Raw genomic sequence first — 452,942 nt, 5'->3', positions numbered from 1 at the left:
CCGTCGTCGTTGCGAACGTGAAGATCAATCCCCGCTCACGCACTGTGCTGCGCCCGGGCAGCATCGAGCTCGCGCCGCGGTCCGAAGACGGCACGACACGACCCGGAGACAACGAGTGATCGGATTGGGCGGTGCACCCGAGGTGCACGCGTGCTCCCGCGCGGGCTGCGATGCGACCGCGTCCTGGCGGATCGACTGGCGGAACCCCCGGATCCACACCGGCGATCGGGGCAAGACCTGGCTGGCGTGCGACGAGCACGTCGACTACCTGCGCGAATTCCTCGCGGCCCGGGACTTCCCGCTGACCGTCAGCGCCATCGAGATCGGAGCCGACGCGTGACCGGCTGGTCCTTCGCCTTCAGCAGACGATGGATCGGCTACCTCGCCCTCGTCGTCGTCTTCGCCCTGGTGTGCGTGTCGCTCGGGTTCTGGCAGATCGCCCGCCGCGCTGAGGCATTGGCCGAGATCGACCGCGTCGAGAGCAACTGGAGTGCCGAGCCGGTGCCGCTCGACGACGCCCTGCCCGAGCTGGATTCCTTCGACATCTCGCAGAAGTACCTGCCCGTCACGATGACGGGCGTCTACCTGACGGATGACCAGCGCCTCGCCCGCAACCGACCGCGCGACGGCAGCCCCGGCTTCGAGGTGCTCACCCCGCTGCAGCTCGCCGACGGCACGGTCTTCATCGTGAACCGCGGCTGGCTGCCGACGGGATCGCAACAGGATGCACCCGACGTGGTTCCCGAGGCGCCGTCGGGTGAGGTGACCGTCGTCGCGCGCCTGAAGGCCGGAGAACCGCGCCTCGCCGGGCGGAGCGCATCCGGCAACGAAGTGGCGACGATCGAACTCGCCGACATGGCCGAGCTCGTCGGTGAGCCGACCTACACGGGGGCGTACGGTCTCCTGGACTCCGAGGTGCCCGCTCCGGAGAGCCGTCCCGCGGCGGCGGCGAAGCCGGCGCTCGACGAGGGCCCGCACCTGTCGTACGCGTTCCAGTGGTTCGTCTTCGCGCTTCTCGGTTTCATCGGCTTCGGCTGGGCCGTGCGCAACGAGTATCGGATGCTGAACGCCGACGATCCCGAAGAGCGCGAACGCGCCCTCGAGCGGGAGCGGCGCCGGGCGAAGAAGGCGAAGACCGACGCCGCCGTCGAGGATGAGATCCTCGACGCGGAGCACACCGCAGCGCGCTGATCCTCTCCGATGGCAGAGCCACAGACGCGGGGCGGCTGCGGCGAAGCCGAGGAGACCGAACGCTCGGTTCCCTTCGCTTCACGGCGCTCGCTTCGCTCCCGTCGCTCTGCGAGCGGGAGCGTTCGGACTGAGACCTACGCCAGCGCGATCAGGTCGGCGTACTCGGCGTTCCAGTGGTCCTCGACGCCATCCGGGAGGATGAGCACGCGCTCGGGGTTCAGCGCCTCGACGGCTCCGGGGTCGTGCGAGACAAGCACGACGGCACCCTCGAAGTGTGCGAGCGCGTCGAGGATCTCGGCGCGGCTGGCGGGGTCGAGGTTGTTCGTGGGCTCGTCGAGCAGCAGCACGTTGGCGCCGGAGACGACGATCATCGCGAGGGCGAGACGGGTCTTCTCGCCACCGGAGAGCACGCCGGCCAGCTTGTGGGAATCATCGCCGGTGAACAGGAACGAGCCGAGCACCTTGCGGGCCTCGGTCTCGGTCAGGCTCGGCGACGACGACACCATGTTCTGGAGGACCGTGGCCTTCACGTCGATGGTCTCGTGCTCCTGCGCGAAGTAGCCGACGCGCAGTCCGTGGCCGGGCTCGACCTGGCCGGTGTCCGGCTGGTCGACTCCGCCGAGGATGCGCAGCAGGGTCGTCTTTCCGGCACCGTTCAGGCCGATGATGACGACCTTGGAGCCGCGGTCGATCGCCAGGTCGACGGCCGTGAAGATCTCGAGCGAGCCGTAGCTCTTCGACAGGTCGGAGGCCTGCAACGGCGTGCGACCGCAGGGGGCGGGCGTCGGGAAGCGCAGCTTGGCGACGCGGTCGACCGCACGCACCTCCTCGAGACCTGACAGCAGCTTCTCGGCGCGGGCGACCATCTGGTGAGCCGCAGCCGCCTTCGACGCCTTGGCGCCGAACTTGGCCGCCTGCATCTGCAGCACGCCGGCCTTCTTCTCGGCGTTGGAGCGCTCCTTCTTGCGGCGCTCCTCGTCGGCGGCACGCTGGCGCTGGTAGTGCTTCCAGCCCATGTTGTAGATGTCGATGACGGTGCGGTTGGCGTCGAGATAGAAGACGCGATTCACCGTCTCCCCCACGAGCTCGACATCGTGGGTGATCACGATGAAGCCGCCCTTGTAGTTCTTGAGGAAGTCGCGCAGCCACACGATGGAGTCAGCGTCGAGGTGGTTCGTCGGCTCGTCGAGGATCATGGTGCCGGCATCCGAGAAGAGAATGCGGGCCAGCTCGATGCGGCGACGCTGACCACCCGAGAGCGTCTTCAGCGGCTGCTCGAGGATGCGATCGGGCAGGTTGAGGTTCGACGCGATCGAGGCGGCCTCGGCCTCGGCCGCATAGCCGCCGAGCGCCTGGAACTGGTCGGTGAGAGTGCCGTACTTCTTCATGCCGGCCTCGCTGACGGCGGTGTCCTCGCTGGCCATGGCCAGGGTCGCCTCGTGCATGCCCTGCACCAGCGAACCGAGGCCGCGGGCGTTCAGGATGCGCGTGCGGGCCAGCTCCTCGGGGTCACCCGAGCGCGGGTCCTGCGGCAGGTAGCCGATCTCGCCCGTGCGGTCGATACGACCACCGGTGGGGAGGGTCTCCCCGGCGAGGGTCTTCGTCAGTGTCGTCTTGCCCGCTCCATTGCGACCCACCAGACCGATCTTGTCTCCGTCGGAGACCCGGAAGTTCACGTCCTGCATCAGCACGCGCGCCCCCACGCGGATCTCGAGGTCGTGTACGGCGAGCACGGGGGAACCCTTCGGTCGGAGAAAGTTGGGGAAGTCGCGCGAGAGGCGCAGCCACCCAGTCTAAACGCAGCAGACCCGTCGCCTGTTCCGCTGTCGGTCCCCTGCGCGATACTGAGGCACTATGGCGGCGGATTCCCAGCAACGTGAGCTCCTCAGGCTGCGCCTCGCGGCGCACGGTATCGGCGGCACCGACACCCCATTGGGAGTGCTCGAGCGCATGCTGGCCGTGCAGGCGCAGGACTTCGCGGCCGCCCGCTGGGGTGTCGGCATCCGTTCCGGGGTGACGGATGCCGCCGTGCTCGCCGCCTTCGACAGCGGCGACCTGGTGCGGGCGTGGACCATGCGCGGCACCCTGTTCGCCGTGCCGGCCGTCGATCTCGGCTGGATGCTCTCGCTCACCGGGCCACGGATGCTCGCGCAGGCCGCGACTCGCCGCGTGCAGCTCGGCATCGACGACGCACTGCTCGACAGGGTGCGTTCGGTCTTCGGCGATGCCCTCGATGCCGCCGACGACCTCTCCCGCGAGGAGGTCATGACGCTGCTGGTCGAGAACGACGTCGATCCGACGGGCCAGCGCGGTTACCACCTCATCGCCCACCTCGCCCAGACGGGGTTCTGGTGCTGGGGCCCCGTGCGCGACGGCGTGCAACGGCTGGTGCCGAGCGATCGCTGGATCGCCGAGCCGCGATCGCTCGACCGCGACGAGGCCCTGGCCGAATTCGTGAGCCGCTATCTGCGCGGGCACGGTCCGGCCACGGTGCGCGACTTCGCCGGCTGGAGCAAGCTCACCCTCGCCGACTCCCGGCGCGGGCTCGAGATCGCGTGCACCGACGGTCGCGTCGTGTCGTACGACGACGACGCCGGCCTGTGGGTGTCATCCGACGCCGAGGTGACGACGGCGACGGATGCCGAGAAGCGCGCGTTCGCGGCATCCGTGCACCTGCTCCCCGGCTTCGACGAGTACTACCTCGGCTACACCGACCGGCGCGCGTTCATCGACCCCGAGAACGAGGACGCCGTTGTGCCCGGTGCCAACGGGGTGTTCCAGCCCACCATCGTGGCGGCGGGCCGGGTGATCGGCACCTGGCGCCGCTCGACATCGCGGCAGGGCGTCGGCGTCGAGCCGCGACTTTTCGTCGAGGGCTCTCTCACGACCGCGCGCGCACGCACGATCACCCGCGCGTCGGCTCGCTACGCCGCGTTCCTCGATCGGCCGCACGTGGTGGCGCAGTAGCCTGACAGAGTGACCGGCCCCGCACGCTTCACCGCACGGCTGCGGTCGAGCGCGCGCATCCCGCTGCTGCAGGTGGCGAAGTCGGCCATCGCCACAGTGCTCGCGTGGATCATCGCCGAGCTGGTGATTCCGGGAACCGTGCCGGTGTTCGCCGCCATCGCCGCGCTGCTGGTCGTCCAGCCGAGCGTCAACCAGTCCGTCGGGCGCGCCCTCGAGCGCAGCTTCGGCGTGATCGCCGGCGTGATCATCGCCTTCGGCATCGGCGTGGTGTTCGGCCAGGACAGTTATGTCGTGCTCGCGGCCATCGTCGTGGCGATCTTCGTGGGCTGGGCACTCCGCCTCACGCCCGGATCGGCGAACCAGATCCCGATCAGCGTGATGCTGGTGCTCACCATCGGCGCCGCCACGCCCGACTACGCCTTCGCCCGCATCATCGAGACTCTCATCGGCGCGGCCGTCGGGCTGATCGTCAACATCCTGGTCGTGCCACCGGTGCTGCTCGCGCCGGCGCATGCCGCCGTCATCGCCCTCGGGAGCGAGATCGCGGCCACCTTCGAGCGCCTCGCCGACGCCCTCCGCACCCCGAAGACCGACGCCCAGCTGCAGGAGATCCTGCTGACCGCCAGGTTGCTGCGGCCCATGCAGGCCAAGGCGCAGGAGGCCCTGAAAGACGCGGACGAGTCGCTGGCCTTCAACCCGCGGCAGCAGCGCTACAGAGTCGCCCTCGACGCCGACGCCGCCCTGTTCGCCCGCATGGGCCCGCTGGTCACCCGGTCGCTCAACATGACCCGCGCCGTGCACGACCACTACGACGCCGGCCTGCCCGACGAGCCGACGGTCGAGCCCATCGTCGACGAGCTGGAGCGGGCGGCGCACGACCTGCGCCTGCTGGTGCGGGCCGATGACGACGCCCCGATCGAGCCCGACGCCAAGACCGAGGGCATTCCCCTGCTCACCGCTCCCCTGCGCATCCTCACCCCGCACGCCGAGCACTGGGTGCTGATCGGGTCGCTGATGGAGGACCTGCGTCGCGTTCACGAGGAGATCGTGGGCGCCGAATGATCCGCAGACGCGCACGACCCCGCACCGCGACGGTCTCGACCCGCAGGCTCGAGGCCTTCACCGACGGGGTGTTCGCCATCGCGGCCACCCTGCTGGTGCTCGACCTCACGGTCAACGACCTGTCGGGCGCGACGACGGATGCCGAACTCTGGCACGGCCTCGTCGGCATGTGGCCCTCCATCTCGAGCTTCGCGATCAGCTTCTTCCTGCTGTGCCTGCTCTGGAGCATCCATGTGCGGCAGTTCGAGTACATCGTGCACGTCGACGGCACGATGCTGGTGCTCAACACCCTGCGCCTGTTCGGGGTCGTGCTCATCCCGTTCACCACGAGCCTGGACAGCCGGTTCGGCGGCCTCGCCCTCGGCCAGACGCTGCTGCCGGTCAACTTCTTCTGGGTGGTGCTGTTCGGCTACCTGCTCTGGCTGCGCGCCGCCGCGCCGGGCAGCGGACTCATCGAGGGGCTCAGCCCGGTCGAGGCCGCGCGCAGCCGGCGCGATGCGCTGAGCGCTGTCATCCTCGGCGCGATCGTCGTGATCGCTGCACCCTTCATCGGCTCGTGGGCGTTCGTCGCCTACGCGTTCGACTCGCCGCTGTCGCGGCTGCTCAGCGGCGGGGTGGCCCCTCCCGCGGGTTCAGACGCCCTCGAGCCCGATCCGCGCTCGGAGTAGCTTCATGGCCGCCCGGTCGATCGTCTCGGCAGGGATCCGACCGGCACGGACGGCGGCGGCGACGTCGGCGACGAGGGCGTCGGGATCGAAGGCGCCCGCCGCGCCGGAGGCATCGGGCGACGGCACGTAGAGCACCATCGTGGAGCCTGCGGTGATCGCCGCGATCGCGTTCTCGCTCCGGTCCGCCAGAGCCGGAACGCCCGAGTGGTCGAGCATGCCCATGTCGTCGCTGATCGCGATGCCGTCGAAGCCGAGTTCATCGCGCAGGATGCGGTGCCACACGGGTGACAGCGATGCGGGTCCGGGATCGACGGCCGAGTACTCGAGGTGGCCGAACATGACCAGCTCGGCGCCGGCGTCGATACCGGCGCGGAACGGAACAGCATCCGTCGTGCGCCAGTCCGCCAATGACTCCGCCGTCGTCGGAATCGAGCTGTGCGAGTCGCCGGGAGCAGCGCCGTGCCCCGGGAAGTGCTTCAACGTACTGAGCACCCGACCCTGCTCGCCCGCGATTGCGGCGGCCACATGCTCGGCGGCCGAGGCCGGATCGGTGCCGAGCACGCGACCGGCGAGGAAGGAGTTCGGATCATCGGTCTCATCGGCGACGATGCCGAAGTTCACCGAGATCCCGGCATCGGCCAGCACGTCGGCGCGCGCCGCGAAGGCCTGCTCGGTGACGGATGCCGGCTGTCCGCGGAGCGCGTCGGCACCGGGCGACGGGTCCTCGGCGATGCGGCTGACCTCTCCGCCCTCCTGGTCGACGGCGACGAGCAGCGGGAGGTCGGTGGCAGCGTCGGCTGCAGCAGTGATGGCCCGCACGCCGGCCGTGCCGCCCGCCGTGTTGTCGCCCATGAGGATGATGGCGCCGGGCGCGTACTGCACGGTCTGCGCCGCGATGGCTGCGGCATCCGTGCCCGGAAAATGCAGCATGAGCATGCTCGCGATGCGCTGTTCGAGGCTCATGGCGGCCAACCGCTTGCGTGCCTCGATGGTCACGGGGTCGGGAGCGACCCGGCGCGGGACCTCGGCCGCGATGCTTCCCGACGGCGTCGGTGCCGGTGTTCCCGAGGGTGCGCAGCCGACGAGGCAGACGGCGACCGCGAGAGCGAGCGCCGTCGTCCGTACCAGCGTCCCGACCACCGGGGAATTCTAAGCGCGCGGCATCCGAACAACCTGACCGCGTAGCGTTGGAGCATGCCAGCGGATGCGACGGACCTGCCCCGTTTCGCCGGTGACGGCGTGCTCATCGCCGGCGGAGCGCGCGCCATCCTGCTGCAGCTCGCTTATCCGCCGGTCGGGCGTGGCGTCGTGAATCACTCCGATTTCGCCGAGCGACCTCTCGACAGGCTGTGGGCCACTCTCGCCTACGCCTACGCGATCGTCTACGGCACCGACGACGACAGGGCGCGGGCGGTGCGCCTGGTCAACCGCGCGCACTCCCCCGTGCGCGGCCACGCCCGCGGTGATGCGCCGGCGTACAGCGCCTACGACCCGGAGCTCCAGCTGTGGGTGGCTGCGACCCTCTACGACACGGCTGTCGTCGTGCACGAGGAACTGTTCGGCGCACTGGAGGCCGAGCAGGCCGACGCCCTGTACGCCGCGTACGCCGAGCTGGGCACGAGGCTCCAACTGCCGCGGGGGCAGTGGCCGGTCGATCGGGCAGCGTTCTCCGTGTACTGGGCGGGGATGCTCCCGCGACTCTCCGTCGACGCCGACGTCCTAGCGGTCTCGCGCGAGCTGATGTTCGCCCGCTCCCTGCCGGCCCCGCTCGGGCTCGCGATGCCTCTCGCGAGGCTCGTCACGGCCGGGCTCCTGCCGCCGTCGGTGCGCGCCGCCTATCGCGTGCGTTGGACGCCGCGGGCGGAGCGACGCTTCCGTCGGGCTCTCACTCTCACGGGCGCGGTGTGGCCGTGGCTTCCGCGCTCGCTGCGCGAATGGCCGCAGCGACGCAGTCTTGCGCGGATCAGAGGGGGCTGACCGGGCCAGGTCGATCGGTCGATCAGAAGAACTCGGGGTCGACCCCGGCGGCCTTCTCCACGTCGTCCGTGCGCACGCCGGCGGCGTCGAGCTTGACCTTGGCCACCCGCAGTCCCGACTCCATCTGCGCAGCCCAGACATCGGCTTCCTGTGCTGCGGTCTCGGCCTCCTCGGCACGCTGCACGGCGGCGGCGCGCTCCAGACGCTCGTCACGCACCTGCTGCATGCTCAGGGTGATGCCGTAGTACGCCGCGACCATCGAGGCGACGGGCGTCGCGATCACGGCGAGGGCCGAGACCGCGGCGGAACTCGGGCTGAAGATGATGAGCAGGCCGAAGGCGAAGAACAGCGCGACGACGCCGATGATCACGACGAGGGTGAGACGCATCGGCTGGTCCTGGAACCACGAGAAGGGCTTCTTCCCCGGCTTCGACGCGCCGACGGATGCCGCAGGAACCGCGACGACCTCGGCAGGCGCAGACGCCGCTGACGACTCGGAGTCGAAGGTCGGAAGCGCAGTCGTCTCATCGAGCGACCGGCTGCCGACCGAACTCGACGCGGCGATCGGAGCCCCGGTCTCGGAGGTGGCCTGCTGGGTGTCTGACATGGTGACCTTTCTCGTCGGATGCGCTCGGGTCGCCTTGCCATTGTGTGCCCCGCACGGGGGGAGGTCAAGGACGCCTCGGGGCATGTCGGCGGCCCGGGTTACGCTGCCCGCATGACCCTTGTGAGCTTCGCCTGCGGCCATGGCGCAGCGCCCACCGAACCCGGTTCCATCGCGCTCCGGCGCTCCTGTCCGCTGTGCATGCTGCTGCACGAGACGCACCGCACTCGGGGCGAACTGGTGTCGCGCGCGGCCCCTCCCGCGCGGGCATCCGTCGCCGTGGAGACCCGCCTCGGAGCCGAATTCGCGTGGCAGTGCGCCCGCGGTCACGACCGCTACCAGGCGAGCGTGATGGACGTCCTCACCGGCCCGAGCTGCCCGAAGTGCATCCGCAACGCCGAGGCGCCGACGGTCGCGCGCGACGGCGGAGTCGCCTCCATGAACGCCGGCCTGCGCACCCGCACCTCGCTCACCGAGCAGCGCCTTCGAGCCCTGCTCGAGGAGCGCATCCGTGTGCCGCGCGGCGTGAACACGGTGCGCGTCAACCGCATGTTCTACGGCAAGCAGGAGGTGTGGCCCGACATCCTCGTTCCGGCGCTGCGCATTGCCATCGAGTACGACGATCCCGGCCGATCCCGGCGCGCGCACCTCGGCCTGAAGGAGGCCTCGGACCGCGAGAAGGACGACGCCCTCGCCGAGGTCGGCTGGGAGGTCATCAGGGTGCGTGCCGCAGGGCTGGAGTCGATCGGCCCGAACAGCATCGTCTGCGCCTCGCTGACGCCCCAGGTCGCGGATCGCATCGTGGCGCGCATGGCCGAGCTCCGCGGCGACGATGCCGTCGACGCCCTGCGCGTGCCGCCGGCGACCTAGTACCAGTTCCAGACGACCGAGTGATCCCAGGCACCGCAGGGAGATCCGTACCGCTGGGCGATGTACGAGAGGCCCCAGTTGATCTGCGTCCCAGCATTGGTGCGCCAGTCGACGCCTGCCGACGCCATCTTCTCGCCGGGGAGGGACTGCGGAATACCATACGCTCCGCTCGAGGCGTTGTAGGCGTCGGCGCGCCAGCCCGACTCCTTGTTCCAGAGTCGCTGGAGGCAGCCGAACTGGTCTCCGCCCCAGCCGTAGGCTCCGATGGCACCCGCGGCGTACGCCTGGGCGGCACCCGGGTCCGAGTCGACGTCCCCGGTGTAGATCGGGGTCGCACCTCCCCCGCCTCCGCCGCCGCCGTCGCCAGCGGCCTCGGCTGCCGCCGCAGCCGCCGCTGCTGCTTCGGCCGCGGCAGCTGCTGCGGCCGCCTCTGCCGCCTTCCGGGCCGCCTCACCCTCGGTGTAGCGCTTCTCGACGTCGGCCGCCTGCGCCGTCAGCGAGGCGAGCTGCGCCTGCAGCGTCGCGCTCGCCTCCTTCTGCGCTGCGAGTCGTGCGCCCGCCTCCTGCTCTGCGGCCTGGGCCTCCTCGAGTGCCGTCTGCGCGGCGGCGGCGAGCTTGTCGCGCTCCTTCTCAGCAACGGCGGCCTGCGCGCTGAGGGCGTCGGCCTCGTTGCTGCGGCTCTCGGCCCTGTCCTCCAGTCCGGCGGCTTGCTGGGTCAGCTTGGTCATCGCGCCCAGCCGGTAGAGCAGGTCGGTGTCGGAGGAGTGGTCGAGCAGCAGCTGAACGGTCAGGCTCTCGGTGCCGCCCGACACGACGAGCTGCGACACGATGGCGCCATAGCGATCGTGCGCGTCAGCAGCCTCGGCGACGGCCGTGTCGCGCTGGGTCACCAACACGTCTGCGCGCCGGGTCGCGGCATCCAGCTCAGCCTTCGCCACCGTGTATGCGGCACCCTTCTCGATGGTGATCCGCCCGAGGCGGGCCGACTCCGCGGTGAGCGAGGTGATGAAGTCGGAGATGCGGTCGACCTCGGCACTCGTGGCCGCGGCACTCGAGCGCGCCGCCTCCACCTCGTCCCAGGTCGGGTAGTCCTCGGCGGATGCAGCAGGGACGACGGTCAGCGCGAGAAGGCTGGCGGCGGCCACGGCGGCGATGACCCCTGTTCTCAGACGCATCGCTCCCCCTCCCGCAGTCCCGTCGGCACTCGAGGCGCACCCGACGCGCGGCCGGCGCCGCTCTCTTCGAGGCTACGTCGCGCCTGCTCCGGGCTCCGCAGGTCGAGCGGCGCGGCGCGAGTGGGCTGCTCTCACCTCTCGGTGACTGCTCCTGACGCGTCGTCGTCCGCCGCATCCGCCGGCACCGGATGCAGCCGGAACAACCGCACGGTGCGGCCGGATCCGCGCTCATAGGCGCGGTACCCGGGCCACTGCCGCTCGATGCGCGCCCAGACCGCGTCGCGCTCATCGTCACCGATGAGCTCGGCGTGCACGGGCATCCGTCGTCCCCTGATGCTCACGGCGGCATCCGGATGCGCGATCAGATTGCCGGTCCACGCCGGATGCCGCTCCCGCGCGAAGTTGCTTCCGGCCACGATGCAGATCTCGCCGTCCGGACAGTACATCAGCGGAACGTCGCGCTGGAGCCCCGATCTGGCGCCCGTCGTGTGCAGCACCAGCGACGGCACCAGCAGGCCGCTCAGCTGAATGTGGCCCCGACTCAGCCAGGCCGTGGCTCGCTCGAGCGGCGGCAGCAGGGTCGGTGCGGTGCGCCGGAACAGGCCGGTGCGGGTCAGCGGCGCAACTGCGGCCCGCGTGACGTCGAGGAGGCTCGCCATTCTCACATTCTGCTCCGGATAGGCTCGAACCATGACCTCCACGCCCACCCGTGTCCTGCTCGTTCGCCACGGTGAGACCGATTGGAACCGGGCCGGCCGGGTGCAGGGCCACACCGATGTCCCGCTCAATGAACTGGGACGCGCCCAGGCCCGCGCCGCCGCCGAGCTTCTGAGCGGTGCCGAGCCGAGCCGGATCATCACCAGTCCGCTCGGTCGTGCGGCCGAGACCGCGGCCATCATCGCTGCGGCCATCGACGGTCCGGCCGTGGAGACGGAGGACGACGTCATCGAGATGCAGTACGGCGAGGCTGAGGGCGCTGTCTGGCAGGACGTCCGCCATCTCTACGCCGACGGAGTCGTTCCCGGCGCCGAACCCCGCCCCGCCGTGTTGGAGCGGTCGATGGCGGCGTTGCGCAGGATCGCCGCCGAATCGACGGGGACAGTCATCGTCACCAGTCACGGCGGCGTGATCAACGGCCTCACCCGCCACACCACGGCGCCCGACGTCTTCCCCGGGTCGGCGGGCAACGGCTCGATCACCGAGTTCGCCGTGACCGACTCCGACATCAGCTTCATCAGCCGCACTCCGATCGAGGTCGCGGTCGGCGTCGACGCCTGAGTCGACGTCCGGGTCGCCGCTCGCCCCCCCCCCCGAGTCAACGCCCCGTTCTGGGGTCGAGAGCTGAGAGCGCCTCAGCTATAGCGTGGCGACATGACCACCGAACCCGAATCGGTGCCGGATCGTGCCGCGCTGGCGGCCGCCGCCGTGCTCGGATTGATCTTCACCCTCACCGGCGCACTGCTGCTGGCGGCCGCATCCGTCGCCTCTCACCTCATTCCAACGATCCCCGAATGGCTCACGCCCGCCGTCGGCGCCATCCTCCTCGCCGTAGGCGTCCCCGGGTTGCTGTACGGCCTGATCGGGATGGTGAGGCGGCCGCGGCGCGGGCGCGTCGATCCGCTGGCGACCCGCATCCGGTGACGGTCTCACACAAGGCTGTCGGCGGCGGCGCCTAGCGTGATCGTCATGGAATCCATCGGCCGGTCATGCGGGATCACGCTCAGCGACGGGTCGGGCTGTTCGGGCCTGGTGGCGACGGATGCCGCCCTCAATCTGTGCGAACACCACCTGCTGGACGCAGCCGACCTCGCCGCGCGCAAGGTCGGCGTCACCGACGTACTCCCCAGCCCCTGCCTCGCCTGCGGCTCCAGGCTCGGGGTGAGCTATCCCTCGGGGTGGCTCTGCGCGATCTGCGAGTGGCGTCACGGCGAGAGCCCCGACGGGGAGTTCCCTCCTCCGCGGCTCGACGTCGTCTACTACATCCGCTTCGGTGAGCTGATCAAGATCGGCACGTCGGCCAATCCCCGAAGACGGATAGCGAGCCTGCCGCACGATGAGGTCCTGGCGTTCGAACGCGGCGATCGCCGACTCGAGCAGCGACGCCACGCCCAGTTCGCGTCGCAGCAGGTGAACGGCGGCGAGTGGTTCCACACGCACGACGCACTGCTGCAGCACATCGACATCGTGCGCGGCGGCATCGACCCCTGGGACGCGCACGCCCGCTGGCTCAGCGCGCTGCTGGCGCTGCGCGGCTGACCTCCGAGAGGGGTGTCGCCTGCGCCTCAGTCCATCTTCACTTCACGGCCGTGCGCGCTGATCGCGTAGATCACGAGGATGTTCAGCGCGATGACGAGGATGGACCACCACGGCTGCGCCGGAACGAGGAACAGCTGTCCGATCGCGCTCAACGACGCGAAGATGATCGCGATCACGCGAGCCCAGGTGGCTCCGACGAAGAGCGCGATTCCCGTGAAGATCAACAGGAGGCCGATGATGATGTTCCACCATCCCCAGCCGGCGACGTCGAAGAGGAAGAGTCCGTCACCCGTCACGACGTAGTACGAGTTCGGTCCGACGACCGCCACCGTTCCCTGCACTGCACTGAAGATGCCGTTGAGGATGAGGATGATTCCCGCGAATCCGATCCACCCCACCCAACCGGTCACTGCTCTGCTGTCACTCATGATCCACCCGCTGTCATCGAGGTCCACCGCCGTCCAGCCCGGACGAGCGGAACGGGAGGCGGGCGTTCAGTCCCGCTTCGACCTCGACGGTATCGAGCATCGACGAGTGGACGCATCACCCGGATGGGATGAGTCGGCGCACTCGGCGGACGGCCGCTGAGCAACCGTCACATCATCCGGATCGGGTGATGCGCCCCACCGGACGCTGGTCATAGCTTCGAGGCGACGAGGAAGTATTCGACTTCCCGCTTCGAAAGGACATGCCATGACCATCTGGGACTTCTTCGTCTGGTTCTTCTGGTTCTACATCGCGGTCGCCTGCATCGTGATCTTCATCCGGATCATCGTCGACCTCTTCCAGGACAAGGAACTCAACGGCTGGGCGAAGGCTCTGTGGGTGATCTTCCTCATCCTCGCCCCGTTCCTCGCCGCCCTCATCTACCTGGTCGCCCGCGGACAGGCGATGGCGCAGCGCAGCGCGGCTCGCGCACAGCAGGCGTCGGAAGCATCCAACGAGTACATCCGTTCAGTAGCCGGCTCGCCGTCCTCCGCGGCTTCCGAGATCGAGGCCGGGAAGAAACTCCTCGACTCCGGCGCGATCACGCCGGCCGAGTACGAGCAGCTGAAGGCCAAGTCGCTCGCGAGCGCGTAGGGAGCATCAACCCATGAATCCCGATCGTCACAGTCGTTCGATGCTGCCGATCCCCGACCGACCGGCGCCGGGGCTGACGACGTACGACGCGAAGGACCCCGACACGGCCTACCCGCCGATCGAGCCGCTGTTGCCGCCGGACGGCGCACCGAATGTACTCGTGATCCTCCTCGACGACGTCGGGTTCGGAGCCTCGAGTGCGTTCGGCGGCCCGTGCGCGACGCCGAATGCCGAGAAGCTCGCCGCCGGCGGACTGAAGTACAACCGATTCCACACGACCGCTCTGTGCGCGCCGACCCGGCAGGCCATGCTGACCGGCCGCAATCACCACTCGGTGGGAATGGGCAGCATCACCGAGACCGCCACGTCTGCACCGGGCAACAGCTCGCTCCGGCCGAACACGAAGGCTCCGCTGGCGATGACGCTGAAGCTGAACGGGTACTCGACGGCGCAGTTCGGCAAGTGCCACGAGGTGCCCGTATGGCAGTCGTCACCGATGGGTCCGTTCGATGCGTGGCCGTCTGCCGGGGGTGGCTTCGAGACGTTCTACGGATTCATCGGCGGCGAGAACAATCAGTGGGAGCCGGCTCTCTACGACGGGACGACCCCTGTTGAGCCCCCTGCCACCTTCGAGGAGGGATATCACCTCACCGAGGACCTCGCAGATCGGGCCAGCAGCTGGATCCGCACGCAGAAGGCGCTCATGCCGGAGAAGCCGTTCTTCGTCTACCTCGCGCCCGGAGCCACCCACGCGCCGCACCATGTGCCAGCGGTATGGGCCGACAGGTACAAGGGGAAGTTCGCCGGTGGGTGGGACGTGCAGCGGGAGCAGACCTTCGCTCGGCAGAAGGAACTGGGCGTGATCCCGGCCGATGCCGAACTGACGCCACGGCACGCAGAGATTCCGGCGTGGGACGACATGCCTGACGAGCTGAAGCCTGTTCTCGAACGTGAGATGGAGGTGTACGCAGGATTCCTCGAGCACACCGATCACCACGTCGGACGCGTGATCGACGCGATCGAGGACCTGGGGATCCTCGACAACACGATCATCTACTACATCATCGGCGACAACGGAGCATCGGCAGAGGGCACGGTCAACGGCGCCTTCAACGAGATGGCCAACTTCAACGGGATGGCCGCCCTGGAGACGCCCGAGTTCATGATGTCGAAGATCGACGAGCTCGGAAGTCCCACGTCGTACAACCACTATGCCGTGGGGTGGGCCTGGGCGATGGACACGCCGTTCCAGTGGACGAAGCAGGTCGCCTCGCACTGGGGAGGCACGCGCAACGGAACCATCGTGCACTGGCCGAACGGCATCGAGGAGAAGGGCGGACTGCGCAGCCAGTTCACCCACGTCATCGATCTCGCCCCGACCATCCTCGAAGCGGCCGGGCTCCCCGAGCCGACGTCCGTGAACGGAGTACAGCAGTCCCCGATGGAGGGGACGAGCATGCTCTACTCCTTCAACTCCCCCGATACCGCGGAACGACACGACCTGCAGTACTTCGAGATGTTCGGCAATCGAGGCGTGTACTTCAAGGGCTGGAGTGCCGTCACGAAGCACCGCACCCCGTGGGTCATGGTCGGCGGCACCCTGCCCGCGTTCGATGACGATGTCTGGGAGTTGTACGACGGGTCAGTCGATTACAGCCAGGCACGCGATCTCTCGGCAGACGATCCCGAGCGACTCCACAGCCTGCAGCGGCTGTGGCTCATCGAGGCGACGAAGTACAACGTGCTGCCGATCGACGACCGCACGGCCGAGAGGCTCAACCCCGAACTGGCGGGCAGGCCGACACTCGTCCGCGGCAACAGCCAACTCCTGTTCGCCGGGATGGGTCGGCTCTCCGAGAGCAGCGTGGTGAGCATCAAGAACAAGTCGTTCTCCGTCACCGCCGAGGTGGAGGTGCCCGCATCGGGTGCGAACGGCGTCATCATCGCCCAGGGCGGCCGATTCGGCGGGTGGAGCCTGTACGCGAGGGACGGGCGGTTGAAGTTCATCTACAACGTCCTCGGCATCCAGGAGTTCGTGACCGAGGCGACCGAACCGATCCCGCCCGGCACCCATCAGGTGCGGATGGAATTCGCGTACGACGGCGGAGGTCTTGCGAAGGGCGGCGACGTCACCCTCTTCTACAACGGAACCGCTGTCGCCACAGGTCGGGTCGGTGCGACTCAGGCGCTCATCTTCTCGGCCGACGAGACCACCGATGTCGGCTACGAGTCGGGCACGTCAGTCTCCTCCGACTACACGGCCGGCTCCAGTCGGTTCACGGGCAGAATCCAATGGGTCCAGCTCGACGTCGGCGTGGAGGACAACGACCACTTCATCGATCCCGACGAACGCCTGCGGGTTGCAATGGCTCGCCAGTAGTCTCCTGTCGTCGTCACGTCTCCTCCGCAGCGCAGCGCTGTCGCCTCGGCGCCATCCTGCGGAAGGAGACGTGACGCCGTGTGACCAGCTGAGTCACCGCCTGCCATCGCGTCGCGCTCGGCCCTGGTGCCATACTGAGCGCAATCGCGTTCAGGAGTGCCTCAGGAGGCGCATGTGGTCGGACAGTACTCCCCCGAGTCACTCGTCGACCGCCCTGCCCTCCGGCGCCGTCTCGATGGCGCACTCTCGGTACCGCTCACGCTCTTGGTCGCTCCACCCGGTGCCGGCAAGACGGTCCTCCTCGACCAGTGGGCTGCCGATCATCCCGAACTCGCCTTCGTGCGGATCGACGTCGACTCGCTCGACGACGACCCGGTGCGCTTCGCCAAACGCCTGTCGACGGCGATGGCGACCGTGCACCCCGATATGGCGCAGCTGTCCCGCTTCGCAGCACTGACCGCCGGAGGCCTCGGCGGGCCGCTGCTCACCGCCCTCTCCGCGGAGCTGGAGTCATTCCCCGAGACCGTCGTCATCCTCGACGATCTCCACCACCTGTCGAACGCGGTACTCCTCACCGACCTCGGTCGGTTCATCGCGGCCCTTCCGACGAACGTGCACGTCATCATGTCGACGCGGGTCGATCCGGCCATCCGCTGGAGCGGGTTGCGCCTGAGAAATCGACTCCTCGAGATCCGTCAGGACGCCCTGGCCATGACGAGGGACGAATCCGCAGAACTGCTCACCAACATCACCGGAACTGTCACGCCACCCGCCGTGCTCGATGTGCTGGTCAGCCGGACCGAAGGCTGGGCGGCCGGGATCCAGCTCGCCGGGATCACCCTCAAGTACCACGGCCAACCCGACGAGTTCGTCGCCGAGTTCGGTGGAAGCGATCGATTGGTGGCCGAGTACCTGACCGAGGAGGTTCTCGATGCGCTTCCCCCGAATGGTCGCGCGCTCCTGCTCAGGATGTCCCCGCTCGACATCATGACGGCGGACCTCGTCAACCACGTGCTCGGGCGGGACGATGCACGGCGGCTCTTCGAGCAGCTGCGGCACGAGTCCATGTTCTTCGTCTCGATCGACAACCGTCAGGAGCAGTTCAGGTTTCATCACCTCTTCCGGGATCTGCTCCGTTACAGGCTCAAGGCGGAACGCCCCGACGACGAAGCCGTGATCCTCGCCCGGGCGGCCGAATACCACCTCGGGCGAGGCGAGTTCGACGCCGGGATCGAGTATCTGCTCCGGGCCCAGGACTGGGACGGCGCGGTCGAGGCGATCATGACGCGCGGCAGTGAGATCTTCGAGCACGGCGAGATGCGCACGGTGATCCGCTGGATCACGACGGTGCCGGAGTCAGCGCGCGCCCACCGACTCGATGTGGCCCTCGAGCTCGGAATCCTGCTCGGGATGCAGGGAGCGGCCGCCCGCACAATCGACATCCTGGGCAGGGTGGCCGATGACCCGACCGCCTCGGTCGGCGACAGGGCTGTCGCATACGCCTGGATGTCGGCGACGGTTCAGTGGAACGCCCGGCCCGAGGACTCGATACGCGCTGGCATGCGCGCTCTCGTGCTCTTGGACGAGAACCCCGACGCGTTCATACCGAACCTCATGAGATTGAGTTCTCGCGGTCTCCTCTCGACCGTGGCCACAGCATCCATCGGTCGCGCACACTTCCTGAACGGCGACATGGCCCAGGCCGAGGAGTGGCTGAGCAGAGCCATGGAGACACAGGGGATCGCCTACGCTCCATTCCGCGTGGGTCTCCTGGGCTCCCTCGCCCTCCTGCACGCGTGGCGCGGCCGGGCATCCGAGGCCGAGCGCCTGGCAGTGGAGGCTCTCGACGTGGCGGCCGTGACCGGCCTTGTGCTCCACCCGATCAGCGCTGACGCCCATCTCGCCCTGGCGATGGTCGCTGTCGACCGAGGCTTGACGGATGCCTCCACCACCCATCTGCGCGCGGGCGTCCTTCGCGCCGAAGCGAACCACCGAACGCAACTGGCGTGGCTGGCCCGGTATCAACGCGCCCAACTGGCGGTCGGAGACGGGCGCCACGAGAAGGTACTCGATCCGGCGGACCACGCGATCCCGGAGCCCGCGTCGAGTCCGGCCCCTGCGCTTCGCGATCGCCTCGACGGCCTCCACATGAACGGTCTCAGGCGCATTGGTCGCGCCGCCGAAGCGCTGCGATCCGTCCGAGATGACAACCCGACGACACCGACGATCTGCTTCGAGACGATCGCGGCCCATCTCAGCCTCGGCGACGCCGCAACCGCAGCAGCCATCCTGGAGGCCGTGGCCGGGGTGATTGCAAGCGATGGGCTTCGGGGCGAGATCCGGATCCTCCTCCTGCGTGCGTGGTCCGCCGACGAAGGAGGCGCGCACGACGACGCGCTGGAATGCGTGGCCGAGGCGCTCGACAAGGCGGAGCCCGAGGGGCTGGTGGCGCCCTTCACCGTCGATGGAGGACCGGTCGTGCTCCGTCTCGTCGACGAACTCGCGCGCGACCGCGGCGGCCTGGCGCAGACCATCATGGCTAGGGTCAGGCAGCTCGACTCTGGGGACACGAATGCGACACTTGCCGACCCGCTCACGGAACGAGAGCTCGAGGTGCTGCGGTACCTTCCCGATCGGACGACCAACGCTGAGATCGCCGAGTTGTGCTTCGTGACCGTCAACACCCTGAAGACGCACATGGCTCATATCTACCGGAAGCTCGGCGTCACAGGCCGAAGCGCCGCGATCGAACAGGCTCGGCGGCTCGGGCTTCTCGACCCCGTCGCGGCACGCGTCGATCAGGTCAGGGTGATGCTTCGCTGACGTGCCTGACGGCCTCGATCTCGATGTTGAACGAACGCAGGAGGTCGAGGAGACCAACCAGGCGAGCCTGATCCGGCACCACACCGCGCAGCCGGGTCGACCCCGCACTGCTCTCGATCACCTCGAACCCTGCGAGTTCGTCGGTGATGAGTTGGCCCACCTCTCCCCTGACGAGGATGTCGAAGGTCTCGGCGATCATGGCCGCTTCCGATTCCCTGTGCCGTCGCCGAGCCGGGCGCGCTAGATACGCCGACGACGGCCCGGCGTCACCGCCGCAGCGACGACGGCGGTCTTCACGATGGGCGAGGGACCCGGGCTGGCCACCGCGGCGCCCACAACGGCCGCCTTGGCCACGGGCGCGCGGACGACGCCGACGCGGCCGATTCTGGCTGGTCTGAGTGGCATGTCAAGCTCCTTCTGTCTCGAGTGCTCCATCAGCCTCGAGCGAGGCGATGATGGCCTGGATGGGAATGCGTCCGTTCGCGATCAGCTGTCCACCCGCGCGGCGGGCAGCGGAGGCGAACGGCGCCGCCCAGAGGTTCTCGTACACCAGGACCCCCGCGACGCTGCCCGGGTCCATGGCGGCCGCGAGGTTCACCACGTCATCGGCGGCGAGGAGTTCTGCCAACTGCCCCTCGATGGCGACGAGAGCGCCGAGATCCGGGACGTCGGAGAGTTCCATCGCGTCGATCTCGCCGTCGGCATCCTTCGTCAGGATGAGCACGTCGATCACTCGGATGATTCCGGCGTCAACCAGCTTGACCAGCTCCTCCGCCATCTCCCCCGTGAAGTTCGCCTCACCGGCCGGAAACTCGATCACGTAGAAATCGACGGGTCCGAGTTCACTCAAATCCTCAGCGGGCATGTCGGGTGACTCCTTCACGTTTCGGTGCGCGTGGTCGGGCACGAGAGCCCGGTTTGATGTGGTTCAGCATGCTCCCGATCGACCGCGGCTACGTCATCCGATGAGGATGATTCACGGACTCCGTGCGCCTCACCTGCACGACTCGCGGTCAGGGGCGCAAGAGGCTCTCAACCTCACTCCTTCGGGGTGATGCGGCCTGGTTTCCAGCCGGCGTAGCTTTCGCACACGGGCCTCTCGACGGAACGGAGCAGCACATGTTCATCTGGGACTTCGTCACGTGGTTCTTCGGATTCTTCGTCACCTTCTCGTGCCTGATCCTCTTCTTCGTCGTCTTCGTCGATGTCTTCCGGGACGAGACGCTCGAGGGGTGGGCGAAGGCTCTCTGGGTGGTGTTCCTCGTCTTGGTGCCGTTCCTCAGCACGGTGATCTACCTGATCGTTCGACGCAAGAGCATGGCCATGCGCCAGGCGCGCGGAGAGGAAGTCGTGCACGACGACTTCGACTTCACGCGCCCGTAGAGACAGGGCGTCGCTCGAAGGCGATGTCGGTGGTGAGTGCGACGATCCTCGAAACGGCCGACGGGCAGGAGACAGGATGCGGGGAGAGGCGACCGTGCTGCACGCCGACCTCGACGCCTTCTACGCCTCCGTCGAGCAGCGCGATGCGCCCGAGCTGCGCGGGCGCCCCGTCATCGTGGGTGGGGGCGTCGTGCTGGCGGCCAGCTACGAGGCCAAGGCGCGTGGCGTGCGCACCGCCATGGGCGGGCGGCAGGCACGTGAGCTGTGCCCCGATGCCGTGGTCGTCCCCCCGCGCATGGACGCCTATTCAGCGGCCAGCCGCGACGTCTTCGCGATCTTCCGCGACACGACGCCACTCGTGGAGGGATTGTCCATCGACGAGGCGTTCCTGGAGGTCGGCGGGCTCCGACGCATCGCGGGCACGCCTGAGCAGGTGGCAGTGCGCCTGCGCGAGCGAGTGCGCACTGAGGCCGGGCTGGCGATCTCGGTGGGAGTGGCGCGCACCAAATACCTGGCCAAGGTCGCGAGCGCAGTCAGCAAGCCCGACGGGCTGCTCGTGGTCGAACCCGACCGGGAGGAGGCGTTCCTGCTCCCGTTGCCGGTGGAACGGTTGTGGGGTGTCGGCGCCGTGACCGCCGACAAGCTGCACCGGCTCGGCATCACCACGGTCGGGCAGCTGGGCGAACTCGAAGCCGCGACCGCCGAGAGGCTGCTGGGCAAGGCGACCGGTGCTCATCTCCACGCGCTGGCACGGCTGCGCGACCCGCGCCCGGTCGACACCACGCGTCGCCGCTCATCCATCGGGTCTCAGCGCGCGCTCGGCAGCCACCCACGCTCGGTCGAAGAACTCGACGTCATCCTCACCCAGATCGTCGATCGGCTCGCACGACGACTGCGCGACGGCGATCGCGTGTGCCGCACGGTCGTGTTGCGTCTTCGCTACGGCGATTTCGCGAAGGCCACCAGATCGCGCACCGTGCACTCCCCGACCGACCGCACCACGGTGCTCCTCGCCGTCGCGCGAGAGCTGCTCGTCTCCGCTCGATCGGAGATCTCGGAACGCGGCATCACCCTCATCGGCGTCTCGCTGTCGCAGCTGGCGTCAGCCGACAGCCTCCAGCCGGAGCTGCCGATCGACTGGTACGACTCGGCGCGCCTCGACACCGTGCTCGATGCTGTGCGCGACCGCTTCGGTGCGGCATCCGTGGCCCGAGCCACCCAACTCGACAGGGATCCCGGCTGGTCGACACCGCTGCTGCCGGAACACGAGTGAGCGTGTCTCGATGATCGCCGGGCGCGGCACTTCTCCGAGCAGCCCTGCACCGGTACGCTCCGATCAGACAGCGCGTTCGTAGGCGATCGCGCCGGATCACACGGAGGTCTTGGTGAGTCAGTCGACGTCTCTCTCCCGCATCGTCAGGAACCCGACCGCGAATGCAGAGTCGCGCGAATCCACAGCCCTCCTCGTCGGTGCCGCCGGATTCATCGTCGGTGTGGTGCCGGCGCTCTTCATCTTCTGGGGACGGGAGGTTCCCATCTCCGGGCGCGGGTCGCTCGGAGACCTCGCCGCAGTCGGGGCGGCGATCGCGGCTCTTCTGGCTTTTCTCTACGGCGCAGTGCTGCGAGGAGCGCAACAGGTCGCTGCCCCCGGATGGCGTCGGCTGCGTTGGTTCGACGTCGCCGCCCTGTGCCTGGCGCACGCGATCATCGCGCTGCTCGCCTGGGTCGCCCTCGCCGCGGTGTTCAGCGCGGGATTCGTCGGCGCGAGCCTCTATTCGACGTCGGCCGCGGTCCTGGCCGCTGTGACCATGGCGATCTCGGCCTATGCGGCGTTCCTCTCAGCGGTCAATCTCACCCCGATGCTGTTGTCGCTGGTGTTGGCCGGGTTCCTGGTCGTCGGCAGCCTGGCGAGCATGTTGAGCGCGAGCGACCCGCTCTGGTGGCAGAAGAACCTCAGCACTCTCGGCATCAGCGACGACATCTCGGCCCTGGCCTTCAACGTCACCCTCGTCATCGCCGGAGTCATGGTCACCACGATCGCGCATTACGCCACCATCTGGCTGCCGACGGCGACACGGGCCGAACTCCGGGGACGCAACCTGGTGCGGCTGGCGCTCATCCTGATGGGCATACTCCTCGCCTGCGTAGGCATCTTCCCCGTCGACGAGAATCTCGAGATCCACAACCTCTCGGCGACCGGAATGGCGATCATCTACGTGGTGATGGTTCTCTCGCTCCGAGCCCTGGTCCCCTCGATGCCGCGCGTGTTCCTCCTGCTGGGCTACGTCTTCGTCGCGGTGATCGTCGTTCTCGCGACGTTCTTCATCAACGGCTACTACAACCTGACAGCGGTCGAACTCATCGCCTTCGTGCTCATCTTCGCCTGGATCATCGTCTTCCTCCGCACGACCGGATCGCTGCAACCTGTCGTCGCAGCGGCGGAAGTCCCGGCGCAGAGCGCCGTCGACGCCGGTGCGACGGCCTAACGACCTCGCCGGGATCGGGATGCCGTCGCGTTCAGACGGTCGTCCAGGGTGATGGCGGCATCGATGAGTGCGAGGTGCGTGAACGCCTGCGGGAAGTTGCCGAGCTGTTCTCCGGTGAGCGCGATCTCCTCCGAGTAGAGACCGAGGTGGTTGCCGTAGGTGAGCATCTTCTCGAAGGTGAGTCGAGCCTCGTCGAGCCGATCCGAGCGCGCGAGCGCGTCGACGTACAGGAACGTGCAAAGCGAGAATGTGCCCTCCGAACCTCGCAATCCGTCGGGCGAGGCGTCAGGGTCGTACCGATAGACGAGGCTGTCGGAGACCAGTTCGGCCTCGATCGCTGTCAGGGTGTCCAGCCACATCGGGTCATACGGCGAGACGAAGCCCACCTGCGCCATCTTCAGGAGGGAGGCGTCGAGCACGGGCTCTCCGTACTGCTGCACGAAGGCTCGACGCTCGGTGTTCCACCCCTTCTCCATGATCTGGGTGTAGATCCGGTCCCGCTCGGTGATCCAGCGGGCGAGCGGTGCCGGACGGCCGTGCGCCGTCGCCAGGCGAATCCCCCTGTCGAATGCCACCCAGCACATCAGTCGACCGTAAGTGAAGTCCTTGCGCCCGCCCCGGGTCTCCCAGATGCCCTCCTCGGGCTGGTCCCAGTTCTCTGCAAGCCAGTCGAGGATGCGAGTGATGGCGAGCCAACCGGGCTGTCCGATTCCGAACCCGGCACTGTCGAGCTTCCAGATCGCCTCCATCGCCTCACCGTAGATGTCGAGCTGCAACTGCCCGGCTGCGCCGTTCCCGATCCTGACCGGGAACGAGCCGCGGTAGCCCTCCCAGCCGTCCAGCACTTCCTCGGACAGGTTCGGGTCGCCATCGATCCGATACATGATGTTCAGCGGTCCGGTGCTGCTCCCCGCGGCCTCGGCCACGCGTGCCTTGAGCCACTGGCCGAACGCTGCGGCCTCACTGAAATAGCCCAGCCGCATGAGCGTCGTGACCGAGAACGACGCGTCGCGCACCCAGGTGAAGCGATAGTCCCAGTTGCGTTCGCCGCCGAGTTGTTCGGGCAGACCTGCGGTCGGTGCGGCCACGAGGCCGCCCGACGGCGCGTAGGTCAGAAGTTTCAGAGTGATCGCCGATCTCTGCACCTGCTCCCGCCAGCGGCCGGAATAGGTCGACTGGCCGACCCAGTCCTGCCAGAACTGGACCGTGTCGTCGAACAGCCTCTGGGCCTCGGCCACCGGAACCACGCGCGGGCTCGGGTCGCCGCCCGTCTCGAGAATGACTCCTCGCATCTGACCTTCGACGAGGCTGAGTGAGAGACGCAGGTCGCCCTCATCCGATGGCGCCAGCCTTTCGGCGAGCTGCTCCTGGTCGGGATCTCGGATGAGGCTCAGAGTCAGGACTGTGTCCCCCGCCCTGTAGGTCGCGCCGTCGTCGCTGACGGTCATCTCGTGCGCGAGCCGTCCGTAGTCGAAGCGCGGTGCCATCTCGAAGTCGAACTCGATCTTTCCTCGCACGCAGCGCACCACACGAACCAGTCGGTGATCGGCGCTGGGCGTCTCAGAAGCCACCGGCATGAAGTCGATCACCTCTCCCACGCCGTCTTCCGTGAGGAAGCGGGTGATGAGGATGGCCGTGTCCGGGAAGTAGAGCTGCTTGGTCTCGTAGCCGTCCCCGGGCGGGCGAGTACTGAGGTGGCCGCCACGTGCGCTGTCCAGGAGAGATCCGAAGATGCTCGGCGAATCGAAGCGCGGGCTGCAGAACCAGTCGATCGTCCCGTCCGTCGCGACCAGCGCCGAGGTCTGCAGGTCGCCGATCAGTCCATGCTCCGCGATCCCGAGGTACCCGTTCGTCATGGAGATCTCTTCCCTCGCGGTGGAGCACAGTGATGGCCGATCTGAACGCGGATGCATCGGCTACGACGTACGTCACACCACGCGTCGATCGTGCCCATCACAGCCCTGTTCACCTCGGGGACTCCTGATGCTAACGTCGTCGCGCTGCTCTGACCAGAGCCATTCCCGGCATGGTCGCGGAGGGTTCTTCGGTCCTAGACTGCCGATCACGGCGGAGCATCCTGCCAGCCGGCAACGACGTCGCTGCGACGGACGGGAGCTCGACAATGGCTGAGAAGAACCAGCGGTCATGGCTGAGCTGATGAGAAGATCCCGCTGGGAGGGATGGGTTCGCCTCGCCATCATCCTCCTCATCCTGAACGGGCTCTTCAACCTGCTCCAAGGGTTCTTCGCGCTGATCGGATCGAACACCTACTCCGCAGTCGTGGACGGAAGCCTCGTGCCGCTGGACCTCACCCTGTGGGGGTGGTGGAACATCATCGTCGGCATCGTTCTGATCGCCGCCGGCATCGCCCTCACGGGTGGCTCCCTCTGGGCGCGGGTGATCACGGTCATCGCGGCGAGCCTGAGCGCGATCACCCAACTGCTCCTCATGCCTACGCAGCCGTGGTCGGCACTGATCGTCTTCGTCGTCGACGTGCTCATCATCTATGCGGTGGCTGCCCACGGACGCGTGAAGTCCGACCACAGGTGACGGCGCACCCACCGGCGGTCGGCACCACGTAATAGTTGTTGACGCCCCACATCACAGGGCAACATACTCAGCGCACGGGCGAATTCTCGACCCGAAGAAACCGCCCGGCAGCGTTGCCGGCGTCGATCGCAAAGGGGTAAGCGACATGGCCGAAGTCTCGAAGTCAACCGGATGGGTCGGATGGATCGGCTTCGCCGGCATCATCCTCCTTCTCAGCGGCGTGTTCAGCCTCATCCAGGGGTTCGTCGCGCTGGTGGGCTCCAACTACTACTACGCCGTCGAGAACGGGACGCTGTTCCTCTTCGACCTGACCGGCTGGGGTTGGTGGAACCTGATCATCGGCGCCGTGCTCGTCCTCACCGGAATCGCCCTGTTCACCGGGGCCACCTGGGCACGTGTCCTCGCGATCATCGTGGCCAGCCTCAGTGCGATCGGTCAGCTGCTCCTCGTTCCCGCCCAGCCGTGGTGGGCGCTGATCGTCATCGCCGTCGACATCCTCATCATCTACGCGATCACGGCGCACGGGCGCGAGATCGTCGACAACGGCTGACGCGGCGAGCCCGCGTGAACGCAGGGCCCGACGCTGAGGGGCGCTCTGCCGAAATTCACCTTCGGATCCCGAACTCCGGCTCCGCTCAGAGTGACCGCCGAAGAGACCTTGACGGCACCCGCTGTGACGCTGAGCGCTCCAGGCGGTCTGTCCCGTAGGTCTGGGCGCCTTCGGTGATGGTCGCGGACTCCACAGCCGCTGTCAGTGATCAGCCGTCGCCCGACCGCTTTCCGCTCTCGCGGTCGTCGTTGGTGCGGCCGAATCGAAGAAGGGGCACTCCCTGGTCGAATCCGTGGCTGGTGAAGGCGAAGAATGTGGGAACGAGAAGGAAGACCACGGATGCCACCAAAGGGTGGATCAGGACGCCCGCGATTCCCGCCGCCAGGTACAGCACCACTCCGATGATGGCTCGGGGGCGCTCGCGCGCGAAATACGAATCGTCCACCTCCTCCTTGGTGAGGTCGGGATGTCGCGCCAGATGCGAGAAGAACACGAGCCAGGACAGGCAGAGCAGCGCTCCGACGATCGCGTAGAGCGCTACCGCGACCCGCTCATCCGCCAGGTTGCCCGTCCTGGCCGTCTCGGCGATCACCGCCGTCGGCCATGGCACCAGCGCGAGCGTTGCCAGGATCCCCAGATTCGACCACTGCAGGCCGCGGTCCATCTCCTCGATGCGAGTGAAGGCGGCCTTGTGGTTCAGCCAGATCACGGCCAGGTAGACATATGACGCCGCGTAGGCGAGGTAGGTGGGCCACTCCTCCAGCAGGGCGGTCAGAAGGCCACCCGGCTCGGCCTCCGGCGGTCGGAGATCGAGCACGAGGAGCGTGATGACGATCGCGATGATGGCGTCACTGAAGGCCACCGCCCGGCTGGTATCCGAACGCGTACCTATGCTCCCCCGCCTTCTCATGAACGCCCCTTCCCACCGCGCATGAATGTGCTCGACCTCGTGGAACTGGATCTCGAAGACCGCTCTGACACACATCGTCCTTGTTGGAGGGGAGGACGGGACCCAACACGAATGCCTCGGCCGACCACTCAGCACACCGTACGCTCACTCGGGCAATCGGAGAAGGGCTCCGCCAGCCGTGGGGTACTCGCTTAACGAGAAGAACCCCTGAGAACTTGACGTTCATCAGGGGTTTTGGTGGATCTGAGGGGACTCGAACCCCTGACCCCCTGCATGCCATGCAGGTGCGCTACCAGCTGCGCCACAGACCCGTTCTCTTCCGGATTCCTCCGGAAGCAACTTGATTAGATTACTACAATCGCGAGTCGGTGTGAAATCGAGCGGGCTCAGTCGCGCGTGTCGTGCACGGGGAGCTCGAGGGGCACCACCGGGCAGTCCTTCCAGAGGCGCTCGAGCGCGTAGTACTGGCGATCCTCCTGGTGGAAGACGTGCACGACGATGTCGCCGAAGTCCAGCAGGATCCAGCGTCCGTCGGATCGGCCCTCGCGGCGGATGGTCTTCACTCCGGCTGCGAGGAGCTCGTCCTCGACCTCGCCCGCGATGGCGACGACGTTGCGCTCCGAGTTGCCGGTGACGATGAGGAAGGCGTCGACGAAGGGCAACGGGCCGGAGGTGTCGAGACCGACGAGGTCTTCACCCGACTTGGAATCGGCCGCGCGGGCGGCGATGTTCAGAAGTTCGATGGCGCGTTCGGTGGCAGGCATGAAGAGATTCCTTGATGAGAAGAGACGCGCTGTCGGCGCATCAGAAGATGCCGGACACGAGTCCGGCGATGATGAGGGCCACGACGCCCACGGCGAGGACGCCCGCAGAGATGGAGAGGATGAAGGGAACGGTCCAGCGGCTCTGCTTCTGCGGAGGCTGGATGACGTCGCGCGTCGAGGTGTGGCCGCTCACGGCACGTGAGGCGCGGATCGGCTGGGCGCCGGTCGCGGGACCGGCATCCTCGAGTTCGAAGAGACGATCGATCTCGGAGGAGTCGATGCGATCGGGGTGAGCGCCCGTCGAGCCGAGGCTGCGCGGAAGGTCGAACGATCCGGTGACCAGCACCTCGCCGGTGGTGAGCGCCACGGCGCCATCACCGCTCTGCGGGATGGACGGCAGGATGAGTGCGCTCGTCGTCGTGGGGACTCCCCCGGCCGACACTCCGCCGGCGGCGATGCCCCGGGAGAGCAACTGGTCGAATGACGGCTGCGCACCGGTCACGTCCCGGTCGTCTTCATGGTCGGCGTCGATCGACCAGTGGCCGACCGGCTTCGGCGGCAACACGTCGTCGGTGTGGCCGAAGTCGAACGGCGACGCTACGGGAGGAGTGACGACGGCGGGCGGCGTCACGACGGCAGCCGGCGTGGGGGCCTCAGCGATCGGCGCACTGGGCGTCGGCGCGGGCGGAACCACGGGGACGGCCACCGTGGGAGGGAGCGAGAAGCCTGTCTGCGCCGTCTCCCACACCGGGCGGTTCTCCGCCTCGGACTCGGGCACCGGCGGTGACCAGGTGACGCGACGTCCGGTGTCGGATGCCGTCGGCTCGGCCTCGGGCTGAGCGGTCGGCGTCGACACCACGACCTCGGTCGCCGATTCGGCTGCGGCTGCAGCCTCCTGCTCGGCGAGCATCGCGCGCAGCTCGCGTCGGGTGAGAGTGCGCATGGGGGTGCCGTCGGCCTCGGCTGCGGCATCCGTCTCTGCGTCGATGGAATCGGTGCTGGAGGCCGGAGCCGACGTCGCCGCCTGCAGGCCTGCGCTGCCGCCGGGAGCGTAGGAACGCTGGCGGAACTCGGGAGCCTTGGCTGCCGCCGGCGTGGTGAAGGAGGGCGCCTCGCTCGGAGCGACCTCGGCGGGAGCCTGGGGCGGCGCTGGAGGAGCGCTGGTCAGGCTCCCCGCTGCGAACGACGAGCCGGAGTAGTTGGGGACGGCAGGGCGACCGGACAGCAGTGCGTCGTAGTCGTTCTTCTCGGCAGCCGCGTCGGCGTCGGTGCTGTCGCCGTCTCCGTCATCGGCAGTGCCGATGGTGTCGATGGTTCCCGTGTAGGGAGTGACGAGTTGGGGGGCCTCGCCACCGGCTGTCGGCTCGGTGGTGACTGCGCGGCGAGTCAGAGGGCTCGGCGAAGCCGCGCTCTCCTGCGAACGCTCCGCTTCACGCGCCTGTCTGCGCGTCAGTGGCGGTTGATCCTGCCACGTCGTCATGCCGCACTCCGATACAGATGGTGCTTCGAGATGTACTGGACCACGCCATCGGGTACCAGATACCAGACCGGGTAACCCCGGTTGACCCGTTCCCTGCAGGCGGTCGATGAGATCGCAAGTGCGGGAACCTCCAACAAGCTTACGTCCGCCTGTGGCAATCCAGAAATGCTCAGGTCGTGTCCCGGGCGACTCACAGCGACGAAATGCGCGAGTTCCCACAGCTCATGGACGTTCTTCCACGTGAGGATCTGCGCGATCGCATCGGCTCCGGTGATGAAGAACAATTCGGCGTCGGGACGTGCAGCGCGGATGTCGCGCAGGGTGTCGATCGTGTACGTGGGGCCCGTGCGGTCGATGTCGACGCGGCTCACAGTGAAGCGTGGATTGGAGGCCGTCGCGATCACGGTCATGAGGTAGCGGTGCTCGCCGGTGGAGACCGCGGTCTTCTGCCAGGGCTGTCCGGTGGGCACGAAGACGACCTCATCGAGGTCGAAGGACTGCGCCACTTCGCTCGCAGCCACCAGGTGACCGTGGTGGATGGGGTCGAAGGTTCCACCCATGACGCCCACCCGGCGCCGGCGCGAAGGCTCACTCATGAGTCGGCTTCAGCCGATTCCGGTCAGTGCCCGCCGCCGTGAGCGTCGTGGCCGCCACCATGCGCCGCGGCGTATGCGTCGGCCTTCACCGCGTGCCGGTTCGCCACATCGCGGAAGCTCCACACCACGAAGCCGAGGGCCGCGAAGACGACGAGCGCGATCGCGCCGAAGATGATCGTCGGGAAGCTGCTCGAGGCGGCTTCGGTCTCAGCGAGAACTGTGGTCAGGAACGTCATGTGTTTCTCCTTTTGCGGACGAATCGGCCTTTTTCGCCCCGTCCGAGAGCTTAGTACGGCTAGCCGCGCACCTGTCCATCGCCACGCACGATCCACTTGGTGCTCGTGAGCTCGGTCAGCCCCATCGGTCCGCGAGCGTGAAGCTTCTGCGTCGAGATGCCCACCTCGGCCCCGAATCCGAACTCCCCGCCGTCGGTGAATCGCGTCGAGGCGTTCACCATCACGGCAGCCGAATCGACTTCGTTGAGGAAGCGCTCGGCATTGCCCAGGTCGTTGGTGATGATCGACTCGGTGTGCTTGGTCGAGTAGCGACGGATGTGGCCGATGGCGTCGTCGAGGGAGTCGACGACGCCGACTGTCACGTCGAGGCTCATGTACTCGGTGCCCCAGTCCTCATCAGTGGCCGGAGTGGCGTCGGGCCAGATGGCGCGGGTGCGCTCGTCGGCATGCACGGTGACTCCGGATGCGGCGAGTCGGTCGAGCACCGACGGGAGGAGCCGTTCGGCTGCATCGGCGTGAACGAGCACGGTCTCCACCGTGTTGCAGACGCTGGGGCGCTGCGTCTTGGCGTTGTGCACGATCTCCACGGCCCAGTCCTGCGTCGCGCTCTCGTCGAGGAAGATGTGCACGACGCCGGCGCCCGTCTCGATGACGGGCACCTTCGACTCGGCGACCACGGTGTTGATGAGATCCGCGCTTCCGCGAGGGATGAGCACGTCGACGAAGCCGCGGGCCTGCATGAGGGCCGTGGCGCCGGCGCGGCCGAAGTCGTCGATGGTCTGCACGGCCGTGCGCGGCAGTCCGACGGACTCCAGGGAGTCCTGGATGAGGCCGACGAGAGCCCGGTTGCTGTTCTCGGCTGCGGAGCCGCCCCGCAGGACCACCGCGTTCCCGCTCTTGAGCGCGAGCGCGGCGATGTCGACGGTCACGTTGGGCCTGGCCTCGTAGATGACACCGACGACGCCGAAGGGCACTCGCACCTGGGAGATGCGCACGCCGTTGGGGAGGGTGCTGCCCCGCACCACCTCGCCGACGGGATCGGTGAGCGACGCGACCTGCTCCACGGCTGCGGCCAACGCCTCGACCCGCCTGCCATCGAGCGCGAGCCGGTCGAGCAGGCCATCGGACAGGCCGTTCTCGCGCCCGGCGTCGAGGTCGCGTGCGTTGGCGGCGATCACCTCGTGCGCGGCTCCGCGCAGGTGCGCTGCCACGGCGTGCAGCGCTGAGTTGCGCTGCGCCGTCGTCGCGACGGCGAGGGCGAACGAGGCCGTGCGGGCGTCGTCGAGGCGCGCCTCGAATCCGGGCAGGGCGGCATCCGTCTCAGGCATGGATCAAGCCTAGGGCAGCCGCGGAATCGTTACGCCGCGGGCGAGAACCAGGTGCCGACGTCGACTCCGGTGAGGGCTTCGTGCACGAGGGCCGTCGAGGTGACGACCACCGCGGTGCCGGACTCGGCGGCGAGCCTGGCGGCAGACGCCTTCGTCGAGGCTCCCCCGGTGCCGACGCTGTTGACCGTGGTCGACCCGAAGACGACGCCTTCGAGTTCATCGCCGTAGGCGACGTTCGCGATGCGCTCGGCCCCGGGCTCCTGCGGCGGCTTCGTGTACAGCGAATCGACGTCGCTCAGCAGCACGAGCAGATCGGCGTCGAGCAGTTGAGCCACCATCGCGGCCAGCCTGTCGTTGTCTCCGAACCGGATCTCGTGGGTGGCGACGGTGTCGTTCTCGTTGACGATCGGCAGGATGCGCAGATCGAGCAGCCTCGCCATCGCCCGCTGGGCGTTGGACCGGTGCGTCGGGTCGTCGAGGTCGCCGGCCGTGAGCAGCACCTGGCCCGCGACGATGTCATAGCGGTCGAGGCTGTCCTGGTACCGGAAGATGAGCAGGTTCTGGCCGACGGATGCCGCAGCCTGCTGGGTGGCCAGGTCGGTCGGTCGCTCCTCGAGCCGGAGGTAGGGCATGCCAGTCGCGATGGCGCCGGAGGAGACCAGGACGATCTCCACTCCACGCCCGTGCGCTGCGGCGAGAGCATCGACGAGCGGAGGGATCTGTCCGGCGTTGTCACCACTGATCGACGACGAGCCGACCTTCACGATGACGCGCTTGGCGCGCTGGACGTCTGCCCGCTCGTTGATCCTCACCGTTCCTCGGTCTCCATCGCGGTTCCCTCGGTGTGGTCGCTGTCCTTCCACAGGCCGGCTTCGCGCTCGCGCTCGAGCTCGGCACGCGCCTCGGCCTTGGCGTCCATCCGCTCGAAGTAGGTGCTGCGACGCTCATCGCTGGTGCGGCGACGATCACCGTCGAGACGGGCGTCGGTTCCACGGGGAGCCGTGATGAGCTCGGCCGTCGAGGTGAGGGTGGGCTCCCAGTCGAAGATGATGCCCTCGCCCTTGCCGATGACGACGGTGGAACCGGCGATGGCTCCGGCCTTGAACAGGCGCTCTTCGACGCCCAGCTTGGCCAGGCGGTCGGCCAGGAAGCCGACGGCCTCGTCGTTGGCGAAGTCGGTCTGCGCGACCCAGCGCTCGGGCTTGACGCCGAGGATGCGGTAGATGTCGCCGTAGGAGCCACCCTCCACCTTGACGGTGTAGTCCTGCTCGTTCACGGCGCTCGGACGCAGCACGATGCGCTCGCGGGGCGGCTCGGCCGCGATCTCGGCGCGACCCTGCTCGACGAGCTCGGCCAGCGCGAAGCTCAGCTGGCGCAGGCCCTCGTGGCTCACCGTAGAGATCTCGAACACGCGGTAGCCGCGCTCCTCGAGGTCGGCGGTGACGAAGTCGGCGAGCTCACGGCCTTCGGGCACGTCGATCTTGTTGAGCGCGATGAGCTGGGGGCGCTCGAGCAGCGGCTTCTGGCCTTCAGGCACAGGGTAGGCGGCGAGCTCGGTGAGGATGATGTCGAGGTCGCTGATCGGGTCGCGACCCGGGTCGAGCGTCGCGCAGTCGAGCACGTGGAGGAGCGCAGTGCAGCGCTCGACGTGGCGCAGGAACTCGAGGCCGAGGCCCTTGCCCTCGCTGGCGCCCTCGATGAGGCCGGGAACATCGGCGATCGTGTAGCGGACGTCACCGGCCTGCACGACTCCGAGGTTGGGGTGCAGGGTGGTGAACGGGTAGTCGGCGATCTTCGGGCGCGCAGCGGACAGGGCGGCGACCAGGCTCGACTTGCCGGCGGAGGGGTAACCCACGAGGGCGACGTCGGCGACGGTCTTCAGCTCGAGGACGACATCGCCCTCGTAGCCGGGGATGCCGAGGAGCGCGAAGCCGGGCGCCTTGCGCTTGGTGGTGGAGAGGGCGGCGTTACCGAGCCCGCCCTGGCCACCCGGGGCAGCGATGAAGCGCATGCCCGGCTCGCTCATGTCGGCGAGTTCGTTGCCGTCACGGTCCTTGACGACGGTGCCGAGCGGCACGGGCAGCTCGAGGTCTCCCCCGTTGGCGCCGGCGCGGTGGTCGCCCATTCCCGGCCCGCCGTTCGCGCTCGAGCGGTGAGGCGCGCGGTGGTAGCCGAGCAGGGTCGTGGTCTGCGGGTCGGCGACGAGGATGATGTCGCCACCGTGGCCGCCGTTGCCGCCGTCGGGTCCTGCGAGCGGCTTGAACTTCTCACGACGGACGGAGACGCATCCGTTGCCCCCATGACCGGCACGCAGGTGCAGCGTGACGTTGTCGACGAAGGTGGTCATGCGGGGTTCTCCTGAACATCGGGGGCGCAGCGTCCGGGTGGACGTGCGCTGGAAAGACGGAAGGGCGAGCCGAAGCCCGCCCTCGCGTCCATCGAATCGTGCGGTGCCTACTCGGCGGCCGCCACGATGTTGACGACCTTGCGGCCGCCCTTGTTGCCGAACTCGACCGAACCGGCCGAGAGGGCGAACAGAGTGTCGTCCCCGCCACGGCCGACGTTGGCGCCGGGGTGGAAGTGGGTGCCGCGCTGGCGGACGATGATCTCGCCTGCGCCGACGACCTGGCCGCCGAAGCGCTTCACGCCGAGGCGCTGTGCGTTCGAGTCACGACCGTTGCGGGTGGAGCTTGCGCCCTTTTTGTGTGCCATCTGTCAGTCTCCTCAGGGCTTACTTGATGCCGGTGATCTTGACGCGCGTGAGCTCCTGACGGTGGCCCTGACGCTTCTTGTATCCGGTCTTGTTCTTGAACTTCTGGATGACGATCTTCGGACCGCGGAGGTCGTTGAGGACCTCGGCCGTGACGGTCACCTTCTCGAGCGACTTGGCGTCCGAGGTGATCGAGTCGCCATCGACAAGCAGCACCGGAGCGAGCTCGACGTTGCCGTTCTTGTCAGCCTTGATGCGGTCCATCGTGACGATGGTCCCGACCTCGACCTTTTCCTGGCGGCCACCGGCGCGCACAACTGCGTAAACCACTTTACGTACCTATTCTCTGGGGGGCTCCGAGAAGCCCCGATTCGTTTCACGGGAAAATTCCGCTGGGTTGACCGATCCGAGCCGACCTGGCCAACCAGAAAACCACGGTGAGGGTGAGGACGAAGAATCCAACACACACCAACGGTCGAGTTTAGCCGAAGGATCTACCTCGGTCAAACAGGGCCACCCGGCGCGTCGCCCGGTGGTCCGCCTTATGATCACGTACATGACCGTGCTCATCGACCAGCCGATGTGGCCGGCCCACGACACGATCTGGGCCCATCTCGTGAGCGACGCCTCACTCGATGAACTCCACGCCTTCGCTGCCGCGAACGGCATCCCCAGGCGTGGCTTCGACCGGGACCACTACGACGTGCCACTCGAGCGCCATGAGGCTCTCGTGGCCGCCGGGGCGGTCTTCGTGTCGAATCGCGAGCTGGTCACCCGGCTCCGCGCGAGCGGACTCCGGGTGACTGCCCGCGAACGGCGGGGCTTGTAGGGGTCTACTCGCCCGCGCCGGTGGTGACGATGGGCTCGACCGGGGTGGTCGAGAGCCCGGCCGTCGTCACTCGTCGGCTGCGTGCCCGACCCTGACCCGCCTGCTTCGGCTGAGGCAGCGAGTCGAGCACCGAGTCGAGCAGGTGCTCGGCCTCGACGGGGTTCACGCGCTTGGGCTCTCGCACGACCTTGGCCACCACGGGGATGTCGAGAATCGCGACGGGAGCTTCAGTAGTGACGGGCTTCTCCTGGCGGGCACGGCGCGAAGCCGGGCGCTTTTCTGCCGGACGATTCCCAGCTTCGGAGGCCGCCGAGACGCTCGGCGCAGCCGCTACAGCATCCGGTGCCTCAGCGGCGGGCCGGGTGGACTGCTGCTCGGCCGGCTCGGGCTCGGCCTCGGCTGCGGCATCCGTCGACCGAGACCGGCCATCGGTCTGCTCGTCCTTCGGCTGCGCGGCGCTAGCCTGCTCGCCCGACGCCTGGTCGGCGTTGGCCTGCTCGGCGTTGGCCTGCTCGCCCTTGCCGTGACGTCCGCGACGACCACGACGCGACGACTTGCGATCGCCGGATGCTGCCTCGGTCGACGACGCCTCGGTGGTCGACTGCTCCTGGTCCTCGGCGGGCTCCGAGACGACGGCTGCTGCTGCAGCCTCCTTCTCGTGAGGGTGCAGGGTCGATGCGGCGATCATGGCGAGGGCGTGCTTGGCGTCCTCGGTGATCCCGTGCGTGCCGTTGCCCGACTTGGCGGCATCCGTCGGCGCTGCCGACTGCGAGCTCGGAGCGGACTGGCCGCCACCGCGACGACGGTTGCCCGACCCGGCGATGGCAGGCTGAGGCGTCTGCTGCTGCTGACGGTGACGCACGACGGGATCGTGGTGCACGATGATGCCGCGGCCGGCGCAGACCTCGCAGTTCTCGCTGAACGACTCGAGCAGGCCGAGTCCCAGCTTCTTGCGGGTCATCTGCACCAGTCCGAGCGAGGTGACCTCGGCGACCTGGTGCTTGGTGCGGTCGCGGCTGAGGCACTCGACGAGACGGCGCAGCACGAGGTCGCGGTTCGACTCCAGCACCATGTCGATGAAGTCGACCACGATGATGCCGCCGATGTCGCGCAGGCGCAGCTGGCGCACGATCTCCTCGGCGGCCTCGAGGTTGTTCTTGGTGACGGTCTCCTCGAGGTTTCCCCCGGAGCCGACGAACTTGCCGGTGTTGACGTCGACGACAGTCATGGCCTCGGTGCGGTCGATCACGAGCGAGCCACCCGAGGGCAGCCACACCTTGCGGTCGAGGGCCTTCTCGATCTGCTCCGAGATGCGGAACTCGTCGAAGGCGTCCTTGTCGCCGGTGTAGGTCTCGACGCGCTCGACCAGATCGGGGGCGACAGCGCGCAGGTAGGCCTCGATGGTCTCCTGGGCCTCGTCGCCGGCGATGACCATCTTCTGGAAGTCCTCGTTGAAGACGTCGCGCACGATCTTGATGAGCAGGTCGGGCTCCGAGTGCAGCAGGGCGGGAGCCTGCACGGTCTCGAGCTGCTTGGAGATCGACGCCCACTGCTCGATGAGACGGTTGACGTCGAGGGTCAACTGCTCCTCGGTCGCACCCTCGGCCGCAGTACGCACGATGACGCCCTGGTTGTCGGGGAGGACCTCCTTGAGGATCTTCTTGAGGCGCGCCCGCTCGGTGTCGGGGAGCTTGCGGCTGATGCCGTTCATGGAGCCGTTGGGGACGTACACGAGGTAGCGGCCGGGCAGCGAGATCTGGCTGGTCAGACGGGCGCCCTTGTGGCCGACGGGGTCCTTCGTGACCTGCACGAGCACCTTGTCGCCGGGCTTCAGCGCGAGCTCGATGCGGCGCGGCTGGTTGCCACCCGGATTCTCCGCAGCGGCGGCCTCCCAGTCCACCTCACCGGAGTACAGCACGGCGTTGCGGCCGCGTCCGATGTCGACGAAGGCGGCCTCCATGCTGGGCAGCACGTTCTGAACGCGGCCGAGGTACACATTCCCGATGAGGGATGCGTCCTGGTTGCGGGCGACGTAGTGCTCCACGAGCACGCCGTCCTCGAGCACGCCGATCTGGATGCGGGCGCTCTTAGAGCGCACGACCATGGTGCGATCGACGGACTCGCGGCGGGCGAGGAACTCGGCCTCGGTGATGACGGCACGACGACGACCGGCGTCGCGGCCATCCCGACGACGCTGCTTCTTCGCCTCGAGGCGGGTCGAGCCCTTGATGCGCTGAGGCTCGGTGATGAGCTCGGGCTGGCGCGGGGTGCGCACCTTGACCACGGTGTTCGTCGGGTCGTCCGACCCACCACGGCTCTCGTCACCGCTGCGACGACGAGCGCGGCGGCGCACAGTCGACTCCGACTCCTCGAAGTCGTCGTCCTGGTCGCGGTCGTCGCGCTCCGAGCGGTCGGGGCGTCCGCCGCGGTTCGGCCGCGGCGGCAGGGCCGCGATCTCGGGCGCGTGGAAGATGAGCGACGTCGTCGTCAACGCTGCGGGGAAGAGCGTCGGGGCGACGGATGCCGCGGGCTCGCCCTGCGGCTCGGCTGCGGCGTCCCCCGCCTCGGTCGGCGCCTCGTCGGCGGCCTGCGCGTCAGCGCTGGGCGCCTCGACCGACTGCTTCTCCACGGCTGGCGCGGCCTGGGCCTTTGCAGCTCTCGGCTCAGCGGCCTTCGGCTCGGCCTTCGACTCAGCGGCGGCCGGCGCCTCGACTGCGGCATCAGAGGCCGCGGTCTGGGCGGCATCCGTCACCTCGGTCGTGGTCTCGACAGGTGCCTGCTCGGCCTTCTTCTGGCTCTTGCGAGCCCCGAAGATGCGCGTGCGCTTGCGACCACCGGTCTCCCCGACATTCTTCGTCGGGTCAGTGTTCTCGTTGTTCTCCACCATTGCTGGGGCACTCCTCGACCGGTGCGACTGGCCGCGCCATCCGCGTTCCGGGTACTCTCTCACGCGAGTCTCCGCCGGTGCGGAATCTCGCTAATCCTCTGTCGTCTGCAGCCGGCACATTGGCTCTGGCTGCCACTTCTCTCGGTCTGGGACCGAATGTTCGGGTGCAACTGCACCCATCAAGCCTTCTTGGCGTCGGACTGAGCGCGGCTCAGTCGACACATCCGATTATCGCACGGCTTCACAGATCGGCGGTGATCAGCCATGCCATAATCGCCAATCATGAGCGAGACCACCCCTGCCGGCACAGAGTCCAGACCCGCCTATGCCGTCGGAATCGTGCTGGCGGTGCTCGGCGCGTTCGGTCTTCTGGCCGCGTTCGAACTCACCCTGGAGAAGTTCCACGCCCTCGAGTTCCCGGGCACGGGGGCCTCGTGCGACTTCAGCCTGATCGTGCAGTGCTCGGTCAACCTCGCCTCGTCGCAGGGCGCGGTGCTCGGGTTCCCGAACCCCGTGATCGGACTCGTCTGCTGGCCCGTTGTCATCACGATCGGCGTGGCGATCCTGGCGCGGGCACGGTTCGCCGCCTGGTTCTGGGTCGGCCTGAACATCGGGATCGTCGGCGCCCTGGCGTTCGTGATCTGGCTGATGTACCAGAGCATCCACATCCTCGCGACGCTCTGCCCGTGGTGCATGCTCACCTGGGCCGTTGTGATCCCGCTGTTCTGGGTGGTCACGATCGACAACCTGCGCACGGGCTGCATCCCCACGACCGAGCGGTTCCAGCGGTTCGCGGCATCGGCGTACGGCTGGATCCCGCTGATCACCCTCGTCTGCTACCTGATCGTCGCGGTCATCGCGCAGCTGCGTCTCGACGTGCTGGGCTATCTGTTCTGAGTTACCCACCGCTCGCTGAGGGCCGGACGGAGTCCGCGCCAGAAGCGTCTCCGGTGGCGCCGTGCGCTTCGGGCGGTCGCTCCGCTCGGCCCTCAGCGAGCGAGAGGGCCGAGCGTGCGGAACTCAGGCGAACCAGAGGGCGAGCTCGCGCGCGGCCGACTCGGGCGAGTCGGAGCCGTGCACGAGGTTCTGCTGGACCTTGAGGCCCCAATCGCGTCCGAGGTCGCCGCGGATCGTGCCGGGCGCAGCAGTGGTCGGATCGGTGGTGCCGGCCAGCGAGCGGAAGCCCTCGATGACGCGGTTGCCCGCGAGGCGGATGGCCACGCTCGGACCCGACTCCATGAACTCGATGAGCGGCTCGTAGAACGGCTTGCCCTCGTGCTCGGCGTAGTGCTGGGCGAGCAGGTCGCGGTCGGCCTCGACGAGGCGGAGGTCGACGAGCGAGTAGCCCTTGGCCTCGATGCGACGCAGGATCTCCCCGGTCAGGCCGCGGGCGACGCCGTCGGGCTTGACGAGGACGAGGGTCTCTTCGATCGTGGTCATGCGTACTCCTTGTTGTGTCGGTCGATACGTCCGCCGCTGATCATGGCGTAGGTCCACATGGCGGCGAAGATGGCTCCTACGAAGAACATTCCCGGGTTGAGCAGTCCGGCGAGCAGTATCAGCGCCTGCACGATCCATCCGAGCACGTACGCGAACGGATGCCGCAGCAGGCCGAGCGTGATCACGATGAGCAGGCAGACGACGCCGCCGCTCACGAGAGCAGCGACGGGCCCGATGCTGATGAGACCGGCGGTCGGCAGCCCGTAGTTCACGAGGGCGGCGAGGAACACCACGATGAGCTCGAAGCCGAGCACGATCGAGGCGAGGCTGCGCTTGATCGAGCGGGGCGCCGGAGTGCGACCGGACGGCGCGGGTGCGGCATCCGGGGACTCAGCGTCATCGGGGAGATCGGCGCCGGGCATGCTCGCGCCCGTCACGAGGTCATCCAGTCGCGATCGGCCGCGTACTCCATGGCCTCGGCGACCAGAGTGATCGATCCGGTCACGACGACCGCCCGGCGCGGGGCGGCAGCCGCCCACTGGCGTGCCTCGTCGAGGGCGTCGGCCACCGACTCGAACTCGAACACCATGTCCTGGTTCGCCCACTCCACCATGGCGTTCGCGAGTTCGGGGGCCGGGATGGCACGCTCCGACGACGACGCCGTGACATTGAAGTGGTGCACGGCCGGGGCGAGGGCCTCGACGATGCCGCGGGCGTCCTTATCGGAGAGGATGCCGACCACGGCGACGATCTCGTCGAAGTCGAAGAACGACTCGAGCGAGGTGACGAGCGCCGCCGCCCCGTGCGGGTTGTGCGCGCCGTCGACGATGACACTCGGCTCGATGCCGACGAGCTGCAGGCGGCCGGGCGACGTCGCCGTCGCGAGACCCTCCTCGACCAGGGCCGTCGTGAGAGGCTGCGCTCCCCCGCCGATGAACGCCTCGACGGCCGCGATCGCGACCGCGGCGTTCTGCGCCTGGTGCGCACCGTAGAGGGGCAGGAACATCTCGTCGTAGCTTCCGGCCGCCCCGCGCACGCTGATGAGCTGGCCGCCCACGGCGACGCGGTTCTCGGTGAGGGCGAACTGCGCACCCTCGACGGCGAAGGTCGACTCGGTGAGCTCCACGGCACGCTCGAGCTCGGCGAGGGCCTCCGGTGCCTGCGCGGCCGAGACCACGCTCGCGGCCGGCTTGATGATGCCCGACTTCGTGCGGGCGATGGCGGCGACGGTGTCGCCGAGTCGTCCGACGTGGTCGAGGGCGATCGGCGTGAACACGGCCACCTGTCCGTCGGCGACGTTCGTGGAGTCCCACTCGCCGCCCATGCCGACCTCGAGCACGACGACGTCGACCGGGGCGTCGGCGAAGCACGCGAACGCGAGCACGGTGAGCACCTCGAAGAAGCTGAGCGGGGCGTCTCCGGATGCCTCGAGCTCGGCATCCGTCATCGCGATGTACGGCTCGATGTCCTCCCAGTTGCGCACCAGCGCCTCATCGGTGATCGGCTCGCCGTCGATCAGGATGCGCTCGGTGAAGCGCGTCAGGTGCGGGCTGGTCAGCAGCCCGGTCTTGAGCCCGTAGGCACGCAGGATGCTGTCGATGATGCGACTGGTGCTGGTCTTGCCGTTCGTGCCGGTGATGTGGATGACCGGGTAGGCGCGCTGCGGGTCGCCCAGCAGCTCGACGGCGCGCCGGGTGGCTGTCAGCCGCGGCTGCGGGTTCGACTCGCCGATGCGGGCCAGCAGGCCCTCGTAGACGGCGTCGGCGGGCTGGCGCCAGATGTCTTCGTCGTTCATGCCTTCTCCAGAGCGATGGTGAGGGTGGAGTCGCGGCCCACTGAGAGGGCCTCGGCCGGCAGCTCGGTGCCGCCGAACACGGCGATGTCGAGGTCGACGGCCAGAGTCTCGGCGCCGATGAGCTCGGCGTGCACGCGCGCCGCCGTCGCAGCGGTCTCGTTCAGGGTGAGGCGCAGACGGATGCGGTCGCTGACCTCGAGCCCTGCCGCCTTGCGGGCGTCCTGCACGGCTCGGATGACGTCGCGTGCCAGGCCCTCGGCCTCGAGCTCGTGGGTGATGACGGTGTCGAGCAGCACGAAGCCGCCGCCCGGGAGCAGCGCGAGCGCCACGCCTGAGCCGGCCTCCGCCGTCGCCTCGAGCACGAGGTCGTACTCGCCCTCGACGAGCGCGATGCCGCCGGCGGTGACGACTCCGTCGGTCTCCGACCAGTCGCCGGTGCGAGCACCCTGGATGGCCTTCTGCACCTCCTTGCCGAGACGCGGGCCCGCGGCACGCGCGTTCACGGTGAGGCGGCTGGAGACGCCGTAGTCGGCAGCGCTCGACTCGGCGAGCTCCACGACGTCGACGGATTTCACGTTGAGTTCCTCGCGCAGGATGGCCTCGAACGGAGCGAGGCCGGCGGCGGATGCCGACACCACCGTGAGCTTCGCCAGCGGCAGTCGCACACGCAGGCCCGACTGCTTGCGCAGGGAGAGAGCGGTGGAGCTGATGGCGCGCACCTCGTCCATCACGGCGACGAGGGCGTCGTCGGCGGGGAACTCGGACGCCTCCGGCCAGTCGGCCAGGTGAACGCTGCGGCCGCCGGTGAGCCCCTGCCAGATGCGCTCCGAGACGAGCGGCAGCAGAGGGGCCGTGAGGCGGGTGTAGGTCTCGAGCACCGTGTAGAGCGTGTCGAAGGCCTCGCTGCCCGCGCCGTCCTCGCCGACGCCGGCCCAGAACCTGTCGCGGGAACGCCGCACGTACCAGTTGGTGAGCACGTCGGCGAAGTCGCGGAGCTTCGCGGCCGCGAGCGTGGAGTCGAGCTGCTCGAGGTCGGTCGTGACGGCACCGACGAGGTCGCCCAGTTTGGCGAGCAGGTAGCGGTCGAGCACGTCGGTCGAGTCCGTTCGGCGCTTCGCCTCGTAACCGGCATCCGACGAGGCGTTCGCGTACAGCGAGAAGAAGTACCAGGTGCTCCACAGCGGGAGCATCACCTGGCGCACGCCCTCGCGGATGCCCTCCTCGGTGACGACGAGGTTGCCACCGCGCAGCACCGAGCTCGACATGAGGAACCAGCGCATGGCGTCGGAGCCGTCGCGGTCGAAGACCTCGGAGACGTCGGGGTAGTTGCGCAGCGACTTGCTCATCTTCTGGCCGTCGCTGCCGAGCACGATGCCGTGGCTGACGACGTTCGTGAACGCCGGGCGGTCGAACAGCGCGGTGGAGAGCACGTGCAGCATGTAGAACCAGCCGCGCGTCTGTCCGATGTACTCCACGATGAAGTCGGCCGGGTTGTGGCTGTCGAACCACTCCTGGTTCTCGAACGGATAGTGCACCTGGGCGAACGGCATCGAGCCCGAGTCGAACCAGACGTCGAGCACGTCGGGGATGCGGCGCATGGTCGACTTCCCGGTCGGGTCGTCGGGGTTCGGGCGGGTCAGCTCGTCGATGTACGGGCGGTGCAGGTCGGGCTCGCCCGCCGCGTTCCGAGGCTGCGTGCCGAAGTCGCGCTCGAGCTCCTCGAGCGAACCGTACACGTCCATGCGCGGGTATTCCGGGTCGTCGCTCTTCCACACCGGGATCGGCGAGCCGAAGTAGCGGTTGCGGCTGATCGACCAGTCACGGGCGTTGCCGATCCACTTGCCGAACTGGCCGTCCTTCACGTTCTCGGGAACCCAGGTGATGTCCTGGTTGAGATCGACCATGCGGTCGCGGAAGTCGGTGACGCGCACGAACCAGCTCGAGACCGCCTTGTAGATCAGCGGGTTGCGGCAGCGCCAGCAGTGCGGGTAGGAGTGCACGTAGCTGGCCTGGCGGAGGAGGCGCCCTTCGGCCTTGAGCAGCTGCGTGAGCGGCTTGTTGGCATCGCTCCAGAGCTGGCCGGCGACATCCGTCACGTCGGAGAGGAACTTGCCGCCGTCGTCGAGGGAGATGATGACGGGGATGCCGTTCGCCTCGGAGACCTTCTGGTCCTCCTCGCCGTAGGCCGGCGCGAGGTGCACGATGCCGGTGCCGTCCTCGGTGGTGACGTAGTCGGCGACGAGGATGCGCCAGCCGTTCTGCATGCCCCACGCATCGACGTCGGCGTAGTAGTCGAACAGGCGGTCGTACGTCACGCCCTCGAGCTCGCTGCCGAGCACCGTGCGGGAGACCGCTGCCGTCGCGTCGGCGGCCGACTCGTAGCCGAGGTCCTTGGCGTAGTTGCCGACCAGGTCGATGGCGATGAGGTACTCGGCGCCGAGCACCTCGGTGCCGTCGTTGCCGCCGGAGCGCTCACGCAGGACCGTGGCATCCGGAGTCCCGTTCGGCCCTGCGGGAACCACCGCGTAGGTGATGTCCGGGCCCACCGCGAGGGCGGCGTTGGTGGGCAGGGTCCAGGGCGTCGTCGTCCAGGCGAGGGCGCGAACGGCGGTGAGACCGAGGGACTCGGCCTTGGCGCCGGTGAGCGGGAATGTCACCGTGACGGTCTGGTCCTGGCGGTCCTTGTAGACGTCGTCGTCCATGCGCAGTTCGTGGTTCGACAGCGGCGTCTGGTCGCGCCAGCAGTACGGCAGCACGCGGTAGCCCTCGTAGGCGAGACCCTTGTCGTGCAGGCGCTTGAAGGCCCAGATGACGCTTTCCATGAAGGTCACGTCGAGAGTCTTGTAGTCGTTCTCGAAGTCCACCCAGCGGGCCTGGCGGGTGACGTAGCCCTCCCACTCCTTGGTGTAGCGCAGCACGGAGTCCTGGGCGGCGCGGTTGAACGCGGCGATGCCCATCTCCTCGATCTGGCTCTTGTCGGTGATGCCGAGCTGGCGCTCGGCCTCGAGCTCGGCCGGGAGTCCGTGGGTGTCCCAGCCGAAGCGACGGTGAACCTGCTTGCCGCGCATGGTCTGGAAGCGCGGGAAGACGTCCTTCGCGTAGCCGGTCAGCAGGTGGCCGTAGTGCGGAAGGCCGTTGGCGAACGGCGGGCCGTCGTAGAACACCCACTCCGCAGCGCCGTCGCGGTTGTCGATGGAGGCCTGGAAGGTCCCGTCGTTCTTCCAGAACTCGAGCACCTCCCGCTCGATCGAGGGGAAGTTCGGCGACGGCACGACTCCGTCGGAAGCGTGCTGGGGATCCTGACCCTTGGGGTACAACGCGTGGCTCCTGGATGCGAGAGAGACTTCTCCACGAGGACGGCGAGCCCGTCGAGCTCCACCGCGGTACCACCCCGCTTGCGCATCGATCCCGAGAAGCTGCCCGGAACCGCTGCACCGCTTGTTCATTGGCTGTGACGGGCCAGACCCGTTCGGTTCTACTGAGCTCTCGCCGTTCTGCCGAAGACTCCCCGGTGATGGCCGGATCGATGTCGTTGCCCTCAGTCTACGCGAACACGGGGCTCGAACGCCCGTCGACGACTCCTCAGCGATAGGCCTCGTCGATGAGGGCGTGCAGGGCCGCAGGGGCCACCCTGTGCTCGCGTGCCTCGGCGACGAGATCGTGGATCAGCCCGGCCAGGACCATGTGACCTCCGACACGCACTGTCACGACCGCTCCCCGGCCGCGATGCAGTTCCACCAGGCCCTCGTCGCGCAGCACTCTGTAGCCGTGCAGCACTGTCTGCACGTTGATGTCGAGCTGCTCGGCGAGCGCCCGGGCCGACGGGAGACGCTCACCGTCGACGAGACGACCATCGACGATGGAGCCACGGATGCCCGAGGCGAGTTGCTCGAACAGGGGCCGTGGGCTGGACGGATCGACGCGAATGAGCACGATTTGAGTGTATTGAGTTAGTCCAACTAATCCAATCGACGGCGATGTGGCTCGGAGTCCTGTCAGGATGAATCATGCCCTCCCGCGACGAGCAGGAGGGCTTCACCCTTCCCCCACGTGCAAGGACCTCGATGCGCAGCGCTTCAGCCCCGGTTCGAACGAACCGGCGTCTTCTCACCCTGTTGGCCGCCGCGAGCGGTGCCACCCTCCTGCTCGCCGGGTGCACGGCCGCCGCCCCCGAGGCAGCGTCCACTCCGACGGCCGGCGGCACTCTCGTCTACGCGAGCGGCGATGCCGAACCCGACTGCCTCGACCCGCACGTCGGCGGCAACTACCCGCAGGCCCTCGTCGCGGGCCAGTTCCTCGAGTCGCTCGTCTCGCTCGACGAGGACGGCGCCATCATCCCGTGGCTCGCCACGACGTGGACGGCATCCGACGACGGACTCACCTGGGACTTCACGCTCCGCGACGACGTCACCTTCACCGACGGCACGCCGCTGAACGCCGAGGCCGTCAAGGTCAACGTCGAGCACCTCAAGAACCCGGACACCCAGTCGTCGACGGGCTACCTCGCCCTCGGCAAGGTCGAGTCGGTCGAGGTCGTCGACGACACCACCGCCCGCTTCCACCTCAGCACGCCCGACAGCGCGCTTCTCGAGTCCCTCGCCCAGCCCTGGGTCGCCATCGAGTCGCCGGCCGGCATCGCCCGCGGCATGGACGAGAACTGCCTCGCCCCCATCGGCACCGGTCCCTTCGTGGTCGAGGAGTGGGTGCAGCAGGATCACCTCACCCTCGCGCGCAACGACGACTACACCTCCGCCCCGGCTGACGCCGCCCACGACGGCGCTCCCTACCTCGAGGGCATCGAGTGGCGCTTCATCCCCGACTCGGCCTCGCGCTATGCGGCCCTGCAGTCCGGCGAGGTCGATGTGATCGACAACGCCCAGCCCGACACGATCGCCCAGGCCACGAAGAACGGCTCGCTCGTCGAGATCGACGCCCCCAGGCCCGGGGCGTCGAACCGCATCGAGCTCAACTCCTCGCGGGCGCCGTTCGACGACGTGCGCGTGCGGGAGGCGTTCATCCGCGCCGCCGACGTCAACGACGGCATCGACTCGCTGTTCTTCGGAACGGCCACGCGGTCCTACTCCGTGCTCTCCAGCGTGGAGCCCCTCGGCTACTCCGACGAGAAGCTCTTCACGACCGACCTCGACGCGGCGAACAGCCTGCTCGACGACGCCGGCTGGACCACGCGCGACTCCGACGGCTACCGCACGAAGGACGGCAAGCGCCTGACCCTGCGGTTCCCGGTGTCGACCAACCAGTCCATCCCGGCCGAGCAGTCGTTGTTCGAGCAGATCCAGGCGACGGCCAAGGAGGCCGGCTTCGAGGTCGTCATCTCGCCGCTCGACATCTCGGGCTGGTACGGCGCCCTCTTCTCGGACTCGTACGAGCTCGTCAGCGCCCCGTACACGAAGATCGGCCCCGATGTGCTGCGCACGCTCTACGACTCCGCGGGGATCACCCCGGCTCCGAGCGGCTACTTCGCCAACCTCGCCCAGCTGAACGACCCCGAGCTTGACGAGCTGCTCCGCTCCGCTGCGAGCACGAGCGACACCGAGGAACGCGCGTCGCTCTACGAACAGGCGCAGAAGATCATCCTGGGCGGGTTCTACGCCCTGCCGCTCTACGACCAGCAGAACCACTTCCTGCTGAGCACGAGCGTGAAGGGTGCACGGGCGATGCCCACGGTGTCGACGCCGACCTTCGCCGACGCCTGGCTCTCCGAGTAGTCGATGGGAAGCGCCGTCCGCCGCACGCTGGGGCGCCTCGCCGGCGCGCTGTTCGTGCTGTGGGCCGTCGCGACCCTCACGTTCTTCGCGATCCACCTGGTTCCGGGTGACCCGGCGCAGGCCATCCTCGGGGGGCCCGGTTCCCAGGCGTCGCAGGAGGCCCTCGACAGGGTGCGGGCAGACTACGGGCTCGACCAGCCGCTTCTCGTTCAGTACTTCGCCATGCTCGGTCGCCTGGTGACGGGGAACCTCGGGGACTCCTACGCCCTGCGGATGCCCGTCGCGGAGCTGATCGGAGGGCAGCTGGCCGGCACCGTGGTGCTGGCGCTGCTCGCGCTCCTCGTCGCCTGGCTGCTCGCGATCGGCCTCGCCCTCTGGTCGACAGCACCCGGGCGGGTCAGCCGGGCCGTCGCCCAGGGAGTCGAGCTCACGGCGGCCTCGCTGCCGCAGTTCTGGCTGGCGACAGTGCTCATCGCCGTCTTCAGCACGGCGCTCGGCTGGCTGCCCGCGGTGTCGACCGGAACGCCGACCGGACTCGTGCTGCCCGTCATCACCCTGGCGGTCCCCCTCGCCGGGTTCCTCGCCCAGCTGATGCGCGAGCACCTGCTCATCGCGCTCGAACAGCCGTTCGCGCTCTCGGCTCGGGCGCGGGGCGAGTCGGCCACCGGCATCCGTCTGCGCCATGCCCTCCGCCATGCCGCCCTGCCCGGCATCAACCTGTCGGGCTGGGCTGTCGGCTACCTCATCTCGGGAGCCGTCGTTGTCGAGACGATCTTCGCCCGTCCTGGCCTCGGCCGCACCCTGCTGCGCGCCGTCGAACTGCGTGACGTCCCGGTCGTGCTGGGGGTGGTCCTGCTGGTCGCCCTCGTGTACGTGGTGATGACCTTCGTGACGGATGCGCTCTCACGAGTGGCGGACCCGCGCCTGCGGCAGGAGGCGCGTCCATGAGCGAGCTCGAGGTGCGCAGCACCGTCACCGTCGAGGCCGCCGCGCGTCCGCTCCCCCGGGTCGGAACCGTGCTGGCCGGCCTGTTCGTCGTCTTCCTCGCCGTCGCCGTGATCTGGCCCGGACTGATCGCCCCCTACGGCCCCGACGCCATCGCGCCCCGCGACGCCTTCCAGCCGCCGTCGGCCGCTCACTGGTTCGGCACCGACGAGTCCGGGCGCGACATCTACAGCCGGGTGATCTGGGGCACGGCGACCTCACTGCTCATCGGCGTCACGGCCACCGCCATCGGCCTCTCCCTCGGGCTGCTGCTCGGGGCCATCGGGGGCCTCGGCGGCAGAGCCCTCGACTTCGCCGTCGGCCGGGTGAACGAGGTGCTTTTCGCCTTCCCCGGCCTCCTCCTCGCCCTGCTCGTCATCGTGCTGTACGGTCCCGGCCCCGTGACGGCCACGATCGCGGTCGGCCTGTCGACGGCGCCGGGCTACGCGAGGATCATCCAGGGCGAGCTGCGCGGCATCCGTTCCTCGGGCTTCGTCGAGGCGGCCCGGGTGCTAGGCCACAGCCCGTCCAGGATCATCCGGCGGCACATCCTGCCCAACGCCCTCGCACCCATCGCCGTGCTCGCGACCCTGGGTGTCGGTCAGGCCATCGTCTGGGCCTCGGCGCTGAGCTACCTGGGTCTCGGCGCCCAGCCGCCTGCTCCGGAATGGGGCGCCATGCTGTCGGCCGGGCGCACCTACATCACGACGGCCTGGTGGATGACGGTGTTCCCCGGCCTCATGATCGTGCTCACGACCATCGCCACGACGGTGCTCGGTCGAGCCATCACCAGTCGCAGAGGAGGCGTGCGATGACCGACGTCGCTGCACCCCGGGATCCCGTGCTCGACGTCCGGGGACTGGAGGTCTCCTTCGGGACCGGCCGTGTTCGCCGTGCCGTCGTGCAGGGCCTCGACCTGCGCATCGCGGCCGGGCAGTGCGTCGCGATCGTCGGCGAGTCCGGCTCCGGCAAGTCCGTCACGGCGCGCAGCCTGCTCGGCCTCGCCGGAGCCGACGCCGCCGTACGTGCCGATCGACTCGACGTCGGCGGGACCGGGATGCTGCGAGCCGGCGAGCGGGAGTGGCGGCGCCTGCGCGGGGTGGGCGTGGGACTCGTGCTGCAGGACGCACTGGTCTCCCTCGACCCCCTACGCACCATCGGCCGTGAGATCGGAGACGCCCTGCGCCTGCATCGACGGATGCCGGCGGCCGCCGCCCGCGCCCGGGTGCTCGAGCTGCTGGAACTCGTCGGCATGCCGGACCCGGCCGGTGCGATCGACCGCCGGTCGGGCGAGCTCTCGGGAGGGATGCGGCAGCGAGCGCTGATCGCGTCGGCCATCGCCCTCGATCCCCCGCTCCTCATCGCCGACGAACCGACGACGGCTCTCGACGTCGGAGTGCAGGCCCGGGTGCTGGCGCTGCTCGCCGAGGCTCGCGACCGGGGCACGGGCATCCTGCTGATCAGTCACGACCTGGCCGTGGTCTCGGCCCTCGCCGACAGGATCATCGTGCTCGACGACGGCCTGGTGGTCGAGGAGGGACCGACGACGGAGGTCATCACCAGCCCACGGCATCCGACCACCAGGGCCCTCGTCGCGGCGGTGCCGACCGAGGTGCCCCGAGGCCACCCGCTCACGCTCGTCGACCGGTCCAACGCACTGGTGAGCCGGCCGGTGACGGCATCAGCGCCGCGGGAGATCGTGCTCGAGGGCCGCGCCCTGACCAAGACCTTCACCACGAGGGGCACCCCCACCCTGGCCGTCGACGACGTGTCGTTCTCCCTCGAACGCGGACGCACCCTCGGGCTCGTCGGCGAGTCCGGATCGGGCAAGACCACTGTGGCCCGCCTGATGCTCGCCATCGCCGCCCCAGACAGTGGGGAGGTGCTGCTCGGTGGTTCGGCGTGGTCGAGCCTCCCCGAACGGGAGCGCCGTCCTCTGCGGCCGCGCATCGGGGCGATCTACCAGGATGCCCTCGGGTCCTTCGATCCGCGCTGGACCGTCGAGCGCATCCTCCGCGACGCGCTCGGTCCCGCTGCCACGGGCACGGAGGTCGTCGATCTGCTCGAGCAGGTTCGGCTGGCACCGGATGCCGCCGCCCGCCATCCGCTCACCCTCTCTGGAGGCCAGCGCCAACGGGTCTCGATCGCGCGCGCCCTCGCCGAAGCCCCCGAGATCCTCGTGTGCGACGAACCCGTCTCGGCCCTCGACACCACTGTGCAGGCCCGGGTGCTCGATCTGCTCGACGAGCTCCAGCGCGAGCGCGGGCTGTCGCTGCTGTTCATCTCGCACGACCTCGGCGTCGTCCGGCACATGAGCGACACCGTCGCCGTGATGCGACATGGACGCATCGTGGAGCACGGCGACGCCGAGAGCGTGTTCACCGATCCTCAGCACGAGTACACCCGATCGTTGATCGCAGACGCACCCCGACTGCGCTCGCTGGGCTGAGCCATCCGGTGCCGGTAAGCTCTGTGGAGACTAATCAGGCACTTCACCACTGACACGGTGCCGTCCATACCGATCGGAGCATCATCATGTCCGCTGCCATTCCCGACAAGCCGGCCCTCGAGGGGCTCGAGTCCAAGTGGGGAGCAGCGTGGGAAGCCGACGGTACCCACCGCTTCGACCGTGAGCGCGCCACGCGCGACAACATCTACTCGATCGACACCCCGCCGCCGACGGCCTCGGGTTCGCTGCACATCGGCCACGTGTTCTCGTACACCCACACCGACGTCATCGCCCGCTTCCAGCGCATGCGCGGCCGGAGCGTCTTCTACCCGATGGGCTGGGACGACAACGGCCTGCCCACCGAGCGCCGCGTGCAGAACTACTACGGTGTGCGCTGCGACCCGTCGCTGCCCTACGAGGCCGACTTCACCCCGCCGTTCGAGGGTGGCGACGGCAAGAGCACCAAGGCCGCCGACCAAAAGCCCGTCAGCCGCCGCAACTTCATCGAGCTCTGCGAACAGCTCACCCATGAGGACGAGGTGCAGTTCGAGAAGCTCTGGCGCGACCTCGGCCTCTCCGTCGACTGGACCCAGACCTACCGCACCATCGGCGACGAGGCGTTGTTCACCTCCCAGCTCGCCTTCATCCGCAACGTCGAGCGCGGCGAGGCCTACCAGGCCATGGCGCCGACGCTGTGGGACGTCACCTTCCGCACCGCCGTCGCCCAGGCCGAGCTCGAGGACCGCGAGCAGCCCGCCGCATACCACCGCGTCGCCTTCCACAAGCCCGACGGCGGGACCATCGAGATCGAGACGACCCGGCCCGAGCTGCTGCCCGCCTGCGTCGCCCTCGTGGCGCACCCCGACGACGAGCGCTACAAGCCGTACTTCGGCACGACCGTCACGACCCCGGTGTTCGGCGTCGAGGTCCCCGTGCTGGCCCACCACCTCGCGCAGAAGGACAAGGGATCGGGCATCGCCATGATCTGCACCTTCGGCGACGTGACAGACGTGGTCTGGTGGCGCGAACTCGACCTGCCCAACCGCGCGATCATGGGCTTCGACGGTCGCATCATCGCCGACGCCCCCGACGTCATCACCAGTGAGGCCGGCCTCGCCGCCTACGCCGAGCTCGCAGGCAAGACCGTCTTCTCGGCCAAGCAGGCCATGGTCGACCTCCTGCGCGCCTCGGGCGAGCTCATCGGGGAGCCCAAGAAGATCACGCACCCCGTCAAGTTCTTCGAGAAGGGCGACAAGCCGCTCGAGGTCGTCTCCACCCGTCAGTGGTACATCTCCAACGGCGCCCGCGACGAGGCCTTGCGCGCGAAGTTGCTCGAGAGCGGCCGCGAGCTCGCCTGGCATCCCGACTTCATGCGTGTGCGCTACGAGAACTGGGTGGGCGGCCTCACCGGCGACTGGCTCATCTCGCGCCAGCGCTTCTTCGGTGTTCCGATCCCCGTCTGGTATCCGCTCGACGCCGACGGCAACCCCGTCTTCGACCAGCCGATCGTCGCCACCCAGGACCTTCTGCCCGTCGACCCGTCGTCGGACGCCGCGCCCGGGTACGACGAGGCTCAGCGTGGTCGGGCCGGCGGCTTCGTCGGCGAACACGATGTGATGGACACCTGGGCGACTTCGTCGCTCACCCCGCAGCTGGCCGGTGGCTGGGAGCGCGACCCCGAGCTGTTCGAGCTGGTGTTCCCGTTTTCGCTGCGTCCGCAGGGCCAGGACATCATCCGCACCTGGCTCTTCTCCACGATGCTGCGAGCCGAGCTCGAGCACGGTGAGCGCCCGTGGAACCACACGACGCTCTCAGGCTTCATCGTCGACCCCGACCGCAAGAAGATGTCGAAGTCGAAGGGCAACGTCGTCACGCCGGCCGACATCCTCGAGACGCACGGTTCTGACGCCGTGCGCTACTGGGCGGCATCCTCGCGGCTCGGCACCGACGCCGCCTTCGATCCGCAGAACCCCACGCAGATCAAGATCGGCCGCCGTCTCGCCATCAAGCTCCTGAACGCGGCCAAGTTCATCCATGGTGCAGGCAGCGCCGGCGACTCCGCGGTCACCAACGCGGTCGACCTGAGCATGCTCGCCTCCCTCTCGGAGGTCGTGCACCAGGCCACGATCGCCCTCGACAACTACGACCACGCTCGCGCGCTCGAGGTCACTGAGGCGTTCTTCTGGACCTTCTGCGACGACTACCTCGAGCTGGTCAAGGAACGTGCCTACGGTGGCGCGGATGCCGAGAAGGAGTCGGCCGTCGCCGCACTCCACACCGCGCTCTCGGTGTTCCTCCGCCTGTTCGCCCCCTTCGTGCCGTTCGCGACCGAGGAGGCGTGGTCCTGGTCGAACGACGGCTCGGTGCACGTCGCGGCCTGGCCGAACGAGATCGAGATCCCCGGAGCCGAGGACGGCGTGACAGCCGTGCTCGACCTCGCCAGCCGTGCGCTCACGGCCATCCGCCGAGCCAAGACCGACGCGAAGGTTTCTCAGCGCACACCAGTGATTTCTGCTGTAATTGCGGGAACAGGAGAACAGGTCGCACTGCTTCGGCAGGCAGCCTCGGACCTCGCCGCGGTTGGACGCATTGCGGTGCTCGACTTCGCTGAAGCCGATGAACTCGCCGTCACCGACATCGTCCTCGAGACAGTGCCGGAAAGTTAGGAGCATACGAATGACTGTTCAGGTTCGCCCCGTCGTGGATCGCGACTTCTTCGACTGGCTCGGACTGTGGGAGGGCTACAGCGCCTTCTACGAGTCCGAGGTCACAGACACCAAGGCCCTCATCGTCTGGTCCTGGCTCACTGACAAGGCGCACGAGCTCTCGGGCTATGTCGCCGAGGACGACGGCAAGCTCGTCGGTTTCGCCCATGTGCGCGAGTATCCGCGCACCCTCGAGGCCGACCGCGCGATCTTCCTCGACGACCTGTTCGTCGCAGAGGAGGCCCGTTCCCACGGCGTCGGCGGTGCCCTGATCGAGGAGGCCAAGCGCATCGCACGCGAGCGCAACGCCGGTGCCGTCACCTGGATCACCGCTGCCGACAACGAGACCGCCCAGCGGCTCTACGACAACGCGGGCACCCGCACGTCCTGGGTCACCTACGAGACCGAGGTCTGAGGATGCAGCTCGGCACCCGCTGGCCGTTCCGGGGCACCGACCGCCCGGCCAACCTGCCCGAGGTGGTCGGGTTCGCGCTCGACGCCGTCGAGACCGACGACGAGATCACTCCGGATGCCGGAGCCGACTGGCGCTGGACCCTCACCTGGCTCGAGGGCAAGCCGGTGATCGAGCTCGACGACGGCACCGTCATCCGCTACGTCGCCGAGGACGACTCCGCCCAGATCGTGCTGCCCGCCCAGTCCGTTGACGACGAGGACGACTGGTAGCGAGTCCTACTCGGGCTTCCGAGCGAGCACCTCGCCGTGCGGCATCTGCATCCAGCCGTCTGCGTCGACCTTCCACTCGCGCCACGCCGAACTGATCGCACGCAGTTCCTCGAGGTCGGCCATGCCGGCCTCGATGGCGTGCGCGGCGAAGGCGGACTCGGTGGCGCGCACGGCCCACGACTCGCCCCACCACTCGCGTTCGGCATCCGAGGCGAAGCACCACACCGATGCCGAGCACTCGACGTCGGTGAATCCGGCGGCGCGCACCCACGACTTGAGCATGCGCGCGGCATCGGGCTCTCCCCCGTTGTAGCGCGCCACATCGTGGTAGACGCTCAGCCACTCGGTGAGTCCGGATAGGGCGGGGAACCAGGTGACTCCCCCGTAGTCGACGTCACGGACGGCGAGCAGGCCACCGGGCTTCAGCACGCGCAACGCCTCGCTCAGCGCATCGACGGGCCGCACGAGGTGCTGGAGCGTCTGGTGGGCGTGCACGACGTCGAAGGTGCCATCGTCGAAGGGCAGTGCGTAGGCGTCGGCGACGAGGAAGTCCGCGTTGGCCAGGGCGTTGTCGATGCCGAGGCCGCGCGCCTGGGCGACGATCTCGGGGGCGACGTCGACGCCGACCACCCGGCCCGGGCTGACGCGCCGGGCGATGTCGACCGTGATCGTTCCCGGCCCGCAGCCGAGGTCGAGCACCGAGACGCCCGGCACGAGGTGGGGTGCCAGATAGGCGGCCGAGTTCTCGACGGTGCGCCACGTGTGGGAGCGCAGCACGCTCTCATGGTGACCGTGGGTGTACTGATCGCGCGGGGCGATCTCCTTCTCCTGCGGATCCGTGCTCATACGCCGAGCCTATCGAGCGCGCGCGACCTCATCGCACAGCATGCGGAACGGCCCGCCCTCACGAGGAGGACGGGCCGTTCACGTCGTACGCGGTGTCGTCGACGAGGTCTAGATCGCGAAGCCGAGCGCGCGCATCATGTCGCGTCCGTCGTCGGTGATCCGCTCGGGACCCCACGGCGGCATCCACACCCAGTTGATGCGGAAGGCCTCGACGATGCCGTCGAGCGACTGCGCGGTCTGCTCCTCGAGAACGTCGGTGAGGGGGCATCCGGCGCTCGTCAGGGTCATGTGGATGACGAGGGCGTTGTTCTCATCGTCCCAGCCGAGGTCGTAGATCAGACCGAGGTCGACGACGTTGATGCCGAGCTCGGGGTCCATGACCTCTTTGAGCGCCTCTTCGACCTGGTCGAAGAGTGCGGGTTCGAGTGTCGTGACCATGGGAACAGCCTACGCCGTCACGCCGGTGAGGAAGCGGTCGTAACCCTCGTCCTCGAGGCGGTTCGCCAGCTCGCGGCCGCCCTGCTCGGCCACCCGGCCGTTGACGAACACGTGCACGAAGTCGGGCTCGATGTACCGGAGGATCCGGGTGTAGTGGGTGATCAGCAGGATGCCGAGCCCGGTGTTGGCCTTCGCACGATTGACGCCCTCCGACACGATCTTCAGCGCGTCGACGTCGAGGCCGGAGTCGGTCTCGTCGAGAACGGCGAACTTCGGCTTGAGGAGCTCGAGCTGGAGGATCTCGTTGCGCTTCTTCTCGCCGCCCGAGAAGCCCTCGTTGACGTTGCGCTCGGCGAAGGAGTTGTCCATGCGGAGGTTGGCCATCGCCTCGCGCACGTCCTTGACCCACGTGCGGATGGCCGGAGCCTCGCCGTCGATCGCGGTCTTCGCGGTGCGGAGGAAATTGGTGTTCGTCACACCGGGGATCTCGACCGGGTACTGCATCGCGAGGAAGAGTCCTGCGCGTGCACGCTCGTCGACGGTCATGTCGAGCACCTCGGCGCCGTCGAACAGCACCGATCCGCCTTCGACGTGGTACTTGGGGTGACCGGCGATCGTGTACGCGAGGGTCGACTTGCCCGAGCCGTTGGGGCCCATGACGGCGTGGATCTCGCCCTCGTTGATGGTGAGGTCGACACCCTTCAGGATGTGCTTGGTTCCCTGGTCGGTCTCGACGCTGACGCGGAGGTCCTTGATCTCAAGAACTGACATTGCTCTTCTGTGTCTCTTTCATTCCGTCGGCACACGCGGTGCCGAAAACTGGGGCGCGGTTCAGACCGCGACTGTGATGGTGGGGTCGATGTAGATGTCGCCGTCGCGGATCTCGACCTGGTACACGGGCACCGGGTCGTAGGCCGGGAGCGACAGCGGCTTGCCCGTGCGCAGCGAGAACTTCGAGCCGTGCGCCCAGCACTCGAGGGTGTCGTCCTCGACGAAACCCTCCGACAGCGAGATGTCGCCGTGGGTGCAGGTGTCGCCGATCGCGAACACGGCGCCCGAGTCGTCCTTCACGACGGCCATGGCGGTGCCGTCGATGTCGACCTTGACGGCCTGATTCGCCTCGAGCTCGTCGACGGCGCAGATGCGCTGGGCGCTCACGATGCCAGCTCCGTTCCGACCAGTTCGGTCTCGAGCGATTCCTGCAGGCGGGTCTCGAGCTCGGCATCGCCGATCTGCTGCACGATCTCGGTGAGGAAGCCGCGCACGACGAGGCGACGGGCCTCGTCTTCGGTGATGCCGCGACTCATGAGGTAGAACAGCTGCTCGTCGTCGAAGCGACCGGTGGCACTGGCGTGTCCGGCGCCGGCGATGTCGCCGGTCTCGATCTCGAGGTTCGGCACGGAGTCGGCGCGGGTGCCGTCGGTGAGCACGAGGTTGCGGTTCTGCTCGTAGCTGTCGGTGCCGGTGGCCTTGTTGCCGATGAGCACGTCGCCGATCCAGACGGAGCGGGCTCCCTGCCCCTGCAGCGCACCCTTGTAGGTCACGCGCGAGCGGGTGTTCGGCGCATCGTGGTTGACGTAGACCTGCTGCTCGAGGTGCTGTCCGGCGTCGGAGAAGTACAGGCCGAACGCCTCGACGTCTGCTCCCTGCTCCGCCAGGAGCGTCATGGGGTTGACCCTCACGATCGCCCCGCCGAGCGAGACGACGATGTGCTTGAGCTTGGCGTCACGGCCGACACGCGAGAAGTGCGTTGCGGTGTGGATGGCGTCATCCGCCCATTCCTGCACAGTCACGACCGAGAGCTGGGCGCCCTCCCCGACCACGATCTCGACGTTCTCGGCGAGGCGGGCATCTCCCGTGTTCTGCAGAACGACGAGCGCGCGGCTGAACGGAGCGGCCTCGATCACGGTGTGCGCTGCGCGGGGACCGGAGCCGAGCGCGCCGCGGTTCAGCGTGAAGGTCTTCGCCTCCTCGCCCGTCACGGAGATGACCAGAGCCTGCTCGAAGCTGCTCCAGGCATTGGCGGAGGCGCGCTCCTCGGGGATGCCGGCGGAGCCGATGCGAGCGTCATCGCGGGAGACCCAGGAGACGGCGACGCCGTCGACCGGGGTGGCCGAGTACTCGTAGACCGAGCCGTCGAGCGTGCCCGCGGTGAGGTCGGTGAGCTTGGCGACGGGCGAGTATCGCCACTCGACCTCGCGGCCGGTGACGGCGGCGAAGTCGGCGACGTCGGTCGACTTGGGTCGAGCAGAGCGGGTCTGGACCGGAACCTTATTGGCCCAATCGCCGTCGCTGTGCTTCTTGAGACCGTGCTGCTCGAAAGTCGGCACGCTGGGAACGGTGGTTGCAGAGGCAGCCATCTAGACTACGGTTCCTTTCGACGTCAGGAGGAAGGTCATCCGACAGAGCCTTCCATGCCCATCTCGATGAGCTTGTTGAGTTCGAGCGCGTACTCCATGGGCAGCTCGCGGGCGATCGGCTCGATGAAGCCGCGCACGATCATCGCCATGGCCTCGTCTTCGGGCATGCCGCGGCTCATGAGGTAGAACAACTGCTCCTCGGAGACTCGCGAGACCGTGGCCTCGTGGCCGAGCTGCACGTCGTCGACACGGATGTCGATGGCCGGGTAGGTGTCGGAGCGGGAGATGGTGTCGACCAGGAGGGCGTCGCAGCGCACGGTGTTGGCGGAGTGGTGCGCGTTGGCATCAACCCGCACCTCGCCGCGGTAGCCGGCGCGGCCGCCGCCCCGGGCGATCGACTTCGAGACGATCGAGCTCTGCGTGTGCGGAGCCATGTGGATCATCTTGGCGCCGGCGTCCTGGTGCTGGCCGGGGCCGGCGAAGGCCACGGAGAGGGTCTCGCCCTTGGCGTGCTCGCCCATGAGGTAGATGGACGGGTACTTCATCGTCACCTTGGAGCCGATGTTGCCGTCGATCCACTCCATCGTCGCGCCCTCACCGGCGGTGGCGCGCTTCGTGACGAGGTTGTAGACGTTGTTCGACCAGTTCTGGATCGTCGTGTAGCGAACGCGGGCGTTCTTCTTCACGATGATCTCGACCACGGCGGAGTGCAGCGAGTCGCTCTTGTAGATCGGGGCCGTGCAGCCCTCGATGTAGTGGACGTAGCTGCCCTCGTCGGCGATGATCAGCGTGCGCTCGAACTGGCCCATGTTCTCCGTGTTGATGCGGAAGTAGGCCTGCAGGGGAATCTCGACGTGGACTCCCGGCGGCACGTACACGAACGATCCACCCGACCAGACGGCGGTGTTCAGAGCGGCGAACTTGTTGTCGCCCGACGGGATGACGGTGCCGAAGTACTCGTCGAAGAACTCGGGGTGCTCCTTCAGAGCGGTGTCGGTGTCCATGAAGATCACGCCCTGAGCCTCGAGCTCCTCGTTGATCTGGTGGTACACCACCTCGGACTCGTACTGGGCAGCGACGCCCGAGACGAGGCGCTGGCGCTCGGCCTCGGGGATGCCGAGCTTCTCGTAGGTGCTCTTGATGTCGTCGGGCAGGTCTTCCCAGGTCTGGGCCTGCTTCTCGGTCGACCGCACGAAGTACTTGATGTTGTCGAAGTCGATCTCCGACAGGTCGGCACCCCAGGTGGGCATCGGCTTGCGTTCGAAGAGCTGGAGCGCCTTGAGGCGCCGCTGCAGCATCCACTCGGGCTCCTGCTTCAAAGCCGAGATGTCGCGAACCACCTCCGGCGAGATCCCACGCCGGGCGGATGCGCCTGCAGCGTCGGAATCCGACCAGCCGAACTCGTAGGTACCGAGCCCTTCCAGTTCGGGGCGGTCGATGAGAACGTCCGACATGTCTCCCTCTTTCCTACCCATGACGACCGGCTATCAATCCGGCTCATTCCCCTTCCGCGTATGTGGATACGAACGGTCACGAGGTCTGATTTGTGCGGGGCAGCTTCTGTGCGTACCTAGAATTGTCGAAGGAACCGAAAGAGCGTGTGCCGACTGATTGACACCGGTGACACGCGGTTCTCCAACCAATTGATTCTACAGGCACCCGCGGTGACGTTGCAGCGGCGCAGCCCGTGAGTCTGCCGTACGAAGAACAGGACCTCCCCGACGTGTCGCGATTTCTGAACTGGCTCCCCACGCAGATCGATCGCCGCGTGCGCGTCTTCGCCTGGCTCTCGCTGATCGCCCAGATCGTGCTCATCGGCACGGGCGGGCTCGTCCGCCTCACCGCATCCGGTCTCGGATGCCCCACCTGGCCCACCTGCACGGCGGACTCCCTCGTGAACACTCCCGAGATGGGCGTCCACGGGGTGATCGAATTCGGCAACCGCCTGATGACCTTCGTGCTCGTCTTCATCGCGATCGCGATGTTCCTGCTCGTCATCCGCATGCGCGCCGAACGCCGCGACCTCTTCCGGCTCTCCCTGTTCATCGGCCTCGGCATCCCGGCCCAGGGCGTCATCGGCGGCCTCAGCGTCCTGACCGGTCTCAACCCCTACGTCGTCGGCCTGCACTTCGTCGTCTCGATCGTTCTGGTCTGCCTCGCCACGGCACTCGTGCACCGGGTCTACGCCGCTCCGGGCGCCCGGGCTCTCGCCGTCCCGCGGTGGTACGCGATCATCGCCCACATCACGAGCGCCGTCGTGGCGATCACGATCCTGGTCGGCATCATCACCACGGGGTCTGGCCCGCACGCGGGAGACGCGGATGCCCCGCGCAACGGACTCGACCCGGAGGTGCTGCAGCATGTGCACTCCTGGCCCGCCTACGTGACGCTGGCGCTCACCGTGGCCATGCTGATCGCCGCGCTGGTGGCGAAGATCCCCGGCGGCGGGACGGTGTTCCTCCTCCTCGCCGTCGAGGTCGCGCAGATCGTCGTCGGCCTGATCCAGGCACGCACCGGGCTACCGCCCTTCCTCGTCGGCCTGCACATGGTGCTCGCAGCCTGCCTCGCCGCGGCGATGACGAACGTCGTGCTCTCGCTTCGTCGGCCCCAGTCGGCGCCGACGACGGCGACCGCGCACCTCGACGCTCGCGTGAGCGCATGACGGCGGCGCTGGTGCGACGATGACCGTCATGGTCACGGGCGGCGCCGGGTACATCGGTGCTCACGTCGTGCGACTCCTGAACGAGGCGGGGGTCCCGGTCGTCGTCGTGGACGACCTCTCGTCCGGGATCGCGTCGCGCGTGTCCGGCGTGCCGCTCGTCGAACTGGATGTCGCGGCATCGGGCGCCGCCGATGCGATCTCCGCTGCCATGACGCAGTACGCCGTCGATGCCGTCATCCACTTCGCGGCGAGGAAGCAGGTCGGCGAGTCGGTCGGCTCACCCGTCTGGTACTTCCAGCAGAACGTAGGCGGCCTCGCCAATGTGCTCGCCGCAGCGGAGCAGACCGGCGTCGAACGCTTCGTGTTCTCCTCGTCGGCCGCCGTGTACGGGATGACGGGCGACCACCCCGTCACTGAGGACGCGCCGCTCTCCCCCATCAATCCCTACGGCGAGACCAAGCTGGCCGGCGAGTGGCTGCTGCGTGATGCCGCCCGGGCATTCGGGCTGCGAACGGTGAGCCTGCGCTACTTCAACGTGGCCGGAGCAGGCTGGAGCGACCTCGGCGATCCGCAGGTGCTGAACCTCCTCACGATCGTGCTCGACAGGATCGCCGAGGGAGGCGTTCCGACGGTCTTCGGCACCGATTTCGACACCGAGGACGGATCCGGCGTACGCGACTACGTGCACGTGCTCGACATCGCGACCGCGCACATCGATGCGCTCGAGTACCTCGGGCGCGATGAGCGGCAGTACGACGTGTTCAACGTCGGGCGGGGCGAAGGCGTCTCCGTGCTGGATGTCATCGCGGCCGTCAGCGCCGAGACGGGCCGGGACATCACTCCCGTCATCGCCGAGGCCCGCGCCGGGGATCCCGCACGGGTGATCGCGGACGCCACCCGGCTGCGCTCCGAGACCGGCTGGACGGCCGAGTACGGATTCGACGAGATCATCGCGTCGGCGGTGGATGCGGCATCCGGGCGCCCGATCGACCCACCACACGGGTGACGATGCCTCCCTGGGACGATCGGCTTCGACGGCGCGGCAGCCGGACTTCCGGGTTGTCACGCTCGTAGACTCCCGACATGACAGCCGGCTCAGTGCCCGCGGACGACAGGCTCGACATCGAGACGATGGCGAGGCATCAGGCTCGTGCGGCCTGCCGCAGGCTCGCCGACACTCCGTACGACAACGGATTCATGCCGCTGTACGCCGACCTCTACCTCGACTCGCGGCCGTACGCCTCCTTCGCCGTCGTCCCCGACGAACGCGCACTCGGTGTGCTGCACCACATCACGAAGCACCTGAACGCCGATGCCATCGCCATCACGAGCGACACCTGGATAGCGGTGGGGCTCGACCCCGAGACGCGGGCGTCCGCCACGATCGAGTCGAGGTTCGAGGTCGGCGACCCGCGGGTGTCCGAGGCCCTCGCCGTCACCGTGGGCTCCCTCGACGACGGCCTGCTCTCGGTCCGCATCCCGTACGCGCGCAGCGTGATGGACGGCCTCGAACTCAGCGAACCCATCATCAGCGGGCTCAGTGACGGCGACGAGTTCCACGGCCCGATCAGCGACGGGCTCGTCGACGCACTCAACGGCGTGGAGGACGAGGCTGCGGCATCCGTTCGCGATCGGATCATGGCTCCGACGGATGTCGAGGTCGCGATGCTGCTCTTCGACCACGAGGGCTGGGGCGGATTCGACCGGCTCGATCCGGGATGGGCGCGCACCCGGTTCGGGGTGAGCAACGTCGACGAGACGAATCCGCTCGCCCTGCTGCTCGCGGCCGCCGTGATCGACTGATCCGGAGCGCCCTCTCGTGAGGGTCTGCCCCGCTCGAGGTGGCGCGCAGGCCGCTGCGATGGAGCGGGAAGGTCAGAAGGGCAGCAGCGGGTCGATGCCGATGGCGAGGAACAGCAGCGACAGGTAGGCGATCGACCCGTGGAACACCCGCATCGGCGACACGTCGACGTGCCGGATGGCCAGGTCGTAGAGGCGGTGCGACTCGTACAGGAACCAGCCGCCGACGACGAGCGCCACGGCGGAGTAGACGAGTCCCATGCCTGCGACGGGGATGAGCAGCAGCGAGCACGCCACGGTGGCCCACGCGTACAGGATGACCTGGAGTCCGACCTGGGCACGACCGCGCACGACGGCGAGCATCGGCACTCCTGCGGCCTTGTAGTCCTCGCGGTACTTCATCGACAGCGGCCAGTAGTGCGGGGGCGTCCAGAGGAAGATGATCGCGAACAGGATGAACGGCGTCCACGACAGGCTGCCCGTGACGGCGGCCCAGCCGATGAGCACGGGCATGCAGCCGGCAACGCCGCCCCAGACGATGTTCTGCGAGGTACGGCGCTTGAGGATCAGGCTGTAGAACACCACGTAGAGCAGGATCGCCCCGAGCGACAGCGCCGCGGCGAGCCAGTTGGTGAAGGCCCAGAGCCAGACGATGGAGGCGATGCCGAGCCCCCACGCGAAGACGAGGGCCTCACGGTCGGTCAGGTCGCCGGTCACGAGGGGGCGGTTCTTCGTGCGCTTCATCAGGCGATCGATGTCGCGGTCGATGTAGCAGTTGAAGGCCCCGGCGGAACCGGCGCTCATGGCGCCGCCGATCAGGGTCGCGAGCACGAGCCACAGGGACGGGATGCCGCCCTGCGCGAGGATCATCGTCGGAGCGGTGACGACGAGCAGCAGCTCGACCACGCGCGGCTTCGTCAATGAGATGTACGCGTTCAGCTTGCGTCGGACTCCGATGGAGGACGCGGCGGATCGTGTCTCAAGTGCGACGTTCATTACTCCCCATAATCCGGGAATAGTCGGCCCGGGAATGCTGCTGCCAGTCTAGGCCATCGGCGCGCGACGGAGCCCCACAGCCACCTCACAGCGAGGTCGGCCGACTGTGGGGATCATGCAACCGGACTGTAACGGCGCCCTGCCTCTTCGTCCCTAATAGACAAAGACGCTGTCTCTATACTGGGAAGGCTCGCCTATCAGCCTGTGCGCCCGGCGTGAGCCGATCCTCGTCGAACGACTCGCTCCCCCGCGTTCACGTGCTGTGTGCCAAGGATGACGACGGCGTGCTCCGATAACAACGGAGCCCTGCAACTGCGGTGGCTCCTGACGCATTGAGAAGGGTCAGTTACCAGTGCCAGCTCTGCAATGGGAACCCATCGACGACAAGGCCGTCGACACCGCGCGAATCCTCGCAGCGGACGCGGTCGAGAAGGTGGGCAACGGCCACCCCGGGACGGCCATGAGCCTCGCCCCCGCGGCCTACCTGCTCTTCCAGAAGGTCATGCGCCGTGACCCGTCCGACAACGAATGGATCGGTCGCGACCGATTCATCCTCTCGGCCGGCCACAGCTCGCTGACCCAGTACGTGCAGCTCTACTTCGGCGGCTACGGCCTCGAGCTCGACGACCTCAAGGCGCTTCGCACCTGGGGCTCACTCACCCCCGGACACCCCGAGTACGGCCACACCGACGGCGTCGAGATCACCACCGGCCCGCTCGGACAGGGCCTCTCCTCCGCCGTGGGCTTCGCCTACGCGCAGCGCTTCGAGCGCGGCCTGTTCGACCCGGATGCCGCTGCGGGCACCAGCCCGTTCGATCACAACATCTACGTCATCGCCGGAGACGGCGACCTCCAGGAGGGCATCACCAGCGAGGCGTCATCGCTCGCCGGTCACCAGGAGCTCGGAAGCCTCGTCGTGATCTACGACAGCAACCAGATCTCCATCGAGGACGACACCAACATCGCCTTCACCGAAGACGTCGCCGCCCGCTACGAGGCCTACCACTGGCACGTGCAGACGGTCGACTGGAAGAAGACCGGCGAGTACGTCGAGGACGTCGCCGAGCTGCACCGCGCGATCGAGGCCGCCAAGGCCGAGACCGACAAGCCGTCGCTCATCATCCTCAAGACGATCATCGGCTGGCCGAGCCCGAAGAAGCAGAACAGCGGAAAGATCCACGGCTCCGCCCTGGGCGCCGAGGAACTGGCCGCCGTCAAGGAGGTTCTCGGCTTCGACCCCGAGAAGAACTTCGACGTCGCCCCCGAGGTCATCGACCACACCCGTCTCGCTCTCGAGCGCGGTGCAGCCGAGCACGCCGAATGGCAGGTGTCGTTCGACGCCTGGGCTGAGGCGAACCCCGAGCGCAAGCAGCTCCTCGACCGCGTGCTGACGGGTGAGCTGCCCGACGGTGTCGAAGACGTCCTCCCCGTGTTCGAGGCCGGTGTCGAGATCTCGACCCGTGCCGCATCCGGCAAGGTCATCAATGCCATCGCCGGCGTCGTGCCCGAGCTGTGGGGCGGATCGGCCGACCTGGCCGAGTCCAACCTGACGACGATCACGAATGCCGCGTCATTCGTGCCCAGCGAGCACTCCACCCACGAGTGGACGGGCAACGAGTACGGCCGCGTGCTGCACTTCGGAATCCGCGAGCACGCGATGGGCGCCATCCTGAACGGCATCGTGCTGCACGGCAACACGCGTCCCTTCGGCGGCACCTTCCTGATCTTCAGCGACTACATGCGCCCGGCCGTCCGTCTCGCCGCGCTCATGAAGGCGCCGGCGATCTACGTCTGGACCCACGACTCCGTCGCCCTCGGCGAGGACGGCCCGACACACCAGCCGGTCGAGCAGCTCTCGACGCTGCGTGCGATCCCGGGTCTCGACGTGGTGCGCCCCGGCGACGCCAACGAGGTGTCCTACGCCTGGCTCGAGATCCTCAAGCGTCGCCAGGGACCGGCCGGTATCGCCCTCACCCGCCAGAACATCGCGGTCTTCGAGCGCGGTGACGGCGAGGCGTCCGGCGACGTCTTCGCGTCCGCGAAGAACACGGCGAAGGGCGCCTACGTCCTCGCCGAGGCAGCGAACGGCACGCCCGACGTCATCCTCATCGCCACAGGGTCCGAGGTTCAGCTCGCCGTGCAGGCGCGCGAGGCGCTCAAGGCCGACGGGATCAACGCCCGCGTCGTGTCGGCGCCGAGCCTCGAGTGGTTCGAGGAGCAGTCGGCCGAGTACCGCGAGTCGGTGCTCCCGGCATCCGTCACAGCCCGTGTCTCGGTCGAGGCCGGCATCTCGATGAGCTGGGACAAGTACGTGGGAGACCGCGGCCGCAGCATCTCGATCGAGCACTTCGGTGCCTCGGCCGACTGGAAGACGCTGTTCCGCGAATTCGGCATCACGGCTGAAGCCGTCGTCGCCGCCGCCAAGGAGTCGCTCGCATCCGCGTGATGCGCAGCATGAAGGAGATCTGAACACATGACCGGAACCACCCCCCTCGCCGAGCTCTCAGCAGCCGGCGTCAGCATCTGGCTCGACGACCTCTCGCGTGAGCGCATCACGTCGGGCGGCCTGAAGAAGCTCATCGAGGAGAAGAACGTCGTGGGCGTCACCACGAACCCGACGATCTTCGCCGGAGCCCTCGCCAACGGCCACGCCTACGAGGAGCAGGTCGCCGAACTCGCCGCTCGCGGCGCATCGGTCGACGAGGCCGTCTTCGAGATCACGACGGATGACGTGGCCAACGCCTCCGACATCTTCCGTGGCGTGTACGACGCCACGGACGGCGTCGACGGCCGCGTCTCGATCGAGGTCGAGCCCGGCTTCGCCCACGACGCCGCGAAGACCATCGAACAGGCCAAGCAGCTCTGGGCCAAGGTCGACCGCCCCAACGCGATGATCAAGATCCCGGCAACGGTCGAGGGCCTCGAGGCCATCACCGAGGTCATCGGAGCCGGCATCAGCGTCAACGTCACGCTGATCTTCAGCCTCCAGCGTCACCAGGCCGTCATCGCGGCCTACATCGCCGGACTCGAGAAGGCCCAGGCCGCGGGCATCGACCTCTCGACCATCCACTCCGTCGCCTCCTTCTTCGTGTCGCGCGTCGACACCGAGATCGACAAGCGACTCACGGCCATCGGCACCGACGAGGCCCTCGCGCTCAAGAGCAAGGCCGGCGTCGCCAACGCCCAGCTGGCCTACGAGCTCTTCAAGGACGAGTTCGCCACCGACCGCGCCCAGAACCTGCTCAGGGCCGGCGCCAACGTGCAGCGCCCGTTGTGGGCGTCGACCGGCGTCAAGGACCCGTCGCTGCCCGACACCCTCTACGTGACGAACCTCGTCGCGCAGGGTGTCGTCAACACGATGCCCGAGAAGACGATGGAGGCCACCTTCGACCACGGAGTCATCGAGGGCGACACCGTCAGCGGCTCGTACGACGCCGCCCGTGAGATCCTCGACCAGCTCGAGGGCCTCGGCGTCTCCTACGACGAGGTGACCGCCCTGCTCGAGAAGGAGGGCGTCGAGAAGTTCATCGTCTCCTGGGGCGAGCTGCTCGAGACCGTGAAGACAGCGCTCGAGGCCGCGAAATGAGCTTCCGCATCTCGGTGAGCGGAGCCGCAGCCGAGGCCGTGCGCACGCACGTCCCCACCCTCGTCAAGGATCTCGTCGCCTCGGGCATCACCGGTTTCGACGCCGCCCTCTGGGGACCGGATGCCGAAGCCGAGGCCGCGAAGCGTCTCGGCTGGACCGAGTCGGTCGCGGTCTCCCGCCCGCTCGTCGAGGAGATCAACGCCCTGCGCGATGAGCTCCACGCCGCCGGGGTGCGCCACATCGCCCTCGCCGGTATGGGCGGATCATCGCTCGCTCCCGAGGTCATCACCAACACGGCCCGCGTCGACCTCACCGTGCTCGACTCCACCGAGCCCGGCCAGGTGCTCAGCGCCCTCGGCGACCGCCTCTCCGAGACGGCCCTCGTCGTGTCGTCGAAGTCGGGCTCGACCACCGAGACCGACAGCCAGCGTCGTGCCTTCGAGCAGGCCTTCAGGGCAGCGGGCATCGACCCGCTCACGCGCATCATCGTCGTGACCGACCCCGGGTCGCCCCTCGACAAGAACGCCCGCGAGACCGGCTACCGCGTCTTCAACGCCGACCCCAACGTCGGCGGCCGCTACTCGGCGCTCACGGCGTTCGGCCTGGTGCCGAGCGGCCTCTCGGGCGTCGACATCGGCGAGCTCCTCGACGAGGCCGAGACCATCTCCCTCAGCCTCGCGATCGACGACGAGTCGAACCCCGGTCTGATCCTCGGTGCTGCGATCGCCGGCACCTCTCCCCTGCGCGACAAGCTGGGCATCATCACGGATGGCACCCACATCGTCGGCTTCGGCGACTGGGCCGAGCAGCTCATCGCCGAGTCGACCGGCAAGCTCGGCAAGGGCATCCTGCCCGTCGTGCTCGAGAAGGACGCCCCTGAGCTGAAGGACGAGCTCGCCGACCTGCAGCTGGTGCGCCTGGTCGACGACGCCGGAGACGACGTGTTCGTCGAGGGTGCCGACGAGATCCGCGTCAGCGGAACCCTCGGCGCGCAGTTCCTGGTCTGGGAGTACGCCACGGCCGTGGCCGGGCGCCTCCTCGGCATCAACCCCTTCGACCAGCCCGACGTGGAGTCCGCGAAGATCGCCACCCGCGCCCTGCTCGACGCCCGTCCGGCCCCCGAGCCTGCAGCGTTCGTGACCGGAGGCATCGAGGTGCGCGGGACGCCCGACGTCATCGGCGCCTCGAGCGACCTGGTGTCGGCCATCGAGGTCCTCCTTGAGGAGGTCGCCGACGACGGCTACATCGCCATCCAGGCATACGTCGACCGTCTCGCCCTCCCGCAGCTCACCGAGCTGCGCGCGATCCTCGCCGAGCGCTCGGGCCGTCCGGTGACGTTCGGATGGGGGCCGCGGTTCCTGCACTCGACCGGTCAGTTCCACAAGGGCGGTCCGGCCGTCGGCGTGTTCCTGCAGATCACGCAGAACCCCGTCGAGGACCTCGAGATCCCGGGCATCCCGTTCACGTTCGGCGAGCTCATCCAGGCGCAGGCCATCGGTGACGCCAGCGTGCTGGCCGACCACGGCCGGCCCGTGCTGCGACTGAACCTGACGAACGCCGCCGCGGACACCGCAGCGTTGTTCGACGCGATCCGCTAGTCGCGAAGGAGCAGTATGAACCCCGCTGACGTGTCAGCCGAGCACAACCCCCTGCGCTCGGCCAAGGACTACCGCCTGAATCGCATCGCCGGTCCGAGCGCGCTCATCATCTTCGGCGTGACGGGTGACCTGTCGCGCAAGAAGCTGATGCCGGCCGTCTACGACCTGGCCAACCGCGGCCTGCTTCCTCCCGGATTCGGTCTCGTCGGGTTCGCCCGGCGCGACTGGGAGGACCAGGACTTCATGGAGATCGTGCACGAGTCGGTGAAGAAGTACGCGCGCACGGAGTTCCGCGAGGAGGTCTGGACGCAGCTCGCCCAGGGCATCCGTTTCGTGCCGGGTACCTTCGACGACGATGCTGCGTTCGAGACCCTCAAGGAGACCCTCGCCGAGCTCGACACCGAGCGGGGAACCATGGGCAACCACGCGTTCTACCTCTCGATCCCGCCGAAGGCCTTCCCCCAGGTGACGGAGCAGCTCCGTCGCTCCGGACTGGCCAAGCCGGCCGACGGCGAGTGGCGACGCGTCGTCATCGAGAAGCCGTTCGGTCACGACCTGGCCTCCGCCCGTGAGCTGAACGAGATGGTGGCGTCGGTGTTCCCGGCCGATGCGGTGTTCCGCATCGACCACTACCTCGGCAAGGAGACCGTGCAGAACATCCTCGCTCTGCGCTTCGCCAACCAGCTCTACGAGCCCATCTGGAACGCCAACTTCGTCGACCACGTGCAGATCACGATGGCCGAGGACATCGGCGTCGGTGGCCGAGCCGGCTACTACGACGGCATCGGCGCGGCCCGCGACGTCATCCAGAACCACCTCCTGCAGCTGCTGGCCCTGACCGCCATGGAGGAGCCCATCTCCTTCGAGGCATCAGCTCTCCGCTCGGAGAAGGAGAAGGTGCTCTCGGCCGTGCGCCTGCCCTCCGACCTCTCGAAGTCGACCGCGCGCGGTCAGTACTCCGGCGGGTGGCAGGGTGGCGAGAAGGTGCTCGGGTTCCTCGAGGAGGACGGGATGAACCCCGAATCCACCACCGAGACCTACGCCGCCCTCAAGCTCGAGATCGGCACCCGGCGCTGGGCGGGAGTCCCGTTCTACCTGCGGGCGGGCAAGCGCCTCGGCCGTCGCGTCACCGAGATCGCCGTGGTGTTCAAGCGCGCACCGCAGCAGCTCTTCGCCGACAGCCAGACCTCGCAGCTCGGCCAGAACGCCCTCGTCATCAGGGTGCAGCCCGATGAGGGCGTGACGATCCGCTTCGGCTCGAAGGTTCCCGGCGCCGGCATGCAGGTGCGCGACGTCACCATGGACTTCGGCTACGGCCACGCCTTCACCGAGGCGAGCCCCGAGGCCTACGAGCGTCTCATCCTCGACGTGCTGCTCGGCGATCCACCCCTCTTCCCACGCCACGAGGAGGTCGAGCTCTCGTGGAAGATCCTCGACCCGATCGAGGAGTTCTGGGAGACGCAGGGCCAGCCCCAGCAGTACAAGCCCGGATCCTGGGGCCCCGACGAAGCCGATGAACTACTGGCCCGCGACGGCCGCACCTGGAGGCGTCCATGATCGTCGACCTGCCCGACACCACGACGAGCGGCATCTCGAAGGCACTCGTCAAGATCCGCGAAGAGGGCGGCGCCGTCGCCCTCGGTCGCGTGCTCACCCTCGTCATCGCGTCTGACGAGTCGATCACCGAGGAGGCCATCGAGGCCGCGAACGATGCATCGCGCGAGCACCCCATGCGGGTCATCGTCATCTCGACGGATCCGGATGCCGCTCCCGACGCAGCTCCCGGCCTCGATGCCGAGATCCGCGTCGGCGGCGACGCCGGTGCCAGCGAGGTCGTGATCCTGCGTCCCACCGGCGACACGGCGAAGGACGAGCAGAGCCTCATCATGGGCCTGCTCCTGCCGGATGCCCCCGTCGTCGTCTGGTGGCCCGGGCGCGCCCCCGAGGTTCCCGGAAAATCTCCGCTCGGTCTCATCGCGCTCCGTCGGATCACGGATGCGACCCGTCGCCACGCCGATCCGCAGCTCGCCCTCGAGGCCTGCGCGAAGAACTACACGCCGGGTGACACCGACTTCGCGTGGACGCGCGTGACACTGTGGCGCGCCCAGCTCGCCGCCGTGCTCGACCAGCCGCCGTACGAGAACGTCACCGGCGTCCAGGTCTCGGGTTCGGCCGACTCCCCGTCGACGACGCTCCTGGCCGCCTGGCTGCACCTCGCACTGCAGGTGCAGACCGAATACGAGCTCACGGGCGCCGAGAGCTCGCAGGGCATCCACGGGGTGCGTCTGTTCCGTGGCGACGAGTCGATCGACCTCGTGCGTACGCACGGCGGCATCGCGACGCTCACCCAGCCCGGCCAGCCGACGCACGACGTGGCGCTCGCGCGCCGCAACCTGCGCGACTGCCTCGCAGACGAGCTGCGCAGACTCGACCCCGATGAACTGTATGGTGAGGTCATCACGGGTGGACTGGCCACCCTGGGCGCCCCGAGCGCGATCACGGAGGGCCCTCTCGCATGACGAACGAACGCCGCGTCCTGGTGCACGCCGACACGGAGTCGCTCGCGGCATCCGTCGCCGCGCGCTTCATCACGAAGACAGTCGACATCCTCGATGACCAGGCCACGGCGAACGTGGTGCTCACGGGCGGTCGCGTCGGCACGGCCGTCCTCGCCGCCATCAACGCCAGCCCGGCGCGTGACACCATCGACTGGTCGCGGGTGAGCTTCTGGTGGGGCGACGAGCGCTGGCTCCCCGCCGGCGACGCCGAGCGCAACGATCAGCAGGCTCGTGATGCGCTGCTCGATCACATCAGCGTTCCGGCCGAGAACGTGCACCCCTACCCGTCGTCGGATTCCGGGATCAGCCTCGACGACGCCGCGCTGCAGTACGCGGCGGAGCTCGCGGCCCACGGAGACGGAGAGGGTGCTCCCCGGTTCGACATCACCTTCCTCGGCGTCGGACCCGACGGCCACATCGCGTCGCTGTTCCCGCACCGCTCCGGCATCAGCATCGAGGACCGTTCGGTCATCCCCGTGCGCAAGTCCCCCAAGCCGCCTGCCGAGCGATTGAGCCTCACCCGGCCCACCCTCAACTCCTCGGAGCGGGTCTGGATGGTGCTCTCCGGCGCCGACAAGGCCTCGGCCCTGGGCCTGGCCCTCGCCGGCGCGGCTCGCGATGAGGTGCCCGTCGCCGGGATCAAGGGGCGCAAGCGCACGGTGTTCTTCGTTGACGCGGATGCCGCATCAGAGGTTCCCGAGAACCTCATCGCGCCCAGCTACTGAGCTGCCGCGCAGCACGCGCACACGACGAAGAAGGGCCGCATCCGATCGGATGCGGCCCTTCTTCACATGTCAGTGCTGGAGCTACTCGGCGGCAGCCGTGCCGCGACGCACGCGCAGCTGCTGCAGCGCCTCGTCGAGCAACTGCTCGGCCTCCTCCTCGGTGCGACGTTCCTTCACGTACGCGAGGTGGGTCTTGTAGGGCTCCATCTTGGCGACGAGAGGAGGGTTCTCCTTGTCGCGGCCGGCGGGAAGGCCGGAGGACGGGGAGTCGATCGTCTCGGGGATCTCCTCCGCCGGGAGATTCGCGGCGAAGTGCCGCACGGTCTCGTTGCCGAGGGCGTCCCAGTACGACACGGCCACGCGCTCGGCGTGGAAGCCGCGGTCCTGTTCGCCCATGGGACCCGCGCCGACGCGAGAGCCGCGGATCGCGCTACCACCTGATGCCATTGTGTGTCCTTAGATCCGTGAAGAGGGTGGTGGCGCTCAGGCGCCGGTTTCGAACTTCGTGATGAGACCGAGGACGACGATCGCCGAGATCCACACCAGGCCGAGGATGACCGTGATGCGGTTCAGGTTGCGCTCCGCCACCCCGGATGCTCCGAGGTTCGAGGTCACGCCGCCGCCGAACATGTCGGAGAGACCGCCACCGCGACCCTTGTGCAGCAGGATGAGCAGGGTGAGCAGGAGGCTCGTCAGGCCCAGGATGACCTGGAGTACGACCTGGAGGATGTCCACGGAAAACCTTTCGAAGATCGGCGCGACGAAGCGCCGGAAGAACTCAGGCCAGTATAACGGCACGCGGCGGGCGGCCCGGGAACCCGGACCGCCCGCCGCGCACGATCGTTACAGGCCGACGTGCTGCTTGAACCGCGCGATGCTGGCGAACTCGTCGAGGTCGAGGCTCGCGCCTCCGACGAGGGCGCCGTCGACGTTCGGCTCGCGCATGAAGCCGGCGATGTTCGCCGCCTTCACCGATCCGCCGTAGAGGATGCGGGTCTTCGCTGCGACGTCGTCTCCGAGGAGCTCGACCAGCACAGCTCGCAGTGCTGCCGCGACCTGCTCGGCCTGGTCGGGCGTCGCCGCCTGGCCGGAGCCGATGGCCCAGACCGGCTCGTATGCCACGACGATGTCGGCAGCGCTCGTGACGCCGGCGAGGGCTGCACGCAGCTGGGCGACGGGCACGGCACTGGGGCCGTGGGTCTCGAGGTCTTCGGCGGTCTCGCCGACGCAGATGATCGGGACCAGGCTGTGGCGGAGAGCCGCCTGCACCTTCGCTGCGACGACCTCATCGGTCTCGTTGTGCAGCGTGCGTCGTTCGGAGTGACCGATGATGACGTAGCTGCACTCGAGCTTCGCGAGGAAGGCACCGGAGATCTCACCGGTGTAGGCACCGGAGTCGTGGGCCGACAGGTCCTGGGCGCCGAAGGCGATCGGGAGCTTGTCGCTGGCCACGAGGGTCTGCACGCTGCGCAGGTCGGTGAACGGGGGGAAGACCGCGACCTCGACGCCGGCGAAGTCGTGCTTGGCGTCGTCGAGGCTCCACGCGAGCTTCTGCACGAACGCGATCGCCTGCAGGTGATCGAGGTTGAGCTTCCAGTTGCCCGCGATCAGCGGGGTGCGATTCAGTGCCATCCGAGTACCTCCAAGCCGGGGAGGTGCTTGCCCTCGAGGAACTCGAGGCTGGCGCCGCCTCCCGTGGAAACGTGTCCGAAGTCGTCATCCGCGAACCCGAGGGAGCGGATGGCGGCGGCGGAGTCGCCACCACCGACGACGCTGAGGCCGTCGACCTGGGTGAGTGCTTCTGCGACGGTGCGCGTTCCGGCCGCGAACGGCTCGAGCTCGAACACGCCCATGGGGCCGTTCCAGAACACCGTCTTCGACCCGCGGATGACCTCGGCGAAGTGAGCCGCCGTGTCAGGACCGATGTCGAGGCCGAGGCCGGAGGCACCGAACGGCGTCTCCTCGATGGCATCGGCAGCGGTCACGACGTGCTCGGCGTCTGCACCGAACTTCGAGGCGACCACGACATCCGTCGGCAGGACGATCTGCACACCGAGGCGCTCGGCCTCGGTGAGGTAGCCCTTGACCGTGTCGATCTGGTCGGCCTCGAGCAGGCTCGCGCCCACCTTGTGGCCCTGGGCCGCGAGGAAGGTGAAGAGCATGCCGCCGCCGATGAGCAGGGAGTCGACCCGCGGAAGCAGGTGACCGATCACGCCGAGCTTGTCTGAGACCTTGGAGCCGCCGAGAACGACCGCGTACGGCTTCTCGGGCGTGCGGGTGAGCTTCTCGAGAACGGTCAGTTCGGCCTCGATCAGCGTGCCTGCTGCGCTCGGCAGCAGTTCGGCGAGCTCGTAGACGCTCGCCTGCTTGCGGTGCACGACGCCGAATCCGTCTGAGACGAAGACGGAACCGAACGCGGCGAGCTTCTGGGCGAAGACGACCCGCTCGGCGGAGTCCTTCGCCGTCTCACCGGCGTTGAAGCGGAGGTTCTCGAGTACGGCGATCTGGCCGTCCTCGAGGGCGTCGACGACGGATGCCGCCGACTCCCCCACGGTGTCCGTGGCGAAGGCCACCGGCCGGCCGAGCAGCTCGGAGAGCCGCTCGGCGACCGGCGCCAAGCTGTACTGCGCGTCGGGTGCACCGTCGGGACGACCGAGGTGGGAGATGACGACGACCTTCGCGCCCTGCTCGAGCAGGGTGGTCAGGGTCGGCACCGACGCCCGCACGCGGCCGTCATCCGTGATCTTTCCGTCCTTCAGGGGGACGTTCAGATCGCAACGGACGATGACACGCGTGCCGGCGAGCGGCCCGAGTTCCGAGATGGTGCGAAGCGACACGCCAGCCCTTACAGCTTCTCGGCGACGTACTCGGCGAGGTCGACGAGACGGTTGGAGTAGCCCCACTCGTTGTCGTACCAGGAGGCGACCTTGACCTGGTCGCCGATCACCTTGGTGAGTCCGGCGTCGAAGATCGAGGAGTGCGGGTCGCCGGCGATGTCGCTGGAGACGATCTCGTCCTCGGTGTACTTGAGGATGCCCTTGAGGGGACCCTCGGCCGCAGCCTTGTACGCCGCGTTGACCTCTTCGACCGTGACGGGACGCGAGGCGGTGACCGTGAGGTCGGTGATCGAACCGGTCGGAACCGGAACGCGCAGCGCGTAGCCGTCGAGCTTGCCGACGAGCTCGGGCAGGACGAGGCCGAGGGCCTTGGCCGCACCGGTCGACGTGGGGATGATGTTGAGCGCTGCGGCGCGGGCACGGCGGAGGTCGCTGTGCGGGCCGTCCTGCAGGTTCTGATCGGCGGTGTAGGCGTGGACCGTGGTCATGAGACCGCGCTCGATGCCGAACTCGTCGTTGAACACCTTGGCGAGCGGCGCGAGGCAGTTCGTCGTGCAGGATGCGTTCGAGATGATGTCGTGGACCGAGGCGTCGTAGGTGCCCTCGTTCACGCCGAGCACGATCGTCGCGACGTCGGAGCCCGTGGCGGGAGCCGACACGAGGACCTTCTTGGCGCCGGCGGTGATGTGCTTGCGCGCATCGTCCGACTTGGTGAAACGGCCGGTCGACTCGATGACGATGTCGACGCCCAGCTCGCCCCACGGGAGGTTGGCGGGGTCGCGCTCCTCGAAGACGCGGATGGACTTGCCGTTGACGATGATGTTCTCGTCGTCGTACTCGACGGTGGCGTCGAGGCGACCCGTGATCGAGTCGTACTTGAGCAGGTGGGCGAGCGTCTTGTTGTCGGTGAGGTCGTTCACCGCCACGAGCTCGAGGTTGCTTCCCTTGGCGAGGGCGGCGCGGAAGTAGTTACGGCCGATGCGGCCGAATCCGTTGATTCCGATCTTTACGGACACGAATGACTCCTGTTGCAGATGGCGCGAGATGCGCGTATTTGATGGTGAACAGAACCGGACGACGGTGTCCCGGGTCGCCGGGACGACCCATCCGCTATGACAGTAGCAGCAGGCCCGAGGTCTTCTCTCGCGCCGTCACGAAGCGCTGCTCGACGTTCGCCCAGTTCGCGATGTTCCAGAATGCCTTCACGTAATCGGCGCGCACGTTCTTGTAGTCGAGGTAGTAGGCGTGCTCCCAGACGTCGAGCATGAGCAGCGGAATCGTGCCGGCCGGGAAGTTGGCCTGCTGGTCGAAGAACTGCACGATGATGAGGCGCTGGCCGATGGAGTCCCAGGCGAGGACCGACCATCCGGAGCCCTGGACGCCGAGCGCCGTGGCGGTGAAGTGGGCCTGGAACTTGTCGAAGGAACCGAAGTTGTCGTCGATCGCCGCCGCGAGCTCACCCGTGGGCTTGTCGCCGCCGTCCGGCGAGAGGTTGGTCCAGAAGATCGAGTGGTTCACGTGACCGCCGAGGTTGAACGCGAGGTCCTTCTCGAGCTTGTTCACGTTCGCGAGGTTTCCGCTGTCGCGGGCCTCTGCGAGCTGCTGCAGGGCGGTGTTCGCGCCGGTCACGTAGGCCTGGTGGTGCTTCGAGTGGTGCAGCTCCATGATGGTGCCGCTGATGCTCGGCTCGAGGGCCGAGTAGTCGTAGGCGAGTTCCGGCAGCGTGTAGTCAGCCATGTGCGTTGTTCATCCTCCTAGTGGAGCCACGCGCGTCGCGCGTGGCGATCGAGGTGCCCGTGAGGGCGACTTTTCCAGTCTAGTGACGGCAACCATCGTGGTCCCCGAATGCTTCCCGGGGTTGACACATGCCGACGTCTGCGAGCGGAGATCAGTCGTCGAGATCGGCGGGCAGGTTGGCCTCGGTGTCGGGAATCCCGAGATCGACGGCCTTCTTGTCGGCCATGGCCAGGAGTCGACGGATGCGGCCGGCCACGGCGTCCTTCGTCATCGGCGGTTCGGCGTGGTGGCCGAGCTCGTCGAGGCTGGCGTCGCGGAAACGCAGGCGCAGGTCGCCGGCGTACTGCAGGTGGTCGGGTACGTCGTCGCCGAGGATCTCGAGGGCGCGCTCGACGCGCGAGCACGCCGCGACGGCCGCCTGGGCCGAGCGGCGCAGGTTGGCGTCATCGAAGTTGACCAGGCGGTTGGCCGTAGCGCGCACCTCGCGGCGCTGGCGCAGCTCCTCCCAGTTGCGCACCGTGTCGGTGGCGCCCATGGCGACGAGCATCGAGCTGATCGCCTCGCCGTCGCGGATGACGACGCGGTGCACTCCGCGCACCTCGCGGGCCTTGGCCGGGATGCCGAGGCGGCCGGCGGCGCCGACGAGGGCCATGGCCGCCTCGTTGCCGGGGCAGGTGACCTCGAGGGCGGCTGAGCGACCGGGATCGGTCAGGCTCCCGCTGGCAAGGAACGCGCCGCGCCACACGGCCGAGATCTCCTCGCGGGATCCGGTGGTCAGGCGGTTCGGGAGACCGCGGATGGGACGACGCCGGGCGTCGAGCAGACCGGTCTGCCTGGCGAGGGTCTCACCGCCGTCGAGCACGCGCACGAGATAGTGGCTGGTACGGCGCAGGCCCGTGGCCGCGACGACGGAGACGTCGCTGCGCACCCCGTAGAGCTCGGCGAGGTCCTTGCGCACCCGGCGCGCGATGAGCGCGGAGTCGAGCTCGGACTCGACGGCGATGCGGCTCGAGATGAGGTGCAGGCCGCCGGAGAAGCGCAGGACCGTCGCCAGTTCTGCGGCACGCACCGTGGTGCGGTTGATCTCGGTGCGTGCGAGTTCCTCTTTGACGTCGGCTGTGAGAGCCAATCGATGTTCCATTCTGTTGCGTTCTGTCGTCGTACGTCGGGTTCGAGCCGAAGCTACTCGCGACCGAGGTCGCGGTTCTTCACGCTCACGCCGATCCCGGGGATCTGCTCCAGCTCGTGGGCGAGTTCTCTGGCGAGGGCGACCGAGCGGTGCTTGCCGCCCGTGCACCCGATGGCGATGGTCGCGTGGCGCTTGTTCTCGCGGCGATAGCCGGCGAGTACGGGCTCCAGCGCTGCGGCGTACCGCTGGATGAATTCGCGTGCGCCCGGCTGGCCGAGCACGAATTCCTTGACCGGAGCGTCGAGGCCGGTCTGCGCCCGCAGTTCCGGCACCCAGAAGGGGTTCGGCAGGAAGCGGGCATCGGCGACGTGGTCGGCATCCGCCGGCACCCCGTACTTGAAACCGAAACTCACGATGGTGACCCGCACCTCGGCGGCGCCCTCCTCGGCGAAGAGGTCGGTCACCGTCATGGCGAGCTGGTGGATGTTCAGCTCAGAGGTGTCGATGACGATGTCGCTGGCCTCGCGGATGGAACCGAGGCGCGCACGCTCCTCCGAGATGCCGTCGAGCAGCGTGCCGTCGGCCTGCAGGGGGTGCGGCCGGCGGACGGACTCGAAGCGCCGCACGAGGGCGGCATCCGTCGCATCGAGGAACACCACTCGGAGTTCCGTTCCCCCGCGCAGCACGCTGATCATCTCGCTGATCTCGTCGAAGAAGTCCCGACCGCGGATGTCGACGACGGCCGCGATCTTCGGGAGCCCGGATGACGCCCGCTCGACCAACTCGACCAGCGGACGCAGCATCTGCGGGGGCAGGTTGTCGACCACGTACCAGCCGAGATCCTCCAGCGCGTCGGCGGCGGTGGATCGGCCGGCGCCGGACATCCCCGTGATGATGAGGACTTCCTTCTGCTCGACGTCCGTCATGGCTTCGAATGCGCCTTCGTTCTAGGGGTGGGAGGTTACAGCCTATCGACCCGCGGACGCTCAGGCGTCGAGATGGGCGCGAATGGCCCCTGCAAGGGTCGCTCCGATGCCGGACACCTCGGCGATCTCCTCGGGTGTCGCGAGCTTCAGACGGGCCACGGATCCGAAGTGCCGTAGAAGTTCGCGCACGCGTGCCGGCCCCAGACCCGGCACCTCGCCGAGCACCGACGCGATGTCGCGCTTGCGCCTCGTGCGCTGGTGGGTGATGGCGAATCGGTGCGCCTCGTCGCGGATGCGCTGGAACAGGAACAGGGCCTCGCTGTTGCGCGGGAGGATGACCGGGAAGTCGGAGTCGGGCAGCCAGATCTCCTCGAGCCGCTTCGCGATGCCGCAGAGCTGGATGCCGGTGACGCCGGACTCCCGCAGCGCACGCTCCGCAGCAGCGACCTGCGGCTGGCCGCCGTCGACGATGAGCAGGTTGGGGCTGTAGCTGAACTTGCGCCGCTTCGCCGGCTCGACGACGCCGTCGGCGGTGACGACCTCGATGGGGTCTGGCTCGGCCTCGGGATCGGTGAGGTAGGCCAACCGGCGCGTCAGTACGCGGTGGATCGAGTCGGTGTCGTCGGTGGTCTCGGGGATGTTGAACCGGCGGTACTCGTCTTTGCGCGGCAGGCCGTCCTCGAAGACGACCATCGAGGCCACGACGTTGGTTCCGCTCAGGTGGGACACGTCGTAGCACTCCATGCGGAGCGGCGCGTCGGCCATTCCGAGGGCCTCCTGGATGTCCTCCAGGGCCTTCGAGCGGGACGTGAAGTCGGCGCTGCGACGCGTCTTGTAGAGCATGAGCGCGTGACCGGCGTTCTGGTTCGCGGTCTCGAGGAGAGCGGCCTTGTCGCCCCGCTGGGCGGCTCGCAACCGCACCTTCGTCGGGCTGCGGTCCTCGAGCCAGCTCTCGAGCGCCGGTGCGTCTTCAGGCAGCTCGGGCACCACGATCTCGCGAGGCGGCGTGAGCCCCTCTGCGTAGACCTGCGGAACGATCGAGTCGACCAGCTCGGCCATCGACATGTCGAGTTCCTTGTCGACGACCCACCCGCGCACACCGCGGATGCGACCGCCGCGCACGACGAAGAGCTGCACAGCCGCGGCCAGCTCATCGTGCACGATGCCGAACAGATCGATGTCGACGGAGTCGCGGAGGACGACGGCGCTCTTCTCGAGCACGGCCTCGAGGGCGACGACCTGGTCGCGACGGCGTGCGGCGAGCTCGTAGTTCTGCTCCTCGGATGCCGCCTTCATCTCCTGCGTGAGCTCTGCGACCATGCGGCGGTCCTGGTTGGCCATGAAGGAGACGAACCTCTTGACGGCCTCGCGATGCTCCTCGATGGTGACCTTGCCCGAGCACGGCCCGAAGCAGCGGCCGATCTGGCCGGCGAAGCACGGCTTGCCCGACTGCATGGCCCGCTTGTAGTCCGAGTCCTTGCAGGTGCGGATGGGGAACGCCTTGATCATCAGCTCGATGACCTCGTCGACGGCCCACTTCTTCGGATACGGCCCGAAGTAGCGCGCCCCTCGGATCTTGGTGTTGCGGGTGACCAGCACCCGCGGCGCCTCCTCGCCGAGGGTCACCGCCATGTAGGGATAGGACTTGTCGTCCTTGAACATGACGTTGAACGGCGGATCGAACTCCTTGATCCAGGTGAACTCGAGCTGGAGCGCCTCCACCTCGTTGCCGACGACGGTCCACTCGACGCCCGCGGCCGTCGTGACCATGCGGCGGGTGCGTTCGTGCAGGGTGTGCAGCGGCGCGAAGTAGTTGCTGAGACGCGCCCGGAGGTTCTTCGCCTTGCCGACGTAGAGCACCCGGCCGGTGGCGTCACGGAAGCGGTAGACGCCCGGTTGCGTGGGGATCTCCCCCGCCTTCGGTCGGTACGACAGGACGTTCGCCATGGGCCTCAGCCCGCGACTCGGGCGATGACGCCGTGGTTCTCCGCATCCGCTTCGAGCACCTCGCGCAGGAACTGGCCCGTGTGGCTCTTCTTGCTGCGTGAGACGGCCTCGGGCGTACCCGTGGCGATGATCTGGCCACCGCCTGATCCGCCCTCGGGTCCGATGTCGATGACCCAGTCGCTCGACTTGATGACGTCGAGGTTGTGCTCGATCACGATCACGGTGTTGCCTTTGTCGACGAGCCCGTTCAGCACGATGAGGAGCTTGCGCACGTCCTCGAAGTGCAGGCCCGTGGTCGGCTCGTCGAGGACGTAGACGCTGCGCCCGTTGGACCTGCGCTGCAGCTCCGTCGCCAGCTTCACGCGCTGGGCCTCTCCGCCCGAGAGCGTCGTGGCGCTCTGACCGAGCGTGACGTAGCCGAGGCCCACGTCGACGAGGGTCTTGAGGTATCGGTGGATGGCACTGATCGGCTCGAAGAACTCGGCTGCCTCGCTGATCGGCATCTCGAGCACCTCGGAGATGTTCTTGCCCTTGTAGTGCACCTGCAGGGTCTCGCGGTTGTAGCGCGAGCCGCCGCAGACCTCGCACGCGACATAGACGTCGGGCAGGAAGTTCATCTCGATCTTGATGGTGCCGTCGCCGGAGCAGGCCTCGCAGCGGCCGCCCTTGACGTTGAAGCTGAACCGGCCGGGCAGATAACCACGGGCCTTCGCCTCGTTGGTCTCGGCGAACAGGTTGCGGATGCGGTCGAAGACGCCGGTGTAGGTCGCCGGGTTCGAGCGCGGAGTGCGGCCGATCGGAGCCTGGTCGACGTGCACGACCTTGTCGAGGTGGTCGAGGCCGGTGACGCGCGTGTGCTTGCCCGGGAGCTTGCGAGCCCCGTTGAGCTTGTTGGCGAGCACGCGGTAGAGCACGTCGTTGACGAGCGACGACTTGCCCGAGCCGCTCACGCCCGTGACGGCCGTGAAGGTGCCGAGCGGGAAGTCGACGGTGACCTTGCGCAGGTTGTTCACCTCGGCGCCCACGACGGAGATCATGCGCTCCTTGTCGATCTTGCGCCGGGTGTGCGGAGTGATGATCTCCTTGCGGCGGGACAGGTAGTCGCCGGTGAGCGAGCGCTGGTTCGCGAGCAGGTCGTCGTAGGACCCCGAGTGCACGACCTTGCCGCCGTTGACGCCGGCGCCGGGTCCGATGTCGACGATCCAGTCGGCGGTGCGGATGGTGTCCTCGTCGTGCTCGACGACGATGAGCGTGTTGCCGAGGTCGCGCAGGGCGAGGAGCGTCTCGATGAGGCGGCGGTTGTCGCGCTGGTGCAGGCCGATGCTGGGCTCGTCGAGCACGTAGAGCACGCCGGTGAGTCCGGAACCGATCTGGGTGGCCAGACGGATGCGCTGGGCCTCGCCGCCCGACAGCGTAGCCGCGGCGCGAGAGAGGTTGAGGTAGGTGAGCCCGACCCTGATGAGGAAGTCGAGGCGCACCTTGATCTCGCGCAGCACCTGCGCGGCGATGGTCTGCTCACGGTCGGTGAGCACCATCTGGTCCATGAAGCCGCGAGCGTCGGTGAGGCTGAGCTCGGCGACGTCGGCGATGCTCGAGCCGTGGATGAGCACCGAGAGGACCTCGGGCTTCAGCCTCTTGCCGTCGCAGACAGGGCACGGCACCTCACGCAGGTACTCCGACCAACGCGCACGCTGGACGTCGGTCTCCGCCTGCAGGTACTGGCGCTCGATGTAGGGCACGACGCCCTCGAAGCCCGAGGTGTAGCTCATCTCGCGGCCGTAGCGGTTGCGCCACTTGACGCGCACCTCGAAGTTCTCGCCGCGCAACACGGCGTTGCGTGCGTTCGCGGGCAGCTCGCTCCACGGGGTCTTCAGCGAGAACTTCAGGTCTCGGGACAGGCCCTCGAGCAGCTTCTCGTAGTAGTTGTAGAGGCTCTTGCCCTGCGAGGTCCACGGCAGGATGACGCCCTCGGCGATGCTGAGTTCGTGGTCGCCGAGCAGGAGGTCCTCGTCGACGGACATGCGGGTGCCGAGGCCGGAGCACTCGGGGCAGGCGCCGAACGGGGCGTTGAACGAGAAGGTGCGCGGCTCGATCTCGGTGAGCTGGATCGGGTGGTTGTTCGGGCACGACAGCTTCTCGGAGAAGTTCTGCCAGGCGTCGGGACCCGTCGCGTCGACATAGTTGATGCTGACGAGGCCGTCGGTCAGCCGCAGGGCGGTCTCGAGCGAGTCGGTGAGACGCCCGAGGATCTCCGGGCCGGCGACGAGGCGGTCGATGACGACGGAGATGTCGTGCTTGACCTGCTTCTTGAGCACCGGGGGCTCGCTCAGCTGGATGGTCTCGCCGTCGACGATGGCACGGGAGTAGCCGGATGCCGCCAACTCCTTGAACAGGTCGACGAACTCGCCCTTCTTCTGCGAGACGACGGGGCTCACCACCTGGTAGCGGATGCCGGCATCGAGCTCCATCAGCTGGTCGGCGATCTGCTGCACGGTCTGGCGCTGGATGGTCTCACCGCAGATGGGACAGTGGGCGACGCCGATGCGTGCCCAGAGCAGGCGCATGTAGTCGTAGATCTCGGTGATCGTGCCGACGGTGGAGCGCGGGTTGCGGTTCGTCGACTTCTGGTCGATCGAGACGGCGGGGCTCAGGCCCTCGATGAAATCGACGTCGGGGCGGTCGACCTGGCCGAGGAACTGACGGGCGTAGGCCGACAGCGACTCGACGTAGCGACGCTGGCCCTCGGCGAAGATGGTGTCGAACGCGAGCGACGACTTTCCGGAGCCCGAGAGACCGGTGAAGACGACGAGGGAATCACGCGGAATGTCGAGGTCGACGTTCTGGAGATTGTGCACGCGGGCACCGCGAACGCTCAGTTGGGAGTGGTTTTCGACCTTTGACACAGACACCCTGAAAGTCTACGAGGCCCCACTGACACTCTTCCCCGAGCGGCACGTGCCCACAGCGAACGGAGCCCCCGAGCGTGGTGGGGCGGCTCTGCCGAAGTCCCGCCCAAGGATGCCCACCGAACCCCGGACTTCGACAGAGCCGCCCCACCACTGACGTGGTGCAGGGTCGTGTCGAGGGCGGGATCCTCGAGGTCCGCCCAAGGATGCCCACCGAACCCCGACCTCGACGATCCCGCCCTCGACACTCATGTGTTCCGTGGAACGTCATGTCAGTTTCAGTTGACAAAGGCGATCTGTCAGTTCAGACTGACGGCATGGACAAGGAAGAGAAGACCGAGGCGGTGGACCCGGCGACCGGTCTGCGGGCTGTGCTGGCACTGCACAGGCTCGCCGAGCGCGTCGAAGCCACCCACGTGGCCGCAGCACGCGCAGCCGGATGGTCATGGGAGCAGATCGGCGACGCTCTCGGCGTCACCCGCCAGTCCGTGCACACCAAGTACGCGAAGGAGGAACGTCATGTTTGAGCGATTCGCAGTGGAGGCGAGGAACACCGTGGTGCGGTCCGTCGAGGTCGCCGGCCGTCGCGGCGACCGACGACTCGGAACCGAGCATCTGCTCCTGGCCGCCCTCGCCGACGACGGGATCGCGTCGGCGCTGGGCGTCGACGCGGCAACCGCCGAGACTGCGGCCGATGCCGCGGATCGAGAGGCGCTCGCGCAGATCGGCGTCGATGTCGCCGCCTACGGGCCGCTGGTCCACGCCGTCGGAACTCCGCGGCCCCGCCTCACCGCCGGAGGCAAGGTCGTGATGAAGCGGACGCTCGAGTACGCGGTCGTGGAACGGTCGAGGCGGATCGAGCTCAGCCACCTCGTGCTGGCCCTCCTCGAGCGGCCCGCGCCCGACCCGGCCGCCGCGCTGCTCTCCAGGCTCGGCGTCGACGCGACCAGGGCCCGCTCGGCCCTCCAGCGCGGCTGACGGCGTAGGCGCCAGTCGCGGCGAGAGCGGCACTTCAGCTCTCCTCGGTTCCACATCCCCCTCGCCCCACTCGCCCCCACTCGCTCGCGAAGCGAGCGGTGGGGCGGCTCTGCCGAAGTCCGGGGTTCGGTGGGCATCCTTGGGCGGGACTTCGGCAGAGCCGCCCCACCGCGACCCGCCCCACAACGACCTCGCCAGAAGAACCTCAGGGCGAGATCAGATGTGGCCGGCCTTCTCCATCTGGCGCAACTCGCGCTTCAGGTCGGAGAGCTCATCGCGGAGCCGCCCGGCGAGCTCGAACTTGAGCTCCCCGGCAGCCTCGAGCATCTGCGAGTTGAGGTCGGCGATGAGGTCCTCGAGCTGATTCGCCCCGGCGGCGGCGATGCCCTCGCGCCGCAGGTTGGGCGTCGGCGCCTTCTTGCGGGCATCACGGCCACGAAGCAGCTCCGCCGTGTCCGCCTCCTCGCGCTGGAGCACGTCGGTGATGTCGGCGATGCGCTTGCGCAGTGGAGTCGGGTCGATGCCGTTGAGGGTGTTGTACTCGACCTGCCGCTCGCGTCGGCGGGTGGTCTCCTCGATGGCCTTCGCCATGGAGTCCGTCATCACGTCGGCGTACATGTGCACCTCGCCGGAGACGTTGCGGGCGGCGCGACCGATGGTCTGGATAAGCGAGGTCGACGACCTGAGGAAGCCCTCCTTGTCGGCATCCAGGATCGCCACCAGGGACACCTCGGGGAGGTCGAGCCCTTCACGCAGCAGGTTGATTCCGACGAGCACGTCGTAGACGCCGGCCCGGAGTTCGGTCAGCAGCTCGACGCGACGAAGCGTGTCGACATCCGAGTGCAGATAACGGACCCGCACCCCGGCCTCGGTGAGGAAGTCGGTGAGCTCCTCCGCCATCTTCTTGGTCAGTGTCGTGACCAGGATGCGCTCGTCCTTGGCCGCACGCAGGCGGATCTCCTCGAGCAGGTCGTCGATCTGGCCCTTGGACGGCTTCACGACGATCTGCGGGTCGACGAGACCTGTCGGACGGATGATCTGCTCGACGACGCCGTCGGCGATGCCCATCTCGTAGCGGCCGGGGGTGGCCGAGAGGTAGACGGTCTGGCCGACGCGTTCCTTGAACTCGTTCCACTTGAGCGGCCTGTTGTCGAGGGCGCTCGGCAGGCGGAAGCCGTGCTCGACCAGGGTGCGCTTGCGCGAGGAGTCGCCCTCGTACATGGCGCCGATCTGCGGAACCGTCACGTGCGACTCGTCGATGACGACCAGGAAGTCGTCGGGGAAGTAGTCGAGCAGGCAGTGCGGGGCCTCCCCCGGCGCGCGTGCGTCGATGTGCCGCGAGTAGTTCTCGATGCCGGAGCAGAAGCCGATCTGCTCCATCATCTCGAGGTCGAAGGACGTGCGCATGCGCAGGCGCTGGGCCTCGAGCAGCTTGCCCTCCCGCTCGAGCTCGATGAGTCGCTCGTGCAGTTCGGTCTGGATCGTGCCGATGGCTCGCTGCATGACATCCGTCGACGCCACGTAGTGGGATCCGGGGAACACGGCGACAGCGTCGAGCTTGCGCACGATGTCGCCGGTGAGCGGATGCAGGCTGTAGAGCGCCTCGATCTCGTCACCGAACATCTCGATGCGGATCGCCAGCTCCTCGTACATGGGGATGATCTCGATGGTGTCGCCCCGCACCCTGAAGTTGCCGCGCGAGAAGTCGACGTCGTTGCGCTGGTACTGCATCGAGACGAACTTGCGGATGAGCCAGTCGCGGTCGACCCGCTGCCCCACCTGCAGCGCCATCATCGCGTTCATGTACTCGTCGGGCGTGCCGAGGCCGTAGATGCACGACACCGTGGAGACCACGATGACGTCGCGTCGGCTCAGCAGTGAGTTCGTGGTGGAGTGGCGCAGGCGCTCGACCTCGGCGTTGACCGACGAGTCCTTCTCGATGAAGGTGTCGGTCTGCGGAACGTAGGCCTCGGGCTGGTAGTAGTCGTAGTACGAGACGAAGTACTCGACGGCGTTGTTCGGCATGAGCTCGCGGAACTCGTTCGCGAGCTGCGCTGCCAGCGTCTTGTTGTGCGCGAGCACGAGAGTGGGTCGCTGCACCTGCTCGATGAGCCAGGCTGTCGTCGCCGACTTGCCGGTCCCCGTGGCGCCGAGCAGCACCACATCGGTCTCGCCCGCGTTGATACGGCCCGCCAGCTCGGCGATCGCCGTCGGCTGGTCGCCGCTCGGCGTGTACTCGCTGATAACCTCGAAAGGGCGCACGGAACGTGTCGGTTGCATGGTTTCAAGTCTAGGTTCGCCCACCGACACTTCGGCCGGGTGGGGTCCGCTGACGGCGGACAGGCGCCGCGGAAGCGGTCTAGCCCCGAGCGGCCAGCTCCTCGCGAATCCGTGCCCAGAGCGCGTCGGTCTGACTGACGGTGTGGCCCAGCGTGCCGTCGGTGTCGATCACGACGTCGGCGATCGAGAGGCGCTGGGTGTCGGACGCCTGCGCGTCGATTCGGGCCTGCGCGTGCTCCTCGGAGAAGCCGCGGATGTCGACGAGACGCTCCGCCCTGGTCTTCTTCGTGGCATGGGCCACGACGACGAGGTCGAACGGATGATCCAGCTCGGCCTCGACGAGCAGGGGAACGTCGTAGACCACGACCGCGTTGGGCCTCGCGGCGTCGGCTGCGGCGAACAGACGACCCGACAGCTCACGCACCAAGGGGTGCACGATGCCGTTCAGCCGATCGAGAGCCGCGGCGTCCGAGAACACCAGTTCGCTGAGAGCTTTCCGGTCAAGGGAGCCGTCTGGAGCGAGTACAGCGTCGCCGAAGGCCTCACGGATCTGGGCCAGCCCCTCGGTTCCGGGCTCGACGACCTTGCGTGCCAGTTGGTCGGCGTCGATGTGCACGGCACCGTGCTCCACGAGACGCCGTGCGATGGTCGATTTGCCTGAGGCGATTCCGCCTGTCAGTCCGATGAGGTACACAGTCGTGATCCTACTCGCTGGGCCGCTCGGCGACCCGGGGTCAGCATCCGGGAACCCACGGTTCGGCGATCCAGGCCTCGGTGACGTACGGCAGCAGGATCTCGGGCGCCCGGGTCTCGGGGTGGGAATCGAGAACGCTCTCGATCCGTTCCAGCATCGCCGAGCGCTCTTCCGCCGAGGCTGTGAGGTAGTAGCTGCGCGTCGTCGCGAGCTCGAGCAGGCCCTGGCGGGTGGTGCGGGACATCCACCGCTCCTCCCTCTTGGCCGTCAGCTCGAGCCCGGCGCCGAGCGTCGGGTGGAACGCTGTCGCCTCGTGCAACCCGCGGTGCATCGCGGCGGACAGCGCGTCGACCCACGGGATCGTGTCGTCGCGGGTGTTCCAGATCAGCGCCAGACGCCCGTCGGGTCGGAGGACGCGCAGCACCTCCCGCGTCGCGGCCTCAGGGTCGACCCAGTGCCAGGCCTGGGCCACTGTCACGAGATCGACCGAGTCGTCGGGCAGTGGGATCGCCTCGGCCGAGCCGACGAGAGTGCGCACGTGCGGCATCCGCTCGCCCAGGACCTCGAGCATCTCGGGCGAGGGATCGACGGCGGTGACGGATGCCGCGAGCTCGACGAGCCGCTCGGTGAGCTTGCCGGTCCCGGCGCCGAGATCCAGCACCTCGAGATCGCCCGGGGCATCGCCCGACGCCCCCTCGCCTCCGCCGATCAGCCAGCGGACGGTCTCGAGTGGATAGGAGGGCCGATGCGCGTCGTAGCCGCCGGCGTTCTCGCCGAAGGACGCCGCGTGATGTGAGTCGCGAACCATGCCGCACAGCCTAGGTGCAGGCCGTCACGACCTGCGTCTCGCCGACCTTGGTCCCGGAGCTGGTCCAGCCGTCGCTTCCCGAGCCCGTGTACACGTTGCCGCTGCGCGTCACGGCCATGGTGCCACCGCCACGCGGCCCGGTGGCGAGCCACGAGCCCAGCGGCTTGGCGATGAGGTTCTGGTACGCGGTCGTCCCCCGGCCGTACTTCGCCGCGAGCACGGCATCCCAGTCGATGGTCGCGGTCCAGCCCACATAGAACTGGGAGTACCCCGTCACGGTTCCCCGGATGCATGCGTAGTCGAAGCCGTTGTAGCTGGTGATCTCGAACGACCCGACGGTGTAGGTGGACGAGCCGGCCGCAGCGACCGCCGGCGGCTTGCCTCCTGTGTAGATGCAGATGGAGACGTCCTGCGTCTGGCTTCCGGAGATCGAGTTCTGCCCGGTGATCGTGAGGATCCCGCTCGCGTTCGGTCCGGTGGTCGTCGCGGTGGGTTCGATCTGCGTGGGGGCAGCACCGTTGAAGGGCGCCTGCTTCGTGTCGATTCTCAGAACCCAGGGAACCGGAGTGCTCGACGTCGTGCCGACCTTCAGCCCGGAGGTGCAGAACTGCACCGGACTCGAGAGCTGCCAGTTCAGGGCGACGATGGTCGTCGGACCCGAGCCCGAGGTGATCGGGTTCCCGCTGGCGGGCGGAGTCGGCGTCGGGGTCGGGGTCGCCGACCAGGTCCCGGCCGAGACCCCGGCAGCCACCGGAGCTGTCGCGTTCCAGGCCGCATAGCTGGTTCCCACCACACCCGGAAGCGCGACGGCCGCCGCGATCACGCCGACCACGAGGGCGGCGGTGATGAGGATCCAGCGCTTCACACGAGGTCCTTCGATGGGCGTTCCGAGGCTGGTTCGCCTCGGTGGGGAGGATGGGACGAGTCACGCTAACACGGAGCGGATGCCTGCCGGCGGGCATCCGTCACCCCAAAGCAGGCCACACCCGAGGACTGCTCACCGGCCCGGAACGACGAAACGGCCGGGTCCCGAAGGACCCGGCCGCTCAATCCGTCAGACGGACCTAGTTGTTGCTCGAGAGCTTCTCGCGAAGCGCGGCGAGCGACTCGTCGTCAGCAAGCGTGCCGGCGGAAGCCGACTCGCTCGTGAACGAGGAACCTGCAGCGGCCGGAACCGGTGCGATCTCGTCGTTGGCCGTGGCGACCTGCTTCTTGTGAGCCTCCCAGCGAGCCTGGGCAGCTGCGTACTCCTGCTCCCACTTCTCGCGCTGGGTCTCGAAGCCCTCGCGCCAGTCGTTGGTCTCCGGGTCGAAGCCCTCGGGGTACTTGTAGTTGCCCTCGTCGTCGTACTCGGTGAGCATTCCGTAGAGCGCCGGGTCGAACTCGGTGCCCTCGGGGTCGACACCCTCGTTGGCCTGCTTGAGGCTCAGCGAGATGCGGCGACGCTCGAGGTCGATGTCGATGACCTTGACGAAGACCTCTTCGCCGACCGACACGACCTGCTCGGCGAGCTCGACGTGCTTGCCGGAGAGCTCGGAGATGTGCACGAGGCCCTCGATGCCGTCTGCGACGCGCACGAACGCACCGAACGGAACGAGCTTGGTGACCTTACCCGGAGCGACCTGACCGATCGCGTGGGTACGGGCGAACACCTGCCACGGGTCCTCCTGGGTGGCCTTGAGCGAGAGCGACACGCGCTCGCGCTCGAGGTCGACCTCAAGGATCTCGACGGTGACTTCCTGACCGACCTCGACGACCTCGCTGGCGTGCTCGATGTGCTTCCAGCTGAGCTCGGACACGTGGACGAGACCGTCGACGCCGCCGAGGTCGACGAACGCACCGAAGTTGACGATCGACGAGACGACGCCCTTGCGGACCTGGCCCTTGTGGAGGTTGTTCAGGAACGTGGTGCGGCTCTCGGACTGCGTCTGCTCGAGCAGGGCGCGGCGCGACAGGACCACGTTGTTGCGGTTCTTGTCGAGCTCGAGGATCTTGGCCTCGATCTCCTGGCCGAGGTACGGCGTGAGGTCGCGCACGCGGCGGAGCTCGATGAGCGAGGCCGGGAGGAATCCACGGAGTCCGATGTCGACGATGAGTCCACCCTTGACGACCTCGATGACCGAACCGGTGACAACACCGTCGGCCTCCTTGATCTTCTCGACGTCGCCCCATGCACGCTCGTACTGAGCACGCTTCTTCGACAGGATGAGCCGGCCTTCCTTGTCCTCCTTCTGGAGAACGAGGGCCTCGACGGTGTCGCCGACGTTGACGACCTCGGAGGGGTCGACATCGTGCTTGATGGAAAGCTCGCGCGAGGGGATGACACCCTCGGTCTTGTAGCCGACGTCGAGGAGAACCTCGTCGCGGTCGATCTTCACGACGGTGCCCTCGATGAGGTCTCCATCATTGAAGAACTTCAGTGTCTTCTCGACCGCGGCAAGAAAGTCTTCGGCTGAGCCGATGTCGTTGATGGCGACCTGCTTTGTTGCCTTCTCGGTCGTTGCGGTTGTCATGTAGTAGTTGCTCCAGTACGGACAGGATCAGGCCGCTCGCAGGGATCGTGCAGAGAATGGTTTTCCGCGAGAGGCGTGCGGATAGATGTCACAAATGTGACGTTCCAGACTACCTGTTTCGAGGGACCGATCGCAAACCCTCTCCTGCGGCCCGCTCCGGCTGCAGGATGTCGCGGAGCGCTGGCTCGAGATCGGGCCAGATGAAGGGGTATCCGGCGTCGCTCAGCCGTTCCGGCACCACCCATCGGCTCTTGAGCACGAGCTCGGTCTCCGTGCGAATCACGGCGGACCCGACCTCCAGCATCCAGCGCCGAGCGGGCAGGGCGAGGCGCACGCCGAGCACGCGCCGGAGGGTCGCCATGAACGTGCGGTTGTCCGACGGATGCGGGGAGCTGGCGTTCACGATCCCGTCGATGTCCGGACGCTCGACCAGGAAGTCGATGATGCCTGCGACGTCGTCGATGTGGATCCAGCTGAACTTCTGTGCTCCGGCCCGGGCGCGGAACTCGTGCTGCGTCCCGTTCCGGCGCCGCGCCCGGGTGGCGAACCAGCGCCCGTCGACCTGAGGCCCGCCGAGGCCGAACCTCGCCAGCCTCACGAGCGGCGGCATGACGCTCCCGTCCCCGAGCACGATGGCCATCCGCAGTGCGACCCGGCGGGTGCCTGGCAGGTCGTCGGCGAACAGTTCGGCCTCCCACGCCTTCGCGACGGCGACGGAGAATCCCGAGCCGAGCTCGCCCGCGCTCTCCGTCATCGGGCGGTCCTCGGCGTGCCGGTAGATGGTCGCCGTCGACGAGTTGACCCAGAGCGACGGAGGCGAGCTCGTCGCCGCGATCGCGCGGCGCAGCTCGGCCGTGGTCTCGAGACGCGAGCGGAAGATCTCCGCGCGGTTCGCATCCGTGTACCGGCAGTTGACGCTCTTGCCCGCGAGGTTGACGAGCAGCTCGGAGCCGTCGAGCAGTGCGGCGATGCCTGCGGTGTCGCCCCACCGTGCATCGGCGCCGGAGCGCCCGATGGTGTGCACCTGCCACCCGGCAGCCTCGTAGCGCGCGATCAGGACACGTCCGATGAAGCCCGATGCTCCGGCGATGACGACTCTCCGCATCACTTCTTCCCCTCGGTTGGTGCGATCCGGGTCGCAGCTGTGGTGATGGCGTACGCGAACGATCCCGAGTACTCGTACACCCGCCCGACGACGAGCAGGTCGATGGTCAGCGCCACGTGCTGTCGCCCGCTGGTATCGTCGAAGCGCTCGACCAGGGTCACTCGCGGCGCAAGCAGTCCGGGAAGCTCGATACGCAGCGGCCCGATCCGCAGGCCCACCCGGGTCGAGTCGAGGACCAGTGCGCCGTCGACGGCGGTGGCCCGGAACGCAGCCCGCACGACTCGCCCGCGGCGGCCGTGGCCGAGCTCGTCGACCAGCCCGATGGGGGTCATCGACACCCTGTCGGCCATCGTGCGCTCGCCACCGTCGAGGTCGAAGACCCTGCGGGCGACTACGGCACCATCGGGAGTGCCGCGATTCTCGACGGTGAACGACACGTCGCGCTGCCAGACCGGGAACACCACCCCGGAGCGGGCGAGCACGGTGAGCGCAGGCCAGGTCCACCGTCGCGGGGTGCCGACGACGTCGAACACCCCGCTGCCGCGCCCGACCGAGCCCACCGGCACGGCCGCGAAATAGGCGCGGAGACGCGGATGCAGCCCCGCCACCGCGTCGCCGAGCGCGCGCTCGTAGGGAGAGAGGGGATGCCCCACGCTCAGCCGAGCAGGCTGGAGCGGAGGGTGTCGAGGCCGACGCCACCCAGGTCGAGGGCGCGACGGTGGAACTCCTTGATCGAGAACGCCGACCCCTCACGCGCGGCGGCGTCGTCGCGCAGCTGCTCCCAGATGCGCTGGCCCACCTTGTACGACGGAGCCTGGCCCGGCCAACCGAGGTAGCGGTTGACCTCGAAGCGGATGAACTCATCGCTCATGTTGACGTTGGCGCGCATGAACTCGAGCGCGTACTCCGCCGTCCACGGGCCGTTGCCGTCGGGACGCTGCTTCTCGAGGTGCACGCCGATGTCGAGCACGACGCGAGCGGCCCGCATCCGCTGGCCATCGAGCATGCCGAGGCGGTCTGCGGGGTCGTCGAGGTAGCCGAGCTGCTCCATGAGTCGCTCGGCGTAGAGCGCCCACCCTTCGGCATGGCCGGAGGTGCCCGCCAGCTGCCGGCGCCAGGTGTTGAGCTTCGCGCGGTTGTAGACGGCCTGCCCGATCTGCAGGTGATGGCCGGGAACACCCTCGTGGTAGACCGTGGTGAGCTCGCGCCAGGTGTCGAACTCGGTGACGCCGACGGGCACGGACCACCACATGCGGCCGGGGCGGGAGAAGTCGTCGGTCGGCCCCGTGTAGTAGATGCCGCCCTCCTGTGTGGGGGCGATCATGCACTCGAGGGTGCGGATCTCCTCGGGGATGTCGAAGTGCGTGGCGCCGAGCTCGGCGACGGCGCGGTCGCTGGTCTCCTGCATCCAGCGCTGGAGGGCATCCGTGCCGTGCAGCTTGCGACTGGCATCGCCGTCGAGGAATTCGATCGCCTCCTGGACGGATGCCCCGGGCTTGATCTCGCGCGCGATCGCCTCCTGCTCGGCCACCATGCGGGCGAGCTCCTCGATGCCCCATTCGTAGGTCTCGTCGAGGTCGATGGTGGCGCCGAGGAAGTGACGGGACTGCAGGGCGTAGATGTCGCGGCCGACGGCGTCACGGTCGGTGGCTGCGGGCTCGAGCTCGTTGGCGAGGAACTCGGCGAGTTCGCCGTAGGCGGTGGACGACGCTCCGGCGCAGGCGGCGAGCTGCTTGGCGAGGGAGGCGGGGAGGTCGCCGTCGGCGAGTTCCGCATCGGCGACGAAGCTGGAGAAGAAACCGTCGTTCGCGGCGAGCTTGCGCGCCTGGGTCAGCACTTCGCGCACCTGACGCTTCGCTGGCGTGACGCCTTCCCGGATGCCCTGGCGCAGGGTCTCGATGTACCCGTCGAGAGCCGCAGGCAGGGCGCCGAGGCGCTTGTCGATCGTCTCCCAGTCCTCCACGGTGTCCGTCGGCATGAGATCGAAGGCGTCACGCAGGTCTTGCACGGGGCTGGCGATCACGTTCAGGTCGCGGAGGTGCAGGCGGGCATCGTGGCTCTCGATGGCCAGTCGCAGCTCGCTCGACAGGTCGGCCTGGGTGACGGTGTCGATGTCATCGACGGGCGCAGCCGATTCCAGTGCGGAGAGCACCTCGCGACCGGCGTCGACGACGGTGTCGCGGCCGGCCGGAGACAGGTCGGCGAAGCGATCGTTGACCTCGGTGCGTCCGATGTAGGTACCGAGGGTCGGCTCGAGCACCACGAGGGTGTCGACCCAGTCCTCGGCGATGCGGTCGATGGCAGTGGGGGTACGCGGGGTATCAGCCGTCATTCTTCGAGCCTATGGGCTGAGAGCACCCACGCGCTCGCACTCGTCAGTGCGCCGCGGAGTCCCAGTCGTCTCCGCGACCGACCTGCACCTCGAGCGGCACCAGCAGGTCGGCGGCTCCTGCCATGCGACCGCGCACGATCTGCTCGAGGCGGTCCCATTCGCCCTCGACGACCTCGAAGATGAGCTCGTCGTGCACCTGGAGGAGCATGCGCGAGCCCAGTTCTGCCTCGGTCACGTCCTGCTCGATACCGATCATCGCGATCTTGATGATGTCGGCGGCCGAGCCCTGGATCGGCGAGTTGAGCGCCGCCCGCTCTGCGCCCTCGCGCAGCACGCGGTTGGGACTGGCGAGTTCGGGGAACGGACGACGGCGACCGAAGATCGTCTCGGTGTAGCCGTCGACCTTGGCCTGCTCGACCACCTGGCGCAGGTAGGCGCGCACGGCGCCGAAACGCTCGAAGTAGTCGCCCATGAGCTGCTTGGCCTGCGCCGTGTCGATGCGGAGCTGCTTCGACAGTCCGAAGGCGCTGAGACCGTAGGCGAGGCCGTACGACATCGCCTTGACCTTGGTGCGCTGGAGTGCGGTGACGTCTTCGGGCTCGACCCCGAAGATGCGCGCGCCGACGAACCGGTGCAGGTCCTCGCCGGAGTTGAAGGCCTCGATGAGTCCGGGGTCGCCCGACAGGTGCGCCATGATGCGCATCTCGATCTGCGAGTAGTCGGCGGTGAGCAGCGTCTGGTAGCCGGGCCCGGCTTGGACGGCGGCACGGATGCGGCGACCCTCCTCGGTGCGCACCGGGATGTTCTGCAGGTTCGGGTCGTTGGAGGAGATGCGCCCGGTGGCCGAGCCCACCTGCACGTAGGTGGTGTGGATGCGGCCCGTCGCGTCGATCGCCTTGTCGAGCGTCTCGACGATCTGGCGCAGTTTCGTCGCGTCGCGGTGCTGCAGGAGCAGGTCGAGGAAGGGGTGCGGGTTCGACTCCTGCAGGTCGGCCAGGGCACCGGCATCCGTCGAGTACCCCGTCTTGTTCGCGCGGGTCTTCGGCATGCCCAGCTGGTCGAACAGCACGTCTTGGAGCTGCTTGGGCGAACCGAGGTTCACCTCGCGGCCGATCTCGGCGTAGGCGGCTGCCGCGAGCCCCGCTGCCTTCTCGCCCAGCTCACTGGAGAGGGCCGAGAGCTGCTCGTGGCTCACGGTGACGCCGCGGAGCTCCATGTCGACGAGGGCGAGGAGCACCGGGATCTCGATGTCGGAGAGCACGCTGCGGGAGCCCTCGGAGAGTTCGCCGAGGATGACCGGAGCCACGCGTAGCGTGTACCAGGCCTGGATGGGCGGGCCGGCGACCACGGAGTCGTCGGGGACCAGCTGGTTGGCGGGGGCCTCGGGCATGACCTCGTGCAGGTAGCGCTGCACGAGCTGGGTCAGGTTCTTCTCCTGCAGGCTCGGGCGCAGCAGCCAGCCGGCGACCAGGTTGTCGGTGCGGAGGCCGCCGAACGCGAGGTCGCTGCGCTTCAACGCCTTGAGCTGCGGCTTGGCGTCGGTGAGGATCTTGGGGGCATCGCTGGCGAGCCACGTCTCGAACGGCAGGTAGTCGGCACGGCCGGCCTGCCACGGGATGTCGAGCACCTCGGTGGCGCTCGCGACGCCGAAGCCGATGACCTTGCCGTCGAGGGTCTCGACGGAGAGGCCCAGCCCGTCGGGGTGGGCGGCCGTGGCCTTCTCGAACCAGGCACGCAGCTCCTCGTCGAGGAGCAGGCGCGGGGTCGGCGTGGATGGAACGCCCGGGGCGGCGGCGGCGATCTCGGCAGCTCCCTCGGCACCGGCGGTCGTGCCACTGCCCTCGAGCTTGTAGACGCGGTCGAGGAGCGTGCGGAACTCGAGGCGGCCGAAGAGCTCCCGGACGGCATCCTCGTTCATCTTCTGGCGCGTCAGGTCGGTCGGGCCCACGGGGAGTTCGACGTCGTCGACCAGGCGGTTGAGGCGTCGATTGCGCACGGCGTTCTCGCGATTGTCGCGGAGGTTCTGGCCGACGACGCCCTTGATCTCGTCGGCATTGTCGAGGATGCCCTGCAGCGACCCGTAGAGGCCCAGCCACTTGACCGCCGTCTTCTCGCCGACCTTGGGGATGCCAGGAAGGTTGTCGCTGGTCTCGCCCACGAGGGCGGCGACCTCGGGGTACTGCTCGGGGCGGATGCCGTAGCGCTCCTCGACCGCCGCCGGGTCGTAGCGCTTGAGCTGCGAGACGCCCTGCGAGTTCGGGTAGAGCAGGGTGACGTTCTCGTTCACCAGCTGGATGGTGTCGCGGTCGCCCGAGACCAGGAGCACGTGGAAGCCCTGCTCGACACCCTGCTTCGCGAGGGTGGCGAGGATGTCGTCGGCCTCGTAGTCCTCCTTCTCGACCGTGACGATGTTCATCGCGGCGAGGGCATCCTGCAGGAGCGGGATCTGCCCGATGAACTCGGGCGGGGTCTCGCCGCGCGTGCCCTTGTACTCGGAGTACTCGCGGGTGCGGAAGGAGTGCCGTGAGATGTCGAAGGCCACGGCGATGTGGGTGGGCTTCTCGTTCTGGAGGAGCAGGAGCAGCATCGACAGGAAGCCGTGGATGGCGTTCGTGTGCTGCCCGTCACGGGTGCGGAAACTGTCGACGGGGAGGGCGTAGAAGGCCCGGAAGGCGAGCGAGTGGCCGTCAATGACGAGGAGGGTAGGCTTTTCGGCGTCTGACACGACCCCAGACTACAAGCCGCATCCGACACGCTCCGGCACCCCGGATGCCCCGACCGACAGGCGACGATGAGCGACGAGACCCCCGACCGGATCGACTGGGTTCAGACCCGGGGCATGGGAGCCCTCGCCGAGAAGATGGGGATCGAGTTCACCGAGTTCCGTGTCGAACGATCGGTGGCGCGGATGCCGGTCGAGGGCAACACGCAGCCCGCGATGCTGCTGCACGGCGGCGCCTACGTCGTGCTCGGCGAGTCGCTGGGGTCGATGGCCGCGAACCTCTTCGCCGGCGAGGGCAAGCTCGCCGTCGGCATCGAGATCAACGCCACGCACACGCGCTCCGCGACGAGTGGCTGGGTCACGGGCGTGTGCACGCCGATCCACCTTGGTCGCACGCTGACGACGCACGAGATCGCCATCTCCGACGATCAGGGTCGGCGCTGCTCGACCATCAGGATCACGAACCTGATCAAGGACGTCTCCGGTCGCTAGGTCCGCGCGCAGCGCGCGACCGAAGCGTCCCGCGTGAGCCGCGCTGCTGACGCGTCGGCCGCGGACTCCGTCCGGGCCTCAGCGAGCGATGGGGCGCTGGTGAATCTACGCCTTCTTGGGCGCGAGCTGCTCGATGATCGCCTGGGCGACGTCGTGCATGGTGAGACGGCGGTCCATCGACGCCTTCTGGATCCAGCGGAACGCCTCGGGTTCCGACAGGCCCATCTTCTCGTTGAGCAGGCCCTTGGCGCGGTCCACGAGCTTGCGGGTCTCGAAGCGCTCGACGAGGTCGCCGACCTCGGCCTCGAGGGCGATGATCTGGGCGTACCGGGCGAGGGCGATCTCGATGGCCGGCAGGAGGTCGTTCGGCGTGAACGGCTTGACGACGTAGGCGAGGGCACCGGCTTCACTGGCCTGCTCGACGAGCTCCTTCTGGCTGAAGGCCGTGAGGAGGACGACGGGGGCGATGTGGTTCTTGGAGAGCTGCTCCGCAGCCTGGATGCCCGTCATCTTCGGCATCTTGACGTCCATGATGACGAGATCGGGGCGCAGTTCGGTCGCGAGGGCCACTGCCGTCTCGCCGTCTCCGGCCTCTCCGACGACGTCGAAGCCGTTGTCGCGGAGGATCTCGACGATGTCGAGACGGATGAGGGACTCATCCTCTGCGACGACGACGCGCCGAGGGGGAACAGTGGAGGTATCTGCGTCAGTCACGTCGGAAAGCCTACGGTATCCTGATGCAGGCTCGTGCGCCGGTGTGGCGGAATGGCAGACGCGGAGCACTCAAAATGCTTTGTCGAGAGACGTGTGGGTTCGAGTCCCACCACCGGCACGATTGAGAGAACGGCTCGTCCCTCAGGGTCGGGCCGTTCTTCGCGTGAAGGCGGATGACCTCAGCGGCCCTCGCGGCTCCAGTGCCTGCGGCGTGCACGTTCGGCCTTCACGATGCGGGCGGCATCCGCGAAGATCGCCTCGACCGCCGAGCGATCGCTCAGGTCGGGCGTCTCGATGCGGGTGTGGTTGCTCACGCGCACGCGGCCGATGGCACTGGGCAGACCTGCGATGGACACTGTGCTCATGTTCGTGCTCCTACCTTCCGCCCCCTGGCGGGAGCCCGTCGTTCACTCTTCGGGAAGGCGAGAGCGAACGCTATGGCGAGTATCTCCGCAACCACCGACACGATCTGCTGCTCGGTGTCCTGGAACATCTCCTCGCTGGGTGAATCGACGTTCAGCATGCCGTACGCGAAGCCGTCGTTGCTGACGATGGGCACCGACACGAAGGACCGCCACTCGGCACTCTCCCGATCCCAGCCCGGCGGCGGATCGCTGCGCCGATCGTGCACGATCAGCGGCGAGCCGTCTTTCACCCGCTGCAGGGCGAGATCGGCACCGGGGCGCCCCGCGAGGAACTCGCCGGGCTTCTCTCCTCGTCCGCCGTACCCCACGATGCGCAGCGCGCTCCCGTCACCCGACATCCCGTAGACGCCCACCCTGGCGCGATCGACGTGTCGCAGGAGCAGAGTCGCCAGCGCCCACGAGGCGTCGGAGGCCACCACGGCCAGATGCGCGGCGCGGCCGTCGGCATCGAGGTCGGGCATCTCGGACACCTTCGCCAGGACCGGCTTCAGCGCGTCTTTCATCGTGACGCGGATCTGGGCGACATCGGTGGTGTTGCGGGCCTCGATGAGATCGACCCGCCACCCCCACACGACCTGGGACACGATTCCGAGCAGGATGAGCGCCCATCCGGCGACGGTGTAGAACCACTGCCAGCTGAAGCCGTCGAGGAAGTCGCCCACGGCGTCTTGTCGTGCTTCGAGAACCAGCCCTCCGGCCGCGACCACGGCCAGCACGACTATGCGCAGCGTCGTCAGACCGACCCGTTTCCATCGTCCTGGGGTGCGTTCGGTCATACCATCACGCTAGGCGGAACCACCGTCACCCGACCCGGCTCGGCTGCCCGGCATGCCCGCCGAGAGGGAGGGGTCAGAGCGACTGCACCAGGCCGCCGTCGATCGCGAAACCCGCGCCGGTGATGTTCGCCGCACGATCGCCCGCGAGGAAGACGACGAGGTCGGCGACCTCCTCGGGAGTGGTGAACCGTCGGGTCGCGGCATCCGCCACCGCACCGTTCTGGACCTGCTCGCGGCTCAGCCCCGTCGCACCGCTCACCGTGCTCGCGATGCCGCCGTCGCCGAGCCAGAGCGCCGTCTTCACCGGCCCCGGATTCACGCTGTTCACGCGGATGCCCGCCGGGCCGACCTCCTTCGACAGGGACTTGGCGAAGTTGGCCAGCCCCGCCTTCGCGGCCGAGTAGTCGATCACGGCTGGATCGGGCAGGTAGGCGTTCACCGAGGCGACGTTGACGATCGAGCCGGAACCGGCCGCGATCATGCCGGGCAGCACGGCGCGGCAGGCCCGCACAGCGGCGAGGAGGTTGAGGTTGAGCGAGGCGACCCACTGCTCGTCGCTGACGGAGAGGAAGCCGTCGGTGCGGGCCGTGGCCAGCCCGACGTTGTTGACGAGGATGTCGACCTGCCTGTCGGTGGACGCGATGAGGCGCGCGGGTCCCTCGGGTTCGGAGAGATCGACGGCGACGACCTCGACGGACCCTCCGGCGGCGAGGTCGTCGAGCTCGGGCGATGACGATCGGGCACCCGCGATCACGTGCGCTCCCTCGGCCACGAACGCCCGCACCACGGCGAGGCCGATGCCCTTGCTCGCTCCGGTCACGACGGCCGTTCGGTCGGTCAGTCCCAGATCCATGATGCTCCCCACTCTCGGCTTGCTGCCAAGAGTAGGGGTGCGGCATCCGTGGTGGAATGGCTGATGCGCATCGGGCGCGGAATCGGGGCTGCCATGAATGAATCGATCGTCCTCATCACCGGAACGTCCTCAGGGATCGGTCTGGCCACGGCTGTCGCCGCGGCGTCGCGCGGTGCCACCGTCGTGGCGACGATGCGCGACGTCGCCAAGGCCGGCCCGCTGCAGGATGCCGCGCGCGCGGCCGGGGTCGAGGTCGACATCCGAGCCCTCGACGTGACGGATGCGGCTGCCGTCGTCGCCGTCGTCGACGCCGTCGTGGCCGACCACGGGCGCCTCGACGCGCTGGTCAACAACGCCGGCGCCGGGCACGTCGGCACCATCGAGCAGGACTCGCTCGATGAGTACCGCGCCGCCATGGAGGTCAACTACTTCGGGGTGGTGGCGCTGACGAAGGCCGCGCTCCCCCACCTGCGCGCCAGCAACGGCCGGGTCGTCACGGTCTCGAGCGTCGGGGGCATCGTCGGGCAGCCGTTCAACGAGGCGTACTGCGCGGCGAAGTTCGCCGTCGAGGGCTTCCTCGAGAGCCTCGCGCCGGTGGCGGCATCCGTCGGCGTCTCAGTGACCATCGTGGAGCCCGGAGCCGTGACCACCGAGTTCGCCGGGAACGCGGGCATCGGCGCCGCACTGGAGCGCGTCGCCGGAACCGCCTACGCGCCGGCCCTCGATGCCTACGTGCGGCACGCCCGCGCGACCTCCGACGCGTCGGCAGCACAGAAGCCCGGCGACGTCGCTGCCGTCATCACTGATGTGCTGTGGGCGGAGAACCCGCCCACGCGCGTACAGACCTCAGCAGCGGCCGAGCGCTTCGTCGGCATCACCCTGCGCGATCTCGACGGCTCGGCGGTGCAGGCTGTCACGAGCGGCTGGATCGCACCCGACCGGACCTGACCCGTCGCCGGCTGATCTCGGCCATGGCGACCATCGCCGCGACGACCAGGACGACGGCGGCGACCACCACGCCGGCATCGGCGGCGTCAGCCACCGGGACCACCAGGAACGGCAGCAGCACCCCGGCGATCCCCCACCGGGCCACGCTTCGCGGCGAGTCACCGTACCGCAGGGCGATGGCGGCGTTCGCCGCGTAGAACAGGGCGATGCCCGCCACGATGCAGACGGTGGCTCCCACAGGCAGGGGGTGACCGGCCTCCGCCACCGCAGTGCCGAGCCCGGCCGCGAGCATGACTATGCCGACCACGAGAACGAACGGCAGATACATCACCGTGTCGCGAAGCGCACGCATGTCCCCGACGCGCTGCATTCGGCGCCAACCATCCTCCGCGCTCCTGGCTCCGTACTGGAAGAATGCCCATGCGAGGCCTGAGATGGCCGTGAACGCGAGAATCGCCGTGATCCCGGATGCCGCCGTCCAGTGCTGATCGATCTCGGCGATGATCGACAGGATCGTCTCGCCGAACACGATGACCACGAAGAGGCCGACCCGCTCGGCGATGTGGTCGATGTCGAGCGTGTCGCGGAGCCAGGTGCGCTGGCTGCCGAGGAAGGCGAGGAGGAGAATCTCGACGCCGATCGCGACACCCCAGAGCACGAACTGCGCGGGCTGCGGTACCACGATCGAGACTGCCCAGATGAGAGCCGTCAGACCGTTGTAGGTGAGCGAGCGATACCAGGGCACGCCGGCTCGTCGCCCATCCATCCACCACGGAATCAGGATCACGAGACGAATGACGGCGTTGCCTGCTGCATAAGCCCAGGCGCGCTCCCCCAGCCCCTCGGAGACCGCCGCGGCCATGATCCCCACGGAGAGCATGACCACGCTCACCATGACCCAGATCCTGGGAGTGACGACGGCCCCGAAGAGGTTCATCGTGATCGTGACATTGACCCACACCCACCACGCGGGGAAGAAGAGCACCACGAAGGTCGCGAAGTCGAAGGCGGACGGTTCCCCGTGCAGACGGTGCGCCAGTACTCCGACGAAGGCGACCATCACCAGGTCGAAGAACAGCTCCAGCCACTGCGCGTGCCGTGGCGTCCGGACGAGACCTTCGGGTGCTGTCTGCTGCTGGCTCACGCGGCCCAGACTAGACGGTACATTGCTAGAGCCGACAGAGCTGAGAAAGCCGCCGGAGCACAAGCGGGAGTCACCAGTCCCGTCAGAGATCGGGAGCATCCGTGACGCAGAATCAGGCGCGTTCCATCGACGAGGACGCTGAGCCCTCCGGCCCCCAGGACCTGCGCCGGGAGACGTGGCAGTACATCCTCAAGCGCACCGCCCGGGAGTTCGGCTTCGACGACCTGCCCGACGCCGCAGCATCACTCACCTACTACGGGGTGCTGTCGATCTTCCCCGCCCTCATCGCCGTCGTGGCCGGATTCGTGGTGTTCGGCGACGGTGACAGCTCCATCGCCTCGGTGCTCGGCATCCTGAAGGAGGCGTTCCCCGACACCGACCTGGGCGAGATCGAGGATGCCCTCGGCCAGCTCGCCAATTCGTCCGGATGGTTCGCGTTCGCCTTCGGCGTCGTCCTGACGATCTGGACCGTCTCGCGCTACGTCGGCGCCTTCAGCCGCGCCATGAACCGCATCTACGAGGTCGACGAAGGACGTGGCTTCACCATCCTGAAGCCGGAGCAGTTGCTGATCAGCCTCGTGTTCACCCTCCTGCTGGCCGTCATGGGCGCGATGATCGTCCTCTCGGGCTCCGTGGCCGATGCCGTCGGCCAGGCGCTGGGCATCGGCGAGCCGTGGCTCGGCGTCTGGGAGATCGTCAAGTGGCCGGTGCTCGTGCTCCTCGCGATCGTGGTCATCGGCCTGCTCTACTACTCGACCCCGAACGTGCACCAGCGCCGTTTCCGCTGGCTCAGCATGGGCGCGCTGATGGCGCTCACGACCCTGGTGGTGTCGTCGGCGCTGTTCTTCATCTGGGTTCTGAGCTTCTCGAACTACGGCCGGGTCTACGGCTCGCTCGCCGGCGCCCTCATATTCCTGGTCTGGCTCTGGATCGTGAACCTCGCGCTGCTGTTCGGCGCCGAGTTCGACTCAGAGGTCGAGCGGGGCAGACAGCTGCAGTCGGGCATCGCCGCCGAGGAGACGCTCCGGATGCCGCCCCGCACGACGGCACTCGCCGAGAAGCGGGCCGCCCGCGCCGAGGGCGACGTGGCCGAGGGACGCGCCATCCGGTACGGCAGCGCCCCCCGGGCCCCCAAGCGGGTCGACCCGCGCGACTGACTCAGTCGTTGTCGCCGCCGGTCGAGAGAGGTCCGGCCGGAGTCGATCCGGTCCAGGACCACTCGGCGACCTCGGGAATGTCCTCACCGTGCTCCCGGGTGTACGCCTTCGCCCTGATGCGGGCATCCTGCATCTCCTGACGCAGCACCCCCTCCTTGGCCGCGAGCCCGGGAACACGGTCGATCACGTCGGCGACGAGGTGGAACCGGTCGATGTCGTTCAGCATCACCATGTCGAACGGCGTCGTGGTGGTTCCCTCGTCCTTGAAGCCCCGCACGTGCAGGTTCGCGTGCCCGGTTCGGCGGTAGGTGAGCCGGTGGATGAGCCACGGGTACCCGTGATAGGCGAAGATCACCGGCTTGTCGGGGGTGAAGACGGCGTCGTACTCCCGGTCCGACAGTCCGTGCGGATGCTCGCCCTCACTCTGCAGTCTCATGAGGTCGACGACGTTCACCACCCGCACCCGCAGGGTCGGCACACGCTCGCGGAGGATCTGCGCTGCGGCGAGGATCTCGACGGTCGGCACGTCGCCCGCGCAGGCGAGCACCACATCCGGTTCCTCCCCCGCGACCTCGGTACCGGCCCAGTCGAACAGTCCGAGGCCGCGCGTGCAGTGCTCGATGGCCTCGGGCATCGCCAGCCAGTTCGGGCTCGGCTGCTTTCCGGCCACCACGACGTTCACGTAGTCGACCGAGCGCAGGCAGTGGTCGTACGTCGAGAGCAGGGTGTTCGCGTCGAACGGCAGGTAGACGCGCACCACGTCGGCCTTCTTGTTCACGACGTGGTCGATGAAGCCGGGGTCCTGGTGCGAGGCGCCGTTGTGGTCCTGCCGCCAGACATGCGAGCTCAACAGGTAGTTGAGCGATGACACCGGTCGACGCCACGGGAGCGCGCGCGACCCCTTCAACCACTTGGCGTGCTGGTTGAACATGGAGTCGACGATGTGGATGAACGCCTCGTAGGAGTTCACGACCCCGTGGCGCCCCGTGAGCAGGTAGCCCTCGAGCCAGCCCTGGCACTGGTGCTCGCTGAGCATCTCCATGACCCGCCCCGAGCGCGCGAGGTGGTTGTCGTCGTCGATCGGCCAACGCTCGGCGTCCCACTGCTTGTCCGTCACCTCGAACACGTCGCTCAGACGATTCGAGGCCGTCTCGTCCGGTCCGAAGATGCGGAAGTTCGACGGGTTGTCGCGGATGACGTCACGCAGCCAGGTGCCGAGGACCCGCGTCGCCTCCCCGATCGTGGCGCCGGGCTCCGGCACGTCGACCGCGTAATCGCGGAAGTCCGGCAGGCGCAGTGCCTGCCGCAGCAGCCCGCCGTTGGCGTGGGGATTGGCGCTCATCCGACGCTCACCCACAGGCGCCAGTGCGACGACGCCGGGCTCGGGTGCTCCTGACTCGTCGAACAGCTCCTCCGGCCTGTAGGAGCGCATCCACTCCTCGAGCACGCGCGTGTGCTCCGGGGTGTCCCGCGCATCGGCCAACGGAACCTGGTGCGACCGCCAGTTGTCCTCGGCCGGATGCCCATCGATGGTCGTCGGGCAGGTCCAACCCTTCGGTGTGCGGAGGATGAGCATGGGCCAGGCGGGCCGCCCCTCGAGCGTGCCGTCGGCCGCGCCGCGCTTGATCTCGGCGATGCGGTCGAGGATCTCGTCGAGGATCCACGCCATCCGTTCATGCACGGCGATGGGGTCCTCGCCGTCGAAGCCCCCCGAGACGAGGTAGGGCGTGTAGCCGTACCCGCGCATCAGTTCGAACAGCTCCTCCTCGGGGATGCGCGCCAGCACGGTGGGGTTGGCGATCTTGTAGCCGTTCAGGTGCAGGATCGGCAGGACCACGCCGTCGGTGGCCGGATCGAGGAACTTGTTCGAGTGCCAGGCGGTGGCGAGCGGACCGGTCTCGGCCTCGCCGTCGCCCACGACGGCGGCCACCAGCAGGTCGGGGTTGTCGAAGGCCGCGCCGTAGGCATGGGAGAGCGCGTAACCCAGCTCGCCGCCCTCGTGGATCGATCCCGGGGTCTCGGGAGCGGCGTGGCTCGGGATGCCTCCCGGGAACGAGAACTGACGGAACAGCTTGCGCACACCCTCGGCTGACCTGTCGATGTCGTTGTAGATCTCGCTGTAGGTTCCGTCGAGGTAGGCGTTGGCCACCATGCCCGGGCCGCCGTGACCCGGGCCCGCGATGTAGATCGTGTCGAGGTCGCGCTCGCGGATGACGCGATTCAGGTGCGCGTAGATGAAGTTCAGGCCGGGCGTCGTGCCCCAATGGCCGAGGAGGCGCGGCTTGATGTGCTCGCGCGTGAGCGGCTCGCGCAGCAGCGGATTGGCGAGCAGGTAGATCTGCCCGACCGAGAGGTAGTTGGCCGCGCGCCACCACGCATCGATCTCGGCGATGGTCTCATCGGTGAGCGGAGAGTCCACCCGGCTCTTCCAGCTCTGGTCGGATGCTGCACCTGCGGCCATCGTGTTCCTCCGTCGCGTTGCGTACCTCCATCCTAGGAACGCACGACGGGCCGATGCGGAAAGATCCGCATCGGCCCGTCGAACGTCAGGAGAACGAACCCCTAGAGCACTTCACCGACGATGTGCACGCGCACGTCGTTGGTGGTTCCGGGGATTCCGGGAGGGGATCCGGAGATGATGACGACCTTCTCGCCGATCTTCGCCTTGCCGGTCTTCGCCAGCAGCTCGTCGACCTGGCCGACCATCTGGTCGGTGTGGGTCACGCGGTCGACCACGAAGGACTCGACGCCCCAGTTGAGCGCCATGCGGCGACGGATGGCGGGATCCGGCGTGAACGCCAGGATCGGGATCTGCGAACGCAGACGCGACATCCGACGCACGGACTCACCGGACTCGGTGAACACGCAGAGGTACTTGGCCTCGACGAAGTTGGCCACGTCGACAGCGGCGAGGGTGATGGCACCGGCCTGCGTGCGCGGCTTGGTGCCGAGGGGCTGGATGCGCTCCAGGCCGTGCTGCTCCGTCGACTCGACGATGCGGGCCATGGTCTGCACGGTGATGACGGGGTACTCGCCCACGCTGGTCTCACCGCTCAACATGACGGCGTCTGCACCGTCGAGCACGGCGTTGGCGACGTCGGAGGTCTCGGCGCGGGTCGGAACCGGGCTGTGGATCATCGACTCGAGCATCTGCGTCGCCACGATGACCGGCTTGGCCAGGCGGCGCGAGATCTCGACGGCGCGCTTCTGCACGATCGGGACGGCCTCGAGCGGGAGCTCGACGCCGAGGTCGCCGCGGGCGACCATGATCGAGTCGAACGCCTCGACGATCTCCTCGAGGTGGTCGACGGCCTGCGGCTTCTCGATCTTGGCGACGACGGGGACGCGACGTCCCTCCTCGTCCATGATCTCGTGCACGCGCACGATGTCCTGGGCGTCGCGCACGAACGACAGCGCGATGATGTCCGCGCCGAGGTTCAGACCCCAGCGCAGGTCGGCCTCGTCCTTCTCGGACAGCGCGGGAACGTTGACCGCGACGCCGGGCAGGTTGATGCCCTTGTTGTTGGAGACCGGGCCCGCGACGATCACCTTGGTGGTGACGACGGTGCCGTCGGTCTCGACGACCTCGACGCGCACCTTGCCGTCGTCGATCAGGAGGAAGTCGCCGGGGGCGACATCCTGCGGCAGGCCCTTGAAGGTCGTGCTGCTGATCTCCTTGTTGCCGATGATGTCTTCTGTGGTGATCTTGAAGATGTCACCCTCGGCGAGCTCGTAGGGTCCGTCCTCGAACTTGCCGAGACGGATCTTCGGTCCCTGCAGGTCGACGAGCACGGCGACGGCCTTGCCCGAGTCGTTGGCCGCCTTGCGGACGTTCTGGTAGATGCCCTCGTGCACGTCATAGCTGCCGTGGCTCAGGTTCATCCGGCAGACGTCCACGCCGGCGTCGATGATCGCCCGGATGTTCTCATAGCTCGACACTGCCGGGCCGAGTGTTGCGACGATTTTCGCGCGTCTCATGTGCGTTTCTACTCCGATTGTTGTGCAGCCCTTGTGGGGCCTCGTGAAAAGTCTTAGATGGTGAAGCCGCGGTCAGTCGGGCGCACGGGCGACGGCAGTTCCGTCGTTCCTTCAAGGTACCGGTCGACGGCCGCAGCCGCAGCCCGTCCCTCGGCGATCGCCCAGACGATGAGCGACTGTCCTCGACCGGCGTCGCCGGCGACGAAGACGCCGGCATGACCCGTCGCGTAGTCGCCGTCGCGCTCCACGTTGCCGCGGTCGTCGAAGGCCACGTCGAGCTGCGAACCGAGGTCCTGCTGCTCCGGGCCGGTGAAGCCCATCGCGATGAGCACGAGGTCGGCCGGGATCTCGCGCTCGGTACCGGCCTTGGGAACGCGGCGCCCGTCGAGGTACTCGGTCTCGGCGACGCGCAGGGCGCGCACCTCCCCGGCCTCGTTCGAGAGGAACTCGACCGTCGAGGCGAGGAACTGGCGGTTTCCGCCCTCTTCGTGCGCGCTCGAGATCTCGAAGACCGTCGGGTCCATCGGCCATGGCTGGTGCTCCGGCCGTCCGGTGGACGGCTGCTTGCCGATGGCGAGGTTGGTGACGGATGCAGCACCCTGGCGGTGAGCGGTGCCGATGCAGTCGGCTCCGGTGTCGCCGCCGCCGATGACGATGACGTGCTTGTCCTCCGCCGTGATCTGGTCGGTGACCTTGTCTCCGGCGCCCACGTGGTTGGACTGGGTGAGGTACTCCATGGCGAAGTGGACGCCCGAGAGGTCGCGGCCGGGGATCGGCAGCTCGCGAGGGATCATGGCGCCGGTGGCGACGATCACGGCGTCGTAGCGACGTCGCAGTTCGTCCCAGGTGATGTCGACGCCGATGTTCACTCCGGCGCGGAAGCGGGTGCCCTCCGCCGTCATCTGCTGGAGGCGCTGGTCGATGTGCCGCTTCTCCATCTTGAAGTCGGGGATGCCGTAGCGCAGCAGGCCGCCGATGCGGTCGTCGCGCTCGAAGACGGCGACGGTGTGGCCGGCGCGCGTCAGCTGCTGGGCCGCGGCGAGGCCGGCGGGGCCGGAGCCGACGACGGCGATGGTCTTGCCGGTCAGGCGTCCGGGCGGGTGCGGCTGCACCCAGCCGCTCGAGAACGCCTGGTCGATGATCGACACCTCGACCTGCTTGATGGTGACAGCGGGCTGGTTGATGCCGAGGACGCAGGCCGACTCGCAGGGCGCCGGGCACAGACGCCCCGTGAACTCGGGGAAGTTGTTCGTGGCGTGCAGCCGCTCGATGGCCGCGTGGCCCTCGCCGCGCCAGGTGAGGTCGTTCCACTCGGGGATGAGGTTTCCGAGCGGGCAGCCCTGGTGGCAGAACGGCACGCCGCAGTCCATGCAGCGGCCGGCCTGGCGTCGGAGCTGGGTGGCGTCACCCTGCTCGTACACCTCTTTCCAGTCCATGAGCCGCACCGGAACCGGGCGGCGGGCGGGCAGTTCGCGATCCGTGGTCTTCAGGAATCCCTTGGGGTCAGCCACCGGTCACCTCCGAGTCTTGAGTAAGCACAGCCGTGTCCGGACGAGCGCATCTATCAGCCACCAGTGACCTCCAGAATTCGTGTCCAGACGACGTCGCCGTCGGGGTCGAGCCCCTCGGCGACGGCCGTGTTGCGAGTTTCGAGCACCGCGGCGTAGTCGCGCGGGAGCACCTTCGTGAAGCGGCCGAGGGTCGCGTCCTCATCGGAGAGCAGGCGCTCAGCGAGCACCGATCCGGTCTCGGTCGCGTGTCGGCGCAGCAGGTCGAGCACGATCTCGCGGTCGGCGCTGCCGAGCGGGAGGAGGTCGAGCTCGCCCGATGCGAGCGAGTCCGTGTTGACGCGCTCGGGGATGAGGTCGAACACGTAGGCCGTGCCGCCGGACATGCCGGCGCCCAGGTTGCGGCCGGTCTCGCCGAGGATGAGCGCGAGGCCACCGGTCATGTACTCGAGCGCGTGGTCGCCCACGCCCTCCACGACGGCGGTGGCTCCCGAGTTGCGCACCAGGAAGCGCTCGCCGACCATGCCGCCGATGAACATCGCACCCTGGGTCGCGCCGTAGCCGATCACGTTGCCGGCGATGACATTGTGCTCGGCCTCGAAGGTCGACCCCTCGGGCGTGCGCACGACGATCTGGCCGCCGGAGAGGCCCTTGCCGACGTAGTCGTTGGAGTCGCCGACGAGCCGCAGCGAGATCCCGCTGGGCAGGAAGGCGCCGAACGACTGTCCGGCCGATCCCGTGAGGGTGACCGAGATGGTGCCAGACGGCAGGCCGTTCTCGCCGTGGCGCACCGTGACCTCGTGGCCGAGCATCGTGCCGACGGCGCGCTCGGTGTTGCGGATCGGCAGGGAGATCTCGACGAGCGACCCGTGGTCGAGCGCGTCGGCGCTCAGCCTGATGAGCTCGTTGTCGAAGTGCTTGTCGAGCTCGTGCTCCTGGCCGCGCGCGTTCTTGCGCGGCTCCGAGTCGGAGAAGTCGGGTCCGATGAGGATGGGCGCCAGGTCGAGGCCCGATGCCTTCCAGTGCTGCACGGCGTTGTCGACGTCGAGCAGGTCGCGGCGTCCGATGGCCTCGTCGAGGCTGCGGAGGCCGAGCTCGGCGAGGTACTCGCGCACCTCCTGGGCGATGAACTCGAAGAAGTTCACCACGTACTCGGCCTTGCCGCTGAAGCGCTCGCGCAGCACGGGGTTCTGCGTCGCGACGCCCACAGGGCAGGTGTCGAGGTGGCAGACGCGCATCATGATGCAGCCCTCGACGATCAGCGGGGCCGTCGCGAAGCCGAACTCCTCGGCGCCGAGCATGGCGCCGATCAGCACGTCACGGCCGGTCTTCAGCTGCCCGTCGACCTGCACGACCACGCGGTCGCGCATGCCGTTCAGCATCAGGGTCTGCTGGGTCTCGGCGAGGCCGAGCTCCCACGGCGTTCCCGCGTGCTTCAGCGAGTTGACGGGGCTGGCACCGGTTCCTCCGTCGTGGCCGGAGACCAGGATGACGTCGGAGAGAGCCTTGGCCACACCGGCTGCGACGGCGCCGATGCCGGACTGGCTCACCAGCTTGGTGTGCACTCGTGCGCTCGGGTTCGACCGCTTGAGGTCGAAGATGAGCTGCTTGAGGTCCTCGATCGAGTAGATGTCGTGGTGCGGCGGCGGCGAGATGAGGCCGACGCCGGCGGTGCCGTGGCGGGTGCGCGCGATCCACGGGTAGACCTTGGTCGACGGCAGCTGTCCGCCCTCGCCGGGCTTCGCGCCCTGGGCCAGCTTGATCTGCAGGTCCGTGGCGTGGGTGAGGTACATGCTCGTGACGCCGAAGCGGCCCGAGGCGACCTGCTTGATGGCGCTGCGGCGCTCCGGGTCGAGCAGACGGTCGAGGTCCTCGCCGCCCTCGCCGGTGTTCGACTTGCCGCCGAGGCGGTTCATCGCGATGGCGAGGGTCTCGTGCGCCTCCTTGGAGATGGAGCCGTAGCTCATCGCCCCGGTGGAGAAGCGCTTCACGATCGAGGCGACGGATTCGACCTCGTCGATCGGCACGGGAGTGCGCTGGGCGCCGTTGAACCTGAACATGCCGCGCAGGGTCATGAGCTGCTCTGCCTGGTCGTCGACGAGCTTGGTGTACTCGCGGAAGATGTCGTAGCGGCGCGTGCGCGTCGAGTGCTGCAGCCTGAACACGGTCTCGGGGTTGAACAGGTGCGGGGCGCCGTCGCGGCGCCACTGGTACTCGCCGCCCGTCGCCAGACGCTCGTGCGCCGTGGCGGCAGCATCCTCGGGGTAGGCGGCCGTGTGGCGGGCCAGGTTCTCGGCGGCGATCACGTCGATGCCGATTCCGCCGAGCTTCGACGTGGTTCCGGTGAAGTACTCGACGATGAAGTCGTCGGAGAGACCGATCGCCTCGAAGGCCTGGGCACCGGCGTAGGACGCCATGGTGGAGATGCCCATCTTCGACATGATCTTGAGCACGCCCTTGCCGAGGGCCTTGATGACGTTCGCCACGGCCTTCTCGGGGGTGATGCCCTGCAGTACGCCGGAGCGCACGAGGTTCTCGCTGGTCTCCATGGCGAGGTAGGGGTTGACGGCGGATGCTCCATAGCCGATCAGCAGCGCCACGTGGTGCACCTCCCGCACGTCCCCGGCCTCGACGAGGAGACCGACCTTCATGCGGTTCTGGGCGCGGATGAGGTGGTGGTGAACGGCGGCCGTCATGAGCAGCGACGGAATGGGCGCGAGCTCCTTGGTGGAGTCGCGGTCGCTCAGCACGATGTACTCCGCGCCTGCCGCGATGGCCTCGTCGACCTCGGCGCACATCTCGGCCAGGCGGTCGCGCAGGGCCTCGGGGCCGGCATCCACCCGGTACAGGCCCTTGATCGTCGACGCGGTGCGCGCCCCGGGGTCGGGATCGATGTGCTGGATCTTGGCGAGCTCGTCGTTGTCGATCACCGGGAAGGTGAGGACGACCTGGCGGGCATGCTCCGGGCCGGCGCTGAGCAGGTTGCGCTCGGGGCCGACGGAGGTTCCGAGCGAGGTGACGACCTCTTCACGGATGCTGTCCAGCGGCGGGTTGGTCACCTGCGCGAACTGCTGCGTGAAGTAGTCGAAGATGAGGCGCGGCCGGTCCGAGAGCACGGCGATCGGGGTGTCGGATCCCATGGCTCCGAGGGGCTCGGCTCCGTTCTTCGCCATCGGCGAGAGGAGGATGCGCACCTCCTCCTCGGTGTAGCCGAAGGTCTTCTGACGGCGCACGACCGATGCCGGCGGGTGCACGATGTGCTCGCGCTCGGGCAGGTCGGAGAGCTTGATGCGCTCGTCGGTGAGCCAGTCGCCCCAGGGCTCGGACGCCGCGAGCTCCGCCTTGATCTCGTCGTCCTCGATGAGGCGGCCGGCCTCGGTGTCGACGAGGAACATGCGCCCGGGGCGCAGACGCCCCTTGCGCACCACCTTGGCGGGGTCGACGTCGATGACGCCGATCTCGCTGGCGAGCACGACGAGCCCGTCATCCGTCACCAGGAAGCGACCGGGACGGAGGCCATTGCGGTCGAGGGTGGCACCGACGAGCGAGCCGTCGGTGAACACGATCGCGGCCGGGCCGTCCCACGGCTCCATGAGCATCGAGTGGTACTCGTAGAACGCCCGACGCTCGGGGTCGATCTCGGTCTGCTTCTCCCACGCCTCGGGGACCATCATCATGACGGCGTGCGGAAGCGAGCGCCCTGTGAGCTGCAGCAGCTCGACGACCTCGTCGAACGAGGCCGAGTCGCTGCCCCCCGGAGTCACGATGGGCAGCAGCGGCTGGATCGGGCCGAGCACCTCGGACTCCAGCTGCGACTGGCGCGCGCGCATCCAGTTGCGGTTGCCCTGGATGGTGTTGATCTCGCCGTTGTGGGCGATCATGCGGAACGGCTGAGCCAGCGGCCAGGACGGGAAGGTGTTCGTCGAGTACCGCGAGTGCACGAGGGCGAGCTTCGACGCGAAGCGCTCGTCGGAGAGGTCGGGGTAGAACGGCTCGAGCTGGAGCGTGGTGACCATGCCCTTGTAGACCAGCGTCCGGCTCGACAGCGACGCGAAGTAGACCTCGAGGTCGCGCTCGACGCGCTTGCGCAGCCTATAGGCCTGACGCTCGAGGGCGAGACCGCTGAGGCTGTCGCCGTTCTCGTCGGTCTGGGCACTGGCGAGGAAGAGCTGCTGGATGGCCGGCATGGCGGCGCGGGCGAGCGAGCCGACCTCGTCGGGGCGCACGGGGATCTCGCGCCAGCCGAGCACGACCAGCCCCTCCTCCTGCGCGAACTGGGCGAGGCGGCGCTTGACGTTGCTGCGACCCGTCGGGTCCGTCGGGAGGAAGGCGTTTCCGACGGCGTAGCGCCCGACCTCGGGCAGGGTGAAGCCGGAGACCGCGCGGAGGAAGGCATCCGGGATCTGCGTGATGATTCCGGCACCGTCGCCGGTTCCGGCGTCGGAGCCGACGGCACCGCGGTGCTCGAGGTTGCGCAGGGCGTTGAGCGCCGTCTCGATGATGTCGTGACCGGCCGTGCCGCGGAGCGTCGCGACCATCGCCAGGCCGCAGGCGTCCTTCTCGGCGGCGGGGTCGTAGAGACCCTGTCGCGCGGGGACCGCACTGAAACGTGAGAACACGGGTGTTACTGCCATGGAGACCGCCCTCAGGAAGCTATCGGAGGCGGGACGACGTCGGCCCGAAAGGAAACAAGTCGCGTACGTCCCCGGTGGGGATCCTGTCGCGAAGAGGACTGCGGGGTTGCCCGGACCTAAGCGCGCGAGCCGGTCGTGCTTGTGGCACCGGCATCGCTCGAATCGATCACAGAGGCATCGTCGCCAGGCTCGATCTCATCGGTTCCCTGCGAGTCTACCTCAGCGTCATCAGCGTACTCGTCGCTGTCCAGCGGCGCGTTCCACTCCCGGCCGGGGCTGTAGGGCGTGAGCTCGGCACCGACGTGGCGGCGGTTCTGCACGAGGATGATGATCAGGCCGAGGAGGATCGCAGCCCAGGCCGCCCAGACGTTGACGCGCACGCCGAGGAAGATCTCGCTCGGGTCGAGGCGGATGGTCTCCAGCGGCCAGCGGCCGAGCCCGTACCAGACGAGGTAGAAGCCGAACGCCTTGCCCCAGCGCATGTTGAAGCGTCGCTCGAGGAAGGCGACCAGCACGATGATGCCGAGGATGTTCCAGAGCATCTCGTAGAGGAAGGTGGGCTGGAACAGGGTGCCCTCGGGGAGGCCGGCCGGCCACGCGGGGTTCGTCGACTCGATCTCGAGGCCCCACGGCATCGTCGTGGGCTGGCCGAACAGCTCGTGGTTGAACCAATTGCCGAGTCGGCCGAGGGCCTGTGCGGCCAGCAGTCCGGGGGCGAGGGCATCGGCGAAGGAGAGGAACCGGATGCCGGTGATACGGCAGGCGATGAGCACACCGATGGCACCACCGATGAGTGCGCCGAAGATCGCTCCGCCGCCCTCCCAGATGGCCCAGATGGAGCCGGGCTGGAACGGGTTCCAGATGTTGGCGCCCTCGTAGAAGTAGTCGCTCGGGTGCGTGAACACGTGGTAGAGCCGGGCGCCGACGATTCCGAGCGGCACGGCCCAGAGCGCGATGTCGAGGACGATTCCGGGCTCGGCGCCGCGCTTGGTGAGGCGACGGCTGGTCCAGATGGTGGCGACGATGATGCCGGCGAGGATGCACAGCGCGTAGGCGTGGATGTTCAGGGTGGCGAACCCCAGCGGGATCTCGAAACCATCCCAGGAGGGGCTGGGGATGCTCAGGGGTGCAGACACCGGGCGACGTACCTTTCGTTGTGTTCTCTCGACCGCGCTCCCCGCGTGGGGTCGCGTCGCTCGGTCACTTTACCGCAGCAGGCTATGCCGGGATTCGCGTGCCGCTCGACAGCTCGGCGGCCAGAGCGCCGACTGCCTCGATGCCGCCCTCGGCGAGGGCCTTGACGAGCGCGGATCCGACGATGGCGCCGTCGGCGTACTCGAGCACCTCGCGCACCTGGGCTGCGGTCGAGATCCCGATGCCCACGCAGGTGCTGGTGGCTCCGGCATCGCGGAGGCGTGCGACGAGGGTGCGCGCCGCGGCGTCGACATCGGAGCGCGCTCCGGTGATGCCCATCGTGGAGACGGCGTAGACGAAGCCTCGGCTGGCCTCGACGGCCTGGTGGAGGCGGGCATCCGTCGACGACGGAGCGGCGAGGAAGACCCGGTCGAGGCCGACGCGCTCGGAGGCGCTCAGCCAGGGAGCCGCCTCGTCGGGGATGAGGTCGGGCGTGATGAGCCCTGCTCCCCCGGCCGCGGCGAGGTCGTCGGCGAACCTGTCGACGCCGTACTGAACGACGGGGTTCCAGTAGGTCATGATGAGCACCGGCGCCGAGACCTGCTCGGTGATCGCCTTGACGGCCGTGAAGCCGTCGCGCAGCCGGAAGCCGTCGGCCAGGGCGCGCTGGGTGGCGGCCTGGATGACGGGACCGTCCATGACGGGATCGGAGTACGGCAGGCCCATCTCGAGCACGTCCACGCCGTTCTCGACGAGCGCGACGGCGGCATCGACGGAGGCGCCGAGGCTGGGGAAGCCGACGGGCAGGTAGCCGATCAGGGCGCCGCTGCCGGCGTCGACCCGGGTGCGGATGGCGGATGCGACCGTGCTGGTGGTCATGACTGCTCGGCTCCGGCGTCGATGAGGTCGAAGTAGCGGCCGGCCGTCTCCATGTCCTTGTCCCCGCGGCCCGACAGGTTGACGAGGATGACGGCGTCGGGGCCGAGCTCCTTGCCGAGTTCGAGGGCACCGGCGAGGGCGTGGGAGGACTCTATGGCGGGGATGATGCCCTCGGTGCGGCTGAGGAGTCGGAGCGCGCTCATGGCGTCGGCATCCGTCACCGGACGATACTGCGCCCGGCCGATGTCGGAGAGCCACGAGTGCTCGGGACCGACACCCGGGTAGTCGAGCCCGGCCGAGATGGAGTGCGACTCGATGGTCTGGCCGTCCTCGTCCTGCAGCATGAAGCTGCGCGCGCCGTGCAGCACGCCGGGCTTGCCCTTGGTGATCGTGGCGGCGTGACGGGGCCCGTCGACGCCCTCTCCCCCGGCCTCGAAGCCGTAGAGGGCCACATCGGTGTCGTCGAGGAAGGCGTGGAAGATGCCGATGGCGTTCGATCCGCCGCCGACGCAGGCCGCGACGGCGGTGGGCAGTGCGCCCGTGCGCTCCAGCACCTGGACGCGGGCCTCCTCGCCGATGATCTTCTGGAAGTCGCGCACCATCGCGGGGAACGGATGCGGTCCGGCCACGGTTCCGAAGATGTAGTTGGTGTGCTCCACGTTGGTGACCCAGTCGCGCATGGCCTCGTTGATCGCGTCCTTCAGGGTGCGCGATCCGGCCGTCACCGGGATGACCTCGGCGCCGAGCAGGCGCATGCGGGCCACGTTGAGGGCCTGGCGCTCGGTGTCGACCTCGCCCATGTAGACGACGCAGTCGAGGCCGAACAGGGCGGCCGCCGTCGCCGTGGCGACGCCGTGCTGGCCGGCACCGGTCTCGGCGATGACGCGCGTCTTGCCGATGCGCCGGGTGAGCAGGGCCTGCCCGAGCACGTTGTTGATCTTGTGCGAGCCCGTGTGGTTCAGGTCTTCGCGCTTGAGGATGATGCGGGCACCGCCGGCGTGCTGGGCGAACCGCGGCACCTCGGTGATGAGCGACGGGCGGCCGACGTAGTTCACGAGCAGGTCGGTCAGCTCGGCGGTGAACTCGGGGTCGAGCTTGGCCAGCTCGTAGGCCTCGGACAGTTCATCGAGGGCGGCGATAAGCGATTCGGGGACGAAGCGTCCGCCGAAATCGCCGAAGTATGGGCCTTCTTCAGTACGGAGGGACATCGTTTTCACACCTGCAGGAAGTCGTGGAGCGTGGATTCCGGGTCGCCATGGGTGACGAGGGCTTCGCCGACGAGGACGACGTCGGCTCCGGCGGCACGGTAGTGCGCGACGTCGTCGACGGTCTTGACGGCGGATTCGGCGACGCGGATGACGCCGTCGGGGATGGATGCAGCGAGCCGGCCGAAGAGATCGCGGTCGAGCTCGAAGGTCGAGAGGTCGCGGGCATTGACGCCGATGAGGCCGGCGCCGATGTCGATCGCGCGGGACAGCTCGTCGGCGCTGTGCGTCTCGACCAGGGCCGTCATGCCCAGCTCGCCGATGAGGGCGTGCAGGTCGGCGAGGACGGGCTGGTCGAGGGCGGCGACGATGAGGAGGACGAGGTCGGCTCCGGCCGCGCGGGCCTCGAAGACCTGGTAGGCCGTGCCGATGAAGTCCTTGCGGAGCACGGGGATGCGGACGGCGGCTCGCACGGCCTCGAGGTCGGCGAGGGAGCCGCCGAAGCGACGTTCCTCGGTCAGCACGCTGATGGCCGAGGCTCCGCCGCGCTCGTAGGAGAGCGCGAGGGCGGCGGGGTCGGCGATGGCGGCGAGGGAGCCGCGCGACGGGCTCGCTCGCTTGACCTCCGCGATGATGCGCACGGCATCAGCGGGGGCGAGGGCGGCCAGCGCGTCGAGGGCTGCGGGTCGCGCGAGGGCGGCCTGCTCGACCACGGCGAACGGCCGCTCGCTGCGGCGCGTCTCGGAGTCCTCGATCGATCCGCTCGTGAGGGCGGTCAGCAGGTTCAGTGTTCTCTCACCGTGGTCTTCGAGCCGCCGACGCCGTAGCCGGCACGGGCCAGGGCCCATCCGACGATGGCACCGATGACGAGGAGCGCGGCCGAGGCCCAGACGAGCCAGACGAGTTCGAAGAAGAAGGCGATCGTGCCGATCGTGAAGGCGACCAGCATGATGATGACAGCGGTCCAGGCGGCCGGCGAATGTCCGTGTCCGAGCTCGGCGGTCTCTGTACTCATGGTTCTCCTCGTGAGGGTTGGGGTGCTGTGGAAGTCTACCGGTTGGCCGGGCCGGCGTCGGGCTCGGCGGTCGGGTCGTCGCCGCGCGAGAGCTCGTCCCATTCGTCGACGGCGCGGTCCTTCGCGCTCACCTCGGTGCTCTCGAGCCGCACCGCCTGGTACTTGCGGGCGGATGCCGGCCACCGGCGCGTCGTGACCAATACGCCGATCGCTCCGAGGGCGATGACGATGCCGGCGACGAGCGCCAGCACCGGCCACGCGCTGCCCCCGACGGAGCTGACGAGCTCGTGCACGGAGTCGGATCCGGAGACCCCCGTCGCCCCCGTGACGACGGACGCCCCGGCCGCGACGGGATCGCCGAGCGCGAGGGTCGTCGAGAGGATCACACTGCCGCCGAGGAGCATTCCGAGCACGCCGAGCACGATCCGGATCAACGGTCCGGCGATGGCGAGGGCAGCGGCCAGCGCCAGCGCCGCGAAGGCGAGGGCGCTGAGTGCCGGAGCCGCGACGGCTCCGCTCACCGCGAGCTCGGTCGAGCCGCCGGCACCCGACGCCACCGTGAGCGTGAACCACTGCTGGGTCGCCGCGAGCAGAGCCAACGCGGCCCCCACGACGATGACGAGGATGACCTTGTACTTGGGCTTCTGCACTACGCGGTCCTCATCACTGCGACACCCGCGATCACTGCGACACCCGCGTCATGGCGTTGGCGATGGCGACAGCTCGCAGGGGCGCCGCGGCCTTGGTGCGCGACTCCTCGTACTCCGTCGCCGGGTCGGAGTCGGCCACCAGGCCGGCACCGGCCTGCACGTGGGCGACGCCGCCCGCGATGACGGCCGTGCGGATGGCGATGGCCAGGTCGGCGTCTCCCCCGAAGCCGAAGTAGCCGACGACACCGCCGTAGACGCCGCGCTGGGCCGGCTCGAGCTCGTCGATGATCTCCAGGGCGCGCGGCTTCGGAGCCCCCGAGAGAGTGCCGGCCGGGAAGGTCGCCCGGAAGGCGTCGATGGCCGTGCGCCCGGGTGCGAGATCGCCCTCGACCGAGGAGACGATGTGCATGATGTGGCTGAAGCGCTCGACGCGCATGAACTCCGTGACCTCGACTGTTCCCGCCGTGCAGACCCGGGAGAGGTCGTTGCGCGCGAGGTCGACGAGCATGAGGTGCTCCGCGCGCTCCTTGGCGTCGGCGAGCAGCTCCTTCTCGAGGTCGGCGTCCTCCTCCGGGTTCGCGCCTCGGGGGCGGGACCCGGCGATCGGATGCGTGAAGGTGCGGCCGTCCTGCACCTTCACGAGCGACTCCGGCGACGACCCGACGATCCAGTACGCCTGGCCGGCCACGTCCTCGAGGCTGAGCAGGTACATGTACGGGCTCGGGTTGAGGCTGCGGAGTACGCGATAGACGTCGAGCGGATGCGCCTCGGCCGGGTGGTCGAATCGCTGCGAGATCACGACCTGGAAGACGTCGCCCTCCCGCACGTAGTGCTTGGACCTCTCGACGGCGTCCTCGTAGTCCGCCCGCGGTACGCGGTGGGTCGGATCGGCCGGTGTCGACAGGTCGACGATGGCCAGCGCGGGCTCCGAGGGCGCCGCGAGGGCGGCCTGCAGGGCGTCGAGCCGGGACTGGGCGTCGGCCCAGGCGGCATCCGTCGTCGTCTGCCCGTCGTTCAGCACGCTCGCGATCAGCGACGCCGTACCGAAGCGGTGGTCGAGCACCACGAGGTCGGCGACGAAGGCGAAGGCCTGTCCGGGCACCTCGTAGTCGGCCGGCGGCCGGTTCGGCAGGTGCTCGAGCTGGCGCACGGCCTCCCAGCCGATGAAGCCGACGAGGCCGCCGGTGAGAGGAGGGTGGCCGTCGATCGGGGCCGTCTGCCAGCGCGTGTAGACCTGGCCGAGCACCTCGAGCGGGGCGAGGCCGGCGATGTCGCCGAGCATGCGGTCGGCGCTCTCGGTGGCGCTGATCCAGCGCACGGCGTCGTCGTGCTGGGTGAGCACGCCGAAGGAGTTGACGCCGACGAAGGAGTAGCGCGACCAGATGCCGCCCTGCTCGGCGGACTCCAGAAGGAAGCTGCCGGGGCGTCCGCCCGTGAGCTTGCGGTAGATGGCGACGGGCGACTCGGCATCGGCGAACAACTCCCGGATGACGGGGATCACGCGGTGGTCTGGGGTGAGGGCGTCGAACGCCTCACGGGTGGTCGTGGCGGTGCTGACCGTCATGATCCCTCCGGATTCTCGTCCTGGTTCACTGTCTGGGGTGCTGATGCCGTCACCGGCTGCAGCGGATCGACGTCGAAGCAGCTGTGCTCCCCGGTGTGGCAGGCGGCACCGATCTGCTCGACCTGTACGAGCAGGGTGTCCGCGTCGCAGTCGAGGGCGGCGCCGCGCACGTACTGGGCGTGGCCGGAGGTGTCGCCCTTGCGCCAGTACTCCTGACGAGACCGCGACCAGAAGGTGACGCGCCCCTCGGTGAGGGTGCGGCGGAGCGCCTCGGCGTCCATCCACCCGAGCATGAGCACCTCGCGGGTGTCCCACTGCTGGATCACGGCGGGCAACAGGCCGTCGCCGCCGAAGGTGGCGCGCGCCAGGACGGCGTCGACGTCGGTGGCCTCTGTGTCTCCCTGTCCTGTGGTGCTCATGCGCGGACCACCGCTCCCTCTCGTGCGAGTTCCTGCTTGACCTGGCCGATGGTGAGCAGTCCGTCGTGGAAGACGCTCGCGGCGAGTACGGCATCCGCCCCGGCCTCGATCGCCGGAGCGAAGTGCTCCAGGGCACCGGCACCGCCCGAGGCGATCACCGGAACACTGCTGAGAGCGCGCATGGCGCGCACCAGCTCGAGGTCGAAGCCCGCCTTGGTGCCGTCGGCGTCGATGGAGTTGACCAGCAGCTCGCCGGCACCGAGCTCGATGGCCTGTCGGGCCCAGTCGAGGGCGTCGAGGGTCGTCTCGGTTCGACCGCCGTGGGTCGTCACGACGAACCCTGATGCCGTGGACGGGCTGCGCTTGACGTCGAGCGAGAGCACGAGCACCTGGGCTCCGAAGCGGTCGGCGATCTCGCCGATCAGTTCGGGGCGACGGATGGCTGCGCTGTTGACGCCGACCTTGTCCGCGCCGCACGCGAGGAGCCGCGCCACGTCGTCGGCACTGCGCACGCCACCGCCGACGGTGAGCGGGATGAAGACCTGCTCGGCCGTGCGCTCGACGATGTCGAAGGTGGTCGACCGGTCGTCGACCGTCGCCGTGACGTCGAGGAATGTGATCTCGTCAGCGCCCTGCTCGTAGTACGTGCGGGCGAGCTCGACGGGGTCCCCGGCATCGCGCAGGTTGAGGAAGTTGACACCCTTCACGACGCGGCCGTCGGCCACGTCGAGGCACGGGATCACACGAACGGAGAGGGACATCTCTCGCTCCCTAGAGACGCGCGGCGTGGATCGTCGTGACGAGGATGGCGCGGGCGCCGAGCTCGTACAGCGCGTCCATCACGTTGTTCGTGTCGTCCCGCGGGATCATGACGCGCACGGCGACCCAGTCGGGGTCGTGCAACGGCGAGATCGTCGGCGATTCGAAGCCCGGGGCGAGCGCCGTGGCCTGCACGAGCAGGCGTGCCGGCACGTCGTAGTCCATGAGCACGTAGCGACGGGCGACGAGCACTCCCTGGAGGCGGCGCAGCAGCGTGGCCGTTCCCGGCTTCTCATCGGGTGAGCTGATGAGGACGGCCGTCGACTCGAGGATGACGGGACCGAAGACCGAGAGGCCGGCCTTGCGGAGTGTCGTGCCGGTCTCGACGACGTCAGCGATGGCGTCGGCCACTCCGAGACGCACGGCGGATTCCACTGCTCCGTCGAGGGTGACGAGCGTGGCCGAGACGCCGTGGCGCTCGAGGAACTCGCCGACGAGGATCGGGTAGCTCGTCGCGATGCGCACGCCCTCGAGGTCGGCGAGGTCGCTGAAGCGTTCGGCCGGACCGGCGAAGCGGAAGGTGGAGCGGGCGAACTCGAGCTCGGCCGTCTCGGTGGCGGCGGAGCCGGAGTCGATGAGCAGGTCGCGGCCGGTGATGCCGACGTCGAGCGCGCCCGAGCCGACGTAGGTCGCGATGTCGCGCGGGCGCAGGTAGAAGAACTCGACGCCGTTGCGCTCGTCGATGATGTGGAGTTCCTTGGCGTCACGGCGACCGGCGTAGCCGGCCTCCGAGAGCATGTCGGCGGCGGTCTCCGACAGCGAGCCCTTGTTGGGCACTGCGATTCTCAGCATGGTGATGGGGTCTTCCGATGGGTCAGGCGAAACGTGGCTGGACAACTGGCGAACTCTCGTTCACAGATGTCGGTACACGTCGGCCGGGGTCAGACCCTTCGCGACCATGAGCACCTGGAGGTGGTAGACGAGCTGCGAAATCTCCTCGGAGGTCTCCTCGTCGGACTGGTACTCGGCCGCCATCCAGACCTCGGCCGCCTCCTCGACGATCTTCTTGCCGATCGCGTGCACGCCGGCGTCGAGCTCGCGCACGGTGCCGGAGCCCTCGGGGCGTGTCTTCGCCTTCTCGGAGAGCTCGGCGAACAGTTCGTCGAATGTCTTCACAGCATCAACGGTACTAGTGACCGTGGACGTGTGACGCCGCAGCGGCGCGAAGTCCGGCGATGGCATCGTCGGGTACGTCGGCGTTGAACACGGCGGAGCCCGCCACGAAGGTGTCGGCCCCGGCCTCGGCGGCGACCAGGATCGTCTCCGCCGTGATGCCGCCGTCGACCTGCAGCCAGACGTCGGCGCCGGTTCTCCGGACGGCATCCGCGAGCCGGGTCAGCTTGGGCATTGTCGACGGCATGAAGCTCTGGCCGCCGAATCCGGGCTCCACCGTCATCACCAGGATCTGGTCGAACTCGTCGAGCATCTCCAGGTAGGGCTCGACGGGCGTGCCCGGCTTGAGGGCGAGACCGGCGCGGGCGCCGCGCTCACGCAGGGCACGGGCGAGGGCGATGGGCTCCTGTGCCGCCTCGGCGTGGAAGGTGACCGAGAACGCCCCGGCCTCCGCGTAGCCCGGAGCCCAGCGATCGGGGTCATCGATCATGAGATGCACGTCGAGCGGCAGCGGAGAGACCTGCTGCAGCCGCGTGGCCATCTGGAGGCCGAAGGTGAGGTTCGGCACGAAGTGATTGTCCATGATGTCGACGTGCACGGCGTCGGCACCCCGGATGCGGCCGAGTTCGCTCTCGAGGTTGGCGAAGTCGGCGGAGAGGATGCTCGGATTGATCCTGGCGGGCATGGGGTCCGATCTGGCTAGGTGCGCCGGAACAGCGCGATGAACATGGCGTCGGTGCCGTGGCGGTGCGGCCAGAGCTGCACTGTGTGCGGATCGCCGGCGAGGTCGAGCGGGTGCTCCACGACGTCGGCGAGAACGGCCCTGGTGTCGAGAGGCTCCAGGTCGTCACCCCAGCGTGAGGCCACGGCGCGGACGGCGCCCAGGGTCTCGCCGGTGTGCGGCGAGCAGGTGACGTAGGCGAGCACTCCGCCGGGCTTCAGCGCGACGACTGCGGCGTCGAACAGCCTCGCCTGCAGCGAGCTCAGCTCGGCGACGTCGCGCGGCGACTTGCGCCACCGCGCCTCGGGGCGGCGCCGGAGGGCGCCGAGTCCGGTGCACGGGGCGTCGAGCATGATGCGGTCGAAGGCTGCAGGATGCATCTCCCCCACCTCGGTGCCGTCGAACTCGGCCACCTCGATGTCGCTCGAGACTGCAGAGAGCGCCGAGCGCACGAGCTCGGCGCGGGCTGGCACCAGCTCGTTCGCGAGCAGTTCGGCTCCGCCTGCCAGCGCCTCGGCCGCGAGAAGCGCCGCCTTGCCTCCCGGACCGGCGCAGAGGTCGAGCCAGCGCTCCCCTGCCTCGACCGGACGCACGCGGCTGAGGGCCAGCGCTGCGAGCTGGGAGCCCTCGTCCTGCACGCGCACAGTACCGTGCGAGCGCTTCGTGATGGCCGTCGGGTCGCCTCCGCCGAGGTCGTGACCGACCGGCGAGTAGCGGTTGGCCTCTCCGAGTGACGCGGCGATCTCGGAGTCGACCAGGTGCGGCAGTGCCACGAGGTTCACCCGGGGTGCCGCGTTGTCCGCGGCGAGCAGCGCCTCGAGCTCATCGGCTCGCCCCTCGGCGTCGAGGCCCTGGCGGAGCGCCCGCACGATCCAGGCCGGGTGCGAGTACAGCAGGGCCAGCTTCTCGTCGGGGTCGGACTCCTCGCCGACGACCGCTTCGCGCCATTCCTCGAGGGTGGAGCGCGAGATCGTGCGCAGCACGCCGTTGGCGAATCCCGAGGCCGAACGCGAGCCGTACTCGCGGGCGAGCTCCACCGATTCGTTGACAGCGGCATGGTCGGCCGTGCGCATGGAGAGGAGCTGGTGCGCGCCGAGACGCAGGGCGTCGAGAACCGGGCCGTCGATCTTCTCGACCGGGCGGCCCGCCGTGAGCGAGATCACCCTGTCGTAGAAGCCGCGCATGCGGAGCGTTCCGTAGGTGAGTTCGGTGGCCAGAGCTGCGTCGCCGGTGGAGAGCTTGGCGCGATCGATGCGCACGGGCAGCAGCAGATTGGCGTAGGCGTCGCTCGTGCTGACGGCCGAGATCACGTCGTATGCGACTCGTCGTGCCGGCTGGATGCGGCTGGTCTCGGTGCGGGGGCTCATCCGGCGATCACCTCGTCTGTTCCGGCGCCACGCCACCAGTCGGCGGCGGACATGGGGGTCTTGCCGGATGGTTGCACCCGGCGGAGTTCGAGTGGGGCGTCGGCTGTGCCGGCGAGCACACGGCCATCGACGCTGCTGATGGTGCCGGGAGCCAGCGGGGCGGCATCCGGAGCCGGACGAGCCTCGAGCACCTTGAAGCGCGCTCCGTCGATCTCGGTGAAGGCGCCCGGTTCCGGCGTCATGCCCCGGATGCGGCTGTCGATGCTCGCGAGGGGAAGCGTCCAGTCGATGCGGGCGTCGTCGATCGTGAGCTTGGGGGCGAGGGTGACCTCGCCCGTCTGCGGAACGGCCACGGCGGTTCCCGCCTCGAGCTGCGCCACGACATCGACGAGCAGCGAGGCTCCGTCGACGCTCAGGGCGTCGAGCATGCTGCCGGCGGTGTCGTCGGCCGCCACAGGGCGCTCGATGCGGCCGAAGACGTCTCCGGCGTCGAGCGCCGGGACGAGCTGGAAGACGTCGGCGCCCGTGACGGCGTCGCCCGCGGCGATGGCACGCTGCACGGGGGCCGCTCCGCGCCAGCGCGGCAGCAGCGAGAAGTGCAGGTTGACCCAGCCGAGCCGGGGAGTCGAGAGCAGCGGCTCGCGCACGAGCCCTCCGTAGGCGACGACGACGCCGAGCTCTGCGCCGAAGGAGAGCAGCTGCTCGGTGACCGTGGCGTCGAGGCGGTTGGCCTTCACGACGCTGAGCCCGAGCTCCTCGGCGGCGGCAGCGACGGGAGACGGCGTGAGCACGCGCTTGCGCCCGACGGGTGCGTCTGCGCGGGTCACGACGGCCGCGATGGTGTGCCCGGCGGCGTGCAGGGCACGGAGTGAGGGCACCGCGACCTCGGGGGTCCCGGCGAAGAGGATTTTCATGGCGTTACAGGATCTCCGGGTCGTCGAATCTGATTCTGAGTGTAGGCGCGACCCGGCGCTTGTCCCGTCCGGAGCGGGTGCGGCTGGCGATGCGCACCACGACCGCCCGCAACTCCCCCGCCACGGCGGCACCCGCCGCATAGTCGAATCGCACGATGGCGCGCACCTGGCCGTCGGCGACGGGAACGGGTCCGAGAACCTCCGCGGCCTCGATGGGTTCGATCGCTGCGAGGGCCTCCGCCACGCCGGCGGCCGAGCCGGTGACGGATGCCGCTCGCACCGCTGGCGGGAACCGCAGCGCTCGCCTGTCTGCGAGTTCGGCTGCGGCGAAGGAGTCCTGGCGCCACGACGCCAGGGCGTCGGACACGGGGCCCGTGGCGCCGGCCAGGAGGACGGGGGCGCCGGGCGCGGCGAGGGCGGCGGCGTTCGACCACCAGCGCAGGCAGTCCTCGCCGACCCGGAGGGACTCGCGGGCCAGCATCCGTTCGCCATCGAGAAGCAGGACCGCGTGGTAGCCGCCTGCCGCGATCGGTTCGGCGCCGCGCGTGGCGATGACGAGGGCGGGCTTCTCGCCGACCGTGAGAACTTCGTGGTCGCCGTCGGAGAGCACGATGAGGGCGCCGGGGAAGGCCCGACCGAGCTCGTCTGCCGTGCGTCCGGACCCTGCGCCGATGCTGCGGAAGGTGCGACCCTGGCAGTTCGAGCAGCTCCAGTCGGCAGCGACGGCGCCGCACAGCCTGCAGGCGGGGATGGCTCCGGGCTTCGAGACGCCGAGGGGTCCGCCGCAGCGGGTGCAGCGGGCGGGTTCGCGGCAGGTGGCGCAGGCGATCCACGGGGAGTAGCCGGGGCTGGCCACCTGGACCAGCACGGGGCCGGTCTCGAGCGCCGTGCGGGCCTCGCGCCACGCCGTCGACGGGATGCGGGCCGCCTGGGCGACGGGATCCTCGCTGGACTGGCGTCCGGTGGGGATGACCCGGGGTCGCGGGGCGCGCTCGGGGTCGACGGCGCGCATCCAGCCGATCTCGATGAGCCGCTCCGCCTCGACGCTGCGGGCGTTGCCGGCGAGCACGAGCGCGCAGCCCAGCTGCTCCTGCCGCACGAGGGCGGCGTCGCGGGTGTGCACGTAGGGCGCCAGCTGCTCGGCGTACAGCGGATCGCCGTCGTCCCAGACCACGATGAGTCCGAGGGCGGCGGCGGGAGCGTAGATCGAAGCGCGGTTGCCGACGACGACCACGGGCGCGGGCTCGAGGCAGCGCAGGAAGGCCGCGTAGCGCTCGGCATCGGGCTGCCTGGCGTCGAGGCGCACGACGGCCTCCGCCGGCAGGGCCGCGGCCAGCGCCGCTTCGAGCTGGGCCTGGTCGCGGTAGTCGGGAACGGCGAGGATGCTGCTCCGGCCCGACGCGAGCATGGTGACGGCGAGTTCCGCGAGGGTGATGGCCCAGTGCCCGACCCAGGCTCCGCCCGGCAGCTCCACCAGCCGGGGAATCGCCCGGAGGGCGATGCGCTCGCCGACCGACACGGCGTTGGCGAGGGCGGCGGGGTAGCCGGTGATGGCGACGGCCTCGACCGTGGGCTCGGCGGCGGGTGCCACGGTATCCGCCTCCGTGGCCTCCGCGGCCTCGGCGACCTCGGTGGCCTCGGCTGCAGCGGCATCCGCCCGCCGTGCCAGCCATTTCTTCTCGACCCGCACCTGCCGCGGCGGCACAGCGAGACGCACGATGTCGCTCGCCGTGCCGCCGGAGCGGTCGGCGACCCGGCGGGCGAGGGTCCAGACCGCCGGGTCGAGCACCGGAGCCGACGACACCACGGAGTCGAGGGCGCTGAGCTTGCCGCCGAACTCCGCGTCGTCGGCATCGACGAGGCCGATGACGTACCCGCTCGTGAGCCTCGTCGCCGAGCGGAACGGCACCTTCACCCTCACTCCCACGCCGATGTCGTCGACGAGGTCGTCGGGAACGCTGTAGTCGAAGGGGTGATCGAGTTGCGGAAGCGGGGAATCGATGAGCACCCGGGCGATGAGTCCCGGCACCGGCACTACAGCCCGGCTGCGCTGCGGAGGTCGTCCACGCGGTCGAGTCGCTCCCAGGTGAAGTCGGGCAGCTCACGGCCGAAGTGGCCGTAGGTCGCCGTCTGGGCGTAGATGGGCCGCAGCAGGTCGAGGTCGCGGATGATGGCGGCGGGACGCAGGTCGAACACCTCGCGGATGGCGGCGCTGATCACGTCGTCGGGCAGGTGCCCGGTTCCGAAGGTCTCGACGTAGAGTCCCACGGGCGCCGCCTTGCCGATGGCGTAGGCCACCTGCACCTCGACCCTGTCTGCGAGCCCGGCCGCGACGGCGTTCTTGGCCACCCAGCGCATGGCGTAGGCGGCCGAGCGGTCGACCTTCGACGGGTCCTTGCCACTGAAGGCTCCCCCGCCGTGCCGGCTCGCGCCGCCGTAGGTGTCGATGATGATCTTGCGGCCGGTGAGGCCGGCGTCGCCCTGGGGGCCGCCGATCTCGAAGCGGCCCGTCGGGTTGATGAGCACCTTCAGGTCGGCGCTGGTCAGCTCGACGGAGTCGAGGACCGGACGGATGACGAGCTCCTCGACCTCGCGGCGGAGGTCTTCGGTCGAGACCTTCGGGGAGTGCTGGGTCGAGAGCACGACGGTGTCGATGGTGCGCGGCACGGAGCCGTCGTAGCCGACGGTGACCTGGGTCTTTCCATCCGGGCGCAGGTAGTCGACGAGCCCCTCCTTGCGCACGGCGGCGAGCCGCTCGGAGAGCCTGTGCGCGATCCAGATGGGAACGGGCATGAGCTGCGGGGTCTCGGTCGTGGCGTAGCCGAACATGATGCCCTGGTCCCCGGCGCCCTGCTGGTCGAGGGCGTCTCCGCTGGCCTGTTCGCGCGATTCGAAGGCGTCGTCGACGCCCTGGGCGATGTCGGGCGACTGTGCACCGATCGAGATCGAGACTCCGCAGGAGCGGCCGTCGAACCAGACGTCGGAAGACGTGTAGCCGATGGAGGTGATGCGGTCGCGCACGATGGCGGGGATCTCGACGTAGCCCGAGGTCGTCACCTCACCCGCGACGTGCACGAGCCCCGTCGTGACGAGGGTCTCGACGGCGACGCGAGCATGCGGGTCGACCGTGAGGAGAGCGTCGAGGATGGAGTCCGAGACCTGGTCGCAGATCTTGTCGGGGTGTCCTTCGGTGACGGATTCGGATGTGAACAGGCGGAGATCGCTCATGGTGCCCCGTTTCTAGTGTGACGAGCGTCATGGATCGGCGACCGCATCGGGTTTCGACGCCGCCGCCGCTGCTCAGTCGAGTGCGACGATGGCGTCGAGAATACGGTCGGCCACCGACATCTTGCTGCCGGCGGCCTCGCTCACTATATCGCCGGCCCCATCGAGCACAACGACGGAGTTGCCGTCTGTGGCGAAGCCCTCGGTCCAGCCGACGCGGTTCACGACGAGGAGGTCGGCCCCCTTGCGGGCGATCTTCGCGCGACCCAGCTCGAGCAGCGCGGCGGGGTCGGGTTCGGTCTCGGCGGCGAAGCCGACGAGGCGCAGCCCCGGGTACTCCCCTGCACGCCGGGCAGCACCCAGTTCGGCCAGGATGTCGGGGTTCTTCACGAGGGAGAGCTCGAGCGTGTCTCCCTGCGACTCCTTCTTGATCTTGGAGTCGACGACGACAGCGGGTCGGTAGTCGGCCACGGCCGCTGCCATCACGAGGATGTCGGCGTCGGCCGCGGCATCCGTCACGGCCTGCTGCAACTCGCGGGCGGTGGATGCCTCGACGAGAGTGACGCCCTCGGGAGGAGAGACCTCGAGGTGGGCCGCGATGAGGGTGACGTCAGCTCCCCGAGCGCGGGCCGCCGCCGCGATGGCGACGCCCTGGCGCCCGCTCGAGCGGTTGCCGAGGAAACGCACGGGGTCGAGCGGTTCGCGGGTTCCGCCGGCCGTGACGACGACACGACGACCGGAGAGGTCACCGGATGCCGCGAGCCTGGCCGCGTGCTCGGCATACACGGCAAGGGCGGCGGCCACGATGGTCTCGGGCTCCTCGAGCCTGCCCGGGCCGGAGTCGCGGCCCGTCAGCTGGCCGACGGCCGGGCCGACGACGGAGACGCCACGGCTGCGCAGGGTCGCGATGTTCGCGACCGTCGCCGGGTTCTGCCACATCTCGGTGTGCATGGCCGGGGCTATGACGAGAGGGGCCGTGCTGGCGAGCACGGTGTTGCCGAGCAGGTCGTCGGCGATGCCGGCCGCGAGCTTGGCGATGGTGTTGGCCGTCGCGGGGGCGATCACGATGAGATCTGCCGCCTGGCCGATCGCCACGTGGCGCACCTCGGCGACCCCCTCGTACAACTCGGAATGCACCGGGTTGCGCGAGATGGCCTCGAGCGTGGGCCGCCCGACGAAGCGCAGGGCGGCGTCGGTGGCCACGACATGGACGTCATGGCCGACGAGCACGAGCGAGCGCACGACGTTGACGGCCTTGTAGGCCGCGATGCCGCCGGTGATGCCGACGACGACGTTGAGCGCCACGGTGTCGAGTGCTGTGCTGTGAGCTGGTGCTACTCGACGATCGGGCTGAGCTGGAGCTTGTCCTCGTTGATCTCGCGCATGGCGACGGAGAGCGGCTTGTCCTCGATGGACGAGTCGACGAGGGGTCCGACGTTGTCGAACAGGCTGCCGTCGTGCAGGTCGGCGTAGTAGTCGTTGATCTGGCGTGCGCGCTTGGATGCGAAGATGACGAGGGCGTACTTGGAGTCCACCTTCGACAGCAGCTCGTCGATGGGCGGGTCGATGATTCCGGTCAGCTTGTCAGCCATGTGAGAACACTCCTCAGTGCGATCGTGCGTTGCGTTCCGAAGGCGTCGGATGAACGCGTGAAAAAGATGGGCAAGCGACGAACGGGTCAGCGCTTCGGCTTGCGAGTCTGCATCAAGTCTACGACCTCTTGAGCGGCGGTGCTCACGTCGGTGTTCACGACCTCGAAATCGAACTCGTCGATGGCCGCCAGTTCGACCTTCGCGGTCTCGAGTCTGCGCTGCTGTTCCGGGCCGTCTTCGGTCGCCCGTCCGATGAGGCGGCGCACCAGTTCCTCCCACGACGGCGGGAGCAGGAAGACGAGCGACGCCTCGGGCATGGCCCGGCGCACCTTGCGGGCTCCCTGGATGTCGATCTCGAGCAGCACGCTGCGCCCGGAGGCGAGAGCTTCCTCGACGGGGCCGCGGGGCGTGCCGTAGCGGTGTGCGTTGTGCACCGTCGCCCACTCGAGAAGCTCCCCCGCCTCGATGAGGCGATCGAACTCGGCGTCGTCGACGAAGTAGTAGCTGACACCCTCAGTCTCGCCGGGGCGAGGTGCTCGGGTCGTCGCCGACACCGAGAGCAGGACGTCGGGGTAGTGCGTGCGGATGTGGCCGGCGACGGTGCCCTTGCCGACGGCCGTAGGCCCGGCCAGCACGACGAGACGATTGTGGCGCCCGGTCTGGGCGGCCAGCCTGTCTGTCAGGAAGCCGCGCAACCGGCGGCGCTGGTGGCGACCGAGGCCGCCGAGGCGCTTCGCCGGCGAGATGCCGAGCTCGTCCATGAAGCGGTGCATCTTGGTGACGCCGATGGACGGAATGCTGGTGAGGTACTCGGTGACGCGGATGCCGCCCTCGACGCTCGCCGGATCCTCTCCAGCGACGCGCAGCACGTCGAGCGGATTGCGCTCACCGGCGGAGATGGCCGCCTTGACCGCGGCACGTGCCCGTCGAGCAGCGACGGCGGCACGGGATGCAGCGACGCGATCGACCTCGGGGGGCGTGCCGTATTCAGCCACGATGCGACTCCACTTCCTCGGAGCGACGGGCGATCGCGTCCGCGACGCCCTCGGGTCCCGCCTCCAGTATGGTGCGTGATTCCGACACGATCACACCCGGAGTGAGATTCCCGAAGATCCTCCGGGTGTCTCGCGGGTCTGCTCCCTGGTGTCCGAATCCCGGCGCGAGCACGGGCAGGGTGGCCGTCGGCTGCTCGGCGCCGATATCGATTCCGAAGTCGGCCAGGGCGACGGTCGCGCCGATCACGACGCCGGCCGAGCCGAATCGCGAGCCGCCCTGTTGGGCGTTCCATCCGGTCAGCGCATCGATGACATCACCCGCGACGGTCGCGCCCGTGGCCGTGACCCGCGCATCCTGCACCCGAGCGGCTTCGGGGTTCGACGTCGCGGCCAGCACGAAGACGCCCTTGCCGCGCGCTGCCGCGTAATCGAGGCTCGAGGCGAGCGACCCGACGCCCAGGTACGGGCTCGCCGTGACGGCGTCGGCCTCGAGGGGGGAACCCGGCCGCAGCCAGGCCTCGGCGTACGCCTCCATCGTCGAGCCGATGTCGCCGCGCTTCGCGTCGGCGATGGTGAGGATCCCGGCCGAGCGGGCTTCTGCCAGCACCCGCTCGAGTGCGGCGAACCCGGCCGACCCGTGCCGCTCGAAGAACGAGACCTGCGGCTTGACGATGCCCGCCCGCCCGTGGGCGGCGCCGATCACCCGGAGTCCGAACTCGCGGGCGCCGATGGCATTGTCCTCCAGGCCCCAGCGGTCGAGCAGCCAGGCGTGGGGGTCGATCCCGACGCACAGGTGTCCGAAGCGGTCGAACGCCGCTCCGAGCCTGTCACCGAACGGGGTCACGCTCATGCGATCGCCGCCGCCCGCTGGAGCGCGTACTCCTGCAGCGAGGTGACCTCGAAGCCGCCACGCACGGCCTCGAGCGAGCCGACCGCGGCCGAGAGCTCGGCGATGGTCGTGAACAGCGGGATGTCGCTGGCGACGGCCGCCGCTCGGATCTCATAGCCGTCAGCACGCGCCGAACGGCCGCTCGGGGTGTTGATGACGACCTGCACCTCGGAACGGTGGATGAGCTCGACGATGGAGTCCGCCTCGACGTCGGCCTTCTCGCTGAACTTTCCGACGACGCCGGCGGCGATGCCGTTGCGACGCAGCACCTCGGCGGTGCCCTCCGTCGCGATGATCCTGTAGCCGAGCTCCTGCAGGCGCAGCACCGGGAGGATGATGGCGCGCTTGTCGCGGTCGGACACCGAGACGAAGACGGTGCCGTCGAGCGGCATCCCGCCGTAGGCCGCCAGCTGGCTCTTGGCGAAGGCGCGGGGGAAGTCGCGGTCGATGCCCATCACCTCGCCGGTGGAGCGCATCTCGGGGCCGAGGACGGAGTCGACGATCTGGCCGTCCTTGGTGCGGAAGCGCCGGAACGGGAGCACGGCCTCCTTCACGGCGACGGGCGAGTCGAACGGAACGCGGGAGCCGTCGATCTCGGGCAGCATGCCGTCGGCCTTGAGGTCGGCGATGGTGCGGCCGACCATGATGAGCGAGGCGGCCTTGGCCAGCGGGATGCCGAGGGCCTTCGCCACGAACGGCACCGTGCGCGACGCCCGCGGGTTGGCCTCGAGCACGTAGAGCACTCCGGCGCCGATCGCGAACTGCACGTTGAGCAGGCCGCGAACGCCGATGCCCCGTGCGATGGCCTCGGTCGCCTCGCGCACGCGGTCGATGACGCCACGGCCGAGCGTCACCGGCGGCAGGGTGCAGCTGGAGTCGCCGGAGTGGATGCCGGCCTCCTCGATGTGCTCCATGACGCCGCCGATGTAGAGCTCGTGGCCGTCGTAGAGGGCGTCGACGTCGATCTCGATGGCGTCGTCGAGGAAGCGGTCGACGAGAAGCGGATGCGACGGACCGACGATGCCCTGGCCCTCGATGCGCTCGAAGTAGTCCGCGAGCGACGAGCTGTCGTAGACGATCTCCATGCCGCGGCCGCCGAGCACGTAGCTCGGGCGCACGAGCACCGGGTAGCCGATCTCCTCTGCGACGGTGACGGCGCCCTGGAAGTCGAACGCGGTGCCGTTGCGCGGGGCGAGCAGGTTCGCCTCGTCGAGGATGCGCGAGAACTCGCCGCGCTCCTCGGCCAGGTCGATCGCCTCGGGCGTGGTGCCGAGGATGGTGATGCCGGCCTCCTTCAGGCCCTTGGCGAGACCGAGCGCGGTCTGGCCGCCGAGTTGCACGACGACGCCCACGAGCTCGCCGGACTGCGACTCGGCGTGGATGACCTCGAGCACGTCCTCCAGCGTGAGGGGCTCGAAGTACAGCCTGTCGCTGGTGTCGTAGTCGGTCGACACGGTCTCGGGGTTGCAGTTGATCATGATCGTCTCGAAGCCGGCGGCCGAGAGTGCGAACGACGCGTGCACGCAGGAGTAGTCGAACTCGACGCCCTGGCCGATGCGGTTCGGACCCGAGCCGAGGATGACGACCTTGCGGCGGTCGCTCGGGACCACCTCGGTCTCCTCGTCGTAGCTCGAGTAGTGGTACGGCGTGAGCGCCGGGAACTCGCCGGCACAGGTGTCCACGGTCTTGAAGACGGGGCGCACGCCCAGGGTGTGACGCACCTCGCGCACTCCGGCCTCGCCGAAGCCGCGCAGTTCGCCGATCTGCACATCCGAGAAGCCGTGGTCCTTCGCGTAGCGCAGGGTGTCGAAGTCGAGGGTGTCGGCTGCGGCGATGGCGTCGGCCACCTCGTTGATGAGCACGATCTGGTCGATGAACCACGGGTCGATCTTGGTGGCGTCGAAGACCTGCTCGACGGACGCTCCGGCCCGGAGTGCCTGCTGGACCGTCACGATGCGGCCATCCGTCGGCGTCTTCGAGATCTCGAGCAGCTCGTCGAGCGAGCGGGTCTCCTCGCCCCAGTGGAACGACGAGCCCTTCTTCTCGAGCGAGCGCAGCGCCTTCTGCAGGGCGGAGGCGTAGTTGCGGCCGATGGCCATGGCCTCTCCGACGCTCTTCATGGTGGTCGTGAGAGTGGGGTCGGCGGCCGGGAACTTCTCGAACGCGAACCGCGGGACCTTGACGACGACGTAGTCGAGCGTGGGCTCGAAGCTCGCCGGGGTGACGCGGGTGATGTCGTTCGGGATCTCGTCGAGCCTGTAGCCGATGGCGAGCTTGGCCGCGATCTTGGCGATCGGGAAGCCCGTCGCCTTCGATGCCAGCGCCGAGGAGCGCGAGACGCGCGGGTTCATCTCGATGACGATGATGCGGCCGTCGGCCGGGTCGATGGCGAACTGGATGTTGCAGCCGCCCGTGTCGACGCCCACGGCGCGGATGATGTCGATGCCGATGTCGCGCAGCTTCTGGTACTCGCGGTCGGTGAGGGTGAGCGCCGGCGCGACGGTGATCGAGTCGCCGGTGTGCACGCCGACGGGGTCGACGTTCTCGATCGAGCAGACGACGACGGTGTTGTCGGCCGTGTCGCGCATGAGCTCGAGCTCGTACTCCTTCCAGCCGAGGATCGACTCCTCGAGGAGCACCTCGTGCGTGGGCGAGTCGTGGATGCCCTGGCCGGCGATGCGCACCAGGTCGGCCTCGTCGTAGGCGAAGCCCGAGCCGAGGCCGCCCATCGTGAACGAGGGGCGCACCACGAGCGGGTAGCCGAGGTCGAGGGCGAACTCTTTCGCCTCGTCGAGGGTCGTGGCGATGTGGCTGCGCGCCACGTCCGCCCCGGCTTCGATCACGAGCTCCTTGAAGATCTGGCGGTCCTCGCCCTTGTTGATGGCCTCGAAGCTGGCGCCGATGAGCTCGACGTCGTACTTCTCCAGGATGCCGTTCTCGTGCAGCTGGATGGCCGCGTTCAGAGCGGTCTGACCGCCCAGGGTCGGCAGGATCGCGTCCGGCTTCTCCTTGGCGATGATGGTCTCGATGACCTCCCAGGTGATCGGCTCGACGTAGGTCGCGTCGGCGAAGTCGGGGTCGGTCATGATGGTGGCCGGGTTGGAGTTCACGAGGATGACGCGAACGCCCTCCTCGCGCAGCACGCGGCAGGCCTGGGTGCCGGAGTAGTCGAACTCGCAGGCCTGGCCGATGACGATCGGGCCGGAGCCGATGACGAGGACGCTGGTGATGTCTTCACGCTTGGGCATCAGTTCTGGTCTCCATCGGTTGCGTCGTTCTCGGATGCGTCGGGTGCTTCAGGTGCTTCGGTCGCCTCGCTCGCCGAGGTCCTCGCGAGCACCATGTCGCGGAACCTGTCGAACAGGTAGTTGGCGTCGTGCGGGCCTGCCGCGGACTCGGGGTGGTACTGCACGCTGAACGCGGGGATGTCGAGGCAGTTGAGTCCCTCGACCACGTTGTCGTTGAGGTCGTAGTGGCTGACCTCGACCCGGCCGAAGCCCTCGGCGGAGTCGCTCACCTCGTGCAGCGGCGCGTCGACGGCGAAGCCGTGGTTGTGCGCGGTGATCTCGACGCGACCCGTCGAGACGTCGATCACGGGCTGGTTGATGCCGCGGTGGCCGAACGGCAGCTTGTACGTGCCGAAGCCGAGGGCGCGGCCGAGCAGCTGGTTGCCGAAGCAGATGCCGAAGTAGGGCACGTCGGCGCGCAGCACCGTGCGGAGCAGCTCGACATGGTGGTCGGATGCCCCGGGGTCGCCCGGGCCGTTCGAGAAGAACAGCGCGCTCGGCTCGAGCTCCAGGATCTCCTCGGCCGTCACGGTCTGGGGCAGCACGATCACGTCGAAGCCGCGCTCCGCGAGGAAGTTGAGCGTGGAGGTCTTGACGCCGAGGTCGAGCACGGCCACTGAGCCGATGCGCTCCCCCGTGGCCGGAACCTCGTAGCGCTCCTGCGTCGAGACGGCGCCGGACAGGTTCTGGCCGGCCATCTCGACGCCGCTTCGCACCAGTTCGAGCTGCTCGCCGTCGCTGAGGGCGGCATCCGCCCCCGAGAAGATGCCGGCGCGCATGGCCCCGGCGGACCGTAGGTGCCTGGTGACGGCGCGCGTGTCGATGCCGCTGATGCCGACGACGCCCGACGCGACGAGGTCGTCGTCGAGGCTGCGCTCCGAGCGGAAGTTCGACACCACGCGGCTGGGGTCGCGCACGATGTAGCCGGCGACCCAGATCTTGGAGGACTCCATGTCCTCGTCGTTCATGCCGGTGTTGCCGATGTGCGGAGCCGTCTGCAGGACGATCTGGCCGGCGTAGCTCGGGTCGGTCAGCGTCTCCTGGTAGCCGGTCATGCCGGTGGAGAAGACGGCCTCGCCGACAGTGCGGCCCTCGGCGCCGTAAGCGCGGCCGCGGTAGCGCGATCCGTCCTCGAGGACGAGGACGGCCGGGCTCGGAATGGATGCAGCCATGTTCAGGCCTCGCTTTCTTCGGTGGCTTCCGCAGGAGCGGAGCTGAGGATGTGGGCGAGGGCGTCGAGGACGCGCTCGCGGTCGGAGGAGTCGGAGATCCGCAGGTAGCTGTCGGCGAGGTCGCCGGAGCCGGCCAGGGCCCAGGTGATGCAGACCAGTCCGTCGCGCTCGACGACCCGGTCGATGGCGAAGGTCGCGGGCCCTGCTCCGTGCATGGCCTCGCGCGGGATCCAGGCCGTCTCCTCGCCCGGGATCTCGAGCGCGACGCCGTCGGCACCGGCGGTGACGCGTGCCTTGGCCCTGAAGCCGAGGCTGCGGATGTTCAGGCGCTCGAGCGGCTTCTCGTGCTGCGTCGTGGCGACGTAGAAGCCGTCGGCTCCGACGATCGGGGCCGCGACCGAGGCCGGGAGCGGGTAGGCGCCCACCTGGACGTCGCGCCGGCTGCGTCCACGCCAGCCCAGCCACATGGCGAGCAGGATGAGGGCCGTGATGGCGATCACGATGATGGCCGGAACCGTGTAGTCGGTCATGCGCGCGCCTCCCGGGCTGCCGCTGCGATCTCGGCGGTCTCGAGCACGGCACCGTCGAGCACCGTGGCGTAGCCGTGGTGGAAGGTCGCGACGACCCGGCCGGGAAGCGTTCGGCCGAGGTAGGGCGAGTTCACGCTGCGACCGGCGAGGTCGGCGGTGCCCCACGAGCGGCTGGCGCTCGGGTCGTAGAGCACGATCTCGGGAGCTGCACCGACGGCGATCGCCTCGCCGTGGCCGCGGATGCGTCCGATGCGCGCCGGCGTCTGCGAGAGTACGCGGGACACGTCGGTCCAGTCGAGCAGGCCGTTCTCGACGACCGAGGCGTGCACGACGGAGAGGGCCGATTCGAGCCCGACCATGCCGTTGGCGGCGGCATCCCACTCGCATTCCTTCGATTCCGACGGATGCGGCGCGTGATCGGTGGCGACGATGTCGATGGTGCCGTCGGCCAGCGCCGCGCGCACGGCCTCGACGTCTTCGCGGCGCCGCAGGGGCGGGTTCACCTTGAAGCGCGCGTCGTAGCCCGAGATCAGGTCCTCGGTGAGCAGCAGGTGGTGCGGGGTGACCTCTGCCGTGACCTGGATGCCGCGGGCCTTGGCCCAGCGGATCACGTCGACCGAGCCGGCCGTCGAGACGTGGCAGATGTGCAGGCGCGACCCGACGTGCTCGGCGAGCAGGACGTCGCGGGCGATGATCGCCTCCTCGGCCACGGCGGGCCAGCCGGCCAGTCCGAGCTCGCCGGACAGGGCGCCCTCGTTCATCTGCGCGCCCTGGGTGAGCCGCGGGTCCTGGGCGTGCTGGGCGATCACGCCGTCGAACGCCTTGACGTACTCGAGGGCGCGACGCATGAGGAGGGCATCCGAGACGCAGAATCCGTCGTCGGAGAAGACCCGCACGTTCGCCCGCGACCGGGCCATGGCACCGAGTTCGGCGAGGCGCTCGCCCTGCAGGCCCACGGTGACGGCGCCGATGGGCTGCACCGTGGCGTAGCCGGCGGCATCGCCGAGGGCGAGTTCCTGCTCGACGACGCCTGCGGTGTCTGCGACCGGCGCCGTGTTGGCCATCGCGAAGACGGCGGTGAATCCGCCGGCTGCTGCGGCTCGGGTGCCGGTCAGGATGGTCTCGCTCTGCTCGTAGCCCGGCTCGCGCAGATGCGTGTGCAGGTCGACGAGGCCGGGCAGGGCGATGAGACCGTCGGCGTCGACGACCCTCGCGCCCGCGGCGCTCAGGCCCGTGCCGACCTCGGCGATGATTCCGCCGTCGAGGAGGATGTCCGACGTGGTGCCGTCGGCGAGCGACGCACCACGGATGAGATAGGACTCGGCCATGTCGCCTACTCCCCCTTCTCGCCGGAGAGCAGTAGATACAGGGCGGCCATTCTCACCGAAACTCCATTCGCAACCTGCTCGAGCACGCTCGACTGCGGAGAGTCTGCTGCTCGGGAAGAGATCTCGAGGCCGCGATTCATCGGGCCAGGGTGCATGACAATGCTATCCGCCCTGAGGCGCGCGAATCGCTCGTCGTCGAGGCCCCACGCTCGGGAATACTCCCGGCTGTTGGGGAAGAACGCGGCGTGCATGCGCTCGAGCTGGATGCGCAGCATCATGACGGCGTCGGGCTGGGCGTCGATGGCGTCGTCCAGGTCGTAGCCGACGCTCACGGGCCAGTTGGCGAGGTCGACGGGCAGCAGGGTGGGCGGCGCGACGAGGTTCACCTCGGCGCCGAGCGTCGAGAGCAGCCAGACATTGGAGCGCGCGACCCTGGAGTGCAGGATGTCTCCGACGATCGTGACCCGGACGCCGTCGAGGCCGCGACCCCGTGACGCGCTGCCGTGGATGCGGCGACGCAGCGTGAACGCGTCGAGCAGAGCCTGCGTCGGGTGCTCGTGCGTCCCGTCGCCGGCATTCAGCACGCCGGCGTCGATCCAGCCGCTCTGGGCGAGCACGAGGGGGGCGCCGGAGGAACCGTGCCTGATGACGACGGCATCCGCGCCGATCGCCGCCAGGGTCTGCGCCGTGTCCTTCAGGCTCTCGCCCTTCGAGACGCTCGAGCCCTTCGCGCTGAAGGAGATGACGTCGGCGCTCAGGCGCTTGGCGGCGGCCTCGAACGACACCTTGGTGCGGGTGGAGTCCTCGAAGAACAGGTTGACAACGGTGCGGCCGCGCAACGTCGGGAGCTTCTTGACCTCGCGCAGCTGCACGTCGGCCATGTCCTCGGCGATGTCGAGCAGCTCGATGGCCTCGTCGCGGCTCAGGTCCCGCGTGGAGAGCAGGTGCCTCATTCCTCGCCTCCCTCGATCGAGACGAACTCGGCGCCGTCGATCTCGCTCAGGTGCACGTTGATGCGCTCGGACGTGGCGCTCGGCAGGTTCTTGCCGACGAAGTCGGCCCGGATGGGGAAGTCCCTGTGGCCACGATCGACGAGCACGGCCAGCCGCACGGCCCTGGCCCGGCCGAGGTCGTTGAGGGCGTCGAAGGCGGCGCGGATGGTGCGTCCGGAGAAAAGCACGTCGTCGACGAGCACCACGGTCTTGCCGTCGATGCCGACGGGCACGTCCGTCGGCGACGGGGTGCGCGTGCGGGTGCGCGACAGGTCGTCGCGGTACATGGTCACGTCGAGCGACCCCGCGAGCTGCACCGGGGCGTCGGGCTCGATGCGCTGGATGATCTCGGCGATGCGGCGGGCCAGAACAGTGCCACGCGTGGGGATGCCGAGGATGACGAGATCGGCCGAACCGCGATTCGATTCGAGGATCTCGTGCGAGATGCGGGTGAGTGCCCGCGAAATGTCAGAGTGATTCAGCACTGTACGCGCCATCAGACCGACTCCCTTCTCCGTCTCACAGGACGGCTTTAAAGGTTGCCAACCTCTCCAGCATAGCGAACGCCGAGCACGACCCGTCCGCGCTGTGGGCCTTCCGCGCCTGCCGCCGGTGTGCTTGCATGGGCCATGGCCGATGTGATGATCGCCGTGATGCCCTTCGTCGGGCATGTGGCGCCTCTCGCCGCCGTCGCCCGCGCCTTCTTCGCCGACGGCCACGCCGTGCGCGTCTACACGGGCTCGGCCCACGCCCCGGTCTTCGCCGGACTCGGGGCCGAGATCATCCCCTGGACCGCCGCTCCGGACTTCGACGAGCACGACCTCACCCCGACGTTTCCCGCGCTGCGCGGCCGAAAGGGCCCGCGCCAGATGCTCGCGAACGTGGAGCACCTGTTCATCCGCACGGCCGCCCCGCAGAGCGACGACCTCGTGGCGGCCTGGGCGGAGCGCCCCTGGGACGTCATCGTCGCGGACAACCTCAGCCTCGGAGCCCGTCTGGCGTCCGAGCGCACGGGGTCGCCCTGGGTCACCGTGGCCATCGTGCCGCTGGCCATCCCGAGTCGGGAGCTGCCGCCACCGTCGCTGGGGATCCCCCCTGCGCGCGGACCCGCCGGTCGGCTGCGGGATGCCGCCCTCCGCCGACTGCTGCCGCTGGCCACCCGCGGCATGCGCTCGGCCTACCTCGAACAGCGCGAACTCTGCGGCCTGCCGGTCGCCGAGCGCAGCTTCGACGACGCCTGGTACTCGCCCGACCTGGTCTGCGCCAGCGGGGTGCCCGAACTCGAGTACCCGCGCAGCGACCTGCCCGAGCAGGTCGTCTTCGTCGGGGCGCTCACGACCCCACCTCGAGCGACCGGGGAGCTGCCGGCGTGGTGGCCCGAGCTCGTCGAACCTGCGGCATCCGTGGTTCACGTGACGCAGGGGACCCTGAATGTCGACCCCAACGACCTCATCGAGCCGGCCATGGGCGCGCTCGGCCGGCAGGACGTGACGCTGGTGGTGACGACGGGGCGGGCGGATGCGCCGGACCTTCCGTTCCCGGTGCCGCCGAACGCGCGGGTCGCCGGCCTGCTCCCCTATGGTGAGCTGCTCCCCCACGTCGATGTGATGATCACGAACGGCGGGTGGGGCGGCGTGCTGGCCGGACTCGCCCACGGCATCCCGCTCGTGATCGCCGGCGGAGACCTCGACAAGCCGGAGATCGCCACCCGCGTGGCGTGGGCTGGAGCGGGGGTGAACCTGCGTACTGGGACGCCGTCCGCCCGCCGGGTTCTCGAGGGTTGGCGCCGGGTCGCGTCCACGCCCTCGTACCGGGAGAACGCCCGGCGCATCGCGGCGAGCCTCGCCGGTCACGATGGGCCGGCCGAGGTGGTCGCGCACACGATGGGGCTGCTGGCGACCCGCACCGGAACAGGCCGGAACGACGAGAAGCCGTGAGAACAGGCGGGATCGGCCTGTTCTCACGGCTTCGGCCTGCCGTCGCGTTCGGACCGAACGCGGCAACAGGCGAGGTACTGGGGCCCTACGCCTTGACCTGCGAGATCTTCGCGAGCAGGCCGTTGACGAACCCGGCCGAGTCGTCGGTCGAGAGCACGGTGGCTGCCTCGACGGCCTCGGAGATGGCGACGCCGTCGGGCACCTCGTCGTTGAAGACGATCTCCCAGATGCCGATGCGGATGAGCGCGCGATCGATGGCCGGCATCCGCTTCAGGGTCCAGCCCTGGGCGTAGGTCTCGATGAGCTCGTCGATCTCGGCCTGGTTGTCGACGACGCCGTCGACGATCTCACGCGCGTAGAGCCAGCTCGCCTCGCGCGCGGGCTCGTTGACTGCCCGCTCCGCCTCGACCGCGAGGGCCTGGGGCACGCTGATCTGGCGCATGTCCGCCGAGTACAGGATGTCGAGGGCGCGCTTGCGCGCCTTGGTGCGCGCGCTCACTAGTCGTTGACGCGACCGAGGTAGTCGCCCGTGCGGGTGTCGACCTTGACCTTGGTGCCGGTCTCGAGGAACAGCGGAACCTGGATCTCGTAGCCGGTCTCGACTGTGGCGGGCTTCGTGCCACCGGTGGAGCGGTCGCCCTGCAGGCCCGGCTCGGTGTAGGTGATCTCGAGCACCACGGATGCCGGGAGCTCGACGTAGAGCGGGTTGCCGTTGTTCAGCGCCACGGTCACGGCCTGGTTCTCGAGCATGAAGTTCTTCGCGTCGCCGACGACGGTGTCGGTGACGGTGATCTGGTCGTAGTCGGCGGTGTCCATGAACACGAATCCGTCGCCATCGGCGTACAGGTAGGTGAAGTCACGACGGTCGACGTTCTCGATCTCGATCTTCGCGCCGGCGTTGTAGGTGCGGTCGACGACCTTGCCCGTGACGACGTTCTTCAGCTTGGTGCGCACGAAGGCACCACCCTTGCCGGGCTTCACGTGCTGGAACTCGATCACGCTCCAGAGCTGCCCGTCGATCGAGAGGACGACGCCGTTCTTGATGTCAGCGGTAGATGCCATGCGAAAGTGATCCGTTTCAGTTGGGGAAGTTGCGCGGCCGACGGCGCGTAACGCGCTGGGCCATCAGAGAAGTTTAGACTCTCACGCCTGCGAACGGAGAATCTGGTCGACGGCCAGCCTGTAGGAGTCGAATCCGAAGCCCGCGATGACCCCGGATGCCACCCCGCTGATGACACTCGAGTGACGGAAGCTCTCGCGCGCGTGCGGGTTGGTGATGTGCACCTCGATCAGCGGCAGTCCGGCGCCGGTGACGAGGGCGGCGGCGTCGCGCAGGGCGTAGCTGTAGTGGGTGAAGGCGGCGGGATTCAGCACGACGGGTGAGCCGGAGTCGACGGCGCCGTGCAGCCAGCGCACGAGCTCGGACTCGTCGTCGGTCTGACGCAGCTCGACCGTTGTCTCGGAGGCGGCATCCGTCACCTGCTGCGTGATGGCGCTCCTCAGGTCCTCGAGGTTCGCCGAACCGTACACCTCGGGTTCACGGGAGCCGAGCCGACCGAGATTGGGGCCGTTGAGCACGAGGATCGTCGTCATGAGAGGTCAGCCTAGCTGCCGATCTCCTGGTAGGCCGCGAAGAGCAGCGACGTCTCCGGGGCCGTCAGCACGCTCGGTCGGGCGAGGTCGTCGAGCACGATGAAACGCAGCATTCCGGCTCGCGCCTTCTTGTCGCGCTGCATGGTCGCCAGCAGGGTGCTCCACCGGCCGACGGGGTAGCTGATCGGCAGGCTGAGGGAGTCCAGGATGCTGCGGTGCCTGTCGACGATCTCGTCGGACAGCGAGCCCGTGAGACGGCCGAGCTCGGCGGCGAAGACCATGCCGATGGAGACTGCCGCGCCGTGGCGCCACTGGTAGCGCTCGGCGTGCTCGATGGCGTGGCCGAGGGTGTGGCCGTAGTTGAGGATCTCGCGGAGGCCCTGCTCGGTGAAGTCCTCGCTCACGACGCGGGCCTTCATGGCGATGGCGAGCTCGACCACCCGGCGGAACTGCGGGGTCGACGGGTCGGTGACGGCGTCGACGTCGGCCTCGATGATGTCGAGGATCTCGGGCGAGTCGATGAAGCCGGCCTTCACGATCTCGGCGAAGCCGGCGAGGATCTCGTTCTTCGGCAACGTGTCGAGGGTCGCGAGGTCGCAGAACACCGCGGCCGGGGCGTAGAAGGCGCCCACGAGGTTCTTGCCCTCGGCGGTGTTGATGCCGGTCTTGCCGCCGATGGCGGCGTCGACCATGCCGGCGACCGACGTCGGCACCTGGATGAGCTTCACGCCGCGGAGCCACGTGGCGGCGACGAAGCCGGCCAGGTCGGTGACCGCTCCGCCGCCGAAGCCGATGACGGCATCGGAGCGGGTGAAGTCGGACTGCCCCATGACCTGCCAGCAGAACGCCGCCACCTCGACCCGCTTCGCGGTCTCGGCGTCGGGCACCTCGGCCAGCAGCACCTCGAAGCGGTCCTGCAGGCTCTCGCGCAGCTCGTTGGCCTTCGCGCCGAGAGTGGGCGCGTGCACGATGAGCACCTTGCGCACGTTCTGGCCCAGCCTGTCGGCGAGTCCTGAGAGCACTCCATCGCCCACGACGATGTCGTATGGATCTGCTCCGGTCACGGAGATGACGGTGTCGGTCACTTATCCCTCTTTCAGCCAGGTCACGATGTCGTCGGCGAGCTCGGTGAGCGAGCCCGTCGAGGTGTCGAAGGTCGCCGCGGCCAGATCCTCGTAGATCGGTCGCCGTTCCTCGAGGATGCGTTCCCACGCGGTGATGCCCCCGTCGGCGACGAGGGGACGCTTTCCGCCCTGGATGCGCTTGGCCACGGCTGCGCTCGTCACTGTGAGCAGCACGACGGTCGCACCGCGCAGGTCGTCCTGCGTCCGCGGGTCGAGCACTGCTCCCCCGCCGAGCGAGACCACGGCCTGCTCCGCGAGGGACTCGGACACGGCCTGCCGCTCGAGCTCCCGGAACCGCTGCTCGCCGTCGCGCTCGAAGATGTCGCTGATGGCACCGTGGCCGGCGACCACGACGCTGTCGGTGTCGATGAACGGGACCCCGATGGCTGCGGCCACCTTGCGGCCGATCCGCGACTTGCCGGAGCCCATCGGTCCGATGAAGACGACGGGCAGTCGGGAGTCGAGCGTCATCGTCGCGAGGTCGTGAGGTTCGCCGGCATCGCGGCGAGGTACGACTCGAGGTTGCGCCTGGTCTCGGGCAGCGAGTCGCCGCCGAACTTCTCCAGCACCGAGTTCGCCAGCACGAGCGCGACCATGGCCTCGGCGACGACGCCGGCGGCGGGAACCGCGCACACGTCCGAACGCTGGTGGTGTGCTGCAGCCGCCTCGCCCGACGCCACGTCGACAGTGCGCAGGGCGTGCGGCACTGTCGCGATCGGCTTCATGCCGGCGCGCACGCGCAGCACGGTGCCCGTGGACATGCCGCCCTCGGTGCCGCCGGCCTTGTCGCTCTCGCGGTCGATGGCGCCGTCGCTCATCACGAGCTCATCGTGGGCCTCCGAGCCGCGGCGGGTCGTGGTGAGGAATCCGTCGCCGACCTCGACGCCCTTGATCGCCTGGATGCCCATGAGGGCGGCCGCGAGCTGGGAGTCGAGTCGGCGGTCCCAGTGCACGTAGGAGCCGAGGCCCGGCGGAACGCCGTACGCGAGCACCTCGACCACGCCACCGAGGGTGTCGCCGTCTTTGTGGGCGGCATCGACCTCGGCGACCATGAGGGCGCTGGTGGCGGCGTCGAAACAGCGCAGCGGGTCGGCATCGAGGGCGTCGACATCGTCCGGATGCGGCAACGCCGTGCCCTCGGGAACGCGCACGGGACCGATGGCGATGGTGTGCGCGACGAGGGTGATGCCGAGCTCGGCGAGGAAGGACCGGGCGACGGCTCCCAGCGCGACGCGGGCGGCGGTCTCGCGTGCGCTCGCGCGCTCGAGGACGGGCCGGGCCTCGTCGAAGCCGTACTTCTGCATGCCCACGAGGTCGGCGTGGCCTGGACGCGGACGGGTGAGAGGCGCTCCGCGACCGCGCCCGAGGGATGCAGCGTCGATCGGCTCGGGGCTCATGACCTCTGACCACTTCGGCCACTCGGTGTTACCGATGCGGAGGGCGATGGGGCTGCCGAGCGAGAGGCCGTGGCGCACGCCGCCCGAGATCGTGAGCTCGTCCTGCTCGAACTTCATGCGGGCGCCGCGCCCGTAGCCGAGCTTGCGGCGTGCGAGATCGGCGCGCACGGTGTCGAGGGAAACGGGCACGCCGGCGGGAAGACCCTCGAGCAGGGCGATGAGTTCGGGGCCGTGAGACTCACCCGCAGTCAACCAACGAAGCATGGATCCATCTTTCCACAGGGCGACTCGGCGCCCGACCGTGTGACGTCCGCGCCCGAGGCGGGAGGTCAGGAGATCGCGGCCCGCATCGCGGCGAGCACGGCCGCCTCGTCGGGAAGCGGGACGAGGGGGTCGCCCGACACGAAGATGCGCACCTGCACGAGTGCCTGGTGCAGCAGCATCCCGGTCCCGGAGGCCACCCGTCCGCCGCGCTTCAGCCAGCTCATCGCCAGTGCGCTCGGCCACGGGTCGTAGGCCACGTCGAACAGCAGGGCGTCGCGCTGCAGGGCCAGTGGGATCCCGGTCTCCAGGACGGTCCCCCCGGGCAGCGTCGAGATGACGAGCTCGCCGGCGACGTCGTCGAGCTCGTCGAAGGTGCTTACGGCGTGCGTGAGACCGAGCGATGCGCTGAGGCCGTCGAGCTCGTGGCCGCGTGCGGGGTTGCGCACGGCGAGGTGCACGTGTTCGGCCCCCAGGTCTGCCGCGGCGACGATGGCCGATGACGCCGTGGCTCCGGCGCCGAGGATGACGACGTGCCGCGCCGAGTGCACGCCGGCTTCGGCGATCGCGGCCACCAGGCCTGCGACATCCGTGTTGAAACCGGTGCTGCGACCGTCGGCACCGAACACCAGCGTGTTGACGGCGCCGGTCTGCTCGGCGATCATGTCGAGCTCGTCGGCACGGCTCAGCGCCCTGGCCTTCAGCGGCATGGTGAGCGAGAATCCGCGCCACGCACCGCCCGAACCGCCGAGGAAGGCCTCGAGGCCGTCGGCGTCGACCTCGTGGCGCTCGTAGCTCCAGTCCAGGCCGAGCGCCGCATAGGCCGCCGCGTGCAGCGCCGGCGACTTGGAGTGGGCGATGGGGGAACCGAGAACGGCGAGTCGGTCACCCACGGGCACCACCGCGTCAGCCACCGTACTCCGGGTGCTCGTCCATCCACGCCAGCCACTTGGCGACGGCGGCATCGTGCTCGTCCGCGGTCTCCGAGAAGATGGTCTCCCCGGTGTCGAGGTTCCAGGTCACGAAGAACATCCACGGTCCGTCGGCCGGATGCAGTGCAGCATCGATGGCGAGATCGCCCGGGTTCGAGATCGGGCCGATGGGCAGTCCGTCGTAGACGTAGGTGTTGTAGAGATTGCCCTCGTCGGCGCGCTCGGCATCCGTCGTCGTCACCACGTGCGTGTTGCCGGTGCCGTAGGCGACCGTCGCATCCGACTGCAGCTTCCAGCCCTGCTCGAGCCTGTTGAGGAAGACTCTCGAGACCTTGTAGTAGTCGTCGCGCAGGCCGGCCTCCTTCTGCACCAACGAGGCGAGGCGGATGGTGTCCCAGCGCTTGTCCGGGGCCACACCTGCCTCATCGAGTGCCTGGAACGAGCGCTCGACCATGGTCGTCAGCACCTCGGGTGCCGTCACCCCGGGATCGAAGGTGTAGGTGGCCGGGAACAGGAAGCCCTCGAGCGTCTTCGCCTCGGCCGGCAGACCGAACGACGCGACGTCCTTCGCGGCGGCCTCGACATCCTCGAGCGGGAGGTCCGTGCCCTCGCTGATCAGCGAGTAGACGTCGACGGCCGCTGTGCCCTCGGGGATGACGACGGTGTTCTCGAGCCTGTTAGCCGGGTCCTCCAGCGCCGTGAGTGCGGATGCGGCGCTCATCTTCTCGTGCATGGCATAGGCACCCGGCTGGAAGACGGGCGCCGGACTCTGCTTCAGCAGGAGGTCGTAGAACGCCCCGAACGACGCCGTGATGCCCTCGGAGTGCAGGTTCTGCGCGATGTCGGCCCCGATGTCGCCGTCCTTGATGACGAAGTTCACGTCGCCGGTTCCGTCGCCCTTGTAGTCGGCCGGCGGCTGGGTCGACGCGATGAAGGACTGGATGGGGCCCTGCAGGGCGAACCACCCGCCGACGGCGGCTCCGACCAGCACCAGGACGATCACGAGGCAGCCGATGGCAGCGCCGCGACCGCGACCGCTCTTCTCCCGCTCGGGGTAGACCTCGGTGCGCTGCGACCTGCGCTGCGAGCGCGAGCTGCCGGCCGGCTGCAGGGCCACGGGCCCGGTGGGTTGCACGGGCGGGGTCGGCGGGACCTCGGGCGCAGCGGCGGCGACCGCAGCAGCCTCCCTGGCCTCGCGACGCGACTGCGGCTGCGCAGGGGGTTCTTGGGCGGCGGGAACCTGCACGGCGGGATCCTGCATGGCGGGATCGGGCGAGACGGGATTCCCGGCCGCCGGGGTGCGTCCGGCGAGGAGGTCGTTCCAGCTCAGGCCGCCATCACTGGGGGCCGCTGGGTCCTGCGCGTCATCGCGCGGGCCACGATCTCCGTCCGGCGGGACGGGGGTGTCATTCGACAAGTCTTCAGGATCCTTCGACGGAGGAGACGACGGTGCCGGGAGGCTGACCGGTGCCGCGCTCGCTGTCGAGCGCATGTTGCACAATGATAACGGCGGCGACCTGGTCGATCACCGGACGCTGCGTCCGCGAGCCGCGACCCGACGATCGCAGGGCCGACTGCGCCGACACCGTGCTGAGCCTCTCGTCGACCATGCGGACGGGCACGTCGACGGCGGCCTGCAGCGCTCGGGCGAAACCAAGGGCATCGGCCGTCGAGGCCGTGTGACCGCCCGACATCGCCAGCGGCAGCCCCACGATCACCTCGAAGGCGTCGAGCTCGTCGCGGAGCGCCACCAGGCGGGCGATGTCCGCTCCCCCGCCCGTCACGTCGCGCTGGACGGTCTCGACGGGGGTCGCGAGCATGCCGTGCAGGTCAGAGCGGGCGACGCCGATGCGCACCTTCCCCACATCGACGCCGAGCCGCACTCCGGTCCGCACGAGGACTACCGGATGGCCCGAACGGCGTCCCGAGCGGCGTCGAGAGCCGCGGGAACGGCCGAGGCGTCGGTGCCACCGCCCTGGGCGAGGTCGTCCTTGCCGCCACCGCGACCGCCGAGCGCACCGGCCATGGCGCGCACGATGGCGCCGGCGCCGAGGCCGGCGTCGCGGGCTGCCGGGTTGGTCGCCACGATCACCGCAGGCTTCTCGTTCACCACTGCCGTCAGGGCGACGACGGATGCCGCACTGCCGAGACGCTCGCGCGCCGCGGTCACCAGCGCGCGCAGGTCGTCGCTCGACGCGAGGTTCCCGACGTGCTCGGCGACGACGGTGACGTCGCCGACGGTGGTCGCGTTCTGCACCAGGGCGGGAACGCGATCGCTGAGGGCGCGCGCCTCGAAGGCCGCGATCTTCTTCTCGGCCGCCTTGAGGTTGGCCAGCAGCTCGGCGATGCGCTCGGGGATCTTCTCGCGCGGCGTCTTCAGGTTGGTGGTGAGCTCGGAGACGATCGCGCGCTCGGCCGCGAGGTCCTTGAAGGCCTCGAGGCCCACGAGGGACTCGACCCGGCGGTTCGTCGAACCGACGCTCGACTCGCTGACCAGGTTGATCATGCCGATCTCGGAACTCGTCGAGACGTGAGTGCCCGCACACAGCTCTCGCGACCACGGTCCGCCGATGTCGACCATCCGCACGGTGTCGCCGTACTTCTCGCCGAACAGGGCCATCGCGCCGAGCGCCTTGGCCTCGTCGACGCTCATCTCGCGCGTCGTCACCTCGAGGTTGTCGCGGATGGCGTTGTTCGAGATCTCCTCGATCTCGCTGCGGGTCTCAGCTGAGAGGGCCTTGTTCCAGCCGAAGTCCAGGCGCAGGTAGCCGGCCTTGTTGAACGATCCCGACTGGTGCGCTGTCGGGCCGAGCACCTGGCGCAGCGCCGCATGGATGATGTGCGTTCCGGAGTGCGCCTGGCGGGCGCCGCGGCGGTAGTCCTCGTCGACGACGCTGGTGGCGACGGCGTCGACCCCCACCTCGCCGACGCTGACCCGCACGGTGTGGCTGATGAGGCCCTTGACGGGCTTCTGCACGTCGAGCACCTCGAGCTCGAAGCCGGCACCGACGATGAGGCCGGCATCCGCCGACTGACCGCCCGACTCGGCGTAGAGCGACGTCTCGGCGAGGATGACCTCGGCGGTCTGCCCCTCCGTCGCCTTCGCGACGGACTCTCCGTCGACGATGATGCCGAGCACACGCGACTCCGTCTGCAGCTCCGTGTAGCCCGTGAACACGGTCTCGCCCAGGGCGCGGAACGGGCTGTAGACGGTGAGGTCGGCGAGCACCGACTTCTTCGAACGCGCGTCGGCCTTGGCACGGGTGCGCTGCGCGAGCATGAGCTCGTCGAACGCCGTGCGATCCACGGTGAGGCCCGCCTCGTCCGCCATCTCTAGGGTGAGCTCGATGGGGAAGCCGTAGGTGTCGTGCAGCAGGAACGCGGTGTCACCGGGGAGCGCGGCGGCCTTCTCGGTCTTCGTCTTGGCCACGGCCAGGTCGAGGATGCTGGTTCCGGCGGTGAGGGTACGGAGGAAGGTCTCCTCCTCGGCGTTCGCGAGCTGGGCGATCCGCGAGAAGTCGGTCGCGACCTCGGGGTACGCCGCCTTCATGGCATCGCGCGACGCCGGGAACAGCTCGCCGAAGGTGGCGGTGTCGACGCCGAGCAGGCGCATCGCGCGCACCGTGCGGCGCATGAGACGGCGCAGGATGTAGCCCCGGCCCTCGTTCGACGGTGCGACGCCGTCGCTCATGAGCATGAGGGACGAGCGCACGTGGTCGGCGATGACGCGCATGCGCACGTCGTCCTCGTGGTCAGCGCCGTAGCGGCGACCGGAGAGCTCGGCGGCGCGATCGAGCACAGGCCGCACCTGGTCGATCTCGTACATGTTGTCGACGCCCTGCTTGATGAACGCGACGCGCTCCAGGCCCATGCCGGTGTCGATGTTCTTCTTCGGCAGCTCGCCGACGATGCGGAAGTCGTACTTCGAGCGCACGTCGTCGATGAGGTACTGCATGAAGACGAGGTTCCAGATCTCGACGTACCTGTCGTCGTCCGTCGCCGGTCCGCCGTCGATGCCGTAGGCGGGGCCGCGGTCGAAGAAGATCTCGGAGCAGGGACCCGCCGGTCCGGGAACGCCGGTCGACCAGTAGTTGGTGTCCTTGTCGAGGCGCTGGATGCGCTCGTCGGGCAGGCCGGCGACGCGCTTCCAGATCGAGATGGCCTCGTCGTCGTCCTTGTAGACCGTGACCCAGAGGTCCTTCGGGTCGAAACCGTAGCCGCCGTCGGCCTCCGAGGAGGTCAGCAGCTCCCACGCGTACGTGATGGCGCCTTCCTTGAAGTAGTCGCCGAACGAGAAGTTGCCGTTCATCTGGAAGAAGGTGCCGTGCCGCGGCGTGCGGCCGACCTCCTCGATGTCGCTGGTGCGGATGCACTTCTGCACGCTCGTGGCGCGCGGGTACGGCGACGGGACCACTCCGGTGAGGTACGGCACGAAGGGCACCATGCCCGCGACCGTGAACATGAGGGTGGGGTCGTCGCTGACGAGCGACGCTGATGGCACGACGGTGTGGCCGCGCTCAGCGAAGAACTCGAGCCAGCGCCGGCGGATGTCTGCAGTCTGCATGGGTTCCGTACTCGGTGGGAGCGCCCTCGGGCGCGATCAGATGGACAGTGGTCGGAGGCGACCGGATGCTGCTCGCGAACTCAGTCGGCGTCGATGGCGTCGCGCAGCTCGGCCTCACGACGGCGGTAGCCCTCGCTCACGGCCTCGCCGAACTCACGGGCCCTGGCGTCGATGGTCGAGAAGAACTGCTTCCCCTCCTGGGTCTTGTTGACCTGGTGGGCGACGGCGAATCCGGCCGCGATGCCAATGATCAGCCACACAACATTCTTCATATTCGAACCGCTCCTCGTGCTCTCGTGGTGCTTGTCAACAGTACTTCGTCAGCGCTTCGCCGTGGAGCGCTCTGCCCCGCGCGCGAAGCCGAAGGCGGCCACGACGGCCGCCGAGAATCCGGCGAGCTTGATCAGCGGGCCGCCGACGGTCGCGGCGAACAGCGCGATCAGCGCCGAGACGTTGCCCGTGACGTCGGCCACGTCCCTGGTGATCGTGTCGACCCTGGCCAGCTGCGTGTTCGTCGAGCGCACGGTCTCGGTGACCTCGCCGACCAGCGGCGTGAGGCTGGCGTTGGCGTCGACGATCGAATCGCGGATGGCGTCGAGCACTCCGCCGAACTTGACCAGCAGGATGCCGATGAGCGCGACCAGTACGGCGAACAGTCCCGTCGCCACCAGACCGACGATGTCTCCAGCTGACACGTTGCTCCCCATTCCCGAACCGGCATGCGTCCCGACGTCGAGGTTAATGACGAAGGGCGGACCATCCGAAGATGATCCGCCCTCCAGCGTACTGATGATCAGCGAGCTGCGTAGTACTCCACGACGAGCTGCACTTCACAGGTCACGGGGACCTCGGCGCGCTTCGGGCGGCGGACCAGCGTGGCCTGCAGCTTGTCGAGCTCGACCTCGAGGTACGCGGGCACCTTCGGGAGCACGTCGACGTGACCGCCGGCTGCTGCGACCTGGAAAGGCTCGGTGCCCTCGGAGCGGGCCTTGACGTGGATGAGCTGACCCGGCTTCACGCGGAAGGAGGGGCGGTCCACGATCTTGCCGTCGACGAGGATGTGGCGGTGCACGACCATCTGACGGGCCTGCGCGCTGGTGCGGGCGAAGCCGGCACGGAGCACGAGGGCGTCGAGACGCATCTCGAGGAGCTCGACCAGGTTCTCACCGGTCAGGCCCTGGGCCTTGCGAGCCTCCTGGAAGGCGATCTTGAGCTGAGCCTCGCGGATGTTGTACTGGGCGCGAAGACGCTGCTTCTCGCGCAGACGAACCGCGTAGTCCGAGTCGGCCTTGCGCTTGGTGCGGCCGTGCTCGCCCGGAGCGTAGGGACGCTTCTCGAGGTACTTGGCAGCCTTGGGGGTGAGTGCGATTCCGAGCGCACGCGACAGGCGCGTCTTGCTACGGGTACGTGACTTGGTAGACACGGTTTCCTTTCGATGAAGAAGATCTCAAACAGTCGTTACCGGCGCACAGGAGTGCCCGGTGAAGTCAGAGGGATCGGCTGCGGGAGAAGACCGGCTACAGGTCGTGTTCCCTCGGGCTCCGGGTTCCTCGCAGCCGCGCTTGGAATTCCGGGCCTTTGGCCTCCGAAAGCTTAGCACAGCGACCGCCTGCTGCCTGAGCGCCGGATGGACGTCGCAGACGCCCTACTTGCCGCGGATGATCCGCAGCAGCTTGGCCAGCCTCGCGCCGACCTCGCGCTCGTTGCCGTGCTCCGTCGGCACGTAGTAGCGGGTGCCCTTCAGCTCGTTCGGCAGGTACTGCTGCTCGACGACGCCGATCGCGTCGTCATGCGGGTACTTGTAGCCCTTGCCGTGGCCCAGACGCTTGGCGCCGGCGTAGTGCGCGTCGCGGAGCGGCTTCGGCACCCGGCCGATCTTCCCGGCCTTCACGTCGGCGATCGCGGCATTGATGCCGTTGTAGGCGGCGTTGGACTTCGGCGCGGTTGCGAGGTGCACGACGGCCTGCGCGAGCGGGATGCGCCCCTCGGGCATGCCGATGTACTGCACGGCGTCAGCGGCTGCGATGGCCACCACCAGAGCCTGCGGATCGGCCATGCCGATGTCCTCGGATGCCGACACGATGATGCGTCGCGCGATGAAGCGCGGATCCTCTCCGGCCTCGATCATGCGGGCGAGGTAGTGCAGGGCCGCGTCGACGTCGGAGCCGCGCACCGACTTGATGAACGCGCTGATCACGTCGTAGTGCTCGTCGCCGTTGCGGTCGTAGCGCAGCAGCGCGCGGTCGACGGCCAGCGCCACCAGCTCGGCCGTGATCACGGGCTTCTTCGTCGACTTCTTCGCTGCACCGGATGCCGCAGGGCCCGCCGGGGTCGATCCGGCCGAGACCGACGCCGCCTCGAGCGCCGTCAGTGCCCGTCTGGCGTCGCCGGACGCCAGCCTGATGATGGACGAGCGCGCCTCGTCGTCGAGGGTGAACTTGCCGTCGAGTCCGCGCGGGTCCGACACGGCGCGATCGACGAGGATGCCCAGGTCGTCGTCGCTCAGGGTCTCGAGGGTGAGCAGGAGAGAGCGGGACAACAGCGGCGAGATGACGGAGAACGACGGATTCTCGGTCGTGGCGGCCACGAGGATGACCCAGCCGTTCTCGACGCCCGGGAGCAGGGCGTCCTGTTGGGCCTTGGTGAAGCGGTGGATCTCGTCGAGGAAGAGAACTGTGGCGATGCCGTAGAGGTCGCGGGTCGACATCGCCTCGTCCATGACCTGCCGCACGTCTCGTACTCCGGCGGAGACCGCCGAGAGCTCGACGAAGCGTCGACCCGAGCTGTGGGCGATCGCCTGAGCCAGCGTCGTCTTGCCCGTGCCGGGCGGACCCCAGAGGATGATCGACACACTGCCGCGCTCCCCCGTCTTGTCGCTGGCGAGGGCCACGAGCGGGGAACCCGGCGTGAGCAGGTGGCGCTGGCCGGCCACCTCCTCGATGCTGCGGGGTCGCATGCGCACGGCGAGCGGCGTCGCGCCGCCGCGCAACCCGAGGCCGGCATCCGTCATCCCCTCAGCGTAATCGGCCCGGATGACAGTGCTCGGCACGTCGGTTTTTCGACTGATGCGCGGCTCCCGTAGAGTTCAGCGGAGTTCGCCTATCTCGAGGAGCACCGTGGCATCGAACAACCGTCCGGACCGTGAGACCCGCGAGGCCCGTCAGCGGCTTCGCGCCTACCAGGCCCGGCAGAAGGTTCACCAGCACAGGGTGACCCGCCGCCGCCGCGACAACATCATCGCGAGCATCGTCGTGGTGGCCGTCGCCGTCATCGCCGTCGGCGCCCAGCTCGCCTATTTCAACGGCGGCCCGGGCACCCCTGTGGCCAAGCCCTCGGCCAGCGCCACCCCGACACCGACGCCCACGGCGGCGGCCGGCGAGAACTCCGGCGACGTGCCTCCTGTCTCGGTCGCCGAGGATCGCAGCTGGACCGGCTCGATGAAGCTCAACGACGTGACCCTCGACTTCACCCTCGACGGCGCGGCGGCACCGCAGGGCGTGGCCTCGACGGTCAGCCTGATCGAGAGCGGCTTCTACGACGGCGTCACCTGCCACCGCCTGACCACGGGAGAGGGCTTCGAGGTGCTGCAGTGCGGCGACCCCGACGGCACCGGCGCCGGTGGCCCCGGCTACAGCTACGGCCCGATCGAGAACGCACCGGCAGACGGCGTGTACCCGGCCGGCACCATCGCCATGGCCCGCCAGGGCGGCAACGCGTACAGCATGGGCAGCCAGTTCTTCATCGTCTACGGAGACACCACGATCCCTGCGGATGCCGCAGGCGGCTACACCGTCATCGGAACCGTCACCGGCGGACTCGACGAGCTGAACTCGCAGATCACCTCGAAGGGCGTCGAGGGCGGCGCCAGCGACGGCAAGCCTGCCGTTCCCGTGACGATGTCGGATCTGACCGTCGAGTAGCGGTCGACGGGCGGCGAACCCGCCGCATCCGATACCCGCGCCCCGAGGCGTGGAATAGGCTTATGCCGCTGTGGCCGTCGTCGGCGGCCGATCGAACGTGCGGCATCCGCGGGGCGAACCCGTGTTGCGCATCACAAACAAGGTGGAACTCGTGGTAACTGAGAAAGAGCACCCCTGGGGTCGCGTCGACGAGACGGGCACGGTCTTCGTGCGCGAAGCTGACGGCGAACGGGAAGTGGGTCAGTTCCCCGACGGCACACCGGAAGAGGCCCTCGGCTACTTCGAGCGCAAGTACACCGACCTCGCCGGTCAGGTCACCCTGCTCGAGCAGCGCGCCAAGCGCGGTGGACCCGCCGTCGACATCTCGAAGGCCGTCTCGACGCTGAGCTCGACCATCTCGACGGCCAACGCCGTCGGCGACCTGGCCTCGCTCACGCGCCGTCTCGACGCCCTCGGAGGCACCGTCTCCGAGCTGACCGAGGCGCAGAGCGCCGAGGAGAAGGCCGCGTCCGAAGCCGCCGTCGTCGAGCGCACCGCCATCGTCGAGGCCGCTGAGGCCCTCGCCGCAGCCGACCCGGCGAAGACGCAGTGGAAGCAGGCCACGGCCGAGCTCGACGCGCTCTTCGCCCGGTGGCAGACCCACCAGCAGGAGGGTCCGCGCATCCCGAAGGCCGCCGCCAACGAACTCTGGAAGCGATTCCGGGCGGCTCGCACCACCATCGAGCAGCACCGCAAGGCCTTCTTCGCCGACCTCGACTCCGCCCACCGCGACGTGCGCAGCCGCAAGCAGGCGCTCATCGAGCAGGCCGAGGCGCTGGCACCGAAGGGCGCTGACGGCATTCCCGCCTACCGCAACCTCCTCGAGGACTGGAAGACCGCCGGTCGCGCAGGCAAGAAGCAGGACGATGCCCTGTGGGCACGCTTCAAGGCCGCCGGCGACGTGCTCTACGGAGCCAAGGCCGAGGTCGACGCGCAGGAGAACGAGGAGTACTCGGGCAACCTGACGCTGAAGCTGGCCCTGCTCGAGGAGGCCGAGCCGATCCTCGCCGAGACCGATCGCACGAAGGCGCGCACGGCGCTCACCTCCATCCAGCGCCGCTGGGACGAGATCGGCAAGGTCCCCCGCGACCAGGTCAAGGTCGTCGAGGAGCGCCTGCGCAAGGTCGAGGCGGCCGTGCGCAAGCTCGACGACGACCACTGGAAGCGCAACAACCCCGAGACGAAGGCCCGCACCGAAGGCCTCGCCGGACAGCTGAACGACGCCATCGCCAAGCTCGAGGCAGACCTCGAGAAGGCCACGGCCTCGAAGGACGCGAAGGCGATCGCCGACGCCACCGAGGCGCTGGACACCCGCAAGGCCTGGCTGAAGGCCATCGGCCAGTAATCCACAAGCTGCACGACCGACGGCCCCGACGCACAGAATCACGTCGGGGCCGTCGGCGTTCCGGACCGGCGATCATGCTGGACGGATGCCGCGACTGCCCGATGTCCTGTCCCCAGCCGACCTGCCCCTCGCCGAACTCCACGCCGCCAGGCTCACCGGTGAGGTCTATGCGATCGGCGGATGCTTCGCCCCTGTTGACCTCCCCGAGCTGCGCGCCGTCCGCGCCGAGGTCATCTCGCGGCAGGCACCGGCCCGCTTCGTCGCAGACAGGCTGACCGCCGCCTGGGTGTGGGGTGCGGTGGCCACTCCCCCGGTGCGGCTGCAGTTCTGCATCGACATCCGCTCCAGGCATCGTCAGACGACGACGCGGTTCGACCTCCGCGAGGTCGTGATCGACGGCAGCGAGATCGCCGTCGTGCACGCGGCTCTCGTCACGTCGCCGGAACGCACGATGCTCGACCTGGCCCGTGACGGCGCCCTCGACGACGAGGCTGCCGTCGGCCATATCCTGGCGCTGATGGAGTGCACGGACACCCCGCTCCACGCCGTGCTCGCCCGAGTGATCGGTTCGGGGGCACGATCGCACATGCGCCGAGCCCGCTCGCGCCTCGAGCGCGCCGTGTCAGCCGTCGCTGACGCGGTAGACGTCGTAGACGCCCTCGATGCGCCGCACGGCGTTCAGCACGCGGTCGAGATGGGTCGTATCCCCCATCTCGAAGACGAAGCGACTGAGCGCCAGTCTGTCGCGTGAGGTCGAGACGTTCGCCGAGAGGATGTTCACGTGGTGCTCCGAGAGCACCCTGGTGACGTCGGAGAGCAGGCCGGCGCGGTCGAGCGCCTCGATCTGGATCTGCACGAGGAAGAGGCTCTTCGACGTGGGAGCCCATTCCACCTCGATCATGCGCTCGGGCTCCTTCATCAGGCCGGCGACATTGTGGCAGTCGGCCTGGTGAACCGAGACGCCCTGGCCTCGCGTGATGAAGCCGACGATGGGGTCTCCGGGCACAGGAGTGCAGCAGCGGGCGAGCTTGACGAGGATGTCGGGCGCACCCCGCACGAGCACGCCGGAATCGCTGTCGCGCAGCATCTGCGTGCGCCCCTTGGCGGGCAGCGCGAAATCGTTGGTCTCGACCTCGGTGTCGGCCTGCACACTCGCGACGACCTTCTCGAGCACCGACTGCGTCGACACGTGGCCCTCGCCGACCGCGGCGTAGAGGGCTGACACGTCGACGTACTTGAGCTGGGCTGCCACCTCGGCGAACGAGTCCTGGCTCATCAGCTTCTGCAGGGGCAGGTTCTGCTTGCGCATCGCCCGGGCGATGGCATCCCGACCCTGTTCGATGGCCTCGTCGCGGCGCTCCTTGGTGAACCACTGGCGGATCTTGTTGCGTGCGCGGGGGCTCTTGACGAAGTTCAGCCAGTCCTGACTGGGGCCGGAGTCGGGGTTCTTCGAGGTGAAGACCTCGACGACGTCGCCGCTCGACAGGGTGGACTCGAGGGGCACGAGTCGGCCGTTGACCTTCGCGCCCATGGTGCGGTGGCCCACCTCGGTGTGCACGGCGTACGCGAAGTCGACCGGGGTCGCATCCGACGGCAGGCCGATGACTCGGCCCTTCGGCGTGAAGACGTAGACCTCCTTCGCACCGATCTCGTAGCGCAGGGAATCGAGGAACTCGCCCGGGTCGTCGGTCTCGGCCTGCCAGTCCGAGATGTGCGCGAGCCACGCCATGTCGTTCTCGCTCTGCGGACCGGGTCCGTTCGACTTCCCGTTGACCTGTTCCTTGTACTTCCAGTGCGCCGCGACACCGAACTCGGCGCGCTGGTGCATCTCGTGAGTCCGGATCTGGATCTCGACGGGGCGACCGGCCGGACCGAGCACCGTCGTGTGCAGCGACTGGTACAGGTTGAACTTCGGCGTGGCGATGTAGTCCTTGAAGCGACCGGGCAGCGGAGTCCAGCGGGCGTGGATGGACCCGAGCACCGCGTAGCAGTCGCGCACGGAGTTCACCAGGACCCTGATGCCCACGAGGTCGTAGATCTCGTCGAACTCGCGACCGCGGACGACCATCTTCTGGTAGATCGAGTAGTACTGCTTGGGCCGGCCGACCACATTGCCGCGGATCTTGCCCACCTTGAGGTCGCCGTTGACGGCGTCGATGACGTTCTGCACGAACTGCTCGCGCTCGGGGGTGCGCTGGCGCACGAGAGACTCGATCTCGGCGTAGATCTTCGGGTAGAGCACGGCGAACGACAGGTCCTCGAGCTCCCACTTGATGGCCTGGATGCCGAGCCTGTGCGCGAGGGGCGCGTAGATCTCGAGGGTCTCCGTGGCCTTGCGGGTGGCCGACTCGGCGGGCACGAAGCCCCAGGTGCGCGCGTTGTGCAGGCGGTCGGCGAGCTTGATGATGAGCACGCGGATGTCCTTCGACATCGCGACGATCATCTTCCGGACGGTCTCGGCCTGGGTGGAGTCGCCGTACTTGACCTTGTCGAGCTTCGTGACGCCATCGACCAGCATCGCGATCTCGTCACCGAAGTCGGCCCGCACCTGGTCGAGGGTGTACTCGGTGTCCTCGACGGTGTCATGCAGCAGTGCGGCAGCCACCGTCTTTGCGCCGATGCCGAGGTCGGCGAGGATCTGCGCGACGGCGACGGGGTGGGTGATGTACGGCTCGCCGCTGCGGCGCTTCTGGCCGGTGTGGGCCTTCTCGGCGACGGTGTACGCGCGCTCGATGATCGAGAGGTCGGCCTTCGGATGATGCATCCGGACCGTGCGGATCAGGGTGTCGACGGCGCCGACGGGCTGCGCCTTCGAGAAGATGCGCGGCACCAGACGGCGCAGCGACGCCGTGGATGACGTGTTCATATCCGTCATGGCGTCGCCTCCTGTCCGATGTTCAATTATCCCGCTGCCGGGACCCTGGATCGACCAGGGCCCCGGTGTTCGCGGGCAGCGTCAAACCGTGATCTCCTCGGCTGGGGCGGCATCCGCCGCAGTCCGCTCGCGAATCGATCGCACCTTGGCGTCGTGCTTCTTCACGTTCTTCTCGCCCTCGCGCAGCATCGAGTACAGCGGGGCGGCGAGGAAGACCGTCGACCAGGTTCCGACCAGGATGCCGATCAGCAGCGCGAGCGAGATGTCGCGCAGGGTGTCCGCACCGAGGGCGAAGGCGCCGATGAACAGGATCGACGCGACCGGGAGGGCCGCGATGACGCTGGTGTTGATCGAGCGCACCAGGGTCTGGTTCACCGCGAGGTTCACCGACTCGGCGAAGGTGCGTTTGGTCTCGACCACGTCTTCCTGCGTGTTCTCGCGGATCTTGTCGAAGACCACGACGGTGTCGTAGAGCGAGTACGCGAGGATCGTGAGCAGACCGATGATCGCGGCAGGCGTGACCTCGAAGCCCGAGGCCGCATAGACCCCCGACGTGATCACGAGGTCGACGAGCAGGGCGACGATGGCGGCGAGCGACATCTTCCAGGTGCGGAAGTAGAGCGCCATTCCCACAGCGGCGAGCAACAGGAACACGAGCAGGCCCTGGATGGTCTGCCGGGTGATGTCGGCTCCCCACACCGGTCCGATGAAGGAGGACGAGACGTCGGCCTCAGTGACGTCATAGGCGTCCTCGAGCGCCGTCGCGACGTCCTTCGTCTCGGCCGTCGTGAGCTGGTCGGTCTGCACGCGCACGCCGCTGCCGCCTCCCACGATGGTGACGTGGGCCACGGCATCGGGCACGACGGATGCCACGGCATCCGTCGCCGGCTGGGTCTCGGCGTCGCTGACGCCGGTGATCTGGAACTGTGAACCGCCGCGGAACTCGATGCCGAGGTTGAAGCCTCCGCGCACCACCGGGATGAGGATCGAGATCAGCACCAGGGCGCCGACGATGATGAACCAGAGCTTGCGCTTCGCGACGAAGTCGAACGAGCGCTTGCCCGTGTAGAGGTCGTTACCGAACGTTGTCAGACGGCTGGCCATCAGGACTCCTTCCCGTTCTTCGAGATATCGCCGGAGGCCGACGGTGCTGATGCTGCGGACTTGGCGGGCTTGGACCCGCCGGAGGCGTCGAGCGCTGCGGCCTCGGCGGCCTTGCGCTCGGCGATGGTCTGGCGCTTGGCGGCCTCACGCGAGCTGCTGGCGGCCTTGGCCGCCGTCAGCTGAGCGGAGGTGCGGAACTCGGCGCGACCGCGGTAGACGGCACCGAGGGCCGACGGGTCCAGGCCGGAGAGCGGGTGACCGCTCGAGAAGAACCGGGTCTGCGCGAGCAGCTGCAGCATCGGGTGCGTGAACAGCACCACGATGATGACGTCGATCACCGTGGTGATACCGAGCGTCACGGCGAAGCCCTTGACGCTGCCGACGGCGATCACGAACAGCACGATCGCCGCGAGCAGGTTGGTCGCCTTGGATGCGTACACGGTGCGCAGTGCCCGCTTCCAGCCCGCCTCGACGGCGGAGCCGAGCACACGACCGTCACGCAGCTCGTCGCGCACACGCTCGAAGTAGACGATGAAGGAGTCCGCCGTGAAACCGATGGCCACGATCACACCGGCGACGCCGGCGAGAGACAGGCGGTAGCCCTGGTACCACGACAGGATGCAGAGCGTGAGGTAGGTGATCACACCGGCGACGAGCAGCGACACGATGGTGACGGTGCCGAGCAGGCGGTACTGGAACAGCGAGTAGCCGAACACCAGCAGCAGTCCGATGAGGCCGGCGATGAGGCCGCTCAGGAGCTGCGAGGAGCCGAGGGTCGCCGTGATGGTCTCGGAGGACTGCACCGTGAAGCTGATCGGCAGCGCACCGAACTTCAGCTGGTCGGCAAGGGCCTTCGACGACTCCTGGTCGAAGCTGCCCGAGATGGAGGGCTTGCCGTCGGTGATGACGCCGTTCATCGTCGGGGCCGAGAGCACCTGGCCGTCGATGACGAAGGCGAACTGGTTGAGCGGCGGGGTGGCGGTCAGGCCGTAGAGGCGCTGGCTGACCTCGCCGAAGTCCTTCGTGCCCTGGTCGTTGAAGGTGAGGTTCACGACCCAGCGACCGGTGGACGCACCCTGCTGGTTCGTCTCCTGGCCGTTCGTGGCGTCCTTGATGTCGGCGCCGTCGACCTCGACCGGGCCGAGCAGGTACTTGACGGTCCCGGTGGTGTCGCACGTGACGAGAGGGACGTCGGCGGGGGCCGCGTTCGTCGTCGCCGCCTCGTCCGACGAGCAGTCGAACGAGTCGTACTCCGCCTGCAGTGCCGGCGTGATCCAGTTGGTGTCCGAGCCGTTGGTCGGGCTCACCGTCGGGGTGGCGCGCAGCGATTCGGTCGGCGACGGAGTCGGAGACGCGCTGGCGTCGCCGCCGACGGAGGAATCCGACGGAGCCCCCGCGAGCAGCACCGGACGCAGTTCGAGCTTGGCCGACGACTGGATGCGGTTCTTCGTCTCCTCGTCGAGCTCGCCCGGGATGGCGACGACGATGTTGCTGCCGCCCTGCGTGCTGATCTCGGCCTCGCTGACGCCGGAGGCGTCGACGCGCTGGCGGATGATCGACACAGCCTGCGTGAGCTGCTCATCGGTGACCGTCTGCCCCGTCTCCAGCTTGGGCGCGAGGATGATCTGCGTTCCGCCCTCGAGGTCGAGCGCGAGCTTGGGGGTCCAGGACCCTCCGCCCCACAGCACGGCCGCGGTGTTGATCGCGACGAGGGCGATGACGATCGCTCCGAGCCACGAGAGGGAACGCCACGCCTTCTTGACGGGTGTCGACTTTGCCACCGAGGGAACTCAGCTTTCTACGCGCGCACTCGCGCCGCCATCGGCGCGAGTGCGAAGGGGAGGGAGGGTGTCAGTCGTTCGACTTCTTGGGGTCTTGCCCGTCGACGTCGATGTCTCCGACGACCGTGTTGTCGCTGTTGGCCGACTCGTCGATGCGCTCACCGAACTCGGGCTCGGTGGAGAGCTCGTCGTGCGGGGCGTCGACGGCGGTCGACTCGGTGCCGACGGCCGGCGTGACGACGCGGGCGACGGTCTGGCGGTGAACGGTCAGGACTGTACCCGGGGTGGTCTCGAGGAGCACCTCGTTCTCCTCTTCATCGATGGAGAGGATGGTGCCGAAGACGCCGAAGTTGGTCATGACCTTGGCGCCGGGGACGATCGTGGACTGCAGGTTCGCCTGGTCCTTCGAGCGCTTGCGGCTGTTGCGGAACATGAAGAAGATGAGCAGCGCCAGGACGGCGAGCATGATGAGTGTGATGGGATCCAACGGGGAAAGCCTTCCGGAATGGGCCCCTCAACCACGCCCGTCTGGCGCGGGATACAACGTGGGCCAAGTGGAATTATAGGTCATCGAGTGTGAGGCCGACTCCCGGCTGCCTGAGCCCGAAGTGTCGCCATCCCTCCGGAGTCGCCATGCGGCCCCGGGGAGTGCGGGTGATGAGCCCGATGCGCACCAGGAACGGCTCGACGACGGCCTCGATGGTCTCGGCCTCCTCGCCGACGGACACGGCGAGGGTGTTGAGGCCGACGGGTCCACCGCCGAAGCGCTCGAGCATCGTCGTCATGACCTGCCGGTCGAGGCGGTCGAGGCCGAGCGAGTCGACCTCGTAGAGATCGAGGGCCGCGCGCACCGATGCGACATCGGCTCGCGCCATCTCGGAGCCGTCGGTGGGCCGCCCGTGCACGAGCGTGTAGTCGCGCACGCGGCGGAGCAGGCGGTTCGCGATGCGAGGCGTGCCCCGGCAGCGGCCGGCGATCTCGGCGATGGCGTCGCGATCGATGCGCAGGTCGAGCAGTCTGGCGGCGCGCTCCAGAACCTGCTCGAGTTCGGAGTCGGCGTAGAACTCGAGGTGGGCCGTGAAACCGAAGCGATCGCGCAGCGGGTTGGGCAGCAGCCCCGAGCGTGTGGTGGCACCCACGAGGGTGAACGGCGCGAGATCGAGGGGAACGGATGTCGCTCCTGCGCCCTTGCCCACCATGATGTCGATGCGGAAGTCCTCCATGGCGAGGTAGAGCATCTCCTCGGCCGAGCGCGCCATGCGATGGATCTCGTCGATGAACAGCACCTCGCCCGGAACGAGGGAGCTCAGCACCGCGGCCAGGTCTCCGGCATGCTGGATGGCCGGACCGCTCGACATGCGCAGGGGACGCCCGGCCTCGTGGGCCACGATCATGGCGAGAGTGGTCTTGCCGAGGCCGGGAGGGCCCGCGAGCAGGATGTGGTCGGGGGTGCGCTGCTGCATCGTCGCCGCCGTGAGGAGCAGCTGCAACTGGCCGCGCACCTTGGTCTGTCCGACGAACTCGCCCAGCGATCGCGGACGCAGGGCGCCCTCGAAGGCGAGCTCGGACTCGCTCTCGAGTTCGGGGTTGGTGAGGTCGAGATCCGTCATGACCGGCTCCCGCTCTGGGTGGCCGGGCCGAGGCGCGACAGGGCCTGGCGCAACGCGACGGGGACAGTGATGTCGGGCGTCTCGCCGATGATCTCCTCGACGGCCGTCGCGGCGACGCGCTCCGACCAGCCGAGGCCGACGAGGGCGGCGATGACGCTCTCCCCCGTGCTGGATACGGGCACGGATGCCGGAGCCGGGGCGGCCCCCGGTGCGACCAGCAGCTTGCCGGTGAGCGAGAGCACGATGAGCTTCGCGGTCTTGGGGCCGATTCCGCTGACCTTGCGGAACGCCGCGTCGTCTTCGGTGGCCACGGCGCGGGCGATCTGGTCGGGTGAGAGCGCGGCGAGCACGCCCAGCGCCGACTTCGGGCCGACGCCCGTCACGCCCATGAGCACCTCGAAGACGCTGAGTTCCTCGCCCGTCGGGAATCCGAACAGGGTGAGCGAGTCTTCACGCACGACGAGCGTGGTGAGCAGTCGCGCCTCGTCGCCGATGCGCACGGACAGGGCGGCGGCGGGCGTGGTGAGGACCGAGAAGCCGACTCCCCCGACCTCGAGCACGACAGTGCCGCCGAGGGCCGAGAGGACTGTGCCGCGAAGGGAGGAGATCACCGACTCAGCCTACGGGCGCCTGCCGACGCCGAGGCGCTGCGCTCTGCGGCGCGCCACGCCTCCTGAGCCGGAGTGAGGGCGCCGCCGCCTGCCGGTGCCCCGGGCGTTCCGGAACGCCAGGCGTGGCAGAGCGCCAGCGCCAGGGCGTCAGCCGCATCCGCCGGCTTCGGAACGGCGTCGAGCCCGAGGATGCGGGCGACCATGGCTCCCACCTGCGCCTTGTCGGCGCGGCCGTAACCCGTGATGGCGGCCTTCACCTCACTCGGCGTGTGCAGCGACACGGGCAACGCTCGCTTGGCCGCGAGGTACATGGCGACCCCGGAGATCTGGGCCGTGCCCATGATCGTCGAGACGTCGCTGCGGGCGAAGACCCGCTCCAGTGCGACCGTCTGCGGTCGGTGCTCGTCGAGGATCGCCTCGAGCCCGGCCGCGACATGGGCGAGCCGCTGCTCGATCGGCAGGTCGGGCGACGAGCGGATGACGACCACGTCGACGAGCTTCGCCGTGCGGTCGGGCGCCACATCGATGACGCCGACACCGCACCGGGTCAGGCCGGGGTCGACGCCGAGCACCCGCACGGCGGGTTACTCGTCTGCTTCGAGTTCGGCCTGCGCCTCGGCGCTCAGGTCGAGGTTCGTGTAGATGTTCTGCACGTCGTCCGAGTCCTCGAGGGCGTCGATGAGGCGGAACACCTTGCGGGCGGTCTCCGCGTCGACCTCGATCTTGAGGCTCGGCACGAAGGCCACGTCGGCGGAGTCGTAGTCGATCCCGGCATCCTGCAGCGCGGTACGCACGGCGACCATCTGCGACGGGTCGGTGAGGATCTCGAAGGTCTCGCCCTCATCCGTCACCTCTTCAGCACCGGCCTCGAGCACGGCCATGAGCACGTCGTCCTCGGTGAGGCCGTCGGCGTGGGCGACGACGATGAGGCCCTTGCGGTGGAAGTTGTAGGCCACGCTGCCCGGGTCGCCCATGGTGCCGCCATTACGGCTGACGGCGGTGCGCACGTCGGCTGCGGCGCGGTTCTTGTTGTCGGTGAGGCACTCGATGAGCATCGCGACACCGTTCGGGGCGTAGCCCTCGTACATGATCGTCGTGTAGTCGACGGCCTCGCCGGTGAGGCCGGCACCGCGCTTGACCGCGCGGTTGATGTTGTCGATCGGGACCGACGTCTTCTTCGCCTTCTGGATGGCGTCGACGAGCGTGGGGTTGCCCGCCAGATCGGCACCGCCCATCTTGGCGGCGACCTCGATGTTCTTGATCAACTTGGCGAACGACTTGGCGCGACGCGAGTCGATGATCGCCTTCTTGTGCTTGGTCGTTGCCCACTTGGAATGCCCTGACATGCCTTCGATTCTACCCATCGCGAGTGCTCCCGGGTGTCAGGCGCGAGGGAAGGCCGACCGGGCGTCTCGCTCGGCCGCCACGGATCAGGCGAGCAGCTTGCGGAGCGTGCGCAGGTTGCGGTTCGTCGTCGTCGAGCGGTACCTCGCCTTCGCCGCGATCTTCGAGAACGCGCTGTCCACTCCGACATCGCGGCGGTTGTGCCAGTAGATGACGTGCTTCCCGGGGGCGATCACGTCGTCGGCGGCGTCGAGGTCGGAACCGAGCCCCGTCAGTTCGGCGAGCACGGCGTCATCGGAGCCGAACAGCACGTACGGGTGCCAGCCGTCGCGCTCGGCGTCGAACGGGAACGCCTCGACGACGGCCTCCAGGTCGGGGAGGCTGACCAGCACGATCCACGCGTCGTATCCGAATCGCTCCCGAAGCGCCGTCTCGATCGTCGCCTTCAACGTTGCGGCGTCCCTCGCAGCGGCATCCGTCGTCTCGGAATCGAAGCGCACGTTGCCGCTGGCGAGTACCGTCTTCACCTCGGTGAACCCGAGCGTTCGGAACAGCTCGGCCAGGTCGACCGAGAGGATCTTCACCCCGTTGACGTTGATGCCCCGCAGCAACGCGACGTATCTCTTCGCAGCCATGGGCTCATCATGCCCCACGGGACCGACGCCGGCGGCGGCAGCCGGGTCAGGCCGCCGCGCGCACCTTGCCGAGGAAGTACTCGTGGATGCGGTAGTCGCCCGTCACCTCGGGGTGGAACGAGGTGCCGAGGAGGTTGCCCTGCTCGACGGCGACGCAGCGGCCGTCGTCCAGCGTGGCGAGAGCGGTCGCAGCCGGCCCCACCGATTCGACGATGGGCGCGCGGATGAAGACGGCGTGCATGGGCTCTCCCCCGAGCACGGGCACGTCGAGGTCGGTCTCGAAGGAATGCGTCTGCGACCCGAAGGCGTTGCGGCGCACCGCGACGTCGAGGCCACCGAGGCTCTCCTGGCCCCGGATGCCGTCGAGCACGGTGTCCGCCAGCATGATGAGCCCGGCGCAGGTGCCGTAGACCGGCAGCCCGCCGCTGATGGCGGCGCGCAGCGGCTCGGCGAGCCCGAAAGTGCGCGCGAGCTTGTCCATGACGCTGGACTCGCCGCCCGGGATCACGAGACCGTCGACGGCAGCGAGCTCCTCGGGGCGACGCACGAGAGTGACGTCGGCCCCGAGGACGCGGAGGACCTGGGCGTGCTCGCGGAAGTCGCCCTGCAGGGCGAGCACGCCGACCCGCGGTGCGGCGACCTGAGGTGCTACCACCCGCGCTCGGCGAGGCGGTGCGGGGCTGCGAGGTCGGAGACGTTGATGCCGACCATGGCCTCGCCGAGCCCGCGCGAGACCTCGGCGATCACGGCGGGGTCGTCGTGGAACGTCGTGGCCTTGACCACGGCCGCAGCACGCTGGGCGGGGTTGCCCGACTTGAAGATGCCGGATCCGACGAACACGCCGTCGGCACCGAGCTGCATCATCATGGCCGCGTCGGCCGGAGTCGCGACTCCCCCGGCGGTGAACAGCACGACGGGGAGCTTGCCGGTCTCGGCGACCTCGACGACGAGGTCGTAGGGAGCCTGCAGCTCCTTGGCCGCCACGTACAGCTCGTCCTTCGACATCGACGACAGCGCGGCGATCTCGCTCTTGATCTTGCGGATGTGCTTGGTCGCCTCGGAGACGTCGCCGGTGCCGGCCTCGCCCTTCGATCGGATCATGGCGGCGCCCTCGTTGATGCGGCGGAGAGCCTCGCCCAGGTTGGTCGCACCGCAGACGAAGGGAACGTTGAAGCCCCACTTGTCGATGTGGTTCACGTAGTCGGCGGGGCTCAGCACCTCGGACTCGTCGATGTAGTCGACGTCGAGAGCCTGCAGCACCTGCGCCTCGACGAAGTGGCCGATTCGGGCCTTCGCCATCACGGGGATGGAGACCTCGGCGATGATCGCCTCGATGAGGTCGGGGTCGCTCATGCGTGCGACGCCGCCCTGCGAACGGATGTCTGCGGGAACGCGCTCGAGCGCCATGACGGCGACGGCGCCGGCATCCTCGGCGATACGGGCCTGCTCGGGGGTGACGACGTCCATGATGACGCCGCCCTTCAGCATCTCGGCGAGTCCGCGCTTGACGCGGCTCGAACCGAAGTGCTGGGAGGAAGTGCTATCGGTCATGAACGCCAAGTGTATTAGCCCGGCAGGGGTCTTCGAGACGCAGGTCGTCTCGCGCTGACTTCGGGGTGGGACAATCTGATGGTGAAGATCCTCTCGATTCAGTCCGCTGTCGCCTACGGCCACGTCGGGAACTCGGCCGCCGTGTTCCCGCTCCAGCGCATCGGGGTGGAGGTGCTCCCCGTCTACACGGTCACCTTCTCCAATCACACGGGCTACGGAGCCTGGCGTGGTCCGCTCATCAGCCCCGAGGACGTCGCCGCCGTCATCACCGGGATCGAGGAACGCGGTGTCTTCCCCGCGATCGACGTCGTGCTCTCCGGCTACCAGGGCGGAGCGGGCATCGGAGACGTCATCATCGACGCCGTCGCGCGCATCAAGGCCGCCAACCCCGCGGCGATCTACTCCTGCGACCCCGTGATGGGCAACGCGAAGTCGGGATGCTTCGTCGCGCCCGAGATCCCGGTGCTGCTGCGCGAGAGGGTCGTGCCCGTCGCCGACATCATCACGCCCAACCAGTTCGAGCTCGGCTACCTCACCGGCACCGAGCCCGACAGTCTCGAGTCGACGCTCGCATCCGTCGATCTCGCCCGCGCGATGGGCCCGAGCACGGTGCTCGTGACCAGCGTCGAGCGCCCCGATCGCGCGGAGGGCACCATCGAGATGCTCGTCGTCGACGACCGAGGCGCCTGGATCCTGCAGACGCCGTTGCTTCCGATGAAGGCGAACGGCTCGGGCGACGTCACCGCTGCATTGTTCACCGCTCACTACGCGCGTACCGGTGACGCGGCCGACGCCCTCGCCCGCACGGCGTCGAGCGTCTTCGACCTGCTCACCCGCACCCACGAGTCCGGTGAGCGCGAACTGCAGCTCGTCGAGTCGCAGGAGGCCTACGCCCACCCGCGGATGCAGTTCACGGCCCGGCAGGTGCGCTGAGCGCATCCCGCTCAGGCGGCGCGCACCGGCTCAGGACGTCGGCGCAGCCTTCGGCCAGGCGTCGGCTATCGCCTGTCGGGTCTCGCCCAGCAGGCGCGGGATCGCCTTCGTCTCGGCGATGATCGGGAAGAAGTTCGCGTCCGTCGCCCAGCGCGGCACGATGTGCTGGTGCAGGTGGTCGGCCACGCCGGCCCCGGCGACCCGGCCCTGGTTCATGCCGATGTTGAAGCCGTCGCAGTTCGAGACCTGACGCACGACGCGCATGGCGATCTGCGTCAGCTCGGCGATCTCCGCGACCTCCTCCGCCGTCGCGTCGTCGTAGAGGGCGACGTGACGGTACGGGCAGACCAGCAGGTGGCCGCTGTTGTACGGGAACAGGTTGAGCAGCACGTAGGCGTGCTCGCCGCGGGCCACGATGAGCGCCGTCTCGTCGTCGAGCTTCGGGGCGGCGCAGAACGGGCAGTTCTCCTCGTGCGGCGTCGGCCCGCCCTCGATGTAGACCATCCGGTGCGGGGTCCACAGTCGTTGGAAGGCATCCGGAACCGCGGCGAAGTCCGCCGAGCTCTCCAGCCCGGCGAACCCGCTCTGCTCATCCGTCATCAGATCTGGCCGGCGCTCGTCACCTGGGCGTGCGAGGCGATGGCGGCGCGGATGCGGCTGATCGCCTCATCGACGGGCACGCCGTTCTCCTGGGTGCCGTCGCGGAACCTGAAGCTCACCGAGCCCGCCGCGCGGTCCTGCTCACCGGCGATGAGCTGGAACGGCACCTTGAGCTTGGTGTGGTTGCGGATCTTCTTCTGCATGCGGTCGTCGGATGCATCGAGCTCGGCGCGCACGCCGGCAGCCTTGAGTCGGCCGATCACGTCGCCCAGGTAGTCGACGTAGTCCTCGGCGATCGGGATGCCGACCACCTGCACCGGAGCGAGCCAGACCGGGAAGGCGCCCGCGTAGTGCTCGAGCAGGATGGCGAAGAAGCGCTCGATGGAGCCGAGCAGCGCGCGGTGGATCATGACGGGCTGCTGGCGGGTTCCGTCGTTGGCCGTGTACTCGAGTTCGAACCTCTCGGGCTGGTTGAAGTCGAGCTGCACCGTCGAGAGCTGCCAGGTGCGGCCGATGGCGTCGCGGGCCTGCACGGAGATCTTCGGACCGTAGAAGGCCGCTCCGCCCGGATCGTCGACGAGCTCGAGGCCCGACTCGATCGCGACCTGACGCAGGGTCTCGGTCGCCTCCTCCCAGGCGGCGTCGTCTCCGACGAACTTCTCGGGGTCCTTGGTGGAGAGCTCGAGGTAGAAGTCGTCGAGGCCGTAGCCGCGCAGCGTCTCGAGCACGAACTCGAGCTGGCTGGCCACCTCGCCGCGCACCTGCTCGGGCGTGACGTAGACGTGGGCGTCGTCCTGGGTGAGGCCGCGCACGCGGGTGAGACCAGAGAGAGTTCCGCTCTTCTCGTAGCGGTACACGGTGCCGAACTCCGCCAGACGGAGCGGCAGCTCACGGTAGCTGCGACCGCGCGCCCGGAAGATCAGGTTGTGGAACGGGCAGTTCATGGGCTTCAGGTAGTAGTCCTGGCCCTGACGGGTGACGTGTCCGTCTGCATCCGTCTCCTGATCGAGGTGCATGGCCGGGAACATGCCGTCCATGTACCACTGCAGGTGACCGCTGGTCTCGAACAGCGAGCCCTTGGTGATGTGCGGCGAATTGACGAGTTCGTAGTCCGCGGCGATCAGGCGCTCCTGCATGTACTTCTCGATCTCGTGACGGATGATGCCGCCGCGCGGGTGGAAGACGGCGAGACCCGAGCCGATCTCGTCGGGGAAGCTGAACAGGTCGAGCTCCGCACCGAGCTTGCGGTGGTCGCGCTTCAGCGCCTCCTCCATGCGGGCCTGGTAGGCGCGCAGCTCGTCCTTCGTCGCCCACGCCGTGCCGTAGATGCGCTGCAGCTGCTTGTTCTTCTCGGACCCCCGCCAGTAGGCGGCAGCCACACGCGACAGGGCGTAGCCGTTGCCGATCATGCGGGTGTTCGGCAGGTGCGGGCCGCGGCAGAGGTCCTTCCAGACCGTCTCGCCCGTGCGCGGGTCGACGTTGTCGTAGATCGTCAGCTCGGCGCCGCCGACCTCGACGGACTCGCCGTCATCGTGGCTGCCTGCTCCCTCGGTGGGATGGCCCTTGAGCCCGATGAGCTCGAGCTTGTACGGCTCGTTCGCGAGTTCGGCACGGGCCTCGTCCTCGGTGACGACGCGGCGCACGAAACGCTGGCCCTGACGGATGATGCGGTCCATGGCCTTCTCGAGGGGCTTGAGGTCCTCGAGGGCGAACGGCGTCTCGACGTCGAAGTCGTAGTAGAAACCGTCGGTGACGGGCGGGCCGATGCCGAGCCTGGCCTCCGGATTGATCGACTGCACGGCCTGGGCGAGCACGTGGGCGGCCGAGTGGCGCAGGATGGTGAGTCCGTCGGGAGAGTCGATCGTGACCGGCTCGACAGTGTCGGCATCCGTCACCGTCGTCGCCAGGTCCTTGAGCTCACCGTTGACGCGCATTGCGACAACGGACCGGTCGGTGAAAAGCTCGAAGCCGTCAGCCACTGTCGTTTACTCCCTTTGTACGTTTCGGAACCCCTCAATCATAGAAGGGGCGCGGAACACGCCGACGCCGCTCGCCTAGGCTTCCGTCATGGCCTGGTGGAACCTGCGACACCCGATCGAGACGCTGCGCCGGGCCAGGGTGCTTCCTCCGTGGGTGCGGCGCATTGATGAGCGCACCGCGGCGCGCGTCAACGGACGACACACCATCCGGGGCGTCGACGCCGTCTATGTCGCCCTGTCGAGCGCGGCGAACCGCGGTGTGCTGTGGTTCGCCGTCGCCGGAGTGCTCGTGCTGCTCGGGCATCGGCGGGCGGCCGTGCGCGGCGCCGCGTCGCTGGTCGTCGCCAGCGCGACGGCGAACCTGGTCGGCAAGCAGCTGTTCGGAGGCGCACGTCCGGCCCTCGACACGGTCCCGCACGGGCGACGCCTGCGCACCACCCCGACCTCAGGATCCTTCCCGTCAGGGCACTCGGCGAGCGCCGCGGCCTTCGCGGCCGGCGTGGCCGTCCAGTCCCCCGTCGCCGGCGCCGTCATCGCGCCCCTGGCCGGCGCCGTCGCATACTCCCGTCTGCACACGGGTGCGCACTGGCTGTCGGATGTGCTCGGAGGGGTCGGCATCGGACTGGGTGTCGCCGCAGCCGGCGCCATCCTGGTGCCCGCGCATCCGCGCAACAGGCCCGGGCCCGTCGGGGCGTCGGATGCCGTGCGTGATGACCTTCCGGCATCCGTCGCCGGGGACGGGGTCTTCGTCATCGTCAACCCGGGCTCCGGTCACCGCGGCGAGGGCGAGCACATCCTCGACCTGCTGCGACGACGTCTTCCCGCGGCCACAGTGCACCCACTCGCCGAGGGCGAGGACGTCGCGTCGGTGCTCCGCTCGGCGCTGGACTCGGACACGCCTCCTCGCGTACTCGGCATCTCGGGAGGTGACGGGACCGTCGCCAGCGTCGCCCACCTCGCACGCGAAGCCGATCTTCCCCTGCTGGTGATCCCCGGCGGCACCTTCAACCACTTCGCGAAGGCCCTCGGCGCCCTCACCCCCGAGGCCGCCCTCGACGCCCTGGCCACGGGCACGGGTCTGCGTGTCGACGTCGGAGAACTGCGGGTGGCGGATGCCGAGCCCGTCACCGTGCTGAACACCATGTCGATCGGCCTGTATCCCGAGTTCGTGCAGCGACGCGAGAGGATCCAGAAGGCGATCGGGAAGCCCCTGGCCACCCTCGTCTCGGCCGTGGGCATCCTGAACTCGACCGAGCCCGTCGAACTGACCGCCCGCGGCGAGCGCGGTCGCGCCTGGTCGCTCTTCGTCGGCGTGGACCGCTACGAGCCGTCGGGCACGGCCGCGCCGCTCCGACGCAGCGGGGTCGACGACGGCGTGCTCGACGTGCGGGTGCTCCGGGCCGGCTCCCGCGCCCGCACCCGCGGAGCCGCTGCCCTCATCCTCGGTCGCCGCTCCGACAGCGTGCTGCACTCGCTGTCGCTGTGGTCGCCGCGCCGGTCCATCGCCGTGTACTCGGTGACCGAGCTCGAGGTGGAGGTGCACGGCGACCCCGGCGCTCTCGGCTACGCCCACGACGGGGAGGCGACGGATGCCGCAGCTGCGGCCGACGGCCGCTACACGGTCGCCATGCGCCTGATTCCGGCGGCCCTCACCGTCTACAGCCCGCAGCCCACCACCCCCGAGCAGAGAGCGAGCGCGCGATGACCGGCGAGTCGACGACGGAGCAGACGAGTCACGGCCTCTCTCCCGACGAGGTGGCCGCCCGCCTCGGCGACGGCCGGTCCAACGCCTTCGTCGAGGCATCCAGCCGCAGCGTGTGGAGCATCGTGCGAGCGAACGTCTTCACTCTGTTCAACGCCATCATCGGCGCCTGCTTCCTGGTGCTGCTCTTCCTCGGCCGGTGGCAGGACGCCCTGTTCGGCCTGAGCGCCGTCGCGAACGCCTTCATCGGCTCAGGCCAGGAGTACCGCGCCAAGCGGGCTCTCGACCGCCTCGCGCTCCTCAATGCTCCCCTGGCTCGGGTGCTCCGCTCCGGTGCGGAGAAGGAGATCCCCTCGGCCGAGGTCGTTCTCGACGACGTCCTGGTCCTCCGTGCCGGCGACCAGGTGCCAGCCGACGCCCGCGTGCTGCGCTCCACCCGGCTGCAGCTCGATGAGTCGATGCTGACCGGCGAGTCGGATGCCGTCGACAAGGACGCCGGCTCCGACATCCTCTCGGGCTCCATCGTGGTCGCCGGCGACGCGCTCGCCCAGGTGCAGCACGTCGGGGCCGACTCCTTCGCCAATCGCTTCGCGAGCGAGGCCAAGCGCTTCTCCCTGATGCACAGCGAGCTGCGTTCCTCGATCAACCGCGTCCTCAGGTGGGTGACTTGGCTCATCGGTCCGGCCGCGCTGCTGGTGCTGAACGCCCAGATGATCGCGGCAGGCGGGTGGGAGGAAGCCATCGCCTCCGGTGCCTGGCGCGATGCCGCCGTCGGCGCCATCGCGGCAATCGTCGCCATGATCCCGCTGGGGCTCGTTCTGATGACCAGCATCACCTTCGCCGTCGGCGCCGTGAAGCTCACCCGGCGACAGGTGCTGGTTCAGGAGCTGGCAGCCGTCGAGGGGCTCGCCCGGGTGGACATCATCTGCCTCGACAAGACCGGAACGCTGACCGAGGGCGACATCGTCTTCGACGGCTCGCACCCTCTGCAGACGGATGCGGCCCCGGGCTGGGAACAGGTGCTGGCCTGGTACGGCGCGCAGCCCGACGCGAACGCGACGGCCCGGTGCCTCGCCGAGCCCTACACGCAGCTGCCCGCGGCCGAGCCGGCCACGCGTATCGAGTTCTCGTCGGCTCGCAAGTGGAGCGCCGTCGCCTTCGCCGACGGCCCGGCGGGCACCTGGGTGCTCGGCGGTCCCGAGATGGTCTTCCCCGCGGCATCCGGAGGCCAGGACCCGGCTCTCGACACCATGGCCGATCGGGTGCGCACCCTCGCATCGTCGGGACGGCGCACCCTCGTGCTCGCGCGCAGTACCGCCGTCCTGACCGAGGCCGACGCCGAGGCCGAACGCCTGCTCCCCGACGTCGAACCCGTGATGCTGCTCACCTTCCGCGAGCAGGTGCGTTCCGATGCCCGCGAGACGCTCGACTACTTCGCCTCCCAGGGGGTCGCCGTGCGTGTCATCTCGGGCGACAACCCCGACACCGTCGCCGCCATCGCCCGCGAGGTCGGCCTCGACGCCCCGCACGGCTTCGACGCCCGACAGCTCCCCGAAGACGAGGATGCCCTCGCCGAGGTGCTCGAGCAGAACGTGGTCTTCGGCCGGGTCACCCCGCAGCAGAAGAAGCGCCTCGTGCTGGCGCTCAAGGCGCGCGGCCACGTGGTGGCGATGACGGGCGACGGCGTGAACGACGCCCTCGCCATCAAGGAGGCGGACATCGGCATCGCCATGAACTCGGGATCGGCTGCGACCAAGGCCGTCGCCCGGCTGATCCTGCTCGACGGCAAGTTCTCGCACCTGCCGGGCGTCGTCGGCGAGGGGCGCCAGGTGATCGCGAACATCGAGCGCATCTCCATGCTCTTCCTCACCAAGACCGTCTACGCGAGCGCCCTCGCGATCGTGTTCGGGGCACTGCTGCTGACCTTCCCGTTCCTGCCGCGCCAGCTCTCTGCCGTCGACGGCCTGACGATCGGCATCCCGGCCTTCTTCCTCGCCCTGCTGCCCAATCAGAGGCGCTACGTCTCCGGGTTCCTGCGACGCTCGCTGATCTTCTCGGTGCCCGCCGGCCTGGTGATCGCGGCGGCCCTCACCGTCTACACGTTGGCTGCCAACGCGATCGGCATCGACCAGGCGCAGCTGCGCACCGGCGCCACGCTCATCCTCACGCTGGTGGGGCTGTGGGTGCTCATCGTGCTCTCCCGGCCCGTCACAGCGCTCAAGGCCGTCGTCATCGGAGCCATGATGATCGCCCTCGTGCTGATGTACACGATCCCGATCGTCACCGACTTCCTCGAGCTCGTCGATCCGGGTCCGGATGCAGCCCTCCTCGTCGCGGTCATCTCGGCGCTCTCCATCGCGGGCATCGAGATCGTGCGCTTCGTCTACCGTCGCGTCATCCGCTCGTCGATCGCGCCCGTCACCCCCACCGACTCAGGCGCTGCCGATGGCGGAGCTCAGAACTCGTCGACCGTCGGCGCGACCGAATCCCGGAAATAGCGACGCCCGCGGCCCGTCCACAACACGAGCAGGATGGCGATCGCGATCAGGCCGTCGATGACGGTCCACCACGGCTCCCCCGCGCCCAGCATCAGCGTGACCACGTTGGCTGACAGGGAGAGGGCGAGCAGCACCGTGACGATCCACCGGGAGAACCGGCTGCCGCGGGCGATGCCCGACGCGACGGCGATGAGGAACAGGCCGAAGAGGATGACGGCGCTGCCGACCAGCGTCACGGCGAGCACGGCTCCCGGGTCACTCGGGTCGACCCCGTAGCGGGCGAGCACGAGCACGGTCCCGGCGATCACCTCGAGCACGGCCTGCACGTAGATCAGCACGACGGCGACGGTGACACCGGCAGGACGGCGAGGGCGGTTCACGGCGGGGTCCATCCAGCCATCCTGCCGGTCGACGGCGCGAGTCGCGACCCTCCGCGCGCGCACCGCCCGATGTCAGAGCAGAATGCGCACCGAACGGCTCGGGCTGGTCGACCCGAGAAGCGCGTCGCCACCGTCGAAGACGGCCACGATCGCGTGTGAGCCTCGGCCGAGCTTCGGCAGTCGGATCGTGCTCCTCACCGTTCCTGTCCCGCTGAGGGCGGTCTGCGAACGCGGCTTCCCGTCCACGAACAGGGTCACTGTGCCGACGACCGGCTCGGCGGGCCCGGCTGTGACCGTCACCTGGGCCCGCACCGTGGCGCGGCTCGTCAGGGCGAGAGTGCGGTCGAGGCGCAGGGCGGTGCCGGTCGCGGCCTTGTCGACGACGATGAGGCGGGTGGACCAGCTGCGCACCGTCGTGACCTCTGGCGTGGTGGCGCTTCCGGCGACGGTCGATCGAGCACGGGCGAAGACCCGGATGTCGGTTCCTGCCGAGGCGGGAAGCGACTCGGGGATCGTCAGTCCGAGCACGTCACCCGACGCTGTCGCAGCCGCCTGCTCCGCCGGTCCGCTCCAGAAGGGGAAGTCGCCGTCAGGCACCTCGATGCTCGTCGCGAGATCGTAGGCGGCCCCAGCCGGGAACCAGGTGCCGGCGTTGCCGCGAATGCGAACGCGCTCGCCGAGAGCCACGGGCGTGTCGAGGGCATACGACCCGCCGTCGAGCGGTTCGAACTCGGTCAGTCGAACGTATGTGGTCGGGTCGTGCTCGAGAACGACGGTCGCGGGTGCTGCGGCATCCGCAGTCAGGGTCCACTGCACCCGCGATGTGCTCTCGGATTGGGAGGAGCAGTCGACGAGGTACGGGCCGCCGTCTGTCGTGACGGAAGCCGGCGGCACGGTCAGGACGAAGGGTGGCGCCTGATCGACGTCATCCTCGCCCCAGTACCGCTCGGCCACGACGGTTCCCGCCGCGTTGGCGAGGGAGCAGGCGAGCTCGTAGAAGGGATCGAACGGAGGGCTGATCTCCAGCGATGACGTCGCCGGGCCGATCGGGATCACCCGCGAGGGCGGGCTCGCAGCACCGTACTCGCTGAGGAAGCTCGAGTCGCCGCCCGTACCGGCGGGCAACTCGATCGCCGGCACCGTGGGAGGGACGGCCTGCGCGGGTGCGGCCGCGACGAGTGAGACGGTGAGCATGGTGGTCGTCGCGATGCCCACGGCGATCAGTCGAGAACGTGACTTCATGGAGTCCCCCGCAACGCGAATCCAGATCGATCGGTCGTGCGTCAGTCTGCGCCCCCGAGCGCTGGGCGACAAGGGTGGTGCGCCCATCCTCCACGAGATGTTCACCGATCCGAAACGTGCGGACAACATGCGGCAGGAGGCCATCGGATCCGCCCGATCTCCACGAGTTCCCCTGTCGGCGCGGTCCCGGGAGGTCTATCCTGCAGGAAAGACGCCCGAGATGCCGATCGACGAGGATCGGCGCGCAGTCGCCTTGCCACGAACTCTTCCCGACGTGCAAGGAGCATCGCATGAGTGCATCACGATCGTTCACCGCGGGTTTCGCCGGCGCAGCGCTGGCAGCAGGATTGCTGGTCGCCACCGGGGTGCAACCCGCCGAGATCGCGCCGACGACGGCGAGCTCGGTGAGCTTCACCGCCTCGGGCGACCTCAACTCGACCACCCAGACATCGGCCGTCCTGAACCAGATCGACTCGATCGGGCCCGACCTGCACCTGGCGCTCGGCGACCTCGCCTACACGAGTGATCCCGAACAGGTGTGGTGCGACTACGTGACCAGCCGAACCGGCGCAGGATTCCCCTTCGAACTCGTCGCGGGAAACCACGAGAGCAACGGTCTCAACGGGAACATCGACAGCTTCTCGGCCTGCCTCCCGAACCAGTTGCCCGGAGCCATCGGGACCTACGGGCGCCAGTACTACGTCGACGTCCCCCAGCAGACACCTCTCGTGCGGTTCATCCAGATCTCGCCCGGGCTGACCTTCCCCGACGGCCTGTGGACCTACGCCGCAGGCTCCGCCCGCTACCAGTGGACTGCTGCGGCCATCGACAGCGCGAGGGCAGCCGGCATCCCCTGGGTGGTGGTCAGCGCTCACAAACCGTGTCTGTCCCTCGGGCAGTACTCCTGCGACACGGCAGATCTCACGAATCTCCTGATCAGCAAGCGCGTCGACCTGGTCCTCAACGGACACGAGCACCTCTACCAACGAACCAAGCAACTCGCTCTGCGCGGCGGCTGCTCGGCGTTGGTGCCCGGTACGTACACCGCAGCCTGCGTGGCCGACCCCGACAACGACCTCGCCGCTGGCGCCGGCACCGTGTTCGCCACCGTCGGCACCGGCGGAACTCCGTTGCGAGACGTCTCCGCCTCGGATTCCGAGGCCCAATACTTCGCCGCCTCATCGGGCCTCAACTCCTCGCCCACCTGGGGCTCCCTGCTCGTCACGGCGGATGCGACCCAGCTGAGTGCCGGCTTCCAGCCCGCCGCCGGCGCGAACTACTCCGACGCGTTCGTCATCCGTCAGGGATCCTCGACCCCGAACGAATCCCCCGTCGCCGCATTCACGGCGAACTGCACCGACCTCGCCTGCACAGCGGATGCCTCCTCCTCGACCGATTCCGACGGCACCATCGCGTCCAGCGCCTGGAACTTCGGGGACGGCACGACCGGCACCGGGACGATCGCCACGCACAGCTACGCCGTATCCGGCACCTACACGATCTCGCTGACCGTCACCGATGACGACGGAGCGGTGAACACCGTCACGCATCCGGTGACCGTCTCCCTGCCCGGCGGGCCGATCACCTACGCCTCCGACGCCTTCGCACGCACCGTCGCGAACGGGTTCGGGACTGCGGACACCGGCGGAGCGTGGACCTTGAGCGGTGCGTCCACGGCCTTCCAGGTGGCCGGGGGCGTCGGCGTCATCCGCCATGCGAAGGCGGGCGGAACCCTGGACGCCTACCTGCCATCAGCAACCTCGACGACGACCGACTTGCTCTACCGGATCTCGGCGGACAAGCCGGCGACGGGCGGCGGCATCTACATCGTGACGCACGGTCGCCGCATCGTCGGTGTGGGCTCCTACCGGGCGCAGGCCATCATCAAGTCGACGGGTCAAGTGACGCTCGCGCTGACACGGGAGAACCCCATCGGCGTCGGCGCCACGATCCAGGCGGCCGTGCTCGTTCCCGGAGTCGCGTTCGCCGCTGGCGACCAACTGCTCGTTCGGATGCGGGTCACCGGAACCTCGCCGACGACGATCCAGGCCAGGATCTGGGAGTCGGGTACACCGGAGCCCTCGGTCTGGCACCGCTCGATCACGGACTCGACCGGACCGCTCCAAGCGGCCGGGTCGACGGGAGTGAGCACCTACGTGTCCAGCTCGGCCACGAACGCCCCGGTCGTGCTGTCGGTCGACGACTACCTGATGCGTGCTCCGTGACGCGGTCGGCGAGGTGTCAGCGGATCACTCGGGGCTCACGGATGCCGCCGATCCGCCCACCCGGTAAAACAGGAAGGGGATCACCGAGATCAGGCAGCTCACTGCCGGCACCAACGTGATCGCAGCGAAGACCGTGTTCTGCATCGAGTCCGTGACGTCCACGCCGGCCTCGTAGCCCGCGAAGACGACGAACACGCCGAAGACGAGAACCGCGAGAGCGTTCATGATCTTCGAGGCGAACGTGAGCCCGGCGAAGGAGATGCCGTCGTTGCGCACCCCGAGGCGGCGCTCAGCGTCGTCGACCGAGTCCGCGATCATGGTCGCCTGGGTGACGAGGAAGATGCCCAGGGTGAGCCCGGTCAGGAAGATGAACACGAGGATGGCAACGAGGTTCGAGTAGCCGACTAGGTACATCGCCGCGTACAGCACGGCGGCGATCAGGGTGCTCACCACGACGAGCGTGCGTGCGGACGTGCGGCGCAGCAGCAGCGGCGTGGTGAAGGAGGAGATCACCATGCCGAGGATGATGGCGGCACCGACGAGTGTGAAGGTTCCCTCGTTGCCGTAGGCGATCACCACGAACACCGCACCGCCCGCCTGCACGATGAAGCGTCCGAAGCCGAGCACCGAGCCGAGCAGCACCATGAGCAGCGGCGTGTTGTGCACCAGCGTCGACAGCAGCTGACGCATGGTGAGGCCGGTGGATGCCGCCGTGGTCTGGCGTTCGCGGGTGAAGAAGAAGGCGAGGAGGAAGACGCCCATGCCGAGGATCGAGGTGATGAACACGGCGAGAGACCAGCCGGCACTCGTGGTCTCGGGACCGAAGCTCAACAGGCGGGCGAGCCACGGCATCCCGAGTGTCGCGAGCCCGAGGGCGATCGCGCCGAACGCCCGCACCATCCCGATCACGCGGGTGCGCGCTGCAGGGTCGGTGAACGCCGAGCCGATGAGCCCCCAGAACGGCACGTCGCAGACCGTGTAGGCGAGGCTCCAGAGCATGTAGCAGACGCCGAAGTAGACGAGCTTGAGCGGCTCGGCGACGTCGGGGATGGTGAACAGCAGCCCGGAGAGCAGGGCCACCGGCGCCGCGGAGAACAGGATGTACGGCCGGAGCTTGCCCCAGCGGGTCCGCGTCATGTCGATGATGCTGCCCATCACCGGGTCGAGGATCGCGTCGATGATCTTCGAGACCGTGATGATGATGGTGACCACGGCGAGCCCGGCGGTGCTGATGCCCGCGTACTGCAGCAGGTAGACGAGGATGAACGTCGAGACCGTGGTGAGCACGATGTTCTGCCCGAAACCGGCGGTGACGACGGCGAGGCTCTGGGTGCGCAGCGGGATCGCCGGTGTGGCGGTCTGATCTGCGGTGACTGTCATGGGGCGGGCTCCAGCAGGATGGTCTTGATCTCGAACGGTCGGAACTCCAGCCGCGCGAGGTCGGTGTCGGCCGTGGGCCGTTCGAGCAGGTCGGTCTCGTGGGCGGCACCATGCGGCAGGCTCACCCGGAGTTGCGTCGTGGTGGCGCGCCCGAGGCTCTCGTAGAGGCGGAGCACGACTCCGTCGCCCTGCTCCGCGCGCTTGACGGTCTCGACGATGACGGCGGCATCCGTCACCGTCGCGAGACTGTCGAAGGCTGCGCCGTCCGTGATGCGCAGGGGGTTGTTGAGCCTGTAGCCCTCACGGACGACCTTCTCGATGTCGTCTTTCTCGAACGGGCAGAACGCGTAGGTGAAGCGGTGCCGACCGCGGTCGGCGGTCTTGTCGGGGTAGGTGGGAGCACGCAGCAGGTTGAGGCTCAGCAGGCCGTTCTTGGCTCGGTGCCCGTACTTGCTGTCGTTGAGCAGGGCGAATCCACCGCTGGCGTCCTCGGTGGCGATCCACTTGTGCGCGCACACCTCGAACTGCGCCGCCTCGACGGAGTCGCGCTCGGTCGTCACCCGCTCGATGTGGCCGAACTGGATCTCGCACTTCACGGAGTCGCCGAAGTGGGCCGGCCGGAACTCGGCCCGGAGCATCCGGTGCCGCTCCTGCCATTCGACGATGGTCTCGAAGCGCACGACGTCGCTGCCCACCTCGAGCACGACGCGCTGTTCGACCGTCACGGTGCGACCACGGTAGAGCTGCCGCCGCACGACGGTCGCGCCGTCGACGAAGCTCTCGACCCTCGTGACCTTCAGCACCCGCGGCGCCCTCTTCACGTAGTCGGGGTTGATGTCCCAGGCGTTGAACGGCCACACGTACGGGTCCTTGTGCACGACGAGCCTGTTGAGACCGTCGCCCGCGTGCTCCGAACCGGTGGCATCCAGGCACGACACGATGGTTCCCGTGTCGTCGAAACGAAGGGTCAGGATGCCGTTGCTCAGCGTGTCGGCTGTGAATGCGAGCTCGAAGAAGTCACCGGCGGGCGTCAGCGCAGCGGCCGCATACGGCGGCACCACCGCCCGGTGCCAGGAGCCGTCGACCTTCACGTGCTCGTCGCGCGGCAGGCTGGTGAGATTCAGCGCGGTGGCCTCGTCGTCGCGCCTCGGGAGCTGGGCGACGAGGACGTCGGCGTAGGCGTCGAGCTCGCGCTCGATGCGCTCGTAGGTGGCGATGGCCTCACGGTTCACGCGAGCGATCGACGAGCCGGGGATGATGTCGTGGAACTGGTTCAACAGCACCTCGCGCCAGTGCTCCTCGAGCACGGGCCGACTGTCGTCTCCGACGAGCACGGCCAGCGCCTCGACCTCGTGGAGCTTCCGCTCCACCAGCCGGTTGTGGCGCTTGATCTGCGCCTGCGTCGTGTACGTGCCCTGATGGGTCTCGAGGTAGAGCTCGCCGACGTGGGTGTGGGCGACGTCGCGCTTCTCGAGGGCACGGAAGAAGTCCCCGGCCGAGGAGTACTCCACCTTCGGAAGCCCGCGCAGGCTCTGCTCGCGCCGGGTGACCTCGTGATGGATCTCGTTGGGCCCACCACCGCCGTCGCCCGAGCCGTAGACGAGCAGCGCCGTGTTCAGGGCCCGCTCGGGGTACTTGGCGAGCCCGGTGAGCAGGTTGTCGGCCGCGCCGCGGCTGTTGTAATCGCCCTCGGGCGGCATGTGCACGAGCACGCTCGAGCCGTCGATGCCCTGCCAGTGGAAGGTGCGGTGCGGGAAGTCGTTGACCTTGTTCCACGCCAGCTTGATGGTCTGGAACCAGTCCATGCCGGCTCCGCGGAGGATCTGCGGCAGGTTGCCGTTGTAGCCGAACGTGTCGGGCAGCCAGCACAGGCGCAGCTGCTCGTCCGTCAGCCCGAACTCGTCCTGCAGGAAGCGCCGGCCCACGGTCGCCTGGCGCACCAGCGACTCCCCCGACGGCAGGTTCGTGTCGGGTTCGACCCAGAAGGAGCCCTGCAACTCGAGGCGTCCGGATGCGACGGCCTGCCCCATCCGTTCGAAGAGGGCCGGATGCCGCTCCTTCGTCCACGCCATCTGCTGCGGCTGGCTGGTGCCGTAGATGTAGTCGTCCCGCTGGTCGATCGTGTTCAGCGCCCGCACGTAGGTGCGGGCCGACTTGCGCCGGGTCTCGCGCAGCGGCCAGAGCCACGCCATGTCGAGGTGGCCGTGGCCGACGGCACTGTAGACGAAGTCGCTCGTCGATGGCCGCGCCAGCTGATCGGCGAGCACGGCGCGGGCGCCGGCGACATCTCCGGCATCGAAGCGGGCGTAGGCGGCGGCGAGAGCCCGCCGCACCTCTTTCTCGAGCGTGGCATCGTCGGTCGCCCCGGCGAGCACCACGAGGGTGAGGTAGTCGTAGTAGAGGGCGTAGGCCTCGTCGTCGCGGGTGGCGAGCCGGGCGCCGTGGTACACGGCTCGACCTACTTCGTAGAGGATCCAGCCGTTGTAGGTGACGTCGGCGTAGATTTCGACATCGCCGGTGCTCAGGTCGACGTTCCGCACGGGCCGGTACTGCCCGCCGCTCTGCGGCAGGTCGCCCTGCTGGAACACCGTGCTCACCGAGTCGAGCAGCTCGCCTTCGGCGGAGTGAACGAGCCCCTCGCCGCGGATGCCGAGCAGCAGGACGGCGTTCTCGGCTCCGCTGGGCACCTCGCCCGTGATGCGCAGCCAGGCGCAGTCGAACACCTTGCCCCAGTGCGTCCCGGGCTTCAGCGGCCTGAACGCCGAGCGATCGAGCTCGGCGAACGGGATCGGCTCGGGCGAGCGCACGATCTCCGCCGTCAGCTCGGCGACGGTCGTATAGACACGCTCGCGGATGCGGGTGAGCTTGCGGTACTCGGCCGGCTGCTGCGCGGGAAGGCCGAACAACCATGACGCGAACCCCGCCATCGGTGCCTCCTTCGACTGAGGCCGGCCACTTCGCGACTCCGCCGCGGCGGTGCGGAAACGGATCGAGCGGCGGCTCGCGGGGAAAGTCTATGTCAGCCCGCCGACGACCCCAGCCGCTGACGCACCCCCACTGTTGAGGTGGTGCGCCAACGCCTCACGGGCAAACAAAAAGCAGCTCGAACCCGAGGATTCGAACTGCTTGTCTGTGGGCGATACTGGGATCGAACCAGTGACCTCTTCCGTGTCAGGGAAGCGCGCTACCGCTGCGCCAATCGCCCAAGGCTGGGATCTGCGATCTCAACTTGGAGGTGGATACGGGATTCGAACCCGTGTATACGGCTTTGCAGGCCGCTGCCTCGCCTCTCGGCCAATCCACCGTGCGGGTTCACTCCATGAAAATGAACCGGGCTTGCGCCCGATCCTTTTCGAGCGGATGACGAGATTCGAACTCGCGACCCTCACCTTGGCAAGGTGATGCGCTACCACTGCGCCACATCCGCGTAACTGCTCTCGCAGTCTCGCTGCTGCATTTCTGCAACAAGAACGACAATAACCGAAACCGTCGCCGCATACAAAACGAGCAGGCTCCGGGCGTGTCCAAGCTGAGCATCCGTTCAACGGATGCTGCATGCCAGCGTCAACCGTGCGTCGATGTGCGTCCCCCGCCATCCGTCGGCTAGTATCGGTATCCGCGGCACGGGAAACCCTGCAGCGATGGGCGATTGGCGCAGTTGGTAGCGCGCTTCCTTCACACGGAAGAGGTCATCGGTTCGAGTCCGGTATCGCCCACTCCCAACTCCCTCGGAAATCCGAGGGAGTTCTTCATTTGCCGGCCGGTCACCACGCTTCGAAATCGGCCCGTGACCACAACCAGCTTTCGGCGAGGGTGCACGCCCTACTGGTCGGTGCAGGTGTGGCTCCACATCGGCTCGAACTCGTTCTGATTGTCGCTGTATGTGTAGACGACGCTCATCGACCCGGTCACCCCCACCTTCTTCATGGCGGGGAACAGTGTTGTGTCGCAGAGGGTGTCGATGGCTGGGCGTTGGGCGTCAAGACCCTCCGATGTCGCCGTCCAGTCCATGGCCTGTGCGTACGTGTAGTCGAAGAAGACAACCGAGTACTTTCCGGCAGGTAGACCCTTGGTGCCGTCCTGCTCTTCCAGCGACCCGGTGATGTCCACCGTCGAGTACATGCCTGGATACATCTTCAACAGTGTCGGGATGGTGGCGCGTTCCGCTTCCACGTACACGTCCAACGCTTTCTGATTCGCTGCGTCCAGATCGGCATCGGAAGCGACAGCTTCACCTGCTGCGGTTGAGGATTCCGCCACTGGGACCTTGGCACGTGACCCGGTGGAGCATGCGGTGAGGATCCCGACAACCGCGAGCACTGCGACGGCATGGATGAGTGGGCGGCGCAGGTGGGGCATCGGTGGTCCTCGAGGTAGCAGGTGTTCGATCACGGTATCCGGGCCACGGCCGCCCATGCTCACCCCAGTTCGCGGCGACCGTCAACCCATACGCCGAACCTCCCTGCGGACGGGCGAGCCTCGGCTCGCCCGTCGATGAGCCCCGGCCTTCCGGGGGCTTTCTGTCTCTCGGAGACGCCATCTCCAGCCAAGGGCGCCTCCGGGAACGCCGAGGACACGGTGATTGCCCGCTGTCGCCGATAAGAGGATGCTGGTCACTACCTCAACGAGGAGACCCGTCATGGCTCGACCTGCCCGGCATTGGGTGGCTGCCGCTGTCGACGTTCGAACCGACACAGCCAAGTTCGCCATCCAAGGCGCCAGCATCACCGGCATCCACGTCCTTCACGCTGATCGCACCATCGAGATCCGTGTCACGAACCCTGCCACGAGAACCGCCACGGTCACCGTCACCGTGAGACCCGACTTCGACGGCGCCGACCCACGTCAGAAACCCCGCACGGGGCAGCAGGTGAGGCTCGGACCTCGGGATACGAAAACGCTCACATTCAGATCACCGCATCCGGACAGCATCCAGTCCGTGCAGCTCGACTCCGACCAACCCATCATCCCCGGCGGCGACGTTCAAACATTCCGAACCTGGAATCCGAGCACCACTGCCACCCTGTGGGAGGTCACACCACTCGTCTGGTACGAGGTCTCCGACGGCCCACCCGCGATACCCGGCGAGTCGACGACGGGCACGGGCACGGGCGCTGACGCTACAGCTCAGCCCCGCGCCTCGCGACTGAACCCGAACGGTGACCGCTAGCCTGATCGCACACTCGAGAAGGGCTGATGATGGACCACGACGACCAGAGCTCATCGGACGGCGGGGCTGATACTCCTGCGGACACCCAGGCACCACCTGCGGGTGACGCGGATGCTCCGGCGAAGCCCAACCTGCCCCGCTGGCTGATCGTGTCCGTCGGCGTCCTGGCGGCGCTGGTCCTCGTCGCCGGCGGGTTCATCGCCGGAACCGTCACCGCCTCCGCTCTGGCGTCCGGCCGTGGGGCCTGCGACGCCGAGTCGGTGGCGAACCGTGTCCTGCCCTCCATCGTGACCATAGTGGTCGGTTCCGGCAACGGGAGCGGCCAGGTCATCACCGAAGACGGCTACATCCTCACGAACAATCACGTTATCTCATCGGCTGCAGCGTCGGGGACTGTCACCGTGCGTTTCAGCGACGGCCACGAGCTGCCCGCGACCATCGTCGGCCGGGACCCGAAGACGGATCTCGCCGTCGTCAAGGTCGACAGTGACGAGGACTTCCAAGTCATCGACGAGGGCGACTCGGGATCCCTCTCCGTGGGTCAGCCCGTGGTCGCCCTCGGTGCCCCGCTCGGCCTGTACAGCACCGTCACCACGGGCATCGTCAGTGCACTGGGCCGCACCGTGCCCGTACCGAGCGATGACGACCGCAACGCCATCCTCGTCGGAGCGATCCAGACTGACGCGTCCATCAACCCCGGCAACTCCGGAGGAGCGCTCGTCGACTGCCGTGGCCGTCTCGTCGGGGTGAACACGGCTATCTCCTCCGTCTCCGGAGCCGGAGGTCAGAGCAGCACGGGCAGCGTCGGAATCGGATTCGCGATCCCCCAGGCGATCGCCATCCCGCTCGCCCACCAGCTCATCGAGCACGGGAAGGTGACGTACCCGAACATCGGTGCCGACCTCATTCCCATTCCCCATGCCGTGGCCGACCACTTCGGAGTCGAGTACGGCCTGTTCGTGGAATCCACCATCGCCGGTGGCCCTGCGGATGAAGCCGGCATCCGACCGGGCGACGTCATCACTGCCGTGAACGGACGATCCGCAGCGAATCTCGACGTGCTCACCCATGTCCAGCTCACCAGCGAAGCCGGCGACACGGTCACCGTCGACTACGTCCGCGATGGCGAGAAGTACACGGCTCCGGTGACGCTCGCCGACTGAGGGGCCTCCGAGGCGGGCCCCCGGAATCCGATGGCCCACCGCACCGAGGTCGGGTCAGCTCCAGCCGTACCTCGCCCGCAGAGCGCGCTCGACGAGTTCGTAGCGCCGCTGATCGAGGGCGGAAGCCTCCCGGCGCATCCCGGCTGGGCTCACTCGGAAGATGCGATCGATGTTCACCCAGCTCGCCCGCCCCTCGGCGTCCCACGGTCCTACTCCGAGTTCCACGAAGTCGCGCTCGCCTCCGTGGTCTCTGCTGGTGAGCTGGGCCGCCAGCAGCGTTCCCGCAGGCTCCGCGGCGACGATCACGACAGGACGGTCCTTGCCGCGCCCGTCGTTCTCCTCGTAGGGCACCCACGTCCACACGATCTCTCCGGGATCGGGATCGCCATCCGTCGTCGGCGAGTACGTCATGCGCACGGCTCCGACGCTGCGCGGGTCGACTTCGACCGTGGCGGAGGAACTGCCCTCCCGAACCGGGTGGGGGCCGGCGGAGGAGACGGGAACGTCTGCGCCGCGTTGTCCGCGCAGCATCCGTCCCACGCTTGCGAGGAAGGCCGGGATCCCATTCGATGACGCCACCCTCGCACCCTAGCAAGGCGCACGGAAAGGGGCGGTGGAGTCTCCTCCACCGCCCCGCACCGCCAGGTTCCGTGGCGGTGATCCGTGTTACACGGTCTCGAGTGCGTAGCCCTCTTCGCCGTGAACGATCGTGTCGACTCCAGCCACCTCGTCCTCGTTGGTGATCCGGAAGCCCATGGTCTTCTGGATGATCCAGCCGATGGCGAAGGCCATGACGAAGGAGTAGACCATCACGACGAACGCTGCGGCGAACTGCTTCCAGAGCTGCTCGAACGAGCCGGTGTCGATGAGGCCGATGCCGGCGCCGAAGATGCCGATGTACAGCGTTCCGATGAGGCCGCCGACCAGGTGGATGCCGACGACGTCGAGCGAGTCGTCGAAGCCGAGCTTGAACTTGAGGTCGATTGCGATGGCGCAGACGGCACCGGCGAGGATGCCGAGGACGATGGCCCAGAACGGCGTCAGGATGTTACAGGCGGGGGTGATGGCGACGAGACCCGCGACGGCACCGGATGCCGCACCGATCGCCGTCGGCTTGCCGTCCTTGATCTTCTCGACGATGAGCCAGCCGAGGATGGCGGCGGCGGGCGCTGCGAGGGTGTTGATCCAGGCGATCGCGGCGACACCGTCGACAGCGGCCTCGGAGCCGGCGTTGAAGCCGAACCAGCCGAACCAGAGCAGGGCGGCACCGAGCAGGGTGAGCGGCACGTTGTGCGGCTTCTGGATGCCCTTCTGGAATCCGACGCGCTTGCCGAGGACCAGCGCGAGGGCGAGTGCTGCTGCACCGGCGTTGATGTGGACGGCGGTTCCACCGGCGAAGTCGTTGACTCCCCAGACCGGAGCCCAGCCCTCGGCGAGGTTGAAGACCATGAAGGCGACGGGGAAGTAGACGAGCGTGACCCAGATGGCCGCGAAGACGATCCACGCACCGAACTTCGCGCGGTCGGCGATCGCACCCGAGATCAGGGCGACGGTGATGATGGCGAAGGTCGCCTGGAAGCCGGCGAACGCCAGGCCGGGCAGGTCGGGGTCCATCGCGCCACCCTCACCCAGGCCGAGGAGGCTGGTGAGGCCGATCGAGCCGTCGAAGGGGTTGCCGACGATGCCGGGGATGAGCGGCGTGCCGAACGCGAGTCCGTAGCCGTAGAGCACCCAGAGCACGCCGACCAGCGCCATGGCGCCGAAGCTCATCATCATCATCGAGATGACGCTCTTGGCTTTCACCATCCCGCCGTAGAAGAATGCGACGCCGGGCGTCATGAGAAGAACGAGTGCCGCTGCGACGAGCAGCCAGAGCGAGTTAACGCTCGTGGCCGCGTCGTAGTCGGCTGCTGCAGTCAACAACATACGAATGGTCTCCCTTGGGGTCTGTGCTCGGGACACCAGGCAACCGCCTGCGGCTCCACCGGTGTGTAGACGTCAGTTTTGACGTGGCACGTTTCGTCGGAGAGATTCGGATGTTTCGGGTCTGTTACGTGAACCGCCCGTTCGTAAACATCGTGTTTCGCGCCGCCCGGAAATCTCCCGACGGATGCTGGTGGTCGGCTGGGAGATCCTGCGAGGTCAGTCGTGCGGAGGGAGTTCGCCCGTCGTGAGGGCGATGAGGCGAGACATCGCGCGCAGGTACTTCTTGCGATAGCCACCGGCGAGCATGGTCTCGTCGAAGACCTCGCTGAGGGGGAATCCGCTCGCGATGATGGGGATCTCCGCGTCGTACACGCGGTCGATGAATGCCACGAGACGCAGGGCATCCGTCTGATCGTGCAATTCATGCACCCCGCTGAGGGCGATGACGTCGAGCGCATCGATGACCTTGACGTACTTCGACGGATGCACTGTCGCGAGGTGCGCCATGAGGCCGTCGAAGGTGTCGAGCGACACACGCTCGCCCTTCTCCCCCATGCCGGCGACCATGCGGCCGAGCGCATCGTCGTCGACGCTGACGGCGGAGCCCTCGACATCGCGACGGCGGTAGTCCAGTCCGTCGATGCGGATGGTGCGGAACTGCGCCGACAGAGCCTGGATCTCCCGCAGGAAGTCGGAGGCGGCGAAGCGGCCCTCGCCGAGGGCGTTCGGCGGCGTGTTCGAGGTGGCGGCCACCTGGGTGCCCGTGGCCATCAGCTCACCGAGCAGACGGGTCATGAGCATGGTGTCGCCCGGGTCGTCGAGCTCGAACTCGTCGATGCAGATGAGCTGGGTGCCCGTGAGCAGCTTGACCGTCGGGGCGTAGCCGAGTGCGCCGACGAGGGCGGTGTACTCGATGAAGGTGCCGAAGTACTTCCGCCCGGGCGCCTGGTGCCACAGGGCGGCGAGCAGGTGGGTCTTGCCGACGCCGAAGCCGCCGTCGAGGTAGATGCCGGGCAGGGCGGCCTTGGGCTTGCGGTTGCGTGAGAAGAACCCGCCGGGGCGCTGCGCCCTCCAGACGCCCGCGAACTCGTGCAGGGCCTCGACGGCCTCGAGCTGCGACGGGTAGTTCGGGTCGGGACGATAGGACTCGAACGACGCGTGCTCGAACTGGGGTGGCGGAACGAGCTCCGCAGCGATCTCGGCCCCGGTGATGCTCGGTGAACGGTCGGTCAGGCGGATGACAGGGCGTGCCGGAGACATGCGTTCGAGGTTTCGTTTCTGTTCGTTGCGCGACGACTGCAGTCGCCTTCGTACGCCGCGTAGGTTGGAGAGCGGACAGACCACCAGCCTAATCCGCTTCCCCTCATCCCCCGCCTGACCAGGCTCACCCAGGAGGTTCCCCATGACCGTCGATTCCGACCCGTCGCCGAAGTTCAGCGCCTACGCCCACCCGGAGCGACTCGTCTCCACGGCCTGGCTCGCCGAGAACCTCGACCGCCCCGGACTCGTCGTGGTGGAGTCCGACGAGGACGTCCTCCTGTACGAGACCGGCCACATCCCCGGCGCCGTGAAGATCGACTGGCACACGGACCTCAACGACGGCGTCACCCGCGACTACATCGACGGCGAGCGCTTCGCCGCCCTGCTGGGCTCGAAGGGAATCGCCCGGGACACGACCGTCGTCATCTACGGCGACAAGAACAACTGGTGGGCCGCGTACGCCCTCTGGGTCTTCACCCTGTTCGGCCACGAGGACGTGCGCCTGCTCGACGGTGGACGCGACCTCTGGATCGCCGAGGGACGCGAGACGACGACGGATGCCACGACTCCCGTTGCCGTCGAGTACCCCGTCGTCGACCGCGACGACGCCACCATCCGCGCCTTCAAGGACGACGTGCTGGCCCACTTCGGCAACCCGCTCATCGACGTGCGATCCCCGGAGGAGTACAGCGGCGAGCGCACCACGGCTCCGGCGTACCCCGAGGAGGGAGCGCTGCGCGCCGGACACATCCCCTCGGCGGCGTCAGTGCCCTGGGCTCGTGCCGCAGCACCCGACGCGACGTTCAAGACCCGCGCCGAACTCGACGACATCTACCTCGGCGAGGCCGGGCTCCAGGCAGGTGACGACGTGATCGCCTACTGCCGCATCGGCGAGCGCTCGAGCCACACGTGGTTCGTCCTCACCCACCTGCTGGGATTCGACAACGTGCGAAACTACGACGGCTCCTGGACCGAGTGGGGTTCCGCCGTGCGGGTTCCCATCGTCACGGGCACCGAACCGGGCGAGGCACCCGCAGCCCGCGTCTGACCGCGACGCCTCGCCTGCCGACGATGTCTGCGTCGGGAAGTGGGAGGATTGACATGATGAACGAGATCCCCCTTCCCGACCAGCTCGCCGAGATCCGAGACGACTTCCTGGCGCTCGCAGTGCCCGATCGCCTGCAGATGCTGCTCGAGTTCTCCAACGAACTCCCGGAGCTTCCCGAGCGCTACCGGGATCACCCCGACCTGTTCGAACGGGTCGAGGAGTGCCAGTCGCCGGTCTTCATCTTCGTGGAGGTGGAGGACGGCCTCGTGCACCTCTACGCCACGGCTCCGCGCGAAGCCCCCACCACCCGGGGGTTCGCGTCCATCCTCGCCCAGGGACTCGACTCTCTGACCGTCGAGCAGGTCCTCGCGATTCCCGACGACTTCCCGCTGACCATCGGCCTCACCGAGGCGGTCTCGCCCCTGCGCATCCGGGGCATGACGGCGTTGCTCGGCCGCGCCAAGCGCCAGCTGCGGGAGCGCGCCGCGGCCTGAGCCCGCGGCATCCGCCAGCCTCGGTCCACCCTCGGTCCAACTGCGTCCGCAGGCGTCCGCCGTTCGCCGTCCGTCGTGGTCAGCCCTCGAGGCCGGTCAACCACCCACTGACGCTGCGATCCCAGCGGTCGGAATCGTAGTTCCACAGCCTGGCGTGCCGCGCGACTCCCCACTCGTCGTAGCTGACGATGTCGGGGCGGAGTGCCGCCAGACGGGCCGAGCCATTGTGCGGCACGAAGCCGTCATCGCGACTGTGCAGGATGTGGATGGGCACCCTCAGCCGATCAGCCTGCCCGAGCACGTCGAGGCGGGCGAAGTCGATCGGGGTGGCCAGGCCGCTGATCGTGCGCCCCCACCCGTTCCCGAGGGTCCTCACGACCGTGCGTGTGATCGGCTCGGGCAGGCGGTTGAGCGTGCCCTGGAACGCGAGGATGTCGTGCCAGTCCACGGCTGGCGAATCGAGGACGATACCGGTGACGGATGCCGCATGTCCTGAGCGCAGCACCGTCTGCAGCGAGATGGCGCCGCCCATCGACCAGCCGGCGAGCACCACGCCCCCGGCGCCGTGCTCCCCAGCGAAGAGCAGGGCGCTCTCGACGTCCCGCCACTCGGTGTCGCCGAGGCCGTAGCGGCCGTCGGCGCTGTCGGGTGCCTCACCGTCGTTGCGGTACGACACGATGAGGCAGGTGTAGCCGGCGCGATGGAACGTCTCCACGGCGCGCAGGCACTCCGGTCGCCGGCCACCCCACCCGTGCACCATCACGACCCAGCGGTCGGTCGGCTCGGCGGCCGGGATGAGCCAGGCCGGGGCGGGGCCGCGTTCGGTCTCGATGGTGACATCGGAGTACGGATGCCCGAACTCGCCGGGAGCCAGGTGGAACCAGCTGCCTAGCCTGCCGCGGCTCACACCCCTCAGGTCGCCGAAGTCCACGCCGATGATGCGCCGCGTCACCGTGACGGCGCCGCCGCCGGTGATGTCGCCGACCCTGGCGTGCCCCTCGTCGTCGTCGAACCAGAAGCTGTATCGGCCGGGAGTACGGGAGTCGCCGTCGGCGTCGAACTCGATCTCACCGCGAGCCAGATCGACATCGCGCACGCGCACGGGCTCCGTGCGCTTGGCTCGGGGAACGACGATCGTCCGCACGAAGCGGGTCACGACCGCCAGCGCTCCGAGCAGCGTGACGATCCAGAACGAGACGGCCACGATACCCGTGACGAGGATTCCGACACGCCGTGCGAACCGGGGCGCGTCGGCGTCATCCTGCGGCATCCGCGGGGCCCCCTTCATCGCCGACGAGCAGTCGGCGTGCCTGAAGGACGCCGATGCGAAAAGACTCTAGTCTGCACACGTGTCCGAAACCCGACCAGCGCCGACTCCCCCGGAGTTCGCCGCGGCCCTCGATGCCGTGCGTCGGGCGCGAACGCGCCCTGAGCTCGTGATCTCCGAGATCGCGGCACCGTCGAGCCTCGCCCCGTGGGCCGTCGCCCTCGCCGCCGACGTCTCTCCCACCCGCCACGGCGGAGACTCCGAGCTCGGCACGGGTCGGTTCGTACTGCTCTACGACCCCGAGGAACCCGAGTCGTGGGGCGGGTCCTTCCGCGTCGTCTGCTTCGCCCAGGCTCCGCTCGAGACCGACATCGGCACGGATCCGTTCCTCGCGGAGGTCGCCTGGTCCTGGCTCGTCGACGCACTCGACACCCGGAACGCCAAGTACACGGCGGCATCCGGAACCGCCACCAAGATCCTCTCGTCGGGCTTCGGGGAACTCGCCCGTCAGGGCGATGGCGCCCAGATCGAACTGCGTGCCTCCTGGACGCCGCTCGAGCACGACGTCACCGCGCACGTCGAGGGTTGGAGCGAACTGCTGTGCATGCTCGCCGGCCTTCCTCCTGCAGCCGACGGCGTCACCTCCATCCGCTCCCGTCGGGCGGGCAAGTGAGCGACCGCCACGTCATCGAGACGCGTGAGGAGTACCTCGCCGCCGTCGATTCGATCTCAGCCGGCACGGGCCCGATCGCCATCGACGCCGAGCGCGCGAGCGGCTTCCGCTACTCGCAGCGTGCCTATCTCATCCAGGTCTTCCGCCGCGACGCCGGCGTCTTCCTGTTCGACCCTCCCGCCATCGGCGCCATGACCGAACTCGACGACGCAATCGCCGACGTCGAATGGGTCCTGCACGCCGCCAGCCAGGATCTCGCCTGCCTCCGCGAGGTCGGGCTCGATCCCGCCGTGATCTTCGACACCGAACTCGCCGCACGGCTGCTCGGCCTCCCGCGCGTCGGGCTCGGAACCGTCGTCGAGGAACTTCTCGGCATCCACCTGGCGAAGGAGCACTCGGCGGCCGACTGGTCGACGCGTCCTCTTCCCGCCTCCTGGCTCGAGTACGCCGCCCTCGACGTCGAGCTGCTCGTCGACCTGCGCGACGCCCTCGCCGTCATGCTCGACGACTCCGGCAAGCGGGGCATCGCCGGTGAGGAGTTCCAGGCCACCCTCGATCGCGAGGTCAAGGCCGTGCGGGCGGATCCGTGGCGCCGGCTCTCCGGTGTGCACGCCCTGCGCGGCCAGCGCAGCCTGGCGGTCGCACGGGAACTGTGGCTGGCCCGCGACGCCCTCGCCCAGGAGCGCGACATCGCTCCGGGTCGTCTGGTTCCGGATGCCTCCCTCGTCGCCGTGGCCCGCGCGATGCCCACCACCAAACGCGCCCTCGCCGACCTGCGGGAGTTCACCGGGCGGGCCAGCCGTTCGGAGCTCGAGCGCTGGTGGCAGGCCGTGGAGACCGGCCTCACCACGACCGACCTTCCCGTGATGAAGCAGGCCGGCGACAACACCCTGCCTCCGCCTCGGGCCTGGAGCGACAGGAACCCCGAGGCCGATGCACGTCTCAAGGGCGCTCGGGCCGCCGTGGCCGTGATCTCCGAGGAGCGCTCCATCCCGATGGAGAACCTGCTCACGCCCGACCTGCTGCGCCGCGTGGCCTGGACTCCCCCGGTCGTCATCGACGCGGCATCCGTCGCCGACGAACTCGCCAGACTGGGCGCGCGACCGTGGCAGGTTGCAGCAACCTCACAGGCGATCGCCGATGCCTTTGTGGATGCTGACCAAGAGCCCGACCAGAGCACGGAAGCCCTTTCGTAGGTTCTGTCAAACGATTCAGTGGCCATCGGCGCCCTGCCTAGGATCAAGGAAGACTGATCCGATAGTGGAGGCGAAGTGGCCGAAAGAGCTGATGTCGTGTTCGTCGACGGGGTACGCACCCCGTTCGGCAGAGCAGGCGAAAAGGGCATGTACTGGAACACCCGAGCAGACGATCTGGTGGTCAAGGCCATCGTTGGACTGCTGGAGCGGAACACCAGTCTGCCGAAGGACCGTATCGACGAGGTGGCCATCGCGGCCACGACGCAGCAGGGCGATCAGGGACTGACCCTCGGCCGCACGGCGGCGCTGCTCGCCGGTCTCCCGACCACCGTTCCCGGCTACGCGATCGAGCGCATGTGCGCCGGAGCCATGACCGCCGTCACCACGAGCGGCTCCGGCATCGCCTTCGGCCAGTACGACGTCGTCATCGCCGGTGGAGTCGAGCACATGGGCCGCCACCCGATGGGCGAGGGCGTCGACCCCAACCCGCGCTTCCTCTCCGAGAAGCTCGTCGCGGCGGACGCCCTCAACATGGGCAACACCGCCGAGCGCCTGCACGACCGCTTCCCGTCGCTCACCAAGGAGCGCGCCGATCGCTTCGGCATGCTGAGCCAGCAGAAGGTCGCCGCCGCATACGCGTCGGGCGACATCCAGCCCGACCTGGTGCCGGTGTCGCTCCGCAGTGACGCCGGCTGGGGCCTCGCCACCGAAGACGAGGGCATGCGCCCGAACACGACCATGGAGGGCCTGGCGTCGCTCAAGACGCCGTTCCGCCCGCACGGTCGCGTCACGGCCGGCAACGCGTCTCCGTTGACGGATGGCGCCACGGCGTCGATCCTCGCCTCGTCCGCCGCCGCCAAGGAACTCGGCCTCCAGACGAAGATGCGCATGGTGAGCTTCGGCTTCGCCGGCGTCGAGCCCGAGGTCATGGGCATCGGTCCGATCCCGTCGACGGAGCGCGCGCTGAAGAACGCCGGTCTGTCGATCGAGGACATCGGCCTCTTCGAGCTCAACGAGGCCTTCGCCGTGCAGGTGCTCTCGTTCCTCGACCACTTCGGCATCGCCGACGAGGATCCGCGCGTCAACAAGTGGGGTGGCGCCATCGCCATCGGCCACCCCCTCGCCGCCAGCGGCGTGCGCCTGATGATCCAGCTCGCCCGCCAGTTCGAGCAGCACCCCGAGGTGCGCTACGGCCTGACCGCCATGTGCGTCGGCCTCGGACAGGGCGGAAGCGTCATCTGGGAGAACCCCCACCACAAGAAGTACGGAAAGGGCCGCTGAGCCGACATGACCGACTACTCGACGATCGACTTCTCCGAGCTGGCAGCCCTCACCGATGACGAGGTCGTCACGCACTCCTACGTGCGCGACATCCCCCTCTCCTCCGGCCGCACGCTCGCCCTCGTGACCCTCGACAACGGACGCGATCACACGCGTCCGAACACCTTCGGTCCGGCATCCCTTCTGGAACTGGGCGCCACCTACGACGCCCTCGCCGACCGGGCCGCGAAGGGCGAGATCCACGCCGTCGCGACTACGGGCAAGCCGTTCATCCTCGCCGCCGGCGCCGACCTGTCGAAGATCGCCGAGATCCCGACGCGCGACATCGCCAAGAAGATGGCCCAGCTCGGTCACCACGTGCTCGGCAAGCAGGCCACCCTCGGCGTTCCGTCGTTCGTGTTCATCAACGGCCTCGCCCTGGGCGGCGGTGTCGAGCTTCCGCTCAACGCCGATTACCGCACCGTCGACTCGTCCGCCGCGGCGCTGGCCCTGCCCGAGGTCTTCCTCGGCCTCATCCCCGGCTGGGGCGGCACCTACCTGCTGCCCAACCTGATCGGCATCGAGAACGCCCTCAAGGTGATCATCGAGAACCCGCTGAAGCAGAACCGCACGCTGAAGGCCCAAGACGCCTTCGACCTCGGGATCGCCGACCGCATCTTCTCGCCGGTCAACTTCCTCGAGGACTCGATCCGCTTCGCCGACGGCGTGCTGAGCGGCACCGAGAAGGTCGTTCGCAAGAACGCCCCGGGCAAGCTCGAGCGCATCGCCAAGTGGGACATCGCCATCAAGATCGCCCGCGACACCGTCGCGAGCCGTCTCGGCACCATCCCGAAGTCGCCGTACGCCGCACTCGACCTGCTGAAGGCCGCCAAGAACGGTACGAAGGAGGAGTGCTTCGCTCTGGAGGACGACGCCCTCGCCGATCTGATCGCCGGAGACCAGCTGCAGGCATCCATCTACGCCTTCAACCTGGTGCAGAAGCGGGCCAAGCGCCCAGCCGGTGCGCCCGACAAGGCTCTCGCCAAGAAGGTCACCAAGGTGGGCGTGCTCGGCGCCGGCTACATGGCCAGCCAGTTCGCGCTGCTGTTCCTGCGCCGCCTGCAGGTGCCCGTGGTCATCACCGACCTCGACCAGGCCCGCGTCGACAAGGGCATCGGGTACATCCACGACGAGATCCAGAAACTGGCCGACAAGGGCCGCATCGGGTCCGACGAGGCCAACCGCCTGCGCGCCCTCGTGACCGGGACGACAGACAAGGCCGACTTCGCCGACTGCGACTGGGTCATCGAGGCTGTCTTCGAGGAGCTCGGCATCAAGCAGGACGTCTTCGCCGAGGTGGAGCAGTACATCTCCCCCGAGGCCGTGCTGGCCACGAACACCTCGTCGCTCTCCGTCGAGCAGATCGGTGCGAAGCTGAAGAACCCGGAGCGCCTCGTGGGCTTCCACTTCTTCACGCCGGTGGCGGTCATGCCCCTGATCGAGGTCGTCAAGACCCCGCACACCGATGACGCCACGCTGTCGACGGCCATGGTCACGGCTGCGAAGCTGCGGAAGAACGCCGTCATCACGGCTGACACTCCCGGCTTCGTGGTGAACCGTGTTCTCGCCAAGCTGCTCGGCGAGGCGATGTACGCGGTCGACCGGGGCACTCCGTTCTCCGTCGTCGACGAGGCGATGGCGCCACTGGGGCTTCCCATGGCGCCGTCGGCCCTGCTCGACCTCGTGGGACTGAAGGTCGGCGCCCACGTGCTCGACACGCACCACGCCGCGTTCCCCGACCGCTTCTACCGCAGCGAGAACCTGCACGAGCTGGCCGAGTACGGCACGTTGCTCGAGAAGGACTCCAAGGGCAAGGTCAAGGGCTTCGATAAGGGCGCCCTGAAGATCGTGGCCGGCGGCACCGAGCCCATGCAGGCCGAGGAGATCCTCGTGCGCCTGCAGGACGGCCTGGCCGACGAGGTGCACCGCATGCTCGAGGACGACGTCGTGGCGGCGGCAGAGGACATCGACCTCTGCATGATCCTCGGCGCGGGCTTCCCGTTCCAGATGGGCGGCCTCACGCCGTACCTCGACCGCGTCGGCGCGAGCGAGCGGGCCTTCGGCTCCACCTTCCACGACCCGCGGATCGTGGGCGTCGGAGCGTAACGGCTGCACAGACGACGAGAGGGGCGGATCACACGATCCGCCCCTCTTCTCGTTGCCGGCCCGTCAGCTCAGTAGCGCACCTCGTCGGCCGCCTGGAACCACGGCGGGTACACGGCGACCTTGGGCTTGTGGGCAGCTGCATGCAGGATGCCGCGCACCTCGTCACGCACCTTGTCGTTCGCGACGCCGATCAGCGTGATGCTGGCCAGCGGGAAGACGCCGGGGGCAAGGAGTTCGGCACGGAGCAGGGCATCGGGCTCATCCTCGTCGCCGAGCGCCACGAGCATGCGCTGCACGTCATCCGACGTGGTGGCGAAGCGGGTGAGCGGCCCAGGCGCGTAGCCGTCGGTGACGACGATGCCGGTCGACGAGATACCGTCATCCGTCACCTGCACGGAAAGCGCCTCGCGGATGGTGCTCACCAGCACCACGAATTCCGAGGCCGCGGATGCCGCAGCCGTCGGATCGATGCGGGGGTCGTCGATCCCGGCACGGATGCTCTCCCACGCGCTGGAGTTCGGCGTGAGGCTGAACGGCACGTGATCGGCCACGACGGTGTCGCGTCCCGGTACCGCCGTGCTCCGGCGGGCTGCACGCTCATCGGCCGAGAACACCTGGACGTCGGTGTCGGACGTCGCGTCTCCGGCGTCGGGCACGAGCATGTCCTGGGCGACGATGCCGGCGAGGTTCGCCACATGGGTCACGTGGTAGATGCGCCGGTCGCCGACGTCGACGGGCGGGCGGCGGAGCGACTTCGCAGACGCCGTGCCACTGCCGCCGATGGGCTCACGCAGCGATGACTTCGGAGCGGTCCTCGCCTTGCGCACCGGGGGTGCTACGACCACCGGAGCCGCCGGAAAACACGCGGCGCAATCGCCACGTCCGAATCCGTGAATGCATTCCTCGTCCAAGTCGAAACCTCTCGCGTGCGTGGCACCAGCCCCTCGAGACGAACGCCTCGAAACCACCTCTCTCTACGTTACGCGCCGCAGCACCGCTCTGCCGACACAGATGGCGTCGATCGGCTACCGATTGAGCGGCGTCATGTCCGCGTACCGGTCGCCGACGGGGGCCGGGAGGTCGCTCAGGGTGCTCAGCTGCGCCGCGCTCAGCTCCACGGCATCCGCCCCCGCGTTCTCCTCGACCCTCGAGACACGCTTGGTTCCGGGGATCGGTGCGATGTCGTCGCCCTGAGCGAGTAGCCAGGCCAGAGCGATCTGGGCCGGCGTCGCGCCGACCTCGGCCGCGACCTGCTCGACGGCGTCGACGATGCGCAGGTTGGCATCGAAGTTCTCGCCCTCGAAGCGCGGGTTGCTACGCCGGAAGTCGGAAGGCTCGAGCTGGTCGACGGAGCGCAGGGCGCCGGTGAGGAATCCGCGTCCGAGCGGCGAGTACGGCACGAAGCCGATGCCGAGCTCACGCAGCACGGGGAGGATCTCGGCCTCGGGGTCGCGCGACCACAACGAGTACTCGGTCTGCACGGCCGTGACGGGGTGCACGGCGTGGGCGCGGCGGATCGTGTCGGGAGCGGCCTCCGAGAGCCCGTAGTGGCCGATCTTCCCGGCGGCGACGAGTTCGGCGAGAGCGCCGGCGGTCTCCTCGATCGGGACACCGGGGTCCATACGGTGCTGGTAGTAGAGGTCGATGTGATCGGTGCCGAGTCGCTTCAGCGACCCCTCGACGGAGAGCCGCACGTTCTCGGCAGAACCGTCGAGCCCGCGCGAGCCGTCTCCGCGGTGCAGGATGGTGCCGAACTTCGTGGCGACCACGACCTGGTCGCGGCGGTCGGCCAGAGCCTTGCCGAGGAGTTCCTCGTTGACGTAGGGGCCGTAGATCTCGGCGGTGTCGAAGAAGGTGATGCCCAGGTCGATCGCGCGGTGGATCGTGCGGATCGACTCGGCCTCATCGGTTCCGGCACCGGAGTAGAACGCCGACATGCCCATGCAGCCGAGGCCGAGGCGGGAGACGTCGAGGGTTCCGAGTGTTGCGTGCTTCATGCGTGTGCGACCTTCTCTTCATAGATGGCGATCTTGACGTCGATGGCGGTCAGTGACCGTTGCATCTCCGCGAGCTGGGCCACCACGGTGATGCGGTGGCGCAGCAGGAGCTCGAGCCGTGACGCCGTCGATTCGTCGCCGTCGCGCACGAGTTCGACGTACTCGCGGATGCGGGCTATCGGCATCGACGTGGCCCGGAGCTTCGTGAGGAAGGACACCCAGGTGATGTCCTGCTCGGTGAAGCGGCGGTGGGTCGACGACGCGCGGTCGACGGGGGTCAGCATCAGTCCTGTTCGCTCGTAGTAGCGGAGCGTGTGGGCAGTCAGGCCCGTGCGTTCAGCGGCTTCCGAGATCGAGAACGTGTGCTCGAGTGTCTCCATACGGCCACGATAGAACTTCGAGCGCACTCGAAGTCAAACGCGTGCGGCAGATGCTCAGAGTTCGTTCGAACCCGCGGTGATCGAGGTGGATCCGGTGTCGATCGGCCTGGCGTGCGGCAGCTTGGAGCCGAGCACCATGCCGACGACGTCGTGGGCGATGTGCTGCGGCGTCATGCCCGTGCGCTCGAGGATGTCGGCGCGGGACCCATGGTCGAGGAACTCGTCCGGCAGTCCGACCTCGGTGACAGCGGTGTCGACCCCGGCCTCGCGCAGGTCCTGTCGGATCCGCGTTCCGATTCCGCCGACGCGGATGCCGTCCTCGATGCACACGACGAGGCGGTGCTGCGCCGACATGTCGACGACGCTGCGCGGCACGGGGACGACCCAGCGCGGATCGACGACGGTGGCGTCGATGCCCTGGGCGGCGAGCCTCTCGGCGACCTCGAGGCCGACGCCGGCCATGGGTCCGACCGTGACGATCAGCACGTCGCGCCCGGGTCCCTCGTAGAGCACGTCGACGCCGTCGTCTGTGCGACGGAGGGCATCGAAGCTCGCACCGACACTGCCCTTCGGGAAGCGCAGCACCGTGGGAGCGTCATCGACGGCCACCGCCTCGGTCAGTTCCTCCTCGAGGCGCACGGAGTCGCGTGGAGCAGCCAAGCGGATGCCGGGAACGACCTGCAGGATGGCGAGATCCCACACGCCGTGGTGGCTGGGACCGTCGGGCCCCGTGACGCCGGCCCGATCGAGCACGAACGTGACCCCGGCCTTGTGCAGGGCGACGTCCATGAGCACCTGGTCGAACGCCCTGTTGATGAAGGTGGCGTAGATGGCGACGACGGGGTGCATGCCGCCGAAGGCGAGACCGGCTGCCGACGTTGCGGCGTGCTGCTCGGCGATACCGACGTCGATGACGCGGCCCGGGAAGCGCTCGGCCATCTTGTGCAGTCCGGTGGGACGCAGCATGGCGGCCGTGATGCCGACGATGCGCTCGTTGTCGGCCGCGAGTTCCACGAGGCGGTCGGCGAAGACGCTGGTCCAGCTCGCCGCCCCCGCGGTCTCGAGGGACTCCCCGGTCTCGGGATCGATCTGCCCGACGGCGTGGAACTGGTCGGCGACGTCGCGGAGCGCCGGCCCGTAGCCGCGGCCCTTCTCGGTGATGGCGTGCACGATGACCGGGGCCCCGTAGTGCTTCGCCTGTTCGAGGGCCTCGCGCATCGCCTCGATGTCGTGCCCGTGCACGGGACCGATGTACTTGATGTCGAGGTTGGAGTAGAGCGCCTCGTTGTTCGTGAAGCGGGCGAGGAATCCGTGCAGGCCGCCGCGGAAGCCGCGATAGACGGCGCGCCCGGGGGCTCCCAGCTTGTCGAACGCCTCGCGGCTGGTGAGGTAGAGGCTGCGGTAGCTGCGGCGGGTGCGCACGGTGTTGAGGAAACGCGCCATGCCACCGATCGTGGGCGCGTACGAGCGTCCGTTGTCGTTCACGACGATGATCAGGCGGCGCGTGTTGTCGTCGCTGATGTTGTTGAGCGCCTCCCACGTCATGCCTCCGGTGAGCGCCCCGTCGCCGACCACAGCGACGACGCTGCGGTCATCCTGACCCGTCATCGAGAACGCCCGTGAGATGCCGTCGGCCCACGACAGCGAGCTGGAGGCGTGGGAGCTCTCGACGATGTCGTGTTCGGATTCCGCGCGCTGCGGGTAGCCGGCCATGCCGTCGGTCTGGCGCAGGGTCGAGAAGTCCTGGCGCCCCGTGAGGATCTTGTGCACGTAGGACTGGTGGCCCGTGTCGAAGACGATCGAGTCGCGGGGCGAGTCGAAGACGCTGTGGATGGCGAGGGTGAGTTCGACGACGCCGAGGTTCGGTCCGAGGTGGCCGCCGGTCTTGGCGACGTTCAGCACGAGGTGCTCGCGGATCTCCGTGGCCAGCTGCTCGAACTGCTCCTTCGTGAGGGCGTCGAGGTCTCTGGGACCCCTGATCGTCTCCAGAAGGGTCATCGCAACCGCCTTTCGCTCGCCTCCGAGGGTGCCCGGTGGCTTCGATCGAGTCTACGCGGTCGGGTCCCGTCGGCCCCGAGTCTGCTGCAGGGGCTTGCGCCGGGCCCCGGCACCGTACTCTGGACACGGCCGTGGAACGCACGACCTGACGAAAGGCCACCCCCGTGGACATCACCATGCTCCGCCACTACGTCGCCCTGGCGAGCGAACTCGACCTCGGGCGTGCGGCATCCGTTCTCGGCGTCTCGCACTCGACCCTCAGCGGTTCACTGAACCAGCTCGAGGCCGTCGCCGGTGCCGTGCTGATCCGCCGCGGCAACGGACCGATGACGCTGACGGATGCCGGAGAGCTGTTCCTGGCGACGGCGAACGACGAGATCGCCGCTTACGACGCGGCGAACGCCCCGCGCCCAGCCAAGACCGGCGGCAAGGCCAAGGCCTCGAAGGGCGTCGGACGCGCGCCGAAGGTCAAGGGCGAGCCCCTGCCGTACAAGAAGCGCCAGTCGCGCTGAGCCACCGCGCACTCGACATCGCCGGCCCAGCGCTCGGGCCGAACGCGAACTGCCCACTTCCGCCAGTGAGCTGACGCTCGGACTGGCGGAAGTGGGCAGTTCGGTGTGTTGCGGTGACTACGCGACGAGCGAGCGCAGCACGTACTGCAGGATGCCGCCGTTGCGGTAGTAGTCGGCCTCACCGGGGGTGTCGATGCGCACGACGGCGTCGAACTCGATGGTCTCCTTGCCGGCGGGCGAGTGCTCGCTCGGCGCCGCCGTGACGTGCACGGTCTTCGGAGTGGTGCCGGCGTTCAGCTCCTCGATGCCCGAGATCGAGACGACCTCGGTGCCGTCGAGACCGAGCGACGCCCAGCTCTCACCGGCGGGGAACTGCAGCGGCACGACGCCCATGCCGATGAGGTTGGAGCGGTGGATGCGCTCGAAGCTCTCGGTGATGACGGCCTTGACGCCGAGGAGGCTGGTGCCCTTCGCCGCCCAGTCGCGGGACGAGCCGGAGCCGTACTCCTTGCCACCGACGATGACGAGCGGCGTGCCTGCTGCCTGGTAGTTCTGGCTGGCGTCGTAGATGAACGACTGCGGGGCATCGGCCTGGGTGAAGTCGCGGGTGTAGCCACCCTCAACGCCGTCGAGCAGCTGGTTCTTGAGACGGATGTTCGCGAAGGTTCCGCGAATCATGACCTCGTGGTTGCCGCGACGCGAGCCGTAGGAGTTGTAGTCCTTGCGCTCGACACCGTGCTCGTCGAGGTAGCGACCGGCCGGGCTGTCGGCCTTGATGTTTCCGGCCGGGCTGATGTGGTCGGTCGTGACGGAGTCGCCGAGCTTCGCGAGCACCCGCGCACCGACGATGTCGGTGACGGGGGTGGTCTCCATGGTCATGCCGTCGAAGTACGGGGGCTTCCGCACATACGTCGACTCGGCATCCCACTCGAAGGTGGCGCCGGTCGGGGTAGGCAGGTTGCGCCAGCGGTCGTCGCCCTCGAAGACGCTCGCGTACTGGTGCGTGAACATCTCCTTGTTGATGGAGGTGTCGATCGTGGACTGGACCTCGGCGGCGTCGGGCCAGATGTCCTTGAGGAAGACATCGTTGCCGTCGCCGTCCTGGCCGAGCGCGTCGACCTCGAAGTCGAAGTTCATCGAGCCGGCGAGGGAGTACGCGATCACGAGCGGCGGGCTCGCGAGGTAGTTCATCTTCACGTCGGGGTTGATGCGACCCTCGAAGTTGCGGTTGCCTGAGAGCACGGCGGTGACGGCCAGGTCGTTCTCGTTGATCGCGGCCGAGACCTCCTCGATGAGGGGTCCGGAGTTGCCGATGCAGGTGGTGCAGCCGTAGCCGACGGTGTAGAAGCCGAGGTCCTCGAGGTCCTGGGTGAGTCCGGCCTTCTCGTAGTAGTCGGTGACGACCTTCGAGCCCGGAGCCAGCGTGGTCTTGACCCACGGCTTGGCCTTCAGACCCTTGCGCACGGCGTTGCGGGCCAGGAGGCCTGCGGCGAGCATGACGGAGGGGTTCGACGTGTTGGTGCACGACGTGATCGCGGCGATCGTGACGGCGCCGTGGTCGAGCGTGAACTTCTGGCCGTCGGCGAGTTCCACGTCAGTCGGCTTCGAGATGTTATTCGGAGCGTGGCTGAGGTGGTGGTGCGCGTGGGTCGAGTGCTCGTCCTCGGGCGTGTTCCCGGGCGGGTCGGATGCCGGGAACGACTCGGATCCCTCGAGGTCGACGAGGTCGTGCGAGACCTCGGCGTAGTCGGTGAGGTCGCTCTCGAAGTGGCTCTTGGCCTCGGCCAGGATGATGCGGTCCTGAGGGCGCTTCGGTCCGGCGATCGAGGGGACGACCGTGGAGAGGTCGAGTTCGAGATACTCGCTGAAGACCGGCTCCTTGTCGGCGTCGTGCCAGAGGGTCTGCAGCTTGGCGTAGGCCTCGACGAGCGCGACCTGCTGCTCGCTGCGTCCGGTCAGGCGCAGGTAGTCGAGGGTGACGTCATCGATCGGGAACATGGCGGCGGTCGAACCGAACTCGGGGCTCATGTTGCCGATGGTGGCGCGGTTGGCGAGAGGCACGGAGGCGACTCCGGCGCCGTAGAACTCGACGAACTTGCCCACGACGCCGTGCTTGCGCAGCATGTCGGTGATCGTGAGCACGACATCCGTCGCCGTGACACCCGTGGGGATGACGCCGGAGAGCTTGAAGCCGACGACCTTGGGGATGAGCATGGAGACGGGCTGGCCGAGCATGGCCGCCTCGGCCTCGATGCCGCCGACGCCCCAACCGAGCACGCCGAGGCCGTTGACCATGGTGGTGTGCGAGTCGGTGCCGACGCAGGTGTCGGGGTAGGCGCGGAGCACGCCGTTGACCGGGCGGTCGTAGATGACCTTGGCCAGGTGCTCGATGTTGACCTGGTGCACGATGCCGGTTCCGGGCGGGACGACCTTGAAGTCGTCGAACGCCGTCTGGCCCCAGCGCAGGAACTGGTAGCGCTCGCCGTTGCGCTCGTACTCGATCTCGACGTTGCGCTCGAGGGCGTTCTCGGTGCCGAAGAGGTCGGCGATGACCGAGTGGTCGATGACCATCTCGGCCGGAGCGAGCGGGTTGATCTTCTTGGGGTCTCCGCCGAGGGCCTCGACGGCCTCGCGCATCGTGGCGAGGTCGACGATGCACGGGACACCGGTGAAGTCCTGCATCACGACGCGCGCCGGCGTGAACTGGATCTCGGTGTCGGGCTCCGCCGTGGGAACCCACGAGCCGAGGGCACGGATGTGCGCATCGGTGATGTTCGCACCGTCCTCGGTGCGCAGCAGGTTCTCCAGGAGCACCTTGAGGCTGAACGGGAGCTTCTCGTAGCCGTCGACGGTGTCGATGCGGAAGACCTCGTAGTCCGTCTCACCGACCCGGAGGGTGTCCTTCGCCCCGAAACTGTTTACTGCAGACACGTCGCATCTCCTTAGGTGGTCCGCCCGGAGTGAATCCGGCAACACTTCATCTTCGTGGCCGGGTCCTGCTCTGATCCAGCAAGGCTAACCTAAGCGGTCCGCCCCGCGGCAGTGCTGATCCGGACTGTACCGGCCGTGAAATCTATCTTGATATCAAGATAACTCTAGCACCGGATGCCGCAGGGCTCAGCGAGCGGCGGCCGTGTCGGTCTTCGGGTAGACGGTGCGCACGATGAGCCACGACACCACGAGCAGGATCGCGTAGAGAGGCACTCCCATGAGGAGCTTCGTGACGCCCAGCGCCTCGACGTTGCCGGCGAAGAAGAGGGGAAGCTGCACCACCAGGCGCAACCCGAAGAGGGCCAGCCAGCAGACCGTGATGAGCACCATCGCGCGGTACTTGCGCTTGTCGGTCTTCCAGGCGAGCCCGTCGCCCATCAGGAATCCGACGGCGAGGCCCAGCAGTGGCCACTTCACCAGCAGCGAGGTGAGGAGGGCGATGACGTAGGCGGCATTGGTGATGAGACCCAACACGAAGTTGTCCTGGCCGCGTCCCGTCCAGAGCGCGAGCGCCGCGGATGCCGCCACGGCGATGAGACCGGCGAAGGCCTGGGTGACGGGCGTGCGGGTGGCCAGCCTGATGACCGTGAACACGGCGGCGAGGCCGACCGAGGTCACGAGCGCCAGCACGAGGTCCTGGGCGAAGGTGTAGACGATGAGGAAGACGAGTCCGGGAAGGATCGCCTCGGCGAGACCCCGGATGCCACCCAACGCTTTCAGGATGTCGCCGCTCGAGAGCGTCTCGTCCCGGGCGATCTGCCCGAGCCCTGCCTTCTCGGCCGCTCCGGCGAGCTGGGCGGCGAAGGTCGTCGCCAGCTCGGGCTCGTCGCTACCGCGCTTCGGGTCGGTGGCGCGCGCGTCGTCGCTGGAGGCACTGCGGGCGGAGTCGTCGGGAGCGGATGCTCCGGGCCCGGGGCGCGTCGGCTCGGGTGTCGTCGGCTCGGGGTTCGTGGACTCAGACACCGGTGGTGGTGTCTCCGGCCGGGTTGGCCGGCATGCGCAGCGGGATCAGGTCGCGCGGGGGCATGGGCGTCGTGCCGCGCACGACGACGATGCTGCGGAACAGGTCCTCGACGGCGGCAGCGGCGTCCGCGTTCACGGCACCCTCGCCGGCGATCACTCCGCGCAGGAACCAGCGCGGTCCGTCGACGCCGATGAAGCGGGCGAGCCGCGTGGTGCCCGGCGTGGCCGTGGCGCTCGCGACGGGGATCTGCGCCAGGAGCTCCGGCCCGAACGGACCCTCGCGGAGCGTCGTCGTTCCGCCCTGCTTGGCGATCTGGTCGCTGATCTGATCGCGGATCTCGTGCCACAGGCCGCTGGACCGGGGTGCGGCGAAGGGCTGCACCTGAAGGGTCGAGTTGGCGTAGTCGAGGCCGATGGCCACGACGCGCTTGGACTCCTCCTCGATCTCCAGCCGCAGGTGCAGGCCCTCGCGCGGAAGGATCTTCACGCCGCCGAGATCGACGTACGGGCGCACCGGGCTGGCCTCGGCCTCGTCGAACGGGCCGTTCTCAGCGCGGTCCTCGGGGGCCGACTTGGGCTGGTCGACGGGGATGTCGCCGATGGTCTCGATGTCGCTCACGCGTTCACTCCTGCAGTCGAGTCGGATGCCGTGCGGGCGGCAGTGCCCGTGGAACCGAATCCGCCCTCACCCCTGTCGCTTCCCGGGAGGCGTTCGACCTCTATGAAGCGGGCCCGGGTGACGGGCATGATGATCAATTGGGCGATGCGATCGCCGACTGCGACAGAGTACGGCATCGACGAGTCGGTGTTGAGCAGGGCGACCTTGATCTCGCCCCGGTAACCGGCATCCACCGTTCCCGGGGAGTTGACGATCGTGATGCCGTGCTTCGAGGCCAGGCCGCTGCGCGGAACGACGAAGGCGGCATAGCCGTCGGGGAGGGCGATCGCGACGCCGGTTCCGACCGTGGCCCGCTGGCCGGGTTCGAGGACGAGTGCCTCTGACGAATGCAGGTCGGCTCCAGCGTCACCCGGGTGGGAGTAGCTCGGGAGGGTGGACGCTGTGATGAGGACCTCGACGGAATCTGCCACGTGTCGAGGGTAGTGCAGATATCTGATCGAATAGAGCCATGCCCCTCTACCGCGAACGGCTCTGGCCGGCTCCGTGGCTGTTCATCTCGACAGCCCTCGTCATCCCCGCCTCGATCCTCGTTCTGGCCCCGATCTCACTGACGGCCGGCATCATCACGGCGGTCGTGCTCTATGGCGGCTGCGTGGCCGGCCTCATCCTCTCCGCACCCACCGTGGCGGTCGAGGACGGAGTGCTCCGTGCTGCGAAGGCGTCGATCCCGGTCTCGCTCGTGGGCGAGGCGACCTCGTTCAGCGGACAGGCAGCCTGGCGCGAGCGTGGCCCGAACCTCGATGCCCGAGCGTGGCTGATGATCCGCGGCTACGTCGACGACGTGGTGAAGGTGCCGTTGCTGCCTGCCGCAGAGGACCCGGCTCCGTACTGGATCGTCTCGAGCCGCCATGGAAGAGAACTGGCCGCTGCGATCAATGGATCGCAACGGCCAGTCGAGTCGAACGACGATGTGTCCTAGGCGGCGCACTCCAGGCACACCGGGCCGAGCTTGCTGTCGTGGTCGATCTGCGAGCGGTGCTTCACGAGGAAGCAGTTCACGCAGGTGAATTCGTCTGCCTGGGGAGGCAGCACGACCACGTCGAGGTCAAGGTCGGAGAGGTCTGCACCGGGCAGCTCGAAACCGCCGGGGTTGTCGGCGTCTTCGACGTCGACGACGCCGGACATCTTGTCGGGTACTCGCTCCTTGAGTGCTTCGATCGACTCAGAGTCGTCGTCAGTCTTTCGCGGTGCGTCGTAATCCGTTGCCATGCCCATCCATTCAGTTACCGCCGTTCCTCATGAGAACGGCGACGATAGTGTGCCCCAATCGGGCGGGAATAGCAAACGGCCATTCGGCGCCTTCTCAGGTCATCCGAGACAACTTCCGGCACGCGGATGCTATTCCCGCGAATTGGGGACTCGACGTGCGACCCTTGCCTTGAAGTTGCGAGCACGAGAGGGCTATCCCGATGCAGGAATTGAAGGTAATCGGAGTCGAGAACGGGGCACTGGTCGTCGCCTCTGACGACGGCGACCGCTTCCGGATCGTGATCGACGAGGTGATGCAATCCCGCCTGCGTCGAGCGAACCCCGAGCCGGCAGGCAGCCAGAAACTGTCGCCACGCGAGGTTCAGGCCTACGTACGCTCGGGCATGAGTGCCGAAGACGTCGCAGCGGTCACTGGCGCCTCGCTCGAGTACATCCAGCGGTTCGAGGGCCCGGTGCTCGCCGAGCGCGAGCACGTGCTCACGAGCGCGCTGAGCGTTCCTGTGCACCCCACCCAGGAACCCGACCCGGCAGATGACGATTCGAGCTTCGGTGGCGTGATGCGCCAACGCCTCGCCTCCCTCGGCGCGTCCAACGAGCGCTGGGCGAGCTGGAAGGAGCCGGCAGGCGGCTGGATCATCAAGCTCGAGTTCACGGCCGACTCCATCGACCACGACGCCCGCTGGGGATTCGAGCCGAAGAAGCTGGCCCTGGCACCTCTCAACAGCGAGGCCGTCACCCTCTCGCAGCAGGGTGAACTCTCAGGTTCGCTCATCCCCCGGCTGCGCGCCGTCGACACGACGGATGCCGATCAGTCGCGCTTCGACAGCGGGGCCTTCACGTTCCGCGACCCGCTCATCGAGCAGGCCGAGGTCGACGTCCCGGCCGAACCGATCCCGTACGGACGCACCGGAGTCTCCAGCGCCGCCGTCACCAAGGCCGCCATCAACCGGGCCGACGACCCGCCCAAGTCGCTGAGCGAGACGGCGGACCTCCTCGAGGCGCTCCGTCGCCGTCGTGGGGAGCGGGAGACCGCGAACTTCGACAGCGATGCCGCCGATGCTCCGAGCGTCGCTCCAGCCGGCTCGGGCAACATCACCGAACAGCCCGAGCTCCCGATCCCCGCGACGATCACTCCCCCGGCATCCGCTCCCACGGCGGCATCCGGAGCACGCCGCGACTGGGCCAATCAGACCGGCGGCGTGCCATCGGCCTCTCGCAAGAAGGGCCGCACGTCGATGCCGAGCTGGGACGAGATCGTCTTCGGCGCTCGCACGGACGACGACCTGGCCTAGACCAGACCTCCCCCACCGGCCTCGTCGCTCACGATGCGACGGGGCCGTTGTCGTGCCCCGGTGCTATAGTCGAACACATCTTCGAATGTCCCGTGGAGGCAGCATGACCCAGATCGACGAGGCCGTGGCCGTGTGGACCACGGAGAGCGGAGAACCGCAGCGCATCGTCTGGCGGTCGCGTCGTTTCCGGGTGAACGACGTGCCGACAGCGCTCGTGGGTCCGTGCGACTGGTGGCAGCCACTCGCCCGCCACGAACTCGGCTATGGCCGGGCTCCCCTGCAGATCTGCGGCTGGCGGTTCCAGGCGAGTACCGATGACGGGGAGACCCATGTGTTCGACGTCGAGTACGACGGTCGCACGCGCTGGAACCTGGTGCGGGTCTTCGACTAGCTGATGCTGCGGCGCGCGTCGTCCGCCGCCGCCACGAGCTCCTCGATCAGGCGCTCGCGGCTGACTCCACGACCCGCACGCAGGGCGTCGAGGCGCGCGGCCGTCACGGACGAGACCGGAACGACCGCGCCCTCGGTCGAGTCCGCGGCCTCCGGAGCCGCGGCTTCGTCCGCATCGTCGCGGAGGAAGATCGCGAGAACCGGAACGACGACGGTTCCGAGCACATCGAGAATGGCGACGGTGCCGATCAGTCGGGTGAAGCCGTCGCTGCTGATGCCCCACTCGGTGGCGATCTCGAGCACGAGCAGAGCCGCGAGGAGGGCGATGAGGCCGATCGTGACCCAGAGTCCGATGCGCACGAGCGGCCGTCGGCGTCGGCCCAGGATGAGAAGCAGGTTGGCGTGAGCGGCGCTCACGGCGAGGACCGCCGTGATGCCGAAGCTCTGCCAGCCGAAGGTGGAGCGGAACATCCAGTCGTCGGGAGCCCAGATCATTCCGAGTCCGATCAGCAGCGCGAGGGCACTGACCAGCAGTCCCGCAGCGGCGATCCATCGATACGCCCCGGCGACGATGGCGAGGTGGCAGAGCGCGAGCACGCTGAACGTGCCGACGAGCGATGTCGTGCCCAGGATGCGCCATTGCACGTCGCCGAGGCTCCCGACGAGCAGGGAGATGATGCCGACGAGGGCGGTGATCGAGAACGACGCCACGATGACGATGACGGCGATGCGACGCCAGCGGCTGACGGCTGCGGAACCGGATGCGGAGCCGTCAGGCGCAGAGCGCGCCGTGGACGTCGTGGCGGAGGCGGTGCGGCCGTCCGTGGTCGGCTCAGGGGCGGTCTGGCTCATGATCGGTCTCCTCGTCGAGGCGTGCCTGCGCAGGCACGCCGGGCTCTGAGTCTGCTGGGTGCGCTCCCCCGGCCGTATCCGGGCTGGCCCGCTTCCAGGGCGACAGCCACGCCATCAGCACCCCACCCACGATGAGGCCCCAGAACGCGGAACCGATTCCGATGATCGAGATGCCGGATGCCGTGACGAGGAAGGTCGCGATGCCGGTGATGCGGTGTTGGGGCGCCTCGAGCGCCCCGCCGATGGCCGTGACGAAAGCGCCGAGAAGCGCGAGACCCGCCACGGCGGTGATGATGATCGGCGGAGCCGCCGCGACGACGGCCGTCGCGAGCCCGGCGCACAGGCCGAGCACGAGATACACGACGCCTGAGGTGAATGTGGCGATCCAGCGCTTCGACTTGTCGGGGTGCGACTCCGGAGACGCCATGAGAGCCGCGGTGATCGCTGCGAGGTTGATGGCGTGACCCCCGAAGAGCGCGGCGCCGATCGTGCCGAGGCCGCTGCTCACCAGGACCGGACGGGGAGCCGGCGTGTAGCCGAACGTCGACATGACGGCGAACCCCGGCACGTTCTGCCCGGCCATCGTCACGATGAACAGAGGCAGCCCGAGGCTGACGATAACGAGGGGATCGAAGACCGGCATCACGAACTCGAGGTGCGGGGCCGCCGATGCACTGGCGAAGACGCCGGGACCGGCCGCGATGCCGATGCCGATCACGGCCACGAGCATGGCCGCAGGAACGGCCCAACGTGGTGCGAGCCTGGCCAACAGAAGCCAGACGAGCACCATCGGGATCGCGATGGCGGGTTCGGTGACGGATGCCGTGACCGGAGCGAGGCAGATGGGGAACAGGATGCCGGCGAGCATGGCGCTGGCGATGGGCTTGGGGATGCTGGTGATCGCTCGCCCGAGCGCCGGCCACAGCCCGGCCAGCACGATGAGCACTCCGCACACGAGGAACGCTCCGACGGCTGCCGCGAACTCCCCCGTCACGGCGCCGGCGGCGATGAGGAGCGCCGCCCCCGGTGTCGACCACGCGAACGAGATCGGGATGCGCATCACGAGCGGCAGCACGATGCAGGTGATGCCCGTGGCCAGGCACAGGGCGAAGAGACCCGATGAGGCCTGCCCATCCGTGGCCCCGACGGCCCCGAGGCCCGCGATGACGAGAGCGAAGGAACTGGCGAACCCGGTGATCGCGGCGATGACGCCGGCGAGGACAGTGTGGAAGAGGCCTCCCCCGTCTCTCCTCGAAAGCCCGAGGCGTTCCGGGTTCACAGTGCCGGTCAGGCGGACTTCTCTTCGCGGCGCGCCTTGACGGGCACGATCGTGGGAGCGGCGTTCTCGAGCACCGAGGCGCGCGTCACGACGACACCGGCGACGTCATCGCTGGAGGGGACCTCGAACATGATGGGCCCGAGCACCTCCTCCATGATGGCGCGGAGGCCGCGGGCACCGGTCTGGCGGAGAACCGCCAGGTCGGCGATGGCCTCGAGGGCGTCGGTCTCGAACTCGAGCTCGACGCCGTCGATCTCGAACATGCGCTGGTACTGCTTGACGAGGGCGTTGCGCGGTTCGGTGAGGATCTGCATGAGAGCGGCCTGGTCGAGCGGCGTGACGGTGGTCACGACGGGGAGACGCCCGATGAACTCGGGGATCAGGCCGAACTTGTGCAGGTCTTCGGGGAGCACCTCGCTGAACAGGTTCTGCTCGTTGCCCTTGATGTGCAGAGGGGCGCCGAAGCCGATGCCCTTCTTGCCCGCGCGGGAGGAGATGATCTCCTCGAGGCCGGCGAAGGCGCCGGCCACGATGAACAGCACGTTCGTCGTGTCGATCTGGATGAACTCCTGGTGCGGATGCTTGCGGCCGCCCTGCGGAGGAACGGAGGCGACAGTGCCCTCGAGGATCTTGAGCAGCGCCTGCTGCACACCCTCACCCGAGACGTCGCGGGTGATCGACGGGTTCTCCGCCTTGCGGGCGATCTTGTCGACCTCGTCGATGTAGATGATGCCGGTCTCGGCGCGCTTGACGTCGTAGTCCGCGGCCTGGATGAGCTTGAGGAGGATGTTCTCGACGTCTTCACCGACGTAGCCGGCCTCGGTGAGCGCAGTCGCATCCGCCACGGCGAAGGGCACATTGAGGCGCTTCGCGAGAGTCTGCGCGAGGTAGGTCTTGCCGCAGCCGGTCGGGCCGATCAGCAAAATGTTCGACTTGGCGATCTCGATGTCGTCGATGGCGTCGGCCGGCCCGATGGTGGTGCGGGCGCGCACGCGCTTGTAGTGGTTGTAGACGGCGACGGCGAGGGCGCGCTTGGCGGCCTCCTGGCCGATCACGTACTCCTCGAGGAAGGAGAAGATCTCGCGGGGCTTGGGAAGATCGAACTCGTCGGAGACCTCTTCGCCTGCCTCGGCGAGCCGCTCCTCGATGATCTCGTTGCAGAGCTCGACGCACTCGTCGCAGATGTAGACACCCGGACCCGCGATCAACTGCTGCACCTGCTTCTGGCTCTTTCCGCAGAAAGAACACTTGAGCAGGTCGGCGCTTTCGCCTATGCGAGCCATCAGTGCCCCCTTCAGTGCAACTGGAACCGAGCCTAACCTGTGCCACGGACAATTGCGGGAACCGTGCCGCCGTTGCCGTCAGCGCGCCGTTCGCCCTGCGCGAAGCGGCGCCGCTCAGTCGAGCAGGTGACGAAGGTAGCGCTGCGGGTCGTCGAGGTAGCTGCGCCAGTGGCCGACGAGTTCGAGGTCCTCCCAGGTCGATTCCCTGATGCCCCACTCCCCGAGCTCGAGGATCGATGCTCCGGGGAAAGAGGCCAGGATCGGCGAGTGGGTGGCGCAGATCACCTGGGTGCCGCGCTGCAGGGCCTCGGCCAGGCCGGCGATCCAGCGCAGGCTGGAGCCGAAGGAGAGTGCGGCCTCCGGCTCGTCGAGGCAGGCGAGGCCGGCGACGTACTCGGGGTGGTTGAGCTTGTCGTCGAGGATGCGATTGAACGATTCGCCGTGGCTCAGCTCGTGGAGGTCGCGATCGGGGCTGTTCGGCAGGGCCTCGAGATAGCTGTAGTAGCCGTGCATGGTCTCGGCCCGGAGGAAGAATCCCCAGCGCGGGGCGCTCGGGCTGCGTTCGATGCGCAACCACTCCGAGAGCCGCGACTCGCTCGGCCGCGTGGAGTGACTCCCCTGGTTGCTGCCTCCCTCGGGCGGCAGGCCGCAGGCCATCGCGATGCCTTCGAGCAGGGTCGACTTACCACTCCCGTTCTCGCCGACGAGCAGGGTCAGTCCGGGAGCGAACTCGCGGCCGCCCTCACGCAGGAACTGGCCGACGGCAGGGATGGATGCCGGCCACGAGTTCCACTCGACTGCGGCATCCGGATACACGGAAACGCGGCGGACGGCCCGGCTGTCGTGCAGCCAGTCGTCCGCCGCGTTCACGGTGGAGGTGTTCCTACTCGCCGGGTCGTGCTTACTTGGCGATGGCGGCGAGGCCCTTGCGGGAGCTCAGCACCTGGTCGATCAGTCCGTACTCGAGGGCGTCGGCCGCGGACAGGATCTTGTCGCGGTCGATGTCCTTATTGACCTGCTCGACCGTGCGGTTCGAGTGCTTGGCCAGCGTCTCCTCGAGCCAGATGCGCATGCGGAGGATCTCCTGCGCCTGGATCTCGATGTCGGACGCCTGCCCCTGACCGGCCTGGCCGACGGCCGGCTGGTGGATGAGGATGCGGGCGTTCGGGAGGGCGAGGCGCTTGCCGGGCGTGCCGGCAGCGGCGAGAACCGCTGCGGCCGACGCGGCCTGCCCGAGAACCACGGTCTGGATCTGCGGACGGATGTACTGCATGGTGTCGTAGATCGCCGTCATGGCCGTGAACGAGCCGCCGGGCGAGTTGATGTACATCATGATGTCGCGGTCGGGGTCCATGCTCTCGAGCACGAGCAGCTGCGCCATGATGTCGTCGGCCGACGCGTCGTCGACCTGCACGCCGAGGAAGATCACGCGGTCCTCGAAGAGCTTGGCGTAGGGGTCCTGGCGCTTGTAGCCGTAGGCCGTGCGCTCCTCGAACGTGGGCAGGATGTAGCGCGAGGACGGCTGGTGCAGTGCGCTGCCGCCCATCGAGCTCGTTGCGGATCCACCGAAGCTGGGGATGGTCATGTCTAAGTCCTTGTCTCTCTTCGGTGCTCTACTTGGCGTCCGTGCCGCCGCCGCCGAACACGTCGAGCGCCGATTCGCGGATGTGATCCACGAAGCCGTACTCGAGTGCCTGCTGGGCGTTGAACCAGCGGTCGCGGTCGCCGTCCTCGTTGACCTGCTCGACGGTCTTGCCGGTCTGGGCAGCGGTGATCTCGGCGAGGCGGCGCTTCATGTCGAGGATGAGCTGAGCCTGGGTCTGGATGTCGCTCGACGTTCCACCGAAGCCACCGTGCGGCTGGTGGAGCAGCACGCGGGCGTTCGGGGTGATGTAGCGCTTGCCCTTGGTGCCGGCGGTGAGGAGGAGCTGGCCCATCGAGGCCGCCATTCCGATGCCGACGGTCACGATGTCGTTGGGAACGAACTGCATGGTGTCGTAGATCGCCATGCCGGCCGTGATCGAGCCGCCGGGAGAGTTGATGTAGAGGTAGATGTCCCGCTTCGAGTCCTCGGCGGCGAGGAGCAGAAGCTTCGCCGCGATCTCGTTGGCGTTCTCGTCGCGCACCTCGGAACCGAGCCAGATGATGCGGTCCTTCAGCAGGCGGTCAAAAACACTGGGTCCCAGTGTCGGTTCGGCCATTGTGTCGCTCCTTCAGTTATCGCGTAAGACGAATCTAACCGAGCGGATCACCGGAACCGGGCCATGTTCGCCGTGAGCAGAGTCGGTGTCAGAGTGCCAACTCGGCCGCGTAGGCGCGCACCGAGCGCGTGTAGAGCTGAAGGTGCGGTGCGAGTGCGCTGAGAGCGACGGATGCCGCCCTCTCGGCGTCGCCGCGCGTCACGAGCGCCAGCGCCAGGAACGCGGCGGCCGCGTCGTCGAGCGGTGACTCCGGATGCTCGGCGCGTTCGGCCTCCAGCATCCGGATGCTGTCCTCGACCTCGCCGAGATTGCGGAGGGTGCTCGCGAGCTGGATGACGGCCTGCGGCCGGTGGACCTCGTCGAGGCCTCGTGCGAGAGCTGTGCGGTACAGCGGCGCGGCTTCCGACTCGAGTCCGGCCGAGTCTCGGGCGCCGACCATCTCGAAGGCGGCGCGGGCGTCGTCTTCGCCCCGCTCGGCGGCGAGGGCGTCGATGCGCTGGATGACGGCGTCGTCACCGAGCTCGTCGGCTGCGGCCCAGACGGCGTCGACGAGCGCGTTCCAGTCGTCGGATGGCGTGGGGTGCTGCATCCGTTCTCCTTCTCGTACGCGAAAGGGCCGACCGCGCGAACGCGATCGACCCTCCCGATGGTGAATGGTGCTGACTACTCGGCGTCTGCCTTCTTCGCCGGTGCCTTCTTCTTGGCGGGAGCCTTCTTCGGCTTCTCCTCGGCCTCGATGACGGCGTCGGCTGCCTCGGCGTCCTCGACGACCTCTTCAGCCTCGGCGACGACCTCGGCCTCAGCCTCGTCCTCGTCCTCCTCGGTGACGACGAAGTCGGACAGGTCGACCGCTGCACCGTTGGAGTCGGTGACGACAGCCTTGCCCAGCACGAGCGCGAGGGCCTTGTTGCGGGCGACCTCTCCGACCATGGCGGGGATCTGACCGTTGCTGCTCAGGGCCTGGACGAACTCGTTCGGGTCCATGCCGTACTGGGCAGCACCCTGGATGAGGTACTGCGAGAGCTCGTCCTGGCTGACCTTGACCTCTTCGGCCTCGGCGATGGCGTCGAGCAGGATCTGGGTGCGGAAGGTCTTCTCGCTCGAGATGGCGACCTCTGCGCGGTGCTCGTCGTCCTCGAGGCGGTTCTCGTTCTCGAGGTGACGGTGCACCTCGTCCTCGATGAGGCCGGCGGGAACCGGAACCTCGACGAGCTCGGTGAGCTTCTCGATGAGGAGGTCGCGCGCCTGGCCGCCCTGCTCGAAGGTCTTGGAGCGGCCGGCCTGCTCGGCGAGGCTGGCCTTCAGCTCGTCGAGGGTGTCGAACTCGCTGGCGATCTGGGCGAAGTCGTCGTCGGCCTCGGGGAGCTCGCGCTCCTTGACGGCGATGACGGTGACGGCGATCTCAGCGGTCTCGCCCTCGTGGTCGCCGCCGAGCAGCTTCGACTCGAAGGTCGTGGCCTCGCCTGCGGTGAGGGAGTCGAGGGCCTCGTCGATGCCCTCGATGAGGTCACCCGAGCCGAGCTCGTAGGAGATGCCGCTGGCGGTGTCGACCTCGGCACCGTCGATGGTGGCGATCAGGTCGATGGTGACGAAGTCGCCGCTCTTCGCGGGACGGTCGACGGTGCTGAGCGTGCCGAAGCGGCTGCGCAGGGTGTCGAGCTCCTTCTGGATCTCCTCGTCGCCGACCTCGACGGCGTCGACCGTGAGGGCGATGCCGTTGTAGTCGGGGAGGTCGATCTCGGGACGCACATCGACCTCGATGTGCACGAGGAGGTCGCCCGAGAAGTCCTTGTCGCTGGGCCACTCGACGATGTCGGCCGACGGGCGTCCGAGGGTGCGGAGGTCGTGCTCGGCGACGGCGGCGCGGAAGAAGCCGTCGAGGCCCTCGTTGACGGCGTGCTCGAGAACGGCGAGCTTGCCCACGCGCTGGTCGATGATGGGGGGCGGAACTTTGCCCTTGCGGAAGCCGGGGATGTTGATCTCCTCGGCGATGTGGCTGTACGCGTGGGTGATGCTGGGCTTCAGCTCCTCGGGCGTCACCGAGATGGTGAGCTTCGCGCGAGTCGGGCTGAGCTTCTCAACCGAGGTGTTCGGCATGGGGGAAGATCTCCTGTAGATGAGGGGGTGTGTCGATGCGGTGGTCGGGGCGACAGGATTCGAACCTGCGACCTCCCGGTCCCAAACCGGGCGCTCTACCAAGCTGAGCTACGCCCCGAGTCATCCGCTCAACTCGTTCTCGATCCAACGCGAGGCGCGCGCCAAGGCACGCGAATAGCGGGGAACCTCGGAAAGTCTACTGCACGGCATCCGTGCGTTCCGTCAGAGCGACGGCTCGGCATCTCGTTCGACGTGCGGCTCGATGCCCGGCTCGATGCCCGGCTCGACGTCGACGTGGACGGAGCACCCTCGAGTCTGTATTACGATGGTCGAGTTGCCTTTTCGCAGAGGCCACGGGGATGTAGCTCAATGGTAGAGCCTCAGTCTTCCAAACTGATCACGCGGGTTCGATTCCCGTCATCCCCTCCAGTACGAGGCCCGGACACTCATCGAGTGGCCGGGCCTTCGTCGTTCCCGGGCGCGTCATTCCGATCTTCTCGGCGAGCCCGGCGGGGGTTGCCCGCGACTCTGGCGGCCGCCTGCTGACGAGAGCACAATGTGTCCCATGACGGATGCGGCATCGCCTGCCTCCGCGGAGCCGCCGCCGGTTCCGCCCTCCGTCCGTGCGCAGATCCTCGCCACCGAGCACTGGGGTCTCCTCGCGTCGCGCAGCACCGCGCAGGCCGAGGTGCTCACGCGCATCGCGATCTTCCTCACTCTCGTCTCCGCAGCCCTCGTGAGCGTGAGCCTGCTCGGCCAGGCCACGCAGTACAGTGGGCCGTTCGCCCCGTCTGCGCTGGGCATCCTCGGTCTGCTGTACGTGATCGGCATCCTGACCCAGATCCGCGTGATCAACGTCGCCGACGAGGACATGATGTTCGTTCTCGCGATGAATCGCCTGCGAGCCGCCTATGTCGACATCGACCCCGGCGTCGAGCGATACTTCTTCGCATCGACCCACGACGACGAGGCCGGGATGAAGCGAACGTACTCATTCCTCCGGCCGCGTGGATCCACGCAGGTCGCCGGGAGTTCGATGGTCTTCATCATCGTCATCAACTCGGCGGTGCTCGGCCTCTTCGTCGGTGGCCTGCTGGCCGCCCTCACCGACTGGTACGGCCTCGCGATCATCGTCGGCGCCGTGCTGACGGTCGTCTCGGTCGCGACCTTCCTGGCGCTCGGGTTTCGCGGCTACAGGCGTTCACTCGCCTCGTTCGAGCCTGTCAATCCATCGGCGCCGGAGGAATGACGCTCTCCATCGAGGAGCTGCAGGCCGCCGAAGCTTCAGCTGAATCCGAGGATGCGCAGGAGCCGCCTCTGGGCCTACCGTGGGGGAAAGCGGTGTCGCCGTGGATATCGGCGAGAATCACCTGATCGACAGGGGGTTGCAGATGAAGGACCCGGTGCAGTCCAGGGAGTCCGCGGACGCCCGTCGTCGAGAGCGTCGCACTCCGCGCAGACCCGCGTCGATCCTCGCCGAGCGCTGGACCACGGTCGATGGCATCGACGTCTTCTACCGGGAATCGCCGGAGCCGCCCCCGGGTGCACGGGTGATGATGCACCTGCATGGCTTCGGACTGTCGGGCCGCTACCTCCTGCCGACGGCAGCCCTGCTGAGCGACGAGTTCCACACCTTGGTGCCGGACCTTCCGGGATTCGGTCGCAGCGGGAAAGCGCCCAACTCGCTCGACGTGCCCGACCTGGCGCACGCCGCGGCTCGATTCCTCGACGATCGCGGGATCGAGTCGGTCACGCTAGTGGGCAACTCGATGGGATGCCCCGTGATCCTGGAGTTCGCGCACCACTATCCGGAACGACTCGAACGGGCGGTCCTGGTCTCCCCCGCCGGCGGGATTCACAATCAACCCCTCAGGCGAGCGGTCGGGCAGCTGGCGCGCGATGGAGGCCGGGAGCCGACGCGGATGGTCGGAGTCGCCACCCCCGACTACCTGCGTTTCGGCGTTCCGAGCACCGTCAGGATGTTCCGAGCACTCACGCAGTATCCGACACTCGACCGCCTCCTCGCGCTGAAGATCCCCACCCTCGTGGTGATCGGCACCCGCGACCCGCTCATGCCCGGGCCGCAGCGGGTGCATGACGTCGCCGTGCGCACGGACAACCATCTGCTCCTCGTCGTCATCGAGGGCGCCGCGCACGCGATCAACTTCAGCCACCCTGGAGAATTAGCGCATGCCATCCGGCTGTTCATGGACGACAAGCCGATCACCGACGATCCCGACTCCCCCGGCAACGCCGTGACCTACGAGATCCATCGCAGCGAGCATCTTCCCCCGATCGGGGCCGAGTAGCCGAGACCCGCGCAGAAGCGGGTGCAGGCTCCGCGAGGCATACGGTGGAGGCAGTGACACTCACCATCTGAAGGGGGCTCGATGACACGGGAGGCAGAACCGCTCACGGCAGAGCGCGAGGCGACCGCATCACCGCGAATCCTGAGCGACGCGGATGCCGCCAGGCTGGTCGCGCTCCGGCAGATGAAGCGCATCGCCGGCGGGCTCCTCGTGCTCGCCGCCGTCGTGTTCGCCGTGTCCTTCTCGCTGCAGGACACCTACCCCTGGCTCGCCTATGTGCGTGCCGCTGCGGAGGGCGCGATGGTGGGCGCCATCGCCGACTGGTTCGCTGTGACCGCGCTGTTCCGGCATCCGTTCGGCCTCAGGATTCCGCACACGGCGATCATCCCGACCCGCAAGGACGAGATCGGGGCGAGTCTCGGCGAATTCGTCGAGGAGAACTTCCTCTCGGAGGAGGTCGTGCGCGGCAAGCTGGCCACCTTCAGCGTCGCCGACAAGGTGGGAACCTGGCTCGCGGATCCGCGGAACGCAGCCCGCGTCAGCGCCGAGGGGGCCGTCGCGGCGCAGGGCATGCTGAAGCTGCTGAGCGACGATGACGTGCGCGACATGATCGAGCGGCTCGCGCGTCGTCACCTGTTCGAACCCGAGTGGGCGCCGTCGCTCGGGCGGGTCGGATCGCAGCTCGTCGCGGCCGACCAGCAGCGGGCGGCGGTGGATGCCGTGCTCGATGCCACCGAGACGTGGCTGGTGGCGCATCCCGATGCTCTCGGCGACGTGGTCTCGGAGCGGCTCCCCCGCTGGGTGCCCGGCTTCGTCAGCGGAATCGTGGACGACCGTGCGCATCGCGAGGTGCTGAAGCTGCTGCAGTCGGTGCGCGAGGATCAGCAGCATCCGTTGCGCCTGTCGATCGACAAGTACCTCGCCGGAGTCACCGACAGGCTGCAGCACGATCCCGAGATGATCGAGCGCGTCGAGGCGATCAAGGCCGACTTCCTCGACTCCCCCAGGCTGCGCGAGTTCGCTGATGAACTCTGGAGCTCGGTGAAGGTGAGCCTGGCCGACTCGCTGGCCGACCCGTCGAGCGAACTCCGCATCGGGGCAGAGGCGGCGCTCGTCGAGGTGGGACAGCGACTGTCGAAGGACCGCGTGCTGGCCGGGAAGGTCGACGCGTGGATAGCGGATGCCGCCACCTACGTGGTGCTCAACTACAGGCACGACCTCGCCGCAGTGATCACGGAGACCGTCGAGCGCTGGGACGCCCGCGAGACGACCGAGAAGATCGAACTGCAGGTCGGCAAGGACCTGCAGTTCATCCGCATCAACGGCACGGTCGTGGGAGCGCTGGCCGGCGTCACGATCTACGCGGTGGCCACGGGGGTGCACGCCCTGTTCTGACGGGGGTCAGGTCGACTCAGCGTCCGTGATGTCCGGTCCCTCCGCATCCTCCTCCGCGGTGGTGCTTCGCGAGTCCGGTGATCTTCACCACCTCGCCACCGAGGGTGACGACATAGGCGGTGTCGCCCCTGAAGTCGACGGACGTCGGCAGATCGAGACCGTCGGCCACGACGGAGAACGTACCGGTGCGATCGACCCTCAGCAGCTCACCGCTGTCGGGCAGGGCGGGCGATCCCTCGGGCACCGTGCCCGGCGAGTCGCCCTGCGAGAGCGCGTAGAGCCCGCACGGACCGTACTCGACGTCGACGAGCAGGCTGTATCCGGATGCCACGTCCCGGGGCCGCGGGTTCCATCGACCGAAGGAGACGACCTTGCCGGTGGAGGCGACGTGCGGCACCGGTCCGGCCTCGGCCATGTACACGACGGAACCACGGCTGGTCAGGCCTGTCGGAACGATGTTGCCGAACTGGATCAGCTGACTGATCTCCCCGGACAGCGACACCTTCAGCACGCGATTGTGGTGCCCGTCGGTCACGAGGAAGCCACCGCGGGACGGCTGCATCGCGAACTGCACTCCGCGGGCGATGAAGATGTCGAAATCGGCCGGCGGGGGATTCTCGATCGACCATGCGCCGATGTCGGCGACCACCGTGAAGCTGTCCGGTCCGTCGACCCTGTAGATGCCGACGGTGTCATTGGTCGTGGCTCCGGGCACGTCATCGCCCACCATCGTCACGAGGACGTAGGCCGTGCGGCCGATGAACGCCACGTCGATGGCGCCGCCGATGCCGATGATCGCGGGCGGGAGTCCCGTCACCAGTGGCGATGTCGCCCCGGTCCGCGGATCGATCCGCGTCACCTGGCCTATCGCGCCTTCGGTGACGTAGAGCGCTCCGTCAGGTCCGATGGTGCTGCCACTGGCACCCTGCAGACCCGACACGAGCATGGTCTCTGCCGGGCCACCGCCGTGGCCGGGGCCATCGCCCGCCTGCGTGGTCGCGTTCGCCGCGGCTGGGGCGAGCAACGACGAGAGTACGAGAGCCGCGACAGCGGCACCCGAGAGCAGCGTTCTTCTGATTCCCATGAGTTTCCTCCGGTCGACATAGGTCGGTACCGGCCGCCATGCGTCACTCGAGCGACCGGCGTGGGTTGAGCCGCTCGTGACCTGTCAGAACACCGCTGCATGCTCCTTCGCCACCGCAGCTGCACAACACGGTCCTCCGCTGCTCCGCTGAGGTCAAGGAGTGAGCTCCTTTTCTCATGAAGCGCGTGCGAGTGAGCGGCAGCGCGGCATTGCCCGGCGCGCGGGGGCTAGCGGCGGAGCTCGGCCAGACCGCGGTTGATCTGGCGGGCCCACAGCGGGCCGCGGTAGAGGAACGCCGTGTAGCCCTGCACGAGGGTGGCTCCGGCTGCCAGGCGTTCGGCGACATCCGCCGCCGTGTCGACACCGCCGACGGAGATCACGCAGAGCGAATCGGGCACGACCGCACGGATGCGGCGGAGCACGGCCAGCGAGCGGGCTGCGAGCGGCGCACCCGAGAGTCCGCCGGCACCGGCAGCCTCGACGACCGACGCTGATGTCGCGAGACCCTCGCGGGAGATTGTGGTGTTGGTGGCGATGATGCCGTCGAGTCCGAGCTCCACGACGAGGCCGGCGATGCGGTCGATGGCGTCGTCCTCGAGGTCGGGAGCGATCTTGACGAGCAGCGGAGTCGCACCGGCGGCAGCCTTCACCGCGGTGAGCAGCGGGGTCAGGAGTTCGAGCTCCTGCAGGCCTCGCAGGCCCGGAGTGTTCGGCGAGGAGACGTTGACGACGAGATAGTCGGCGAGGGGCGCGAGCAGGCGGGTGGAGGCGAGGTAGTCCTCGGTGGCCTCCTCGACCGGCGTGATGCGGCTCTTGCCGATGTTCACGCCGATGACGGGTCGGTTGCGCCTGCGTCTGAGGGCGACGAGGCGGGTGCGGGCGACATCGGCGCCGGCGTTGTTGAATCCCATGCGGTTGATCACGGCACGGTCGGGGATGAGCCGGAACAGGCGCGGGGTCTCGTTGCCCGGCTGAGCGTGAGCCGTGATGGTGCCGACCTCGATGTGACCGAACCCGAGGCGGCCGAGGCCGATCACGGCGTGGGCGTTCTTGTCGAAGCCGGCTGCGACACCGAACGGCGTTGGGAAGGTCAGGCCGAGCGCGCGCACGGGCTGCGGCTTCGGTGAACGTGTGAAGCGGGCGACGATCGGTCCGATGACGGGCCAGCCCAGCATCCGGATGACCACGAAGCCCAGGTGGTGGGCGCGCTCCGGGTCCATGCGCGCGAAGAAGGTGCGGAAGATGAACTCGTACACGGGCGGCTACTCCTGCGGGCGGGCCGGGAGGCGGCCGTGCTCGTCGCGGAGCTGCTCGATGGCCGACTCGAAGTCGTCGAGCGATTCGAAGGCCTGGTAGACGCTGGCGAAGCGGAGGTAGGCGACCTCGTCGAGCTCGCGCAGCGGCGGCAGGATCGCGAGGCCGATGTCGTTGGCGTCGAGCTGAGATGCACCGGTCGAGCGGATGGTCTCCTCGACCTTCTGCGCGAGCACCGCGAGGTCGGAATCCGTCACCGGACGCCCCTGACAGGCCTTGCGCACGCCGCTGACGACCTTCTCACGGCTGAAGGGCTCGACGACTCCGCTGCGCTTGATCACCGAGAGGCTCGCGGTCTCGGTGGTCGAGAAGCGGCGACCGCACTCGGGGCACTGACGCCGACGACGGATGCTGAGGCCGTCATCGCTGGTGCGGGAGTCGATGACGCGGGAGTCGGGGTGACGGCAGAAAGGGCAGAACATCGTGCCCCCAGCCTAGCGAACGGGCGAGGGGGTTCCGGATGCGGCAGATCGCTCAGGCCGTGGGGGCCTGGGCGATGCGCACGGTATTGCCCGACGGGTCGCGGAAGGCGCAGTCGCGCGGACCCCACCCCTGGTCGATCGGCTCCTGCAGCACCTCGGCGCCCGAGGCGCGCAGGGTCTCGAAGGTGGCGTCGACGTCGTCGGAGGCGAACACGAGCAGCGGCAGCACGCCCTTGGTGAGGAGTTCCTGCATGGCGTCGCCGTCGGCCTGCGAGCGTCCGGCGTGCGGCACGGACAGCACGATGCCGAGCCCGGGCTGGGCGTCGCTGCCCAGGGTGACCCAGCGGTAGTCGCCCGAGGCGACGTCGTTCTGCACCTCGAGCCCGAGGGCGTCGCGGTAGAACGGCAGCGACTCGTCGACGTCGTTGACGGTGATGTTGGTGAACTGGAGTGCGATGGTCATGGAGTCGACGCTACGCCGCGCTCGAGACGCCCGCTTCTCCGATCCTGCTCGGATCGGATGCCGCGGATGCCGCAGGCGCTGATGCCGACTCCCCGGTACTCGGCGCGTTCCGCTTCGGCCGCGTGTAGACCTTCGCGATGCAGGCCGGCATGGCCTCCACGGCGTCGTGTCCCCGGCTGCGGTAGGCCGACGGCGTCTCCCCCACGATCTCGAGGAAGCGCGAGCTGAACGATCCGAGCGACGTACACCCGACGGCCATGCAGGCGTCGGTCACGCTCGACCCGGCCCGCAGCAACGCCATGGCCCGCTCGATCCTGCGGGTCATGAGGTGGTTGTACGGCGTCTCCCCGTAGGCGGCGCGAAAGCTGCGCGAGAAGTGCGCCGGAGACATGAGGGCCTTGGCCGCCATGGTGGGCACGTCGAGCGGCTGGGCGTAGTCGCGGTCGATCAGGTCGCGGGCGCGGCGCAGGTGAGCGAGGTTCTCGAGCTCCTGCGGCGTCATGATTCCACGGTAGCACCGCGGATTTCGGGGCAGAAGGATGCCGCCCTCCCGCGGACGCCCCTCAGCTGAACCGCGCCACCACGGCATCGCCGTGAGCCGGCAGCGCCTCGGTCGCCGACAGTGCGGCGATCGACTCGGCGACGTCGGCCAGACCCTCCTCCGTGTACTCCACGACCTGCTGCGACCGCAGGAAGGTCGCGGCATTCAGTCCGGCGGCGAAGCGCGCCTGGCCGCCCGTCGGCAGCACGTGGTTGGAGCCGGCGGCGTAGTCGCCGAGGCTCACGGGCGAGTGCGGTCCGAGGAAGATGGCGCCGGCGTTCTGGATGCCGGCGAGCACGGCCTCGGCATCCGTCGTCTGGATCTCCAGGTGCTCCGGTCCGAAGGCGTTGCTGAAGGCGGCGGCCGCCTCGAGGTCGTCGACGAGCACCACGGCGGACTGCCCACCGGTCAACGCCGCCGTGACGCGCTCGCGGTGGGTCGTGAGAGCGACCTGGCGCTCGACCTCCGCGACGACGGCATCGGCCAGCTCGGTCGAGTCGGTCACCAGCACGGCGGCGGCGAGTTCGTCGTGCTCGGCCTGGCTGATGAGGTCGGCGGCGACGAGCCTGGCGTCGGCTGCGGCATCCGCGACCACGAGGATGTCGGTGGGGCCGGCCTCGGCATCGATTCCGGCCTGGCCGCGGATGAGGCGCTTCGCCGCGGCGACATAGACGTTGCCCGGCCCGGTGACGAGCTGCACGGGCTCGAGGCCGAGGTCGTCGACACCGTAGGCGAGGGCGCCGATGGCTCCGGCGCCGCCCATGGCGTAGACCTCGTCGATCCCGAGCAGCCCGGCGGCCGCGAGCACCACGGGGTGCACGTGCGAGCCGTGGTCGCGCTGCGGCGGCGACACGAGGGCGATCGAGGTGACGCCGGCGACCTGGGCTGGAACCACGTTCATGACGACGCTCGACGGGTAGACGGCCTTGCCGCCGGGAACGTAGAGGCCGACACGGGCGATGGGCTGCCAGCGCTGACGGATGCGCGCACCGGGGCCGATCTCGGTGACGGTGTTCGGCGGCACCTGGGCCGCGCTCGCGAGCCGGACGCGCCGGATGGTCTCCTCGAGGGCCCGGCGGACGGCGGGGTCGAGGGTCGAGACGGCGTCGGCGATCTCGGATGCCGGAACGCGGAGGGCCGGCGGACGCCCGCCGTCGAAGCGATCGGCCTGGGCGAGAAGCGCCTCCGACCCACCCGTGCGCACCTCGTCGATGAGCGCCGCAGCGGCCTCGCTGGCCACGGCGACGTCGACGGCGGCGCGCGGAACGAGCGCGAGCAGTTCTGCCGACGTGTGGGTGCGGCCGCGGAGGTCGATCGTGTGCATCACGCCTTCGAGTTTATGGGCCGGGCCGCGGCATCCGCGTTCCGAGACGAAGCCTCACGGCGTTTACGTACCCGCGTGACGACCCGTTTCAGGAATAGCCCCGGCGGGACGATGATTGAAGCATTCGTATGAATGAGTCAGCCCCCGCCTCCAGCTCCATCACGTTCTCCGACGCCGCGACGCCGGAGGACCTGCTCTCGTTCAAGCAGGCGTTCCGCCGTCATGCGGCCGGAGTCGCCGTCATCACGGCGCTCGACTCGTCGGGAACCCCCGTCGGCTTCACGGCAACCTCGCTCGCCTCGCTCTCGGCGGTCCCGCCGCTCGCGACCTTCAACATGGCGCGCTCCGCCAGTTCGTGGCCGGCGCTGGCCGAGACCGATCGGCTCGTCATCCACATGCTCGGGCGCCGCAACCGCGGGCTCGCGCAGATCATGGCCGGTCCGGCCGCCGAGCGCTTCTCGGGCGACCACTGGACGCGGGGCCCGCACGACCTCCCCGTGCTCACCGACGTGACGGCGTGGATGCAGGGCCGGATCATCGAGCGCGTCCTGGTGCACAACAGCGCCGTCGTGGTCGTGCAGATCGAGACCGGTGCCCTCGGCCCGATCGACGCGCCGCTGCTCTACCACGAGCGGTTCTACCACGCCCCGGGAGACGTGCTCTCGGACTGAGCTTCCCTCGCTTTTCGGGGGTATTCCCCCGCATTCCTCGGGGGGCGAGCGGATGCCGGGCATCCGTCGACCGTCGCTACCGTGCTCTCGAGACCCACCGGGTCGAGAGACGAGGCGACCATGTCCACGACAGTTCCGACGAGGGCGGCCACGACCCGGGCGGGCTCGCCCCTGCTGCCTCCGCCGCCGGTTCGCTGGCATCGACCACTGATCGCACTCGCCGTCGGCATGGTCGCCCTCGGACTGGTGGCCACGATCGGACTGCTCGTCGACCAGCGCGAACTCGTCGGTGCGCCCGTGTGGGCGAAGCCGCTGAAGTTCGCCATCTCGATCGCGATCTACGCCGTGACGTGGGCGTGGCTCATCGGTCAGCTCACGCGGTTCCGGCGCACGGCGTGGTGGGCGGGCACGGTGATCGCCGCCACTCTCGCGATCGAGACCGTGCTCATCGTGCTGCAGACCGTGCGCGGGCACCGCAGCCACTTCAACCAGGCGAACCCGTTCGACGAGGCCGTCTGGTCGATCATGGGCACATCCATCGCCGTGCTCTGGATCGCCACCCTCGTTGCTGCCGTGCTCCTGTGGTTCACGCCCCTGGCGGATCGCGCGCGCTCCCTGGCGATCAGGCTCGGAGCGGCGCTCTGCATCGTGGGTCTCGGCCTCGGCTTCCTCATGACGTTGCCCCTGCCCGCGCAGCTCGACGACTACCAGGGCATCATCGGCGCCCACACCGTGGGAGCCGACGACGGCGGGGCCGGGCTGCTGCTGCTCGGCTGGAGCACCGAGCACGGCGACCTGCGCATTCCGCACTTCATCGGCATGCACGCCCTGCAGGTGCTTCCTCTCGCGCTGCTGCTCATCGAGCTCGCAGCCCGTCGCGTCAGGGTGCTCGCCGACGTGCGCGTTCGGGTCGGCCTGGTCTGGACGACCTTCGCCATCTACGGTGCCGTGATGGCGCTCCTGACCTGGCAGGCCCTGCGCGGGCAGTCGATCGTTCAACCCGATGCGGCCACCCTGCTCGGCGGCGCGGCGATCGTGGGTATGGCGCTGATCGGCATCGGGCTCAGCCTCCGGCAGGGTGCGGCAGCGCGCCGCTAACGTTGACGGGTGACCGAGATCCGCCATCCGCTCCCCCACGACCTGCCCGGCATCTACGCCATCTGCCTGGTGACGGGTGATGTCGGCACCGACGGCAGCCGAGTGTACGAGAACCCCCACCTGATCGGACATGTCTACGCCGGCCCGTACGCCGTGCGGCATCCGGAGTTCGCCTTCGTCGTCGCCGACGAGCACGGCATCGGCGGCTACGTGCTCGCTGCACCGGACACCCGCGCGTTCGAGGCGTGGGAGGAGAGCGAGTGGTGGCCGGCCCTCCGCACGCAGTACCCGGTGGGATCGGCGGCGACGGATGCCGACAGCGCCCTCGTCGCGCTCTTCCACGAGCCGGAGCGCATCTCGGACGACGTGCTGGAGCGCTATCCGGCGCACCTGCACATCGACCTGCATCCGCGGCTGCAGGGGCAGGGGCTCGGGCGGGTCCTCATCGGGAAGGCGCTCGACGCCCTGCGGGAGGCCGGCGTGACGGGGCTGCACCTCGCCGTCGACCCTCGGAACGTCGGTGGCCTGGCGTTCTATCCGCGCGTGGGCTTCACCAGGCAGGAGCGGGTGGGCGACGGACCGATCGTCTTCACGATCGAGTTGGACTGACCCGCAGCAACGACGCGCAGCCCCTCGAGTTACCCACTTCCGCTAGTGGACGGCACGCTTGACTGGCGGAAGTGGGCAGTTCGACGGGCGGCGATCGGGTCGTCCGAGCGCGCAACTCACACCAGGCAGTTGGGGCCGAGCAGGCTCTTGAGCTCGCCGTAGAGGTCCGCCGTGACGCGCACCGGATACGGCACCTCGAACACGCGCGCCGTCGAGCCCTTCACGAGCTTCAGCCGCACCTCGGTCGCCCCGGAGTGGCGGATGAGCACGTCGCCGAGCGACTGCATGATGTCCGTCGTCGCCCGCGACTCCGGCACCGAGATGACGACGGGTGCGCCATCCATGTCTCCCTGACCGAGATCGGGGCTGAAGATGCTGTACGCGTGCAGGTTCATGCCGTCGTCGCGCAGGCTGACGCGTCCGCGCACGACCACGATGGAGTCGCCGACCAGGGCCGGGGCGAACTCCTGGTACGCCTTGCCCATGAACATCACGGTGATCTCGCCGCCGAAGTCCTCGACCTGGATCATGCCGTACTGGTTGCCCGAGTTCTTCGCCGTGCGGTGCTGCACGCTCGTGACCAGGCCGGCGATGGTGACGGTCTCGCCGTCTTGAGTGCTCTCGTTCGCCATGAGGTCGGCGATGGCGACGTCGGCATGCTTGGCCAGCGGAACCTCGAGCCCGGCGAGCGGGTGGTCGGAGACGTAGAGGCCGAGCATCTCGCGCTCGAAGGCGAGCTTGTCGCGCTTCGACCACTCGGGTCGATCGGGCACGTGCGAGACCGGCGCGGCTCCGGCGTCCTCGAACAGGCTGTCGAAGTCGAACCCGACGTTGCCGTTGTCCTCGTCGCGCTTGATCTTCACGGCCGACTCGACGGCCTGCTCGTGGATCTCCACGAGCGCGCGGCGGGTGTTGCCGAGGGAGTCGAAGGCGCCTGCCTTGATCAGGGACTCGATGGTGCGCTTGTTCGTGGCGTGGATCGGGACCTTGCGCAGGTAGTCGTGGAACGACTCGAAGCGGCCCTTCTCCTCTCGGGCGGCACGGATGCCGTCGACGACGTTCATGCCCACGTTGCGCACGGCGCCGAGGCCGAAGCGGATGTCCTCGCCGGCTGCGGCGAAGAAGCCGATCGACTCGTTCACGTCGGGCGGCAGCACCCTGATGCCCATGCGGCGGCACTCGTTCAGGTAGATGGCCATCTTGTCCTTGGAGTCGCCGACGCTGGTGAGCAGCGCGGCCATGTACTCGGCCGGATAGTGCGCCTTCAGGTACGCGGTCCAGTACGACACGACGCCGTAGGCCGCCGAGTGCGCCTTGTTGAAGGCGTAGTCGGAGAACGGCAGCAGGATGTCCCACAGCGTCTTGATGGCCGCAGCGGAGTATCCGTTCGCCGTCATTCCGCCCGAGAAGCCCTCGAACTGCTTGTCGAGCTCGCTCTTCTTCTTCTTGCCCATCGCGCGCCGGAGGATGTCGGCCTGGCCGAGGGAGAAGCCGGCCACCTTCTGGGCGATCGACATCACCTGCTCCTGGTAGATGATGAGGCCGTAGGTGCCGCCGAGCACGTCTTCGAGGGCCTCGGCCAGCTCGGGGTGGATCGGCGTGATCGGCTGCAGGCCGTTCTTGCGCAGGGCGTAGTTGGTGTGCGAGTCGGCACCCATCGGGCCGGGCCTGTAGAGCGCCAGCACCGCCGAGATGTCCTCGAAGTTGTCGGGCTTCATCAGGCGCAGCAGGCCGCGCATGGGCCCGCCGTCGAGCTGGAACACACCGAGCGTGTCGCCCCGGGCGAGCAGGTCGTACGAGGGCTGGTCGTCGAGCTCGAGCGACTCGAGGTCGAGCCTGTGACCGCGGTTCGCCTCGATGTTGTCGAGGGCGTCGGAGATGATCGTGAGGTTGCGCAGCCCCAGGAAGTCCATCTTGATCAGTCCGAGCGACTCCGCAGCCGGGTAGTCAAACTGCGTGACGATCTGGCCGTCCTGCTCGCGCTTCATGATCGGGATGATGTCGATGAGCGGGTCGCTCGACATGATCACGCCGGCGGCGTGCACGCCCCACTGGCGTTTGAGGTTCTCGATGCCGAGAGCCGTGTCGAAGACCGTGCGGGCATCGGGATCCGTCTCAACGACGGCACGGATGTCCGACGCCTCCTTGAATCGCGGATGCGTCTTGTCGAAGATGCCGGTGAGCGGGATGTCCTTGCCCATGACGGGCGGCGGCATCGCCTTCGTGAGCTTGTCGCCCATGCCGAAGGGGAACCCGAGCACGCGGGACGAATCCTTGAGCGCCTGCTTGGCCTTGATGGTGCCGTAGGTCACGATCTGGGCGACGCGCTCGGAGCCGTACTTCTCGGTGACGTACTTGATGACCTCGCCGCGGCGACGATCGTCGAAGTCGACGTCGAAGTCGGGCATGGAGACGCGGTCGGGGTTGAGGAAGCGCTCGAAGATGAGCCCGTGGCGCAGCGGATCGAGGTCGGTGATCTTCATGGCGTATGCCGCCATCGATCCGGCACCGGAACCACGGCCGGGGCCGACGCGGATGCCGTTCCGCTTCGACCAGTTGATGAAGTCGGCGACGACGAGGAAGTAGCCGGGGAAGCCCATCTGCAGGATGACGCCGACCTCGTAGTCGGCCTGCTTGCGCACCTCGTCGGGGATTCCGTTCGGGTAGCGCTCGGCGAGGCCGGCGTCGACCTCCTTGGTGAACCAGGAGTCCTCGGTCTCGCCCTCGGGAACCGGGAAGCGCGGCATGTAGTTGGCGTTGGTATCGAATTCAACGTTGCAGCGCTCGGCGATGAGCAGGGTGTTGTCGCAGGCCTCGGGATAGTCGCGGAACAGCGACCGCATCTGGTCGGCGCTCTTCAGGTAGAACTCGTCGGCGTCGAACTTGAAGCGGTTGGGGTCGTCGAGGGTGGAACCGGACTGCACGCAGAGAAGGGCGGCGTGGCTGGTGGCGTCGTGGGCGTGCGTGTAGTGCAGGTCGTTGGTGGCGACGAGGGGCATGTCGAGCTGCTTGGCGAGCTTCAGCAGGTCGTTCATGGTGCGCCGCTCGATCGGCAGGCCGTGATCCATGATCTCGGCGTAGTAGTTCTCCTTGCCGAACATGTCCTGGAAGTCGCCGGCGGCCTTGACCGCCTCGTCGTACTGCCCGAGACGCAGGCGGGTCTGCACCTCCCCGCTCACGCAGCCGGTTGTGGCGATGAGGCCGGTGCTGTACTCGGAGAGGATCTCGCGGTCCATGCGGGGCTTGAAGTAGTACCCCTCCATCGATGCCTTGCTCGAGAGCCGGAACAGGTTGTGCATGCCCTCGGTCGTCGACGACAGCAGGGTCATGTGCGTATAGGCGCCGGCGCCCGACACGTCGTCCTCGCCGCCGTTGCCCCAGCGCACCCTCGTGCGGTCGCCGCGATGGGTGCCCGGGGTGACGTAGGCCTCGGTGCCGATGATCGGCTTGATGCCGGCCTCAGTGGCCGTGCGCCAGAAGTCGAATGCACCGAACACGTTGCCGTGGTCGGTCACGGCGACGGCGGGCATGCTCTGTTCGACCGCGGCCTCGATGAGCGGCTTGACGCGCGCGGCGCCGTCGAGCATCGAGTACTCGCTGTGCACGTGCAGGTGGACGAAGGAGTCACCGTTGGAGGGCAGATTCACTCCTGACGAGAGGGGACGAGCGGGTGGTGAGTGTCCAGCTTAAGACCTGCGCGGCCACGCATCGGCGCGTCGCCAGCGTGTCGGTCAGTCGCCGCGCAGAACGTCGAGGGCGTGCTGCAGTTCGGGCGCGTACGGCGAGGTAAAGGTGACCCATTCTCCGCTCGACGGGTGGTCGAAGCTGAGCTGGTGGGCGTGCAGCCACTGCCTGGTGAGACCGAGCTTCGCCGACAGCTTGGGGTCGGCTCCGTACATCGCATCTCCGACGCACGGATGCCGCTGGGCCGCCATGTGCACGCGGATCTGGTGCGTGCGCCCCGTCTCCAGGTGGATCTCGAGCAGGGAGGCGTACGGGAACGCCTCGAGGGTCTCGTAGTGGGTGACCGAGTGCTTGCCGTCGGCGATGACCGCGAACTTCCAGTCGGAGCGCGGATGCCGCCCGATGGGCGCGTCGATCGTGCCGAGCAGCGGATCGGGGTGCCCCTGCACCACGGCGTGGTAGATCTTCTCGACCTCGCGGTCGTGGAAGGCACGCTTCAGGGCCGTGTAGGCCTTCTCGCTCTTGGCGACGACCATGAGGCCGCTGGTGCCCGCGTCGAGGCGGTGCACGACACCGGCACGCTCGGGAGCACCCGAGGTGGAGATGCGGAACCCGGCGGCGGCGAGAGCGCCGACGACGGTCGGACCCTCCCAGCCGACCGACGGATGCGCCGCGACGCCTGCCGGCTTATCGACGACGACGATGTCGTCGTCGTCGTACACGATGCCGAGGTCGGGCACCGGGATCGGCACGATCTCGAGAGCCTGCTTGGGCGCCCAGCTGACCTCGAGCCAGGACCCTCCGCGCAACCTGTCGGACTTGTCGACGGTGCGCCCGTCAACGCTCACGCCGCCCGCTTCGGCGACCTCGGCCGCGAAGGTGCGTGAGAAGCCGAGGAGCTTGGCGATCGCGGCGTCGACGCGGGTGCCGTCCAGACCGTCGGGCACGGGCAGGGAGCGCGTCTCCATGCTCAGTCGCGACCCTCGGGGGCGGTGGGTGCCGCCGGAGCGGTGGGCGTGGCCGGCGCGGCGGGAGTCGCGGCATCCGTCACCGTCGCATCGGCGTCGACGGAGCCTGCGGCATCAGTCTCGGCCACGGGCTTGTCCTTGCTCGGCCGTGAACCGTCGAGGCCGATGCCCCGCAGGCTCAGGATGAGGAACAGGATCATGCTCGACACGATGGCCATGTCGGCCACGTTGTAGATGGCCGGGACGATCCACGGTGTCGAGATGAAGTCGATCACGTGCCCCATGCCGAAGCTGGGCTCCCGGAAGAAGCGATCGGTGAGGTTTCCCAGCACGCCGCCCAGGAGCAGGCCGAAGACGACGGCCCACGCCTTGGAGCGGATGCGGGTGGCGAACCAGATGATGAACACGATCACGAGTGAGGCGATGATCGTGAAGATCCACGTCATGCCGCTCGCGAGGGAGAATGCAGCTCCGGAATTACGCACGAACAGGAGCTGCAGCACGGGACCGAGAACCGGTACCGTCTCCCCCTCCGTCAGGTTGTTGACGACGAGGTACTTGCTCAACTGGTCGAGGCCGTATGCGCAGAGCGCGACCCCGGCCAGAAGCGCGAGTGTGGTGGAGCTGACCCTCTTCTTCGTGCCGGCGCTACGCGCCAAAGCCCTGGAAGCTCGGAGCCTGCTGGTCGCCGGAGGCGCTCACCGGCGAGCCGAAGGTCTGGGCTGCAGCAGGTGCAGTCGAGGCTCCGCCCGATGCGTCGAGCTCACGCAGCTGACCCTCGATGTAGCCCTTGAGCTTGGAGCGGTAGTCGCGCTCGAAGTTGCGCAGCTCGTCGATGCGGGTCTCGAGACTCTGACGCTCGGCGTCGAGCGCTCCGATCTGGGCGCGCTGCTTGGCCTCGGCCTCGGCGACGACGCGCGCTGCGGTGGCGTGGCCCTCGGCGATGAGCGCGTCGCGCTTCTCGATGCCCTCACGCACGTGCTCCTCGTGCAGGCGGCGAGCCAGCTGGAGGAGGTTCGTGGTGCTGGTCTGCTCGTCCTCGACCGCTGCCGCTGCCACAGGGGCTGCGACGGGTGCGGGAACCGCCGCGACGGGCTCGGCGAAGCTGGGCACGGGGGCGACGGCGGCCGGAGCCTCGTCGCTGCGCGAGCCGGACGACGCGAGCTGCTGGCGCAGCTCCTCGTTCTCACCGTTCAGGCGGCGCAGTTCGACGACGACCTCATCGAGGAAGTCATCGACCTCGTCCTGGTCGTATCCCTCACGGAACTTCGTCGGCTGGAACCGCTTGTTGACAACATCTTCCGGAGTAAGCGCCATGGCCTGCCACCCTTTGAACTTGAATCGAACTGGTCTTGGAAACGTTCGACTAACGCTAGCAAAGTCCGCTGGGGATTCGCACGGCGCGCCGACGTCTGACGTCGTATCGGGATCGGGTGCCCGCTCAGACGAACAGCGGGACGATCCACATCAGGATGATGACGATGAGCATCGTCAGGCTCCAGCCGAAGTCGAACGCGACGCCGCCGACGCGCAGCGGAGGAAGGAGACGCCGGAAGAAGCGGATCGGCGGCTCGGTCACCGTGTACACGCCTTCGGCGAGCACCAGGCCGAAGCCGTGCGGACGCCAACTGCGGTTGAAGGTCTTCACCAGATCGAGCACGAAACGCGCCCACATGACGAAGAAGTAGATCAGCAGCAGGTAGTAGAGGATGCTCGCGAGGAGCGAGACGATCGCCACGTACTGTTACGGCTGCGCGAAGAACGACGCTTCGACGTCGGACTCCGCAGCACCGTTCTCGCCGGAGATCATGACGTGCTGCGGCGAGAGCAGGAAGACCTTGTTGGTGACGCGCTCGATCTTGCCGTAGAGGCCCTGGGACAGCCCGCTCGCGAAGTCGATGAGACGACGGGCGTCGCCGTCCGACATCTGTGAGAGGTTGATGATCACGGGGATGCCCTCACGGAAGCTCTCGGCGATGACCTGGGCGTCGCGGTACTGGCGCGGGTGCACGGTCAGGATCTCGTTCATCTCGGATGCCACGGGTGCAACCACCTTCGGAGTCGAGGACTTGCGCAGGGGGGTCACCGGTGCGCCACCGCGAGCGGGAGCCGGAGCCGGTGCCGCCGCGACGGGCGCGGCAGGAGCCGCCGCGGGAGTCTCGTACTCGAGCTCCTCGTCGGCCAGACCCAGATAGACCATGGTCTTCTTGAGCGGGTTGGACATCGCTACCTCCGTTGCGTGATCACTACAGGTTCAGATTAACCGGGGGTCAGGACGATTCCCGGTAATGATGGTGCCGATTCGAAGGTGTGTCGCCCCTTCGAGGATGGCGGCTCGGAAGTCCTGGGACATGCCCATGGACAGCGAGGTGGCGTGCGGCGCCTGCCGCTGGATGCGCTCGGACAGTGCACGCACGTGGGCGAACGCCCGGCGCGGGTCCTCATCGAGCGGGGCGACCGCCATGAGGCCGAGGAGTCGCAGCCCGGGGGCGGCGAGAACCTCGTCGACGAGCCCAGGGAGCCGGGCCGGCGTCGCCCCGCCGCGGGACTCGTCCGCGGTGAGGTTCACCTGCACGAAGCAGTCGATGCTCGACTCCTCCGACGCCAGGGCGTCGACGAGCGACGACCTGTCGACGGAGTGGATGACGTCGGCGTAGGCCCGCACCTGCCTGGCCTTCTTGCCCTGCACCTGGCCCACGAAGTGCCAGCGGATGGGCAGGCCCGACAGCTCGGCGGCCTTGTCCCTGGCCTCCTGGTGACGGTTCTCGGCAATGTCGTGCACGCCGAGCTCCACCAGGTCGCGGATGAGGGCGGCCGGGTGGAACTTCGTGACGGCGATCGTGGTGATGTCGTCGACGGATCGCCCCGCCTCCGCTGCGGCGTCGGAGACGGCGAGCCGCAGGGAGCCGAGGCGTTCGGCGAGCGTCGCATCCGTCATTGTGAGTCGCTTCGCCCGCGTCCTATTTCAGGAAGTCGGGGATGTCGATGTCCTCGCTGTCGTCGGCGAACGCAGGGTCGGCGACGACCTGCTCGACGACACCGGAGTCGGCGGTCCAGACCGGCGACTCCACGAGTTCCTCGATGTCGAACTCGCCGTCGAGGGAGTCGGCGGCCGTCGGGCTCACCGCGATGCCGACGGCGGCCGCGGCGGCGCCGAGGCTGGCCTTGGTCTGGCCGGCCTTGCGGGCGGCCTCGTCGATCGGCTGCGGTTCTCCGCCGTCGAAGCCGGCTGCGATGACGGTGACCCGCACCTCGTCGCCCAGGGTGTCGTCGATGACGGCACCGAAGATGATGTTGGCTTCGGGGTGGACGGCCTCCTGCACCAGGCGAGCGGCGTCGTTGATCTCGAAGATTCCGAGGTTCGATCCGCCCTGGATGGAGAGGAGGACTCCGTGTGCGCCGTCGATGGACGCCTCGAGCAGCGGGCTAGCCACCGCGAGCTCTGCCGCCTTGATGGCACGGTCGGCGCCCCGCGAGGAGCCGATGCCCATGAGGGCGGAGCCTGCACCCTGCATGACGGACTTCACGTCGGCGAAGTCGAGGTTGATGAGACCCGGTGTGGTGATCAGGTCGGTGATGCCCTGCACACCGGCGAGGAGCACCTGGTCGGCCGTCGAGAACGCCTCGAGCATGCTGATGCCGCGGTCGCTGATCTCGAGCAGGCGGTCGTTCGGAACGACGATGAGGGTGTCGACCTCGTTCTTGAGGCTCGCGACGCCCTGCTCGGCCTGGGTCTGACGACGGCGTCCCTCGAAGCCGAACGGCTTCGTGACGACACCGATGGTGAGCGCTCCGATGGACTTGGCGATGCGGGCGACGACGGGGGCACCGCCGGTTCCGGTTCCACCGCCCTCTCCAGCCGTGACGAAGACCATGTCGGCCCCGGCGAGGGCCTCCTCGATCTCCTCGGCGTGATCCTCGGCGGCGCGACGGCCGACCTCGGGATCCGCTCCGGCACCGAGGCCGCGGGTGAGGTCGCGACCCACGTCGAGCTTGACGTCGGCGTCGCTCATCAACAGTGCCTGGGCATCCGTGTTGATGGCGATGAACTCGACTCCGCGCAAGCCGAGTTCGATCATTCGATTGACGGCGTTGACACCTCCGCCGCCGATTCCGACGACCTTGATGACGGCGAGGTAGTTCTGGTTTGTTGACACGTCCGGCCTCCGGTTGAAACCCTAAACCTCAAGTGGAACCTTAAAGTTATGCTGGGTATGCATTTCTTGATTTGACGTTAGGTCGACAGGGGCGAAGCGGGTCAGACAAGCGCGGGCGTGTCGGAACACCGTGTCGAAAGTCGCCCCGTCGTCATCGATTCCCTCGGAACCGGACCGATGCCGGACGAAGCCGGACGGATGCCGATCAGACGCCGGCCGCGAACCGTCAGCTGTAGACGGGACTCGACGGCGACGAGACGTCGTAGTTCGCCGCACCGGGAGCGACGGCCAGGAGCCGCGCGAGCACTGTCGCCTTTATGACCGAGTCGTCGGCGCTCCCCCAGACGACGGACGGGCCGCCCGCGAGCTGCAGGGTGACGTCGTCACGGGTGCCGGCCGTGACGGAGTCCAGGCTCGCGCGGAGCTCGGCCGGGAGCGCCCGGACCACCTCTCCGGCCGCGGCCAGAGCCGTCGGAGTCGGGGTGTCGAGAAGCGGGTAGCCGGCCGGTCGCTCGGGAGACGACGAGATGACGACGCCGGCGGAGTCGACGAGGTCGAATCCGGCATCGGTCGCCCGCGCACCGATGGGGTCGCGCTCGACGATGCGGATGACGAGGGTGTCGGGCGGATGGCTCTCGGTCGAGTAGCTCTGGATGAGGGTCATGCCCGAGAGCTTCTCGCGCACCGCGGCGAGGTCGATGAGGGGCAGCGGCGTGCCGAGCTGGTCGCTCAGTGCCGTGACGATCTGCGTGGGCGCAACGCGCTCGGCACCCTCGACCGTGACGACGCGCAGCGCCATCATCGGCGAGAAGGCCGTGCCGGCGACGACGAGCACCATGGCGAGCAGCGCTCCCCCGCTGATGAGCCAGGTGCGACGACGACGACGGGAGGCTGCCGTGAAGCGGCGCACCTCCGCGCGCTCGTAGCGCTTGCGGTCGCGCTTGGCCGCGCGGATGCCCGCGGCCGTCGCCCAGGCGGAGCGCGCGGGCTCGTCCGGTGCGTTCGCCGCGGAGGTGTCGGTCGAGCCTGACGGCGCGTCGGACGAACCGCCGACGGATGCCGCCGTCGATGCCCCCTTCGCCGACCGCGATCCGCGCTTCTTCCTGGCTGCGCGGCGCTCGGCCTCGGCGGCTTCGGCGGCTGCGGCCGCCTCGGCGGCCTCCCGGTCGAAGAGGATCACCGGCATGACGACCTCGACGGGTGCCGGGAGTGCGGCATCCGTCGTCGTCGTCGTCCTCGAGGTCGTCGGCGGCTGGGGCGTATCGGCACGGGGCTGCGTCGGCCGCTTGCTGGCAGGCGGCGGCTCGAAGCCCTGCGGCCGCTTCATCGGGCGGACCGCCTCATTCGCGCTCGGCCTCCAGCGAACCGAGCAGCTGCGGAACGATGCGGTAGACGTCGCCGCATCCGAGCGTGATCACGAAGTCGCCGTCGCGGGCGATCGAGGCCGTGTGGTCTGCCGCGGCCTGCCAGTCGGGCACGAAGGCGACGTGGGAGGCGTCGGTGAACCGCTCGCTGACGAGCGCACCGGTGACGCCGGGCTCCGGGTCCTCGCGGGCTCCGTAGACGTCGAGGACGACGGTCTCGTCCGCGTACTGCTCCAGAACGTCGGCGAACTCCTGGGCGAACAGGCGCGTGCGGCTGTACAGGTGAGGCTGGTGCACGGCGATGATGCGGCCATCGCCCACGACGGTGCGCGCAGCCGAGAGGGCGGCGGCCACCTCGGTCGGGTGGTGTGCGTAGTCGTCGTAGACGCTCACGCCGCGGACGGTCCCGTGCAGCTGGAAGCGGCGCTCGGTTCCCCCGAACTCGGAGATGGCGGCGAGGGATGCGGCAGGGTCGAGACCGACGCTCACGAGCACCGCGAAGGCGCCGGCGGCGTTGATGGCGTTGTGCACGCCGGGGATGCGCAGCTGGGCGCGGTACTCCTCGCCCTTCCACGACAGGGTGAAGGCGACGGGTCCGTCGGTGGCGACGTCGAAGACGCGCACGTCGGCATCTGCGGCCTGGCCGAAGGTGATGACGTTGCGGCCGGTCAGGGCGGCACTCACGCGCACCGCGCCCGGATCGTCGGAGGAGACGACCACGGTCTCGCTCGCGGCCGACGCGAAGTCGACGAAGGCCTGCTGGAACGCCTCGAGCGAGCCGTAGTGGTCGAGGTGGTCGGGGTCGACGTTGGTGATCAGGGCGACGGAGGTGTCGTAGAGGAGGAACGACCCGTCGGATTCGTCGGCCTCGACGACGAAGAGCTCGCCATCGCCCCGGGCCGAACTGAGGCCCAGGGTGTCGATGACGCCGCCGTTGACGAAGCTCGGGTCCTCTCCGAGGCCGAGCAGACCGGTGACGATCATGCCCGTCGAGGTCGTCTTGCCGTGCGCACCGGCGACGGCGATGAGACGCTGGCCCGAGACGAGCCACGCCAGGGCCTGCGAGCGGTGGAGCACGGGCAGGCCGCGCTCGAGCGCGAGCTGGTACTCGGGATTGTCCAGCCAGAGCGCGCCGGTGACGACGAGGGTGTCTGCGTCGCCGACGTTCGCCGCATCGTGGCCGATGTGCACTGTCGCGCCCAGATCGCGCAGCGCCTGCACGTTGGCGGAGTCGCGCACGTCGGAGCCGGTGACGGTGTGGCCGGCGCCGAGGAAGAGCCGTGCGATGCCGCTCATGCCCGAGCCGCCGATCCCGACGAAGTGCACGGTTCCGAGGTCGTCGGGGATCGTGATGCCGAGGTCGGGTTTGATCGTCACTGCGCGGTGCTCTTCTCGTGTCTGTGGAACGGGGTCGCCGTCAACGTTACGCGTCCGCGCCGGTTTTCCCCGGATCGCCCCGCAGCGCCTCGGCCACCAGGGCCGCGAAGCGCTGCGACCCGTCGAGGACGCCGACGGAGGCTGCGGCATCCGCCATCGCCTCCCGACCCGGCTCGTCTTCGAGGACGGGGAGGAGCTCGCTCGTGACCCAGGCCGGCAGGAATCGCGCGTCATCCACGAGGATCCCCCCGCCCGCCTCGACGACGCCGGCCGCGTTGAACCGCTGCTCGCCGTTGCCGACGGGGTAGGGAACGTAGACGGCGGGGATGCCGAGTGCCGACAGCTCGCTCACCGTCGCGGCTCCGGCGCGCGAGACGGCGAAGTCGGCGACCGCCAGGGCGAGGTCCATACGGTCGCAGTACGGCAGGATCGTGTAGCCGTCGATGCCGGGATCGGTGATCTCGGCGGCGTCGCCCGTGATGTGCAGCACCTGCCAGCCCGCCTCGATGACGGATGCGGCGGACTCGACGATCGTGCCGTTGATGCGACGCGCCCCCAGGGAACCGCCCGTGACGAGCAGCGTGGGACGGTCGGGGTCGAGACCGAAGTAGGCGACGGCGACGGGACGGGCCGCCTCGCGGTCGAGCTGCTCGATCTCGGGGCGCAGGGGCATTCCGACGAACCGGGCGTTCGGCAGCCGGGTTCCGGCGAACGCCACCCCGACCTGCTTCGTGTAGCGGGCTCCGAGGCGGTTGGCGAGGCCGGGCTTCGCGTTGGCCTCGTGGATGGCGATGCCGATGCCCACCCGGCGCGCGGCGAGATAGGCGGGAGTCGACACGTAGCCGCCGAAGCCCACGACGACATCGATGGAGCGCTCGCGGATGATCGCCTCGACGGCGGCGATGGTGGCGCGGAACCGTCGGGGGAAGGTGACGGCCTGGGTGTTCGGCCGTCGCGGGAACGGCACCTTCGGGATGGTCAGGAGCTCATAACCCCGCGCGGGCACCAGGCGTGCCTCGAGGCCCACGGCCGTGCCGAGCACGAGGATCTCGCTCGAGTCATCGCCGGCGCTGATGGTGTCGGCGACGGCGAGCAGGGGGTTCACGTGGCCGGCGGTGCCCCCGCCGGCGAGGAGATAGCGCTTCACGGCAGCCGCCGGGCCGGAGCGACGAGGGGCTTGTAGCCTGCACGCGCGAAGGACAGCACGATGCCGATGGCGAAGAGTGTGGTGAGCAGTGCCGTTCCTCCGGCCGAGATGAGCGGGAGCGGGACGCCGAGCACCGGGATCACTCCGAGCACGACGCCGATGTTGATGCAGGCCTGGCCGATGATCCAGACCATGACGGAGCCGGTGGTGACCCGGGAGAACAGGTCGGGTGCCTGACGCATGATGCGGAGGAAGGTGATCGCCAGCAGCACGAACAGCGCCAGGACGACGATGGCGCCGATGAGGCCGAGCTCCTCGCCGATGACGGCGAAGATGAAGTCGTTGTCGGCGGCGGGAAGCCACGACCACTTGGCCTTGGAGTTGCCGAGGCCGACGCCGAAGATCCCGCCGTTGGCCAGCGCGTAGTCGCCGTTGTTGGTCTGCCAGCAGTCGCCCTGCTCCTTGCCGGCGCAGGACTCGCTGAAGAACGCCGTGATGCGCTTCATGCGGTTCTCGCTCGAGATTGCGACGAAGAGCGCCACGATGACGGCGACGATCAGGGGGATCGCGATGTGGCGCAGCTTCACGCCCGCGAAGAACAGGGCGCCGAACAGGATCGAGCCCATCACGATCACGGTTCCGAGGTCGCCTCCCCGGAGGACCAGGGCGGTGGAGCCGCCGCCGACGAGGAAGACAGGGATGAGGGTCTGCTTCCAGTCGTCGAGCTTGTCGCGCTTCATCCAGAGGATGTTGCCGAGCCAGATCACGAGGGCGACCTTGATGATCTCCGACGGCTGGAACTGGAACGAGCCGACGGCGAGCCAGTTGGTGTTGCCGCCGACCTCGATGCCGAGCGGCGTCGCGACCACGATGATCTGGAGCACGCAGCCGATCAGGAGCGCCGGCCACGAGACCCGCCGCCAGAAGATGGCCGGCATCCGGCTCGCTATGAGCATGAGCGGGATGCCGAGGCTGGCGAACAGCAACTGCTTCCACGCTCCGCCGAACGGCGTCTCGTTGTCGAGGTAGGAGCCGACCGACGACGACGAGAGCACCATGACGATGCCGAAGACGACGAGGAAGAGCGTGGTGCCGAGGAGCAGGAAATACGTGGAGCCCTCGGCCTGGAAGACACGGCCGAGCGAGATGCGGGCAGAGGAGACCGCGGCCTCGACGGGGGCGAGCCTAGGCTTCGGGTCGGTCCGAGGCGGACTGGTCATCCGCCTCACCTCCCAAGAACTCTCGTACTGCCTGTGCGAACAGATGCCCGCGTTCCGCGTAGTCAGCGAACTGATCCATCGAGGCTGCGGCCGGTGCGAGGAGGACGGTGTCTCCGGCTCCGGCCACCTCGGCAGCCAATCGGACTGCGCGGGGCATCACCTCTCCAGTGTCATCGACCACGACCTCCACGACAGGCAGGGCGGGGGCGTGTCGTGCGAATGCGGCGACGAGCTCGCTGCGGTCGACCCCGATGACGACGGCGCCGCGCAGGCGCGAGACGTGGCTGCGCACGAGATCGTCGATGTCGACGCCCTTGAGCAGGCCGCCGGCGATCCAGACCACGGACGGGTAGGCGGTGAGCGATGCCGCTGCGGCATGCGGGTTCGTCGCCTTGGAATCGTCGACCCAGCGGATGCCGTCGGCCACCGCCACCGTCGCGATGCGATGCGCATCCAGCCTGAAGTCCGCGAGGGCGTCGTGGATGACGTCGGCCGGGACTCCGTAGGCCCGGGCGAGAGCACTGGCGGCGAGGATGTTGGCGACGACGTGAGGGGCATCGAGGCCGGCGGCCACGAGCTCGGGCACCGTCGTGAGCTCGATGGCACTGTTGCGCCTGTCCTCGAGGAAGGCCCTGTCGCAGAGGATGCCCTCGACGACGCCGAAGTCGCTGGGGCCGGGGATGCCGAGGTCGAAGCCGATCGCCCGCGCACCGTCAGACACCTCGGCGTCCTCGACCATGCGCTGGGTGGTCTCGTCCGCCTTATTGTACACGCAGGCGACCTTGGTGTTCGCGTAGACGGTGGACTTCGCGTCGCGGTAGGCGTCGAAGGACCCGTGCCAGTCGATGTGGTCGTCGGCGATGTTGAGGCAGACCGCGGAGTGCGGCACGAGAGCGCCGGGCCCGCTGCGACGCAGGTGGTGGAGCTGGTAGCTCGAGAGCTCGACGACCAGCACGTCCCAGCCCTGCGGGTCGCGGATGGCGTCGAGCACGGGGATGCCGATGTTGCCGCAGGGAGCGACGCGCTTGCCGGCAGCGTGGATCATCGTCGCCGTCAGCTGCACCGTGGTGGTCTTGCCGTTCGTGCCCGTGACCAGGATCCACTCGGCGGGCTCCCCCACCTTGTCGCGCAGGCGCCACGCCAGCTCGATGTCGCCCCAGACCGGGATGGCCTGCTCGGACGCCCAGAGCAGCACGGCGTGATCCGGGTGGAAGCCCGGCGAGGCGATGATGACGTCGGGCGCATGCTCGACGAGTTCGCTCGGGGGCGTCGAGAGGTCGGCGACGACCAGGCGTGCACCGATCACGTCGATCAGACCGGCCCGCTGCTCGTCGGCCGACGCTGCGACCACGAGCACGTCGGAGCCGAGCTCCGCCAGGGTGTCGGCCACGGCGAAGCCGGTGGCACCGAGGCCGAGCACTCCGACGCGCAGCCCGGTCCAGTCGGAGTGCCAGCTGGTCAGGGCGTCGAGGCGGCCTGCGGCATCCGTCGTCACTGCGAGAGCCATTCGAGGTAGAACGAGCCGACTCCGGCGGCGACGAGGAGTCCGGCGACGATCCAGAACCTCACGACGACCGTCACCTCTGCCCAGCCCTTGAGTTCGAAGTGATGGTGGATCGGACTCATGAGGAAGATGCGCTTGCCGTGGGTGACCTTGAAGTACGCACGCTGCACGATGACCGAACCGGCCTCGATGACGAACAGTCCGCCGATGACGATGACGAGGAGCTCGGTGCGGCTGAGCACGGCGAGGGCGGCCAGGGCGCCACCGAGGGCGAGGGAGCCCGTGTCGCCGAGGAAGATCTGCGCGGGCGAGGTGTTCCACCAGAGGAACCCGACGAGCGCGCCGGCGATGGCCGTCGCCACGATGGCGAGGTCGAACGGGTCGCGAACCTCGTAGCACTTGTAGACGTTGTCGGGATCGATGCCGGCAGCACTGCAGAGCTGCTGGGCCTGCCAGAACCCGATGATGACGTAGGAGCCGATCGCCACGATGGAGGCACCGGTTGCCAGTCCGTCGAGGCCGTCGGTCACATTGACGCCGTTCGACGTCGCGACGGTGATCACGCAGATCCACAGGATGAACAGGCCGATGCCGACGATCGTGCCGAGCTTCATGAAGTCGAGGAACTGGATGTCGCGGATGAGGGAGATGTTCGTCGATGCCGGCGTCAGGCCGGTCTTGCTCGGGAACTGCAGCGCGAGCACCGCGAACGTGCCCGCCACGATGACCTGGCCGAGCACCTTCGCCCAGCCGCCCAGGCCGAGGCTCTGCTGCTTGTGGGTCTTGAGGAAGTCGTCGATGAATCCGACGATGCCGAGACCGCCCATCATGAACAGCACGAGGAGGCCTGACGCCGTGGGTTTCACCCCGTCGCTGAGCAGGCCGCCGAAGTAGCCGAACAGCACACCGGCGATGACGACGAGGCCGCCCATGGTGGCTGTTCCGCGCTTGGAGTGGTGACTCTTCGGACCGTCGTCGCGGATGAACTGGCCCCACTCGAGCTTGTGGAACAGCTTGATGAAGAGCGGCGTGAGGAAGAGCGTGAAAGCGAGCGCCAGGACGCCGGAGGTCAGGAGAGCTTTCACGAGAACGATTCTCCCAGTCGATCGCCCAGGAAGCGCAGACCCGCCGAGTTCGACGATTTCACCAGGACGAGGTCACCGGGGCGGATGCTGCCCTCGAGCAGGTCGAAGGCCGCATCGGCCGTCTCGACATAGGCCGACTCCCCGTCCCACGAGCCCTCGTTGATCGTGCTGATGTGCATCCGGCGTGCCGCTGCGCCCACGACGACGATCTGCGAGACGTTCAGGCGCACGGCGAGCAGGCCGATGCGGTCGTGCTCCTCACCGGAGTACTCGCCGAGTTCGCTCATCTCACCCAGGACGGCGATGGTGCGCTGGCCGGGCTCGGCGATCTGCGCGAGGGTCTTGATGGCGGCCGACATCGAGTCGGGGCTGGCGTTGTAGGCGTCGTTGATGATGGTGACGCCGTCGCGGCCTCCCATGACCTCCATGCGCCAACGCTCGGCGATCGAGACGGACTCGAGCCCGTCGACGATGTCGTCGATGCCGACGCCCCACTCCTCGGCGACGGCTGCGGCAGCGAGGGCGTTCATCACGTGGTGCTCTCCGAGCACCCTGAAGTGCACGGAGCGCGATGCGCCCGAGGCGAGGTGCAGGGTGAAGGTGGTGCCGCGGGCACTGACGGACACCTCGTCGGCACGCACCGAGGCGGCAGGCCCGAGTCCGAACCACACGACGCGTGCCCGGGTGGCATCGGCCATCGCCGCGACGCGGGGATCATCGGCGTTCAGCACGGCGACGCCCGTCGCCGGAAGGTCGCTCACCATCTCGGTCTTCGCGCGCTGGGTGGCCTCGATGCCGCCGAAGCCGCCGGCGTGGGCCAGGCCCACCTTGAGCACGACGCCGACGTCGGGCATGGCCATGCGCACGAGGCGGGTGATCTCGCCGACGGCGCTGGCGCCCATCTCGGCGACGAGGAAGCGGGTCTCCTCGGAGACCTCGAGCATGGTGAGAGGGGCGCCCACCTCGTTGTTGAACGATGCCCGCGCGGCGATCGTGGCGCCCTGGCGCTCGAGGATGGCGCGGAGCAGGTTCTTGGTCGTCGTCTTGCCGTTGGAGCCGGTGATGCCGACGATCTTCAGCAGTCCGAGCGAGCGGATGCGGCGGATCACCTCGGTTGCGAGGGCGCCGAGGGCGTCGACGGTGTCGGCGACGACGATCTGGGCAACCGGCAGGTCGAGGGCGTGCTCGACGACGAGGAGCAGGGCGCCGTTCTCGACGGCGGCCGGGGCGAACAGGTGCCCGTCGGTCTCCTCGCCGCGCTTGGCGAAGAAGATGTCGCCTGTGCCGACCTCACGCGAATCGGTGTGAGAGGCGCCGGAGACCACGGTCTCGGGTCCGGATGCCGCAGCCGTCTCGAGGCGCAGGTCTCCCCAGATCGCCGCGGCGATCTCGGCGAGGGTCATGTCGATCACAGCCAGCCAGCTTCCTGAAGTGCGAGTCGCGCGTCATCACGCGCTGAGTACGGTTCCTTGACGCCGGCGACCTCGTGGTAGTCCTCGTGGCCGGGCCCGGCGTAGAGCACGGCATCGCCGTCACCGGCCAGCGCCAGCGCGGCGCGGAAGGCCGACCGCGGATCGGCGATCTCGAGGAACTCGCCGTCCGGAACGGCATCCCGGGCTCCGGCCAGCAGCGCCGCCCTGATGGCTGCGGGGTCCTCGAAGCGTGGGTGGAAGTCGGTGATGACCACGACATCGGCCCCGCGCGCCGCAATGGCGCCCATGTCGTGCCGTTTCGTGGTGTCGCGGTCGCCGTCGGCGCCGAACACCATGACCACCTTGCCCTCGGTGGTCTTGCGGATGGCCGCCAGGGTGTTCAGGAAGGCGTCGGGGCTGTGGCCGTAGTCGATGTAGACGACGGGACCGCGCTCCCCCGAGATGCGCTCGGCGCGACCCGGGATGTAGGCGAGGATGCCGCCGTCTCGCTCGAGGGCGTGGGCGATCGCGTCGAGGTCGTAGCCCGACTCGACGAGCATGGCGATGGCGAGGGCGGCGTTGGCTGCCATGTACCAGCCGAGGAGCGGAACGCTCGTGGTGAGGCTGCGCCCATCTGGGCCCTCGAGGCGGAACTCCGTGCTCTCGGCGGTCTCGCTGGTCACGGTGACGCGCCAGTCGGCCTCGATCGCGGGGTCGGAGGTGATGGTGGTGACGGGGATGCGCGAGGAGTCGGCGATGCGTCGACCCCAGTCACTGTCGACCGTGACCACGCCTCGGCGCGACCGATCGGGCTGGAACAGCTCGAGCTTGGCGGAGAAGTACTCCTCGAAGTCGGCGTAGTCGTCGAGGTGGTCGTGGCTGAGGTTCGTGAAGCCGGCGACGTCGAAGACGAGACCGTCGACGCGGTGCCGCGAGAGGGCCTGGGCCGAGACCTCGATGCCGACGGCCCGCACCTCGGCCTCCCGCATCCGTGCCAGCAGGGCGTGGAGTTCGGTCGCCTCGGGCGTCGTGAGGGAGCTGGTGACGGCGAGGTCGCCGATGCGCCGTTCGGCCGTGGACGTCAGGCCGGCCTCGATCCCGAGCTGGCTGAGCACGGCGAAGAGCAGGTACACGACGCTGGTCTTGCCGTTGGTGCCGGTGACGGCGAACAGCGTCGCCGGGTTGTCCTCGGTGCGGTGGATCCATCCGGCCACGGCGCCGAGGGCCGCACGGGCGTCGGGCGTGACGAGCACGGGGAGACCGGATGCCGCTGCCTCAGCTGCGCCCGCCTCGTCGGTGAGCACGGCGACGGCTCCGGCCTCGCGCGCGATCGCCGAGAACCTGGCGCCGTGGGCGTTGCGGCCGGGTACTCCCACGTAGAGGTCGCCCGGCTGGACCGTCGCCGAGCTCAGGCTGACGCCGGTGAGCTCGATGCCGTCGATGTCACCGCGGGCGTCGAGTTCGAACTCGTCGACGAGGCCCGACAGTGCACGGGGTACGGGGTGCAACGGCCGGAGCGCCGAGGGGGCCGATCCGGTCACGTGGCTCACTCTCATTTCATTGATGCTTGGGTCACCAGTTGGCTGGCAGTTGGGTGGCGGCTGTGTCGGTCGGGACGACGCGATACTTCTTGAGCACCTGGCTCATCACCTGCTTGAAGATCGGCGCCGCAGCTCCCGAGGTGTTCATGTTCACAGGATCAGCCAAGCTTACCGAAACCACGTACTGCGGATCGTCGGCAGGGGCGAAGCCGGACACCGACACGAGGTAGCCGTGCGAGTATCCGCCGTTGCCGTCGGGCATCTGCGCCGTACCGGTCTTCGAGGCTACGCGATAGCCGGGGATGTTCCAGACGTTGGCGAGCCAGCCCTGCTGGTAGACCATCTCGAGGATGTCGCTGGTCTGCTTCGCAGCCGTCGCCGACACGACCTGCTCGCCCTTGGTCGACGGCACGTCGGTCACGGTGCCGTCCTCCTGCGTGCAGCCCTCGACCAACTGCACCGGCAGCCTGACGCCCCCGTTGGCGATGGTCTGGTAGACGCTGGCGATCTGCACGGCGGTGGTGGTCAGGCCCTGCCCGAACATGGTGGCGTACTTGGTCTGCGGGTCCCAGCTGTCAGGCGTTCCGTTCAGGTTTCCGGGGTCCTGCGCGGGGAAGTCGGCCTCGGTCTCGGTGCCGAGCCCGAACTTCTTGTAGTAGTCGTAGCGCTGCTGATCGGTCAGCTTCTCGCCGATCTGCGACATGCCCGTGTTCGACGACTCGATGAGCACGCCGGTGAGGGTGAGGTTCTCGTCACCGTGATACTCGGAGTCGTTGATGTCGGCGCCGTTCGGGAAGTTGATCCTGTAGGGAGCGACGACCTGGGTGAGCGGGTCTGCGACGCCGGCGTCGATGGCGGATGCCGCCGTCAGCGCCTTGAAGGTGGAGCCGGGCTCGTACGAGGCCGTGAAGGCGCGCGAGCCGCGGTCCTCGGCATCCGTCGCATCGATGTTGTTCGGATCGACGGACGGGTAGTCGGCCACGGCGACCAGCTTGCCGGTCTTGACCTCCTGCACGACGGCCGTGCCCCATGCTGCTCCGACGGCCTGCGCCTGCTGGGCGAGGGCCTGCTGCACGTTCCACTGCAGGTCGGAGTCGATGGTGAGCTTGAGCGTTCCGCCGTTCTTGGCGGCGACCGAGTCGGTGGTGCTGCCGGGGATCTCGACGCCGTCGACGCCCGTCTGATAGCTGGTCGAGCCGTCCTTGCCGACCAGGCACTTGTCGGCCGCGGCCTCCTCGCCGGCCAGCGCTTCGCCATCGTCGCCGACGAAGCCGACGATGTTGCCGGCGACGGCGCCGTCGGGATAGGTGCGGCTGGGGTGGCCCTCGCCGTAGACCCACTGGATGTCGAGGGCGTCGACCGCCTGCCAGGTGGCGAGGTCGACCATCTTCTTCACGTAGGCGTAATCGCTGTCGGGGTCGTCCTTCAGGGAATCGGCGATGATCGCCTGCACGCTCTCGCCCGACATGCCCAGGGCACGACCGAGCTCGGCCGACGCCTGGGCGACCGAGACCGTGGCGTCCTTGCCGTCGACCTCGCGTTCGAAGGGCTTGGCGTTCTTCGGGGAGATGACGACGTCGTAGCGCATCACCGACTGGGCGAGCACCTTGCCGGACGCGTCGACGATGGATCCGCGGGCACCGAGGATGTCCTCCGTCGTCGACCGCGCCGCCAGCGACGCCGCGTTCAACTCGTCGGCCCGCACGATCTGGATGTCGACGAGGCGCACCACGAAGACCGACACCAGGGCGAGGAGGGCGACCATCGCGAAGAGGCTGCGCCTCCTACTGGATCGACCGAATTTCACGTCTCGTCCCCTCCCCCGGATGGTGCCGGGCTCAGTGTGTCACAGGGGTCGGGATGCCGGCAGGACCGACACCCGCCCCGGCCGCAGTCGCAGCTTCGGTCGTTCCGGCGGCGCCTGCGGTGGCCGCGGCATCCGTCGTCTTGTGGGTCTTCGTCGCCGGCTTCTCGGCCGGCTTCGCCGCGGGTTCGGCCGCTGCGGGAGGCGGGTCGGTCACCAGAGGCACCCCGGTCAGGAGGGAATTCGGAACGGCGTTGCCCGCTCCCCCGGTCGCCGAGTCGGCTGCCTGCGGCTGGCCGAGGACTGCGCCGTCGGAGAGACGGAGGTACGCCGGATGCGCGTTGGTCACCATGCCGAGGGCTGCTGCGTTCTCGGCGAGGTACTGCGGTGACTTGACCCTGTCGAGGTCCTCGCCGACAGCCTGGGCGTTCTGCTGGAGGTGCTTCAGCTCCGACTCGGCGTGCGAGGACTCGTAAGCGCCTTGCGAGAGCGCGACGCTCAGCAGCAGCTTCGCGATGAAGATGGCGGCGACCCCGCTGACGGCGACGATCGCGTAGAACAGCCGTGGACGGGCACGACGCTGATCGCGCGTGGGCGCGATGGTGATCGACGGACGCCAGCTCGGAGTCGCGGACGGTGCCTGGATCGGCTCCGGTGCCGCTGCCGACTGGGCGAGCGATCCCCACACGGGCATCTGGGGCGCTCGCGCGAGCGTCTCGTTCATGCTGCGCTCCTGACGCGTTCCGCCGCGCGCAGCCGCACGGACGTGGCTCGGGGGTTGATGGCCTTCTCCTCGTCGCTGGCCAGCTCGGCCCCGCGGATGAGGAGGGTGAACTCGGCCCTGTGCTCCGGAAGCTCGATCGGGAGCCCGGGAGGCGCCGTCGAGCTCGATGCGGCGGCGAGGGCGCGCTTGACGATGCGGTCCTCGAGCGACTGGTACGACTCCACGGCGATGCGACCGCCGACGCGCAGCGTCGACAGTGCGGCAGGGATGGCTCGTTCGAGCACGGCCAGTTCCTGGTTCACCTCAATGCGCAGCGCCTGGAAGACGCGCTTGGCGGGGTGCCCCTGGCGCTGCACCGCGACGGGGGTGACATCGGTGATGATCTTCACGAGCTCGGCCGAACGCACCAGGGGCGCCTCCTGTCGAGCGGCGACGATGGCCTTCGCGTAGCGGGCCGACAGCTTCTCCTCGCCGTACTCGTGGAAGATACGCCGCAGGTCGGCCTCGGAGTACGTGGCGAGCACGACCTCGGCCGTCAGCTCGCTGGTCGCGTCCATCCGCATGTCGAGGGGCGCGTCCTTGGAGTAGGAGAAGCCGCGCTCGACGCGGTCGAGCTGCAGCGACGAGACACCGAGGTCGAACAGGATGCCGTCGACCGCGGGAATGCCGAGGCCGTCCAAGGCGTCGACGAAGCCGTCGTAGACGGTGTGCACGAACTTCACGCGATCGCCGAACGGGGCGAGGCGCTCCCGGGCGATGCCGAGGGCGTCGAGGTCGCGGTCGAGGCCGACGAGCGTCAGGTCGGGGAAGCGCTGCAGGAACGCCTCGGCGTGACCGGCCATGCCGAGGGTGCCGTCGACGAGCACGGCGCCCGGGGCGCCGATCGCCGGGGCGAGCAGCTCGACGCAGCGCTCGAGCATGACGGGGGTATGGATGCGGTTGATCTCCATGAGAGCCGGGAGGGCTCCTGTCCCCTGATCCCCATCCGGAGTCTGACACCGGGGAAGTGTGTCAGCGTGGCCGGCTGGGAGTCGGGGAACAGGAACTAGAAGAGTCCCGGGATCACCTCCTCGGTGGTGTTCGCGAAGGTGGCTTCCTGCTCGGTCAGGTACGTCTCCCAGGCTTCGGTGTCCCAGATCTCGACGCGGCTGCCGGCGCCGATGACCGTGAGGTCGCGCTCGAGGCCGGCGTAGGCACGCAGGTTCGCGGGGATGGTCACGCGGTTCTGCTTGTCGGGGGTCTCGGCGCTGGCGCCCGAGAGGAAGACGCGGAGGTAGTCGCGAGCGGTCTTGCTCGTGACGGGTGCCTGCCGGATCTTGTCGTGCAGGTCCTCGAACTCACGGGCCGAGAAGACGTAGATGCAGTGCTCCTGGCCACGGGTCACGACGACGCCGGTGGAGAGCTCGTCACGGAACTTGGCGGGAAGGATGACGCGTCCCTTCTCGTCCAGCTTCGGTGCATAGGTCCCGAGGAACACGGTCTTCACCCCCACTCATCCGGCCACGGTTGCGGTGTTGCTCCACTTTACTCCACTACACACCACATCTGTTCTACATTCCCTCATTTTGCCCCGAATCGGGGTATTTCAGGCGCGGAAAACCGGGTGAGTACAGGGTGGAGGAAAATGGAGCACCAGAACGCCGTCAGGGGGCATCCGGGCATGAAAAAAGGGCCGATCCGTGAGGATCGGCCCTGAAGGGTGGAGAGGAGTGGGGAGGAGAGGCGCCCGGCAGGAGCCTAGTCCTGGCCCTTCTGGCGGTGGTCCCAACGATCGTTGAGTCTGTCCATGAATCCACGATCGGCGGATGCCGCCCTCTTGGGCTTGGACGCCGAGTCGGGAAGCTCCTCGGGAGCCGGGGCGCGCTTGCTCGGGGTGATCGCCACGAGGACGCCCACGAACATGAGGACGAAGCCCCCGATGCCCAGGATGAGGAGGTTGATCGCGACGCCGGCGATCAGCGCGGCGAGGCCGGCGACGGCCAGCAGCACACCGAGCACGATGGCTCTGTAGTTGGGCCGACCGCGGGGAGCCCCCACAGTCGCCACGAAATCGGCGTCGTTGTGATAGAGACTGCGCTCCATCTCATCGAGGAGTCTCTGCTCTTGCTCTGAAAGCGGCATCTCATTCCCTTCGCACTCGGGATCAGTCGAGATACGTTCAAAGTGTAGCCTCGCGAGTGAAAGCTAGGCTAGACGCGTGGCAGAAAGCACTCGGCTAGCCGATCTCGTACAGGCACGCATCGATGAGTTCGTATCGGATCGTTCCCTAATTCTCTCCTCCATCAGTGAGGAACTCACCCCGCTCGTCGAGATCTCTCGGCGCTTTCTCAGCGGTGGCAAGAGATTCCGCGCATTGTTCGCCTACTGGGGGTGGCAGTCGGTGTCGGGAGAGCCCGACGGATTCGATCCGTTCAGCACCGAGGACGACGTGCCCGACCTGTCGGCGGTGGTCTCCGTGGCCGCAGCGCTGGAGGTCTTCCACGCCGCCGCACTGGTGCACGACGACATCATCGACAACTCCGACACCCGCCGAGGTGCTCCTGCCGCCCACCGCAGCTTCGAGGCCCTGCACCGCGAGGGCGGCTGGGCCGGCGACGGCACCGAGTTCGGACGCGCCGCTGCGATTCTGCACGGCGACCTGCTGCTGGGGTGGAGCGATGAACTGCTCGACGAGGCCCTCGACCTCCTCCCCGACCGCGTCGCGGCCCGGCGCACCCGCCTGGAGTTCAATCGGATGCGCACCGAGGTCACGGGCGGCCAGTACCTCGACATCCTCGAGGAGCGGGCCTGGCCGACGCGCTCCGAGGAGGAGATGCGCTCTCGCGCCGAGACCGTCATCACCTACAAGTCGGCGAAGTACAGCGTGCTCGCGCCGCTCGTGATCGGCGCCGCCCTCGGCGGCGGGTCCGACGAGCAGCTCGCGGCGCTGCGCTCCTTCGGCCTTCCTCTCGGGATCGCCTACCAGCTGCGCGATGACCTGCTCGGGGTGTTCGGCGACGAGCAGGTCACGGGCAAGCCCAGCGGAGACGACCTGCGCGAGGGCAAGCGGACGATGCTCATCGCCATGGCCCGCGAGCGGATCGGCACCGGCCCGCGCCGCATCCTCGACGAACTGCTGGGAGACCCGACGCTCGACGCCGATCAGATCCGGCTGCTGCAATCCACCATCACGGCCAGCGGAGCGGTCGACGAGATGGAGGCTCTCATCGCCCGTCAGGTGGTGCGGGCGACGACGGTGATGACGGATGCGCCGCTCACACGCCGCTCACGTCGAGAGCTGGCGCTGCTCGCCGAGACCGTGACGCGTCGCGCGTCCTGACCCGCACGCTGAGGACGGAACTGATCAGGCGAGAGCCTGGGCGACCCGTCGAACCTCGGTCTTCCGACCCGAGCGCAGCGCCTCGACCGGTGCGGCATCGAGGGTGTCATCGCGCTCGAGCAGCCACGACACGGCCTCCTCGTCGCTGAAGCCGGCATCCGAGAGCACGAAGATCGTCCCCCGCAGCTCGTGCAGCGGCTCCGAGCCCTCGAGGAAGGCGGCGGGAACCTGCAGAACACCCTCCCGGCGCACGGCGAGGAGGTGGCGATCCTCGATGAGGCGTCGCACGCGGCTCTGCCCGATGCCGAGCACCTCCACGAGGTCGGGAATGGTCAGCCAGGGGCGATCGGAGATGTCGTCGGTCACGGTTCAAGAGTGCCATGTCGGGCGGCGTGCATCCAACAGTCTCGACTCCCACGACACCCGGGATCGACATCCGCTTCGACACATCAGTAACATTGGTACCTCCAGTCCCACTAGTTGACTCATGCTCACTTTCATGTCAGCCTTATCGACACCGTGACCCGACGGAGGATCATCCATGTCTCTCGCCCCAGTCGCGATCGCCAGTGCGATCGCCATGACCCTCGGCGGAACCGCCCCAGTGACAGCGACCCCGGCGAAACGCATGGTCCAGCCGTCGACGGATCGGGCGGCGCAGGCAGCACCGGCGGCGGTCGCGGTGCACACGGCCAAGAAGCCACCGGCGAAGTACACGGTGGTGGCCGGTGACACCGTGAGCGGGCTCGCCGAGAGGTTCGGCCTCAAGACCCGCACGATCCTCACGCTCAACGGACTCGACTGGTCGAGCCTGATCTTTCCCGGGCAGGTCCTCGTGCTGAAGGGTGCCGCCCAGGCCGCTCAGAAGCCGGCCGCACCAAAGGCCGCGGCCCCGGCCTCGGGCCCCACCCACACCGTCGTCGCCGGAGACACCGTCAGCGGCATCGCCGCAGCGGCTGGCCTCCGCACCCAGCAGGTGCTCGAGGCGAACGGCCTCGGCTGGTCGAGCATGATCTTCCCCGGCCAGAAGCTCCGCCTGTCGGGCTCTACGTCCACGGCGGCGGCGGCGGCACCGGCAGCGCCGGTGGCGCCTGCAATCGCCCCCGTGGCGCAGGCGGCACCGCTCAAGGTGCACACCGTCGTGGCCGGAGACACGATCAGCGACATCGCGGCATCCGTCGGCCAGAGCATCCAGGCGATCCTCGACGCCAACAACCTCGACTGGTCGAGCTTCATCGTTCCGGGCCAGAAGATCACGATCCCGTCGCTGCCCTCCCCCGAGGCCGCACGGTCGGCGGTCAAGGCCGGACGCATCGCCGAGCTCTCGGACTCGATGCGCACGAACGCCGCCACCATCGTCGCGGTCGGGCGCGAGCTCGGGGTGAGCGACCAGGGCATCGTCATCGCCCTCGCCGCCGCGGCACAGGAATCCGGGCTCGAGAACGTCGACTACGGAGACCGCGACTCGCTCGGACTGTTCCAGCAGCGGCCGAGCACGGGCTGGGGTACCAAGGCCCAGGTGCGCGACCCGCTGCGGGCCACGAAGGCCTTCTTCGGCGGATCGGCCAACCCGAACCCCGGACGCACGCGGGGGCTGCTCGACGTGGCGGGCTGGGAGAAGATGACCGTCGCCCAGGCGGCGCAGGCCGTGCAGATCTCCGCGTACCCCGACGCGTACGCCAAGTGGGAACCGTCGGCACGGGCCTGGCTCGCGATCCTCGGCTGAGCCGGTCCACGTCACGATCGACCACCAATGCCCCGCTTCACGGTGTTTTGACGGGGTGGATCGTCCGGCGTTTCATACAATCACGAGGTGACCGCCACGCCCACCGACCCGATGCTCGGCCGCCTCATCGACGGCCGCTATCAGGTGCGCTCGCGGATCGCCCGGGGCGGCATGGCGACCGTCTACCTCGCGACGGATCTGCGCCTCGAGCGCCGCGTCGCGATCAAGATCATGCACGGCCACCTCGCCGACGACAACACCTTCAAGAGCCGCTTCGTGCAGGAGGCCCGCTCGGCCGCACGTCTCGCGCACCCGAACGTCGTGAACGTCTTCGACCAGGGCCAGGACTCCGACATGGCGTACCTCGTCATGGAGTACCTGCCCGGCATCACCCTGCGTGACCTGCTCAAGGACTACGGACGCCTCACCCCCGAGCAGACCATCGACATCATGTCGGCCGTGCTGTCCGGCCTGGCCGCTGCCCACAAGGCCGGCATCGTGCACCGCGACATGAAGCCCGAGAACGTGCTGCTGGCGGACGACGGCCGCATCAAGCTCGGCGACTTCGGCCTGGCCCGCGCGGCCAGCGCCAACACGGCGACGGGCCAGGCGCTGCTCGGAACCATCGCCTACCTCTCCCCCGAGCTCGTCACGCGCGGGGTGGCGGATGCCCGCAGCGACATCTACGCGCTCGGCATCATGATGTACGAGATGCTCACCGGAGAGCAGCCGTTCGTCGGCGAGGCTCCGATGCAGATCGCCTACCAGCACGCCAACGAGCAGGTGCCGCGTCCCAGCTCACGCGTGCCGACGACGCCTCGCGGTCTCGACGACCTCGTGGTGTGGGCGACGGCCCGCGACCCCGAGAATCGTCCGCGCGACGCCCGCGTCATGCTCGAGCGCCTGCGCGACGTCGAGAAGCTCGTGCGCGATCCCGCTGCGGCCTCTGCCGAGGGAGTCGCGCCCACGATGGTGCTGCCGAGTACCCCGCTCGCGGCATCCGCCGACGACGAGACCCAGATCATCACGCCGGCGGCCGCACCGGGCAGACACCGAACGGGCCCTGTCGCGGCCGATGCCAGCACGGAGCTCGCGACGGCTACGCGCACCCGCGCCCGCAGGGGCTACTGGCTGTTCGCCCTCGTGCTGATCCTCGCCGGGCTGGCGGGGGCCACGGGCTGGTACTTCGGAGCCGGCCCCGGATCCCTCGCGACGGTTCCCGACGTCGCCGGTCAGTCCCAGGACGCCGCGCAGGCCGCTCTCGTCGCCGAGGGCTTCACCGTGAAGCCCGGCACCCGCTACGACCTCGCCGTCGCCAAGGACCTCGCGTCCGGCACGGACCCGAAGTCCGGCAGCCAGGTGACGAAGGGCGCCGCCGTCATCCTCTACGTTTCGCTGGGCGCAGAGATGCTCGAGGTACCGGCCGTCGCCGGGATGCCGGAGGCCGACGCGCGCACGGCCCTCGCCCGATTCACCGTCGGAAAGTCCATCCAGCAGTTCAGCGGCGAGGTCGACAAGGGTCTCGTGATCGCGGCCCTCGACGGCGACGGCGCCGAACTGCCCGCGACCTATCCCGACACCGGAGCCGTGACTCTGGTCGTCTCGGTCGGAGGCCTACCGCCCCTCGTCGGCATGGGGCGCGAGGAGGCCAAGCAGGCCCTCCTCGATGTCGACCTGGTGCCCAAGGAGGGCGACCTCGTCTACAGCGACACCGTGCCCGAGGGCGATGTCGTCTCCATCTCGTCCGACACCGACCCCATCCGCGTCGGCGACACCATCACACTCACGATGTCCAAGGGCGTCGAGCTGTTCGAGGTGCCCGACGTGTCCGGCCTGACGATCAACGAGGCCGCCCAGGTCATCGAGGACGCGGGCTTCACCTTCGAGACCGATGTTCCGGAGTTGTTCCGCGACGCCCTGTCGGTGAACTCGCAGAGCCCCGGGGCCGGCGAGCAGGTGCCGGCGGGCACCACCATCAGCGCGAACTTCTCGGGCTGAGGGTTCCGCGAGTCGACTGTGTCCCGCGCGCTGACGGCCGCGACGCATTCGGCGCCGAAGCGCATGTGAGGAAGCGCGCTCGTTGTGCCCTTCGGCGCGCTCGCTGCGCTCCCGTGCCTCTGCGGGCGGACACGGGAGCGAGCGGGCGGCTCAGCGGTGGGAGAGCTCCTCGGCCACGAGGAACGCGAGCTCGAGCGACTGCATGTGGTTGAGGCGCGGGTCGCAGAGCGACTCGTAGCGCGTCGCGAGGTCGGCCTCGTCGATGTGCTCCGATCCGCCCAGGCACTCGGTGACGTCGTCGCCCGTGAGCTCCACGTGGATGCCGCCCGGGTGCGTGCCGGCGGCCCGGTGCGCCTCGAAGAAGCCCTTGACCTCGTCGACGACGTCGTCGAAACGACGCGTCTTGTAGCCGAGCGGCGTGGTGAGGCCGTTGCCGTGCATCGGGTCGGTGACCCACAGCGGCTGCGCGTCGCTGGCCTTGATCGCCTCGAGCAGCGGTGGCAGGGCCTCGCGGATCCTGCCGGCACCCATGCGCGTGATGAAGGTGAGGCGACCGGGCTCGCGGTTCGGGTCGAGCTTGTCGACCAGGGCGAGCATGTCGTCGGGGGTCGTCGTGGGGCCGAGCTTGACACCGATCGGGTTGCGCACGCGCGAGAGGAAGTCGACGTGGGCGCCGTCGAGGTCACGGGTGCGCTCGCCGATCCAGATGAAGTGCGACGAGGTGTTGTACGGCGTGCCGGTGCGGGAGTCGATCCGCGTCATCGGGCGCTCGTAGTCCATCAGCAGGCCCTCGTGGCCGGTGTAGAACTCGGTGCGCTTCATCGCTTCGAAGTCGGCTCCGCAGGCCTCCATGAAGCGCACGGCCCGGTCGATCTCGCCGGCCATGCCCTCGTAGCGCTGGTTGGCCGGGTTCGCGGCGAAGCCCTTGTTCCAGCTGTGCACCTGACGGAGGTCGGCGAAGCCGCCCTGGGTGAAGGCACGGATGAGGTTCAGCGTCGACGCGGCCGTGTGGTAGCCCTGCACGAGGCGGGCGGGGTCGGCGGCGCGCGACTCCGGCGTGAAGTCGTAGCCGTTCACGATGTCGCCGCGGTAGGCGGGCAGCGTGACGCCGTTGCGCGTCTCGCTGTCACTCGAACGCGGCTTGGCGAACTGGCCGGCCATGCGGCCCATCTTCACGACGGGCATCGAGGCGCCGTAGGTGAGCACGACGGCCATCTGCAGCACGGTCTTCACCCTGTTGCGGATCTGGTCGGCCGTGGCGCCGGCGAAGGTCTCGGCACAGTCGCCTCCCTGCAGCAGGAACGCCTCTCCGCGTGCTGCAGCCGCGAGGCGATCGCGCAGGATGTCGACCTCGCCCGCGAACACGAGCGGCGGCAGGGCCGCGATCTGGGTCGATGCCGCAGCCGCGGCATCCGCGTCGGGCCACGATGGCTGCTGCTTGATGGGCAGCTCACGCCAATAGTCGAGACCCTCGATGACCGACGTGGCTGCGAGCACAACAGGTTCGGTGGGGTCTGACACGCTGGTGAATTCCTTAATCGAGAAGGGCGGATCCGTGCCAGGGCACGGTTCGGGCAAGCCTAGCGCGAAAGGCCGGCTCGCTTCTCCTTCACGGAACTGGCGTAGACGTCGACGTATTCCTGACCGCTCAGGCGCCCGAGTTCGTACATGATCTCGTCGGTCACACTGCGCAACACGAAGCGGTCGCCCTCGAGCCCCTCGAACCGGGAGAAGTCGAGCGGCTCGCCGAAGATGACCCCGACGCGACGGATGCGGGGAACGCGGGTGCCGATGGGCATGACCTTCTCGGTGTCCACCATGACGACGGGAACGAGGGGAACCCCGGCCTCGAGCACCATGCGGGCGACTCCGGTGCGACCGCGGTAGAGACGGGCGTCAGGGCTGCGCGTGCCCTCGGGGTAGATGCCGAGGATGGTGCCCTCTCCGAGCACGGCGAGGCCGGTGTTCAGCGACGCCTCGGAGGCCTTGCCGCCCGACCGGTCGATCGGCAGCTGCCCGGCGGCGGTGAGGAAGGTGCGGGTGAACCAGCCCTTGAGGCCGGTGCCCGTGAAGTACTCGCTCTTGGCGAGGAACACCATGCGCCGCCTCATGATGAGCGGCAGGAAGATCGAGTCGATGAAGGAGAGGTGGTTGCCCGCCATGATCACGGCGCCGTTCTCGGGAACCTTCTCGAGCCCGACGACCCAGGGTCGGAAGATGCCGAGCACGAGTGGACCCACCACGATGTGCTTCATCACCCAATAGAACATGCGACTCCTCGAGCCATCAGCCTAGTGGCCGCCCTCCGCACGGGCGGAAGGCGGCAACGTCGGTACCTCAGACGCCGGTGGCGCTGATGCGGGCGAGATCGGCGGCGCCGACGACGCCGGCGTCGTTGACGAGCTCGGCGATCAGGAAATCGGGCTCCGGGTGGTACCCGCGTGCGGGCAGGTGGTCGACGTAGGCCGAGCGGATGGGGTCGAGCAGCACGTCGCCTGCTGCAGCCACCCCGCCGCCGAACACGAAGACCTGCGGGTCGAGGACCGCCGAGAGGCTGGCCGCGGCCTGCCCGAGCCAGTGGCCGAGGGTACGGAGGGCGGCGTGAGCGCCGGGGTCCCCCGCGGTGATGAGTTCGCTCAGCAGCTCGCCCGTCAGGCCGTTGTTGCGATCCCGCACGTCCGCCAGGGTCTGACCGATGCCGCCGGCCGTGGCCAGCTCGTTGGCGAAGCGCAGCAGGGCACGGCCGGAACCGTACTGCTCGATGCAGCCGCGAGCACCGCATCCGCAGGGCAGGCCGTCGGGAACGACGCGCATGTGGCCGATCTCGGCTCCGGCGCCGAAACCGCCGCGCAGCAGGCGGTCGCCGACGACGATGGCTCCGCCGACTCCGGTGCCGATCGTGAGGGTCACCATGTCGGAATAGAGGCGCCCGGCGCCGTAGCGGAACTCGGCCCAGCCCGCGGCGTTGGCGTCGTTCTCGATGAAGACGGGCAGGGCGACGCGCGCCTCGAGCTTCTCGCGCAGGGGTTCGTTGCGCCAGTTGATGTTCGGCGCGTAGTAGACGGTGGACTGGGCGGCGTCGATGAAGCCCGCGGCGGCGACACCCGCTGCCGCGACGGTCTCGCCGTCCGACAGCGCACGGATCATCTCGACGACGACGTCTTCGAGGGCGGCGGTATCGGTCGGGGTGGGCACCCGCTCGCTGCGCACGATGGTCCCGAACTCGTCGACGAGGGCTCCGGCGACCTTGGTGCCGCCGATGTCGATTCCGATTGCCTGCACGCTGGTGACCTTTCGGGCGGAAGGGGGGTGGATGACGCGGCGCTGCCAGCACGGAGGCCGCACAATGCACCACGTAGAGTGTATGCAACAAGTTCTACCGGAGACGTTCCCCTCCCGATTCGGCACCGTCGCCGACACCGTGAGGAATCCGTGACCACCCGGTGCCGAAGGAGATACCGTGAACCAGTTCGACGCGCCCGCCCTCAGTCCAGCGGACCCCGACGCCAACACGACCGACCTGTTGATCGGTCGGCTCGCCGAGGCTCCGGATGCCGTGCTCTTCTCCACCCCGACGAAGGATGGCGGCTGGTCCCCCATCACCACGCGGGAGTTCCACGCCCAGGTGGTCGCCCTCGCCAAGGGCTTCGTCGCCGCAGGCATCCAGCCCGGCGACAAGGTCGGTCTGATGTCGAAGACCCGCTACGAGTGGACCCTGGTGGACTTCGCCATGTGGTTCGCCGGCGGCGTGCTGGTCCCGGTCTACGAGACGAGCTCCCCCAGCCAGATCCGCTGGAACCTCTCCGACTCCGGTGCCATCTCGCTCATCGTCGAGACCGCGGACAACTTCGCCCGCTTCGACGAGGTGCACCCCGAGCTCCCGCTCATCCAGAACGTCTGGCAGATCGATCTCGGCGACCTCGACAAGCTGGTCGCCCAGGGCGTCGATGTTCCGGATGCCGAGATCGAGCGTCGCCGCAATCTCGCCGTGGGCTCCGACATCGCCACCCTGATCTACACGTCGGGCTCCACCGGCAAGCCGCGCGGCTGCGTGCTCACGCACTCGAACTTCGTGGAGACCAGCCGCAACGCCCGCCTCGGCCTCGGCGAGGTGCTGGAGGATGCCTCGACGCTGCTGTTCATCACCACCGCCCACGTCTTCGCCCGACTCATCGCCGTACTGTCCGTGCACGCCGGAGTGAACGTGGGCCACCAGCCCGACACTCGTTTCCTGCTGCCGTCGATGGAGAGCTTCAAGCCGACCTTCCTGCTCGCGGTCCCCCGGGTGTTCGAGAAGGTCTACAACGTGTCGGAGCAGAAGGCCGAGACCGGCGGCAAGGGCAAGATCTTCCGTGCCGCGGCCGACGTCGCCATCGCCCACTCGAAGGCACTCGAGGAGGGCACGAAGATCCCGCTCGGCATGAAGATCAAGTTCGCCGTGTACGACAAGCTCGTCTTCTCGAAGCTCCGCACCGCCCTCGGCGGTCGCGTGAAGTACGCGGTCTCGGGATCGGCACCACTCGGCGCCCGCCTCGGGCACTTCTACCACTCACTGGGCATCACCATCCTCGAGGGCTACGGCCTCACCGAGACCACGGCTCCTGCCACGGTCAACCGCCCCGCGAAGTCGAAGATCGGCACCGTCGGACCCGCACTGCCCGGTGTCTCGATCCGCATCGAGGAGGACGGCGAGATCCTCGTCAAGGGCGTCAACGTCTTCGAGGGCTACTGGAAGAACCCCGAGGCGACGGATGCCGCCCTCAAGGACGGCTGGCTGCACACGGGCGACATCGGAGCCCTCGACGCCGACGGCTTCCTCACCATCACCGGCCGCAAGAAGGAGATCATCGTCACCGCCGGCGGCAAGAACGTCGCCCCGGCCGCGCTCGAGGATCCCATCCGTGCGAATCCCCTCGTCGGACAGGTGATCGTCGTCGGCGACCGCCGGCCGTTCATCTCCGCCCTGGTGACCCTCGACCCCGAGATGCTCCCGGTCTGGCTGAACAACGCCGGTGAGGATGCGGCGATGACCGTCACCGAGGCTGCGGTCAACCCCGTCGTCATCGCGGAGATCCAGCGAGCCATCGACGTGGCGAACGAGAACGTGTCGCGGGCCGAGTCGATCCGCAAGTTCCAGGTGCTGGCCATCGACCTCACCGAGGAGAGCGGGCACCTCACGCCCAAGCTCAGCATCAAGCGCAACGTCATCCTCGCCGACTTCGCCGACGTGATCGACGAGATGTACGCGGGAGCACCGGCGACCACGGGCATCAGCCTCGCGGGCTGACGTCCCGTCCCCGTACGACGAAGGCCCCGGATGCGTCCGGGGCCTTCGTCGTCCACGGCAGCGGGAGCGGCATCCGGATCCTGCCAAAGTCGGCACCAGATCCTGACACCGTGGCTGCCACGCCGTCGGCGGATGCCGCAGAGCGGCGTGCAGCGAGCAGAGTGTCTCCCATGCCCCTGTCAGTCGCCGTGCGTGCCGCCGTGCCCGCAGACCTCCCCGAGCTGATCGTTCTCATCCGCGAGCACGCCGAGTACGAGCGCGCGGCGCCGCCGCCGTCCGACCTGGCCGACGGACTCTCACGGCTGCTGTTCGGTTCGATGCCGCGGCTGTACGCCTTCGTGGGCGCTGCGGGCGACGACATCGTCGGCTACGTCACGGCGAGCCTCGAGGCCTCGACCTGGCAGGGCGCCGAGTTCCTGCACATGGACTGCCTGTTCCTGCGTCCGGCCGCCCGGGGAGCCGGACTCGGCGGGCTGCTGGTCGACGCCTTGCGCGATCTGGCCGGCGAGCTCGGCGCGACCGAGATGCGCTGGCAGACCCCCGACTGGAACGAGGGCGCCATCCGCTTCTACGACCGCACCGGCGCCACCCGGAGCGGCAAGCAGCGGTACACCCTGTCCATCTGACGACCCACCACCGAAAGAGGAGACGACCATGATCACCATCCACCTGCGCTACGAGATCGACCCCGACAAGCTCGACGACTTCACCGCGTACGGCCGCGCCTGGATCCGCCTGGTCGAGAAGCTCGGCGGAGACCACCACGGCTACTTCATGCCGAGCGAGGGCGACAGCGACGAGGCCTTCGCGCTGTTCACCTTCCCGTCGCTGGCCGAGTACGAGGTCTACCGCACCGCGTCGATGTCAGACCCGGAGTGTCAGGAGGCGTGGCAGCTGGCCCGCGACACGCAGTGCATCCGCCGCTACGAGCGCCGCTTCCTCACGCCGGTCTTCGAGTGACGGATGGCGCGCCGGGGCCTCCACCTCGGCGAGGGCGGCATCCGTTCTCAGCGGGTCAGAACCAGGTGCTCTCGCGGACTTCCTTCATGGCCGAGCGCCGGTTCGGCTTGTCGAGCCGATCGAGATAGAGCAGGCCGTCGAGGTGATCGGTCTCGTGCTGCAGCGCCTGCGCCATGAGGCCGGAGCCGCTGAGCTCGATCGGCCTGCCGTCGAGGTCGATGCCCTCGGCGCGGGCGAACGGGTAGCGCATCGTCGGATACCAGAGGCCGGGCACCGAGAGGCAGCCCTCGTCGACCAGCTCGCGCTCCCCCGACAGCTCGGTGAGCACCGGATTGATGATGTAGCCCACCTCGCCGTCGACGTTGTAGCTGAAGGCGCGCAGGTTCACGCCGATCTGCGCAGCGGCCACGCCGGCGCGACCGGGAAGCTTGACGCTGTCGATGAGATCCTGCACGAGCGAGCGGATGCCGTCGTCGATCGTGACGATCTCGCTCGAGACCGTCTTCAGGACGGGGTCGCCGAACAGGCGGATGGTGCGGTCGGTCATGGTCTTCTTCTGGGACAGGCCGCGTCAGATGGCGCGGTCGACGGGCAGGCCCTCGACCACGAGGGCGGCGAGGACACGGGCTGAGTGGCGGGTGAGGGGCTTGAGGTCCTTCCAGTGGATGACCGAGCCGGCGGCCAGCACGGGGTCGTACGGAATGCGCACGATCTCGCGCACCCGGGACTGGAAGTGCGTCTCGATCTCCTCGAGCTTGACGAGGTTCGTGCCCTGCGTCGCCGTGTTGAGGGCGACGATGGCGTTGCGCACGAGGTCTCCGTAGCCGTTGGCCTCGAGCCAGGTGAGGGTCTCCGACGCCAGCCGGGCCTCGTCGACGCTGCCGCCGGACACGATGACGATGGAGTCGGCTCGCTGCAGGGTGGCCCGCATGACCGAGTGGACGATGCCGGTTCCGCAGTCCGTCAGCACCATCGAATAGAACCGGGCCGAGAGATCGGCGACGACGTTGTAGTCATCGGCGTCGAAGGCCTCGCTCAGCATCGGGTCGGTGTCGGAGGCGAGAATGTCGAGGCGCGTCTCGTCGCGCGACACCAGGGCCGAGAAGTCGGTGAACCCGCCGATCGACGGGGCCTTGTTCACGACGTCCCGCACGGTCGAGCGGGTCTGACGCGTGATGCGCTCGGAGAGCGTTCCCCTGTCGGGGTTCGCGTCGATGGCGATGGTGCGGTCTTCACGGGCGTCGGCCAGAGCCATGCCCAGCAGTGCCGTGACAGTGGTCTTGCCGACCCCGCCCTTGCGGGTGAGCACGGGCACGAACCGGGTTCCACCGGAAAACTGCCGCTGGATGCGGGCGTCGAGCTCCTTGCGAGCGAGCACCCGGCGCGAGTCGCCGCGGTTCACCGTGTGGAACGTCGCGGAGTAGAGGAAGCGGTTCCAGCCACCCTCGGGCGCCGGACGGGTGCGTCGGTTGGGCTCGATGAGGCGGTCGGCCGTGAGCATGTTGGGAGATTCGGGACCCTGGCCGCTGTAGCTCGCGGCGGCGTCCTCGTCGCGGTCGATCGGCTCGAGCTGCGAGCGGTGGTGACCGGACGCCCGGACCGGGGGCTGCACCATGATCGGCACGGAGTGGGTCGAGCTCTCCGCCACGACGCCGGGATTGACGGCGCGCTCGGGGATGGCCACGGCGACCTCGTCGTCTGGTGCTTCCGGGCGGGGGGCCGGCGGAAGGTCGACCTGGATGCTCAGGCTCTCGGGCAGCGCCGAGGCGAGGTCGTCGCCGGCACGCGGCGCGAGCTCGCTGTTGTACTCGTCTCCGGCCCCGCGAGCACGGCGTGCGCGCAGGTCGAGTCCGTCGTCACTGGGTGGCACTGGTGCCTCTTTCTTCGGGGGACAGCGTTCGAGCCTAGCGCGGCACGACCACGACGAGGAGATCGCCCGCGTCCACCTGCTGCGTCCGGGGAATGGCGACCCGCTCGATCACACCCGCGACGGGGGTCGTGATGGCCGCCTCCATCTTCATGGCCTCGATGGATGCGACGGCCTGACCGGCCTGCACCTCGGCACCCGCCTCGACCTGCAGGGTCACGACACCGGAGAACGGAGCCGCGACCTGGCCGGGCTGGCTGGCGTCGGCCTTCTCGGCCGCCTTGCTCTCGACGGCGATGCTGCGGTCGCGCACGAAGACGGGCCGCAGCTGACCGTTGAGCGTGGTCATGACGGTGCGCATGCCCTTGTCATCGGCCTCGCCGATGGCCTCGAGTCCGGCGTAGAGGCGCACGCCCTTGGCGATCTCGACCACATGCTCTGCGCCCTGGCGCATGCCGTAGAGGTAGTCGGGGGTGTCGACGACGGAGAGGTCGCCGAACAGCTCCCGGATCTGCTCGTACTGGCGGGTCGGCGCGGGGAACAGAAGGGTGTTGAGGGCAGCGCGTCGCGTCGTGCTGTCGGCGGCGAGGGCCGCACGCTCCTCGTCGGTCAGCTCGGTAACTCCGATGCGTACCGTGCGGCCCTCGAGGACCTTGGTGCGGAAGGGCTCCGGCCATCCGCCGGGCAGCTCGCCCAGCTCGCCCGCCATGAATCCCACGACGGAGTCGGGAACGTCGTACTTCTGCGGGTTCGCCTCGAAGTCGGCCGGGTCGGCCTTGACGGCGGCGAGGTGCAGGGCGAGGTCGCCGACGACCTTCGACGACGGTGTGACCTTCGGCACGCGCCCGAGGATCTTGTTCGCCGCGGCGTACATGTCCTCCACCAGCTCGAAGTCGTTGGCGAGGCCGAGCGCGATGGCCTGCTGGCGCAGGTTCGACAGCTGGCCGCCCGGGATCTCGTGGTGGTACACCCGGCCTGTCGGGCCCGGCAGGCCGGACTCGAACGGCCGGTAGACCTGGCGCACGGCCTCCCAGTACGGCTCGAGGTCCGACACGTTCTGCAGCGAGAGGCCCGTGTCGCGCTCGGTGTGGGCGAGGGCGGCGACCAGCGATGATGCCGACGGCTGGCTGGTGGTGCCCGCCATGGGTGCCGACGCGACGTCGACGGCGTCCACTCCGGCAGCGGATGCCGCAAGCAGGGTCGCGAGCTGGCCGCCCGGGGTGTCGTGAGTGTGCAGGTGCACCGGCAGGTCGAAGCGCTCGCGGAATGCCGTGACGAGCTTCGCGGCGGCGGCGGGCCGCAGGAGCCCGGCCATGTCCTTGATCGCGAGGATGTGCGCGCCGGACTCGACGATCTGGTCGGCGAGACGCAGGTAGTAGTCGAGGGTGTACAGGTCCTCAGTCGGGTCGAGCAGATCACCCGTGTAGCAGACGGCCACCTCGGCGACGGCGCTGCCCTGGGCGAGCACGGCCTCGATGGCCGGGCGCATCTGGTCGACGTCGTTCAGCGCGTCGAAGATGCGGAAGATGTCGACGCCGGTGGAGGCCGCCTCGGCAACGAACGCCTCGGTGACGCTGGTCGGGTAGGGCGTGTAGCCGACGGTGTTGCGCCCGCGCAGCAGCATCTGCAGGTTGATGTTCGGCAGCGATTCGCGCAGGGTCGCGAGGCGCTCCCACGGGTCCTCGCCGAGGAAGCGGAGCGCGACGTCGTAGGTGGCGCCTCCCCATGCCTCGACCGAGAGCAGTTCGGGAGTCAGCCGGGCGACGTAGGGCGCGACGGCGGTGAGGTCGCGGGTGCGCACGCGGGTGGCGAGCAGCGACTGGTGGGCGTCGCGGAACGTGGTGTCGGTGACGGCCAAGGGGGTCTGGGCGCGGAGCGCGGCGGCGAAGCCCTGCGGGCCGAGCTCGAGGAGCCTCTGGCGCGACCCGGCAGGGGCCGCCTGCGACAGGTCGATCTTCGGCAGTTTGTCCGTCGGTGTGATGGTCGTCGGACGCGGCCCGTTCGGCTGGTTGACGGTGACGTCGGCGAGCCAGTTGAGGATCTTCGTGCCGCGGTCCTTCGACACCCGGCCGCGCAGCAGTTCCGGACGCTCCTCGATGAACGAGGTGCTCAGGTCGCCGGCGATGAAGGACGGGTCGTCGAGGACTCCCTGTAGGAAGGAGATGTTGGTGGACACGCCACGGATGCGGAACTCGGCCAGTGCGCGACGGGCGCGCGCGACCGCTGCCGGGAAGTCGCGGCCGCGGGCCGTCATCTTCGCGAGCATCGAGTCGAAGTGCGGGCTGATGTTGGCGCCGGGGTTGATGGTTCCACCGTCGAGGCGGATGCCTGCACCACCCGGCGAGCGGTAGGTCGTGATCTTGCCGGTGTCGGGGCGGAAGCCCGCGGTCGGGTCCTCCGTCGTGATGCGGCACTGCAAAGCGGCGCCGCGCAGCTTGATGTTCTCCTGCTGCAACCCGAGGTCGGCGAGGCTCTCCCCCGCCGCGATGCGGATCTGCGACTGCACGAGGTCCACATCCGTCACCTCCTCGGTCACGGTGTGCTCGACCTGGATGCGCGGGTTCATCTCGATGAAGACGTGCTGGCCGGCCCGCTCGCCCGCGGTGTCGAGGAGGAACTCGACGGTGCCGGCGTTGACGTAGCCGATGGACTTCGCGAAGGCGATGGCGTCGCGGTAGAGCGCCTGGCGGGTCTCCTCGGGGAGGTTCGGCGCCGGGGCGATCTCGATGACCTTCTGGTGGCGGCGCTGCACGGAGCAGTCGCGCTCGAACAGGTGGACCGTCTCGCCGTTCGCGTCGGCGAGCACCTGCACCTCGATGTGGCGGGGGCGGAGCACGGCCTGCTCGAGGAACATGGTCGGGTCGCCGAACGCGCTGTCGGCTTCGCGCATGGCCTCCTCGAGGGCGGCGCGCAGCCTGTCCTGGCTCGCGACCCGACGCATGCCGCGCCCGCCACCGCCGGCGACGGCCTTCGCGAAGATCGGGAAGCCGATCTCCTCGGCCTGCGACAGCAGCAGCTCGACGTCCTTCGACGGGGGCGTGGACTTGAGCACCGGGACCCCGGCGGCGATGGCGTGCTCCTTGGCCGTGACCTTGTTGCCCGCCATCTCGAGCACGTGCATACCGGGACCGATGAAGGTGATCCCCGCGGCCGCGGCGGCCTCGGCCAGTTCGGGGTTCTCCGAGAGGAAGCCGTACCCCGGGTAGATGGCGTCTGCTCCGGACTCCCGAGCGACCCTGATGATCTCCGCGACGTCGAGATAGGCACGCACCGGATGCCCCGGCTCGCCGATCTGGTAGGCCTCGTCGGCCTTCAGGCGATGCAGGGAGTTGCGGTCCTCGAACGGGAACACTGCCACGGTCTTCGCGCCCAGCTCGTAAGCGGCACGGAAGGCGCGGATGGCGATTTCACCGCGGTTGGCAACGAGGATCTTCTGGAACATACAGGCCTTTCGTGAGGCGCGCGGTACGGGTCTGACGGTTAGGTTCTCCCAGACTAGTGAAGGTAACGTATCTACTTGTGCACGTACTCTCCGTCAGCTCCCTCAAGGGTGGCGTCGGCAAGACGACGGTGACGCTCGGACTCGCTTCAGCGGCGTTCGCCCGCGGCATCCGGACCCTTGTCGTCGACCTAGACCCGCAGTCCGATGTGTCGACCGGTATGGCCGTCAGCGTCGCCGGTCACCTCAATGTGGCCGACGTGCTCGCGAGCCCGAAGGAGAAGATCGTGCGTTCCGCGATCGCTCCGAGCGGGTGGACGCGAGGCCGCCCGGGCTCCAAGCTCGATGTGATGATCGGCAGCCCGTCCGCCATCAACTTCGACGGTCCGCATCCGCACGAACGCGACATCTGGAAGCTCGAGGACGCCCTCGAGACCATCGAGAAGGAATACGAGCTGGTGCTCGTGGACTGTGCGCCGACCCTCAACGCACTCACGCGCACAGCGTGGGCCGCCAGCGACCGCGTCGCCGTGGTGACCGAGCCCGGACTCTTCTCCGTGGCCGCCGCCGACCGCGCCCTGCGTGCGATCGAGGAGATCCGTCGCGGGATGTCGTCGCGTCTGCAGCCCCTCGGCATCATCGTGAACCGCACCCGCGTCGCATCGTTGGAGCACCAGTACCGCATCAAGGAACTGCGCGACATGTTCGGCCCGCTCGTGCTCTCCCCCCAGCTTCCCGAGCGCACCTCGCTGCAGCAGGCGCAGGGCGCCGGCCAGCCGCTGCACGCGTGGCCCGGCGACAGCGCCCAGGAGATGGCGCGGTACTTCGACCAGCTGCTCGACCGGGTGCTGCGCACGGCGCGCATCGGAGAGTACGCCCACCTCGCGGCTCCGCAGCCCGTCGAGCGTCCGGCGATCGATCGCTCGGAGCAGTCGGCGGGCTGATCGGATCCGTTCGCCGACGCCCGGATGCAGTCCGCGGCCGAAGCGCGCTACGAGCGACACCCCGCCCGCTCGCAGAGACAGCGACGAAGTCGCCGTCGAAGCGGAGGGCGGCGCTGACCTAACGGCTGCGGCGCCGACCCGAGGGCTTCGGCGCGCTCGCTGCGCTCCCGTGCCTCTGCCAGCGGGAAGGCGCTAGGAGATCTTGCGGGTCTGACGACGAGCAGCGAGCTCGTCCAGGGTGTCGACGGGGTGCGAGTCGATCTCGACGAGGGTGGACTCCACCTCGCGCAGCACCTTGCCGACGGCGATGCCGAAGACGCCCTGGCCGCGGCTGACCAGGTCGATGACCTCGTCGTTCGACGTGCACAGGTAGACGCTGGCTCCGTCGCTCATGAGAGTGGTCTGGGCCAGGTCGTTGATGCCGGCCTCGCGCAGCTGGTTGACGGCGACGCGGATCTGCTGGAGCGAGATGCCGGTGTCGAGAAGGCGCTTGACGAGCTTGAGCACGAGGATGTCGCGGAAGCCGTAGAGGCGCTGCGATCCGGAACCGGCGGCCCCGCGGACGGTGGGCTCGACGAGCTCGGTGCGAGCCCAGTAATCGAGCTGGCGGTAGCTGATCCCTGCGGCGCGAGCGGCGACTGCGCCGCGGTAGCCGGAGTTGGCGTCCATGTCGGGGAGACCGTCGGTGAACAGCAGCTGCAGATCGTAACGATCTGCGTCACTCCGACTGAGTTCACTCATGGATTTCGCCTCTTCCAACAGGATGCGCACTGTCCGTGCGCCGCTTCACTCACGGTACTCAGGTCAGTGCCGTGCGGCAACGACATCGGCACCGCGTGTCGAGGAAGTCACGGATTGGTCACGCGCTGAAGGGCGGCGCGCAGCAGTGTCGATCGTACGACCTCCAGCTGTGAGGCGATCTCGAGCGCCAGTTCTGCGCCCTTCGCCCGGCTGGAGGCGTCATTGCGACGCACGATCGGCGTCATCGCCGTCTCGATGAGCGATGACTCGCGCTCGGCGGCTGCACGGAAGCCGCGGAGGTGCCGCGGCTCGATGCCTGCCTTGCGCAGCTCGGCGAGGGCGCGGAGCACGCTCACGGTCTCCTCGCTGTACACGTCCGCCGGAACTACGAGCGATGCCGAGACGGCATCCGCCAGCAGCTGCGGGGATGCCTCGGACTCGCGCAGCAGCTCGTCGCGGTTGAAGCGGCGTGCCGACGAGAGCATCGACGGCCCGGGAGCAGCTGTGCCGGGGAGCGTGGGCACGTGGCCGGCGTCGAGCTGCTCGAGGTAGCCGCGGATGACCTTGAGCGGCAGGTAGTGGTCGCGCTGCATGCCGAGGATGAGCTGGATGCGCTCGACGTCGGCTGCGCAGAACTTGCGGTAGCCCGACTCGGTGCGCGCGGGCGAGATGAGCCCCTGCTCCTCGAGGAAGCGCAGTTTCGACGGGGTCAGCTCGGGGTGCTCAGGCGTGAGACGCGCGAGGACCTGGCCGATGCTGAGGAGGGAGGGGGTGGCGGATACCCGCGCGTGGGCGCTGGCGCCCGCCATCATGCTCCGGCGAGGTCGGGCCTCGACGAGTAGAACGTGAGGCGGAACTTGCCCACCTGCACCTCGGCACCGTCGGCCAGCAGGGCCGTCTCGATGCGGACTCCGTCGAAGTACGTGCCATTGAGGGACCCGAGGTCCTTGACCTCGAACGCCGTACCGTGACGCAGGAACTGCGCGTGGTGGCGCGACACCGTGACGTCGTCGAGGAAGATGTCGGCATCCGGATGCCGCCCCGTCGTCGTCACATCGGCATCGAGGAGGAAACGCGCACCGGCGTTCGGTCCCCGGCGCACCACGAGCAGAGCAGATCCAGACGGCAGAGCCTGGATCGCCTCTTCTTCTTCAGCGGTCAGATCGGGGTCTATCGCAAGCAGTGACGCCGCCTGCTCCTGAGTGAAGGACAGTGTGGTGTCCGTGCTCACCTGGTCGACCTCGTCGGCCTGTGCCCCGGCATTCCGGTCATCGGACTCTCCCACAGTGCACCTCCCTATTCCTCCAGCGTATCGGATCGCCGGGTGCTCGGAACCAGCGGCAGGCGAATGACACGCCCGGTTTCGATCGCGTAGATGATTCCGGCCCACCAGTACAGGAAGACGCCCCAGAGGGTGATGGCCCATCCGATGGGCAGCGCGACGGCCGCCGTGACGGGGAATGCCGCACCGAGCATGAGCACGGGCAGGCCCAGGAAGAGCGCGAACGTGGCCACCTTGCCCAACTGGTGCACCGGAAGCGGGCCGTATCCGTGGTTCGCCAGCACGATGCCGAGAGCGGCGAGGAAGACATCGCGGCCGACGATCACGACGACCAGCCACCAGGGAACGAGACCACCGGCGGCCAGGCCGAGGATGGACGCGAACAGGTACAGGCGATCGGCGGCCGGATCGAGGAGCTGCCCGAGGCGACTGATCTGATTGAACCTGCGGGCGATGAAGCCGTCGAGGAAGTCCGTGAAGCTCGAGACCACGAGGATGACGAGGGCGGCGATGTAGTCGCCGACGATGAGATAGCCGAGGAAGAACGGCACCAGAACGAGCCGGAGCATGCTCAGCACGTTGGGAACCGTCCAGATCCGGTTCGTCGGCTCGCTCGGCTCTGCCACGGATCGAGTCTATCGACGGCGTAACATGCGCAGCATGCAGCCTCTCGTCGTGTGTCTCTGGATCTGCGCCGGCACCATCGTCGCCACCTGGCTCCTCTCGGTGCTCACCCGCGAATACTCGTGGGTCGATCGCGTCTGGTCGCTCTCCCCCATCGTCTACGTGTGGGTCTTCGCCGCGGCATCCGGATTCGAGAATGCCCGGCTCGTGCTGATGGCCGTTCTCGTGACGCTCTGGGGCGCCCGACTCACCTTCAACTTCGCTCGGAAGGGCGGCTACGCCCGCGGTGGCGAGGACTACCGGTGGGCGGCACTGCGGGCACGGATGCCGAAGCCGGCGTTCCAGGCGTTCAATCTGCTCTTCATCGCGGGGTACCAGAACGCGCTCATCCTCGGGATGACCCTGTCGACGTTCACCGTCTCCCAGGCCATGCCGACGCCGCTCGGAGTGGCCGACGTCCTCGTGGCGGCGCTCTTCCTCCTGCTCCTCATCGGGGAGACCATCGCCGACCAGCAGCAGTGGGACTTCCACCAGTGGAAGAAGTCCGAGATCGCCGACGGTCGCGCACCGTCCGCGCGATTCCTCCAGACCGGACTGTTCCGCTACTCCCGTCACCCCAACTTCTTCTTCGAGCAGGCGCAGTGGTGGGCGCTCTACCTCTTCGCGGTCGTCGCGACGGGGAGCGTCCTGCACTGGACCATCCTCGGCCCGCTCCTGTTGACCGCCCTGTTCATCGGCTCGACGATCTTCACGGAGTCGCTGTCGAAGGCGCGGCATCCGGAGTACGCCGACTATCAGGCGACGACCTCGGCGATCGTGCCGTGGTTCCCGCGTCGGCGCACGACAGAGGCTGCGGAGGCGCCGGCATCCTGAGCGTCGCGGCTAGCCGACCAGCAGGACGCGGAGGGCAGGCCAGCTCGCCGCGAAACCGGGGTGCAGCGGGAGTTCGGCGACCTCGTCGACCGGCACCCACGCCAGGGCGATGGACTCCGGGTCGCTGATGACGGGCTCGAACGGATGCAGCACGCGGGCGACGACCGTCGTGTACGACCAGAACCCCAGGTCGAGCACGGAGGTGGTGACGACCTCGAGGTCGCTGCCGCTGACTCCTGCCTCCTCGTTCGCCTCGCGGATCGCTCCGGTGACGGCGTCCTCGTCGTCGTGGCGGGCTCCTCCGGGGAGGCCCCAGGTATCGCCGAAGTGGCTCCAGCTGGCGCGGTGCTGCATGAGCACCCCGCGCTCGGGGTCCCAGGCCAGAAGCCCGGCCGCGCCGAACCGGCCCCAGAATCTGGACCCGTCAGGACCCTCGACCCAGGCGTCTCCGGATGCGGTGCTCATGCCTCCAGCATGCCCCACCGGATTGAACGCTACGAAACGTGTCGTGACCGGTCAGGACGCGGGAGGCGCCTCGGCCGTCGCGTCGAGCGGCGCATCGGTCGCCGGGTCGGTCGCGGCGTCGGTCGCCGAGTCGGCACCGGACCCCGCCGGTTCCGGGTCGTGCGCGAGCGCGACGGCGTCGGCCATCGCGGTGAGGAACCGCACGACGACGAGCTGCTCCTCCGGCGCGAAGGCATCGGCGACACCCATCATGCGGGCGTGCATGGCCGCGAGAGTCGCGCGGACCTCGTCGTGGGCGCCGGGCGTCGGATGCAGGATCTGCGCGCGGCGATCGTGCGGATGCGGGCGACGCTGGAGGTGCCCGGAGGCGACGAGCCTCTTGATCAGCTTGGTGGTGGCGGCGGTGGAGATGCCGAGATGGTGGGCGAGGTCCGTCGGGCCGACCTCGTGCTCGCGCTTCTCCTCGGCTATGAGGAAACGGAGTGCGGCCAGGTCGGTCTCGTTCATATCCATGTCGTCCTGGGTGCGCTGCCGCATCGACTTGTCGGCGCTGCGGAAGCGACGCAGGGCCTCGAGAACCCCGATGGCGTCGTCTGCGCCGACGGCCTGCGCGTCGTACCAGTACGGAGTCGTCACGTCGCGAGAATCCGCTTCTGTGGTCATGTCAGACATGGTAACGTCAGATTCGCTAACTCAGTTAGCTATTTTCCGAGATCCGACACCCGGGGGGCGATCGTGACACTGACGGACACCGAGGCGCACGTCGACGATGAGATCGTCCTGCTCGACATGGACGGCACCCCCATCGGCACGGCGTCGAAGGCCGCAGCCCACGGGCCGGACACGGCACTGCACCTGGCCTTCTCCTGCTACGTGCTGAACGCCGACGGCAAGCTGCTCATCACCCGCAGGGCGCTGAGCAAGAAGACCTGGCCCGGCGTCTGGACCAATTCGTTCTGCGGTCACCCGCGACCGGCGGAGCCCGTTCTGTCGGCCGTGCATCGTCGCGCCGATTTCGAGCTCGGACTCGAGATCTCCGACGTCGCCCTCGCTCTCCCCCTGTTCCGCTACAGGGCGACCGATTCCCGCGGAACCGTCGAGAACGAGGTCTGCCCCGTCTATGTCGCGCGCACCGACGGCGACCCCGACCCCGATCCGCGCGAGGTCGCCGAATTCGTCTGGGTGGAACCCGGTGCCGTCGCCCGAGCCGCCAGCCAGACCCCGTGGGCGTTCAGCCCGTGGATGGTCATGCAACTCGAGCAGCTAGAGAAGTTCTCATGATCGATGTCGCGACGGCCAGCGTCGAGAGCGAACTCGAACGCTACTTCGCCGCGTCCCGGTTGCGGGCGGGTGACTACGGTCCGCACTACGTCGAGCTGTGGGACCAGCTCGAACAGGCCAGCGCCGGCGGCAAGAGGGCGCGCCCCGCGCTCGTGCTGGCCGCCCACAACGGGCTCGGCGGCACCGACCAGGCAGCCGCGACCCAGCTCGCCATAGCCTTCGAGCTGCTTCACACCGCCTTCATCATCCACGACGACGTGATCGACAGGGACCTCGTCCGCCGTGGCTCCGCCAATGTCCTCGGCGCCTTCGCCGCCCGCGGCGCAGCCCTGGGCGCCGACGAGGAGCAGGCGAAGACCTGGGGTGAGGCTGCAGCCCTGCTCGCCGGAGACCTCGCGCTCAGCCAGGCCCACCGCATCATCGCCCAGCTCGACACCGATTCGGTCGTCCGCGGGCGCCTCCTCGACATCCTCGACAAGGCCGTCTTCGTCTCGGCGGCCGGGGAGTTGAACGACGTCACGAACACCGTCGCACCGCACCTGCTCGGCATCCCCGACGTGCTGGCGACCCTCGAGCAGAAGACGGCCGTGTACTCCTGCGAGGCACCATTGCAGGCCGGTGCCGTGCTGGCTGGGGCATCAGCCGGCGACATCGCGTGCCTGGGCCGGTTCGGCCGGCTCATCGGCATCGCCTTCCAACTCACCGACGACATGCTCGGCGTGTTCGGCGACGAGTCGAAGACGGGCAAGAGCACCGTCGCCGACCTGCGCGAGGGCAAGATCACGACCCTCCTCGCCCACGCCCGCACCACGCCGGAGTGGCCGAGCATCGCCCCCTTCATCGGCAAGGCCGATCTCGACCCGGCCGAGGCCGCCTTCGTGCGCGAGACGCTGACCGGATGCGGCTCCGCCGCCCACACCGAGCAGCTCGCCCGAGACCACGTCGCGCTCGCTAAGACCGAGCTGGCGGCATCCGACCTCCCCGCTGAACTGCGCGAGCTGCTCTCGACTTTCGCCGACAGGGCGGTGAACCGCATCCGATGAGCACTCACCAGGGTCCCCTCGAGCTCTACACCCGCGCCGCGTCGTCGAGCTCCGCCGTCGTGATCGGCCGCTACTCCACGTCGTTCGGGGCGGCGGCACGCCTGCTCGGCTCCGGGGTGCGCTCGCAGGTGCGCGACATCTACGCCCTCGTGCGGGTGGCCGACGAGATCGTCGACGGGGCCGCGGCAGCAGCCGGATTGAGCGTCGACGAGCAGCTCGCCCGCCTCGACGAGTTCGAGGCCGAGACGGACCGGGCCGTGGCGACGGGGTTCAGCACCAACCTGGTCGTGCACGCCTTCGCCGTCACGGCCCGCGCGACCGGGATCGGCCGCGACCTGACCGCTCCGTTCTTCGCCTCGATGCGCCGCGACCTCGACGAGTCCCCCTTCGACGCCGCCGAGGTCGACGTCTACATCTACGGATCCGCCGAGGTCGTCGGCCTCATGTGCCTGCGCGCCTTCCTGGCCGGACACCCCGTGCGCGATGACGAGCGACGCCTGCTCGAGGATGGCGCCAAGCACCTCGGCGCGGCCTTCCAGAAGGTCAACTTCCTGCGCGACCTGTCCGCCGACTGGACCAGCCTCGGCCGCAACTACTTCCCCGCCGTCGATCCGGCCCGCATGACCGAGCAGGAGAAGAACGTCATCCTCGACGACATCGACGCCGACCTGGCCATCGCGGCGCGAGCGCTCACGCGACTCCCCCGATCGTCGCGCGGCGCCGTCGCCGCTGCGCACGGACTGTTCCACCGGCTGTCGACAAAGCTGCGCAGCACTCCGGCATCCGAGCTCCTCAGCTCCCGCATCCGCGTTCCCGATGCCGAGAAGCTCACGATCGCGGTGAAGGCCGCCGTGACCGGAGGCGGACGGCCATGACGCACACGATCGTGATCGGCGGCGGCATCGCCGGACTCGCCACCGCGGCACTGCTGGCCCGCGACGGCAGGGAGGTGACGCTCCTCGAGGCTCGCAGCGAACTGGGCGGGCGCGCCGGCTCGTGGGAGAAGGACGGCTTCACCTTCGACACCGGTCCGTCGTGGTACCTCATGCCCGAGGTCTTCGACCACTTCTTCCGGCTGCTCGGCACCTCGGCGGCTGAACAACTGGACCTCACGCTGCTCGACCCCGGCTACAGGGTGTTCTTCGAGGGCCACGCCGAGCCCATCGACATCCGCGCCTCCCGCGAGGAGAACATCCGCACCTTCGAGCGGGTCGAACCCGGAGCCGGTCGCGCGCTGGAGCGCTACCTCGAATCGGCGAAGTCGACCTACGACGACGCCGTCGAGCGCTTCCTGTACACGAGCTTCCAGTCGTTCCGGCCGTTCCTCGACTCGGCCGTGCTGAAGCGCGGCGGCAGGCTCGCCCGCCTGCTGCTGCAGCCCCTCGACAAGTTCGTGGCCGGCTACGTGAAGGACACCAGGCTGCGGCAGATCCTCGGCTACCCCGCGGTGTTCCTCGGCTCATCTCCTGAGCGCACCCCGGCGATGTATCACCTCATGAGCCACATGGACCTGGCTGACGGAGTGCTCTACCCGCAGGGCGGCTTCTCCCACCTCATCGACGTCGTCGCCCGGCTCGCCCGCGAGCAGGGCGTCGAGATCATCACCCGGGCGCGGGTGACCTCGATCGATGCCGTCACCTCGGTGGGGGCATCCGTATCGGGGGTCACCTACACCGATGCAGCGGGCCAGAGCATCACGCTCTCGGCCGACGAGGTCGTCTCGGCGGCCGACCTGCACCACACCGAGACCGAGCTCGTCGACGAGGCCGTGCGCACCTACCCCGAGCGCTGGTGGAACCGGCGCATGTCGGGACCGGGCGCCGTACTGGTGATGCTCGGCGTGCGCGGCGAGCTGCCGCAGCTGACCCACCACACCCTGTTCTTCACCTCGGACTGGCGCACGAACTTCGACCGCATCTTCGGCTCCAAGCCGCGCATCCCCGACCCGGCGTCGTTCTACACCTGCATGCCGAGCGCGACCGACGCCGGGGTGGCACCGGCCGGAGACAGCAACCTGTTCCTGCTCGTCCCCGTGCCGGCCGACGTCGGCATCGGGCGCGGCGGCATCGACGGCGACGGCGACCTGCAGGTGGAGCAGGTGGCGGATGCCGCCATCGCCCGGCTCGCCGAGTGGGCGGCGATCCCCGACCTCGCCGAGCGCATCGTGGTGCGGCGCACCGTCGGCCCCGGTGACTTCGCGGCCGACCTCAACTCGTGGATGGGCGGCGCGCTGGGGCCAGCGCACACCCTGCGCCAGAGCGCGTTCCTACGCGGACGCAACTCCTCCCGCCAGCTGGACGGCCTCTACTACGCGGGAGGCAGCACCATTCCGGGAATCGGCCTGCCCATGTGCCTCATCAGCGCCGAGATCGCCTTCAAGCGCATGAACGGCGACACCACGGCCACGCCGCTGTCCGAGCCGATGCCCACCCCGGCACCGGCCCCGGTGGAGAGTCGGTGACGTTCGCCTACCTCGGCGCGCTCCTGGTGAGCCTGGCGGGGATGGTCGTCCTCGACTGGCGGTATCGGCTGTTCTTCTGGCGCTCGCCGGTGCGCGCGGCCATCGTGCTCATCTCGGGCGTCGTGTTCTTCCTCATCTGGGACCTGGTCGGCATCGACCTGGGGCTCTTCAGCCGTGGAGAGACCGCCTACATGACCGGCATCCTGCTGGCTCCGGAGCTCCCGCTCGAGGAGGCGTTCTTCCTCACCTTCCTCTGCTACCTCACGATGAACCTCGTGGCGCTGTTTGACCTGATTCTCACAGCGAGACGGCGCGCATGAGCTACCTGACGCTGAACCTCATCGTGCTGGCCGTCGTGGCCGTCGTCGCCGCGTTCGCGCTGCCACGTCGCCCACGGCTCATCGTCCCCATAGCCCTGACGGTGGTCGTGCTGTTCGTGCTCACGGCGGTGTTCGACAACATCATGATCGCCGTCGGGCTCATGGTGTACTCCGACTCCGGACGCAGCGGTGTCGACATCGGCCTCGCCCCGATCGAGGACTTCGCCTACCCCCTCGCCGGAGCCCTGCTGTTACCGTCGATCTGGATACTGCTGAGCCGAGGGGAACGAGACGAGTGATGGCCGCCGATCACACGGATGCCGCCCCGCGCGCGGGCGTCCTGCGTCAGGTGGTGCTGTCGTCGCGACCGCTCAGCTGGATCAACACCGCCTACCCCTTCGCCGCGGCCTACGTGCTCACCACGGGCCGGGTCGACGCGTTGTTCGTCGTGGGGACGCTGTTCTTCCTGATCCCGTACAACCTGCTCATGTACGGCGTCAACGACGTCTTCGACTACGAGTCGGACATGCGCAATCCGCGGAAGGGCGGCGTGGAGGGCGCCCTGCTCGATCCACGGGTGCATCGCGCCGTGATCGGCTGGGGCGTCGGGCTCAGCGCCGTCTTCGTGGTCGCGATGCTCGTGCTCGGCGGCACCGAGGAGCCGTGGTCGTGGGTGGTCCTCGCGATCAGCCTGTTCGCGGTTCTCGCCTACTCGGTGCCGGGACTGCGCTTCAAGGAACGTCCGTTCCTCGACTCAGCCACCTCGAGCACGCACTTCGTCAGCCCGGCCGTCTACGCCCTGGTCGTCGCCGGAGCGACGTTCACTCCGCAGCTGATCGCCATCCTCGTGGCCTTCTTCCTCTGGGGCATGGCCAGCCACGCCTTCGGCGCCGTGCAGGATGTCGTGCCGGATCGCGAGGGCGGGATCGCGTCGATCGCCACCTGGTTCGGGGCTGCCCGGACTGTGCGGCTCGCCATAGTCTTCTGGGCCCTCGGCGGCGTGCTCATGCTGGCGACCGAGTGGCCGGGACCGCTCGCGGCGCTGCTCGTGCTGCCGTACATCGTGTCGGCCGCGCCGTTCTGGTCGGTCACCGATGCCGACTCGGCGACGGCGAACCGCGGCTGGCGACACTTCCTGGCGATCAACTTCGTCGTCGGGTTCCTCGTCACGATGCTGCTCATCTGGTGGAGCTTCATCCGCGGTTAGTCTGGTGCGATGGATGCCGTGACGTCAGCCCGCGTGGATGCGTGGCTCTGGGCTGTGCGCCAGTTCAAGACGCGCTCGCTCGCCACGGCAGCATGCCGTGCGGGGCATGTACGGGTGAACGGCGAACGGGTGAAGGCGGCTCAGCCTGTGCGCATCGGCGACGAGGTGCGCGTGCGCGCCAACGGCTTCGACCGGATCATGGTCGTGCAGCGCATCATCGTGAAGCGCGTGGGCGCCGAGGTCGCCGCGGCCGCGATGATCGACAAGACTCCCCCGCCACCGCCGCGCGAGGCCGTGGCAGCGGTTCCCGTGCGCGATCGTGGGGCCGGGCGCCCCACGAAGCGCGAGCGCCGCGACCTCGAGGAGCTGCGCGGCCACTGAGCGGGCGTCAGCCGCGTGGGGCGGGATCCGCTGGAGCCGCGAGCCCCGCAAGGCTGGCCACGAGCCCCGCGGCGACGTCGTCGCCGACCTCGGTCGCCTCGACGTTGGCCGCCTCGACCGCTCGCACCACCTCGTCGCGCTGGATGCGCATGCTGCCAGGGGCATCGATGCCGATGCGCACACTGTCTCCGCGCACGTCGAGGACGGTCACGACGATGTCGTCTCCGATGAGGATGCGCTCACCGATCTTGCGCGTCAGGACCAGCATTCGAACCACACTATCGTCTTCATCCGGCACTCACGCCGAGAGCTGTTCGCTGACACGGATCACCCCGAGAGTCTCGATCTGGGCACCGATCGTCGTCACCTCGGTGTAGGACAGCACGGTCAGGTCGGGCGCCTGCACCGAGACGAGCCGGTGGATGGCCGAGCGGAGGGCCGGGGCGCAGACCAGAACGGCGTTCCGCCCCGAATCGGCGACTGTGCGCACGGTGTTCGTGACGCCGGTGATCACCTTCTCGATCATGGTGGCGTCGAGCACGATCTGCGTGCCGTTCTCACCGGGGCGCAGGCCCTCCAGCATCCGTTGCTCCAGTCCGGGTTCGATCATGATGACGCGCAGGATCCCGTCGTCGACGTGCGGGGAGGCGAGGGCCGGGCCGAGCGCTGTGCGCGCAGCCTCGATGAGGCCCTCGGGGTCGGTCGACACCCTGGCGCGCAGGGCGAGCGCCTCGTAGATGCGGGCGAGGTCGTTGATGGGCACCTGCTCGGCGAGGAGGCCGCGCAGCACCCGCTGCACTTCGGCCAGGGAGAGCAGCGTGGGGGTGAGCTCCTCGACGGCGGCGGGGTTGGACTGCCGCACGCTGTCGGTGAGGGTCCTGACGTCCTCCCGGCTGAGCAGACGATCGGCATTGGCCGTGATGATGCTCGACAGGTGGGTGACGACCACCGAGACGCGATCGATGACGGTGGCCCCGGCGATCTCGGCGCTGTGACGCATCCCCAGCGGGATCCACTTGCCCGAGAGGCCGAAGACCGGCTCGACTGTGGCGATGCCCGGCATCCCCTCGAGACCGTCGCCGAGTGCGAGGACCCGCCCGGCCGGGGCCGTGCCGCGCCCCATCTCCACGCCGGCGACCCTGATGACGTAGGTGTCCATGGGCAGTTCGACGCTGTCGCGCGTGCGCACCGGCGGCACGACGACCCCGAGGTCGAAGGCGATCTTGCGGCGAAGCGCCCGCACCCGACCCAGCAGGTCGTCGGCCGAACCCGAGACCAGGTCGACGATGTCGGGAGCCAGCAGGATCTCGAGGGCGTGCACCCGCATCTGCTCCATCAGCTCCTCCGGCGTCTCGGCCGGCGCCGGCGGCAGCGTCTCGGCGCGCTCGGCCTCCGCGGCCTTCTTCGCATCGCTCGCCTTGACGCGGGCGGCCGCCCAGAACAGCAGGGCTCCGACCACGAGGAACGGCAGCTTGGGCATCTCGGGGATGAGCGCCATCACGATGGCGGCGCAGGCGGCGATCTGCAGCGCCGTGCGTGACTGCATCAGCTGGGCGGATGCCGTGGTGCCGAGATCGGATTCGGCGTTCGAGCGGGTCACGATCATGCCCGTGGAGACGGCCATGAGCAGTGCGGGCACCTGCGTCACCAGGCCGTCGCCGATGGTGAGGAGGCTGTAGGTGCTGACGGCGTCCTCGATCGAGAGGCCGTCCTGGAGCATCCCGATCGCGATCCCGCCCACGATGTTGATGATGATGATGATGATCCCGGCGATCGCGTCACCCTTGACGAACTTCGAGGCGCCGTCCATCGCCCCGTAGAAGTCGGCCTCCGCCGAGACCTCGGCGCGTCGCTCCCTGGCCTGGACGTCGGTGATGAGGCCGGCGTTCAGGTCGGCGTCGATGGCCATCTGCTTTCCGGGCATCGCGTCGAGGGTGAAGCGAGCTCCCACTTCGGCGACGCGCTCAGCACCCTTCGTGACGACGACGAACTGGATGACGACGAGGATGAGGAACACCACGGCGCCGATGATCAGGGATCCTCCGACGGCGACGTGCCCGAAGGCCGCGATGACCTGCCCGGCATAGCCGTCGCCGAGGACGAGGCGGGTGGACGCCACGTTGAGCCCGAGCCGGAACAGCGTCGCTCCGAGGAGCAGGGACGGGAACACGGAGAAGTCGAGTGGGCGTCTCGCGAACATCGTGGTCAGCAGGATGATGAGCGCCAGCAGGATGTTGACGACGATGAGGGCGTCGAGGAGCCACGCCGGCACGGGCACGACCAGCAGCAGCACGACGGCGACGATCCCGACCGGAACGCCGAGCCTGGCGAAGTTGCGATTCACGTTCATCCTCCTGTGGCGCCGACGGCAGCCGGCAGAATCGTGTGCATGCCGCCGCGGGTTCCGCGGCGTTCGAGGGCCATGACGAAGGCGAGCACGCGAGCCACCGCCGTGTAGAACTCGGCGGGGATCACCTGCCCGACCTCGCAGCCGGCGTGCAGCGCACGCGCGAGCTGCACGTCGCGCACGAGCGGCACCCGGTGCTCCTCAGCCTTCTCGCGGATGCGGGTGGCGATGAGCTCGGACCCCTTCGCCACGACGCGCGGGGCGGACTTGCCCGGGGTGTAGCTGAGGGCGATGGCGATGTGCGTGGGGTTCACCAGTACGACGTCGGCATCGGCGACGGCGGCGATCATGCGATTGCGGCTCATCGCGAGTTGACGGGAGCGCCGCTGCGACTTGATCAGCGGGTCGCCATCGGTGTTCTTGTTCTCATCGAGCACCTCGCGCTTGGTCATGCGCGACTTGGTGCGGTTGCGCCGCAGGACGACGAGCACGTCGATGGCGGCGAGGACGAGACCGGCGGTCACGGCGGTCCGGATGAGGGTGGCGGATGCCTCCTCCCCGATGCCGAGCAGCCTCGAGATGGGAAGGGATCCTGCTGCGGAGAGCACGGGGACGAGACCCACGATGACGACGGCGAGCACGATGCCGACGACGAGTGTCTTGGTGAGCGACTTGACGCCCTCGTACAGGGCGCGCAGCCCGAACACCCTCTGGACCCCCGACACGAGGTTGAACTGCTCGAACTTGCCGGTGAATGCCCGCACGTGCACGCCGCCCTGCACGACGGCTCCGGCGATGACGGCGATCAGCACGACGCCGAGCATCGGGCCGAGCACGGTGCCGAAGGAGCCGAAGGCGTCCTGCATGGCCGTGACGGCCACGGCCGGATCGGGGTCCGCGATGACCGATGAGATGGCGAACATCTGGTCGACCCCGGCATCCGCCCCCCGCTGGATCGTCGACGGCAGCATGACCGCAGCGGCCCCGATGCCGACCCACGCCGTGAGGTCCTGTGAGGTGGTGAGCTGCCCCTTGCGGCGCACCTCCTTCATCCTCTTCGGAGTGGCCTGCTCTGTGCGTTCCTGGGAGTCGGACTCGGCCATCAGCGCACCCCCGCCATGAGTTCGACCGCCGTGCCCGTGAGGGCGGAGATCACAGCCGGCAGCGCCGCGTAGGCGAGGCCGCCGAGCATCAGCGTGAGCCCGATCTTGACCGGGAAGCTGAGGGAGAAGGCGTTGAGGGCCGGCGCGACCCGGGTGAGGAGGCCGAGGCCGATATCGGCCAGGAACAGCACGACGATCAGCGGGCCGGCGATCTGGAGCGCGGCGACGAGCATCTGGGTGACGGCCTGCACGAGGGACTCGACCGAGGCGCCGAGGTCGAACGCTCCCCCGACGGGCAGCGCGGTGAACGAGCGCACCAGCCCGCCGATCACGAGCTGATAGGCGCCGGAGGCGAACATGAGGGCCAGCGCCGTCATCTGGAACAGCCGCGCGAACTGGGCTCCGTTGATCATCTGCTGCGGGTCGAAGGCCTGCGCGAGCTGGAACCCGCCGAACAGGTCGATCAGGCCACCGGCCGACTGCACGGCGGAGAACACGACGAAGACGAGGAAGCCCATGAGCGCCCCGACGAGCACCTCCTGCACGAGCGAGCCGAAGAACGCGGCGGCGTCACCGACCTGATAGCCGGGTACGACCCGCGGGGAGACGGCGAGGGCGAGGCCGACCGCGAGCATCGCCTTCACACGTGCGGGGATCGCGCGGGTCGAGAACGGCGGCGCGATCACGAGGAACGCCGCCATCCGCACCCCGGCGAGCATGACGGCCTCGAGCCAGGCCGCGTCGATGGACAGGCCCATGTCACCCGCCACCGACGAGGGAGGGGATGCGGGCGAAGAGCTCATGGGTGAAGGCGAGGAGCTCGGAGATCATCCAGTGGCCGGAGATGAGAAGGGCCACGGACACGGCGACGGCCTTGGGCACGAACGAGAGCGTCACCTCCTGGATCTGGGTGATCGACTGCAGCAGCGAGATCGCGAAGCCGACGACCAGCGCCGTCACGAGCACGGGGGCCGCGAGCTTCGCCGAGATCAGGAGGCTCTGCATGCCGATGTCGAGGACCGCATTGGTGTCCATCAGCCACCTCCGCTGTAGCTCTGGATGAGCGAGGTGATGATGAGGCCCCAGCCGTCGACGAGCACGAACAGCAGGATCTTGAACGGCAGCGAGATCATCACGGGCGGGAGCATCATCATGCCCATCGACATGAGGGCGGCCGAGACGACGAGGTCGATGACGAGGAAGGGGATGAAGATGACGAACCCGATGATGAAGGCCGCTCGCAGCTCCGAGATCATGAAGGCCGGGATGAGGGTGATCATCGGGACGGACTCGGGGGTGACAGGGTTCGGCTGCCCGGCGGCGCGCGTCATGAGGGCGATGTCGTCCTCCCGCGTGAACGCGATCATGAACTCGTGCAGGGGAACGGATGCCGCCGTCACGGCCTGCGTGAAGTCGGTCGTGCCGTTCAGGAACGGCTGCACGGCGACGGTGTTGATCTCGGTCAGCACCGGAGCCATGATGAACAGCGACAGGAACAGGGCGAGCCCGGCCAGCACCTGGTTCGGCGGGATCGTCGGCAGGGCCAGGGCGTTCCGGGTCATGGCGAGCACGACGAAGATCTTCGTGAACGACGTCATCATGAGCAGGAGCGCCGGCGCCACCGAGAGCAGCGTGATGCCGATCAGCGTGATGACGGCCGTGCTCGGCTCGCCGTTGGGGCCGTTGATCTCGACGCTCACATCGCCGCCGCCGGTAGGCGCTGCGGGATCCGTCGGCGACACGGGGTCGGACGGGGCGGCCGACGCGGGGTGCGCGCCGAGCATCATGAGCACGAACGCGATGGCGGTCGCAGCGATCAGCAGGGCGAGGATGCGGCCGATCGCCGGGCCTCTCCTGGTCGCCGCGGCCCTCACCGATCCTGCCGGAGGAAGGCGGCTGTCGCCCGCCAGGTCTCCCGCGACAGGATCGAGCCGCTTCCGGCGAGGGCCGGAGGGTTCGCCCGCTTGACCGAGGCTCGGGTGGGGAGGTCATCGGGAGCGGCGGCTGCTGCGGGTTCCGCGTCGAATGCCGCGTCGGCCAGCACGCGCTGGAACTCGTCGTCGGTCGTCGAGGGATCGACGACGGGCGTGCGCTCGCCGGAGTGCAGGACGTTGATGTTCTGCTCGGTCACGCCGAGCACGAAGCGACGGCCGTCGACGTCGACGACGACGACGGATGCCTTCGACCCGACGCCGGTGCGGGCGACGACCTCGAGCGGGCTCGCCTTGCGCATGCGCCGCTTCGAGCCGCGCGTGATGCGGCGCTGCAGGAAGACGAGCAGGCCGAGCACGGCGGCGAGCGACAGCGCGACCCGGGCCACGACGATGACGAGATCCATCTAGGCGTCGCCCTCGGCGACGTCGAGGATGCGGGTGATGCGCACGGCGTAGTCCTGGTCGACGACCACGATCTCGCCGTGCGCGATGAGGCGGCCGTTGAGCAGGACGTCGGCCGGGGCGCCGGCCGAGCGGTCGAGCTCGATGACCGAGCCCGGCTCGATGGAGAGCACGTCGCGCACCGACATCCGCGTGCGCCCGAGCTCGACGGCGAGGGTCATCTCGACGTCGCGGATGCGACCGAGGTTGGGCGCATCGCCGGATGCCGCATCCGTCGCCGGACGGGTGGGACGGTGCATCCGGAGCGCGAACCAGCCGACGGTCACGCCTCCGTCGGTGAGGGCGTAGACCTCGGCCTCGGCATCGGCGACCCAGCCGGCACGATCGACCCTGGCGGTGCCGAGCACGCCGGGGCCGAGCGTCGCTGCGGCGGCCTCGAGCGCCGGGCGCAGCGCATCGGCCTGCGAGACGGCGGTGCCCGCGGTGCCCAGGGCGTCGTCGATGCCGGCGGCCGCCTGGAGCACGAGCGCGAGCTCGGCGGAGGACGATCCGACGAACGATGCGACGACGGCGTCCGAGAACGATGCCGCGAGGCCGGACCGGTCCGACAGGAGTTCTGCCGAGAGGCGGCGGTCGGTCGGGAGCACCTCGACGAGGGTGGTGACGGCGACCGAGGAGACGGAGGCGGTGGAGATCATCGGGGACTCTCTTTCATGCTGACGACGACGAGGGCTCTGCGGGACCCGCTGGTGCCGACAGCGGCGTCGGCGAGGACCTCGCCGTTCACGCTGAGCTGCAGGGGGCGGTGCTCCGGATGCGGAAGGGGGATGACATCGCCGACGGCGAGCCCGAGGACGACTCCGGGGCGGATCGGGGCCTCGGCCAGGCGCAGGGAGACCTCGACGGGAACCGTCTGTACCTGGGCCTCGACGAGGGAGCGTGCGTTGGCCGTCGACGCCGCGCCGAGGCCGGAGCCGAGGCGCGGGAGCAGGCTGGCGGCAGGCAGGGCGACCGTGGCCCTGGTCTCGCGCTCTCCCACGGTCAACGCGAACTCGGCGATGATCATGAGCTCGGTGGTGGGGGCGGCCTGGGCGAACTGCGAGTTGTACTGCACCCCGTCGACCGCGATGGGGGCGACGAGGAGGGCTCCCAGCGCGTACTGCAGGTCTTCGAGGGAGTCGTCCATGATGCGGCGCACCAGGGCGAGCTCGATGGGGGTGAAGGTGCGCTCGGGGAAGGACTCGCCGGCGTGACCGCCCAGCATGTGGTGCACCCACCCGAGCGCGTCGGAGGCCGGGAACTGCACGACGGCCTTGGCGTCGGTGTCTCCGATCGTGCAGAGCACCATCGCCGTCGTCGACGGGAGCGAGGCCGAGTACTCGTCGTAGCTCTGCATGACGACGCGGTGGCAGGTGGCGTGGGAGAGCACGCGCACCCGCGCCGTCATCTGCGTTCCCCAGGCCCGGGCGAAGGTCTCGAACGCGAGCTCGAGCATGCGCGACTGCTCGCGGGCGAGGCTCGTCGGACGACGGAAATCGTACGGTTCGGCCGTGCGCTCACGCGTCGTTCGGAGGTCCTGGGGTGTCACATGCAGCACTATCGGCCTCGGCGGCCGCGCCGTTAGCCGGCGATGGCAGCGATTTCCGGCATGCGTGCTCAGCCGGCGCGTTCTGCGAGTACCGACGGGATCAGTGCCCGGACGTCGTCGGGCAGGTTGGAGAGCACGGCGATGTCGACCCGGCGGTTCTGGGCGGCATCTCCCTCCGTCGGGCCTGTCGCGGCCGGGCGAGCCGACCCGTAGCCGACGGCGGAGATGTGGGCGGGTTGGATGCCCCCGACCTCGACCAGTCGCCGCAGCACCTGCGTGGCGCGCCCGCTCGAGAGCTCCCAGTCGGTCGGGAACGGGAACGACGTCCCGCGGTAGTCGGCGTGACCCTCGACGGACACCTGTCGCTCGGTCGGCGTGACGATCGGGCCGATCGTGTCGAGGACGCCGACGGCCTCGCCTCCGAGAGCGTCGCTGTTGGGCTGGAAGAAGGTCTCCCAGCCGATGAGGCCGACGGTCAGTCCGCGCTGGTCGATGGTGAAGGTCACGTCCGAGGCCATGCCCTTCGCGTCGAGGGCGGAGTGCAGGCGTTCCCTCAGCTCCGTGAGCGAGTCGACCTCGTCCTCGGCCTGCTGCTGGTCGGTCTGCGGATCGTCGGTTCCGGCGAGGGCCGTGTCCTCCGAGGCGCCGGTGAACCCCTCGGCATCGTGGTCGACCTTGTCGGGCGGCACGACGATGCCCGATGCCGTGTCGACTGACCCCTCGTCGACGACGCCGAATCCCGTCGCCAACGAGTTCTTGAGCGCCGTGAACTTCGCCTGGTCGACGCTCGACATCGCGAACAGCACGATGAACAGGCACATCAGCACAGTCACCATGTCGGTGTACGACGCCATCCAGCGCTCGTCGGCGTGGAACTCGCCGCCGGTGTCGAGCTTGCGCCGTCGTCGTCTGCTCATGCCGCGGCCGCTGCGTCGGCCGGGGCAGCCGGACGGGCATCCGGGACCATCGCCCTCAGCCTCTCCCCCAGCACCCGGGGCTGGCTGCCGGCCTGGATGGCGAGGACGCCCTCGCACAGCAGGGTCATCCGCTCGGTCTCGAGTTCGGCGAGGCGCTGCATCCTGTTGCCGATCGGGAACCACACGAAGTTGGCCGTGAGGAGTCCCCAGAGAGTGGCCACGAACGCCGACGCGATCATCGGGCCGAGGGTGTCAGGAGTGTCGAGCTTCTCGAGCACGTGGGTGAGGGAGACCACCGTCCCGATGATCCCGACGGTCGGGGCGTAGCCGCCGAGGGCCATGTAGAACCGCGCCGAGTTCTTCGCCGATCGGGTCTTGGTGGCGATCTCGTCCTCCAGCATGACGCGGAGGTCCTCCTCGTCGATGCCGTCGGCGATGTTGAGGAGAGCGTTCTTCAGGAACGGATCGTCGACCTCCTCCGCCTGCTGCTCGAGGGCGAGGAGCCCGTCGGCGCGGGCGGTCTCGGCCAGCGACACCAGGGTGTCGATCGTCGCCGTGGGCGTCACGACCTTGCCGCGGAAGGTGCGCGGGAGAGCCTTCACGGCTCCGAAGAAGTCCTTCATGGTGCCGCCGGCGATGCCGACGGCGATGGTCGCACCGATCACGAGCACCATGGGGCCCGGGATGATGACGGAGTCGATGTGGGAACCCTCGAGCGTGATGGAGGCTGCGACGGCCCCGAACGCCAGGAGGATCCCGATGATGGTCGCCGGATCCATCAGATCCTCCTCGGGAGCACGGGAACCGCGCGGGCGCGTCCGTCGTCATCGTCGTCGGGATGGGGATCGTCCCTCGAGTCGTGATCAGCCGACGTGACCAGTTCGAGCTGACGGATGCCGGACCGCGACACCGGGATCTCCTGGGCGAGGGAGAGCACCCGGGCCCTGTAGGCGGCGATGCGCTCGATCACCTCGGGGAGGCTCTCGGTGACGATGTACTTCGATCCGTCGACCAGGACGATCGTCGTGTCCGGACTCGAATGGATGCGCTCGATGAGATCGGGATTGATCGCGAACTGGGAGTCGTTCAGCCGCGTGACTACGATCATCCGCCCGATCCTGATCTCGACCCCCTGTGGGTCGTCATCAGGCACTATCGACCGGGGAAGCGCGGCCGTTAGCCGACCGCACTCCCCTCCCGGGCTCTATCAGCGCTTGAGGTTGGTGAGCTCCTGCAGCACCTCGTCGGAGGTGGTGATGATGCGGGCGTTCGCCTGGAAGCCGCGCTGGGCGACGATCAGGTTGGTGAACTCCTGCGACAGGTCGACGTTCGACATCTCGAGGGTTCCGGCGGTGACGGAGCCGAGTCCGTCGGAGCCCGGAGCGCCGAGTTCCGGCGCTCCCGAGTTCACCGTGACGCGGTAGCTCGACGAGCCGGCCTTCTCCAGGCCGCCGGGGTTCGCGAAGGTCGCGAGGGCGATACGGGCGATCGCCTGCTTCTCGCCGTTGCTGAACAGGCCGACGAGGGTGCCGTCCTTCGACAGGGTGAACGACTCGAGGGTTCCCGCCTCCCGGCCGTCCTGCGACGAGATCGCGACGGTGTTGAGCTCGGCGAAGCCGCTCACGCCGCTCAGGTCGACGGCGACGCCGCCGACGGTGATGCCGGTCGGTCCGGTGAGCTTGCCATTGGTGAAGCTGAGGGTTCCGGATCCGGTGGCGCCCGTGCCGTCGGCGCCGGCGACGTCCCAGCCGGTCGCTGTCTTCGACAGCGTGAGGGTGAGTGTGCGCTTGGTTCCCGATGCGTCGAAGACGTCGACGTCGCGCACCAATGAGGTGCCGACGGCTGCGTCCGAGGGCAGGTTGCCGCCGACAGTGGCCTTGGTGGTCGTGACCGCGGGGATCACGGCATCGAGGGGCAACGTGATGGTGCCGATGGCACCGCCCTCGGCGATCTGGCCGTTGACGGCGTTCCAGCCCTGCAGCAGGGAGCCGTCGGGCGTCACGAGACGGCCTGCGGCATCCGGATCGAAGGACCCGGCCCGGGTGTAGAGCACCTCGCCACCCGACCGGGTGATGAAGAAGCCGTCGCCCGAGATCATCATGTCGGTGGCGCGGCCCGTGGCCTGAGCCGAACCCTGGGCGAAGTTCGTCGAGATGCCGGCGACCTGCACGCCGAGGCCGATCTGCGCGGGGTTGGTGCCGCCGACCTGCGCCTGCGGAACACCAGCGCCCTGGGTCATCTGCGAGAGGGTGTCCTGGAACTGCGTCGCCGACGACTTGAACGCCGTGGTGTTGACGTTGGCGATGTTGTTTCCGGTGACGTCGAGCATGGTCTGGTGCGAGCGGAGGCCGGAGATTCCGGAGTAGAGCGAGCGGAGCATGGGAATGACCTTTCAGAGGAAGAACGGATGCGGTGGGAGGTTCAGGAGGCCGTGCTGACGGAGGAGACGAGATCGAGGGCGACGGTCTCCTTGCCGACGGTGACCGTCGGAACGGAGCCGGTGTAGGAGACGGAGCTGACGACACCCGTGGCCGTCGTGCCGTCGGGGCGCAGGAAGCTGACCTCCTTGCCGACGAGGGCAGCGGCTGCGATGCGCATCTGCAGCCCGAAGTCCTCCGTGCTCGTCGTGGCGAGCTCGGTCATCTTCTCCATCATCGCCAGCTGGGTGGTCTGGGCGATCATCTGGTTGCTGTCCATCGGCGAGCTCGGGTCCTGGCTGCGCAACTGCGCCACGAGCAGGGACATGAACGCCTCGGCGTCGAGGGACTGCTTGGGGGCACGGGTCGGGGTGGAGGCGTACATCCCCGAGGTCGCTGTGACCGCGTCGATCGTCATGGTTCTCCTTCTCTCAGGCCATCACGTCGATGGTCGAATGGGTCGTGATGCCCCTGGGGGCGGTGGTCTGAACGGATGCCGGCACGATCACGGGACGGCGCCGCTGCGACGAGCCCGTGTCGGCGCCGTCACCCGGCATCCGGCCCTCGCCGTGCTCGCCCTGCTCCCCCGCAGCGTTCTGCTGGGCGCCGGAGTCCCGAGGATCGCGCGAGGAGAGGTCGAGGCTGGCGCCGAGGCCGGTGGTGGCGAGGTCGCGGCGCAGGTCGCCGATGATCCCCCGGATGGCATCGCGTCCGGCATCCGTCGGGGCGAAGAGCTCGATGCGCAGGCCGTCGACTCCGAGGTGCGCCCGCACCGTGACCGGTCCGAGTGCCTCGGGCGCGATGTCGATGCTGAGAACGTGCTGACCCGGGCCCGCCTGTGCGAGCGCAGTGAGCGGCCGCAGCAGTTGCGGCGCGAGCGGCGGGTCGACCGGCCGAGCGGCCGGCGGTGCCGCGGACGGCGCCGAGGCCTCCGTCGGAGTCTGGACCACGCTGACGCCGGCGGCCACGACCGGGCTCGCCGGGGCGGCGGATGCGGATCCGGATGGGGCGGGAACCGGAGCGCTCCGGTCGGGTGACCCGGAGCCCCCGTCGGTCCGCGCCGCAGCGACCTCGATCGCGGCAGCCGGGGCGGCCGGGTCTGCCGGGGCGGCCGGCGTGGACGGCATGCTCGTCGTCGTCTGCCTTGCCCGGGCATCGTCCTGCGAGGACGCGAGTGGTGCGGACGCGGCCGGGGTCGACCCGGGTTTCGCCTCATCGTGAGGGAGGGCTTCGGCGGGGGCAGGCGGTTCCGACGAGGACGCTGACGCGGTGACGGCCGAGCCGGAGCCCGAGGTCGGAGGTCGGGAGACGAGTCCGTCGAGCGCGGCGGTCGATGCGGCGGACGGAGATGCGGTTCCGGATGCCGGGACTGCGACGGCCGGCGGCCGGGATGCCGCGTCACCGGCCTGCCCGCTCGCGGACTCTCCTGAAGCCGAGACCGTGGCCGAGATCGACATCGAGTCGGCGACCGACGTCGACGCTCCCGCAGCGCCGTCCGCCGACGGCACGGTGACCGTCGCACCGGGCGCCACGAGCGGGGGCAAGGAAGCCTGCTGCGCGGCGAGGCCCGCGTCGGGGGCGACGGAGGCTGTGGCATCCGTCGTGTCCGACTCCGCCGTGGGCGCGTGATCACCGGCCGATGCGGTGCCCTGGTCAGCCGAGGCGGGCGGAGCGGGCGAGGCGTCCGCAGGGTCGGCCGTGGTGGCTGCTGCCGACCCTGTCGGACCGGTCGGACCGCCGCCGGATCCGTCGAGCTCGCGGCCGAGCGCCCTGTCGAAGTCGACGGCAGCGGAGGCGTCGGCCCGCGGCGTGTGGCGTGCGACGGGAACGAGGGCGCGATCCGACGCGACGCCGAGCCCGATCACGCGGCGGCCCCGGCGAGCAGGGAGCGGTACGCCGCGGTGATGAGATCGGTCATGGCCGCGTTCGTGTCGGCGGCGACGCCGGCGGCCGAGGTGACGGCTGCCGCAGTCGGCACTGCCGCCGGCGCAGCGGATGCCGTCGGAACGATGCGCCGGATGGTCGTGATCTCGTCGTCGCTCATGTAGGCGTCGACCAGGCTGACCGTGCGACCCTCGTACGGTGCGTGGATCACCTTGCCGTCGCCGGCGTAGATGAGGATGTGGTCGCCGCCGCCGGTGACGATGAGGTCGCCGGGCTGGGCCTCCGCGAGGGAGCCGACCTCGGTGCCCTCCGTCATCTGCTGCGTGACCCGGCGCGGCAGGTCGATCCCCAGGTCGGCATAGACCCGCTGCACGAGACCCGAGCAGTCCATGCCCGAGGAGTCCTCGCCGCCGAAGACGTAGGGAACGCCGAGATAGCCCTTCGCCGCTGTGACGACGTCGGCGCCCGTGGCGCTCCCGGTCGACGGCGCGGACGACCGAGCCTCGATCGCGCTCCCCTGAACACTGGACAGCTCGCTCGCGAACCCGGTGGCGGTCGCGGCATCAGCGCGGGTGGTCGTCGTTGCGGCCGGATTCGTCACGAGTCCGTCGATCATCCCGCGGATGGTCTCCACGCGGGCGGCGGCGTCGACAATGCTCATCGGTTCTCCCCCTGTGCCGTCTGCGCCGGCATCCCGGCCTGCATCACGGCACGGCGGCGCGACGCGATCTCGTCGAGCACGATCTGTTCGCGGCGGCGCTCGTCGAGCTCGACGGCTGCGGCGTGCCGCTCGGCGAGCTTTTCCAGTGCTCCGGCATCCTGTCGCGCACGGGCGTGCGCCTCTCGGGCGGCGGCGGCCTCGGCGTCGCGCTCCCGGCTGAGCTGGTTGAGCTCACCAAGCATCGTGCGGGACGAGGCCCTGGCTGCGGCGATGGCGTGCAGGGCCGAGATGGGCACTGCAGCCGGTGCCTGCTCCGAGTCGAGCGCGGCCCTCACCAGGTGCTCGCGCTCCGTCGCCTCGGCGACGCGCTCGCGAGCGAGCGAGAGGTCGACGGCGGCGGTCTCCTCCTCGAGCCTGCGCAACCTGAGCAGTCCGGTCAGTGAGAACGTGCGGTTCATGATCCTCCTCCGAGCAGCGCGACCAGGGCATGCAGGCGCGTGCGGGTCTCCTCCGGTGTGCAGCTCTCGTTCATCGACTGTCGGAGGAAGCCGTTGATCGCGTCCTCGTGGTCGACGGCGGCGTCGACGAGCGCGTTGGCGCCCCGGCGGTAGGCGCCGACATCGAGCAGGTCCTGTGCTCGCGCCCGGGCCGCGAGCACCCGGCGGAGCGCCGAGGCGGCCGCGAGGTCCTCGGGCCGGCTCACGCGGCTCGCCACCCTGGACACCGAGCCGAGGGCGTCGACGGCCGGGAAATGCCCGCCGACGGCGAGGGATCGGTCGAGGACGACGTGCCCGTCGAGGATCGACCGTGCCGAGTCGGCGATGGGCTCGTTGTGATCGTCACCGTCGACGAGGACCGTGTACAGCCCGGTGACCGATCCGACCTCGGCTGTTCCGGCGCGCTCGAGCAGCTGGGCGAACACGGCGAAGGTCGACGGCGGGTAGCCGCGGGTGGCCGGAGGCTCGCCGACCGACAGCCCGATCTCGCGCTGGGCCATGGCCACGCGGGTGAGCGAGTCCATCATCAGCACGACGTGTCGTCCGTCGTCTCGGAACGCCTCGGCGATGCGGGTGGCGACGAAGGCTGCGCGCAGCCGCACGAGGGCCGGTTCGTCCGAGGTCGAGACGACCACCACGGACCGGGCGAGACCCTCGGGACCGAGGTCGTCCTCGAGGAACTCGCGCACCTCGCGGCCGCGCTCGCCCACGAGGGCGATCACGGTGACGTCGGCATCCGAGCCTCGGGCGATCATCGACAGCAGCGACGACTTGCCGACGCCGGATCCGGCGAACAGGCCCATCCTCTGGCCGCGCCCCACGGTCGTCAGCGAGTCGAGCACGCGCACGCCGAGGTGCAGCGGCTCCGCGATCCTGGCCCGGCGCATGGCGGGCGGGGCGTCGTTGTCGATGGGCACCCGCTCGACGACGTCGAGGGCGCCCCGGCCGTCGATCGGTCGTCCGAGGCCGTCGATGACCCGGCCGAGTAGGCCCTGACCGATCGGCACCGAGAGCGGAGCACCTGTCGTGCGTACGGCGTCGCCGGATCGCACGCCGGTGAGCCGGGCGAGCGGCATGCAGCGCAGCCCGGAGTCCCCTGACGCCACGACCTCGGCCGGCACGGCGTCGGCTCCGATCAGCACGATGTCGCCGATGGCGGCCTCGACGCCGCGCACGTCGATGCCGAGTCCGACGACGGAGGAGACGCGGCCGACGCGCTCGGGGCGGGCGGCGAGCAGGGCGCGGGAGAAGGAGTCGGGGCGGGGACGCACCAGGGTCGCCGTCATCGCGTGCCCTCCTCGAGGAGGATGCGCCGGGCGCGGTCGAGGGCCGAGCGGATGCCGGCATCGAGGAACCCGTCGGGGAGCGTCGCCGTCGCCTCGCCGCGCTCGACGGCAGGGTCGGCGACGATGGCCAGGCCGCCGGCGCGGTCGGAGTGCTCGGCGAGGAGGGCCGCATCCGCCGGGTGCATCCGCAGCTCCACGACGAGGTCGGCGGCGACGCCGGCGAGAACCCGGTCGACCGCAGCGGTGGCCGCGGTCAGCGGATCGGAGAGCTCCCGGCCGATGATGGCCTCGGCCAGGTCGACGGCGGAGGCCGTGAGTACCTCGCCGGCCTCGCGCAGCACGGGGAGGGTGATGGCGCGCACGGCGTCGGCCGCACTGGCGCTCGCGCGGAGGGCGCTGGCGTGGGCGTCCGCCCGGGAGGCTGCGAGGCTCGCCGCCTCGACCTCGAGGGCCGCGCGACGCTCGGCCCACTCCTGCTCGGCCCGGCGCAGTCCGGCAGCGTAGCCGAGAACATGACCGCGGGATCGGGCATCGGCCTCGATACCGGCCGGCCGCTCGCGCGCCTGGCCGACGGCAGGGAATGCCGTCGCGACGAATCCGGTGTCACTCGACAAGGTCGTCCTCCTCGGCTCGATGGAGCGTGATGACTCCCTCGGCCTCGAGCGTGCGGATGGAGCGCACGACCTCGGCGCGGGCCTCCTCGACCTGGGCGGACCGCACGGGGCCGAGCAGTCGGGCCTCGTCGTCGATCAGCTCGCGGTTGCGCTCGGACACGTTGGCGTGGATGACCTCGATCACGGGCTCGGGGGCGCCCTTCATGGCGAGTGCGAGCACGGGGGCGTCGATGCCGCGCAGCACCTGCTGCACGGCCTTGCGGTCGAGGCGCACGATGTCGCCGAAGGTGAGCATGCGCGAGCGCACCTCCTCCGCCAGCTCGGGATCGCGGATGTCGAGGCCGTCGAGCACGGCTCGCTCCGTGCCGACATCCGCCCGGTTGATGATGTCGACGAGGGGCTGGACGCCACCCACGGCGTCGCCGGACTCGCGCGATGCGACCACGGCGCCGGCGCGCGACTTGAGCGTCTCGGCGACGACCTTGACGGCCTCGGGCGTCGCCGTTCCCATCGTGGCGATGGCGTGGGCGACGGCCGTGCGCGCCTCGGGCTCCAGGCCCGCCATCACGGCGGCGGCGTGCTCAGCCCGGAGCGAGGCGAGGACGAGGGCGATGGTCTGCGGCAGTTCGGCCTCGACGAGGGTGCGCACCTGGGCGGCGTCGACCTCGTCGAGGAACTCGAAGGCCCGGCCCGCCATCGACGAGGCGACCCGGCTCAGCACGCCCGCCGCCCGCTCGGCGCCGAAGGACGCCTCGAGCAGCCCGACGGCCACGTCGCGCCCGCCGCGGGTCTGCAGGGAGCCGCGCACGCTGAGTTCGTGGAACTCGGCGAGAACGCCGTCGGCCGTTGCGCTGTCGACGCGCCGCAGGCGCATGATCTCGGAAGTGATCTCCTCGGCCTCGAGGTCGTTCAACTGCTTCATGACCTCGGCGGCACGCGTCGGCTCCATGTTCATCAGCACGACGGCGGCCTTCTGGGCGCCGTTCAGCACTGCGCGATTCTCGGTCATACGGGCTGCCTGTCATCCATGAGCGCGCGCAGGAACTCGGCTGTCTTCTGGGGATCCCGGCCTGCCATCGCCTCGATCTCGGCGAGGCGGCGTCCGGCATCCGCCTGCCCGCGCAGGGCCGGGTTCGAGAGTTCGACGGTGTCGATGGGCAGGGTGGGCATCATGTCGATCGCCGTGGGACCGGCGAACGTCTGCTCGAGCTGCTGCGTCTGCTGTGCCTGCTCGAACTCGAGCACCTCCGCATCGCGACGCCGCGAGCGACGGGCGATGAGGATGATCGCGATCATCACGGGGATCGCGATTCCGAGGGTGATGACGGCGGTGCGGATGAGCGACGCGAGTTGCTCGGCGGCCGCAGCATCCTTCGCCGCGGCGAGAGCGGCTGCGGCATCCGTCGCTCCGGCCGTGCTGAACGGAACGGTCTCGACGGTGACGACGTCGCCCCGGGTGGTGTCGATGCCCGCCGCCGACGAGACCAGCGAACGCAGCCCGGCCATGTCGATGTTCTCGGCGTCGGAGTTCACGGCGACGGACACGGTCTGACGGGCGAGCGACCCGGCCGGGATGGTGCGGGTCTCGGTGACCTTGTTGACGGCGTTGTTCTTCGTGGCCGATTCGGATTCGTAGGCTCCGTCGCCGGCCGCGCCGTCCGGCACGGCGATGTTGTCCGGTCCGAGCACGCCCGCGGCGGTTCCGCCGCCGCCCTGGTACGTCTCCTTGGTCGTCGTCTCGTTGATCGCGGGGATGTCCCCGGCCCCCGTGTAGCTCTCCTCGACCCTCTCAGCCGATTCGCTGCTCACGTCGGCGGCCACGACGACTGTCGCGTTGCCTGCGCCCACGACGCGGTCGAGCATGGCCTGCACCGCATTCTCGATGCGGCCCTCGTAGTCGGACGCCTGCTCGTCGGCGCCGCCGGTCGCCCCGACTCCGACAGCCGAGAGCACTTTTCCGGTGGAGTCGACGACGGCCACGTCCTCGGGCTTCATGCCCTCGATCGATGCCGACGTGAGGTGCACGACGGCCTCGACCTGCGCCGAGGTGAGGGTTGTGCCGTTGCGGGTCTCGATGAAGACGGATGCCGTCGGGTCGGTCTTCTGGTCGACGAAGACGGTCTCCTCGGGGATGGCGAGCCTGACCGACGCCGTCTGCACGCCGTCGAGGGCCGAGATCGTCGAGGCGAGCTCGCCCTCGAGCGCGCGCTTGTAGGTCACGGACTGCTGGAACTCGGAAGCTGTGACGCCCATATCGTCGAGGAGCGAGTATCCGCCGTCGCTCGAGCTGGGCAGGCCGGCCGATGCAGCCTTGAGGCGCTCGTCGTAGACCGCCTCGCGCGGCACCATGACGGTCGCGCCGCCGTCGGCGAGCTCGTACGAGACGCCGTCGCTGCGCAGTTGCTCGACGATCGCATTGGCATCCGCCGCCTGCAGCCCGGTGAAGAGCGGCGAGTACGACGGCGCCGTCAGCCAGGAGACCAGCGCCGTCACGCCGAGGGCGAGAACGGCCAGGCCGATGATGGCCACGGTTCGCTGGGCGAGGGTGAACTGCCGGACGCCGGCGAGGAGGCTGCCGAAGCCGGAGCGGAGGGCGGCGGGCATCAGGCCTGCATCCGCATGATCTCGTTGAAGGCGTCGACGCCCTTGTTGCGCACGGCCGCGACGAGCTCCATGGTGACCTGGGCGCGGGTGGCGGCGATCGTGGCCGTGTGGATGTCGCTGAGGTCACCGGTCACCGCGGCGACGGCGAGGCTGTCCGACGTTCCCTGCAGCTTCTGCAGCTCGTCGACGGCACCCGTCATGGAGGCCGGGAAGGTCGAGTTCGCGGCACTGTCGGCGGCGTCGGCCTTGGTCGGGGGCTGCACGAGGGCGACGGGGGTGACAGTGCCGACGGCACCGATCGCGGGAATGGTCATCAGGCACGTCCGATCTGGATGGCGGCGGTGTAGGTCTCCTTGGCGCGGTCGACGACGGCGGCGTTCGCCTGGTAGCCGCGCTGGGCGAGGATCAGCTGCCCCATCTGCGAGGCCATGTCGATCTCGGGGTAGCGCACGTAGCCCTCGGCGTTGGCGAGGGGGTGGTCGGGCTCGTAGACGAGGCGTCCCTCGGCATCGCCGTAGGCGGCGCCGGCGACGTACACGCCCGTCGTCCCCTCGCCTGCCTGGGCGAGAACGTAGCGGGCCTGGAAGGCCTCGTCGTCGCCCGAGGTGGCCGTGTTCATGTTCGCCAGGTTGTCCGAGACGGCGTCGAGCCACTTGCGGTGCAGGGTGAGGCCGGTGCCGGCGATGCCGATCGCGTCGAAGGTCATCAGCTCGTCCTCATCGCTGCGCGGACGCTGCTGAAGGCACCGTCGACGGCCCGGGAGGCGAACTGGTACCGCAGCACGGTGTCGACGTTCGACAGCGTCTCGGTGTCGAGATTCACGTTGTTTCCGTTGAGCTGGGTGGGCTCGAGGGACCGCGCGATGGTGGGGGCGACGTTCCCGTCACCCGAACGCACCGAAGCGGCGAGGGCGTCCTCGAACGCCACGCGCTGGGCCGTGTAGTTCGGCGTGTTGACGTTGGCGATGTTGTCGGCGATGGCGCGCTGGCGCATCGCCAGGCCATCGAGGGCGCTGGAGAGCGCCGAGATGCTCACGGAATCGAACACGAGACCTCTTCGTGATTCAGGGGAAGAGGGCCGATCCATGGCCCGTTCGTGAGCGATCCGTGCTCGATGACAGCTATCGGCAGTTCGGCTCGCGACGTTAGGCAGGGGCCGGGAGATTTCCGAGACGGATGCCGCCCGCCGGAATCAGCCCTGAACGTCGAGGTAGACCGCGCCCGATGCTGCGACATCCGGAACCGTGCGAACGGCCTCGAGGTGGCGCCTCACGGAGCGGCGTTCCTCGATGAGGAGTTCGAGCATCTCGCGCTGGAGCGCCAGGACCTCCGCCGCGCGCTCGTGCAGCTCGTCGGGCAATGCGCCGAGCTCCGGGTCTGGGCGCCAGTCCCCCGCGCTGCGGTGTCCGGGGTCGGGCGCTCCGTCACCGCGTTCGGGGTCGGGATCCGGGTCGGACACCGCGAAGAGGGCGTCGGCCTCGAGCGCGTCGAGTACCTCGGTCCACGAACGAGGGGTGCGATCAGGCGAAGCCAAGGTGCAGGCCTCCCCCGCCGACGGGTGCGGCGGAGGTCGGGGAGCCGGCGGCGGCCGTCGGCAGGGCTGCTGCCTCGTGCCAGGCTGTCGCGAGGGGCTCCAGCAGGTCGATGGCCTGCCTGGTGAGGGCTGCATCGCGCTGCACGTTCGCGTTGCGCAGGGTGGTGGTGACGAACGCGTACACGGCGAGCAGCCCCTCGGCGCCGTCCCAGAGGTCGACGCGCAGTGATCCCGACAGTTCGGCGACGATGTCCTGGGCGTGCAGCAACGCGGTGGACGCGTCGCTCCACGATTCCGAGCGCTGGGCGTGCTCCGCCCGGTGCAGGTCGAGCAGCAGCCTGTCATAGAGCATGGTGAGCAGGCGTGCCGGTGTCGCCGAGAGCACGGCTTCGCGGCCGTACTGGGCCTGGGCCTGCAGGAGGTTCGTCACTTGGAACTCGATCCGCTCGTGGTGGGCAGTGCGGCGATCTGGGAGGTGAGCCAGGCCGATTGCGAGTTGAGGGCGCTCATGCGCACCTCGAGGGCGGCATACGTGCGCTCGAGGCTGGCCCGACGGTCGTCGAGCCGGCGGGTCCAGCTCTCGATCTGCTCGTTCATCGACTTCACGACGGTCTCCTGTCCGTTGATGCTGGTCGTCAGCCTGCCCGTGTACTTGTCGGAGACCGTGGTGGCCGCGTCGGCGACGCGACCGGCGATCGTGGCGAGCATGCCCTCGGCTGCTGCGGGATCCTTCGCAAGGGCGGCGGAGAAGGCGTCTGGGTCGAAGACCAGGCTGCCGTCCTTCAGGAAGCTGATGCCGATCTGCGAGGGGGACGCCCCGCCGATCGGCATCGAGACGGCCGAGGCCAGGGCGAGGCGCGCCGAGCGCACCGTCGAGTCGCCCGTGAACGACCCGAGCTTCGGCGTCGTGCTGCCGTCGGCGTTGGTCGTCGTCGAACTCGCCGACTTCGCGTCGATCGATCCGAGGATGGCCTTGATCGCATCGGTCAGGGCCTTCGCGGCCGTGGAGGCGACGGAGGGATCGCGCGCGACGGTAACGGTGACCGGGTCGACGGATGCCGCGGACACCGTGACGTCGACGTCGCCGATGAGACCGGTGAACGTGTTCGTCGACGACCGCACGACCTGCTCGGCGGCCGTCCCGGACCAGAGCGCGACCTCTGCGTCCTGGGCGGTGCGAATCGCGGCCGCCCCGGGTTCTGCGAGCAGGTTGGTGCTTCCGCGGAGAACGCCGAAGGCGGCATCCGCCCCCGTCGCGGTCGAACTGAGCTGCAGTCGGTACTGCTGGTTGCCGTCGGCGTCGAGGCCGGCGCGCACTCGGGTGGCCGTGACGGGTCCGCCGGACTTGTTGATCGCCGAGGCGATGTCCTCGAGCGAGGTGCTCGCGGCCGTGACCTCGGTGCGGGTGCCGTCGTGGGCGACGAGAGTGAGGGTGGCCGGGATGTCGGGCCACGCCGTCATCGGCGCCGTGACCGAGGTCTGGCCCTGGGCGACCGAGCGCACGACGATGTCGATGCTTCCGGCCACGGCGTTCGCGCCGGCCTTCGCGGTGACGGTGCTGGAGGACGACGACGCGGTGAACGCGGTCAGCGACGATGCCGTGCGGTTCGAGGCGGCCAGAGTCGCGAGCGAGGAGAACTTGAGGTTCAGGGCCTGCAGGTCGCTGATGGTCGTGTTCGACGACGCGACCCGGGCGCTCAGGAGGGTCTGCGGCGCCGCCTCGATGGCCATCAGCTTCGTGATGAGTGCTGCGGTGTCGAGACCGCTGGCCAGTCCGTCGAGTGAGATCCCCATGGTCGTCCTTCCTGTGCGTGGCGTGCAGGGTCGAGCCGGACGGACCCGGCGAGCGCGTGGTGGGCCCTACACCCGTCCGCGTCCGCCGGGACCATCCGTCATGCCGATCTAGCCGAGGAGCTTGAGAACGCCCTGGTTCGACTGGTTGGCCTGCGCCAGCATCGAGGTGCCCGCCTGCGAGAGGATGCTCGCACGCGTGTAGTTGACCATCTCCGACGCCATGTCGGTGTCGCGGATGCGCGACTCCGCGGCCGCCAGGTTCTCACCGGCGACGTTGAGCGAGTTGACGGCCGACTCGAAGCGGTTCTGCTGGGCACCGAGACCGGCGCGCGAGGTGGAGACAGCCGTGATCGCCGCGTCGATGGCGGTGATCGTGGTGTTCGCCGCCGTGTTGTCGGTCACGTCGAAGCCGGTCGGTGCCGCGGTGCCGTCGGCCGAGGCCAGCGCTCCGACGTCGCCGGCGACATCCGCCAGGTTCACCGCGATGGTGTCGCTGGTGCCGCTGCCTGCGCCGACCTGGAAGTTCAGCGAACCGCCCTTGAGCAGGTCGATGCCGTTGAACTTCGCGTTGTCGGTGATGCGGAACAGCTCCTTGCCGAGCTCGTCAGCCTCCGTCTGGATGGCGGCGCGCGAGTCGGCGTTGTTGGAGTCGCTACCTCCCTGGACGGCGAGGTCGCGCATGCGGTGCAGGATGTTGTGCACCTCGGTGAGCGAGCCTTCAGCGGTCTGGATGACGCTGATGCCGTCCTGGGCGTTGCGTGCGGCGACCTTGTTGCCGGAGATCTGCGAACGCAGGCCCTCCGAGATCGACAGGCCGGCCGCGTCGTCGGCAGCACGGTTGATGCGCAGTCCGCTCGAGAGCTTCTCGAGCGACTTCGACAGCGCGTTCTGCGTGTTGTTGAGGTTGCGGTAGGCGTTGTTGGCCGCGGTGTTGGTGTTGATCTGCATACCCATGGTGTGTTCCTCCGTGATCTGGGTGTCGTCACGGGCCCATCCGTGGGCCCGCATCCAGAGCTATCGGCACACCGGGAGGACCCGTTAGACGAATCCTCGGGTTGATCGGCAGGGGCGCCTCAGGAGACGGTGGAGACCCGGCCGCGCAGCGCCGCCCGACGCGAGACCTCGAGCACGGCCTGCTCGGCGACGCGCGCGAGGTAGGCGCTGCGGCTGGCCGTGGCGACCCTCGAGACGGGCACGTGCGGCTCGTCGCCGTCGGAGTAGTGGGTGCCGAGCCCGTCGCGGAGCAGGCGGATCGCCTCGGAACGCTGCTGCGAGACGGCGGAGTGGGTGATGCCCAGCTCGGCGGCGATCTCGGTGACGGTGCGGTCCTCGAAGTAGACGGCGACGATGATCGCCCGCATCCGTTCGGGGAGTGCGTCGACGGATGCCCGCAGGTAACGCAGCTCCTCCCCCATCAGCAGGCTCTCCTCGGGCGAGACGATCTCGGCGGCCAGGGAGTCGGCGACGGTGTCGTCGAGCGACGTGACCGAGCGCCCGGCGTCGGAGAGTGCGGCGCGGGCGGTCTCCCGGTCGATGCCCATGGCGTTGGCGATCTCGTCGACGTCGGGGGTGCGCCCGAGGGCGGTGGTCAGGGTCTCCTGCACCGCGAGCGTCTCCTTGATGCGCTTGCGAGCCGAGCGGGGCGCCCAGTCGGCCGAACGCATGTCGTCGGCGAAGGCGCCGACGATGCGGCGCCGCGCATACGCGCCGAACGGGATGCCGAGGGTCGGATCGAAGGACTCGGCGGAGGTGATGAGAGCGATGGCGCCCACCGAGGCCAGGTCGTCGCGGGACAGGTGGGTCGCCCTACCGCAGAGCTCGGAGACCAGGTAGCCCACGAGCGGCAGGTTCTCGACCACCAATGCGTTGCGCTCGATCCGATTCACTGTCCATCCCCCGTTGTCCGGGCACCGGAAACGGTGCCTGTCCTCACTCACTTCGGGTATGGGTGTGGTCGTCATTGCACGCCGGATCCGTACTCCGATCCGACGGTGGAACAGGCTCTCGACGCGTGTCCAAGCTATCCGTCGGGACCCCGGAATCTCGCCCCGGAACGCGCCCCAGTCCGAGTGTCGGCACGTTGGCCGACACCGCCGTGTACCCCGGAGTCGCCGGCTCGGAGCATGATATGTACCCCTCTGGAGAACGCGGACATGCGCGCTCACTAACATTGAGCGCGATGCGACCGACAGTTGCTTTCACGAGCGGAAAAGCGTCGGAGATCGACGATGGATCGTCATCATGCACACCCGATGCGAATGGAGAAACACGTGGGGGCCACCGAATTGTCAGCAGTGCTCTGGCATGAGCGCGAGCTCCTCGAGTTGTTGCTCTTCAAGCTCGAGGAGCAGCAGCTCCTGCTCACGGCGGGGAAGACCCGGTGGATCCCGTTCGCGACCCGCGAGATCGAGCAGGTGGCCGAGCGCCTCCGCGAGAGCGGACTCGGCCGGTCGGTCGAACTCGACGCCATCACCGCCGAGTGGGGCGTCGATGCCGAGCTGCCGCTGCGCGAACTCGCCGACGCCGCCCCGGACGGCCCGTGGGGCGACATCCTGCGCGACCACCTGCAGGCGATGCTCGAACTCACCGCCCAGATCACGGCCGTGCGCGATGTCAACGATGCGCTCCTGCGTTCCGCCCTGCGCTCGACCCAGGAGGTCGCGGCGGGCATCGACGGCGACTCGGGCACCTACGACGCCAGCGGCACCACCGGTGCTCCGGCACGCGGCGCACGCATCATCGACCGGGAGCTGTGAGCGCACCATGAGCACCTTCGGCGCCCTGAACACCGCCTACACCGGGCTCGTCGCCGCGCGACTCGGTCTCGACGTCGTCGGCCAGAACATCACCAATGCGAACACCGACGGCTACACCCGCCAACGGGTCTCCTCCTCGGGGATCGGAGCTGTGACCGCCGGCCGATTCAGTACGGGCGCGCACGTCGGGCAGGGCGTCTCGATCGACGGCATCGCCAGGCTCGCCGACGCCAGGCTCGACGCCCGCGTGCGCGGCGCCCTCTCGATCGCCGGATTCTCGGATGCCAGGGCCACGGCCCTCGGCACGCTCGAGAAGTCGCTCAACGAGCCCGGCGCCACCGGCATCTCGGCGCAGCTCGGCCAGTTCTGGGCCGCGTGGGGCGAGTTGTCGAACCGCGCGGGTGAGCCGGCATCCGAGAGCGTGCTGCTCCAGCAGGCCTCGGTGCTCGTCAATCGCATCGCCTCGGGCTCCCGGGCGGCCCAGACCCAGTGGTCCGAGGTTCGCGGCGGTGTCGACGACCAGGCAGCGCAGCTCAACGCGGCTGGCGCCGAGGTCGCCGAGCTCAACGCCCGGATCAGGTCGACGCTGGCCTCGGGAGGCTCGGCCAACGAGCTGCAGGACCAGCGCAGCCGCGTGCTCACCACCATCGCCGGGATCGCCGGCGGACGCGTCGAGCCTCAATCCGACGGAACCGTCACGGTGTTCCTCGGCGGAAACGCGCTCGTCACGGGCGACTCGTTCCGCCCCGTCACGGTTCTCGGCGGCGGCAGCATGGCCACGGCGGCGACGGATCCGGTGCGACTGGAATGGGCCCACCATCCCGGCATCGCCGTCGAACTCGACGGCGGCTCGCTCGGCGGCGCACTGACGGTCCTCGCTCCCGCCGAAACCGGCGGAACCGGGGGCGCCCTCGCCGAGACCGCGGCCTCCTACGACGCCCTCGCCCTCGCACTCGCAACCCAGGTGAACGCGATCCACCGCACCGGAGCCACCGCCGACGGAACCACCGGGCACGACTTCTTCGTTGTCGACGCCGGCGTCTCGGCCGCCCAGGGTCTGCGTGTCCTTCCCACCGACGGTTCCGGCATCGCGACGGGCACTCCGGGTGCCGGCGGCTCCGACGGATCGATCGCCGATGCCATCTCGGGCATCTCGAAGACCGACGGCTCCCCCGACGACCTGTGGTCGGGCCTGGTGACCCGCGTCGCCGTCGCTGCGCAGACCGAGATCCGCAACTCGGCCCTCGCCGACCTCGCCTCCTCGAGCGCCGTCGCCGCGCAGCAGTCGAACTCCGCGGTCGACCTCGACGAGGAGAACATGAACATGCTGGCGTTCCAGCGCGCCTACCAGGGGGCGGCGCGTGTGATGACGGCCATCGACGAGGCCCTCGACACCCTCATCAACCGCACCGGACTCGTGGGGAGATAGCGATGATCACCCGTGTGACGCAGACCATGATGATGCGCTCGGCCCAGCAGAACCTGCAGGCCAGCGCCGCGCGCCTGGCAGCGACCCAGGAGAAGGCGGCATCGCTGCGCGCCATCTCCCGCCCGTCCGACGACCCGACAGGCACGGCCGACGCCCTGCGCACGCGGGCGGAGCAGCGGTCGGTCGACCAGTACACCCGCAACGCCGACAACGGCATCGGCTGGCTGACGACGGCCGACACCGCACTGTCGACAGCCTCCAACGTGCTGCGTCGTGCGCGCGACCTGACCGTGCAGGGCGCCAACGACGGCGCTCTCTCGCCCACGGCCAAGGAGGCCATCGCTGTGGAGCTGGAGTCGCTGCGCGACGACCTGCTCGGCATCGCGAACACCGCCTACCTGGGTCGCAGCGTCTTCGCCGGCAACTCCGACGCCGGAGTCGCCTTCCAGGCCGACTTCTCCTTCACCAGCGCTGCCGGAAGCACGGTGCAGCGCCGGGTCGCGGACGACCAGACCGTGCGCGTGGATGCCGATGGCGATGCCGCCTTCGGCAGCGGTGCGGCGTCGGTCTTCCAGCTCCTGACCGACATCGCGGCCGACCTGCGATCGGGCCGGAACGTGCAGGCGCGCCTCGGCGAGATCGACGACCGGGCCACGAAGATGGTCAGCACGCAGGCGGAAGTCGGACAGAGACAGGCGCAGATCGAACGCGCAGAGGAGATGCTCGTGGCACAGACCGGATCGCTCGAGGCCCGACGGGCCGCCATCGAGGACGTCGATCTCGGGCAGATCTCGCTCGACCTGAAGATGCAGGAACTGGCCTACCAGTCGGCGATCGCCGTCTCGGCCAAGGTGCTCCCCGCAACGCTCATGGACTACCTGCGATGATCGGCGAGCTGAGGTTCCTCAGCCCTCCCCCCGGACTCGAGCCGGCCACGCGATTCAGCCTGCAGGCGCTCGACGGCGCAGTCGGCGTCTTCGCGCTGCGGTCGGAAGACGACCCGGGGCTGAGGCTCTTCGTCCTCGATGCGCCCACCTACGTCTCCGGGTACACGCCCGAGCTGGGGGTCGAGCAGCGCGACGCCCTGCAGCTCGGTGACGTCGACCCCGTCGTCCTCGTGGTCTCTTCGCTGACGGATTCCGGCCCCACGGTGAACCTGGCGGCACCGATCATGGTCAACCCGCAGACCGGTGCTGCCCTCCAGGTCATCCTCGACGGCCAGGACTGGCCGCTGCGGCATGCCCTGACCGCCGCCTCGGCCTAGCCGGGAGCTCCCCTAAGCCGACGTGTCGTCGGCCGCGAGCAGTTCCCGCACCCGAGGTACCACGACGGTGCCGTACAGCTCGATGCTGCGCATGAGCTTCTCGTGCGAGAGCGTTCCGTTGGAGTACTTGAGGTCGAAGCGCTGCACTCCGAGGTCGCGCACCGTCGCGGCGATCTTCTGGGCGACGGTCTCGGGAGAGCCGACGTTCAACGCACCCTCGTCGGCCTCGTTCTCGAAGGTGTCGCGGGTGATCGGACCCCAGCCGCGCTCCCGGCCGATGCGGGTGATCATCGCCTGGTGATGCGGCCACAGCTCCTCGCGGGCCTGCGCGTCGCTGTCGGCGATGTGCCCGGGCGAGTGCACGCCGACGGGCAGCGTCGGCTGGCCGAGCTGCGCCAGGGCGCGGTGGTACAGGTCGACGAACGGGCGGAAGCGCGCGGGCGCTCCCCCGATGATCGCGAGCATGAGCGGGTAGCCGTAGGTGGCGGCGCGCACGACCGACTCGGGAGACCCGCCGACGCCGATCCATGCCTTGAGGGCGCCGGATGCCGTCTTCGGGTAGACCTCCTGGTTCACGAGGGCCGCACGCTTGCGGCCCTCCCACGTGACGGGAGTCTCCTTGACGAGCTCGGCGAACAGCTCGAGCTTCTCCTCGAACAGGTCCTCGTACTCGCTCAGCTGGTAGCCGAACAGCGGGAACGACTCGGTGAACGATCCGCGCCCGAGGATCACCTCGGCGCGTCCGTCCGAGATGCCGTCGAGGGTGGCGAAGCGCTGGAACACCCGCACGGGGTCGTCGGAGCTCAGCACTGTCACGGCGGACCCGAGGTGGATGCGCTCGGTCTTCGCGGCGATCGCCGCCAGCACGACCTCGGGCGCCGAGACGGCGAAGTCGTCTCGGTGGTGCTCGCCGACGCCGAAGAAGTCGAGGCCCACCTGATCGGCCAGCACGCCTTGGGCGACCACGTTCCGCAGCACCTCGGCCTGCGACAGCCTGTCGCCGTTCGCGTCGACCGTGACGTCGCCGAAGGTGTCGACTCCGAACTCGACCTGCTGTGCCATGAGGGCTCCTGACTATTCAAATCACTTCATACGTTTGCATAAAACAGAACTGTGGGTCGCATCCGGCTATTCCCGAGGCGACGGGTGCCGCCATCAGGCCAGCGCGGGCAGCACCTCGCGCTCGAACAACTCGATGCCCGACCTGTCGTAGGCCGCTTCCGGGAAGTAGTGGATGGCGTACCCCAGTCCGTGCTCGCGTCGCTCGCGCAGGCGCTCGACGACCTGTTCCGGCGTACCGACTGCCGGGGTGCCGTTGCGGTACTCCGCCACGAACTCCCCCGCCTTGACCTCTCCGAGGTACGGCAGCACGCGAGCGTGCAGCGCGTCGATGCGATCGGCGACCTCGGCCTCGGTCGCGGCGACGATGGTGTTGAAGTTCGACGACCGGGTGATCGAGGCGAAGTCGCGACCGATCGCCTCGCAGTGGCCGCGGAGCACGGCGCTCTTGTGGTCGAACTCCTCGAGGGTCCCGGCGAAGTTCGTGTAGGCGGCGTACTTCGCCGCGATCTTGAGCGTGACCTTCTCTCCACCGCCGGCGATCCACATCGGGATGCCGCCCTCCTGCAGCGGGAGGGGCCGCACGATGGCGCCGTCGACCTGGTAGTGCTTGCCGTCGAGGGTCGCGCTGCCCGTCGTCCAGGCCTGGGAGAAGATCTCGACGCCCTCGCGCAGACGCGCGAGCCTCTCGGGGACGGGCGGGAAGCCGTAGCCGTAGGCGCGCCACTCGTGCTCGTACCAGCCGCCGCCGATGCCCATCTGCGTGCGGCCGCCCGAGATGATGTCGACCGTCGCGGCGATCTTCGCCAGGTGCACGGGATTGCGATAGCTCATGCAGGTGCACATCTGGCCGAGCTTCACGCGTGACGTGCTCGCGGCGAAGGCGGCCATCAGCGTCCATGCCTCGTGCGTGGCCTCCTCGGAGGGAACCGGCACCGTGTGGAAGTGGTCGTACACCCAGAGCGAGTCCCACGGCCCGGCGTCGGCGTGCTGCGCGAGGGAGTTCATCGTCTCCCACTGATCGGCCGGGTCGATGCCGAGAAGGTCGTGTCGCCAGCCCTGGGGAATGAAGAGTCCGAAGTCCATGATCGCCAGCCTAGGCGGCTCGGCGCCCGCCGAGGCGGCAACGCAGCCGCCACCTCCGCCCGCCGAGGCAGCGACGAAGTCGCCGCCGAGGTGCAGGGATACCGCGACGCCAGGGTGCATGATCGAGGGATGAGCAAGCGCATCCTGTTCCTCGGCGGTACCGGCGTCATCAGCGCGGCATCCGTCTCCCGTGCCATCGAACTCGGCCACGACGTGACGGTGCTGAATCGGGGTGAATCGAGGGTGCGTCCGCTGCCGGATGCCGTCCGCAGGCTGACGGCGGATCTCCGCGATCCCGCGAGCGTGCGTGACGCCGTCGGCGACGCCGAGTTCGACGTCGTCGCGGAGTTCCTCGCGTTCACTTCTGATCACGTGCAGGCCGACATCGACCTGTTCGAGGGGCGGGTGGGCCAGTACGTGTTCATCAGCTCGGCATCCGCGTACCAGACGCCTCCTTCGCGGCTTCCGGTGACCGAGTCGACGCCGCTGCGCAACCCGTTCTGGCAGTACTCCCGCGACAAGATCGCCTGCGAGGACCTTCTCGTGGGCGCCTACCGCGACCGCGGCTTCCCGGCCACGATCGTGCGACCGTCGCACACCTACGACCGCACGCTGCTGCCCACCTCGGGCGGATGGACGGACATCGCACGGATGCGGGCGGGCAAGCCCGTCGTCGTGCACGGTGACGGCACCAGCCTCTGGACCCTCACGCACACCCGCGACTTCGCCGTCGGATTCGCCGGCCTGCTCGGCAACCCGTACGCCGTGGGCGACACCTTCCACATCACCGGCGACCACGCTCCGACGTGGAACCAGATCTACGGCTGGCTCGGCGAGGCCGCCGGCGTCGAGCCCGTGCTCGCGCACGTGTCGTCGGATGCGATCGCAGCGGCGCATCCGGAACTCGGTCCCGGCCTCATCGGCGACAAGGCCCACTCGATGGTGTTCGACAACTCCAAGGTGAAGGCGCTGGTGCCCGGGTTCGCCACGACGGTGCCGTACTGGGAGGGCGCCGCCGAGGCGATCGCCTGGTACGACGCGCACCCCGAGGCCCAGGTCGTGGATGCCGAGCTCGACGCCGTGTTCGACCGGTTGACAGCCTGAGGCCCGGCTGCCTCAGCTCTGGGGGCGGTGGGCGAACACCAGCAGGCTGCTCGTCGCCGTGGCGAGGAGGTTTCCGGCGCTGTCGGTGAGCTCGGCCTCGGCGAAGATCACCCGGGTGCCGCTCTTGCGCACTCGTCCGGTCGCTCGCAGTGGTGCTGCCGACGGCTGGATCGGGCGCACGTAGCTGACGGTGATGTCGATCGAGGTGTAGCCGGTGCCGGCAGGCAGAGTGCTGTGGGCGGCGCATCCCAGCACGGTGTCGAGCACTGTGCAGGCCAGTCCGCCGTGGATGGTGCCGAGGGGGTTGTAGTGCGCCTGGGTGGGGCGCGTCTCGAAGACCACCTCGCCCTCGGAGACCGCGACGATGTCCATGTTCATCAACACGGCGATCGGCGGTTCGGGGATGCGCCCCTCGAGGATGCCGGTGAGGTACTCGAGGCCGCTGAGCTGCGGCAACTGCGCGAGCCCGACGGCCGGATCGACCCAGGTGTAGGTGGCTGAGGAGGTCGGAAGCTCGGTGTCTGTCACGGTCGTCACGATAACACCGGGCCTTCTGCATGCGACGAGCGGAATACCCCGGCGGGTGCCTACGCTGTGGTCATGGTGAAGCGCATCGGATTCCTCTCCTTCGGCCACTACCAGGCCGTGCCCGGGTCGTTGACCCGCACGGCCGCCGACGTCCTGCAGCAGTCGATCGACCTGGCGGTCGCGGCCGAGGAGGTCGGCGTCGACGGCGCCTACTTCCGGGTGCACCACTTCGCCCGCCAGCTCGCTTCGCCGTTCCCCCTGCTCGCCGCCGTCGGCGCCCGCACGAAGACCATCGAGGTCGGCACCGGCGTCATCGACATGCGCTACGAGAACCCGCTGTACATGGCCGAGTCGGCCGCTGCTGCCGATCTGATCGCCGGTGAGAGGCTGCAGCTCGGTATCAGCCGCGGGTCACCCGAGACGGCGCTGGCCGGCTACGAGTCGTTCGGCTACGTGCCCTCCGACGGACAGACGGATGCCGACATGGCGCGTGCCCACACCGAGCTCTTCCGCGCCGCCATCGCCGGAGCCGGGCTGGCGCACGCCAACCCGCAGATGACGGGGACCTCGCATCCGCTCGCCATCGAACCCCTGTCCCCGACCCTGCCCGAGCGCATCTGGTGGGGCGCCGGCACGCGCAAGACGGCGGTGTGGACGGCCGAGCAGGGCATGAACCTGATGAGCTCGACCCTGCTCACCGAGGACACCGGGGTACCGTTCGACCAACTGCAGGCCGAGCAGATCGCGATGTTCCGAGCGGCGTGGGCCGAAGCCGGGCACGACTTCGAGCCGCGGGTGTCGGTGAGCCGCAGCATCCTGCCGCTCATCGACGACGAGTCGCGCCGGTACTTCGGGCTGCGGGCGCAGGCCGATGCGAAGGACCAGGTCGGTCACCTCGACGGCGGTCTCGCACGCTTCGGGAGGAGCTACATCGGCGAGCCCGACGTGATCGCGGCCGAGTTGGCTCAGGATGCCGCCGTGCAGGCTGCCGACACTGTGCTGGTCACGGTGCCCAACCAGCTGGGCGTCGACTTCAACGTGCGCATCCTGGAGTCGATCGTGCGCGACATCAAGCCGGCGCTCTCCCGCTGATCGCGCTTCGGGCGGTCGCTCCGCTCGGCCCTCAGCGAGCGGATCATGCTGGACCCGCTCGCTGAGGCCCGGACGCAGTCCGCGGTCGAAGCGCCCAGATGACAGGATCGACTCGTGACCGACGCCGCCTTCCCCGTCCTGAGCGACGACAGCCGCTGCCCCTGCCTGAGTGGCGAGACCTACGGCTCCTGCTGCGGAAGGTTCCACAGCGGAGAAGCCCTCGCACCCACGGCAGTGCAGCTCATGCGCTCGCGCTATTCGGCCTACGTGCTGGGTGACGTGGCCTATCTGTTGCGCACCTGGCATCCGTCGACCCGACCGGCAGACCTCGAGCTCGATCCGACCGTGCGCTGGTTCCGCCTCGAGATCGCCGGGACCACCGGGGGCGGTCCGTTCGACACGACCGGCACCGTGGAGTTCACCGCGCGCTCGAAGCACGGCGGCGTCGCCCACGTCCAACACGAGAACAGCACCTTCGTGCGCGAGCGCGGCGCCTGGCTCTACGTCGACGCAGTCTGACGCGCGGCGCTCGGATCAGGCCGGGACGCCCAGCTCGTCGAGAGCGTCCTGCACGATCGTGAGGCCGCCGAGTCCGGGCATCCCGCTGATCGAATCGTCGACCTTCCTGGCGGCCTTGCGTCCGTCGGGTCCGCTCATGAGGTGGTTCATGACGTGCTGCACATCCGAACGCTCCATGATGCTGGAGCCGACCGGCGCCCAGAACCTGCTCAGCGCGAATCGCGTGATCTTCTGAGCCTTGGTGCTCTTCGCCAGCCGTTCGCGCGCCTGCGAGGTGTAGAAGGCGACGTGTCGCGCCTCCTGCTTCGCGATGCGGCGCAGCAGTTCGGCGAGCACGGGATCCTGCTCGAGCTCGGCCATGCGGTTGTAGGCGGTGATGGCCGACCACTCGTTGGCCGCGCCCCACGACATGTGCACGGCCACGAAGTCCTCGCCCACGAGCGAGCCGAGCACCGACTGCTTGATGGGGTCGAGTCGGTCCTTCCAGCCGAGCTTCAGCCGGTTGGCCTTCAGCTGATCGAAGTCGACGGTGATGTCGTGCATCGCGAGCACGGCGGCGAGAGCCTCGCCGTGCCAGAACTCCTCGCGGTTCCACATGGTCATGAACGAGCTCACATCGGCCTCGCGGTGCGACGGCGTGGTGAGCAGATCACGGGTGTAGCAGACGGTGTGATACTCGACGTCAGCCATGTAGCGGAGGGTCCGCAGCGAGTCCTCAGGCAACGGATGCTCGCGGAAGACCTCGAGGTCGAGGTCGTCCCAGTTCACGCTCACGCTCGTCGCGGTGTACGTGTCGATGTCGAATGCCACTGTGCTCCCTCGTTCCGCTGATCATCCAAGCACGCGCGTGCTCAGGCTGCGAGTCGCAGCTGCACGGCTCTGATCGTGCCGTCGTCCATGCCGGGCAGGTCGGCGACGCACGACGCGACCCTCTGCGCCCGCATCGGCCCGATGTCGCCGGCGAAGGAGAAGCGCGTGAAGAAGGCTCGGTCGCCCGGGGACAGCGTGACCGCCCCGAGCGGCAGCACGTCTCGGCGGAGCTCCCGACGGGTGAGCCGCACGGCGCGTGGGCTCTTGAGCAGGCGGTGCACAGCCTCCTCCTCGAAGAAGCGCGAGTGGCGGGCCTTGAGTTCGAGCACCTCGCCCAGGGCGCGGGCGACCTCGGCGTTCTCACTCACCTCGATCACACGCTCGTAGCTCGCCCGCAGCATCCAGTCGTCGACGAGTCCGCTGGTCACGTGCACCGCCACGATCGACTCGCCGGCGAGGAAGCCCGACACCGAGCGGCGCACGGGCCCGCGGCGGGCGCGCCGGTCCGCCCGGCCGCGCGAGGTGGCGGCATCCGTCACCGGCGTCGTCTCGACGGCAGCGCGGTGCGCCTCGGGTTGAGCCTCGATGACGGCGGTGAGGGCGTCGGCGATCCAGAACTTCTCGAACGCCCAGCTCACCAGGAACGCCGTGACTCGGGCGTCCTTGTGGGTGGCTGTGACGAGGACGTTCCGCAGCCGGTCCATGGTGGCGGCCTCGAGGTCGCGCAGCACCCTCACGGCCCGAAGCGCGTCGCCCGGAAGGGGCTGGGCGGCGAGGGCGGCGATGTCGAGGCGATCGCGGTGCGTGCCGACGGCGGTGCGGGCGAACTCGCGCACGTCGAATCGTTCGGATCCTGTCATGAGCGCCTCGGTCGCATCCGTCGTCATCGTCAGATACTCGCGAAGAAGGCTGTGAGATGGCCCCCGAGCAGCTTCGGTTCCTCATGGGCGAGGAAGTGCCCGCCGACGGACGGTTCGTGCCAGACGCGGATGTCGGAGCACGACCTGTCGGCGATGCTGCGCGGCATCTCACGGATGCCGGGCTCGGCGCTCACGGTGAAGCCTGCCGGCACCGTGATGTCGGGCCGGGGCCGGTTCGCGTCGTAGTCGACGTATTGGCGGAACGAGGTTCCGATGGACTCCGTGGCCCAGTAGAGGGTTCCGATGGTGAACAGGGTCTCGCGATCGAAGCGCGTCTCGAGATCGCCGCCGCAGTCGCTCCAGTCGCGGTACTTGTCGATGATCCAGGCGAGGAGGCCGGCCGGTGAGTCGGCGACGGCGGCTCCGATGGTGTCAGGACGCGTGATCATGATGGCGCTGTAGCCGCCGTCCGACTGGTCGAACTCGGCCTCGGACTCGAGGAACTCGTGCTCCGCGTCGGTGAGCGGTGCCTCGAACTCGGCTGGGAACGGCGGGTGGATCATGTAGAGGCCGGTGACGGACTCCGGATGCTTCGCAGCGAGCCAGGCCGCGACGGTGCCGCCGATGTCTCCCCCGAACACCCCGTAGCGCTCGAAGCCGAGCTCCTCGGTCATGAGCGCGTGCATGACGTCGGCCATGGCCTCCCGGGTGAGCGGCCCCTCGGGCAGCTCACTGAACAGGAAGCCCGGCATCGACGGAACGACGATCTCGAACGGGGCGCCCGCTGCCTGGAACTCCTCGACCAGTGCGAGCATCTCGACGAAGCTGCTCGGCCAGCCGTGCATCAGGAGAAGCGGCATCCGTTCGCCGTCGACGGGTCCGGAGGTCGCGCGCACGATGTGGATGCTGGTGCCGTCGACATCGATGAGGCGGTGGTCGAGTGCGTTGAGGCGGCTCTCGACGGAGCGCCAGTCGGAATCGAGCCAGTCCGCCCACCCTGCGACGAGCGACGCGAGGTAGCCGGGGTCGACGCCGGCACCCCAGAATTCGGCGCGACTCGGAGTCGTGAAGCGGGTGTTGCGCAGCCGCATCCGCAGGTCGTCGAGCGTGTCGTCGGGCACGGCGATCATGAACGCGGTGGAAGTCATCCCTCCACTGTCGCAGAAAGCCGCCGGGTCGGGCAGGATCGACGCATGGAACCCTCGGCGACGTCGCCCATCTCCCCCATGCTCGCGAAGGCGCTCGACAGCGTGCCCGATGCCGACAGCGTCGCCGGAGGCCTGCTCTACGAACCGAAGTGGGACGGCTTCCGGGCCGTCATCTACTTCGACGGCGAGACCGTGGAGATCGGCAGCCGCGGCTCGAAGATGCTCACGCGCTACTTCCCCGAGCTGGTCGAGGCGTTCACCGCCCAGCTGACGCAGCCGACGGTGCTGGACGGCGAGATCATGGTGCGCGCGTCATCGCGCGGATCCACCGGCGGCGAGAGGCTCGACTGGGAGGCGCTGTCGCAGCGCATCCATCCCGCCGCGAGCAGGGTCGCGAAACTGTCCGTCGAGACTCCGGCGATGTTCGTGGCGTTCGACCTGCTGGCCCTCGGCGACGAGTCGCTGCTGGAGCGACCGTTCTCGGAGCGCCGCGCAGCACTCGAGGCGTTGGCGCAGGGTTTCGCGGCACCCCTGACCATCACGAGGACGACGACGGATGCCGCCCTCGCCCGCGAGTGGCTCGTCGAGTTCGAGGGAGCCGGCCTCGACGGGGTCGTGGCGAAGCCGTTGGCGGCCTCCTATGCGCCGGGCAAGCGCGTGATGCTGAAGATCAAGCACCACCGGACGGCCGACGTCGTGGTGCTCGGGTATCGCGTGCACAAGAGCGGCAACGGAGTCGGATCGCTCCTGCTCGGGCTCTACGACGAGAGTGGCGAACTGCGAGGCGTGGGCGGGGCGTCGGCGTTCTCCGACGCGCGGCGGCTCGAGCTGGTGGAGGAGCTCGCGCCTCTCGTCGTGCGAGACGAGGACGGCGCCGCCGTGACCGGTGAGACCGACCGCAGCCGGTTCTCCGGCAGCAAGGACGTGTCGTTCGTGAAGCTCGAGCCGACTCGTGTGATGGAGGTGCGCTACGACCAGATGGAGGGCTCGCGCTTCCGGCACACGGTGCAGTTCGCCCGCTGGCGACCCGACCGGGATGCGAGGTCGTGCACCTTCGAGCAGCTCGAGATCCCGGCGGCCTACGACCTGAGCAAGGTGCTGGAGTAGCGCACGCGCACGCCCCTCTTCCGCCCGCAGAGGGACGGGAGCGAAGCGAGCGCCCTCCCCCCGCCCGCAGAGGGACGGGAGCGAAGCGAGCGCCCCGAAGCGCACTGACCGGCGCCCAGCACCCTCGGCTTCGGGGGCGACTTCGTCGCTCCCTCTGCCAGCGGGACGGGCTTACTCGGCCGTGGGTTCCTTCTTCGCGCGGCTCGGCTGCACGCGCGGCGGCTCCCCCGGCATCTTCGGGAAGTCGGGCGGGAACGGCAGCTCGCCGAGGCCGTTCGCCAGGTCGCGGTCCCACCACTCCAGCAGGGTGTCGATCTGGCCGGGCTCGTCGTGCAGTGCCGCCCACGGGTCGCCGACGGTGCGCAGGCGCTCCGGGACCGTCAGCACGGTGAAGTCGCGCGGATCGGCATCCGCAAGCTCGTCCCACGTGATCGGGCAGGAGACCGGAGCGTGGGCGAGGGCTCGGGGACTGTAGGCGCCGGCCATGGTGCGGTCGCGATTTGCCTGGTTGAAGTCGACGAAGATGCGCTCGCCGCGCTCCTCCTTCCACCACGCCGTCGTCACGGCATCCGGCATGCGTCGCTCCAGTTCGCGGGCGGCGGCGATCACGGCGTGCCGAACCTCGAGGAACTCGTGCGTGGGCTCGATCGGGGCGAAGACGTGCAGGCCGCGGTTGCCCGAGGTCTTGATGAAGGCCGTGAGCCCCGCGTCGGCGAGCACTGAACGCAACTCGACGGCGGCTGCCTTGGCGTCGGCGAAGTCGGTTCCGGGCTGCGGGTCGAGGTCGATGCGCAGTTCGTCGGGGTTGTCGGAGTCTCCGGCGCGCGATGCCCACGGGTGGAAGACGATGGTGTTCATCTGCACGGCCCAGACGGCGACGGCCGGTTCGTCGATGACGAGCTGCGGATGGGACCGGGCGCTCGGATAGACCACGGGCACCGAGCGCACGTAGTCGGGAGCACCCTTGGGCGGGTTCTTCGAGAAGAACTGATCGCCGTCGATGCCGTCGCCGAAACGCTGCAGTGACACGGGCCTGTCACCGTTCGCCGCCACGAAGGCGTCGCCGACGTCCACGATGTACTGCGCGAGATCGAGCTTGGTGATGCCGGGCTCGGGGAAGACCACCCTGCTCGGACTGGAGATGCGCACCTCCCGGTCGCCGTGGGGCCCGGGTACGGTCAGCATCGTCGCTTCGCTCGCCATGGCACCAACCTACTCGGGGGCTGGGCGGCGGCGCTTCGACGGCATCCGCCTCGGAGGCGTCACCGGCAGCGCGGTGGGCTTGACCTTGGGGCCGGCGGTGCGCAGCGCCGTCTCCTCGGCGTCGATCGCGGCGAGCACTGAGAGCACGGCGGCCTCCTGGTACCGCCCCTCGCGGCGGGCCGCGAGCACGGCCTCGCGCTGCGCCTCTATCATCACGCGACGCAGCCGGGTGTACGCGACCGGGCGGGGTTCCCCACCGGTCGTCGGCGGGTTCTGCAGCGCCTCGGCGAGGAACGCCGCATTCGCGCGCAACCTGTCGATGACCTCGAGCTCGTCGTCGTCGGTGCGCTCCTGCTCGAGCCTCGCCACGCCGGCGTCCTCGGCCTCGGCCATGAGCAGCATCCGCTCCGAGTGCTCCTGGCTGTAGTCGGGGGCGGGAAGCTTCAGCAGCTTGAGGATCCGCGGCAGCGCCAGCCCCTCGAGCAGCGTTCCGACCACCACGACGAAGGCGAGGAACTGCAGGAACTCGCGCTGCGGCGTCTCGGGCGGGAGCAGGAACACGGCGATGAGCGTGACGACGCCCCGGATGCCGGCCGACGAGACGGCGGTCGCATTGCGCCAGCTCCACTGGCGTGCGCGCAGGAACTGCGGCCCGTGCTTGTACAGCCAGGTGAGCATGAAGACCCAGGCGAACCGCGACACGATGAGCGTCACGAGGATGGCGAGGCAGATGCCGATGGTGGGCCAGATGCCGGGGCCCGCCGACGACGCGCCCTCGACGATGCCGGCGAGGTTCAGGCCGATGAAGAGGAAGACGGCGTTCTCGAGCAGGAACTGGATCGTCTTCCAGTTGAGCCTCTCGGCGATGCGTGCCTCGGCCGACTGGACTGTGGGCGAGCGATAACCGAGCAGGATGCCGGCGATGACGACCGCCAGAACGCCGGAGCCCCCGATCGCCTGCGCGATGATGAAGGCGAGGTACGGGGTGATGAGCGACAGGCTGGTGTCGAGCACGGGCGCACGCAGGCGCTTCCGCACCTCGGAGAGCACCCAGCCGATGCCGAGGCCGACGCCGACTCCGCCGACCACGGCGAGCACGAAGTTGCCGGCGATGGCCCAGGGGTTCAGCACCGTGACACTGAGGATCGCCATGATCGCTGCGTTCAGCGCGACGAGGGCCGTGGCGTCGTTCAGCAGGCTCTCGCCCTCGAGGATCGTCACCAGGCGACGGGGAAGCTTCAGGCGGCCGGCAACGGCCGATACGGCCACGGCATCCGTCGGGGCCACGACGGCGCCGAAGGCGAACGCTGCGGCGAGCGTGATGGCGGGAACCAGCATCCAGGTCGCGAAGCCGACCACGACGACGGTGAAGGCCACGAGGCCCACGGAGAGCGCCAGGATGCTGTCGTCGCGGGCACGGATGTCGATGAACGACGTGCGGATCGCCGCGGCGAACAGCAGGGGCGGGATGACGGCGTAGAGCACCAGCTCGGGCTCGATCTCGACCCGGGGAACCGCGGGGATGAAGGAGGCGACGGCGCCGACGGCCACGAGGGCGACGGGGGCCGACCAGCCGATGCGCCCCGTGAAGCCCGTCACCGTCACGGTGACCAGCACGAAGGCGACGACCCAGACCACTGTCGTCACGGTATCCATCTAGGCGTGCCGTTCCGACAGGGTGGTTCTGCAGGCGCCGGTTGCAGTCATCCGACAACGATAGCGACAGCGATGCTCCGGTTGGTGCTGCTGTCCGAGACAGGCCAGAATGGAGTCTCACCGCATGAAATGGAGAGCCTGATGTCGGCTGAAGTGATCCTCTGGTCCGTTGTCGGACTGATCGGCCTCGTCGGCGGAGTCGGACTCGTCGCGGCCATCGTCGCCATGGTGAAGTCGGGCTACCAGGGCTGACGCCGACGCGTCGCCCTCAGGCGCGGAACATCCCCAGCACGGTGAGCTCCGTGTCGGGGCTGTGCACGACCTCGATCGGGTCTCCGGCTCCCACCGACCCGCGCTTCACGACGCGCAGGTAGGCTCCCAGCCGGCCGGCAGCGCCGAAGCGCTTGACCCAGCCACGTTCGTGCTCGCCACCCACCCAGCGCGCGAAGGTTCCGCAGGGCGTGCGGGGCATGGTGACCTCGAGCACGACGGATGCCTCATCCGTACCGATGCGCCACTGCTCGCCGATGCGCGCGGCATTCACGTCGATGCCCGACACCCGCAGGTTCTCGCCGAACCAGCCGGCGGGAAGCTCGCGGCCGAGCTCGTTCTCCCAGTACTCCGCGTCCTCCTGGGCATAGGCGTAGATCGCCTTGTCGAAGCCGCCGTGGTGCTTGCGGTCGACCTGCACGTCGGAGCGCAGTCCGTACGGCCCGATCTTCGCGCGCGACCTGACCGCCACCTTGTCGATGGCCGTGACCCCGTTGCCGCGGTCGGGGCGGAGGTCGCGGACGACGCAGGCGGCGAGGAGTTCTGGCATGAGGCAATCCTAAGAGGAGCTCCACCACCGATCGCGCAGCGCGAGCTGCAGCTCCCGGCGTGGGGAGCTCGGCGGCCCGGGCGCCTGGACGACCGGGCCGATGCGCCTACTTCTTGTGGGTGGCGCCACTGACGGCGTCGCTCCCGGAACGGCCTTCGACCTTGGCCTTCTTGTCGGCGCGCTTCTCCTTGAGAGTCTTGCTCGCGGCGGTCTTGCTGGACGATTTCTTCGGTGACTTGTCTGACACTGTGACGCCCTTTGATCGGGAAGCCTGGACGGCCCCGTGCGGCAACCTTACGCGTCCGCCGCCCGCCCGCCGGGCACATGGGGTGCTTTCGCGGGAACGGATGGCCGGCGCCGCGCGAACCGGCGCATGATCGGCTGTCCGAGCAGCACCCCCACGAGCACCAGAACGATACCGGCGACCTGGCGGCCCTCGAGCACCTCGTGCGCGACGATCGTGCCGACGAGCACGCCGGTGACAGGATTGAGCAGGCCGATGAGCCCCACGGTGCCGGCATCCAGATGACGCAGGCCCGTGAACCACGCCACGAACGCCAGCGCCGTCCCGATCACCCCGATGTATGCGAAAGCCACGATCTCGGTGCCGTCCAGCGCCGGCGGCGGCCCCTCGACGGCGAAGGCGAGCAGCAGCAGGACTCCCCCGCCGGCGAGCAGCTGCCACGACGTCAGCGCCAGCACGTCGACGTCTGTGCTCCAGCGTTTGGCGAGGATGAACCCGAGCGACGACATCGTCATGGCGGCGACGGATGCCGCAACGCCGAGCAGGTTCACGCCGGCTCCGGTGCTGAACAGCATCAGGCCGACGCCGAGGACACCGATCACGCCGCCGAGGAGGGGCAGCATCCGGAGTCGTTCCGAGATCAGCACCCGGGCGAGCAGCATCATCACCAGCGGCGCGAGCGCCATCACCGTCGCCGCGATGCTGGTCGGGAGCAGTTGCGCGGCGACGTACACGAGAGCGAAGAAGGCCCCCATGTTCAGCGTTCCGAGCACGACCGACCTCCACCACCACGCGCCGCGCGGGCGGTGGCGGCTGAGCGCGAGCAGCAGGAGACCTGCCGGCACGGCCCGGATCACAGCACCCCACAGCGGAACGTCGGGTGGGAGGAACGTGCGGGTGACGAAGTAGGTGGTGCCCCAGACGATCGGGGCCACGGCCGTCACGAGACTCCATCGCCATGTAGCTTCCATGGAAACCATATTACCTTCCCTGGAAGATATACTCGAGGAATGTCGAACCCCGATGACCACGTCGCCCACGTCATGACGGCCTGGGCGCGGGAACGCCCCGATCTCGACGTGAGCCCGCAGGCCGTCATCGCCCGGCTGCACAGGCTCGCGAATCGCCTCACCACGGAACTCACCGCGGGCTACCGGGAGTTCGACCTCGGCGAGGGAGAGTTCGACGTGCTGGCGACCCTTCGGCGCACCGGAGCCCCGTTCGAGCTCACGCCGACGGAGCTCGCGGGATCGACGATGGTCACGTCGGGCGCGATGACCAAGCGCGTCGATCGTCTGGAGACCCGCGGGCTGGTGAGCCGCCGAGGCAGCGAGGCCGACGGACGCGGGCGCGTCATCGCCCTCACCCCTCACGGGCGAGAGCTGATCGACGCCGCCTTCACCGCCCACATCGCGAACGAGCACAGGCTCCTCGCGGCGCTCTCCGCCGACGAGGTCGCCGACGCTGAACACATTCTCACGAAGTGGATCGCCGCCCTCGACTGACGGAGGATGGGACCATGACAACGAACACCAGCACGCAGATCCAGCTCGTCGCCCGGCCCGTCGGCTGGCCGACCCACGACGACTTCCGCAGTGTCACCGTCGAGCTGCCCGAGCTGGCTCCCGGCGAGGTGCGGGTCGCGAACGAGTTCATCTCGGTCGACCCGTACATGCGCGGCCGCATGAACGACGTCCGCAGCTACACCCCGCCCTACGCCCTGGGCGAGACCATGACCGGCGGCGCCATCGGACGGGTCGTCGAGTCGACCTCCGACGCTCACTCCGTCGGCGACGTCGTGCTGCACCAGGAGGGCTGGCGCGATGTCAGCCAGGGTGCGGCATCCGGCTACAGGGTCGTTCCCGAACTCCCGGGCGTTCCCCTGTCCACCTACCTCGGAATGCTGGGCCTGACCGGATTCACCGCCTACCTCGGACTGCTCGAGATCGCGAAGATGAAGGAGGGCGAGATCGTCTTCATCTCGGGCGCGGCCGGCGCCGTCGGAACGGCCGCAGGACAGATCGCGCGACTGAAGGGCGCCTCGCGCGTGATCGGCTCGGCCGGAACGCCCGCGAAGGTCGCCCTGCTCACGGAGAAGTACGGCTATGACGCGGCGTTCAACTACAAGGACGCCCCCGTGCGGAAGCAGCTGAAGGCCGCCGCGCCCGACGGCATCGACGTGTACTTCGACAACGTGGGCGGCGACCACCTCGAGGCCGCCCTCAGCTCCTTCAACGACGGCGGCCGCGCGGCACTCTGCGGCGCCATCCAGGACTACAACGCCACCGAGCGCGTCGCCGGGCCCTCGAACATGTCGAACATCGTCACCCGCGGCCTCACGCTGCAGGGGTTCACCGTCGGCAACCACTTCCAGCACTACCGCGCCTTCACCGAGGAGATGACGGGCTGGTTCCGCGACGGGAAGATCGTGTTCGACGAGACCGTCGTCGAGGGCATCGACAACGCCGTCGAGGCCTTCTTCGGGCTCATGCGCGGCGAGAACACCGGCAAGATGGTCGTTCGGGTGGGCTCGGCCGCCTGACGGCCCTCTGCTGCCGGATGCCGCCCCTCGTCACTCGCCGACGGGCGGTATCCGCGAGTCGATGGCGGCGTTCAACGCGTCGACCTGCACGTTCATCTGCTCCAGCTTCTCCGCCTTCTCATCGAACTCGGCGCGACGAGTCGTGATGGAATCGTAGAGCGCGTCGAGCGTCGCCTGTCGATCGAGCAGCACCGCGCGCTCGACATCGAACTGCTCCTGGGTTCCGGCATCCGGGGCGTCCCAGCGGGCGTTGAACTCGTCGATGTCCGCGCTCAGCCGATCGGACTCCTCGGTGTAGTCCTGCGAATCGACCTCGATGTCGCCCCGCAGGGTGTCGAGCTCGGCGACGAGGGCCTCGGACTGGGTCTGCAGCGCCGAGAAGACGGCCTCGCTGGTGACGTGCAGTGCCACCAGCTCATCCCGATCATCGAAGTACCGCGCGTAGTGCTTCTCGAGGGCCGGAGACAGCCCGGTGAACTCGGTTCCGAGGATGGAGTGCAGCTCGGTGGCGCGTCCCGCGTCGTCAATTCCCGCGTAGAGCGCCAGCTTGTCGATGAACGCCGGATCGTCGGCGAGTCGTGCTGCCTCCTCCTCCAGGAGCGACGAGATCTCGCTCTGCTCTCCGAAGCTCATGCGCGCCCACACGGCGTGCAGCATCTCGTGGGCGGCGGTGACGACCTGCATGCCGTCGAGCCGCTCATCGGTGATGTCGAACAGGTGGATCGCACGACCCACCGGCACGTAGCATCCGAGGGTCACTCCCTGTTCCAGCTGCTGGTTGCACGACGAATTGAACGCGGCACGGTCCTCGATCGCCGGAACGCTGGCGTAGAAGGTGAAGCGCGCCTCGTCGGTCATTCCCGCACGCTGGGCGAACTGAACCGCGGCGGCCTGCGGCTGATGCGTCCACACCACGATCTGATCGGTGAGCCGAACGGGATTCATGAAGGCCCATGCCGCGGCGACGGCGGCGAGCGCGACCAGCAGCCAGACCACGATGCGACGACCGCGCCTCGGGCGACGCGGCGGTTCGGCCTCGAACGGGCTGCCGTACGGCGAGGTGTACGGAGAGGTGTACGGCTCCCGGGGATCGGACGAGAACAGGGTCACCGCCGCCCTCCCCTCCACCGGCCGCGCAGGGTCGGCCCGAGCGGCAGTTTAGGCGCGCGCGGCCGCGAGCGCATCGGTGCGACATGCGGGGATTAGGTCATGCCGCTCAGCTGCACGACACTGTGAATGCGTACGCATCTGTCTTACGGTTGTCTGCGTGCGTGGCGGACGCCGCGCCAGGCGAAAGTTCGTTCGACTCGAGGAAGCAGGCATCGGTGCCGACCATCACGACCACGGATGACGTCAGGCTGCACTACACGGAATCCGGCTCGCCCGATGGCCGGCCTGTGGTGCTGATCGCCGGCTTCAAGGCGGCGGCCACGAGCTGGGTCTACCAGCGCAAGGCCCTCGCGAAAGCCGGCTACAGGGTGATCGCGTTCGATCGGCGAGGCCACGGCGAGTCTGAGACTCCGGATGCCGGTCACACCATGCAGCGCCACGGAGCCGATGTGCGCGAGCTGCTCGAGAGTCTCGACCTTCACGACGCCGTCCTCGTCGGAGGCTCGATGGGCGGCAACGCCATCTGGTCGCTCACGTCGCAGTTCGGCACGGATCGGGTGGGCGCCATCGTCATCGTCGACCAGACGCCGACGATGCTGAACACCGACGACTGGCCCTACGGCTTCTACGACTACGACACGGCGACGATCGAGTCGATGTTCGCCACGGGGGTTCCCGACACGGGCCGCGCCACCGCTCGATCCAAGGGGGTCGTGCGCATCGGACGCCTCGTGCGTGCCATGGACGTGCGTCGCAGCGGGCTCAAGGTGTCGTTCAGCGCCGGCGAGCTGGCACTGCTCGATGACCACGCACGACAGGACTGGCGTGAGGCTGTGGCCGCGGTCGACGTGCCGGTGCTTTTCGTAGCCGGGCGCGAGAGCGAGTTCTGGCCGAGCGAGCATGCACCGGCGGCGGCCGCACTGAACCCCTTGGCGGCATCCGTGATCATCGAGAAGGACGGCCACGCGGCGAACATCGAGCAGCCGGCGAAGTTCAACGAGGCGCTGCTGGGGTTCCTGGCGACGACCGCTCGCTGAGGCCCGGCTGATCGAGTAGTGCCCGACGAAGTCGGACATGTATCGAGATCCACCAGACGTCGCGCCCGAGCGGGCGTGGTTTCGATACGGCTGCTCGCTGCGCTCGCGGCCTACTCAACCAGCGGCGGGCTCCGCGGCCGGGAACGCCTTCCCCGGATTCAGCGTGTTCAGCGGGTCGAGCGCGAGCTTGATCGAACGGTGCAGCTCGATCACCCTCTCACCCAGTTCATCCGCCAGCCCGGGCAGCTTCAGCAGGCCGACCCCGTGCTCACCCGTGACAGTCCCGCCGAGCGCCAGGCACTCGGCGATGATGGCGTCGAACGCCACCTTGGCCCGTGCCTTGGCGGCGTCGTCGCCCTCCGGCGCGATGATCAGGGGGTGCAGGTTGCCGTCGCCGGCGTGGGCGATGTTCGCGATGACGACCTCGTTGGCCTCCGCGATCGCCTGGATGCGCGCCAGCATCTCGGGCACGGCTCCCCGGGGAACGCAGACGTCTTCGGTGAGCACGGGCCCGAGCCGCTCCAGCGCCGGGTACGCGAGTCTGCGCGCGAGGAAGAGGCGATCGACCTCGGCCTGCTCGCTGGCCCGCTCCACGTTCACTCCCCCGGCGGTGGTCATGGCCTCGGCGACCCGATCCGCGAGCGCGTCGCCCGAGGCACCGGCGTCGTCGATCTTCGCGAGAAGCAACGTGTCGACGTCGCGCGGGAGGCTCCACTGCTGCCAGTCGTCGACGGCGCGCAGGCAGGTGCGGTCGATGAGCTCGAGCGCCGCCGGGATGATGCCGGCGTGGGCGATCGCGGCGACGGCGACTCCCGCCGCGTGCAGCGACGGGAAGTACCCGACCACGGCGCGCTCCTCCCGGCCGGCCAGGGGCAGCAGCTTGAGCGTGAGTTCGGTGATGATGCCGAGGGTGCCCTCCGAGCCGACCATGAGTGCTGTGAGGTCGTAGCCGGCGACGCCCTTGGCCGTGCGGCGTCCCAGCTGCACGACGGCTCCGTCGGCCAGCACGACGGTCATGCCGAGCACGTAGTCGCGGGTCACGCCGTACTTCACGCAGCAGATGCCGCCGGCGTTGGTCGCCGCATTGCCGCCGATGGTGGAGATGGCCGAGCTCGCGGGGTCGGGCGGATACCAGAGACCCTTCTCGGCGACGGATGCGCGCAACCTGTCGTTGATCACACCGGCCTGCGCGACGACGTAGCGCTCGTCGGCATCGATCTCGAGCACAGCGGTCATGCGCTCGAGGGAGAGCACGATCGAGTCGGCGACGGCGTTCGCACCACCGGAGAGTCCGGTGCCCGAGCCGCGCGGGACGACGGCGACGCCGTTCGTCGCACACCAGGCAACGACGGCGGCCACGTCGTGCGTGCTCTCGGCGAGCACGACGGCGAGCGGGCGGTCGTACGCGGCCCACTCCGCATCGTCGTGGCTGTACGCGGCGAGGGAGGCGGCATCCGTCAGCACCTGGTCCCTCCGCACAATGGCCGACACTGCGGTGACGACGTCTGCTTCGACGATGGTGCTCACGATCACTCTCCCTGGCTGGCGCGCTGCTGCGTCATGAACGATTCTGCGGCATCCGCGCCCGTCCTCGTCGTCGTGGCGGGGCGGGGCCTGTGCGTGGACTGGGCGTCTCTCGCATGCGCGCTGCACGGCCGTAGTGTGGAGAGATGGAATTCAGATACCTCGGAAACAGCGGACTCAAGATCTCGGAGATCACCTACGGCAACTGGCTCACCCACGGCTCGCAGGTGGAGAACGACACCGCGGCCCAGTGCGTGCGGGCCGCGCTCGACTCCGGCATCACGACCTTCGACACCGCTGACGCCTACGCGAACACCGCGGCCGAGACCGTCCTGGGTGACGCCCTCGCCGGCGAGCGACGCGCATCCCTCGAGATCTTCACCAAGGTCTACTGGCCGACGGGCCCCAAGGGTCCGAACGACTCCGGGCTCTCGCGCAAGCACATCCTCGAGTCGATCGACGGATCGCTGGCGCGCCTGAAGACCGACTACGTCGACCTCTACCAGGCCCACCGCTACGACCACGAGACCCCGCTCGAGGAGACCATGCAGGCATTCGCCGACGTCGTGCGCTCGGGCAAGGCCCTCTACATCGGTGTCTCGGAGTGGGATGCCGACCAGCTGCGCGCCGGACAGAAGCTGGCGTCGGAGCTCGGCTTCAGGATCATCTCGAACCAGCCGCAGTACTCGATGCTGTGGCGCGTCATCGAGGACAAGGTGGTTCCGGCCTCCGAGGAGCTCGGCATCTCGCAGATCGTCTGGTCGCCGGTGGCGCAGGGCGTGCTCACGGGCAAGTACAAGCCCGGAGCCGAGCTTCCCGCTGGTTCCCGGGCGACGGACGAGAAGGGTGGCGCCAACACCATCAAGAGCTTCCTGAACGACGAGGTGCTCACGGGCGTGCAGAAGCTGCAGCCCGTCGCCGACGGCCTGGGGCTCTCGATGGCGCAGCTTGCGCTGGCGTGGGTGCTGCAGAACCGCAATGTCGCGTCGGCCATCATCGGCGCCTCGCGGCCCGAGCAGGTCAGCGACAACGTGAAGGCTGCCGGTGTGAAGCTCGATGCATCAGTGCTGTCGGCGATCGACGACGCCATCGGTTCGCTGGCCGAGCGCGACCCCGCGAAGACGGTCTCGCCGCAGTCGCGGCCGAGCTGAGGCTGAGCGCTTCGACCACGGACGCCGTCCGGGCCTCAGCGAGCGGGACTCAACTCACCCGCTCGCTGAGGGCCGGGCGCAGCGACCGCCCGAGCGCATCCAGTCGCGAGAACAGGCCGGACGCGCGAGAACAGGCCAGTCCGGCCTGTTCTCGCGAAGCTCCGACGTTCCGGCCTGTTCTGGCGCCGTTCAGCGAGCGGCGGAGGCGGCGGCGTAGTGCGCCGTCAGCCGCTCGAGGCCCTCGTCGAGGGTGACCGACGGCGTCCAGTGGAGCTCGGCACGGGTGGCGCGCTGGTCGAACCAGTGCGCCGTCGAGAGCTGCTCGGCGAGGAAGCGCGTCATGGGCGGCTCGTCGATGCCCGGGCGCACGCGCCACGCCGCCTCGACCAGTCCTCCGGCGGTGCGGGCCACGGATGCCGGAACACTCCAGCGCGGCGCCGCGACACCGGCTGCCGCGCAGATTCCGGCGAGCATCTCGGCAACAGGTCGGGGCTCGCCGTTGGTGACGACGTACGACCGGCCGTGCACCTCGTCGATGTGGGTGAGGGCCGCGGTCATGGCGGATGCCGCGTTGTCGACGTAGGTGGTGTCGATGAGCGCGGCTCCGTGGCCGAGCAGTGGCAGCCGCCCGGCGCGGGCGCGCTCCACGATGCGTCCGACGAGCTGCGTGTCGCCGGGTCCCCACACCAGGTGGGGGCGCACGGCGACGACGCGCAGTTCGGCGGAGTCCGCCGCCAGGGCGAGCAGTTCGGCTCGGGCCTTGGTGCGGGCATAGTCGCCGAGCGCCGACGCCGGATCGGCCGGCAGCGCTCCGTCGCCCACGATCGACGACCCCGAGTGCGCCACCGACGGCGACGATACGAACACGAGCCGGCCGACGCCGGCCGTGCGCATGGCCTCGACGAGCGTGCGCGTTCCGCCGACGTTCACGGCCTCGAACTCGGCGGGGTCGCCGGCCAGCGACACCTTCGCCGCGAGGTGGACGACTGCGTCGATGCCGTCGAGGGCCGACGTCACCGCCGCGGCATCCGTCACCGACCCGAGCACGTCGGTGATGCCCGGTTCTCCGGCGAGCCCTGACGGACGGCGCTGGAAGGTGCGCACCTCGTGCCCGGCCGACACGAGGTCGCGCACGACGGCTCCCCCGAGGAACCCGCTGGCGCCGGTGACGAGCACTCTCACGGCGACACCATCCGTCCGCCGCGGAGGATCCCGTCGGCCCAGCGCGCCAGAGCGGCGCGGTCGATCTTCGAGTTGTGACGGATGTCGGTGGGCAGTGTGGCCGCCACGAGCACCGCGGCGATCTCGTGGCCACCGGATGCGGCAGCCTCGCGCACGGCCGCGGCCAGAGCCGGCTCGGCCAGACGCGAGCGTCGCTGCCGCGCCGTGAGCTCGACCACGACGACGATCTGCTGCGCCCCGCGCGGGCCGACGCCCACGGCGGCGGCGCGGCGCACACCGTCGACGCGCTCCACCGCCTGCTCGATGCCGACGGGCGTGACAACGCCGTCCGCCGTCACGATGATGTGCTGCAGCCGACCCTCGACCCAGAGGCGGCCCTCGCCGTCGAGATGACCGACGTCACCCGTGTGGTGCCACCGCTCCCCCGGCGTCGAGTGCGCGTCGGCGAGCCGGTTGGTGATCCAGAGCCTGTCGTAGTGCGACTTGAGGTGCGGCGCCGAGACCACGATCTCCCCGGTCACGCCGGCGGCATCGGTGAGGTCGCCGCCGACGGATCCCGCCGCATCGAGGGGCGCGATGCGCACACGCGTCGTGGCCGTGGGGTGGCCGACCGGAACGCCGCCGGCAGCGGCATCCGTCACGGTGTCGGCAGCGAGCGAAGCCGTCGATGACCTGATGCCGTCCAGCGAGATGTCGGCCATGAGGAGACCCTCGGTCATGCCGTACGGGGTATGCGGCTCGGCGTTCGGCATGAGCTCGGACGCGGCCGTCAGCAGCGCTTCCGAGACGGGCGCCCCGGCGGAGAGGAAGGTGCGCACGCGGGCGAGGGCGGCACGCTGCTCGGCGGAGAGCTCGCCCGAGGTGGCCACGACGTTGGCGATGGCGGCCGGCGAGAGGAACACCACGGTGGCATCGGCCTCGGCTGCGGCATCCGCCACGGCCCGAGCCGTGAGGGTGCGCGGAGACGTCACGTCCATGTCGGGCGTCACCGACCGGGCGCCGAGCGCCGGACCCAGCAGTGCGAACGGGGCGAATCCGGCGACGAGGCCGGTGCCGACGCCCACGTCGTATTGCGCGGAGAGGGCATCTCGCAGGGCCGTGAGCTGGCCGTGGGTGTAGACGACGCCCTTCGCGGGCCCGGTGGATCCCGAGGTGAACAGCACGGCGGCGACGGCGGATGCGGCCGGCGGATGCGGCAGCTCGAGGTCGTGCGCAGCCTCGCCGGCCCTGATGACGCCGGCCAGCGAGGTCGTCACGTTCAGGGCACGCGCCGACACGGCGGGCAGTGTGGCCACGGAGATGCGCTGCCCGGGCCAGCCGAAGGCGCGCGCGACGGTGAGACCGGGCATCTCGCCGATGATGTGGTCGGGGCGGGCACCGCGCACGGCTCGGCTCAGGCCGCGCAGGCCGAGGCCGGCGTCGGCGACGACGACGATCGCCCCGATGCGCAGGCACGCGTAGACGACGGCGGTGAGGTCGGCACTCGGCGGAACGAGAAGCGAGACCCTGTCGCCGGGCTTCACACCCACGGCGACGAGTCCGCGGGCGATCTGGTGCACGCGCGTCGACAGCAGGGCCCAGCTCACGACGCGCGGCGAGCCGCCGGGGCCGGCGACCATGTCGACGACCGCGGGTTCGGGGCTGTGTGCGAGCGTCTCGAGGTGGTGCCACATGGGAGGCGTGTCACTCGCATCGGAGACGTCCGGCACCTCGGGCTCGTCGGTCGAGGGAGACTCCGGCGCCGAACCGAATCGATCTCCCAGCCAATCGAGCGCCGGCCCGGCGTACTCCACGTCCTCGGCGATGAGGTGCCCGGCGTTCTCGAAGCGGTGCACGTCGGCGTGCGGCATCCGTCGCTGCAGGTCGTCGAGGTAGCGATCGCTGAAGACGGGGTCGCGCGGTCCCCACATCATGAGGGCCGGCACTGTGAGCCTGGCGACGCCGCCGGAGATGCGTGCGAGTTCGGCGGCGCTCTCGTGCGCGGCGTCGACGGGGATGTCGGCGACGAAGCCGCCGATGCCCTCGCGGCGGTCGGCCTCGAGGTAGGGAGAGCGGAAGGCCCGGCGAACGTCGGACGACAGCCGAGGGTGCGCGATGGCCAGCGTGGTGTCGAGGAACGCCGTCGTCGTGACGGTGCCGGTGCGCAAAACTGACAGGGCGAGCCGGAGGGCTGCGGGAATGGGCACGTCGTCGGGCTGGTGCACAGCGGTGTTCAGCAGCATCACGCCAGCGAGCTGGTCGGGATGGTCGACGGCCCACCCGAGCGAGATGACTCCGCCCCAGTCGTGGCCGAAGGTGACGACGGGGCCGTCGACGGCGAGGGCGTCGGTGAGGTCGGCCAGATCCTGCACGCGTCGGGCGAGCGGTCGTGCCACGCCCGTGCGCTCCGAGAAGCCCATCTCGAGCTGGTCGACGGCGATGACGCGCCACGCGGGGCGGCCTGCAGCAGCGGCATCCGTCGCCGCGGCCACGGTCTTCCGCCACAGGTACGACCACGTGGGGTTGCCGTGCACGCAGAGGATGGTGCCGACCGGAGTCGCCCCGAGCTCGGCGAGGTCGGCGGCGTTGTCGAGGATGTGCCAGCGGTTCGTGCGGGTTCCGGATGCCGCAGCCGGAGCATCCGGAGCAGAACCGATCGCGCGCTCGGGCACGTCGACGAGGCGCGACCACGACGGGTCGAGGCCGGGAAGGCTGGCAGGCGGCAGGGAAGCCGTCCGAGCCCGACTCACCAGGCCAGTTCCATCATCGAGGTGTTCAGGCCGGATCCGACTCCCATGAGCAGCACCCGGTCGCCGCGCTTGAGCGTCGACGTCTGGCCTGCGAGGGTGATCGGGATCGACGCGGGGCCGATGTTGCCGAGCAACGGATAGGTGAGCGGAACCCGCGTGCGGTCGAGGCCGACGGCCTTGACGATCGCGTCGGTGTGCACGTCGGAGACCTGGTGCATGATGTAGCGGTCCATGCTCTTCCAGTCCCAGGTCTTCAGCGCGTCCTTCCAGGCAGACGTCACCAATTCCATGCCGCCGCGCAGCAGGGCCTTCGCGTCGGTGAACATGCCGTCGACGCTGCCGACGCACAGTTCGTTGAACTGCGTGGCCGCACGGGTGATGCCACCGAGGATGCGGTGCGCCTCGGGGTGCTGGTCGGCACGGCCCAGGACTGCGGCCGCCGCCCCGGACCCGAGGGTCAGGCTGGCGAACTCGCTCATGAACTGCTTGCGGTTGATGCCGTCGCGGCCGAGGCGCTCGATCGTGTTCACCTGGATCTGGTCGGCGTCCTCACCGTCGACGATGATCGCGTAGTCGATCTGACCCGAGTCGATGAGGCCCGCGGCAAGCGACATGCCGTTGACGAAGCCGAGGCACGCGTTCGTGATGTCGAAGTTGATGGCCGACGTCGGCAGGCCGAGGCCGTGGTGGATGCGCACGGCGACGGAGGGTTCGAGGTGCGGACGGGTCACCGAGGTGTTGATGAGCAGGCCGACCTGGTCGGGACGGATGCCGGCCTCGGCCATCGCGCGCTGGCCTGCTGAGATGGCGGCGTCATCGAAGGTGGCGCCCTCCTCCCAGTTGCGGCGTTCGCGCACACCGGCGACGCGCTGCAACAGACCGGTCGGGAGCTTCAGTCGCTTGAGCACTGGAGCCAGTCGCGTGTCGATCTCCTCAGAGGTGGTGACCCGCTCCGCCATCGTGCTCGCGACTGACAGCAGCGCTACATTCCGGTGCGTCGTCGTCGCATTTCCGTCCAAGGAGATCCATCCCTCTTCACGTCGGCTGGTTCTCGAATCCTCGGCGATGACGCCGTCGAGGCCATCGCCCCAGCCTAGTTCCGTTCATATGCGCATTCAGTCACGTACAGCGAAAGGATGCGGGGGCTTGCGCTCGGCCGATCGTACCGCCCTCAGAATCAGGTGCCTCGGGTGCGAGCGCAGGACACTACAGCGGAAGGCACCTGTCCCGCTACGCTGGCGATAGCCGCTTGAAGGCGCGGGAGGGCGCAGAGTGTTCGATTCATTCCTGTTCTGGGCGCTCTTCGTGGGCCTCGGGTTGGTGTACGCCATCGGTGTCGGCTTCGCCACGCGCTCCCTGATGGGCGCCCCTGTCGGCTGGCCGCGCACGTACGTCGTCGGGCTGTTGGTCTATGCAGCGAGCTGGCCGTTCGCGGCATCCACGGCAGCGCAGTCCGGGGTCGTCGATGCCGCGGGCGACCTCGACGTGCCCTGGCTGGTGGCCGCACTGTTCATAGCCCTCTCGTTCGGCTGGGTCTTCGCCTTCGGCGTCGCGATCCTCGTCGTCAGTGAGGCCCTGTTTCCCACCCAGGCCCTGCCGAACCCGATCACCTCCTTCCGCGACCTGTTGCACAGGCGCCGACGGACGCAGCGCTACCTCGAGATCCTGTCGATCCTGTCCCGCCACGGAATCGGCTGGGTCATCCAGGGTCGCCGACGATCCGCGGCGCGCCATCCCGTCCGGCCGCAGCGCACGTCGACGCCGCAAGCGCTCGTCAATGCGCTCAACGACGCCGGCGTCACCTTCGTGAAGCTGGGCCAAGTGCTCGCTACGCGCCGGGATCTCCTCCCCGCTCCGTACATCGAGGCACTCTCCACCCTGCAGACGTCGGCGTCGACCCTGCCCTGGGAGTCGATCCGCGAGGTCATCGAGACGGAGATCGGCGGACCGATCGACACGGTGTTCGCCGAGGTCTCCGAGACGCCCCTCGCTGCCGCATCCGTCGCCCAGGTGCACGCGGGACGACTGCACGACGGCACCCCGGTCGTGCTCAAGGTGCAACGACCCGGCGCAGCCGCGCAGGTGGCCGCCGACGTCGACATCATCGTGCGGTTGGCCACGCGGCTGGAGGAACGCACGAGCTGGGGCCGCGACTTCGGTGCCGTGACCCTGGCGACAGGTTTCGCCCGCTCGCTCAGCGAGGAGCTGGATTACCGCATCGAGTTCCGGAACACCCGGCAGGTCAGGAGCGCCGTCGCCGCGTCTCGCAATGACATGCTGATCGTGCCCCGGGTGTACGACGAGGCGAGCACGCGCCGCCTCCTCACGATGGACCGCGTCGACGGCACCCCGCTCAACGCCTCCCGGCGCCACCTCGCCTCGTTGCCCCCGGCCCAGCGCGAGGAGCTCGCTGCAGGACTCCTCGACTCGGTGCTCGAGCAGATCGTCGTGCAGGGCGTGTTCCACGCCGACCTGCACCCGGGGAACCTCCTGCTCGGAGACGACGGGCGCCTGGGCATGATCGACTTCGGAGCCGTCGGGGTGCTTGAGCGGAGCATGCGGGAAGGCCTCGCCACGCTGCTGGTCGCCGCCGCCTCGGAAGACGACATCGCGACGACGGACGCCCTGCTCCTCCTCGTCGACGCGCCCGACGGGGCGGACCTCGCGGCCTTGCAGGCCGACATCGGCCGGGTGCTCACCCTCATGAAGCACAGCGACGGCAACAGCTCGATCTTCTCCCAGCTGCTCGACGTCGTGCGCGAGCACCGTCTCGGCGTGCCTGTGCCCCTCGGCATCGCGTTCAGGTCGATCATCACCCTGCAGAGCTGCCTGCGCATCCTCGATCCCCGGTTCGACATGGCCGAGCGCGCCCTCGACCGCGTGCCGCACTTCCTGGGCAGGCTCCTCGCTCCGCGCGCAGTGCTCGGCTCCCTCGAGGCGCAGACGGCCATCCTGATCGCCACCGTGCGCAAGCTCCCCAGACGACTGGACTCTCTGACGACGAACGTCGAGAAGGCCGTGCGCGCGCTGGGCGGCCCCCAGGACCACGGCTGGGTGGGCGAGATCGTGACGGAGAGCGTCGGCGCGTTGATCGCGATCGCCCTGGTCGCCCTCGGGATCGTGCTGGTGGTGGCGGATGCCGGACCGCTGATCACTCCCAACGTTCGCCTGTACTCATTCCTCGGCGCGAGCATCGCCCTGGCCGGATTCGTCCTGATCCTCCGGTCGCTTCGGCGCCTCTTCGTGCGGAACCCGCGCTAGCGCCCTACAGCTTCGGACCGCTGAGTCCGGTGGCCGACCTGTCGCTCGGCCTGCCGATCAGCCACCAGGCGATCACGCCGAGGAACGGGGCGACGATCACGATGAGCGCCCACAGGGCCTTCGCCGTGGCGTCGAGACCCGACCGGCCGATCTGCACGAGCGCGACGGCCCACACCACCACCAACGCGATCATGGGCAGAAGGATGAGCAGGTGCCAGCCGGTGAGATTGTCCATGAGGCCATCATGTCGGCTCGTGCGTCGCCGCCACCAGCCCCGCGCCCGAGTGGGCCGTCGCGATGCCGGCCCCGCGGCATCCGTTCTCGACGAGGACATCAGCGCCCCGTGCGAATCTGCACCGAATCAGCGGATGTGACTGAACGCGGGTGTAGGCATGGATCATGAACCGCATCACGTCTCGCAAGCGGGTGACCCGGGTGACGCTCGGGTCGTCGCGCACAGTCCGCGACGATCTCCTCGCCGTGGAGGAGCCTTTGGAGATCCGCGTCGGAGGCACGGCGCTGGCGATCACCATGCGCACGCCGGGCGCCGACTTCGACCTCGCGGCCGGCTTCCTCGTGTCGGAGGGCGTGATCTCCCGCGGGGACGAGTTCGCGGCGGCACGGTACTGCGCCGGCGCCACGGATGAGGGCCTCAACACCTACAACGTGCTCGATGTGACTCTCGCACCGGGCGTCGCGGCGCCGCATCCGAGTCTCGAGCGCGCGTTCTACACGACCAGCTCGTGCGGGCTCTGCGGCAAGGCGAGCATCGACGCCGTGCGCACGAGTTCGCAGCACGCCGTCTCCCATGACGACCTCGTCGTCGATCCCGCCGTTCTCGTGACCCTCCCCGAGCACCTGCGCGCTGCCCAGGCCGTGTTCGAGAAGACCGGTGGTCTGCACGCGGCAGCCCTCTTCGACGGACGGACCGGACGGATGCTGGTGCTGCGTGAAGACGTCGGCCGCCACAACGCCGTCGACAAGGTGATCGGGTGGGCCGTGAAGGAGAACCTGCTCCCCCTGACCGGCATCGTGCTCATGGTGTCGGGCCGGGCCAGCTTCGAGCTCACGCAGAAGGCGTCGATGGCCGGCATCCCGGTTCTCGCGGCCGTGTCGGCGCCGTCCTCGCTCGCCGTCGACCTCGCCTCGGAACTCGGCATCACCATCGTCGGATTCCTCCGCGGCGAGAGCATGGTGGTGTACTCCCGGCCCGATCGCATCGGGACGAATGCGGCTCCGGATGCCCTCCCCGACGCAGCGCCTGCGGCGAGCGCCGCCGCGCTCGTGACCGCGGTGAGCGCATCATGAGCCGTCGTCCGCCGGTCGATGACGTGACGGATGCCGACCTCGAGGTCGGCGCACCGAGCAGCTGGGCGGCAGGTGTGCCCGGCATCCTGCACGCGATGGAACCGGCGGTGCAGCAGTTGGGCATCACCCGCACCATGAAGCTGCTGGCGACGCTCAACCAGAAGGGCGGCTTCGACTGCATGAGCTGCGCCTGGCCCGACCCCGACCACCGCAAGGTCGCCGAGTTCTGCGAGAACGGGGCCAAGGCGGTCGTGTGGGAGGCGACGCCGGTTCTCGTTCCGAGCGCCTTCTGGGGCGAGCACTCCATCGACGACCTGCTCGACAGGAGCGAGTACTGGCTGGGCATGCAGGGGCGTCTCACCGAGCCGGTCTACAAGCCCGCCGACTCCGACCACTACGCGCCCGTCACGTGGGACCGCGCCTTCGAGATCATCGCGGCCAAGCTGACCTCGCTCGACTCCCCCGACGAGGCGTCGTTCTACACCTCGGGCCGCACGTCGAACGAGGCGGCCTTCCTGTACCAGCTGTTCGTGCGCGCCTACGGCACCAACAACCTGCCCGACTGCTCGAACATGTGCCACGAGTCCACGGGCACGGCCATGGGCGAGACTCTCGGCATCGGCAAGTCCACGATCGCGTACGACGACTTCGAGCACGCCGACCTCGTGATCGTGCTCGGGCAGAATCCGGGCACCAACCACCCGCGCATGCTCACCGCGCTGGAAGACGCGAAGAGGAACGGCGCCCGCATCGTGGCGGTGAACCCTCTGCCCGAGGCGGGGCTCCGGCGCTACAAGAACCCCCAGACGGCCCGCGGCCTGGTCGGTCGCGGCACCGACATCGCCGACCAGTTCCTGCAGATCAGGCTGGGCGGCGACATGGCATTGCTGCAGGCGGTGTCCAAGCGCGTACTCCTCGCTGAGGCATCCGCCCCCGGAACAGTGCTCGACCACGCGTTCATCGCCGAGCACTGCAGCGGCTTCGACGCCTTCGCCGCTGCCATGGCCGACGTTGACGACGATGAGGTGCTCCTCGCCACGGGGCTCTCGCTCCAGCAGATCGACGAGCTGGCGGATGCCTACATCAAGGCGGACCGCGTGATCATCACGTGGGCGATGGGGATCACCCAGCATCGCAAGGCGGTCGAGACGATCAAGGAGATCGTGAACCTGCTGCTGCTTCGCGGCAACATCGGTCGCCTCGGAGCCGGCGCCTCCCCCATTCGCGGACACAGCAACGTGCAGGGCGACCGCACCATGGGCATCTGGGAGCAGATGCCCGACCGCTTCCTCGACGCGCTCCGCGACGAGTTCTCCTTCGAGCCGCCGCGACACCACGGAGTCGATTCCGTCAACGGCATCGCGGCCATGCAGCGCGGGGAGATCAAGTTCTGGATGGGCATGGGCGGCAACCTGGTCGCAGCCATCTCCGACACGACACTCGCCGAGGCCGCCATGCGCGGCACCGAGATGACCGTGCAGGTGTCCACCAAGCTCAACCGCTCGCACGCCGTGATCGGCACGGAGGCGCTCATCCTGCCGACTCTCGGCCGCACCGAGATCGACATCCAGGCATCCGGACCCCAGTTCGTCTCCGTGGAGGACACCGTCTGCGCGGTGCACGGCAGCCACGGTCAGGTGCCGCCCGTCACCGCCGGACTGCTGAGCGAGGTGGCGATCGTGGCTCGGCTCGCGCAGGCCACCCTCGGCGACCGCGCCGCAGAGGTTCCCATCGACTGGGCAGCGTTCGAGCACGACTACGACGTGATCCGCGAGCACATCAGCCGCGTCGTTCCGGGTTTCGAGAACTACAACGAGCGCATCCGCACCCGCGACGGATTCGTGCTGCCCAATGGTCCACGCGACTCCCGCACCTTCGCCACGGCGACGGGCAAGGCCATGCTCACCGTCAACACCCTCGAGCACGTGCAGAGGCCCGACGGATGCCTGCTGCTGCAGACCCTGCGCTCGCACGACCAGTACAACACCACCATCTACAGCCTCAACGACCGGTATCGCGGCATCAAGAAGGGTCGCGAGGTGGTCTTCATCAACCCGCTCGACCTCGCCGAACTCGGCCTCGTCGACGGTCAGCGCGTCGACGTCTTCACCGAGTGGGACGACGGGGTGGAGCGATCGCTCCGCGACTACCGCGCAGTCTCCTATCCGACAGCACGGGGTTGCGCGGCCGCGTACTTCCCCGAGGCGAACGTGCTCGTCCCGCTCGCCAGCACCGCCGTCGGCAGCAACACCCCGGTGTCGAAGGCCGTGCTCGTGCGGGTGGTGGCTGCGAGCGCCTCTCCGCGCTGAGGCTGAGGCGGCGCGGCCGTGATCGGGGCGGCTGTTCGCGCGCCGCGCCATTTCCCGGGGTTGCGCGCCACATCAGCTGGCGCAGTACCCCGCGAAATGGCGCACGGGTCCCGCGGTGGTCGACGGGTCGGACGATCAGTGACTGTCGATGACCGGATGGGGCGGCATTTTCACTCTGTCGGCTGATGCGACCGTGCCGCTACGATGAGCGCGACGCGGCTCGAGCCGTGCACCGACAGGTGCACGCGGAGCGCGAGGGATGGAGTGAGCACACATGAGCGACGCCCAGGTTCCGCCGACCGATCAGCCCGACCCGTCACGGCCGCAGCCGTCGGATTCCAGTGCCACTGGTGATGCGACCCTGCAGCCGAAGCCAGCCGGAGTCAGCAGAGCGGCTCTGCTCTGGATCGGTGCCGCCGTGGTCGTGCTCACCTTCTGCGCGTCATTCCTCGGCGCATGGTTCGCTCGATCCGTCGATGCGACAGAGGCGACCGCGACGGCGACCACAGCCCCGGCCGTCGACGACGTCGCCTACGAGGAGGCGATCGCCGAGATCCTCCCCGCCGGATCCGCCGTGCGCGCAGGCACCGGGGTTCCGGAAGCGGGCAAGGGCTACGAGGGCGACGTGTACATCGACATGGCCACCTCGAATGTCTACCTGTTCAAGGACGGCTCGTGGACACTCGTGGGCAACATCCGCACCTCGGCGGCCGAGAACCTCACCGGCGCAACCGGCGAGACGGGTGCCACCGGCGAGACCGGAGCGACCGGCGAGACCGGAGCCACTGGCGAGACCGGGGCCACCGGCGAGACCGGGGCCACCGGCGAGACCGGGGCCACCGGCGAGACCGGAGCTCCCGGTGCGCCCGGCACCCAGCTGACCCTGGGCCTCGGTGCACCGGTCGACGACAAGTGCACGACCGACGGCGACGTCTACATCGACACCGAGACTGTGGAGTTCTACGAGTGCAGCGAGGGCGAATGGGCCCTCTTCGGGCCGACGGATGCTGCCGCACCCACGCCGAGCCCGGAACCGACGACCGACGGCGAGTGAGGCCGAGCGACGGCCCTGCCGATCAGTCGCGGTCCGTGGGACCGCCGTCGGTGGGGTCGTCGTCACGTCGCCAGACCCGCACGGCGGCGATCACCGTGACCACCAGCGATCCGCCGAGGATCACGATCGCGACTCCCCACATCAGGAATTCGGGCATCAGTTCGCGTCCTCGGTCATGCCGCCAGAGTAGCCGCCCTCGGCGTGCGGACGGGCACGCCGGGCGCCCGACCGCCCGTGTGGACGCCCTGGATCCGAGCAGACTCCCGACCGGTCAACCCCCGGCCAGCTCGGCCCACGGCACGTCGAAGTGCTCGACCGTCGTGTCCCGACCGATCAGGTAGCGGTCATCCTCCGGGTAGAACACAGCGGCCGCGATGTCCTCACCGGCGAAGGCGACGATGTCGTCGCGCGAACGCCACAGGGAGAGGGTCCTCACCTCGGTTCGGTCGTCCTCGTCGTCCCGGTAGAGCAGAACGGCGCCCAGATTGCCGGGCGTCTCGCGGTACTCGCGCAGCCCGGTCCCCTCCAGGTAGTCGCGGTAGGGCTCGCGATCCGCAGTTCGGATCCAGCCGGTCCAGCTCCTCAGCACTGTCGGTTCGGCAGACATGTCGACCTCCGTTCCCAGCCCGTCGACGATCGGAGTGCGACGGACCGCCGCATCCAGTCAACCCAAGCGATGACACGCTGTCATCGGCCGGGGCGCGCTGTGGCGGAATGGTGCTGGTGTCTGTCCGTCACGGACCTTCAGTACGTCGTGCAGCGGGCTGGCGCTCGGGCTCGGGCTCGCGGCGACGCTTCGACGCAGTGTAGATGCGCTCGACGATCCAGAGCAGGATGCCGATGCCCAACAGGACGAGCGCGATGACGTACTGGGCGGCCGGCCGGCCGGAGGTCCACGGGAACACCAGGTACAGACAGGTGATCGCGCCGATGATCGGCAGCACGCGGGGCGTGCGGAAGTGCTTGTGGTCGACGGGCTGACGCCGCAGCACCAGTACCGTCACGTTGACGATGGCGAACACCGTGAGCAACAGGAGCGATGTGGTGCCTCCCAGCAGGGCGACGATCGAGCCCTCTGCGTCGAGGGACACGTAGGCGACCAGGCCCACGGCGAGTGCAGTCGTGAACAGGATCGCCGCCCACGGCGTCTGGCGCCTCGGTGCGACCTTGCCGAGGAAGGGCGGCAACACGTTCTGCCTGCTCATGCCGTAGAGCAGGCGGCTGGCCATCATCATGTTGATGAGGGCCGTGTTGGCCACGGCGAACATGGAGATGAACGGCAGCAGATCGTTGATCGGGAAGCCCGGCGCCGCCGCCTCCACCGCAGTCACGAGGGGGGTTTCGCTGCCGACGAGCTGCCCGATGGGAACCAGGGCGACCACGGTGATCGACACCAGAACGTAGATGATCGCCGCGATGCCGAGTCCACTCAGCATCATCTTCGGGAAGATGCGGCTCGGGTCCTTCGTCTCCTCCGCCATGTTGACCGAGTCCTCGAAGCCGACCATCGCGAAGAAGGCCAACGAGGTCGCGGTACTCACCGCGAGTACCACGTTCTTGTCCTCCGGGGTGTTGAAGGCCACGACCCGGGACCAGTCGGCGTTGCCGCCGGAGATCGCCCACATGCCGATGAGGATGACGAGCAGCAGTCCGGAGAGCTCCACGAGGGTCAGCACGACGTTGAGCCAGACGCTCTCACTCACGCCGCGCAGGTTGACCAGCATGATGAGCACGATGAAGGCCAGGGCGATGAGCATCGTCGAGACTGTGGCATCCGGGATACCGAAGGCCACGAGGAGATTGGCCGCGAACGCGCGCGACGCCGTCGACGCCGACGTGATGCCCGAGGTCATGACGACGAAGCACACGATGAACGTGAAGAAGTGGATGCCGAAGGCCTTGTGCGTGTACAGCGCCGCGCCCGCCGCCTGGGGATACTTCGTCACCAGCTCCAGGTAGGAGAACGCCGTCACAGTGGCCACCGCGAACGCGAGGAGGAAGGGCAGCCAGGCGGCCCCACCGACCTCAGCGGCAACCTGGCCGGTGAGGGCGTAGATGCCCGTTCCGAGGATGTCGCCGACGATGAAGAGAAGCAGCAGACCCGGCCCCAAGACCCGTTTCAGCTCCGGCTTCTCGGGCTCGACGGTCTTGACGACTTGTGTCCAGGACGGATCGCTCATGGTGGCCCCCTTGCCTTGATCCACCCGACCACATCTGGACCGCGACGGCAAGCCCCGCGGCCACCGAGCAGAAATAAGCTGGCGGCATGTCGTTTCACCCGATGCCGTTCGCCCTGGACACCGCGAGACTGCGGCTCCGGCTGTGGGAGGAGACGGATGCCGCCGGCTACCGTGCGCTCGTCGGCGAACGCGGAGGCGACACTCCGACCCTGGAGGACGCCACAGAGGAGATCCGCGAAGCTCGGGCGAGCGCGCCGGGCCGCGGCATCCATCTCCTGACGCTTCACCGCAACGGCGAGGACGACTTCCTCGGCTACTGCGGCCTGATCATCGGCCGCTCCACCGTCGAGGAACCCGAGCTCGCCTATGAGCTGCTGCGCAGCGCGCATGGACAGGGCTACGCCACCGAAGCGGCTGCTGCGGTCGTCGACGCGGCCCGAGCGACGGGCAGGCGACGGCTCTGGTCCACCGTCGGTGCGTGGAACACGCCCTCGTTCCGGGTGCTCCAGAAGGTGGGATTCCGCCGTGATCACGTCACGTCGGCGGAGAACGGCGAAGTGGTCTGGTGCGTCCTCGACCTCTAGGCGATCAGGCCTGAGGGGTCGGTTGGCGTCCGCGCATGCGGAATCAGATCGTGAACGGCTGCGAGGAACGATCCCGTTCCATCACTGCTGGCGGCGGCGACGCGTGCTGGCGGGCCACGCCTTCTTGTTCGCCTGATCAAGGGTGCGCAAGGCTTCAGGGTCACCGTTCCCGCCGCCCAGCGTCTGGATCGCTACACGACCCCACTCCACAGAGGAGAACCAAGTCCGCATCAACCAGTTGAGCATGGCGGGCAGTCTAACGGCCGGTCCTGACGAACCGGGCTGCCTCCGGCCAGGGCCACGGAGCGCCGTGGCCATTCGCGAACGAGCTGGTCGTTCTGCAGACTTCAGTGTGCGACGTCGGCTGGGTGGTTCCGTCTGGCCAGCCGTGACACTCCCGCCATGATCGCGACGATGATCAGACCGAGGAGAAGCCCGAAGACGGCCGACATCGCAGTGTCGGCTACCCAGACGACGACGGGCCCGGCAGCCTCGATCGCATGCGTCACCGATTCGAGGATGTCGTGGGGCGCGGTCCAGAACGTCTCGCCGAGGTTCGCTATCACCAGGTGCCCGCCGACCCACAGCATGGCGACGGTGCCGACGATGCTGATCACGCGGAACACGGCAGGCATCGACGCCACGATGCGGGCACCGGTGCGTCGTACGCCCTTCGTGGGACTCTTCATGAGTCTCAGTCCGATGTCGTCGATCTTGACCAGCAGCCCAACCGTGCCGTAGACGAGCACAGTCATGCCGAGCCCGATGGCCGCCAGCGCTGCGAGCGTCATCCAGATTCCGAAGTCGGGATCGAGACTGTCGAGCGCGATGAGCATGATCTCGGTGCTGAGAATGAGGTCGGTACGGATGGCGCCGAACACGAGTTTGCGCTCGTCGCGCGGCTCTTCCGTCTCGCTGGCGTGATGGGCGCCGAACCATTCGGTGACCTTCTCGGCACCCTCGAAGCACAGGTACGTGCCGCCGATGATGAGGAGGAAGGGCAGCACCCACGGCGCGAATGCGGAGAGCAGCAATGCGACCGGGATGATGATGACGAACTTGTTGAAGAGGCTTCCGAGCGCGATGCGCCACACGACGGGCAATTCGCGCGCCGGCGTGAGGCCCTGGACGTATTGCGGAGTGACGGCAGCATCGTCGATGACGACACCCGCGGTTTTCGCACTCGCTTTGAGGGCGGCGGTGAGGACGTCGTCCACGATCGCGAGCAAGCCGACCGACATGTGTGTTTCTCCTTGGGCGAGGGCGCTGACCTGCTGTCAGGGCGTCGACAACGGTGCCCACAATATCGCGGCCGTCGCGGGATCCCTCGCCATCCAGGCCGCCTCCGGGAAACCGGTGCTGGTTTGCCAGCAGACGGACGGACCGACGTCCTGTCCATGTCGCCGGCGCTTCCTTGCGTTCATGCGGCGGCGGCCCCGAGCTCGAGCCGCGCTCCCCTGAACCTCCGACGCAGCATCCGGTCGTGCGTGACCAGCACGACTGCGCCGTCGTAGGAGTCGAGGGCGGACTCCAGTTCGTCGACGAGTTCCGGGGCGAGGTGGTTCGTCGGCTCGTCGAGCAGCAGCAAGTCATGCGATCCACTCACGAGCAGCGCAAGTTCGAGTCGCCTCCGCTGGCCGAAGGACAATGCGGCGACGGGTACTCTCAACTCCTCCGGCCGGAAGAGCCCGAGGCGCAGAATTCGCTCTTCTGCGGTGTCGACGTCTTCACGGATACCGCGGGCGAACGCGTCGCGCACGCTTCGCGGGCTCGCCGCGATCGTCGAGTGCTGGCGGAAGTACCCCACCCGGCCACTCACTCTCACCTCACCCTGCGTTGGCGTCAGCTCGCCGGCGATCACCCGCAGCAGGGTGGTCTTGCCCACACCGTTCGGTCCGGTGACGAGCACGCGATCTCCCGCCCCCAAACGCAGGGCGTCGACGGTTGCCGCAGCCACACGCACATGCTCGAGGGCGAGGATCGGCGTGGTCGCGAGATCCGCCGCCGCCGACGCCGACGCGTCGCGCGCGACATCCGGTCCGGCGAGGGCTGCCTTCCTCGACAATCGCGGCGCGAACACGAGCGGCTCGGGCGGTGGCGCGACCGGCTGCTCGGCAAGACGGGCAAGCCGTTCCTTGGCATTGCGGATGCGGCCCATGGCACCGTGATCACGCCCGCGAGCCCGGAACGCTCCAGCGCCCATACCCGCCTTGTCGAGCTTGCGCGGGATCGCGTCGAGACGACCAGCGTTCGCCGCGACCAGCGCGCCGTGCCGTGCGACCTCCTCCTTCCAGGCCTCGTGCGCGAGACGGTGACGCTCCCGCGCCATCGCTCGTGCGACGAGGTAGCCGCGATACCCGTCGCCGGAACGAGTGATCGTGCCGTCGCGGACCGTGAGGATCACGTCGGTGAACTCCTCGAGGAACGCCCGGTCGTGCGTGACCGCGACGACCGTGCCCCGATGTGCGCGCAGGGTGGCGAGCAGCCAGTCCCACGCATCGTCATCGAGGTCGTTCGTCGGCTCGTCGAGCAGCAGCAGTTCGGCGTTGCCCGCCGTCGTCGCCGCGACCGCGACGCGCGATCGCTCGCCTCCCGACAGCGATGCCCACGGACGGTCGTGTTCGATGCCGGCCACGCCGAGCGAGTTCAGTGCGATATCCAACCGGGCGGATGCCGCGTATCCGTCACGTGCCTCGTACCGGTCGACGAGCGCGGCGTACCGAGCGAGAGCGGCTTCGAGCTCGGCATCCGTGGGCGCGCTGAGCGCTGCCGCCGCGTCGTCAATGGCATGCTCGAGCGCTCGCAGCTCACGCAGGCAGGTATCGATCGCGTCGCGCACGGTCGCGTGCTCGGGCAGGTCGAGCGATTGCGCGAGCACACTCATGCCGCCGGGTGCGACGACGGTGAGTTCGCCGGCATCGGGCTGCAGCTCACCTGCGATCAGCCGGAGCAGCGTCGACTTGCCGGCACCGTTGTCGCCGATGATGCCGACATGCTCGCCGGCGCGGATGGACACGTCGACGCGATCGAGCACGACCCGGTCGGCGAAACGCTTCGTCACGGAGTGCAGGGACAACTGAGATGGGAACATGGAGGTCTCGGCTTCCCGACCCGCGCGCTTCGTAGTGAGTCCGATCGCCTCCGACAGGTCGGTGGCGGACACGGCGAGGGGCTCACGCGATGCGAGCGCGGGTCGTGATCAGGTGGCGGAATGCGCACAGGACATGCGCTCGGATGTCCGTGGAGCAGAGCTCGACACGGAACCACCTACAAGAAAATCAGCGTACCCACCCGCGAGAAGTTATCAGCCGGGCCGCAGCTGGTCAACCCCAGCCTCCGCGCGACCGCTTGCGGTTGTTCCCGCAGTTCGTCGGCGAAAGCGACCGTCGTCTGCCGGTACTCGTCTCGATCGAACGGATGGAGCCTCGGGCGGTGGTGAAAAGAGCCGCCATCGTCGCAATGCACATGAGAAGAACATGAGAGGTTCGACTCTTTCCCATCCGAAGTGAGGATTCCTCCGAATCACTCCCATGACAGACGGCACCAACGCGTGCTGACTTCCAAGCTGAACTGTCGGCTGACGGACTTCGCCAAGCCGGCATATATCGAGAGGAACAACATGCCTCACCACGGCTCGAGGACGCGCCGCGCCCTCCGCACTGTCACCGCCGCCGCCATCGTGGCCATCGGCTTCGCTTTCACGCCATCGGCAGCGACCGCCGCCGATGCGGGAACCGGCTGGCTACGCTTGGGTCATCTCTCGCCCGACACCAAATCGGTCGACGTCGAGGTCACCGCACCGAACGGCGACACGGTGCTCGAACTGAACGGCGTCAGCTACGGCGACGTCTCGCCCTACTCCGAACTCCAGTCCGGCACGTACACGGTCAGCATGGTGCCCGAGGGTTCGTCGGCGGCTACAGCACCGGTGATCTCGGCTGACATAGAGGTCCCCGCCAAGAGTGCGATGACGGTCGTCGCGTACGGTCCGACGTCAGACCTCGAGGTGAAGGCGGTCGAGGACGACCTGGCCCCGCCGACCGCCGGCTTCGGCCGCATTCGACTGTTCCAGGCATCCACGATCACCGATTCAGTCGATGTCGAGACCTCGACCGGTCTCCCGATCGCGAAGGACGCTGCAGCCGGAACGGTGACCGACTATGCCGAGATTCCAGCGGGCTCATGGACGCTCGAGCTCACGGGCGGGGACGCGGCTGCCTCATCGGACGTCGACGTCGCTGCGGGTAGCGTGTCGACGCTCTTCGTCCTCGACACTGCCGACGGTGGCCTCACGATCCTGCCGATCGTCGATTCTGCGGCGGTGGGCCGTTCGCCCGACGGTGGCGTGCAGACCGGTGGCGGTGGCACCGCTCCTGGCGGCTCGCTGTTCACGGCGGGCCGGATGCATGGAGGGCTGGAGGCTGTCCGATGATCGACGCGACGCGACGCGCTTCGCGGGCTCGTTCTGATCGCGACCGAGCTCCCGATGCTCGAGGAGTCGTGACTGCACACCACTGGGTCGTGGGGATCCTGGTAGCCACAGTCGTCGCGGGTACGCTGATCGCGGCCGTCGCGATCAGGCCCGAACACCAGGGTCTGGCGCCTGAGGCTGGGCCCGTGGCGACACCGACCGCGACGCCGAACGCCTTCGCTGCGGGCGGTCTGCAGAATCCATCCGGCGTGGCGACCGTCGTCGACGTCGGCAAGCCGGTCGCGGTGCGGATTCCGAGCCTCGGTATTTCTTCCTCGCTTGAGCACTTGAGCGTCGAGCCATCCGGAGCGCTCGGAGCGCCGGTCGACTACAACCGGGCCGGCTGGTACGTCGACGGACCGGTCCCGGGTGAGATCGGCCCGGCGATCATCGCCGGCCACGTCGACTCCGTGACCGGGATCGCCGTATTCTCACGCCTCGCCGAACTGAAGCTCGGTGATGAGGTCGTCGTCGACACTGAGGCCGGCCAGTCATTGAGCTTCACCGTCACCGGGCGGGCGCAGTCAGCGAAGGCGGCTTTTCCAACCTCCGATGTGTACAGCAACGTCCCGCGCCCCGAGCTGCGCCTCATCACCTGTGCCGGCGTCTTCGACCGATCCGTCGGCCACTACACCGACAACCTCATCGTTTTCGCAGCCCTGGCTCCGTGACCGGTGCATCCGACCCGAAGGACTTTTCATGCTGAGGACTATGGTCGGCATCCCGACCTGCAACGAAGCGGAGCCGGTTCCGATCTGCTGTTCCGTCGACCAGATGACCGACGCACTCCGAATTCGGAACAAGGCCCGACCCGACGGCACCGTCCGGATGCGGTCGCATCGATTCATCGGGAACGAGCCGAGATGACGAAGTCACCGTTGTTCCTGGCGGTCGATGTCGGCGCGAGCCGGACCGCCGCCGCCATCGCCCGGTTCGGTCCCGACGGACTGGTCTCGACCACGCCGTTCCTGCTCGGCCGGCACACCGACAGCGTCCCCAGCGCGATCTTCGTCGGCGACGGCGAGCTGCTGTTCGGCGACGCGGCCGAGCGCCGCGGCATCGCGCAGCCCGAACGACTCGTCCGCGAATTCAAGCGCCGCATCGGCGATGCGACGCCCATCCGTGCGGGCGACCGGCGATTCACCCCCGAGCAACTGTTCGCGCTCATGGTGTCCTGGATCGTCGATTGCATCGCCGAACGCGAAGGAGAACGGCCGACCGCCCTCAGCGTGTCCATCCCAGCGTCGTGGGGCGAGCACCGCTCAGGTCTCGTGGCGAGCGCACTCGAACGAGCCGGATGGCGCGACGTGCGTTTCATCAGCGAGCCGGAGGCGGCAGCGCGGCACTACGCTTTCGAGCGCTCGCTCGTGCCCGGATCCCTTCTCGCCGTATACGACCTCGGCGGCGGTACGTTCGACGCAGCACTCGTGCGCATCGAGGACGATCGCAGCATCGACATCGTCGGGGATCCGGTCGGCCTCGATGCATTCGGTGGGGCGGACTTCGACGATGCGGTGATTCGACACGTGGTCCGAGCGGCACGTCTGTCGCTCGACGATCTCGCGGCCGATGGGGATTCTCGTGTCGGGCTCGCCGCGCTGCGTCGCGAAGCCATCGATGCCAAGGAAGCGCTCTCGTTCGACTCCGAGACCGTGGTCCCAGTCCTCATGGGTGACGGGGACGCGACCGTCAGACTCACCCGCGCGGAATTCGAGGAGATGATCGAGGACGGCATTGAACGGACGGTCGACGTCGTCGCGAACCTCTTGGAATCCGCGAACAAGACGCCCGAGGGCGTAGCCGCGATCCTGTTGACCGGCGGCTCATCTCGCATACCCCGGGTTGCACAGCTGCTGTCGGAGCGCTTCGATCGCCCGGTGGCGGTCGACGCCGACCCGAAGGCGGCCATCTCGCTGGGTGCCGTGCGAGCGATCGCCGACGCCGACGCCGACCATCGCCCGGTGCTCGTCGACGGTCATGCGCTCGAGCTCGACCCGCGGAACGATGACGATACGCGTTTCGACGAGAATGCGGCGCCATTCTTCGTTCGATTGGAGACAAGCGGGTCGTGGCAGGGGCGGGCGGCCACCATTGCCGGGGTCGCCATTGGAGCGATCGTCCTGGTTGTCGGAATCGCCGTCGCTGCTCTCTCGCCCTCCCACGCATCGCGCGGGCCGCAGCCCGGGCCTGGCGACACACCCCCGAGCTCGTCGACTCCGCATTCGTCGATCTCGCCGACCCCGTCGACTGAACCTCTCCTCACGCCCGCACCGGCTGACGTCGTGACGGACCTCTTCCCGTAACACGGCGGCCCGCCCACCGCTCAGCCGAACTCCCGATGACAGGAACCCGATGATGCCAACGACGCCCATCTCCACTCCGCTTCGCCTGGCGGAAAGACCCTTTCTGTGGACGGGTCACGCCCGCGCCCACATAGACGCGGTGATCTCCGCTCGCAACTCACGTCGCGTCCTGCTCACCGGTCCAGCCGGGTCGGGCAAGTCGGGATTCCTTCGCCATCTGCGCCGGGAGCTCACTGCAGTAGGTGCGACGATCAGCACGACGCGCTCCAGCGTCGAGATCGCGGCCCTGCCGGCTGAGCACGTGCTCGTCATCGATGATGCGCACCTGCTCGCCGTCGGTCAGATCTCCGCGCTGAAGGAGCGCAGTTCGAATCCGGATGCCGCCCTCGTGCTGGCGGCTCGTCCGTGGCCGCAGAGCGACGTCTTCCGCGCTCTCGCAGAAGAGCTCGAACGCTCCCAGCCGGCTGTCGTGCTCGGGAGCATCGGCCGCGCCGACCTCCGCGCGTATATCGAGCAGGTCGGCGACATCGTGTCGGATGCCTGCCTCGACGCAGTGCTCGACGCGACCGGAGGCACCGCCTGGCTCGTCTCGGAGTCGCTCGCGGTCCACGACTCGATGAATTGCACCGGCGATGCCGATCACGACGCCCTCCATGTGGCCCTGCGCGACGTCATCGCACATCGCCTGCGCACTGTGGCCCCCGACGTGCGGCACCTCGTCGAGCTCCTGTGCCTGGGCGGCGACGACGGGATGCCCGCGGACCGCGACGACCTCGTCCTGTCGGCCTACGCCGATGGCCTCCTGTTGCCGGGAGGTCGGCCTGCCCCGGTCGTCCGGTCCGCGGTTCGGGCGATGTCGTCCATCGACAGCATCATCCGTCTGTACGAAGACGCCGTCGCGGGGGCACCGGGTCCGGCAACCGCGGACGTTGCCCTGGACAGCCTGGTCGACGGCGTCCGCGATGCACACCTGGCTGCTCTGCTGCTGCGCCATGGCGATGCGGTGCGAGCGACCGACGCCCGCCGCGCGCGCGATCTCTACCACCGTGCGCGTGAGGCGGGAGCGGACGCTGCAACCGCCGCGATCCGCGAGGCGCGGGCGGAATGGGAGCTCGGCAGGGTGGAGACGGCCAGTCGCCTCCTCGACGGTGTCAGCATTCCCGCCGACCATCCCGATCACGACTCCGCGGCAGACACCGCCGCGGCGGTCTGGGCGGCCCGCGGCCTGACAAGCATGAGCGATGCGGTGTACCACGCATTCGCCCCGTCGTCTCAGACGTCCTGCGTGCGCGCGACGGTAGCCGCGTTCGCTGTGGCCGACGCCGGGATCCTGGACTCGATGTCGGTCCGGGCGCCGGGGCTCACGATGCCATCGACGCTCGCCGTGTCGATGGACCTGCTCGAAAGCGGCCTGCGCGCCACGCTCACGACGTCGGCGAACGCCTCCCTCGGCGTCCTCATCCGCGCCGCGGAGATGTACTCGGCTGCCCGAACGTCCGCTCCGATCCCTGAACTGCCGGCCGTCGTGGCGGCGCTCGCTGCACTCCACCTCGGGGAACCGGACGTCGCACTCGCGGTGCTGGACCGCGCGCTCGGGGACGGCCACGGCGGCGCATGGGCCCATGATCGGCTCGTGCTGTGGCGTGCGTGGGTCGCTCTGCAGCTTGAACGCCCGCACGAGGTCGAAGCGGCACTGGACGCGATCGCGCCGAGGGCCCATGCTCTCAGCCCGCGCGAGCGACTGTTGTTCGACGCCCTCACGGTGTCGATCGCCCGCCGTTTCCACGACGCCGTTGCGCTGACGGTCGCGTGGCGGGGGGCGCGCGAGAGCCTCCTGCGTGCGTCGTTCGACTTGTTCAGCATCCTGCCTCTCGCAGAGTTCGTCGTGACGGCGGCCAGAGTCGGCGAGCCGGAGCGCGTCGAGGCGCACTTCGTGCAGGCTCTTGCGCGGCTCGAGACGCTGGGCTCGCCGTCGCTCTGGGCACCGCCCGCGCACTGGGCCGGCATCCAGCAAGCCATCCTGCGCGGACGTCCGGAGGACATGAAGCCGCACGCACACGCGCTCATCGACGCAGCGTCGCACAGCCGGCTGGCGTCGATCATGGCGCAGGCGGGGCGTGTCTGGACGAATGTGCTGTCGGGCACCGTCGATGCCGACGCAGTAGAGGCCGCGGCGACCGCGCTGGGCACCGTCGGGCTCGCGTGGGACGGTGCGCGCCTCGCAGGGCATGGAGCGGGGCACACCGGCGACCGGCGCATCACCGCCCGGCTTCTCGCGGCGGCCCGCCGCCTGCATCCGCACGAGGACCTTCGACCCCCCACGGTCGAGAACGACGCGGCATCCACGCCGCGCCCGCGCACCCCCTCCGACTTGAGCCCGCGAGAGCTCGAGGTCGCGGCCCTCGTCGTACAGGGCAAGACGTACAACGAGATCGGTGCGGCCATCTTCATCTCGCCACGCACGGCGGAGCACCACATCGCTCGCATCCGTCGACGCCTCGGCGCGACGAACCGGTCGGATCTCATCGCGAAGCTGCGCATCGCACTCGACGACGCCGAGAGTGGCGATGCGACCCACGACGGCACGAGGGCCACCGCATGATCGGCCTACCCCGGGGATATCCCCCTACTCCGAACGTCGCGCGTGCGGGCTATACCCCGACGCGGTTGCAACACCCAGCCCGTACGGTCGAAGGACAACTATGGAAGAGGAGCCGAGCATGAGCCTCACGCTCGCGACAGTCGCAGACGCCCTGATCGAATTCATCCTCAGTCTGCTCCGAGACCCGGATGCTGCGGAGGAATTCGAGGACGACCCTCTGCGGGCGCTCGCCGCCCGCGGACTCCAGGACGTCGGCCCATCGGATGTCGCGGCCGTAGCGCCGATCATCATCGAACGCACGCACGTCGTGCAGGTGCCGGTACCGCATCACGGGCAGTCGGAGCGCCACCCTTCCCAGGTTGCGAATGAGAGCAACGACTCCCAGGTCGTGAATGAGATCAGGCAGGTCACATCCCACTTCCAGTGGGTCGACGACCGCGACACCGTCGTCGACCAATCGGTCAACCAGAACATCTGGGCCGATGGCGACGTGACGCAGACGTTCGACAACCAGGCGAACGTCGCCTCCGGCGACGACGCCGTCGCTGCGGGTGGGGATGCCACGGTCGACAAGACTTGGGACGATTCGACAACCATCGAGGCCGACGACGACGTCAACATCGGCAACGACACCGATGTGGAGCTGATCGAGGACTCCCAGAACGAGCAGACGGACGCATCGACGACGACCGACGAATCCACGACCGTCGTGATCGAAGACTCTTCGAACGAGCAGCCCGGCTCATCGGACGACTCAGGGCAGGCCCCGGTCGACGTGGCCGTCGGCGACGACGGCGCGGCCGCTCCCGCGGATACGACTGAAGCGCCGCCTGCGGATGCACCCCAGGATGGTGCATCGGAGATCGGCACCGACCCGTCATCTCCCGACGACGCAGCCCCAGTGGACCAGCCGCCCGTCGCCGAGACCATCGACGTGGCCGTGGAGTCGGAAGCACAGTACATCGAGGTCGACATCGATGACGATGACACATTCACCGGTATCGAATCGATGAGTGCCGACGAGGGTACCGACGATGACAGCTTCTGAGACCAAGTCCCTGGCGCATAAAGACGACACCGGGCGCGTCGAGGTCAAGTCGCCCGATCGGCCGTCGGTCACCGGCAAGGAGGCTGCGCCCGTCCTTGTGAAGCTGCCGCCGCCATTCTTCGTGCGGCTGAGTCAGATCGCATGGGTGATGAGCCTGATGGCCGGCGGCGTCGCGATCGGCTACTTGTTGATCATCCGCAAGGCCCAGCTTCCCGCCATCGCTGATCTGGTGAAGTCTGTCGATGGCTCCCGGGCCGATGTGACGTATGCCACGGCGGCCGACATCGTGTTCTGGTCGGTATTCACACCGCTGGTCGTGATCGTGCTCGCGCAGATCGCCATGCAGGTGTCGTTCGCGAACCGGCGCCCGAACGTCCGCTGGTGGCAATTCGGCTCGGTCCTCTTCCTGGGGGGCGTACTCCTGATCACGCGCGAGCTGGTGGCATTCGGTGAGCGGGGTCAACCTCTCGACCGGATCCTGCTCATCCAGCTGGGACTGGCCGTACTCGGCCTCCTGCTCAGCCTGCTCCCTCAAGCCCTACATTGGACGGCTCGCGAGCACGACATCCGACGTGGCGAACCTGTCGCTCCCGTCACCGACGGCCAGCTCTGACGCGATCCCCTCGACGCTGCGGACGACGACCCGGCACATGTCGCTCGTCGCGCGGTCGGCGAGCGGGGCCTCGGCGAGCCTCCGCCAGTGTTCGAGCACGTCGGCGATGCGAGCGCGGATCGCCTCAGCATCCGCATCATCCTGCAGACCGAGCCGCGCCAGGGCCGACGTCCCGGCGCCGCCCACGAGCCGCTCGGCGGCGGCGGCATCCGATCTCGACACGACGGGTTCGGTCGTGCGCAGCTGAGAGAGCAGAGCGAGCTCGCGAAGGTCATGGCTGTTCGCTGTGACACGCTCGATGCCGGCACGGATGCGGCCGGACTCGCGTGCCGGACGGTCTTCCAGCAGCAGCTCGAGACCCACCAGGACGCTCCGCGCCTTGAGAGTCGGGCCACGCGAGCGGAATTGGTCGGCGACGAACCGCTGCACATCGATCAGGCCGCTCTGTGCGATCATGCGCTCGGACAGCTGAGACGACGTTCGTGCGCCTCCGCGGATGAGCGCGGAGCCCAGGCGCACGCCGAAGATGCCAAAGCGTGCGAGCAGGTTGCGTCGGTCGGCCACGCTCAACGTCGTGTCGTGGGTGGGGCGCGTGAAGCGGTCAACCGAGATGAGCATCCGGTCCCGGACGACTCGATCGAGTGCGGCGAGTTCGCGGAACGCCGCGAACTCGCTCTCTCGAAGGGTGCGAGCACCCTCCGCGAGGAGACCCGCGATCGGGATGCATTCGAGCGCCAGGGATCTCAGCTCGCCGTCGTGACGATAGCGCTCGGCAATGCGGGCCGCAGAGAGTAGAGAGTCGATGCGGCCGGAGCCGATCTCGTCAGCGCGGGAGAGGAGGCTGACGGCGTTGACGGTCTGCGAAGCGCCCGCCGCCGTGTCTCGGAAGCCCTCGAGGAAACGCACGTCCGACGCATGGATGTGACGCAGCAGGTACAGGATCGCGTCGGCCTCGGACGGAGAGCGCGTCGGCGTGAGGAAGCGCGTCGACCGCTCCGACACGTCTTGTGAGATCGAAGCGATGCCCGGCGTGTCGATGAGGACGGTGGAGCGGAGACTCTCGGACGGCCAGACGACGTCGAGCCAGGCGACGTCCTCGGCGGTGCGCGATCCGAGGTCGAGGACGAGTGCGCCGTCGGATCGGGTGACCGGCAGACGCACCTCGGCGCCGCCGTGAAGGTGCGCCGTGATCGTGGCGGACCGACCGTAGCGATACCAGGTGACCGTCCTCGTACACTCCCCGGCGTCCGTCGGCGCGATCTGCTCGCCGATGAGGGCGTTGAGCACTGTCGACTTGCCAGCCTTGACCATGCCCGCCACCGCGAGTCGCAGCGGCTCGCGCAGGCGACGCGCATAGGTGTCCAGCACCGCCTCGGCTACGCTGTCCCCGGCGTACACCTCACGAGCTGCACCGAGGAGCTCGGTGACGTCTGCGAGCACCGCACTCATCGTCCTGCGCCCGCGTCGTCAACCGACGCCGGGATCTCGGCGCGCAGGGCCTCGATGTGCGCGAGCTGCCGCTTCAGCTCGATCACGCGTCCGTTGCGGTCGGATTCGAAGGTCGCCGCGGCCTGCTTCGCTGCCAGAACCGACTCGGACAGGGACCGATGCAACTGGTCGGCGATGCCGCCGAAGTGATCGCGCGCGACGCGCTGAACGAACCGAAGACGATCCTTGAGCTGTTTGCCCACTTGGAACACGACGTCGTCGATATGCCGGCGCGCGAGGTTCTTGGCCTCCGCCTGACGCCGACTGAGGCGCGTCGTCTTGTCCTCTCGATAGGCGCGACGACCGACGAGCACGCCGACCACGAGAGACACGGGGTTGATGAGCGCCACACCGATGAGGCTCATCGCAAGGCCGGCCATGAGCACACCGCTGTACGAGCCGCGGAGGCCGATGTAGATCTTCTCGGTCGCACCGAGCCGGCCCGCATCCATGCCTTGGACGTCTTCGACCGGGTCCAGCACGCCGTCGGTGTCGCTGACGTCGATGAACGGGAGGGTCGACTCCTCGAGCGAGAACTCCTCGGCCACCTGCTCGGACAGCCAACGGGATCGGTCGTTCGTCCACACGAAGGTCTCCGATACCGCGTTGGCCACCCTCTGGTCGAGCCACTCGGCGATCTGGTCCCAGATGGGGCCGGGGTCGCCCTCATCGATGGCGACCTCGGCGTCGCGTTGCACCTTTCGAAGGCGATCCCGCAGATCATGCTCGGTATCGGAGATGAGATCGGCGATACCGTCACTCAGGGTGACCTGCCAGCGCGACGATCGGCTGCGGAACTCGTCGGCGCGCACCTTGGCAGCCTCGAGCTCGGCGATCATCGCCGGCGTGTCCTGCGGGTTCAACAGCGCATTGAGCTCGGTCTTGACGGCCATGCCGAGCTGATCGACGACTGACACGAGGTCGTGAACGGCTGCCCGGCGATGCACGATCTCTGCCCTGTCGAGCACGTCGCGGCGCAAGTGCGCCACGAGCGCGGGAAACCCGGACTCCTCGTTCAGCACCCGATCCTGCTCCTGGGCCGCCAGCATCCGCAGATCGCTCGATACGGCGAACATGGGGATCCGTCCGAGATCGCCGAGGTGCGACCGGTCGATCTCCTCGATCTGGCGCCACGACGGGTAGATGTCCGTCTTGGACAGCACCGCAGCGACGTTCGGGGACACCCGCAGCGCGTGCTTCAGGAACTGGACCTCCGGCTCGGTGTACTCCTGCGAGGCATCCGAGACGAGCAGGACGGCGTGCGCCGTCGACAGGGCGGCGAGCGTGCTGACCGATCGGGTCGATTCGATGCCGCCGACACCGGGCGAATCGACGAGGCGCAACCCGCCGCGAAGCAGTTCGCGCGGGAGCACGACCTCGGCGCCGACGATGTCGTGCTCGTCGTTGCGCCTGCCACGCTCGGAGACGAAGTCGGCGAGCGAGTCGAGCGGGATGGGCAACCGCTCGACCCCGCCTGCCGGGCTGTTCCCGTTGCGGACGATGGCGTACGCGGCAGGCTCCTCGGCGTACGACACGGACGTGGGCACGCTCGTGGCGATGTCGTCGTCGACGGGGCACGCCGGGGCGTTCACAAGAGCATTCACGAGTTTGCTCTTGCCCTGCTTGTATTGTCCGACGACGATGACGCGTACGAATGGGTCGTTCAGTCGAGCACGCGTCTGCTCGAGTCGCCCGACCAGATCTGCGCGCCCGAGCACGGCGGACAGGTCGGCGGTCTTCTCGACGAGGTGCGCCAGTTGCTGGTTGGCAAGGGCCAGTGTCGTCGAGGAGGTGTCGTCCCCAGGGGCGGACGTCAGTGGTGCGGGGGGCGCGGCCTTCGTCATCGTCGACACTCCTTCATCGTCCGGCGGTCATCGGCGGACTCTCGTGCGCATGGGGCAGGCGGTACCTCCGGAGGTTCCGAAGGCACCGCCTCAGGGATTCGGCGCGGAGCGGTCAACGGATCGGATCAGGACTCGTCGAACGCGTCGTCGAGCGTCGGCGTGTCGGCGATCACGGCGTCGCTGCTGCCCCAGATGACGTCGGCGTCGACGTTCCACGTCTCGTCGGTCTGCGACGTCAACTCCTCGTTGAACGAGTTCGTGGCCGTCCAGCTCGTCGTGTCCGCGTCGTACGAGTCGTTCACGTCGAGGTGCGTCGAGCTGTCGGTCCAGGAAGAGTCATCCGTCGTCTCGTTGTACGAGTCGGTGATGGTGACGACCTGTGTCTCGTTGCCGATGTTCACGTCGCCCCCTCCCGAGATCGTGGTCGAGTGGTCGACACTCTGGCTGAGGTCGACGTCGTTTCCGGCGGCGACAGATCCTCCGCCGGATGCGACAACGGCGGAGCTGCCGCTGTCCGAGCCGTAGCCGCCCTCCCCGTCGATGCTCGCGTTGTACGACTGGTCGACGATCGTGTTCTGGTTGTTCACCCACGTATCGCCGCCACCGCCACCGCCACCGCCACCGCCACCGAGGCCGAGGCTGCCGATACCCGTGTTGTAATCGCGGGTGCCGACATCCACCGAGTGGTCGTCGACGGACTCATCGAGGTAGTAGTTGTACGACCCGCTGACAGCACTCGTCGACCCGTCGTTGTACGACCCGTGGATCGAGTCGTCGCTGTTGTCTGCCGTCGAGTTGTCACTGTTGTCCTCGACGGAGTTGTCACTGTTGTCCTCGACGGAGTTGTCGCTGTTGTCCTCGACGGAGTTGTCGCTGTTGTCCTCGACGGAGTTGTCGGACCAGTCGTTGAACGAACCGTTGGAGTCCACTGTCGTGTCGTGAGAGTCCGCGTTCCCTACATCGTCCAGGCCGACCGTGAGGTTGTTGCTGTCGTTGGTCGAAGAATCGGTGTTGCCGACCTGGTTCAGGTCGACGCCGAGGTTGCTGCTGGTATTGGTGCTGGTCGTGTTGTTGGAGTCACGGACCCGCGAGTTGAACGAATCATCGAAGTTGGTCTCGGTGTAGTCAGGCATGATTGATCGCTTTCTTCAGATCGAGATGATGTGGCACCCGGCCGAGGCGAGCTGTTCGCGTCGCGACGGCCGGGTATGGGTCAGCCGGCGAAGGGTTCGCCGATGGACGCGTCGCCGCTGTCGACGATCGCGTCTACGTCGATCGAGACCTCGGTGGACTGGAAGAGATCGTCGGTCTCGTTGAACGAGTCCTCCGCCGAGTAGGTCTCGGTCCACGAGTTGTAGGAGTCCGCCACTGACGTGTGCGTCGAGCTGTCCTCCCAGCTGGAGGAGTCTTCGTACGTGTTGTACGAGCCTTCCACGGTGGTGATCGTCGTCTCGTTGTTCAGGTTCACATCGCCCTCGGCCGACGAGATGTTCGTGGAGTAGTCGACGTCGGTCGTCACGTGCACGTCATTGCCTGCCGCGATCGAGTCATCGCCCGATGCGACGACGGCGCTGCTGCCGCTCCAGCCACCCCCTCCGCCCGCGGCGTTGTACGACTGGTCGATGATCGTGTTCTGGTTGTTGATCATGGTGTCGCCGTCGCCGCCGGAACCGCCTGCACCACCAGCGAGGGACACATCGCCGATGCCCGTGTTGTAGGAGCGCATTCCGACGATGGTCGAGTGGTCGTCGGTCGACGAGTCAGTCCAGGAGTTGTGCGAGTCGCTCACCGTGTCCGTCGACCAGTCGTTGTACGAGTCGTTGGTCGAGTTGTCGGAGTTGTCCGTCATCGAGTTGTCGGAGTTGTCCGTCATCGAGTTGTCGGAGTTATCCGTCATCGAGTTGTCGGAGTTATCCGTCGCCGAGTTGTCGGAGTTATCCGTCATCGAGTTGTCGGAGTCGTCGTTCCACGAGTCCGAGATGTCTGTGTTTGTGTCGTTCGAATCTTGATTGAAGGAGTCCGCGACATCCACGACGACGTTGTCGCTGTCGTTGGTCGAGTCATCCGAGTTGAAAGAGTTATCGGCCGCCAAGCCGAGTGTGGTTGTGGTGGTCGTGGTCTCACTGTTGCCCGATCCCCACATGCCGCTGTTGAACGACTCGTTGAAGTCGTCGATCTCGATGTTGTCCATGAGCCTTTTCCGATCCCGGGACTATCCCCGTAGGTGATGTGCCTACACGCTAAGAGCAGCAAGGCATGAGGCGAATCGGGGAGGACTCCGCGACCCCACACGACCCAGTAGGGGTTATGCGGTACCGCCGGGTAGGGCCGACGGGCCAATCACCGCAGAGGTGGACGCCGGTGGAGTCCGATCAGACGTCGGAGCGTTGGATCGCCACGCTGGGACTGCCGATCCTCTGCAGGTACCGCCGCAGCCCCGCGGCGCACACATGTCTTGGTCGGTATCGCCGGATCGGGATCGTGGTACCTGGCGCGCCCGGAAGGCGCACTGGGACGGACAAAAGACCTAAAGCCGATCTTGAGCAACGGCGACCACCACGGCCGACAGCTCAACGAAAGAAGGACCGCTCCCGAGATTTCGGAAGCGGTCCTTCCTTCTTGGGAACAGTTCTTGGATCGATTTCCAGAACGGCCCACTGGTCGGGCTGGCAGGATTTGAATCTGCGACCCCTTGGAGGCTGCAGCCTTAATTCGGTTGTAGCCGAATGCCTCTGAAACTCGCGGATTCCCTTGTATTTGTAGGGAACCGGGCGGTTCGCTGGCTCCGAGTCTACCGGTCGTTCGGGGTCGCTGCCGGGTCAATCAGATGGGTAAACGATGGGCATTCCGGCTCAAATCAGTCTCTCGCGTCCCTAACCGGTCTCATACTCGCGAGCCTCCTCCCGGATCGCATCCGCAAGCCCCCATCAGTTCGTCGTGACTACGTCAATCAGCACGGGCAGGCCATCCCAATCAACCGAATGCAACCAACCCAACGGCCGGGTGCACCTAGGCCCGGCATCACCGGACCCTTCCTATGTGAGCGGCGCGCTCCGCCGGCGGGTGCGCTCGACCAGCCAGACCGGCTGGCCACGCATCGAGAGAGGCAATGTCCGAGCCAGCCCCACCGGCTCAACCGAGAGACATGTGGCGAAACGGAAGAACTACGAAAAGCGCGCCGCTGCCCGGCTTGGTCCTGCGTTCCGAATTTAGGTCCGGTGAGACGCCTTCACCGGGTCAACATCGGATCCCGATTCCGAGCCACAGACCGAACCGGCGAGTCCCCGTAGCAAGCATCCAGCAGCGCTCAATTCTTTTCTGGTCAGTTGTCTTCGTCGGGAGGGACGCACCTGTCTTTGAGGCCGTTGAAGTCTGGGGTGGGTGTGTCCATCTCTTCGAGGACCTCGTCCGTCACCTCGTCGATCGTCTCATCGTCGGCACGTAGCTCCGTTACGAACTGATTGATGGAGCCGAGGACCTCTGCGGTGGACGTGACAGCTTTGATGATGCATTCGTTCTGCTCTTGTGTTGAAGCGATTGGCTGGTGGACTCGGATCCCGATGAACGCCCAGTACATGTCACTCACCCGGTTGCTTAGCGCCGCGCCGAGGTCCGAACTCTCTGGCACGACAGGCTCGGAGATGCAGCTTGCGGTGTGGAAGAGGCTTGCCATGACTGCTTGCTCCACGAGAGGGTCCCGGGCGACCATGTCGGCAGCGGGACCTTCGGGATCTGGATCGTCGTTCAGCCATCGGCCGAGCAGGCCTGTCGTCTGCGCCATTGCGTCCTGAACCAAGAATTGGCACTCGGCTCTGGAATCTGAGATTCGTGCCGCGTTTACCGCGGCGATCTCCTCAGCTGTGGAGTCGGCGGCTCTGTTGGCCGCAAAGACGCTGAAGATCGCCACGATGACTGAGACGGCTACGAACACGGCGCCGACCCAGCCGATAATCTTGTTCTCGACGTGGCGTCGTTCAACTGCGGTCAGCTTCTTCGCTGGCTGCTGGCCCTGCAGTTCGTTCAGGTCGACTTTCGGGAGACGACCTTCGGGTGTCATCTGCCAACAGTGGCCTCACTCAGTTCACTGGCGCAAGACCAGGATCCGGAGAGACCAGTCAGCAGCCGCTGGCGAGGACGGTCAGCGCGGCTGCGAAGTGTCACCGGCCTGTGTTCCGCGTTGCTCGGCTCTCACGTCGGCGTAGACCGAGGGCCGATGCGGGTCGGACAAGCCCCGTCAGCAACGGCCGTTTGGCGCGCACGAAGGCCGGCGAGAACCGGGTCGGTCGCGCCGGGATTCCAGACGACCATGTCGGCGGTGCTCATGTCCACTGACCACGGGACTATCTCCGGTGCTCGACGCGGGCTAGAAGACGCGGAGGCCGAACCTCTGGGCGACCGTCGCGAGCCGGCCATCGTTCACCAGGATCGGCTCAGGACTCAGCGCGAGCAGCTCCAGCTCGTAGGCGGCATCTTCCTCGGGAAGCCAGATCGCACGGCACCATCCGCCGCCCCACTTGCTGCCGAAGTGGATGCCGACCGGCTTCGAGCCGTCGTCGAGCGTGAGTAGACGGAGCTCATCAGCAATGCCTGTGGTGAGTGGTCGGTAGGGTCCTCGTAGATCCGCAGTGGTCAATGCGTCGACGCCTGCCAACCGGATCTCCGACGCGATACCTGGATGTGCCTCCAGTGCCGCCATCGAGTCGGGGTCTTCGATGTCGATCCACCACCCGTTCGATGGAGTGATGATTTCGTTTATGCCCCGAACGTCGCGCCAGAGAGCAGGCAGTGCACCCTTGGACATGAAACCGCGTTCGCTCCACTCGCGGGAGACATCGCGCACGAACTCCTCCACGGTCATACCGACTGCTTCCGCGTCGGCGGCCAGTGGGTCGGCTGTGCCGACCTTCCTCCGGAAGCCAGCGAGCACCTCAGAGAAGGCGCATTCGATGGTTTCAGCGACGTAGAGCGTAGATCCGAACGTGTCGTACCGCCCCCAACCGTCTCGATGCTCGTCCGCCGTCCGAACCGGCGCGGAGATCGGTGGGTAACGGCTCTTGGAGACACGGAAGCCGGAGTCACCCGTGCACGGCATGAGCCTGAGCCCCGTCTCGGTACAGATCCGCCCGCCGGCCGCTCTCATCAGGCGGGCTGGTCGCGGAGAAAATTGTCGACAGCAGCGGCGACGTCCGAATGGTCGTCTTCGCGGATGGCCGTCAGTGGTGTGCGCTCGCCCAGGGATGGGTTGCTACCGATGAAGAAGGCACGGGCCACGTGCTCGCCTTCGACCGCCTCGATGGCACGCCACATGCGGTGGGCGAACTTCAGACGTCGATTGAAGTCCGGTCCAGGGGTAGTCCCGTCAGGCTTGGCCCACTTGATGGGGAGCTTTGTGTCCTTCGAGCCGGTGAGGGCAGCGACAAGGGTCGGGCCGAGGGCTGCGTTCAGCTCCTTGGCGACCGCATGGATGTCCATGCGAGCAGTTTCGCCGAACTGTCGTGTTGCCGTCGTAGTTACCATGACACCGACTTTACCCCCAATTGCCACCCACTGCCAGACTCAACTAAGGCGCTAGTGGCCTCACTTCGGGGTGCACTCACTTGCCGCGGCGCCGTCCTCAACTTGCCGACGTCCGTGCCCGCAGCGCACATACTGACTGGAACGCTTGTTCGAAGCTCGGAGATTCCGGATGTCGCTCACTGCTCTCGCAGTCGAGCCTGTCGCGAACCTTCGCGAGGCTCGTTACTGGGTTGCCCCGGCCTCGGTGCCGGCGGCGTTGCCCTCCCCGCGCAAGACTATTCAACGGTCCGATAGACCTGAGGGGCGAGTGCAGTCCCACCCGAGCGGGGCCGTGACACGCTGGCGGCGGGAGTGCCGCTGAAGGTCGTGTCCGAGCTGCTGGGCCATTCCTCGATCGTCATCACCGGAGACGTGTACGGGCACGTCGCCCCGCAGGTCTCGGCGGGCGCGATCGATGTCCTCAGCGCCGCGCTCGCCTGACCGCCATTTTCGCTTAAGGTGGTAAAGAAAGGCGGTCAGACGCCTCTCGTGGACATGAAGAAGGCCACCTCGCATCTCGCGAAGTGGCCTTCTATCTGGGATTTCTCCCGGTCGGGCTGACAGGATTTGAACCTGCGACCCCTTGACCCCCAGTCAAGTGCGCTACCAAGCTGCGCCACAGCCCGATGCCCCGGCTCGCCGAGGCAACCTGACAATCATAGCGTGCCGAAAGGAGTGCTGAAGACACGGGGACCGCCGGCATCCGGTCGCTCAACCGCCCTCGGTCGTAGGGTGAGGGAATGGCAGCGAAGGTGCGCATTGTTCCGGTGACGGATGCCCCCTGGGCCGATGTGGAGCGCGTGTTCGGCACGCGCGGTGACCCGGCGGGGTGCTGGTGCCAGTTCTTCAAGCTGCCGAACGCGGAGTGGAAGACCATCACGCCCGACGATTGCCGCAACCTGCTCGAGAAGCAGGTGCAGGCGGCAGGGGCGGGAAAGGCGCATCCGCCGGGGGTCATCGCCTACCTCGAGCCGAAGGCCGGCGACCGCGCTGGCGACACCGACCACGGCCAGGGCGACGACAGTGCGGCCGAACCCGCCGGTTGGTGCGCCGTCGAGCCGCGCACGGCCTACGACCGGCTCCGCACCGCGGAGGTGGTGAAGGGAAGCGCCGAGGACGAGGATGACGACTCCGTCTGGGCGATCACCTGCTTCGTCGTGCGCGTGGGGCACCGCCGCCAAGGCATCGGCGGGGAGCTGCTGCGGGGTGCCATCGAGCAGGCCACCCGGCTCGGCGCGCGGGTCATCGAGGGCTATCCGGTCGATGCCGCGGGAGGCAAGAAGTCGAGTGCCGAGCTCTACCACGGCACCCTCTCGCAGTTCCTGGCCGCTGGCTTCGAGGTCACGTCGCGGCCGTCGCCGAGCCGCGCGGTCGTCACGCTGCGGGTCACAGCCCCTGCCTGAGTCGCTGAGCGGTACTCTGGCGACACCCTCAACAGAGAGACCACGCCGATGAGCACAACAGGACGCCTCCGGTTCGACCACGCCGAGCTCACCCGCCAGGACGAGCTCCTCGCCATCGGCAAGGACCGACGACGGCAGCTCCCCCGCCGCGCTCAGCGCACCAGGGTCGACGACGCCGACCGCGATCCCCTCGGCATCCTCGAGCGCCAGCACCACCCGCGCCTGGCCGACCTCATCCCCCTCCGGGTGCACCGGATGCTGCAGAGTCCATTCGCCTTCTATCGCGGCACCGCCGCCATCCAGGCAGCCGACCTTGCCGCCGAGCCGAACACGGGGTTCGACGTCGTACTCTGCGGCGACGCCCACATCGCCAACTTCGGCATCTACGCATCGCCCCAGCGCAGCCTCGTCTTCGATCTCAACGACTTCGACGAGGCCGCATCCGGCCCGTGGGAATGGGACGTGAAGCGGTTGGTCACCAGCGCTGTGATCGCCGGCCGCGACAACGGCTTCAGCGAGACCGACGTGCGCACGGCCGCGTTGACGGCGGCGGCCTCGTACCGCACCACGCTGCGCACGACGCTGGAACTCAGCGCTCTCGACCGCTACTTCCTGCACGCCGAGGTGCGGGAGGGCACGTCGCGATTCGGCCCCGAGACGCAGAAGATCATCGACAAGGCCGTGAGGGCGACGCAGAAGCGCACCTCGGAACGCGTCGTCGAGAAGATCATGACTCGAGCCGATGACGGCTCGCTGCACATCATCGAGGACCGCCCGACGATGATGCACATCGAGCCCGAGATCGAGGCCCGCCTCGCCGAGATCTTCGAGGCCTACAGCGCATCCGTCTCCCCCGATGTCGCTCTTCTGCTGTCGCAGTACACGGTGACGGATGCCGTGCGCCGCGTGGTCGGAGTCGGCAGCGTCGGCACCCGCTGTTACATCGCCGTGCTCACGGGTCCGCTCGGCGAGCCTCTCGTGCTGCAGTTCAAGGAGGCCGCCCGCTCGGTGGTGCACGAGTTCGGTGACGTGCCGGTGCGGCCGGCGCCCGGGGTGGACCCACAGCGCGTGGCATCCGTTCACGGCTATCGGGTGATCGCGAACCAGCGGATCCTGCAGGCCGTGTCCGATCCGTTCCTCGGCTATCTGACCGGCGACGAGGGGCGCAGTTTCTACGTGCGCCAGTTCCGCGACCGCAACGTGTCATTCGACATCGCCACGCTCACCCGCCGTCAGTTCCTCGACTATGTCAGCGCCTGCGCATCCCTGCTCGCTCGTGCTCACGCGCAGAGCCCGGCGGCGGCCAGTGTCGCGGGCTATATCGGCACGTCGACGGTCTTCGACGAGGCCGTTGCGGACTGGGCGGAGTCGTACGCCGACCGCTCGTACGCCGACTTCGTGATGCTGCGCGACGCTGTGGAGAGCGGTCGCTTCGTGAGCTCCGAGTTCGGGGCCTGACGACGCGACGCCGTCTCGTGTGAGCTCAGCCCAGGCCGAGCACCCCGTCGAAGACGAGGTCGGCCGGGCCCGACAGGGCCACGTGCTCGCCGTCCTCGGTCGGGAACATCCGCACGCCGACGCGACCCCCGGGTACGTCGACGCGCCATTCGTTGGGGGCACCGACTCCGGCCCAGTGCCGCACGGCGAGGGCAGCGGCCACGGCGCCGGTTCCGCAGGAGAGGGTCTCTCCGGAGCCGCGCTCGTGCACCCGCATCCGGATGCGGCCGACCCCGTCGTGCACCAGTGGCTCGTGCGGAAGCACGAACTCCACGTTCGCGCCCTCCGGCGCCTCGGGCTCGAGGATCGGGACGACCGTCAGGTCGATGCCGGCCAGTTCATCCTCATCGGCCAGAGCGACGACGACGTGCGGGTTGCCCACGTTGATGCCGAGGCCGGGACGGGCGACGGACAGTTCACGGGCGCGCACGAGAGGCTCGGTGCCGTCGAGCTTCCAGCGCCCGAGGTCCACCTGGAAGCCGGTGCCCGAGCGCTGCAGGTCGCGCACTCCCCCACGCGTGCCGATCGCGACCGAATCACCTTCGGCGAAGGCCAGCAGGCCCTGCTCGATGAGGAATCGTGCGTAGACACGGATGCCGTTGCCGCACATCTCGGAGACCGTGCCATCGGAGTTCCAGTAGTCCATGAACCACTCGGCGTCGGGGTCCTCGGCGAGGGCTGCGGCTCCGTCGGCGAGATTCCTGGAGCGGACCGCTCGGATGATCCCGTCGGCGCCGACGCCGAAGTGCCTGTCGCAGATCGCGCTGATCTGCTCGGGCGTGAGCTCGAGTTCACCGTCGGGGTCGGCGAACAGCACGAAGTCGTTTCCGGTGCCGTGTCCCTTGGTGAAGTGCAGATCGATCGCCATGGGGAAAGTCTATGGGCGGGTTCTCATCGCTTCGGACTGCGCTTCGGACGGTCGCTTCGCTCGGTCCCCGGCGAGCGGTGAGTGGAACATCCGCTCACAGAGGCCCGGACGCAGTCCGCGGTCGAAGCGCGCGTCAGCCGGCGGGCGTTCCCGACACGATGGCCGTGATGTCGGCCTGCGTGAGCGGCTCCCACGGCGACGAATCGGGGTCGGCCGCCGATGCCTCGGGGCTGTCCGCCTGCGTCCACCACTTCGCCTCGTAGGGCACTCCCTCGAAGAGGATGCGGTCGCCCTTCAGGTAGGTCGCGGCGCCCGTCCACTCGGGGAAGGTGCCTGCGGGCAGGGTGGCCTGCGGAATCGGCGTCTCTCCCTGCAGCACCGGGCCGACGAGCTGCCACGGCGACTCCCAGTCGTTCAGCACGGGGTTGTCGGGAACCTCCGCCTTGGTCCACCACTTCGCGGTGTAGACGTTGCGGTGCCAGACGACCTTGGTGCCCTTGAGGTAGGAGGCATCCGACGACCAGATCGGGTAGGGCGACGTGGCCGGGTCGTCGGCGATCTCAGCAGCCAGCGTGGGCTCGCTCGTGGTCGCGGCGGCGTTCTCGCCGGCAGCGAGCGAGCCCGTGAAGCCCGTCGCGAGCACGTCGGCGAAGAAGGTGTCGCCCTGATCGACGCCGCTGCAGGCATCGGAGACGATCGACGTCGTGGTGTAGTTCGAGCCGCAGGTCTTGTCGCGGTTGGCCGACCACATCGACATGCGGCCGAGACCCTTGTCCGCCGCCCAGGCGTTCAGGCGCTTGGCGTCCTTCAGGGAGAAGACCTCATCGGCCACGTCGTTCTGCCCGATCATCGGGGTCGCGCCGACCTTCGCCCAGAGGGTGGCGGTGCCGAGGGTGATGTCGGCGCGGCTGTAGAGCACGCCGAGCTGGCGCTGGGTGGCGGTCAGGGCCTTCTCCGACGCCTCGGCCATGCTGTCGCCTTCGGTGAGGCTCGAGCCGTAGTCCATCGTCATGGCGTTGACGCCCGCCAGGTCGACGCCCGCGTCGAGCATCGCGCTGACGGCGTCGGTTCCGTCTTCGGTCATGCCGGTCGGGGCGACGGGCAGCGTGAGCCAGACGGCGATGGGGTCGCCGGCGGCACGGCGCTGCTTCTGGAGGGCTGCGATGGCCGTGGCGCGTCGGTCGACGGCGGCTGAGTCGGTGAGGCCGGCGCCCTCGAGGTCGAGGTCGATCGTCCCTACCTTGTATCGGTCGAGAACGCTGGCGTAGGCCGCCTCGAGCTTGGCCTCGTCGGTGCAGTTCACGGCGAGCTCGTCATTCAGCAGGCCGCCGAACGAGACGGCGATGGTTCCGCCGCCCTGCTGCAGGCGGGCGATGCGCCTGTCGAGGTCGAGGGTGTCGCCGGCCTGGTCCATCGTGTAGGCCGTGCCCCAGCTCGGAGTGCAGGCATCCGTCGTCGCCGAGACGATGAAGGAGAGCACGGCGTCGGGGGTGTCCGTGCCTCCGTGGGTCTCGAATTCGTACGTCGGCGTGGCCGTCACGTCGACGTAGCCGGCGAACCAGGGCTGGGCCTGCGTCGGGTCGGCCTGTGTGGAGGCCCAGGAGCGTGCTCCCAGGAATCCGGCGGCGATCACGGCGAGCAGCACCACGATGGCGATGCACACCCGCAGCGGCGAGAGCCTGCGGTCGGAGAGCTCGGCGACCTGGACTGCCTCCGTGGGAACGGATGCGCCCGCGCGGTTCTTCGTGGCCATCAGGCTGCCTTCTTCTCTTCGTGGTGGACGTCAGCGTCGTGTGCGTCGTGTGCGTCGTGCGCTTCGGGGGCGGGGCGAACGGATGCCGCACTGCGGCGCCGCGCTCCGACGGCCTCGAGCATCGGAACCTCTGCATCGGCGTGACCGTGGTAGAGCACCGAGCGCCAGTCGAGGGCATCGGCATCCGTCGCCGTCTTCTTCTCCGCGACCGGCTGGGCGCGAGGCACGTACAGCGGCCTGATGAGGCCGAGCCAGATGTCGACCAGGGCGTTGCCGATGCCGATGTAGGCCACGATGGCCCAGCTGGCGAGTGCGGCGTTGATGCCGGCGAACGCCGCGTTGCCCCAGTTGCCGGCGTTGACATCGCGCCAGAGCGTGAACAGGGAGAACGCCACGATGAGGAACGGCGCCACCACGTAGAGCAGCGGGGCCGCTGTGCGGTCCTTCACCTTGGGCGTGCGCACGAAGGGGATCTTCTTGCCCGTGAGCGCCTGCTGCATCGACTTGAGAACGCCGGCGAGGTTCACCGGCAGCATGATGAGGTTGAAGCCGTAGATGCGCAGCACGTCGCTGCGGCGGTAGCCGGCGTAGCGCAGGTCGCTGGCCATGGCGAGGAAGTACGGCAACGCCGCCAAGAGCACGACGGGGCTGAGCAGGCGGCCGTCGTACGGGTACGCCAGCAGGAACACCAGGCCGAAGCTCGCCCACGCGATGGATGCCATGTAGTTCACGCGCAGCATGAGCTCGAGCATCGGCACCTGCTCGCCGCGGCGCTTGCGAGCGCGGACCTGGCGCCAGAGCTTCGGCAGGATGAGGAGCCCGCCGTTGGCCCAGCGCCGACGCTGCACCACGAGGGAGCCGAAGTCGGGCGGAGTGGCCGAGTAGCTGAGGCGCTCGGGGTAGTTCACCAGGCTCCAGCCGTGGGTTCCGAGGTCGACGCTCGACTCGGTGTCCTCGATGACGGTGCGGTCCTGGATGTAGCGCTTGACCTCGAAGCCGCCGACGAACTCGGTCTCCACGATGTCCTCGATGGCGACCTTGCGGATGACGGCGTTCGCGCCCACCCAGAAGGTGGCGCCGAAGTGGCTCATGCCCTGGTGCAGCACGTGCTGGATGTCCGTCGTGGCCGCGGCGAGACGCTCGATGCGGGTGGCGGCCCCACGGAACGACGAGTACGGGGTCTGGGTGACGGCGACGCGGGCATTGTCGGGCTGCTGCAGGAAGTAGACCAGGCGCAGGCAGTAGTCGCGGAGCAGGATCGAGTCCGCGTCGAGGGTGAGCAGGAAGTCACTGTCGGCGAAGCTCACATCGAACGGCTCGCCGGCGGCCGCGGGGAGGAGCGCCGGACCGTTCGGAGTCTCGGCGAGGGTGTACTGGCCGCCCATCAGACCGATGTAGGCGTTGAGGTTCATGGCCTTGTTGGCCTCGTGCGAGGTGGATGCGAACCTCTTGCGCTCGAACACGTCGAGGTCGGCGTCGAAGGTCCAGGCGAGGCGGCGGTAGAGCTGGCCGATGCGATCGGCCGACAGCACGGCATCCTCCTCGACGGACGTGGCGATGGCGCGACCCGTGAGGAGCAGCTCGTCGGCGAGTCCACCGAGAACCTGCTCGACGAAGAAGAGGTCGACGTGGTCGTCGAGGGTCTCCTGCTCACCGGCATCCGTCAGCCACCGCGCAGCGAAGGCGTAGTGCTCGGCGAGGGCGTGCGCATGGTCGATCGCCAGGTCGTCGGCGAGGGCACCCGAGGAGATCTGCGCCTCGAAGTCGGCCAGGGCGGCCGCGAAACGGTCCCTGGGCTCCGCGAGCATCGCCGAGATGTCGTCAGCGAGGGCACGGGTCTCCTCGAGCCGGGAGAGCACGCTCGGCTGCTTCGGGAAGGGCGGGTCGTCGAGCAGCAGCACGACCTTGATCGACGGGTACTCCTGCAGCGCGGCGGAGAGCAGTGTGGCGCGCACGACGTGGGGCTCCTCGGCGTAGGAGGGAACCAGCACCGTGATCGAGGACCGGTTCTCGGCGAAGTGTCGGTCGAGCTCGGCGCGGGGCACGCGAACGTGCTTGCTGAATCGCTGGAGCGCGCCCTCCCGCGCGACGAGGTACATCAGGGCCGAGAAGGTGAGGAAGGTGACGACCACGAGGTAGCCGATGGCCTCCATGGTGAAACGGAAGTCCTGTCGGCCGCCGTCGATGAACTGTCGGATGACCGTGGTCACCACGTAGACCGCCCAGAAGACCACGGTCAGGACGATGGCGACTCGGCTCCACGTGATGGTGCGGTTCGACGGACGCGGGTGCACCGTCGGCAGCGGCTGGGTGCGCTTCTCAGCGCCCCACTGACGCTTTCGGGCGTGCGGAAGTGATTTCACGGAGGACATCTGAGGCTCTCGTTCGGGGTGATTGAGCACCCGTCAGCGATAGGGAGGCGAGAGTGACTCATATGAGAATCTATGCGCCGTAATGGTTAGAAGGCTGAGAATTTGTCCTCAGAAGTGCGGACACGCACCCCCAGAGTGGGGCACATGACCCACTCCAGAGTGCCGGATTCACGGGGATCTTGCAAGGAGCGCCGTTTTCTTGCGTGTACCCCGGTCGGATCGGCGTGTCGGCCCCGGGCGGACCTCGAGGTCAGCGCCGGTCGCCCACAGCGCGCATGGCCGACGCCACCCTGGCGGCATCCGTCGCGCCGATCCAGGTCGTGTTCGGGTAGCGCTTGAACCAGCTGACCTGGCGTCTCGCGTAGCGGCGGGTGAGCGCCTGCGTCTGGTCGATCGCCTCGGCCTCGTCGATCTCGCCACGCAACTGAGCGAGCGCCTGGGCGTAGCCGATCGCCCGACTCGCGGTGACGCCGCGCTCGATGCCGAGAGGGATGAGGGTCTCGACCTCGGCCAGCATTCCGTCGGCCCACATCTGCTGCACCCGGGCGTCGAGCCTGGGCACGAGATCGGCGCGATCGAGGGTGAGTCCGACCATGGCCAGCGGCATCCACTCGACGGGCTCGTCGGGGAGCGACGCCGCGTGCGGCTCCCCGGTGATCTCGATGATCTCGAGCGCCCGCACGAGGCGGCGTCCGTTCTGGGAGCCGATGCGCTCGGCCGCGTTCGCATCGAGCGCCTTGAGCCGCTGGTGGAGCAGGCCGGGGCCGCGTTCGGAGAGTTCGGCCTCGAGCCTGGCTCGGAGTGCCGCATCGGTGCCCGGGAAGCGGAAGTCGTAGACGACGGCCGAGACGTACAGGCCGGAGCCGCCGACGAGGATGGGAACAGCGCCACGCTCGCGGATGCCGGTGATGACGGCGCGCGCCTCGGTCTGGTAGCGCGCGACGCTCGCCTCCTCGGTGACCTCGAGCACGTCGAAGAGATGGTGACGGATGCCGCGACGCTCGCCCGGCGCGAGCTTGGCCGTGCCGATGTCCATGCCGCGGTAGAGCTGCGAGGCGTCGGCGTTGACGATCTCGACGGACCGCCCGTCGCCGATGAGCTGCTCTGCGATGTCGAGGGCGAGCGCGGACTTGCCGGTACCGGTGGCGCCGACCACGGCGATGAGCGGCAGCGCCGCCGCCTCAGTGGTCGTGGTCACCTGTGGCGTGAGCGGCGGTCAGGCCGAGATCGACACGCGTTGCTGCTCGCAGCGTCGGGAGTCCGAGGGAGACCGTGCCGGACGTCGAGGTGGCGCCACCGCCCGCTGGGGCACCTGCGGGTACCCCGCAGGACTCGGCCTGCGCGAGGTCCCAGGCATCTCCGGCTCGGGTGCGACGGATGCGGAGGGGCTCGCCGGGTACGGCGTCGGCGATGAGATGGAACGGTGCTGCCTGGGTCACGACGACCGAGACGATATCGCCGGGCCTGGGAACGACACCGTCTGCAGGCACCTCGAAATGCACGAGGCGGCTGTCTTCGGCGCGGCCGCTGAGGCGATGCGTCGCGGCGTCCTTGCGACCCTCGCCGTTGGCGACGAGCACGTGCACCTCACGGCCGATCACATTCTGGTTCTCCTCCCACGAGATGCGCTCCTGCAGGGCGACCAGGCGCTCGTAGCGCTCCTGCACGACAGCCTTGGGAACCTGGTCCGCCATGGTCGCCGCCGGGGTGCCTGCGCGGATGGAGTACTGGAAGGTGAACGCCGTCGCGAACCTGGCCAGCTCGACGACGCGCATGGTCTCGAGGAAGTCCTCCTCGGTCTCGCCGGGGAAGCCGACGATGATGTCGGTGCTGATGGCGGCGTCGGGCATCTTCGCGCGTACACGATCGAGGATGCCGAGGAACTTCTCTGAGCGGTACGAGCGCCGCATCGCCTTGAGGATGCGGTCGGAGCCCGACTGCAGCGGCATGTGCAGTTGAGGCATGACAGCGTCGGTCTCGGCCATGGCGTCGATGACGTCATCGGTGAAGGCCGCCGGATGCGGGCTCGTGAAACGGATGCGCTCGAGGCCGTCGATGGCCCCGGCGGCGCGCAGCAGCTTGCCGAAGGCCAGCCTGTCGCCGAATTCGACTCCGTAGGAGTTCACGTTCTGCCCGAGGAGCGTCACCTCGATCGCACCGTCATCGACGATAGCCTGGATCTCGCCGAGCACGTCGCCCGGGCGGCGGTCCTTCTCCTTGCCGCGCAGAGACGGCACGATGCAGAAGGTGCAGGTGTTGTTGCAGCCGACGGAGATGGACACCCAGCCGCTGTAGCTGGAGTCGCGCTTGGTGGGCAGCGTCGAGGGGAAGGTCTCGAGGGAGTCGAGGATCTCGAGCTGCGCCTCGTCATTGTGCCTGGCACGCTCGAGCAGACGCGGGAGGGCACCCATGTTGTGGGTGCCGAAGACCACGTCGACCCACGGCGCCTTCTCGAGGATGGTGGTCTTGTCCTTCTGGGCGAGGCAGCCCCCGACGGCGATCTGCATGCCGTCGTGGCGCTTCTTGACCGAGGCGAGGTGGCCGAGATTGCCGTAGAGCTTGTTGTCGGCGTTCTCGCGCACGGCGCAGGTGTTGATCACGACGATGTCGGGCTCGCTGTCGACGGCACGCACGTAGCCTGCAGCCTCGAGCGAGCCGCTCAGGCGCTCGGAGTCGTGCACGTTCATCTGGCAGCCGAAGGTGCGCACCTCGAAGGTGCGTGCCCGGCCGTCGTCGTCGAACGCCGCGACGGACGGCGCGATGACGGTCGGTTCACTGCTGACGACGGTACTGCTCATGCAGACCAGTGTACGTTCAGCGGGCGCGTCGCCCGATCGCCGTGAAGGCCGTCTTGACGGCGTCCCGGGACACGCTCGAGGAGTAGCCCTTGCGCATGAGGAAGGACAGCAGCCGGCGCTCCGCGGTCTCGTCGTCGAGCGAACTCATGCGACTGAGCCTGCCGGCGGCGAGCTCTGTCGCCGGGCCGCTCTCGTCGACCGAGAGCTCGTCGAGCACGGCGCTCATGGCGTGCTGGTCGAGCTTGCGGCGCCGCATCTCGGCCTCCACTGCGGAACGGCCGAGGCCCTTGCGCTCATGGTGGGTGTGAACGATCTGCTCGGCCAGGCGGGTGTCATCGAGGTAGCCGATTCGTTCGAAGCGCTCGATGAGTTCTTCGGCGGCTCCCGCGTCGAGTTCAAGCTCGACGAGCACCGCCCGCGCCTCGGCCACGGAGAGCGAGCGGCCGCGTAGGCGCCGGGTCAGAACATTCTCGGCCTCGAGCAGGTCGCGCTCGGGATCGACGCCGGGAACCCGGCGCTGCGGAACCAGTTCGTCTGCAGCGGCATCGGCGTCGGTCTCGGACCCGGCCCAGGGAAGATACGAGACCGGGGCGAGACGCTCGTCTGGGCCGCCCGTGCTGTTGCTCGTGCTGCTGTTCGACGGCATGTGTCTCTCCCCGGTCTCGTCTCTGGATGGTGCTGTAGGAGCTAGGCGCCCTTGCGCTTCGCCGTGATCGACTCCACGTTGGCCGGAACCTCGGCGGCCAGAGCCGCGTCGGTCGCGGCCTTCGCTGCGGCGCCGGCGATGCCGACTCCGAGCTTGGCGAGGATCTTGTTCTCGATCTCGAGGGCGATGTCGGGGTTCTTGAGCAGGAAGTTGCGCGAGTTCTCCTTGCCCTGGCCCAGCTGGTCACCGTCGTAGGTGTACCAGGCACCCGACTTCTTCACGATGGCGTGGTCGACACCGAAGTCGATGAGCGAGCCCTCGCGCGAGATTCCGACGCCGTAGAGGATGTCGAACTCGGCCTGCTTGAACGGCGGAGCCATCTTGTTCTTGACGACCTTGACGCGGGTGCGGTTACCCACGGCCTCGGTTCCGTCTTTGAGGGTCTCGATACGACGGATGTCGAGGCGCACCGAGGCGTAGAACTTGAGCGCCTTGCCACCGGCGGTGGTCTCGGGGCTTCCGAAGAACACACCGATCTTCTCGCGCAGCTGGTTGATGAAGATCATCGTGGTGTTCGTCTGGCTGAGGCCACCGGTGAGCTTGCGGAGGGCCTGGGACATGAGGCGGGCCTGGAGACCGACGTGCGAGTCGCCCATCTCGCCCTCGATCTCGGCGCGGGGAACGAGCGCCGCCACCGAGTCGATGACGATCAGGTCGATGGATCCGGAGCGCACGAGCATGTCGGCGATCTCGAGCGCCTGCTCACCCGTGTCGGGCTGCGAGACGAGGAGGGCATCGATGTCGACGCCGAGCTTCTTGGCGTACTCGGGGTCGAGCGCGTGCTCGGCGTCGATGAAGGCCGCGATGCCACCGGCGCGCTGGGCGTTGGCGATGGCGTGCAGAGTGAGGGTCGTCTTACCCGACGACTCCGGACCGTAGATCTCCACGATGCGGCCGCGCGGGAGTCCCCCGATGCCGAGCGCGACGTCGAGCGCGATCGAACCTGTCGGGATGACGGCGACGGGTGCGCGCTCATCGCTTCCGAGGCGCATGACCGACCCCTTGCCGAACTGGCGGTCGATCTGGGCGAGAGCTGTCTCGAGTGACTTCTCGCGGTCTGCAGCTGAGGGCATCATGGTCTCCTTCTGTCGATATTCCGTCGCCTCTAGGCTGTCGTGTCGCGTGAGGCTAGAGCTGGCGCTCATGAACCGGGCACGCGACTGACAAGGCAGTCAGCAGTTCATCGCTGATGGAAAGGACGCTACGCCGAGCCTCCGACATTGCTCGGATGACCGGGACGACAGTGGACTGTCCGTCTTCGATTCGCTGCTGTTGAGTAGCCTAGCAAGATCCGAACATCCGTTCGAGATGTTCGGACGGCGTGTCGAGGACGATGGCGACGGATGTGGCAGCCCGCCTAGCGGCGCGGCTCCCTGAGCCCAGCACCGTGGCGGCGGTTCTCGGGCACGTCCATCGCCGCGCAGAGGGCGTACCAGACGTCGCGCGGGCGGGTGCCGGCAGCGAGGGCCTCATCGCCGGTGATGTTGCCGAGGTCGGGCAGCACGAGATCGCGGAGGAGGGAGCGGCCGTAGGCGTCGCCGAACTCCTCCTGCACGGCGAGGCGGAACTCGCTGGACTTCACAGATCACTCCATGGGCGGGACGACCCGGATGCGCGGTGCTGGACCACGATCGCGGGAACGAAAAGGGGACAGAAACGCCAGCCGGTCGATGACCGGCTGGCGTTCGTGATGTATGCGGGACTCAGCGGACGAGCAGCTCGGCGTCGAAGTCGACGACGAGGTCTTCGGGCACTGTGTCGGGAATCGGGTTGATCCCCTCGAGCACGGCCAGGCGGTCGCCCACCTCGCGCATGATGACCGAGATCGGAGTGTCGAGTGCATCGGCGACTGATGCGAGGATCTCGCTGGATGCTTCCTTCTGTCCGCGCTCGACCTCGCTGAGATAGCCGAGTGCGACGCTGGCCTTGCTCGCGACCTGACGGAGCGTGCGGCCCTTCTGCAGACGGAAGTCCCTGAGAACATCGCCGATTTCCTGACGAACCAGAATCATTGGAACCCCCTTCTGTGCTGCCAGTTCACCCCGGTGCGGGTGAGTTGATACAGAGTACGACAGGTACTCGTTCATCCAGCGTACTGCGCTGTTCCGGCGTTTTCTTGTGAATACGCCCGATGTAACGGCGAGTTAACGCAGGTTATTCCGCCGTGTCGAGCAGGAGGTCGAGAGTGGCGGCGATCGCCGCGGTCACGACGGCGGCCCGGATGGCTGCCCGACCACCGTCGAGAGCGAGCTCGAGCACCTGCATCCGTTCACCGATGGAGATGCCGATGAACACCGTCCCGACCGGCTGGCCGTCCTGCGGATCGGGGCCGGCGGCTCCCGTCGTGCCGATACCGACGTCGGCGTCGCGTCCGTCGACGGCGAGCACGCTGCGCACTCCGGCAGCCATCTGCTCGGCGACCCGGGGGTGCACGGCTCCGAATTCGTCGAGAAGGGCTGCGTCCACGCCCAGCACGCTGCGCTTGATGGCCGTGTTGTACGCCACCACTCCCCCGGTGACGACGACGGATGCCCCGGGGATGCGCATCAGCTCGGCTGCGAGCAGGCCGCCCGTGAGCGATTCCGCGACGGCGATCGTGAGTCCGCGGCGCGTCAGCTCGGCGACGAGATCAGCAGTGGCGTCGCGCACGCTGGGCTCAGGCATCCGTTCCCGAAGTCGACGTCGATGATGCGGGGAGGGCGCGCTTCAGCTTCCAGGCGGAGACGAGGTACTCGACGCCCGACCACACCGTGAGGGCGAAGGCGATGCCCATGGCCACCCAGTTGACCCAGAAGATCCAGTCGCCGAGCACGGTCCAGAGCGGAACGAGCGCGAGCGAGATGGCGATGGACTGCGCGATGGTCTTGAGTTTGCCGCCGCGGGATGCGGGAACGACGTTGCGGTGGGAGAGCTCGACCATGCGCCACACCGTGATGCCGACCTCGCGCACGAGGATGATGATGGTGACCCACCACCAGAGCTCGCCCAGGATCGACAGGCACACGAGGGCGCCGCCGGTGAGCAGCTTGTCGGCGATCGGATCGAGGATCTTCCCGAGGTCGGTCACGAGGCCCTGACGGCGAGCGATGGCCCCATCGACGCCGTCCGTGGCGATGGCCACGATGAAGACGACGGCGGCCCACCAGCGGAGTGCCCCGTCGGCCCCGTTGTCGACCAGCAGCATCCAGAAGAACAGCGGCGCGAGCAGGATGCGCACGACCGTGATCAGGTTGGGCAGGTTCCAGTTCGAGGCGCGAGGCACCTCGGCGTCGAGCGAAGCCATGTCAGTCCCTGCCGGTCAGGTTCCAGGCGTCCTCGTCGGAATCGCCCTCCTCCTCAGGATAGCCCTCGGTCATGCGGGCGACGGGGTCGTCGCCGTAGGGGTCGACAGGCGCTCCGGTCTGCTGAGCGCCGGGCTGAACGCCCTGCTGCACCGTCGTCTGCTGGGGGGCTGATGGGGCGACGGATGCCGCACTCGGCGCCGGCGCCGACCCGTCGTCCTCGCCGCGCAGGCGAGCCAGCACACCGGGCAACTGCTCGGCCGTGACCAGCACGTCGCGGGCCTTCGATCCCTCGGAGGGGCCGACGATCTCGCGCGATTCGAGCAGGTCCATGAGGCGGCCGGCCTTGGCGAAGCCGACGCGCAGCTTGCGCTGCAGCATGGAGGTGGAGCCGAACTGCGTCGAGACCACGAGCTCGGCGGCCGCGAGCAGCAGTTCGAGGTCGTCGCCGATGTCGGAGTCGATGGCCTTGCGCTCTGCCGACACCGCGACATCCGGTCGATACTCGGGACGCGCCTGACGCGTGACGTGCTTGACGACGCGTTCGATCTCGCTCTCGCTGACCCAGGCACCCTGCACGCGCAACGCCTTGGAGGCACCCATGGGGAGGAACAGCGCGTCGCCCTGCCCGATGAGCTTGTCGGCGCCGGGCTGGTCGAGGATCACGCGGGAGTCCGTGACGCTCGTGACGGCGAAGGCGAGGCGGCTCGGCACGTTGGCCTTGATGAGGCCCGTGACCACGTCGACGCTCGGACGCTGGGTGGCGAGCACGAGGTGGATTCCGGATGCTCGGGCCAGCTGCGTGATGCGCACGATCGAGTCCTCGACGTCGCGCGGGGCGACCATCATGAGGTCGGCGAGCTCGTCGACGACCACGAGGAGGTAGGGGTAGGGCTTGAGCTGGCGCTCGCTGCCGGCGGGGAGGATGATCTCCTCGTTGATGACGGCCTTGTTGAAGTCGTCGATGTGACGGAAGCCGAACGACGCGAGGTCGTCGTAGCGCATGTCCATCTCTTTCACGACCCAGGAGAGCGCCTCTGCGGCCTTCTTGGGGTTCGTGATGATGGGCGTGATGAGGTGCGGAACACCGGCGTAGGGGGCGAGCTCGACGCGCTTCGGGTCGATGAGCACCATGCGCACGTCGGCCGGGGTGGCGCGCATGAGCAGGCTGGTGATCATGGAGTTCACGAAGCTCGACTTGCCCGATCCCGTCGAACCCGCGACGAGCAGGTGGGGCATCTTGGCGAGGTTCGCGAGCACGAAGCCGCCCCCGACGTCCTTGCCGACGCCGATGGTCATCGGGTGCGTGCTCTTCGCCGCCGCGCCGGAGCGCAGCACGTCTCCGAGCGTGACGATCTCGCGGTCGCTGTTGGGGATCTCGATGCCGATCGCGCTCTTGCCGGGGATGGGCGAGAGGATGCGCACCTCGTTCGAGGCGACCGCGTAGGAGAGGTTCTTCGAGAGTGCCGTCACGCGCTCGACCTTCACGCCGGGGCCGAGCTCGACCTCGTACTGCGTGACCGTCGGGCCGCGCGAGAAGCCCGTGACGCGGGCGTCTACGGAGAACTGCTGCAGCACGTCGGTGATGGCCCGCACGACCTCGTCGTTCGCGGCCGAGCGCGTCTTGGCCGGGGCACCGGCGGCGAGGGTGGATGCCGCGGGCAGGTGGTACGGAGCCGTGGGCTGGTCGTCGACCGGTGCGACGCCGGCCTGGTCGAACACGGCGCCGGCCGCCGAGAATCCGGGGAGCACGCCGGGAGCGGCATCCGGAACCGCGGCACCATCGGCGAGCAGGGTGGTGGCTCCCCCGACCTCGCCGGTGAAGCGCTTGACGGCGTCTTCGGCCGCCTGCAGATCGGCCATGACCTCGGTGCCGTAGTGGTCGCCGTTGACACCTCCGCGGGCGCCCGGCGCGTCGGCATCGACGCCGTCGAGCGCGCTGTCGAATGCGCCTTCGGGGGCACCGCCGAAAACATCCGTGAGTCCGTCGACTCCCGCGGCCTCGAAGGCAGGATCCTCTTCGCGGCCGCTGGTGTTGCGGCGCCACCAGGGCAGGTTGTCGGGCGTGGAGGATTCGCCGTCGCCGTCTCCATCGAGGCCGAGGCTGTCGATGCCGTCGAGCTCGACGGACTGGGAGCGCTCCTTCTTCGCGGCCTTCGCTGCGAGGCGGGCCTCGTCGCGGGCCTCCTCGTCGGGCAGGTGCGCTCCGAACAGCCAGGCGTAGAGCTCGCGCATGCGCTGCGGGATGCGGTTCGGAGGGGTCTTGGTGATGATGAGCAGCGACAGCGCGATGAGCACGATCATCACGACGACGGCGAGCCACGGGGCGACGAGCATCATCGGCCAGGTGATCATCCAGCCCAGGATGCCGCCGGCGCGGGCGAGCACGTCCATGCCGTCGCTCGGGGCGGGCTGACCGCCGAAGACGTGGCACAGGCCGGCGATCGAGACGAGCAGGATGCCGAGGCCGATTCCGATGCGGGAGTTGTCGTGCACCGACGACGGATGCCGGAACAACCAGACCGCGAACACCAGCATGATGATCGGCAGCGCGAACGCGACGCGGCCGACCAGGCCGCCGAAGGTCCAGGCATCGAGGGTCTGCGCAACGGGCTCGTTGATGAGGAACCACTCGATCACGGCGCCGGCGATGGCCAGAAGGATGATGAAGAAGGGCAGGCCGTCGCGGCGCTCCTCCTTGGCGAGCTGCTCGGGGCCGAGGGCACGGGCCGCTCCCCCGGCGACGTGCGCGAGCCCCATCCAGGCTCGCACGAGGACGTTGGGCTTCTCCTCGACCGCAGTGAACTTCAGGGTCTGGGCGCTCGTCTTCGTGGACGCGCGGGGCGCGGCCTTGGTCGGAGTCTTCGCGGGGGTCTTGGCCGGTGGCTTCGTCGCGCCGCCGCGCGACGAAGGAGTCGCGCGTGCGCGACCAGTCGCCTTGGTGCTCGTAGCCATGGCTCAACGGTACTTCCGGCCCCGGTCATTCCCGCGGAGGCCGGGTCGGGTGTCTCGCGATCGACGGCGAACGGATGCCGCGCTCAGCGCAGGTTCTTGACCATGGTCTCGCGGCTGCCGGGGGTGGCGACGGTCACGAAGCCCTCGCTGCGGTAGAGGTCGACGGCGTGATTGCCGCGCTCGACGCTCAGCGTCAGGCGCGCGTGGCCTGCTGTGCGGGCCATCGACACGACTTCGCGGAGCAGCGCACGCCCGGCACCCTGCGCACGCCAGATGGGACTGACCCCGAGGATGAGTTCCGGCACCCCGACGGCGACGAAGCCGTGCCCCGGCGCGTTCGTCGGGAACAGCCGGAACCAGCACGCGCCGACCGGCATGCCCTCGGTGTCCTCGGCGACGACCCCGGCGTCGCTCGGCCGCTGCCAGCCCGCGATGTAGCGGGTGTACTCCGGATCGGCCAGAACACTCACGCGCTGCCTGCTGGCGCTCGGGTTCCAGTTCGCAGCCTCGACGACCATGTCGGTCAGGAAGCGCGAATCGCTTCCGACCGCTGCGCGGAGGCCGAATGCCGTCATCCTCAGATCGTAGGGCGCGCGCGTTACGGACGGGTTACGGATGCGGCTGCGGCTGCGGCTGCGCCGGTGTTGCCACCGCGTGGAGGCATCCGCCCGACATGCCCAGGCAGGCAAAAGGCGACCCGCGGAATTCCGCGGGTCGCCCTCTGCTGATGCCTTCACACGGTGGGAGGCTGGGGCTTACGCCTCGATGACCAGGGGGACGATCATCGGACGGCGGCGGAACGAGACGTTCACCCAGCGACCGACGACCCGGCGCACGACCTGCTGGAGCGCGCGCTGGTCGCGCACGCCCTGCTGCGACGCCTCGGCGAGGGCGGAGACGATTTTGGGCTTGACCGAGTCGAAGACGGTCTCGTCCTCGGCGAATCCGCGAGCGTGGATCTCGGGGCCGGTGATGACCTTGCCCGTTGCGGCATCCACCACGACGATGACCGAGATGAAGCCCTCCTCGCTGAGGATGCGGCGATCCTTGAGGTCGGCATCCGTGATCTCACCGACGGTCGAGCCGTCGACGTAGACGAAGCCGAGGTCGAGCTGGCCGACCACCTTCACCTCGCCGGCCTTCATGTCGAAGACGGTTCCGTCCTCACCGAGGAAGGTGTTGGCCTCGGGGATGCCGGTCTGCTGCGCGAGCGCGGCGTTCGCCCAGAGGTGGCGCCACTCGCCGTGCACGGGGAGCACGTTCCTGGGCTTCAGGATGTTGTAGACGTAGAGCAGTTCTCCTGCTGCAGCGTGACCCGAGACGTGCACCTTGGCGTTGCCCTTGTGCACGACGTTGGCGCCGAGCTTCGTGAGGCCGTCGATGATGCGGTACACGGCGTTCTCGTTGCCCGGGATGAGGCTCGAAGCGAGGATGACGGTGTCACCCTCCCCCACCTCGACCGCGTGGTCGCGGTTGACCATGCGGCTGAGCACGGCCATCGGCTCGCCCTGCGAACCGGTCGACATGTAGACGATCTGGTTCTCGGGAACGTTGCCGGCCTTCTTGTAGTCGACGAGCACGTTCTCGGGCACCTTGAGGTAGCCGAGGTCGGCGGCGATGGTCATGTTGCGCACCATCGAGCGTCCGAGCAGGGCGACGCGGCGGCCGTTGGCGTGCGCGGCGTCGAGCACCTGCTGCACGCGGTGCACGTGGCTCGAGAAGCTGGCGACGATGACCTTGCCGGTCGCCTTCGAGATGACCTGGTCGAGAACCGGGCCGATCGCGCGCTCCGGCGTCGTGAAGCCGGGAACGTCGGCGTTGGTTGAGTCGACGAGGAACAGGTCGACGCCGCTCTTGCCGAGGCGGGCGAACTCGCGCAGGTCGGTGAGGCGGCCGTCGAGCGGCAGCTGGTCCATCTTGAAGTCACCGGTGGCCATGACGGTTCCGGCAGCCGAGTGGATGACGACGGCCAGGGCATCCGGGATCGAGTGGTTGACGGCGACGAATTCGAGGTCGAACGGCCCCATCGCCTCCATGTCGCCTTCCTTGACGGTGAGGACGAACGGCTTGATGCGGTGCTCCTTGAGCTTCGCCTCGATGAGGGCGAGCGTGAGACCGGACCCGATGAGCGGGATGTCGGCGCGCAGCTTCAGGAGGTAGGGGACGGCGCCGATGTGGTCCTCGTGGCCGTGCGTGAGCACGACGGCGACGATGTCGTCGAGGCGGTCGCGGATCGGGCTGAAGTCGGGCAGGATCAGGTCGACGCCCGGCTGGTGCTCCTCAGGGAAGAGCACGCCGCAGTCGACGATGAGGATCTTGCCGTCGATCTCGAACATGGTCATGTTGCGACCGATCTCGCCGAGACCACCGATGGGGATGATCCGCAGGGTTCCCGGTTCGAGCGGGGCTGGTTCGTATACTTCTCCGGGCATGAGCCCTCCGTTACTTGTTCTTCACGCGCTGGATTCGCTCCAGCGCTAGCGTGTTGTGCCCGCGATTCGGGGCAGTGCGCCGCCTGCTGCGGCATTACGATCTGGGCGGAAGTTCGAGAAATTGACTCCCGGAATGTGGCGCACGAGATCGATCTCGTCTTCGATCTGCGCCGCCTCCCACTCCTCGGGTCCCACGAGGGGAAGCCGCACGCGCGGGCTCCCGATGCGGCCGAGGCCATGGAGGATGTACTTGGCCGCGACGGTGCCGGGCACGTGGGTCATGACCGCGCGCACCAGTGGTTCGAGCTTGCGGTGCGCATCCGTCGCCGTGTGGAGATCGCCGGCGTTCACGGCGTCGACGATGGTCCGGTACGGCTTGGCCGCGATGTTGGCCGTGACTCCGATGAGGCCGGATGCTCCGATGGCGAGGTGCGCGAGGATGTTCGCGTCGTCGCCCGAGAAGTACATGAGGTCGGTCTGGTTGAGCACACGGCTCACCTCGCTGAAGTCCCCCTTCGCGTCTTTGACGGCGAGGATGTTGGGGTGCTTCGCGAGGCGGATGATCGTCTCGTACTTGATGGGCACGCCGGTGCGACCGGGGATGTCGTAGAGGATGACCGGAAGGTCGGTGGCATCCGCGACCATGCGGAAGTGGGTGAGGATGCCGGCCTGGGTCGGCTTGTTGTAGTACGGCGTGACGATCATGTTGCCGTCGGCGCCGGCCTTCTCGCTCTGCTGGGCGAGCTGGATGGCGTGGGCGGTCTCGTTGGATCCGCCGCCGGTGATGATCTTGGCGCGGCCGGCCGAGACGGACTTGCCGACCTCGACGAGCTTGAGCTTCTCCTGGTCGGTCAGCGTGCTGGTCTCACCCGTGGTGCCCGTGACGACGATGCCGTCGGCTCCGGAGTTGATGACGTCGTCGATGTGCTTCTCGACTCCCGGCCAATCCACCTCACCGTCGGCGGTGAAAGGCGTGACGAGAGCGACAAGGACCTGACCGAAGGGGTTTTGCGTCGACACGCCCTCCAGCGTATCGGTTCGGGCGCCTGGCCCGCCGCGCCATGACGCCGACGCAGAACAGGCTCGATCGCCGTCGACAGGCGCGATCGGTCGAATCGAGCCTGTCGAGGCCGATTCAGCCTGATTCGTGCGTCTGCGGGTGGGCGGACGGGCGATCAGCCGCGAGTGTAGGTGAGGAAGCGGTACTGGAGGCCCGTGCGGGAGGTGTGCCAGCGCAGGGGCTCGGACTCGGCGGGGTCGGTGATCGCGGCCGACCAGGCCGCGCCGATGAGCGGAGCCTCGGTGTCGCCGGGGAACGACGCGTCGATCTCGGTGACCTCGAGCACGTCGGCCTGGTCGATGAGGGCGGCGAAGAGCTCCGCCCCGCCGATGATCCAGATGCGCTCGGGGGCGGCATCCGTTGCCGAAACGGGCTCGGCGGCGAGGGCGATGGCTGCCTCGATCGAGTGGGCGACCCCGGCGCCGTCGGCCGACCAGTCGCGCTGGCGGGTCAGGACGATGTTGCGGCGTCCGGCGAGGGGGCGGAAGCGGGGCGGCAGCGAGTCCCACGTCTTGCGACCCATGACGACCGGCGCGCCGAGCGTCACCTGCTTGAAGTGCGCGAGGTCTTCGGGCAGGTGCCACGGCATGACACCATCACGTCCGATCGTGCCGTCGGAGGACTGCGCCCAGATCAGACCGAGGGGAACGGATGCCGCATCCGTCATACGGCGACGACGCCGCGAATGGCGGGGTGGTGCTCGTAGCCCTCGACGACGAAGTCGCCGAACTCGTAGTCGAAGATGCTGTCGCGCTTCGCGTCGATGCGCACGGTCGGATACGGGTAGGGATCGCGCGAGAGCTGCTCTGTGACCTGGGCGACGTGGTTGTCGTAGATGTGGCAGTCGCCGCCGGTCCAGACGAACTCACCCGGCTCCAGGCCGACCTGGTCGGCGACCATGAGCGTGAGCAGCGCATACGACGCGATGTTGAACGGCACACCGAGGAACATGTCGGCGCTGCGCTGGTAGAGCTGGCACGAGAGCTTGCCGTCGGCCACGTAGAACTGGAACAGGGCGTGGCACGGGGCCAGCGCCATGTTCGGGATGTCGGCGGGGTTCCACGCCGACACGATGAGGCGTCGCGAGTCGGGCGTGGCACGGATGGCGTCGATCACGTCGCTGATCTGGTCGATCTGCTCGCCCGACGGCGTCGGCCATGACCGCCACTGCACGCCGTAGACGGGGCCGAGCTCGCCGGCGGCATCCGCCCACTCGTCCCAGATCGTGACGCCGTTCTCACGCAGCCAGCCCACATTGCTCTCGCCGCGCAGGAACCACAGCAGCTCATAGGCGATCGACTTGAAGTGCACGCGCTTGGTCGTGATGAGGGGGAAGCCCTCGGCCAGATCGAAACGGATCTGGCGACCGAACACGCTGCGCGTTCCGGTGCCTGTGCGGTCGGTCTTCTGCACGCCGTGCTCGAGCACATCGCGCAGCAGGTCCTCGTATGGGGTGGGGATCGTGGCGCTCATCGCGTCGATCGTATCGCGGGGCGGCGACACCATCGAGGCGTGTCGAGCGCGTCGTCGACGGATGCCGCCGCCGACGTCATGGCAGGTCATACTCGCCGCCTCCGGTCCGCCCTGCGCGACCATGGTCGGATGCAGTGGATCGTCGCCCTCGCAGCAGCCCTCGCGCTGGTCGCCGCGACCACTGCGCTCGGATTCTGGCTGCGCTCCCGCGATGGTCGCATCACGGTGACGGATGCCGCAGGCGAGGCATCGGCGGCGGTCGCGACTCCGAGCGCGGCCGGCTCTCCCTCCACGGCGGCGCCCGCATCCACGCTCGCCTCTCCGCACGCCGCCCTGATCGTCACCCCGGCCGACGTCGACACCGACGAGCAGTTCGGTGAGAACGCGACGCTGCTGCAGTTCTCCACCGAGTTCTGCTCCCGCTGCCCGCAGACCCGCGTCGTGCTGGGCGACATCGCGGGAGAGCACATCGGCGTTCGCCACCTCGACGTCGACCTCACGCACCGTCCGGACATCGCCCGCCGCTACAACGTGCTGCAGACGCCGACCACCCTCATCCTCGACGGACGCGGAACCGTGCGCGCCCGCGTGGGCGGCGCCCCGGATCGGCGCGCCGTCTCCGACCGCCTCACCACCATCATCGGGAGCCCAGCATGACCGCCGAGAACCAGACCCGACGCAGCGCGAGCGCCAGCGCGAGCACAGCTGCCGCGCCAACCGCAGCCGGCACCGCAGCCCCGCAGGCCCCCGCCGGCATCGACCCGCGCGGCCCGCGCTTCGTCGCGACGATCACCGCCGTGATCCTCTTCATCGACGTCGTTCTGGGCCTCGCCGGCGCCGACCTCGCGGCGCTGCTGCTTCTCGCGGTCGTTGCGGCGACGTTCGCGTGGACGACGATCGCCGGCATCCGGCGGCATCCGTTCGCCATCATCTTCCGCCGGGTCGTCCTCCCCCGTCTCACACCGACGTCGGATCGTGAGGATCCGCGTCCGCCGACCTTCGCCCAGGGAGTAGGGCTGTTCGTGACCGGCGTCGGCGTGATCCTCGGCCTCCTCGGCATCGCACCGGCCGTCGTCATCGCCGCGGCGTTCGCGTTCGTGGCGGCCTTCCTCAACTCGGCGTTCGGCTTCTGCCTCGGCTGCCAGATCTACCTGCTGCTGCAGCGTCTGCGGCCCGCCGCCGCCTGACGAGCCGGCGAGCGCCGTTGCTGGGCACCAGCCGCACATCCCCGTGCAGGGCGTAGATACCGGGCGTGCAGTTCCTTAGGGTGGGAAGAGTCCACTTCGAGGAGGAACCCATGGCGCTCACGAGCGAGGCAACAACGGTCTGGAACGGCGAACTGTTCACAGGGAACGGCACGGTGAGCTTCGATTCCTCGAAGGTCGCGACCTTCCCGATCAACTGGAAGGCCCGCGCCGACGGCGAGTCGGGAACGACGAATCCCGAGGAGCTTCTGGCCGCCTCCCACGCGAGTTGCTTCTCGATGGCGTTCAGCAATGAGCTCACCAATGCCGGGCACCCGCCGACCTCCATCCAGACGACCGCGGCCGTCACCTTCGTCGCCGGCACCGGTGTCACGGGCAGCCACCTGCTGGTGAACGCGAGCGTTCCCGGCATCTCCGACACCGAATTCGAGTCGATCGCCCAGCTCGCCAAAGCCAACTGTCCCATCTCCAAGGCTCTCGCCGGCATCCCCATCACGATCGAAGCGACTCTGGCCTAGGCGCTCACCGCATGCGCATCCTCGTCTCCGGAGCGTCGGGCTTCATCGGCAGCGACCTCGGGCACTCCCTCACGTCCCACGGCCATGAGGTGCTGCGCCTCGTGCGCCGCGCCCCCACCCGAAGCGACGAGGTCGAGTGGCACCCCGAGAAGGGCGTCATCCCCGGCGGGATCATGGACGACGTCGACGCCGTCATCAACCTCTCGGGCGCCTCGCTGGCGCGCCTGCCGTGGACGCCGAAGTGGAAGCGCGAGATCTTCACCTCCCGCATCCGTGCCACTCACACGCTGACGGATGCCATGCGCACGGCCTCGAAGCCGCCGTCGATCTTCCTGAGCGGGTCGGCGGTCGGCATCTACGGTGACCGTCCGGGCGACGTGCTCACCGAATCGTCGGTGCGTGGCCACGGCTACCTCGCCGATGTCGTCGACGCTTGGGAGAAGGCCGCCAGGCGGGCACCCGACGGCGTGCGCGTGGTGACCATGCGCACTGGTCTCGTCGTCGGTCAGGGTGGCGTGCTCTCGCTCGTCGAACTGCAGAGCCGTCTCGGCCTCGCCGGCCCTCTCGGGAGCGGCAAGCAGCACTGGCCGTGGATCACCCTGCCCGACGAGGTGGGCGCCATCCGTCATCTGCTGACGGCGGACGTCTCAGGTCCCGTGAACCTCGTCGCCCCGGTCGCCGCGTCGGCGGAGCGCATCATGCGCGCCTTCACGACGGCGCTGCACAGGCCCTATCTCGTGCCTGCGCCGAAGAAGCTCGTCGAACTGGCACTGCAGGACGCCCGAGACCTGCTGCTGGCCGACCAGGAGGTCGTGCCGCAGAAGCTGGTGGCGAGCGGCTACAGGTTCCAGCACGAGACGGCCGAACAGGCCATCGACTGGATGCTCAGCGGACGTCGCCCGCAGCGGGATCGGCCCGAGACTCGGCACGCTCGAGCCTGATGGCGTGTGAAATGGCTCGACGAGCCCGTCGGCGATCGCGCGCGGCGTCGTAGGCGAGTCCGAGGCGGAACCAATCGCGCCAGGATTCCGGATGCTCCTCCACCGCGCTCTGGAAGCGCGCGAAGTCGGCGGCAGCCTCGACGCGGTCCGGGCGCCCCGTCGCACTCACCGTGAGCTCCTCGACGGGCAGCTCGTCTTCGGCATCGAGACGCTTGACGAGGCGCTCGCTCCCGAAGCCGAACGCCAGCTCGCGCCACAGCGCCCACGCTCCGACGAACGGCAGCACGATGAGGGCGATGCCGATGAGGATGCCGACGAGCTCGCCGGTGCCCATGAACTGCACGGCGCGCCAGCCGACGAGCACGAAGTAGAGAACGAGCAGCAGGGCCATCAGCCAGGCGGCGGTGCGGGACTTCACGCGCGTCAGTCCTGCACGAGGTCGGAGGTGTCGCGAGGGTCGACCGGTGCCGGCGGAACCTCGCCTCCGATCGATCCGAGGCCGAGCAGCGCGTCGAGGCCGACGGTGACGCCGCTCGCCTCGCGCAGGGCACGGAGCGCGAGCATGATGCCCTGCTCGTAGGACTCGTCCGAGATGGTGTCGTGGCGAATGGCGAGGGTCTCGCCGCGGCCGCCGAAGACGACCTGCTGGCTGGCGAGAAGGCCGGCGACGCGCAGGCTGTGCACGGGGATGCTGGCGACCTGCTGGCCACGGGCACGCTGGTCGGTGTGCGGGGCGTCTACGGGTCCGAGCTCGGCGCGGGCACGGGTCATGAGCTCGGCCGTGCGCACGGCGGTGCCCGAGGGCGAATCGACCTTGCCCGCGTGGTGGGCCTCGACGATCTCGATGGAGTCGAAGTAGCGCGCCGCGATCGTGGCGAGGCGGGTGCCGAGCACGGATCCGACCGAGAAGTTCGGGATGAACACGACGGCTCCCTCGCTAGCCGTGACCCGCGAGGTGATGGCGCCGATGCGTTCCTGGCTCCAGCCGGAGGTGCCGACGAGCACGCGCAGGCCGTTCTCGACCGCGTACTCCACGATCTCGCCGCTGACGGCCGGGTGGCTGACGTCGACCGCGATGTCCGCTCCGAGCATGGCGTCGAGCCCGCTGCGGGAGCTGAGTTCGGCGACGAGCTCGAAGTCGTCGGACTCGCGCACGAGTCGCGAGACGAGGGAGCCGAGCCTGCCTGTGGCGCCGATGACGGCAACGCGTGTTGTCACCCGGTCAGCCTAGCAATCGGGGGTGGGAGGTTCGGGGTCTCGCGGCAGGCGTCGGCCCCGGGCGACCTCGGGAGCCCGCCTGGACGAATACGCTGGCAGCATGGTGCGTTTCCGCGAGGTTCCCGTGACGGATGCGACGGCCCACACGCTGCTCGCCGAGTACTTCGCCGAGCGCGCGGCGACCTTCCCGAGCGCCGGCGGGTATCGCACGACCTTCCCGTCTCCCGAGCAGTTCGTGCCGCCGGCCGGGGTGTTCCTGGTGGTCGAGGACGATGCGGCGACGGATGCCGCGGACGACGACTCCGCTGCTGTGGGATGTGGCGGCATCCGGCGCCTGCCGGCGCCCGACGGCGTCGTGCGCTACGAGGTCAAGCACCTGTACCTGCGACCCAGCGCGCGGGGACTCGGCGCCGGGCGCGCGCTGCTCGCCGAGCTCGAGGACCGTGCGCTGGCCTTCGGCGCCACCGAGGTCGTGCTCGACACCAACGCCAGCCTCGAGGCCGCCGGCGGGCTGTACCGGCGAGCGGGCTATATGGACGTGGAGCCGTACAACGACAACCCGAACGCGACGAACTGGTACGCGAAGAGGCTGGCTCGCCCATGAGCGAGGACCGCATCGACGAGACCCGTCGGCTCTACGACACCGTCGCGCACACGTACGCCGAGGTCCTGCCCGACACGCGCTACGAAGCGCCGCTCGAACTCGGCATGCTCGATCACTTCATCGCGCACCTCCCCGACTCGGATCTGCCCGTGCTCGACGCGGGGTGCGGCACGGGCAGGATGCTGCACTACCTGTCTGCTCGCGAGGTGTCGCCCCTGGTCGGTATCGACCTGTCGCCGGAGATGATCGGCCACGCTCGAGCGAGCAACCCAGGAGTCCCTGTGGAGACCGGTGACCTCCGGACGCTCCCGCACGCTGATTCCTCGATCCGGGCGGTCCTCTGCTGGTATGCCGTGATCCACAGCAGCAAGACAGATGTGGCCGCCATCGTTCGCGAGGTCGGGCGGGTTCTCATCCCGGGCGGCACCGTGCTGTTCGGCTTCCAGGCGGGCACGGGTGAGCGGGTCGTCGAGAGGGCCTACGGACACGACGTCACGCTCCACGGCGTGCTTCACGAGACCCGGGAGTTCGTGCCCTGGCTGAACGACGCCGGCTTCGAGGTGACGGCCACCGCCGACCGGGGGCCCGTCGGGTTCGAGCGCAACAGCCAGGGGTTCATCTTGGCGCGACGGCGCTGACTTCCCGCTCGCTGAGGCCCGACGCAGTCGCGGCCGAAGCGGATGCGGATCACGCGGAGTGGTCTCGATACGCCTGCTCGCTGCGCTCGCGGGCTACTCGACCAGCGGAGGTGAGCAGGGTCGGCGAGAGCTGCTCGCGCGCTTCGACCGCGGGCTTCGCCCGGGCCTCAGCGAGCGGTGAGGTGGGAGCGGAACGGAGTGCGGCGGCTAGGCCGGAAGCGGCTCCGCCAGGCCCGTACGCAACTCGACGGGGAGGTGCGCGAGGTCGTTGTGGGAGAGCAGGGTCCACGGGCGTCCGGGCTTCTGCTGCAGGATGGTGAGCCCGCAGTTGGCCTGCGGAATGCTCATCCACCGCCAGTCGGGGGCGCCGAGCACCTCGCGCACGAACCACCCGATGATGAAGTTGTGGGTGATCAGCAGGTCGTGGCGTTCGCCGCGGGCCGGCTTCAGGAACTCGGTGACGGCATCCTCCATCTGGGCCCGTCCGGCCTCGATCTCCTCGGGGGTGACCGAGCCGAAGAAGGCGTCGAAGGCATCGGGAGTCTCGGGCGACGGCCCGGACGGGATGCAGTCGAACAGCAGAGCCGAGGGCTCCGGCGTGATCGCCGGCATGCGATCGGCGATGATCGCGGCGGTCTCGGCAGCGCGCTGCAGCGGCGAGTGCCAGGCTGCGTCGAACGGCACTCCCCCGAGGCGTTCGGCGAGCAGCTGGGCCTGGCGCACACCGCGGGCTGAGAGCGGTCCGTCTGGCAGGCCGTGCTCGGCGTGCTGCTGTTCTCCGTGGCGGACCAGGTAGAGGTAGTGGGGCACCGGTGTCCCTTTCGTGTTGCGGCGTGCGGATGGTGCGAAGTTCGGTGCGGGCCGGATCGGCCCGGGTCAGCCGGCGTGAGCTCCGAGGAGCGGCGCGAACAAATCGGTGTCGACGGCGCCGACGGCCGAGAGCGAGAGCTCGCGGGAGACGAGCTCCGAGGCGAGTTCCCGTACGTCTGCTGCCGTCACGAGACCCACCCGACGCAGGCCCTCGTCGAGGTCGGTGAACTCGCCCTGGGTGATCTCGGCGCGGCCGAGGCGGCTCATGCGGGTGTCGCTGTCTTCGAGCGCGAGCGCGGATGCCCCGGAGATCTGGCCGATCGCACGGTCCATCTCGGCATCCGTCACCCCCTTGTCGGCCAGCAGGTGCAGCTCGTCGAGCATCAGCTCGGCGACGGGAGCTGCCTTCGCCGGCGAGCAGCCGGCGTACATGCCGAAGACGCCGGCATCGGAGTAGGCGGCGGCGAAGGAGTATACGGAGTAGGCCAGGCCGCGCTTCTCGCGCACCTCCTGGAACAGGCGCGACGACATGCCGCCGCCGAAGATGGAGTTGAGCACGCTCATGGTCATGCGGCGATCGTCGGTGGCGATGAGTCCGGGAACGCCGAGGAACATGTTGACCTGCTCGAGCTGTCGATCGACGACGACGAGCTCGGAGCCGCGTGTGATGGCCGAGGCCTCGGCGGGGCGGCGCTCGACCGGAGTGGCGGGAACGGAGAGGTCCCAGCCGGCCGATTCGAGCGCTGTGGTGACCGATGCCACCAGCTCGTCGTGGTCGACGGCTCCTGCCGCCGTCACCACGAGGTCTTGCGGGCGGTAGTTGGCGCGGTAGTGGTTCCAGACGGCCTCGCGGGTGGCCGCCTCGATCGTTGCCGGGCTGCCGCCGATGGGGCGTCCCAGCGGGTGCTCGCCCAGCACGGCCTCGAAGAAGCGCTCGTTCGCGACGTCGGACGGGTCGTCTTCGGCCATCGAGAGCTCCTCGAGGATGACCCCGCGCTCGTTCTCGAACTCCTCGGGGTCGAGCAGGGAGGAGGTGAGCATGTCGGTGAGCACCGCGGCGGCCATGGGCAGGTCGCGGTCGCGGACCTTGGCGTAGTAGCAGGTGTACTCCTTCGCCGTCATGGCGTTGTGCTCGCCGCCGACGGCGTCGAAGGAGACGGCGATGTCGAGCGCCGTGCGGGTGGAGGTTCCCTTGAAGAGCAGGTGCTCCAGGAAGTGCGTGGAGCCGAAGGTTCCCGGATGCGCCGAGCGACCGTTGATGGCGGCCAGCGCGGGAAGCTCGTCGCGCGATCCGACGGCGACCCAGTAGCCGATGGTGGCGCTGCGGGAACCCGGTACGTGCTCGGTGAGGATGCGCACCCCGCTCGGGAGGACCGATCGCCTGACGAGGCAGTCACCGGATGCGGTGAAGCTGAGCTCGGGCACGCCGAGAGGGAGGTCAACTGCGCCGTTCATCACACTCCACCTTAGGCCAGCGTTCCGACACGGGCCGGGTTCGGGACTGCGCGCCGACGCCGGGCAGGCACCGAAACGACGGTTCGCGCGGGTCGGACCTGTCAGAGCTGGTGAACGGCCAGAGCTGGTGAGTGGTCAGGCTGTTGAGTAGTCAGGATGGTGAGTAGTCAGGCTGGTGAATAATCACAGCGTCACGCGGTCGAGGTCGAGCATGTCGGACCGCGTGAGGGTGACGCGCGGAGCGGCCATGAGCGACTGCAGCTCACTGATGGAGCGAGCACCGGTGACCGGCGCGACGACGTCGCGCCGGGCCAGGAGCCACGCGATGGCGATGGTGGCCGAGGGAACCCCGTGCTCCGTCGCGATGCGGTCGACGACCGAACGGATGCGACGCAGGCGCCGGTTGAGGTGCAGCGCCAGCTTGCTCGCGACGCTGGCGGGAATGGATCCGTCGCCGCGGGTGGAGCCTGCGAGCACGCCGTGGTTCAGGGGGCTCGACGGGAACACCGCGAGGCCTTGGGCGTTCGCCGATACCGAGACCGAACCCTCGAACGGCACGCGCTCGGCGAGACTGTAGGACGACTGCACTGCCCGGAAGCGCGGCAGCCCGTTGGCGGAGAGCACACGTGCCTCGATGAGCCTGTCGGCCGAGAACCCGGAAGCCGCGATGTAGCCGACCTTGCCGGCCTGCACGAGCGCGTCGATGGCACCGAGGCTCTCTTCCAGCGGGACCGGCACGCCCGCGGACTCGCGCATGAACAGGAGGTCGAGACGGTCGACGCCGAGGCGCTGGAGCGACGCATCGACGCCGGCGACGATGTTGGCCGGGGTGAGACCCGGGAAATCGGATCCGCCGCCGACCGTCGTGGCGAGCACGATGTCATCGCGGCAGTGGCGGGCACGAAGCCACGCGCCGATGAGCTGCTCGCTGCGCTGGGCGACGACGGCGTCGACGGTGTCGATGAGGTTGCCGCCGCCTTCACGGTAACGATCGAGCATGTCGACGGCCGTGCGCGGATCGACGGTGCGGCCGAATCGCTGAGCGCCGAGCGCGAGCGGGAAGACCCAGAGGTCGGTGTCTGGGATGTGCCGGCGAGCAGGTGCGGCGACCTGCTGTATGCCGATGGCGCCGGAGAACGGGGACGACGTCTCTTCGAGTGCGGGAATGACGATCTCAGGAGCGACCTCGGCCGTTCGCTGCGCGGCCCGCGGCACCACCTGAGTCATTCTCAACACCTCCCCTAATGCATCTGAGAGTAGGGCAGACCGCCGACACTGATGTGCCGAATCGCCCGGTATTCCACAACCGTTATAGAAACGTTTGCGAGTGAACGAGGAGTGAACTCCCCGGCCCGTCGGGCACCGGACAACCGGACTCCATCCTCCGGAATCACCGACCCCCGTCGCCTGCTCGAATCAGGCGTTTCCGGCCCGTCGGAGCACGGCCTCGGCGTGCCGGAGAACCGGGCCGTCGACCATCCGATCACCGTGTCGGAACACCCCGTGCTCGCGTGCGGCGACGGCGATGACAGCCCGAGCATCGGCGATCTCCGCGTCGCTCGGCCTGTAGGCCGCACGGATGATCTCGACCTGGCTCGGGTGGATGCAGGCTGTGGCGGCGAAGCCGCTGGCAGCAGCATCCGTCGCCTCCTCGGAGAGGCCGTCGAGATCAGCGATGTCGAGGTGCACGGTGTCGATCGCCGCGATACCGGCAGCACCCGCGGCGAGCAGGACGCTGGAGCGCGCGTGGTCGGCCACGGCGCGGTAGCGGCCGTCGGCGAAGCGGCTCGAGGTGCCGCCGAGGGAGGCCACCAGGTCTTCGGCTCCCCACATCAGGGCCACGACGTTCGGCTCGTGCGCGATGGCCGGCGCCGCGAGCACCCCGGCCGCGGTCTCGCACAGTGCGATCACGCTGTAGCCCGCGACGGCGGCTGCGGCATCCGGATGCTCCGCCTTCGGCAGCATCACGAAGCGGTACGCCGTCGCCTCGAGAGCCGAGAGGTCGGCGGAGAAGTCGTGGCTGCCGACCGGGTTGAGGCGCACGATGACCCTCGCGCGGTCGAGGGCGGTCTGCACGAGGGCCTCGCGGGCGTCTTCGCGGTCGTCGGGCGCGACGGCGTCCTCCAGGTCGATGATGACGGCATCCGCTCGCTCGAGCGCCTTCTCGAAACGATCGGGTCGGTTCGCCGGGCAGAACAGCAGCGCGGGGCCGAGGCGGAACGTCATGGCCGCGCCCCCTCGCACCAGACCAGCGTCGTGCGGGACGCCGTGGCCACCACCACGTCGTCCTGGTTTCGCGCCAGATGCTCGAGGGTGACGATGCCCTGCCCGGGCCGCGACGCCGAGAGTCGCTTGGCCGCGACGGTGGTCTCGGCGTAGAGCGTGTCGCCGATGAACACCGGGGCCGGGAAGGCGACGGCGCCGAATCTGAGGTTGGCCACGAGGGTGCCCTGGGTGAGTTGGGCGACGGATGCCCCCACCAGCGTCGACAGCGTGAACATCGAGTTCACGAGCCGCTGCCCGAACTCCTCACCAGCGGCGTAAGCCGCATCGAGGTGCAGCGCCTGCGTGTTCATCGTGAGGGTGGTGAACAGCACGTTGTCGGCCTCGGTGACAGTGCGCCCCGGCCGGTGCAGGTAGCGCGCCTCGAGGTCGAACTCCTCGAACCAGAGTCCGCGTTGCACGATGTCGTGGGTGTTCGGCATCCGTCGCCCTTCAGTCAACTCGCGAGGCCGAGCTCACGGGTGATGATCATGAGCTGCACCTCGGTGGTGCCCTCGCCGATCTCGAGGATCTTCGAGTCACGGTAGTGCCGTGCCACGGCGTTCTCGTTGAGGAAACCGTAGCCCCCGAACACCTGCGTCGCATCGCGGGCGTTGTCCATGGCTGCCTCCCCCGCCACCATCTTGGCGATGGACGCCTCCAGTTTGAACGGCTTGCCGGCGACCATCTTGCGCGCGGCATCGAGCCAGGCGAGTCGCGCCTGGTGCACCCGCGCCTGCATCTTCGCGATCTTGAAGGCGACGTGCTGGTTGGAGCCGATGCTGGTGCCGAAGACGACGCGCTCCTTCGCGTAGCGCAACGCCTCCTCGAGGCAGCCCTGGGCTGCGCCGGTGGCGAGAGCGGCGAACGCGATGCGTCCCTCGTCGAGCGACTGCAGGAAGTTGGCGTACCCGCGGCCTCGATCTCCCAACAGGTTGGAGCTCGGCACGCGCACATCGGTGAGGGTGAGCGGATGCGTGTCGCTGGTGTGCCAGCCGACCTTGTCGTACGGCTCCTCGACGGTGAATCCCGGGGTGCCGCTCGGCACGATGATGCTGGAGAGCTCGGGCTTGGCGTCGCCGTTGCGTCCGATGCGCTCGCCCGTGACGGCCGTGATCGTGACGAGGCTGGTGATGGGGGTTCCCGAGTTGGTGATGAACTGCTTCGAGCCGTTGATCACCCAGTCGTCGCCGTCGAGCACGGCCCTGGTCTCCGTGGCTCCGGCATCCGAGCCTGCGCGAGCCTCGGTGAGGCCGAATCCGGCCAGAGCCCGGCCCGCGATGAGGTCGGGCAGCCACTGCTCGCGCTGCGCCGGGGATCCGTTGCGGTAGATGGGCATGATGCCGAGGCCGACGCCGGCCTCGAGAGTGACACCGATGGACTGGTCGACGCGCCCGAGCGCCTCGACGGCGAGGCAGAGCTGCACGTAGTCGCCGCCCTGGCCGCCGTACTTCTTCGGGAAGGGCAGGCCGAAGAGTCCCATCTCGCCCATCTGCGCGATGATCTCCATCGGCAGGCGACGCTCGGTGTCGTAGCTGTAGGCCTCCGGTGCGACGACGGTGTCGGCGAAGTCGCTGACGGTGTCGTAGAGGGCCTGTTCCTCGTCGCTGAGGTCGTAGTTCATTTAGGTGTCTCGTTTCTCGCTCGTGGCGATCGGGGTGACGGATGCGACGACGTCGTCGCGACGGACGAGGGCCCCCTCGCTGGTGGTGAGGGTCACCCGCCCGCTGATCGGGGTGGTGATGCGGTGCTCCATCTTCATGGCCTCGATGGAGACGATCGTCTGGCCGGCCTCGACCTCGTCGCCGTCGGCGACGTGCACGGCGACGACGGTGCCCGGCATGGGCGCGCGGAGCTCGGGGCTGTGGGCCTTCCCGACGCGGTCGATGGCGGCAAGGGAGCGTTCGAGGCGGGCCGCGCGGTCGAGGACGGTGAGCTCGTAGGATGCGCCGCCTTCATGCACCCACAGGCGCGGTCCCTGGCCGGCGATCGTTGTGCGGGTGCGCTCCGCTGGTCGAGTGGCGCGCGACGGAGTCGCACGCGTGTCGCGACTCGCCTGCTGCGCCACCTCGACCTCGACGAGCGCCTCGTTGACGAGGAAGGTCAGAGTGCGGGGGCGCGGAGCGCCGAGGCGGAAGCCCGAGCTGGAACGCCAGAGCGGTGAGGCTGAACCGGGCTGCTGGCGGTCGGTCGCGCCGAGGGCGGCAGCCACCTCGGCGAGGAGCTCGGGGGACGGGACGGGCAGGCTCAGGGACGGCATCCGGTCGATGAGTCCGGTGTCGAGGTCTCCGGCCTGCACGGCGGGTTCGGCGATCAGACCGCGGAGGAACGCGATGTTCGTGTCGACGCCGAGCACGACGGTGTCGGCGAGCGCAGCGTCGAGCCTGGCCAGAGCCTCGGCGCGGTCCGAGCCCAGGGCGATCACCTTGGCGAGCATGGGGTCGTAGTGCGGGCTCACCTCGGATCCGTCGGTGATGCCGCTGTCGATGCGGATGCCGGCGCCCTGCGGCTCCGTGTAGGCGAGCACGGTGCCGGTCGAGGGCAGGAAACCGCGCTCGGGGCTCTCGGCGTAGACGCGCGCCTCGATGGCGTGTCCGGTGAGATGCACGTCGGACTGCGCGAAGGCGAGGGGCTCCCCCGCAGCGACTCTCACCTGCTGTTCGACGAGGTCGAACCCCGTGACGAGCTCGGTCACCGGATGCTCGACCTGGAGGCGCGTGTTCATCTCGATGAAGAAGAAGTCGTCGGGTCGGGCGGCCGACACCAGGAACTCGACGGTTCCGGCGCCGCGATAGTCGACGCTGCGGGCGGCGTCGCAGGCTGCACGCCCGATGCGTTCGCGCGTCTCGGCGTCGAGCAGCGGCGACGGTGCCTCCTCGATGACCTTCTGGTGGCGGCGCTGCAGCGAGCACTCGCGCTCGCCGAGGTGCACGACGGCGCCGTGGGCATCGGCGAGAACCTGCACCTCGATGTGCCTGGGCTGCTCGATGAATCGTTCGAGCAGCAGGGTGTCGTCACCGAAGGCCGATGCCGCCACGCGACGGGCGGCGGCGATCGACTCGGGCAGTTCCTCTGCGGTGCGCACGAGCTGCATGCCCTTGCCGCCACCACCGGCCGACGGCTTGATGAGCAGGGGGAAGCCGACTCCGAGCGCGGCCTCCGCAAGGGCGGCATTGTCGAGGGAGGCATCCGAGACTCCGGGAACCACGGGAACGTTCGAGAGGGCCACGTGCAGCTTGGAGCGGATCTTGTCGCCCATCACCTCGAGCGCCTGCTCCCCCGGTCCGATGAAGACGATGCCTGCGGCCTCGCACGCTGTTGCGAATGCGGCGTTCTCGCTGAGGAATCCGTAGCCGGGGTGAATGGCCTGGGCGCCGGAGCCGAGGGCGGCGGCGATGACTCGTTCCCCGTCGAGGTAGCTCTCGCGCGCATCGGCCGGGCCGAGGCGCACGGCGGTGTCAGCGAGATGCACGTGCAGGGCATCGGCATCCGCGTCGCTGAAGACCGCGACGGACCTGATGCCGAGGCCACGGAGCGTGCGGATGACGCGCACGGCGATCTCGCCACGATTGGCGACCAGCACGGTGTGGAAGAGGGGCATGGCGGGGGTCTCGGGGTTCACGATGCTCTCGGGGTTCATGGTGTTCTCGGGGTTCTCGGTGGTCATGGCGGTCACATCCGGAACAGGCCGAAGCGCGGCTCGGGCAGCGGCGTGCGCGAGCACACGTCGAGGGCGAGGCCGAGCACGGTGCGCGTGTCGGCGGGGTCGATGATGCCGTCGTCCCAGAGGCGGGCCGTGGAGTAGTACGGGCTGCCCTGCGTCTCGTACTGCTCGCGGATGGGGCTCGTGAAGGCGGCTTCGTCGTCGGCCGACCAGTCCTGCCCCCGGGCCTCGAGCTGGTCGCGCTTGACCGTGGCGAGCACTGAGGCCGCCTGTGGGCCGCCCATCACGCTGATGCGGGCGTTCGGCCACATCCAGAGGAAGCGGGGCGAGTAGGCCCGGCCGCACATCGAGTAGTTGCCTGCTCCGAAGCTGCCGCCGATCACGACCGTGAGCTTGGGCACCCGCGTCGTCGCGACGGCCGTCACCATCTTCGCGCCGTGCTTGGCGATGCCTCCGGCCTCCGCATCGCGGCCCACCATGAAGCCTGAGATGTTCTGCAGGAAGACCAGCGGGATGCCGCGCTGGTCGCACAGCTCGATGAAATGCGCGCCCTTCATGGCCGATTCGCTGAAGAGCACGCCGTTGTTGGCGACGATGCCGACCGGGTGGCCGTGGATGTGGGCGAAGCCCGTGACGAGAGTGTCGCCGTACTCCTTCTTGAACTCGTGGAAGGCCGTGGCCGTGTCGGAGTCGTCGGTGGGCGCGTCGATGATGCGGGCGATCACCTCGTGCACGTCGTAGGGCTGCTGAACGTCGACGGGCACCACGGAGGCGAGGTCGTCGGCATCCGTCACCGGATGCATCGACTCGATCACCGGCCACGCGGATGCCGCCGGCTGCGGCAGCGTCGCCACGATGTCGCGCACGATGGCGAGGGCGTGCTCGTCGTTCTCGGCGAGGTGGTCGGTGACGCCCGAGGTGTGGGCGTGGAGTTCGCCGCCCCCGAGCTCCTCGGGGGTGACGACCTCGCCGATGGCCGCCTTCACGAGCGGAGGGCCGCCGAGGAAGATGGTGCCCTGCCCGCGCACGATGACGGTCTCGTCGCTCATGGCGGGAACGTAGGCGCCACCGGCCGTGCACGAGCCGAGCACGGCGGCGACCTGCGGGATGCCTGCGGCTGACATGCGCGCCTGGTTGAAGAAGATGCGCCCGAAATGGTCGCGGTCGGGGAACACCTCATCCTGCATCGGGAGGAAGGCGCCGCCGGAGTCGACGAGGTAGATGCACGGCAGGCGGTTCTCGAAGGCGATCTCCTGCGCGCGCAGGTGCTTCTTGACCGTCATCGGGTAGTAGGTGCCGCCCTTGACGGTGGCGTCGTTGGCGATGACGAGCACGTGGCGCCCGTGCACCAGGCCGATGCCGGCGATGAGGCCGGCCGCCGGCGTCGCGTCGTCGTAGAGGCCGTCGCCGGCGAGCGGCGCGATCTCGAGGAAGGGGCTGCCGTCGTCCAGCAGCGTGTCGACCCGCTCGCGGGGCAGGAGCTTTCCGCGCTGGGTGTGACGGTCGCGCGAGGACTGGCTGCCGCCCTCCGCCGCCGTGGCGAGGCGGGCGTGCAGCTCGGCGACGAGGGCGTTCTGGGCCGCGGCGTTGGCTTCTGCGGGGGTGCGGGTGCCTGTTGGGCTGCTCGCGGCGGTCGTGCTGGGAGCGCTGGTGGGTGGCGGCATCCGGGGGTCTCGTCTCCATCGACGGCGCGGTTCCTTGTGGGCTCCGCGTGCTTTCGGTTAGTGTTCACTAACTGGACTCAACGTTAGCGAGCGTTAACTGAAATGGCAAGCACCCCTCCGAGCACGGCTCCGGCGAGCGCCGCCGTTCCCACCGAGCGGGCGCGGGCGAGCGCCGCCGTTCCCACCGAGCGGGCGCGCGCGAAGGCCGATCGCCGTGGCACCCTGCTGACGGCAGCCGCCGCCCTCTTCGCCAAGCGCGGATTCGCCGGCGTCTCGATCGACGATCTCGGAGCCGCCGCCGGAGTGAGCGGCCCCGCCGTGTACAGGCACTTCGCCGGCAAGCAGGCGGTACTCGCCGCCATCCTGGTCGACGCCAGCACCGGCCTGCTCGACGGTGGTCGCGCCGTGGTGTCGGCGAGCCCCGAGGCTTCGGACGCACTGGCCGCCCTCGTGCACTTCCACGTCGACTTCGCGCTCGGCAACGCCGACGTCATCCTCGTGCAGGATCGCGACATCGCGAGCCTCGCCGCGTCCGACAGCCACTCGGTGCGCAGCCTACAGCGTCGCTATGTCGAGCTGTGGGTCGGCGTGCTCGCCCTACTGCACCCGTCGCGAACGGATGCCGAACTGAGGGTGCGCGCCCACGCCGCGTTCGGCCTCATGAACTCGACGCCGCACAGCGCCCGGACCGGCACCCGCCAGCCCGCCGATGCCGTCGTGCGCGGGGCGCTGGAGCAGATGGCGCTGGCGTCGCTGGAGGCGTAGCGGCGGCGGCGCAGTGCCGCGCCACTCACGCGCCCCCTGTCCTGCGCAGTTCAGGCTGCTTTCGGCGACACGCCGCGGCACCGGTGCCATCAGCGGCGTGTTGAGCAATCCATCCTGAATTGCGCGGAAGCAGGGGTCGCAGCTGGCGCTCCTTCGCCCGCGACCAAGAGGCGTGACCGCCCACAGATGTCCGCTCGCACAGGACGACGCCGCTCGCGGTCGGGCACTCTCACCCCATGTCGACGATCCAGACGCTCATGGATTCCCTCGGTCAGGTCGCACAGACGAGCACGCTCGCCCGTCACGGGCTTCGGCGCCCGGACATCGAGAGAGCGCTGAGCCTGGGAGGGCTGACAAGGGTCCGCCGAGGGTGGTTCGCCACGCCGAAGGCGGATGCCGATCAGCTGCGGGCAGTCGCTCTGGGCGGACGGATCGGATGCGTGAGCGCTCTTCGCCGCTGGGGCGTCTGGTCGGGCGACGGTGATCGGCTCCACGTGCACGTCGCATCGAACGCGGCCCGCCTGAGACTGGACGACGGTCGACGAGCGAACAGCGCCGCGGCGGGTGTGTGGCATCCGTCGATCAGCCCGCAACTCACTCCGGAAGGCGGCGTACGACTGGCGAGGCCGGGTGCGCCGCTCATCCATTGGGCGACCGTCCCCGGCGTTGGCGGGCTGGACTGGATCGTGTCCCCTCACCAGGCTCTCGCACAGGCGCTTCTCTGCCAGAACGACGAGCACGCCATAGCCTGCCTCGATTCGATCCTCCGGCGGGGAGTGCTGAAGAGACTGGAAGTCGACCGGGTGGTTGCACTGCTACCGCGCCGACTTCACCGTCTGATGGACGAGATCACTCCGAACGCAGACTCCGGCTGGGAGTCGATCTTCATAACGCGCGTCCGCCGAGGCGGATACTCCGTGATCGCGCAGCCCGAGATTCACGGGATCGGACATCTCGACGGGATCATCGAGGACTGCGTCGGCTTCGAGGTGAACGGGCTGGAGTTCCACGGCGGCAACGAAGCCGTGCTCAGGGATACCGGGCGCGTACTGGGAGCGCAGAGCCTGGGAATGATGATGCTCACGGTCAATCCCCCACACATCCACACCCATTGGAAGTCCACCTGGGCGACGGTCGTGCGCGTCGTCGAGGATGCCATCGCCCTGCGCGAGCTGCGCCACTCGCGGGGCGTCCCTCTCTCCGACGCCGAACTCGCGCACATTTCAGGCCGGAACTGAGACACGCCGTAGATCTGCGCTGCACCTTCGGCGTGGCGACGGATGCGGCCTGAATTGTGCGGGTGACGAGCGCGGACGGCCGTCGCTCAGCCGGCGAGCGCTGCGGCGATGTGGCGGGCCCCGTACTCGAACGCCTCGTCGACGTCGCCGCCGAGGCGGAACGCTCCCGAGAGCTCCATGGTGATGAAGCCGTTCGCCCACGCGGTGATGGTGCGCGCCGCGGGCAGGGCGTCGTCAGGGCCGACGAGCCGCTCCGCGACGGCCAGAACGGCGGCACTCGAGCGCTCCAGGGCGCTCGCCTGGGCGGCATCCGGAACCTCGGCGAAGATCAGGCGGTACTCGGCCGGGTTCTCGCGGGCGAAGGTGCGCATGGTGCGGGCGAGCTCGACCAGGTCGGCGCTCGGGTCGCCGGGGCCCGCTTCCCCGGTGGTGGCCAGGGCGGCGTCGACACGCGCATCGAGATCGTGCAGGGATGTTTCGACCACGAGACGAAGCAGGTCGTCACGTCCGCGCACTCGCTTGTACAGCGACGGTGCGCGCACGCCGACGCGCTGGGCGACGGCCTGCATGGTGAGTCCGGGGAGCCCGTCGGCGCGCAGGATCTCGCGGCCGGCGGCGATGATGGCCTCGAGCGAGGTGCGGTCGGGGGTCGGCATCCGTTCTCCTTCGATCGTGCGTATCTGATAGCTATTGACTTTAGCCATCAAGGCTACGTAGCATAGCCATCAGGACGATCATCACACATTCGGAGGGATCTCTCGACATGCAACTCGCACCATCACTGCACCGCATCGGCAACGACATCGTCGCCGCCTACCTCATCGACACCGAGGACGGCGTGACGATCATCGACGCCGGTCTCGCCGGGCACTGGCGCGAGCTCGAGACGGAGCTCGCCGCTCTGGGTCGCGGACTCGGCGACGTGCGCGGGCTCGTGCTCACGCACGGCGACAGCGACCACATCGGCTTCGCGGAACGCCTGCGCCGGGAGCAGGGCGTTCCCGTCTACGTGCACGAAGCGGATGCCGCCCGAGCCCGAGGCGAGTACAAGCCGAAGGCCCAGTGGGGGCGGATGCGGCTTCGAGGCGTGACGAGTTTCTTCTGGTACGCCGCTCGCAAGGGCGGGCTGCGCACCACCTACCTGCGCGAGGTCACGACGATCGCCGACGGCGATGTCCTCGACCTGCCGGGCGCGCCGCGCATCATCGGCCTGCCCGGGCACTCGGCCGGCAGCGTCGCCATCCACGTTCCGTCGGTCGGCGCCCTCTTCGTCGGCGATGCCCTCACCACGCGCCACGTGCTCACGGGAACCCTCGGGCCTCAGCCGGCGCCGTTCACCGACGAGCCGGCGCAGGCGATCGACTCGCTCACGCACCTCGAGGGACTCGGCGCCACCTGGGTGCTGCCCGGGCACGGGGCTCCGTGGCGTGGAGGCAGCGACGAGGTGGTCCGGCAGGTTCGGGCTGCGGCATCCGCCGGCTCAGCCCACACGTCCTGACGCTCGCAGGTCGTCCGCCGCTCGCCGCAGCAGCGAGCGAAGGAGCGAGCAGCGCGACTACGCGACCGCGGGCGTCGCTCCCTGCTCGTCGGCGAGAGCCTGGATGCGCTTCGCCAACCTCACGTCGCGCGCCGTCACTCCCCCGGCGTCGTGCGAGGTGAGGTCGAACACGAGCGAGCCGTAGCCGACGAGCACGTCGGGATGGTGATCGAGTTCGTCGGCCACCACGGCGACGGCGTCGAGCAGGCGCACGGCGCTCGCGAAGTCGGCGGTGGAGAACGACGCGGTCAGCGAGTCGTCCTCGTGGGTGAAGGCGGTGCCGTCGAGTTCGGCGGCCGTGTCGGAGGGGTCCAGGGTTGCCATGGGGTCATACTCCTCCCCCAAGGCGCTTGCTGGGGAGCGGTCTCCACAGCCTGCCGACTCCCGGGCGACGGATGCCTCACACCATCGCGAACGCCCGGGCCGGATCGCGCAGCATCATGCCGATGTCGGCGAGGAAGCGCGATCCCTGCTCTCCGTCGACCAGCCTGTGGTCGAAGGACAGGCTGAGCGTCATCACGTCGCGGAGCGCGATGCCGCCCTCGTGCTCCCGCGGCTCCCGGCGCACAGCACCCATCGCGAGGATGGCGGCCTCACCCGGATTCAGGATGGGAGTGCCCGCGTCGATGCCGAAGACGCCGATGTTGGTGATCGAGATCGTGCCTCCGCTGAGGCGCGCGGGCTCGGTGCGACCGTCGCGGGCCGTCGCCGTCAATGCGGCGAGGGCGTCGGCGAGCTCCGGCAGCGTGAGGTCGCCGACATCCGGGATGTTCGGCACGACCAGCCCTCGAGGGGTCGCGGCCGCGATGCCGAGGTTCACGTAGTGGAACTCGACGATCTCCTGCGCCACATCGTCCCAGTGCGTGTTGACCGACGGGTTGCGGCGAACGGCGATGCACAGGGCCTTGGCCACGATCGCGAGGATGCCGATGCGGTGCTCGGCGAGGGAGCGATCCTGCTTGAGGCGCGCGAGCAGCTCCATCGTGGCCGTGACGTCGACCGTGAGGAACTCCGTGACGTGCGGTGCCGTGAACGCGCTCTGCACCATGGCGGCCGCCGTGTGCTTCCGCACGCTGCGGATGGGGGTGCGCGTCTCGCGGGCAGCACCGGAAGCGGCGCGGGACGAGGGCTCAGGGGCCGGTCGGTCCGGGACTTCTCCGACCCCTGAGGTCATCGCGGATGCGGCGGCTTCCACATCCTCACGGGTGATGAGTCCATGATCCCCCGTGCCGGCGAGCTGCGCCAGATCGATTCCGAGATCGTGGGCGAGCTTGCGCACCGGCGGCGTCGAGCGAGGACGGTCGACCGGGGCCGCGGATGCTGCCGTCGGCGTCGGCATCGGAGCCGCAGATGACGGAACAGCGGCCAGAACCGGGGCTGGATCCGGGACCGGAGCCGGAGCCGCTACCACCTGCACGCTCGGCGACTCGCTCCCCGCCCGGCGCGCACGGCGTTGCGGCACGCCGCTCTCCGCCCGGGCGCCGTACCCGACGAGGTTCGGCGCCGGCGACTCCGCGGTTCCGCGGGATGCGGCATCGGGAGCGGCATCCGTCGCCCGAGAGCCCACGAGCCCCGCCGAGGCCTCCACCTCGAATGCGACGATCGGCTCCCCCACGTTCACCGTCACTCCGGGTTCGGCGTAGAGTCGCGCCACGATGCCGGCGTAGGGCGACGGCAGCTCGACGATGGCCTTGGCGGTCTCGACCTCGGCGATCACCTGGTTGAGCGTCACCGTGTCGCCGACGCCGACGTGCCAGTTCACGATCTCGGACTCGGTGAGTCCCTCGCCGAGATCGGGCAGGCGGAAGTCCATGAGCACGCTCACCAGCCCGCCTCCAGCTCGCTCAGCGAGTTGCTGCGCCCGAGGGCGCGGTCGACGCCGTCGAGGATGCGGTCCAGGCCGGGCAGGTGGTGCACCTCGAGCCTCGACGGCGGGTAGGGCACGTCGAAACCGGTGACTCGCACCGGCGCGTGCTCGAGATAGCTGAAGCAGCGCTCGGTGACGCTCGCGGCGATCTCTCCGCCCACTCCGCCCTGCGATCCGGCCTCGTGGGCGATCACGAGGCGCCCGGTCCTGCGCACCGAGGCCTCGATCGTCGCGTAGTCGACCGGCGCCAGCGAGCGCAGGTCGATGACCTCGACGGAGATGCCGTCGGCCGTGGCCGCGCGGGCGGCATCCGTCGCCGTCTGCACGAGGGGACCGTAGGCGAGCAGGGTCACGTCGTCGCCGGGCACGACCACGCGCGCCGACCCCATCGGCTCCGTGAGCGACAGCGAGCCGTCGAGTTCGACGGGCGCCTTCTGGTGGTAGCGGCGCTTGGGCTCGAAGTAGAGCACGGGATCGTCGCTCGCGATGGCCTGGCGGATCATCGTGTACGCGTCCTGGGGGTTCGACACGGCGACGACGCGGAGTCCGGAGGTGTGCGTGAAGTAGGCCTCGGGCGACTCCGAGTGGTGCTCCGCCGCCCCGATCCCTCCGCCGAACGGCACCCGGATCGTGATGGGCATGCGCACCGCGCCCTGCGTCCTGTAGTGCAGCTTGGCCACCTGCGCCACGATCTGGTCGAAGGCCGGGTAGATGAAGCCGTCGAACTGGATCTCGCACACGGGCCGGTAGCCGCGGTAGGCGAGGCCCACGGCCGTGCCGAGGATGCCGGCCTCCGCGAGAGGCGTGTCGACGACGCGGCGGGCGCCGAACTCCCGCTGCAACCCGTCGGTCACGCGGTAGACGCCGCCGAGCGTGCCGATGTCCTCGCCGAGCAGCACGACCTTGTCGTCGTCGTGGAGGGCGCGGCGGAGACCGGCGTTGATCGCGTTCGCGAGCGTGAGGGTCTGGGTGTCCACGGGAGCATCGAGCATGGTCATCGGTCCGTCCCCTCGGTGGCGGGTGCGGCGCCGGGCGCGGTGGCAGCTGCAGCGCCGGATGCGGTTCCGGATGCCGCGGTCGCGGTTGCCGCATCCGTCTCGCCGTCGTCGAACATCGCCAGGTATCGCGTGTACTGATCACGCTCCCTGTCGATCGTCGAGTTCGGCTCGGCGTAGACGTTGTCGAACACCGTCAGCGCAGCAGGGTCACGGAGGGCGATGCAGGCCGTGCGCAGCTCCATGGCGACGGCGTCGGCCTTCTCGGCCACGGCGGCCGCGAACGCGTCGTCGAGTATCCCGGCCTCAGTGAGGAAGGCGGCGAAGCGTGCGATCGGGTCCTTCGCGCGCCACTCCTCGAGCTCGCCCTGGGGCCGGTAGCGGGTGGGGTCGTCGGCGGTCGTGTGCGGACCCATGCGATACGTCACGGCCTCGATGAACGTGGGCCCGCCTCCGGTGCGCGCCCGATCGAGCGCCACCCGGGTCGCTGCCATCACGGCGAGCACGTCATTGCCGTCGACGCGGAGGCTCGGGATTCCGAAGCCGGGCGCCCGGTCTGCGATGCTGCGCTGCGCTTGCAGTCCGACGGGCTCGGAGATGGCCCACTGGTTGTTCTGGCAGAAGAAGATGACCGGAGCCTGGAAGCTGGCGGCGAAGACCATGGCCTCGTTCACATCGCCCTCGCTCGTGGCGCCGTCGCCGAAGTAGGCGATGGCCACGGCGTCGTCGCCGTCGTTCTGAACGCCCATCGCGTAGCCGACGGCGTGCAGGGTCTGCGCCCCGATGATCACCTGGGGAGCCGCCATGTTCACGTCGTAGGGGTTCCAGCCCGAGGCCGCCACCCCACGCCACACCGGAGTCACCTGCGCGGGCTTCACCCCGCGGCAGTACGCGACGCCGTGCTCGCGGTAGCTCGAGAAGACGAAGTCGTCGTGGCGGAGCGCGCGGCCCGAGCCGATCTGCGCGGCCTCCTGACCGAGTACCGGCGGCCAGAGTCCGAGTTCGCCCTGGCGCTGCAGGGCCGTGGCCTCGGCATCCGTTCGCCGAACGACGACCATGTCCTCGTACAGGCCGCGTAGCTCGTCGGGAGTGAGGGAGGCGACCCAGGGATCGAAGACGGGGTTCTGGCGGCGGGCGCCGGTGGGGGTGATGAGCTGCACCATCGCATCGGAGGGTACTGAGCTCGCATCGATGAGCGGCGGAAGTGACTGGTGGATCGTCATCGTCTGCGCAACCTTCTCTGTCGCGACCGCGAACGGCGAGGCCTCGTGAGCACTGCCGGTCGACCATCCGCGACACTGCGGATGATGCTTCCAAGATAAGCCCACTGGGCATCCGGCACAATCATTGCGGATGCCGTTGAGCATGTTGCACTGTCCGACATCGGATGCCGCTGCTATCGTTGCGCATCATGCAACCGATCGACGCCACCGATGTGCACCTGCTCCGCGCCCTGAGCGATGACCCGCGCGCCACCGCCGTCGCCATCGCCGACCGTCTGGGACTCTCGCGCAACACCGTGCAGACACGGCTCGCCCGTCTTGCCACCTCGGGCGTGCTGCAGTCGCTCGAACGGCGCATCGATGCGACAGCGCTCGGCTACCCGCTGTCGGCCTTCATCGCCGTGCACGTGCAGCAGAAGTCCTTGGGCGCCATCGTCGAGGCCATCGCCGCGATCCCCGAGGTGATCCAGGCCCACGGACTGAGCGGACAGATCGATCTGCTCGTGCAGGTGGTGTGCACGGATGCGGAGCACCTGTTCCGCATCGACGGCGAGATTCTCGCGATCGACGGCGTCGAGCGCACCGAGACCAGCCTCTCGATGGGCGAGCTGGTGCCGTTCCGCCTGCGCCCGTTGCTCGACCGCGCGCTGGAGTAGGCGCGACGGTCAGCCGAGGAGCCAGCCGTTGGCCTCTGCGATGCGAGCGGCATCCGCTCGATTGCGTCCGCCGGTCTTGCCGATGATGCTCGACAGGTGGTTGCGCACAGTGCCCTCGGAGAGGTGCAGGATGGCGGCGATGTCGGTGATCGAGCCGCCCGCGCGAGCCACGGAGAGCACGTCGGTCTCCCGCTCGGTGAGCGGCGAGTCGCCTTGGGTGAGCGACTCGGCCGCGAGGCTGGGGTCGACGACCCGGAATCCCTGGCTCACCCGACGGACGGCATCGGCGAGTTGCGCAGCCGGGGTGTCCTTGACGACGAACCCCGACGCTCCGGCCTGCATCGCCCGGCGCAGGTAGCCTGGGCGGCCGAACGTCGTCACCATGATGACGCGGCAGTGCGGCATCCGTTCGCGCAGAAGGGACGCCGCTGCGATGCCGTCGAGCCCCGGCATCTCGATGTCGAGCAGGGCGACGTCGGGGCTGGCGCCCATGGCCGCCGCGACCACCTCATCGCCGCGCCCCACCTCGGCCACTACCTCGATGTCGGGCTCGAGCCCGAGCAGGGCCGAGAGAGCGCCGCGGACGAGCGCCTGGTCGTCGGCGATGAGCAGGCGGATCATGCGCTCACCCGCAGTTCGAAGCCGCCGAGGTCGGAGCGACCGGTCGTGAGGCGGAGCCCGGCTGCCTCGACGCGCTCGCGCAGTCCGTTGAGACCGGTCGAACTGCTCGGCGCCTCGGTCGGCGGGACGCCACCGCCGTCGTCGGCGATGTCGATCAGTCCCGGCTCCAAGCGCACCCGGCACACGCTGGCGCCCGAGTGCCTGATCACGTTCGTCACCCCTTCGCGCACCACCCAGCCGGCCAGTTCACGGTGCTCCGGGCGCACGGCATCCGTGCTCGATGGGAACTCGGAACGGATGCCGGCGCTCGCCAGAGCCGAACGCGCCGCGGCCAGCTCGGCGGTCACGCTCACGCCACGGAAACCCGCCACAGTGGTGCGCACGTCGGCGAGCGCCCCGCGGGCGAGTGCCTCGACCTCGCCGATCTCGGTCCGGGCGCGCTCGACGTCGACGTCGAGCAGGCGTCCGGCCAGCTCGGCCTTCACGGTGATGACCGTGAGCGAGTGGCCGAGGATGTCGTGGATGTCGCGGGCCACGCGATCGCGTTCCTTGCCTGCGGCCATGATCTCCATTTCGCGCTGGGCCGCCCGCAACTGGTTCATCGCCGCCATGACCCGGGCGAACGATGCCATCATCATCGAGATCGAGATGATGATGGCCGGCGAGATGAGCACGTCCGTGTCCCAGCCCAACTGGAGGTAGCCGAAGATGCCCGCGAGCAGCCCGAGGCCGAGGATGATGCCCCACGTGGTGCGCCAGCGCAGCACGCCCATTCCCACGATGACGCCGACGTAGGTCCAGATGCTGTGCACCCCGAGGCCGAGCCACGGCCAGAGCGTGAACGACAGCGCGAACAGCGCCAGCCCCACGACCAGGCGGTGCCCGACGGGCAGGACCCACTGCAGCGGTGCCGCGATCGCGAAGCCCACCCAGTAGACGAACAGCGCCAGAATGCCGAGAGCCAGCGACAGAGCGGACTCGGTGTACTGCGCGATGGAGAATCCCACCCCCACCAGCCACAGCCCGGAGAACACAGCGCCGACGTACCAGCTGACCGCGCCGCGGGAGCGCAGGATGCCGCTGACCGAACCCATCGTCGTCGGTGCCATCGACGGCGTCGTGACCGGCCACCCCGGTCCGCCGAAGGGCAGTTCTGCCTTACTCACGTCTCTCACCCTAGCCAGCGTCACGAGCGGCGCTCAGACGCGCTTGGTGTCGCGACGGAACAGCAGGATGGTGCCGAGCGAGAAGATCACGAGCCAGGCGATCGCGTTGATCATGGCCAGCGGTTCGAAGCCCGACCCGGTCAGCGGAGCCCGCGCGATCTCCCCGATGCCGTAGACCGGGGTCCATGCCGCGATGGCCTGCACCACGGGGGGCATCATGCTGAGCGGATAGAACAGGCCGCCCACGAAGGAGAAGAACACGACCACGAGGCTGGTCAACTGCATCGCGTTCTCGCTCGGCACCATGTAGCCGACCATGAGGCCGAGCGCCGTGAACACCGTCGAGCCGAGCAGCCAGCTGGCGAGGCCCGACGACAGCCACTGCGCCGCCGACATGTGGATGCCGGAGAGCGCACCCGCCAGGTAGGTCGCACCGACGGCGATCAGACCGAGGAGCAGGCCGGCGATGATCTTCGTCGCCACGTTCGCCACCGGGTTCAGGGGCGTGAGTCGCAGCTGCCGGCTCCACCCCTGCGCGCGTTCGACAGCGACGGCTCCCCCGGCTGCCGTCGCCGACATCATGGCGCCGTAGAGCGCCATCGACACCATGATGTAGGCGGCGACACTGAGGCCGCCCTGGGCGATCGGCACCGCGGTCAGCGGGATGTCGTGGTTCGGGTAGCCCGAGAGGAAGAACATGCCGACCGGGAAGATGATCGTGAAGATGATCGTGCGCCGGTTGCGCAGCTTCCGTCGCAGCTCGATGCCGAGGAACGTGATGTTGAAGCTGCCGAACGGCGGCACCCTGCGGTCGAGCGTGATCGGGTCGAGCGGCCTCGCCGTGATCCTCTCCGCGACGGATGCCGCCTGCGCGGCGTCGAGGTTCGTCATGATGCGCTGCCTTCCGTTGTGAGGGCGATGAAGGCGTCCTCGAGGCCGTGCGACGTGATCTCCACGTCGTAGGCGTCGGTCGCCGTGAACAGATGGCGGGCCACGGCGTCGGAGTCGCGCGTGGTGAGAGAGTACGAGTCGCCATGCCGCTCGACGGTCTCCACGCCGGCGATGGCGGCCAGCTCGCTCTCGTCGACACCGGATATGGTCGCGCGGATGGTGCGTCCCGAGGCGAGGTTCTTCACCTCGGCGGCGGTTCCGTCTGCGACGATGCGGCCCTGCCGCACCAGGATGATGCGGTCGGCGTAGGCGTCGGCCTCGTCGAGGTAGTGCGTGGCGAAGAGCACTGTGCGGCCCCGGGCGGCATCCGCTCGGATGGCGTTCCAGAAGTCGCGGCGTCCGGTGACGTCCATGCCCGTGGTCGGCTCATCGAGGATTAGCAGGCCCGGGTCGGAGAGCAGGGCCATCGCGAAGCGCAGCCGCTGCTGCTGGCCTCCGGAGCACTTGACGACCATGCGATCGCCGATGTCGGCGATGCCGGCACGCTCGAGCACCTCGTCTACCGGGCGTGGGTCGGCGAAGAGGGTGGCTGTCAGCCGCACGGTCTCGCGCACGGTGAGGTCCTTGAGGAGGCCCCCGGTCTGGAGCACGGCCGAGACGTGCCCCTGGGCGATGGCGGCTCGAGGCGAGCGACCGAAGATGCTGACGGTGCCGGAGTCCGGCTTGCCGAGGCCGAGCAGCATGTCGATGGTCGTCGTCTTGCCGGCACCGTTCGGGCCGAGGAAGGCGATGATCTCCCCCGGCCTCACCGTCAGGTCGATGCCGTTGACGGCGCGCACCGAGCCGAAGCTCTTCATGAGTGCGACCGCCTCGATGGCGAGGGGGCCGGCTGCGACCGGTTGGCGGCCCGAAGGCCGAGCGGGGGCCGAGGCGGATGCCGCCGTGCCCGTCGGGGTGAGTTCTGTCGTGTCCACTCTTCGATGTTCGCCGCCGCGCGTGGGTCCGGCCTCACACGTCCGTCACGACCCGACCATGACATCCGTCACGCTCGCCGTCCGGTCGCCAGCGCGCAGTGCAAACACATGCTTGCAAATACTTCTTTGCAAGAGTATCTTTGCATCATGACCAACGCCGAGAACGACCGCGAGAAGCGCACCGCGCAGCAGAGCAGCACGCAGCACCCCGGCCGCGACGCCGTGCTCGACGCGACCGCGCTCCGGGCACTGGCTCACCCTCTACGCGTGCGCATCCTCGACGAGCTCTCGGCATACGGCCCCCTGACATCCAGCGGGCTCGCCACCCGCATCGGCGAGTCCAGCGGGGTCATGAGCTACCACCTGCGGCAGCTCGAGAAGGCTGGACTGGTTCGCGAGGACGAGAGCCTCGGCACGGCGCGCGAGCGCTGGTGGGAGCGTCGTCCGGGGTCGATCGCCACGCCGGAGCCGAGTTCCCTCCCGCCTGCCAGCCCGGAGCGGCTCGCGACGCAGCTCATCACCGACGAGTGGATGCGATCGCGCGAGGCGAACTTCCACGAGTACCTCGCCGAGGGTGAGAGCGTCTTCGGCCAGGAGTGGCTGAGCATCGCTGCAAGCGACACCACCAATCTCAGGCTGACCCCGGAACAGTTGCACCAGCTCATCGTCGATTTCGACACCGTGCTGTGGAAGTACATCGACGCCTACAAGCAGAACCCCTCCCCGGGTTCGCGTCCGGTGCAGATCCACGTGAACGCCTTCCCGCTGGTCCGCGGCGAGCCGACGGAGACGGACGACAGCAGGAGACGACCGGGCACTCGCCCGAACCAGAACACCACGAACCAGAACACCACGACACCGGAACAGGAGCAGCCATCATGACCGCAGCATCAGCATCCAGCACGAACACCGTGAGCGACATCCGTCTCCCCGGTGTGCTCTCCGGACTCGCCGTCAGGGTCGGACGCACGCTCGAGACCTGGGGTCGCCGGCGCGCACACAGACTGAACGACCGGGAACGGATGCTGCGCACCATGCGGCACCAACGCCTGGCGCAGGCCGCCCTCGACGACCGCGACGCCCTCATCCGCTCGTCGACCTTCCTGCCCCTGGGCTGAAGGCGCGCGCCGAGCAACCGAGCCGACGGCGCGACCGGCGAAACGACGGATGCCCGCCCCACCGAAGTGGGACGGGCATCCGTTCGTTCAACCAGGGCTGACTACGCCTCGACGTCGGCGCCTTCAGCAGGCTCGACGGGGCCTTCGCTGTGTGCAGCGCTGCCCTCGGTGTCGGCGTCCTCGGCCACGACGGGCGCGAGGGAGAGCTTTCCACGGTCGTCGATCTTCGTGATCTCCACGAGGATCTTCTGGCCGACGCCCAGCACGTCTTCGACGTTCTCGACACGCTTGCCACCGGCGAGCTTGCGAACCTCGCTGATGTGCAGCAGGCCGTCCTTGCCGGGGAGGAGCGAGACGAACGCACCGAACGCGGCGATCTTGACGACGGTTCCGAGGAACTGCTCGCCGACCTCCGGGTTGGTGGGGTTCGCGATGGCGTTGACCTGGGCACGAGCGGCCTCGGCCGACGGTCCGTCGACGGCGCCGATGTAGACGGTGCCGTCCTCCTCGATGGAGATGTCGGCGCCGGTCTCGTCCTGGATGGCGTTGATCGTCTTGCCCTTCGGGCCGATCAGCTCGCCGATCTTGTCGACGGGGATCTGCACGCTGATCACGCGGGGCGCGGTCGGTGCCATCTCGTCGGGAGCGTCGATCGCCGCGTTCAGAACCTGGAGGATCGTCGTGCGGGCGTCCTTCGCCTGCTTGAGGGCGGCGGCCAGAACAGAGGCCGGGATGCCGTCGAGCTTGGTGTCGAGCTGGATCGCGGTGACGAACTCGCTGGTACCGGCGACCTTGAAGTCCATGTCGCCGAGGGCGTCTTCAGCACCGAGGATGTCGGTCAGCGCCGCGTAGCGGGTCTGGCCGTCGACGGTGTCGGAGATGAGGCCCATCGCGATGCCGGCGACGGGGGCCTTGAGGGGCACACCGGCGTTCAGCAGCGAGAGGGTCGAGGCGCAGACGGAACCCATCGACGTCGAACCGTTGGAGCCGAGAGCCTCGGACACCTGACGGATGGCGTAAGGGAACTCCTCGCGCGACGGCAGCACGGGCACGAGGGCGCGCTCGGCGAGTGCGCCGTGCCCGATCTCGCGACGCTTCGGCGAACCGACTCGGCCGGTCTCACCGGTCGAGTAGGGCGGGAAGTTGTAGTTGTGCATGTAGCGCTTCTTGGTGACCGGGCCGAGCGAGTCGATCTGCTGCTCGAGCTTCAGCATGTTCAGCGTGGTGATGCCCATGATCTGGGTCTCTCCGCGCTGGAAGATGGCCGAACCGTGAACGCGCGGGATGACGGCGACCTCGGCGTCGAGCGGACGGATGTCCGCCAGACCGCGGCCGTCGATGCGCACGCCCTCGTTGAGCACGCGCGAGCGCACGACGAGCTTGGTGACCGACTTGTAGGCGGCGCTCACCTGGTTGTTGGCGGAGGCGTCGAGCTCTCCGGCCTCGACCTTGGCGGCGATGGCCTCCTTGACGCGGCCCTTGAGCTCGTCATCGGCGTTCTGGCGCGTGGTCTTGTCGGCGATCTGGTAGATCCCCTTGAGCTCCTCGTAGGCGATCTCCGCGACGGCGTCGTAGGTCTCCTGCGCGTAGGGCGGGAACAGCTTGAAGTCGGCGGTGGGCTTCGACGCCTGGGCGGCGACGGATGCCTGAGCTGCGACGAGCTGCTTGATGAACGGCTTCGACGCCTCGATGCCCTCGGCGATGACCTCTTCGTTCGGCTTGATGGCGCCGCCCTGGATGAGGTTCCACGAGTTGTCGGTGGCCTCGGCCTCGATCATCATGATCGCGACGTCGTCGTTGCCAGCGGCATCCGTGATGACGCGACCGGCGACGACCATGCTGAAGACGGCCTCTTCGAGAAGCGAGTGCTTCGGGAAGGCGACCCACTGGCCGCCTCCGTGCTCACCGGGAACGAGGGCGACGCGAACGCCACCGATCGGGCCGGAGAACGGCAGGCCGGCGATCTGCGTCGACATGGAAGCCGCGTTGATGGCGAGAACGTCGTAGAGCTCGTCGGGTGCGATGGCGAGGACCGTCACGACGACCTGGATCTCGTTGCGGAGTCCGTCGACGAACGACGGGCGCAGCGGGCGGTCGATGAGACGGCAGGTGAGGATCGCCTCGGTCGAGGGACGACCCTCGCGACGGAAGAACGATCCCGGGATGCGGCCGGCGGCGTACATGCGCTCTTCGACATCGATCGTGAGCGGGAAGAAGTCGAAGTTGTCCTTCGGCTGCTTGGAGACGCTGGTCGCGGAGAGCAGCATGGTCTCTTCGTCGATGTACGCGGCTGCAGACCCCTGGGCCTGCTGGGCGAGACGGCCGGTCTCGAAGCGGATGGTGCGGGTGCCGTACTTGCCATTGTCGATGACAGTTTCGGCGAACGTGATTTCAGGACCTTCCAAGAGGTCTTCTCCTTTGTTTTACGTCGCAAGCCCCGTGTGGGCACGACTCATACTCCGGAGCAGGGGAACAGGCAGAACTAAGGGCTTCATGTGAAATCCTCGTGCTGGCCACCAGTAGAAGTCCACCATGCGCACGCCTCGAATGAGGCGGGATGGTAATCCACCACAGGGGACCAGCTTCTGCCAGCCTGCTCCGTCAGTGCTCGATATTGAGTTGTCCGTTCTCGCATCCGTGCAACGGATGCATCATGCCAGATGGCAGTCGGAACGGGCGGCAACCCTCGAGCTACCGGATCAACTCTACCAGAGGGGCCGGACGCACCCTCAGGAGGCCAGGCGGCGCGTCCGCTGGGCCTCGGTGACGGCGCGTCTGTCGCGACGGATGCGGCGGGCCTTCGGCCAGCTGAGGACCAGCCCGACCAGCACCCCGATGATCGTTCCGCCGGTGTTGGTGATGACGTCGCGCACGTCGGCGACCCGGCTCGGCAGGAACTCCAGCTGGACGTACTCGATGCCGATCGAGAACAGGGCGCCGGCGATGATGGCGAGGAACCACAGCCTGCGGCCGAACAGCAGCACGAAGAACAGGCCCACGGGCACGAACATCACGACGTTGGCGGCCGCCTCCACCCTGTCGAAGGTGATCCAGTCCGTGGCGTCGTGGCGGGCGAAGAAGTCGAGGAAGCGGTCGAGCACGCTCGCCGTGCGTCCGTCGTACGGCTGCGGGGTGAGGGTGATCCATCCGACGAAGGCCAGGTAGGCGATGGTCATGATCCCGAGGATGGGATGGCGGTGCAGCATCCGTTCATCCTGTCGTAGTCGGGCTGGGAACTCCCCCGGGCGGCCGACCGGGCGCTGTCGCGTCGGCGAGGGCGCTGTCTAGACTGACCCTATGAGTACCGAAGACGACTCCACCGCCCAGGGCGCTCCCAGTGCCTCGGATGAGACCAAGCGCAAGTTCCGCGAGGCCCTCGACAAGAAGAACGACCAGGCCAAGAAGGCCAGCGGCGAGGCTCACCTCGACGGCCACTCGGCCGTCACCCACACGCACGGCAATGCCGACACCCGCCAGGAGTTCCGTCGCAAAAGCGGCTGATCCCTCGACACGAACAGCAGAACGCCCCCGCTCCTCGATGAGGAGCGGGGGCGTTCTGTATCGGTGCTACGCGGCGCTGAAGCCGCCCGTCACACTGAACGAGGAGTCCAGGGCGAAGGGATCGCGGATCTGCTGCGAGCGATCGGAGACCGCCACCAGCGCCGCCAACTCGCCTGCGGCCCGCTCGATGCGGGAGGTGAGGGCGCCGACGGAGTCCGTGCTGCTCCCCCAGTCCTCGGCGGCGGCGTAGACGCCCGTCGGAACCGCGACCGCGTGCAGGTAGCTGAACAGCGGGCGCAGCGCGTGCTCGATGGCGAGCGAGTGCCGCGCCGTGCCTCCGGTGGCTCCGAGGAGCACCGGCATGCCGTCGAGCGACTTCGGGTCGAGAACGTCGATGAACGACTTGAACATGCCGCTGTACGAGCCCGAGAAGATCGGCGTCGCCACGATGAGGCCGTCGGCGTGCGTGACCTGCTCGATCACGCTCTCGAGCTTCGGGCTCGGGAAGCCGGTGATCAGGTTGTTCGTCACGTCCTTGGCGACGTCGCGGAGTTCGACGACGTTCAGCTCGACGTCGACCCCGTGCACGTCGCGCAGTCTCGCGACCACGGCATCCGTCAGCCGATCGGCGAGAAGACGCGTCGACGACGGCTGGCTGAGGCCTGCGGCCAGCACTGTGAGCTTGCGTATGGTCATGATCAGGCTCCCTTGGTGGCGAGGCCGAAGGCCGCGCCGGACTTCTTGCTCGAGGGGGTGTCGGAGTCCTCCGCGTCGCGGGCCGCGATGCGCTCCGCGTTGCGCTTGGCGACGAGGCTCGCGTGGGTCGGGCCGTCGGGCACGTGGGCCGGGCGCTTGGCGTCGAGCTCCTTGCGGAGCACGGGCACCACCTCGCCGCCCAGGATGTCGAGCTGCTCGAGCACGGTCTTGAGCGGCAGACCGGCGTGGTCCATGAGGAACAGCTGGCGCTGGTAGTCGCCGTAGTACTCGCGCATGGCCATGTAGCGGTCGATGACCTGCTGAGGGCTGCCGACCGTGAGCGGCGTCATCTCGGTGAACTCCTCGAGGCTCGGCCCGTGGCCGTACACCGGGGCGTTGTCGAAGTACGGGCGGAACTGGTCCACCGCGTCCTGCGAGTTCTTCGCCATGAACACCTGTCCGCCGAGGCCCACGATCGCCTGGTCGGCGCTGCCGTGGCCGTAGTGCTCGAAGCGCTGGCGGTACAGCGCGATGAGGCGCATGTAGTGCTCCTTCGGCCAGAAGATGTTGTTGGCGAAGAAGCCGTCACCGTAGAAGGCGGCCTGCTCGGCGATCTCGGGCGAGCGGATGCTGCCATGCCAGACGAACGGCGCGACGCCGTCGAGCGGGCGCGGAGTGGACTGGAAGCCCTGCAGCGGCGTGCGGTACTTGCCCTGCCAGTCGACGAAGTCCTCACGCCACAGCTTCTGCAGCAGGGCGTAGTTCTCGAGGGCGAGGTCGATGCCGTCGCGGATGTCCTTGCCGAACCAGGGGTAGACCGGGCCGGTGTTGCCGCGGCCCATGGTGAGGTCGACGCGACCGTCGGCGAGGTGCTGCAGCATCGCGTAGTCCTCGGCGATCTTCACCGGGTCGTTCGTGGTGATGAGCGTCGTGGCCGTGGAGAGCAGGAGCGTCTCCGTCTGCGCGGCGATGTAGGCGAGCGTGGTCGTGGGGGACGACGAGAAGAACGGCGGGTTGTGGTGCTCGCCGAGGGCGAAGACATCCATCCCGACCTCTTCGGTCTTCTTGGCGATCTCCACGATCGCCTTGATGCGCTCGCCCTCGCTCGGCGTGCGTCCCGTGGTGGGGTCCTGGGTGACGTCGCTCACCGTGAAGATTCCGAATTGCATTTCGTGGCCTCCTGGCCTTCTTCTCGACTTCTTTTCCATGCATTTGCATGTACATCGGATCAAACCCTACTCCTGCGGAATCTATTCCCGGCGGCGCAAGCCCTGTTGCCGCCCCGGTCGCGCGCGTAGCGTCGGAGGCAACGTCGCCTTCGAGAGGGGTCCCATGCCGACCATCGCAGACACCATGGTGAAGATCATCCAGGATGCCGGAGTCGAACGGGTCTACGGGCTCCCGGGCGACTCGCTCAACGGCTTCACCGACGCGCTCCGGCGTGCGGGCACCGTCGCGTGGCAGCACGTGCGTCACGAGGAGGCCGCTGCCTTCGCGGCTGCGGCGGAGGCCGCCATCACCGGCGAGCTCGCCGTCTGCGCCGGCAGCTGCGGGCCGGGCAACCTGCACCTCATCAACGGGCTCTACGACGCCAATCGCTCGCGGGTCCCGGTGCTGGCGATCGCGGCGCAGATCCCGGCATCCGAGATCGGAAGCACCTACTTCCAGGAGACGCATCCGCAGGACCTCTTCCGGGAGTGCAGCGTCTACACGGAACTCGTCAGCGTGCCCGAGCAGCTCCCCCGCGTGCTCGAGATCGCCATGCGCACAGCTCTGGAGCGCCGCGGCGTGGCGGTCGTCGTCATCCCGGGCGAGATCTTCCTGCAGCAGGATGCCGGACGCCGACCTTCGGCTCCCATCCGCACCATTCCCCGACGGATGCTGCCCACCGACGACGCGCTCGCATCCGCCGCGGAGGTGCTCAACAGCGCGAAGAAGGTGACGATCCTCGGCGGCGCCGGTGTCGACGGCGCCCACCCCCAGCTGCTCGCCATCGCCGAGAAGCTGCAGGCACCGGTGGTGCACGCCCTCCGCGGCAAGGAGTTCATCGAGTACGACAACCCCTACGACGTCGGCATGACCGGACTGCTCGGCTTCGCTTCTGGCTACCGCGCGATGGAGAGCTGCGACGCCCTGCTCATGCTCGGCACCGACTTCCCGTATCCGCAGTTCTATCCGGGCAAGGCGAAGATCGTGCAGGTCGACATCCGAGGGGAGCAGCTCGGGCGGCGCACCCCGATCGACGTCGGCCTCGTCGGAACCGTCGCCGACACCGTCGATGCCCTGCTGCCGCTGCTCGAGGCGAAGACCAGCTCGAAGCACCTCGACTCGTCGACGGCGCACTACAGGAAGACGCGGAAGGGGCTCGACGAGCTCGCCGACAACGACCGCAACCGCGCGCCGATCCACCCGCAATACGTGGCGCGACTCGTCAGCGAGCTGGCGTCGGATGACGCCGTCTTCATCCCTGACGTCGGCTCCCCTGTCGTCTGGGCCGCCCGCTACCTGAGGATGAACGGGAGGCGGCGGCTCATCGGATCGTTCGCCCACGGGACGATGGCGAACGCCCTCCCGCACGCCATCGGCGCGCAGTCGGTCGATCCCGGCCGCCAGGTGGTCGCGCTCTCGGGCGACGGCGGGCTGGCGATGCTGTTCGGCGAACTCCTCACGCTGCGGCAGAACAAGCTGCCGGTGAAGATCGTGGTCTTCAACAACTCCTCGCTGAACTTCGTCGAGGTGGAGATGAAGGCGGCGGGCTTCGTGAACTTCGGCACCGAGCTCGTCAACCCGAACTTCGCCGACGTGGCCAACGCCATGGGCATCCACGGGCAGCGGGTGGAGAAGCCCGACGACCTCGAGGGCGCACTGCGCGCTGCCTTCGCACACGACGGGCCGGCGTTGGTCGACGTCGTGACGGCTCGGCAGGAGCTGTCGATCCCCCCGACGGTCACGGCGGCCCAGGCCAAGGGGTTCACCCTCTACGCGCTGCGCACGATCATGTCGGGCCGTGCGGACGAGCTCGTGGACCTGGCCGACACCAACGTCTTCCGGCGCCTGTTCGACTGATCGCACATCGCTCATCGGGGGCCGGGCCCCCAAGGAATGCCTCGGAAACAGCCCGTAAACTCGAGGTATGGCTACCGTCAACCTGACCATGGACACCTTCGAGAAGACGATCACCGATGGCGGCATCGTGCTGATCGACTACTGGGCCGAGTGGTGCGGCCCCTGCCGCCAGTTCGGACCGACCTTCGAGGCGGCATCCGAGAAGCACACCGACATCACCTTCGCGAAGGTCGACACCGAGGCCGAGCGCGAGATCGCCGGCGGCATGGGCATCCAGTCGATCCCCACGCTGATGGCCTTCAAGGACGGCGTCGGCGTCTTCTCGCAGGCCGGCGCACTGCCGCCCGCGACGCTCGACGACCTCATCGAGCAGGTGCGCGGCCTCGACATGACCGCCGTTCACGAGCAGATCGCCGCCGAGGAGAAGGCCCTGCGGGACGCCCAGCAGGCCGAGCAGGCCACGCAGTCCGCGTCGTCCGCCGAGTCGGAGCAGCCGGCGGATGCCGAGACCGACGACGCGCTCGACTCCGCCGCCCGCACCGAGAGCTGAGTCGCCCCCCACTCCTCCTTCACCGGGAGAGCGAGGAGATTCTCCGCCAGAGCCCCGGATTCGCCCGCCGAATCCTCGCTCGAACGGAGGATCTCCTCGCTTTGTGGTTTCCGACGGTTGACAGGTGAGAGCTTCCGTGGATACTTAAGCCTGTGCTTAAGTATTCGGATGACCTCGACAAAGCGTTCCTCGCGCTCGCCGATCCGACGCGTCGCGCCATCGTCGATCGGCTGACGCGTGGCCCGGCGTCAGTCTCGGACCTGGCCGCTCCCTTCGCGTTCACCCTCGCCGCGATCATGCAGCACCTGCGGGTGCTCGAGCAGGCCGGTCTCGTGTCGTCGCAGAAGCAGGGTCGCGTGCGCACGTGCTCGATCGAGCCCGAGGCGCTGCGCAGCGTCGAGGACTGGATCAGCGAACGCCGCACGACCTGGGAGCGCCGCCTCGATCGCCTCGGCCTGCTGCTCGACGGGCCCGACCCGGCGCCCTCGCCATCACCCACCTCACCGACAGGAGAACGCCCATGACCGAACGCACCCTGATCCGCTCGAGCTTCACCCTCGAACGCGACTACAAGGCCCCGCCCGAGCGGGCGTTCCAGGCGTTCGCCGACCCGGCCACCAAGGCGCTCTGGTTCGGAGGCCCGGCCGACGAGTGGGAGGACCTCGGCACCGGTCTCGACTTCCGCGAGGGCGGCCACGAGTACAACGAGGGGCGCTTCCACAAGAACGACATCGTGTCCCGCTTCGACGCGTACTATCACGAGATCACGCTGAACGAGCGGATCGTCTACAACTACGAGATGCGCATCAACGGCGAGAAGCTCTCGGTGTCGCTGGCGTCGATCGAGTTCGCCCCGAACGGCACGGGCACCCACCTCACGCTCTCGGAGTACGGCGTGTTCTTCGACGAACTCGACGACCCGCGGGGGCGCGAACTCGGCACCCTCGAACTGCTCGACAGCCTCGGACGTCTTCTCGACGCCTGATCCGGCATCACGCCCTCCTCACCGCACGAAAGGAAACCCACCATGTCCACCTCCGTCTTCATCAACCTCCCGGTCTCCGACCTCGACGCCTCGAAGGCCTTCTTCACCGGGCTCGGCTACACGATCAACGAGAACTTCACCGACGAGACCGCCGCCTGCGTCGTGTTCGGCGACACCGTCTACGCGATGCTGCTGACGCACGAGAAGTTCGCCGGCTTCACCGATCGATCCATCGGCGACGCGCAGGCCTCCACCAGCGCCATCTACGCGCTGTCGACCGACAGCCGCGAGGACGTCGACCGGATCGCGGATGCCGCCATCGCCGCCGGCGGATCGCAGGCGCAACCACCGTCGGACCTGGGCTTCATGTACTCGCGCTCGTTCCACGACCTCGACGGCCACCACTGGGAAGTGCTGTGGATGGACGAGCAGGCGCAGGTGGACGGGCCGCCTTCGCCGGTCGAGTAGTGCCCGAGCGCAGCGAGGCCACGTATCGAGACCATCTCGAGGCCGCGCGCGACTGAGCGTGGTCTCGATACGGCTACTCGCTGCGCTCGCGGCCTACTCGACCAGCGGTTCAGCTGCGGCCTACTCGACCAGCGAGCGCACGCCGCCTACTCCCCCAGGGCCGCCGGGAGACCGCTCACGTCGAGGTCGACGCTGAACGGCTGCTGCGATCCGATGATCACGGCCGGCACCTCGACGTAGCTGTCGTCGTCTCGCAGGGCGCCGAGCCTGTCGCGCCAGCGCTCGTCGACGGCATCCGGCAGGAATCCGGCATGACGGATCTCACCGGCCGCCACGAGTTGCACGCCGATGCGGTAGCGACGCGACAGCCAGCGGCTGGCCCGCGGCACGAGCACTGCCCGCACCTTCGCACCGCCGCGCGAGCGCACGATATCGATGGCCGACTGGTGCCTGCCCACGTCGACCACCGTCACCGTCGGATTGGTCTCGGCCGCGACGTGCTGCGCGGGCACGATGGTGATGTCGGAGAGGCTCCGCAGGTTGCCCGAGGGATCGGGGTTCAGTCGCGACCGACGCCCGTACGAGACGAAGGCGATCAGGAAGAACACCGTGGCCGCCGCAGCGAACACCGCCGCGATCCAGAACGCCACGGGAGCACCCTGCGGGTCGAGTGATCCGGCGAGCACCACGAGCACGACGAGCAGGATGTACGCGAACGGCTCCCAGTGGAGCAGCGACTTGTTGCGGGGTTCAGACACGCCCTCAACGGTAGCGCGGATGACGGGACGCCCCGTGCGAGCCGCTCAGCGCCAGCGATCCAGCCGCGACGCCACCTCAGCGAGCACGGCCTCGGAGCCGGCATACAGCCCGTTCTCCCGCGGCCAGTGCGTCATGAAGTCGGTGAAGCCCAGCTCGGAGGCGCGGCCGACGGCGTCCTCGAAGGCGTCGACGCTCTCGAGCGCGAACTTCGTCTGCGAATCGAACAGCAGCGATCGGTCGATGGATGCCGGATTGCGACCCGTCTCCTCGCAGGCGGCGTCGAGCTTCTCCGACAGCTCCCGGAGGCGAGCCCACCAGCCCTCGACCGTGTCGGCGTCTCCCCCGGTGGTCACCCAGCCCTGACCCAGCCTGGCGGCGAGCCTGAGCGCACGGGGACCGTCGGCCGCGACGAGGAACGGCATCCGCGGTTCCTGTGCCGGTCCACCGACCATGCGGGCGTCGACGGCCGTGTACCAGCCACCGCTGAAGGAGATGCCCGCCGTGCCCGGCTCGGCCACGGCGGGGTCGATGATGTCGTCAGCGGGCATCGAGCCGTCTGCCGGTGCCTCGGCGACGGCATCCGTCACAGGCTCGAACCGCAGCAGGGTGTCGAGCGCCTCGGTGAACTGGGCGAAACGCTCGTAGCGCTCGCGCGGCAGCAGGCCGGCCTGGCCGAGAACGAAGGCGTCGAAGCCCGTTCCGCCCGAGCCGATGCCGAGGATGACGCGCCCGCCCGAGATCTGGTCGACTGTGGCGATGTCTTTCGCGAAGGGCACCGGATGCCGGTAGTTGGGTGAGGCGACGAAGGTGCCGAGGCGGATGCGCTCCGTGACCATCGCCGCGGCGGTGAGGGTCGGCACCGTGGCGTGCCAGCGCTCGCCCGCGAGTCCGCGCCAGGACAGGTGGTCGTACGTCCACGCGTGATCGAAGCCGAGCTCCTCGGCACCGCGCCAGTATCGGGCGGCCTCGGGCCAGTCGTGCTGGGGCAGGATGACGATTCCGAAGCGCATGGATCGAGTCTAGGGACGACTGCAGACACTCGCCGCGAGCGGCGTCGGGGTGGAGCGGCATCCGCACCCCGGACATGACGAACGGGCCGCCACCCGAAGGTGACGGCCCGTTCGCAAGAAGTTCGCGTTGTCAGCGAGAGTTGCCTTAGCGGCGCAGGCCGAGACGCTCGATGAGCGTGCGGTAGCGCGTGATGTCCACGTCGGAGAGGTATCCGAGCAGACGGCGACGCTGGCCCACCAGGAGGAGCAGTCCACGACGCGAGTGGTGGTCGTGCTTGTGCTCCTTGAGGTGCTCGGTGAGATCCTTGATCCGCTTGGTCATCAGAGCGATCTGGACCTCGGGGGATCCGGTGTCACCGGGGTGGGTTGCGTACTCTTCGATGATCGCCTTCTTGACGTCTGCATCCAGTGCCATAGGTTGATCCCCTTATCTCTTCATTGCGCGGTGCCCGTGGCCGAATGCCCGAGCTCTCTTTATCCGCGGCCGTTCTGACGGCAACCTGAAGAGTCTACCAGCACTGCGGTGGGTGCGACGACCCGGATGCGGGAGCCGTCGTCAGGGCCGCTCGCCACCGAGGGCGAGGTAGTTGTCGAGACGCACGATGAATTCCTTGTCGGGCACGTAGCTCGGATCGGCGATCGCCTTCTCGTACTCCTGCTCGCAGTCCTCGATCGCGCTGTCGATCTGCAGCTCGACCATCGCGTTCACCTGCTGCTGATCGAGCGCCACGAGGATGCCGATCGCGCGGTTGATGGATTCGGCTCCGGCGAACGCATAGTCCTTCATTGGGGTCCCTTCGAGAATGTCCCTCCAGCGTATCGACACCCGACCTGCAGCAGAGCTGTCAATGTGTCGAGTCCTCGTGCGAGCGCGAAGATCCGACCTACGCTCGGAAGACCGGCCCCAACCGGGTCGGTGATCAAGGAGGATCACCATGGCAGAGAACAGAGCCGTCGCCTACAAGGCGCCCGGAGTCGTCGAAGTCATCGATGTCGACTACCCGACGTTCGAGTTGAAGGACGGACCGGGGGTCAACCCGGCCAACGTGGGCCGGAAGGTTCCCCACGGCGCGATCATCAGGACCGTCGCCACCAACATCTGCGGATCGGACCAGCACATGGTGCGAGGCCGCACAACGGCACCGGCCAACCTCGTGCTCGGACACGAGATCACCGGCGAAGTCGTCGAGGTCGGCCCCGGAGTCGAGTTCATCAAGGTCGGCGACCTCGTGTCGGTGCCCTTCAACATCGCGTGCGGCCGCTGCCGCAACTGCAAGGAGCGCAAGACCGGCATCTGCCTGAACGTGAACCCCGACCGCCCGGGCAGCGCCTACGGCTACGTCGACATGGGCGGCTGGGTCGGCGGTCAGGCGAAGTTCGTGCTGGTGCCCTATGCGGACTGGAACCTGCTGAAGTTCCCCGACCGCGACCAGGCCATGGAGAAGATCCTCGACCTCGCGATGCTCTCCGACATCTTCCCGACCGGATTCCACGGGGCCGTCACCGCCGGTGTCGGGGTCGGATCGACCGTCTACGTCGCCGGTGCCGGCCCCGTGGGGCTGGCGGCAGCGACCTCCGCCCTTCTGCTGGGCGCCGCTGCGGTCATCGTCGGGGACATGAACGCCGAGCGTCTCGCCCAGGCCCGGAGCTTCGGATGCGAGACCGTCGACCTGAGCGAGGGGGAACTCGTCGACCAGATCGAGCAGATCCTCGGGGTGCCCGAGATCGATTGCGGCATCGACGCCGTCGGCTTCGAGGCACGAGGCCAGGGTCATGGTGCCGACGCGAAGGAGGCGCCCGCGACGGTGCTGAACTCCCTGATGGACGTGACGGCTGCCGGAGGTGCTCTCGGCATCCCGGGCCTCTACGTGACGGGTGACCCGGGCGGAATCGACGAGGCCGCCCAGAAGGGCTCGCTCAGCCTCAGCCTCGGTACCGGCTGGGCCAAGTCGTTGTCGTTCACCACCGGACAGTGCCCGGTGATGAAGTACAACCACGGGCTGATGCAGGCCATCCTGCACGATCGCGTGCACATCGCCGAGAACGTGAACGCGAAGGCGATCCCGCTCGAGGATGCGCCCCGCGGCTACGCCGAGTTCGACGCCGGTGCAGCCACGAAGTACGTGCTGAACCCGAACGGGTATCTCGACGCGGCGTGAGTGAGTGATCGAGCGCGGGGCCCGAGCGATTCGCTCGGGCCCCGCATCCGTTCAGGCGATCAGCCGTTCGGGCAATCAGCCGTTCGCGCGTACTCGGCGACGACGAGCGACGAACAGCGCCGCGCCCGCGAGGAGCAGCGCTCCGGCGAGGAGGGCGTCTCCCCCGACATCGACTCCCGTCGAGGCGAGCGTTCCGGAGGAGACCGCGGACGGGTCGACCGTGGCCGATCCGTCCGCGACGTCGGCCGCCGTGATGGTGATGTCGGTCCAGCCGATGAGGTCGCCGTTCGCATCGGTGACGGCGATGCGGTGCGCGCCCGGAACGGTGTCGGCGGGGATCGTGACGGTCACGGTTCCGTCGGCGCCGACCTCGGTGCGTCCGATGTGCTGCGGCGTCGAATAGAGCCAGACGTCGACCTTCTCCCCCGCGTGCTCGGCTCCGACCGACACTGTGACGGGATCACCCGCGACGACTCCGGATGCCGCTGACACAGGTCCGCGGTTCGCGTCGCTGAGCTGGTCACCGGGGATCGGGGTCGGGATGCCGGGCGTCACCGGGTCGGTGGGGTCCGTCGGGTCCGTCGGGTCCGTCGGGTCCGTGGGATCGGTCGGGTCGGTGGGATCCGTCGGGTCCGTGGGATCGGTGGGGTCGGTCGGGTCCGTCGGCAGCACCGTGCAGTCGATCGTGCCCGCGCGCAGCGCGTGGCCATCCGTCGCCGCGTCATCGGCGTAGTAGACCGGCTTCGAACCCTCCACGCACTGCGACTGCGGCATCACGACGAAGCCCTCGTTGTTGAGGTTCGGCATGCCGGCCGGGCGCTCGTAGGCGGCGACGCCCGCGAACCTGCCGTCGTCGACACCATCCTGCGCGATGTCGAGCAGGATGCTCCGACCCTGGCAGGTGTCGTCGCACACGGCCCACACCTTGCTCTTCTCGGCGTCGAAGCCGAGTTCCATCACGCTGGTCAGACCGCTCGCGAAGGACGCGACGCGGGTGAAGGCGCCCGTCGTCTGGTCGAGGGCGTAGGCGTAGACCGCTCCGGCCGTCTCGACGCCGACGAGGAACAGGCCGCCGGCGTGGTCGGGGTAGCGCGACGGGTCATAGAGGGCGCCGGTGCTCTGGTCGAGCAGTCCGCGCGACGTGAGCCACGCATCCGGAACCCAGGTCACGGCCTCGAAGCCGGCGTTGGCTCCGACGGCGGGGAGGTCGGCGGTGAGGTTCCATTCCCGTGTGGCGGTGAGGGAGGTGGCGCCGCCCGACACGTCGAACTTCAGCACGGAGAGGCGACTGACGGCATTGTTCGCGTTGTTGCGCTCCGAGGCCACGAACAGGCCGCCGGATGCTCCGGCTCCGGTGATCGTGACGCCCTCGGCATCGACGTCGCCGGTTCCGTCGGGATAGTGCAGGGTCTTGCCCGCCGACCAGCCGTCGGTCGTGACCGGTGCCCAGACGCTGCCGTTCCAGGCCAGGTTGTAGAGCGCACCGGGGCCGTTCTTGGCTGCCCACAGCGTCCCGGCCGAGGCGGCGGATCCGGTCTGCTCGTGCACGAGTCCGCTCATGTTGCCGCCGAGGACGCCGGCGACGTCGGCCGTGGTGACGGATGCTCCGCCGGGCCAGGCGTCGACGGGCGCGCTCACGACGCAGGAGTTGGCGGCGTCGCGGGTGGGCTCTGCGGTGGTGATGAACTCACCGGTGCCATCGGGGCAGCGTCCGTAGCTCGTGGCGGCGTGGGTGGTCCAGCTGTACGAGTCGATGACGGTGCCGCGGTCGGCCGTGAGCAGCTTCGCGGAGTCGGCACCGCCAAGTCCGAAGGCGGGCTCGGTGGCGAAGGAGGCGAACCCGTTGGCGGGCAGCAGGGTGCCGGCCGGGATGACGACCTCATGGGTGGGGTCGTTGTCGGTGAGCACGAGGCCCGAGATGTCGGCCGGAGCGCCGATGTTGCGCAGCTCGATCCAGTCCCCGTCGACGCCGCTCGACTCGACCTCGTTGATGCGCACGGCGACGCTGCAGTCGTTCGCAGCGCCCTTCGTGACGGACGAGTTCGCGACGATGGCGCCGGTGCCGTCCGGGCAGCGGCCGAGGCTGGCGGCGGCGTGGTTGGTCCACGAGTGACTGTCGACGAGGGTGGTGCCGTCGGGAGCGTAGAGGCGTGCCGTCTCGGGAGCGCCGAGGCCCCACGGGAGGGCGTCGATCACGAGCAGGCCGTGCGGCGCGATCACAGAGCCGGCGGGGAACACGAAGAAGTCGTGGGTGTCGTCGCCGTCCTTGAGCTTGTAGCCCGAGGCGTCGACGGCGGCGTCGGAAGTGTTGATGAACTCCACCCAGTCATCCGGGTTCGACTCGATCTCGTTGATGCGGATCGCTGACGCCTCAGCCGGCGGAGTCGTCGGGGTGGGCGTCGGGGTGGCGGTGGGCGTCGGGGTGGCCGTGGGCGTCGGAGTCGGCGTTCCGGTGCCGCAGTCGTTGGCAGCACCCTTCGTGACCGAGGCCGTCGTCGTGAAGTCTCCTGTCGCATCCGCGCATCGCCCGTACGTGGTGCCGACGGCGTGGGCGGCCCAGGTGTAGGAGTCGATGAGCGCGCCGTCGGCCGTAAAGAGGCGTGCGGAGTCGGCCTTGCCGAGACCGAACGACGGGTCGACGTCGAGCGCGAGGAAGCCGCCGGCCGCGATGGTCGATCCGCTCGGGATGACGAAGGCGTGGGTGTCGTCGTTGTCCTTGAGAACGAGACCGGAGGCGTCGACGGATGCCGTGCTCGGGTTCGCGAGTTCGATCCAGTCGCCGGGGGTTCCGCCGTCGGACTCCACCTCGTTGATGCGCAGGTCGGTCACGGCGGGCGCAGCCGAGGCCGCATCGGCCTGACCGAGAGCCGCCGTGAGAGGTGCTGCCAGCACCAGGGAGGTGAGCAGGGCCGCTGTCGCAGCCCGCCAGGTCGATCGCATTCGTGTCTGCCCTTCGCACGCGTGAGTGTGGGCCGCACGCGCGGCCCGGCTCAGACTGTCGGGCGTCCGCGAACGCCGGGTGAACGCGGGGCGAACGGATGCCGCCCTCTGATCGCGCCGCCTCCGTTCACAGGATCACGGCGAGGATGACCCCCTCCGAGCACTCAGCTGCGTCCTCATCCTGCGAACACGGCGGCGGAGGCGACCGGCGGCAGCACGAGGGCAGTCTCAGAGCAGGAAGATCGGCAGCGCTCCGGGGTTGTGCGCGTGCACGATGACGAGGAAGACCACCAGGTCGAAGAGCAGGTGCACGGTGATCACGTAGCCGAGAGAGCGCGTGAGGGAGAAGGTGTAGCCCTGCAGCAGCGCGAACGGGAAGGTGAGCAGCGGACCCCAGCTCTGGTAGCCGAGCTCCCACAGGAACGAGACGAAGATGACGGCCTGCAGGAGGTTCGCCTGCCAGTTCGGGAAATGCCGTCGCAGCAGCGTGTAGACCACGCAAATGAAGAACAGCTCGTCCCAGATGCCGACGGCGTTCACACCGACGAGGAGTCGAGCGATCGCATCCGGTTCCGTGACGGTCGGCCAGTTCGTGTAGACGCCCGAGGTGATGAAGTAGAACGGGAGGATGGTCCAGCCGAGCACCAGCACGAGCACCAGGTAGAACCACTGCGCGCGGGTCCAGCGGCCACCCCCGCGCCACGGGAACCTGATGGCGTACTCGCGGTAGACGTAGCGCGACACCAGGTAGGGCACGGCGACGGCGAGGGCGAGCACAGTGCCCATCCGCACCATGTTGACGTAGCTGATGTCGGCCGCCAGCGAGATCGTCGAGATGATCACGAGCCCCGCGGCGATGAGGGTGAGGTCGCGCAGCAGCGCCCGATCGACGATGGCGGCGATCACGAGGCCCACCGCGAGCAGCGCGTAGCCGATCCACACGATCTGCACGCCGAAGAGCATGACCGCCGCGGCGCACACGAACAGCGTCGGCACCAGCTTCCACGACAGGCGTGGCAGAGCGGGTGCGTCGGCGGTGCTGGCGGCGAGGCTCGGCATGGGGAGAGTCTACGAAACGCGGCGCGAGACGCATGCCTCTCCCCTGTCCGGGGGTCGGGTTAGGCTCGCAGCATGAACCGGGGGAACGACACACACGACATCCGTTCGCACGCGACGACGGATGCCGAGGGCCGCAGTGCTGTCGGAATCCACGACGGCGCTGACCGAGCCCGTGAGGGCGTTGCCGGCACTCATGCTGGCGCTGCCCGGATCCCGCGGCACCACTCCATCGTTCCGCCGTACCTGCTGGCGGCCATCGCCGCCACAGACGATCCGCGTTTCCAGAACGCCTCCCACGCAGCGAAGGTCTCCCTCGTGCGCGACGGCGTGCGCTTTGACGAGCCGAACCCCCTCACCCGCAACCCGCAGCCGCGCTCCGCCCGGCCGCGATCGGCCACGCCGGGCCTGCCCGAGCGCACCATCGCCGACGCGCAGGGACGCGAGACGCTGCCCGGCGAGGTGGTGCGCCGCGAGGGCGAGCCGCCCACAGACGACGTCAGCGTGAACGAGGCCTACGACGGCCTCGGCGCCACCTTCGAGCTGTTCTGGGACGTCTACAACCGCGACTCGATCGACGGCAAGGGCCTCCCTCTTGACGCCACCGTGCACTACGGCGAGCAGTACGACAACGCGTTCTGGGACGGCGAGCGCATGGTGTTCGGCGACGGAGACGGAGAGGTCTTCACCCGCTTCACCATCGCGATCGACGTGATCGGCCACGAACTCACGCACGGCGTCACGCAGTTCACGGCGAACCTCGTCTACGAGGGCCAGTCCGGGGCCCTCAACGAGTCAGTCAGCGACGTATTCGGCTCGCTCGTGGCGCAGTTCGCCAAGCGCCAGACCGCCGATCAGGCGAGCTGGCTCATCGGCGAGGGGCTCTTCACCGACGAGGTGCAGGGCATCGCGTTGCGCTCCCTGAAGGCTCCGGGAACGGCATACGACGACGACGTGCTCGGCAAGGACCCGCAGCCCGCCCACATGCGCGACTACGACGACACCACCGCAGACAGCGGCGGGGTGCACATCAACTCCGGCATTCCCAATCACGCGTTCTACCTCGTGGCCACGGCCATCGGGGGCGCAGCCTGGGAGAAGGCGGGCCAGATCTGGTATGACGCCCTCACCGGCGACGACCTCGCCGCCCGTGCCGACTTCTCCCGCTTCGCGAAGGTGACGACGGATGCCGCAGCCCGGCGCTACGGCGACGACGCCGCCGAGACCGACGCCGTGCGTGCAGCCTGGCTCGCTGTGGGTGTGGTGGCCGACGAGTAGGTCGCTCCCCTGAGGCGCTCCAGGCGGTCGCTCCGGGCGGTCGCTTCGCTCGGCCCTCAGCGAGCGGGATGGGGGCGCTTCCTGTGGTCGCTCCGCTGGGCCCTCAGCGAGCGGGACCGGAGTAGCATCACCACCATGCTCGTGATCGTCACCCGATCCGGCGGCTTCGGCGGCCTCCGCCGAACGTGGAGCGTGCTCGTCGATGAGCAGCCCGATGCCGCCGCCTGGCTCGTGCTGCTCGCAGAACTCCCGTGGGACGACGTGCCGCCCCAGCCGCCGCAGCCCGACCGCTTCGTCTACGTCATCCGCTACGAGCGACAGTCGGGCGCTCCCGCCGACCTCGACCACACCCACGCGCACGCGCCGACCGACAGGCCCGACCCGCCCGAGCGCGAGGCCACGCTGGCCGAGCAGCAGCTGCAGGGCCCGTGGCGAGAACTCGTCGACAGGGTGCGAACGGCGGATTCCACCACCGGACCCGACCCGCGCCCGACGCCCGACCCGCGCCCGACGCCCGACCCGCGCCCGACGCCCGACTCGCGCGCCGCCCACTGACGCATCCGGGCCGGCGAGTCAAGCCTCGGCATCGGTTCGTTCCGTGGGGATAGCCTGATGGCGGACGTCACGGTGATGGCGGCCGGTGAGGGGATCGCAGCATGCCGAGGCCGCCGCGTTCGCGCATCCGACGCGCGCAACCGCGGCTGACACGCACGACGACCTTCACCGATGACGGCCTCACGCTCATCGTCAAGGAGTCCGTCGCGGTCTCCGGGCGCCCGTTCGTGCTCGTGCCCGGCATCGGCGTCGCCTCGCGCTACTTCGGTCCGCTCGCGACGGCGCTGCTCACCCGCGGGCCCGTGTTCGTGCTGGAACTGCCCGGCATGGGCGATGCTCCCGAGCCACGCGACCCGCTGCCGATGGAACGCTACGGCTCCCTCGTCGCCCGGTGGATGGACGCATCCGGCATCACCGATGCCGTGCTCGTCGGCCACTCGATGGGCACGCAGGTCGTCGTCGAGGCCGCCCTGCAGCATCCTGCGGCGGTGGGCCATGCCGTGCTCATCGGCACCGTGACCGACGTCGCCGAGCAGACGCTGCCGCGGCAGATGCTCAGGCTCGCCCAGGACACCCTGCGCGAACGCCCCGACGTGAACTGGATCGTCGCCACCGACTACCTCAAGTGCGGGCCGCGCTGGATGCTCAAGCAGGCGCCGGTGATGGTCGCCTACCCGATGCTGGAGCGCGCGGCCGAGCTGCGGATGCCGGTGCTCGCGATGCGCGGCGAGCACGACCCCATCTGCTCCGAGGCCTGGAACCGCAGCCTCGCCGAGGCGATCCCCGTCGCCGCCCACCACACGCTCACGGGCCGGGCGCACGTGGGCATGTACGTCGACGCGGCCACGCCGGCAGCGCTCATCGTGCAGTTCGCTGGAATCGCGCGCGGGGTCGATGACACCCGGGAGGCGGGCTCCGACGGAGGCGCCGTGCTCGAGAGCCAGGCCGAGGCCTGATGAATCCGCTCAAGCTGCTCTCCGACCTCGTGCACGACTACGCCTACGTGGCGCGGAGGCAGTACGACGTGCTGCGGTCGGGCGCGAAGCCGGCGACCTACCTCGCCGGCACGAAGCGACCGGTGGTGATCCTGCCCGGCATCTACGAGGACTGGCGCTTCATGCTGCCGTTGGTCGAGCGCCTCTCCGCCAGTGGGCACCCGGTGCACGTCGTGCCCGAGCTGCGCCACAACCGTGACGTCATCACGGACTCCGCCGTGCTCGTGGCCGGGATGCTCGAGCAGCGCGACCTGCGCGACGTCGTGATCGTGGCGCACAGCAAGGGCGGCCTGATCGGCAAGCAGGTGCTCATCGATGACGCAGCCGCCCAGGCCACCGGAGGGCCCGTTCGGGTCGCCCACCTGGTGGCGATCAACACGCCGTTCGCGGGTTCGGCCTATGCGCGTTACGCGATCCGGCGGGAGTTGCGGGAGTTCTCCCCGACGGATGCGCTTCTGAAGCGCTTCGCGACGATCCTCGACATCAACGAGCGCATCACCTCGATCTTCAGCACGGTCGACCCCGTCGTGCCCGACGGGAGCCTGCTCCCAGGCGCGTATCGGAACATCCGGATGCCGTTCCTCGGGCACTTCCGCATCCTCGCGGATGTGCGCGTGCTGGCGATCGTCGACGCGATCGCCGAGGCGCCGCCGGCAGTTCCTTCGCCCCGAGCTCGCTGAGGGCCGAGCGGAGCGACCGCCCGAAGCGCGCCGAGCGCTTCAACCGGCTGAAGGCGCTTCGGCCGCGGACTGCGTCCGGGCCTCAGCGAGCAGGAAACGCGAACGGCCCGCCTCCCCTGAGGAGACGGGCCGTCGCTCGTGCAGGGGTCGGACTAGCTGACGCCCTTGAGATCGATGATGAAGACGAGGGTCTTGCCCGAGAGCTGGTGTCCTCCGCCTGCGGGTCCGTAGGCCTGGTGCGGCGGCACGACGAGCTTGCGGCGTCCGCCGACCTTCATGCCGGGGATGCCCTCCTGCCAACCCGCGATGAGGCGGTTGAGCGGGAAGTTGATGGACTCGCCGCGGCTCCACGACGAGTCGAACTCGTCGCCCGACTCGTACTCCACGCCGAGGTAGTGCACGTCGACGGTCGATGAGGCCTGGGCCTCGGCGCCGTCTCCGACGACGATGTCCTCGATGACGAGGGTCTCGGGCGCCGGGCCCTCCGGGAAGTCGACTTCTGGCTTGCTGTTCAGATCGGTCATGACTCCATCCAACCCGATCCGTTCACCGATTGCACGCCGATTTCCCTTGCGGCGAACGCCTCGGCGAGGCATGCTGGATGTAGGCCAATCTCGTCGGCCGGTCGAGTCGCAGGCACTGCCGCACCACCGGACGACGAGATTTTCTCGTGTGCGGGCACGTGTCGGATCAGTCGGCGAAGACTTTGCCCGGGTTGAGGATGCCCTGCGGGTCGAAGACGCGCTTGAGGTCGCGTTGCAGCGCATACGAGTCGTCGCCCAGTTCTTCGGCGAGCCAGCGGCGCTTCAGCAGGCCGACGCCGTGCTCCCCGGTGAGGGTGCCTCCGAGCGCCAGAGCGGCGCGGAAGAGCTCGTCGGCGGCCTGCCAGACGGCATCCGGAACCGAGTCTCCGGTGTAGATGAAGTTGGGGTGAAGATTGCCGTCGCCTGCGTGCGCGACGGTCGGGATGGCGAGTCCGTGGCGCCGGCCGATCTCGGCGATGGCCACGAACATCTCGGCCATGCTCGACCGCGGCACCGACACGTCCTCGATGAGCACTTCGCCACCGGCCGCCACAGAGGCATGGAACGCGCGACGGATGGCCAGGAGTCGCTCCCCTGCCGCGGCATCGGCGGCGAGCTGGGCTGCTCCCCCGCAGCCCGCGAGCACCGGGAGTGCGGCCTGCGCCTCGGCGCCGGCTGCCGGGCCGTCGAACTGCACGAGCAGGAAGGCCGGGGCTGCGGCATCCGTGGCGCCTCCGGTCGCACCCTCGAGAGGGGTGCCGATGAAGGCATCCGCCCCGAGATGAGAGCGAATGAACGCCAGGGCGACGGGATCGATGAGCTCCATGACGGCGGGGCGGAGCCTGGCTGCGGTGACGGATGCCGCTCCAGCAGCCGCAGTCGCCACGTCGGCGAAGAACACCCCGAGTGTGACGGGCGCCCCATCGGGCAGCGGACGCAGGCGCACCGTCGCCTCGACGATGACGCCGAGAGTGCCCTCCGATCCGGTGAAGAGCGCCGTGAGGTCGTAGCCGGTCACGCCCTTGACGGTGCGGTGGCCCGTGCGGATGAGCCTGCCATCGGCGAGCACCACCGCGAGTCCGAGGACGGCCTCGCGCGTGACGCCGTACTTGGCGCAGAGCAGACCGCCGGCGTTGGTGGCGATGTTGCCGCCGATCGAGGAGATGGCCTTCGACGCCGGATCAGGTGCGAACCAGAGGCCGAGCGGCTGCACCGCGGCGTTGAGGGCATCGTTGAGGACGCCGGGCTCGACGACGGCGAGTTCGTTCTCAGCGTCGATCTCGAGGATGCGGTCCATGCGCGAGACGTCGAGCACGATCGACCCGGCGCTGCCGATGGCCCCGCCGGCCAGGCCGGTTCCGGCGCCGCGGGGCACGACCGGGATCGCGTGCTGGCTCGCGAAGCGCAGAGTGGTCTGAACGTCGTAGACGGATGCCGCGAAGACCACGGCGAGCGCCGTCTCCGCGGCGACGAAGCCCGACCTGTCGGCACGCGCTGCATCGAGCGTTGCGGCATCCGTCACCACGGTGCCGTTGCCGTCAGTGTCTCCGAGGGCGGCGCGCAACTGGTCGATGGTGGACATGCGATCAGCCTAGGACGGAGGTGGGCACCGGATGCCGCGGCTCAGGGCCGCGCTGAGGCCTTCGCCTTCTGGACCTTCTTCTGCTGCTTCCGGGCCTGCTTCTCGGCCTTCTTCTGCTCCTTGGTCGGCTTGGGTTCCGCAGCCTTGCGTGCGGCCTCCCTGGCCACCGCGAGCTCGGTCGCCGCAGCGTCGACGGCGTTCTCGGCGCGCTGCACCCGCCGGGTCTCGAAGGTGCTCGCGCCGAAGCGCACGCGCACGCGGTTCTGCTTCTCCTCGACGCCCGTGACGATGTAGGCGCCGGCGATGAGGATGACCTGGCTCGAGAGGTTGAGCCAGAGCAGCAGGGCGATGATCGACCCGAAGGAGGCCAGCAGCGGATTGCTGGTCGCCCCGCCGACGAACAGGCTCGACAGCACCTGCAGCACGGTGAGGCCGATGCCACCGAGGACGGCTCCGGTCCAGAGGGAGCGGGCGTCGGGGCGCAGGCCCGACAGCAAGCGGAACATGACGGCCACGACGAGGGTATCGATCGCGAAGATCACGAGGATGCTGACACCGCGGCTCGAGGCGTCCAGGAGCCAGGACGACCCGGCCCAGGAGAAGACGGAGTCGAGGGCGGCCGTGCTGAAGTAGGTGACGGCGGCCGCGGCCAACAGGGCGGCGCCGAAGCCGATGGCGAGGCCGAGGTTGCGCAGGATGATCCAGAGGAAGAACGTCGTCTCGTTCGGCTGGTCGGCGATGTTGCGGAACGCCGTCTGCAGGGATCCGATCGCTCCGATGGCGGTTCCGATCAGACCGACGAGAGCCAGGATGCCGGCGATGCCGAGCGTGAGCGGCTGCACCAGATCGGCGGGGTCGATGAGGTTGCCCTCCCCGATGAGACCCGGAATGGTGCTGTTCACGGCATCGATCAGCGCCTGCATGGCCTGCTCGTTGCCGGCCAGCCAGATCCCGGCGATGGCGAAGCCGAGGAAGACGCCCGCGAACACGGAGAACAGCACGCGGTAGGTCACGCTGTCGGCCAGCATCGGGCCGTGGTGCTCCTGGTACAGCAGGATGGCGCGCACGGGCTTCGTGCCGAGTGCCCAGGCCGTGGCCTTCTTCACGAATCCGTCGTCGCTCATGGTTCTCAGGCTAGCGACGGGGGAAAATGGGCGCTGCCCCTTGACGGCGGTGGCCGGTCCGAGCAGCGAGGCACCCAGCACGACCAGCGCTGCACCCATGTCCGAAAACCGCTGACAGATGACGCCCGGGCGTGCGACGCTGGATGCATGAACGCACCATCCGCCCCCGTCGACACGCAGTTCGAGGAGCGCTACCGGGCCATGAGCTCTCGGGACGCGCGCTTCGACGGGCAGTTCATCACCGGCGTGCACTCGACGGGCATCTACTGCCGCCCGAGCTGCCCGGCGATGACGCCGCAGCGTAAGAACGTGTCGTTCTTCCTCACCGCGGCCGCCGCGCACGAGGCCGGACTGCGAGCCTGCAAGCGCTGCCTGCCCGACGCCGTGCCGGGCTCGCCGGAGTGGAACATCCGCGAGGACCTCGCCGCGAGGGCCATGCGCCTGATCGCCGACGGCGTCGTCGAGCGCGACGGCGTTCCGGGGCTCGCCGCCCACCTCGGCTACACGCCGCGGCACCTCACCCGGGTTCTGCAGGCCGAGCTCGGCGCAGGTCCCCTGGCGCTCGCTCGCGCCCACCGGGCGCAGTCCGCGCGCATCCTGCTGACCAGCACCGACCTGCCCATCGCCGACGTGGCGTTCGCGGCCGGCTTCGGCAGCATCCGTCAGTTCAACGACACCATCACCGCGGTCTACGAACTCACGCCGAGCGAACTGCGGGCCCGGGCTCGGCGCCTCCCGGCGCGGCCCGGGGCCGGACTCGGCGCGTCGTCGGCGGGCGTGCCGGGCTCGACGGCCGTCAGCCTGCGGCTCCCCGCCCGAGCCCCCTTCGACGGCGCCGGCGTGCTCGGCTTCCTCGGGGTGCGGGCCATCACGGGCGTCGAGACCTGGGACGGCAAGACGTACGCCCGCGCCATCCGTCTTCCCCACGGCATCGCGACGGTGGCGCTGCGCGTCGACTCCGACGCGACGACCCCCGCCATCATCTGCGACGCCACGGTGGCATCGCTCGCCGACCTCATGCCGCTCGTCGGTCGCGTTCGCCGGCTGCTCGACGCGGATGCCGACGCCGAGGCCATCGACTCCGCGCTCGCCGCCGACCCCGCACTCGCCGCATCCGTGGCCGCTGTGCCCGGCATCCGCGTGCCCGGCACCATCGATCCCCAGGAGACGCTGTTCCGCACGATCATCGGCCAGCAGGTCTCGGTGGCCTCGGCGCGCACCAGCCTCGGGCACCTCGCGGAGGCTCTCGGGGAGCGCACCCCCGACGGCGCGTGGATCCTGTTCCCGACGGCCGAGCAGATCGCCGCGCGCGGCATCGAGGTGCTGCGCGGACCCACACGCCGTATCGCCACCATCCTCGACGTGGCGCAGCGGCTGGGCGACGGATCGCTGAGCATCGACGTCTCCGACACCCGCGATGAGTTGACCGCCGCCCTCACCGCGATCCCGGGTATCGGTCCCTGGTCGGCGGGCTACCTGTCGATGCGGGTCCTCGGGAGTCCCGACGTGCTGCTCACCAGCGACCTCGCCCTGCGCCAGGGTGCAGCGCGGCTCGGACTGCCCACGGACGAGAAGGCACTTCGGGCGCGCGGAGCCGTCTGGGCACCGTGGAGCAGCTACGCGAGCATGCATCTGTGGCGTGCTGCTTCAGGCTGATCGGGCCCGCGGGAGACGCACCCGCGCCCGAGCCCTCGTCGGCCCGGATAGCCTAGAGAGGTGAAGTTCGCGCATCTCAGGGTGGAGGGCGAGTCGGTCAACCGGCTCGCCGTTGTCGTCGACGATGGGGCGCTGTTCCTCGATGAGGTGATGGACGAGGCTCCGACCGACCTGCAGGACCTCATCGAGCGCGGCGACGCCGGCCTCGCCCACGTGCGTGCCGTCGTCTCCAACGCACTGGCGAACCGCACCAGCATGACGCCGGTGAGCGGCCTTCGGCACGCCTCCGCCGTGCTGCGTCCGCCGCACGTGCTCGCCATCGGCGCCAACTACGCCGCCCACGCCTCCGAGCTGAAGTTGCGCTCGGAGACCGCGATGACGGTCTTCGCGCTCTGGCCGAACTCGCTCACGGGTCACGAGAACACCACGACCTGGCCCGAGGAGATCAGCGACCAGGTCGACTACGAGGCCGAACTCGGCGTGATCATCGGCAAGCCGGCGAAGAACGTCTCCGTGCGCGACGCCCTCGACCACGTCTGGGGCTACACGGTGGTCAACGACATCACGGCCCGCAACATCCAGTTCAGCGAGGCGCAGTGGAGCCGGTGCAAGTCGTTCGACGGCTTCACCCCCACCGGCCCCGTCGTTGTGACAGCCGACGAGATCCCCGACCCTCAGGATGTCTGGCTCACCACCAACCTCGACGGCCGCATCCTGCAGGATGCCTCGAGCAGCGAGATGGTGCGCAGCGTCGCCGAGATCATCAGCTACCTGTCGACGTCGGCCACCCTCCCGGCCGGAACCCTCATCTCCACCGGCAGCCCCGGCGGCGCCGGCTACTCGCGGAAGCCTCCGGTGTTCATGCGCGACGGCTCTGCGGTCACAGTCTCCATCGGCGGGATCGGGTCGCTGACGACGTTCTGTCGGGTGGTGTAGCTCCCGCTCGCTGAGGCCCGCGCGCAGCGCGCGGTCGAAGCGCACGCGTTCGAGCGCTTCGACCGCGGACTCCGTCCGGGCCTCAGCGAGCGGGTAGGAACCAGCGCTTCGGCGCGCTCGCTTCGCTCCCGTGCCTCTGCGGGCGGGGATCAGCGAGCGGGTGTCACTCCGAGGGCTCGCCCCTGCGCTCGTGCGCCTGCACCGCCGTGGTGACGTGCTCGAGGCCGAGCAGACGCTCGGGAGCGAGGTGCGCGAGCACCTCCTCGCGTGACATGAGCCCGGCCTCCACGACCAGGTCGGCGACGGGCCGGCCCGTCAGCAGGGCCTGCTTCGCCAGGATCGCCGCCTCGCTGTAGCCGATGATCGGGATGAGGGCCGTGATGACGCCGACGCTCGACGCCACCATCGCCTCGAGGCGGTCGGTGTTGGCCGTGATGCCGTCGATGCAGTTCACCCGCAGGGTCCAGCAGGCCTGGGTCATCCAGGCGAGGCTCTGCAGCAGCGAGTGCGCGATGACGGGCTCGAAGGCGTTCAGCTGCAGCTGCCCTGCCTCGGCCGCCATGGTGACGGTGACGTCGGCCCCGGCGATGGCGTAGGCGACCTGGCTCACGGCCTCGGGGATGACGGGGTTGACCTTGCCCGGCATGATCGACGACCCCGCCTGCTTGGCGGGCAGGTTGATCTCGCCGAAGCCCGCCTGCGGGCCCGAGGACAGCAGTCGCAGGTCGTTGCAGATCTTCGAGAGCTTGATGGCGCTGCGCTTGAGCGATCCACTGAACGACATGAAGGCGCCGGCGTCGCTCGTCGACTCGATGAGGTCGGGTGCCCCCTCGAGCTGCAACCCGGTGATCTCGTTGAGGTGACGGATGGCGGCAGCCGCGTAACCGGGATCCGCGGTGATGCCGGTGCCGATCGCCGTGGCGCCGATGTTGACCTCGGCGAGCAGCCACGTGGTCTCGGTGAGGCGGTCGTAGTCCTCGCCCAGGGTGGTGGCGTAGCCGTGGAACTCCTGGCCCAGGGTCATGGGGACGGCATCCTGCAACTGCGTTCGTCCGACCTTGAGCACGCTGGCGAACTCCTCGCCCTTGGCGGCGAAGGATTCGCGCAGCAGCGCGAGCTCGGCGAGCAGGTGCTTGAGCGAGAACGCGAGCGCGATCTTGAGTGCGGTCGGGTAGGTGTCGTTGGTCGACTGGCTGCGGTTGACGTCGTCGATGGGGTGCAGGATGTCGTAGCGCCCCTTCTCGTAACCCGCGAGTTCGAGAGCGAGGTTGGTGATGACCTCGTTGGCGTTCATGTTCGTCGAGGTTCCGGCGCCGCCCTGGATCACTCCGACGACGAACTGGTCCTGGCGGGCTCCGTTGATGATGCGCTGGCAGGCTGCGTCGATCCAGCGTGCCTTCTCGGCGCTGATGACGCCCACCTCGAGATTCGCGCGCGCTGCCGCCTGCTTGACGCTGGCGAGGGCCACCACGAAGTCGGGGTAGACCGAGATGGGACGCTTGGCGATCGGGAAGTTGTCGAGGGCACGCTTGGTGTGGATGCCCCAGTACGCGTCATCGGGCACCTCGACGGTGCCGAGCGAGTCGCTCTCGATGCGGAATCCGGGGGTCGCAGTCCGTACTGCTGCCGGCGTGGGCGGCTTCGCCATCATCGCCTCCTCACTCGGTCGCTTCGACGGGATGGTGGACGCACTGCTGGTCACAAAGGGCTCCGTTGCCTGCTGGTGCCGAGCGCCCTGGAGCGCTCGATCGGTGGATCTCGAGGCATCGTCGCCTCTCCTCCAGCCTACCCGTCGGCGCGCGCAGGAGTCTTCAGACGTCGAGACCACAGACGCAGGAAAACGCCGCCAGATCGACGATTCGGAACGGATTCCGTCGTCGACCTGCGCGGCGTCTGCTGAAGTCGTCAGCGCGCTCGACGTCAGTTGCCGATGAAGGCGAACGGCAGGAGCGCCAGGCCGAAGACCAGGGCGATGACGGTGAACACGACCACGCCGGCGAGCATGAGGCCGTTGAGCACGATGCCCCAGATGGCGAGAGTGCGACCGGCGGGCTCACGGCGGAGGGCCATCACGCCGAGCACGAGGCCGGCGACGGGGGCGACGAGGGTCCACCCGGCGGCGATCGAGACGATGCCGATCACGAGGCTCGAGATGCTGAGGCCGCGCGCGGCCTCGACCGCGAGAGCGGTGGGAGCGAGAGGGGCTGTGGTGGACATGGGTGGGTGACTCCTTCTGATGTTGGACCCTGTCGGGCCTGTCGCGACCCGACCGGGGCGACTCCTCAACGCTACGAAGCAGAACGGATGCGCCCCATCCGGTTAACCCCCGGACATGATGGTGGGGTCCCTGCCGAAGCAGGGACCCCACCATGCGGCATGACGCGCCTAGCGCGGCTCGTCGACCCCGTCGGCGGCCAGCAGGTCCTTCTCGACGTCGCCGCCGTACCCCTCGGACTGCGGATCGCCGTGCAGGCCGCCCGAGACCGCGTACTCCTCCTCCGGAGAGAGGATGAGCCTGTGCCGGCCCCAGAAGGCGAAGCCGAGCAGGATGAGCACGTAGACCACCACGATCGCGATGATGGCCGGCTGGAACGTCGGGTTGATGATGAATCCGACGAACACGAGCGCCGCGATGACACCGGCGATGATGGCGCCCGGGAGGCCCCACGGGCTCACGTAGGGCCGCTTGGCGTTCGGGTACCTCCTGCGGAGGATCACGAAGGAGATCATCTGCAGCAGGTAGGCGAGCACAGCGCCCCAGACGGCGATGTTGAGGATGATCGCACCGGCGACGGCACCGACGCCTTCTGCATCGAGCCTGCTCAGGATGTCGAGCACGATGAGGGCGATGAACCCGATCACGGCGCCGACCACGAGGGCGACACCGGGCGTCTCGCGCTTGCCCGTCAGCGACAGGAACTTCGGGTAGTAGCCAGCCCGCGACAGCGAGTACATGTTGCGGCCATAGGCGAACATGATGCCCTGCAGCGACGCGAGCAGTCCGATGAGGGCGAACAGCGCCAGCACGGCGGCCGCTCCGTCACCGACGATCGCGCGGAAGCCGTCGAGCAGGGGCTCGAGCGACACGCCCGTGGCCTCGGCACCGATGACACCCGTGTTGAGGAAGAGCACGAGGAGACCGGTGACGATGAGGGTTCCGCGGGCCCAGAATCCGGCCTTCGGGATGTCCCGCACGGGGTTGTGCGCCTCCTCGGCCGCCAGTGGGAGTTCCTCGATGCCGAGGAAGAACCACATGGCGAACGGCAGGGCGAACAGGATCGGGAGCACGCCGTGCGGCAGGAACTCGGTCTGACCGGCATCCGGAGCGATGTTCCACAGCGAGTCCCAGCTGAAGGCACCCGAGAACAGGGCCATGGCCGAGAACACCAGGAGGATCGCGATCGAGATGATCGAGACCACGATGGCGAACTTGAAGGAGATGGCGGCTCCGGCCGCGTTCAGCGCGATGAAGGCCACGTAGAGGATCACCCACCAGATCCACATGTTCGCCGAGAGATCGAAACCGAGGAGCTCGGTCGTGATGCCGTTGGCGTACTGAGCCGAGAAGAACACGATGACGGCCGTCGTCGCGACGTACTCGATGGTCTCGGCGAGTCCGGTGACCAGGCCACCCCACGGGCCCATCGCCGCACGCGCGAACGAGTAGGCGCCACCGGTGTGCGGCATCGCCGCCGCCATCTCGCCGATCGAGAAGATCATGCCGTAGTACATGACCACGAGGATCACGAAGGCGATCAGCATGCCGCCGAAGCCGGCGAAGTCGATGCCGAAGTTCCAGCCCGAGAAGTCACCCGAGATGACGGCGGCGACGGCGAGGCCCCAGAGTCCCCAGATTCCGGCGGAGCGCTTGAGGCGGCGTTTCTCGAAGTACCCCTCGTCTGCCGAGGCGTACGTCACGCCGGAGACCCGCAGGGTGTCTTTGGCCATCGATGGATCCTTCACGTTCGGGTTGCATCGGCGCCTACCGAGCGCACGGCAACGGGGGTGGAGTGGATGGCCATGACTATAGAGCCGTCATTGGTGCGTTGTACATACCTTTGGGAAAGCGGATGGCACCGGTCTCCGCGCGGATGCCGCGGAACAGCCTCGCCGCAGATGACTGGCTGTGATGTAATGGTCGGAAAGCGCACCATTCGTTCGGCCGCAAGGAGAGTTCCATGACACCGAGGTCCGGAAACCTGACGATCGAGGAGCTCACCGGAGAGGTGGCATCCGGAGCCGTCGACACCGTGATCGTGGCCTTCACCGACATGCAGGGCCGACTCATCGGCAAGCGCGTCTCGGCCCGACTGTTCCTCGAGGACGTCGCCGAGCACGGCGCCGAGTGCTGCAACTACCTGCTCGCCGTCGACGTGGAGATGAACACCGTAGCCGGCTACTCCATGTCGAGCTGGGAGCGCGGCTACGGCGACATGGCGATGATCCCCGACTTCGACACCCTGCGGCGAGCGCCCTGGCTGCCCGGTGCCGTGATCGTCACAGCCGACCTGCAGTGGCTCGACGGCTCCCCCGTCGTCGCCTCGCCCCGCCAGATCCTCCAGGCGCAGTTGGAGCGCCTGGCCGAACGCGGCCTCGTGCCGTTCGTCGGCACCGAGCTCGAGTTCATCGTCTTCGACGACAGCTTCCGCGACGCCTGGAAGAAGGGCTACCGCGACCTCACACCAGCGAGCGACTACAACATCGACTACGCGCTGCTCGCCTCGACGCGCATGGAGCCGCTGCTGCGCGACATCCGCAACTCGATGGACGGCGCCGGCATGTACTGCGAGGGCGTGAAGGGCGAGTGCAACCTCGGCCAGCAGGAGATCGCGTTCCGTTACGCGCACGCTCTCGTCACCTGCGACAACCACTCCATCTACAAGAACGGAGCGAAGGAGATCGCCGACGCACACGGCAAGAGCCTGACGTTCATGGCGAAGTTCAACGAGCGGGAGGGCAACAGCTGCCACATCCACATCTCGCTGCGCGACGACGACGGCGGTGCCGTCTTCGCCGACGAGGATGCCGAACACGGCATGTCGACGATGTTCAGGCAGTTCCTCGCCGGCCAGCTCGCGGCGATGCGTGAGCTCACCCTCTTCTTCGCACCCAACATCAACTCCTACAAGCGCTACGTCGACGGCAGCTTCGCCCCGACCGCCGTGGCCTGGGGACTCGACAACCGCACCTGCTCGCTGCGCGTCGTGGGGCACGGCCTCGGCATGCGCGTCGAGAACCGCGTGCCCGGCGGAGACGTCAACCAGTACCTGGCCGTAGCCGCCCTCATCGCCGCCGGCCTGCACGGCATCGAGAACGAGCTGGAGCTCGAGGATGCAGCCGTCGGCAACGCCTACACGGGAGGGACCGACAGGGTGCCGACCACGCTGCGCGAGGCCGCCGAGCTGTTCGAGGGCTCCGCCATCGCCCGCGCGGCCTTCGGCGACGAGGTGGTCGAGCACTACCTCAACAACGCCCGCGTCGAACTGGCCGCCTTCGACGCGGCCGTGACGGATTGGGAGCGGGTCCGTGGCTTCGAACGACTCTGAGAGCGCGGGCGACGCCGCCGCTCCCGCGCCAGTGGCGACTCCGGTCATCGGGATCACCACGTACCTCGAGCAGGCGCAGACCGGTGTCTGGGACGTGCGTGCGGCCTTCCTCCCCAAGGTCTACATCGATGCGGTGACGGATGCCGGAGGCATCGCCGTGCTGCTCCCCCCTCAACCCGTCTCGCCCTCGACGGCGCGCGCCGTGCTCGGCGGCCTCGACGGCCTGATCATCGCCGGCGGTGCCGACGTCGACCCCGCGCGCTACGGCCAGCAGCCGCACGAGCGCACCGGCGTGCCGCGCATCGACCGCGACACCTGGGAGAACGCCCTCCTGCTCGCTGCGATCGAGAGCGAGCTGCCGTTCCTCGGCATCTGTCGCGGCGCCCAGATGCTCAACGCCAGCCTCGGCGGCACACTCGTGCAGCACCTGCCCGACGTGATCGGCAGCGAGAAGTACCAGCCGGCTCCGGCGGAGTTCGGTTCCATCGAGGTGGCCACGGTCGCCGGGTCGAGAGTCGCGGCTCTCGTCGGCGAGCGGCATCCGGCCCACGTCTACCACCACCAAGCGATCGACGTCGTGGCCGACGGTCTCGTCGTCACAGCGCGCAGCGAGGACGGCGTGATCGAGGCCGTCGAACTGACGACCGTTCCGTTCGGGGTCGCCGTGCAGTGGCATCCGGAGGAGAACAGCGAGGACCGTCGGCTGTTCGCAGGCCTCGTCGAGGCGGCTCGCGGACGCGTCAGGGTCCCCGAGCGCGAGACCAGCAGCGGCATCGGGCCGACCACCAGCACCCAGGAGCACGCATGAACTCCACGCTCATCAACCCCGCCGACGAGAGCGTCATCACGACCATCGAGCACGCGAGCAGCGAGGACGTCGACGCCGCCGTCGTTCGCGCGGCGGCAGCTCAACGCGAGTGGGCATCACGCGCGCCGGCCGACCGGGCGGCGGCACTCCGCGGCTTCGCCGAGGCCGTCGACGGCGACCTCGAGACCCTGGCACAGCTCGAGGTGCGCAACTCCGGCCACCCGATCGGCCAGGCGAGGTGGGAGGCCGGGCACGTGCGCGATGTGCTCGAGTACTACTCCGCCTCCCCCGAGCGCCTGTTCGGCCGGCAGATCCCCGTGGCCGGGGGCATCGACATGACCTTCAACGAGCCCCTGGGCGTCGTGGGCGTCATCACGCCGTGGAACTTCCCGATGACCATCGCCGCCTGGGGCTTCGCACCGGCCCTCGCTGCCGGCAATGCCGTGCTGGTGAAGCCCGCGGAGTGGACCCCGCTGACCAGCATCCGTCTGGGAGAGCTGGCCGTGGAGTCTGGACTGCCCGACGGCCTGTTCCAGGTGCTTCCCGGCCGCGGATCGGTCGTCGGCGAGCGCTTCGTGACTCATCCGGCGGTGCGCAAGGTGGTCTTCACAGGGTCCACCGTCGTGGGCAAGCAGATCATGGCCGGATGCGCAGACCAGGTGAAGCGGGTCACCCTCGAGCTCGGCGGCAAGAGTGCGAACATCGTGTTCGCCGACGCCGACATCGAGAAGGCCGCGGCCACGGCACCGTACGGGGTGTTCGAGAACGCCGGGCAGGACTGCTGTGCACGCAGCCGCATCCTGGTGCAGCGCACTGTGTACGACCGCTTCATGGAGCTGCTCGAGACGGCCGTGCAGGGAGTCGTCGTCGGCGACCCGCTGCTGGAGAGCACCGAGATGGGACCGCTGGTCTCGAGGCCGCACTTCGACGCCGTGAGCGCGTACGTTCCGGATGACCGCGACGTGGCCTTCCGCGGATCGGCTCCGGACGGACCCGGCTTCTGGTTCGCGCCGACGGTGCTCACGCCTCCCCGAGGCGACCGCCGGGTGCGCGAGGAGATCTTCGGCCCCGTCGTGACGGTGCTGCCCTTCGACGATGAGGCCGACGCGCTCACGCTCGCGAACGACACCGAGTACGGGCTGTCGGGGTCGATCTGGACCCGCGACGTCGGCCGTGCCCTGCGGGTCTCGCGCGGAGTCGAGTCGGGCAACCTGTCCGTGAACTCGCACTCCTCAGTGCGCTACACGACACCGTTCGGCGGCTTCAAGCAGTCGGGGCTCGGGCGCGAGCTCGGACCCGACGCCCCACTCGCATTCACCGAGACCAAGAACGTCTTCATCGCCGTCGACTAAGGAGCACCCATGGCAGACATCACCCGCATCGACCTCACCCAGCGCCTCGCAGGCAAAGTCGCCGTCGTCACAGGAGGGGCCAGCGGCATCGGCCTCGCCACGGTTCGGCGCTTCGCCGCTGAAGGCGCCCGTGTCGTGATCGGCGACCTTCCGGGCTCGCCGGGCGCCGAGATGGCGGCATCCGTCGACGGCCTCTTCGTTCCGACGGATGTGACCGACGAGGCGCAGGTCGACAACCTGTTCGACACGGCGGCCTCGACCTACGGCTCGGTCGACATCGCGTTCAACAACGCGGGCATCTCACCTCCGGATGACGATTCGATCGAGACCACCGAGCTGCCCGCCTGGCAGAAGGTGCAGGACGTGAACCTCAAGAGCGTCTACCTGTGCTCGCGGGCGGCCCTGCGCCACATGGTGAAGCAGCAGCGCGGATCGATCATCAACACGGCCTCCTTCGTTGCCGTACTCGGCTCGGCCACCTCGCAGATCTCGTACACGGCGTCGAAGGGCGGCGTGCTCGCCATGAGCCGCGAGCTCGGCGTGCAGTTCGCGCGTCAGGGCATCAGGGTGAACGCGCTCTGCCCCGGCCCCGTGAACACGCCGCTGCTGCAGGAGCTGTTCGCGAAGGACCCCGAGCGTGCCCAGCGCCGGCTCGTGCACATCCCGGTCGGGCGCTTCGCCGAGCCCGAGGAGCTCGCCGCCGCCGTCGCCTTCCTCGCCAGCGACGACTCGTCGTTCATCACGGGGTCGACGTTCCTCGTCGACGGCGGCATCAGCTCGGCGTACGTCACGCCGCTCTGAGGGGCGATCTAGGCTGGAACGATGACCGACACGGGGGGAACGGATGCGGCCGGCGATCTGAGCGCCGACCTTCTGCTGCGCCCCGGCAAGGTCGTCAACGCCTTCGAGGAGACCGTGCAGCGGTTGCTGCAGACTATCAGGCTCGGGCTCATCGGTCCGGGAGGCCGGCTGCCGGCCGAACGCGAACTCGCCTCGATGCTGTCGGTGAGCCGCGACACCCTGCGCGATGCGATCGGAGCCCTCGCCGATGCCGGCTACGTGGTGTCCCGGCGCGGTCGCTACGGCGGCACCTTCGTCGTTGATGAACTGCCGACAGGCACGCCGGTGATGCGGGCGGGTTCGGCCGGCGGTTCCGCCGTGCTCGTCGAGCGGCCGGCCGTGACACCGGCTGAGATCGAGGACACCCTCGTGCTGCGGAGCATCCTCGAGGTGGGCGCTGCCCGGCAGGCCGCCACGGGGGAGCTGAGCGGGATCGAGCGCGAGCGGCTGTGGCAGGCACTCGAGGACTGCAGCGCGGGTTCCGCCGAGGACTACCGGCGACTCGACTCGCGGTTGCATCTGCTCATCGCCGAGCTCGTCGGATCCCCCAGCCTCGTGCCGCTCATCGCGGACGTGCGCATGCGCACCAACGAGCTGCTCGACCGCATCCCCCTCATCGCCGCGAACATCGTGCACTCCAACGAGCAGCACGAGGACATCGTGAAGGCCATCCTGCGGGGGCATCCGGATGCCGCGGCACAGGCCATGGAGGAGCACATCGCCGGGTCCGAGGCGCTGCTGCGGGGGTTCCTGGGCTGAACCGGGGATGTCGGTGTCGTGACGCGGCGTCGTGACGCGGCATCCGCTCGCCATCGAGATCCGATGTAAATAATTCTTGACATGCGTCGATTCGAGGCCTAGCTTCTCCATGTAAAGCATTCTTTACATCACCCGAGCATCGGAGCAGCCATGTCCTACGAGCAGAAGGGCGTCTGGGTCTACCTTCTGGTGTCCACCGGGGCCTACCTCGTGTACGTCTGGATCATCCTCAGCCAGGCCGACGGCGCTCCCCTGGTCGACGTCGACTACGTCATGCCGTTCCTGATCTCGCTCGGCATCTCGATCGTCGCAGCCATCGTGGGGCGCATCGTCGTGGAGATTCTGAGCCCGAGCGACAACTACACGAGCGACACCCGCGACCGTCAGATCAACCGCTTCGGCGAGGCCCGAGCCTCGTGGTTCGTGATCGGCGGCTCCCTCGTCGCTCTGCTGCTGGCGCTCCTCGAGCAGCCGTATTTCTGGATCGCCAACGCCATCTACCTCGGGTTCGTGCTCTCGGCGGTGGTCGGATCCGTCGTCAAACTCGTGGCCTATCGCCGCGGGATCGACCCGTCATGGTGAAGCCGACGCGGGTCTCCAACCGCATCCGCGCACTGCGAGCCCAGGCCGGAGAGATGACCCAGGCGCAGCTCGCCGAACGCATCGGGGTGACGCGCCAGACCGTGATCGCCATCGAGCAGGGGCGCTACTCCCCCACGCTCGAGCTGGCGTTCCAGATCGCCGGAGCTCTCGGTGTTCGACTCGACGACGTGTTCAGCTACCCGACCGGAGATGCATCATGAAGCAGGCACGGTACTCCCGCTACGGCGGACCCGACGTCGTCGATGTGACGGATGCCCCGACCCCGGTCGCAGCTCCGGGTGAGGTCGTGATCCGCGTGCGGGCGGCCACCGTGGGCGCCGCTGACGCGGCCGCCCGAGCGGGCTCGCCGGCCTTCGCCCGGCTCTACTTCGGGCTGCGGCATCCGCGGATCCCCGTGCTCGGATCGGACGTCGCGGGCGAGATCGTCTCGGTTGGCGATGCCGGTGGTTCTGCGGGCGGTACCGGGGGCGGTTCCGGGGGCGGTTCCGCGGCCGGCGCCGGCGTCGCTTCCGGTGCGGGCGATGCACGCTTTCGCGTCGGAGACCGGGTCTTCGGCGTGACGGGTTCGACGATGGGCGGGCACGCCACGCACGTCGTCCTGCCCACGGATGCCGCCCTCGCCTTGCAACCGTCCGGGGTCACGGATGCCGAGTCCGCCGCCCTCGTCGACGCCACGGCGTTGGCGTTCCTGCGCGATGCCGGCCGACTCCGCTCGGGCCAGCGTCTCCTCGTGATCGGGGCATCCGGCAGCGTCGGGTCGATGGCGGTACAGCTGGGAGTCCACTTCGGCGCTCACGTCACCGGAGTCTGCAGCGGGCCGAACGTCGAGCTGGTTCGGTCGCTGGGCGCGGAACGCGTGGTCGACTACACGCGCGAGGACTGGTGGGCGGCATCCGTCGGCGACGATCCTCGCCCCGACGCGCGGTACGACGTGATCTTCGACGCCGTCGGAGCGAGTTCGTACCGACGTGCCCGCCCCATGCTCGCCGACGGCGGCGCCTACCTGCGCACAGTCCCCACGCTCGCGATTCTGTTGCAGATGGCTTGGACGTCGCTCACCTCGCGCCTCCATCTCGGACGCACGCGAGCCGCGATCGCCTTCACCGGACTGCGCCCGACGTCCGCGCACGCCCGCGACCTCGCCGTCACCGTCGGGCTCGTCGAGAGCGGCGCGTTGCGAGCCGTCATCGACAGCACCTATCCGCTCGAGCGCATCGCCGACGCCCACCGCCGCGTCGACACCCACCGCAAGCGCGGGGCCGTGATCGTGACGATGGAGTGATCGAACATATATTCGAGAAGTGTCCGAGCGGGTCTCCTCCACAAGTCCGTATTCACGGATATGTTTCGAATACACTTGCGAGGGTTGCTCGGGTTTGAGACAATGGAGTCATGCCCGCACCGGCTCTGTTGCTCACCGATCTGACTGCCTCTCTGGCGTCTTCCGGGGTGTGTGCGGCCACGTTCGCGGCGTTGGCCGATGACGAGTTGCTGTCGACGCAGAGCGCCTTGACGAGCCCTCGGCAGGAGTTGGATCGGTGGGCGGCATTGGCTGCGGCCGAGATCGCCCGCCGCTCCACCCCCGAGCACGGTCTCGGGTCGTTGGCACGCCGGTCGGGGTTCACCGACGCCGACACGCTGTTGGTGTCGATGACCGGGTCGACGAAGGCTGAAGCGCGCTCGTTGGCCAGGGTGGGCGAGATGATCGCGGTGACGGATGCCGCCACCGACCTTGCCGCCGCCCGTGAGGCCGATCCCGATCTCGCCGCCACAGTGCCGCCGGTCGAGGCCCCTTGGTACGCCGCTCTGGCCGCCCTGGTCACCGCGGGGCGGGTCACCGTGGCGGTAGCCGACGTGATCCAGACCGGGCTCGGCGAGATCACTGACGCGGTCACCGCCGACGACCTCGAAGCAGCCCTGGCCGAACTGCTCACCGATCTGTTCGGTGCGGATGGCACCCACAGGGTGCACGTGGCTGAAGCCCGCACCGCTGCCCGCGCAGCTCGCGACCGCATCGACATCTCGGGAGTCGCCGTCCGGGAGAATGCGCTGCGGGAGAAGCAGTACTGGCGGCAGTGGATCGGCCCCGACGGCATGTACCGCGGCGAGTACGCCCTGGACCCCGAGAACGGTGCCCTCCTCCAAGCCGTCCACGACCAGTTGACCCACCCTCGCCGGCAGCCCGACCCGAAGAAGCGCGCCTTCGGTGCTGCACCGGTCCGGGATCCGTTCGTCGACAAGGCGGTCCGGGAACGCGATGCCGCCGAGGGCCTCGTCCACCTCGTCAGGGCCGGCGCATCCGTCGACCCGATGCGCCTCCTCGACACTGAAGCCCCGTCGGTTCGGGTGGTCGTCAACGAACAGGCGCTGCGCACCGGGGACGGGTTCGGTGCCCTCGAGGGCCACCCGGGCGCCGTCTCCCTGGCGAGCGTCGAACGCGGACTGTGCGCCGGCTACCTGCCCGTACTGTTCTCCTCGACCGGGCAACCGTTGAACCTCGGACGCGACGAACGC

At 68.7% G+C, this 452,942-nt stretch carries 433 protein-coding genes and 9 tRNA genes (1 of these 442 running past the window's edge); 145 read left to right on the top strand and 297 right to left on the bottom strand.

Annotated elements, in window-relative coordinates; translation table 11 throughout:
* The 3 genes in view from E4M00_RS06200 to E4M00_RS06190 are tightly spaced (each overlapping or abutting the next) and all read left to right on the top strand, a layout consistent with a single transcriptional unit that may run on beyond the window.
* On the top strand, positions 1-119 hold the 3' portion of the coding sequence (locus tag E4M00_RS06200) for a DUF3099 domain-containing protein (RefSeq protein WP_135119566.1). 181 nt of this gene lie to the left of the window's left edge; the window shows 119 of its 300 coding nt (coding positions 182-300); its start codon lies off the left edge, out of view; the stop codon is at positions 117-119.
* Positions 116-340 carry a hypothetical protein gene (locus E4M00_RS06195; protein WP_135119565.1) on the top strand — a complete coding sequence of 75 codons (225 nt, stop codon included), beginning with the start codon at positions 116-118 and terminating at the stop codon, positions 338-340. The genes E4M00_RS06200 and E4M00_RS06195 overlap by 4 nt, the downstream gene beginning before the upstream one ends.
* Positions 337-1,191, top strand: coding sequence for an SURF1 family cytochrome oxidase biogenesis protein (locus E4M00_RS06190; protein ID WP_135119564.1), 855 nt, complete (start codon positions 337-339; stop codon positions 1,189-1,191). Before E4M00_RS06195 ends, E4M00_RS06190 begins: the two co-directional genes overlap by 4 nt.
* A gap of 134 nt (positions 1,192-1,325) precedes the next feature.
* On the opposite strand, the gene E4M00_RS06185 is transcribed toward E4M00_RS06190, so the two are convergent.
* Positions 1,326-2,924: an ABC-F family ATP-binding cassette domain-containing protein gene (locus E4M00_RS06185; RefSeq protein WP_056162975.1), complete on the bottom strand. Its 1,599-nt coding sequence runs from the start codon at positions 2,922-2,924 to the stop codon at positions 1,326-1,328.
* A gap of 121 nt (positions 2,925-3,045) precedes the next feature.
* Between E4M00_RS06185 and E4M00_RS06180 the strand changes: the two genes are divergently transcribed.
* From E4M00_RS06180 to E4M00_RS06170, 3 genes are read left to right on the top strand one after another with little or no spacing between them, the layout of a single operon-like run.
* Positions 3,046-4,158 (top strand): winged helix DNA-binding domain-containing protein, encoded by a 1,113-nt coding sequence (locus E4M00_RS06180; RefSeq protein ID WP_135119563.1) that lies wholly within the window; start codon positions 3,046-3,048, stop codon positions 4,156-4,158.
* Between the two features lie 9 nt (positions 4,159-4,167).
* Positions 4,168-5,220: an FUSC family protein gene (locus E4M00_RS06175; protein WP_135119562.1), complete on the top strand. Its 1,053-nt coding sequence runs from the start codon at positions 4,168-4,170 to the stop codon at positions 5,218-5,220.
* Positions 5,217-5,888, top strand: a complete 672-nt coding sequence (locus E4M00_RS06170; protein ID WP_135119561.1) for a TMEM175 family protein — start codon at positions 5,217-5,219, stop codon at positions 5,886-5,888. The genes E4M00_RS06175 and E4M00_RS06170 overlap by 4 nt, the downstream gene beginning before the upstream one ends.
* Here the strand turns inward: E4M00_RS06170 and E4M00_RS06165 are convergent.
* Positions 5,853-7,028 carry a glycoside hydrolase family 3 N-terminal domain-containing protein gene (locus E4M00_RS06165; protein ID WP_135119560.1) on the bottom strand — a complete coding sequence of 392 codons (1,176 nt, stop codon included), beginning with the start codon at positions 7,026-7,028 and terminating at the stop codon, positions 5,853-5,855. The genes E4M00_RS06170 and E4M00_RS06165 overlap by 36 nt on opposite strands.
* 54 nt (positions 7,029-7,082) lie before the next feature.
* On the opposite strand from E4M00_RS06165, the gene E4M00_RS06160 reads away from it, so the two are divergent.
* A complete protein-coding gene (locus tag E4M00_RS06160) occupies positions 7,083-7,865 on the top strand; it encodes an oxygenase MpaB family protein (RefSeq protein ID WP_135119559.1) in 783 nt (260 codons plus the stop codon).
* Between the two features lie 22 nt (positions 7,866-7,887).
* Here the strand turns inward: E4M00_RS06160 and E4M00_RS06155 are convergent, their stop codons facing one another.
* A complete protein-coding gene (locus E4M00_RS06155; RefSeq protein WP_135119558.1) occupies positions 7,888-8,472 on the bottom strand; it encodes a hypothetical protein in 585 nt (194 codons plus the stop codon).
* 111 nt (positions 8,473-8,583) lie between these two features.
* Here E4M00_RS06155 and E4M00_RS06150 point away from each other — a divergent pair, with 111 nt between their 5' ends.
* Entirely contained in the window at positions 8,584-9,339 is a 756-nt protein-coding gene (locus E4M00_RS06150) for a hypothetical protein (protein WP_135119557.1), read from the top strand.
* Here the strand turns inward: E4M00_RS06150 and E4M00_RS06145 are convergent.
* Both E4M00_RS06145 and E4M00_RS06140 read right to left on the bottom strand, forming a co-directional pair.
* Positions 9,336-10,514 (bottom strand): coiled-coil domain-containing protein, encoded by a 1,179-nt coding sequence (locus E4M00_RS06145; RefSeq protein WP_135119556.1) that lies wholly within the window; start codon positions 10,512-10,514, stop codon positions 9,336-9,338. The genes E4M00_RS06150 and E4M00_RS06145 overlap by 4 nt on opposite strands.
* Positions 10,515-10,645: 131 nt before the next feature.
* Positions 10,646-11,173, bottom strand: a complete 528-nt coding sequence (locus E4M00_RS06140; RefSeq protein WP_135119555.1) for a nitroreductase/quinone reductase family protein — start codon at positions 11,171-11,173, stop codon at positions 10,646-10,648.
* 31 nt (positions 11,174-11,204) lie between these two features.
* Here E4M00_RS06140 and E4M00_RS06135 point away from each other — a divergent pair, with 31 nt between their 5' ends.
* The 3 genes from E4M00_RS06135 (at position 11,205) to E4M00_RS06125 (ending at position 12,770) form a co-directional block, all read left to right on the top strand.
* Complete coding sequence (locus E4M00_RS06135; protein WP_135119554.1) at positions 11,205-11,792, top strand: histidine phosphatase family protein; 588 nt, start codon at positions 11,205-11,207, stop codon at positions 11,790-11,792.
* 93 nt (positions 11,793-11,885) lie between these two features.
* Positions 11,886-12,155, top strand: coding sequence for a hypothetical protein (locus E4M00_RS06130; RefSeq protein ID WP_135119553.1), 270 nt, complete (start codon positions 11,886-11,888; stop codon positions 12,153-12,155).
* Between the two features lie 45 nt (positions 12,156-12,200).
* The gene (locus E4M00_RS06125) at positions 12,201-12,770 is read left to right on the top strand and encodes a GIY-YIG nuclease family protein (protein ID WP_135119552.1); all 570 of its coding nucleotides are present in this window, start codon (positions 12,201-12,203) and stop codon (positions 12,768-12,770) included.
* 26 nt (positions 12,771-12,796) lie between these two features.
* On the opposite strand, the gene E4M00_RS06120 is transcribed toward E4M00_RS06125, so the two are convergent.
* Positions 12,797-13,198, bottom strand: coding sequence for a DUF7144 family membrane protein (locus E4M00_RS06120; RefSeq protein WP_135119551.1), 402 nt, complete (start codon positions 13,196-13,198; stop codon positions 12,797-12,799).
* Positions 13,199-13,463: 265 nt separating this feature from the next.
* Between E4M00_RS06120 and E4M00_RS06115 the strand changes: the two genes are divergently transcribed.
* From E4M00_RS06115 to E4M00_RS06105, 3 genes are all read left to right on the top strand, one after another.
* On the top strand, positions 13,464-13,850 hold the full coding sequence (locus E4M00_RS06115; protein WP_056163012.1) for an SHOCT domain-containing protein: 387 nt from the start codon (positions 13,464-13,466) through the stop codon (positions 13,848-13,850).
* A 13-nt stretch (positions 13,851-13,863) separates the two neighbouring features.
* Positions 13,864-16,230 carry an arylsulfatase gene (locus tag E4M00_RS06110; protein ID WP_135119550.1) on the top strand — a complete coding sequence of 789 codons (2,367 nt, stop codon included), beginning with the start codon at positions 13,864-13,866 and terminating at the stop codon, positions 16,228-16,230.
* Positions 16,231-16,404: 174 nt separating this feature from the next.
* Positions 16,405-19,053 (top strand): winged helix-turn-helix domain-containing protein, encoded by a 2,649-nt coding sequence (locus tag E4M00_RS06105; protein ID WP_135119549.1) that lies wholly within the window; start codon positions 16,405-16,407, stop codon positions 19,051-19,053.
* Here the strand turns inward: E4M00_RS06105 and E4M00_RS06100 are convergent.
* The 3 genes from E4M00_RS06100 to E4M00_RS06095 are packed head-to-tail and all read right to left on the bottom strand — an operon-like array spanning position 19,034 to position 19,918.
* Positions 19,034-19,252, bottom strand: coding sequence for a DUF8691 family protein (locus E4M00_RS06100; protein WP_135119548.1), 219 nt, complete (start codon positions 19,250-19,252; stop codon positions 19,034-19,036). The genes E4M00_RS06105 and E4M00_RS06100 overlap by 20 nt on opposite strands.
* 41 nt (positions 19,253-19,293) lie before the next feature.
* On the bottom strand, positions 19,294-19,458 hold the full coding sequence (locus E4M00_RS17825; RefSeq protein ID WP_167756833.1) for a hypothetical protein: 165 nt from the start codon (positions 19,456-19,458) through the stop codon (positions 19,294-19,296).
* A 1-nt stretch (position 19,459) separates the two neighbouring features.
* Positions 19,460-19,918 carry a DUF6325 family protein gene (locus tag E4M00_RS06095; RefSeq protein ID WP_135119547.1) on the bottom strand — a complete coding sequence of 153 codons (459 nt, stop codon included), beginning with the start codon at positions 19,916-19,918 and terminating at the stop codon, positions 19,460-19,462.
* A 254-nt stretch (positions 19,919-20,172) separates the two neighbouring features.
* On the opposite strand from E4M00_RS06095, the gene E4M00_RS06090 reads away from it, so the two are divergent.
* The 3 genes from E4M00_RS06090 to E4M00_RS06080 all read left to right on the top strand — a co-directional run bounded on the left by E4M00_RS06090 (position 20,173) and on the right by E4M00_RS06080 (position 22,922).
* The gene (locus tag E4M00_RS06090) at positions 20,173-20,436 is read left to right on the top strand and encodes a PLDc N-terminal domain-containing protein (protein ID WP_135119546.1); all 264 of its coding nucleotides are present in this window, start codon (positions 20,173-20,175) and stop codon (positions 20,434-20,436) included.
* Between the two features lie 76 nt (positions 20,437-20,512).
* Positions 20,513-21,709: a DNA polymerase IV gene (dinB, locus tag E4M00_RS06085; RefSeq protein WP_135119545.1), complete on the top strand. Its 1,197-nt coding sequence runs from the start codon at positions 20,513-20,515 to the stop codon at positions 21,707-21,709.
* Between the two features lie 112 nt (positions 21,710-21,821).
* On the top strand, positions 21,822-22,922 hold the full coding sequence (locus E4M00_RS06080; RefSeq protein WP_135119544.1) for a DUF998 domain-containing protein: 1,101 nt from the start codon (positions 21,822-21,824) through the stop codon (positions 22,920-22,922).
* Here E4M00_RS06080 and E4M00_RS06075 read toward each other — a convergent pair.
* Positions 22,919-24,778: a glycoside hydrolase family 15 protein gene (locus E4M00_RS06075; RefSeq protein ID WP_135119543.1), complete on the bottom strand. Its 1,860-nt coding sequence runs from the start codon at positions 24,776-24,778 to the stop codon at positions 22,919-22,921. The genes E4M00_RS06080 and E4M00_RS06075 overlap by 4 nt on opposite strands.
* Before the next feature lie 301 nt (positions 24,779-25,079).
* Here E4M00_RS06075 and E4M00_RS06070 point away from each other — a divergent pair, with 301 nt between their 5' ends.
* Both E4M00_RS06070 and E4M00_RS06065 read left to right on the top strand, forming a co-directional pair.
* The gene (locus E4M00_RS06070; protein ID WP_240036885.1) at positions 25,080-25,472 is read left to right on the top strand and encodes a DUF7144 family membrane protein; all 393 of its coding nucleotides are present in this window, start codon (positions 25,080-25,082) and stop codon (positions 25,470-25,472) included.
* 145 nt (positions 25,473-25,617) lie between these two features.
* Entirely contained in the window at positions 25,618-26,022 is a 405-nt protein-coding gene (locus tag E4M00_RS06065) for a DUF7144 family membrane protein (protein ID WP_135119541.1), read from the top strand.
* Between the two features lie 208 nt (positions 26,023-26,230).
* On the opposite strand, the gene E4M00_RS06060 is transcribed toward E4M00_RS06065, so the two are convergent.
* The 11 genes from E4M00_RS06060 to rplU form a co-directional block, all read right to left on the bottom strand.
* Positions 26,231-26,884 carry a TMEM175 family protein gene (locus E4M00_RS06060; RefSeq protein ID WP_240036884.1) on the bottom strand — a complete coding sequence of 218 codons (654 nt, stop codon included), beginning with the start codon at positions 26,882-26,884 and terminating at the stop codon, positions 26,231-26,233.
* A 283-nt stretch (positions 26,885-27,167) separates the two neighbouring features.
* Positions 27,168-27,243, bottom strand: a tRNA-Ala gene (locus E4M00_RS06055).
* Positions 27,244-27,318: 75 nt separating this feature from the next.
* Entirely contained in the window at positions 27,319-27,696 is a 378-nt protein-coding gene (gene rsfS / locus E4M00_RS06050) for a ribosome silencing factor (RefSeq protein ID WP_055911696.1), read from the bottom strand.
* Positions 27,697-27,736: 40 nt separating this feature from the next.
* Positions 27,737-29,176: a hypothetical protein gene (locus tag E4M00_RS06045; RefSeq protein WP_135119539.1), complete on the bottom strand. Its 1,440-nt coding sequence runs from the start codon at positions 29,174-29,176 to the stop codon at positions 27,737-27,739.
* Positions 29,173-29,772, bottom strand: coding sequence for a nicotinate-nucleotide adenylyltransferase (gene nadD / locus E4M00_RS06040; protein ID WP_135119538.1), 600 nt, complete (start codon positions 29,770-29,772; stop codon positions 29,173-29,175). Before nadD ends, E4M00_RS06045 begins: the two co-directional genes overlap by 4 nt.
* A 23-nt stretch (positions 29,773-29,795) precedes the next feature.
* Complete coding sequence (locus E4M00_RS06035) at positions 29,796-30,008, bottom strand: hypothetical protein (RefSeq protein WP_056163061.1); 213 nt, start codon at positions 30,006-30,008, stop codon at positions 29,796-29,798.
* A 59-nt stretch (positions 30,009-30,067) separates the two neighbouring features.
* Complete coding sequence (locus E4M00_RS06030; protein ID WP_135119537.1) at positions 30,068-31,336, bottom strand: glutamate-5-semialdehyde dehydrogenase; 1,269 nt, start codon at positions 31,334-31,336, stop codon at positions 30,068-30,070.
* Between the two features lie 29 nt (positions 31,337-31,365).
* The gene (gene proB / locus E4M00_RS06025; RefSeq protein ID WP_135119536.1) at positions 31,366-32,148 is read right to left on the bottom strand and encodes a glutamate 5-kinase; all 783 of its coding nucleotides are present in this window, start codon (positions 32,146-32,148) and stop codon (positions 31,366-31,368) included.
* Positions 32,145-33,683, bottom strand: a complete 1,539-nt coding sequence (obgE, locus tag E4M00_RS06020) for a GTPase ObgE (RefSeq protein ID WP_135119535.1) — start codon at positions 33,681-33,683, stop codon at positions 32,145-32,147. The genes proB and obgE overlap by 4 nt, the downstream gene beginning before the upstream one ends.
* A 107-nt stretch (positions 33,684-33,790) precedes the next feature.
* A complete protein-coding gene (gene rpmA, locus E4M00_RS06015) occupies positions 33,791-34,048 on the bottom strand; it encodes a 50S ribosomal protein L27 (protein ID WP_055818357.1) in 258 nt (85 codons plus the stop codon).
* Positions 34,049-34,067: 19 nt separating this feature from the next.
* Entirely contained in the window at positions 34,068-34,376 is a 309-nt protein-coding gene (gene rplU / locus E4M00_RS06010) for a 50S ribosomal protein L21 (protein ID WP_056163075.1), read from the bottom strand.
* A 226-nt stretch (positions 34,377-34,602) separates the two neighbouring features.
* Between rplU and E4M00_RS06005 the strand changes: the two genes are divergently transcribed.
* Complete coding sequence (locus tag E4M00_RS06005) at positions 34,603-34,875, top strand: DUF4031 domain-containing protein (RefSeq protein WP_055911674.1); 273 nt, start codon at positions 34,603-34,605, stop codon at positions 34,873-34,875.
* 4 nt (positions 34,876-34,879) lie between these two features.
* Here the strand turns inward: E4M00_RS06005 and E4M00_RS06000 are convergent, their stop codons facing one another.
* Complete coding sequence (locus tag E4M00_RS06000; protein ID WP_240036918.1) at positions 34,880-37,759, bottom strand: Rne/Rng family ribonuclease; 2,880 nt, start codon at positions 37,757-37,759, stop codon at positions 34,880-34,882.
* 285 nt (positions 37,760-38,044) lie between these two features.
* On the opposite strand from E4M00_RS06000, the gene E4M00_RS05995 reads away from it, so the two are divergent.
* On the top strand, positions 38,045-38,659 hold the full coding sequence (locus tag E4M00_RS05995) for a vitamin K epoxide reductase family protein (RefSeq protein ID WP_135119533.1): 615 nt from the start codon (positions 38,045-38,047) through the stop codon (positions 38,657-38,659).
* Positions 38,660-38,782: 123 nt separating this feature from the next.
* Here E4M00_RS05995 and ndk read toward each other — a convergent pair whose 3' ends face one another.
* The 5 genes from ndk to E4M00_RS05965 form a co-directional block, all read right to left on the bottom strand.
* Entirely contained in the window at positions 38,783-39,202 is a 420-nt protein-coding gene (ndk, locus tag E4M00_RS05990; RefSeq protein WP_056163083.1) for a nucleoside-diphosphate kinase, read from the bottom strand.
* Positions 39,199-39,624: a DUF4233 domain-containing protein gene (locus tag E4M00_RS05985; protein ID WP_135119532.1), complete on the bottom strand. Its 426-nt coding sequence runs from the start codon at positions 39,622-39,624 to the stop codon at positions 39,199-39,201. The genes ndk and E4M00_RS05985 overlap by 4 nt, the downstream gene beginning before the upstream one ends.
* Positions 39,625-39,635: 11 nt before the next feature.
* Entirely contained in the window at positions 39,636-40,997 is a 1,362-nt protein-coding gene (locus E4M00_RS05980) for a bifunctional folylpolyglutamate synthase/dihydrofolate synthase (RefSeq protein WP_135119531.1), read from the bottom strand.
* Positions 40,994-44,314, bottom strand: a complete 3,321-nt coding sequence (gene ileS / locus E4M00_RS05975; RefSeq protein ID WP_240036883.1) for an isoleucine--tRNA ligase — start codon at positions 44,312-44,314, stop codon at positions 40,994-40,996. Before ileS ends, E4M00_RS05980 begins: the two co-directional genes overlap by 4 nt.
* A 265-nt stretch (positions 44,315-44,579) precedes the next feature.
* Entirely contained in the window at positions 44,580-44,930 is a 351-nt protein-coding gene (locus E4M00_RS05965; protein WP_056163090.1) for a GntR family transcriptional regulator, read from the bottom strand.
* A 131-nt stretch (positions 44,931-45,061) separates the two neighbouring features.
* Here E4M00_RS05965 and E4M00_RS05960 point away from each other — a divergent pair, with 131 nt between their 5' ends.
* The 7 genes from E4M00_RS05960 (at position 45,062) to E4M00_RS05930 (ending at position 53,545) form a co-directional block, all read left to right on the top strand.
* Positions 45,062-46,723 carry an ABC transporter substrate-binding protein gene (locus E4M00_RS05960; protein ID WP_135119964.1) on the top strand — a complete coding sequence of 554 codons (1,662 nt, stop codon included), beginning with the start codon at positions 45,062-45,064 and terminating at the stop codon, positions 46,721-46,723.
* Positions 46,724-46,726: 3 nt separating this feature from the next.
* The gene (locus tag E4M00_RS05955; RefSeq protein WP_135119529.1) at positions 46,727-47,671 is read left to right on the top strand and encodes an ABC transporter permease; all 945 of its coding nucleotides are present in this window, start codon (positions 46,727-46,729) and stop codon (positions 47,669-47,671) included.
* Complete coding sequence (locus tag E4M00_RS05950) at positions 47,668-48,522, top strand: ABC transporter permease (protein WP_135119528.1); 855 nt, start codon at positions 47,668-47,670, stop codon at positions 48,520-48,522. Before E4M00_RS05955 ends, E4M00_RS05950 begins: the two co-directional genes overlap by 4 nt.
* Complete coding sequence (locus tag E4M00_RS05945; RefSeq protein ID WP_135119527.1) at positions 48,519-50,156, top strand: ATP-binding cassette domain-containing protein; 1,638 nt, start codon at positions 48,519-48,521, stop codon at positions 50,154-50,156. Before E4M00_RS05950 ends, E4M00_RS05945 begins: the two co-directional genes overlap by 4 nt.
* An 86-nt stretch (positions 50,157-50,242) precedes the next feature.
* Positions 50,243-52,822, top strand: a complete 2,580-nt coding sequence (gene valS / locus E4M00_RS05940) for a valine--tRNA ligase (RefSeq protein ID WP_135119526.1) — start codon at positions 50,243-50,245, stop codon at positions 52,820-52,822.
* 10 nt (positions 52,823-52,832) lie between these two features.
* A complete protein-coding gene (locus E4M00_RS05935; RefSeq protein ID WP_135119525.1) occupies positions 52,833-53,276 on the top strand; it encodes a GNAT family N-acetyltransferase in 444 nt (147 codons plus the stop codon).
* A 2-nt stretch (positions 53,277-53,278) separates the two neighbouring features.
* On the top strand, positions 53,279-53,545 hold the full coding sequence (locus E4M00_RS05930; RefSeq protein ID WP_056163107.1) for a hypothetical protein: 267 nt from the start codon (positions 53,279-53,281) through the stop codon (positions 53,543-53,545).
* A 6-nt stretch (positions 53,546-53,551) separates the two neighbouring features.
* Here E4M00_RS05930 and E4M00_RS05925 read toward each other — a convergent pair whose 3' ends face one another.
* The 6 genes from E4M00_RS05925 to sufB all read right to left on the bottom strand — a co-directional run bounded on the left by E4M00_RS05925 (position 53,552) and on the right by sufB (position 58,643).
* A complete protein-coding gene (locus E4M00_RS05925; RefSeq protein ID WP_135119524.1) occupies positions 53,552-54,391 on the bottom strand; it encodes a methyltransferase domain-containing protein in 840 nt (279 codons plus the stop codon).
* Between the two features lie 108 nt (positions 54,392-54,499).
* Positions 54,500-54,829 (bottom strand): metal-sulfur cluster assembly factor, encoded by a 330-nt coding sequence (locus tag E4M00_RS05920; RefSeq protein ID WP_055818324.1) that lies wholly within the window; start codon positions 54,827-54,829, stop codon positions 54,500-54,502.
* A gap of 9 nt (positions 54,830-54,838) precedes the next feature.
* Positions 54,839-55,600, bottom strand: coding sequence for a Fe-S cluster assembly ATPase SufC (gene sufC, locus E4M00_RS05915; RefSeq protein WP_135119523.1), 762 nt, complete (start codon positions 55,598-55,600; stop codon positions 54,839-54,841).
* A 60-nt stretch (positions 55,601-55,660) separates the two neighbouring features.
* On the bottom strand, positions 55,661-55,987 hold the full coding sequence (locus tag E4M00_RS05910) for a non-heme iron oxygenase ferredoxin subunit (protein ID WP_055911631.1): 327 nt from the start codon (positions 55,985-55,987) through the stop codon (positions 55,661-55,663).
* Positions 55,984-57,189 (bottom strand): Fe-S cluster assembly protein SufD, encoded by a 1,206-nt coding sequence (gene sufD, locus E4M00_RS05905; RefSeq protein ID WP_135119522.1) that lies wholly within the window; start codon positions 57,187-57,189, stop codon positions 55,984-55,986. Before sufD ends, E4M00_RS05910 begins: the two co-directional genes overlap by 4 nt.
* 35 nt (positions 57,190-57,224) lie before the next feature.
* Entirely contained in the window at positions 57,225-58,643 is a 1,419-nt protein-coding gene (gene sufB, locus E4M00_RS05900; protein WP_056163118.1) for a Fe-S cluster assembly protein SufB, read from the bottom strand.
* A gap of 269 nt (positions 58,644-58,912) precedes the next feature.
* On the opposite strand from sufB, the gene E4M00_RS05895 reads away from it, so the two are divergent.
* The 3 genes from E4M00_RS05895 (at position 58,913) to E4M00_RS05885 (ending at position 61,654) form a co-directional block, all read left to right on the top strand.
* Positions 58,913-59,851, top strand: coding sequence for a COX15/CtaA family protein (locus E4M00_RS05895; RefSeq protein ID WP_135119963.1), 939 nt, complete (start codon positions 58,913-58,915; stop codon positions 59,849-59,851).
* Between the two features lie 19 nt (positions 59,852-59,870).
* Positions 59,871-60,857 (top strand): UDP-glucose 4-epimerase GalE, encoded by a 987-nt coding sequence (gene galE, locus E4M00_RS05890; RefSeq protein WP_135119521.1) that lies wholly within the window; start codon positions 59,871-59,873, stop codon positions 60,855-60,857.
* A gap of 77 nt (positions 60,858-60,934) precedes the next feature.
* A complete protein-coding gene (locus E4M00_RS05885) occupies positions 60,935-61,654 on the top strand; it encodes a hypothetical protein (protein ID WP_135119520.1) in 720 nt (239 codons plus the stop codon).
* Positions 61,655-61,726: 72 nt separating this feature from the next.
* Here E4M00_RS05885 and E4M00_RS05880 read toward each other — a convergent pair whose 3' ends face one another.
* The gene (locus E4M00_RS05880) at positions 61,727-62,647 is read right to left on the bottom strand and encodes a heme o synthase (protein ID WP_135119519.1); all 921 of its coding nucleotides are present in this window, start codon (positions 62,645-62,647) and stop codon (positions 61,727-61,729) included.
* 352 nt (positions 62,648-62,999) lie between these two features.
* On the opposite strand from E4M00_RS05880, the gene tkt reads away from it, so the two are divergent.
* From tkt to pgl, 6 genes are read left to right on the top strand one after another with little or no spacing between them, the layout of a single operon-like run.
* Positions 63,000-65,093: a transketolase gene (gene tkt, locus E4M00_RS05875; RefSeq protein ID WP_135119518.1), complete on the top strand. Its 2,094-nt coding sequence runs from the start codon at positions 63,000-63,002 to the stop codon at positions 65,091-65,093.
* Between the two features lie 27 nt (positions 65,094-65,120).
* A complete protein-coding gene (gene tal / locus E4M00_RS05870) occupies positions 65,121-66,233 on the top strand; it encodes a transaldolase (RefSeq protein WP_135119517.1) in 1,113 nt (370 codons plus the stop codon).
* Positions 66,230-67,831: a glucose-6-phosphate isomerase gene (locus tag E4M00_RS05865; RefSeq protein WP_135119516.1), complete on the top strand. Its 1,602-nt coding sequence runs from the start codon at positions 66,230-66,232 to the stop codon at positions 67,829-67,831. Before tal ends, E4M00_RS05865 begins: the two co-directional genes overlap by 4 nt.
* 15 nt (positions 67,832-67,846) lie before the next feature.
* Positions 67,847-69,388, top strand: a complete 1,542-nt coding sequence (zwf, locus tag E4M00_RS05860) for a glucose-6-phosphate dehydrogenase (protein WP_135119515.1) — start codon at positions 67,847-67,849, stop codon at positions 69,386-69,388.
* Entirely contained in the window at positions 69,385-70,350 is a 966-nt protein-coding gene (locus E4M00_RS05855; protein WP_135119514.1) for a glucose-6-phosphate dehydrogenase assembly protein OpcA, read from the top strand. The genes zwf and E4M00_RS05855 overlap by 4 nt, the downstream gene beginning before the upstream one ends.
* Complete coding sequence (pgl, locus tag E4M00_RS05850; protein WP_135119513.1) at positions 70,347-71,114, top strand: 6-phosphogluconolactonase; 768 nt, start codon at positions 70,347-70,349, stop codon at positions 71,112-71,114. Before E4M00_RS05855 ends, pgl begins: the two co-directional genes overlap by 4 nt.
* 81 nt (positions 71,115-71,195) lie before the next feature.
* Here the strand turns inward: pgl and E4M00_RS05845 are convergent, their stop codons facing one another.
* The 10 genes from E4M00_RS05845 to uvrA form a co-directional block, all read right to left on the bottom strand.
* Positions 71,196-71,561: an RNA polymerase-binding protein RbpA gene (locus E4M00_RS05845; protein WP_055818294.1), complete on the bottom strand. Its 366-nt coding sequence runs from the start codon at positions 71,559-71,561 to the stop codon at positions 71,196-71,198.
* Between the two features lie 36 nt (positions 71,562-71,597).
* A complete protein-coding gene (gene secG, locus E4M00_RS05840; RefSeq protein ID WP_056163160.1) occupies positions 71,598-71,849 on the bottom strand; it encodes a preprotein translocase subunit SecG in 252 nt (83 codons plus the stop codon).
* 108 nt (positions 71,850-71,957) lie between these two features.
* Positions 71,958-72,746: a triose-phosphate isomerase gene (tpiA, locus tag E4M00_RS05835; RefSeq protein WP_055818290.1), complete on the bottom strand. Its 789-nt coding sequence runs from the start codon at positions 72,744-72,746 to the stop codon at positions 71,958-71,960.
* A complete protein-coding gene (locus tag E4M00_RS05830; RefSeq protein ID WP_135119512.1) occupies positions 72,737-73,951 on the bottom strand; it encodes a phosphoglycerate kinase in 1,215 nt (404 codons plus the stop codon). The genes tpiA and E4M00_RS05830 overlap by 10 nt, the downstream gene beginning before the upstream one ends.
* 8 nt (positions 73,952-73,959) lie before the next feature.
* Positions 73,960-74,967 (bottom strand): type I glyceraldehyde-3-phosphate dehydrogenase, encoded by a 1,008-nt coding sequence (gap, locus tag E4M00_RS05825; RefSeq protein ID WP_056163172.1) that lies wholly within the window; start codon positions 74,965-74,967, stop codon positions 73,960-73,962.
* 94 nt (positions 74,968-75,061) lie between these two features.
* Positions 75,062-75,688 carry a superoxide dismutase gene (locus tag E4M00_RS05820; RefSeq protein ID WP_055904615.1) on the bottom strand — a complete coding sequence of 209 codons (627 nt, stop codon included), beginning with the start codon at positions 75,686-75,688 and terminating at the stop codon, positions 75,062-75,064.
* Positions 75,689-75,839: 151 nt separating this feature from the next.
* Positions 75,840-76,817 carry a DNA-binding protein WhiA gene (gene whiA / locus E4M00_RS05815; protein WP_055818282.1) on the bottom strand — a complete coding sequence of 326 codons (978 nt, stop codon included), beginning with the start codon at positions 76,815-76,817 and terminating at the stop codon, positions 75,840-75,842.
* 53 nt (positions 76,818-76,870) lie between these two features.
* Complete coding sequence (gene rapZ / locus E4M00_RS05810) at positions 76,871-77,743, bottom strand: RNase adapter RapZ (RefSeq protein ID WP_135119511.1); 873 nt, start codon at positions 77,741-77,743, stop codon at positions 76,871-76,873.
* Positions 77,744-77,803: 60 nt separating this feature from the next.
* Entirely contained in the window at positions 77,804-79,690 is a 1,887-nt protein-coding gene (gene uvrC / locus E4M00_RS05805; RefSeq protein WP_135119510.1) for an excinuclease ABC subunit UvrC, read from the bottom strand.
* A 5-nt stretch (positions 79,691-79,695) separates the two neighbouring features.
* Positions 79,696-82,599 (bottom strand): excinuclease ABC subunit UvrA, encoded by a 2,904-nt coding sequence (gene uvrA, locus E4M00_RS05800; protein ID WP_135119509.1) that lies wholly within the window; start codon positions 82,597-82,599, stop codon positions 79,696-79,698.
* Between the two features lie 314 nt (positions 82,600-82,913).
* On the opposite strand from uvrA, the gene E4M00_RS05795 reads away from it, so the two are divergent.
* Both E4M00_RS05795 and E4M00_RS05790 read left to right on the top strand, forming a co-directional pair.
* On the top strand, positions 82,914-83,123 hold the full coding sequence (locus tag E4M00_RS05795) for a helix-turn-helix domain-containing protein (RefSeq protein ID WP_135119508.1): 210 nt from the start codon (positions 82,914-82,916) through the stop codon (positions 83,121-83,123).
* Positions 83,116-83,574, top strand: coding sequence for a Clp protease N-terminal domain-containing protein (locus E4M00_RS05790; protein WP_135119507.1), 459 nt, complete (start codon positions 83,116-83,118; stop codon positions 83,572-83,574). The genes E4M00_RS05795 and E4M00_RS05790 overlap by 8 nt, the downstream gene beginning before the upstream one ends.
* 216 nt (positions 83,575-83,790) lie before the next feature.
* Here the strand turns inward: E4M00_RS05790 and uvrB are convergent, their stop codons facing one another.
* The 9 genes from uvrB to polA all read right to left on the bottom strand — a co-directional run bounded on the left by uvrB (position 83,791) and on the right by polA (position 96,031).
* Positions 83,791-85,854, bottom strand: a complete 2,064-nt coding sequence (gene uvrB / locus E4M00_RS05785) for an excinuclease ABC subunit UvrB (RefSeq protein ID WP_056163198.1) — start codon at positions 85,852-85,854, stop codon at positions 83,791-83,793.
* A 79-nt stretch (positions 85,855-85,933) separates the two neighbouring features.
* Positions 85,934-86,548, bottom strand: a complete 615-nt coding sequence (gene coaE, locus E4M00_RS05780) for a dephospho-CoA kinase (protein WP_135119506.1) — start codon at positions 86,546-86,548, stop codon at positions 85,934-85,936.
* A gap of 40 nt (positions 86,549-86,588) precedes the next feature.
* On the bottom strand, positions 86,589-87,356 hold the full coding sequence (locus tag E4M00_RS05775; protein WP_135119505.1) for a class I SAM-dependent methyltransferase: 768 nt from the start codon (positions 87,354-87,356) through the stop codon (positions 86,589-86,591).
* A 10-nt stretch (positions 87,357-87,366) separates the two neighbouring features.
* A complete protein-coding gene (locus E4M00_RS05770) occupies positions 87,367-88,221 on the bottom strand; it encodes a hypothetical protein (protein ID WP_135119504.1) in 855 nt (284 codons plus the stop codon).
* A gap of 199 nt (positions 88,222-88,420) precedes the next feature.
* Entirely contained in the window at positions 88,421-89,869 is a 1,449-nt protein-coding gene (gene rpsA, locus E4M00_RS05765) for a 30S ribosomal protein S1 (RefSeq protein WP_056163212.1), read from the bottom strand.
* Positions 89,870-89,978: 109 nt separating this feature from the next.
* Positions 89,979-90,974: an epimerase gene (locus E4M00_RS05760; RefSeq protein WP_193555548.1), complete on the bottom strand. Its 996-nt coding sequence runs from the start codon at positions 90,972-90,974 to the stop codon at positions 89,979-89,981.
* Positions 90,974-91,627, bottom strand: coding sequence for a DUF4166 domain-containing protein (locus E4M00_RS05755; protein WP_135119502.1), 654 nt, complete (start codon positions 91,625-91,627; stop codon positions 90,974-90,976). The genes E4M00_RS05760 and E4M00_RS05755 overlap by 1 nt, the downstream gene beginning before the upstream one ends.
* Positions 91,628-91,629: 2 nt before the next feature.
* Positions 91,630-93,306, bottom strand: coding sequence for a DUF885 domain-containing protein (locus E4M00_RS05750; protein ID WP_135119501.1), 1,677 nt, complete (start codon positions 93,304-93,306; stop codon positions 91,630-91,632).
* Positions 93,307-93,349: 43 nt separating this feature from the next.
* Positions 93,350-96,031, bottom strand: coding sequence for a DNA polymerase I (gene polA, locus E4M00_RS05745; RefSeq protein WP_135119500.1), 2,682 nt, complete (start codon positions 96,029-96,031; stop codon positions 93,350-93,352).
* A gap of 66 nt (positions 96,032-96,097) precedes the next feature.
* Here polA and E4M00_RS05740 point away from each other — a divergent pair, with 66 nt between their 5' ends.
* A complete protein-coding gene (locus E4M00_RS05740; protein WP_135119499.1) occupies positions 96,098-96,520 on the top strand; it encodes a hotdog fold thioesterase in 423 nt (140 codons plus the stop codon).
* Between the two features lie 105 nt (positions 96,521-96,625).
* Here the strand turns inward: E4M00_RS05740 and E4M00_RS05735 are convergent, their stop codons facing one another.
* Positions 96,626-97,234, bottom strand: coding sequence for an ANTAR domain-containing response regulator (locus E4M00_RS05735; RefSeq protein ID WP_055818249.1), 609 nt, complete (start codon positions 97,232-97,234; stop codon positions 96,626-96,628).
* Positions 97,235-97,271: 37 nt separating this feature from the next.
* Between E4M00_RS05735 and E4M00_RS05730 the strand changes: the two genes are divergently transcribed.
* A tRNA-Leu gene (locus E4M00_RS05730) sits at positions 97,272-97,352 on the top strand.
* Between the two features lie 61 nt (positions 97,353-97,413).
* Here the strand turns inward: E4M00_RS05730 and E4M00_RS05725 are convergent.
* The 3 genes from E4M00_RS05725 to E4M00_RS05715 all read right to left on the bottom strand — a co-directional run bounded on the left by E4M00_RS05725 (position 97,414) and on the right by E4M00_RS05715 (position 99,288).
* Positions 97,414-97,599, bottom strand: coding sequence for a hypothetical protein (locus E4M00_RS05725; protein ID WP_135119498.1), 186 nt, complete (start codon positions 97,597-97,599; stop codon positions 97,414-97,416).
* Positions 97,596-98,435, bottom strand: a complete 840-nt coding sequence (locus tag E4M00_RS05720) for a GAF domain-containing protein (RefSeq protein WP_135119497.1) — start codon at positions 98,433-98,435, stop codon at positions 97,596-97,598. The genes E4M00_RS05725 and E4M00_RS05720 overlap by 4 nt, the downstream gene beginning before the upstream one ends.
* 73 nt (positions 98,436-98,508) lie before the next feature.
* Positions 98,509-99,288 (bottom strand): SDR family NAD(P)-dependent oxidoreductase, encoded by a 780-nt coding sequence (locus E4M00_RS05715; RefSeq protein WP_135119496.1) that lies wholly within the window; start codon positions 99,286-99,288, stop codon positions 98,509-98,511.
* Between the two features lie 93 nt (positions 99,289-99,381).
* Between E4M00_RS05715 and E4M00_RS05710 the strand changes: the two genes are divergently transcribed.
* Positions 99,382-100,236: an SDR family NAD(P)-dependent oxidoreductase gene (locus tag E4M00_RS05710; protein WP_135119495.1), complete on the top strand. Its 855-nt coding sequence runs from the start codon at positions 99,382-99,384 to the stop codon at positions 100,234-100,236.
* On the opposite strand, the gene E4M00_RS05705 is transcribed toward E4M00_RS05710, so the two are convergent.
* Positions 100,202-101,380: a low temperature requirement protein A gene (locus E4M00_RS05705; protein WP_167756832.1), complete on the bottom strand. Its 1,179-nt coding sequence runs from the start codon at positions 101,378-101,380 to the stop codon at positions 100,202-100,204. The genes E4M00_RS05710 and E4M00_RS05705 overlap by 35 nt on opposite strands.
* 101 nt (positions 101,381-101,481) lie before the next feature.
* Between E4M00_RS05705 and E4M00_RS05700 the strand changes: the two genes are divergently transcribed.
* Positions 101,482-102,537, top strand: a complete 1,056-nt coding sequence (locus E4M00_RS05700) for a YihY/virulence factor BrkB family protein (RefSeq protein ID WP_135119493.1) — start codon at positions 101,482-101,484, stop codon at positions 102,535-102,537.
* A gap of 1 nt (position 102,538) precedes the next feature.
* Here the strand turns inward: E4M00_RS05700 and E4M00_RS05695 are convergent, their stop codons facing one another.
* The 30 genes from E4M00_RS05695 to pyrR form a co-directional block, all read right to left on the bottom strand.
* On the bottom strand, positions 102,539-104,998 hold the full coding sequence (locus E4M00_RS05695) for a phosphoketolase family protein (protein WP_135119492.1): 2,460 nt from the start codon (positions 104,996-104,998) through the stop codon (positions 102,539-102,541).
* Between the two features lie 101 nt (positions 104,999-105,099).
* Positions 105,100-106,515 carry a pyruvate kinase gene (gene pyk / locus E4M00_RS05690; protein WP_135119491.1) on the bottom strand — a complete coding sequence of 472 codons (1,416 nt, stop codon included), beginning with the start codon at positions 106,513-106,515 and terminating at the stop codon, positions 105,100-105,102.
* Positions 106,516-106,568: 53 nt separating this feature from the next.
* Positions 106,569-108,026 (bottom strand): glutamate synthase subunit beta, encoded by a 1,458-nt coding sequence (locus tag E4M00_RS05685; RefSeq protein ID WP_135119490.1) that lies wholly within the window; start codon positions 108,024-108,026, stop codon positions 106,569-106,571.
* Positions 108,027-108,079: 53 nt separating this feature from the next.
* Positions 108,080-112,657: a glutamate synthase large subunit gene (gene gltB / locus E4M00_RS05680; protein ID WP_135119489.1), complete on the bottom strand. Its 4,578-nt coding sequence runs from the start codon at positions 112,655-112,657 to the stop codon at positions 108,080-108,082.
* 116 nt (positions 112,658-112,773) lie between these two features.
* On the bottom strand, positions 112,774-113,793 hold the full coding sequence (lgt, locus tag E4M00_RS05675) for a prolipoprotein diacylglyceryl transferase (protein ID WP_135119488.1): 1,020 nt from the start codon (positions 113,791-113,793) through the stop codon (positions 112,774-112,776).
* An 82-nt stretch (positions 113,794-113,875) separates the two neighbouring features.
* The gene (gene trpA, locus E4M00_RS05670; RefSeq protein WP_135119487.1) at positions 113,876-114,670 is read right to left on the bottom strand and encodes a tryptophan synthase subunit alpha; all 795 of its coding nucleotides are present in this window, start codon (positions 114,668-114,670) and stop codon (positions 113,876-113,878) included.
* Positions 114,667-115,878: a tryptophan synthase subunit beta gene (trpB, locus tag E4M00_RS05665; protein WP_135119486.1), complete on the bottom strand. Its 1,212-nt coding sequence runs from the start codon at positions 115,876-115,878 to the stop codon at positions 114,667-114,669. The genes trpA and trpB overlap by 4 nt, the downstream gene beginning before the upstream one ends.
* 5 nt (positions 115,879-115,883) lie before the next feature.
* The gene (trpC, locus tag E4M00_RS05660; RefSeq protein ID WP_135119962.1) at positions 115,884-116,657 is read right to left on the bottom strand and encodes an indole-3-glycerol phosphate synthase TrpC; all 774 of its coding nucleotides are present in this window, start codon (positions 116,655-116,657) and stop codon (positions 115,884-115,886) included.
* A gap of 2 nt (positions 116,658-116,659) precedes the next feature.
* The gene (locus tag E4M00_RS05655) at positions 116,660-116,890 is read right to left on the bottom strand and encodes a DUF6704 family protein (protein ID WP_135119485.1); all 231 of its coding nucleotides are present in this window, start codon (positions 116,888-116,890) and stop codon (positions 116,660-116,662) included.
* A 35-nt stretch (positions 116,891-116,925) separates the two neighbouring features.
* Positions 116,926-117,540: a Trp biosynthesis-associated membrane protein gene (locus E4M00_RS05650; protein ID WP_135119484.1), complete on the bottom strand. Its 615-nt coding sequence runs from the start codon at positions 117,538-117,540 to the stop codon at positions 116,926-116,928.
* A gap of 31 nt (positions 117,541-117,571) precedes the next feature.
* Positions 117,572-119,104: an anthranilate synthase component I gene (locus tag E4M00_RS05645; protein WP_135119483.1), complete on the bottom strand. Its 1,533-nt coding sequence runs from the start codon at positions 119,102-119,104 to the stop codon at positions 117,572-117,574.
* On the bottom strand, positions 119,101-119,523 hold the full coding sequence (gene hisI, locus E4M00_RS05640) for a phosphoribosyl-AMP cyclohydrolase (protein ID WP_135119482.1): 423 nt from the start codon (positions 119,521-119,523) through the stop codon (positions 119,101-119,103). Before hisI ends, E4M00_RS05645 begins: the two co-directional genes overlap by 4 nt.
* Entirely contained in the window at positions 119,520-120,284 is a 765-nt protein-coding gene (gene hisF, locus E4M00_RS05635; RefSeq protein ID WP_135119481.1) for an imidazole glycerol phosphate synthase subunit HisF, read from the bottom strand. Before hisF ends, hisI begins: the two co-directional genes overlap by 4 nt.
* A gap of 10 nt (positions 120,285-120,294) precedes the next feature.
* Positions 120,295-121,134 (bottom strand): ATP phosphoribosyltransferase, encoded by an 840-nt coding sequence (gene hisG / locus E4M00_RS05630; protein WP_135119480.1) that lies wholly within the window; start codon positions 121,132-121,134, stop codon positions 120,295-120,297.
* Between the two features lie 60 nt (positions 121,135-121,194).
* The gene (locus E4M00_RS05625; protein WP_135119479.1) at positions 121,195-121,458 is read right to left on the bottom strand and encodes a phosphoribosyl-ATP diphosphatase; all 264 of its coding nucleotides are present in this window, start codon (positions 121,456-121,458) and stop codon (positions 121,195-121,197) included.
* Positions 121,459-121,471: 13 nt separating this feature from the next.
* Positions 121,472-122,140 (bottom strand): ribulose-phosphate 3-epimerase, encoded by a 669-nt coding sequence (rpe, locus tag E4M00_RS05620; RefSeq protein ID WP_135119478.1) that lies wholly within the window; start codon positions 122,138-122,140, stop codon positions 121,472-121,474.
* A gap of 14 nt (positions 122,141-122,154) precedes the next feature.
* On the bottom strand, positions 122,155-123,543 hold the full coding sequence (locus tag E4M00_RS05615; RefSeq protein ID WP_135119477.1) for an RsmB/NOP family class I SAM-dependent RNA methyltransferase: 1,389 nt from the start codon (positions 123,541-123,543) through the stop codon (positions 122,155-122,157).
* The gene (gene fmt / locus E4M00_RS05610) at positions 123,540-124,457 is read right to left on the bottom strand and encodes a methionyl-tRNA formyltransferase (RefSeq protein WP_135119476.1); all 918 of its coding nucleotides are present in this window, start codon (positions 124,455-124,457) and stop codon (positions 123,540-123,542) included. Before fmt ends, E4M00_RS05615 begins: the two co-directional genes overlap by 4 nt.
* Positions 124,458-124,461: 4 nt before the next feature.
* The gene (locus tag E4M00_RS05605) at positions 124,462-126,492 is read right to left on the bottom strand and encodes a primosomal protein N' family DNA-binding protein (protein WP_135119475.1); all 2,031 of its coding nucleotides are present in this window, start codon (positions 126,490-126,492) and stop codon (positions 124,462-124,464) included.
* Positions 126,492-127,685 (bottom strand): methionine adenosyltransferase, encoded by a 1,194-nt coding sequence (gene metK, locus E4M00_RS05600; protein WP_135119474.1) that lies wholly within the window; start codon positions 127,683-127,685, stop codon positions 126,492-126,494. The genes E4M00_RS05605 and metK overlap by 1 nt, the downstream gene beginning before the upstream one ends.
* A 72-nt stretch (positions 127,686-127,757) precedes the next feature.
* A complete protein-coding gene (coaBC, locus tag E4M00_RS05595) occupies positions 127,758-128,987 on the bottom strand; it encodes a bifunctional phosphopantothenoylcysteine decarboxylase/phosphopantothenate--cysteine ligase CoaBC (RefSeq protein WP_135119473.1) in 1,230 nt (409 codons plus the stop codon).
* Between the two features lie 29 nt (positions 128,988-129,016).
* Complete coding sequence (rpoZ, locus tag E4M00_RS05590; RefSeq protein ID WP_055818200.1) at positions 129,017-129,274, bottom strand: DNA-directed RNA polymerase subunit omega; 258 nt, start codon at positions 129,272-129,274, stop codon at positions 129,017-129,019.
* A gap of 86 nt (positions 129,275-129,360) precedes the next feature.
* The gene (gmk, locus tag E4M00_RS05585) at positions 129,361-130,269 is read right to left on the bottom strand and encodes a guanylate kinase (protein WP_135119472.1); all 909 of its coding nucleotides are present in this window, start codon (positions 130,267-130,269) and stop codon (positions 129,361-129,363) included.
* A complete protein-coding gene (gene pyrF / locus E4M00_RS05580) occupies positions 130,262-131,119 on the bottom strand; it encodes an orotidine-5'-phosphate decarboxylase (protein ID WP_135119471.1) in 858 nt (285 codons plus the stop codon). The genes gmk and pyrF overlap by 8 nt, the downstream gene beginning before the upstream one ends.
* Positions 131,116-134,406, bottom strand: coding sequence for a carbamoyl-phosphate synthase large subunit (gene carB / locus E4M00_RS05575; RefSeq protein ID WP_135119470.1), 3,291 nt, complete (start codon positions 134,404-134,406; stop codon positions 131,116-131,118). The genes pyrF and carB overlap by 4 nt, the downstream gene beginning before the upstream one ends.
* Entirely contained in the window at positions 134,406-135,617 is a 1,212-nt protein-coding gene (carA, locus tag E4M00_RS05570; protein ID WP_135119469.1) for a glutamine-hydrolyzing carbamoyl-phosphate synthase small subunit, read from the bottom strand. The genes carB and carA overlap by 1 nt, the downstream gene beginning before the upstream one ends.
* Before the next feature lie 2 nt (positions 135,618-135,619).
* On the bottom strand, positions 135,620-136,147 hold the full coding sequence (locus E4M00_RS05565) for a PH-like domain-containing protein (protein WP_135119468.1): 528 nt from the start codon (positions 136,145-136,147) through the stop codon (positions 135,620-135,622).
* The gene (locus E4M00_RS05560; RefSeq protein ID WP_135119467.1) at positions 136,144-137,475 is read right to left on the bottom strand and encodes a dihydroorotase; all 1,332 of its coding nucleotides are present in this window, start codon (positions 137,473-137,475) and stop codon (positions 136,144-136,146) included. Before E4M00_RS05560 ends, E4M00_RS05565 begins: the two co-directional genes overlap by 4 nt.
* A 5-nt stretch (positions 137,476-137,480) precedes the next feature.
* Positions 137,481-138,428, bottom strand: coding sequence for an aspartate carbamoyltransferase catalytic subunit (locus E4M00_RS05555; protein ID WP_135119466.1), 948 nt, complete (start codon positions 138,426-138,428; stop codon positions 137,481-137,483).
* Positions 138,425-138,967 (bottom strand): bifunctional pyr operon transcriptional regulator/uracil phosphoribosyltransferase PyrR, encoded by a 543-nt coding sequence (gene pyrR / locus E4M00_RS05550; RefSeq protein ID WP_135119961.1) that lies wholly within the window; start codon positions 138,965-138,967, stop codon positions 138,425-138,427. The genes E4M00_RS05555 and pyrR overlap by 4 nt, the downstream gene beginning before the upstream one ends.
* Positions 138,968-139,096: 129 nt before the next feature.
* Here pyrR and E4M00_RS05545 point away from each other — a divergent pair, with 129 nt between their 5' ends.
* Positions 139,097-140,404: a glycosyltransferase gene (locus tag E4M00_RS05545; RefSeq protein WP_135119465.1), complete on the top strand. Its 1,308-nt coding sequence runs from the start codon at positions 139,097-139,099 to the stop codon at positions 140,402-140,404.
* An 85-nt stretch (positions 140,405-140,489) separates the two neighbouring features.
* On the opposite strand, the gene nusB is transcribed toward E4M00_RS05545, so the two are convergent.
* The 14 genes from nusB to E4M00_RS05475 all read right to left on the bottom strand — a co-directional run bounded on the left by nusB (position 140,490) and on the right by E4M00_RS05475 (position 153,285).
* Positions 140,490-140,903 (bottom strand): transcription antitermination factor NusB, encoded by a 414-nt coding sequence (nusB, locus tag E4M00_RS05540; protein WP_135119464.1) that lies wholly within the window; start codon positions 140,901-140,903, stop codon positions 140,490-140,492.
* A complete protein-coding gene (gene efp / locus E4M00_RS05535) occupies positions 140,903-141,466 on the bottom strand; it encodes an elongation factor P (RefSeq protein ID WP_055818178.1) in 564 nt (187 codons plus the stop codon). Before efp ends, nusB begins: the two co-directional genes overlap by 1 nt.
* A gap of 81 nt (positions 141,467-141,547) precedes the next feature.
* Positions 141,548-141,997, bottom strand: coding sequence for a type II 3-dehydroquinate dehydratase (locus E4M00_RS05530; RefSeq protein ID WP_135119463.1), 450 nt, complete (start codon positions 141,995-141,997; stop codon positions 141,548-141,550).
* Between the two features lie 11 nt (positions 141,998-142,008).
* Positions 142,009-143,082, bottom strand: a complete 1,074-nt coding sequence (gene aroB, locus E4M00_RS05525; RefSeq protein WP_135119462.1) for a 3-dehydroquinate synthase — start codon at positions 143,080-143,082, stop codon at positions 142,009-142,011.
* Positions 143,083-143,592: a shikimate kinase gene (locus tag E4M00_RS05520; protein WP_135119461.1), complete on the bottom strand. Its 510-nt coding sequence runs from the start codon at positions 143,590-143,592 to the stop codon at positions 143,083-143,085. It abuts the gene before it with no gap.
* Positions 143,589-144,782 (bottom strand): chorismate synthase, encoded by a 1,194-nt coding sequence (aroC, locus tag E4M00_RS05515; RefSeq protein ID WP_135119460.1) that lies wholly within the window; start codon positions 144,780-144,782, stop codon positions 143,589-143,591. The genes E4M00_RS05520 and aroC overlap by 4 nt, the downstream gene beginning before the upstream one ends.
* Positions 144,783-144,847: 65 nt before the next feature.
* On the bottom strand, positions 144,848-145,693 hold the full coding sequence (locus E4M00_RS05510; RefSeq protein ID WP_240036876.1) for a shikimate dehydrogenase: 846 nt from the start codon (positions 145,691-145,693) through the stop codon (positions 144,848-144,850).
* Positions 145,686-147,128, bottom strand: a complete 1,443-nt coding sequence (gene mltG / locus E4M00_RS05505; protein ID WP_240036874.1) for an endolytic transglycosylase MltG — start codon at positions 147,126-147,128, stop codon at positions 145,686-145,688. Before mltG ends, E4M00_RS05510 begins: the two co-directional genes overlap by 8 nt.
* A 4-nt stretch (positions 147,129-147,132) precedes the next feature.
* Complete coding sequence (ruvX, locus tag E4M00_RS05500; RefSeq protein WP_193555546.1) at positions 147,133-147,606, bottom strand: Holliday junction resolvase RuvX; 474 nt, start codon at positions 147,604-147,606, stop codon at positions 147,133-147,135.
* Positions 147,607-147,611: 5 nt separating this feature from the next.
* Positions 147,612-150,275, bottom strand: a complete 2,664-nt coding sequence (gene alaS, locus E4M00_RS05495) for an alanine--tRNA ligase (RefSeq protein WP_135119457.1) — start codon at positions 150,273-150,275, stop codon at positions 147,612-147,614.
* An 80-nt stretch (positions 150,276-150,355) separates the two neighbouring features.
* Positions 150,356-150,547 carry a hypothetical protein gene (locus tag E4M00_RS05490; protein WP_056163358.1) on the bottom strand — a complete coding sequence of 64 codons (192 nt, stop codon included), beginning with the start codon at positions 150,545-150,547 and terminating at the stop codon, positions 150,356-150,358.
* Between the two features lie 48 nt (positions 150,548-150,595).
* Positions 150,596-150,970, bottom strand: a complete 375-nt coding sequence (locus tag E4M00_RS05485; RefSeq protein WP_056164881.1) for a DUF948 domain-containing protein — start codon at positions 150,968-150,970, stop codon at positions 150,596-150,598.
* A 98-nt stretch (positions 150,971-151,068) separates the two neighbouring features.
* Complete coding sequence (rpsD, locus tag E4M00_RS05480) at positions 151,069-151,698, bottom strand: 30S ribosomal protein S4 (protein WP_055818161.1); 630 nt, start codon at positions 151,696-151,698, stop codon at positions 151,069-151,071.
* A gap of 222 nt (positions 151,699-151,920) precedes the next feature.
* The gene (locus tag E4M00_RS05475; protein WP_082509981.1) at positions 151,921-153,285 is read right to left on the bottom strand and encodes a replication-associated recombination protein A; all 1,365 of its coding nucleotides are present in this window, start codon (positions 153,283-153,285) and stop codon (positions 151,921-151,923) included.
* A 106-nt stretch (positions 153,286-153,391) separates the two neighbouring features.
* On the opposite strand from E4M00_RS05475, the gene E4M00_RS05470 reads away from it, so the two are divergent.
* The gene (locus tag E4M00_RS05470; protein ID WP_240036873.1) at positions 153,392-154,195 is read left to right on the top strand and encodes a peptidylprolyl isomerase; all 804 of its coding nucleotides are present in this window, start codon (positions 153,392-153,394) and stop codon (positions 154,193-154,195) included.
* 151 nt (positions 154,196-154,346) lie between these two features.
* Positions 154,347-155,579, top strand: a complete 1,233-nt coding sequence (locus tag E4M00_RS05465) for a DUF349 domain-containing protein (protein WP_135119456.1) — start codon at positions 154,347-154,349, stop codon at positions 155,577-155,579.
* A gap of 622 nt (positions 155,580-156,201) precedes the next feature.
* Here E4M00_RS05465 and E4M00_RS05460 read toward each other — a convergent pair.
* The 11 genes from E4M00_RS05460 to pdxS form a co-directional block, all read right to left on the bottom strand.
* Positions 156,202-158,454, bottom strand: coding sequence for a RelA/SpoT family protein (locus tag E4M00_RS05460; protein WP_135119455.1), 2,253 nt, complete (start codon positions 158,452-158,454; stop codon positions 156,202-156,204).
* An 81-nt stretch (positions 158,455-158,535) separates the two neighbouring features.
* On the bottom strand, positions 158,536-159,558 hold the full coding sequence (gene secF / locus E4M00_RS05455; protein WP_135119454.1) for a protein translocase subunit SecF: 1,023 nt from the start codon (positions 159,556-159,558) through the stop codon (positions 158,536-158,538).
* Entirely contained in the window at positions 159,558-161,339 is a 1,782-nt protein-coding gene (gene secD, locus E4M00_RS05450; protein WP_135119453.1) for a protein translocase subunit SecD, read from the bottom strand. The genes secF and secD overlap by 1 nt, the downstream gene beginning before the upstream one ends.
* A 70-nt stretch (positions 161,340-161,409) precedes the next feature.
* Positions 161,410-161,826, bottom strand: coding sequence for a preprotein translocase subunit YajC (yajC, locus tag E4M00_RS05445; RefSeq protein WP_240036871.1), 417 nt, complete (start codon positions 161,824-161,826; stop codon positions 161,410-161,412).
* A 73-nt stretch (positions 161,827-161,899) separates the two neighbouring features.
* On the bottom strand, positions 161,900-162,949 hold the full coding sequence (gene ruvB / locus E4M00_RS05440) for a Holliday junction branch migration DNA helicase RuvB (protein WP_056163372.1): 1,050 nt from the start codon (positions 162,947-162,949) through the stop codon (positions 161,900-161,902).
* Positions 162,946-163,560, bottom strand: coding sequence for a Holliday junction branch migration protein RuvA (gene ruvA, locus E4M00_RS05435; protein ID WP_135119452.1), 615 nt, complete (start codon positions 163,558-163,560; stop codon positions 162,946-162,948). The genes ruvB and ruvA overlap by 4 nt, the downstream gene beginning before the upstream one ends.
* Positions 163,557-164,138, bottom strand: coding sequence for a crossover junction endodeoxyribonuclease RuvC (gene ruvC / locus E4M00_RS05430; RefSeq protein WP_240036869.1), 582 nt, complete (start codon positions 164,136-164,138; stop codon positions 163,557-163,559). The genes ruvA and ruvC overlap by 4 nt, the downstream gene beginning before the upstream one ends.
* Before the next feature lie 6 nt (positions 164,139-164,144).
* The gene (locus E4M00_RS05425) at positions 164,145-164,906 is read right to left on the bottom strand and encodes a YebC/PmpR family DNA-binding transcriptional regulator (RefSeq protein ID WP_056163377.1); all 762 of its coding nucleotides are present in this window, start codon (positions 164,904-164,906) and stop codon (positions 164,145-164,147) included.
* A gap of 84 nt (positions 164,907-164,990) precedes the next feature.
* Complete coding sequence (locus tag E4M00_RS05420) at positions 164,991-165,539, bottom strand: DUF1697 domain-containing protein (RefSeq protein WP_135119451.1); 549 nt, start codon at positions 165,537-165,539, stop codon at positions 164,991-164,993.
* 46 nt (positions 165,540-165,585) lie between these two features.
* Entirely contained in the window at positions 165,586-166,194 is a 609-nt protein-coding gene (pdxT, locus tag E4M00_RS05415) for a pyridoxal 5'-phosphate synthase glutaminase subunit PdxT (protein WP_135119450.1), read from the bottom strand.
* Positions 166,188-167,090, bottom strand: coding sequence for a pyridoxal 5'-phosphate synthase lyase subunit PdxS (gene pdxS, locus E4M00_RS05410; RefSeq protein WP_056163388.1), 903 nt, complete (start codon positions 167,088-167,090; stop codon positions 166,188-166,190). The genes pdxT and pdxS overlap by 7 nt, the downstream gene beginning before the upstream one ends.
* Positions 167,091-167,171: 81 nt before the next feature.
* Between pdxS and pdxY the strand changes: the two genes are divergently transcribed.
* A complete protein-coding gene (pdxY, locus tag E4M00_RS05405; protein ID WP_135119449.1) occupies positions 167,172-168,023 on the top strand; it encodes a pyridoxal kinase PdxY in 852 nt (283 codons plus the stop codon).
* A 30-nt stretch (positions 168,024-168,053) separates the two neighbouring features.
* Here pdxY and E4M00_RS05400 read toward each other — a convergent pair whose 3' ends face one another.
* Both E4M00_RS05400 and thrS read right to left on the bottom strand, forming a co-directional pair.
* Positions 168,054-168,623: an HIT family protein gene (locus tag E4M00_RS05400; protein WP_135119448.1), complete on the bottom strand. Its 570-nt coding sequence runs from the start codon at positions 168,621-168,623 to the stop codon at positions 168,054-168,056.
* Positions 168,623-170,557, bottom strand: coding sequence for a threonine--tRNA ligase (gene thrS / locus E4M00_RS05395; protein ID WP_240036867.1), 1,935 nt, complete (start codon positions 170,555-170,557; stop codon positions 168,623-168,625). Before thrS ends, E4M00_RS05400 begins: the two co-directional genes overlap by 1 nt.
* A gap of 133 nt (positions 170,558-170,690) precedes the next feature.
* Between thrS and E4M00_RS05390 the strand changes: the two genes are divergently transcribed.
* Together E4M00_RS05390 and E4M00_RS05385 are read left to right on the top strand one after the other, a co-directional pair.
* Positions 170,691-172,307, top strand: a complete 1,617-nt coding sequence (locus E4M00_RS05390; RefSeq protein ID WP_135119446.1) for a bifunctional phosphatase PAP2/diacylglycerol kinase family protein — start codon at positions 170,691-170,693, stop codon at positions 172,305-172,307.
* Complete coding sequence (locus E4M00_RS05385; RefSeq protein ID WP_135119445.1) at positions 172,304-174,802, top strand: HAD-IC family P-type ATPase; 2,499 nt, start codon at positions 172,304-172,306, stop codon at positions 174,800-174,802. The genes E4M00_RS05390 and E4M00_RS05385 overlap by 4 nt, the downstream gene beginning before the upstream one ends.
* On the opposite strand, the gene E4M00_RS05380 is transcribed toward E4M00_RS05385, so the two are convergent.
* Both E4M00_RS05380 and E4M00_RS05375 read right to left on the bottom strand, forming a co-directional pair.
* Positions 174,760-175,194 carry a DUF7144 family membrane protein gene (locus tag E4M00_RS05380; RefSeq protein ID WP_135119444.1) on the bottom strand — a complete coding sequence of 145 codons (435 nt, stop codon included), beginning with the start codon at positions 175,192-175,194 and terminating at the stop codon, positions 174,760-174,762. The genes E4M00_RS05385 and E4M00_RS05380 overlap by 43 nt on opposite strands.
* A 60-nt stretch (positions 175,195-175,254) precedes the next feature.
* Positions 175,255-176,424, bottom strand: coding sequence for an Ig-like domain-containing protein (locus E4M00_RS05375; RefSeq protein WP_167756831.1), 1,170 nt, complete (start codon positions 176,422-176,424; stop codon positions 175,255-175,257).
* A 290-nt stretch (positions 176,425-176,714) separates the two neighbouring features.
* On the opposite strand from E4M00_RS05375, the gene E4M00_RS18165 reads away from it, so the two are divergent.
* On the top strand, positions 176,715-178,649 hold the full coding sequence (locus E4M00_RS18165; protein WP_135119442.1) for a PKD domain-containing protein: 1,935 nt from the start codon (positions 176,715-176,717) through the stop codon (positions 178,647-178,649).
* Positions 178,650-178,673: 24 nt separating this feature from the next.
* Here E4M00_RS18165 and E4M00_RS05365 read toward each other — a convergent pair whose 3' ends face one another.
* The 5 genes from E4M00_RS05365 to E4M00_RS05345 all read right to left on the bottom strand — a co-directional run bounded on the left by E4M00_RS05365 (position 178,674) and on the right by E4M00_RS05345 (position 183,456).
* On the bottom strand, positions 178,674-180,029 hold the full coding sequence (locus tag E4M00_RS05365; RefSeq protein WP_135119441.1) for an MFS transporter: 1,356 nt from the start codon (positions 180,027-180,029) through the stop codon (positions 178,674-178,676).
* Complete coding sequence (locus E4M00_RS05360) at positions 180,026-182,956, bottom strand: alpha-mannosidase (protein ID WP_135119440.1); 2,931 nt, start codon at positions 182,954-182,956, stop codon at positions 180,026-180,028. Before E4M00_RS05360 ends, E4M00_RS05365 begins: the two co-directional genes overlap by 4 nt.
* 206 nt (positions 182,957-183,162) lie before the next feature.
* A tRNA-Val gene (locus E4M00_RS05355) sits at positions 183,163-183,234 on the bottom strand.
* A gap of 25 nt (positions 183,235-183,259) precedes the next feature.
* Positions 183,260-183,333: transfer RNA gene (locus E4M00_RS05350), tRNA-Cys, on the bottom strand.
* 51 nt (positions 183,334-183,384) lie between these two features.
* Positions 183,385-183,456, bottom strand: a tRNA-Gly gene (locus E4M00_RS05345).
* A gap of 216 nt (positions 183,457-183,672) precedes the next feature.
* Here E4M00_RS05345 and E4M00_RS05340 point away from each other — a divergent pair.
* Positions 183,673-183,745: transfer RNA gene (locus E4M00_RS05340), tRNA-Val, on the top strand.
* Between the two features lie 106 nt (positions 183,746-183,851).
* Here the strand turns inward: E4M00_RS05340 and E4M00_RS05335 are convergent.
* Complete coding sequence (locus E4M00_RS05335; protein ID WP_135119439.1) at positions 183,852-184,388, bottom strand: hypothetical protein; 537 nt, start codon at positions 184,386-184,388, stop codon at positions 183,852-183,854.
* Positions 184,389-184,668: 280 nt separating this feature from the next.
* On the opposite strand from E4M00_RS05335, the gene E4M00_RS05330 reads away from it, so the two are divergent.
* Together E4M00_RS05330 and E4M00_RS05325 are read left to right on the top strand one after the other, a co-directional pair.
* Positions 184,669-185,199: a hypothetical protein gene (locus E4M00_RS05330; RefSeq protein ID WP_135119438.1), complete on the top strand. Its 531-nt coding sequence runs from the start codon at positions 184,669-184,671 to the stop codon at positions 185,197-185,199.
* A 26-nt stretch (positions 185,200-185,225) separates the two neighbouring features.
* Positions 185,226-186,362, top strand: a complete 1,137-nt coding sequence (locus E4M00_RS05325; protein ID WP_240036865.1) for a S1C family serine protease — start codon at positions 185,226-185,228, stop codon at positions 186,360-186,362.
* A gap of 54 nt (positions 186,363-186,416) precedes the next feature.
* On the opposite strand, the gene E4M00_RS05320 is transcribed toward E4M00_RS05325, so the two are convergent.
* The 3 genes from E4M00_RS05320 to zapE all read right to left on the bottom strand — a co-directional run bounded on the left by E4M00_RS05320 (position 186,417) and on the right by zapE (position 189,548).
* Positions 186,417-186,941, bottom strand: coding sequence for a type II toxin-antitoxin system PemK/MazF family toxin (locus E4M00_RS05320; RefSeq protein WP_240036863.1), 525 nt, complete (start codon positions 186,939-186,941; stop codon positions 186,417-186,419).
* An 87-nt stretch (positions 186,942-187,028) separates the two neighbouring features.
* Positions 187,029-188,288: an ammonium transporter gene (locus E4M00_RS05315; protein ID WP_056163434.1), complete on the bottom strand. Its 1,260-nt coding sequence runs from the start codon at positions 188,286-188,288 to the stop codon at positions 187,029-187,031.
* Positions 188,289-188,504: 216 nt separating this feature from the next.
* Positions 188,505-189,548, bottom strand: a complete 1,044-nt coding sequence (gene zapE / locus E4M00_RS05310) for a cell division protein ZapE (protein WP_135119437.1) — start codon at positions 189,546-189,548, stop codon at positions 188,505-188,507.
* 142 nt (positions 189,549-189,690) lie between these two features.
* Here zapE and E4M00_RS05305 point away from each other — a divergent pair, with 142 nt between their 5' ends.
* Complete coding sequence (locus E4M00_RS05305) at positions 189,691-190,596, top strand: sulfurtransferase (protein WP_135119436.1); 906 nt, start codon at positions 189,691-189,693, stop codon at positions 190,594-190,596.
* Positions 190,597-190,652: 56 nt separating this feature from the next.
* Entirely contained in the window at positions 190,653-191,090 is a 438-nt protein-coding gene (locus E4M00_RS05300) for a SufE family protein (protein ID WP_135119954.1), read from the top strand.
* 79 nt (positions 191,091-191,169) lie between these two features.
* Here E4M00_RS05300 and E4M00_RS05295 read toward each other — a convergent pair whose 3' ends face one another.
* The gene (locus E4M00_RS05295) at positions 191,170-192,360 is read right to left on the bottom strand and encodes an alpha/beta hydrolase family protein (protein WP_167756830.1); all 1,191 of its coding nucleotides are present in this window, start codon (positions 192,358-192,360) and stop codon (positions 191,170-191,172) included.
* Between the two features lie 79 nt (positions 192,361-192,439).
* Between E4M00_RS05295 and E4M00_RS05290 the strand changes: the two genes are divergently transcribed.
* The 4 genes from E4M00_RS05290 to E4M00_RS05275 all read left to right on the top strand — a co-directional run bounded on the left by E4M00_RS05290 (position 192,440) and on the right by E4M00_RS05275 (position 197,652).
* Positions 192,440-193,030 carry a DUF3000 domain-containing protein gene (locus E4M00_RS05290; protein ID WP_055818108.1) on the top strand — a complete coding sequence of 197 codons (591 nt, stop codon included), beginning with the start codon at positions 192,440-192,442 and terminating at the stop codon, positions 193,028-193,030.
* Positions 193,027-194,226, top strand: a complete 1,200-nt coding sequence (locus tag E4M00_RS05285; protein ID WP_135119434.1) for a ribonuclease D — start codon at positions 193,027-193,029, stop codon at positions 194,224-194,226. Before E4M00_RS05290 ends, E4M00_RS05285 begins: the two co-directional genes overlap by 4 nt.
* 75 nt (positions 194,227-194,301) lie before the next feature.
* Positions 194,302-195,507: a thiolase family protein gene (locus E4M00_RS05280; protein WP_056163454.1), complete on the top strand. Its 1,206-nt coding sequence runs from the start codon at positions 194,302-194,304 to the stop codon at positions 195,505-195,507.
* Between the two features lie 6 nt (positions 195,508-195,513).
* Positions 195,514-197,652 (top strand): 3-hydroxyacyl-CoA dehydrogenase NAD-binding domain-containing protein, encoded by a 2,139-nt coding sequence (locus E4M00_RS05275; protein ID WP_135119433.1) that lies wholly within the window; start codon positions 195,514-195,516, stop codon positions 197,650-197,652.
* Positions 197,653-197,720: 68 nt separating this feature from the next.
* Here E4M00_RS05275 and E4M00_RS05270 read toward each other — a convergent pair whose 3' ends face one another.
* From E4M00_RS05270 to dxs, 4 genes are all read right to left on the bottom strand, one after another.
* Positions 197,721-198,497, bottom strand: a complete 777-nt coding sequence (locus E4M00_RS05270; protein WP_167756829.1) for a DarT ssDNA thymidine ADP-ribosyltransferase family protein — start codon at positions 198,495-198,497, stop codon at positions 197,721-197,723.
* Between the two features lie 180 nt (positions 198,498-198,677).
* On the bottom strand, positions 198,678-199,649 hold the full coding sequence (locus E4M00_RS05265; protein WP_135119431.1) for an aldo/keto reductase: 972 nt from the start codon (positions 199,647-199,649) through the stop codon (positions 198,678-198,680).
* The gene (locus E4M00_RS05260) at positions 199,646-200,029 is read right to left on the bottom strand and encodes a MerR family transcriptional regulator (RefSeq protein ID WP_056163465.1); all 384 of its coding nucleotides are present in this window, start codon (positions 200,027-200,029) and stop codon (positions 199,646-199,648) included. Before E4M00_RS05260 ends, E4M00_RS05265 begins: the two co-directional genes overlap by 4 nt.
* Before the next feature lie 54 nt (positions 200,030-200,083).
* A complete protein-coding gene (gene dxs, locus E4M00_RS05255; protein ID WP_135119430.1) occupies positions 200,084-202,027 on the bottom strand; it encodes a 1-deoxy-D-xylulose-5-phosphate synthase in 1,944 nt (647 codons plus the stop codon).
* A gap of 164 nt (positions 202,028-202,191) precedes the next feature.
* Between dxs and E4M00_RS05250 the strand changes: the two genes are divergently transcribed.
* Positions 202,192-202,539, top strand: coding sequence for a LysR family transcriptional regulator (locus E4M00_RS05250; protein ID WP_056163469.1), 348 nt, complete (start codon positions 202,192-202,194; stop codon positions 202,537-202,539).
* Positions 202,540-202,656: 117 nt separating this feature from the next.
* On the opposite strand, the gene acnA is transcribed toward E4M00_RS05250, so the two are convergent.
* The 4 genes from acnA to dut all read right to left on the bottom strand — a co-directional run bounded on the left by acnA (position 202,657) and on the right by dut (position 207,582).
* A complete protein-coding gene (gene acnA, locus E4M00_RS05245) occupies positions 202,657-205,470 on the bottom strand; it encodes an aconitate hydratase AcnA (protein WP_135119429.1) in 2,814 nt (937 codons plus the stop codon).
* A gap of 186 nt (positions 205,471-205,656) precedes the next feature.
* Entirely contained in the window at positions 205,657-206,493 is an 837-nt protein-coding gene (locus tag E4M00_RS05240) for a DUF3159 domain-containing protein (protein WP_135119428.1), read from the bottom strand.
* On the bottom strand, positions 206,486-207,112 hold the full coding sequence (locus tag E4M00_RS05235; protein WP_240036861.1) for a DUF3710 domain-containing protein: 627 nt from the start codon (positions 207,110-207,112) through the stop codon (positions 206,486-206,488). The genes E4M00_RS05240 and E4M00_RS05235 overlap by 8 nt, the downstream gene beginning before the upstream one ends.
* Positions 207,109-207,582: a dUTP diphosphatase gene (dut, locus tag E4M00_RS05230; protein ID WP_135119426.1), complete on the bottom strand. Its 474-nt coding sequence runs from the start codon at positions 207,580-207,582 to the stop codon at positions 207,109-207,111. The genes E4M00_RS05235 and dut overlap by 4 nt, the downstream gene beginning before the upstream one ends.
* Positions 207,583-207,620: 38 nt before the next feature.
* On the opposite strand from dut, the gene E4M00_RS05225 reads away from it, so the two are divergent.
* Positions 207,621-208,091 carry a DUF3093 domain-containing protein gene (locus E4M00_RS05225; protein ID WP_135119425.1) on the top strand — a complete coding sequence of 157 codons (471 nt, stop codon included), beginning with the start codon at positions 207,621-207,623 and terminating at the stop codon, positions 208,089-208,091.
* Here the strand turns inward: E4M00_RS05225 and E4M00_RS05220 are convergent.
* Positions 208,088-208,381: a DUF4193 domain-containing protein gene (locus E4M00_RS05220; protein ID WP_055822720.1), complete on the bottom strand. Its 294-nt coding sequence runs from the start codon at positions 208,379-208,381 to the stop codon at positions 208,088-208,090. The genes E4M00_RS05225 and E4M00_RS05220 overlap by 4 nt on opposite strands.
* Before the next feature lie 200 nt (positions 208,382-208,581).
* On the opposite strand from E4M00_RS05220, the gene sepH reads away from it, so the two are divergent.
* A complete protein-coding gene (gene sepH / locus E4M00_RS05215) occupies positions 208,582-209,673 on the top strand; it encodes a septation protein SepH (protein ID WP_135119424.1) in 1,092 nt (363 codons plus the stop codon).
* 103 nt (positions 209,674-209,776) lie between these two features.
* Positions 209,777-210,064 (top strand): hypothetical protein, encoded by a 288-nt coding sequence (locus E4M00_RS05210; protein ID WP_135119423.1) that lies wholly within the window; start codon positions 209,777-209,779, stop codon positions 210,062-210,064.
* On the opposite strand, the gene E4M00_RS05205 is transcribed toward E4M00_RS05210, so the two are convergent.
* The 9 genes from E4M00_RS05205 to E4M00_RS05165 form a co-directional block, all read right to left on the bottom strand.
* Positions 210,061-210,915 carry a hypothetical protein gene (locus E4M00_RS05205; protein ID WP_135119422.1) on the bottom strand — a complete coding sequence of 285 codons (855 nt, stop codon included), beginning with the start codon at positions 210,913-210,915 and terminating at the stop codon, positions 210,061-210,063. The two genes, E4M00_RS05210 and E4M00_RS05205, sit on opposite strands and share 4 nt — an antisense overlap.
* Positions 210,896-212,194: a benzoate/H(+) symporter BenE family transporter gene (locus E4M00_RS05200; RefSeq protein WP_135119421.1), complete on the bottom strand. Its 1,299-nt coding sequence runs from the start codon at positions 212,192-212,194 to the stop codon at positions 210,896-210,898. Before E4M00_RS05200 ends, E4M00_RS05205 begins: the two co-directional genes overlap by 20 nt.
* Before the next feature lie 8 nt (positions 212,195-212,202).
* Positions 212,203-213,477 (bottom strand): ATP-dependent Clp protease ATP-binding subunit ClpX, encoded by a 1,275-nt coding sequence (clpX, locus tag E4M00_RS05195; protein ID WP_056163499.1) that lies wholly within the window; start codon positions 213,475-213,477, stop codon positions 212,203-212,205.
* Between the two features lie 114 nt (positions 213,478-213,591).
* Positions 213,592-214,347 (bottom strand): AAA family ATPase, encoded by a 756-nt coding sequence (locus E4M00_RS05190; RefSeq protein WP_135119420.1) that lies wholly within the window; start codon positions 214,345-214,347, stop codon positions 213,592-213,594.
* Between the two features lie 31 nt (positions 214,348-214,378).
* Entirely contained in the window at positions 214,379-215,062 is a 684-nt protein-coding gene (locus tag E4M00_RS05185; RefSeq protein WP_420813416.1) for an ATP-dependent Clp protease proteolytic subunit, read from the bottom strand.
* Positions 215,063-215,090: 28 nt separating this feature from the next.
* Complete coding sequence (locus tag E4M00_RS05180) at positions 215,091-215,678, bottom strand: ATP-dependent Clp protease proteolytic subunit (protein ID WP_055904308.1); 588 nt, start codon at positions 215,676-215,678, stop codon at positions 215,091-215,093.
* 88 nt (positions 215,679-215,766) lie between these two features.
* Positions 215,767-216,267, bottom strand: a complete 501-nt coding sequence (locus E4M00_RS05175; protein ID WP_135119419.1) for a tetratricopeptide repeat protein — start codon at positions 216,265-216,267, stop codon at positions 215,767-215,769.
* Between the two features lie 74 nt (positions 216,268-216,341).
* Entirely contained in the window at positions 216,342-217,775 is a 1,434-nt protein-coding gene (tig, locus tag E4M00_RS05170) for a trigger factor (RefSeq protein WP_135119418.1), read from the bottom strand.
* A 41-nt stretch (positions 217,776-217,816) separates the two neighbouring features.
* A tRNA-Pro gene (locus tag E4M00_RS05165) sits at positions 217,817-217,893 on the bottom strand.
* Positions 217,894-218,130: 237 nt separating this feature from the next.
* Between E4M00_RS05165 and E4M00_RS05160 the strand changes: the two genes are divergently transcribed.
* The 4 genes from E4M00_RS05160 to E4M00_RS05145 all read left to right on the top strand — a co-directional run bounded on the left by E4M00_RS05160 (position 218,131) and on the right by E4M00_RS05145 (position 221,479).
* Positions 218,131-218,204: transfer RNA gene (locus E4M00_RS05160), tRNA-Gly, on the top strand.
* Between the two features lie 136 nt (positions 218,205-218,340).
* Positions 218,341-219,024, top strand: a complete 684-nt coding sequence (locus E4M00_RS05155) for a hypothetical protein (protein WP_135119417.1) — start codon at positions 218,341-218,343, stop codon at positions 219,022-219,024.
* A gap of 142 nt (positions 219,025-219,166) precedes the next feature.
* On the top strand, positions 219,167-220,084 hold the full coding sequence (locus tag E4M00_RS05150) for an alpha/beta fold hydrolase (RefSeq protein WP_135119952.1): 918 nt from the start codon (positions 219,167-219,169) through the stop codon (positions 220,082-220,084).
* An 81-nt stretch (positions 220,085-220,165) separates the two neighbouring features.
* Positions 220,166-221,479, top strand: coding sequence for a DUF445 domain-containing protein (locus E4M00_RS05145; protein WP_135119416.1), 1,314 nt, complete (start codon positions 220,166-220,168; stop codon positions 221,477-221,479).
* A gap of 16 nt (positions 221,480-221,495) precedes the next feature.
* On the opposite strand, the gene E4M00_RS05140 is transcribed toward E4M00_RS05145, so the two are convergent.
* The 6 genes from E4M00_RS05140 to hisD form a co-directional block, all read right to left on the bottom strand.
* On the bottom strand, positions 221,496-222,563 hold the full coding sequence (locus E4M00_RS05140) for a ScyD/ScyE family protein (protein WP_135119415.1): 1,068 nt from the start codon (positions 222,561-222,563) through the stop codon (positions 221,496-221,498).
* Between the two features lie 227 nt (positions 222,564-222,790).
* Entirely contained in the window at positions 222,791-223,819 is a 1,029-nt protein-coding gene (locus E4M00_RS05135) for a quinone-dependent dihydroorotate dehydrogenase (RefSeq protein ID WP_135119414.1), read from the bottom strand.
* A gap of 6 nt (positions 223,820-223,825) precedes the next feature.
* Entirely contained in the window at positions 223,826-224,299 is a 474-nt protein-coding gene (nrdR, locus tag E4M00_RS05130; RefSeq protein ID WP_055904295.1) for a transcriptional regulator NrdR, read from the bottom strand.
* 52 nt (positions 224,300-224,351) lie between these two features.
* Complete coding sequence (locus E4M00_RS05125) at positions 224,352-224,762, bottom strand: VOC family protein (protein WP_135119413.1); 411 nt, start codon at positions 224,760-224,762, stop codon at positions 224,352-224,354.
* A gap of 10 nt (positions 224,763-224,772) precedes the next feature.
* Positions 224,773-225,264 carry a helix-turn-helix transcriptional regulator gene (locus E4M00_RS05120; RefSeq protein ID WP_135119412.1) on the bottom strand — a complete coding sequence of 164 codons (492 nt, stop codon included), beginning with the start codon at positions 225,262-225,264 and terminating at the stop codon, positions 224,773-224,775.
* A gap of 61 nt (positions 225,265-225,325) precedes the next feature.
* Positions 225,326-226,627, bottom strand: a complete 1,302-nt coding sequence (gene hisD / locus E4M00_RS05115; RefSeq protein WP_135119951.1) for a histidinol dehydrogenase — start codon at positions 226,625-226,627, stop codon at positions 225,326-225,328.
* Between the two features lie 128 nt (positions 226,628-226,755).
* Here hisD and E4M00_RS05110 point away from each other — a divergent pair, with 128 nt between their 5' ends.
* The 3 genes from E4M00_RS05110 (at position 226,756) to E4M00_RS05100 (ending at position 229,005) form a co-directional block, all read left to right on the top strand.
* Complete coding sequence (locus E4M00_RS05110; protein ID WP_135119411.1) at positions 226,756-227,298, top strand: flavin reductase family protein; 543 nt, start codon at positions 226,756-226,758, stop codon at positions 227,296-227,298.
* A 120-nt stretch (positions 227,299-227,418) separates the two neighbouring features.
* Positions 227,419-228,396 (top strand): hypothetical protein, encoded by a 978-nt coding sequence (locus tag E4M00_RS05105; RefSeq protein WP_135119410.1) that lies wholly within the window; start codon positions 227,419-227,421, stop codon positions 228,394-228,396.
* 9 nt (positions 228,397-228,405) lie between these two features.
* Complete coding sequence (locus E4M00_RS05100) at positions 228,406-229,005, top strand: GNAT family N-acetyltransferase (RefSeq protein WP_135119409.1); 600 nt, start codon at positions 228,406-228,408, stop codon at positions 229,003-229,005.
* 116 nt (positions 229,006-229,121) lie between these two features.
* Here the strand turns inward: E4M00_RS05100 and dnaE are convergent, their stop codons facing one another.
* The 21 genes from dnaE to E4M00_RS04995 all read right to left on the bottom strand — a co-directional run bounded on the left by dnaE (position 229,122) and on the right by E4M00_RS04995 (position 253,113).
* Positions 229,122-232,592: a DNA polymerase III subunit alpha gene (gene dnaE / locus E4M00_RS05095; protein ID WP_240036916.1), complete on the bottom strand. Its 3,471-nt coding sequence runs from the start codon at positions 232,590-232,592 to the stop codon at positions 229,122-229,124.
* 144 nt (positions 232,593-232,736) lie between these two features.
* The gene (locus tag E4M00_RS05090) at positions 232,737-233,657 is read right to left on the bottom strand and encodes an RluA family pseudouridine synthase (RefSeq protein ID WP_135119408.1); all 921 of its coding nucleotides are present in this window, start codon (positions 233,655-233,657) and stop codon (positions 232,737-232,739) included.
* 2 nt (positions 233,658-233,659) lie between these two features.
* Positions 233,660-234,316, bottom strand: a complete 657-nt coding sequence (gene lspA, locus E4M00_RS05085; protein ID WP_135119407.1) for a signal peptidase II — start codon at positions 234,314-234,316, stop codon at positions 233,660-233,662.
* Positions 234,306-234,974 carry a DivIVA domain-containing protein gene (locus E4M00_RS05080; protein ID WP_135119406.1) on the bottom strand — a complete coding sequence of 223 codons (669 nt, stop codon included), beginning with the start codon at positions 234,972-234,974 and terminating at the stop codon, positions 234,306-234,308. Before E4M00_RS05080 ends, lspA begins: the two co-directional genes overlap by 11 nt.
* A gap of 124 nt (positions 234,975-235,098) precedes the next feature.
* The gene (locus tag E4M00_RS05075; protein WP_135119405.1) at positions 235,099-235,395 is read right to left on the bottom strand and encodes a YggT family protein; all 297 of its coding nucleotides are present in this window, start codon (positions 235,393-235,395) and stop codon (positions 235,099-235,101) included.
* Positions 235,396-235,401: 6 nt separating this feature from the next.
* Positions 235,402-235,881, bottom strand: coding sequence for a cell division protein SepF (locus E4M00_RS05070; RefSeq protein ID WP_056163549.1), 480 nt, complete (start codon positions 235,879-235,881; stop codon positions 235,402-235,404).
* A 30-nt stretch (positions 235,882-235,911) separates the two neighbouring features.
* The gene (locus E4M00_RS05065) at positions 235,912-236,595 is read right to left on the bottom strand and encodes a YggS family pyridoxal phosphate-dependent enzyme (protein WP_056163553.1); all 684 of its coding nucleotides are present in this window, start codon (positions 236,593-236,595) and stop codon (positions 235,912-235,914) included.
* Positions 236,596-236,617: 22 nt separating this feature from the next.
* Entirely contained in the window at positions 236,618-237,814 is a 1,197-nt protein-coding gene (ftsZ, locus tag E4M00_RS05060) for a cell division protein FtsZ (protein ID WP_055818037.1), read from the bottom strand.
* A gap of 226 nt (positions 237,815-238,040) precedes the next feature.
* Positions 238,041-239,141, bottom strand: coding sequence for a cell division protein FtsQ/DivIB (locus tag E4M00_RS05055; RefSeq protein ID WP_135119404.1), 1,101 nt, complete (start codon positions 239,139-239,141; stop codon positions 238,041-238,043).
* 13 nt (positions 239,142-239,154) lie between these two features.
* Positions 239,155-240,555 carry a UDP-N-acetylmuramate--L-alanine ligase gene (gene murC / locus E4M00_RS05050; RefSeq protein WP_135119403.1) on the bottom strand — a complete coding sequence of 467 codons (1,401 nt, stop codon included), beginning with the start codon at positions 240,553-240,555 and terminating at the stop codon, positions 239,155-239,157.
* A 46-nt stretch (positions 240,556-240,601) separates the two neighbouring features.
* A complete protein-coding gene (murG, locus tag E4M00_RS05045; protein ID WP_135119402.1) occupies positions 240,602-241,702 on the bottom strand; it encodes an undecaprenyldiphospho-muramoylpentapeptide beta-N-acetylglucosaminyltransferase in 1,101 nt (366 codons plus the stop codon).
* On the bottom strand, positions 241,699-242,922 hold the full coding sequence (gene ftsW / locus E4M00_RS05040; RefSeq protein WP_135119401.1) for a putative lipid II flippase FtsW: 1,224 nt from the start codon (positions 242,920-242,922) through the stop codon (positions 241,699-241,701). The genes murG and ftsW overlap by 4 nt, the downstream gene beginning before the upstream one ends.
* Positions 242,888-244,429 (bottom strand): UDP-N-acetylmuramoyl-L-alanine--D-glutamate ligase, encoded by a 1,542-nt coding sequence (gene murD, locus E4M00_RS05035; protein ID WP_135119400.1) that lies wholly within the window; start codon positions 244,427-244,429, stop codon positions 242,888-242,890. Before murD ends, ftsW begins: the two co-directional genes overlap by 35 nt.
* Positions 244,414-245,511, bottom strand: a complete 1,098-nt coding sequence (mraY, locus tag E4M00_RS05030; protein WP_135119399.1) for a phospho-N-acetylmuramoyl-pentapeptide-transferase — start codon at positions 245,509-245,511, stop codon at positions 244,414-244,416. The genes murD and mraY overlap by 16 nt, the downstream gene beginning before the upstream one ends.
* A complete protein-coding gene (locus tag E4M00_RS05025; RefSeq protein ID WP_135119398.1) occupies positions 245,508-246,923 on the bottom strand; it encodes a UDP-N-acetylmuramoyl-tripeptide--D-alanyl-D-alanine ligase in 1,416 nt (471 codons plus the stop codon). Before E4M00_RS05025 ends, mraY begins: the two co-directional genes overlap by 4 nt.
* Positions 246,920-248,479 carry a Mur ligase family protein gene (locus tag E4M00_RS05020; protein ID WP_193555545.1) on the bottom strand — a complete coding sequence of 520 codons (1,560 nt, stop codon included), beginning with the start codon at positions 248,477-248,479 and terminating at the stop codon, positions 246,920-246,922. The genes E4M00_RS05025 and E4M00_RS05020 overlap by 4 nt, the downstream gene beginning before the upstream one ends.
* Before the next feature lie 16 nt (positions 248,480-248,495).
* Positions 248,496-250,229, bottom strand: coding sequence for a peptidoglycan D,D-transpeptidase FtsI family protein (locus E4M00_RS05015; RefSeq protein ID WP_135119397.1), 1,734 nt, complete (start codon positions 250,227-250,229; stop codon positions 248,496-248,498).
* A 73-nt stretch (positions 250,230-250,302) separates the two neighbouring features.
* Positions 250,303-250,992: a cell division protein FtsL gene (gene ftsL / locus E4M00_RS05010; protein ID WP_135119396.1), complete on the bottom strand. Its 690-nt coding sequence runs from the start codon at positions 250,990-250,992 to the stop codon at positions 250,303-250,305.
* Positions 250,989-251,942, bottom strand: a complete 954-nt coding sequence (gene rsmH, locus E4M00_RS05005) for a 16S rRNA (cytosine(1402)-N(4))-methyltransferase RsmH (protein WP_135119395.1) — start codon at positions 251,940-251,942, stop codon at positions 250,989-250,991. Before rsmH ends, ftsL begins: the two co-directional genes overlap by 4 nt.
* A 95-nt stretch (positions 251,943-252,037) precedes the next feature.
* Positions 252,038-252,469 carry a division/cell wall cluster transcriptional repressor MraZ gene (mraZ, locus tag E4M00_RS05000; protein WP_055822685.1) on the bottom strand — a complete coding sequence of 144 codons (432 nt, stop codon included), beginning with the start codon at positions 252,467-252,469 and terminating at the stop codon, positions 252,038-252,040.
* Between the two features lie 260 nt (positions 252,470-252,729).
* Positions 252,730-253,113 carry an SCO2097 family morphological protein gene (locus E4M00_RS04995; RefSeq protein WP_135119394.1) on the bottom strand — a complete coding sequence of 128 codons (384 nt, stop codon included), beginning with the start codon at positions 253,111-253,113 and terminating at the stop codon, positions 252,730-252,732.
* A 76-nt stretch (positions 253,114-253,189) separates the two neighbouring features.
* On the opposite strand from E4M00_RS04995, the gene E4M00_RS04990 reads away from it, so the two are divergent.
* Positions 253,190-254,311 (top strand): polyprenyl synthetase family protein, encoded by a 1,122-nt coding sequence (locus tag E4M00_RS04990; RefSeq protein ID WP_135119393.1) that lies wholly within the window; start codon positions 253,190-253,192, stop codon positions 254,309-254,311.
* Between the two features lie 24 nt (positions 254,312-254,335).
* Here E4M00_RS04990 and E4M00_RS04985 read toward each other — a convergent pair whose 3' ends face one another.
* Positions 254,336-254,677, bottom strand: coding sequence for a DNA-binding protein (locus E4M00_RS04985; RefSeq protein ID WP_135119392.1), 342 nt, complete (start codon positions 254,675-254,677; stop codon positions 254,336-254,338).
* Positions 254,678-254,852: 175 nt separating this feature from the next.
* On the opposite strand from E4M00_RS04985, the gene E4M00_RS04980 reads away from it, so the two are divergent.
* Positions 254,853-256,037, top strand: coding sequence for a muramidase family protein (locus tag E4M00_RS04980; RefSeq protein WP_135119391.1), 1,185 nt, complete (start codon positions 254,853-254,855; stop codon positions 256,035-256,037).
* Between the two features lie 111 nt (positions 256,038-256,148).
* On the top strand, positions 256,149-258,035 hold the full coding sequence (pknB, locus tag E4M00_RS04975; protein ID WP_193555558.1) for a Stk1 family PASTA domain-containing Ser/Thr kinase: 1,887 nt from the start codon (positions 256,149-256,151) through the stop codon (positions 258,033-258,035).
* 150 nt (positions 258,036-258,185) lie between these two features.
* Here pknB and E4M00_RS04970 read toward each other — a convergent pair whose 3' ends face one another.
* The 3 genes from E4M00_RS04970 to E4M00_RS04960 form a co-directional block, all read right to left on the bottom strand.
* Positions 258,186-259,556 (bottom strand): class II 3-deoxy-7-phosphoheptulonate synthase, encoded by a 1,371-nt coding sequence (locus E4M00_RS04970; protein WP_135119389.1) that lies wholly within the window; start codon positions 259,554-259,556, stop codon positions 258,186-258,188.
* Between the two features lie 59 nt (positions 259,557-259,615).
* A complete protein-coding gene (locus E4M00_RS04965) occupies positions 259,616-260,305 on the bottom strand; it encodes a lysophospholipid acyltransferase family protein (protein WP_135119388.1) in 690 nt (229 codons plus the stop codon).
* Positions 260,306-260,372: 67 nt separating this feature from the next.
* Positions 260,373-261,317, bottom strand: coding sequence for an ROK family glucokinase (locus E4M00_RS04960; protein WP_135119387.1), 945 nt, complete (start codon positions 261,315-261,317; stop codon positions 260,373-260,375).
* Between the two features lie 178 nt (positions 261,318-261,495).
* On the opposite strand from E4M00_RS04960, the gene E4M00_RS04955 reads away from it, so the two are divergent.
* The 3 genes from E4M00_RS04955 (at position 261,496) to E4M00_RS04945 (ending at position 264,282) form a co-directional block, all read left to right on the top strand.
* Positions 261,496-263,322, top strand: coding sequence for an AMP-dependent synthetase/ligase (locus tag E4M00_RS04955; RefSeq protein ID WP_135119386.1), 1,827 nt, complete (start codon positions 261,496-261,498; stop codon positions 263,320-263,322).
* Between the two features lie 170 nt (positions 263,323-263,492).
* A complete protein-coding gene (locus tag E4M00_RS04950; protein WP_135119385.1) occupies positions 263,493-263,948 on the top strand; it encodes a GNAT family N-acetyltransferase in 456 nt (151 codons plus the stop codon).
* 28 nt (positions 263,949-263,976) lie between these two features.
* Complete coding sequence (locus E4M00_RS04945) at positions 263,977-264,282, top strand: NIPSNAP family protein (RefSeq protein ID WP_135119384.1); 306 nt, start codon at positions 263,977-263,979, stop codon at positions 264,280-264,282.
* Positions 264,283-264,337: 55 nt separating this feature from the next.
* Here E4M00_RS04945 and def read toward each other — a convergent pair whose 3' ends face one another.
* From def to E4M00_RS04930, 3 genes are read right to left on the bottom strand one after another with little or no spacing between them, the layout of a single operon-like run.
* On the bottom strand, positions 264,338-264,829 hold the full coding sequence (gene def, locus E4M00_RS04940; RefSeq protein ID WP_135119383.1) for a peptide deformylase: 492 nt from the start codon (positions 264,827-264,829) through the stop codon (positions 264,338-264,340).
* Positions 264,830-264,853: 24 nt separating this feature from the next.
* Positions 264,854-266,152 (bottom strand): MinD/ParA family ATP-binding protein, encoded by a 1,299-nt coding sequence (locus tag E4M00_RS04935; protein ID WP_240036857.1) that lies wholly within the window; start codon positions 266,150-266,152, stop codon positions 264,854-264,856.
* Positions 266,153-266,186: 34 nt separating this feature from the next.
* A complete protein-coding gene (locus tag E4M00_RS04930) occupies positions 266,187-269,591 on the bottom strand; it encodes a pyruvate carboxylase (RefSeq protein WP_135119382.1) in 3,405 nt (1,134 codons plus the stop codon).
* 77 nt (positions 269,592-269,668) lie between these two features.
* Between E4M00_RS04930 and E4M00_RS04925 the strand changes: the two genes are divergently transcribed.
* Positions 269,669-270,532 carry a ParA family protein gene (locus E4M00_RS04925; RefSeq protein WP_055817993.1) on the top strand — a complete coding sequence of 288 codons (864 nt, stop codon included), beginning with the start codon at positions 269,669-269,671 and terminating at the stop codon, positions 270,530-270,532.
* 192 nt (positions 270,533-270,724) lie between these two features.
* On the opposite strand, the gene E4M00_RS04920 is transcribed toward E4M00_RS04925, so the two are convergent.
* The 4 genes from E4M00_RS04920 to E4M00_RS04905 all read right to left on the bottom strand — a co-directional run bounded on the left by E4M00_RS04920 (position 270,725) and on the right by E4M00_RS04905 (position 273,181).
* Positions 270,725-271,273 carry a MerR family transcriptional regulator gene (locus E4M00_RS04920; protein ID WP_056163624.1) on the bottom strand — a complete coding sequence of 183 codons (549 nt, stop codon included), beginning with the start codon at positions 271,271-271,273 and terminating at the stop codon, positions 270,725-270,727.
* A gap of 107 nt (positions 271,274-271,380) precedes the next feature.
* Entirely contained in the window at positions 271,381-272,082 is a 702-nt protein-coding gene (gene ftsR / locus E4M00_RS04915) for a transcriptional regulator FtsR (RefSeq protein ID WP_056163625.1), read from the bottom strand.
* Positions 272,082-272,558 (bottom strand): FHA domain-containing protein, encoded by a 477-nt coding sequence (locus tag E4M00_RS04910; RefSeq protein WP_420813414.1) that lies wholly within the window; start codon positions 272,556-272,558, stop codon positions 272,082-272,084. Before E4M00_RS04910 ends, ftsR begins: the two co-directional genes overlap by 1 nt.
* An 11-nt stretch (positions 272,559-272,569) precedes the next feature.
* Positions 272,570-273,181: a CDP-alcohol phosphatidyltransferase family protein gene (locus E4M00_RS04905; protein ID WP_240036855.1), complete on the bottom strand. Its 612-nt coding sequence runs from the start codon at positions 273,179-273,181 to the stop codon at positions 272,570-272,572.
* Positions 273,182-273,215: 34 nt separating this feature from the next.
* Between E4M00_RS04905 and E4M00_RS04900 the strand changes: the two genes are divergently transcribed.
* Entirely contained in the window at positions 273,216-274,052 is an 837-nt protein-coding gene (locus tag E4M00_RS04900; protein WP_135119381.1) for a DUF1295 domain-containing protein, read from the top strand.
* 9 nt (positions 274,053-274,061) lie between these two features.
* On the opposite strand, the gene E4M00_RS04895 is transcribed toward E4M00_RS04900, so the two are convergent.
* Positions 274,062-274,517 (bottom strand): NUDIX hydrolase, encoded by a 456-nt coding sequence (locus E4M00_RS04895; protein ID WP_135119380.1) that lies wholly within the window; start codon positions 274,515-274,517, stop codon positions 274,062-274,064.
* Positions 274,518-274,568: 51 nt separating this feature from the next.
* Positions 274,569-275,180 carry a MarR family winged helix-turn-helix transcriptional regulator gene (locus tag E4M00_RS04890; protein ID WP_135119379.1) on the bottom strand — a complete coding sequence of 204 codons (612 nt, stop codon included), beginning with the start codon at positions 275,178-275,180 and terminating at the stop codon, positions 274,569-274,571.
* A gap of 78 nt (positions 275,181-275,258) precedes the next feature.
* On the opposite strand from E4M00_RS04890, the gene idi reads away from it, so the two are divergent.
* Genes idi through E4M00_RS04850 form a run of 8 tightly spaced genes read left to right on the top strand, consistent with a single transcriptional unit; the run spans position 275,259 to position 281,210 of the window.
* A complete protein-coding gene (gene idi, locus E4M00_RS04885; RefSeq protein ID WP_420813424.1) occupies positions 275,259-275,798 on the top strand; it encodes an isopentenyl-diphosphate Delta-isomerase in 540 nt (179 codons plus the stop codon).
* Positions 275,795-276,841 (top strand): polyprenyl synthetase family protein, encoded by a 1,047-nt coding sequence (locus E4M00_RS04880; protein WP_135119378.1) that lies wholly within the window; start codon positions 275,795-275,797, stop codon positions 276,839-276,841. Before idi ends, E4M00_RS04880 begins: the two co-directional genes overlap by 4 nt.
* Positions 276,838-277,716 (top strand): phytoene/squalene synthase family protein, encoded by an 879-nt coding sequence (locus E4M00_RS04875; RefSeq protein WP_135119377.1) that lies wholly within the window; start codon positions 276,838-276,840, stop codon positions 277,714-277,716. Before E4M00_RS04880 ends, E4M00_RS04875 begins: the two co-directional genes overlap by 4 nt.
* On the top strand, positions 277,713-279,302 hold the full coding sequence (crtI, locus tag E4M00_RS04870) for a phytoene desaturase family protein (RefSeq protein WP_135119376.1): 1,590 nt from the start codon (positions 277,713-277,715) through the stop codon (positions 279,300-279,302). The genes E4M00_RS04875 and crtI overlap by 4 nt, the downstream gene beginning before the upstream one ends.
* Complete coding sequence (locus E4M00_RS04865) at positions 279,299-279,622, top strand: lycopene cyclase domain-containing protein (RefSeq protein ID WP_135119375.1); 324 nt, start codon at positions 279,299-279,301, stop codon at positions 279,620-279,622. Before crtI ends, E4M00_RS04865 begins: the two co-directional genes overlap by 4 nt.
* Complete coding sequence (locus E4M00_RS04860; protein ID WP_135119374.1) at positions 279,619-279,921, top strand: lycopene cyclase domain-containing protein; 303 nt, start codon at positions 279,619-279,621, stop codon at positions 279,919-279,921. The genes E4M00_RS04865 and E4M00_RS04860 overlap by 4 nt, the downstream gene beginning before the upstream one ends.
* Positions 279,921-280,829: a prenyltransferase gene (locus tag E4M00_RS04855; RefSeq protein WP_135119373.1), complete on the top strand. Its 909-nt coding sequence runs from the start codon at positions 279,921-279,923 to the stop codon at positions 280,827-280,829. The genes E4M00_RS04860 and E4M00_RS04855 overlap by 1 nt, the downstream gene beginning before the upstream one ends.
* A 9-nt stretch (positions 280,830-280,838) precedes the next feature.
* The gene (locus E4M00_RS04850; protein WP_135119372.1) at positions 280,839-281,210 is read left to right on the top strand and encodes an RNA-binding S4 domain-containing protein; all 372 of its coding nucleotides are present in this window, start codon (positions 280,839-280,841) and stop codon (positions 281,208-281,210) included.
* 7 nt (positions 281,211-281,217) lie between these two features.
* On the opposite strand, the gene csrA is transcribed toward E4M00_RS04850, so the two are convergent.
* The 29 genes from csrA to E4M00_RS04705 form a co-directional block, all read right to left on the bottom strand.
* Entirely contained in the window at positions 281,218-281,478 is a 261-nt protein-coding gene (csrA, locus tag E4M00_RS04845; protein ID WP_135119371.1) for a carbon storage regulator CsrA, read from the bottom strand.
* Between the two features lie 30 nt (positions 281,479-281,508).
* A complete protein-coding gene (locus E4M00_RS04840) occupies positions 281,509-283,560 on the bottom strand; it encodes a flagellar biosynthesis protein FlhA (protein ID WP_135119370.1) in 2,052 nt (683 codons plus the stop codon).
* Positions 283,557-284,660, bottom strand: a complete 1,104-nt coding sequence (locus tag E4M00_RS04835; protein WP_135119369.1) for an EscU/YscU/HrcU family type III secretion system export apparatus switch protein — start codon at positions 284,658-284,660, stop codon at positions 283,557-283,559. The genes E4M00_RS04840 and E4M00_RS04835 overlap by 4 nt, the downstream gene beginning before the upstream one ends.
* Positions 284,660-285,418, bottom strand: coding sequence for a flagellar biosynthetic protein FliR (locus E4M00_RS04830; RefSeq protein WP_135119368.1), 759 nt, complete (start codon positions 285,416-285,418; stop codon positions 284,660-284,662). The genes E4M00_RS04835 and E4M00_RS04830 overlap by 1 nt, the downstream gene beginning before the upstream one ends.
* Position 285,419: 1 nt before the next feature.
* Positions 285,420-285,695, bottom strand: coding sequence for a flagellar biosynthesis protein FliQ (gene fliQ / locus E4M00_RS04825; protein ID WP_056163663.1), 276 nt, complete (start codon positions 285,693-285,695; stop codon positions 285,420-285,422).
* The gene (gene fliP / locus E4M00_RS04820) at positions 285,695-286,534 is read right to left on the bottom strand and encodes a flagellar type III secretion system pore protein FliP (RefSeq protein ID WP_135119367.1); all 840 of its coding nucleotides are present in this window, start codon (positions 286,532-286,534) and stop codon (positions 285,695-285,697) included. The genes fliQ and fliP overlap by 1 nt, the downstream gene beginning before the upstream one ends.
* Positions 286,531-286,998, bottom strand: a complete 468-nt coding sequence (fliO, locus tag E4M00_RS04815) for a flagellar biosynthetic protein FliO (RefSeq protein WP_135119366.1) — start codon at positions 286,996-286,998, stop codon at positions 286,531-286,533. Before fliO ends, fliP begins: the two co-directional genes overlap by 4 nt.
* Entirely contained in the window at positions 286,999-287,694 is a 696-nt protein-coding gene (fliN, locus tag E4M00_RS04810; protein WP_135119365.1) for a flagellar motor switch protein FliN, read from the bottom strand.
* Entirely contained in the window at positions 287,691-288,584 is an 894-nt protein-coding gene (locus E4M00_RS04805) for a flagellar motor switch protein FliM (protein ID WP_240036853.1), read from the bottom strand. Before E4M00_RS04805 ends, fliN begins: the two co-directional genes overlap by 4 nt.
* 68 nt (positions 288,585-288,652) lie before the next feature.
* Entirely contained in the window at positions 288,653-289,501 is an 849-nt protein-coding gene (locus tag E4M00_RS04800; RefSeq protein ID WP_135119363.1) for an OmpA/MotB family protein, read from the bottom strand.
* Positions 289,498-290,280 (bottom strand): motility protein A, encoded by a 783-nt coding sequence (locus E4M00_RS04795; RefSeq protein ID WP_135119362.1) that lies wholly within the window; start codon positions 290,278-290,280, stop codon positions 289,498-289,500. The genes E4M00_RS04800 and E4M00_RS04795 overlap by 4 nt, the downstream gene beginning before the upstream one ends.
* On the bottom strand, positions 290,280-290,609 hold the full coding sequence (locus E4M00_RS04790) for a flagellar FlbD family protein (protein ID WP_135119361.1): 330 nt from the start codon (positions 290,607-290,609) through the stop codon (positions 290,280-290,282). Before E4M00_RS04790 ends, E4M00_RS04795 begins: the two co-directional genes overlap by 1 nt.
* 99 nt (positions 290,610-290,708) lie before the next feature.
* The gene (locus tag E4M00_RS04785) at positions 290,709-291,881 is read right to left on the bottom strand and encodes a flagellar hook protein FlgE (protein WP_056163688.1); all 1,173 of its coding nucleotides are present in this window, start codon (positions 291,879-291,881) and stop codon (positions 290,709-290,711) included.
* Positions 291,882-291,922: 41 nt separating this feature from the next.
* Positions 291,923-292,336: a flagellar hook capping FlgD N-terminal domain-containing protein gene (locus tag E4M00_RS04780; RefSeq protein WP_135119360.1), complete on the bottom strand. Its 414-nt coding sequence runs from the start codon at positions 292,334-292,336 to the stop codon at positions 291,923-291,925.
* A gap of 13 nt (positions 292,337-292,349) precedes the next feature.
* A complete protein-coding gene (locus tag E4M00_RS04775) occupies positions 292,350-293,783 on the bottom strand; it encodes a flagellar hook-length control protein FliK (protein ID WP_135119359.1) in 1,434 nt (477 codons plus the stop codon).
* Positions 293,780-294,463, bottom strand: a complete 684-nt coding sequence (locus E4M00_RS04770; protein WP_135119358.1) for a C40 family peptidase — start codon at positions 294,461-294,463, stop codon at positions 293,780-293,782. The genes E4M00_RS04775 and E4M00_RS04770 overlap by 4 nt, the downstream gene beginning before the upstream one ends.
* Positions 294,460-294,921 carry a flagellar FliJ family protein gene (locus E4M00_RS04765; RefSeq protein WP_135119357.1) on the bottom strand — a complete coding sequence of 154 codons (462 nt, stop codon included), beginning with the start codon at positions 294,919-294,921 and terminating at the stop codon, positions 294,460-294,462. The genes E4M00_RS04770 and E4M00_RS04765 overlap by 4 nt, the downstream gene beginning before the upstream one ends.
* Entirely contained in the window at positions 294,918-296,246 is a 1,329-nt protein-coding gene (locus tag E4M00_RS04760) for a FliI/YscN family ATPase (protein WP_135119356.1), read from the bottom strand. Before E4M00_RS04760 ends, E4M00_RS04765 begins: the two co-directional genes overlap by 4 nt.
* Positions 296,243-296,860: a FliH/SctL family protein gene (locus E4M00_RS04755; protein ID WP_167756827.1), complete on the bottom strand. Its 618-nt coding sequence runs from the start codon at positions 296,858-296,860 to the stop codon at positions 296,243-296,245. Before E4M00_RS04755 ends, E4M00_RS04760 begins: the two co-directional genes overlap by 4 nt.
* Positions 296,850-297,869 carry a flagellar motor switch protein FliG gene (fliG, locus tag E4M00_RS04750; RefSeq protein ID WP_056163711.1) on the bottom strand — a complete coding sequence of 340 codons (1,020 nt, stop codon included), beginning with the start codon at positions 297,867-297,869 and terminating at the stop codon, positions 296,850-296,852. The genes E4M00_RS04755 and fliG overlap by 11 nt, the downstream gene beginning before the upstream one ends.
* Positions 297,866-299,464, bottom strand: a complete 1,599-nt coding sequence (fliF, locus tag E4M00_RS04745) for a flagellar basal-body MS-ring/collar protein FliF (RefSeq protein WP_135119354.1) — start codon at positions 299,462-299,464, stop codon at positions 297,866-297,868. The genes fliG and fliF overlap by 4 nt, the downstream gene beginning before the upstream one ends.
* On the bottom strand, positions 299,464-299,778 hold the full coding sequence (gene fliE / locus E4M00_RS04740) for a flagellar hook-basal body complex protein FliE (protein ID WP_135119353.1): 315 nt from the start codon (positions 299,776-299,778) through the stop codon (positions 299,464-299,466). The genes fliF and fliE overlap by 1 nt, the downstream gene beginning before the upstream one ends.
* Positions 299,778-300,170 (bottom strand): flagellar basal body rod protein FlgC, encoded by a 393-nt coding sequence (locus tag E4M00_RS04735; protein WP_135119352.1) that lies wholly within the window; start codon positions 300,168-300,170, stop codon positions 299,778-299,780. Before E4M00_RS04735 ends, fliE begins: the two co-directional genes overlap by 1 nt.
* Positions 300,170-300,511, bottom strand: coding sequence for a flagellar basal body rod protein FlgB (locus E4M00_RS04730; protein WP_056163724.1), 342 nt, complete (start codon positions 300,509-300,511; stop codon positions 300,170-300,172). The genes E4M00_RS04735 and E4M00_RS04730 overlap by 1 nt, the downstream gene beginning before the upstream one ends.
* A gap of 144 nt (positions 300,512-300,655) precedes the next feature.
* Entirely contained in the window at positions 300,656-300,997 is a 342-nt protein-coding gene (locus tag E4M00_RS04725) for a hypothetical protein (RefSeq protein ID WP_135119351.1), read from the bottom strand.
* Entirely contained in the window at positions 300,984-301,427 is a 444-nt protein-coding gene (locus E4M00_RS04720) for a flagellar export chaperone FliS (RefSeq protein WP_135119350.1), read from the bottom strand. The genes E4M00_RS04725 and E4M00_RS04720 overlap by 14 nt, the downstream gene beginning before the upstream one ends.
* Complete coding sequence (fliD, locus tag E4M00_RS04715) at positions 301,424-302,791, bottom strand: flagellar filament capping protein FliD (protein WP_135119349.1); 1,368 nt, start codon at positions 302,789-302,791, stop codon at positions 301,424-301,426. Before fliD ends, E4M00_RS04720 begins: the two co-directional genes overlap by 4 nt.
* A 108-nt stretch (positions 302,792-302,899) precedes the next feature.
* A complete protein-coding gene (locus E4M00_RS04710; RefSeq protein ID WP_275668156.1) occupies positions 302,900-303,745 on the bottom strand; it encodes a flagellin N-terminal helical domain-containing protein in 846 nt (281 codons plus the stop codon).
* Positions 303,746-303,864: 119 nt separating this feature from the next.
* Positions 303,865-304,677 carry a sigma-70 family RNA polymerase sigma factor gene (locus E4M00_RS04705; protein ID WP_135119348.1) on the bottom strand — a complete coding sequence of 271 codons (813 nt, stop codon included), beginning with the start codon at positions 304,675-304,677 and terminating at the stop codon, positions 303,865-303,867.
* Between the two features lie 384 nt (positions 304,678-305,061).
* Here E4M00_RS04705 and flgN point away from each other — a divergent pair, with 384 nt between their 5' ends.
* Genes flgN through fliW form a run of 4 tightly spaced genes read left to right on the top strand, consistent with a single transcriptional unit; the run spans position 305,062 to position 308,240 of the window.
* Positions 305,062-305,547 (top strand): flagellar export chaperone FlgN, encoded by a 486-nt coding sequence (gene flgN, locus E4M00_RS04700; RefSeq protein ID WP_135119347.1) that lies wholly within the window; start codon positions 305,062-305,064, stop codon positions 305,545-305,547.
* 7 nt (positions 305,548-305,554) lie between these two features.
* Positions 305,555-306,976 (top strand): flagellar hook-associated protein FlgK, encoded by a 1,422-nt coding sequence (gene flgK / locus E4M00_RS04695; RefSeq protein ID WP_135119346.1) that lies wholly within the window; start codon positions 305,555-305,557, stop codon positions 306,974-306,976.
* Between the two features lie 2 nt (positions 306,977-306,978).
* Positions 306,979-307,863 carry a flagellar hook-associated protein FlgL gene (gene flgL / locus E4M00_RS04690; protein ID WP_135119345.1) on the top strand — a complete coding sequence of 295 codons (885 nt, stop codon included), beginning with the start codon at positions 306,979-306,981 and terminating at the stop codon, positions 307,861-307,863.
* Positions 307,860-308,240, top strand: coding sequence for a flagellar assembly protein FliW (gene fliW / locus E4M00_RS04685; RefSeq protein ID WP_135119344.1), 381 nt, complete (start codon positions 307,860-307,862; stop codon positions 308,238-308,240). The genes flgL and fliW overlap by 4 nt, the downstream gene beginning before the upstream one ends.
* Before the next feature lie 12 nt (positions 308,241-308,252).
* On the opposite strand, the gene E4M00_RS04680 is transcribed toward fliW, so the two are convergent.
* On the bottom strand, positions 308,253-309,302 hold the full coding sequence (locus tag E4M00_RS04680) for an LLM class flavin-dependent oxidoreductase (protein WP_135119343.1): 1,050 nt from the start codon (positions 309,300-309,302) through the stop codon (positions 308,253-308,255).
* A gap of 93 nt (positions 309,303-309,395) precedes the next feature.
* On the bottom strand, positions 309,396-310,385 hold the full coding sequence (locus tag E4M00_RS04675) for an LLM class F420-dependent oxidoreductase (protein WP_135119342.1): 990 nt from the start codon (positions 310,383-310,385) through the stop codon (positions 309,396-309,398).
* Between the two features lie 129 nt (positions 310,386-310,514).
* On the opposite strand from E4M00_RS04675, the gene E4M00_RS04670 reads away from it, so the two are divergent.
* Positions 310,515-311,489 (top strand): NAD-dependent epimerase/dehydratase family protein, encoded by a 975-nt coding sequence (locus tag E4M00_RS04670; protein ID WP_135119341.1) that lies wholly within the window; start codon positions 310,515-310,517, stop codon positions 311,487-311,489.
* 12 nt (positions 311,490-311,501) lie between these two features.
* Here the strand turns inward: E4M00_RS04670 and E4M00_RS04665 are convergent, their stop codons facing one another.
* Positions 311,502-312,017 (bottom strand): PaaI family thioesterase, encoded by a 516-nt coding sequence (locus E4M00_RS04665; protein ID WP_193555544.1) that lies wholly within the window; start codon positions 312,015-312,017, stop codon positions 311,502-311,504.
* 72 nt (positions 312,018-312,089) lie between these two features.
* Here E4M00_RS04665 and E4M00_RS04660 point away from each other — a divergent pair, with 72 nt between their 5' ends.
* Positions 312,090-313,109 carry an LLM class flavin-dependent oxidoreductase gene (locus tag E4M00_RS04660; protein WP_135119340.1) on the top strand — a complete coding sequence of 340 codons (1,020 nt, stop codon included), beginning with the start codon at positions 312,090-312,092 and terminating at the stop codon, positions 313,107-313,109.
* 114 nt (positions 313,110-313,223) lie between these two features.
* Positions 313,224-313,628 carry a YchJ family protein gene (locus E4M00_RS04655; RefSeq protein ID WP_135119339.1) on the top strand — a complete coding sequence of 135 codons (405 nt, stop codon included), beginning with the start codon at positions 313,224-313,226 and terminating at the stop codon, positions 313,626-313,628.
* Between the two features lie 15 nt (positions 313,629-313,643).
* Here the strand turns inward: E4M00_RS04655 and E4M00_RS04650 are convergent, their stop codons facing one another.
* The 3 genes from E4M00_RS04650 to E4M00_RS04640 are packed head-to-tail and all read right to left on the bottom strand — an operon-like array spanning position 313,644 to position 316,446.
* Positions 313,644-314,438, bottom strand: coding sequence for a ferritin-like domain-containing protein (locus E4M00_RS04650; protein WP_135119338.1), 795 nt, complete (start codon positions 314,436-314,438; stop codon positions 313,644-313,646).
* A 41-nt stretch (positions 314,439-314,479) separates the two neighbouring features.
* Complete coding sequence (locus tag E4M00_RS04645) at positions 314,480-315,325, bottom strand: hypothetical protein (RefSeq protein WP_135119337.1); 846 nt, start codon at positions 315,323-315,325, stop codon at positions 314,480-314,482.
* Positions 315,326-315,327: 2 nt separating this feature from the next.
* Complete coding sequence (locus E4M00_RS04640) at positions 315,328-316,446, bottom strand: epoxide hydrolase family protein (RefSeq protein ID WP_135119336.1); 1,119 nt, start codon at positions 316,444-316,446, stop codon at positions 315,328-315,330.
* Positions 316,447-316,491: 45 nt separating this feature from the next.
* Between E4M00_RS04640 and E4M00_RS04635 the strand changes: the two genes are divergently transcribed.
* Positions 316,492-317,553: an ATP-dependent DNA ligase gene (locus tag E4M00_RS04635; protein WP_135119335.1), complete on the top strand. Its 1,062-nt coding sequence runs from the start codon at positions 316,492-316,494 to the stop codon at positions 317,551-317,553.
* A gap of 171 nt (positions 317,554-317,724) precedes the next feature.
* On the opposite strand, the gene ligD is transcribed toward E4M00_RS04635, so the two are convergent.
* The 5 genes from ligD to E4M00_RS04615 form a co-directional block, all read right to left on the bottom strand.
* Positions 317,725-318,756, bottom strand: a complete 1,032-nt coding sequence (gene ligD / locus E4M00_RS04630; protein ID WP_135119334.1) for a non-homologous end-joining DNA ligase — start codon at positions 318,754-318,756, stop codon at positions 317,725-317,727.
* Between the two features lie 9 nt (positions 318,757-318,765).
* Positions 318,766-320,412 carry a Na+/H+ antiporter gene (locus E4M00_RS04625; RefSeq protein WP_135119333.1) on the bottom strand — a complete coding sequence of 549 codons (1,647 nt, stop codon included), beginning with the start codon at positions 320,410-320,412 and terminating at the stop codon, positions 318,766-318,768.
* 268 nt (positions 320,413-320,680) lie between these two features.
* The gene (locus tag E4M00_RS04620) at positions 320,681-321,232 is read right to left on the bottom strand and encodes an MOSC domain-containing protein (protein ID WP_135119332.1); all 552 of its coding nucleotides are present in this window, start codon (positions 321,230-321,232) and stop codon (positions 320,681-320,683) included.
* 106 nt (positions 321,233-321,338) lie between these two features.
* Positions 321,339-321,479, bottom strand: coding sequence for a hypothetical protein (locus E4M00_RS17820; RefSeq protein WP_167756826.1), 141 nt, complete (start codon positions 321,477-321,479; stop codon positions 321,339-321,341).
* Positions 321,480-321,526: 47 nt separating this feature from the next.
* Entirely contained in the window at positions 321,527-322,447 is a 921-nt protein-coding gene (locus tag E4M00_RS04615) for an EamA family transporter (RefSeq protein WP_135119331.1), read from the bottom strand.
* Between the two features lie 39 nt (positions 322,448-322,486).
* Here E4M00_RS04615 and E4M00_RS04610 point away from each other — a divergent pair, with 39 nt between their 5' ends.
* Both E4M00_RS04610 and E4M00_RS04605 read left to right on the top strand, forming a co-directional pair.
* Entirely contained in the window at positions 322,487-322,981 is a 495-nt protein-coding gene (locus E4M00_RS04610) for a MarR family winged helix-turn-helix transcriptional regulator (protein WP_135119330.1), read from the top strand.
* Positions 322,982-322,995: 14 nt separating this feature from the next.
* On the top strand, positions 322,996-324,018 hold the full coding sequence (locus tag E4M00_RS04605; RefSeq protein ID WP_135119329.1) for an NADP-dependent oxidoreductase: 1,023 nt from the start codon (positions 322,996-322,998) through the stop codon (positions 324,016-324,018).
* 30 nt (positions 324,019-324,048) lie between these two features.
* Here the strand turns inward: E4M00_RS04605 and E4M00_RS04600 are convergent, their stop codons facing one another.
* Positions 324,049-325,128 (bottom strand): hypothetical protein, encoded by a 1,080-nt coding sequence (locus E4M00_RS04600; protein ID WP_135119328.1) that lies wholly within the window; start codon positions 325,126-325,128, stop codon positions 324,049-324,051.
* A gap of 215 nt (positions 325,129-325,343) precedes the next feature.
* On the opposite strand from E4M00_RS04600, the gene E4M00_RS04595 reads away from it, so the two are divergent.
* On the top strand, positions 325,344-326,165 hold the full coding sequence (locus E4M00_RS04595) for an alpha/beta fold hydrolase (protein ID WP_135119327.1): 822 nt from the start codon (positions 325,344-325,346) through the stop codon (positions 326,163-326,165).
* A gap of 114 nt (positions 326,166-326,279) precedes the next feature.
* Here E4M00_RS04595 and E4M00_RS04590 read toward each other — a convergent pair whose 3' ends face one another.
* The gene (locus tag E4M00_RS04590) at positions 326,280-327,692 is read right to left on the bottom strand and encodes an FAD-binding oxidoreductase (protein WP_135119326.1); all 1,413 of its coding nucleotides are present in this window, start codon (positions 327,690-327,692) and stop codon (positions 326,280-326,282) included.
* A gap of 143 nt (positions 327,693-327,835) precedes the next feature.
* Between E4M00_RS04590 and E4M00_RS04585 the strand changes: the two genes are divergently transcribed.
* Positions 327,836-328,840: an aldo/keto reductase family protein gene (locus E4M00_RS04585; RefSeq protein ID WP_135119325.1), complete on the top strand. Its 1,005-nt coding sequence runs from the start codon at positions 327,836-327,838 to the stop codon at positions 328,838-328,840.
* Positions 328,841-329,029: 189 nt separating this feature from the next.
* On the opposite strand, the gene E4M00_RS04580 is transcribed toward E4M00_RS04585, so the two are convergent.
* Genes E4M00_RS04580 through E4M00_RS04570 form a run of 3 tightly spaced genes read right to left on the bottom strand, consistent with a single transcriptional unit; the run spans position 329,030 to position 333,776 of the window.
* Positions 329,030-330,022: an NAD-dependent epimerase/dehydratase family protein gene (locus tag E4M00_RS04580; RefSeq protein WP_135119324.1), complete on the bottom strand. Its 993-nt coding sequence runs from the start codon at positions 330,020-330,022 to the stop codon at positions 329,030-329,032.
* Complete coding sequence (locus E4M00_RS04575) at positions 330,019-332,751, bottom strand: alpha/beta fold hydrolase (RefSeq protein ID WP_135119323.1); 2,733 nt, start codon at positions 332,749-332,751, stop codon at positions 330,019-330,021. The genes E4M00_RS04580 and E4M00_RS04575 overlap by 4 nt, the downstream gene beginning before the upstream one ends.
* Positions 332,748-333,776, bottom strand: a complete 1,029-nt coding sequence (locus E4M00_RS04570) for a 3-oxoacyl-ACP synthase III (protein WP_135119322.1) — start codon at positions 333,774-333,776, stop codon at positions 332,748-332,750. The genes E4M00_RS04575 and E4M00_RS04570 overlap by 4 nt, the downstream gene beginning before the upstream one ends.
* A 247-nt stretch (positions 333,777-334,023) precedes the next feature.
* Here E4M00_RS04570 and E4M00_RS04565 point away from each other — a divergent pair, with 247 nt between their 5' ends.
* Complete coding sequence (locus E4M00_RS04565) at positions 334,024-336,012, top strand: ABC1 kinase family protein (protein WP_135119321.1); 1,989 nt, start codon at positions 334,024-334,026, stop codon at positions 336,010-336,012.
* A gap of 4 nt (positions 336,013-336,016) precedes the next feature.
* On the opposite strand, the gene E4M00_RS04560 is transcribed toward E4M00_RS04565, so the two are convergent.
* Positions 336,017-336,247 carry a PLDc N-terminal domain-containing protein gene (locus tag E4M00_RS04560; RefSeq protein ID WP_204772973.1) on the bottom strand — a complete coding sequence of 77 codons (231 nt, stop codon included), beginning with the start codon at positions 336,245-336,247 and terminating at the stop codon, positions 336,017-336,019.
* 164 nt (positions 336,248-336,411) lie between these two features.
* On the opposite strand from E4M00_RS04560, the gene fdhD reads away from it, so the two are divergent.
* The 3 genes from fdhD (at position 336,412) to E4M00_RS17950 (ending at position 340,683) form a co-directional block, all read left to right on the top strand.
* Complete coding sequence (gene fdhD / locus E4M00_RS04555; RefSeq protein ID WP_135119320.1) at positions 336,412-337,320, top strand: formate dehydrogenase accessory sulfurtransferase FdhD; 909 nt, start codon at positions 336,412-336,414, stop codon at positions 337,318-337,320.
* Positions 337,317-339,629 (top strand): FdhF/YdeP family oxidoreductase, encoded by a 2,313-nt coding sequence (locus E4M00_RS04550; protein WP_135119319.1) that lies wholly within the window; start codon positions 337,317-337,319, stop codon positions 339,627-339,629. The genes fdhD and E4M00_RS04550 overlap by 4 nt, the downstream gene beginning before the upstream one ends.
* 274 nt (positions 339,630-339,903) lie before the next feature.
* Positions 339,904-340,683: a collagen-like triple helix repeat-containing protein gene (locus E4M00_RS17950; protein WP_204772972.1), complete on the top strand. Its 780-nt coding sequence runs from the start codon at positions 339,904-339,906 to the stop codon at positions 340,681-340,683.
* A 22-nt stretch (positions 340,684-340,705) separates the two neighbouring features.
* Here E4M00_RS17950 and E4M00_RS18160 read toward each other — a convergent pair whose 3' ends face one another.
* From E4M00_RS18160 to E4M00_RS04535, 3 genes are all read right to left on the bottom strand, one after another.
* A complete protein-coding gene (locus E4M00_RS18160) occupies positions 340,706-340,840 on the bottom strand; it encodes a hypothetical protein (protein ID WP_275668153.1) in 135 nt (44 codons plus the stop codon).
* A gap of 114 nt (positions 340,841-340,954) precedes the next feature.
* Positions 340,955-341,290 carry a hypothetical protein gene (locus tag E4M00_RS04540; protein ID WP_240036850.1) on the bottom strand — a complete coding sequence of 112 codons (336 nt, stop codon included), beginning with the start codon at positions 341,288-341,290 and terminating at the stop codon, positions 340,955-340,957.
* A 127-nt stretch (positions 341,291-341,417) separates the two neighbouring features.
* Positions 341,418-342,863 (bottom strand): APC family permease, encoded by a 1,446-nt coding sequence (locus E4M00_RS04535; protein ID WP_135119318.1) that lies wholly within the window; start codon positions 342,861-342,863, stop codon positions 341,418-341,420.
* An 86-nt stretch (positions 342,864-342,949) separates the two neighbouring features.
* Between E4M00_RS04535 and E4M00_RS04530 the strand changes: the two genes are divergently transcribed.
* The gene (locus tag E4M00_RS04530) at positions 342,950-343,447 is read left to right on the top strand and encodes a GNAT family N-acetyltransferase (protein ID WP_135119317.1); all 498 of its coding nucleotides are present in this window, start codon (positions 342,950-342,952) and stop codon (positions 343,445-343,447) included.
* Between the two features lie 81 nt (positions 343,448-343,528).
* Here E4M00_RS04530 and E4M00_RS17815 read toward each other — a convergent pair whose 3' ends face one another.
* The 3 genes from E4M00_RS17815 to abc-f form a co-directional block, all read right to left on the bottom strand.
* On the bottom strand, positions 343,529-343,693 hold the full coding sequence (locus E4M00_RS17815; RefSeq protein WP_167756825.1) for a hypothetical protein: 165 nt from the start codon (positions 343,691-343,693) through the stop codon (positions 343,529-343,531).
* A 101-nt stretch (positions 343,694-343,794) separates the two neighbouring features.
* Complete coding sequence (locus E4M00_RS04525; protein WP_135119316.1) at positions 343,795-344,688, bottom strand: DUF808 domain-containing protein; 894 nt, start codon at positions 344,686-344,688, stop codon at positions 343,795-343,797.
* A 179-nt stretch (positions 344,689-344,867) separates the two neighbouring features.
* Complete coding sequence (gene abc-f / locus E4M00_RS04520; protein WP_135119941.1) at positions 344,868-346,538, bottom strand: ribosomal protection-like ABC-F family protein; 1,671 nt, start codon at positions 346,536-346,538, stop codon at positions 344,868-344,870.
* 528 nt (positions 346,539-347,066) lie between these two features.
* Here abc-f and E4M00_RS04515 point away from each other — a divergent pair.
* From E4M00_RS04515 to E4M00_RS04490, 6 genes are all read left to right on the top strand, one after another.
* Complete coding sequence (locus E4M00_RS04515) at positions 347,067-347,879, top strand: DUF4397 domain-containing protein (RefSeq protein WP_135119315.1); 813 nt, start codon at positions 347,067-347,069, stop codon at positions 347,877-347,879.
* 185 nt (positions 347,880-348,064) lie between these two features.
* A complete protein-coding gene (locus E4M00_RS04510) occupies positions 348,065-348,589 on the top strand; it encodes a sortase domain-containing protein (protein WP_167756824.1) in 525 nt (174 codons plus the stop codon).
* 192 nt (positions 348,590-348,781) lie between these two features.
* Positions 348,782-350,221, top strand: coding sequence for an Hsp70 family protein (locus E4M00_RS04505; RefSeq protein ID WP_135119313.1), 1,440 nt, complete (start codon positions 348,782-348,784; stop codon positions 350,219-350,221).
* Between the two features lie 139 nt (positions 350,222-350,360).
* A complete protein-coding gene (locus E4M00_RS04500; protein WP_167756823.1) occupies positions 350,361-352,823 on the top strand; it encodes a helix-turn-helix transcriptional regulator in 2,463 nt (820 codons plus the stop codon).
* Positions 352,824-352,941: 118 nt separating this feature from the next.
* Entirely contained in the window at positions 352,942-353,871 is a 930-nt protein-coding gene (locus E4M00_RS04495) for an IniB N-terminal domain-containing protein (protein ID WP_135119311.1), read from the top strand.
* On the top strand, positions 353,858-354,484 hold the full coding sequence (locus E4M00_RS04490; protein ID WP_135119310.1) for a hypothetical protein: 627 nt from the start codon (positions 353,858-353,860) through the stop codon (positions 354,482-354,484). The genes E4M00_RS04495 and E4M00_RS04490 overlap by 14 nt, the downstream gene beginning before the upstream one ends.
* Here E4M00_RS04490 and E4M00_RS04485 read toward each other — a convergent pair.
* From E4M00_RS04485 to E4M00_RS04445, 8 genes are all read right to left on the bottom strand, one after another.
* Positions 354,410-355,933 carry a dynamin family protein gene (locus E4M00_RS04485; RefSeq protein WP_135119309.1) on the bottom strand — a complete coding sequence of 508 codons (1,524 nt, stop codon included), beginning with the start codon at positions 355,931-355,933 and terminating at the stop codon, positions 354,410-354,412. The two genes, E4M00_RS04490 and E4M00_RS04485, sit on opposite strands and share 75 nt — an antisense overlap.
* Complete coding sequence (locus E4M00_RS04480) at positions 355,930-357,816, bottom strand: dynamin family protein (protein ID WP_135119308.1); 1,887 nt, start codon at positions 357,814-357,816, stop codon at positions 355,930-355,932. The genes E4M00_RS04485 and E4M00_RS04480 overlap by 4 nt, the downstream gene beginning before the upstream one ends.
* A 125-nt stretch (positions 357,817-357,941) precedes the next feature.
* Positions 357,942-358,949, bottom strand: a complete 1,008-nt coding sequence (locus tag E4M00_RS04475) for a hypothetical protein (protein WP_135119307.1) — start codon at positions 358,947-358,949, stop codon at positions 357,942-357,944.
* An 80-nt stretch (positions 358,950-359,029) separates the two neighbouring features.
* Positions 359,030-360,007 (bottom strand): hypothetical protein, encoded by a 978-nt coding sequence (locus tag E4M00_RS04470; RefSeq protein ID WP_135119306.1) that lies wholly within the window; start codon positions 360,005-360,007, stop codon positions 359,030-359,032.
* 1,131 nt (positions 360,008-361,138) lie between these two features.
* Complete coding sequence (locus tag E4M00_RS04465; protein WP_135119305.1) at positions 361,139-361,873, bottom strand: hypothetical protein; 735 nt, start codon at positions 361,871-361,873, stop codon at positions 361,139-361,141.
* Between the two features lie 306 nt (positions 361,874-362,179).
* Positions 362,180-362,956 carry a hypothetical protein gene (locus E4M00_RS04460; protein ID WP_135119304.1) on the bottom strand — a complete coding sequence of 259 codons (777 nt, stop codon included), beginning with the start codon at positions 362,954-362,956 and terminating at the stop codon, positions 362,180-362,182.
* Positions 362,956-363,288 carry a hypothetical protein gene (locus E4M00_RS04455; protein ID WP_167756822.1) on the bottom strand — a complete coding sequence of 111 codons (333 nt, stop codon included), beginning with the start codon at positions 363,286-363,288 and terminating at the stop codon, positions 362,956-362,958. The genes E4M00_RS04460 and E4M00_RS04455 overlap by 1 nt, the downstream gene beginning before the upstream one ends.
* 636 nt (positions 363,289-363,924) lie before the next feature.
* Positions 363,925-363,998, bottom strand: a tRNA-Pro gene (locus tag E4M00_RS04445).
* 114 nt (positions 363,999-364,112) lie between these two features.
* Between E4M00_RS04445 and E4M00_RS04440 the strand changes: the two genes are divergently transcribed.
* Both E4M00_RS04440 and E4M00_RS04435 read left to right on the top strand, forming a co-directional pair.
* Complete coding sequence (locus tag E4M00_RS04440; protein WP_135119301.1) at positions 364,113-364,775, top strand: GNAT family N-acetyltransferase; 663 nt, start codon at positions 364,113-364,115, stop codon at positions 364,773-364,775.
* Between the two features lie 48 nt (positions 364,776-364,823).
* The gene (locus E4M00_RS04435) at positions 364,824-366,233 is read left to right on the top strand and encodes a DUF2252 domain-containing protein (RefSeq protein WP_135119300.1); all 1,410 of its coding nucleotides are present in this window, start codon (positions 364,824-364,826) and stop codon (positions 366,231-366,233) included.
* A 25-nt stretch (positions 366,234-366,258) separates the two neighbouring features.
* On the opposite strand, the gene dapF is transcribed toward E4M00_RS04435, so the two are convergent.
* The 17 genes from dapF to E4M00_RS04350 all read right to left on the bottom strand — a co-directional run bounded on the left by dapF (position 366,259) and on the right by E4M00_RS04350 (position 385,970).
* Positions 366,259-367,140 (bottom strand): diaminopimelate epimerase, encoded by an 882-nt coding sequence (gene dapF / locus E4M00_RS04430; RefSeq protein ID WP_135119299.1) that lies wholly within the window; start codon positions 367,138-367,140, stop codon positions 366,259-366,261.
* A 133-nt stretch (positions 367,141-367,273) separates the two neighbouring features.
* Entirely contained in the window at positions 367,274-368,893 is a 1,620-nt protein-coding gene (locus E4M00_RS04425) for a chitinase (protein ID WP_135119298.1), read from the bottom strand.
* Positions 368,893-371,265, bottom strand: a complete 2,373-nt coding sequence (locus E4M00_RS04420; RefSeq protein ID WP_135119297.1) for a glycosyltransferase family 2 protein — start codon at positions 371,263-371,265, stop codon at positions 368,893-368,895. Before E4M00_RS04420 ends, E4M00_RS04425 begins: the two co-directional genes overlap by 1 nt.
* Before the next feature lie 250 nt (positions 371,266-371,515).
* Positions 371,516-372,463 carry a tRNA (adenosine(37)-N6)-dimethylallyltransferase MiaA gene (gene miaA, locus E4M00_RS04415; RefSeq protein WP_240036845.1) on the bottom strand — a complete coding sequence of 316 codons (948 nt, stop codon included), beginning with the start codon at positions 372,461-372,463 and terminating at the stop codon, positions 371,516-371,518.
* Complete coding sequence (gene miaB, locus E4M00_RS04410; protein ID WP_135119296.1) at positions 372,447-374,063, bottom strand: tRNA (N6-isopentenyl adenosine(37)-C2)-methylthiotransferase MiaB; 1,617 nt, start codon at positions 374,061-374,063, stop codon at positions 372,447-372,449. The genes miaA and miaB overlap by 17 nt, the downstream gene beginning before the upstream one ends.
* A gap of 16 nt (positions 374,064-374,079) precedes the next feature.
* Complete coding sequence (locus E4M00_RS04405) at positions 374,080-374,709, bottom strand: regulatory protein RecX (protein WP_135119295.1); 630 nt, start codon at positions 374,707-374,709, stop codon at positions 374,080-374,082.
* Between the two features lie 41 nt (positions 374,710-374,750).
* A complete protein-coding gene (gene recA, locus E4M00_RS04400; protein ID WP_055822649.1) occupies positions 374,751-375,842 on the bottom strand; it encodes a recombinase RecA in 1,092 nt (363 codons plus the stop codon).
* 284 nt (positions 375,843-376,126) lie between these two features.
* The gene (locus E4M00_RS04395) at positions 376,127-376,351 is read right to left on the bottom strand and encodes a DUF3046 domain-containing protein (protein ID WP_135119294.1); all 225 of its coding nucleotides are present in this window, start codon (positions 376,349-376,351) and stop codon (positions 376,127-376,129) included.
* A 121-nt stretch (positions 376,352-376,472) separates the two neighbouring features.
* Positions 376,473-376,781, bottom strand: coding sequence for a helix-turn-helix domain-containing protein (locus E4M00_RS04390; RefSeq protein WP_055817878.1), 309 nt, complete (start codon positions 376,779-376,781; stop codon positions 376,473-376,475).
* Positions 376,782-376,923: 142 nt separating this feature from the next.
* Positions 376,924-377,433, bottom strand: a complete 510-nt coding sequence (locus E4M00_RS04385; RefSeq protein WP_135119293.1) for a CinA family protein — start codon at positions 377,431-377,433, stop codon at positions 376,924-376,926.
* A complete protein-coding gene (gene pgsA / locus E4M00_RS04380; protein ID WP_135119292.1) occupies positions 377,426-378,052 on the bottom strand; it encodes a CDP-diacylglycerol--glycerol-3-phosphate 3-phosphatidyltransferase in 627 nt (208 codons plus the stop codon). Before pgsA ends, E4M00_RS04385 begins: the two co-directional genes overlap by 8 nt.
* A gap of 1 nt (position 378,053) precedes the next feature.
* Positions 378,054-381,005, bottom strand: coding sequence for an FtsK/SpoIIIE family DNA translocase (locus E4M00_RS04375; protein WP_135119291.1), 2,952 nt, complete (start codon positions 381,003-381,005; stop codon positions 378,054-378,056).
* 83 nt (positions 381,006-381,088) lie between these two features.
* Positions 381,089-381,580, bottom strand: a complete 492-nt coding sequence (locus E4M00_RS04370; protein ID WP_135119290.1) for a GNAT family N-acetyltransferase — start codon at positions 381,578-381,580, stop codon at positions 381,089-381,091.
* Positions 381,581-381,760: 180 nt separating this feature from the next.
* On the bottom strand, positions 381,761-383,437 hold the full coding sequence (locus E4M00_RS04365; RefSeq protein ID WP_056163863.1) for a ribonuclease J: 1,677 nt from the start codon (positions 383,435-383,437) through the stop codon (positions 381,761-381,763).
* Positions 383,438-383,482: 45 nt separating this feature from the next.
* Positions 383,483-384,457: a 4-hydroxy-tetrahydrodipicolinate synthase gene (gene dapA, locus E4M00_RS04360; protein ID WP_135119289.1), complete on the bottom strand. Its 975-nt coding sequence runs from the start codon at positions 384,455-384,457 to the stop codon at positions 383,483-383,485.
* A 155-nt stretch (positions 384,458-384,612) separates the two neighbouring features.
* A complete protein-coding gene (locus E4M00_RS04355) occupies positions 384,613-385,164 on the bottom strand; it encodes a dihydrofolate reductase (RefSeq protein WP_135119288.1) in 552 nt (183 codons plus the stop codon).
* Positions 385,161-385,970, bottom strand: a complete 810-nt coding sequence (locus tag E4M00_RS04350) for a thymidylate synthase (RefSeq protein ID WP_135119287.1) — start codon at positions 385,968-385,970, stop codon at positions 385,161-385,163. The genes E4M00_RS04355 and E4M00_RS04350 overlap by 4 nt, the downstream gene beginning before the upstream one ends.
* A gap of 39 nt (positions 385,971-386,009) precedes the next feature.
* Here E4M00_RS04350 and E4M00_RS04345 point away from each other — a divergent pair, with 39 nt between their 5' ends.
* From E4M00_RS04345 to E4M00_RS04330, 4 genes are all read left to right on the top strand, one after another.
* The gene (locus E4M00_RS04345; protein ID WP_338033185.1) at positions 386,010-386,627 is read left to right on the top strand and encodes a TlpA family protein disulfide reductase; all 618 of its coding nucleotides are present in this window, start codon (positions 386,010-386,012) and stop codon (positions 386,625-386,627) included.
* Complete coding sequence (locus E4M00_RS04340) at positions 386,624-387,157, top strand: DUF4395 domain-containing protein (RefSeq protein WP_135119286.1); 534 nt, start codon at positions 386,624-386,626, stop codon at positions 387,155-387,157. Before E4M00_RS04345 ends, E4M00_RS04340 begins: the two co-directional genes overlap by 4 nt.
* 110 nt (positions 387,158-387,267) lie before the next feature.
* Positions 387,268-387,693: an OsmC family peroxiredoxin gene (locus E4M00_RS04335; RefSeq protein WP_135119285.1), complete on the top strand. Its 426-nt coding sequence runs from the start codon at positions 387,268-387,270 to the stop codon at positions 387,691-387,693.
* Positions 387,694-387,704: 11 nt separating this feature from the next.
* Positions 387,705-388,634, top strand: coding sequence for a TIGR01777 family oxidoreductase (locus E4M00_RS04330; protein ID WP_135119284.1), 930 nt, complete (start codon positions 387,705-387,707; stop codon positions 388,632-388,634).
* On the opposite strand, the gene E4M00_RS04325 is transcribed toward E4M00_RS04330, so the two are convergent.
* Positions 388,579-389,052, bottom strand: a complete 474-nt coding sequence (locus E4M00_RS04325; RefSeq protein WP_240036844.1) for a hypothetical protein — start codon at positions 389,050-389,052, stop codon at positions 388,579-388,581. The genes E4M00_RS04330 and E4M00_RS04325 overlap by 56 nt on opposite strands.
* A gap of 5 nt (positions 389,053-389,057) precedes the next feature.
* Positions 389,058-389,852 (bottom strand): 4-hydroxy-tetrahydrodipicolinate reductase, encoded by a 795-nt coding sequence (gene dapB, locus E4M00_RS04320; RefSeq protein ID WP_135119283.1) that lies wholly within the window; start codon positions 389,850-389,852, stop codon positions 389,058-389,060.
* Positions 389,853-389,952: 100 nt separating this feature from the next.
* On the opposite strand from dapB, the gene E4M00_RS04315 reads away from it, so the two are divergent.
* Both E4M00_RS04315 and E4M00_RS04310 read left to right on the top strand, forming a co-directional pair.
* Complete coding sequence (locus E4M00_RS04315) at positions 389,953-390,456, top strand: GNAT family N-acetyltransferase (protein ID WP_135119282.1); 504 nt, start codon at positions 389,953-389,955, stop codon at positions 390,454-390,456.
* A complete protein-coding gene (locus E4M00_RS04310) occupies positions 390,453-391,094 on the top strand; it encodes a class I SAM-dependent DNA methyltransferase (protein ID WP_135119281.1) in 642 nt (213 codons plus the stop codon). Before E4M00_RS04315 ends, E4M00_RS04310 begins: the two co-directional genes overlap by 4 nt.
* A gap of 207 nt (positions 391,095-391,301) precedes the next feature.
* Here the strand turns inward: E4M00_RS04310 and E4M00_RS04305 are convergent, their stop codons facing one another.
* The 8 genes from E4M00_RS04305 to E4M00_RS04270 form a co-directional block, all read right to left on the bottom strand.
* Positions 391,302-391,904 (bottom strand): histidine phosphatase family protein, encoded by a 603-nt coding sequence (locus E4M00_RS04305; RefSeq protein WP_135119280.1) that lies wholly within the window; start codon positions 391,902-391,904, stop codon positions 391,302-391,304.
* A gap of 66 nt (positions 391,905-391,970) precedes the next feature.
* Positions 391,971-393,359 (bottom strand): M16 family metallopeptidase, encoded by a 1,389-nt coding sequence (locus tag E4M00_RS04300; RefSeq protein ID WP_135119279.1) that lies wholly within the window; start codon positions 393,357-393,359, stop codon positions 391,971-391,973.
* A gap of 183 nt (positions 393,360-393,542) precedes the next feature.
* Positions 393,543-394,586 (bottom strand): aldo/keto reductase, encoded by a 1,044-nt coding sequence (locus tag E4M00_RS04295; protein WP_135119278.1) that lies wholly within the window; start codon positions 394,584-394,586, stop codon positions 393,543-393,545.
* A gap of 189 nt (positions 394,587-394,775) precedes the next feature.
* The gene (locus E4M00_RS04290) at positions 394,776-395,585 is read right to left on the bottom strand and encodes an HpcH/HpaI aldolase/citrate lyase family protein (protein ID WP_135119277.1); all 810 of its coding nucleotides are present in this window, start codon (positions 395,583-395,585) and stop codon (positions 394,776-394,778) included.
* Positions 395,582-396,064, bottom strand: a complete 483-nt coding sequence (locus E4M00_RS04285; protein ID WP_135119276.1) for a MaoC family dehydratase — start codon at positions 396,062-396,064, stop codon at positions 395,582-395,584. Before E4M00_RS04285 ends, E4M00_RS04290 begins: the two co-directional genes overlap by 4 nt.
* Before the next feature lie 14 nt (positions 396,065-396,078).
* Positions 396,079-397,245, bottom strand: coding sequence for an acyl-CoA dehydrogenase family protein (locus tag E4M00_RS04280; protein WP_135119275.1), 1,167 nt, complete (start codon positions 397,243-397,245; stop codon positions 396,079-396,081).
* On the bottom strand, positions 397,246-399,288 hold the full coding sequence (locus E4M00_RS04275) for an acetyl/propionyl/methylcrotonyl-CoA carboxylase subunit alpha (protein ID WP_420813412.1): 2,043 nt from the start codon (positions 399,286-399,288) through the stop codon (positions 397,246-397,248).
* A 5-nt stretch (positions 399,289-399,293) separates the two neighbouring features.
* Positions 399,294-400,949, bottom strand: coding sequence for a carboxyl transferase domain-containing protein (locus E4M00_RS04270; protein ID WP_135119274.1), 1,656 nt, complete (start codon positions 400,947-400,949; stop codon positions 399,294-399,296).
* 102 nt (positions 400,950-401,051) lie between these two features.
* Between E4M00_RS04270 and E4M00_RS04265 the strand changes: the two genes are divergently transcribed.
* A complete protein-coding gene (locus E4M00_RS04265) occupies positions 401,052-401,714 on the top strand; it encodes a TetR/AcrR family transcriptional regulator (RefSeq protein ID WP_135119273.1) in 663 nt (220 codons plus the stop codon).
* 917 nt (positions 401,715-402,631) lie between these two features.
* Entirely contained in the window at positions 402,632-402,952 is a 321-nt protein-coding gene (locus E4M00_RS04260) for a hypothetical protein (protein ID WP_135119272.1), read from the top strand.
* Positions 402,953-403,038: 86 nt separating this feature from the next.
* On the opposite strand, the gene E4M00_RS04255 is transcribed toward E4M00_RS04260, so the two are convergent.
* Positions 403,039-403,608, bottom strand: a complete 570-nt coding sequence (locus E4M00_RS04255; RefSeq protein ID WP_135119271.1) for a TetR/AcrR family transcriptional regulator — start codon at positions 403,606-403,608, stop codon at positions 403,039-403,041.
* A 107-nt stretch (positions 403,609-403,715) separates the two neighbouring features.
* On the opposite strand from E4M00_RS04255, the gene E4M00_RS04250 reads away from it, so the two are divergent.
* A complete protein-coding gene (locus E4M00_RS04250; protein ID WP_135119270.1) occupies positions 403,716-404,450 on the top strand; it encodes an MBL fold metallo-hydrolase in 735 nt (244 codons plus the stop codon).
* A 57-nt stretch (positions 404,451-404,507) separates the two neighbouring features.
* On the opposite strand, the gene E4M00_RS04245 is transcribed toward E4M00_RS04250, so the two are convergent.
* The 4 genes from E4M00_RS04245 to pdhA form a co-directional block, all read right to left on the bottom strand.
* Positions 404,508-404,813, bottom strand: a complete 306-nt coding sequence (locus tag E4M00_RS04245) for a 4a-hydroxytetrahydrobiopterin dehydratase (RefSeq protein WP_135119269.1) — start codon at positions 404,811-404,813, stop codon at positions 404,508-404,510.
* Between the two features lie 76 nt (positions 404,814-404,889).
* Positions 404,890-406,308: a dihydrolipoamide acetyltransferase family protein gene (locus E4M00_RS04240; RefSeq protein ID WP_240036914.1), complete on the bottom strand. Its 1,419-nt coding sequence runs from the start codon at positions 406,306-406,308 to the stop codon at positions 404,890-404,892.
* Positions 406,309-406,310: 2 nt separating this feature from the next.
* Positions 406,311-407,348, bottom strand: a complete 1,038-nt coding sequence (locus tag E4M00_RS04235) for an alpha-ketoacid dehydrogenase subunit beta (RefSeq protein WP_135119935.1) — start codon at positions 407,346-407,348, stop codon at positions 406,311-406,313.
* Positions 407,349-407,350: 2 nt separating this feature from the next.
* Entirely contained in the window at positions 407,351-408,514 is a 1,164-nt protein-coding gene (gene pdhA / locus E4M00_RS04230; protein ID WP_420813411.1) for a pyruvate dehydrogenase (acetyl-transferring) E1 component subunit alpha, read from the bottom strand.
* Positions 408,515-408,762: 248 nt separating this feature from the next.
* Between pdhA and E4M00_RS04225 the strand changes: the two genes are divergently transcribed.
* Positions 408,763-409,230 (top strand): Lrp/AsnC family transcriptional regulator, encoded by a 468-nt coding sequence (locus E4M00_RS04225; protein WP_056163926.1) that lies wholly within the window; start codon positions 408,763-408,765, stop codon positions 409,228-409,230.
* A 9-nt stretch (positions 409,231-409,239) separates the two neighbouring features.
* Here E4M00_RS04225 and E4M00_RS04220 read toward each other — a convergent pair whose 3' ends face one another.
* From E4M00_RS04220 to E4M00_RS04205, 4 genes are read right to left on the bottom strand one after another with little or no spacing between them, the layout of a single operon-like run.
* Positions 409,240-409,851, bottom strand: a complete 612-nt coding sequence (locus E4M00_RS04220) for a response regulator transcription factor (protein WP_135119267.1) — start codon at positions 409,849-409,851, stop codon at positions 409,240-409,242.
* Entirely contained in the window at positions 409,848-411,017 is a 1,170-nt protein-coding gene (locus E4M00_RS04215; RefSeq protein ID WP_240036843.1) for a sensor histidine kinase, read from the bottom strand. The genes E4M00_RS04220 and E4M00_RS04215 overlap by 4 nt, the downstream gene beginning before the upstream one ends.
* 33 nt (positions 411,018-411,050) lie before the next feature.
* Entirely contained in the window at positions 411,051-411,908 is an 858-nt protein-coding gene (locus E4M00_RS04210) for an ABC transporter permease (RefSeq protein WP_135119266.1), read from the bottom strand.
* Positions 411,905-412,765: an ABC transporter ATP-binding protein gene (locus E4M00_RS04205; protein WP_135119933.1), complete on the bottom strand. Its 861-nt coding sequence runs from the start codon at positions 412,763-412,765 to the stop codon at positions 411,905-411,907. Before E4M00_RS04205 ends, E4M00_RS04210 begins: the two co-directional genes overlap by 4 nt.
* A gap of 264 nt (positions 412,766-413,029) precedes the next feature.
* Between E4M00_RS04205 and E4M00_RS04200 the strand changes: the two genes are divergently transcribed.
* Together E4M00_RS04200 and E4M00_RS04195 are read left to right on the top strand one after the other, a co-directional pair.
* The gene (locus tag E4M00_RS04200; RefSeq protein WP_167756821.1) at positions 413,030-413,764 is read left to right on the top strand and encodes a winged helix-turn-helix domain-containing protein; all 735 of its coding nucleotides are present in this window, start codon (positions 413,030-413,032) and stop codon (positions 413,762-413,764) included.
* On the top strand, positions 413,761-414,000 hold the full coding sequence (locus E4M00_RS04195) for a hypothetical protein (protein WP_135119264.1): 240 nt from the start codon (positions 413,761-413,763) through the stop codon (positions 413,998-414,000). Before E4M00_RS04200 ends, E4M00_RS04195 begins: the two co-directional genes overlap by 4 nt.
* Before the next feature lie 101 nt (positions 414,001-414,101).
* Here E4M00_RS04195 and E4M00_RS04190 read toward each other — a convergent pair whose 3' ends face one another.
* A complete protein-coding gene (locus tag E4M00_RS04190) occupies positions 414,102-416,405 on the bottom strand; it encodes a polyribonucleotide nucleotidyltransferase (RefSeq protein WP_135119263.1) in 2,304 nt (767 codons plus the stop codon).
* 324 nt (positions 416,406-416,729) lie between these two features.
* On the bottom strand, positions 416,730-417,206 hold the full coding sequence (locus E4M00_RS04185; RefSeq protein ID WP_240036842.1) for a VanZ family protein: 477 nt from the start codon (positions 417,204-417,206) through the stop codon (positions 416,730-416,732).
* Positions 417,207-417,297: 91 nt separating this feature from the next.
* Between E4M00_RS04185 and E4M00_RS04180 the strand changes: the two genes are divergently transcribed.
* Positions 417,298-417,501: a DUF5302 domain-containing protein gene (locus E4M00_RS04180; protein WP_056163939.1), complete on the top strand. Its 204-nt coding sequence runs from the start codon at positions 417,298-417,300 to the stop codon at positions 417,499-417,501.
* A gap of 66 nt (positions 417,502-417,567) precedes the next feature.
* Here the strand turns inward: E4M00_RS04180 and E4M00_RS04175 are convergent, their stop codons facing one another.
* Together E4M00_RS04175 and E4M00_RS04170 are read right to left on the bottom strand one after the other, a co-directional pair.
* Positions 417,568-418,197, bottom strand: a complete 630-nt coding sequence (locus E4M00_RS04175; protein WP_167756820.1) for an FMN reductase — start codon at positions 418,195-418,197, stop codon at positions 417,568-417,570.
* A gap of 2 nt (positions 418,198-418,199) precedes the next feature.
* Positions 418,200-419,366, bottom strand: coding sequence for an LLM class flavin-dependent oxidoreductase (locus E4M00_RS04170; protein WP_135119261.1), 1,167 nt, complete (start codon positions 419,364-419,366; stop codon positions 418,200-418,202).
* Positions 419,367-419,529: 163 nt separating this feature from the next.
* Here E4M00_RS04170 and poxB point away from each other — a divergent pair, with 163 nt between their 5' ends.
* The 5 genes from poxB to E4M00_RS04145 all read left to right on the top strand — a co-directional run bounded on the left by poxB (position 419,530) and on the right by E4M00_RS04145 (position 423,266).
* Complete coding sequence (poxB, locus tag E4M00_RS04165; RefSeq protein ID WP_135119260.1) at positions 419,530-421,263, top strand: ubiquinone-dependent pyruvate dehydrogenase; 1,734 nt, start codon at positions 419,530-419,532, stop codon at positions 421,261-421,263.
* A gap of 67 nt (positions 421,264-421,330) precedes the next feature.
* Positions 421,331-421,813 carry a thioredoxin gene (gene trxA / locus E4M00_RS04160; protein ID WP_135119259.1) on the top strand — a complete coding sequence of 161 codons (483 nt, stop codon included), beginning with the start codon at positions 421,331-421,333 and terminating at the stop codon, positions 421,811-421,813.
* A 152-nt stretch (positions 421,814-421,965) separates the two neighbouring features.
* Entirely contained in the window at positions 421,966-422,337 is a 372-nt protein-coding gene (locus E4M00_RS04155) for an ArsR/SmtB family transcription factor (protein ID WP_135119258.1), read from the top strand.
* On the top strand, positions 422,334-422,798 hold the full coding sequence (locus tag E4M00_RS04150) for an SRPBCC family protein (protein ID WP_135119257.1): 465 nt from the start codon (positions 422,334-422,336) through the stop codon (positions 422,796-422,798). Before E4M00_RS04155 ends, E4M00_RS04150 begins: the two co-directional genes overlap by 4 nt.
* Before the next feature lie 42 nt (positions 422,799-422,840).
* On the top strand, positions 422,841-423,266 hold the full coding sequence (locus E4M00_RS04145) for a VOC family protein (protein ID WP_135119256.1): 426 nt from the start codon (positions 422,841-422,843) through the stop codon (positions 423,264-423,266).
* Between the two features lie 146 nt (positions 423,267-423,412).
* Here E4M00_RS04145 and E4M00_RS04140 read toward each other — a convergent pair whose 3' ends face one another.
* The 4 genes from E4M00_RS04140 to E4M00_RS04125 all read right to left on the bottom strand — a co-directional run bounded on the left by E4M00_RS04140 (position 423,413) and on the right by E4M00_RS04125 (position 425,822).
* Positions 423,413-424,024 carry a hypothetical protein gene (locus E4M00_RS04140; RefSeq protein WP_135119255.1) on the bottom strand — a complete coding sequence of 204 codons (612 nt, stop codon included), beginning with the start codon at positions 424,022-424,024 and terminating at the stop codon, positions 423,413-423,415.
* A gap of 45 nt (positions 424,025-424,069) precedes the next feature.
* A complete protein-coding gene (locus tag E4M00_RS04135) occupies positions 424,070-425,035 on the bottom strand; it encodes an LLM class flavin-dependent oxidoreductase (RefSeq protein ID WP_135119254.1) in 966 nt (321 codons plus the stop codon).
* A gap of 145 nt (positions 425,036-425,180) precedes the next feature.
* On the bottom strand, positions 425,181-425,450 hold the full coding sequence (gene rpsO, locus E4M00_RS04130; protein WP_055817791.1) for a 30S ribosomal protein S15: 270 nt from the start codon (positions 425,448-425,450) through the stop codon (positions 425,181-425,183).
* Positions 425,451-425,591: 141 nt separating this feature from the next.
* A complete protein-coding gene (locus tag E4M00_RS04125) occupies positions 425,592-425,822 on the bottom strand; it encodes a hypothetical protein (protein ID WP_135119253.1) in 231 nt (76 codons plus the stop codon).
* A gap of 148 nt (positions 425,823-425,970) precedes the next feature.
* Here E4M00_RS04125 and fdhA point away from each other — a divergent pair, with 148 nt between their 5' ends.
* Positions 425,971-427,194, top strand: a complete 1,224-nt coding sequence (fdhA, locus tag E4M00_RS04120; RefSeq protein ID WP_135119252.1) for a formaldehyde dehydrogenase, glutathione-independent — start codon at positions 425,971-425,973, stop codon at positions 427,192-427,194.
* A 75-nt stretch (positions 427,195-427,269) separates the two neighbouring features.
* Here fdhA and E4M00_RS04115 read toward each other — a convergent pair whose 3' ends face one another.
* Entirely contained in the window at positions 427,270-430,134 is a 2,865-nt protein-coding gene (locus E4M00_RS04115; RefSeq protein ID WP_135119251.1) for a lamin tail domain-containing protein, read from the bottom strand.
* Between the two features lie 228 nt (positions 430,135-430,362).
* Positions 430,363-431,193: a CPBP family intramembrane glutamic endopeptidase gene (locus E4M00_RS04110; protein ID WP_135119250.1), complete on the bottom strand. Its 831-nt coding sequence runs from the start codon at positions 431,191-431,193 to the stop codon at positions 430,363-430,365.
* Between the two features lie 72 nt (positions 431,194-431,265).
* Between E4M00_RS04110 and E4M00_RS04105 the strand changes: the two genes are divergently transcribed.
* The 4 genes from E4M00_RS04105 (at position 431,266) to E4M00_RS04090 (ending at position 434,698) form a co-directional block, all read left to right on the top strand.
* On the top strand, positions 431,266-432,468 hold the full coding sequence (locus E4M00_RS04105; protein WP_135119249.1) for a M4 family metallopeptidase: 1,203 nt from the start codon (positions 431,266-431,268) through the stop codon (positions 432,466-432,468).
* A gap of 135 nt (positions 432,469-432,603) precedes the next feature.
* Positions 432,604-433,023, top strand: coding sequence for a protealysin inhibitor emfourin (locus E4M00_RS04100; protein WP_135119248.1), 420 nt, complete (start codon positions 432,604-432,606; stop codon positions 433,021-433,023).
* A 101-nt stretch (positions 433,024-433,124) separates the two neighbouring features.
* Positions 433,125-433,979, top strand: coding sequence for an alpha/beta fold hydrolase (locus tag E4M00_RS04095; RefSeq protein ID WP_135119247.1), 855 nt, complete (start codon positions 433,125-433,127; stop codon positions 433,977-433,979).
* A complete protein-coding gene (locus E4M00_RS04090) occupies positions 433,979-434,698 on the top strand; it encodes an esterase/lipase family protein (protein ID WP_240036841.1) in 720 nt (239 codons plus the stop codon). Before E4M00_RS04095 ends, E4M00_RS04090 begins: the two co-directional genes overlap by 1 nt.
* 152 nt (positions 434,699-434,850) lie before the next feature.
* Here the strand turns inward: E4M00_RS04090 and E4M00_RS04085 are convergent, their stop codons facing one another.
* The 3 genes from E4M00_RS04085 to E4M00_RS04075 all read right to left on the bottom strand — a co-directional run bounded on the left by E4M00_RS04085 (position 434,851) and on the right by E4M00_RS04075 (position 437,928).
* Positions 434,851-435,222 (bottom strand): FKBP-type peptidyl-prolyl cis-trans isomerase, encoded by a 372-nt coding sequence (locus tag E4M00_RS04085; protein WP_056163979.1) that lies wholly within the window; start codon positions 435,220-435,222, stop codon positions 434,851-434,853.
* 166 nt (positions 435,223-435,388) lie between these two features.
* Entirely contained in the window at positions 435,389-436,804 is a 1,416-nt protein-coding gene (locus tag E4M00_RS04080) for an FAD-binding oxidoreductase (RefSeq protein WP_135119246.1), read from the bottom strand.
* Positions 436,805-436,845: 41 nt separating this feature from the next.
* Positions 436,846-437,928, bottom strand: coding sequence for a YihY/virulence factor BrkB family protein (locus E4M00_RS04075; RefSeq protein WP_135119245.1), 1,083 nt, complete (start codon positions 437,926-437,928; stop codon positions 436,846-436,848).
* A gap of 147 nt (positions 437,929-438,075) precedes the next feature.
* On the opposite strand from E4M00_RS04075, the gene E4M00_RS04070 reads away from it, so the two are divergent.
* Entirely contained in the window at positions 438,076-439,584 is a 1,509-nt protein-coding gene (locus tag E4M00_RS04070) for an AlkA N-terminal domain-containing protein (protein WP_135119244.1), read from the top strand.
* Positions 439,585-439,644: 60 nt separating this feature from the next.
* Entirely contained in the window at positions 439,645-440,520 is an 876-nt protein-coding gene (locus E4M00_RS04065) for a fumarylacetoacetate hydrolase family protein (protein ID WP_135119243.1), read from the top strand.
* Positions 440,521-440,683: 163 nt separating this feature from the next.
* Here the strand turns inward: E4M00_RS04065 and E4M00_RS04060 are convergent, their stop codons facing one another.
* The 3 genes from E4M00_RS04060 to E4M00_RS04050 form a co-directional block, all read right to left on the bottom strand.
* A complete protein-coding gene (locus E4M00_RS04060) occupies positions 440,684-442,171 on the bottom strand; it encodes an aspartate ammonia-lyase (RefSeq protein WP_135119930.1) in 1,488 nt (495 codons plus the stop codon).
* Positions 442,172-442,440: 269 nt separating this feature from the next.
* A complete protein-coding gene (locus E4M00_RS04055; RefSeq protein ID WP_135119242.1) occupies positions 442,441-442,737 on the bottom strand; it encodes a hypothetical protein in 297 nt (98 codons plus the stop codon).
* 168 nt (positions 442,738-442,905) lie between these two features.
* Positions 442,906-444,468, bottom strand: coding sequence for an amino acid permease (locus E4M00_RS04050; RefSeq protein ID WP_135119241.1), 1,563 nt, complete (start codon positions 444,466-444,468; stop codon positions 442,906-442,908).
* A 230-nt stretch (positions 444,469-444,698) separates the two neighbouring features.
* On the opposite strand from E4M00_RS04050, the gene E4M00_RS04045 reads away from it, so the two are divergent.
* The 9 genes from E4M00_RS04045 to E4M00_RS04005 form a co-directional block, all read left to right on the top strand.
* A complete protein-coding gene (locus E4M00_RS04045) occupies positions 444,699-446,066 on the top strand; it encodes a glutamine synthetase family protein (RefSeq protein WP_135119240.1) in 1,368 nt (455 codons plus the stop codon).
* Positions 446,047-446,874, top strand: a complete 828-nt coding sequence (locus E4M00_RS04040; protein ID WP_135119239.1) for a gamma-glutamyl-gamma-aminobutyrate hydrolase family protein — start codon at positions 446,047-446,049, stop codon at positions 446,872-446,874. The genes E4M00_RS04045 and E4M00_RS04040 overlap by 20 nt, the downstream gene beginning before the upstream one ends.
* A complete protein-coding gene (locus E4M00_RS04035) occupies positions 446,871-448,226 on the top strand; it encodes an aldehyde dehydrogenase family protein (RefSeq protein WP_135119238.1) in 1,356 nt (451 codons plus the stop codon). Before E4M00_RS04040 ends, E4M00_RS04035 begins: the two co-directional genes overlap by 4 nt.
* A gap of 9 nt (positions 448,227-448,235) precedes the next feature.
* A complete protein-coding gene (locus E4M00_RS04030; RefSeq protein WP_167756819.1) occupies positions 448,236-449,027 on the top strand; it encodes a 3-oxoacyl-ACP reductase in 792 nt (263 codons plus the stop codon).
* Between the two features lie 21 nt (positions 449,028-449,048).
* Complete coding sequence (locus E4M00_RS04025; protein WP_135119237.1) at positions 449,049-449,825, top strand: FadR/GntR family transcriptional regulator; 777 nt, start codon at positions 449,049-449,051, stop codon at positions 449,823-449,825.
* A 150-nt stretch (positions 449,826-449,975) separates the two neighbouring features.
* Entirely contained in the window at positions 449,976-450,407 is a 432-nt protein-coding gene (locus tag E4M00_RS04020) for a hypothetical protein (protein WP_135119236.1), read from the top strand.
* Positions 450,401-450,628, top strand: coding sequence for a helix-turn-helix transcriptional regulator (locus tag E4M00_RS04015; RefSeq protein WP_056164014.1), 228 nt, complete (start codon positions 450,401-450,403; stop codon positions 450,626-450,628). Before E4M00_RS04020 ends, E4M00_RS04015 begins: the two co-directional genes overlap by 7 nt.
* Positions 450,625-451,710 carry an NAD(P)-dependent alcohol dehydrogenase gene (locus tag E4M00_RS04010; RefSeq protein WP_135119235.1) on the top strand — a complete coding sequence of 362 codons (1,086 nt, stop codon included), beginning with the start codon at positions 450,625-450,627 and terminating at the stop codon, positions 451,708-451,710. Before E4M00_RS04015 ends, E4M00_RS04010 begins: the two co-directional genes overlap by 4 nt.
* 110 nt (positions 451,711-451,820) lie before the next feature.
* On the top strand, positions 451,821-452,942 hold a 1,122-nt coding region (locus tag E4M00_RS04005), incomplete at its 3' end, for a DUF222 domain-containing protein (protein WP_135119234.1).

The sequence above is a fragment of the Orlajensenia leifsoniae genome (genome assembly GCF_004570845.1).
GTDB classification, from domain to species: Bacteria; Actinomycetota; Actinomycetes; order Actinomycetales; family Microbacteriaceae; genus Orlajensenia; species Orlajensenia leifsoniae.
Note: the sequence above shows the minus strand (reverse complement) of the source record. Positions and strands in the feature narration are given on the sequence as shown.

Bases quoted from the DNA above. Each gene is read 5' to 3' on its own strand.
- E4M00_RS06180 (WP_135119563.1), top strand. From the start codon at position 3,046: ATGGCGGCGGATTCCCAGCAACGTGAGCTCCTCAGGCTGCGCCTCGCG.
- E4M00_RS06170 (WP_135119561.1), top strand. From the start codon at position 5,217: ATGATCCGCAGACGCGCACGACCCCGCACCGCGACGGTCTCGACCCGC.
- E4M00_RS06160 (WP_135119559.1), top strand. From the start codon at position 7,083: ATGCCAGCGGATGCGACGGACCTGCCCCGTTTCGCCGGTGACGGCGTG.
- E4M00_RS06155 (WP_135119558.1), bottom strand. From the start codon at position 8,472: ATGTCAGACACCCAGCAGGCCACCTCCGAGACCGGGGCTCCGATCGCC.
- E4M00_RS06150 (WP_135119557.1), top strand. From the start codon at position 8,584: ATGACCCTTGTGAGCTTCGCCTGCGGCCATGGCGCAGCGCCCACCGAA.
- E4M00_RS06145 (WP_135119556.1), bottom strand. From the start codon at position 10,514: ATGCGTCTGAGAACAGGGGTCATCGCCGCCGTGGCCGCCGCCAGCCTT.
- E4M00_RS06140 (WP_135119555.1), bottom strand. From the start codon at position 11,173: ATGGCGAGCCTCCTCGACGTCACGCGGGCCGCAGTTGCGCCGCTGACC.
- E4M00_RS06135 (WP_135119554.1), top strand. From the start codon at position 11,205: ATGACCTCCACGCCCACCCGTGTCCTGCTCGTTCGCCACGGTGAGACC.
- E4M00_RS06130 (WP_135119553.1), top strand. From the start codon at position 11,886: ATGACCACCGAACCCGAATCGGTGCCGGATCGTGCCGCGCTGGCGGCC.
- E4M00_RS06125 (WP_135119552.1), top strand. From the start codon at position 12,201: ATGGAATCCATCGGCCGGTCATGCGGGATCACGCTCAGCGACGGGTCG.
- E4M00_RS06120 (WP_135119551.1), bottom strand. From the start codon at position 13,198: ATGAGTGACAGCAGAGCAGTGACCGGTTGGGTGGGGTGGATCGGATTC.
- E4M00_RS06115 (WP_056163012.1), top strand. From the start codon at position 13,464: ATGACCATCTGGGACTTCTTCGTCTGGTTCTTCTGGTTCTACATCGCG.
- E4M00_RS06110 (WP_135119550.1), top strand. From the start codon at position 13,864: ATGAATCCCGATCGTCACAGTCGTTCGATGCTGCCGATCCCCGACCGA.
- E4M00_RS06100 (WP_135119548.1), bottom strand. From the start codon at position 19,252: ATGATCGCCGAGACCTTCGACATCCTCGTCAGGGGAGAGGTGGGCCAA.
- E4M00_RS17825 (WP_167756833.1), bottom strand. From the start codon at position 19,458: ATGCCACTCAGACCAGCCAGAATCGGCCGCGTCGGCGTCGTCCGCGCG.
- E4M00_RS06095 (WP_135119547.1), bottom strand. From the start codon at position 19,918: ATGCCCGCTGAGGATTTGAGTGAACTCGGACCCGTCGATTTCTACGTG.
- E4M00_RS06090 (WP_135119546.1), top strand. From the start codon at position 20,173: ATGTTCATCTGGGACTTCGTCACGTGGTTCTTCGGATTCTTCGTCACC.
- dinB (WP_135119545.1), top strand. From the start codon at position 20,513: ATGCGGGGAGAGGCGACCGTGCTGCACGCCGACCTCGACGCCTTCTAC.
- E4M00_RS06075 (WP_135119543.1), bottom strand. From the start codon at position 24,778: ATGACGAACGGGTACCTCGGGATCGCGGAGCATGGACTGATCGGCGAC.
- E4M00_RS06070 (WP_240036885.1), top strand. From the start codon at position 25,080: ATGAGAAGATCCCGCTGGGAGGGATGGGTTCGCCTCGCCATCATCCTC.
- E4M00_RS06065 (WP_135119541.1), top strand. From the start codon at position 25,618: ATGGCCGAAGTCTCGAAGTCAACCGGATGGGTCGGATGGATCGGCTTC.
- rsfS (WP_055911696.1), bottom strand. From the start codon at position 27,696: ATGCCTGCCACCGAACGCGCCATCGAACTTCTGAACATCGCCGCCCGC.
- E4M00_RS06045 (WP_135119539.1), bottom strand. From the start codon at position 29,176: ATGACGACGTGGCAGGATCAACCGCCACTGACGCGCAGACAGGCGCGT.
- nadD (WP_135119538.1), bottom strand. From the start codon at position 29,772: ATGAGTGAGCCTTCGCGCCGGCGCCGGGTGGGCGTCATGGGTGGAACC.
- E4M00_RS06035 (WP_056163061.1), bottom strand. From the start codon at position 30,008: ATGACGTTCCTGACCACAGTTCTCGCTGAGACCGAAGCCGCCTCGAGC.
- E4M00_RS06030 (WP_135119537.1), bottom strand. From the start codon at position 31,336: ATGCCTGAGACGGATGCCGCCCTGCCCGGATTCGAGGCGCGCCTCGAC.
- obgE (WP_135119535.1), bottom strand. From the start codon at position 33,683: ATGACCACCTTCGTCGACAACGTCACGCTGCACCTGCGTGCCGGTCAT.
- rpmA (WP_055818357.1), bottom strand. From the start codon at position 34,048: ATGGCACACAAAAAGGGCGCAAGCTCCACCCGCAACGGTCGTGACTCG.
- E4M00_RS06005 (WP_055911674.1), top strand. From the start codon at position 34,603: ATGACCGTGCTCATCGACCAGCCGATGTGGCCGGCCCACGACACGATC.
- E4M00_RS05995 (WP_135119533.1), top strand. From the start codon at position 38,045: ATGAGCGAGACCACCCCTGCCGGCACAGAGTCCAGACCCGCCTATGCC.
- ndk (WP_056163083.1), bottom strand. From the start codon at position 39,202: ATGACCACGATCGAAGAGACCCTCGTCCTCGTCAAGCCCGACGGCGTC.
- E4M00_RS05985 (WP_135119532.1), bottom strand. From the start codon at position 39,624: ATGCCCGGCGCCGATCTCCCCGATGACGCTGAGTCCCCGGATGCCGCA.
- E4M00_RS05980 (WP_135119531.1), bottom strand. From the start codon at position 40,997: ATGAACGACGAAGACATCTGGCGCCAGCCCGCCGACGCCGTCTACGAG.
- E4M00_RS05960 (WP_135119964.1), top strand. From the start codon at position 45,062: ATGCGCAGCGCTTCAGCCCCGGTTCGAACGAACCGGCGTCTTCTCACC.
- E4M00_RS05955 (WP_135119529.1), top strand. From the start codon at position 46,727: ATGGGAAGCGCCGTCCGCCGCACGCTGGGGCGCCTCGCCGGCGCGCTG.
- E4M00_RS05950 (WP_135119528.1), top strand. From the start codon at position 47,668: ATGAGCGAGCTCGAGGTGCGCAGCACCGTCACCGTCGAGGCCGCCGCG.
- E4M00_RS05945 (WP_135119527.1), top strand. From the start codon at position 48,519: ATGACCGACGTCGCTGCACCCCGGGATCCCGTGCTCGACGTCCGGGGA.
- valS (WP_135119526.1), top strand. From the start codon at position 50,243: ATGTCCGCTGCCATTCCCGACAAGCCGGCCCTCGAGGGGCTCGAGTCC.
- E4M00_RS05935 (WP_135119525.1), top strand. From the start codon at position 52,833: ATGACTGTTCAGGTTCGCCCCGTCGTGGATCGCGACTTCTTCGACTGG.
- E4M00_RS05930 (WP_056163107.1), top strand. From the start codon at position 53,279: ATGCAGCTCGGCACCCGCTGGCCGTTCCGGGGCACCGACCGCCCGGCC.
- E4M00_RS05925 (WP_135119524.1), bottom strand. From the start codon at position 54,391: ATGAGCACGGATCCGCAGGAGAAGGAGATCGCCCCGCGCGATCAGTAC.
- E4M00_RS05920 (WP_055818324.1), bottom strand. From the start codon at position 54,829: ATGGTCACGACACTCGAACCCGCACTCTTCGACCAGGTCGAAGAGGCG.
- sufC (WP_135119523.1), bottom strand. From the start codon at position 55,600: ATGTCAGTTCTTGAGATCAAGGACCTCCGCGTCAGCGTCGAGACCGAC.
- sufD (WP_135119522.1), bottom strand. From the start codon at position 57,189: ATGGCTGCCTCTGCAACCACCGTTCCCAGCGTGCCGACTTTCGAGCAG.
- sufB (WP_056163118.1), bottom strand. From the start codon at position 58,643: ATGTCGGACGTTCTCATCGACCGCCCCGAACTGGAAGGGCTCGGTACC.
- galE (WP_135119521.1), top strand. From the start codon at position 59,871: ATGACCGTCATGGTCACGGGCGGCGCCGGGTACATCGGTGCTCACGTC.
- E4M00_RS05885 (WP_135119520.1), top strand. From the start codon at position 60,935: ATGACAGCCGGCTCAGTGCCCGCGGACGACAGGCTCGACATCGAGACG.
- E4M00_RS05880 (WP_135119519.1), bottom strand. From the start codon at position 62,647: ATGAACGTCGCACTTGAGACACGATCCGCCGCGTCCTCCATCGGAGTC.
- tal (WP_135119517.1), top strand. From the start codon at position 65,121: ATGACCGGAACCACCCCCCTCGCCGAGCTCTCAGCAGCCGGCGTCAGC.
- E4M00_RS05865 (WP_135119516.1), top strand. From the start codon at position 66,230: ATGAGCTTCCGCATCTCGGTGAGCGGAGCCGCAGCCGAGGCCGTGCGC.
- zwf (WP_135119515.1), top strand. From the start codon at position 67,847: ATGAACCCCGCTGACGTGTCAGCCGAGCACAACCCCCTGCGCTCGGCC.
- E4M00_RS05855 (WP_135119514.1), top strand. From the start codon at position 69,385: ATGATCGTCGACCTGCCCGACACCACGACGAGCGGCATCTCGAAGGCA.
- pgl (WP_135119513.1), top strand. From the start codon at position 70,347: ATGACGAACGAACGCCGCGTCCTGGTGCACGCCGACACGGAGTCGCTC.
- E4M00_RS05845 (WP_055818294.1), bottom strand. From the start codon at position 71,561: ATGGCATCAGGTGGTAGCGCGATCCGCGGCTCTCGCGTCGGCGCGGGT.
- tpiA (WP_055818290.1), bottom strand. From the start codon at position 72,746: ATGGCACTGAATCGCACCCCGCTGATCGCGGGCAACTGGAAGCTCAAC.
- E4M00_RS05820 (WP_055904615.1), bottom strand. From the start codon at position 75,688: ATGGCTGACTACACGCTGCCGGAACTCGCCTACGACTACTCGGCCCTC.
- rapZ (WP_135119511.1), bottom strand. From the start codon at position 77,743: ATGACGGACGTCGAGCAGAAGGAAGTCCTCATCATCACGGGGATGTCC.
- uvrC (WP_135119510.1), bottom strand. From the start codon at position 79,690: ATGGCGAACGTCCTGTCGTACCGACCGAAGGCGGGGGAGATCCCCACG.
- E4M00_RS05795 (WP_135119508.1), top strand. From the start codon at position 82,914: ATGGACAAGGAAGAGAAGACCGAGGCGGTGGACCCGGCGACCGGTCTG.
- E4M00_RS05790 (WP_135119507.1), top strand. From the start codon at position 83,116: ATGTTTGAGCGATTCGCAGTGGAGGCGAGGAACACCGTGGTGCGGTCC.
- uvrB (WP_056163198.1), bottom strand. From the start codon at position 85,854: ATGCAACCGACACGTTCCGTGCGCCCTTTCGAGGTTATCAGCGAGTAC.
- E4M00_RS05775 (WP_135119505.1), bottom strand. From the start codon at position 87,356: ATGGTTCGCGACTCACATCACGCGGCGTCCTTCGGCGAGAACGCCGGC.
- rpsA (WP_056163212.1), bottom strand. From the start codon at position 89,869: ATGACAACCGCAACGACCGAGAAGGCAACAAAGCAGGTCGCCATCAAC.
- E4M00_RS05760 (WP_193555548.1), bottom strand. From the start codon at position 90,974: ATGCGGAGAGTCGTCATCGCCGGAGCATCGGGCTTCATCGGACGTGTC.
- E4M00_RS05750 (WP_135119501.1), bottom strand. From the start codon at position 93,306: ATGACGGCTGATACCCCGCGTACCCCCACTGCCATCGACCGCATCGCC.
- E4M00_RS05740 (WP_135119499.1), top strand. From the start codon at position 96,098: ATGAGCGACGAGACCCCCGACCGGATCGACTGGGTTCAGACCCGGGGC.
- E4M00_RS05725 (WP_135119498.1), bottom strand. From the start codon at position 97,599: ATGAGCACAGTGTCCATCGCAGGTCTGCCCAGTGCCATCGGCCGCGTG.
- E4M00_RS05720 (WP_135119497.1), bottom strand. From the start codon at position 98,435: ATGACCGAACGCACCCCAGGACGATGGAAACGGGTCGGTCTGACGACG.
- E4M00_RS05715 (WP_135119496.1), bottom strand. From the start codon at position 99,288: ATGGATCTGGGACTGACCGACCGAACGGCCGTCGTGACCGGAGCGAGC.
- E4M00_RS05710 (WP_135119495.1), top strand. From the start codon at position 99,382: ATGAATGAATCGATCGTCCTCATCACCGGAACGTCCTCAGGGATCGGT.
- E4M00_RS05695 (WP_135119492.1), bottom strand. From the start codon at position 104,998: ATGGCCGCAGGTGCAGCATCCGACCAGAGCTGGAAGAGCCGGGTGGAC.
- pyk (WP_135119491.1), bottom strand. From the start codon at position 106,515: ATGAGACGCGCGAAAATCGTCGCAACACTCGGCCCGGCAGTGTCGAGC.
- gltB (WP_135119489.1), bottom strand. From the start codon at position 112,657: ATGGCAGTAACACCCGTGTTCTCACGTTTCAGTGCGGTCCCCGCGCGA.
- trpA (WP_135119487.1), bottom strand. From the start codon at position 114,670: ATGACCACCAGCACGGTCGCATCCGCCATCCGCACCCGGGTCGACGCC.
- trpB (WP_135119486.1), bottom strand. From the start codon at position 115,878: ATGTCCCTCCGTACTGAAGAAGGCCCATACTTCGGCGATTTCGGCGGA.
- E4M00_RS05655 (WP_135119485.1), bottom strand. From the start codon at position 116,890: ATGAGTACAGAGACCGCCGAGCTCGGACACGGACATTCGCCGGCCGCC.
- E4M00_RS05645 (WP_135119483.1), bottom strand. From the start codon at position 119,104: ATGACGGTCAGCACCGCCACGACCACCCGTGAGGCGTTCGACGCCCTC.
- hisI (WP_135119482.1), bottom strand. From the start codon at position 119,523: ATGAGCACCACAGGACAGGGAGACACAGAGGCCACCGACGTCGACGCC.
- hisF (WP_135119481.1), bottom strand. From the start codon at position 120,284: ATGTCCCTCTCCGTTCGTGTGATCCCGTGCCTCGACGTGGCCGACGGC.
- hisG (WP_135119480.1), bottom strand. From the start codon at position 121,134: ATGCTGAGAATCGCAGTGCCCAACAAGGGCTCGCTGTCGGAGACCGCC.
- rpe (WP_135119478.1), bottom strand. From the start codon at position 122,140: ATGCCCGCCAGGATCAATCCGAGCATCCTCTCCGCCGACTTCGCCAAC.
- E4M00_RS05615 (WP_135119477.1), bottom strand. From the start codon at position 123,543: ATGAGCCCCCGCACCGAGACCAGCCGCATCCAGCCGGCACGACGAGTC.
- fmt (WP_135119476.1), bottom strand. From the start codon at position 124,457: ATGAAAATCCTCTTCGCCGGGACCCCCGAGGTCGCGGTGCCCTCACTC.
- metK (WP_135119474.1), bottom strand. From the start codon at position 127,685: ATGAGCGATCTCCGCCTGTTCACATCCGAATCCGTCACCGAAGGACAC.
- rpoZ (WP_055818200.1), bottom strand. From the start codon at position 129,274: ATGGCTGACAAGCTGACCGGAATCATCGACCCGCCCATCGACGAGCTG.
- pyrF (WP_135119471.1), bottom strand. From the start codon at position 131,119: ATGAGCGTGACCCCGTTCGGTGACAGGCTCGGAGCGGCGTTCGACCGC.
- carB (WP_135119470.1), bottom strand. From the start codon at position 134,406: ATGCCCAAGCGTGAAGACATCACCAGCGTCCTCGTCATCGGCTCCGGC.
- carA (WP_135119469.1), bottom strand. From the start codon at position 135,617: ATGGCTGCATCCATTCCGAGCCCGGCCGTCCTCGTCCTCGAGGACGGA.
- E4M00_RS05565 (WP_135119468.1), bottom strand. From the start codon at position 136,147: ATGACCGACTACACGGTTCCGGCCATCATCGTGATCGCCATCACGGCC.
- E4M00_RS05560 (WP_135119467.1), bottom strand. From the start codon at position 137,475: ATGGCCGAGTCCTATCTCATCCGTGGTGCGTCGCTCGCCGACGGCACC.
- E4M00_RS05555 (WP_135119466.1), bottom strand. From the start codon at position 138,428: ATGAGGCACCTGCTCTCCACGCGGGACCTGAGCCGCGACGAGGCCATC.
- E4M00_RS05545 (WP_135119465.1), top strand. From the start codon at position 139,097: ATGGCCGATGTGATGATCGCCGTGATGCCCTTCGTCGGGCATGTGGCG.
- efp (WP_055818178.1), bottom strand. From the start codon at position 141,466: ATGGCATCTACCGCTGACATCAAGAACGGCGTCGTCCTCTCGATCGAC.
- E4M00_RS05530 (WP_135119463.1), bottom strand. From the start codon at position 141,997: ATGACGACGATCCTCGTGCTCAACGGCCCCAATCTCGGTCGGCTCGGC.
- E4M00_RS05520 (WP_135119461.1), bottom strand. From the start codon at position 143,592: ATGACGCTCGACTCCCGACTGCCCGTCGTCTTCATCGGACCGATGGGC.
- aroC (WP_135119460.1), bottom strand. From the start codon at position 144,782: ATGCTTCGTTGGTTGACTGCGGGTGAGTCTCACGGCCCCGAACTCATC.
- alaS (WP_135119457.1), bottom strand. From the start codon at position 150,275: ATGCAGACTGCAGACATCCGCCGGCGCTGGCTCGAGTTCTTCGCTGAG.
- E4M00_RS05490 (WP_056163358.1), bottom strand. From the start codon at position 150,547: ATGAAGAATGTTGTGTGGCTGATCATTGGCATCGCGGCCGGATTCGCC.
- E4M00_RS05475 (WP_082509981.1), bottom strand. From the start codon at position 153,285: ATGACGGATGCCGGCCTCGGGTTGCGCGGCGGCGCGACGCCGCTCGCC.
- E4M00_RS05460 (WP_135119455.1), bottom strand. From the start codon at position 158,454: ATGACGGATATGAACACGTCATCCACGGCGTCGCTGCGCCGTCTGGTG.
- secF (WP_135119454.1), bottom strand. From the start codon at position 159,558: ATGGCCAGCCGTCTGACAACGTTCGGTAACGACCTCTACACGGGCAAG.
- ruvB (WP_056163372.1), bottom strand. From the start codon at position 162,949: ATGACGGATCTCGACCTCACCAACCCCGAACTCGAGAGCGAGTCCGAG.
- E4M00_RS05425 (WP_056163377.1), bottom strand. From the start codon at position 164,906: ATGTCAGGGCATTCCAAGTGGGCAACGACCAAGCACAAGAAGGCGATC.
- E4M00_RS05420 (WP_135119451.1), bottom strand. From the start codon at position 165,539: ATGGCTGCGAAGAGATACGTCGCGTTGCTGCGGGGCATCAACGTCAAC.
- pdxS (WP_056163388.1), bottom strand. From the start codon at position 167,090: ATGACCGATAGCACTTCCTCCCAGCACTTCGGTTCGAGCCGCGTCAAG.
- E4M00_RS05400 (WP_135119448.1), bottom strand. From the start codon at position 168,623: ATGACGGATGAGCAGAGCGGGTTCGCCGGGCTGGAGAGCTCGGCGGAC.
- thrS (WP_240036867.1), bottom strand. From the start codon at position 170,557: ATGCGCGTCAACGGTGAGCTCAAGGACCTGGCGACGACGGTGACGGAT.
- E4M00_RS05390 (WP_135119446.1), top strand. From the start codon at position 170,691: ATGGCCTGGTGGAACCTGCGACACCCGATCGAGACGCTGCGCCGGGCC.
- E4M00_RS05385 (WP_135119445.1), top strand. From the start codon at position 172,304: ATGACCGGCGAGTCGACGACGGAGCAGACGAGTCACGGCCTCTCTCCC.
- E4M00_RS05380 (WP_135119444.1), bottom strand. From the start codon at position 175,194: ATGGACCCCGCCGTGAACCGCCCTCGCCGTCCTGCCGGTGTCACCGTC.
- E4M00_RS05375 (WP_167756831.1), bottom strand. From the start codon at position 176,424: ATGAAGTCACGTTCTCGACTGATCGCCGTGGGCATCGCGACGACCACC.
- E4M00_RS18165 (WP_135119442.1), top strand. From the start codon at position 176,715: ATGAGTGCATCACGATCGTTCACCGCGGGTTTCGCCGGCGCAGCGCTG.
- E4M00_RS05365 (WP_135119441.1), bottom strand. From the start codon at position 180,029: ATGACAGTCACCGCAGATCAGACCGCCACACCGGCGATCCCGCTGCGC.
- E4M00_RS05360 (WP_135119440.1), bottom strand. From the start codon at position 182,956: ATGGCGGGGTTCGCGTCATGGTTGTTCGGCCTTCCCGCGCAGCAGCCG.
- E4M00_RS05335 (WP_135119439.1), bottom strand. From the start codon at position 184,388: ATGCCCCACCTGCGCCGCCCACTCATCCATGCCGTCGCAGTGCTCGCG.
- E4M00_RS05330 (WP_135119438.1), top strand. From the start codon at position 184,669: ATGGCTCGACCTGCCCGGCATTGGGTGGCTGCCGCTGTCGACGTTCGA.
- E4M00_RS05325 (WP_240036865.1), top strand. From the start codon at position 185,226: ATGATGGACCACGACGACCAGAGCTCATCGGACGGCGGGGCTGATACT.
- E4M00_RS05315 (WP_056163434.1), bottom strand. From the start codon at position 188,288: ATGTTGTTGACTGCAGCAGCCGACTACGACGCGGCCACGAGCGTTAAC.
- zapE (WP_135119437.1), bottom strand. From the start codon at position 189,548: ATGTCTCCGGCACGCCCTGTCATCCGCCTGACCGACCGTTCACCGAGC.
- E4M00_RS05305 (WP_135119436.1), top strand. From the start codon at position 189,691: ATGACCGTCGATTCCGACCCGTCGCCGAAGTTCAGCGCCTACGCCCAC.
- E4M00_RS05300 (WP_135119954.1), top strand. From the start codon at position 190,653: ATGAACGAGATCCCCCTTCCCGACCAGCTCGCCGAGATCCGAGACGAC.
- E4M00_RS05295 (WP_167756830.1), bottom strand. From the start codon at position 192,360: ATGCCGCAGGATGACGCCGACGCGCCCCGGTTCGCACGGCGTGTCGGA.
- E4M00_RS05275 (WP_135119433.1), top strand. From the start codon at position 195,514: ATGACCGACTACTCGACGATCGACTTCTCCGAGCTGGCAGCCCTCACC.
- E4M00_RS05265 (WP_135119431.1), bottom strand. From the start codon at position 199,649: ATGAAGCACGCAACACTCGGAACCCTCGACGTCTCCCGCCTCGGCCTC.
- E4M00_RS05260 (WP_056163465.1), bottom strand. From the start codon at position 200,029: ATGGAGACACTCGAGCACACGTTCTCGATCTCGGAAGCCGCTGAACGC.
- dxs (WP_135119430.1), bottom strand. From the start codon at position 202,027: ATGACCCTTCTGGAGACGATCAGGGGTCCCAGAGACCTCGACGCCCTC.
- E4M00_RS05225 (WP_135119425.1), top strand. From the start codon at position 207,621: ATGCCCCTCTACCGCGAACGGCTCTGGCCGGCTCCGTGGCTGTTCATC.
- E4M00_RS05220 (WP_055822720.1), bottom strand. From the start codon at position 208,381: ATGGCAACGGATTACGACGCACCGCGAAAGACTGACGACGACTCTGAG.
- sepH (WP_135119424.1), top strand. From the start codon at position 208,582: ATGCAGGAATTGAAGGTAATCGGAGTCGAGAACGGGGCACTGGTCGTC.
- E4M00_RS05210 (WP_135119423.1), top strand. From the start codon at position 209,777: ATGACCCAGATCGACGAGGCCGTGGCCGTGTGGACCACGGAGAGCGGA.
- E4M00_RS05205 (WP_135119422.1), bottom strand. From the start codon at position 210,915: ATGAGCCAGACCGCCCCTGAGCCGACCACGGACGGCCGCACCGCCTCC.
- clpX (WP_056163499.1), bottom strand. From the start codon at position 213,477: ATGGCTCGCATAGGCGAAAGCGCCGACCTGCTCAAGTGTTCTTTCTGC.
- E4M00_RS05185 (WP_420813416.1), bottom strand. From the start codon at position 215,062: ATGACCATCCCCAGCTTCGGTGGATCCGCAACGAGCTCGATGGGCGGC.
- E4M00_RS05180 (WP_055904308.1), bottom strand. From the start codon at position 215,678: ATGGCCGAACCGACACTGGGACCCAGTGTTTTTGACCGCCTGCTGAAG.
- E4M00_RS05175 (WP_135119419.1), bottom strand. From the start codon at position 216,267: ATGCAGCACCCCACGCCATCCGACGACTGGAACGCGCTCGTCGACGCC.
- tig (WP_135119418.1), bottom strand. From the start codon at position 217,775: ATGCCGAACACCTCGGTTGAGAAGCTCAGCCCGACTCGCGCGAAGCTC.
- E4M00_RS05155 (WP_135119417.1), top strand. From the start codon at position 218,341: ATGACGGATGCGGCATCGCCTGCCTCCGCGGAGCCGCCGCCGGTTCCG.
- E4M00_RS05150 (WP_135119952.1), top strand. From the start codon at position 219,167: ATGAAGGACCCGGTGCAGTCCAGGGAGTCCGCGGACGCCCGTCGTCGA.
- E4M00_RS05145 (WP_135119416.1), top strand. From the start codon at position 220,166: ATGACACGGGAGGCAGAACCGCTCACGGCAGAGCGCGAGGCGACCGCA.
- E4M00_RS05140 (WP_135119415.1), bottom strand. From the start codon at position 222,563: ATGGGAATCAGAAGAACGCTGCTCTCGGGTGCCGCTGTCGCGGCTCTC.
- nrdR (WP_055904295.1), bottom strand. From the start codon at position 224,299: ATGTTCTGCCCTTTCTGCCGTCACCCCGACTCCCGCGTCATCGACTCC.
- E4M00_RS05125 (WP_135119413.1), bottom strand. From the start codon at position 224,762: ATGACCATCGCACTCCAGTTCACCAACATCACCGTCAACGACGTCGAC.
- E4M00_RS05120 (WP_135119412.1), bottom strand. From the start codon at position 225,264: ATGACGCCGCAGGAGCTCGAGAACCTCGCTCACCTGCGCCGCGCCCGC.
- hisD (WP_135119951.1), bottom strand. From the start codon at position 226,627: ATGCACACGATCGACCTCCGCGGCCGCACCCACACGTCGGCAGAACTG.
- E4M00_RS05110 (WP_135119411.1), top strand. From the start codon at position 226,756: ATGAATGAGTCAGCCCCCGCCTCCAGCTCCATCACGTTCTCCGACGCC.
- E4M00_RS05105 (WP_135119410.1), top strand. From the start codon at position 227,419: ATGTCCACGACAGTTCCGACGAGGGCGGCCACGACCCGGGCGGGCTCG.
- dnaE (WP_240036916.1), bottom strand. From the start codon at position 232,592: ATGCTCGACGGCGCCGCGCGCGTCAAGCCGCTCATCGAGGCCGCGGTC.
- E4M00_RS05090 (WP_135119408.1), bottom strand. From the start codon at position 233,657: ATGGAGACGCGCTCCCTGCCCGTGCCCGACGGTCTGGACGGCACCCGC.
- E4M00_RS05080 (WP_135119406.1), bottom strand. From the start codon at position 234,974: ATGGCGCTTACTCCGGAAGATGTTGTCAACAAGCGGTTCCAGCCGACG.
- E4M00_RS05070 (WP_056163549.1), bottom strand. From the start codon at position 235,881: ATGTCCAACCCGCTCAAGAAGACCATGGTCTATCTGGGTCTGGCCGAC.
- E4M00_RS05065 (WP_056163553.1), bottom strand. From the start codon at position 236,595: ATGACGGATGCGACGCTCGCCGAACGCCTCGGCTCCCTGCGGCTCGCC.
- E4M00_RS05055 (WP_135119404.1), bottom strand. From the start codon at position 239,141: ATGAAGCGGCCGCAGGGCTTCGAGCCGCCGCCTGCCAGCAAGCGGCCG.
- ftsW (WP_135119401.1), bottom strand. From the start codon at position 242,922: ATGACCAGTCCGCCTCGGACCGACCCGAAGCCTAGGCTCGCCCCCGTC.
- murD (WP_135119400.1), bottom strand. From the start codon at position 244,429: ATGGCTCTCGCAGTGACGACGGATGCCGCAGGCCGCCTCGACGCCCTG.
- E4M00_RS05020 (WP_193555545.1), bottom strand. From the start codon at position 248,479: ATGAGAGTGAGCCACGTGACCGGATCGGCCCCCTCGGCGCTCCGGCCG.
- E4M00_RS05015 (WP_135119397.1), bottom strand. From the start codon at position 250,229: ATGGTCGCCCTCCTCGCCCTGGTGTCGGTCTTCGTGGTGCGCCTCGTC.
- ftsL (WP_135119396.1), bottom strand. From the start codon at position 250,992: ATGAACGAGACGCTCGCGCGAGCGCCCCAGATGCCCGTGTGGGGATCG.
- rsmH (WP_135119395.1), bottom strand. From the start codon at position 251,942: ATGGAGATCAACCGCATCCATACCCCCGTCATGCTCGAGCGCTGCGTC.
- E4M00_RS04995 (WP_135119394.1), bottom strand. From the start codon at position 253,113: ATGCCGCTTTCAGAGCAAGAGCAGAGACTCCTCGATGAGATGGAGCGC.
- E4M00_RS04980 (WP_135119391.1), top strand. From the start codon at position 254,853: ATGTCTCTCGCCCCAGTCGCGATCGCCAGTGCGATCGCCATGACCCTC.
- pknB (WP_193555558.1), top strand. From the start codon at position 256,149: ATGCTCGGCCGCCTCATCGACGGCCGCTATCAGGTGCGCTCGCGGATC.
- E4M00_RS04965 (WP_135119388.1), bottom strand. From the start codon at position 260,305: ATGTTCTATTGGGTGATGAAGCACATCGTGGTGGGTCCACTCGTGCTC.
- E4M00_RS04950 (WP_135119385.1), top strand. From the start codon at position 263,493: ATGCCCCTGTCAGTCGCCGTGCGTGCCGCCGTGCCCGCAGACCTCCCC.
- E4M00_RS04945 (WP_135119384.1), top strand. From the start codon at position 263,977: ATGATCACCATCCACCTGCGCTACGAGATCGACCCCGACAAGCTCGAC.
- def (WP_135119383.1), bottom strand. From the start codon at position 264,829: ATGACCGACCGCACCATCCGCCTGTTCGGCGACCCCGTCCTGAAGACG.
- E4M00_RS04930 (WP_135119382.1), bottom strand. From the start codon at position 269,591: ATGTTCCAGAAGATCCTCGTTGCCAACCGCGGTGAAATCGCCATCCGC.
- E4M00_RS04920 (WP_056163624.1), bottom strand. From the start codon at position 271,273: ATGAGTGAACTCAGTCGGAGTGACGCAGATCGTTACGATCTGCAGCTG.
- ftsR (WP_056163625.1), bottom strand. From the start codon at position 272,082: ATGGCGGGCGCCAGCGCCCACGCGCGGGTATCCGCCACCCCCTCCCTC.
- E4M00_RS04900 (WP_135119381.1), top strand. From the start codon at position 273,216: ATGCAGCCTCTCGTCGTGTGTCTCTGGATCTGCGCCGGCACCATCGTC.
- E4M00_RS04895 (WP_135119380.1), bottom strand. From the start codon at position 274,517: ATGAGCACCGCATCCGGAGACGCCTGGGTCGAGGGTCCTGACGGGTCC.
- E4M00_RS04890 (WP_135119379.1), bottom strand. From the start codon at position 275,180: ATGACCACAGAAGCGGATTCTCGCGACGTGACGACTCCGTACTGGTAC.
- E4M00_RS04880 (WP_135119378.1), top strand. From the start codon at position 275,795: ATGATCGATGTCGCGACGGCCAGCGTCGAGAGCGAACTCGAACGCTAC.
- E4M00_RS04875 (WP_135119377.1), top strand. From the start codon at position 276,838: ATGAGCACTCACCAGGGTCCCCTCGAGCTCTACACCCGCGCCGCGTCG.
- crtI (WP_135119376.1), top strand. From the start codon at position 277,713: ATGACGCACACGATCGTGATCGGCGGCGGCATCGCCGGACTCGCCACC.
- E4M00_RS04860 (WP_135119374.1), top strand. From the start codon at position 279,619: ATGAGCTACCTGACGCTGAACCTCATCGTGCTGGCCGTCGTGGCCGTC.
- E4M00_RS04855 (WP_135119373.1), top strand. From the start codon at position 279,921: ATGGCCGCCGATCACACGGATGCCGCCCCGCGCGCGGGCGTCCTGCGT.
- E4M00_RS04850 (WP_135119372.1), top strand. From the start codon at position 280,839: ATGGATGCCGTGACGTCAGCCCGCGTGGATGCGTGGCTCTGGGCTGTG.
- csrA (WP_135119371.1), bottom strand. From the start codon at position 281,478: ATGCTGGTCCTGACGCGCAAGATCGGTGAGCGCATCCTCATCGGAGAC.
- E4M00_RS04840 (WP_135119370.1), bottom strand. From the start codon at position 283,560: ATGAACGTGAATCGCAACTTCGCCAGGCTCGGCGTTCCGGTCGGGATC.
- E4M00_RS04835 (WP_135119369.1), bottom strand. From the start codon at position 284,660: ATGGCCGAGTCCGACTCCCAGGAACGCACAGAGCAGGCCACTCCGAAG.
- E4M00_RS04830 (WP_135119368.1), bottom strand. From the start codon at position 285,418: ATGGGCCTGTCCATCGACGCGGCCTGGCTCGAGGCCGTCATGCTCGCC.
- fliQ (WP_056163663.1), bottom strand. From the start codon at position 285,695: ATGGACACCAATGCGGTCCTCGACATCGGCATGCAGAGCCTCCTGATC.
- fliO (WP_135119366.1), bottom strand. From the start codon at position 286,998: ATGGATCTCGTCATCGTCGTGGCCCGGGTCGCGCTGTCGCTCGCCGCC.
- fliN (WP_135119365.1), bottom strand. From the start codon at position 287,694: ATGATCTCCACCGCCTCCGTCTCCTCGGTCGCCGTCACCACCCTCGTC.
- E4M00_RS04800 (WP_135119363.1), bottom strand. From the start codon at position 289,501: ATGAGCAGACGACGACGGCGCAAGCTCGACACCGGCGGCGAGTTCCAC.
- E4M00_RS04795 (WP_135119362.1), bottom strand. From the start codon at position 290,280: ATGGATCCGGCGACCATCATCGGGATCCTCCTGGCGTTCGGGGCCGTC.
- E4M00_RS04790 (WP_135119361.1), bottom strand. From the start codon at position 290,609: ATGATCGTAGTCACGCGGCTGAACGACTCCCAGTTCGCGATCAATCCC.
- E4M00_RS04785 (WP_056163688.1), bottom strand. From the start codon at position 291,881: ATGCTCCGCTCGCTCTACTCCGGAATCTCCGGCCTCCGCTCGCACCAG.
- E4M00_RS04780 (WP_135119360.1), bottom strand. From the start codon at position 292,336: ATGACGATCGACGCGGTCACAGCGACCTCGGGGATGTACGCCTCCACC.
- E4M00_RS04770 (WP_135119358.1), bottom strand. From the start codon at position 294,463: ATGAGCATTGTCGACGCCGCCGCCCGCGTGGAGACCATCCGCGGGATG.
- E4M00_RS04765 (WP_135119357.1), bottom strand. From the start codon at position 294,921: ATGAACCGCACGTTCTCACTGACCGGACTGCTCAGGTTGCGCAGGCTC.
- E4M00_RS04760 (WP_135119356.1), bottom strand. From the start codon at position 296,246: ATGACGGCGACCCTGGTGCGTCCCCGCCCCGACTCCTTCTCCCGCGCC.
- fliG (WP_056163711.1), bottom strand. From the start codon at position 297,869: ATGACCGAGAATCGCGCAGTGCTGAACGGCGCCCAGAAGGCCGCCGTC.
- fliF (WP_135119354.1), bottom strand. From the start codon at position 299,464: ATGCCCGCCGCCCTCCGCTCCGGCTTCGGCAGCCTCCTCGCCGGCGTC.
- fliE (WP_135119353.1), bottom strand. From the start codon at position 299,778: ATGACCATTCCCGCGATCGGTGCCGTCGGCACTGTCACCCCCGTCGCC.
- E4M00_RS04735 (WP_135119352.1), bottom strand. From the start codon at position 300,170: ATGACCTTCGACGCGATCGGCATCGCCGGCACCGGCCTCACCCTGCAC.
- fliD (WP_135119349.1), bottom strand. From the start codon at position 302,791: ATGGGGATCTCACTCGACGGACTGGCCAGCGGTCTCGACACCGCAGCA.
- E4M00_RS04710 (WP_275668156.1), bottom strand. From the start codon at position 303,745: ATGGGTATGCAGATCAACACCAACACCGCGGCCAACAACGCCTACCGC.
- flgK (WP_135119346.1), top strand. From the start codon at position 305,555: ATGAGCACCTTCGGCGCCCTGAACACCGCCTACACCGGGCTCGTCGCC.
- flgL (WP_135119345.1), top strand. From the start codon at position 306,979: ATGATCACCCGTGTGACGCAGACCATGATGATGCGCTCGGCCCAGCAG.
- fliW (WP_135119344.1), top strand. From the start codon at position 307,860: ATGATCGGCGAGCTGAGGTTCCTCAGCCCTCCCCCCGGACTCGAGCCG.
- E4M00_RS04680 (WP_135119343.1), bottom strand. From the start codon at position 309,302: ATGGCACAGCAGGTCGAGTTCGGAGTCGACACCTTCGGCGACGTCACG.
- E4M00_RS04675 (WP_135119342.1), bottom strand. From the start codon at position 310,385: ATGGACTTCGGACTCTTCATTCCCCAGGGCTGGCGACACGACCTTCTC.
- E4M00_RS04670 (WP_135119341.1), top strand. From the start codon at position 310,515: ATGAGCAAGCGCATCCTGTTCCTCGGCGGTACCGGCGTCATCAGCGCG.
- E4M00_RS04660 (WP_135119340.1), top strand. From the start codon at position 312,090: ATGGTGAAGCGCATCGGATTCCTCTCCTTCGGCCACTACCAGGCCGTG.
- E4M00_RS04645 (WP_135119337.1), bottom strand. From the start codon at position 315,325: ATGACGACGGATGCGACCGAGGCGCTCATGACAGGATCCGAACGATTC.
- E4M00_RS04640 (WP_135119336.1), bottom strand. From the start codon at position 316,446: ATGACTTCCACCGCGTTCATGATCGCCGTGCCCGACGACACGCTCGAC.
- E4M00_RS04635 (WP_135119335.1), top strand. From the start codon at position 316,492: ATGGAACCCTCGGCGACGTCGCCCATCTCCCCCATGCTCGCGAAGGCG.
- ligD (WP_135119334.1), bottom strand. From the start codon at position 318,756: ATGGCGAGCGAAGCGACGATGCTGACCGTACCCGGGCCCCACGGCGAC.
- E4M00_RS04625 (WP_135119333.1), bottom strand. From the start codon at position 320,412: ATGGATACCGTGACGACAGTGGTCTGGGTCGTCGCCTTCGTGCTGGTC.
- E4M00_RS04620 (WP_135119332.1), bottom strand. From the start codon at position 321,232: ATGCCAGAACTCCTCGCCGCCTGCGTCGTCCGCGACCTCCGCCCCGAC.
- E4M00_RS04615 (WP_135119331.1), bottom strand. From the start codon at position 322,447: ATGGAAGCTACATGGCGATGGAGTCTCGTGACGGCCGTGGCCCCGATC.
- E4M00_RS04610 (WP_135119330.1), top strand. From the start codon at position 322,487: ATGTCGAACCCCGATGACCACGTCGCCCACGTCATGACGGCCTGGGCG.
- E4M00_RS04605 (WP_135119329.1), top strand. From the start codon at position 322,996: ATGACAACGAACACCAGCACGCAGATCCAGCTCGTCGCCCGGCCCGTC.
- E4M00_RS04585 (WP_135119325.1), top strand. From the start codon at position 327,836: ATGGAATTCAGATACCTCGGAAACAGCGGACTCAAGATCTCGGAGATC.
- E4M00_RS04560 (WP_204772973.1), bottom strand. From the start codon at position 336,247: ATGGACAATCTCACCGGCTGGCACCTGCTCATCCTTCTGCCCATGATC.
- fdhD (WP_135119320.1), top strand. From the start codon at position 336,412: ATGAACCGCATCACGTCTCGCAAGCGGGTGACCCGGGTGACGCTCGGG.
- E4M00_RS04550 (WP_135119319.1), top strand. From the start codon at position 337,317: ATGAGCCGTCGTCCGCCGGTCGATGACGTGACGGATGCCGACCTCGAG.
- E4M00_RS17950 (WP_204772972.1), top strand. From the start codon at position 339,904: ATGAGCGACGCCCAGGTTCCGCCGACCGATCAGCCCGACCCGTCACGG.
- E4M00_RS18160 (WP_275668153.1), bottom strand. From the start codon at position 340,840: ATGCCCGAATTCCTGATGTGGGGAGTCGCGATCGTGATCCTCGGCGGA.
- E4M00_RS04540 (WP_240036850.1), bottom strand. From the start codon at position 341,290: ATGTCTGCCGAACCGACAGTGCTGAGGAGCTGGACCGGCTGGATCCGA.
- E4M00_RS04535 (WP_135119318.1), bottom strand. From the start codon at position 342,863: ATGAGCGATCCGTCCTGGACACAAGTCGTCAAGACCGTCGAGCCCGAG.
- E4M00_RS04530 (WP_135119317.1), top strand. From the start codon at position 342,950: ATGTCGTTTCACCCGATGCCGTTCGCCCTGGACACCGCGAGACTGCGG.
- E4M00_RS17815 (WP_167756825.1), bottom strand. From the start codon at position 343,693: ATGCTCAACTGGTTGATGCGGACTTGGTTCTCCTCTGTGGAGTGGGGT.
- E4M00_RS04525 (WP_135119316.1), bottom strand. From the start codon at position 344,688: ATGTCGGTCGGCTTGCTCGCGATCGTGGACGACGTCCTCACCGCCGCC.
- abc-f (WP_135119941.1), bottom strand. From the start codon at position 346,538: ATGTTCCCATCTCAGTTGTCCCTGCACTCCGTGACGAAGCGTTTCGCC.
- E4M00_RS04515 (WP_135119315.1), top strand. From the start codon at position 347,067: ATGCCTCACCACGGCTCGAGGACGCGCCGCGCCCTCCGCACTGTCACC.
- E4M00_RS04505 (WP_135119313.1), top strand. From the start codon at position 348,782: ATGACGAAGTCACCGTTGTTCCTGGCGGTCGATGTCGGCGCGAGCCGG.
- E4M00_RS04495 (WP_135119311.1), top strand. From the start codon at position 352,942: ATGAGCCTCACGCTCGCGACAGTCGCAGACGCCCTGATCGAATTCATC.
- E4M00_RS04490 (WP_135119310.1), top strand. From the start codon at position 353,858: ATGACAGCTTCTGAGACCAAGTCCCTGGCGCATAAAGACGACACCGGG.
- E4M00_RS04485 (WP_135119309.1), bottom strand. From the start codon at position 355,933: ATGAGTGCGGTGCTCGCAGACGTCACCGAGCTCCTCGGTGCAGCTCGT.
- E4M00_RS04480 (WP_135119308.1), bottom strand. From the start codon at position 357,816: ATGACGAAGGCCGCGCCCCCCGCACCACTGACGTCCGCCCCTGGGGAC.
- E4M00_RS04475 (WP_135119307.1), bottom strand. From the start codon at position 358,949: ATGCCTGACTACACCGAGACCAACTTCGATGATTCGTTCAACTCGCGG.
- E4M00_RS04470 (WP_135119306.1), bottom strand. From the start codon at position 360,007: ATGGACAACATCGAGATCGACGACTTCAACGAGTCGTTCAACAGCGGC.
- E4M00_RS04465 (WP_135119305.1), bottom strand. From the start codon at position 361,873: ATGACACCCGAAGGTCGTCTCCCGAAAGTCGACCTGAACGAACTGCAG.
- E4M00_RS04460 (WP_135119304.1), bottom strand. From the start codon at position 362,956: ATGAGAGCGGCCGGCGGGCGGATCTGTACCGAGACGGGGCTCAGGCTC.
- E4M00_RS04455 (WP_167756822.1), bottom strand. From the start codon at position 363,288: ATGGACATCCATGCGGTCGCCAAGGAGCTGAACGCAGCCCTCGGCCCG.
- E4M00_RS04440 (WP_135119301.1), top strand. From the start codon at position 364,113: ATGGCAGCGAAGGTGCGCATTGTTCCGGTGACGGATGCCCCCTGGGCC.
- E4M00_RS04435 (WP_135119300.1), top strand. From the start codon at position 364,824: ATGAGCACAACAGGACGCCTCCGGTTCGACCACGCCGAGCTCACCCGC.
- dapF (WP_135119299.1), bottom strand. From the start codon at position 367,140: ATGGCGATCGATCTGCACTTCACCAAGGGACACGGCACCGGAAACGAC.
- E4M00_RS04425 (WP_135119298.1), bottom strand. From the start codon at position 368,893: ATGGCCACGAAGAACCGCGCGGGCGCATCCGTTCCCACGGAGGCAGTC.
- E4M00_RS04420 (WP_135119297.1), bottom strand. From the start codon at position 371,265: ATGTCCTCCGTGAAATCACTTCCGCACGCCCGAAAGCGTCAGTGGGGC.
- miaB (WP_135119296.1), bottom strand. From the start codon at position 374,063: ATGAGCAGTACCGTCGTCAGCAGTGAACCGACCGTCATCGCGCCGTCC.
- E4M00_RS04405 (WP_135119295.1), bottom strand. From the start codon at position 374,709: ATGCCGTCGAACAGCAGCACGAGCAACAGCACGGGCGGCCCAGACGAG.
- recA (WP_055822649.1), bottom strand. From the start codon at position 375,842: ATGCCCTCAGCTGCAGACCGCGAGAAGTCACTCGAGACAGCTCTCGCC.
- E4M00_RS04390 (WP_055817878.1), bottom strand. From the start codon at position 376,781: ATGATTCTGGTTCGTCAGGAAATCGGCGATGTTCTCAGGGACTTCCGT.
- E4M00_RS04385 (WP_135119293.1), bottom strand. From the start codon at position 377,433: ATGCCTGAGCCCAGCGTGCGCGACGCCACTGCTGATCTCGTCGCCGAG.
- pgsA (WP_135119292.1), bottom strand. From the start codon at position 378,052: ATGGCTTCGCTCGACGCCGAGGTGCCTCGCGCCTCGAACTGGAACCTG.
- E4M00_RS04375 (WP_135119291.1), bottom strand. From the start codon at position 381,005: ATGGCTACGAGCACCAAGGCGACTGGTCGCGCACGCGCGACTCCTTCG.
- E4M00_RS04370 (WP_135119290.1), bottom strand. From the start codon at position 381,580: ATGACGGCATTCGGCCTCCGCGCAGCGGTCGGAAGCGATTCGCGCTTC.
- E4M00_RS04365 (WP_056163863.1), bottom strand. From the start codon at position 383,437: ATGCCCGGAGAAGTATACGAACCAGCCCCGCTCGAACCGGGAACCCTG.
- E4M00_RS04355 (WP_135119288.1), bottom strand. From the start codon at position 385,164: ATGACGGATGCGGCATCCGTTCCCCTCGGTCTGATCTGGGCGCAGTCC.
- E4M00_RS04350 (WP_135119287.1), bottom strand. From the start codon at position 385,970: ATGAGCGCCACGATCCCCACCCCATACGAGGACCTGCTGCGCGATGTG.
- E4M00_RS04340 (WP_135119286.1), top strand. From the start codon at position 386,624: ATGACCGCCGAGAACCAGACCCGACGCAGCGCGAGCGCCAGCGCGAGC.
- E4M00_RS04335 (WP_135119285.1), top strand. From the start codon at position 387,268: ATGGCGCTCACGAGCGAGGCAACAACGGTCTGGAACGGCGAACTGTTC.
- E4M00_RS04330 (WP_135119284.1), top strand. From the start codon at position 387,705: ATGCGCATCCTCGTCTCCGGAGCGTCGGGCTTCATCGGCAGCGACCTC.
- E4M00_RS04315 (WP_135119282.1), top strand. From the start codon at position 389,953: ATGGTGCGTTTCCGCGAGGTTCCCGTGACGGATGCGACGGCCCACACG.
- E4M00_RS04310 (WP_135119281.1), top strand. From the start codon at position 390,453: ATGAGCGAGGACCGCATCGACGAGACCCGTCGGCTCTACGACACCGTC.
- E4M00_RS04300 (WP_135119279.1), bottom strand. From the start codon at position 393,359: ATGAACGGCGCAGTTGACCTCCCTCTCGGCGTGCCCGAGCTCAGCTTC.
- E4M00_RS04295 (WP_135119278.1), bottom strand. From the start codon at position 394,586: ATGACTCAGGTGGTGCCGCGGGCCGCGCAGCGAACGGCCGAGGTCGCT.
- E4M00_RS04290 (WP_135119277.1), bottom strand. From the start codon at position 395,585: ATGACGTTCCGCCTCGGCCCCGCGCTGCTGTTCTGCCCGGCGAACCGA.
- E4M00_RS04285 (WP_135119276.1), bottom strand. From the start codon at position 396,064: ATGCCGAACACCCACGACATCGTGCAACGCGGACTCTGGTTCGAGGAG.
- E4M00_RS04280 (WP_135119275.1), bottom strand. From the start codon at position 397,245: ATGAACTACGACCTCAGCGACGAGGAACAGGCCCTCTACGACACCGTC.
- E4M00_RS04275 (WP_420813412.1), bottom strand. From the start codon at position 399,288: ATGACCACCGAGAACCCCGAGAACACCATGAACCCCGAGAGCATCGTG.
- E4M00_RS04270 (WP_135119274.1), bottom strand. From the start codon at position 400,949: ATGCCGCCACCCACCAGCGCTCCCAGCACGACCGCCGCGAGCAGCCCA.
- E4M00_RS04265 (WP_135119273.1), top strand. From the start codon at position 401,052: ATGGCAAGCACCCCTCCGAGCACGGCTCCGGCGAGCGCCGCCGTTCCC.
- E4M00_RS04255 (WP_135119271.1), bottom strand. From the start codon at position 403,608: ATGCCGACCCCCGACCGCACCTCGCTCGAGGCCATCATCGCCGCCGGC.
- E4M00_RS04250 (WP_135119270.1), top strand. From the start codon at position 403,716: ATGCAACTCGCACCATCACTGCACCGCATCGGCAACGACATCGTCGCC.
- E4M00_RS04245 (WP_135119269.1), bottom strand. From the start codon at position 404,813: ATGGCAACCCTGGACCCCTCCGACACGGCCGCCGAACTCGACGGCACC.
- E4M00_RS04235 (WP_135119935.1), bottom strand. From the start codon at position 407,348: ATGCTCGATGCTCCCGTGGACACCCAGACCCTCACGCTCGCGAACGCG.
- pdhA (WP_420813411.1), bottom strand. From the start codon at position 408,514: ATGGTGCAGCTCATCACCCCCACCGGCGCCCGCCGCCAGAACCCCGTC.
- E4M00_RS04225 (WP_056163926.1), top strand. From the start codon at position 408,763: ATGCAACCGATCGACGCCACCGATGTGCACCTGCTCCGCGCCCTGAGC.
- E4M00_RS04220 (WP_135119267.1), bottom strand. From the start codon at position 409,851: ATGATCCGCCTGCTCATCGCCGACGACCAGGCGCTCGTCCGCGGCGCT.
- E4M00_RS04210 (WP_135119266.1), bottom strand. From the start codon at position 411,908: ATGACGAACCTCGACGCCGCGCAGGCGGCATCCGTCGCGGAGAGGATC.
- E4M00_RS04205 (WP_135119933.1), bottom strand. From the start codon at position 412,765: ATGAAGAGCTTCGGCTCGGTGCGCGCCGTCAACGGCATCGACCTGACG.
- E4M00_RS04200 (WP_167756821.1), top strand. From the start codon at position 413,030: ATGACCAACGCCGAGAACGACCGCGAGAAGCGCACCGCGCAGCAGAGC.
- E4M00_RS04195 (WP_135119264.1), top strand. From the start codon at position 413,761: ATGACCGCAGCATCAGCATCCAGCACGAACACCGTGAGCGACATCCGT.
- E4M00_RS04185 (WP_240036842.1), bottom strand. From the start codon at position 417,206: ATGCTGCACCGCCATCCCATCCTCGGGATCATGACCATCGCCTACCTG.
- E4M00_RS04180 (WP_056163939.1), top strand. From the start codon at position 417,298: ATGAGTACCGAAGACGACTCCACCGCCCAGGGCGCTCCCAGTGCCTCG.
- E4M00_RS04175 (WP_167756820.1), bottom strand. From the start codon at position 418,197: ATGACCATACGCAAGCTCACAGTGCTGGCCGCAGGCCTCAGCCAGCCG.
- E4M00_RS04170 (WP_135119261.1), bottom strand. From the start codon at position 419,366: ATGCAATTCGGAATCTTCACGGTGAGCGACGTCACCCAGGACCCCACC.
- poxB (WP_135119260.1), top strand. From the start codon at position 419,530: ATGCCGACCATCGCAGACACCATGGTGAAGATCATCCAGGATGCCGGA.
- trxA (WP_135119259.1), top strand. From the start codon at position 421,331: ATGGCTACCGTCAACCTGACCATGGACACCTTCGAGAAGACGATCACC.
- E4M00_RS04150 (WP_135119257.1), top strand. From the start codon at position 422,334: ATGACCGAACGCACCCTGATCCGCTCGAGCTTCACCCTCGAACGCGAC.
- E4M00_RS04145 (WP_135119256.1), top strand. From the start codon at position 422,841: ATGTCCACCTCCGTCTTCATCAACCTCCCGGTCTCCGACCTCGACGCC.
- E4M00_RS04135 (WP_135119254.1), bottom strand. From the start codon at position 425,035: ATGCGCTTCGGAATCGTCATCCTGCCCCAGCACGACTGGCCCGAGGCC.
- rpsO (WP_055817791.1), bottom strand. From the start codon at position 425,450: ATGGCACTGGATGCAGACGTCAAGAAGGCGATCATCGAAGAGTACGCA.
- E4M00_RS04125 (WP_135119253.1), bottom strand. From the start codon at position 425,822: ATGAAGGACTATGCGTTCGCCGGAGCCGAATCCATCAACCGCGCGATC.
- fdhA (WP_135119252.1), top strand. From the start codon at position 425,971: ATGGCAGAGAACAGAGCCGTCGCCTACAAGGCGCCCGGAGTCGTCGAA.
- E4M00_RS04115 (WP_135119251.1), bottom strand. From the start codon at position 430,134: ATGCGATCGACCTGGCGGGCTGCGACAGCGGCCCTGCTCACCTCCCTG.
- E4M00_RS04110 (WP_135119250.1), bottom strand. From the start codon at position 431,193: ATGCCGAGCCTCGCCGCCAGCACCGCCGACGCACCCGCTCTGCCACGC.
- E4M00_RS04105 (WP_135119249.1), top strand. From the start codon at position 431,266: ATGAACCGGGGGAACGACACACACGACATCCGTTCGCACGCGACGACG.
- E4M00_RS04100 (WP_135119248.1), top strand. From the start codon at position 432,604: ATGCTCGTGATCGTCACCCGATCCGGCGGCTTCGGCGGCCTCCGCCGA.
- E4M00_RS04095 (WP_135119247.1), top strand. From the start codon at position 433,125: ATGCCGAGGCCGCCGCGTTCGCGCATCCGACGCGCGCAACCGCGGCTG.
- E4M00_RS04090 (WP_240036841.1), top strand. From the start codon at position 433,979: ATGAATCCGCTCAAGCTGCTCTCCGACCTCGTGCACGACTACGCCTAC.
- E4M00_RS04085 (WP_056163979.1), bottom strand. From the start codon at position 435,222: ATGACCGATCTGAACAGCAAGCCAGAAGTCGACTTCCCGGAGGGCCCG.
- E4M00_RS04080 (WP_135119246.1), bottom strand. From the start codon at position 436,804: ATGTCCACCATCGACCAGTTGCGCGCCGCCCTCGGAGACACTGACGGC.
- E4M00_RS04075 (WP_135119245.1), bottom strand. From the start codon at position 437,928: ATGAGCGACGACGGATTCGTGAAGAAGGCCACGGCCTGGGCACTCGGC.
- E4M00_RS04070 (WP_135119244.1), top strand. From the start codon at position 438,076: ATGAACGCACCATCCGCCCCCGTCGACACGCAGTTCGAGGAGCGCTAC.
- E4M00_RS04060 (WP_135119930.1), bottom strand. From the start codon at position 442,171: ATGATGGCGAAGCCGCCCACGCCGGCAGCAGTACGGACTGCGACCCCC.
- E4M00_RS04055 (WP_135119242.1), bottom strand. From the start codon at position 442,737: ATGTCCACCACAGCCCCTCTCGCTCCCACCGCTCTCGCGGTCGAGGCC.
- E4M00_RS04050 (WP_135119241.1), bottom strand. From the start codon at position 444,468: ATGGCCAAAGACACCCTGCGGGTCTCCGGCGTGACGTACGCCTCGGCA.
- E4M00_RS04045 (WP_135119240.1), top strand. From the start codon at position 444,699: ATGACACCGAGGTCCGGAAACCTGACGATCGAGGAGCTCACCGGAGAG.
- E4M00_RS04035 (WP_135119238.1), top strand. From the start codon at position 446,871: ATGAACTCCACGCTCATCAACCCCGCCGACGAGAGCGTCATCACGACC.
- E4M00_RS04030 (WP_167756819.1), top strand. From the start codon at position 448,236: ATGGCAGACATCACCCGCATCGACCTCACCCAGCGCCTCGCAGGCAAA.
- E4M00_RS04025 (WP_135119237.1), top strand. From the start codon at position 449,049: ATGACCGACACGGGGGGAACGGATGCGGCCGGCGATCTGAGCGCCGAC.
- E4M00_RS04020 (WP_135119236.1), top strand. From the start codon at position 449,976: ATGTCCTACGAGCAGAAGGGCGTCTGGGTCTACCTTCTGGTGTCCACC.
- E4M00_RS04015 (WP_056164014.1), top strand. From the start codon at position 450,401: ATGGTGAAGCCGACGCGGGTCTCCAACCGCATCCGCGCACTGCGAGCC.
- E4M00_RS04010 (WP_135119235.1), top strand. From the start codon at position 450,625: ATGAAGCAGGCACGGTACTCCCGCTACGGCGGACCCGACGTCGTCGAT.